Annotated in this window: 439 protein-coding genes, 13 tRNA genes and 1 pseudogene (2 of these 453 running past the window's edge); 188 read left to right on the top strand and 265 right to left on the bottom strand. The window is 69.0% G+C overall.

The window, feature by feature from the left end; genetic code table 11:
* The 7 genes from DMH01_RS20385 to hemL all read right to left on the bottom strand — a co-directional run.
* Window positions 1-570, bottom strand: the 5' portion of a protein-coding gene (locus DMH01_RS20385) for a MinD/ParA family protein (protein WP_125678889.1). It extends 759 nt beyond the left edge of the window; the window shows 570 of its 1,329 coding nt (coding positions 1-570); its start codon is at window positions 568-570; its stop codon lies off the left edge, out of view.
* A 78-nt stretch (window positions 571-648) separates the two neighbouring features.
* Window positions 649-1,617 (bottom strand): c-type cytochrome biogenesis protein CcsB, encoded by a 969-nt coding sequence (ccsB, locus tag DMH01_RS20390; protein ID WP_125678890.1) that lies wholly within the window; start codon window positions 1,615-1,617, stop codon window positions 649-651.
* A 5-nt stretch (window positions 1,618-1,622) separates the two neighbouring features.
* Window positions 1,623-3,122, bottom strand: a complete 1,500-nt coding sequence (locus tag DMH01_RS20395; RefSeq protein WP_233621661.1) for a cytochrome c biogenesis protein ResB — start codon at window positions 3,120-3,122, stop codon at window positions 1,623-1,625.
* Window positions 3,123-3,196: 74 nt separating this feature from the next.
* Window positions 3,197-3,970 (bottom strand): cytochrome c biogenesis CcdA family protein, encoded by a 774-nt coding sequence (locus tag DMH01_RS20400; RefSeq protein WP_125678892.1) that lies wholly within the window; start codon window positions 3,968-3,970, stop codon window positions 3,197-3,199.
* Window positions 3,971-4,105: 135 nt separating this feature from the next.
* Window positions 4,106-4,687 carry a TlpA disulfide reductase family protein gene (locus DMH01_RS20405; protein WP_125678893.1) on the bottom strand — a complete coding sequence of 194 codons (582 nt, stop codon included), beginning with the start codon at window positions 4,685-4,687 and terminating at the stop codon, window positions 4,106-4,108.
* Window positions 4,684-5,316: a histidine phosphatase family protein gene (locus tag DMH01_RS20410; RefSeq protein ID WP_125678894.1), complete on the bottom strand. Its 633-nt coding sequence runs from the start codon at window positions 5,314-5,316 to the stop codon at window positions 4,684-4,686. Before DMH01_RS20410 ends, DMH01_RS20405 begins: the two co-directional genes overlap by 4 nt.
* On the bottom strand, window positions 5,313-6,617 hold the full coding sequence (gene hemL / locus DMH01_RS20415; protein ID WP_125678895.1) for a glutamate-1-semialdehyde 2,1-aminomutase: 1,305 nt from the start codon (window positions 6,615-6,617) through the stop codon (window positions 5,313-5,315). Before hemL ends, DMH01_RS20410 begins: the two co-directional genes overlap by 4 nt.
* 121 nt (window positions 6,618-6,738) lie before the next feature.
* Between hemL and DMH01_RS20420 the strand changes: the two genes are divergently transcribed.
* Window positions 6,739-7,230, top strand: a complete 492-nt coding sequence (locus DMH01_RS20420) for a TspO/MBR family protein (protein ID WP_125678896.1) — start codon at window positions 6,739-6,741, stop codon at window positions 7,228-7,230.
* Here the strand turns inward: DMH01_RS20420 and DMH01_RS20425 are convergent.
* From DMH01_RS20425 to hemB, 4 genes are read right to left on the bottom strand one after another with little or no spacing between them, the layout of a single operon-like run.
* Window positions 7,223-7,609: a hypothetical protein gene (locus tag DMH01_RS20425; protein WP_125678897.1), complete on the bottom strand. Its 387-nt coding sequence runs from the start codon at window positions 7,607-7,609 to the stop codon at window positions 7,223-7,225. The genes DMH01_RS20420 and DMH01_RS20425 overlap by 8 nt on opposite strands.
* Complete coding sequence (locus DMH01_RS20430) at window positions 7,587-8,039, bottom strand: hypothetical protein (RefSeq protein ID WP_125678898.1); 453 nt, start codon at window positions 8,037-8,039, stop codon at window positions 7,587-7,589. The genes DMH01_RS20425 and DMH01_RS20430 overlap by 23 nt, the downstream gene beginning before the upstream one ends.
* A complete protein-coding gene (locus DMH01_RS20435; RefSeq protein WP_125678899.1) occupies window positions 8,036-8,587 on the bottom strand; it encodes a hypothetical protein in 552 nt (183 codons plus the stop codon). Before DMH01_RS20435 ends, DMH01_RS20430 begins: the two co-directional genes overlap by 4 nt.
* A gap of 10 nt (window positions 8,588-8,597) precedes the next feature.
* Window positions 8,598-9,569 carry a porphobilinogen synthase gene (gene hemB / locus DMH01_RS20440; RefSeq protein WP_125678900.1) on the bottom strand — a complete coding sequence of 324 codons (972 nt, stop codon included), beginning with the start codon at window positions 9,567-9,569 and terminating at the stop codon, window positions 8,598-8,600.
* A gap of 136 nt (window positions 9,570-9,705) precedes the next feature.
* Between hemB and DMH01_RS20445 the strand changes: the two genes are divergently transcribed.
* Entirely contained in the window at window positions 9,706-10,977 is a 1,272-nt protein-coding gene (locus DMH01_RS20445; RefSeq protein ID WP_370323495.1) for an Nramp family divalent metal transporter, read from the top strand.
* Window positions 10,978-11,141: 164 nt separating this feature from the next.
* Here DMH01_RS20445 and DMH01_RS20450 read toward each other — a convergent pair whose 3' ends face one another.
* The 8 genes from DMH01_RS20450 to DMH01_RS20485 form a co-directional block, all read right to left on the bottom strand.
* Window positions 11,142-11,489 (bottom strand): hypothetical protein, encoded by a 348-nt coding sequence (locus tag DMH01_RS20450; protein WP_233621621.1) that lies wholly within the window; start codon window positions 11,487-11,489, stop codon window positions 11,142-11,144.
* A gap of 128 nt (window positions 11,490-11,617) precedes the next feature.
* Window positions 11,618-13,150 carry a bifunctional uroporphyrinogen-III C-methyltransferase/uroporphyrinogen-III synthase gene (locus tag DMH01_RS20455; protein WP_125678902.1) on the bottom strand — a complete coding sequence of 511 codons (1,533 nt, stop codon included), beginning with the start codon at window positions 13,148-13,150 and terminating at the stop codon, window positions 11,618-11,620.
* A gap of 60 nt (window positions 13,151-13,210) precedes the next feature.
* Window positions 13,211-14,158 (bottom strand): hydroxymethylbilane synthase, encoded by a 948-nt coding sequence (gene hemC / locus DMH01_RS20460; RefSeq protein WP_199745571.1) that lies wholly within the window; start codon window positions 14,156-14,158, stop codon window positions 13,211-13,213.
* Complete coding sequence (locus DMH01_RS20465) at window positions 14,155-15,468, bottom strand: glutamyl-tRNA reductase (protein ID WP_125678903.1); 1,314 nt, start codon at window positions 15,466-15,468, stop codon at window positions 14,155-14,157. The genes hemC and DMH01_RS20465 overlap by 4 nt, the downstream gene beginning before the upstream one ends.
* 1 nt (window position 15,469) lies before the next feature.
* Window positions 15,470-16,297, bottom strand: a complete 828-nt coding sequence (locus tag DMH01_RS20470; RefSeq protein WP_370323496.1) for a redox-sensing transcriptional repressor Rex — start codon at window positions 16,295-16,297, stop codon at window positions 15,470-15,472.
* Window positions 16,298-16,473: 176 nt separating this feature from the next.
* Window positions 16,474-18,006 carry a molybdopterin-dependent oxidoreductase gene (locus DMH01_RS20475; protein ID WP_125678904.1) on the bottom strand — a complete coding sequence of 511 codons (1,533 nt, stop codon included), beginning with the start codon at window positions 18,004-18,006 and terminating at the stop codon, window positions 16,474-16,476.
* 57 nt (window positions 18,007-18,063) lie between these two features.
* A complete protein-coding gene (locus DMH01_RS20480) occupies window positions 18,064-18,300 on the bottom strand; it encodes a glutaredoxin family protein (protein ID WP_125678905.1) in 237 nt (78 codons plus the stop codon).
* Between the two features lie 10 nt (window positions 18,301-18,310).
* Entirely contained in the window at window positions 18,311-19,795 is a 1,485-nt protein-coding gene (locus DMH01_RS20485) for an AMP-binding protein (protein ID WP_125678906.1), read from the bottom strand.
* A 292-nt stretch (window positions 19,796-20,087) separates the two neighbouring features.
* Between DMH01_RS20485 and DMH01_RS20490 the strand changes: the two genes are divergently transcribed.
* From DMH01_RS20490 to DMH01_RS20500, 3 genes are all read left to right on the top strand, one after another.
* Window positions 20,088-20,786, top strand: coding sequence for a sigma-70 family RNA polymerase sigma factor (locus DMH01_RS20490; protein WP_125678907.1), 699 nt, complete (start codon window positions 20,088-20,090; stop codon window positions 20,784-20,786).
* Between the two features lie 109 nt (window positions 20,787-20,895).
* Window positions 20,896-21,981 (top strand): DUF5667 domain-containing protein, encoded by a 1,086-nt coding sequence (locus DMH01_RS20495; RefSeq protein ID WP_125678908.1) that lies wholly within the window; start codon window positions 20,896-20,898, stop codon window positions 21,979-21,981.
* 95 nt (window positions 21,982-22,076) lie between these two features.
* Complete coding sequence (locus DMH01_RS20500) at window positions 22,077-22,979, top strand: HAD family phosphatase (protein ID WP_016330921.1); 903 nt, start codon at window positions 22,077-22,079, stop codon at window positions 22,977-22,979.
* Between the two features lie 276 nt (window positions 22,980-23,255).
* On the opposite strand, the gene DMH01_RS20505 is transcribed toward DMH01_RS20500, so the two are convergent.
* The 11 genes from DMH01_RS20505 to DMH01_RS20555 form a co-directional block, all read right to left on the bottom strand.
* Window positions 23,256-24,359 (bottom strand): lysophospholipid acyltransferase family protein, encoded by a 1,104-nt coding sequence (locus tag DMH01_RS20505; RefSeq protein ID WP_125678909.1) that lies wholly within the window; start codon window positions 24,357-24,359, stop codon window positions 23,256-23,258.
* On the bottom strand, window positions 24,356-25,405 hold the full coding sequence (locus tag DMH01_RS20510) for an NAD-dependent epimerase/dehydratase family protein (RefSeq protein ID WP_125678910.1): 1,050 nt from the start codon (window positions 25,403-25,405) through the stop codon (window positions 24,356-24,358). The genes DMH01_RS20505 and DMH01_RS20510 overlap by 4 nt, the downstream gene beginning before the upstream one ends.
* 285 nt (window positions 25,406-25,690) lie before the next feature.
* Window positions 25,691-25,792 (bottom strand): 30S ribosomal protein bS22, encoded by a 102-nt coding sequence (locus DMH01_RS20515; protein WP_007030867.1) that lies wholly within the window; start codon window positions 25,790-25,792, stop codon window positions 25,691-25,693.
* Between the two features lie 145 nt (window positions 25,793-25,937).
* Window positions 25,938-26,162 (bottom strand): helix-turn-helix domain-containing protein, encoded by a 225-nt coding sequence (locus DMH01_RS20520; protein ID WP_125678911.1) that lies wholly within the window; start codon window positions 26,160-26,162, stop codon window positions 25,938-25,940.
* Between the two features lie 213 nt (window positions 26,163-26,375).
* Window positions 26,376-27,185 (bottom strand): pyrroline-5-carboxylate reductase, encoded by an 810-nt coding sequence (gene proC / locus DMH01_RS20525; protein ID WP_125678912.1) that lies wholly within the window; start codon window positions 27,183-27,185, stop codon window positions 26,376-26,378.
* Between the two features lie 24 nt (window positions 27,186-27,209).
* Window positions 27,210-28,040, bottom strand: coding sequence for a thioesterase family protein (locus DMH01_RS20530; protein WP_125678913.1), 831 nt, complete (start codon window positions 28,038-28,040; stop codon window positions 27,210-27,212).
* 141 nt (window positions 28,041-28,181) lie between these two features.
* Complete coding sequence (locus DMH01_RS20535) at window positions 28,182-28,979, bottom strand: sugar phosphate isomerase/epimerase (RefSeq protein ID WP_125678914.1); 798 nt, start codon at window positions 28,977-28,979, stop codon at window positions 28,182-28,184.
* 22 nt (window positions 28,980-29,001) lie between these two features.
* On the bottom strand, window positions 29,002-30,549 hold the full coding sequence (locus tag DMH01_RS20540; RefSeq protein ID WP_125678915.1) for a hypothetical protein: 1,548 nt from the start codon (window positions 30,547-30,549) through the stop codon (window positions 29,002-29,004).
* A gap of 105 nt (window positions 30,550-30,654) precedes the next feature.
* Window positions 30,655-31,644 carry a Ppx/GppA phosphatase family protein gene (locus tag DMH01_RS20545; protein WP_125678916.1) on the bottom strand — a complete coding sequence of 330 codons (990 nt, stop codon included), beginning with the start codon at window positions 31,642-31,644 and terminating at the stop codon, window positions 30,655-30,657.
* Between the two features lie 127 nt (window positions 31,645-31,771).
* A complete protein-coding gene (locus DMH01_RS20550) occupies window positions 31,772-32,461 on the bottom strand; it encodes a response regulator transcription factor (RefSeq protein ID WP_034310560.1) in 690 nt (229 codons plus the stop codon).
* Window positions 32,458-33,690 (bottom strand): cell wall metabolism sensor histidine kinase WalK, encoded by a 1,233-nt coding sequence (locus tag DMH01_RS20555; protein ID WP_199745572.1) that lies wholly within the window; start codon window positions 33,688-33,690, stop codon window positions 32,458-32,460. Before DMH01_RS20555 ends, DMH01_RS20550 begins: the two co-directional genes overlap by 4 nt.
* Window positions 33,691-33,971: 281 nt before the next feature.
* On the opposite strand from DMH01_RS20555, the gene DMH01_RS20560 reads away from it, so the two are divergent.
* Both DMH01_RS20560 and DMH01_RS20565 read left to right on the top strand, forming a co-directional pair.
* On the top strand, window positions 33,972-34,619 hold the full coding sequence (locus DMH01_RS20560) for a hypothetical protein (RefSeq protein WP_034310555.1): 648 nt from the start codon (window positions 33,972-33,974) through the stop codon (window positions 34,617-34,619).
* Window positions 34,616-35,533, top strand: a complete 918-nt coding sequence (locus DMH01_RS20565) for a hypothetical protein (RefSeq protein WP_125678917.1) — start codon at window positions 34,616-34,618, stop codon at window positions 35,531-35,533. The genes DMH01_RS20560 and DMH01_RS20565 overlap by 4 nt, the downstream gene beginning before the upstream one ends.
* A 74-nt stretch (window positions 35,534-35,607) precedes the next feature.
* Here the strand turns inward: DMH01_RS20565 and DMH01_RS20570 are convergent, their stop codons facing one another.
* The 7 genes from DMH01_RS20570 to DMH01_RS20600 form a co-directional block, all read right to left on the bottom strand.
* On the bottom strand, window positions 35,608-36,357 hold the full coding sequence (locus DMH01_RS20570) for a phosphoglyceromutase (RefSeq protein WP_125678918.1): 750 nt from the start codon (window positions 36,355-36,357) through the stop codon (window positions 35,608-35,610).
* 654 nt (window positions 36,358-37,011) lie between these two features.
* Entirely contained in the window at window positions 37,012-37,932 is a 921-nt protein-coding gene (locus DMH01_RS20575) for a DUF4349 domain-containing protein (RefSeq protein WP_125678919.1), read from the bottom strand.
* Between the two features lie 68 nt (window positions 37,933-38,000).
* The gene (locus DMH01_RS20580) at window positions 38,001-38,516 is read right to left on the bottom strand and encodes a YbjN domain-containing protein (RefSeq protein WP_125678920.1); all 516 of its coding nucleotides are present in this window, start codon (window positions 38,514-38,516) and stop codon (window positions 38,001-38,003) included.
* Window positions 38,513-39,817 carry a D-inositol-3-phosphate glycosyltransferase gene (mshA, locus tag DMH01_RS20585; RefSeq protein WP_125678921.1) on the bottom strand — a complete coding sequence of 435 codons (1,305 nt, stop codon included), beginning with the start codon at window positions 39,815-39,817 and terminating at the stop codon, window positions 38,513-38,515. Before mshA ends, DMH01_RS20580 begins: the two co-directional genes overlap by 4 nt.
* Window positions 39,818-39,838: 21 nt before the next feature.
* Window positions 39,839-40,651, bottom strand: coding sequence for an alpha/beta fold hydrolase (locus tag DMH01_RS20590; RefSeq protein WP_125678922.1), 813 nt, complete (start codon window positions 40,649-40,651; stop codon window positions 39,839-39,841).
* Window positions 40,652-40,913: 262 nt separating this feature from the next.
* Entirely contained in the window at window positions 40,914-42,089 is a 1,176-nt protein-coding gene (locus DMH01_RS20595) for an Ig-like domain-containing protein (protein ID WP_125678923.1), read from the bottom strand.
* A gap of 153 nt (window positions 42,090-42,242) precedes the next feature.
* Entirely contained in the window at window positions 42,243-43,307 is a 1,065-nt protein-coding gene (locus DMH01_RS20600) for a UDP-N-acetylmuramate dehydrogenase (RefSeq protein WP_125678924.1), read from the bottom strand.
* Between the two features lie 26 nt (window positions 43,308-43,333).
* On the opposite strand from DMH01_RS20600, the gene DMH01_RS20605 reads away from it, so the two are divergent.
* The 5 genes from DMH01_RS20605 (at window position 43,334) to DMH01_RS20625 (ending at window position 46,841) form a co-directional block, all read left to right on the top strand.
* Window positions 43,334-43,831: a DUF2505 domain-containing protein gene (locus DMH01_RS20605; RefSeq protein WP_125678925.1), complete on the top strand. Its 498-nt coding sequence runs from the start codon at window positions 43,334-43,336 to the stop codon at window positions 43,829-43,831.
* The gene (locus DMH01_RS20610; RefSeq protein WP_125678926.1) at window positions 43,813-44,610 is read left to right on the top strand and encodes a class I SAM-dependent methyltransferase; all 798 of its coding nucleotides are present in this window, start codon (window positions 43,813-43,815) and stop codon (window positions 44,608-44,610) included. Before DMH01_RS20605 ends, DMH01_RS20610 begins: the two co-directional genes overlap by 19 nt.
* 63 nt (window positions 44,611-44,673) lie before the next feature.
* Complete coding sequence (locus DMH01_RS20615; protein WP_125678927.1) at window positions 44,674-45,333, top strand: DedA family protein; 660 nt, start codon at window positions 44,674-44,676, stop codon at window positions 45,331-45,333.
* A complete protein-coding gene (gene purU, locus DMH01_RS20620; protein ID WP_199745573.1) occupies window positions 45,311-46,195 on the top strand; it encodes a formyltetrahydrofolate deformylase in 885 nt (294 codons plus the stop codon). Before DMH01_RS20615 ends, purU begins: the two co-directional genes overlap by 23 nt.
* Window positions 46,196-46,211: 16 nt before the next feature.
* Window positions 46,212-46,841 carry a pyridoxamine 5'-phosphate oxidase family protein gene (locus tag DMH01_RS20625; protein ID WP_125678929.1) on the top strand — a complete coding sequence of 210 codons (630 nt, stop codon included), beginning with the start codon at window positions 46,212-46,214 and terminating at the stop codon, window positions 46,839-46,841.
* 77 nt (window positions 46,842-46,918) lie between these two features.
* Here the strand turns inward: DMH01_RS20625 and DMH01_RS20630 are convergent, their stop codons facing one another.
* The 3 genes from DMH01_RS20630 to DMH01_RS20640 form a co-directional block, all read right to left on the bottom strand.
* Window positions 46,919-47,917 carry an NADP-dependent oxidoreductase gene (locus DMH01_RS20630; protein ID WP_125678930.1) on the bottom strand — a complete coding sequence of 333 codons (999 nt, stop codon included), beginning with the start codon at window positions 47,915-47,917 and terminating at the stop codon, window positions 46,919-46,921.
* 99 nt (window positions 47,918-48,016) lie between these two features.
* A complete protein-coding gene (locus DMH01_RS20635; RefSeq protein WP_034310528.1) occupies window positions 48,017-48,451 on the bottom strand; it encodes an SRPBCC family protein in 435 nt (144 codons plus the stop codon).
* Between the two features lie 152 nt (window positions 48,452-48,603).
* Window positions 48,604-49,500 carry an ABC transporter substrate-binding protein gene (locus DMH01_RS20640; RefSeq protein ID WP_199745574.1) on the bottom strand — a complete coding sequence of 299 codons (897 nt, stop codon included), beginning with the start codon at window positions 49,498-49,500 and terminating at the stop codon, window positions 48,604-48,606.
* Window positions 49,501-49,726: 226 nt separating this feature from the next.
* Between DMH01_RS20640 and DMH01_RS20645 the strand changes: the two genes are divergently transcribed.
* Together DMH01_RS20645 and DMH01_RS20650 are read left to right on the top strand one after the other, a co-directional pair.
* Window positions 49,727-50,362, top strand: a complete 636-nt coding sequence (locus DMH01_RS20645) for an ABC transporter permease (RefSeq protein ID WP_370323554.1) — start codon at window positions 49,727-49,729, stop codon at window positions 50,360-50,362.
* Window positions 50,359-51,075, top strand: coding sequence for an ABC transporter permease (locus tag DMH01_RS20650; protein ID WP_125678933.1), 717 nt, complete (start codon window positions 50,359-50,361; stop codon window positions 51,073-51,075). Before DMH01_RS20645 ends, DMH01_RS20650 begins: the two co-directional genes overlap by 4 nt.
* Window positions 51,076-51,106: 31 nt before the next feature.
* Here DMH01_RS20650 and DMH01_RS20655 read toward each other — a convergent pair whose 3' ends face one another.
* From DMH01_RS20655 to DMH01_RS20670, 4 genes are all read right to left on the bottom strand, one after another.
* Complete coding sequence (locus tag DMH01_RS20655; protein ID WP_125678934.1) at window positions 51,107-51,661, bottom strand: YbaK/EbsC family protein; 555 nt, start codon at window positions 51,659-51,661, stop codon at window positions 51,107-51,109.
* 13 nt (window positions 51,662-51,674) lie between these two features.
* Complete coding sequence (locus tag DMH01_RS20660; RefSeq protein ID WP_125678935.1) at window positions 51,675-51,968, bottom strand: DUF2516 family protein; 294 nt, start codon at window positions 51,966-51,968, stop codon at window positions 51,675-51,677.
* A gap of 84 nt (window positions 51,969-52,052) precedes the next feature.
* On the bottom strand, window positions 52,053-52,727 hold the full coding sequence (locus DMH01_RS20665; protein WP_125678936.1) for a hypothetical protein: 675 nt from the start codon (window positions 52,725-52,727) through the stop codon (window positions 52,053-52,055).
* Complete coding sequence (locus DMH01_RS20670) at window positions 52,724-53,137, bottom strand: helix-turn-helix domain-containing protein (protein ID WP_125679791.1); 414 nt, start codon at window positions 53,135-53,137, stop codon at window positions 52,724-52,726. The genes DMH01_RS20665 and DMH01_RS20670 overlap by 4 nt, the downstream gene beginning before the upstream one ends.
* Window positions 53,138-53,288: 151 nt before the next feature.
* On the opposite strand from DMH01_RS20670, the gene DMH01_RS20675 reads away from it, so the two are divergent.
* Window positions 53,289-54,419, top strand: a complete 1,131-nt coding sequence (locus DMH01_RS20675; protein ID WP_125678937.1) for a methyltransferase domain-containing protein — start codon at window positions 53,289-53,291, stop codon at window positions 54,417-54,419.
* Here the strand turns inward: DMH01_RS20675 and DMH01_RS20680 are convergent.
* Genes DMH01_RS20680 through DMH01_RS20690 form a run of 3 tightly spaced genes read right to left on the bottom strand, consistent with a single transcriptional unit; the run spans window position 54,384 to window position 55,822 of the window.
* Window positions 54,384-55,040: an AAA family ATPase gene (locus DMH01_RS20680; protein WP_125678938.1), complete on the bottom strand. Its 657-nt coding sequence runs from the start codon at window positions 55,038-55,040 to the stop codon at window positions 54,384-54,386. The two genes, DMH01_RS20675 and DMH01_RS20680, sit on opposite strands and share 36 nt — an antisense overlap.
* Window positions 55,041-55,042: 2 nt before the next feature.
* On the bottom strand, window positions 55,043-55,420 hold the full coding sequence (locus tag DMH01_RS20685; RefSeq protein ID WP_125678939.1) for a zf-TFIIB domain-containing protein: 378 nt from the start codon (window positions 55,418-55,420) through the stop codon (window positions 55,043-55,045).
* Window positions 55,421-55,453: 33 nt separating this feature from the next.
* A complete protein-coding gene (locus tag DMH01_RS20690) occupies window positions 55,454-55,822 on the bottom strand; it encodes a VOC family protein (RefSeq protein ID WP_034310507.1) in 369 nt (122 codons plus the stop codon).
* 60 nt (window positions 55,823-55,882) lie between these two features.
* On the opposite strand from DMH01_RS20690, the gene DMH01_RS20695 reads away from it, so the two are divergent.
* The gene (locus DMH01_RS20695) at window positions 55,883-56,383 is read left to right on the top strand and encodes a CGNR zinc finger domain-containing protein (protein ID WP_125678940.1); all 501 of its coding nucleotides are present in this window, start codon (window positions 55,883-55,885) and stop codon (window positions 56,381-56,383) included.
* Window positions 56,384-56,748: 365 nt separating this feature from the next.
* Here DMH01_RS20695 and DMH01_RS20700 read toward each other — a convergent pair whose 3' ends face one another.
* Entirely contained in the window at window positions 56,749-58,047 is a 1,299-nt protein-coding gene (locus DMH01_RS20700; protein WP_125678941.1) for a DUF445 domain-containing protein, read from the bottom strand.
* A 29-nt stretch (window positions 58,048-58,076) separates the two neighbouring features.
* Between DMH01_RS20700 and DMH01_RS20705 the strand changes: the two genes are divergently transcribed.
* Window positions 58,077-59,240, top strand: coding sequence for a pyridoxal phosphate-dependent aminotransferase (locus tag DMH01_RS20705; protein WP_125678942.1), 1,164 nt, complete (start codon window positions 58,077-58,079; stop codon window positions 59,238-59,240).
* A gap of 24 nt (window positions 59,241-59,264) precedes the next feature.
* Here DMH01_RS20705 and DMH01_RS20710 read toward each other — a convergent pair whose 3' ends face one another.
* Window positions 59,265-59,738, bottom strand: coding sequence for an RNA polymerase sigma factor (locus DMH01_RS20710; RefSeq protein ID WP_125678943.1), 474 nt, complete (start codon window positions 59,736-59,738; stop codon window positions 59,265-59,267).
* Between the two features lie 365 nt (window positions 59,739-60,103).
* On the opposite strand from DMH01_RS20710, the gene DMH01_RS20715 reads away from it, so the two are divergent.
* Window positions 60,104-61,192 (top strand): hypothetical protein, encoded by a 1,089-nt coding sequence (locus DMH01_RS20715; RefSeq protein WP_233621624.1) that lies wholly within the window; start codon window positions 60,104-60,106, stop codon window positions 61,190-61,192.
* A 456-nt stretch (window positions 61,193-61,648) separates the two neighbouring features.
* Here DMH01_RS20715 and DMH01_RS20720 read toward each other — a convergent pair whose 3' ends face one another.
* Window positions 61,649-63,103: a PLP-dependent aminotransferase family protein gene (locus DMH01_RS20720; RefSeq protein ID WP_125678944.1), complete on the bottom strand. Its 1,455-nt coding sequence runs from the start codon at window positions 63,101-63,103 to the stop codon at window positions 61,649-61,651.
* 61 nt (window positions 63,104-63,164) lie between these two features.
* Here DMH01_RS20720 and DMH01_RS20725 point away from each other — a divergent pair, with 61 nt between their 5' ends.
* On the top strand, window positions 63,165-63,803 hold the full coding sequence (locus tag DMH01_RS20725) for a YitT family protein (RefSeq protein ID WP_125678945.1): 639 nt from the start codon (window positions 63,165-63,167) through the stop codon (window positions 63,801-63,803).
* Between the two features lie 55 nt (window positions 63,804-63,858).
* Here the strand turns inward: DMH01_RS20725 and DMH01_RS20730 are convergent, their stop codons facing one another.
* Window positions 63,859-64,383, bottom strand: coding sequence for a Clp protease N-terminal domain-containing protein (locus tag DMH01_RS20730; protein ID WP_125678946.1), 525 nt, complete (start codon window positions 64,381-64,383; stop codon window positions 63,859-63,861).
* Window positions 64,383-64,592, bottom strand: coding sequence for a sigma factor-like helix-turn-helix DNA-binding protein (locus tag DMH01_RS20735; protein WP_004559389.1), 210 nt, complete (start codon window positions 64,590-64,592; stop codon window positions 64,383-64,385). The genes DMH01_RS20730 and DMH01_RS20735 overlap by 1 nt, the downstream gene beginning before the upstream one ends.
* 61 nt (window positions 64,593-64,653) lie before the next feature.
* Between DMH01_RS20735 and DMH01_RS20740 the strand changes: the two genes are divergently transcribed.
* The gene (locus tag DMH01_RS20740) at window positions 64,654-65,427 is read left to right on the top strand and encodes a protein phosphatase 2C domain-containing protein (protein WP_125678947.1); all 774 of its coding nucleotides are present in this window, start codon (window positions 64,654-64,656) and stop codon (window positions 65,425-65,427) included.
* A 134-nt stretch (window positions 65,428-65,561) separates the two neighbouring features.
* Window positions 65,562-66,035 (top strand): annotated as a pseudogene (locus DMH01_RS20745) (DUF998 domain-containing protein); the annotation flags it as partial.
* Window positions 66,036-66,110: 75 nt separating this feature from the next.
* Here the strand turns inward: DMH01_RS20745 and DMH01_RS20750 are convergent.
* Window positions 66,111-67,115: a D-cysteine desulfhydrase family protein gene (locus tag DMH01_RS20750; RefSeq protein WP_125678948.1), complete on the bottom strand. Its 1,005-nt coding sequence runs from the start codon at window positions 67,113-67,115 to the stop codon at window positions 66,111-66,113.
* A 75-nt stretch (window positions 67,116-67,190) separates the two neighbouring features.
* Here DMH01_RS20750 and DMH01_RS20755 point away from each other — a divergent pair, with 75 nt between their 5' ends.
* The 7 genes from DMH01_RS20755 (at window position 67,191) to DMH01_RS20785 (ending at window position 73,700) form a co-directional block, all read left to right on the top strand.
* Window positions 67,191-68,573 (top strand): amidase, encoded by a 1,383-nt coding sequence (locus DMH01_RS20755; RefSeq protein WP_125678949.1) that lies wholly within the window; start codon window positions 67,191-67,193, stop codon window positions 68,571-68,573.
* A complete protein-coding gene (locus tag DMH01_RS20760) occupies window positions 68,570-69,118 on the top strand; it encodes a TetR/AcrR family transcriptional regulator (protein ID WP_199745619.1) in 549 nt (182 codons plus the stop codon). The genes DMH01_RS20755 and DMH01_RS20760 overlap by 4 nt, the downstream gene beginning before the upstream one ends.
* Window positions 69,115-69,972, top strand: coding sequence for an oxygenase MpaB family protein (locus DMH01_RS20765; RefSeq protein ID WP_125678951.1), 858 nt, complete (start codon window positions 69,115-69,117; stop codon window positions 69,970-69,972). The genes DMH01_RS20760 and DMH01_RS20765 overlap by 4 nt, the downstream gene beginning before the upstream one ends.
* Before the next feature lie 172 nt (window positions 69,973-70,144).
* A complete protein-coding gene (locus DMH01_RS20770; protein WP_125678952.1) occupies window positions 70,145-71,593 on the top strand; it encodes a hypothetical protein in 1,449 nt (482 codons plus the stop codon).
* On the top strand, window positions 71,590-72,006 hold the full coding sequence (locus tag DMH01_RS20775; protein ID WP_125678953.1) for a FixH family protein: 417 nt from the start codon (window positions 71,590-71,592) through the stop codon (window positions 72,004-72,006). Before DMH01_RS20770 ends, DMH01_RS20775 begins: the two co-directional genes overlap by 4 nt.
* A gap of 19 nt (window positions 72,007-72,025) precedes the next feature.
* Window positions 72,026-73,159, top strand: a complete 1,134-nt coding sequence (locus DMH01_RS20780) for a hypothetical protein (protein ID WP_125678954.1) — start codon at window positions 72,026-72,028, stop codon at window positions 73,157-73,159.
* Window positions 73,152-73,700 (top strand): hypothetical protein, encoded by a 549-nt coding sequence (locus DMH01_RS20785; protein ID WP_125678955.1) that lies wholly within the window; start codon window positions 73,152-73,154, stop codon window positions 73,698-73,700. Before DMH01_RS20780 ends, DMH01_RS20785 begins: the two co-directional genes overlap by 8 nt.
* A gap of 58 nt (window positions 73,701-73,758) precedes the next feature.
* Here the strand turns inward: DMH01_RS20785 and DMH01_RS20790 are convergent, their stop codons facing one another.
* Window positions 73,759-74,013 carry a DUF397 domain-containing protein gene (locus tag DMH01_RS20790; protein WP_125678956.1) on the bottom strand — a complete coding sequence of 85 codons (255 nt, stop codon included), beginning with the start codon at window positions 74,011-74,013 and terminating at the stop codon, window positions 73,759-73,761.
* 350 nt (window positions 74,014-74,363) lie between these two features.
* Here DMH01_RS20790 and DMH01_RS20795 point away from each other — a divergent pair, with 350 nt between their 5' ends.
* Window positions 74,364-74,636, top strand: coding sequence for a hypothetical protein (locus DMH01_RS20795; RefSeq protein WP_125678957.1), 273 nt, complete (start codon window positions 74,364-74,366; stop codon window positions 74,634-74,636).
* Entirely contained in the window at window positions 74,633-74,905 is a 273-nt protein-coding gene (locus tag DMH01_RS20800) for a hypothetical protein (RefSeq protein WP_125678958.1), read from the top strand. The genes DMH01_RS20795 and DMH01_RS20800 overlap by 4 nt, the downstream gene beginning before the upstream one ends.
* A gap of 168 nt (window positions 74,906-75,073) precedes the next feature.
* Here DMH01_RS20800 and DMH01_RS20805 read toward each other — a convergent pair whose 3' ends face one another.
* Genes DMH01_RS20805 through DMH01_RS20815 form a run of 3 tightly spaced genes read right to left on the bottom strand, consistent with a single transcriptional unit; the run spans window position 75,074 to window position 77,620 of the window.
* Window positions 75,074-75,931 (bottom strand): SAM-dependent methyltransferase, encoded by an 858-nt coding sequence (locus tag DMH01_RS20805; protein ID WP_125678959.1) that lies wholly within the window; start codon window positions 75,929-75,931, stop codon window positions 75,074-75,076.
* A 14-nt stretch (window positions 75,932-75,945) separates the two neighbouring features.
* The gene (locus DMH01_RS20810; protein ID WP_125678960.1) at window positions 75,946-76,761 is read right to left on the bottom strand and encodes an SAM-dependent methyltransferase; all 816 of its coding nucleotides are present in this window, start codon (window positions 76,759-76,761) and stop codon (window positions 75,946-75,948) included.
* A gap of 1 nt (window position 76,762) precedes the next feature.
* Window positions 76,763-77,620: a helix-turn-helix transcriptional regulator gene (locus DMH01_RS20815; RefSeq protein ID WP_034310454.1), complete on the bottom strand. Its 858-nt coding sequence runs from the start codon at window positions 77,618-77,620 to the stop codon at window positions 76,763-76,765.
* A gap of 219 nt (window positions 77,621-77,839) precedes the next feature.
* Here DMH01_RS20815 and DMH01_RS20820 point away from each other — a divergent pair, with 219 nt between their 5' ends.
* Window positions 77,840-78,748, top strand: a complete 909-nt coding sequence (locus DMH01_RS20820) for an MBL fold metallo-hydrolase (protein WP_125678961.1) — start codon at window positions 77,840-77,842, stop codon at window positions 78,746-78,748.
* Between the two features lie 371 nt (window positions 78,749-79,119).
* A complete protein-coding gene (gene gndA / locus DMH01_RS20825; RefSeq protein ID WP_125678962.1) occupies window positions 79,120-80,559 on the top strand; it encodes an NADP-dependent phosphogluconate dehydrogenase in 1,440 nt (479 codons plus the stop codon).
* An 82-nt stretch (window positions 80,560-80,641) separates the two neighbouring features.
* Here gndA and DMH01_RS20830 read toward each other — a convergent pair whose 3' ends face one another.
* From DMH01_RS20830 to DMH01_RS20840, 3 genes are read right to left on the bottom strand one after another with little or no spacing between them, the layout of a single operon-like run.
* On the bottom strand, window positions 80,642-81,730 hold the full coding sequence (locus DMH01_RS20830; protein ID WP_125678963.1) for a hypothetical protein: 1,089 nt from the start codon (window positions 81,728-81,730) through the stop codon (window positions 80,642-80,644).
* Window positions 81,731-81,756: 26 nt separating this feature from the next.
* A complete protein-coding gene (locus DMH01_RS20835; protein ID WP_125678964.1) occupies window positions 81,757-82,476 on the bottom strand; it encodes a Clp protease N-terminal domain-containing protein in 720 nt (239 codons plus the stop codon).
* Window positions 82,477-82,508: 32 nt separating this feature from the next.
* Window positions 82,509-83,723, bottom strand: coding sequence for an NAD(P)/FAD-dependent oxidoreductase (locus DMH01_RS20840; protein WP_125678965.1), 1,215 nt, complete (start codon window positions 83,721-83,723; stop codon window positions 82,509-82,511).
* 131 nt (window positions 83,724-83,854) lie between these two features.
* On the opposite strand from DMH01_RS20840, the gene DMH01_RS20845 reads away from it, so the two are divergent.
* Complete coding sequence (locus tag DMH01_RS20845) at window positions 83,855-85,204, top strand: nucleobase:cation symporter-2 family protein (RefSeq protein ID WP_125678966.1); 1,350 nt, start codon at window positions 83,855-83,857, stop codon at window positions 85,202-85,204.
* Here DMH01_RS20845 and DMH01_RS20850 read toward each other — a convergent pair.
* Complete coding sequence (locus tag DMH01_RS20850; protein WP_125678967.1) at window positions 85,201-85,722, bottom strand: serine/threonine protein kinase; 522 nt, start codon at window positions 85,720-85,722, stop codon at window positions 85,201-85,203. The two genes, DMH01_RS20845 and DMH01_RS20850, sit on opposite strands and share 4 nt — an antisense overlap.
* 246 nt (window positions 85,723-85,968) lie before the next feature.
* On the opposite strand from DMH01_RS20850, the gene DMH01_RS20855 reads away from it, so the two are divergent.
* A complete protein-coding gene (locus DMH01_RS20855; RefSeq protein WP_125678968.1) occupies window positions 85,969-88,746 on the top strand; it encodes an EAL domain-containing protein in 2,778 nt (925 codons plus the stop codon).
* Window positions 88,743-89,042, top strand: coding sequence for a GNAT family N-acetyltransferase (locus DMH01_RS20860; protein ID WP_125678969.1), 300 nt, complete (start codon window positions 88,743-88,745; stop codon window positions 89,040-89,042). Before DMH01_RS20855 ends, DMH01_RS20860 begins: the two co-directional genes overlap by 4 nt.
* A 4-nt stretch (window positions 89,043-89,046) precedes the next feature.
* Here DMH01_RS20860 and DMH01_RS20865 read toward each other — a convergent pair whose 3' ends face one another.
* Window positions 89,047-89,868, bottom strand: coding sequence for an arylamine N-acetyltransferase (locus DMH01_RS20865; protein ID WP_125678970.1), 822 nt, complete (start codon window positions 89,866-89,868; stop codon window positions 89,047-89,049).
* Between the two features lie 180 nt (window positions 89,869-90,048).
* On the opposite strand from DMH01_RS20865, the gene DMH01_RS20870 reads away from it, so the two are divergent.
* Window positions 90,049-90,828 (top strand): trypsin-like serine protease, encoded by a 780-nt coding sequence (locus DMH01_RS20870; protein ID WP_125678971.1) that lies wholly within the window; start codon window positions 90,049-90,051, stop codon window positions 90,826-90,828.
* Between the two features lie 131 nt (window positions 90,829-90,959).
* Here DMH01_RS20870 and DMH01_RS20875 read toward each other — a convergent pair.
* From DMH01_RS20875 to DMH01_RS20890, 4 genes are all read right to left on the bottom strand, one after another.
* Window positions 90,960-91,033: transfer RNA gene (locus DMH01_RS20875), tRNA-Phe, on the bottom strand.
* Between the two features lie 31 nt (window positions 91,034-91,064).
* Window positions 91,065-91,138: transfer RNA gene (locus tag DMH01_RS20880), tRNA-Asp, on the bottom strand.
* 28 nt (window positions 91,139-91,166) lie between these two features.
* A tRNA-Glu gene (locus DMH01_RS20885) sits at window positions 91,167-91,239 on the bottom strand.
* 234 nt (window positions 91,240-91,473) lie between these two features.
* Window positions 91,474-91,731 carry a hypothetical protein gene (locus DMH01_RS20890; RefSeq protein ID WP_020633070.1) on the bottom strand — a complete coding sequence of 86 codons (258 nt, stop codon included), beginning with the start codon at window positions 91,729-91,731 and terminating at the stop codon, window positions 91,474-91,476.
* A gap of 525 nt (window positions 91,732-92,256) precedes the next feature.
* Here DMH01_RS20890 and DMH01_RS20900 point away from each other — a divergent pair.
* Window positions 92,257-92,676, top strand: a complete 420-nt coding sequence (locus DMH01_RS20900; protein ID WP_034310430.1) for a hypothetical protein — start codon at window positions 92,257-92,259, stop codon at window positions 92,674-92,676.
* A 118-nt stretch (window positions 92,677-92,794) separates the two neighbouring features.
* On the opposite strand, the gene DMH01_RS20905 is transcribed toward DMH01_RS20900, so the two are convergent.
* On the bottom strand, window positions 92,795-92,998 hold the full coding sequence (locus DMH01_RS20905) for a cold-shock protein (RefSeq protein ID WP_003097368.1): 204 nt from the start codon (window positions 92,996-92,998) through the stop codon (window positions 92,795-92,797).
* Between the two features lie 421 nt (window positions 92,999-93,419).
* On the opposite strand from DMH01_RS20905, the gene DMH01_RS20910 reads away from it, so the two are divergent.
* The 6 genes from DMH01_RS20910 (at window position 93,420) to DMH01_RS20935 (ending at window position 98,510) form a co-directional block, all read left to right on the top strand.
* Window positions 93,420-94,658 carry an Ig-like domain-containing protein gene (locus DMH01_RS20910; RefSeq protein WP_125678972.1) on the top strand — a complete coding sequence of 413 codons (1,239 nt, stop codon included), beginning with the start codon at window positions 93,420-93,422 and terminating at the stop codon, window positions 94,656-94,658.
* 259 nt (window positions 94,659-94,917) lie between these two features.
* A complete protein-coding gene (locus DMH01_RS20915) occupies window positions 94,918-95,265 on the top strand; it encodes a hypothetical protein (RefSeq protein WP_125678973.1) in 348 nt (115 codons plus the stop codon).
* The gene (locus DMH01_RS20920) at window positions 95,266-95,823 is read left to right on the top strand and encodes a SigE family RNA polymerase sigma factor (RefSeq protein ID WP_125678974.1); all 558 of its coding nucleotides are present in this window, start codon (window positions 95,266-95,268) and stop codon (window positions 95,821-95,823) included. It abuts the gene before it with no gap.
* 4 nt (window positions 95,824-95,827) lie between these two features.
* Window positions 95,828-96,286: a hypothetical protein gene (locus tag DMH01_RS20925; protein WP_233621625.1), complete on the top strand. Its 459-nt coding sequence runs from the start codon at window positions 95,828-95,830 to the stop codon at window positions 96,284-96,286.
* A gap of 214 nt (window positions 96,287-96,500) precedes the next feature.
* A complete protein-coding gene (locus DMH01_RS20930; RefSeq protein ID WP_125678976.1) occupies window positions 96,501-97,916 on the top strand; it encodes an MFS transporter in 1,416 nt (471 codons plus the stop codon).
* A 9-nt stretch (window positions 97,917-97,925) separates the two neighbouring features.
* Window positions 97,926-98,510 carry a PaaI family thioesterase gene (locus DMH01_RS20935; RefSeq protein ID WP_020633063.1) on the top strand — a complete coding sequence of 195 codons (585 nt, stop codon included), beginning with the start codon at window positions 97,926-97,928 and terminating at the stop codon, window positions 98,508-98,510.
* Between the two features lie 10 nt (window positions 98,511-98,520).
* Here DMH01_RS20935 and DMH01_RS20940 read toward each other — a convergent pair whose 3' ends face one another.
* Complete coding sequence (locus tag DMH01_RS20940; RefSeq protein ID WP_125678977.1) at window positions 98,521-101,196, bottom strand: serine/threonine-protein kinase; 2,676 nt, start codon at window positions 101,194-101,196, stop codon at window positions 98,521-98,523.
* Window positions 101,197-101,331: 135 nt separating this feature from the next.
* Between DMH01_RS20940 and DMH01_RS20945 the strand changes: the two genes are divergently transcribed.
* From DMH01_RS20945 to DMH01_RS20970, 6 genes are all read left to right on the top strand, one after another.
* On the top strand, window positions 101,332-102,084 hold the full coding sequence (locus DMH01_RS20945) for an ESX secretion-associated protein EspG (RefSeq protein ID WP_233621626.1): 753 nt from the start codon (window positions 101,332-101,334) through the stop codon (window positions 102,082-102,084).
* 94 nt (window positions 102,085-102,178) lie between these two features.
* The gene (locus tag DMH01_RS20950; protein WP_125678978.1) at window positions 102,179-102,595 is read left to right on the top strand and encodes a hypothetical protein; all 417 of its coding nucleotides are present in this window, start codon (window positions 102,179-102,181) and stop codon (window positions 102,593-102,595) included.
* Between the two features lie 11 nt (window positions 102,596-102,606).
* Complete coding sequence (locus DMH01_RS20955) at window positions 102,607-103,155, top strand: DUF3558 family protein (protein ID WP_125678979.1); 549 nt, start codon at window positions 102,607-102,609, stop codon at window positions 103,153-103,155.
* On the top strand, window positions 103,155-103,691 hold the full coding sequence (locus DMH01_RS20960; protein ID WP_125678980.1) for a hypothetical protein: 537 nt from the start codon (window positions 103,155-103,157) through the stop codon (window positions 103,689-103,691). The genes DMH01_RS20955 and DMH01_RS20960 overlap by 1 nt, the downstream gene beginning before the upstream one ends.
* A complete protein-coding gene (locus DMH01_RS20965; protein ID WP_125678981.1) occupies window positions 103,691-104,230 on the top strand; it encodes a DUF3558 family protein in 540 nt (179 codons plus the stop codon). The genes DMH01_RS20960 and DMH01_RS20965 overlap by 1 nt, the downstream gene beginning before the upstream one ends.
* Window positions 104,231-104,249: 19 nt before the next feature.
* The gene (locus tag DMH01_RS20970) at window positions 104,250-105,731 is read left to right on the top strand and encodes a PPE domain-containing protein (protein WP_125678982.1); all 1,482 of its coding nucleotides are present in this window, start codon (window positions 104,250-104,252) and stop codon (window positions 105,729-105,731) included.
* 43 nt (window positions 105,732-105,774) lie between these two features.
* On the opposite strand, the gene DMH01_RS20975 is transcribed toward DMH01_RS20970, so the two are convergent.
* The 7 genes from DMH01_RS20975 to DMH01_RS21000 form a co-directional block, all read right to left on the bottom strand.
* On the bottom strand, window positions 105,775-106,740 hold the full coding sequence (locus DMH01_RS20975) for a glutamate ABC transporter substrate-binding protein (RefSeq protein ID WP_125678983.1): 966 nt from the start codon (window positions 106,738-106,740) through the stop codon (window positions 105,775-105,777).
* Window positions 106,740-108,134, bottom strand: a complete 1,395-nt coding sequence (locus DMH01_RS20980) for a hypothetical protein (RefSeq protein ID WP_125678984.1) — start codon at window positions 108,132-108,134, stop codon at window positions 106,740-106,742. The genes DMH01_RS20975 and DMH01_RS20980 overlap by 1 nt, the downstream gene beginning before the upstream one ends.
* 106 nt (window positions 108,135-108,240) lie before the next feature.
* The gene (locus tag DMH01_RS20985; protein ID WP_125678985.1) at window positions 108,241-108,879 is read right to left on the bottom strand and encodes a response regulator transcription factor; all 639 of its coding nucleotides are present in this window, start codon (window positions 108,877-108,879) and stop codon (window positions 108,241-108,243) included.
* A complete protein-coding gene (locus tag DMH01_RS20990; RefSeq protein ID WP_125678986.1) occupies window positions 108,876-110,003 on the bottom strand; it encodes a sensor histidine kinase in 1,128 nt (375 codons plus the stop codon). Before DMH01_RS20990 ends, DMH01_RS20985 begins: the two co-directional genes overlap by 4 nt.
* 8 nt (window positions 110,004-110,011) lie before the next feature.
* Window positions 110,012-110,134, bottom strand: coding sequence for a hypothetical protein (locus DMH01_RS43575; protein WP_255432088.1), 123 nt, complete (start codon window positions 110,132-110,134; stop codon window positions 110,012-110,014).
* A gap of 67 nt (window positions 110,135-110,201) precedes the next feature.
* The gene (locus tag DMH01_RS20995; RefSeq protein ID WP_125678987.1) at window positions 110,202-111,452 is read right to left on the bottom strand and encodes a GAF domain-containing protein; all 1,251 of its coding nucleotides are present in this window, start codon (window positions 111,450-111,452) and stop codon (window positions 110,202-110,204) included.
* An 81-nt stretch (window positions 111,453-111,533) separates the two neighbouring features.
* Window positions 111,534-112,406, bottom strand: coding sequence for an ATP-NAD kinase (locus DMH01_RS21000; RefSeq protein ID WP_125678988.1), 873 nt, complete (start codon window positions 112,404-112,406; stop codon window positions 111,534-111,536).
* A 295-nt stretch (window positions 112,407-112,701) separates the two neighbouring features.
* Here DMH01_RS21000 and DMH01_RS21005 point away from each other — a divergent pair, with 295 nt between their 5' ends.
* Together DMH01_RS21005 and DMH01_RS21010 are read left to right on the top strand one after the other, a co-directional pair.
* Window positions 112,702-113,961, top strand: a complete 1,260-nt coding sequence (locus DMH01_RS21005) for a sensor histidine kinase (protein ID WP_125678989.1) — start codon at window positions 112,702-112,704, stop codon at window positions 113,959-113,961.
* Window positions 113,958-114,620 (top strand): response regulator transcription factor, encoded by a 663-nt coding sequence (locus DMH01_RS21010; RefSeq protein ID WP_125678990.1) that lies wholly within the window; start codon window positions 113,958-113,960, stop codon window positions 114,618-114,620. The genes DMH01_RS21005 and DMH01_RS21010 overlap by 4 nt, the downstream gene beginning before the upstream one ends.
* Here DMH01_RS21010 and DMH01_RS21015 read toward each other — a convergent pair.
* From DMH01_RS21015 to DMH01_RS21025, 4 genes are all read right to left on the bottom strand, one after another.
* On the bottom strand, window positions 114,590-115,291 hold the full coding sequence (locus DMH01_RS21015) for a hypothetical protein (protein WP_125678991.1): 702 nt from the start codon (window positions 115,289-115,291) through the stop codon (window positions 114,590-114,592). The two genes, DMH01_RS21010 and DMH01_RS21015, sit on opposite strands and share 31 nt — an antisense overlap.
* A gap of 227 nt (window positions 115,292-115,518) precedes the next feature.
* A complete protein-coding gene (locus tag DMH01_RS21020; protein ID WP_005163378.1) occupies window positions 115,519-115,722 on the bottom strand; it encodes a cold-shock protein in 204 nt (67 codons plus the stop codon).
* Window positions 115,723-115,970: 248 nt separating this feature from the next.
* Window positions 115,971-116,141 carry a hypothetical protein gene (locus DMH01_RS43045; protein WP_167373513.1) on the bottom strand — a complete coding sequence of 57 codons (171 nt, stop codon included), beginning with the start codon at window positions 116,139-116,141 and terminating at the stop codon, window positions 115,971-115,973.
* 256 nt (window positions 116,142-116,397) lie between these two features.
* A complete protein-coding gene (locus tag DMH01_RS21025) occupies window positions 116,398-118,059 on the bottom strand; it encodes a thiamine pyrophosphate-binding protein (protein ID WP_255432108.1) in 1,662 nt (553 codons plus the stop codon).
* Between the two features lie 171 nt (window positions 118,060-118,230).
* Between DMH01_RS21025 and DMH01_RS21030 the strand changes: the two genes are divergently transcribed.
* Both DMH01_RS21030 and DMH01_RS21035 read left to right on the top strand, forming a co-directional pair.
* A complete protein-coding gene (locus DMH01_RS21030; RefSeq protein ID WP_125678993.1) occupies window positions 118,231-119,463 on the top strand; it encodes a hydroxyacid-oxoacid transhydrogenase in 1,233 nt (410 codons plus the stop codon).
* Window positions 119,457-119,876, top strand: a complete 420-nt coding sequence (locus tag DMH01_RS21035; protein WP_199745576.1) for a thioesterase family protein — start codon at window positions 119,457-119,459, stop codon at window positions 119,874-119,876. The genes DMH01_RS21030 and DMH01_RS21035 overlap by 7 nt, the downstream gene beginning before the upstream one ends.
* Here the strand turns inward: DMH01_RS21035 and DMH01_RS21040 are convergent.
* From DMH01_RS21040 to lanKC, 4 genes are all read right to left on the bottom strand, one after another.
* The gene (locus DMH01_RS21040; RefSeq protein WP_125678994.1) at window positions 119,832-121,568 is read right to left on the bottom strand and encodes an ABC transporter ATP-binding protein; all 1,737 of its coding nucleotides are present in this window, start codon (window positions 121,566-121,568) and stop codon (window positions 119,832-119,834) included. The two genes, DMH01_RS21035 and DMH01_RS21040, sit on opposite strands and share 45 nt — an antisense overlap.
* The gene (locus DMH01_RS21045) at window positions 121,565-123,232 is read right to left on the bottom strand and encodes an ABC transporter ATP-binding protein (protein ID WP_125678995.1); all 1,668 of its coding nucleotides are present in this window, start codon (window positions 123,230-123,232) and stop codon (window positions 121,565-121,567) included. The genes DMH01_RS21040 and DMH01_RS21045 overlap by 4 nt, the downstream gene beginning before the upstream one ends.
* Window positions 123,233-123,382: 150 nt before the next feature.
* Window positions 123,383-123,526 carry a SapB/AmfS family lanthipeptide gene (locus DMH01_RS21050; protein ID WP_091598068.1) on the bottom strand — a complete coding sequence of 48 codons (144 nt, stop codon included), beginning with the start codon at window positions 123,524-123,526 and terminating at the stop codon, window positions 123,383-123,385.
* 39 nt (window positions 123,527-123,565) lie between these two features.
* Window positions 123,566-126,118 carry a class III lanthionine synthetase LanKC gene (gene lanKC / locus DMH01_RS21055; RefSeq protein ID WP_125678996.1) on the bottom strand — a complete coding sequence of 851 codons (2,553 nt, stop codon included), beginning with the start codon at window positions 126,116-126,118 and terminating at the stop codon, window positions 123,566-123,568.
* A gap of 426 nt (window positions 126,119-126,544) precedes the next feature.
* Between lanKC and DMH01_RS21060 the strand changes: the two genes are divergently transcribed.
* Window positions 126,545-126,910: a hypothetical protein gene (locus tag DMH01_RS21060; protein WP_125678997.1), complete on the top strand. Its 366-nt coding sequence runs from the start codon at window positions 126,545-126,547 to the stop codon at window positions 126,908-126,910.
* The gene (locus DMH01_RS21065; RefSeq protein WP_199745577.1) at window positions 126,903-127,313 is read left to right on the top strand and encodes a hypothetical protein; all 411 of its coding nucleotides are present in this window, start codon (window positions 126,903-126,905) and stop codon (window positions 127,311-127,313) included. The genes DMH01_RS21060 and DMH01_RS21065 overlap by 8 nt, the downstream gene beginning before the upstream one ends.
* Before the next feature lie 97 nt (window positions 127,314-127,410).
* On the opposite strand, the gene DMH01_RS21070 is transcribed toward DMH01_RS21065, so the two are convergent.
* The gene (locus DMH01_RS21070) at window positions 127,411-128,397 is read right to left on the bottom strand and encodes an MCE family protein (RefSeq protein WP_125678998.1); all 987 of its coding nucleotides are present in this window, start codon (window positions 128,395-128,397) and stop codon (window positions 127,411-127,413) included.
* A gap of 111 nt (window positions 128,398-128,508) precedes the next feature.
* Window positions 128,509-128,901: a MerR family transcriptional regulator gene (locus DMH01_RS21075; protein ID WP_125678999.1), complete on the bottom strand. Its 393-nt coding sequence runs from the start codon at window positions 128,899-128,901 to the stop codon at window positions 128,509-128,511.
* A gap of 55 nt (window positions 128,902-128,956) precedes the next feature.
* On the opposite strand from DMH01_RS21075, the gene DMH01_RS21080 reads away from it, so the two are divergent.
* Window positions 128,957-129,913 carry an SDR family NAD(P)-dependent oxidoreductase gene (locus DMH01_RS21080; protein ID WP_125679000.1) on the top strand — a complete coding sequence of 319 codons (957 nt, stop codon included), beginning with the start codon at window positions 128,957-128,959 and terminating at the stop codon, window positions 129,911-129,913.
* Here the strand turns inward: DMH01_RS21080 and DMH01_RS21085 are convergent.
* Complete coding sequence (locus tag DMH01_RS21085) at window positions 129,910-130,998, bottom strand: alpha/beta hydrolase (protein ID WP_125679001.1); 1,089 nt, start codon at window positions 130,996-130,998, stop codon at window positions 129,910-129,912. The two genes, DMH01_RS21080 and DMH01_RS21085, sit on opposite strands and share 4 nt — an antisense overlap.
* A gap of 139 nt (window positions 130,999-131,137) precedes the next feature.
* On the opposite strand from DMH01_RS21085, the gene DMH01_RS21090 reads away from it, so the two are divergent.
* Window positions 131,138-132,340, top strand: coding sequence for a sensor histidine kinase (locus DMH01_RS21090; protein ID WP_125679002.1), 1,203 nt, complete (start codon window positions 131,138-131,140; stop codon window positions 132,338-132,340).
* Complete coding sequence (locus DMH01_RS21095; RefSeq protein ID WP_125679003.1) at window positions 132,337-132,984, top strand: response regulator transcription factor; 648 nt, start codon at window positions 132,337-132,339, stop codon at window positions 132,982-132,984. The genes DMH01_RS21090 and DMH01_RS21095 overlap by 4 nt, the downstream gene beginning before the upstream one ends.
* Here the strand turns inward: DMH01_RS21095 and DMH01_RS21100 are convergent.
* From DMH01_RS21100 to DMH01_RS21110, 3 genes are all read right to left on the bottom strand, one after another.
* A complete protein-coding gene (locus DMH01_RS21100) occupies window positions 132,974-133,618 on the bottom strand; it encodes a GNAT family N-acetyltransferase (RefSeq protein WP_125679004.1) in 645 nt (214 codons plus the stop codon). The genes DMH01_RS21095 and DMH01_RS21100 overlap by 11 nt on opposite strands.
* A gap of 103 nt (window positions 133,619-133,721) precedes the next feature.
* Window positions 133,722-133,925 carry a cold-shock protein gene (locus DMH01_RS21105; RefSeq protein WP_005149851.1) on the bottom strand — a complete coding sequence of 68 codons (204 nt, stop codon included), beginning with the start codon at window positions 133,923-133,925 and terminating at the stop codon, window positions 133,722-133,724.
* A 159-nt stretch (window positions 133,926-134,084) separates the two neighbouring features.
* Complete coding sequence (locus tag DMH01_RS21110; protein ID WP_125679005.1) at window positions 134,085-135,608, bottom strand: nucleobase:cation symporter-2 family protein; 1,524 nt, start codon at window positions 135,606-135,608, stop codon at window positions 134,085-134,087.
* A gap of 213 nt (window positions 135,609-135,821) precedes the next feature.
* Between DMH01_RS21110 and DMH01_RS21115 the strand changes: the two genes are divergently transcribed.
* The 4 genes from DMH01_RS21115 to DMH01_RS21130 all read left to right on the top strand — a co-directional run bounded on the left by DMH01_RS21115 (window position 135,822) and on the right by DMH01_RS21130 (window position 143,338).
* Window positions 135,822-140,264, top strand: coding sequence for a DUF6531 domain-containing protein (locus DMH01_RS21115; RefSeq protein ID WP_158633245.1), 4,443 nt, complete (start codon window positions 135,822-135,824; stop codon window positions 140,262-140,264).
* 46 nt (window positions 140,265-140,310) lie between these two features.
* Entirely contained in the window at window positions 140,311-141,519 is a 1,209-nt protein-coding gene (locus DMH01_RS21120; protein ID WP_125679007.1) for an amidohydrolase family protein, read from the top strand.
* A gap of 168 nt (window positions 141,520-141,687) precedes the next feature.
* Window positions 141,688-142,413, top strand: coding sequence for an alpha/beta hydrolase (locus DMH01_RS21125; RefSeq protein WP_125679008.1), 726 nt, complete (start codon window positions 141,688-141,690; stop codon window positions 142,411-142,413).
* Between the two features lie 91 nt (window positions 142,414-142,504).
* The gene (locus tag DMH01_RS21130) at window positions 142,505-143,338 is read left to right on the top strand and encodes a MarR family transcriptional regulator (protein WP_125679009.1); all 834 of its coding nucleotides are present in this window, start codon (window positions 142,505-142,507) and stop codon (window positions 143,336-143,338) included.
* Here the strand turns inward: DMH01_RS21130 and DMH01_RS21135 are convergent, their stop codons facing one another.
* Both DMH01_RS21135 and DMH01_RS21140 read right to left on the bottom strand, forming a co-directional pair.
* Window positions 143,339-143,893, bottom strand: a complete 555-nt coding sequence (locus tag DMH01_RS21135) for a dihydrofolate reductase family protein (protein ID WP_125679010.1) — start codon at window positions 143,891-143,893, stop codon at window positions 143,339-143,341.
* Between the two features lie 125 nt (window positions 143,894-144,018).
* Window positions 144,019-144,345, bottom strand: coding sequence for a MerR family transcriptional regulator (locus DMH01_RS21140; RefSeq protein WP_125679011.1), 327 nt, complete (start codon window positions 144,343-144,345; stop codon window positions 144,019-144,021).
* A gap of 746 nt (window positions 144,346-145,091) precedes the next feature.
* Here DMH01_RS21140 and DMH01_RS21145 point away from each other — a divergent pair.
* The 5 genes from DMH01_RS21145 (at window position 145,092) to DMH01_RS21165 (ending at window position 148,266) form a co-directional block, all read left to right on the top strand.
* Entirely contained in the window at window positions 145,092-145,352 is a 261-nt protein-coding gene (locus tag DMH01_RS21145) for a hypothetical protein (RefSeq protein WP_125679012.1), read from the top strand.
* 109 nt (window positions 145,353-145,461) lie between these two features.
* Window positions 145,462-145,953 (top strand): carboxymuconolactone decarboxylase family protein, encoded by a 492-nt coding sequence (locus tag DMH01_RS21150; RefSeq protein ID WP_233621627.1) that lies wholly within the window; start codon window positions 145,462-145,464, stop codon window positions 145,951-145,953.
* Window positions 145,954-145,982: 29 nt separating this feature from the next.
* Window positions 145,983-146,729 (top strand): SDR family oxidoreductase, encoded by a 747-nt coding sequence (locus DMH01_RS21155; RefSeq protein ID WP_125679013.1) that lies wholly within the window; start codon window positions 145,983-145,985, stop codon window positions 146,727-146,729.
* A 26-nt stretch (window positions 146,730-146,755) separates the two neighbouring features.
* Entirely contained in the window at window positions 146,756-147,901 is a 1,146-nt protein-coding gene (locus DMH01_RS21160) for a cytochrome P450 (protein ID WP_370323515.1), read from the top strand.
* A complete protein-coding gene (locus DMH01_RS21165; protein WP_125679015.1) occupies window positions 147,898-148,266 on the top strand; it encodes a hypothetical protein in 369 nt (122 codons plus the stop codon). Before DMH01_RS21160 ends, DMH01_RS21165 begins: the two co-directional genes overlap by 4 nt.
* Window positions 148,267-148,337: 71 nt before the next feature.
* Here DMH01_RS21165 and DMH01_RS42755 read toward each other — a convergent pair whose 3' ends face one another.
* On the bottom strand, window positions 148,338-148,910 hold the full coding sequence (locus DMH01_RS42755; RefSeq protein WP_199745578.1) for a response regulator transcription factor: 573 nt from the start codon (window positions 148,908-148,910) through the stop codon (window positions 148,338-148,340).
* 504 nt (window positions 148,911-149,414) lie between these two features.
* Here DMH01_RS42755 and DMH01_RS21175 point away from each other — a divergent pair.
* Together DMH01_RS21175 and DMH01_RS42760 are read left to right on the top strand one after the other, a co-directional pair.
* Entirely contained in the window at window positions 149,415-150,326 is a 912-nt protein-coding gene (locus tag DMH01_RS21175) for a hypothetical protein (RefSeq protein ID WP_125679016.1), read from the top strand.
* A gap of 273 nt (window positions 150,327-150,599) precedes the next feature.
* On the top strand, window positions 150,600-153,377 hold the full coding sequence (locus DMH01_RS42760) for a hypothetical protein (RefSeq protein WP_158633246.1): 2,778 nt from the start codon (window positions 150,600-150,602) through the stop codon (window positions 153,375-153,377).
* A 57-nt stretch (window positions 153,378-153,434) separates the two neighbouring features.
* Here DMH01_RS42760 and DMH01_RS42765 read toward each other — a convergent pair whose 3' ends face one another.
* The gene (locus DMH01_RS42765) at window positions 153,435-154,181 is read right to left on the bottom strand and encodes a hypothetical protein (protein ID WP_158633247.1); all 747 of its coding nucleotides are present in this window, start codon (window positions 154,179-154,181) and stop codon (window positions 153,435-153,437) included.
* Between DMH01_RS42765 and DMH01_RS21190 the strand changes: the two genes are divergently transcribed.
* On the top strand, window positions 154,144-155,229 hold the full coding sequence (locus DMH01_RS21190; protein WP_125679017.1) for a hypothetical protein: 1,086 nt from the start codon (window positions 154,144-154,146) through the stop codon (window positions 155,227-155,229). The two genes, DMH01_RS42765 and DMH01_RS21190, sit on opposite strands and share 38 nt — an antisense overlap.
* A gap of 69 nt (window positions 155,230-155,298) precedes the next feature.
* Window positions 155,299-156,204: a class F sortase gene (locus DMH01_RS21195; protein WP_233621628.1), complete on the top strand. Its 906-nt coding sequence runs from the start codon at window positions 155,299-155,301 to the stop codon at window positions 156,202-156,204.
* 92 nt (window positions 156,205-156,296) lie between these two features.
* Here DMH01_RS21195 and DMH01_RS21200 read toward each other — a convergent pair.
* Window positions 156,297-156,372, bottom strand: a tRNA-Lys gene (locus DMH01_RS21200).
* Window positions 156,373-156,471: 99 nt separating this feature from the next.
* On the opposite strand from DMH01_RS21200, the gene DMH01_RS21205 reads away from it, so the two are divergent.
* From DMH01_RS21205 to DMH01_RS21215, 3 genes are all read left to right on the top strand, one after another.
* Window positions 156,472-157,011: a DinB family protein gene (locus DMH01_RS21205; RefSeq protein WP_125679018.1), complete on the top strand. Its 540-nt coding sequence runs from the start codon at window positions 156,472-156,474 to the stop codon at window positions 157,009-157,011.
* 25 nt (window positions 157,012-157,036) lie between these two features.
* Entirely contained in the window at window positions 157,037-158,410 is a 1,374-nt protein-coding gene (locus DMH01_RS21210) for an adenylosuccinate lyase family protein (RefSeq protein WP_125679019.1), read from the top strand.
* Window positions 158,411-158,492: 82 nt separating this feature from the next.
* Window positions 158,493-159,482, top strand: coding sequence for an SCO0930 family lipoprotein (locus DMH01_RS21215; RefSeq protein WP_125679020.1), 990 nt, complete (start codon window positions 158,493-158,495; stop codon window positions 159,480-159,482).
* Between the two features lie 70 nt (window positions 159,483-159,552).
* Here DMH01_RS21215 and DMH01_RS21220 read toward each other — a convergent pair whose 3' ends face one another.
* The gene (locus DMH01_RS21220; protein ID WP_125679021.1) at window positions 159,553-160,149 is read right to left on the bottom strand and encodes a DUF4383 domain-containing protein; all 597 of its coding nucleotides are present in this window, start codon (window positions 160,147-160,149) and stop codon (window positions 159,553-159,555) included.
* 132 nt (window positions 160,150-160,281) lie between these two features.
* On the opposite strand from DMH01_RS21220, the gene DMH01_RS21225 reads away from it, so the two are divergent.
* Both DMH01_RS21225 and DMH01_RS21230 read left to right on the top strand, forming a co-directional pair.
* The gene (locus tag DMH01_RS21225; RefSeq protein WP_125679022.1) at window positions 160,282-161,184 is read left to right on the top strand and encodes a hypothetical protein; all 903 of its coding nucleotides are present in this window, start codon (window positions 160,282-160,284) and stop codon (window positions 161,182-161,184) included.
* A gap of 45 nt (window positions 161,185-161,229) precedes the next feature.
* Entirely contained in the window at window positions 161,230-162,060 is an 831-nt protein-coding gene (locus DMH01_RS21230; RefSeq protein ID WP_125679023.1) for an oxygenase MpaB family protein, read from the top strand.
* Here the strand turns inward: DMH01_RS21230 and DMH01_RS21235 are convergent, their stop codons facing one another.
* On the bottom strand, window positions 162,061-163,278 hold the full coding sequence (locus DMH01_RS21235) for an esterase family protein (protein ID WP_125679024.1): 1,218 nt from the start codon (window positions 163,276-163,278) through the stop codon (window positions 162,061-162,063).
* 125 nt (window positions 163,279-163,403) lie between these two features.
* The gene (locus DMH01_RS21240) at window positions 163,404-164,351 is read right to left on the bottom strand and encodes an alpha/beta hydrolase (protein WP_125679025.1); all 948 of its coding nucleotides are present in this window, start codon (window positions 164,349-164,351) and stop codon (window positions 163,404-163,406) included.
* Between the two features lie 144 nt (window positions 164,352-164,495).
* On the opposite strand from DMH01_RS21240, the gene DMH01_RS21245 reads away from it, so the two are divergent.
* The 5 genes from DMH01_RS21245 to DMH01_RS21265 all read left to right on the top strand — a co-directional run bounded on the left by DMH01_RS21245 (window position 164,496) and on the right by DMH01_RS21265 (window position 169,519).
* Window positions 164,496-164,963, top strand: coding sequence for a MarR family winged helix-turn-helix transcriptional regulator (locus DMH01_RS21245; protein ID WP_125679026.1), 468 nt, complete (start codon window positions 164,496-164,498; stop codon window positions 164,961-164,963).
* A gap of 27 nt (window positions 164,964-164,990) precedes the next feature.
* Complete coding sequence (locus DMH01_RS21250; protein ID WP_199745579.1) at window positions 164,991-165,839, top strand: SAM-dependent methyltransferase; 849 nt, start codon at window positions 164,991-164,993, stop codon at window positions 165,837-165,839.
* A 113-nt stretch (window positions 165,840-165,952) separates the two neighbouring features.
* Window positions 165,953-166,489: a PadR family transcriptional regulator gene (locus DMH01_RS21255; RefSeq protein WP_125679028.1), complete on the top strand. Its 537-nt coding sequence runs from the start codon at window positions 165,953-165,955 to the stop codon at window positions 166,487-166,489.
* 9 nt (window positions 166,490-166,498) lie between these two features.
* On the top strand, window positions 166,499-168,517 hold the full coding sequence (locus DMH01_RS21260) for an NADPH-dependent 2,4-dienoyl-CoA reductase (protein ID WP_125679029.1): 2,019 nt from the start codon (window positions 166,499-166,501) through the stop codon (window positions 168,515-168,517).
* 48 nt (window positions 168,518-168,565) lie between these two features.
* Window positions 168,566-169,519 (top strand): prephenate dehydrogenase, encoded by a 954-nt coding sequence (locus DMH01_RS21265; protein WP_125679800.1) that lies wholly within the window; start codon window positions 168,566-168,568, stop codon window positions 169,517-169,519.
* 69 nt (window positions 169,520-169,588) lie between these two features.
* On the opposite strand, the gene DMH01_RS21270 is transcribed toward DMH01_RS21265, so the two are convergent.
* From DMH01_RS21270 to DMH01_RS21285, 4 genes are all read right to left on the bottom strand, one after another.
* Complete coding sequence (locus DMH01_RS21270; RefSeq protein WP_125679030.1) at window positions 169,589-169,813, bottom strand: antitoxin; 225 nt, start codon at window positions 169,811-169,813, stop codon at window positions 169,589-169,591.
* Between the two features lie 61 nt (window positions 169,814-169,874).
* Window positions 169,875-170,807, bottom strand: coding sequence for a TauD/TfdA family dioxygenase (locus DMH01_RS21275; RefSeq protein ID WP_125679031.1), 933 nt, complete (start codon window positions 170,805-170,807; stop codon window positions 169,875-169,877).
* A gap of 202 nt (window positions 170,808-171,009) precedes the next feature.
* Complete coding sequence (locus DMH01_RS21280) at window positions 171,010-171,348, bottom strand: hypothetical protein (protein WP_125679032.1); 339 nt, start codon at window positions 171,346-171,348, stop codon at window positions 171,010-171,012.
* Between the two features lie 74 nt (window positions 171,349-171,422).
* Entirely contained in the window at window positions 171,423-173,387 is a 1,965-nt protein-coding gene (locus DMH01_RS21285; protein WP_125679033.1) for an FUSC family protein, read from the bottom strand.
* A gap of 49 nt (window positions 173,388-173,436) precedes the next feature.
* Between DMH01_RS21285 and DMH01_RS21290 the strand changes: the two genes are divergently transcribed.
* A complete protein-coding gene (locus DMH01_RS21290) occupies window positions 173,437-173,877 on the top strand; it encodes an SRPBCC family protein (RefSeq protein ID WP_125679034.1) in 441 nt (146 codons plus the stop codon).
* A gap of 199 nt (window positions 173,878-174,076) precedes the next feature.
* Here DMH01_RS21290 and DMH01_RS21295 read toward each other — a convergent pair whose 3' ends face one another.
* From DMH01_RS21295 to DMH01_RS21315, 6 genes are all read right to left on the bottom strand, one after another.
* The gene (locus DMH01_RS21295; protein WP_125679035.1) at window positions 174,077-176,677 is read right to left on the bottom strand and encodes a CHAT domain-containing protein; all 2,601 of its coding nucleotides are present in this window, start codon (window positions 176,675-176,677) and stop codon (window positions 174,077-174,079) included.
* 42 nt (window positions 176,678-176,719) lie between these two features.
* Window positions 176,720-177,199: a hypothetical protein gene (locus DMH01_RS21300; protein WP_007030725.1), complete on the bottom strand. Its 480-nt coding sequence runs from the start codon at window positions 177,197-177,199 to the stop codon at window positions 176,720-176,722.
* The gene (locus DMH01_RS21305) at window positions 177,196-177,801 is read right to left on the bottom strand and encodes an RNA polymerase sigma factor (protein ID WP_007030724.1); all 606 of its coding nucleotides are present in this window, start codon (window positions 177,799-177,801) and stop codon (window positions 177,196-177,198) included. The genes DMH01_RS21300 and DMH01_RS21305 overlap by 4 nt, the downstream gene beginning before the upstream one ends.
* Before the next feature lie 331 nt (window positions 177,802-178,132).
* Complete coding sequence (locus tag DMH01_RS43050) at window positions 178,133-178,300, bottom strand: hypothetical protein (RefSeq protein ID WP_167373514.1); 168 nt, start codon at window positions 178,298-178,300, stop codon at window positions 178,133-178,135.
* 125 nt (window positions 178,301-178,425) lie between these two features.
* Window positions 178,426-179,142, bottom strand: coding sequence for an SGNH/GDSL hydrolase family protein (locus DMH01_RS21310; protein WP_125679036.1), 717 nt, complete (start codon window positions 179,140-179,142; stop codon window positions 178,426-178,428).
* An 85-nt stretch (window positions 179,143-179,227) separates the two neighbouring features.
* Entirely contained in the window at window positions 179,228-179,860 is a 633-nt protein-coding gene (locus DMH01_RS21315) for an NAD(P)-dependent oxidoreductase (protein WP_125679037.1), read from the bottom strand.
* A 96-nt stretch (window positions 179,861-179,956) separates the two neighbouring features.
* On the opposite strand from DMH01_RS21315, the gene DMH01_RS21320 reads away from it, so the two are divergent.
* Entirely contained in the window at window positions 179,957-180,547 is a 591-nt protein-coding gene (locus tag DMH01_RS21320) for a TetR/AcrR family transcriptional regulator (RefSeq protein ID WP_125679038.1), read from the top strand.
* Between the two features lie 158 nt (window positions 180,548-180,705).
* On the opposite strand, the gene DMH01_RS21325 is transcribed toward DMH01_RS21320, so the two are convergent.
* Window positions 180,706-181,209: a GbsR/MarR family transcriptional regulator gene (locus tag DMH01_RS21325; protein WP_034319891.1), complete on the bottom strand. Its 504-nt coding sequence runs from the start codon at window positions 181,207-181,209 to the stop codon at window positions 180,706-180,708.
* Window positions 181,210-181,303: 94 nt separating this feature from the next.
* On the opposite strand from DMH01_RS21325, the gene DMH01_RS21330 reads away from it, so the two are divergent.
* Together DMH01_RS21330 and DMH01_RS21335 are read left to right on the top strand one after the other, a co-directional pair.
* Window positions 181,304-182,200, top strand: a complete 897-nt coding sequence (locus tag DMH01_RS21330) for an ABC transporter ATP-binding protein (protein ID WP_125679039.1) — start codon at window positions 181,304-181,306, stop codon at window positions 182,198-182,200.
* On the top strand, window positions 182,197-183,834 hold the full coding sequence (locus DMH01_RS21335; RefSeq protein WP_125679040.1) for an ABC transporter permease: 1,638 nt from the start codon (window positions 182,197-182,199) through the stop codon (window positions 183,832-183,834). Before DMH01_RS21330 ends, DMH01_RS21335 begins: the two co-directional genes overlap by 4 nt.
* Before the next feature lie 42 nt (window positions 183,835-183,876).
* Here the strand turns inward: DMH01_RS21335 and DMH01_RS21340 are convergent, their stop codons facing one another.
* Window positions 183,877-184,269 carry a hypothetical protein gene (locus DMH01_RS21340; RefSeq protein ID WP_125679041.1) on the bottom strand — a complete coding sequence of 131 codons (393 nt, stop codon included), beginning with the start codon at window positions 184,267-184,269 and terminating at the stop codon, window positions 183,877-183,879.
* Between the two features lie 31 nt (window positions 184,270-184,300).
* On the opposite strand from DMH01_RS21340, the gene DMH01_RS42770 reads away from it, so the two are divergent.
* Window positions 184,301-184,621, top strand: coding sequence for a hypothetical protein (locus DMH01_RS42770; RefSeq protein ID WP_158633248.1), 321 nt, complete (start codon window positions 184,301-184,303; stop codon window positions 184,619-184,621).
* A 61-nt stretch (window positions 184,622-184,682) separates the two neighbouring features.
* Here the strand turns inward: DMH01_RS42770 and DMH01_RS21350 are convergent, their stop codons facing one another.
* The 4 genes from DMH01_RS21350 to DMH01_RS21365 all read right to left on the bottom strand — a co-directional run bounded on the left by DMH01_RS21350 (window position 184,683) and on the right by DMH01_RS21365 (window position 187,020).
* On the bottom strand, window positions 184,683-185,240 hold the full coding sequence (locus tag DMH01_RS21350) for a TetR/AcrR family transcriptional regulator (protein WP_125679043.1): 558 nt from the start codon (window positions 185,238-185,240) through the stop codon (window positions 184,683-184,685).
* Window positions 185,241-185,303: 63 nt separating this feature from the next.
* On the bottom strand, window positions 185,304-186,089 hold the full coding sequence (locus DMH01_RS21355; RefSeq protein WP_125679801.1) for a metal-dependent hydrolase: 786 nt from the start codon (window positions 186,087-186,089) through the stop codon (window positions 185,304-185,306).
* 54 nt (window positions 186,090-186,143) lie between these two features.
* On the bottom strand, window positions 186,144-186,497 hold the full coding sequence (locus tag DMH01_RS21360) for an STAS domain-containing protein (RefSeq protein ID WP_125679044.1): 354 nt from the start codon (window positions 186,495-186,497) through the stop codon (window positions 186,144-186,146).
* 214 nt (window positions 186,498-186,711) lie between these two features.
* Window positions 186,712-187,020, bottom strand: a complete 309-nt coding sequence (locus DMH01_RS21365; RefSeq protein ID WP_125679045.1) for a WhiB family transcriptional regulator — start codon at window positions 187,018-187,020, stop codon at window positions 186,712-186,714.
* A 136-nt stretch (window positions 187,021-187,156) separates the two neighbouring features.
* Here DMH01_RS21365 and DMH01_RS21370 point away from each other — a divergent pair, with 136 nt between their 5' ends.
* The 3 genes from DMH01_RS21370 to DMH01_RS21380 all read left to right on the top strand — a co-directional run bounded on the left by DMH01_RS21370 (window position 187,157) and on the right by DMH01_RS21380 (window position 188,846).
* Window positions 187,157-187,573 (top strand): anti-sigma factor, encoded by a 417-nt coding sequence (locus DMH01_RS21370; protein ID WP_125679046.1) that lies wholly within the window; start codon window positions 187,157-187,159, stop codon window positions 187,571-187,573.
* Window positions 187,570-188,343 (top strand): SigB/SigF/SigG family RNA polymerase sigma factor, encoded by a 774-nt coding sequence (locus DMH01_RS21375; protein WP_199745580.1) that lies wholly within the window; start codon window positions 187,570-187,572, stop codon window positions 188,341-188,343. Before DMH01_RS21370 ends, DMH01_RS21375 begins: the two co-directional genes overlap by 4 nt.
* A gap of 77 nt (window positions 188,344-188,420) precedes the next feature.
* A complete protein-coding gene (locus DMH01_RS21380; protein ID WP_125679047.1) occupies window positions 188,421-188,846 on the top strand; it encodes an ATP-binding protein in 426 nt (141 codons plus the stop codon).
* On the opposite strand, the gene DMH01_RS21385 is transcribed toward DMH01_RS21380, so the two are convergent.
* Complete coding sequence (locus tag DMH01_RS21385) at window positions 188,815-189,291, bottom strand: MarR family transcriptional regulator (protein ID WP_125679803.1); 477 nt, start codon at window positions 189,289-189,291, stop codon at window positions 188,815-188,817. The two genes, DMH01_RS21380 and DMH01_RS21385, sit on opposite strands and share 32 nt — an antisense overlap.
* A gap of 55 nt (window positions 189,292-189,346) precedes the next feature.
* On the opposite strand from DMH01_RS21385, the gene DMH01_RS21390 reads away from it, so the two are divergent.
* Window positions 189,347-189,982, top strand: a complete 636-nt coding sequence (locus tag DMH01_RS21390; protein ID WP_125679048.1) for a nitroreductase family protein — start codon at window positions 189,347-189,349, stop codon at window positions 189,980-189,982.
* Here the strand turns inward: DMH01_RS21390 and DMH01_RS21395 are convergent.
* A complete protein-coding gene (locus tag DMH01_RS21395) occupies window positions 189,960-190,616 on the bottom strand; it encodes an alpha/beta fold hydrolase (RefSeq protein ID WP_125679049.1) in 657 nt (218 codons plus the stop codon). The two genes, DMH01_RS21390 and DMH01_RS21395, sit on opposite strands and share 23 nt — an antisense overlap.
* Before the next feature lie 28 nt (window positions 190,617-190,644).
* A complete protein-coding gene (locus DMH01_RS21400; protein WP_125679050.1) occupies window positions 190,645-191,313 on the bottom strand; it encodes an HNH endonuclease family protein in 669 nt (222 codons plus the stop codon).
* Between the two features lie 156 nt (window positions 191,314-191,469).
* Here DMH01_RS21400 and DMH01_RS21405 point away from each other — a divergent pair, with 156 nt between their 5' ends.
* Complete coding sequence (locus DMH01_RS21405; RefSeq protein ID WP_125679051.1) at window positions 191,470-192,462, top strand: tetratricopeptide repeat protein; 993 nt, start codon at window positions 191,470-191,472, stop codon at window positions 192,460-192,462.
* Here DMH01_RS21405 and DMH01_RS21410 read toward each other — a convergent pair.
* Both DMH01_RS21410 and DMH01_RS21415 read right to left on the bottom strand, forming a co-directional pair.
* Window positions 192,459-193,352 (bottom strand): SWIM zinc finger domain-containing protein, encoded by an 894-nt coding sequence (locus DMH01_RS21410; RefSeq protein ID WP_125679052.1) that lies wholly within the window; start codon window positions 193,350-193,352, stop codon window positions 192,459-192,461. The two genes, DMH01_RS21405 and DMH01_RS21410, sit on opposite strands and share 4 nt — an antisense overlap.
* A gap of 4 nt (window positions 193,353-193,356) precedes the next feature.
* A complete protein-coding gene (locus tag DMH01_RS21415) occupies window positions 193,357-194,025 on the bottom strand; it encodes an SDR family oxidoreductase (protein ID WP_125679053.1) in 669 nt (222 codons plus the stop codon).
* 46 nt (window positions 194,026-194,071) lie between these two features.
* Between DMH01_RS21415 and DMH01_RS21420 the strand changes: the two genes are divergently transcribed.
* The gene (locus DMH01_RS21420; protein WP_125679054.1) at window positions 194,072-194,641 is read left to right on the top strand and encodes a TetR/AcrR family transcriptional regulator; all 570 of its coding nucleotides are present in this window, start codon (window positions 194,072-194,074) and stop codon (window positions 194,639-194,641) included.
* Here the strand turns inward: DMH01_RS21420 and DMH01_RS21425 are convergent.
* Window positions 194,638-195,837, bottom strand: a complete 1,200-nt coding sequence (locus tag DMH01_RS21425; protein ID WP_125679055.1) for a hypothetical protein — start codon at window positions 195,835-195,837, stop codon at window positions 194,638-194,640. The two genes, DMH01_RS21420 and DMH01_RS21425, sit on opposite strands and share 4 nt — an antisense overlap.
* The gene (locus DMH01_RS21430) at window positions 195,834-197,297 is read right to left on the bottom strand and encodes an AAA family ATPase (RefSeq protein WP_125679056.1); all 1,464 of its coding nucleotides are present in this window, start codon (window positions 197,295-197,297) and stop codon (window positions 195,834-195,836) included. Before DMH01_RS21430 ends, DMH01_RS21425 begins: the two co-directional genes overlap by 4 nt.
* Before the next feature lie 164 nt (window positions 197,298-197,461).
* Between DMH01_RS21430 and DMH01_RS21435 the strand changes: the two genes are divergently transcribed.
* From DMH01_RS21435 to DMH01_RS21455, 7 genes are all read left to right on the top strand, one after another.
* Window positions 197,462-198,469: a hypothetical protein gene (locus DMH01_RS21435; RefSeq protein ID WP_125679057.1), complete on the top strand. Its 1,008-nt coding sequence runs from the start codon at window positions 197,462-197,464 to the stop codon at window positions 198,467-198,469.
* Between the two features lie 511 nt (window positions 198,470-198,980).
* Window positions 198,981-199,054: transfer RNA gene (locus DMH01_RS21440), tRNA-Arg, on the top strand.
* Window positions 199,055-199,089: 35 nt separating this feature from the next.
* Window positions 199,090-199,166, top strand: a tRNA-Pro gene (locus DMH01_RS42775).
* 13 nt (window positions 199,167-199,179) lie between these two features.
* Window positions 199,180-199,268: transfer RNA gene (locus DMH01_RS21445), tRNA-Ser, on the top strand.
* Between the two features lie 3 nt (window positions 199,269-199,271).
* Window positions 199,272-199,343, top strand: a tRNA-Arg gene (locus DMH01_RS21450).
* Window positions 199,344-199,351: 8 nt separating this feature from the next.
* A tRNA-Cys gene (locus tag DMH01_RS42780) sits at window positions 199,352-199,423 on the top strand.
* 103 nt (window positions 199,424-199,526) lie between these two features.
* On the top strand, window positions 199,527-200,696 hold the full coding sequence (locus tag DMH01_RS21455; RefSeq protein WP_158633249.1) for an HNH endonuclease signature motif containing protein: 1,170 nt from the start codon (window positions 199,527-199,529) through the stop codon (window positions 200,694-200,696).
* 67 nt (window positions 200,697-200,763) lie between these two features.
* Here DMH01_RS21455 and DMH01_RS21460 read toward each other — a convergent pair.
* The 8 genes from DMH01_RS21460 to DMH01_RS21495 form a co-directional block, all read right to left on the bottom strand.
* A tRNA-Arg gene (locus DMH01_RS21460) sits at window positions 200,764-200,837 on the bottom strand.
* 42 nt (window positions 200,838-200,879) lie between these two features.
* Window positions 200,880-200,969 (bottom strand) — tRNA-Ser (locus DMH01_RS21465).
* A gap of 65 nt (window positions 200,970-201,034) precedes the next feature.
* Window positions 201,035-202,684 (bottom strand): phosphatidylglycerol lysyltransferase domain-containing protein, encoded by a 1,650-nt coding sequence (locus tag DMH01_RS21470; protein ID WP_125679804.1) that lies wholly within the window; start codon window positions 202,682-202,684, stop codon window positions 201,035-201,037.
* Window positions 202,685-202,717: 33 nt separating this feature from the next.
* The gene (locus DMH01_RS21475; RefSeq protein ID WP_125679059.1) at window positions 202,718-204,694 is read right to left on the bottom strand and encodes an acetoacetate--CoA ligase; all 1,977 of its coding nucleotides are present in this window, start codon (window positions 204,692-204,694) and stop codon (window positions 202,718-202,720) included.
* Between the two features lie 19 nt (window positions 204,695-204,713).
* Window positions 204,714-205,475: an ESX secretion-associated protein EspG gene (locus DMH01_RS21480; protein WP_125679060.1), complete on the bottom strand. Its 762-nt coding sequence runs from the start codon at window positions 205,473-205,475 to the stop codon at window positions 204,714-204,716.
* Window positions 205,475-206,611, bottom strand: coding sequence for a PPE domain-containing protein (locus tag DMH01_RS21485; protein WP_125679061.1), 1,137 nt, complete (start codon window positions 206,609-206,611; stop codon window positions 205,475-205,477). Before DMH01_RS21485 ends, DMH01_RS21480 begins: the two co-directional genes overlap by 1 nt.
* A complete protein-coding gene (locus tag DMH01_RS21490) occupies window positions 206,611-207,090 on the bottom strand; it encodes a hypothetical protein (protein ID WP_233621629.1) in 480 nt (159 codons plus the stop codon). The genes DMH01_RS21485 and DMH01_RS21490 overlap by 1 nt, the downstream gene beginning before the upstream one ends.
* A gap of 47 nt (window positions 207,091-207,137) precedes the next feature.
* Window positions 207,138-207,770, bottom strand: a complete 633-nt coding sequence (locus DMH01_RS21495) for a dienelactone hydrolase family protein (protein WP_034319814.1) — start codon at window positions 207,768-207,770, stop codon at window positions 207,138-207,140.
* Window positions 207,771-207,867: 97 nt separating this feature from the next.
* Here DMH01_RS21495 and hisC point away from each other — a divergent pair, with 97 nt between their 5' ends.
* Complete coding sequence (gene hisC / locus DMH01_RS21500; RefSeq protein WP_125679062.1) at window positions 207,868-208,923, top strand: histidinol-phosphate transaminase; 1,056 nt, start codon at window positions 207,868-207,870, stop codon at window positions 208,921-208,923.
* 49 nt (window positions 208,924-208,972) lie between these two features.
* Here the strand turns inward: hisC and DMH01_RS21505 are convergent, their stop codons facing one another.
* The 3 genes from DMH01_RS21505 to DMH01_RS21515 form a co-directional block, all read right to left on the bottom strand.
* On the bottom strand, window positions 208,973-209,734 hold the full coding sequence (locus DMH01_RS21505; protein WP_125679063.1) for a sulfite exporter TauE/SafE family protein: 762 nt from the start codon (window positions 209,732-209,734) through the stop codon (window positions 208,973-208,975).
* 81 nt (window positions 209,735-209,815) lie between these two features.
* Window positions 209,816-210,166 carry a VOC family protein gene (locus DMH01_RS21510; RefSeq protein WP_125679064.1) on the bottom strand — a complete coding sequence of 117 codons (351 nt, stop codon included), beginning with the start codon at window positions 210,164-210,166 and terminating at the stop codon, window positions 209,816-209,818.
* Window positions 210,167-210,793 (bottom strand): GNAT family N-acetyltransferase, encoded by a 627-nt coding sequence (locus DMH01_RS21515; RefSeq protein ID WP_125679806.1) that lies wholly within the window; start codon window positions 210,791-210,793, stop codon window positions 210,167-210,169.
* Between the two features lie 74 nt (window positions 210,794-210,867).
* Between DMH01_RS21515 and DMH01_RS21520 the strand changes: the two genes are divergently transcribed.
* The gene (locus tag DMH01_RS21520) at window positions 210,868-211,560 is read left to right on the top strand and encodes a FadR/GntR family transcriptional regulator (RefSeq protein ID WP_125679065.1); all 693 of its coding nucleotides are present in this window, start codon (window positions 210,868-210,870) and stop codon (window positions 211,558-211,560) included.
* 77 nt (window positions 211,561-211,637) lie between these two features.
* Window positions 211,638-212,453, top strand: coding sequence for a class I SAM-dependent methyltransferase (locus tag DMH01_RS21525; RefSeq protein ID WP_125679066.1), 816 nt, complete (start codon window positions 211,638-211,640; stop codon window positions 212,451-212,453).
* Window positions 212,454-212,512: 59 nt separating this feature from the next.
* On the opposite strand, the gene DMH01_RS21530 is transcribed toward DMH01_RS21525, so the two are convergent.
* Window positions 212,513-213,013 (bottom strand): FBP domain-containing protein, encoded by a 501-nt coding sequence (locus DMH01_RS21530; RefSeq protein ID WP_125679067.1) that lies wholly within the window; start codon window positions 213,011-213,013, stop codon window positions 212,513-212,515.
* Between the two features lie 84 nt (window positions 213,014-213,097).
* On the opposite strand from DMH01_RS21530, the gene DMH01_RS21535 reads away from it, so the two are divergent.
* Window positions 213,098-214,582 (top strand): adenylate/guanylate cyclase domain-containing protein, encoded by a 1,485-nt coding sequence (locus DMH01_RS21535; protein ID WP_199745620.1) that lies wholly within the window; start codon window positions 213,098-213,100, stop codon window positions 214,580-214,582.
* Here the strand turns inward: DMH01_RS21535 and DMH01_RS21540 are convergent.
* Entirely contained in the window at window positions 214,569-215,567 is a 999-nt protein-coding gene (locus tag DMH01_RS21540; protein WP_125679069.1) for a beta-ketoacyl-ACP synthase III, read from the bottom strand. The two genes, DMH01_RS21535 and DMH01_RS21540, sit on opposite strands and share 14 nt — an antisense overlap.
* Before the next feature lie 224 nt (window positions 215,568-215,791).
* Between DMH01_RS21540 and DMH01_RS21545 the strand changes: the two genes are divergently transcribed.
* Both DMH01_RS21545 and DMH01_RS21550 read left to right on the top strand, forming a co-directional pair.
* The gene (locus DMH01_RS21545) at window positions 215,792-216,265 is read left to right on the top strand and encodes an Lrp/AsnC family transcriptional regulator (RefSeq protein WP_125679070.1); all 474 of its coding nucleotides are present in this window, start codon (window positions 215,792-215,794) and stop codon (window positions 216,263-216,265) included.
* Between the two features lie 204 nt (window positions 216,266-216,469).
* Window positions 216,470-216,874, top strand: coding sequence for an SsgA family sporulation/cell division regulator (locus DMH01_RS21550; protein ID WP_034319994.1), 405 nt, complete (start codon window positions 216,470-216,472; stop codon window positions 216,872-216,874).
* A gap of 85 nt (window positions 216,875-216,959) precedes the next feature.
* On the opposite strand, the gene DMH01_RS21555 is transcribed toward DMH01_RS21550, so the two are convergent.
* Window positions 216,960-218,054 (bottom strand): S1 family peptidase, encoded by a 1,095-nt coding sequence (locus DMH01_RS21555; protein ID WP_125679071.1) that lies wholly within the window; start codon window positions 218,052-218,054, stop codon window positions 216,960-216,962.
* Between the two features lie 473 nt (window positions 218,055-218,527).
* Between DMH01_RS21555 and DMH01_RS21560 the strand changes: the two genes are divergently transcribed.
* The 7 genes from DMH01_RS21560 (at window position 218,528) to DMH01_RS21590 (ending at window position 231,113) form a co-directional block, all read left to right on the top strand.
* Entirely contained in the window at window positions 218,528-221,455 is a 2,928-nt protein-coding gene (locus DMH01_RS21560) for a LuxR family transcriptional regulator (protein ID WP_125679807.1), read from the top strand.
* Between the two features lie 546 nt (window positions 221,456-222,001).
* A complete protein-coding gene (locus DMH01_RS21565; RefSeq protein WP_125679072.1) occupies window positions 222,002-222,853 on the top strand; it encodes an ESX secretion-associated protein EspG in 852 nt (283 codons plus the stop codon).
* A 30-nt stretch (window positions 222,854-222,883) separates the two neighbouring features.
* Window positions 222,884-223,291: a hypothetical protein gene (locus DMH01_RS21570; RefSeq protein WP_125679073.1), complete on the top strand. Its 408-nt coding sequence runs from the start codon at window positions 222,884-222,886 to the stop codon at window positions 223,289-223,291.
* Window positions 223,292-223,303: 12 nt separating this feature from the next.
* Complete coding sequence (locus DMH01_RS21575; RefSeq protein ID WP_125679074.1) at window positions 223,304-225,280, top strand: hypothetical protein; 1,977 nt, start codon at window positions 223,304-223,306, stop codon at window positions 225,278-225,280.
* Window positions 225,277-225,606, top strand: a complete 330-nt coding sequence (locus DMH01_RS21580; RefSeq protein WP_125679075.1) for a type VII secretion target — start codon at window positions 225,277-225,279, stop codon at window positions 225,604-225,606. The genes DMH01_RS21575 and DMH01_RS21580 overlap by 4 nt, the downstream gene beginning before the upstream one ends.
* Window positions 225,603-226,124, top strand: coding sequence for a YbaB/EbfC family nucleoid-associated protein (locus DMH01_RS21585; protein ID WP_125679076.1), 522 nt, complete (start codon window positions 225,603-225,605; stop codon window positions 226,122-226,124). Before DMH01_RS21580 ends, DMH01_RS21585 begins: the two co-directional genes overlap by 4 nt.
* 33 nt (window positions 226,125-226,157) lie before the next feature.
* Window positions 226,158-231,113, top strand: coding sequence for an RHS repeat-associated core domain-containing protein (locus DMH01_RS21590; protein ID WP_125679077.1), 4,956 nt, complete (start codon window positions 226,158-226,160; stop codon window positions 231,111-231,113).
* 514 nt (window positions 231,114-231,627) lie between these two features.
* Here the strand turns inward: DMH01_RS21590 and DMH01_RS21595 are convergent.
* From DMH01_RS21595 to DMH01_RS21605, 3 genes are all read right to left on the bottom strand, one after another.
* Window positions 231,628-232,803, bottom strand: coding sequence for a diguanylate cyclase (locus DMH01_RS21595; protein ID WP_125679078.1), 1,176 nt, complete (start codon window positions 232,801-232,803; stop codon window positions 231,628-231,630).
* A 254-nt stretch (window positions 232,804-233,057) separates the two neighbouring features.
* Window positions 233,058-234,320 (bottom strand): MFS transporter, encoded by a 1,263-nt coding sequence (locus DMH01_RS21600; RefSeq protein WP_125679079.1) that lies wholly within the window; start codon window positions 234,318-234,320, stop codon window positions 233,058-233,060.
* 72 nt (window positions 234,321-234,392) lie between these two features.
* Window positions 234,393-235,109 carry a hypothetical protein gene (locus DMH01_RS21605; RefSeq protein WP_125679080.1) on the bottom strand — a complete coding sequence of 239 codons (717 nt, stop codon included), beginning with the start codon at window positions 235,107-235,109 and terminating at the stop codon, window positions 234,393-234,395.
* A gap of 76 nt (window positions 235,110-235,185) precedes the next feature.
* Here DMH01_RS21605 and DMH01_RS21610 point away from each other — a divergent pair, with 76 nt between their 5' ends.
* A complete protein-coding gene (locus DMH01_RS21610) occupies window positions 235,186-236,034 on the top strand; it encodes a LysR family transcriptional regulator (protein ID WP_233621630.1) in 849 nt (282 codons plus the stop codon).
* Here DMH01_RS21610 and DMH01_RS21615 read toward each other — a convergent pair.
* The gene (locus DMH01_RS21615) at window positions 236,022-236,690 is read right to left on the bottom strand and encodes a hypothetical protein (RefSeq protein WP_370323528.1); all 669 of its coding nucleotides are present in this window, start codon (window positions 236,688-236,690) and stop codon (window positions 236,022-236,024) included. The two genes, DMH01_RS21610 and DMH01_RS21615, sit on opposite strands and share 13 nt — an antisense overlap.
* A 96-nt stretch (window positions 236,691-236,786) precedes the next feature.
* Window positions 236,787-237,611: an SDR family oxidoreductase gene (locus DMH01_RS21620; protein WP_125679083.1), complete on the bottom strand. Its 825-nt coding sequence runs from the start codon at window positions 237,609-237,611 to the stop codon at window positions 236,787-236,789.
* A gap of 146 nt (window positions 237,612-237,757) precedes the next feature.
* Between DMH01_RS21620 and DMH01_RS21625 the strand changes: the two genes are divergently transcribed.
* Both DMH01_RS21625 and DMH01_RS21630 read left to right on the top strand, forming a co-directional pair.
* Window positions 237,758-238,510 carry a serine protease gene (locus tag DMH01_RS21625; RefSeq protein ID WP_125679084.1) on the top strand — a complete coding sequence of 251 codons (753 nt, stop codon included), beginning with the start codon at window positions 237,758-237,760 and terminating at the stop codon, window positions 238,508-238,510.
* A gap of 7 nt (window positions 238,511-238,517) precedes the next feature.
* The gene (locus DMH01_RS21630; RefSeq protein WP_005149665.1) at window positions 238,518-238,736 is read left to right on the top strand and encodes an RNA-binding S4 domain-containing protein; all 219 of its coding nucleotides are present in this window, start codon (window positions 238,518-238,520) and stop codon (window positions 238,734-238,736) included.
* A 74-nt stretch (window positions 238,737-238,810) separates the two neighbouring features.
* On the opposite strand, the gene DMH01_RS21635 is transcribed toward DMH01_RS21630, so the two are convergent.
* A complete protein-coding gene (locus tag DMH01_RS21635) occupies window positions 238,811-239,755 on the bottom strand; it encodes an Ldh family oxidoreductase (protein WP_233621631.1) in 945 nt (314 codons plus the stop codon).
* A gap of 113 nt (window positions 239,756-239,868) precedes the next feature.
* On the opposite strand from DMH01_RS21635, the gene DMH01_RS21640 reads away from it, so the two are divergent.
* The 3 genes from DMH01_RS21640 (at window position 239,869) to DMH01_RS21650 (ending at window position 240,675) form a co-directional block, all read left to right on the top strand.
* The gene (locus DMH01_RS21640; RefSeq protein WP_007030652.1) at window positions 239,869-240,156 is read left to right on the top strand and encodes a DUF2277 domain-containing protein; all 288 of its coding nucleotides are present in this window, start codon (window positions 239,869-239,871) and stop codon (window positions 240,154-240,156) included.
* 23 nt (window positions 240,157-240,179) lie between these two features.
* Window positions 240,180-240,542, top strand: coding sequence for a DUF4190 domain-containing protein (locus DMH01_RS21645; protein WP_125679086.1), 363 nt, complete (start codon window positions 240,180-240,182; stop codon window positions 240,540-240,542).
* 44 nt (window positions 240,543-240,586) lie between these two features.
* A tRNA-Ser gene (locus tag DMH01_RS21650) sits at window positions 240,587-240,675 on the top strand.
* A gap of 50 nt (window positions 240,676-240,725) precedes the next feature.
* Here the strand turns inward: DMH01_RS21650 and DMH01_RS21655 are convergent.
* On the bottom strand, window positions 240,726-242,492 hold the full coding sequence (locus DMH01_RS21655; RefSeq protein WP_125679087.1) for an RICIN domain-containing protein: 1,767 nt from the start codon (window positions 242,490-242,492) through the stop codon (window positions 240,726-240,728).
* Between the two features lie 102 nt (window positions 242,493-242,594).
* On the opposite strand from DMH01_RS21655, the gene DMH01_RS21660 reads away from it, so the two are divergent.
* A complete protein-coding gene (locus DMH01_RS21660; RefSeq protein WP_125679088.1) occupies window positions 242,595-243,002 on the top strand; it encodes a YciI family protein in 408 nt (135 codons plus the stop codon).
* An 8-nt stretch (window positions 243,003-243,010) separates the two neighbouring features.
* Window positions 243,011-244,153 (top strand): RNA polymerase sigma factor, encoded by a 1,143-nt coding sequence (locus tag DMH01_RS21665; RefSeq protein WP_125679809.1) that lies wholly within the window; start codon window positions 243,011-243,013, stop codon window positions 244,151-244,153.
* Here DMH01_RS21665 and DMH01_RS21670 read toward each other — a convergent pair.
* Window positions 244,143-244,646, bottom strand: a complete 504-nt coding sequence (locus tag DMH01_RS21670; RefSeq protein ID WP_199745581.1) for a MarR family winged helix-turn-helix transcriptional regulator — start codon at window positions 244,644-244,646, stop codon at window positions 244,143-244,145. The two genes, DMH01_RS21665 and DMH01_RS21670, sit on opposite strands and share 11 nt — an antisense overlap.
* Before the next feature lie 539 nt (window positions 244,647-245,185).
* On the opposite strand from DMH01_RS21670, the gene DMH01_RS21675 reads away from it, so the two are divergent.
* On the top strand, window positions 245,186-246,100 hold the full coding sequence (locus DMH01_RS21675) for a neutral zinc metallopeptidase (protein WP_125679089.1): 915 nt from the start codon (window positions 245,186-245,188) through the stop codon (window positions 246,098-246,100).
* Window positions 246,101-246,104: 4 nt separating this feature from the next.
* Here DMH01_RS21675 and DMH01_RS21680 read toward each other — a convergent pair whose 3' ends face one another.
* The 3 genes from DMH01_RS21680 to DMH01_RS21690 all read right to left on the bottom strand — a co-directional run bounded on the left by DMH01_RS21680 (window position 246,105) and on the right by DMH01_RS21690 (window position 249,207).
* On the bottom strand, window positions 246,105-246,686 hold the full coding sequence (locus DMH01_RS21680; RefSeq protein ID WP_125679090.1) for a dihydrofolate reductase family protein: 582 nt from the start codon (window positions 246,684-246,686) through the stop codon (window positions 246,105-246,107).
* A 64-nt stretch (window positions 246,687-246,750) separates the two neighbouring features.
* Entirely contained in the window at window positions 246,751-247,572 is an 822-nt protein-coding gene (locus tag DMH01_RS21685; RefSeq protein ID WP_125679810.1) for a helix-turn-helix domain-containing protein, read from the bottom strand.
* Between the two features lie 93 nt (window positions 247,573-247,665).
* Window positions 247,666-249,207: a M28 family peptidase gene (locus DMH01_RS21690; RefSeq protein ID WP_199745582.1), complete on the bottom strand. Its 1,542-nt coding sequence runs from the start codon at window positions 249,205-249,207 to the stop codon at window positions 247,666-247,668.
* Window positions 249,208-249,287: 80 nt separating this feature from the next.
* On the opposite strand from DMH01_RS21690, the gene DMH01_RS21695 reads away from it, so the two are divergent.
* Window positions 249,288-250,265: an NAD(P)H-quinone oxidoreductase gene (locus DMH01_RS21695; protein ID WP_125679091.1), complete on the top strand. Its 978-nt coding sequence runs from the start codon at window positions 249,288-249,290 to the stop codon at window positions 250,263-250,265.
* Here the strand turns inward: DMH01_RS21695 and DMH01_RS21700 are convergent.
* Window positions 250,262-251,461 (bottom strand): cysteine desulfurase-like protein, encoded by a 1,200-nt coding sequence (locus tag DMH01_RS21700; protein ID WP_125679092.1) that lies wholly within the window; start codon window positions 251,459-251,461, stop codon window positions 250,262-250,264. The genes DMH01_RS21695 and DMH01_RS21700 overlap by 4 nt on opposite strands.
* A 134-nt stretch (window positions 251,462-251,595) precedes the next feature.
* Between DMH01_RS21700 and DMH01_RS21705 the strand changes: the two genes are divergently transcribed.
* Window positions 251,596-252,198: a bacterial proteasome activator family protein gene (locus DMH01_RS21705; protein ID WP_125679093.1), complete on the top strand. Its 603-nt coding sequence runs from the start codon at window positions 251,596-251,598 to the stop codon at window positions 252,196-252,198.
* A 60-nt stretch (window positions 252,199-252,258) separates the two neighbouring features.
* On the opposite strand, the gene DMH01_RS21710 is transcribed toward DMH01_RS21705, so the two are convergent.
* The 5 genes from DMH01_RS21710 to DMH01_RS21730 all read right to left on the bottom strand — a co-directional run bounded on the left by DMH01_RS21710 (window position 252,259) and on the right by DMH01_RS21730 (window position 268,637).
* On the bottom strand, window positions 252,259-253,422 hold the full coding sequence (locus tag DMH01_RS21710; protein WP_125679094.1) for an epoxide hydrolase family protein: 1,164 nt from the start codon (window positions 253,420-253,422) through the stop codon (window positions 252,259-252,261).
* A gap of 61 nt (window positions 253,423-253,483) precedes the next feature.
* Complete coding sequence (locus tag DMH01_RS21715; RefSeq protein WP_125679095.1) at window positions 253,484-257,911, bottom strand: ricin-type beta-trefoil lectin domain protein; 4,428 nt, start codon at window positions 257,909-257,911, stop codon at window positions 253,484-253,486.
* Between the two features lie 17 nt (window positions 257,912-257,928).
* The gene (locus DMH01_RS21720; RefSeq protein WP_125679096.1) at window positions 257,929-258,480 is read right to left on the bottom strand and encodes a hypothetical protein; all 552 of its coding nucleotides are present in this window, start codon (window positions 258,478-258,480) and stop codon (window positions 257,929-257,931) included.
* Window positions 258,452-267,190 carry a LamG-like jellyroll fold domain-containing protein gene (locus DMH01_RS21725; RefSeq protein WP_125679097.1) on the bottom strand — a complete coding sequence of 2,913 codons (8,739 nt, stop codon included), beginning with the start codon at window positions 267,188-267,190 and terminating at the stop codon, window positions 258,452-258,454. The genes DMH01_RS21720 and DMH01_RS21725 overlap by 29 nt, the downstream gene beginning before the upstream one ends.
* A gap of 205 nt (window positions 267,191-267,395) precedes the next feature.
* Entirely contained in the window at window positions 267,396-268,637 is a 1,242-nt protein-coding gene (locus DMH01_RS21730) for a polysaccharide pyruvyl transferase family protein (RefSeq protein ID WP_125679098.1), read from the bottom strand.
* A 105-nt stretch (window positions 268,638-268,742) separates the two neighbouring features.
* On the opposite strand from DMH01_RS21730, the gene DMH01_RS21735 reads away from it, so the two are divergent.
* The 3 genes from DMH01_RS21735 to DMH01_RS21745 are packed head-to-tail and all read left to right on the top strand — an operon-like array spanning window position 268,743 to window position 271,429.
* Entirely contained in the window at window positions 268,743-269,696 is a 954-nt protein-coding gene (locus tag DMH01_RS21735) for an ABC transporter permease (RefSeq protein ID WP_199745583.1), read from the top strand.
* Between the two features lie 3 nt (window positions 269,697-269,699).
* Window positions 269,700-270,524: an ABC transporter ATP-binding protein gene (locus DMH01_RS21740; protein WP_125679099.1), complete on the top strand. Its 825-nt coding sequence runs from the start codon at window positions 269,700-269,702 to the stop codon at window positions 270,522-270,524.
* A complete protein-coding gene (locus tag DMH01_RS21745) occupies window positions 270,521-271,429 on the top strand; it encodes a glycosyltransferase (protein WP_125679100.1) in 909 nt (302 codons plus the stop codon). Before DMH01_RS21740 ends, DMH01_RS21745 begins: the two co-directional genes overlap by 4 nt.
* Window positions 271,430-271,480: 51 nt before the next feature.
* Here the strand turns inward: DMH01_RS21745 and DMH01_RS21750 are convergent, their stop codons facing one another.
* From DMH01_RS21750 to DMH01_RS21765, 4 genes are all read right to left on the bottom strand, one after another.
* A complete protein-coding gene (locus DMH01_RS21750; RefSeq protein WP_125679101.1) occupies window positions 271,481-272,941 on the bottom strand; it encodes a hypothetical protein in 1,461 nt (486 codons plus the stop codon).
* Between the two features lie 12 nt (window positions 272,942-272,953).
* Entirely contained in the window at window positions 272,954-273,502 is a 549-nt protein-coding gene (locus DMH01_RS21755; RefSeq protein WP_125679102.1) for a DUF3558 family protein, read from the bottom strand.
* Between the two features lie 6 nt (window positions 273,503-273,508).
* The gene (locus tag DMH01_RS21760) at window positions 273,509-273,985 is read right to left on the bottom strand and encodes a hypothetical protein (RefSeq protein WP_233621632.1); all 477 of its coding nucleotides are present in this window, start codon (window positions 273,983-273,985) and stop codon (window positions 273,509-273,511) included.
* Between the two features lie 145 nt (window positions 273,986-274,130).
* On the bottom strand, window positions 274,131-274,895 hold the full coding sequence (locus DMH01_RS21765; protein WP_199745584.1) for an ESX secretion-associated protein EspG: 765 nt from the start codon (window positions 274,893-274,895) through the stop codon (window positions 274,131-274,133).
* Window positions 274,896-275,009: 114 nt separating this feature from the next.
* Here DMH01_RS21765 and DMH01_RS21770 point away from each other — a divergent pair, with 114 nt between their 5' ends.
* Window positions 275,010-275,252 (top strand): hypothetical protein, encoded by a 243-nt coding sequence (locus DMH01_RS21770; protein ID WP_125679105.1) that lies wholly within the window; start codon window positions 275,010-275,012, stop codon window positions 275,250-275,252.
* Between the two features lie 276 nt (window positions 275,253-275,528).
* On the opposite strand, the gene DMH01_RS21780 is transcribed toward DMH01_RS21770, so the two are convergent.
* On the bottom strand, window positions 275,529-277,454 hold the full coding sequence (locus DMH01_RS21780; protein ID WP_125679107.1) for a glycosyltransferase: 1,926 nt from the start codon (window positions 277,452-277,454) through the stop codon (window positions 275,529-275,531).
* 6 nt (window positions 277,455-277,460) lie between these two features.
* On the bottom strand, window positions 277,461-277,943 hold the full coding sequence (locus DMH01_RS21785) for a GtrA family protein (protein WP_125679108.1): 483 nt from the start codon (window positions 277,941-277,943) through the stop codon (window positions 277,461-277,463).
* A 101-nt stretch (window positions 277,944-278,044) separates the two neighbouring features.
* Here DMH01_RS21785 and DMH01_RS21790 point away from each other — a divergent pair, with 101 nt between their 5' ends.
* Both DMH01_RS21790 and DMH01_RS21795 read left to right on the top strand, forming a co-directional pair.
* On the top strand, window positions 278,045-279,415 hold the full coding sequence (locus DMH01_RS21790; RefSeq protein WP_125679109.1) for an FAD-binding oxidoreductase: 1,371 nt from the start codon (window positions 278,045-278,047) through the stop codon (window positions 279,413-279,415).
* The gene (locus DMH01_RS21795) at window positions 279,412-280,167 is read left to right on the top strand and encodes a decaprenylphospho-beta-D-erythro-pentofuranosid-2-ulose 2-reductase (RefSeq protein ID WP_125679110.1); all 756 of its coding nucleotides are present in this window, start codon (window positions 279,412-279,414) and stop codon (window positions 280,165-280,167) included. Before DMH01_RS21790 ends, DMH01_RS21795 begins: the two co-directional genes overlap by 4 nt.
* On the opposite strand, the gene DMH01_RS21800 is transcribed toward DMH01_RS21795, so the two are convergent.
* From DMH01_RS21800 to glf, 5 genes are all read right to left on the bottom strand, one after another.
* Window positions 280,164-281,669, bottom strand: coding sequence for a hypothetical protein (locus DMH01_RS21800; RefSeq protein ID WP_199745585.1), 1,506 nt, complete (start codon window positions 281,667-281,669; stop codon window positions 280,164-280,166). The two genes, DMH01_RS21795 and DMH01_RS21800, sit on opposite strands and share 4 nt — an antisense overlap.
* Window positions 281,670-281,707: 38 nt before the next feature.
* Window positions 281,708-282,043 (bottom strand): hypothetical protein, encoded by a 336-nt coding sequence (locus tag DMH01_RS21805; protein WP_125679112.1) that lies wholly within the window; start codon window positions 282,041-282,043, stop codon window positions 281,708-281,710.
* A gap of 97 nt (window positions 282,044-282,140) precedes the next feature.
* Window positions 282,141-283,100: a decaprenyl-phosphate phosphoribosyltransferase gene (locus DMH01_RS21810; RefSeq protein WP_125679113.1), complete on the bottom strand. Its 960-nt coding sequence runs from the start codon at window positions 283,098-283,100 to the stop codon at window positions 282,141-282,143.
* Window positions 283,097-283,612, bottom strand: a complete 516-nt coding sequence (locus tag DMH01_RS21815) for a phosphatase PAP2 family protein (RefSeq protein ID WP_037333445.1) — start codon at window positions 283,610-283,612, stop codon at window positions 283,097-283,099. Before DMH01_RS21815 ends, DMH01_RS21810 begins: the two co-directional genes overlap by 4 nt.
* Window positions 283,605-284,831, bottom strand: coding sequence for a UDP-galactopyranose mutase (glf, locus tag DMH01_RS21820; protein WP_125679114.1), 1,227 nt, complete (start codon window positions 284,829-284,831; stop codon window positions 283,605-283,607). Before glf ends, DMH01_RS21815 begins: the two co-directional genes overlap by 8 nt.
* Before the next feature lie 81 nt (window positions 284,832-284,912).
* Here glf and DMH01_RS21825 point away from each other — a divergent pair, with 81 nt between their 5' ends.
* Window positions 284,913-286,922, top strand: coding sequence for a DUF6541 family protein (locus DMH01_RS21825; protein WP_125679115.1), 2,010 nt, complete (start codon window positions 284,913-284,915; stop codon window positions 286,920-286,922).
* A 265-nt stretch (window positions 286,923-287,187) separates the two neighbouring features.
* Here the strand turns inward: DMH01_RS21825 and DMH01_RS21830 are convergent, their stop codons facing one another.
* Window positions 287,188-288,081, bottom strand: coding sequence for an LLM class flavin-dependent oxidoreductase (locus tag DMH01_RS21830; RefSeq protein ID WP_125679116.1), 894 nt, complete (start codon window positions 288,079-288,081; stop codon window positions 287,188-287,190).
* Between the two features lie 66 nt (window positions 288,082-288,147).
* Here DMH01_RS21830 and DMH01_RS21835 point away from each other — a divergent pair, with 66 nt between their 5' ends.
* On the top strand, window positions 288,148-288,963 hold the full coding sequence (locus tag DMH01_RS21835) for an HAD family hydrolase (protein WP_233621633.1): 816 nt from the start codon (window positions 288,148-288,150) through the stop codon (window positions 288,961-288,963).
* On the opposite strand, the gene DMH01_RS21840 is transcribed toward DMH01_RS21835, so the two are convergent.
* Genes DMH01_RS21840 through DMH01_RS21850 form a run of 3 tightly spaced genes read right to left on the bottom strand, consistent with a single transcriptional unit; the run spans window position 288,960 to window position 292,800 of the window.
* Window positions 288,960-289,694 (bottom strand): 1-acyl-sn-glycerol-3-phosphate acyltransferase, encoded by a 735-nt coding sequence (locus DMH01_RS21840; protein ID WP_125679117.1) that lies wholly within the window; start codon window positions 289,692-289,694, stop codon window positions 288,960-288,962. The genes DMH01_RS21835 and DMH01_RS21840 overlap by 4 nt on opposite strands.
* Before the next feature lie 53 nt (window positions 289,695-289,747).
* On the bottom strand, window positions 289,748-291,193 hold the full coding sequence (locus tag DMH01_RS21845) for a hypothetical protein (protein WP_125679118.1): 1,446 nt from the start codon (window positions 291,191-291,193) through the stop codon (window positions 289,748-289,750).
* Window positions 291,190-292,800, bottom strand: a complete 1,611-nt coding sequence (locus tag DMH01_RS21850; protein ID WP_125679119.1) for a hypothetical protein — start codon at window positions 292,798-292,800, stop codon at window positions 291,190-291,192. Before DMH01_RS21850 ends, DMH01_RS21845 begins: the two co-directional genes overlap by 4 nt.
* Before the next feature lie 260 nt (window positions 292,801-293,060).
* Between DMH01_RS21850 and DMH01_RS21855 the strand changes: the two genes are divergently transcribed.
* On the top strand, window positions 293,061-294,998 hold the full coding sequence (locus DMH01_RS21855; RefSeq protein ID WP_125679120.1) for a DUF6541 family protein: 1,938 nt from the start codon (window positions 293,061-293,063) through the stop codon (window positions 294,996-294,998).
* Between the two features lie 133 nt (window positions 294,999-295,131).
* Here the strand turns inward: DMH01_RS21855 and DMH01_RS21860 are convergent, their stop codons facing one another.
* From DMH01_RS21860 to DMH01_RS21890, 7 genes are read right to left on the bottom strand one after another with little or no spacing between them, the layout of a single operon-like run.
* A complete protein-coding gene (locus tag DMH01_RS21860; protein WP_125679121.1) occupies window positions 295,132-296,103 on the bottom strand; it encodes a lysylphosphatidylglycerol synthase transmembrane domain-containing protein in 972 nt (323 codons plus the stop codon).
* A 34-nt stretch (window positions 296,104-296,137) separates the two neighbouring features.
* Window positions 296,138-297,379 (bottom strand): acyl-CoA reductase, encoded by a 1,242-nt coding sequence (locus DMH01_RS21865; protein WP_125679122.1) that lies wholly within the window; start codon window positions 297,377-297,379, stop codon window positions 296,138-296,140.
* A complete protein-coding gene (locus DMH01_RS21870; RefSeq protein ID WP_125679123.1) occupies window positions 297,376-298,428 on the bottom strand; it encodes an acyl-protein synthetase in 1,053 nt (350 codons plus the stop codon). Before DMH01_RS21870 ends, DMH01_RS21865 begins: the two co-directional genes overlap by 4 nt.
* On the bottom strand, window positions 298,425-299,822 hold the full coding sequence (locus DMH01_RS21875) for an AMP-binding protein (RefSeq protein ID WP_125679124.1): 1,398 nt from the start codon (window positions 299,820-299,822) through the stop codon (window positions 298,425-298,427). Before DMH01_RS21875 ends, DMH01_RS21870 begins: the two co-directional genes overlap by 4 nt.
* The gene (locus DMH01_RS21880; protein ID WP_199745586.1) at window positions 299,822-300,547 is read right to left on the bottom strand and encodes an SDR family NAD(P)-dependent oxidoreductase; all 726 of its coding nucleotides are present in this window, start codon (window positions 300,545-300,547) and stop codon (window positions 299,822-299,824) included. The genes DMH01_RS21875 and DMH01_RS21880 overlap by 1 nt, the downstream gene beginning before the upstream one ends.
* Entirely contained in the window at window positions 300,547-300,786 is a 240-nt protein-coding gene (locus tag DMH01_RS21885) for an acyl carrier protein (RefSeq protein WP_034309750.1), read from the bottom strand. Before DMH01_RS21885 ends, DMH01_RS21880 begins: the two co-directional genes overlap by 1 nt.
* A 10-nt stretch (window positions 300,787-300,796) precedes the next feature.
* Complete coding sequence (locus DMH01_RS21890) at window positions 300,797-301,528, bottom strand: UDP-N-acetylglucosamine acyltransferase (RefSeq protein ID WP_125679126.1); 732 nt, start codon at window positions 301,526-301,528, stop codon at window positions 300,797-300,799.
* Window positions 301,529-301,685: 157 nt separating this feature from the next.
* Here DMH01_RS21890 and DMH01_RS21895 point away from each other — a divergent pair, with 157 nt between their 5' ends.
* A complete protein-coding gene (locus tag DMH01_RS21895) occupies window positions 301,686-302,792 on the top strand; it encodes a DegT/DnrJ/EryC1/StrS aminotransferase family protein (RefSeq protein WP_125679127.1) in 1,107 nt (368 codons plus the stop codon).
* A complete protein-coding gene (locus tag DMH01_RS21900; RefSeq protein ID WP_125679128.1) occupies window positions 302,789-303,748 on the top strand; it encodes a Gfo/Idh/MocA family protein in 960 nt (319 codons plus the stop codon). The genes DMH01_RS21895 and DMH01_RS21900 overlap by 4 nt, the downstream gene beginning before the upstream one ends.
* 1 nt (window position 303,749) lies before the next feature.
* Here the strand turns inward: DMH01_RS21900 and DMH01_RS21905 are convergent, their stop codons facing one another.
* The 8 genes from DMH01_RS21905 to DMH01_RS21940 all read right to left on the bottom strand — a co-directional run bounded on the left by DMH01_RS21905 (window position 303,750) and on the right by DMH01_RS21940 (window position 310,320).
* Window positions 303,750-304,496, bottom strand: a complete 747-nt coding sequence (locus DMH01_RS21905) for a hypothetical protein (protein WP_125679129.1) — start codon at window positions 304,494-304,496, stop codon at window positions 303,750-303,752.
* Window positions 304,493-305,002 (bottom strand): SigE family RNA polymerase sigma factor, encoded by a 510-nt coding sequence (locus DMH01_RS21910; RefSeq protein WP_125679130.1) that lies wholly within the window; start codon window positions 305,000-305,002, stop codon window positions 304,493-304,495. Before DMH01_RS21910 ends, DMH01_RS21905 begins: the two co-directional genes overlap by 4 nt.
* Before the next feature lie 71 nt (window positions 305,003-305,073).
* On the bottom strand, window positions 305,074-305,640 hold the full coding sequence (locus DMH01_RS21915) for a copper resistance CopC family protein (RefSeq protein WP_125679131.1): 567 nt from the start codon (window positions 305,638-305,640) through the stop codon (window positions 305,074-305,076).
* A gap of 76 nt (window positions 305,641-305,716) precedes the next feature.
* Entirely contained in the window at window positions 305,717-306,253 is a 537-nt protein-coding gene (locus DMH01_RS21920) for a Uma2 family endonuclease (protein WP_125679132.1), read from the bottom strand.
* A gap of 163 nt (window positions 306,254-306,416) precedes the next feature.
* On the bottom strand, window positions 306,417-307,043 hold the full coding sequence (locus tag DMH01_RS21925; protein WP_125679133.1) for a DapH/DapD/GlmU-related protein: 627 nt from the start codon (window positions 307,041-307,043) through the stop codon (window positions 306,417-306,419).
* Entirely contained in the window at window positions 307,030-308,226 is a 1,197-nt protein-coding gene (locus tag DMH01_RS21930) for a glycosyltransferase family 4 protein (protein ID WP_125679134.1), read from the bottom strand. Before DMH01_RS21930 ends, DMH01_RS21925 begins: the two co-directional genes overlap by 14 nt.
* 26 nt (window positions 308,227-308,252) lie before the next feature.
* On the bottom strand, window positions 308,253-309,182 hold the full coding sequence (locus DMH01_RS21935; protein WP_125679135.1) for an NAD-dependent epimerase/dehydratase family protein: 930 nt from the start codon (window positions 309,180-309,182) through the stop codon (window positions 308,253-308,255).
* Window positions 309,183-309,189: 7 nt separating this feature from the next.
* Entirely contained in the window at window positions 309,190-310,320 is a 1,131-nt protein-coding gene (locus DMH01_RS21940; protein WP_125679136.1) for a DegT/DnrJ/EryC1/StrS aminotransferase family protein, read from the bottom strand.
* 126 nt (window positions 310,321-310,446) lie between these two features.
* Here DMH01_RS21940 and DMH01_RS21945 point away from each other — a divergent pair, with 126 nt between their 5' ends.
* On the top strand, window positions 310,447-313,560 hold the full coding sequence (locus DMH01_RS21945) for a BTAD domain-containing putative transcriptional regulator (RefSeq protein WP_125679137.1): 3,114 nt from the start codon (window positions 310,447-310,449) through the stop codon (window positions 313,558-313,560).
* Here DMH01_RS21945 and DMH01_RS21950 read toward each other — a convergent pair.
* Both DMH01_RS21950 and DMH01_RS21955 read right to left on the bottom strand, forming a co-directional pair.
* Window positions 313,557-314,225 (bottom strand): hypothetical protein, encoded by a 669-nt coding sequence (locus DMH01_RS21950; RefSeq protein ID WP_125679138.1) that lies wholly within the window; start codon window positions 314,223-314,225, stop codon window positions 313,557-313,559. The two genes, DMH01_RS21945 and DMH01_RS21950, sit on opposite strands and share 4 nt — an antisense overlap.
* A complete protein-coding gene (locus DMH01_RS21955) occupies window positions 314,222-314,440 on the bottom strand; it encodes a hypothetical protein (protein ID WP_125679139.1) in 219 nt (72 codons plus the stop codon). The genes DMH01_RS21950 and DMH01_RS21955 overlap by 4 nt, the downstream gene beginning before the upstream one ends.
* A gap of 144 nt (window positions 314,441-314,584) precedes the next feature.
* On the opposite strand from DMH01_RS21955, the gene DMH01_RS21960 reads away from it, so the two are divergent.
* Complete coding sequence (locus tag DMH01_RS21960) at window positions 314,585-315,676, top strand: C45 family autoproteolytic acyltransferase/hydolase (RefSeq protein WP_125679140.1); 1,092 nt, start codon at window positions 314,585-314,587, stop codon at window positions 315,674-315,676.
* Window positions 315,673-317,217 carry an MFS transporter gene (locus DMH01_RS21965; protein WP_125679141.1) on the top strand — a complete coding sequence of 515 codons (1,545 nt, stop codon included), beginning with the start codon at window positions 315,673-315,675 and terminating at the stop codon, window positions 317,215-317,217. The genes DMH01_RS21960 and DMH01_RS21965 overlap by 4 nt, the downstream gene beginning before the upstream one ends.
* A 69-nt stretch (window positions 317,218-317,286) precedes the next feature.
* Here DMH01_RS21965 and DMH01_RS21970 read toward each other — a convergent pair whose 3' ends face one another.
* Both DMH01_RS21970 and DMH01_RS21975 read right to left on the bottom strand, forming a co-directional pair.
* Window positions 317,287-317,778, bottom strand: coding sequence for a nuclear transport factor 2 family protein (locus DMH01_RS21970; protein ID WP_125679142.1), 492 nt, complete (start codon window positions 317,776-317,778; stop codon window positions 317,287-317,289).
* Window positions 317,775-318,371 (bottom strand): TetR/AcrR family transcriptional regulator, encoded by a 597-nt coding sequence (locus DMH01_RS21975; RefSeq protein WP_125679143.1) that lies wholly within the window; start codon window positions 318,369-318,371, stop codon window positions 317,775-317,777. The genes DMH01_RS21970 and DMH01_RS21975 overlap by 4 nt, the downstream gene beginning before the upstream one ends.
* A 79-nt stretch (window positions 318,372-318,450) precedes the next feature.
* Here DMH01_RS21975 and lhgO point away from each other — a divergent pair, with 79 nt between their 5' ends.
* Window positions 318,451-319,632, top strand: a complete 1,182-nt coding sequence (gene lhgO / locus DMH01_RS21980; protein WP_125679144.1) for an L-2-hydroxyglutarate oxidase — start codon at window positions 318,451-318,453, stop codon at window positions 319,630-319,632.
* Here the strand turns inward: lhgO and DMH01_RS21985 are convergent.
* Both DMH01_RS21985 and serS read right to left on the bottom strand, forming a co-directional pair.
* The gene (locus tag DMH01_RS21985) at window positions 319,629-320,621 is read right to left on the bottom strand and encodes a DUF3558 family protein (protein WP_125679145.1); all 993 of its coding nucleotides are present in this window, start codon (window positions 320,619-320,621) and stop codon (window positions 319,629-319,631) included. The genes lhgO and DMH01_RS21985 overlap by 4 nt on opposite strands.
* 32 nt (window positions 320,622-320,653) lie before the next feature.
* Window positions 320,654-321,922 carry a serine--tRNA ligase gene (serS, locus tag DMH01_RS21990; RefSeq protein WP_125679146.1) on the bottom strand — a complete coding sequence of 423 codons (1,269 nt, stop codon included), beginning with the start codon at window positions 321,920-321,922 and terminating at the stop codon, window positions 320,654-320,656.
* 133 nt (window positions 321,923-322,055) lie between these two features.
* On the opposite strand from serS, the gene DMH01_RS21995 reads away from it, so the two are divergent.
* Entirely contained in the window at window positions 322,056-323,339 is a 1,284-nt protein-coding gene (locus DMH01_RS21995; RefSeq protein ID WP_125679147.1) for an aspartate aminotransferase family protein, read from the top strand.
* A gap of 85 nt (window positions 323,340-323,424) precedes the next feature.
* On the opposite strand, the gene DMH01_RS22000 is transcribed toward DMH01_RS21995, so the two are convergent.
* The 4 genes from DMH01_RS22000 to DMH01_RS22015 are packed head-to-tail and all read right to left on the bottom strand — an operon-like array spanning window position 323,425 to window position 326,669.
* Entirely contained in the window at window positions 323,425-324,330 is a 906-nt protein-coding gene (locus DMH01_RS22000; RefSeq protein ID WP_125679814.1) for a haloalkane dehalogenase, read from the bottom strand.
* A gap of 55 nt (window positions 324,331-324,385) precedes the next feature.
* Window positions 324,386-324,838 (bottom strand): DUF350 domain-containing protein, encoded by a 453-nt coding sequence (locus DMH01_RS22005; RefSeq protein WP_061980368.1) that lies wholly within the window; start codon window positions 324,836-324,838, stop codon window positions 324,386-324,388.
* A 58-nt stretch (window positions 324,839-324,896) separates the two neighbouring features.
* Window positions 324,897-326,063, bottom strand: a complete 1,167-nt coding sequence (locus tag DMH01_RS22010) for a glutathionylspermidine synthase family protein (RefSeq protein WP_125679148.1) — start codon at window positions 326,061-326,063, stop codon at window positions 324,897-324,899.
* Complete coding sequence (locus DMH01_RS22015; protein WP_233621634.1) at window positions 326,064-326,669, bottom strand: hypothetical protein; 606 nt, start codon at window positions 326,667-326,669, stop codon at window positions 326,064-326,066.
* Between the two features lie 95 nt (window positions 326,670-326,764).
* On the opposite strand from DMH01_RS22015, the gene DMH01_RS22020 reads away from it, so the two are divergent.
* The 4 genes from DMH01_RS22020 (at window position 326,765) to DMH01_RS22035 (ending at window position 330,091) form a co-directional block, all read left to right on the top strand.
* Window positions 326,765-327,754: a septum formation family protein gene (locus tag DMH01_RS22020; RefSeq protein ID WP_125679149.1), complete on the top strand. Its 990-nt coding sequence runs from the start codon at window positions 326,765-326,767 to the stop codon at window positions 327,752-327,754.
* A gap of 4 nt (window positions 327,755-327,758) precedes the next feature.
* Window positions 327,759-328,109: a metallopeptidase family protein gene (locus DMH01_RS22025; protein ID WP_034309691.1), complete on the top strand. Its 351-nt coding sequence runs from the start codon at window positions 327,759-327,761 to the stop codon at window positions 328,107-328,109.
* 223 nt (window positions 328,110-328,332) lie between these two features.
* The gene (locus DMH01_RS22030; protein WP_125679150.1) at window positions 328,333-329,592 is read left to right on the top strand and encodes an MFS transporter; all 1,260 of its coding nucleotides are present in this window, start codon (window positions 328,333-328,335) and stop codon (window positions 329,590-329,592) included.
* 61 nt (window positions 329,593-329,653) lie between these two features.
* A complete protein-coding gene (locus DMH01_RS22035; RefSeq protein ID WP_125679151.1) occupies window positions 329,654-330,091 on the top strand; it encodes a hypothetical protein in 438 nt (145 codons plus the stop codon).
* On the opposite strand, the gene DMH01_RS22040 is transcribed toward DMH01_RS22035, so the two are convergent.
* The 3 genes from DMH01_RS22040 to pheA form a co-directional block, all read right to left on the bottom strand.
* Window positions 330,088-330,738, bottom strand: a complete 651-nt coding sequence (locus tag DMH01_RS22040; RefSeq protein WP_125679152.1) for a DUF4232 domain-containing protein — start codon at window positions 330,736-330,738, stop codon at window positions 330,088-330,090. The genes DMH01_RS22035 and DMH01_RS22040 overlap by 4 nt on opposite strands.
* Before the next feature lie 154 nt (window positions 330,739-330,892).
* Complete coding sequence (locus DMH01_RS22045; RefSeq protein WP_125679153.1) at window positions 330,893-331,513, bottom strand: histidine phosphatase family protein; 621 nt, start codon at window positions 331,511-331,513, stop codon at window positions 330,893-330,895.
* Complete coding sequence (pheA, locus tag DMH01_RS22050; protein ID WP_125679154.1) at window positions 331,510-332,418, bottom strand: prephenate dehydratase; 909 nt, start codon at window positions 332,416-332,418, stop codon at window positions 331,510-331,512. The genes DMH01_RS22045 and pheA overlap by 4 nt, the downstream gene beginning before the upstream one ends.
* 97 nt (window positions 332,419-332,515) lie before the next feature.
* Between pheA and DMH01_RS22055 the strand changes: the two genes are divergently transcribed.
* From DMH01_RS22055 to DMH01_RS43055, 3 genes are all read left to right on the top strand, one after another.
* A complete protein-coding gene (locus tag DMH01_RS22055) occupies window positions 332,516-333,157 on the top strand; it encodes a macro domain-containing protein (RefSeq protein WP_125679155.1) in 642 nt (213 codons plus the stop codon).
* A gap of 157 nt (window positions 333,158-333,314) precedes the next feature.
* Complete coding sequence (gene coaA, locus DMH01_RS22060) at window positions 333,315-334,247, top strand: type I pantothenate kinase (protein WP_125679156.1); 933 nt, start codon at window positions 333,315-333,317, stop codon at window positions 334,245-334,247.
* Between the two features lie 462 nt (window positions 334,248-334,709).
* Entirely contained in the window at window positions 334,710-334,880 is a 171-nt protein-coding gene (locus DMH01_RS43055) for a hypothetical protein (protein WP_199745587.1), read from the top strand.
* 47 nt (window positions 334,881-334,927) lie between these two features.
* On the opposite strand, the gene DMH01_RS22065 is transcribed toward DMH01_RS43055, so the two are convergent.
* The 5 genes from DMH01_RS22065 to DMH01_RS22085 all read right to left on the bottom strand — a co-directional run bounded on the left by DMH01_RS22065 (window position 334,928) and on the right by DMH01_RS22085 (window position 339,593).
* On the bottom strand, window positions 334,928-335,344 hold the full coding sequence (locus tag DMH01_RS22065; RefSeq protein WP_125679157.1) for a type II toxin-antitoxin system VapC family toxin: 417 nt from the start codon (window positions 335,342-335,344) through the stop codon (window positions 334,928-334,930).
* Entirely contained in the window at window positions 335,341-335,640 is a 300-nt protein-coding gene (locus DMH01_RS22070; protein ID WP_233621635.1) for a type II toxin-antitoxin system Phd/YefM family antitoxin, read from the bottom strand. The genes DMH01_RS22065 and DMH01_RS22070 overlap by 4 nt, the downstream gene beginning before the upstream one ends.
* Before the next feature lie 68 nt (window positions 335,641-335,708).
* Window positions 335,709-337,265 (bottom strand): DUF1841 family protein, encoded by a 1,557-nt coding sequence (locus tag DMH01_RS22075; protein ID WP_125679158.1) that lies wholly within the window; start codon window positions 337,263-337,265, stop codon window positions 335,709-335,711.
* Window positions 337,266-337,422: 157 nt separating this feature from the next.
* The gene (locus tag DMH01_RS22080) at window positions 337,423-338,736 is read right to left on the bottom strand and encodes a hypothetical protein (RefSeq protein WP_125679159.1); all 1,314 of its coding nucleotides are present in this window, start codon (window positions 338,734-338,736) and stop codon (window positions 337,423-337,425) included.
* On the bottom strand, window positions 338,733-339,593 hold the full coding sequence (locus tag DMH01_RS22085) for a nitrate- and nitrite sensing domain-containing protein (RefSeq protein ID WP_125679817.1): 861 nt from the start codon (window positions 339,591-339,593) through the stop codon (window positions 338,733-338,735). The genes DMH01_RS22080 and DMH01_RS22085 overlap by 4 nt, the downstream gene beginning before the upstream one ends.
* Before the next feature lie 150 nt (window positions 339,594-339,743).
* Between DMH01_RS22085 and DMH01_RS22090 the strand changes: the two genes are divergently transcribed.
* The 8 genes from DMH01_RS22090 to DMH01_RS22125 all read left to right on the top strand — a co-directional run bounded on the left by DMH01_RS22090 (window position 339,744) and on the right by DMH01_RS22125 (window position 349,440).
* A complete protein-coding gene (locus DMH01_RS22090) occupies window positions 339,744-340,103 on the top strand; it encodes a nucleotide pyrophosphohydrolase (RefSeq protein WP_125679160.1) in 360 nt (119 codons plus the stop codon).
* 10 nt (window positions 340,104-340,113) lie between these two features.
* Window positions 340,114-340,794 carry a Crp/Fnr family transcriptional regulator gene (locus tag DMH01_RS22095; RefSeq protein WP_158633250.1) on the top strand — a complete coding sequence of 227 codons (681 nt, stop codon included), beginning with the start codon at window positions 340,114-340,116 and terminating at the stop codon, window positions 340,792-340,794.
* A gap of 94 nt (window positions 340,795-340,888) precedes the next feature.
* Complete coding sequence (locus DMH01_RS22100) at window positions 340,889-341,650, top strand: hypothetical protein (RefSeq protein ID WP_125679162.1); 762 nt, start codon at window positions 340,889-340,891, stop codon at window positions 341,648-341,650.
* Window positions 341,647-343,659, top strand: coding sequence for a hypothetical protein (locus DMH01_RS22105; protein ID WP_125679163.1), 2,013 nt, complete (start codon window positions 341,647-341,649; stop codon window positions 343,657-343,659). Before DMH01_RS22100 ends, DMH01_RS22105 begins: the two co-directional genes overlap by 4 nt.
* Window positions 343,649-344,611 (top strand): hypothetical protein, encoded by a 963-nt coding sequence (locus tag DMH01_RS22110; protein WP_125679164.1) that lies wholly within the window; start codon window positions 343,649-343,651, stop codon window positions 344,609-344,611. The genes DMH01_RS22105 and DMH01_RS22110 overlap by 11 nt, the downstream gene beginning before the upstream one ends.
* A 69-nt stretch (window positions 344,612-344,680) precedes the next feature.
* Entirely contained in the window at window positions 344,681-347,200 is a 2,520-nt protein-coding gene (locus DMH01_RS22115; RefSeq protein ID WP_125679165.1) for a M14 family zinc carboxypeptidase, read from the top strand.
* Window positions 347,201-347,209: 9 nt separating this feature from the next.
* Window positions 347,210-347,836, top strand: a complete 627-nt coding sequence (locus DMH01_RS22120; RefSeq protein WP_016330621.1) for a response regulator transcription factor — start codon at window positions 347,210-347,212, stop codon at window positions 347,834-347,836.
* A gap of 125 nt (window positions 347,837-347,961) precedes the next feature.
* Complete coding sequence (locus DMH01_RS22125) at window positions 347,962-349,440, top strand: hypothetical protein (RefSeq protein WP_233621636.1); 1,479 nt, start codon at window positions 347,962-347,964, stop codon at window positions 349,438-349,440.
* On the opposite strand, the gene DMH01_RS22130 is transcribed toward DMH01_RS22125, so the two are convergent.
* The 9 genes from DMH01_RS22130 to DMH01_RS22170 all read right to left on the bottom strand — a co-directional run bounded on the left by DMH01_RS22130 (window position 349,421) and on the right by DMH01_RS22170 (window position 361,942).
* Window positions 349,421-351,565 carry an ATP-binding protein gene (locus tag DMH01_RS22130; protein ID WP_125679167.1) on the bottom strand — a complete coding sequence of 715 codons (2,145 nt, stop codon included), beginning with the start codon at window positions 351,563-351,565 and terminating at the stop codon, window positions 349,421-349,423. The two genes, DMH01_RS22125 and DMH01_RS22130, sit on opposite strands and share 20 nt — an antisense overlap.
* A gap of 36 nt (window positions 351,566-351,601) precedes the next feature.
* On the bottom strand, window positions 351,602-352,240 hold the full coding sequence (locus DMH01_RS22135; RefSeq protein ID WP_125679168.1) for a histidine phosphatase family protein: 639 nt from the start codon (window positions 352,238-352,240) through the stop codon (window positions 351,602-351,604).
* Between the two features lie 9 nt (window positions 352,241-352,249).
* A complete protein-coding gene (locus DMH01_RS22140) occupies window positions 352,250-352,879 on the bottom strand; it encodes a class F sortase (RefSeq protein ID WP_125679169.1) in 630 nt (209 codons plus the stop codon).
* The gene (locus DMH01_RS22145; RefSeq protein WP_125679170.1) at window positions 352,876-353,475 is read right to left on the bottom strand and encodes an excalibur calcium-binding domain-containing protein; all 600 of its coding nucleotides are present in this window, start codon (window positions 353,473-353,475) and stop codon (window positions 352,876-352,878) included. Before DMH01_RS22145 ends, DMH01_RS22140 begins: the two co-directional genes overlap by 4 nt.
* A gap of 108 nt (window positions 353,476-353,583) precedes the next feature.
* Entirely contained in the window at window positions 353,584-354,729 is a 1,146-nt protein-coding gene (locus DMH01_RS22150; RefSeq protein ID WP_125679171.1) for a GAF domain-containing sensor histidine kinase, read from the bottom strand.
* A 14-nt stretch (window positions 354,730-354,743) separates the two neighbouring features.
* On the bottom strand, window positions 354,744-357,995 hold the full coding sequence (gene cydD / locus DMH01_RS22155; RefSeq protein WP_125679172.1) for a thiol reductant ABC exporter subunit CydD: 3,252 nt from the start codon (window positions 357,993-357,995) through the stop codon (window positions 354,744-354,746).
* Window positions 357,992-358,999, bottom strand: coding sequence for a cytochrome d ubiquinol oxidase subunit II (gene cydB / locus DMH01_RS22160; RefSeq protein WP_125679173.1), 1,008 nt, complete (start codon window positions 358,997-358,999; stop codon window positions 357,992-357,994). The genes cydD and cydB overlap by 4 nt, the downstream gene beginning before the upstream one ends.
* A 393-nt stretch (window positions 359,000-359,392) precedes the next feature.
* Window positions 359,393-360,904, bottom strand: a complete 1,512-nt coding sequence (locus DMH01_RS22165) for a cytochrome ubiquinol oxidase subunit I (protein ID WP_125679174.1) — start codon at window positions 360,902-360,904, stop codon at window positions 359,393-359,395.
* 81 nt (window positions 360,905-360,985) lie between these two features.
* Window positions 360,986-361,942, bottom strand: a complete 957-nt coding sequence (locus DMH01_RS22170; RefSeq protein ID WP_125679175.1) for a S41 family peptidase — start codon at window positions 361,940-361,942, stop codon at window positions 360,986-360,988.
* A 188-nt stretch (window positions 361,943-362,130) separates the two neighbouring features.
* Between DMH01_RS22170 and DMH01_RS22175 the strand changes: the two genes are divergently transcribed.
* Complete coding sequence (locus DMH01_RS22175; protein ID WP_125679818.1) at window positions 362,131-362,718, top strand: TMEM165/GDT1 family protein; 588 nt, start codon at window positions 362,131-362,133, stop codon at window positions 362,716-362,718.
* An 88-nt stretch (window positions 362,719-362,806) separates the two neighbouring features.
* The gene (locus tag DMH01_RS22180; protein WP_125679176.1) at window positions 362,807-363,478 is read left to right on the top strand and encodes a DUF998 domain-containing protein; all 672 of its coding nucleotides are present in this window, start codon (window positions 362,807-362,809) and stop codon (window positions 363,476-363,478) included.
* A 93-nt stretch (window positions 363,479-363,571) separates the two neighbouring features.
* Here DMH01_RS22180 and DMH01_RS22185 read toward each other — a convergent pair whose 3' ends face one another.
* Together DMH01_RS22185 and DMH01_RS22190 are read right to left on the bottom strand one after the other, a co-directional pair.
* Window positions 363,572-364,213, bottom strand: coding sequence for an IclR family transcriptional regulator (locus DMH01_RS22185; RefSeq protein WP_034309631.1), 642 nt, complete (start codon window positions 364,211-364,213; stop codon window positions 363,572-363,574).
* A 177-nt stretch (window positions 364,214-364,390) separates the two neighbouring features.
* Complete coding sequence (locus DMH01_RS22190; protein ID WP_305016648.1) at window positions 364,391-365,245, bottom strand: hypothetical protein; 855 nt, start codon at window positions 365,243-365,245, stop codon at window positions 364,391-364,393.
* Between the two features lie 85 nt (window positions 365,246-365,330).
* Here DMH01_RS22190 and DMH01_RS22195 point away from each other — a divergent pair, with 85 nt between their 5' ends.
* The 3 genes from DMH01_RS22195 to DMH01_RS22205 all read left to right on the top strand — a co-directional run bounded on the left by DMH01_RS22195 (window position 365,331) and on the right by DMH01_RS22205 (window position 369,192).
* The gene (locus DMH01_RS22195; RefSeq protein WP_125679177.1) at window positions 365,331-366,506 is read left to right on the top strand and encodes a homogentisate 1,2-dioxygenase; all 1,176 of its coding nucleotides are present in this window, start codon (window positions 365,331-365,333) and stop codon (window positions 366,504-366,506) included.
* Between the two features lie 116 nt (window positions 366,507-366,622).
* Entirely contained in the window at window positions 366,623-368,440 is a 1,818-nt protein-coding gene (locus DMH01_RS22200) for a substrate-binding and VWA domain-containing protein (protein WP_125679178.1), read from the top strand.
* Window positions 368,441-368,451: 11 nt separating this feature from the next.
* Window positions 368,452-369,192, top strand: a complete 741-nt coding sequence (locus DMH01_RS22205; protein WP_125679179.1) for a hypothetical protein — start codon at window positions 368,452-368,454, stop codon at window positions 369,190-369,192.
* A gap of 3 nt (window positions 369,193-369,195) precedes the next feature.
* Here the strand turns inward: DMH01_RS22205 and DMH01_RS22210 are convergent, their stop codons facing one another.
* Window positions 369,196-370,203: a hypothetical protein gene (locus tag DMH01_RS22210; protein WP_125679180.1), complete on the bottom strand. Its 1,008-nt coding sequence runs from the start codon at window positions 370,201-370,203 to the stop codon at window positions 369,196-369,198.
* Between the two features lie 94 nt (window positions 370,204-370,297).
* Here DMH01_RS22210 and DMH01_RS22215 point away from each other — a divergent pair, with 94 nt between their 5' ends.
* A complete protein-coding gene (locus DMH01_RS22215) occupies window positions 370,298-371,089 on the top strand; it encodes a DUF2470 domain-containing protein (RefSeq protein ID WP_125679181.1) in 792 nt (263 codons plus the stop codon).
* Here the strand turns inward: DMH01_RS22215 and DMH01_RS22220 are convergent.
* Window positions 371,086-371,547 carry a PPOX class F420-dependent oxidoreductase gene (locus DMH01_RS22220; RefSeq protein ID WP_125679182.1) on the bottom strand — a complete coding sequence of 154 codons (462 nt, stop codon included), beginning with the start codon at window positions 371,545-371,547 and terminating at the stop codon, window positions 371,086-371,088. The two genes, DMH01_RS22215 and DMH01_RS22220, sit on opposite strands and share 4 nt — an antisense overlap.
* A 148-nt stretch (window positions 371,548-371,695) precedes the next feature.
* On the opposite strand from DMH01_RS22220, the gene DMH01_RS22225 reads away from it, so the two are divergent.
* The 3 genes from DMH01_RS22225 to DMH01_RS22235 all read left to right on the top strand — a co-directional run bounded on the left by DMH01_RS22225 (window position 371,696) and on the right by DMH01_RS22235 (window position 374,427).
* Window positions 371,696-372,493, top strand: a complete 798-nt coding sequence (locus DMH01_RS22225) for a CPBP family intramembrane glutamic endopeptidase (protein ID WP_125679183.1) — start codon at window positions 371,696-371,698, stop codon at window positions 372,491-372,493.
* Window positions 372,494-372,506: 13 nt separating this feature from the next.
* A complete protein-coding gene (locus DMH01_RS22230; protein WP_125679184.1) occupies window positions 372,507-373,718 on the top strand; it encodes an arginine deiminase in 1,212 nt (403 codons plus the stop codon).
* Between the two features lie 157 nt (window positions 373,719-373,875).
* On the top strand, window positions 373,876-374,427 hold the full coding sequence (locus DMH01_RS22235) for a ferritin (RefSeq protein WP_034309611.1): 552 nt from the start codon (window positions 373,876-373,878) through the stop codon (window positions 374,425-374,427).
* A 75-nt stretch (window positions 374,428-374,502) separates the two neighbouring features.
* On the opposite strand, the gene DMH01_RS22240 is transcribed toward DMH01_RS22235, so the two are convergent.
* The 4 genes from DMH01_RS22240 to DMH01_RS22255 form a co-directional block, all read right to left on the bottom strand.
* The gene (locus DMH01_RS22240; protein ID WP_125679185.1) at window positions 374,503-375,345 is read right to left on the bottom strand and encodes a hypothetical protein; all 843 of its coding nucleotides are present in this window, start codon (window positions 375,343-375,345) and stop codon (window positions 374,503-374,505) included.
* Window positions 375,342-375,854 (bottom strand): SigE family RNA polymerase sigma factor, encoded by a 513-nt coding sequence (locus tag DMH01_RS22245; protein ID WP_125679186.1) that lies wholly within the window; start codon window positions 375,852-375,854, stop codon window positions 375,342-375,344. Before DMH01_RS22245 ends, DMH01_RS22240 begins: the two co-directional genes overlap by 4 nt.
* 184 nt (window positions 375,855-376,038) lie before the next feature.
* Window positions 376,039-376,392 (bottom strand): DUF952 domain-containing protein, encoded by a 354-nt coding sequence (locus DMH01_RS22250; protein ID WP_125679187.1) that lies wholly within the window; start codon window positions 376,390-376,392, stop codon window positions 376,039-376,041.
* Window positions 376,393-376,459: 67 nt separating this feature from the next.
* The gene (locus DMH01_RS22255; RefSeq protein WP_125679188.1) at window positions 376,460-377,341 is read right to left on the bottom strand and encodes a DUF5926 family protein; all 882 of its coding nucleotides are present in this window, start codon (window positions 377,339-377,341) and stop codon (window positions 376,460-376,462) included.
* A gap of 290 nt (window positions 377,342-377,631) precedes the next feature.
* Here DMH01_RS22255 and DMH01_RS22260 point away from each other — a divergent pair, with 290 nt between their 5' ends.
* Entirely contained in the window at window positions 377,632-377,844 is a 213-nt protein-coding gene (locus DMH01_RS22260; protein ID WP_125679189.1) for a hypothetical protein, read from the top strand.
* 48 nt (window positions 377,845-377,892) lie between these two features.
* On the top strand, window positions 377,893-379,062 hold the full coding sequence (locus DMH01_RS22265; protein ID WP_125679190.1) for a cytochrome P450: 1,170 nt from the start codon (window positions 377,893-377,895) through the stop codon (window positions 379,060-379,062).
* Here DMH01_RS22265 and DMH01_RS22270 read toward each other — a convergent pair.
* From DMH01_RS22270 to DMH01_RS22325, 12 genes are all read right to left on the bottom strand, one after another.
* Complete coding sequence (locus tag DMH01_RS22270) at window positions 379,059-379,367, bottom strand: antibiotic biosynthesis monooxygenase (RefSeq protein ID WP_125679191.1); 309 nt, start codon at window positions 379,365-379,367, stop codon at window positions 379,059-379,061. The genes DMH01_RS22265 and DMH01_RS22270 overlap by 4 nt on opposite strands.
* A 50-nt stretch (window positions 379,368-379,417) precedes the next feature.
* The gene (locus DMH01_RS22275) at window positions 379,418-379,729 is read right to left on the bottom strand and encodes a hypothetical protein (RefSeq protein WP_125679192.1); all 312 of its coding nucleotides are present in this window, start codon (window positions 379,727-379,729) and stop codon (window positions 379,418-379,420) included.
* 77 nt (window positions 379,730-379,806) lie between these two features.
* A complete protein-coding gene (locus DMH01_RS22280) occupies window positions 379,807-380,709 on the bottom strand; it encodes a DUF4328 domain-containing protein (protein ID WP_125679820.1) in 903 nt (300 codons plus the stop codon).
* A 59-nt stretch (window positions 380,710-380,768) separates the two neighbouring features.
* Window positions 380,769-381,119, bottom strand: coding sequence for a rhodanese-like domain-containing protein (locus DMH01_RS22285; protein WP_125679193.1), 351 nt, complete (start codon window positions 381,117-381,119; stop codon window positions 380,769-380,771).
* 47 nt (window positions 381,120-381,166) lie between these two features.
* A complete protein-coding gene (locus DMH01_RS22290; protein WP_125679194.1) occupies window positions 381,167-382,798 on the bottom strand; it encodes a cation acetate symporter in 1,632 nt (543 codons plus the stop codon).
* Window positions 382,795-383,166, bottom strand: coding sequence for a DUF485 domain-containing protein (locus DMH01_RS22295; RefSeq protein WP_233621637.1), 372 nt, complete (start codon window positions 383,164-383,166; stop codon window positions 382,795-382,797). The genes DMH01_RS22290 and DMH01_RS22295 overlap by 4 nt, the downstream gene beginning before the upstream one ends.
* Before the next feature lie 111 nt (window positions 383,167-383,277).
* The gene (locus tag DMH01_RS22300) at window positions 383,278-385,056 is read right to left on the bottom strand and encodes a cation acetate symporter (RefSeq protein WP_125679821.1); all 1,779 of its coding nucleotides are present in this window, start codon (window positions 385,054-385,056) and stop codon (window positions 383,278-383,280) included.
* Window positions 385,057-385,111: 55 nt separating this feature from the next.
* On the bottom strand, window positions 385,112-385,630 hold the full coding sequence (locus tag DMH01_RS22305; RefSeq protein ID WP_125679196.1) for a QueT transporter family protein: 519 nt from the start codon (window positions 385,628-385,630) through the stop codon (window positions 385,112-385,114).
* Window positions 385,627-386,463 (bottom strand): LytTR family DNA-binding domain-containing protein, encoded by an 837-nt coding sequence (locus tag DMH01_RS22310; protein ID WP_199745589.1) that lies wholly within the window; start codon window positions 386,461-386,463, stop codon window positions 385,627-385,629. Before DMH01_RS22310 ends, DMH01_RS22305 begins: the two co-directional genes overlap by 4 nt.
* A 144-nt stretch (window positions 386,464-386,607) precedes the next feature.
* Window positions 386,608-388,020, bottom strand: a complete 1,413-nt coding sequence (locus tag DMH01_RS22315; RefSeq protein ID WP_125679197.1) for a carbohydrate-binding protein — start codon at window positions 388,018-388,020, stop codon at window positions 386,608-386,610.
* 185 nt (window positions 388,021-388,205) lie between these two features.
* Window positions 388,206-389,051, bottom strand: coding sequence for a S49 family peptidase (locus tag DMH01_RS22320; protein ID WP_125679198.1), 846 nt, complete (start codon window positions 389,049-389,051; stop codon window positions 388,206-388,208).
* Between the two features lie 194 nt (window positions 389,052-389,245).
* Window positions 389,246-390,541 (bottom strand): histidine kinase, encoded by a 1,296-nt coding sequence (locus tag DMH01_RS22325; RefSeq protein ID WP_125679199.1) that lies wholly within the window; start codon window positions 390,539-390,541, stop codon window positions 389,246-389,248.
* Between the two features lie 169 nt (window positions 390,542-390,710).
* Between DMH01_RS22325 and DMH01_RS22330 the strand changes: the two genes are divergently transcribed.
* On the top strand, window positions 390,711-391,826 hold the full coding sequence (locus tag DMH01_RS22330) for a serine hydrolase (RefSeq protein WP_125679200.1): 1,116 nt from the start codon (window positions 390,711-390,713) through the stop codon (window positions 391,824-391,826).
* 4 nt (window positions 391,827-391,830) lie between these two features.
* On the opposite strand, the gene DMH01_RS22335 is transcribed toward DMH01_RS22330, so the two are convergent.
* The 3 genes from DMH01_RS22335 to DMH01_RS22345 all read right to left on the bottom strand — a co-directional run bounded on the left by DMH01_RS22335 (window position 391,831) and on the right by DMH01_RS22345 (window position 394,844).
* Window positions 391,831-392,694, bottom strand: coding sequence for an Fpg/Nei family DNA glycosylase (locus DMH01_RS22335; protein WP_125679201.1), 864 nt, complete (start codon window positions 392,692-392,694; stop codon window positions 391,831-391,833).
* 32 nt (window positions 392,695-392,726) lie between these two features.
* Window positions 392,727-393,167, bottom strand: coding sequence for a DUF983 domain-containing protein (locus DMH01_RS22340; protein ID WP_125679202.1), 441 nt, complete (start codon window positions 393,165-393,167; stop codon window positions 392,727-392,729).
* A gap of 105 nt (window positions 393,168-393,272) precedes the next feature.
* Window positions 393,273-394,844 (bottom strand): RNA polymerase sigma factor, encoded by a 1,572-nt coding sequence (locus tag DMH01_RS22345; RefSeq protein WP_125679203.1) that lies wholly within the window; start codon window positions 394,842-394,844, stop codon window positions 393,273-393,275.
* A 197-nt stretch (window positions 394,845-395,041) separates the two neighbouring features.
* Between DMH01_RS22345 and DMH01_RS22350 the strand changes: the two genes are divergently transcribed.
* Window positions 395,042-395,114 (top strand) — tRNA-Gly (locus DMH01_RS22350).
* A 247-nt stretch (window positions 395,115-395,361) separates the two neighbouring features.
* On the opposite strand, the gene DMH01_RS22355 is transcribed toward DMH01_RS22350, so the two are convergent.
* The 5 genes from DMH01_RS22355 to DMH01_RS22375 all read right to left on the bottom strand — a co-directional run bounded on the left by DMH01_RS22355 (window position 395,362) and on the right by DMH01_RS22375 (window position 398,060).
* Entirely contained in the window at window positions 395,362-395,655 is a 294-nt protein-coding gene (locus DMH01_RS22355; RefSeq protein ID WP_034309553.1) for a YiaA/YiaB family inner membrane protein, read from the bottom strand.
* Between the two features lie 66 nt (window positions 395,656-395,721).
* Window positions 395,722-396,123 (bottom strand): immunity 7 family protein, encoded by a 402-nt coding sequence (locus tag DMH01_RS22360; RefSeq protein WP_125679204.1) that lies wholly within the window; start codon window positions 396,121-396,123, stop codon window positions 395,722-395,724.
* A 10-nt stretch (window positions 396,124-396,133) separates the two neighbouring features.
* Window positions 396,134-396,682, bottom strand: coding sequence for a DUF2716 domain-containing protein (locus tag DMH01_RS22365; RefSeq protein WP_125679205.1), 549 nt, complete (start codon window positions 396,680-396,682; stop codon window positions 396,134-396,136).
* Window positions 396,683-396,869: 187 nt separating this feature from the next.
* Window positions 396,870-397,478 carry a hypothetical protein gene (locus DMH01_RS22370; protein WP_125679206.1) on the bottom strand — a complete coding sequence of 203 codons (609 nt, stop codon included), beginning with the start codon at window positions 397,476-397,478 and terminating at the stop codon, window positions 396,870-396,872.
* 75 nt (window positions 397,479-397,553) lie between these two features.
* On the bottom strand, window positions 397,554-398,060 hold the full coding sequence (locus tag DMH01_RS22375; protein ID WP_125679207.1) for a hypothetical protein: 507 nt from the start codon (window positions 398,058-398,060) through the stop codon (window positions 397,554-397,556).
* A 210-nt stretch (window positions 398,061-398,270) separates the two neighbouring features.
* Here DMH01_RS22375 and DMH01_RS22380 point away from each other — a divergent pair, with 210 nt between their 5' ends.
* Window positions 398,271-399,386, top strand: a complete 1,116-nt coding sequence (locus tag DMH01_RS22380; RefSeq protein ID WP_125679208.1) for a hypothetical protein — start codon at window positions 398,271-398,273, stop codon at window positions 399,384-399,386.
* Here DMH01_RS22380 and DMH01_RS22385 read toward each other — a convergent pair whose 3' ends face one another.
* Entirely contained in the window at window positions 399,387-402,590 is a 3,204-nt protein-coding gene (locus DMH01_RS22385) for a glycosyltransferase (protein ID WP_125679209.1), read from the bottom strand.
* A 79-nt stretch (window positions 402,591-402,669) separates the two neighbouring features.
* On the opposite strand from DMH01_RS22385, the gene DMH01_RS22390 reads away from it, so the two are divergent.
* Window positions 402,670-403,968, top strand: a complete 1,299-nt coding sequence (locus DMH01_RS22390) for a hypothetical protein (protein ID WP_233621638.1) — start codon at window positions 402,670-402,672, stop codon at window positions 403,966-403,968.
* A gap of 162 nt (window positions 403,969-404,130) precedes the next feature.
* Window positions 404,131-405,357, top strand: coding sequence for a DUF1707 domain-containing protein (locus tag DMH01_RS22395; RefSeq protein WP_125679211.1), 1,227 nt, complete (start codon window positions 404,131-404,133; stop codon window positions 405,355-405,357).
* 311 nt (window positions 405,358-405,668) lie between these two features.
* Here DMH01_RS22395 and DMH01_RS22400 read toward each other — a convergent pair whose 3' ends face one another.
* On the bottom strand, window positions 405,669-406,337 hold the full coding sequence (locus DMH01_RS22400; protein WP_125679212.1) for a response regulator transcription factor: 669 nt from the start codon (window positions 406,335-406,337) through the stop codon (window positions 405,669-405,671).
* On the bottom strand, window positions 406,334-407,458 hold the full coding sequence (locus DMH01_RS22405) for a sensor histidine kinase (RefSeq protein WP_125679213.1): 1,125 nt from the start codon (window positions 407,456-407,458) through the stop codon (window positions 406,334-406,336). Before DMH01_RS22405 ends, DMH01_RS22400 begins: the two co-directional genes overlap by 4 nt.
* Window positions 407,459-407,577: 119 nt before the next feature.
* Between DMH01_RS22405 and DMH01_RS22410 the strand changes: the two genes are divergently transcribed.
* The gene (locus DMH01_RS22410; protein WP_125679214.1) at window positions 407,578-408,036 is read left to right on the top strand and encodes a helix-turn-helix domain-containing protein; all 459 of its coding nucleotides are present in this window, start codon (window positions 407,578-407,580) and stop codon (window positions 408,034-408,036) included.
* A gap of 255 nt (window positions 408,037-408,291) precedes the next feature.
* Here the strand turns inward: DMH01_RS22410 and DMH01_RS22420 are convergent, their stop codons facing one another.
* On the bottom strand, window positions 408,292-409,149 hold the full coding sequence (locus tag DMH01_RS22420; protein WP_233621639.1) for a hypothetical protein: 858 nt from the start codon (window positions 409,147-409,149) through the stop codon (window positions 408,292-408,294).
* A gap of 63 nt (window positions 409,150-409,212) precedes the next feature.
* The gene (locus DMH01_RS22425) at window positions 409,213-410,046 is read right to left on the bottom strand and encodes a helix-turn-helix transcriptional regulator (RefSeq protein WP_125679215.1); all 834 of its coding nucleotides are present in this window, start codon (window positions 410,044-410,046) and stop codon (window positions 409,213-409,215) included.
* 108 nt (window positions 410,047-410,154) lie between these two features.
* Here DMH01_RS22425 and DMH01_RS22430 point away from each other — a divergent pair, with 108 nt between their 5' ends.
* From DMH01_RS22430 to DMH01_RS22440, 3 genes are read left to right on the top strand one after another with little or no spacing between them, the layout of a single operon-like run.
* The gene (locus tag DMH01_RS22430; protein WP_125679216.1) at window positions 410,155-411,585 is read left to right on the top strand and encodes an MFS transporter; all 1,431 of its coding nucleotides are present in this window, start codon (window positions 410,155-410,157) and stop codon (window positions 411,583-411,585) included.
* 53 nt (window positions 411,586-411,638) lie between these two features.
* Window positions 411,639-412,157, top strand: coding sequence for an RNA polymerase sigma factor (locus DMH01_RS22435; RefSeq protein ID WP_125679217.1), 519 nt, complete (start codon window positions 411,639-411,641; stop codon window positions 412,155-412,157).
* Complete coding sequence (locus DMH01_RS22440; protein ID WP_125679218.1) at window positions 412,150-413,037, top strand: VOC family protein; 888 nt, start codon at window positions 412,150-412,152, stop codon at window positions 413,035-413,037. The genes DMH01_RS22435 and DMH01_RS22440 overlap by 8 nt, the downstream gene beginning before the upstream one ends.
* A 201-nt stretch (window positions 413,038-413,238) precedes the next feature.
* On the opposite strand, the gene DMH01_RS22445 is transcribed toward DMH01_RS22440, so the two are convergent.
* The 3 genes from DMH01_RS22445 to DMH01_RS22455 are packed head-to-tail and all read right to left on the bottom strand — an operon-like array spanning window position 413,239 to window position 416,592.
* The gene (locus DMH01_RS22445) at window positions 413,239-415,002 is read right to left on the bottom strand and encodes a gamma-glutamyltransferase family protein (RefSeq protein WP_125679219.1); all 1,764 of its coding nucleotides are present in this window, start codon (window positions 415,000-415,002) and stop codon (window positions 413,239-413,241) included.
* 32 nt (window positions 415,003-415,034) lie between these two features.
* Entirely contained in the window at window positions 415,035-415,355 is a 321-nt protein-coding gene (locus tag DMH01_RS22450; protein ID WP_199745590.1) for a hypothetical protein, read from the bottom strand.
* Between the two features lie 43 nt (window positions 415,356-415,398).
* Window positions 415,399-416,592, bottom strand: coding sequence for an FAD-dependent monooxygenase (locus DMH01_RS22455; protein ID WP_125679220.1), 1,194 nt, complete (start codon window positions 416,590-416,592; stop codon window positions 415,399-415,401).
* 113 nt (window positions 416,593-416,705) lie between these two features.
* Here DMH01_RS22455 and DMH01_RS22460 point away from each other — a divergent pair, with 113 nt between their 5' ends.
* A complete protein-coding gene (locus DMH01_RS22460; RefSeq protein WP_125679221.1) occupies window positions 416,706-417,284 on the top strand; it encodes a TetR/AcrR family transcriptional regulator in 579 nt (192 codons plus the stop codon).
* A 36-nt stretch (window positions 417,285-417,320) separates the two neighbouring features.
* Here DMH01_RS22460 and DMH01_RS22465 read toward each other — a convergent pair whose 3' ends face one another.
* A complete protein-coding gene (locus DMH01_RS22465; protein WP_125679222.1) occupies window positions 417,321-418,631 on the bottom strand; it encodes a UDP-glucose/GDP-mannose dehydrogenase family protein in 1,311 nt (436 codons plus the stop codon).
* A 158-nt stretch (window positions 418,632-418,789) separates the two neighbouring features.
* On the opposite strand from DMH01_RS22465, the gene DMH01_RS22470 reads away from it, so the two are divergent.
* On the top strand, window positions 418,790-419,548 hold the full coding sequence (locus DMH01_RS22470; protein WP_125679223.1) for an SDR family NAD(P)-dependent oxidoreductase: 759 nt from the start codon (window positions 418,790-418,792) through the stop codon (window positions 419,546-419,548).
* Window positions 419,549-419,617: 69 nt separating this feature from the next.
* On the opposite strand, the gene DMH01_RS22475 is transcribed toward DMH01_RS22470, so the two are convergent.
* From DMH01_RS22475 to DMH01_RS22485, 3 genes are all read right to left on the bottom strand, one after another.
* On the bottom strand, window positions 419,618-420,292 hold the full coding sequence (locus tag DMH01_RS22475) for a class I SAM-dependent methyltransferase (RefSeq protein ID WP_125679224.1): 675 nt from the start codon (window positions 420,290-420,292) through the stop codon (window positions 419,618-419,620).
* 122 nt (window positions 420,293-420,414) lie between these two features.
* Window positions 420,415-421,020, bottom strand: a complete 606-nt coding sequence (locus DMH01_RS22480) for a PadR family transcriptional regulator (protein WP_125679225.1) — start codon at window positions 421,018-421,020, stop codon at window positions 420,415-420,417.
* Window positions 421,021-421,101: 81 nt separating this feature from the next.
* The gene (locus DMH01_RS22485) at window positions 421,102-422,748 is read right to left on the bottom strand and encodes a TM0106 family RecB-like putative nuclease (protein WP_199745591.1); all 1,647 of its coding nucleotides are present in this window, start codon (window positions 422,746-422,748) and stop codon (window positions 421,102-421,104) included.
* A gap of 90 nt (window positions 422,749-422,838) precedes the next feature.
* Between DMH01_RS22485 and DMH01_RS22490 the strand changes: the two genes are divergently transcribed.
* Entirely contained in the window at window positions 422,839-423,303 is a 465-nt protein-coding gene (locus tag DMH01_RS22490; protein ID WP_125679227.1) for a DUF6474 family protein, read from the top strand.
* An 88-nt stretch (window positions 423,304-423,391) separates the two neighbouring features.
* Here DMH01_RS22490 and DMH01_RS22495 read toward each other — a convergent pair whose 3' ends face one another.
* Genes DMH01_RS22495 through DMH01_RS22510 form a run of 4 tightly spaced genes read right to left on the bottom strand, consistent with a single transcriptional unit; the run spans window position 423,392 to window position 426,950 of the window.
* Complete coding sequence (locus tag DMH01_RS22495) at window positions 423,392-424,354, bottom strand: glycine betaine ABC transporter substrate-binding protein (protein WP_125679228.1); 963 nt, start codon at window positions 424,352-424,354, stop codon at window positions 423,392-423,394.
* A gap of 1 nt (window position 424,355) precedes the next feature.
* Window positions 424,356-425,135 (bottom strand): ABC transporter permease, encoded by a 780-nt coding sequence (locus tag DMH01_RS22500; RefSeq protein WP_125679229.1) that lies wholly within the window; start codon window positions 425,133-425,135, stop codon window positions 424,356-424,358.
* Window positions 425,132-426,316 (bottom strand): ABC transporter ATP-binding protein, encoded by a 1,185-nt coding sequence (locus tag DMH01_RS22505; RefSeq protein WP_370323548.1) that lies wholly within the window; start codon window positions 426,314-426,316, stop codon window positions 425,132-425,134. Before DMH01_RS22505 ends, DMH01_RS22500 begins: the two co-directional genes overlap by 4 nt.
* Entirely contained in the window at window positions 426,303-426,950 is a 648-nt protein-coding gene (locus DMH01_RS22510) for an ABC transporter permease (RefSeq protein ID WP_007030477.1), read from the bottom strand. The genes DMH01_RS22505 and DMH01_RS22510 overlap by 14 nt, the downstream gene beginning before the upstream one ends.
* Before the next feature lie 290 nt (window positions 426,951-427,240).
* On the opposite strand from DMH01_RS22510, the gene DMH01_RS22515 reads away from it, so the two are divergent.
* From DMH01_RS22515 to DMH01_RS22530, 4 genes are all read left to right on the top strand, one after another.
* Window positions 427,241-427,732 (top strand): hypothetical protein, encoded by a 492-nt coding sequence (locus tag DMH01_RS22515; RefSeq protein ID WP_125679824.1) that lies wholly within the window; start codon window positions 427,241-427,243, stop codon window positions 427,730-427,732.
* A 71-nt stretch (window positions 427,733-427,803) separates the two neighbouring features.
* Window positions 427,804-428,574: a YcnI family protein gene (locus tag DMH01_RS22520; RefSeq protein ID WP_125679231.1), complete on the top strand. Its 771-nt coding sequence runs from the start codon at window positions 427,804-427,806 to the stop codon at window positions 428,572-428,574.
* On the top strand, window positions 428,575-429,138 hold the full coding sequence (locus tag DMH01_RS22525; protein ID WP_063276757.1) for a copper resistance CopC family protein: 564 nt from the start codon (window positions 428,575-428,577) through the stop codon (window positions 429,136-429,138).
* Complete coding sequence (locus tag DMH01_RS22530) at window positions 429,135-430,166, top strand: copper resistance D family protein (RefSeq protein WP_125679232.1); 1,032 nt, start codon at window positions 429,135-429,137, stop codon at window positions 430,164-430,166. The genes DMH01_RS22525 and DMH01_RS22530 overlap by 4 nt, the downstream gene beginning before the upstream one ends.
* Window positions 430,167-430,269: 103 nt before the next feature.
* Here the strand turns inward: DMH01_RS22530 and DMH01_RS22535 are convergent, their stop codons facing one another.
* Window positions 430,270-430,836 carry a dihydrofolate reductase family protein gene (locus DMH01_RS22535; protein ID WP_125679233.1) on the bottom strand — a complete coding sequence of 189 codons (567 nt, stop codon included), beginning with the start codon at window positions 430,834-430,836 and terminating at the stop codon, window positions 430,270-430,272.
* Between the two features lie 296 nt (window positions 430,837-431,132).
* Here DMH01_RS22535 and DMH01_RS22540 point away from each other — a divergent pair, with 296 nt between their 5' ends.
* A complete protein-coding gene (locus tag DMH01_RS22540) occupies window positions 431,133-433,124 on the top strand; it encodes a tetratricopeptide repeat protein (RefSeq protein ID WP_233621640.1) in 1,992 nt (663 codons plus the stop codon).
* Between the two features lie 211 nt (window positions 433,125-433,335).
* Here the strand turns inward: DMH01_RS22540 and DMH01_RS22545 are convergent, their stop codons facing one another.
* Together DMH01_RS22545 and DMH01_RS22550 are read right to left on the bottom strand one after the other, a co-directional pair.
* Window positions 433,336-434,274 (bottom strand): phosphotransferase family protein, encoded by a 939-nt coding sequence (locus DMH01_RS22545; protein WP_370323549.1) that lies wholly within the window; start codon window positions 434,272-434,274, stop codon window positions 433,336-433,338.
* A complete protein-coding gene (locus tag DMH01_RS22550) occupies window positions 434,234-435,640 on the bottom strand; it encodes a helix-turn-helix transcriptional regulator (protein ID WP_125679235.1) in 1,407 nt (468 codons plus the stop codon). Before DMH01_RS22550 ends, DMH01_RS22545 begins: the two co-directional genes overlap by 41 nt.
* Before the next feature lie 318 nt (window positions 435,641-435,958).
* On the opposite strand from DMH01_RS22550, the gene DMH01_RS22555 reads away from it, so the two are divergent.
* Entirely contained in the window at window positions 435,959-436,333 is a 375-nt protein-coding gene (locus DMH01_RS22555) for a hypothetical protein (RefSeq protein WP_034309365.1), read from the top strand.
* A gap of 13 nt (window positions 436,334-436,346) precedes the next feature.
* The gene (locus DMH01_RS22560) at window positions 436,347-436,769 is read left to right on the top strand and encodes a hypothetical protein (RefSeq protein WP_125679236.1); all 423 of its coding nucleotides are present in this window, start codon (window positions 436,347-436,349) and stop codon (window positions 436,767-436,769) included.
* Window positions 436,770-437,083: 314 nt separating this feature from the next.
* Here DMH01_RS22560 and DMH01_RS22565 read toward each other — a convergent pair whose 3' ends face one another.
* Complete coding sequence (locus DMH01_RS22565; RefSeq protein ID WP_125679237.1) at window positions 437,084-438,340, bottom strand: MFS transporter; 1,257 nt, start codon at window positions 438,338-438,340, stop codon at window positions 437,084-437,086.
* Window positions 438,333-439,655: a GH1 family beta-glucosidase gene (locus DMH01_RS22570; RefSeq protein ID WP_125679238.1), complete on the bottom strand. Its 1,323-nt coding sequence runs from the start codon at window positions 439,653-439,655 to the stop codon at window positions 438,333-438,335. Before DMH01_RS22570 ends, DMH01_RS22565 begins: the two co-directional genes overlap by 8 nt.
* A gap of 126 nt (window positions 439,656-439,781) precedes the next feature.
* Between DMH01_RS22570 and DMH01_RS22575 the strand changes: the two genes are divergently transcribed.
* The gene (locus tag DMH01_RS22575; protein WP_016330531.1) at window positions 439,782-440,426 is read left to right on the top strand and encodes a TetR/AcrR family transcriptional regulator; all 645 of its coding nucleotides are present in this window, start codon (window positions 439,782-439,784) and stop codon (window positions 440,424-440,426) included.
* Between the two features lie 437 nt (window positions 440,427-440,863).
* Here the strand turns inward: DMH01_RS22575 and DMH01_RS22580 are convergent, their stop codons facing one another.
* Window positions 440,864-442,048: an amino acid deaminase/aldolase gene (locus DMH01_RS22580; RefSeq protein ID WP_125679239.1), complete on the bottom strand. Its 1,185-nt coding sequence runs from the start codon at window positions 442,046-442,048 to the stop codon at window positions 440,864-440,866.
* Between the two features lie 104 nt (window positions 442,049-442,152).
* On the opposite strand from DMH01_RS22580, the gene DMH01_RS22585 reads away from it, so the two are divergent.
* Complete coding sequence (locus DMH01_RS22585; RefSeq protein ID WP_125679240.1) at window positions 442,153-443,457, top strand: D-arabinono-1,4-lactone oxidase; 1,305 nt, start codon at window positions 442,153-442,155, stop codon at window positions 443,455-443,457.
* Here DMH01_RS22585 and DMH01_RS22590 read toward each other — a convergent pair.
* The 5 genes from DMH01_RS22590 to DMH01_RS22610 form a co-directional block, all read right to left on the bottom strand.
* Window positions 443,454-444,401 (bottom strand): ribose-phosphate pyrophosphokinase, encoded by a 948-nt coding sequence (locus DMH01_RS22590; protein WP_125679241.1) that lies wholly within the window; start codon window positions 444,399-444,401, stop codon window positions 443,454-443,456. The genes DMH01_RS22585 and DMH01_RS22590 overlap by 4 nt on opposite strands.
* A gap of 50 nt (window positions 444,402-444,451) precedes the next feature.
* Window positions 444,452-445,102: an NAD(P)H-binding protein gene (locus DMH01_RS22595; protein WP_125679242.1), complete on the bottom strand. Its 651-nt coding sequence runs from the start codon at window positions 445,100-445,102 to the stop codon at window positions 444,452-444,454.
* Between the two features lie 19 nt (window positions 445,103-445,121).
* On the bottom strand, window positions 445,122-445,772 hold the full coding sequence (locus DMH01_RS22600) for a hypothetical protein (protein WP_125679243.1): 651 nt from the start codon (window positions 445,770-445,772) through the stop codon (window positions 445,122-445,124).
* 350 nt (window positions 445,773-446,122) lie between these two features.
* On the bottom strand, window positions 446,123-448,390 hold the full coding sequence (locus DMH01_RS22605; RefSeq protein WP_125679244.1) for a serine/threonine-protein kinase: 2,268 nt from the start codon (window positions 448,388-448,390) through the stop codon (window positions 446,123-446,125).
* Window positions 448,381-450,609: a protein kinase gene (locus DMH01_RS22610; protein WP_125679245.1), complete on the bottom strand. Its 2,229-nt coding sequence runs from the start codon at window positions 450,607-450,609 to the stop codon at window positions 448,381-448,383. Before DMH01_RS22610 ends, DMH01_RS22605 begins: the two co-directional genes overlap by 10 nt.
* A 118-nt stretch (window positions 450,610-450,727) precedes the next feature.
* On the opposite strand from DMH01_RS22610, the gene DMH01_RS22615 reads away from it, so the two are divergent.
* Together DMH01_RS22615 and DMH01_RS22620 are read left to right on the top strand one after the other, a co-directional pair.
* Window positions 450,728-451,798 carry a CoA ester lyase gene (locus tag DMH01_RS22615; protein ID WP_125679246.1) on the top strand — a complete coding sequence of 357 codons (1,071 nt, stop codon included), beginning with the start codon at window positions 450,728-450,730 and terminating at the stop codon, window positions 451,796-451,798.
* On the top strand, window positions 451,795-452,655 hold the full coding sequence (locus DMH01_RS22620) for a CoA ester lyase (RefSeq protein ID WP_125679247.1): 861 nt from the start codon (window positions 451,795-451,797) through the stop codon (window positions 452,653-452,655). Before DMH01_RS22615 ends, DMH01_RS22620 begins: the two co-directional genes overlap by 4 nt.
* Before the next feature lie 240 nt (window positions 452,656-452,895).
* Here the strand turns inward: DMH01_RS22620 and DMH01_RS22625 are convergent, their stop codons facing one another.
* Window positions 452,896-454,275 (bottom strand): amidase, encoded by a 1,380-nt coding sequence (locus tag DMH01_RS22625; protein WP_125679248.1) that lies wholly within the window; start codon window positions 454,273-454,275, stop codon window positions 452,896-452,898.
* A 12-nt stretch (window positions 454,276-454,287) separates the two neighbouring features.
* A protein-coding gene (locus tag DMH01_RS22630; RefSeq protein ID WP_125679249.1) for an SDR family NAD(P)-dependent oxidoreductase crosses the window boundary here: on the bottom strand, window positions 454,288-454,388 show its end. 658 nt of this gene lie beyond the right edge of the window; only the last 101 of its 759 coding nucleotides appear in the window; its start codon lies off the right edge, out of view — the gene reads right to left on this strand; the stop codon is at window positions 454,288-454,290.

Consider the following 454,388-nt stretch of genomic DNA (forward strand, 5'->3'; position numbering starts at 1 on the left):
GTAGCACCCGCGCAGCGGCTGGTTGATCTGCGCGATCAGTTCGCGTTTGCGCGTGTCCTTGGGGCTCTCGCCAGGGTTGACGAGCTTGCCGGTGCCCACGTAAAGGGCCTTGCGCCAGCCCGACTGCGGCTTGCGCTTCTGCGGCTTCACCAGGCTCGCGGTGGCGAGTTCGTCCGGGAGCGCGTGCCTGCCCTGCGGCTGCGGCAACCCCGGCACCGCCTGCTGCGGCTGCGCGTACGGCTGCTGAGGCGGGTACTGGGCGGCCTGCTGCGGCGGCGCCTGCTGCGGCTGTTGGGGCTGCAGCGGGGGCAGGTTCTGGTCGTAGGGCTGCTGGTACTGCCCTTGCGACGGCTGCGGCAACGGCGGCTGCTGCTGTTGCTGCGGGTATTGAGCCTGAGCCTGCTGCGGCGGGTACTGCGGCTGAACGACCTGGGTCGGCTCGGCCTCGAAACCCCCCGCGTTCGGATGCGGCGCCGAGTCCGTCCGGTCCTCGGAGAACAACTCCGAGGGCTGGCCGCTCTCGGTGGGTTCGGGGTGGCCAGGAGCCGATTCTTCGCTGGGTCCGGTCACCGCTGAATTCCTCCTCCGCGCACGTCTTCCCCCATACCTCAGTATTGACGGTAGTCGGCGCGCGCGCAGAGGCGGCGGTCAGCCCCCGGCGTAGGAGTGCAGGCCCGACGTCACCAGGTTCACGAAGAACATGTTGAAGATCGTCGCGGAGAATCCGACGATGTTGATGATCGCGGCCCGCTTCCCGCGCCAGCCCGCGGTGGCCCGGGAGTGGAGGTACGCCGCGTAGACGACCCACGCCACGAAGGCGACGGTCTCCTTGGGGTCCCAGCCCCAGAACCGGCCCCACGCCGCCTCGGCCCACACCGCACCGCAGAGCACGCCGAAGGTGAAGATCGGGAAGGCGAAGATGGTGGTGCGGTAGGCGATGCGGTCGAGCACGTCCGCTGCGGGCAGCTTCGGACCGAACTTGGCGAACTTCGCCGGGTTGTCGTCGTGGGCGGCGCGGAAAAGGTAAAGGACGCTCGCGACACCCGGCACCAGGAAGACACCCGAGCCGATGATCGCCGCGGAAACGTGGATGATCAGCCAGTACGACTGGAGCGCGGGCTGCACCGGCGCGGCCGTCGTGTACAGCATGGTGCCGTTGACGAACATCAGGATCACGACCGGCAGCAGCAGGAAACCGGTGAGGTGGCGGACCGGGAACTTCCGCATGATGACGATCCAGGTCACGACGGCGATGAAGGTCGTGGCCATGCCGTATTCGTAGAGATTGCCCCACGGCGCGCGGTGCACGGCGAGCCCGCGCAGCACGATCGCGGCCAGGTGGAGCAGCGCGGCCAGCACCAGCAGCGCGGCGCCCATGCGGCCGATGCGCTCGGGGCGGCCGACCTCGCGCGGAGGCTCGACGGGCGTCCCGTAAGCGGGCGGGCCGCCCGCGCCGACCAGTTCGCGGGCCTTCTGCTTGCTACGTTCCGCCGCGAGCCTGCCCTTCGCGCCGAAACCCTGCTCGACGAGGGCGAACATCAGCGCGAGGACGTAGATCGCCGCCGCGGTGGTGTAGGAGTAGTCGCTGTACTGGGACAGCGTCTCGTTGATCGGCATGACCTCTAGTTGCCTCTCTGCCCCTGGACCAGCTTGTCGCTGATCCGCTGGAACTCTTCGCCGTAGCCCGCCTGATCGGTGCGCGCCAGCCCGGCGACCTCGATCACGGTACCCGTCTCACCTTCGCGCGCCGGGGTCACCCGGACCCACACCCGGCGCCGTTTGACCAGCAGCGATCCCGCCAGCCCGATCAACATCGCGACCGCGCAGACCAGCACCCAGCCCTGCACCGGATCGTGCGAGACCTGGATGGCGACCCATTCCTGGACGCCATCGAAACGGACCTTCGTGCCGTCGTCCAGCACGGTCTCCTGGCCCTGGTCCAGGTTCTGCCGCGTGAGCTTCTTGAGCCTGCCGTCCGCGACGAGCGACTGGTCGATCTGGAAGATCGACTGCCCGCGACCCGCGTCGAGGCCGAGGTCGCCGCGGTAGATGTCGACGGCCACGGCGGGCTTTTTCGCCTCGGGCCGCGAAGACGTGAGCACGTTGCCGTGCATGAACGCGGTCGGCGCGAGCAGGCCGGTGATTGCGAGCTGGCGGGTGCGGCGTTCGATCGGGTCGGTGATCCCCGGCTGGTCGATCTTCGTCGCGCCTTCGGAGAGCTTCGTCGGCTCGTCGGCGGGACGCCACGGAGTGATGTTGGTGCGCACGGTGCCGTCGGGGAAGGTCACGGTGAACTTCGGGGAGTAGCCGAAGTTCAGCAGGTAGACGCGGTCTCCGGCGGTGCGCAGCGGCGAGTTGACCTCGAGCCCGTACGGCTTCCACGCGCCGGTCTTCAGGTCTTCGCCGGACTGGTACTCCATGTTGGAGTGGTAGTAGTTCGCCTGCCCGTTCTCGGTGTAGCGCGCCTCGAAGTCCTTGAGACGGATGCAGAACGCGTTGAGGTCGGTGCCGTCGACGCGCAGCCCGGCGTTGAAGGTGTCGTAGCCGAGGATCCCGGAGTTGCACCACGGGCTGCTGTCGGCCTGGACGATGACCTGGCCTTCGTAGCCGAACATCTTGCCCAGCGCGAAGAAGATGATCAGGCCGAGCATGCCGAAGTGGAAGACGAGGTTGCCGGTCTCACGGAGGTACCCGCGTTCGGCGGAGATGCTCCGGCTTCCGTCGGCCTCTTCGCGCTCGGCACGGCGCCAGCCCTTGAGCAGCGTGTGCGTGTCCTTCATGACCGTCTCGGGGGTCCGGTCGGTCGTGGTGGACACGTGATGCGGCATCCGCGAGAGCTTGCGCGGCGTGAGCACCGGCTTCGCGCGCATCGCCTTCGCGTACTCGAAGCTGCGCGGCGCGAGACAGCCGATGAGCGAGACCATCAGCAGGATGTAGATCGCCGAGAACCAGACGCTGCCGTAGACCTCGAAGAACTGCAGGCGGTCGAGCAGTTCGCCCCACCAGCCGTGCGCGGCGATGTACTCGTCGGTCTTGGCGACGTTGAGATTCCGCTGCGGCAGCAGCGCGCCGGGCATCGCGGCGAGCGCGAGCAGGAACAGCAGCACCAGCGCGGTGCGCATCGACGTCAGTCCGCGCCAGGTGTTGCGCAGGAAGGCGGCGACGCGCTTGAGCGGCGTCTGGCGGTATCGAGTGGTCACAAGGGCAGCCTGAGGTCGTTCACGAGGGTGTTCCGGATCCAGCCGATCATGTCGCCCCACAGCCCGGTCACCAGCAGGATGCCGACGATCATCAGCAGGACACCGCCGAAGACCTGCACCTGACGGCCGTGGCGGCGCAGCCAGTCGGTGGCGCGGACGGCCCAGCGGGCGCCGACCGCGATGAGGAGGAACGGGACGCCGAGACCGAGGCAGTACACCAGGATCAGCGCGTAACCGCGGACGGCGGCGCCGCCGGTGGCGCTGGCCAGGGTGGTGACCGCGGACAGCGTCGGCCCGATGCACGGCGTCCAGCCGAGCCCGAACACCGCGCCGAGCACCGGCGCGCCCCACAGCCCGCCGCGCGGCACGTGGTGCGACCGGAACTCGCGCTGCAGCCCCGGGATCCAGCCGAGGAAGACCAGCGCCATCGCGATCGTCAGCACACCGCCGAGGCGCTGGAGGAGATCCATGTTGAGCTGCACGACGTCGGCGATCCACACCAGCGTCCCCAGCGTCACCACGAAGACGACGGTGAACCCGAGCACGAACAGCGCCGCCGCGCCGACGACGGCGTAGCGGCCCTTCTTGCGCCCCTCGTCGGGGCTGACCGCGGGGGCGTCCGCGCCGACCAGCGCCGCCAGGTACGCGAGGTACCCGGGCACCAGCGGCACGACGCACGGCGACGCGAAGGAGATCGTCCCGGCCAGCAGCGCCACACCCGCTGCGAGCAGCAGCGGCCCTGAGAGCGCCAGCTCGGTAACACCGTTCACGCAAAGGAGCGTAGGCAGTGTGGTCGAGGTGAAAGCGCCGGGGCTGGCCCAACGGGACCTACGTCGCACCCGGTCAGGACCTTGGTCCCGGTGGGCGGATCGCGTTTAGCGGGCTAAACGCGATCCGGGCGTGGGTCAGGCGGGTTCGGCGGCCAGGCGTTCGACGACGGGCAGCAGGTCCGACGCCAGCAGGTCCCGCAGGAACACCGCGGCGACGCGGTGCTGTTTGTCCAGCACGATCGTCGACGGGATGATGTTGCGCGGGTAGCCCGAGAGCTGCAGCAGCGTCCGCCCCGACGGGTCGTAGATCGACGGGTACGTCAGCTTCCGGTCCCGCATGAAGTCCTGCGCCGGCGCCCGGTCGTTGTCCCGCAGGTCGATGCCGACCACCTGGACACCGGACGCCTTGGTCTGGTCGTAGACCTTCTGCATCTCCGGCGCCTCGACGCGGCACGGCCCGCACCACTGGCCCCACAGGTTCAGCACGATGACCTTGCCGGGGAAGTCCGCGATCGAGAGCTGCTTGCCCTCGTTCATCAGGTCGTCGCCGGAGAGCGTCGGCGACGGCTGGCGGTCCGCGACGTCGTAGGTGATGTCGACCTTCCCGCCCGGCGACACGAAGTTGAACGAACCGCCGGTGACGACGGCGTCCTTGCCGGTGGTGCAGCCGGTGACGACGAGCGCCAGCCCGACGACGGCCGCCACGAGTCGCTTCATGCGCCGGTCACCTTCGGGTCGGTCGTGCCGGCGGGCTCGCTGTAGACGATCCGCACGAGTTCTTCGCCCTCGAAGATCAGGCTGGTCAGCGACGCGAGCGAGCACTGCCGGTTGCGCGGGTCGTGCCAGAGCCGCTTCGCCTCCAGGAAGCGCCGCACGGTCCAGATCGGCAACTGGTGCGAGACGCACAGCGCCTCGTGCCCCTCGGCCGCCCGCCGCGCGCGGTGGATCGCGCCGAGCATGCGGTGTGCGATCTCGACGTACGGCTCGCCCCAGGACGGCCGGAACGGGTTGACCAGCTTCGGCCAGTGCTTCGGCTGGCGAAGGGCGCCATCGCCGACGGCGACCCGCTCGCCCTCGAACTGGTTGTCCGCCTCGATCAGCCGATCGTCGGTGTCGACGTCGAGCCGGTGCGCGGCGGCGATCGGCGCCGCGGTCTCCTGCGCGCGCTGAAGCGGCGAAGCGACGACGTAGGTGATGTCGTGCGTCGCGACGGCTTCGGCGACCGTCAGCGCCTGGCGCTGTCCGCGGTCGGAGAGCTTGAAGCCGGGCAGGCGGCCGTACAGGATCTTGTCCGGGTTGTGCACCTCGCCGTGGCGGAGCAGGTGCACGATCGTCGTCTCGCTCACGCCTGGACCGCCTCGGCGGCGGCGCGGGCGGCGACGCGCAACGCGGACTCGATGATCTCGAACTCCGCGTCGCCCATGGCCGCGTTGACGAACCAGGCCTCGTACGCGCTCGGCGGCGCGTACACGCCGTTGTCCAGCAGCGCGTGGAAGAACGCCGGGAACCGCCAGGTCTCCGCGGCCTGCGCGCCCGGGTAGTTCGTCACCGGGTTCTCGCTGAAGAACACGCTGACCAGGTTGCCCGCGTACTGCACGGTGTGCGTGACACCCGCCTCGGTGAGCGACCGGCCGAACAGGTCGCCGAGCCGCTTCGCGTTGGCGTCGAGGGCCGCGTACACGGCGTCGTCGGCCGCGCGCAGCGTCGCGAGCCCGGCGGCGACGGCGACGGGGTTCCCCGACAGCGTCCCCGCCTGGTACACCGGCCCGCCCGGGGCCAGCTTCGCCATCACGTCGGCGCGGCCGCCGAAGGCCGCGGCGGGCAGCCCGCCCGACATCACCTTGCCGAAGGTGTACAGGTCACCGGCGACGCCTTCGAGGCCGAACCAGCCCGCCTTCGAGACGCGGAACCCGGTCATCACCTCGTCCATGATCAGCAGCGCGCCGTGCTCGCGCGCGATCTCCTTGAGACCGGCGTTGAAGCCCTCGACCGGGGCGACGGCGCCCATGTTGCCGGCGGCGGCTTCGGTGATGATCGCGGCGATCGAGTCCGGATTGTCCACAAAGGACTTCCGAACGGCCTCGAGGTCGTTGTAGGGCAAGACGATCGTGTCGGCCGCCTGCGCGCCGGTGACACCGGGCGACGTCGGGAGACCGAGGGTCGCGACGCCGGAGCCCGCTTCGGCGAGCAACGCGTCGACGTGACCGTGGTAGCAGCCCGCGAACTTGATGATCTTCGCCCGGCCGGTGAATCCCCTGGCCAGCCGGATCGCGCTCATCGTCGCCTCGGTGCCGGAGTTGACCAGGCGCACCTGCTCCACCGGCTCGACGCGGCGGATGATCTCTTCCGCGAGTTCGACCTCACCGCGCGTCGGGGTGCCGAACGACAGGCCGTCGACAGCGGCTTCGCGCGCGGCCGCGACGACGTCCGGATGCGCGTGCCCGAGGATCATCGGGCCCCACGAGGAGACCAGATCGACGTAGCGGTTGCCGTCGGCGTCCCAGAGGTACGGACCCTCGCCGCGGACCATGAACCGCGGGGTGCCGCCGACGGAGTTGAAGGCCCGCACCGGGGAGTTCACCCCGCCCGGGACCACGGCCTTCGCTCGTTCGAACCATGCCTTGGACTGATCGACTCCGGTAGTCACGTCCCCAGTCTCGCAAATCACGGATGACACCCGCCGCTAGGTCGTGTCTGGTCCGGGCAGGGCGTGACCAGGCCCACTAGGGTGGGAGCACTCCCGTCGAAACCCTCGCGGAGGAATCCACGTGTCCACGGTGCCGTCACCACCGACCCACCACCGTCGTCTGCGCTGGCAGGCCTTGGCCGGGTTCGTCGCCATGTCGGCGATCGTGGGGATCGTGGCCGGGCTGGCGGTCGCCACCCGCTCCGAAACGCACAACGCGCTGGCCCGCCCGTCGTGGGCGCCGCCGGGCTGGCTCTACGGCCCGATGTGGTCGGTCCTGCTGCTCCTGGTCGCCTTCGCGGGCTGGTGCTACTGGCGCACCGACGGCGAAACGCGCGGCTTCGCCCTCTACGGCGTCTGCCTGCTGCTGACCCTGCTGTGGACGCCGTTGTTCTTCGCCGGCGGCGCGCACGCCCTCGCGCTGGCCGACGTCATCGTGCTGGACTTCGTCGTGCCCATCACGATGGCGGAGTTCGGCCGCCGGTCGAAACTCGCGGCCTGGCTGCTCGTGCCGTATCTGCTGTGGCTGCTGTTCTCGACCGCGGTCAACGCCGCGGTCGTGTGGCTCAACTGACTTTCGGTTCCTTGGGTTTGCGGCCCTTGGCCCGCACAGCGAGCAGGAACTGGCGGATCGCGTCCACCACCAGGATCGCGGCCAGCACGCCCAGCCCGATGGCGCCGGCGAGCGGGCCACCGAAGTAACGCTGCGATTCGAGCGTCGTCGTTTCGCCGTAGGTGATCACGACCGGGACGACACCGGCCTTCCAGCACGCGAAGGAACCCCACACCGCGAGCGCGGCGAGGATCAGTTCGACCGCCCCCACCACGGCGCGCAGGGGTTTGTGCAGCCGGGCGTCACGCCGGGAGTCCTCCGGTGGCCAGAGATCGGCGCCGGTCGGCTGGGGAAGGTCGATCACGGTGAGCAGTTTCTCATGACTCTGTGGTGCGAGCACGCACCAAATCCCCGAGAGCCTCGCGGAGGGCGTCCGGATCCTTGGCCCAGGCGCGCACGAAAACGCCGTCTTCGAGTTTCAACCCGACTTCGCCGTGCTTCTTGGGGATCGTCCAGCCTCCGCCGAGGACCCGCGAACCGACCGGGGCCTCGTCTTCGAGTACCTCGGCGATCCGGTCCGCCTCCAGCGTTTCCCGGCCCTGCCGGTAGCCGTCCGCGGAGACTTCGAGCGAGAGGTACCGGCGACGCGCGTACACCCAGGGCACGGTGATCGCCACCAGCCCGACCGCGACCAGGATCCAGGCGAGCCAGTGGACCGGACCGCCCGTCGCCAGTTCCGCGAGCAGCCCGGCGAGGGCGAACAGCGGCGCCCACAGCAAAGCCGTCCAGCCGACGCCGGGTTCGTCGTAGAGGGACGGCTCTGCGGTCATGGCAGCGTGCGCCCGACCTTCGGGAAATGGTCGGAGACGCTGGGCAGGTACATGAGCACCAGCGCGATCGCCACCAGCAGGGTGGACACCAGCAGGAACACGTTGAGCGAGCCGCGCAGGATCAGCAGTTCCACCAGGACCAGGAAGACCGCGCCTACGGTGAGGACCGTCCTGGCCGACCGCGTTCCCTCACGGGCCTTGTACGCGAACAGCGCGAACAGGACCGCGAAGGTGAGCGCGCCGCCGAACAGCATCCACAGCAGGGTGTTCACGCCGGAAGCGACCTGCGCCGGATCGGCGGGCTGGCCGGGGACCGGGTTCTCCCTGATCTGTTTGAGGATGCCTTCGGTCAGTTCGTCCTTCAGCACCAGCAGGGCGATCTGCCCGGCCACCAGGACGACACCGGCGAGGATCCACAGCCAGAACGAGATGGCGACGGGTTTCGGCACCGTGATCTTCGGCGGCTTCTGGCCGGGGAGGATCGGATCCGGTGACATCCCCCGCTTGCGGCGCTCGTCGTCCGTTTCGTCGGTTCTGCTGTCGCTCACGCTGGGCAGCTTAATCCAGCCAAGCAGCGGCTTCGGCGGCCCAGTAGGTCAGGATCATGTCCGCGCCCGCGCGGCGGACCGAGGTCAGCACCTCGAGGATCGTGCGTTCGCGGTCGAGCCAGCCGTTCGCCGCGGCGGCCTCGACCATCGCGTACTCCCCCGAGATGTTGTACGCCGCGACCGGAACCGTCGACGTCTCGGCGGCGGCCCGGATGACGTCCAGATAGGACAGCGCGGGCTTGACCATGATCATGTCGGCGCCCTCGGCGATGTCCAGCTCGATCTCGCGCAGCGCCTCACGCACGTTGCCCGGATCCTGCTGGTACGTCTTCCGGTCGCCCTTCAGCTGCGAATCGACGGCCTCGCGGAAGGGGCCGTAGAACGCGCTGGCGAACTTCGCCGAGTACGCGAGGATGCCGGTGTCCGTGCGCCCGGCGCGGTCGAGCGCGGCGCGGATGACGCCGACCTGGCCGTCCATCATGCCGCTGGGGCCGAGCAGATGCGCGCCCGCTTCCGCCTGCGCCAGACCCATTTCCGCGTACACACGCAGGGTCGCGTCGTTGTCGACACCGCCGTCGGCGTCGAGGACGCCGCAGTGACCGTGGTCGGTGAACTCGTCGAGACACGTGTCCGCCATCAGGACCGTCGCGTCGCCGAGCTCGGACTTGAGGTCGCGCAGGGCGACGTTGAGGATTCCGTCCGGGTCGACCGCGCCGGAGCCCTCGGCGTCCCGCGTCTTCGGGATGCCGAACAGCATGAGGCCGCCGACACCGGCGTTGACCGCGTCGACGGCGGCTTTGCGCAGCGTGTCGCGGGTGTGCTGGACAACACCGGGCATGCTGGAGATCGGGCGGGGCGCGTCGGCGCCCTCGGCCACGAACATCGGGAGGATCAGCTGGCGCGGGCGCAGCGTCGTCTCACCGACCAGCCTGCGCATCGCCGGAGTGGTACGGAGCCTGCGGGGACGATGTTCGGGGAACACCCCTACGACGGTACTCCCGCTCGCTTGAGGGGCGGTGAACGGCCGAACCTTTCCTAAGGAACGGTAAAGAGTCACCTTTGTCCGATTCCTCCGCGGTGTGACGTGGGTTACCTTCCCCTGCATGTCGAGTTCAACGGTGACCGACCAACTGGAAGAACCGCCCGTCGGCTGGCGCGCACGGCTGCGCCAGGTCGGGCCAGGGATCATGGCCGCGGCGACCGGGGTCGGCGCGGGCGACCTCGTCGCGACGATGGTGGCCGGATCGCGCTTCGGGTACACGCTGCTGTGGGCGGTGCTCGTCGGCACGATCTTCAAACTCGCGCTGGCCGAAGCCGTCGGCCGCTGGCATCTGACCTCGGGCCGGACGATCCTGTCCGGCTGGCGGACGCTCGGGATCTGGGCGCTGATCTACTTCGGGATCTACGCGGTGATCTGGGGCTTCGTCTACGGCGCGACCGCGATGTCCGCGTCGGGCCTGCCGCTGAACGCGCTCTTCCCCGCGCTGTCGGTGCGGTACTGGGCGATGATCTGCGGCCTGCTCGGCTTCGCGCTGGTGTGGTTCGGGCGCTACGCGATCATCGAGAAGCTGATGACGGTGCTCACCGGCGTCATGTTCGTGACCGTGGTCGGGACCGCGATCCTCGTCGTGCCGAACTTCGCCGCACTGTTCAAGGGCGCCGTCCCGACCCTGCCCGACGGCTCGCTCGTCTACGTCCTCGGCCTGGTCGGCGGCGTCGGCGGCACGATCACCATGGCGGCGTACGGCTACTGGACGCTCGCGAAGGGCTGGCGTTCGTCGAAGTGGCTCCCGATGATGCGCACCGACAACGCCGTCGGCTACATCATGACCGGCATCTTCGTGATCGCCATGCTGATCGTCGGCGCGGAACTGCTGATGGGCCAGAAGGTCATCTCGGGCGACAAGGGCCTGCTGTTCCTCGGCGACACCCTCGCCGCGGATTACGGTCACTGGGCGCGGATCCCGTTCCTCATCGGCTTCTTCGCCGTTTCGTTCACGTCGGTGATCGGCGTCTGGCACGGCGTGAGCCTGCTCTTCGCGGACTGGTGGCGCATTCTGCGGCTGCCCGCGGACGCCACGGAAAGCGTTGAGACGTATGAAAAGAAGGCCGGTGAGCGCAGTGTCGCGTACCGGGGATACGTGCTGTGGCTGACCTTCCCGCCGATGGCGTTGCTGTTCCTGGACCAGCCCTTCCAGCTCACCGTGATCTACGGCGTGCTGGGCGCGTTGTTCATGCCGTTCCTGGCGGCGACCTTGCTGGTGCTGCTGAACACCTCGCGGGTGCCGCGGGAAGGGCGTTCGCGGTGGCTGTCGAACGGGCTGCTGGGCGTCTGCCTGGCGATGTTCGCGTACCTGGCGTACACGGAGGTCGTGAAGTTCTTCAGCTGAGCGGGCCCGGAGCATGTCGCGAAAGGACGGTTAGAGCCAAGGGGGTCCCCAGCGCCTCCTGAATGCGGTGGCCTTGGCCGCAGGTCCGTGCCTTGCCGAGTACATGAAGGCCCCCTTCCTTGCGCCTAGCGCAAGGAAGGGGGCCTTCATGTACTCACGACCACCTACAGCGGAATGGTCTTGCTGGTGCAGCCCCCGCCCCCGCAGGCCGCCACGGTCAGTTGAGTCGCGCCCGACGGCAACCTGAACAGGGCACGCTTCACCCCGTCGTCGACGACGATCTGGGTCACCACCCCCTGCGGCGACACGGCGAACCGGGCGGTGAGCGCCGAGACCGGAGAACGATCGGTCACCGTGACCACCACCTCTCCCCGATCGACGGTGCCCCGGACGCTCTGCGCCGCACACCCGAGCGGACTGCACACTTCGAAGGAGGTGGCGGCGGCCGCCGTACCCGGAAAACCGAGGGCCACCGCACCCATGGCGGCGACGGCGAGAACGAGAGATTTCATGAGCACTCCCCAGTGACTGTCGGAATCACCGAGGCTACGACCGGCCGCTACGCATACGGCGAAGTTTCACTGAGGAACGAAAAAGCCCCCTTCCCGCGCGAACCGTGGGAAGGGGGCTTTTCAGCGGATCAGGAGCGGCGGGCCCGCTTCGCCTTGCGAGGCGGCGGGAGCGCGCCTTCGGCACGGAGCCGGGCGGCGTGCTCGGCGAGCGCGTCGACCAGGTGCGGGACGTCGGCCTTCTCGGGCTGGACGTCGACCCGCAGCCCGAACTCCACGGCAGTCTCCGCGGTCTTCGGGCCGATGCACGCGACCAGCGTGCGGGTGTGCGGCTTGCCGGCGATGCCGACGAGGTTCCGCACGGTCGAGGACGAGGTGAAGCAGACCGCGTCGAAACCGCCGGTCTTGATCATCTCGCGGGTCTCGGCGGGCGGCGGCGCGGCCCGGACGGTGCGGTACGCGGTCACGTCGTCGATCTCCCAGCCGCGTTCGCGCAGGCCTGCCGAAAGGGTCTCGGTGGCGATGTCCGCCCGCGGCAGCAGCACGCGGTCGACCGGGTCGAGGACGTCGTCGTACGGCGGGAACTCGGCGAGGAGGCCCTCCGAGGACTGCTCGCCCTCCGGGATCAGCTCGGGGATGATGCCGAAGGAGCGGACCTTCGCGGCGGTCGATTCGCCGACGCAGGCGATCTTCACGCCGGAGAAGGCGCGGGCGTCGAGCCCGAACTCCTCGAACTTCTCCCACACCGCGCGGACGGCGTTGGTCGAGGTGAAGACGATCCACTGGTAGCGGCCGTCGACGAGCCCCTTGACCGAACGCTCCATCTGGGCGGGGCTGCGCGGCGGCTCGACCGAGATGGTCGGGACCTCGTGCGAGGTGGCGCCGTGGCCGCGAAGCCGCTCCGCCATCTCACCGGCCTGCTCCTTGGTGCGCGGCACCAGGACCTTCCAGCCGTACAGCGCGCGCGACTCCCACCACGACAGCTTCGAGCGCTGGCCGACGGCCTGGCCGATGGTCACGATGAGCGGGCCGACGAGCTCGCCGGCCTCGTTCGCGACGGTGGCCAGCGTGGTGTCCAGGGTGCGCTGGGTGTTGATGGTGCCGTTGGACGTCACCGCGACCGGGGTGGTCGGGGCCAGCCCGTGCTCGGTCAGCGCGGACGCGGCCTCGGCCAGGTGCGCCGACGTCGCGTGCAGCACGATCGGGCCGGGGGTCGCGGCCAGCGCGGCCCAATCGACGTCGCCGCGGACGTCGACCTCGGTGTGCGTGCCACCGAGCGCGACACCGGCGTACGCCGGGACGGCCGCGCCGGGCGAAACACCCGGGATGATGTCGAACACGGCGCTGGTCCGGGAAACGGCCTGCACCTCGGCGACGACGGCGGGCTGGGTCAGCGGGTCACCGGCGATCAGCCGGAGCACCAGCCGTCCGGCCTTGGCCTCGTTCACCAGGTCCTTGGCGACCTCGGTGGCCTCGCCGACGGCGGGGCGCACTTCGGCACCTTCGGCGGCGAGGGCCAGGACGCCTGCCGGGACGTCCGGGTCGGTCACCACGACCTCGGCCTTGGCGAGCAGCTCCTGAGCGCGGACGGTCAGCAGACCGGCGTCACCGGGGCCCGAGCCCACGAAGGCGACACGCCCGGTGGTCTTACGCGCGGGGGTCATCTGTGCGTTCTCCTCTTGAGCGGCCGCAGTCGAGCGCGGCCCTACCTTCAACGTTCTGACTCACTGGGCGGGGCCGGACAGCGCGCCGGCCCCCAGGTCGAGCAGCTCGGCGGCCAGTGTCCGGCCGAGTTGTTCGGCTTCATGCTTGTCGGCGAGCGCGGAAGCGCGCACCATGTCGACCGCGTCCCCGTCCTCTTCGACGGCGGCGGTGCCCCTCAGCGAGATCCGCTCGACGACCCGCCCTTCGGCGTCCAGGTCTTCGACGATCTCCGCCAGCGCTCCGACCGGTGCGCTGCACCCGGCTTCCAGCGCCGCGAGCAACGCCCGTTCGGCGGTCGCCACGGCACGGGTGCCTTCATCGTCCACTGTGGACCCGAGCAGGTGCTCGATGTCCACGTCACCGGTCCGGCACTCCACCGCCAGCGCACCCTGTGCGGGCGCGGGCAGCATCTGGATCGGGTCGAGGGTCTCGGTGATCTCCTCCGCCCGGCCGATCCTGGCCAGTCCGGCACGCGCCAGGATGACGGCGTCCAGCTCTCCGTCGGTCACCTTGCGCATGCGGGTGTCGATATTGCCTCGGATCGGCACGATTTCCAAACCGAGACCGAGCGCGCGCAGCTGCGCGGTCCGCCGCGGGGAGCCGGTGCCGACGGTCGAGCCGGGCGGAAGCTCGCCCAGCGTCAACCCGTCACGGGCGATCAGCGCGTCGCGCGGGTCCTCGCGGCGCGGCACGGCGGCGAGCGTGATGCCCGGCTCCGGCTTCGTCGGCAGGTCCTTGTACGAGTGCACGATGACGTCGACTTCCTCGCGCAGCAAGGCTTCGCGCAGCGCGGAAGTGAAGACGCCGACCCCGATCGTCGGGATCGGCGCGGACGATTTGTCGCCCGGGGTCGTCACGGTGACGAGCTCGACCTCGGCCCCGGTGGCGCGCAGGGCGTCGGCGATGGTGCCGGTCTGCGCGAGGGCGAGTTTGCTGCCGCGTGTCCCGATGCGGATGACTCTGCTCACTGATGATCACTGTCTTTCGTAGCGGTGGGACTCGCCACCGCGGCGGGCGCCTGCGGGTCGAGGCAGAACAGCTCGCGCAGCGCGTTGGCGTAATCGGTGTCGGCCGTCTCGGCGGCCAGCTGCTTGACGCGCACCGTCGGCGCGTGGAGCAGCTTGTCGACCACGCGGCGGACCGTGCGGCCGACCTCCTCGCGGACCCCGGGTTCGAGGTCCGGCAGGCGGTTGTCCAGCCGCAGCAGTTCGGCGTCGACCACCTCGGCCGCGCGGCGCCGCAGCGCCGTCACCGTCGGGGTGACCTCGGCGCTGCGCTGGCCGGCGAGGTACTCGCGCACCTCGTCGAGCACGATGCCGGTGGCCTTCGCGGTCTGCCGTTCGGTGGTCGGGGTGCCCGCTTCCCGCATGCGGCGCTGGATGGTCTCGAGATCGACCACGGTGACGTCGGCCAGCTCGGCGACGTCGTGGTCGACGTCACGCGGGAGGCCGAGGTCGCAGACGACGAGCGGGCGTCCGACGCGGGCCGGGACGTGCGCGGCGGTGAAGACGGCGGCCTGCGCCCCGGTGCAGCAGACGACGACGTCCGCTTCGGCGACCGCGTCCGCGATGCCGCTCATCTGGACGGCCTTGGCCGGCACTCCCTGCTCGACGCTCGCGGCGGCGAGGCGGGCGGCCCTGGCCTCGGTGCGGTTGGCGATGGTGATCTCGCCGATCCCGGATTTGCGCAGCTGGGACGCGGTCAGCGCGCCCATCGAACCGGCGCCGACGATCAGCGCGTGCTTGCCCGCGATGTCGCCCGCGGCGGCGAGCGCCTCGGACACCACCGACGCGCCCAGCTGGTCCAGGCCGGTCTCGGTGTGGACGCGCTTGCCGACGCGCAGCGTGGTCTGGATCAGCTCGTGCAGCGTGCGGCCGACGGTGCCCGCCTCACGCGCGGTGGCGTACGAGGACCGGATCTGGCCGAGGATCTGCGTCTCGCCGACGACCATCGAGTCCAGCCCGGAGGTGACCGAGAACAGGTGCTCGATCGCGGCGCCCGCGTAGTGCACGTACAGCGAGTCGTACAGGTCCGCGGGCTGCATCCCGGCCTGGCGGGCGAGCACGTCGGAGACATCGTTCAGGCCGCCGTGGAAGGTCTCGACGACGGCGTAGACCTCGATGCGGTTGCAGGTCGAGACGAGGATCGCCTCGCTGACGTGCTCGGCCTGCTGCAGTTCGTGGAGCACCTTGGTCACGTCGGTCGCGGGGACCGCGACGCGCTCCAGGGTGCTCAGCTCGGCACTGCGGTGCGAGAGCCCGACCGCCAACACGCTCATTTCAGCGCACCACCATTCCGTTGCCGTGGCCGTTCACGCTGCCATTGTCGGCGCCCCCGGGGCCACCGTCTGCTCCGCCGTTGCCGTTAGCGGCCAGATCGGCGCGGCGAGCGACGTGGAACGACAGGATCTGCAGCTCGACCGCGAGATCGACCTTGCGCACCTCGATATGTGCCGGCACCTGCAGCACCACCGGGGCGAAATTCAGGATGCACTGCACGCCACCTGCGACGAGACGGTCGCAGACCGACTGCGCGGCGGTGGGCGGAGTGGCGATGACGCCGATGGAGATCTGCCGTTCGGCGCAGACTTTGGGGATCTCGTCGAGATGCGAGACCGGGAGGCCGCCGACCGGGACGCCGACCAGGTCGGGGTCGAGATCGAACAGCGCCTCGACCGGGAACCCGCGTCCCGGGAAGCCGCCGTAGTTGGCCAGCGCGTGCCCGAGATTACCGATGCCGACCACGGCGACCTTGTGCTTGCGGGTCAGGCCGAGGATCCGCTCGATCTGGCTGACCAGGACCTGGACGTCGTAGCCGACGCCGCGGGTGCCGTAGGAGCCGAGGTAGGACAGGTCCTTGCGCAGTTTCGCGGAGTTGACGCCCGCGGCCTGCGAAAGCTCCTCGCTGGAGATCGTCGTCGCGCCCTGCTCGGCCAGCCCGGAGAGGACACGGAGGTAGACGGCGAGGCGGGCGACGGCGGCTTCGGGGATCGACTTCGCGCGGACCGCTTCCGGTTCGGCGGCGGCCTCGACGGCGGGCATCTCCGCGGTGGGCGCGTTGTCGGCGTCCGGTGTCACCCGGGTGCGCCGGCCTCGTTGCGACACCACGCTTGTCCGCTCCTCTGGTCCTGCTGACGACATGAGTCGCCCGAACCTGGAAATCGGCTCTTGACCCGCGGCGCTGAGTCCGGTTCGATGCCGGGCGCTTTCGGAGGCGACGTATCTACGGTAGCCACTTGTGAACGCAGGCACAAAGTCACTGGTAGGTGCTGTGGTCAGTCTCTCTAGCGCGCGTTGACCGACACCGTGTGCCAGCCGGTGGCGCCGTCGGGCACGGTTCCGGCGCGCTCCGGCGTCTGCGTGTAGCCCGACTGGTCGGTCGCCCGGACGGCGATCTCGTGCTGACCAGTGCCGACCCGCACCTCGGTCCACCACATCCGCCAGGTGTCCTTCGACGTCTCGGCGGACAGGACGGCTTCCTGCCACGGCCCCTGATCGACCCGGACCTCCACCTTCGCGACGCCGGTGTGCTGCGCCCACGCGGTGCCGGACACCACGATCTTGCCCGCGTTCACCGCCGAGCCGGGCGCGTCGATCCGCGACTGCGTCTTCACCGGCGCTTCCCTGGCCCAACCGCGGCCGAGCCAGTACGCCTGGCGCTCCGCCCACGTGGTGATCTCCAGCTCGGTCACCCATTTCGTGGCGGACACGTAACCGTAGAGCCCGGGGATCACGATCCGCGCGGGGAAGCCGTGCTCGATCGGGAGCGGTTCGCCGTCCATGCCGAGGGCGAGCATCGCACCGCGCCGCGGGTCCAGGGCGGCTTCGACCGGGGTGCCGCAGGTCCAGCCGTCGACACTGGTCGCGAACATCTGCTCGGCGCCGGGTTTCACGCCCGCTTCGATCAGCAGGTCGCGCAGGTCGATGCCGATCCAGCGGGCGTTGGAGATGTACGGGCCGCCGACCTCGTTGGAGACGCAGCACAGGGTGACGTCGCGTTCGATCAACGGCCGCGAGCGCAGATCTTCATACCTATAGGTGACTTCGCGGTCGACCATCCCGCGGATCTGCAGGCTCCAGTCCTCGGTGCGGACCTGCGGGACCACCAGCGCCGTGTCGATCCGATAGAAATCCTTCGAAGGAGTGATGTAAGGCGGGGTGCCGAGCTTCGCGAAGTCCGCGTCCGGCGGGATCGGCGGCGCGGTCTTCGCCGCGACGAGCCTGCCGACGGCGGCACGCGACTCTTCGGCGTTCTTCCTGGTCCCGACGATCTGGCCGGTCAGCGCGGCGACCCCGGCCCCGGCCGCGACGGAGGCCCCGGTGATCAGCACCTTCCGCCGGTCCGGGCCCTCGCCTTCACGGTCGTCGAAGAACACCTTCGGGCGGAAGAACGAGTGCAGCCGCGTGAACACGACGAGCGCGACGACGGTGGCGATCACCGGCGCCAGCAGCGCGATCTGCCCGAGGTCGGTGCGCACGAAGACGGCCGCGACACCCGCCGCGCCAAGGACGCCGACGATCACCTGGCCAGGCAGCGGGGTACGGCGCGAGAGCTGCCCGGCCAGCAACGCGAACAGCACCAGCACCACGGCGAGACCGATTTTGAGGACGAACTTGTCCCAGGTCTCCAGCGTCTGCTCGGCCCAGGCGACCACCGCGTGCGGACTGTGGTCGATGACGAAGTTCGCGACGGCGACGAACGGCGAGGCCGTGTACCCGACGAAGCCCGCGACGAGGTGCCCCACGCCGAGCGCGGCCACCAGTGACAGGAGCCCGGTCAGTGCGGCTTGTGAAGAGGTGAGCCTGCGTTCGTCCACGACTCCATCTTCGCCACGGAAACGCCCGGAGGTCGGCCGATCGCCCTTACGAGACTGTTACGCCAGGGCCTTCCGGAGCCGGTCCTCTTCGACGCGCCAGTAACCGTGCTCGGCGTCGTCGACGAGGATCACCGGCACGCGGTCGCCGTATTCGGCCCGCCATTCGGGGTCGCTGTCGACGTCCTGCGCCGACCAGGCGACGCCCAGTTCGCCGCAGATCCGCTTGATGTCCTGTTCCGCGACCTCGCACAGGTGGCAACCCGTGCGGGTCATGACGGTCACGTGGTGGGCCATGGCTCCATCTTCACCTGAGGCGCATCCTGCGCAGTTTCCCGGTGGCCGAATGCGGCAACGATTCGGCGAACTCGACGGTGTGCGGCACCTTGTACCCGGCCAGGTGCTCCGCGCAGTGCTCGACGACCTGCTGCTCCGAAAGCGAAGCGCCGGGCGCGGGAACGACGACGGCCTTCACCGCTTCGCCGGTCCGCTCGTCGACGACGCCGACAACGCCCGCCTCGACGACCTCGTCCAGCATCGAGATCACGTTCTCGACCTCGTGCGGGAAGACGTTGAAACCGTTGACGATGATCAGGTCGTTGGCGCGGTCCACCAGGTGCAGGTCGCCGTCGGTGTCGAGGTAGCCGACGTCGCCGGTGCGGAACCAGCCGTCCTCGTCGGGACCGTGCGAGCCGTCAGGCCAGTACCCGGAGAACAGGTTCGCGCCGCGGATCGACACCAGGCCGGTGCCGCCGTCCTCGTCGAAGGCGTCGCCGAGGTCGTCCGGGTCCAGCGGGACGGGCTCCGCGTCGCCGTCGCTGTCGACCAGCCGGAGCTCGACGCCGGGCAGCGGCCGCCCGACGGAACCCGGCTTCGGGTAGCCGGTGACCAGCGTCGTGGTGACCACGGGCGCGCATTCGGTGAGGCCGTAGCCCTCGTAGACGTCGAGCCCGGTCGCGCCGCGGAGCGCGGTGAGGATCTTGGGGTGCAGCGGCGCCGCGCCCGAGGTCATCCGCCGGACGGTGGACAGGCCCCGCCCGAGTTCCTCGGGGTCCATCGCGGCGAATTCGGCGTACATCGCGGGCACGCCGGCGATCGACGTCACCCGGTATTCGGCGCAGTCGGCCAGCGTGCGCTCGGCGAGGAACCGTTCGGACAGGATCGCCGTCGCGCCGACCGCCGTGGTCTGCAGCAGGCCGGGGCCGAGACCGTAGACGTGGAACAACGGGATGGTGATGAGCACGCGGTCGCCGTGCACGAGCGGCGTGGGCACGATCCGGCTCAGCTGGTCGAGGTTCGCCAGCAGCGCCCGGTGCGACAGCATCACGCCGCGCGGCGGACCGGTCGTGCCGGAGGTGTACGAGATGACCGCTATGTCCTCACCGGCGCCGGACGCGTCGACCGGTTCGGCTGCTCCATCCGAGGTAACAGGCGGTGAGAGGCTTGTCACTCCATCGGGGAGCTCCTCGGTGACTTCACGTTCGAGGACGAGCCGTGCGCCGCTGTGCTCCAGCAACCCGTTCAGCTCCGCCACCAGCCCCTGCGGCGAGATCGGGACGACCACCGCGCCCGCACGGAGCGCCCCGAACAGCGAGACGGCGAACGCGGCCGACGTCGGCAGCCGCAGCGCCACCCGGTCGCCGCGCTCGATTCCCGCGTCGAGCAGGGCGCGGGCCAGCGCGTTGGCCGCGTTGTCGAGCTCCGCCCAGGTCAGCGCGACTCCGCCGCCGGTCTCCTGGACAGCCGCTTTGCCGGGCCACTGACGGGCGGCCTCGGCGAGCAAAGTGGGCACGCTTCCTTCGGCAACCTGCTCCGCGCTCAACTGCGAACCTCTTCCCTCGGTGAACGGCGTTGCCAGTTTGTCATCTCGGCCACCGTCATGGGTGTCACTCGCTTTCGTCGCAGTTCCGTAACCCCGGCACCGCTACCTACTTCGCGGTAACTACACGTATGCTGCTGGGCGTCGTCGAGTGGTGTTGATCACTCGATGGTGAGAAAGGGAGTCCGGACGTGCAGATCTTGCAGGCCCACGCGGCGGTGGGACATGCGGGCCGGTACTCCCTGTCCGGAACGGGAGGTGGACCGTGACTCTTCCCGCGACGAACCCCGTCTCCATGGTGGCGGGCCATATCCTCCGCCGGAGTGGTTTCCCCGCGGCGGCGCCGGCCCGGCCGAAGGTCGAAGAGAGTGACGCCGCGGCCGAAGCCGCCAAGGCCGAGGCCTGGGATCTGGTCAGCGCCGCGCAGGGCGGAGACACCTCCGCGTTCGGGCGGCTCTACGACCGCTACGTCGACGTCGTCTACCGCTACGTCCTGTTCCGCCTCGGCGACCGGGACCTCGCCGAGGACGTCACCAGCGAGACGTTCCTCCGCGCGCTGCGCCGCATCACGTCGGTGAGCTACCAGGGGCGTGACGTCGGCGCCTGGTTCGTCACCATCGCGCGCAACATCATCCTCGACCACGTGAAGTCGAGCCGGTTCCGCCTCGAGGTGGTCACCGACGAGGTGGCCGAGCCCAACGGGGCGCCGATCGGGAACGTCGGCGTGCAGGCGGTCGCGGGGCCCGAACAACAGGCCATCAGCCGCGCCACCCGAGCCGAACTGCTGCGCTGCGTCGCCGAACTCGGCGAGGATCAGCGCGAGTGCATCGTGCTGCGGTTCATGCAGGGGCTCTCGGTCGCCGAGACCGCGGCGATCATGAAGCGCAACGAGGGCGCCATCAAGGCCCTTCAGCACCGCGCGGTACGCCGTTTGGCACAACTTCTGCCCACAGGACTGCGTTAAGGTTCCATATTTGTCCCTCACCGGGCCTTGCCGTAACCCTTGGGCGTCCCCGCTCGTTTTCTCAGCCAGACCGGTGTCAGGACCGGGCTGAGCAGATGGAGACTTCGCCGTGGGCGTGCCGGGATGGTTCGCGCGGGAGCGGGCGGACGGTGACCGCTTCGCCGACCTTGTCGACGGCACCGCGTCCCCGGAGGACGACGGGTTCGCCCACGAGCTCGCCCTGGTCGGCGGTTTGCGCGAGCTGGGCGCCGGCGGCGCTCCCGACGCGGAGACACGGCAGCGGATCCGTGACGAGATCGCCGGGCGGCTCGCCGAGGCCGAAGCCACGCCCAAGCGTCGCGGTCACGTCGTCGCCAACCTCGCCGCGGCCGGCGTCGCGCTCGTGCTGGCGCTGGGCGGCTTCACCCTGCTGCTGTCCAAGGACGCGTTGCCGGGCGATCCGCTGTACGGCATCAAACGAGCGGGTGAATCGACCGCGCTCGGGCTCACCTTCGACGAGCAGGACAAGGCGAAGAAGCATCTGGAGTTCGCCGCGAACCGCGTCGGCGAACTCGACGAACTGACGCGGCAGGGCGCGGCCACCGACGCCTACTTCACCGGCCTCACCGATTTCGAGACGGATCTGCGCGCCGGTGTGTCGCGGCTGACCGCGCTCGTCACCGATCAGGGTGGCCAGACCCGGCTCGCCGACCTCCGCACCTGGGCGCGGCAGCAGTCCGACCGGCTCGGTCTCCAGGTCGGCCACGCCCCCGTCGAAGCCCGCGACAAATTCGCCGCGGCCCGGGTCCTGCTCGACAAGGTCCAGGAGCGCACGACGGATCTCGGCTCGCGCCTGGTCTGCTACACGATCACCACGGGCTCTTCCGACGAACTCGGCGCGGTCCCGGCCGACGGCGACTGCGTCCGCGACCCCGGTTCCCCCCACGCGGTCCTGCCGCCGGTGACGACTCCCCCGCCGTCGTCGGCGCCGACCGGGTCACCGGCGCCGACCTCGGCGCCGCCGTCGTCCGCCGTGGACACCGCGGCCCCGACCGGGCCGATCGCGCCGCCGACCGGAGGAACGCCGCCGCCCGTGGTGCCCGTCCCCGGCCCCACGAACCTGCCCCCGCTGCCGACGCCCACCACCACGCCGAAGCCGCCGCTGATTTCGATTCCGCCGCTCATCCCGGGGTTACCGCCGATAACCATCGGCTGACTCACCGTAGATGAGGGAGGCACCACACCCGGGACAGCGTGGTCGGCCGCTCGCTACGCTGTGCACAGGCACCTGGGATTCCGGAGGCGGTGTGCGTGTCAGTTTGGCGGGGCAGGGACAAGAGTCAAGAGCTCGAACGGCTGGCTGAGCTCGCGGGCGAGGCGTCGGCCGAGGCCGCCATGGCGACCGCGTCCGCCGAAGCACTCGAACCGCCCGCACCGCCCGCACCGCCGGACCTGACGGCGGCCGCGTTCTTCGACGTCGACAACACCATGATGATGGGCGCGTCGATCTTCTACTTCGCCCGCGGCCTGGCCGCGCGCAAGTTCTTCACCTCCGCCGATCTCGCCGGATTCGTCTGGCAGCAGGTGAAATTCCGGCTCGGCGGCCGGGAGAACAAAGAGGACATCAAGACCCACCGCGAGCGCGCACTGTCCTTTGTGGCCGGCCGCACCGTGCAGGAACTGACCGACATCAGCGAAGAGATCTACGACGAGCTGATGGCGGACAAGATCTGGTCCGGTACCCGGGCGCTCGCGCAGATGCACCTCGACGCGGGCCAGCGCGTCTGGCTCGTCACCGCGACCCCGATCGAGCTCGCGGCCATCATCTCGCGGCGTCTCGGCCTCACCGGCGCGCTGGGCACCGTCGCGGAGACCAAGGACGGCGTCTACACCGGCCGTCTCGTCGGCGACCTGCTGCACGGCCGCGCGAAAGCCCACGCCGTCCGGGCGCTCGCGTCACGCGAAGGGCTGAACCTCAAGCGCTGCACGGCGTATTCGGACTCGCAGAACGACGTCCCGATGCTGTCCGTCGTCGGGACCGCGGTCGCGGTGAACCCGGACGGCGGCCTTCGCGACGTCGCGCGGGCACGCGGTTGGGAGATCCGCGACTTCCGCACCGGGCGCAAGGCCGCGAAGATCGGCGTGCCTTCGGTGCTCGGCGTCGGTGCCGTGGCCGGTGCCGTCGCGGCGGGCATGGCCTACCGGAAGCGCTGACCCAAGCACGCGAGTTACGTTTTCCAGCCTGATGCAGGGAGCGCTCCCCACGAGCGACCGGCCCCTTGACTGTCCATAAAGGACACCAGCTCAGCCCAAGGTGCCCGAATTGGGGGGTTCGCGCAGTTTTCCGGCGGGGTCATGAGTGGCAAGGACGGTTCTAACCGCCTTTGCCGCTCACGACCTCGCCGGAAGCCGTGCATATGGGCATCAATCGGGCATTCAGGGCGCAGTAGCGATGGCGTACCGGCGCGCTGATCACGCGAGTGACGTGTTCTAGCCCTTGAAGACGCTCTTCCGCTGCGAAAGGCGTTTGTACAGCGACTGCTGGATCGACTCCCGCACCTGGTCGGTCAGCGTGAAGACCAGCATCGGGTCGTCGACGGCGTCCGCGTCGTAGGTGTCCGTGCGGATGGGCTCGCCGAACTCGATGCTCCACTTCGTCGGCAGCGGGAGCGCGCCGAGCGGGCCGAGCAGCGGGAAGAACGGCGTCACCGGGAAGTACGGCAGGCCGAGCACACGCGCGAGAAGCTTGATGTCGCCGATCTTCGGGTAGATCTCCTCCGCGCCGATGACCGACACGGGGATGATCGGCACGCCGGTCCGCAGCGCGGCCGAGACGAAACCACCGCGGCCGAACCGCTGCAGTTTGTACCGCGACGAGAACGGTTTCCCGATCCCCTTGAACCCCTCCGGCCAGACGCCGACGAGTTCTCCCTTGCGCAGCAAGCGTTCCGCGTCGGCGCTGCAGGCGAGTGTCTGCCCGGACTTGCGGGCGAAGGAGCCGACCAGCGGCACCTGGAACACCAGATCCGCGCCGAGGCCGCGCAGATGCCTGCCGCCGGGGACGTGGTCGTGCACGGCGACGGCGGTCATCAGCGCGTCGAGCGGCAACGTGCCGGAGTGGTTCGACACCAGCAGCGCGCCGCCGTCGGCGGGCAGGTTCTCGACGCCGAAGGTGTCGACGCGGAACCACTTCTCGTACAGCGCGCGCAGCGGCGGCAACAGCAGGGTCTCGGTGAGCTCGGCGTCGAAGCCGAACTCGTCGACGGTGTAGTCACCGGTCAACCGGTCACGCAGGAACCCCAGCGCCGTCCTGAGTGAGGCCGGGAGGAGATCCGCGTCGGCCGGACGGGTCCTGGCGGGCGCGACGCGCGCCGCCCCGGGGAATTCGACGACGGGCGCGTCCGCCCGGCGCTCCTGCTCCAGATGTTCTTGCGCCTCTTCCGACTCGCGAAGATCCCGATCCGCTTGGACGGCCGGGTCCGGCTTCTCTCTGCCGGGGCCGTGCAACGGGATGACCTGCGCTTCAGCGCCGCTCACGTTTTCCGCCTCGCCTTCGTGAGAGTTTTCGGAGTTGTCCTCGTGCGGCCTGCTCACCGGTGTGCCGCCTGTCCGGTCGCCGCGGCCACCAGCACCTTGCTCGCGAACCCGGCCAGCTTGCCGCCGTCCACCACGGGCCGGAGCCCGCGGCCGGAGATGTAGTCGTCGAACGCTTCCCGCGTCGTCCAGCGCGGGGTGTAGCCGAAGTCCTTTTTGAGCTTCGTGATGTCCACGACGCGGCCGAAGTTCAGCAGCCGCACCTGGTCGGCGGAGAAGTCGACCACGCGGGCTCCGCGCAGCACCTTGCCCACCGACGGCACGACGCCGCTGGGCATCGGCAGCTCGACCCGGCCGGCTCGCCGGATCGCCTGAGAAAGCGTGAGTACCCCTTCCGAGCCGACGTTGAACACGCCCGGCTTGTCGTTCAGGGTCGCCTGCTCGAACACCGAAAGCGCGTCCGAGGCGTGCAGCAGCTGGATCCGCGCGTCATAGCCGAAAACGGTCGGGACGAACGGCAGCGCGAAGTAGCGCGAGAGCACGGTGTCGATCTCGGGGCTGATGATGTTGGCGAACCGGAACAGCGTCGTCGTGATGTCGGGACGGCGGCGCATGAGGCCGCGGACGTAGCCCTCCATCTCGACGGCGTCCTTCGCGTAACCGCTGGTCGAGGTGGGGATGAGTTCGGAATCCTCGGTGAAGACGGCCTGCGAGCGGGCGCCGGCGCCGTAGACGGCGGCCGTCGACTTCACCACGAGCTTGCGCACGAGCGGCGAGCGCTGGCAGGCCGCCAGGAGCCGCATCGTGCCGATGACGTTGACCTCTTTGATCGCCGTCCGGCGAGCGGGGCCCGCCGGATGCGCGGTGCACGACGCGTGCACCACGGTGTCGACCTTGGCCGTGCTGATCACCTTGGCGATCAGCGGGTTCCGGATGTCGGCGCGGACGTATTCGGCGTGCCCCATGCGTTGCAGGACCGACTTCCGCGGAGGCGTGGTGTCGACGCCGATCACCCGCTCGAACTCCGGATTGTTGCCGAGTCTGGCGAGCAGCTTCCCGCCAAGGTCTCCCCCGACCCCGGTCACGAGCACGATGTTCGACGGCATAGGACTCCCTGCGGACTTGGGCGGTTCTCGGACTTCGATCACGGGGTCCTGATGACCTTGAGCGCTGGTCCGTCGACCGTGTGTGCGCGTACCTGCACTCATGGGAAGCATCGCGCGGCTGCCCTTGAGATGTTACCGCTCATTAGGGGTAGTCGAGTCAGCGCTTACATGCTATTAACCAGCCGCTCGCAGAGGGGATGCACGTCTCACTCGAATGGGCGGAAACGGCCCACCAAATGGGAATGGCCCGTCCAGAAACTGGACGGGCCACTCACCGGCTGTGTCTTACTTGCCGGCCTTCCTACGCTGAACGCGCGTCCGGCGCAGCAACTTGCGGTGCTTCTTCTTCGACATGCGCTTACGGCGCTTCTTGATCACAGAGCCCATCGTGAGCGCTCCTTCCTTCGTCGTCGGTCACGCTGCCCGGCGCAGCGTCCAACGGGTGGAGCGCACAGGCACGAGCGGTCTTCCAGGGTACTCGCGCCCCGGAAGACGCCCTCGGGCGGGCAGGTTCTGTCCCGCGAAACGGGCCTCAGCCCACGTCGAAGTACGCGCCCTGCAGATATTCGTGAACGGCCTTTTCGGGCACTCTGAACGACTTCCCGACGCGCACCGCGGGCAACTCGCCCGAGTGAACCAGTCGGTAGACGGTCATCTTGGAGACCCGCATCAGCGTGGCCACCTCGGCGACCGTCAGGAACTGGACCTGGCCCACTGTGTTCAGCTTGGCCAGATCATCCTTCTTGTTCGGCGGCATGATTCACCGTGTCCTTCGACACGTGTCGCGCCACGAGGCTTCCCCACCTGTGGTATCGACACGCACGTGCTCTCCTGAGAGTAGCGGGACACGTGTGGCTAAAGCGACGCGAGTCACCGAGATGGGCCCGTATCCGGGGGCTGAAGGACGCTTTCACCGCGTCTTATGCACCGAAAGCGTCCTTCACCGCGTGCTATGCGGGGAAAGTCCCCTTCAGCCTTCGTGGGCGGCGCCCAGCTCGGTCGAGCGGTCCTTCGCGGCCTCGATGGCGGCCAGCAGCGCCGCGCGGACGCCGTGCTTCTCCAGCTCGCGGATGGCGTTGATGGTCGTCCCGGCGGGCGAGGTGACGGCTTCGCGCAGCAGCACCGGGTGTTCGTCGGACTCGGCGAGCATCTTCGCCGCGCCCACCGCCGACTGGATGATCAGCTGCCCGGCGAGCGCGCGGGGCAGGCCGAGCAGGATGCCGGCGTCGATCATGGCCTCGACCAGGTAGAAGAAGTACGCGGGCCCGGAGCCGGACAGCGCCGTGACGGCGTCCTGCTGCGACTCGGGCACCTCGACGACCTGCCCGACGTGCGACAGCAGTTCCTTCACCACCGCGATGTGCTCGGCGGTCGCGTGCGCCCCCGCGGAGACGGCGCTCATCGCCTCTCCGACGAGCATCGGGGTGTTCGGCATGACCCGCACCACCGGGACGCCCTCGGCCAGCCTGCGCTCGTACAGGGCGGTCGGCAGGCCCGCGCACAGCGAGACGACCAGCGACTCGGCGCCGAGCAGCGGCGCGAGCTCGTCCAGCACCGGTTCGATGTCCTGCGGTTTGACCGCGACGACCAGCACGTCGGCCCGGCGGGCGGCGTCGGCGACGGTGACCCCATGCACGCCGTAGCGCTCGGTCAGCTCCGCCGCGCGCGCCGGGTACCGCTCGGTGAACAGCAGGTCGCCGGGGCTGTGCCCGCCGTGCAGCAGGCCCGAGAGCAGGGCCTCCCCGATCTTCCCGGCACCCAGAACCGCGATCACACTCATGTCATTCAGCGTGCCAAACGACCGTCAGCCACCAGGCGCCGGGGCGAGCGCCAGCTGCCGCGCCTGGCAGACGAGCCTGCCCTGCGAGTCGACCACGAGCGCGTCCGAGTCGAACCAGGCCTCGTGCACCGACTGGCTCTGGACGAGCACCCGCAGCCAGCCCGGCGCCGGCCGCGTGCGCAGCAACGCGGTCAGCTGCACGGTCGGCGCCCAGCCGACCCGGCCCAGGTTGTAGACCACCGGCGGGTTCACGTCGCTCGCGAGCAGGGCGAAGAACGAATCCGCGAGCCCGTGCCTCGGCCGGACCCACAGCCGGATCCGCGGCGGGTCGCCGATCCGGCCGTGCAGGTAGCCGACGCTCGCGGGATCGAGCCGGACCTCGCAGCCCTTCGCGAGGTTGAACAGGCCTTCGGAGGTCTCGCCGGTCACGGGTACCGCGCCGGGCGGCGGCTCCGCGGGCATGGCGGGGACGTCGGTCCACTCCGGGCGCCGCATCGGCAGCCGTCCGGTGGTCACCCTGGCCTCGACGCAACTGCGGCCCCGCTGCTCCAGCGTGACCGCGACGACCGAGGCGCGCCTTCCGACCTTCCGGACGTCCATGCGCAGCAACACCGGCCCCACCGCCGGCGGATGCAGGAACTCCGCGCTGATGGCCAGCGGCTCGGACGGCGGCTCGCCGCGCTCGTGGAGGAAGGCGAGGGCGGCCCTTGCCATGAGGGCCATCAGGAAGCCGCCGTGGGGGTGCCCACCGATCGACCATTCGGTCCGGAGGACCGCCGTGAAAGTGCCGTCACCCAGTGATCTCGTCGCGCACGCCGCGTCGAAGGAGGTGCTCGTTTCGTCGGCCGCGCTCACCGAGCACTGACCCAGGCCACGAGCCGATCCATCGGGGTGCGGGAGATCAACAAGCGCAGCTGGTTCACGGTCGGAACTTTACGTGTACCAGCGCCTCGAGCGCAGTGAGGAATGAATCTCCGCACCCGGAGACGATCTTTGTCACTGACCGAGGTGAAGCCTCGCGAACAGGAGTGACTCCGCGAGGTCCCGTGATCGCCGCGCCGCGCTCGGCGACCGCCGGGTGTTGATCTCCAGCACGATCTGTCCGGAGAAATCGCTGTTCACGAGCTTTTCGAGTAGTTCGGCGCAGGGTTCGATCCCGCGTCCGGGCACCAGGTGCTCGTCCTTCGGCAGGCCCGTGCCGTCGGCCAGATGGACGTGCGCGAGCCCGGAACCCATCCGTTCGGCGAGCGCGAGGGCGTCCATCCCGGCTGCCGCTGTATGGGACAGGTCGAGCGTGTAGTGGCGAAACCCTACGTCCGTAGGGTCGATCGACGGCCGGAACGCCGACACGCGGGACGTCCGCGAGCCGCCGGGCGGGCGGACCTTGAACATGTTCTCGACCGCGATCTCGATCCCGCTGGCTTCTTCGAGCTCGTCGACGAGGTCGCCGAACGCGTCGCCGTAGCGGCGCTGCCACCGGAACGGCGGATGCACCACGACCGTGCGCGCGCCGAGCTCCTGCGCCGCGTCCACGGACATCCGCAGGCGCACCTCGGGGTCCGGCGACCACACGCGCTGGGTGATCAGCAGCGAGGGCGAGTGGATCGACAGCACCGGAACGCCGGTGCGACGGGACCACCGGCGCAGCGCGGAGACGTCCTGGCTGACCGGGTCCGCCCAGACCATCACCTCGACACCGTCGTAGCCGAGGTCGGCGGCCAGCTCGAACGCCGCGCCCGCCCGCAACGGCCAGACGGACGCCGTCGAGAGGCCTACCGGAATCTGCTGAACCATTCCGGCATCCTTCCCGAGGCCCCTAACGCGCCACCAGCAGGAGTGCGGCCGGTGAGACCGTCACCACCAGTCCGACCAGTACCGCGAGCACCAGGGTCTGGAGATCCTCCGCCTTGCGGATCTTCCGGACGATCCACACCAGCGCGACGATCACCAGGAGCGCGGCGACGAGCGCGGCGGCGGGGATGTTCACCCACAGCCAGTTGAAGCCCAGCCAGACACCGGCGCCGCCGACGACGCCGAGGGCGAGCTGACCGGCCAGCGCCAGCCACTGCTTCCCCGGCGAGGCCTTCTCGGCGGGCGCCGCGGGCTCGTCCTCGACGACGTCCTCGGCGTTGTCGTCGTAGTCGTCCTCGTACTCGTCGGCCCGGTAGCCGTAGTCGTCGCGGCCGAAGTCCGGGCCGCCGTCCGGGTACGCCGGGTCGGCGAACTCGCGCTCGTACTCGTCGAGGTTGTCCTGGCGGTCGCGGTCGTCGAGCGAATGCGGTGGCACGAACGGCATCGGTGCCGGGTGCCCCATGGTCGGAGGGCCCGCGTCGAACGGGTCCGGTTCGGGGTCGGCGTCCGGTTCGACGGGCGCGACCGGAGGCGGCACCGGCGGGATCCCGCCGATCTCGGTGTCCTCGGACTGCACCTTCTGCCTGCGCTTGCGCCATCCGGCGAGGCCGGCGGGCGGGGCAGGCGGCGGCTCGGCGGGCGTCTCGGGCGCGGCCGGCGCTTCGTCGCCGACGGCGGCGAACTGTTCGGTGCTCGGCTCGGCCTTCGGCTGGGGCGGGCGCGCCCCGGGACGGCGGCGTCGCGCCGGCTGGGCGGGCGGCGTCGCGAACCCGCCGCTGGCCATCGGACCCGGCTGGTCCTGTACGTCTTCGGCCGGGGCATCAGGACCACTGAGGCCGCCGTCGAGTCTCGCCGACAGCCCCGAGGACGGGGGTCCGGCGGGGGGCTCGGGGCGACGGCGGACCGGCGGCACCGCGCCGCGGGTCTCCTCCGGGCGGGGACGGCCACGCGGGGGCAGGCCCTCGGAGTCCGGCGGGCGCTGCTGATAACCGGACTGTTCCTGCGGCGGAGTCGGCCGGACGAACTGACCCGACTGCTGCGGCGGACGCTGCTGGTAACCGCTCTGCTCCTGCGGCGGGGTCGGCCGCACGAATTGACCGGATTGCTGGGGCGGCTGCGGCGGACGCTGCTGATAGCCGCTCTGCTCCTGCGGCGGGCGCACCGGCGGCGTCTGCCGGGTCGGGGTGGACGCGACGTCCGGCGGCACCGGCAGCGGCGCGGAGTCCTGCTGCGGCTGCGGAAGCGGGCGCGCTCCAGAGTCCTGCGGGCGCGAGCGGCGCGGCGGGCGGTTGGGCGGCGGCGGGGTGTCGCCGGACACCCTGTCGATGATCGCCTGGGGCGCGGTGTCGCTCACCGACGGCGCGCGCCTTCCGCGAGTGGGCTCGGGAGCCTCGTCGTCGTCGTCGGCCGCGCGGCGTCGCCTGCGGCGCCCGCCCTCGGGCTGGGCTCCGTGCTGCGCGAGCAGCTCCGCCACGGTCTTCTGTGGCTGGCCGCTCTCTGTCTCGTCCGTCATACCGTGCAGTCCAATGCGCGCTCAAGCCGTTGCGAACCGGCACGCGACGGGGCATCGGCGGCGTCGCGCGCGCTGTCCACCGTCATCCGCATTTCCGTCACCTCTTCACCGTGCCCGTTCTCCGTCGACTAAGTCCAGTCGGGCGCTGCCGCCCACAGTGTCGTCCGCACCGTTCGAATGGTCCAGCCGTCGAAGGATGACACCTTCTCGCAGCGCCCACGGACAGATCTCCAGTTCTTCCAGGGAAAGCGCCCGCATGGTGGCTTGTGCGACGAGCGCGCCGGCCACCAGCTGATGCGACCTGCTCGCGCTGACCCCCTCGAGTTGTGCCAGGTCATGGGCGGTCATCCGGGAGATGAACGCGATGAGCTGGCGCAACGCGGTGTCGGTCAGGGTACGGCGCACATGCGGCCCACTGGCCGACGGCGCCGCTCCGGTCAGCCGGGCGAGCGACCGGAACGTCTTCGACGTCGCCACGACACGATCGGGTTCACCCAATTTGGCGACCTTCTTCGCGAGCGGGGCGAGTTGTTCTTCGAGCCACGCCGAAGTCGCGATGAGCTCCGACCTGGTGGGCGGGTCGTGCTGGAACCGCGTCCGGGTGGTCCGGCCCGCACCCAACGGCAGCGATTCGGCCAGATCCGGCTCCTCGTCGCGGCCCATCGCGACTTCCAGCGAGCCGCCGCCGATGTCGAGCACCAGCAGCTTCCCCGCCGACCAGCCGAACCAACGGCGGACGGCGAGAAAGGTGAGCCGGGATTCGTCGATGCCGGAAAGCACCTGCAGTTCGACGCCGGTCTGTTCCTGGACCTTCGCCAGCACCTTCGGGGCGTTCTTGGCTTCGCGGACCGCGGAGGTGGCGAACGCCATGACCTCTTCGCAGCCGAGCCGCGCCGCGGCCGCCTTCGCCGATTCGACCGCTCGCACGAGGCTGTCCGCGCCCGCGCGGCTCAGGTCGCCGTTGCGGGTGATCTGCTCGGCGAGCCGGAGGACGGCCTTTTCGGAATGCATCGGGGTCGGGTGGGCGCCACGGTGGGCGTCGACCACGAGCAGGTGGACGGTGTTGGAACCGACGTCGAGTACCCCTAGGCGCACGAGCGTCTACGGTACCCGCCCCCACGTCAGGTCACGAAACCGTAACCGTGATCTGTATCGCAGGGGCGCCGCGTGAAGGCCCCCTTCCCTCGGCTCAGCCGAGGGAAGGGGGCCTTCACGCACTAGCTCACGTCTCGAACTTGTAGCCCAGGCCACGCACCGTGACCAGGTGCCGGGGCGAGCCCGGGTCCGGCTCGATCTTCGACCGCAGCCGCTTCACGTGGACGTCGAGCGTCTTGGTGTCGCCGACGTAGTCCGCGCCCCACACCCGGTCGATCAGCTGCCCGCGGGTGAGCACGCGGCCCACGTTGCGCAGCAGGTACTCGAGCAGGTCGAACTCCTTCAGCGGCAAGGAGACCTCCTGCCCGTCGACGGTCACCACGTGCCGCTCGACGTCCATCCGCACCGGCCCGGCGGCCAGCACCAGCGGCGCCAGATCGCCTTCGGAGCCCGGCTCGCCACCGCGGCGCAGCACCGCCCGCACCCGCGCGATGAGCTCACGGGCCGAGTACGGCTTGGTGACGTAGTCGTCGGCGCCGAGTTCCAGGCCGACGACCTTGTCGATCTCGCTGTCGCGCGCGGTCACCATGATCACCGGTACCGCGGAACGCTGCCTGAGCTGCTTGCAGACGTCCGTTCCGCTCATCCCGGGGAGCATGAGATCGAGCAGGACGATGTCGGCGCCGTTGCGGTCGAACTCCTCGAGCGCCTGCTGCCCCGTCACGGCGACGGCGGCGGTGAAGCCCTCTTTGCGGAGCAAGAACGCGAGCGGGTCGGCGAACGACTCTTCGTCCTCGACGATGAGAACCCTCGTCACAGGTTTCCTCCATGGTCGGGGCTTTCTTGCCCTGTTGCCACGAGACGGGGTGTCCGCTCGGGGGTCTTCTCCGGCCGGGACGCCGGCGGAGCCTGTTTCGCGGCCGCGGCCGGTTCGGCGGGGATGTGCGCGGGGATCCGCAGCGTGAAGGTCGACCCGGTGCCGGGACGGCTCCACAGGCCGACCGAACCGCCGTGGTTGGCGGCCACGTGCTTGACGATCGCCAGCCCCAGCCCGGTGCCGCCGGTCGCCCGCGATCGTGCCTTGTCCGCGCGGTAGAACCGCTCGAAGACGCGCTGCTGCTCGTCCTCGGCGATGCCGATGCCGCGGTCGGTCACCGCGATCTCGACCTTCCCGTCGACCAGTCGCCTGCTGATCGACACCGGGCTGCCCGGCTGCGAGTACGCGACGGCGTTCTCCAGCAGATTCGACAGCGCGGTGACCATCAGCGTCCGGTCGCCCTCGATGAGGAGCCCGCTGGCCGCGTCCGTGGTGATGGTGATCTCCGCGGATTCCGCCGAAAGCGTCGTCCTGCCGAGCGCCTCGCGGACGACGGCGTCGACCTCGACGACGTTCAGGTCGGGCAGCCGCTCGGCGCCCTGGAGCCGCGACAGCGCGATCAGTTCGGTGACGAGCTGGCCGAGCCGCGTCGATTCGCGGAGGATCTTGCCGCCGAAGCGGCGGACCTCCTCGGTGTCCTCCGCGGCGTCGAGGACAGCCTCGGTGAGCAGCGCGATCGCGCCCACCGGCGTCTTGAGTTCGTGGCTGACGTTCGCGACGAAGTCCCGCCGGACGGCTTCGAGACGGATCGCCTCGGAGTGGTCGACGGCCTCGACCACGGTGAACCCGTCGCCGAGCGGGCGGACCTCGCCGTGGACGGCCTCGGGCTGGCGCCCCCTCGCCTCCAGCGGGGAGAGGTCGATCTCCATCGGTTCGTCGGTCTCGACCACCTGCTCGGCGGCCTTGCGGGCCCGCGGATCGGCCTGGTTGACCTTCACCAGGCCGAGCTCGTAGGCACGCGGGTTGTGCAGGACCATGTCGCCGAACTTGTTGAGCACGACGACGCCGTTGTTGCTCGACCGCACGAGGCGTTCGAGCAGTTCGGCCACGGTGGGCCCGGTCGGTCGCCGCTCTTCGCGGCGGGCGCGGCCCTTCGCGATCAGGAAGCCGAAAACCACACCGACGATCAGTCCGCCGAGGGCCATGGCGAGTGCAACAGGCGTGGTCACAGGGGAATCGTAAGCGCGTGGGTAGTCTTTTGGCCTAGTCCCGGCCGCGTACTCGTGATGCCTATGACACCTGGGGACACCCTGTTCGCCTGCAGGTCAGACCTCGTTCACGCGACCGAGACCTCCCGGGTGAGACGGGTCACCCGAAACGGGGACATCGGTGACCACTCGTGCCCGGATTCCGACTTTCGTCGTGACTCTCCGGACCGTGATCTGCCCACTCACCGGCGAATAGCGACGTTCCCGTCACGGCCGCCGGGGAATGTTGGAAGACTGTCGCCGTGGAACTCGTCAGTGACATCTCCCTGATTCGCGGAGAAGAAGAGCTGTTCGACCGGACGGCTCATCTGTTCGTCGCGGCGACCGACATCGCGTGCGCGGCCGACGACCTCTACACCTGGGCGCTTTCCCGGCCGTCGCTCACGCGGCAGGGTGAACGGCTGGTGCGCGACAAGCGGATCCGCAAGCTGTACCGCCCCGGCGTCCTGCTGAACGAGCAGACCGCGGAGCACCTGCATCACCTGTCCGGCCTCGGCGCGCAGATCCGGATCGGCACCGAGGAGATCAACGAGACGATCCTGCTCGACGAGCGGGTCGCGATCATGGCCGGCGACGAGGGCAAGGCGGTGCGCTCCTACAGCGTCATCTCGCGCCCCGAGCTGGTGCAGGGCATCCTGTCGCTGTTCGAGACCGCCTGGCTGGCGTCCACCACCCTGGAGACGTTCGACGCGCGGTTCGCCGACATCCGGATGGAGGCACCGCAGATCCTCGAGTTCCTGACCACCGGCTGCAAGGACGAGAAGGCCGCGAAGAGCCTCGGTATGGGCGTGCGCACCTATCAGCGTCGCGTCTCGGAATTGCTGGTCGCGCTCGGCGTGACGTCGCGGCTCCAGGTCGACGCGCGGGCGCGGGAACTCGGCCTCTTGTGAGGCGCTGGGCGGGGCTCGCGGTACTGCTCGCGCTCGCGGGCTGCACCACCGCGGTCTCCGGCACCGCCCGGCCCGAACCGGAAACCCCGCCCTCGAACCTCGCGCTCGTCGACCCGGCGCGGACGGCCTCCGTGCTCACGGCGGTGAAGACGGCCACCGAAGCGGTGTTCTCCTACGACAGCACGGCCGTGCCCGCCTACGAGAAGGCGCTCGCCGACAACCTGACGCCGGGCGCGCGCGACGAGCTGGCGAAACTGTTCGCCGAGGTCCGGAAATCGGCGGAACCGATCAAACTCGTGACGAGGGTGATCATCTCGGCCGCGGTCGACGAGACGCCGGACAAGGCGCGGGTGCTGACGGTGCTCGACCAGAGCAGTACCAGGGCGGGCGCCACCAGCAAGGGCATCGCGTCGGTGCTGCTCGCGACCGTGCGTGAAGGCGACCGCTGGCGGATCGGGAAGGTCGAGGTGAACCCGGCCGTGCCCTCGCCCGCGGCGGAGAAACCGGGCGCGGGCGACCGGGTGTTCGCGAGGGTGCGGGATTCCGCCCGCGACGGCGCTCTCCGCGCGGCGGAGGCGCTGCTGAACGTGGATCCGGCCGACCCCGAAGGTACCTACGCCCGCTACGAGTCCGTGTCGACCGGGCCGTTGCTGGCGCAGTTCCGGCAGGACAAGGCGGCGCGGCTGAACCAGATCCGGTCCGCGGGCACGAAGGCGTCGCCGTCGCCGAACCCGGCCGCCGCGGTCATGGAGGTCGTGGACGACAAGGCGAGCGTGCTGCTCTTCGCGACGACGGACGTCAAGGACGCGGCTGGGCAGGCGACGAAGCGATACCTGCCGATCGTCCTGCGCCTCCAGCGGCTGCCCGAGGGCTGGAAGGCCGCGGGGGTCGAATCGGTCCAACCCCTCCCCTGAACGCAATTCGTCCTCTGAATGCGATGGTCCGAGAGCGAACTACCGCGTTCAGAGGACGAAATGCGTGGGGTGGTCTAGCGGCCCTGGTTCGCCACGGCGGCCGCGGCCTCCTTGGCGGCCTCCGGGTCCAGGTAGGTCCCGCCGGCGGTGACCGGCTTGAGGTCTTCGGTGAGGTCGTAACGCAGCGGGATGCCGGTCGGGATGTTGAGCCCGGCGATCGCGTCGTCGGAGATGCCGTCGAGGTGCTTCACCAGTGCCCGCAGCGAGTTGCCGTGCGCGGCGACCAGCACGGTCTTGCCCGCGCGCAGATCCGGCACGATCTCGGACTCCCAGTACGGCAGCAGCCGCGCGACGACGTCCTTGAGGCATTCGGTCAGCGGGGCGGCGTCACCGAGGTCGGCGTAGCGCGCGTCGCCGACCTGGCTGAACTCGTCGGCCGGGTCGATCGGGGGCGGCGGGGTGTCGTACGAGCGGCGCCAGAGCATGAACTGCTCCTCGCCGAATTCGTCCAGAGTCTGCTTCTTGTTCTTGCCCTGCAGCGCGCCGTAGTGCCGCTCGTTGAGGCGCCAGTCGCGCTTCACCGGGATCCAGTGCCGGTCGGCGGCGTCGAGCGCCAGGTTCGCGGTCGAGATCGCCCGGCGCATCAGCGACGTGTGGACGACGTCCGGCAGCAGACCGGACTCCGCGAGGAGCTGCCCGCCCTTGCGCGCCTCCTGCTCGCCCTGCTCGGACAGCGGCACGTCCACCCAGCCGGTGAACAGATTTTCGGCGTTCCACGTGCTCTGCCCGTGACGCAGCAGCACCAGAGTCCCAAGCTCAGCCATGGGGTTCAGCCTGCCAGAGCGAGCGGAAGCGCCGGTCAGAGGGCCGCGCTTCGCTTTGTTTCTACAGAGAGTGCGTTACCCGCGAGTAACACCTTCACCCGTCCAGAAGACGGGTTGCCAACAAGTCCCGATCCCGGGAAATCAGGCTGCACTCCGTTATCCCCATTTTCCAAGTTCACTCGAACGGAGTAACCGGTAGTCTTGTGATTACAGGTGGAGATCTGACAGGTTGACTACGTCCCGCGCGGCCGGATTCCACGCACTCCCCGGTTCGACGCGGGTGACGACCGCGACTCGTCTCCCCCCTGCCGAGTCGCGGCGCCCGCCGGCCCCGTTGGCATCCCCCTCGTCACCGGGTCCACCTTGGCGGGAACTTCAGCGGGGCGGCTCGAGATCGCGACTCCCCCCTCCCTCGAGCCGTCCCGCCTGTTCATCTTCCGGGGCCCTCGTGAGTGGCAAGGGTGCCTCAGGTATCCACAGCCGGTGCGCCGGTGGCGGTTTCGTGTGACTGAACGGACGACACACGTGATTGAGCGGACGACTCGTGGCGGGCACCCCGCCGCGGTCGTGTCGTCCATCCAGTCACGTGTGTCGTCCGCCGGATCACGCGTGTCGTCCGTTCAATCACTTGACGGCATCAAGGGCCCTGGCCGTTCAGTCCAGCGGGGGCGCGGACGGCAGGTCCGAAGCGGTCGCCATCGCGGGCTCCGCCGGACGGCGCCGCTTGCGCAGCCACCACACCAGCGCGGCCGCGGGGACGCCGAAGACCAGCAGGAACGGCGCCATCGCGCCGAGCACGGTCAGCAGGCCACCGCCGAAGGTCAGGAACGCGTCCCAGCCGTCGGCCAGCCCGCCGAGGAAGCCGCTGCGGGACTGCTCCGCCGCCGCGACGGTCTCCGCTTTTACCTGCAGGGAAATAGTCGACATGGCGACACTTCCGGCCAGGCTTTCGCGCCGCTTCTGAAGCGACTCGAGCTCGGCCTCCCGGCTCGTCAGCTCACTCTCGACCGAGGCGATCTCCGAGACCGACGTCGCCCTCGCGAGCAGCGCGCGGATGCGCTCGACGCTCGCCCGTTGGGTGGCCAGCCGCGAATCGACGTCGACCATCTGCTCGGTCACGTCCGTCGCGGTGACCTCGCGTCTGACCTGCTTCCCGAGCTTCCCCAGCTGGTCCAGCACGCCGTCGAGACGCTCGGCGGGCACGATGACGTTGACCGACGCCCGCTTCTCCTGGGTGCTTTCCTGCCCCGTGTAGCCGGCGGCGCCCTGGGTGATGACGCGCACCTGCGAGATCACGTCGGCGACGTTCGGCGCGGTGAGCTCCAGGCTCGCCGTGCGCACCAGCTTGCGGTCGGTGATGCCCGGCTGCCCCGCCGGCGCCGGGGCCTTCCCCGAACCCGCCTTGCTGTCGGGTGCCTCCTTGTTCGCCGGCCCTTGGTTCGGCACGGCCTGCTTGGTGTCGGCGGACATCGGCGTCCCGGCGGATTCGCTGCTGCCGCCGGAATCGTTCGCCGAACAGCCCGCCAGTGCCAGCACGATGCCGGCGGCGGCGACCCATCTCATTCGCTTGCGCATCAAGACCGTCTCCCTCCAGTGTCGCGGAAAGAGACGGAGCCGGGCTCAGGCCCGTTGCACCATTCGGGTCACGAGTCGGTCAAGGCTCCGGGTTCGTGTCCGTTCGCGGGCTCGACGAGATGTTTGAACGCCTGCAGGTTCGCCAGCGACTCGCCGCGGGAAACGCGCCAATCCCACTCGCGTTTGATCGATTCCGCGAAGCCGAGTTCCAGCAACGTGTTGAAATCGCCGTCCGCGGCTTCGAGCACCTGCCCGAGGATCTTGTCCAACTCGGACTCGGTGACGGTGTCCAGGCCGAACCGGCCGACCAGGTAGATGTCGCCCATCGCGTCCACCGTGTAGTGCACGCCGTACAGCTTCGCGTTGCGGCGCAACAGAAACCGGTAAACGTCCTCATGGGACTCGTCGGGACGGCGGCAGACGAAGGCTTCGACGGCGAAAGCGTGGTCCCCGGCGACCAGCCAGCAGTTGGTCTGCAACTTCTTGGTACCGGGCAAGGTGACGAAGTACTTTCCCTCGCCACGCCTTTCGTATTCCAGGCCCGCATTGTCCAAAGAGGACCGCAAGGTCTCGTCGAGCGTCAAACCGCCACCTCCGCGCGCTGTTCGAGGGCACGCCGGAACGCGCCGGTCGCCTGAGCGTACGTGTCCAGCAGCCGGTCCGTCGTACGGCGCCAGGAGAAACGCCGCGCGTGGACGACGGCGTTGGCCGAAAGTTCGGCACGCCAGCCGGGCCGCAGCGCGACGTTCGCGAGCGCGCCGGCCCAGTCCTTCGGGTCGTGCGAAGGCACGAGCAGCCCGGAAACCCCGTGCGGGACCGCGACCGGCAGCCCGCCGACCTCGGCCGCGATCACCGGCGTCCCGCAGGCCTGCGCTTCGAGCGCGACCAGCCCGAACGACTCGTTGTAGCTCGGCACGGCGACGATGTCGGCCGCGCGGTAGACGTCGACCAGCGACTGGCCGGGCTGCGGCGGCATGAACCGGGTCTGTTCCTCGATCCCGAGGGAGACGGCCAGTTCACGCAGGGCCTGCGGCTGCTCCAGCCCGGTCCCGGACGGGCCGCCGACGATCAGCACCACCAGCCGCGACGCCAGCTCCGGCCGCTCGCGCAGCATTTCGGCCGCGGCCAGCAGGAGGACGTCCGGCGCCTTCAACGGCTGGATGCGGCCCGCGAAGGCCAGCACGATCGCGTCCTGCGGCAGGCCCAGCGCCCGGCGCGCGGCGGGCCGGGAACCGGGGGTGAACCGGTCGAGATCGACGCCCGGCGGGATGGCGTGCACGGCGTGCGGGTCGGCGTCGTACAGCTCGATCAGCTCGCGGGCCTCGACGCGGGTGTTCGCGACCAGGCAGTCCGCCTCCTCGACGACCTGTTCCTCGCCGATCACGCGGGTGCGCGGCTCCGGGGTGTCGCCCTCGGCGAGCGCGGCGTTCTTGACCTTGGCCAGGGTGTGCGCGGTGTGCACCAGCGGCACGCCCCAGCGGTCGCGGGCGAGCCAGCCCGCCTGGCCCGAAAGCCAATAGTGCGAATGGATGAGGTCGTAGTAACCCGGTTCGTGGAACGCCTCGGCCCGCAGCACCCCGGCGGTGAACGCGCACAGCTGCGCGGGCAGCTCGTCGCGTCCCAGCGGCTCGAACGGCCCGGCCGGGATGTGCCGGACCAGCACGCCCGGTGCCAGCTCGGCGACCGGAGGCTGATCCGAGGACGTCGCCCGAGTGAACACCTCGACCTCGACGCCGCGGCGCGCCATCTCGGTGGCCGTCTGGCTCACGTAGACGTTCATGCCGCCGGCGTCGCCGGTACCCGGCTGCTCCAGCGGAGAGGTGTGCAACGACAGGACCGCGACGCGCCTGGGCGCGGCGTCGAACCCGTGCAGGGGGATCGTCACCTGGTCAACACTCCCGAAGTCCTACTGATCGGCGAACCGGCGCAGTAGATCACCGAACTCGTCCGCCGCTTCGGCGAACGGCAGATGCCCCACCTCAGGTAGCCAACGCACGACAGCCCCCGGAATCTTCCCCGCCGCGTATTCCGCCGACGTCGGATCGATCACAGCATCCGCGAGACCATGGACGATAAGTGCCGGTTTGTCCAGATCACGAAGTACGTCCTCGCTCCCGAGGTCGCGCCGGAACAACGCGGAGCGCACCGCGGGCGGGGTGGAAAGGCACGCGCCGAGCAAGGACTGGGCGAGCGTGCCGGACACCGGGGCGGCGGTCATCCGCTCGCTGAACTGCACCAACGCGGGAATCGCGACCGACGGATCGTCCGCCAGCACCCCCGGGATGGCGTCGCGCATGGCGGGCCCGAGCTTGCCGCCGGGCCGGTTCTTGCCGATTTCTGTGATGGCGCCCACAAAAACGACGCCGCCGAGCCTCGACGAGCCGTGCACGCGGAGGTAGTCCGTGATCACCAGCCCGCCGTAGGACCAGCCGACGACGATCGCGTCGTCACCGGCGAAGTCGAGGACCGAGGCGAGGTCTTCGGCCCAGACCCGCGGATCGTCGTAGCCGGCGGAGGGCACCTCGGAATCGCCGTGACCGCGCAGATCCATCGCGACCAGGCGGAACCGCTCACTGAGCGCGGGATCCGCCAGCTGCGGCGCCCAGGCCTTGGCGGACTGGGCCCAGCCGTGCACGAACACGATCGGACGGGTGTTCTCGGCGCCCTCGACCCACAAGCCGATGCGGGTCCCGCCGTAGCCGACTACCTCGGTCTTCATGCCCGCACTTTAGGAGGTCGGCCGGGGTGGTCGTGAGCGCGATTCGGGTTCGCTCGGCCGGCCGGTGTCGCGAAAGCCACTTTCAGGACGTCTGGTGTCCCGAAAGTGGCTTTCGCGACATGGCGCCGGGCGGTCTCAGTAGCACCACAGCGGCAACGACTGCTCGTGAACGACCTTCGCACCCTTGGCAAGTACATGAAGGCCCCCTTCCTTGCGCCTGGCGCAAGGAAGGGGGCCTTCATGTACTTCACGCGAGCAAGGGCTACTTGATCGCCGAGAGGGCCTTCCAGGACTTCCAGTCGTAGAACCAGTCCTTGACGTCCGATTTGGTCGGGCTGCCCAGTTTCGAGCCGGTGATCTCGACCGGGTCGCCGATCATCGCCGTGTCGAAGTACTTCTTGGCGTCCGCGTCGAGCAGGTTCACGCAGCCGTGCGAGGTGTTGGCCTTGCCGATGTTCGCCGCGTTGTCCTGGTTCTCGTGGATGTACTCGCCGTTGTTCGAGATCCGGCAGGCCCACTTCTTGTTGACGTTGGTGTAGCCGTAGCGCGCGTTGTCGAACCGCGCCGTCGGCTCCTTCGTCATCACGATGAAGGTGCCGTTCGGGGTGTTGCGCTGGACGTCGGAGTCGAGGCCGTTCGAGCACGGGTAGCTCGCCGATTCCGACCCGCCCCGGTAGACCTTCATCACATGGTCCGGGGTGTTGATCTTGACCACCTGGTTGCGGCCGATCTTGAAGTCGGTGGTCACGTCGGCCTTGCCGTACGCGCCGCCGCCGAGCGCGACGCCGTAGAGCTTCGCCTCGACGCTGACCTTGATGTTCGCGGGCCAGTACTCCTTGGGCCGCCAGTCGACCTGCGTGTCCGACAGCCAGCCCCAGGAGCCTTCGACGTCCTTGTCGGTCTTCACCTTGAGCGCCTTTTCGGCGGCCGCCTTGTCCTTGACCGGGGACGCGAACTTCACGCTGATCGGCATCGCGACGCCGACCTCGGCGTCGTCGGTCGGGTTCAGCGTGGCGCGAACCTCCTTGGCGGGCTTGACCGTGCTGAACGAGCCCTTGAACTCGGCGGGCTTGTTGTCGCTGCCGGTGGCCTTCGCGGCGTAGGTGTACGTCTTGCCGTAGCCGAGGACCTCGGTGCTGGTCCAGGTGAGCCCGTCGGGCGAAAGCTCGCCCTTGACGTCCTTGCCGCCGTCCCCGGTGACCTTGACCTCGGTGAGCTTGCCGTCGGCGACCTTCACCACGACCGGTGTCACCACGGAGGCGTCCTTGGCGTCGGCGGCGGGTTCGGCGGTGATCTTCGCGATCGGGGCGGCGTTCTGCTCTCCACCGCCACTGCCTTCCGGCTGGGCGTTGCCGCCTTCACCACTGGAGCAGGCAGCGGCCAGCATGGCCGCCCCCGCGGCGAGCGCGGCCTTGAACACCGTGCGCCGTTCGATCACGTGAACCTCCCGTTAGCTCCCCGCGAGCCCCTACCCGCTCAGCGCTGGGAACCTCTCCGACGTTACCCGCGGCGACGGAACTCACCCGCCCCCCTCACGGAGATAGACGCACGGGGACGGCGTGGGGTTGTTCACCCTCGCGCAATTCGTGATTCAGAGCGAGCAGTTGATCAACAGAGGTTCCGGGTGCAGCGAAACACCGAAGCGAGCCTCGACGCCGTCGCGCACTTCGCGCGCCAAGGCGAGAAGGTCCTCCGTAGAGGCCTTGCCGCGGTTCGTGAGCGCGAGCGTGTGCTTCGTCGACAGCGAGACCCTGCCGCCGGGCCCTTCGTGGCCCTTCGCGAACCCGGCCCGCTCGATCAGCCACGCGGCGGACAGCTTCGTGCCGCCGGGCGCCGGGTACTGCGGCACCCGGACGTCCTCGCCGACCACGTCCACGATCCCCGCCAGCACCTTCGCCAGCCGCGCCTCTCCGATGATCGGGTTGGTGAAGAACGAGCCCGCGCTCCACGTGTCGTGGTCGTCGGCGTCCAGGACCATGCCCTTGCCGCGACGCAGGCCGAGGACGGCTTCGCGCGCTTCGGCCGCCGGGACCCGGTCACCGATCTCGACACCGAGCGTGCGGGCGAGTTCGGCGTAGCGGATCGGGGCGGAGAGGCCATCGTCGGTGACCTTGAAGCGCACGGTGAGCACGACGCCCGCGTCGGTCCCCTTCAGGATCGACGTGCGATAGCCGAAGCCGAGCTCTTCGGCGGTCAGCGTGCGGATCTCGCGGCCGGCACGGTCGTAGAGGTCCACTGAGACCAGGGACTCGGCGACCTCGCAGCCGTACGCGCCGACGTTCTGGATCGGTGTCGCGCCGACCGAACCGGGGATCCCGGACAGGCATTCGAGCCCGCCGGCGCCGTCGGCGACCAGGCCCTCGACGAAACCGTCCCAGTTCTCCCCCGCCGCGACCTCGACGAGATCCCCGTCACGTGTCCATCCGGTGGTGCCGACCTTCAGCACCGCGCCGTCGAAGCCGTCGTCGGCGACGACGAGGTTCGAACCGCCGCCGAGCAGCAAGACCGGCTCGCCCGCTTCGTCGGCCTCGCGGACCGCGTCGACCAGGGCCTGCACGGTCTTCGCCTCGGCATAACGCCGTGCCGGACCGCCGAGCCGCAACGTGGTGTGGTCGGCGAGGGCGGCGTGCTGAGTGGGAGTTTCGGCAGTGCTCACGCCCGTGAACGGTACTGTCTGGCGCCATGGCCTCCCGTATCGAGCACCGATCGACGTTCTCCGCAGACCTCGCGACCACGTTCGACGCGGTCGCCGGCGAGGCGGCGCTGCGGGCGAGGCTGGAGCAGATCGGCGGCGACGACGCGGAGCTGCTGGAGTACGCGACGGCCGGGGACGGCGTGCGCTACAAGCTGCGCCAGGGCATCAGCTCCGACAAGCTCCCGTCGGCCGTGCGGACGCTGCACCGGGGCGATCTGATCGTCGAGCGTGAGCAGACCTGGAAGACCGCCGGATCCGGCTACACCGGCACCGCGACGGCGTCGGTCTCGGGCGTGCCGGGCGAGATCACCGCGAAGACGTCGCTGACCGGCGAAGGCGAGCAGGCGACGCTGGTCAACAGCGGCGAGGTCAAGGTGCGGATCCCGTTCGTCGGCGGGAAGCTGGAAGGCGTGATCGCCGAACAGGTCACCAAGCTGCTGGAACGCGAGGCCGAATTCGTCGCGAAGTGGCTGGCCGAGCGCTGAAACCGGTCGGGGCACCGACACGGGGCACGACCAACCCCAACCGGCTCCGCCGCGTCGACCGCTGGCTCGCGAGCGACCCTGACGTGACCCGGCTGCTGCACCGCGCGGACGAACCGCTCGTGGTGGACCTCGGCTACGGCGCCTCACCGGTGACCACGGTCGAGATGGCACGACGGTTGCGCACGGTCCGGCGCGACGTCCGGGTGCTGGGCCTGGAGCTGGACGCCGAACGGGTCGCCGTCGCGCAAGCCGCCGCCGACCGGCCGTGGCTGGACTTCCGGCGCGGCGGTTTCGAACTCGCCGGGACGCGGCCGATGCTGGTGCGCGCGTTCAACGTGCTGCGCCAGTACGACGAAGCCGAGGTCCCGGGTGCCTGGTCGCTCATGCTGGACGCGATGACGCCGGGCGGGCTGCTCGTCGAAGGCACCTGCGACGAGATCGGGCGGCTCAGCACGTGGGTCGCGGTCGGCTCCGGCGGGCCACGCAGCCTGACCCTTTCGGTCCATCTCGCCAGCCTGGAACGTCCGTCCACAGTGGCCGAACGACTGCCCAAGATCCTCATTCACCGCAACGTTCCCGGCGAACGCGTCCACGAACTACTGTCCCTTTTGGACATCTGCTGGGCGACGGCGGCGCCGCACCAGAACTTCGGCGTCCGCGCCCGCTGGGCGCATACCGTCCACCTGCTCACCGCCCGCGGCTGGCCGGTGCTGAACCGGCCGTCGCGGTGGCGGCTGGGTGAGCTGACGGTGCCGTGGTCTTCGGTGGCCCCGGACTAGGAATTCACCGGTCGAACCCCGCTCCGTCACCCCAAAGCGACCTGCGGTGATCACCATGGAACCGTGGAACTGCTGGAGTACGTCACCGGGCTGCTCGAGGGCACGCTCGGATCGCCCTGGCTGTGGGTGATCGTGTTCCTCGTGTCCGGGTTGGACGCGCTCCTGCCGTTCATGCCGAGCGAGACCACCGTCATCACCGTCGCCGTCCTGATCGGCACGGACTTCTCCCAGCTGGCGCTGCTCGCGCTGATCGCCGCGCTCGGGGCCTGGCTGGGCGACTGTCTCGGCTACACCGTCGGCGCGGCCGCGGGTCCGCGAGCGCTCGCCCGCCTGCAGCGCGGCCCGGACGGGATCCGGCGCTACGAATGGGCGAAGATCCAGGTGCGGCGCAACGCCGTCCTGCTCATCCTCGCCGCCCGCTATCTGCCCGGAGGCCGGGTCGCGAGCGGGCTCGCCAACGGCAGCCTCGGCTACCCGCCGCGCAAGTTCGTCCCGCTGGACGCCCTCGGCGCGGGCATTTGGGCGGTGTACAGCGTCCTCATCGGTCTCGTCGGCGGAGCGGCCTTCGCGGACGAACCGGAGAAGGGCCTGCTGCTGTCCTTCGCGCTCGGCCTGCTGCTCGTCGCGGCGATCGAGGTCGGGCGGCGGGTGCGCGTCCGGATTCTGACCCGGCGCCGCGCGGCGGCCGGGACCAGCGACAATGGAGTCCGTGTCGAACCCTGAACGTCGCTATGTGATCTCCTTCGGCTGCCCCGACCGCACGGGCATCATCGCCCGTATCTCGGGTTTCCTCGCCGAACACGGCGGTTGGATCGTCGAAGCGGCGTACCACACGGATCCCGACACCGGCTGGTTCTTCACGCGCCAGGTCGTGCGCGCCGACTCGCTCCCGTTCGACGCCGCCGAACTGCGCACCCGCTTCGCCGACGTCGCGAAGTCGCTTTCGGCCGAGTCGAGCTGGCAGGTCACCGACACCGGTGAGCGTCGTCGCGCCGTGATCCTCGTCTCCAAGGCCGGGCACTGCCTCTACGACCTCCTCGGCCGGGTCGCTTCCGGTGAACTGGACGTCGACGTCGCCGCCGTCATCGGCAACCACGCTTCACTGGGCGACATCACCCGCGCGCACGGCATCCCGTTCCACCACGTGCCGTTCCCCGCCGGCGACGCCACCGCCAAGGCGTCCGCCTTCGCCGAAGTGCGGAAACTCGTCGACGAGCACGACCCGCACGCCGTCGTCCTCGCCCGGTTCATGCAGGTCCTGCCGCCGGAACTGTGCGAGGCGTGGGCCGGTCGGGCGCTCAACATCCACCACAGCTTCCTGCCGTCGTTCGTCGGCGCGCGGCCGTATCACCAGGCCCACGCGCGCGGGGTGAAGCTCATCGGCGCGACCTGCCACTACGTCACCGCGGACCTCGACGCGGGCCCGATCGTCGACCAGGACGTCATCCGCGTCGACCACGGCGACTCCGTCGAAGACATGGTCCGCAAGGGCCGCGACATCGAAAAAGTGACGCTGGCGCGCGGGCTGCGGTGGCACCTCGAAGGCCGCGTGCTGGTGCACGGGAACCGAACTGTCGTCTTCTGATGGTTGACTGGGGTCCATGGGGACTTCAGAGATCAAAGTGATCGAGACGCGCGAAGCGCTGCGTGAGCACCTCGGCCACCCGGCCGAGCGCACCAAGGGGAAGATCATCCCCTTCCTCGACCAGCACGCGCGCACGCTGATCGAGCACTCGCCGTTCTACCTGCTGGCGACGGCGTCGTCCGACGGGACCTGTGACGTCTCCCCGCGCGGCGACCCGGCCGGTTCGGTGAAGGTGCTCGACGACAAGACGCTGGTGCTGGCGGACCGGCCGGGCAACAAGCTGCTCGACAGCCAGACCAACATCCTCGAGAACCCGCACGCCGGGCTGCTGTTCCTGATCCCGGGGATGAACGAGACGCTGCGGATCAACGGCCGCGCGAAACTCGTCGCGGACGCGCCGTTCTTCGACGACCTCGTGGTCAAGGGGAAGCGGCCCGCGCTGGCGATCATGGTCGAGGTCGAAGAGCTGTACATGCACTGCGCCAAGGCTTTCCTGCGGTCCTCGCTGTGGAAGCCGGAAACCTGGCCGGAGCGGGCCGGCCTGCCGACCGCCGGTCAGATCTTCCGCGACCAGATGAAGCTGGACATGTCGGCGGAAGCGCTGGACGCCGCGCTGACCGAAGGCGCGCTCACCACCCAGTACTGAGCCTCACGCGTGCTAGGAAAGGACCGTTCCTTGCAAAATTTGCAAGGAACGGTCCTTTCATTGCACGCGAGGCAGGGTCAGACGCGGACCAGCATCTTGCCGGTGTTCGCCCCGCCCAGCAGGTCGAGGAAGGCCTGCGGTGCGTTGCGGATACCGTCCACAATGGTCTCCGAGTACTTGAGCTCACCGGAGGCGACCAGCGGCGCGACCTCCTTCACGAACTGCGGCTGCAGCGCGAAGTGGTCGCCGACCAGCATGCCGCGCATGGTGAACCGCTTCGCGATGATCGACGCGAGATTCCGCGGCGCCGCGGCCGGTTCGGTGTTGTTGTAGACCGAGATCATCCCGCAGATCGCCATCCGGCCGTGCAGGTTGATCGAGTCGATGGCCGCTTCGAGGTGCTCGCCGCCGACGTTGTCGAAGTACACGTCGATGCCCTCGGGCGCGGCCGCGCGCAGCTGCTCGGCGACCGGGGCGTCCTTGTAGTTGAACGCCGCGTCGAAGCCCAGTTCGTCGGTCAGCCACTTGACCTTTTCGTCGGTGCCCGCGCTGCCGATGACGCGCTTCGCGCCCTTCAGCTTCGCCAGCTGACCGACGACGGAACCGACCGCGCCCGCCGCGCCGGACACGAAGACGGTGTCGCCCTCCTTGAACTCCGCGACGTCGAGCAGGCCGGCGTACGCGGTGAGCCCGGTCATGCCGAGGACGCCGAGGTACGCGGTGATCGGCGCGGCCTCGGGGTCGACCTTCACCGCGTGCTTCGCGTCGACGACGGCGTGGGAGCGCCAGCCGAGGCCGTGCAGCACGATGTCACCCGGCCGGAAACCGTCCACGGTGGACTCGACCACTTCACCGACGGCGCCGCCGTGCATGACCTTGCCGACCTCGTACGGTTCGGCGTAGGACTTCGCGCTGCTCATCCGGCCGCGCATGTACGGGTCCACGCTCAGCACCTGGTTGCGGACCAGGATCTGTCCCTCGCCGGGCACCGGGATCTCGACGTCGGCGATTTCGAAGTTCTCGAGCGTGGGGACGCCGTGCGGACGGGAGGCGAGCCGGATCTCGGTTGCGTTCACGAGGTAACTCCAAGTCTGTTGCCCAAGCGGGGCGATCGCCCCGTATTCACGACCGGTACAACGAGGGAACCGGGGCGACCATTCCGGTTGTGGCGAGTACTACACGACCTCGGCGAGTTTGCCGAGCACGCCCTCGTAGATCCGCTTGAGCCCACCGGGCGCGAAGGTCTTCTCGAAGAAGCCGCCGATGCCGCCGGCGCCGTCCCAGGTCGTCTCGATGCGGACGACGCTGCCGTCCGGCACCTCGCGGACGGTCCAGGTGGTGACCATGCTGGAGTTCGCGTCGGTTTCGACGAGGGTGCCTTCGGACGGCTCGGTCACCGTCGCGGCGACGTCACGTACACGCTTCGAGGTGGCCTGCAGCTTCCAGCGCGCCTTCGTGCCCGCGCCGACACCGCCTTCGGTGACCTCGTAGTCGCGGTAGTGCTCGGTCAGCAGCTTCGGCCGGGTTTCGGCGTAGTCCGCGACGAGCGCCCTGACCTTGTCCGCCGGCGCCTCGATGGTGCGCTCCGCGATGGCCGTGACCTTTCCCATCCCACTCCCTTTCACCCGTGGTGCAACGACAGCGTCCACGATTCCACCGGCGCTCGCAGCGGGAGCGAGCGCCCCTCCCCCAACTGCGATGAAGGGGCCTTTCATAGCAAAATTTGCTATGAAAGGCCCCTTCATCTCACGTGTGAAGAGCCTCAGATGAGGGACTTCTCCTTCAGCCAGTCCTTCGCGACGTCCGCCGGCTTCTCGCCGTCCGAGTCGACGCGCTTGTTCAGCTCACGCAGCTGCACGGTGTCGAGGGCCTTGCTCACGGCGTTGACCGTGGCCACGAAGTCGGCGCCGCGCTCGTCGAGGACCTTCTTGCTCACCGCGGGCACGACGTTCTCGGTCGGCACGATGGCGAGGTCGTCCTCCAGCGCGACGAACTGCGGGTCGCCGACGAGCGGGCTCACCGAGTCGATCGGGATGACGGTGACCTTGCCGGACCGCAGTTGCTCGACGCGCGGGCCCGCTTCCTGCACGGTCTGGAACGTGGCCTTCAGTTTGTAGACGTCCGTGAAGCCCTTGAAGCAGGGAAGCCGCTTCTCGCACTCCGGGCCACCCGCGACGATGACGTTGTCGACCTTGGACAGGTCGCTGATCTTCGCGAGACCCTTCTCCTTGGCGAGGTCGGCCTTCACGATGTAGGTGTTCTTGTCCTCGGCGGGCGAGTAGTCCAGCAGGCCGATGCCCTCGGGCTCGAACAGCTTCTTGAGTTGTTCGTGCTCGCCCGCCGCGTCCTTCGCGGCCTCCTTGCCGAAGCCGGTGGTGATGGCGGCGCCCTGGTATTCCGGGATGAACTGGAGTTCGCCGGATTTCAGTGCCGGGTAGATCAGTTCGCGCGAACCGAGGTTCAGCTTGCGGGTGATCGGGAAACCCTCGGCCTCCAACGCGTTCGCGTACAGCTCGGCGAGGATCACGCTGTCGGTGAAGTTGAAGGACGCCACCACGATCGGCGCCCCGCCCTTGCTCGGTGCGGCCGGGGCCGCCGCGTCGTCTCCGCCCCCACAGGCGGTCATACCGAGGATCGCGGCGGCGAGCACCGCGCCCACTCGAACATTCCGTGTCCAGCGCACGTGCACACACTCCTATGACTTGTCAGAGGAAAGAACCGTATCCCCGGCCCCCGACAAGAATCCACATTTTGAGAGTTGCACCCCGTCCGCTCCCAGAGAACGGAATCCGGCCGCCCGAACGGGGTAAGGTCGGCCGGTGCGAGCATCCTCCGCTTTCCCCGTTCCCGCCCAGGGCGGACGGCCGCTCTTCGAGTGGCGGTGGGTGGACCGCAACCTCGACGAGATCTTCGAGCGGCTGGGCGAGCACATCACGCTGACCGCGGCCGCACTCGCCATCGGACTGGTGGTGTCGATCGGTGTTTCCGTGGTTTCGCTGCGTCGCAGGTGGTTCTTCGTCCTCGCGCTGAGCACGGCGGGTTCGTTGTACGTCATCCCGAGTCTCGGCGCCTTCGCCGTGCTGGTGCCCTTCACCGGTCTCACGTCCTTCACCACCGCGGTGATTCCCTTGGCCACGTACACGTTGCTGATCCTCATCCGCAACATCGTCACCGGTGTCGAACAAGTGCCCAAGGAAGTCCGCGAAGCCGCGATAGGCATGGGTTTCACGCGTTCGCGGTTGCTGTGGCAGGTCGAACTCCCGCTCGCGCTGCCGGTGGTGATCGCGGGCCTGCGGGTCGCGGCGGTGACCACGATCGGGCTCGTGACGGTGACTTCCATGCTCGGCAAGGGCGGTCTCGGGTACTTCATCCGCAACGGGATCCAGACCGCGACACCGAACCCGACGTCGATCATCGTCGGCGTCGTGCTTTCCGTGGTGCTGGCCGTGGTGGTGGATCTGTTGCTGTGGCTCGGTGGGCGCGCGCTCGCGCCGTGGTCGCGGAAGGCGGCGTCGCGATGAGCATCATCGACCAGACCATCGAGTGGTTCGGTGAACCGAACCGCTGGAGCTGGACGGATCCGGCGGGCGTGCCGTACCGGACCGTCGAGCATCTCCAGTTCTCCTTGCTGGCGCTGGCGATCTCGGCCGTGCTGACGATCCCGCCCGCGTTGTGGCTGGCGCACTACCGTCGCGCGCAGTTCCTCGCCACGAGCGCGGTGAACATCGGCCGCGCGATCCCCAGCTTCGGGCTCGTGATCCTGTTCTGGTTCCTGGCTTCCCGGCTCGAAGTGGACACGACGTTCTGGCCGTTGATGCTCGCGCTGGTGGCCTTGGCGCTGCCGCCGTTGTTCACGAACACCTACGCGGGCGTCATCCAGCTGGAGCAGGAAACCGTCGACGCCGCGCGAGGAACCGGCTACCGCGAGTGGCAGATCATGCTGCGCCTGGAGTTGCCGCTCGCTTCTCCGGTCATCCTGGCGGGTGCCCGCGTCGCGTTCCTGCAACTGGTGGCGACGGTCGCGATCGGCGCGATCGTCAACGACGGCGGCGGGCTCGGCCGGTACATTGTGGACGGTTTCGCCCTCGGCGAACCCGGGCACGGCGAGATCCTGGCGGGTGGCATCGCGGTCGTCGTACTGGCGTTGGTATGCGAAGGCGTTTTCGCGCTCATCACGCGGTGGGTGACCCCGCGCGGGCTGGCGACCCAGTCCCGCGCGGATGCCCGCACCTGAGAGTCAACCGGTAAGTCCTTTGTGGACAGCCTCACTCGACGGGGCGCGCGAGCCCGTCGATCACCTCGGCGCCGGGCAGCGACGCGAGGGTCGAGCCCGAGATCAGCAGCTTGCCGCCGCGGACACCGCTGCCGATGACCAGTTCGGGCTCGTCGGCGACGCGCTGGTCGATCAGGATCGGCCACTGGCCGGGCAGGCCAACCGGCGTGATGCCGCCGTACTCCATTCCGGTGAGCGAGACGGCCTCGTCCATCGGGGCGAAGGAGGCCTTGCGGACGTCGAGACGGCGCTTGATCACGCCGTTCACGTCGGCGCGGGTGGTGGCGAGGATCATCGCGGCGGCGAAGCGGACCTCGCCGGCGCGTTTGCCGGCGACGACGACGCAGTTCGCGGACGCGGAGAGCGGTGAGCCGTAGGCCTCGCAGAAGGCGGCGGTGTCGGCCAGCTCGGCGTCGATCTCGACGACGCCGACGGCGTCCGGATCGGGCAGGGCGGCGAGCGCCTTGGCGACGGGCTCGGCGAGCAGGTCCGTGCGAGTGAGGGCGGGGACGACGGTGAGGCTTCCGGCGATGGTCCAGTTGGTCACAGCGCCACGATAGTCACCAGTTGCGGCCGCCGCGTTGCACCTCGATGAGCTTGGGGCGGACGTCCACGAGGTAGACCAGGACCGCGACCAGTGCGGGCAGCCACAGGATCATGCCGCCGCCGTAGAACTGGAAGACGGTCAGCACCACGGTGGATCCGCCGGTGATGAGCATCCAGATGGGCTTGGTCTTCCGATCGGCGGCCGAGTACGCGTCCGCGCGCTGCAACAGCGCATGCACGAAAGCGAACAGCCCCGTCAGCGCGCCGCCCCAATGGATGGCGATGAGGATCCAGGTGGCAACGAACACGGACTCAGCTTACGTCAAACCGGGCGAATGACCCGGGCCCCCGGCACCGAAGCGGCGCCAGGGGCCCTGGAGTTCACGCGGACCTTACTTCTCGGTGGTCTTCGGCGCGGTGGCCGGCTTCTTGGCGGCCGGGCTGGTGGTGGTGCGGCGCGCGGTGGTCGTGGTCTTCGGCGCGGTCTTGTTGGCGACCTTGCGCGAAGCCGAGCGGGTCTCGTGCGCGAGGTCGTCGCCGATCTCCTCGACCTCGTCGGCGATCTCGCCGGCGACCTCGGTCACCTTGCGGGCGGTCTTCTCGCCGACGGAACGGGTGCCCTTGGTGACCTTGCCGAGCACGGTGTCGATGCGCTCACGGGCGTCGGTGGTCGCGCCCTCGACCCGGTCCTGCGCGGTGCTGATCGCGTCCTCGAGCTGCTCGATGGCCTTCTTGACCTGCGGCTGCGCGGCGATCTTGTCCCACGCCTGCTCGCCGGACTCGGCCAGCTTGTTGTACAGCTTCAGCGCGGCTTCGGTGTACTCGTCGATGACCTTGCGCAGCTCGGCCGGGTCCAGCTTCTCGCGGAGGCCCTCGACGTCGTGCGGGAGCTCCTCGATGTTCTTGCGGGCGGTCTCGCTGCCCTCGACGACCTTCTCCTTGGCCTTCGACACGGCGTCGACGACGGCCTGGCCAGCCAGGTTGCCGGCACCCAGTGCGGCCAGCAGCGGCGTGCGGACCTGGTCGAGGGCGGTGTGCTTGCGGTCGTTCTTGGTGGCCGTGGTCATGCTGACTCCTTGGTTTCTGTGACCTGGTCTTCGGTTTTCGCCTTGGCCGCCTGCTCGGGTTTCGCGGCGGCGTTCTCGCGGCGGAACGATTCGTAGACGTCGAGCAGGACCTGCTTCTGCCGTTCGGTCAGCTCGGTGTCGGCGCGGATCGCGTCGCCGACCGGGCCGCCCGTGGGCAGATCGAGGATTCCCGCTTGCACGTAGAGCGCCTCGGCCGAGATGCGCAGGCCCTTGGCGATCTGCTGGAGGATCTCCGCGCTGGGCTTGCGGACCCCGCGCTCGATCTGGCTCAGGTACGGATTGGACACGCCGGCGAGTTTCGACAGCTGCCGCAAGGAGATCTTCGCGTTGCTGCGCTGCTGGCGGATGTACTCGCCGATGTCGGAAGCGATGTCCGCGACCTTCTCCATCGGTCCACCCGATGCGGGCTGATCACGGTCGATGTCTGACATCGGTCACCTCCTCGCGACGTCTTCAACGCTACGCTCGGGTGCTAGCAATTGCAAGCACTCTGCTTGCAACCATCGGGTGTGGTGGTGCTCACCCCGCTACCGTGGGGGGATGTCGAACGCGACGCGGCTACGGCGGCGCCTCGTCGAGCATCTGCTCGCCGAGGGCGTGCTGCACGACGCGCGCTGGATGACCGCGTTCCGCTCTGTGCCGAGACACGTCTTCCTGCCGCGGTTCTTCGTCCCGGCGGCGAACGGCTGGGCCGCGGTCGAAAGCGGCGACGACGAGTGGCTCCGGCGCGTGTACTCCCCCGACGTGCTGGTCGTCCAGCTCGACGACGACTCCGGGCTCTGGGAACGGGCGCGCTATCTCGGTGCCCAGCCCGGAACGCCGACGAGTTCGTCCAGCCAGCCGTCGATCATGGCGATCATGCTCGAAGAGCTCCGGGTCGCCGACGGGCATCGCGTACTGGAGATCGGCACGGGCACCGGTTACAACACCGCCCTGCTGTGCCATCGGCTCGGCTCCGGGCTCGTGTACACAGTGGACATCGACCCGGACCTGGTCGACGCCGCGCGCAAACGTTTGGCGGAGATCGGGTACGCGCCCTCGTGCGCGGCGGCCGACGGCGCCGAGGGTTTCCCGGCGGGCGTGCTCTACGACCGGGTGCTGTGCACCTGTTCGGTGTCGTCGATCCCGCCCGCGTGGCTGGCGCAGACGATGCCGGGCGGGCTGATCGTCACCACGCTGAACCGGCCGATCGGCGGCGGGCTGGTCCGGATCGTCGCGGGCGAAGGCGCGACGGGACACGGGCGGGTGCTCGCCCGCGACGGTCGTTTCATGCCGCTGCGCGCGCACCGCTTCAAGCCGTCGAAGGCGCTCGAAGGCGATGTCTCGTGGCGGCCGACCCGGCTGCCGATGGGCGTGCTCACCGAAGTCCGCAGCCGCTTCGAGTTCTTCGCCGGGCTCCACCTGCCGGGCGTGACGGCCGCGCGGACGGGGCAGAGCACCACACTGGTCCATCCGGACGGCTCATGGATGCGGCATCGGCAGCGCGGCAGCGAGTTCGAAGTGGCCGAAGGAGGCCCGCGGCGGCTGTGGGAGATCGTCGAAGCGGCGCACGAAGACTGGCTCGGCCTCGGCGAGCCGGGGCGGGACCGGTTCGGGCTCAGCCTCGACGGCGAAGACCAGGTGATCTGGCTGGATTCACCCGACGGCCGCACTTGGCCGTTGCGTCCCTGAAAGCAGGCCTCGCACCCACTTCTCGACGTGGTCGACGGCGTCGTCCACCGGGATGTGGGTGGTGTCGAACAACTCGACCGGCGGATCCATCGAGGGCGCTTCCGCTTGCAGCCACTCGTTGAACTCCAGCATCTCCTCGACCCGCTCCTCGTCCCACTCGCGCCAGGCGGGCCGCGCCAGCAAACGCTTGCGCAGGGCCTCGGGCTCGCTGACGAGGGCCAGGTAGTGGATGTCGGAGAAGAAGACGCGCTCGGGCAGCCGCTCGAACTCGGGCGGCGCGACGGTGCCGCACAGGACGACCGGCCGCCCGTTCTGGTGCAGCATCGCCGCCATCCGCAGCCAGGTCGAGCGGAACGCGGGATGGCCGGGAACGTCGTCACGCAACGCCCCGGTCCACAACACGTCCTGCTCGACCACGAGCGCGAGATCGCCGAGGCGGTCCGCCAGCCGCGGCCCGACCGTCGACTTACCGGCGCCGCTCGGCCCGGTCAGCGCGAACAGCGGAAGCCGCCGGAACGGCCACCGGTGCGCGCATACCGCGCACACCAGCAGCCCGTTCTCGACTCGTGGCCGTTCGGCGCGATCACCGCAGGCCGGGCAGATCTTGAGATCGAGGACCACGGTCAGTCGAAGAGGCCCTCGAGGAAGCCGCCCTTACGACGCTTGTGGCCGTAGCCGTGCGGCGAGTCCGCGTAGCCGCCGCGGTGCCCCCGGGGCGAGTCCGCGTAACCGCCGCGGTACCCCTTCGGCGAGTCGGCGTACCCACCGCGGTGCGGACGCGGGGAGTCCGGCCGTCCGTAGTGCGGGGCCGGCGCGTGTCCACCTCCCTGGTACGGCGGGGGCGGCTGATGCCCGCCGCCGTAGTACGAGTTCTCGGCACCGGCGATGGCTTCCAGCTCGCCCCTGTCCAGGAAGATGCCGCGGCATCCCTGACACTGGTCGATGTGGACACCGTTCTTGTCGACGGTCTTCATGGCGTTCTGGCACTTCGGACAAATCACGTATCAGAGATTACGCATTTTTCTCGTCCGAGGTCAGCAGGCGCACAGACAAAACGGGTGCCCGGCCGGATCCGCGTACACCCGGAAGGTCTCCGGCGAGTCGTCGAGCAGCTTCGCGCCGATCTTCAGCGCGCGCTCGTGAGCGGCCTCCATGTCGGTGACGTCGAGGTCGACGTGGGCCTGCTGCGGGTTCTCGGCGGACGGCCACGCGGGCGGCCGGTGGTCGGGCACGCGCTGGAACGAGAACCGCGCCCCGCCCTCCGGGTTCCGCAGAGTCACCCAATGGCCGTCTTCGGCGACTTCGGCCGCCTCCCAGTCGAGCAGCTCGCGGTAGAACTCCGCGAGCGCGACCGGGTCCGGGCAGTCGAGGGCCACCGCGCCGAAGGTCGGTACCGCACCCATGGTTCAGCCTCCAGAAGGATCGAGTAACCAGTGAAATGAGTATGCGGGTTATCGGAGCCGATGACAACCGGTCTCGCCCGTACACTGGGCGAGGTGAACACCGACGCGTCCCTGGTGGTCGAGTTTCTGAACACGGTGAACGTCGAACGCGGCACCGACCTCCTGGACGATCTGGAGTCCTGGCAGCACTGGGCCCGGGATCACCGGCTTCGCGCGGATACCCCCGCGGCCGCACGCGAAACCCGGGACGCGCTGCGCGCCGCGATCGGCGACCCGCGGCTCCCGCGGCCCGGCCTGCGCGCGCCGGCGGAGATCGTCCTCGGCCCGGAAGGCCCGCTTCTCGTCTCGGAAACGGTCTGCGAGGCGGTGATGGCGGCGTCGACGCGGCTGACCGTGCTCGGCGAATGGATCCGGCTCAAGATCTGCCCCGCGGACGACTGCCTGTGGGCGTTCTACGACGAATCACGGAACCGGTCGAGGACGTGGTGCTCGATGCGGGCCTGCGGGAACCGGGAGAAGGCGCGGGCTTGGCGGGCCCGGACGGCGGACATCTCGACCTGAGCCGGCGGTGTGGGCTACCTACTTGCGGGAGCGAGACGCGCGTAACTCGCGTGCGTGAGGGCGCAACTCGCGTGATCAGAGGCGCAACTCGCGTGATTGGGCGAGTTACGCCTCGCCCGGACTGCCGCTTTGCGCGTGCCGGCTCCTCACGTGGCGCCCGCGCCGCCCCGGATCCGCCTCACCCCGGAACCCGAGGCACCCGAACGACCACAACTTCTGGTGTCACCCACCCCCGAGTTACCCCCAGGGGTTGTGCACACCGTTAGGCCAAAAACGTGAAAAGCTGTGGATAACCCTGGGGATGACTCCACTTCCTGTGGACAACTCCCGGTGAGGCCTCCGGAGTGTGGTATACGCGCGGCCGCTCAGAAGAGCAGCTGCGCGACCGCGTAGATGACCAACCCGGCGAGCGCGCCGACCACCGTGCCGTTGATCCGGATGAACTGCAGGTCCCGGCCGACCTGGAGCTCGATCTTGCGCGAGGTCTCCTCGGCGTCCCAGCGCTCCACGGTGTCGGTGATGATCGTGGTGATCTCCTGGGAGTAGTGCGTGACCACGTAGGCCGCCGCGCCCTCCACCCAGGTGTCCACTTTGGACCGGATGTGGTCGTCGGAGACGAGCCGCCCGCCGAGGGTCTCCAGCCCGGTGCGCACGCGGCGCCGCAACTCGCTCGACGGGTCCTCGGCGGCGTTGAGCAGCATCTCCTTCGCCGTCGCCCACGCCGAGCCGATCAGCTTCTGCACCTCGTCGTGCCCCAGCATCTGGGATTTGACCTGCTCGGCGCGCGCCATCACCTCGGGGTCGGTCTGCAGGTCCTGGGCGAACTCGCCGAGGAACTTGTCCAGCGCCAGCCGCATGGGGTGGTTGACGTCGGTCTTCACCGCCCAGACGAACGACAGCACCTCGCCGTAGACCTTGTCCGCGAGCATCTCGTCGACGAATTTCGGCGACCAGCTCGGCGCCCGGTCCGAGACCACGCGCAGCATCGTCGTGTGGTTGTCCCGCACCCATTCGTAGGCGCGGTCGCACATCAGGTCGACCAGCTTGTGGTGCGCCCCGTCGGCGAACACCCCGGCCAGGATCTTGCCGAGCGGCGGGCCCCACGGCTTGTCCACGATCCGCTTGACCACGGCCTGTTCCATGATCGCCTGGACGTCTTCGTCGCGGAGCACCTTGACCGCCGCCCGGACGACGGTCGCCAGTTCCGACGTCACCCGCTCCGCGTTGGCGGGCTGCGAGAGCCAGCCGCCGAGCCGCTTCGAGACCTCGACCCGGCTCAGCTTCTCGCGGATCACGGTCTCGGACAGGAAGTTCGAGCCGACGAAGTCACCGAGGCTGCTGCCCAGCGCGTCCTTCTTGTTCGGGATGATCGCGGTGTGCGGGATCTTGATCCGCAGCGGATGCCGGAACAGCGCCGTCACCGCGAACCAGTCGGCGAGCGCGCCGACCATCCCGGCTTCGGCGGCGGCGCGGACGTAGCCCACCCAGGCGGGCCAGCCTGCGGCTTCGGCCCAGCTGGTCAGCAGGAAGATCACCGTCGCGCCGAGCAGGAACGACAGCGCGACCATCTTCATCTTGCGCAGGCCGCGGCGCTTCTCCTCCTCGGCGGCGCTTCCACCGGGCGGATCGGCTGGGGTCACCTTGGCGGGCGTCAGTTGCTCCACACGGCCATTGTCCGTGAGGATGGCTGATCGTGCGCGAACCTGTCCTCGTACCCCGCCTCCAGCCCTTCACGTCGACCATCTTCGCGGAGATGACGGCGCTGGCCGTCCGCCACGAAGCCGTCAACCTCGGCCAGGGTTTCCCCGACACCGACGGGCCCGCCGGAATGCTCGACGCCGCCAAGAACGCGCTGTTCGGGGGTGCGAACCAGTACCCGCCGGGTCCCGGACGGCCGGAGCTGCGCGCGGCGATCGCGCGTCACCGGCTCCGCTACGGCATCGAGTACGACCGCGACACGGAGATCCTGGTCACCGCCGGTGCCACCGAGGCCATCGCGGCGTCGCTGATCGCGCTGACACAGGCGGGCGACGAGGTCATCGTCATCGAGCCGTACTACGACTCGTACGCGGCCGCGGTCGCCATGGCGGGCGCCGAACGGCGTGTCGTCGGCCTGGTGGAACGCGACGGCCGGTTCGCGCTGGACATCGAGGGCCTGCGCGCCGCGGTGACCGGCCGGACCAGGGCGATCCTGATCAACTCGCCGCACAACCCGACCGGCACGGTGTTCACCCGCGCCGAACTGGAAGCCGTCGCCGCGCTCTGCGTGGAACACGATCTGATCGCGATCACCGACGAGGTGTACGAACACCTGGTCTTCGACGACGCCGAGCACCTGCCGCTGGCGACCTTCCCCGGCATGCGCGACCGGACCGTCTCGATCTCCAGCGCGGGCAAGACGTTCAACTGCACCGGCTGGAAGATCGGCTGGGTCTGCGCGAGCCCCGAACTGGTCGCGGCGGTGAAAGCGGCGAAGCAGTTCATCACCTTCGTCTCGGGCGGGCCGTTCCAGCCCGCCGTCGCCCACGCGCTGGACCACGAGCTGCCGTGGGCCGAAGACCTGCGCACGAGCCTCCAGGGCAAACGGGACCGGCTCGCGGCGGGCCTCGCGGAGGCCGGGTTCGCGGTCCGGCCGACCGCCGGGACCTACTTCGTCTGCGTCGACGTCCGGCCGCTCGGCTTCGACGACGCCGCGGAACTGGCCTGGGAGCTCCCCGAACGGGTGGGCGTGGCGGCCGTGCCCGTAAAGGTGTTCACCGATCACCCAGACGAGTGGAAACACCTCCTGCGTTTCGCGTTCTGCAAACGCAACGAGGTCATCGACGAAGCGGTCACCCGATTGCGCAAACTTCGGTGACTCGTCCGATGTTCACGGCACTGTTCACGCCCAGCCGCTCTTTTCGAGTGTCCGCCTGAGCCGGTCCAGACACCGTCTTCGCAGCCGGCCCACACTGGCCGGGCTGATGCCCAGTTCCCCCGCGAGCTGGGCGTAGGAGAGCTCCGGCCGGTACGCGAGGAGCCGCATCATCCGCCGATGCGACTCCGGCAGGCGATCGACCGCCGCCCAGAGCGCGCAGTCACGTTCGGCGCGGACGACCTCGGCCTCCGGCGTCGTCTCGGACTCGGGGAGCGGACGCGGTGTTTCGCGCCTGTTCCTGGTGATCATCCGGAGCGCGCGGCGCCGCGCGGTGGTCGTCAGCCAAGCACCGAGCTTCGCTTCGTCGCGTAGTGCGCCGGGCGCGCGAAGCAGTTCCAGCCACGCGTCCTGGCAGACGTCCCTGGCGTCGGCTTCGCTCAGCCGATACGCCTTCAGCGTCCTGAGCACCGCCGCCGACAGCGCGTTCACGTCCCACATCCCGGACCCTTCCTTCCCGGCGGCTCGCGTTCGCCGCGCCGATCACCGAACGCGACTTCGACGGCACGCACCGCAGCAGGGATCCCGAAAAGGTCAGGTCACCGAGGATTTGAGTAGTTCCACCCCTCCCCGGATGGCCGCTCGGCACATACCGAGAGTGATCAACACCGGTACTCCAGGCACCGGAGCCGGTTGCGTCGTTCCGCCTAACGGGCTGGATCGGCGGCGGCTGAAGTGAAACACTCCCCTCCGGTGCTAAAACTGGTGCAGCCCCGGGGGAACTGCGACCTGGCCGGAAGAGACCCCAAGAAAGATCGAACTCACGCGGGAAACGTGGGTTTCAGGCGCGGACGGTGGTGATTGCTGTGAGTGGTACGGCAGTCGTGCGCCGTGGCGGCCTCACCACCCCGAAGCGAATCCTTTTCGCGGGCGGGCTCGTGCTCACCGGCTGGATCCTCGGCGCCGTGCTGAGCACCCCGGCTTCGGCCGGCGAACAGCCGTCCGTGCCGCCGGAGACCTCCGTGGTGCAGCCCGCGGACGAAACCGGATCCGGGAAAACGACTGCCCCCGAGAAGTCCACTGAGTCCACTGAGTCCACTTCGGACTCCACCGCGACCGAAACCGCGAAACCCGCTGAGACCACCGAATCCTCTGCAGAAGAGCCCGCTCCCGTCGTGAACGAGGAGCCTGAGGCCACTGTGGAGGAAGAGGCGGTTTCGAGCGCGAGTTCCGTCGAGAAGACTTCTTCTCCGGAACCGGCGACGAAGACCGCGAAGACCTCGACGTCCACTGGCTTGCTGGGCGGCCTCATCGGCGGCGTGCTGAATGTCGTCACGAACACGGTCGGCGGCGTCGTCAATACCGTCGGCGGTGTCGTAGACGGAATCGGCGACCAGGTCGTCACGCCGATCATCACGCCGAATCCGTGCTGCGGCTCGGGTGGCCCGGTGATCCTGCCGGGCACCGGCGACATGCTCGACCCCGTCTTCGGCGGCGGCTCCGGCGAATCGGCGGGCGGCTCGGTCACCATCGCCGTCCCGGCCAAGGCCGTCACGCAGAACGCGCCCGCCGCTCCGGCCCCGCGCCGGGTCGTGCCCGCCGAGAGCCCCGCTCCGGCGACGGTGAGCCAGAACCACCGCGTCACCTTGCCCGTCCGGGTCAAGACCGACACTCAGCCCGCTCCGCCCGCGCCCGCCGACTCCGACACGCACGCGTCCCCGGACGGCGGCGGCTCGGGCGGCGGCGGTGGCCTGCCGAACACCCCGGTGGCCCCGATCGCGCCCACGACGACCGCCCAGCCGGGGCACGACAACACCGGTGGCGGCCGCGGGCCGCTCGCCGTGCTCGACTCCGGCGTGCCCGCCACGCAGCTGAAGCTCCTCGGAACCGGCTGCGACCACGAAGGCGAGCGCACCGGCAGGGAAGCCGCGCTTCCCGCCACCTCCCCCGACTGACCTGACCGGGTCGCCGGGGAGAACCACGTCCAAACCAAGATCAACTTCGGGTTTCGACGTCTGCTGATCCCTCTGGCACAAGCCGCTTTTCCGCCTGCCCTCATTCAGGCATCCCTTTGTCTTCCCGAACGGCCGACCGCGCCCGGCCGGTTCGGATCCCGGCCCCGGCGCCGCGCTGCCTCGGCGGCGCCGGGACCAGCACCGGGTGGACTTCGGGGGTTTCTGCTCACCGCGCCGAGCAGGAGCCGGCCAAGCTCGAAGCCCGCCTGAACCGCGGGCGGTTCCCGGCACGTCGAGGGGCTGTGCCGGGTAACCGCCGCGGTGCCCGTCCCGAGGTTTCGGCCTCGGGGCGGGCCGGATAGCCGGTGCGCTGGTCGTGCGGCGCCGATGCCCTCCCTGGAGCATCGGCCGCCCCGCCGGCGCACCGGCTATTTCCGTTTCCAGCCCTGCGGGGAATCAGGTGACCTGGACGGCGACCGGGGCGGCCGTGCCGGGGGTCGCGGTCACCGAAGCGGCGGCGGCACCCAACCGCCGCACGGCCTCGAAAAGCCGTTCGGCCGGCAGCGCGTACGGCAGCCGCAGCCAGCGCTCCAGTCCCCCGTGGACACCGAAGCGCGAACCCGGCGCCACCTGCACTCCGTGCCCGGCCGCAGCGACGGCCAGCCGCGTGCTCATCGGTTCCGGCAGACGGCACCACAGCGAAAGCCCGCCGCGCGGCACGGTGAACGTCCACTCCGGGCAGTACCAGTTCAGCGCCCCGGTCAGCGCGTCCCGCAGCGCCAGCGTCTCCTGACGGCGGTGCGCCAGCGCGGCCCCGCCGTCGTCGAGCAGTTCGGCCAGGACGAGTTGCTCGAAGACCGGCGACCCCAGGTCGACGGCGAACCGGGCCGCGATCAGCCTCCCGATGACGTCCTCGGAAGCGCGGATCCAGCCGAGCCGCAGGCCGGCCCAATGCGATTTGGACGCCGAGCCGATCGTGATGCCGAGGTCACCCAGGTACGCGCCCATCGGCGGCGGCCCGTCGGCCGGGTCGCCTTCGAGGTCCAGCTCGACCAGCGTCTCGTCGACGATCGCCGGAGTCCGGGCGCGGTTCAGCGCGGCCGCGAGGCGCTGACGGCTGTCGGCGTCCATGCGCAGGCCGGTCGGGTTCTGGAAGTCCGCGACGAAATACGCGAGCCTCGGCGCGGACTGCCGCAGCGCGGCCTCGATCCCGACGACGTCCCAGCCGGTGGCCGGATCCAGCGGCACCGGAACCGGGATGGCGTGCGCGGCGCCGATGGCCTCCAGCGAGTTCGGATACGTCGGCTGTTCGACCAGCACCCGGTCGCCCGGACCGGCCAGCATCCGCAGGACCTGCACGAACGCGTGATGCGCGCCGTTGGTGATCATCACCTGATCGGCGTTGGTCGGCAGCCCGCGTTCGGTGTAGCGGCGGGCGATCCGCTCGCGCAGGATCCGCAGGCCGCGCACCTGGTAGCCGTTCTCGCCGAGGTGGTCCACCAGGGCCTTCCGCGCCGCGTCCACGGCCGGGACCAGGCCGGCGACGGCGGGAGGACAGGCCTGGGCGAGGTCGATGAGGTCTTCGCCGGTAGGCAGGATCGCGTCCCGCCCCCGGCCGCCGGGTGACGCGATCCACGAGCCCGCCCCGCGACGGCTGGCGACCAGACCGTCGGCCCGCAGCTTGTCCAGCGCGGCGCCGATCAGCGTGCGGCTGACCTCCAGCGCGTCGGCGAGCTCGCGTTCGGCCGGGAGTTTCGTGCCGAGCGGCAGCCTGCCGTCGAGGACCAGCAGCTCGACGGCCGCCGCGAGATCCGCGGCACCGTGTCGAGAACCACTCTGGCGCCAGTTCCCCAGCAAAATGGCCAATTTCGCACCTGAAACGCGTCCAGTCAGCGGGATCAGCGGTTCCATAAGGCCAATTGTTCCAGATTGGCCATGGTCAAGGTAGCCACTTACCCCTGATGGTGGACCCGTGGCACTCAAACTCGATCTCAGACCCGTCGGCATCTCCCAGGACACCACCCGCCGCTCGGTCCAGCTCGTCGCCGGGCTCGTCCTCTACGGCGGCAGCATGGCCATGCTGACCAGGTCCGGGCTCGGCCTCGACCCGTGGGACGTGCTCCACGAAGGGCTGATGAAGATCACCGGCCTCTCGTTCGGCACGGTCACCGCCATCGCGTCGGTGCTGGTGCTTTTGCTGTGGATCCCGCTGCGGCAGCGGCCGGGGATCGGCACGGTCGCCAACATCGTGGTCATCTCGCTCACCGTCGACTTCGTGCGGCTCTTCCTGCCCGACCAGGACATGCTCGGCTGGCAGATCGTCAACCTGGTCGCCGGCGTGGTGCTCAACGGCCTCGGCGCCGCGATCTACGTCGGCGCGCGGCTGGGTCCCGGCCCGCGCGACGGACTGATGACCGGGCTCTCGGCCCGGACGGGCAAGTCGATCCGGCTCGTCCGGACGCTCATCGAGATCACCGTCCTGGCCGCCGGCTGGCTGCTCGGCGGCACCGTGGGTGTCGGCACGGTCCTCTACGCCCTCGCGATCGGACCGCTGACGCAGGCGTTCCTGCCGTACGTCATCTGGCGGGAGCGCACCGCCGAACTCGCGTGATCAGGGGCGCGACTCACGTGATTGAAGGCGTAACTCGCGTGATCAGGGGCGTAACTCAGCTGGCCTCCCGTTGTTCCAGCAGGCGGCGGACGGCGAGGTAGTCGATGCCCCGCTGCGCGAGCACGTCGGCCGCGACACCGGGGACGGCGGTCATCGCGAGCAGCAGGTGCTCGCCTTCGATGCGCTTGCTGCCGACATCGATGGCTTCGCGAAGGCTCTTCTCCAGCACCTTCTTCGCCTCCGGCGTGAACGGCCGATGGCCGCGGCCGGCGCGCCGCCCCCCGGTCAGCGCGCCGGGGCCGTGGGTCTGCTCGACCCTCTCGACGATGTGCTCGACGTCGATGCCGAACCCGCTCAGGGCTTCGACGTCGGCGTCGCTCATCCCGCCCCTCCGCCGGACGCGGCGGAGGTCGTCGGCCAGTTCGTCCGCCGGGCAGCCCAGCGCGGCGAGCACGCCGGTGTGCCGGGCGAGGGACGTCAGCAGGTGCAGCGGGTCGACGTTCCCGGACACCTCGTCCGCCGCGACGCGCTGGGCCCCGACGACGACGTCGCGGGCTTCGGTGGTGAAGCGTTCGAACATCAATGCCTCCCGTACTTCTTGTGCACCGCTTGCCTGCTGACCCCGAGCTCGGCCGCGATCTCCTGCCAGGACCAGCCGTGCACCCGCGCGCTGCGGACCTGCACGGCTTCGAGTTGTTCCAACAGCCGGCGCAAGGCGGCGACGGCGCGCAATCCCACCCGGGGATCGCGGTCGCCGGCTCGCGCGGCCAGATCTGTCGCTTCGGTCATGACGTCAACCTACGTTGACATCGCGCTCACGTCAACCTCGGTTGACAGTTAGGGTCGGGTCATGGTCGAAATCGCAGTGGCGGAAAGGGACGGAGTGGGCGCGGACGGAGCGACGCGCCCGACCGAAGACCACGTCGCGGTACTCGGCAACGCCGTGGTGGTGCTCGACGGGGCGACCGCGCCGCGCCCGGATCTGCCGTCCGGCGGCTGGTACGCGAGCCTGCTCGTGCACAGCCTGTCCCGGGCCTTGAGCGCGGAACCCCAGGCCGATCTCTCGGTGCTGCTGGCCGAGTCGATCGCCGACGTCGCCCGCCGCGAGGGCCTCGAACCGGGACGATCGCCGTCGAGCACGGTCGCGATCGCGCGCTGGACGGACGACACCGTCGACGGACTGGTGCTCGCCGACAGCCCGATCGTCGCCTTCGGTCCTTCCGGCGCCGATCCGCTCACCGACGACAGGCTCGTTTCGCTGCGGGAAAGCGGGCAGCTCCGCACCGGCGCCGACGTCCGCGCGAAACGCAACGCGCCGGACGGCTTCTGGGTCGCCGAGGCGGAACCGACGGCGGCCGCCGAAGCCGTCCGCCGCAGCTGGCCGCGCTCGGAGGTCGACGCCCTGCTGCTGGCGACGGACGGCGTCGCGATCGGTGTCGACGAGTACGACCTGTTCGACTGGCCGGAGGTGCTCGCCATCAGCCGGGAGCGGGGGCCGGACGCCGTCCTCGACGCGGTGCGCACGGCGGAGAAACAGGACCCGGACGGCGAGCGCTGGCCCCGCGCGAAAAGGCACGATGACCAGCTACTGGTACTGGTCGACTTCGGGGTAGCCCCAGGGTAAAACCGGGGGCTTCCCGGATCGGAAATCCGCGCCCGCGCGAGCACGCTGGACGCATGACGTTCCCTGGGGAGAGATCGCGGACCAAGCCCTGGCTGATCGCGTCGGGCGCGGCCATCGGCTGGGCACTGTTCACCATGGTCGTGCTCCACCTGATCAGCTCACGCGATCCGGTGTTCGACACGCTGTCCAGTTACGCCTACGTCGATCGCGGCACCGGCATGCTCGGCGCCAGCGTGCTCTCCCTGTCCATCGGCTCGCTCACCGCGCTCGGCGCACTGGCCGCGGCCGGGATCCCGCTCAGCCGCACCACGAAACTGCTGTTCGTGCTGTGGTCGCTCGGGCTGGCGGCGGCCGCGATCTTCCCCGCGAGCTACCCCGAATTCCCGGATCCGGTCAGCGGCGAGATCCACCTGTACGCCTGCCTCATCGCGTTCCTCAGCCTGCCCGCCGCCGGGTTCACCCTGCGCGACAACCTGCGCGGCACTCCCGCGGCCAAACTGGTCGGCCGCCTGGCGTGGGGCAGCGCGGCCGGGTTGATCGTCTTCGGGCTCAGCTTCATCTTCGTGCGGCTGTCCGACATCCCGTTCTTCATGACGCTGACCGACATCGCGCCGGTCGGCGTCATGCAGCGGGTTTCACTGGTGGCGCACGTGATCTTGATCGCCGGGTTGCTGAAGGTCGCGTCAGCCGCGCACCGCGTCGGCGAATTCGGGGGCGTACCCGTAAAGGCCGGGCAGACCGCCCGTGTGCAGGAAGACAACGTGCTCGTCGGACGCGAAATGGCCTTCGGCGGCCCACTCGATCAGCGCGGCGCCCACTTTGCCGGTGTACACGGGATCGAGCGCGATCCCTTCCGTGCGGCCGAAAAGCCGCACCGCGTCCCACGTTCCGGCGGTCGGGATCCCGTACCCGGGGCCGATCGTGCGGTCGTCGATGCGCAGGCCGTCGAGTGACGGCGGCTCGCTCCCGAGCAGTACGGAGGCCGCGATGGTGAGGTCGGCCAGGTTGTCGAGGGCCTCGTCGACCGGATGGCTGACGCAGGCGATGTCCAGCGTCAGCCAGTCGAGGTCCGCCGTTCCGACGATGAGCCCGGCGGAGGTCCCGCCGCTGGCGTGCGGGGCGACCAGCCGCGCCTGGGTGATGCCCAGCTCGCCGAGCTGCCCGGCGATCTCCCGCGCGGCCGCCACGTAACCGAGCGCCCCGACTCCGTCCGAGCCACCGACCGGGAACGTGGCCACCTCGCGGCCCTCGGCCGCGGCCTCGGTGATCAGCCGCTCGTACGTCCTGCCCATCTCCTCGCCGTCACGGCAGATGTGGACGTTCGCGCCGAAGAGATGATCGAGGGAGACGTTGCCGGATCGTTCGTACGCGTCACCTTCTCGGGGAACCTTCGCCGTCAGCACGAGTTCGCAGCGCAACCCGAGCTTCGCGCAGGCCGCGGCGGTCTGACGGCCGTGGTTGGTCTGCAGGGCGCCGAACGTGATCACCGTGTCGGCTCCGTTTTCGATCGCCGCGCCGAGCAGGAACTCGAGTTTGCGCAGTTTGTTCCCGCCCACGCCGAGCGGATGCACGTCGTCCCGTTTGAGCAGCAGATTCGGCAGGCCGAGGGCCTCGCCCAGCCGCGGTGCCGGATGCAGCGGCGTCGGATAGCCGCCGAGGTCGACGCGGGGGAAGCGATCGAGGTTCATGAAAGTCACGTAACCACACCGAGGCTACCGGGTGGTATCGTTCGTTTGAACGAACGAGACGTGCAGGGGGACCTCATGACCACCTCGAAACCGGACCTCGCGTTCACCGGCCTGACCGAACAGGCCTCGATGCTCGCCACCGGAGCCACGACATCGGTCGAGCTCACGCGCTTGGCGCTCGAAAAGGCCGAGGCCAGCCAGCCCGTTCTCAACGCCTTCAAATGCCTTCGCGCCGAAGAGGCCCTTCGCGAGGCGGAAGAAGCCGACCGAAGGCTCGCCACCGGGGAGACCGCTCCCCTGCTCGGCGTCCCCACCGCCATCAAGGACGACCTCGACGTCACCGGCCTGCCGACGGCGTTCGGCTGCGAGGGCGACTTCGCCGTCGCGACTGCGGACTCCCCGCCTGTCGTCGCGCTTCGCCGGGCGGGCGCGGTGCTCATCGGCAAGACCAACACCCCCGAACTCGGCCAGTGGCCGTTCACCGAAGGCCCGGCGTTCGGCGCGACCCGCAATCCGTGGGACACCGAGCGCACGCCGGGCGGTTCCTCCGGCGGCGCGGCGGCGGCCATCGCGTCGGGGGTGATCGCCGCCGCGCTGGGTTCCGACGGGGCCGGGTCGATCCGGATCCCGGCCGCGTGGACCGATCTGGTCGGGATCAAACCGCAGCGCGGCCGCGTCCCGACCGAACGCGAACTCTTCCACGGCCTGACCGTGGTCGGCCCGCTCGCGCGCACCGTCGCCGACGCGGCCCTGCTGCTCGACGTCGCCGCCGGCACCGGCACCGCGTTCCAGGCCGCCGCCCGCCGCGAGCCGGGCCGCCTGCGGATCGGGCTCTCCACCAGGATCCCTTTCACCGCAACGAAAACCCGGCTCGACCAGCAAGCACACGCGGCCGTCGTCCGGCTGGCGGAGCGGTTCGCCGAACTCGGCCACGAGATCGTCGAGGTCGAACCCGACTACCGGCTGATCGGCCTCACCTTCCTGCCGCGTTCGCTCGTCGGCGTGCGTGACTGGTCCCGTCGCGTCCCGGACCAGGCGCGGCTCGACCCGCGCACCCGCGCCAACGCCCGGCAGGGCTCGGCGCTGGCCGGGCCGGCGCTGCGGCTCGCCCGCGCCACGGAACCGTTGCTGCAACGGCAGATCGGCTCGGTGTTCGGCCGGGTGGACGTCGTCCTCACGCCGACCACGGCCACGCCGCCACCGCGGATCGGCAGCTTCGACGCGCTCTCCGGCTGGCAGACCGATCAGGCCATGATCGCCGCGTGCCCCTACGCTTGGCCGTGGAACGTGCTGGGCTGGCCGGGCGTCAACGTCCCCGCCGGGCTGAGCCCCGAAGGCCTGCCGCTCGGCGGGCAGCTGCTCGGCCCCTCGCACGCCGAGGAACGGCTGATCTCGCTGGCCGCGCAACTGGAAGAGGTCGAACGGTGGCAGGACCGCAAACCCGAGACCGCTTGGTGAACACCCGCGAAGCCATTCTCCACGCCGCGCTCAAGGTGGTCGGGGAGCAGGGCGTCGGCGGGCTGACCAACCGCCGGATCGCGACCGCGGCCGGTGTCTCGCTCGGCACGCTGACCTACCACTTCCCCAGCCAGACCGCGTTGCTGCGCGAGGCGATGCTGCTGTTCGTCGAAGAAGAGACCACGAAGCTGACCGGGTTCGTCGACGCGTACCGCGAGCAGGGTTTGAGCGTCGAGCAGGCCGCGTCGGTGGTCGAGCAGGTCATCGCGCAGCTGCCCTTCGGTACCGACGAACTCGGCGCGCACGAGCTGTACCTGCAGGCCGCGCGCGACCCCGGGCTCCAGGACGCGGCCGCCCGGTGCTTCGCCGCTTACGACGAGTTGGCGCTGGTGATCCTGAAAACGCTCGGCGTGCCTTCCCCTGAGCGGCTGACCGGCCCGGTCGTCGCGCTGATCGCCGGCCTCCAGTTGCGCAGGCTGGCCACGGGCGACGACGGTGTCGAGGTGGCGCAGTCGTTGATGATGCTCGTCCGCGGCGCGTCATGAGCGGTCCGCCGATCGTCAAGGGGACGGCGGCGTGGAGGTACTTTGGCGACTTCCGGGCCGGGCTGCTGGCCGGCCAGGTGCTGGTGCTGCAGGTCGCGCATCCGGTCGTCGCGGCCGGGGTCCGGGATCATTCCGACTATGTCGAGGATCCGTGGACGCGGCTGATGCGCACGGCCGCTTCGCTGTCCATCTACATCTACGGCGGCCCCGAGGGCGCGCGCTACGAGGCGAACCGGCTGCGCGAGCTGCACCGGACGTTCACCGGCGTCGACGACGAAGGCCGCCGCTACAGCGCGCTGAACCCGCGCGCGTACGCGTGGGTTCACGCCACGCTCGTCATGGTTCCCGTTGACACACAACGGTTCTACGGCACGCCGATGACTCCGTCCGAACTGGACGAGTACTACGCGCAGATGTGCGACGTCGGACGGCTCCTCGGTCTGCGCGAGCAGGAATTGCCGCCGACGTGGCCGGAATTCGCGCGGTACTACGAAGAAATGATCGACGGCTTCGGCCCGAACGACACGATCACGACCTTGTTCGAGACGATCCGCACGGTGAAGAAGCCGTGGCGATGGCTGCCCGACAAACGCTGGGCGCGGTTGCGGCGGTGGCAGCATCGAGGGCAGATGTTCGTCATCCGCGCCACGCTGCCGCCCGCGCTACGGGACCGCCTCAGTCTACAGTGGACGGATCGGGACCAGCGCCGGTTCGACCGGTTCCGCGCGGTGGTGCGGCTGGCCGGCGGGCTGGTGCCGGTGCCGTTGCGGTCTTCGCTCGTGCGCCGGATCGGCAGGCTCAACGTCTGGTTCCGGGCGCATCCGCGTGCCTATCGCTTCCTCGGCGGGGGCTGAAGGACGCTTTCGTCGCATAAGACGAGACGAAGGGCGCTTTCGTCGCATCACATGCGGGGAAAGTCCCCTTCAGCCCCCACCGGAGTAAGGGTCCTCGTCCCCTTTACGGGGGACCCCGGTTCACCCCGCGCCGTGACGCTTTCGGCGACCATCGTCGTTAACTTCGGCCAGGATGGGGAATTCACCGAGGGGGCGGCGCACGACGCCGTTGGTCATCGCCCGCGTACTCGTGCTCTGCGCGCTGGCGTCCTTGCTGCTGGGCGGCACCGCGCAGGCGGACGGCGTGTCGAGCGGCGCGGACGTCCAAGTCGCGCAGACGCTCGGCACCCGCGATCTCACGGTCATCCTGCGGCGGATGGACATCGCGCCCGGGCCGCTGCACGTCGACGTCGTCACGCACACCGGAAGCGCGCCGGGAACGCTGAAACTGCGCGCGTCGGCCGCCGGGACGACGTTTTCCGAAACCACGATCCAGCTGGACGGGAAACCCGGCGCCCACGCGGCACAGCTGCGGGTCGACCAGCCGGGGCCGTGGGAACTCGGCCTCGACGACGGGACGGACACCGCGTCGATCCCGTTCATCGTCCCGGCCAGGGTCATCCCGCCGTGGGAAAAGGCCACCTTCGGCGGTTTCGTCGCCGCGGGCGTGTTCCTGGTGCTCGGTCTCGTCGTCGCGCTGCGCGTCAAGCGGCCGCAGCTCGCGCTGATCCCCGCCGGCGGGATGGTCGCCGCGCTCGCGGTCGCGATCACCGGCGCGATGCTCTCCGCGTCCACCCCGCCGCCGCCCGCGCCCGGTACCGCGCTGGACCCGACGATCGACAACATCCAGGACCCGTACGCGAACGCGCAGATGTCCACTGTGGACTTCTCACGGCCGCCGGTGAATCTGGCCGTGCGCTCGCCGAACGCGCGATCGGGCGCGCTCGCCGAGGTCCGGATCGCCATCGCCGACGGCGCGACCGGCCGCCCCGTCGACGACCTTTTGGTACACGACAACGCTTTGATCCACCTCGTCGTCATCTCGCCGACGGGCAGGCTGTGGCATCTGCATCCGGTGCGGGTCGGCCCCGGTGACTACCGGGTGAAGTTCACCCCGTCCGAGGCCGGGACCTACGCCGTCGCCGCGGAACTCGCCCGTCGAGGCGGCGGCGTGCAACTGGCCCGCACCACACTGGGTGTCGCGGCCGGCACGGACTCCCCCGCCGAACCCGTGCCCGCCGGCGCCGGGAAGCGGATCGTGCACGGGAACCCGGTCGACGTCGAGGTCGAGCCGGGGACGCCGACCACGATCACCGCGCGGTTCGGCAAAGCGGATCTCCAACCCTGGCTGGGCATGCTCGGCCACCTGATCGTCGTCGGCCCGATCACCGACGACAGCCGGGTCGGCGCGGATGCCGCTGCCGCGCCGACCTGGGCCCATGTGCACTCGATGATCCCGCAATCCCCTGGGATGCCGGGGAAACCGGATGAGACCGTCGCCGCGTACGGCCCCGACGTCCCGTTCACCTACACCTTCTCCGCGCCCGGCAAGTACCGGATCTGGTTGCAGGCCGAACGCGACTACACGGTGCTGACCGTGCCCCTGCAGATCGAGGTCCCGGCGGAAGGGGCGCCGCGATGACCACCGACCGTTCCACAGTGGACGGACGCAAGCCCGTCCTGCTGATCTCCGTGGTCGTGGTGCTCGCGGTGGCGATCGTGGCCTGGCTGGTGTGGCCGAGCGGCGGCGGGGCGCAGGTCCAGCGCTCGACGCAGGGCCCGTACACGGTGCAACTGTCGGTCGAAGATCCGCATCAGGGCGGCAACGTCTTCGCACTGACCGTCACCGGTGCCACGCCGGACGTCGTCACCCTCGAACCGGTGATGCCGCAGATGGGGCACGCGCTCGCCCCGTCGCCCGCGATCGCGGAGGCACCGGGGAAGTTCCGCACCGGCGACGTCCTGCTGCCGATGTCGGGGCAATGGGAGATCACCGTTTCACTGCGCGGGCCGTCCGGTGCCACGCAGCACGTTTTTCCTTTGCTGGTCAAGTAAAGAGAGGGAGGTCGGGGGTATGGATCTCACCGCGGGAGGGGCGAGGACCGTCTCGGTGGCACGAAGTGAACGCACCGGTCTCGTGCCGGCGGGCACGGTGCTGGCCGGATCGGTGATCTCGCTGGTCGGGCTGACCTGGGACATCCAATGGCACGGCGACGTCGGCCCGGACACGTTCTTCACGATGCCGCATCTGTTCCTGTATTCGGGCAGCGCGATCTCCGGGCTCGCGAGCCTCGTGGTCGTGCTGATGACCACGGCCGCGCGCCGGGCGGGACGGCCGGTCGACGCGCGGGTCGGCGGCCGCGCGATCAACGTCTTCGGCAAGGTCTTCGCCGCACCGGCCGGCTACCTGGTGACCGGCACCGGCGCGGCGATGTTCCTGCTGTACGGCCTGTGGGACCAGTGGTGGCACGGTCTCTACGGCTTCGACGCGGTGATCGACTCGCCGCCGCACATCGGGCTGCTGTTGTCGATCACGCTGAGCATCATCGGCACGGTCATGGTGTTCGCGGCCGCGCGGGAACACCGCTGGGGCACCGTCGGCGTTGTCGGCAGCCTCGGTGTGCTGATCGCATTCAGCACGGTGACCGTGCTGGGGTTGCAGCAGATCGACGTCGACGGGCTCGACGTCGTCTCCGTCGGCATCGCGCTGCTCTCGGTGCTGCTGGTCTCGGCGGGCGCCGGCTTCTGGGGCAGGCCGGGCGGAGCGGTCCGGGTCGCCGCGGCACTGGCGGTCATCCAGGCGATCACCTGGTGGTTCTCGCCGTGGGCCGCGGAGGCGTACGCGGGCGCCGTCGGCCTGCCGATGCGCGACTACATCGACGGCGTGCCCGCGATGCCTTCGATGATGCCGATGGCGCTGCTGCCGATCGCGGCCGTGCTCGAAGCGGTGTATCTGCTTTCGCGGCGCGGCTGGTCCCCGGGCCGGGTTTCGGTGCTGGCAGGCGGAATAGGCGGACTTCTGGTCGGCGCGAGCATGCCGATCCAGAACGCGATCGTCTACGGGGCCGACTCGGTCAGGTGGCCGATCGTGTTCGCGACGGCCGCCGCGGGCGCGGTGGTCGGGCTGCTCGGTGGGTTCGCCGGGTGGCGTTTCGGCGGGATGCTGGGGCTGCTGGCCCCGGCGAAGGGGGACAACACGCATGCGTAAGGCACTGCTGGCCCTGGCGGCCGCGATCGGCTTGCTGTTCGCGACCACGCCGGCGGCGAACGCCTACGAACCGGTGAACATCGTCCACACCGAACGGGTCCAGGTCGGGCCGTACGGGATGACGGTCGGCTTCAGCACGTGGCCGTTGCGCGCCATGCAATCGCTGGACTTCACGTTCATCCCGGACGACGGGATCGCCGGGAAGTCGGGGACGCTCGCGTTCCTCGATCCGGAGACCGGGCGGCTGGGCCGTCCTCAGCCGCTCGCGAAGCATCCGCGGAAACTGGAGGTGTGGGGACTGGACATCCGCGCCCTGCAGACGCAGGGCTCGTGGACGTTCCGGTTCGAGATCGAGGGCCCCGCGGGCAAGGGCACGGGAGAACTGCGGGAGCTGGCGGTGCTCGAACAGCCGGGACCGCCGATGGCGGTGAGCTGGTCGATCAGCCTGATCCCGCTGATCGTCCTCGCCGTCCTGATCGCCGTCGCCTGGCGCCGAACGAAATCCAGGCTGCGGGGGAACGGGCTCCCCGCCACGGGGTGACTCGAAGTGACCGAAGATCGGATGGCTCGCGTGTCCCGATGGGCACGCGAGCCCATCGTCATGGGCTCAAATCGAACTGTCCGGCCTTGACCGCCTTGAGGAAGGCGTTCCACTCACCGGCATCGAAGACGAAGACGGGACTTTGGGCCAGCTTGGTGTCACGGACCCCCACCAGGCCTTCCTTGCCGAGGTTGACCTCGACGCAGTTCCCCCCGTTGGGCTCACTCGCGAAGGACTTCTCCCACGCGGAGTCGTCGAACAGCGACACGGCCGTGGTCGGATCGTAATCCGCCGCCGATGGATAATCGGCCATTGGTCGTACCTCCGAACGTCGGTCGGGGGTGCGGGCCGCGACCTGCGCGAACCGTCACCGTCCCGGCTTCTCCCTGCCTCAACGGGACTATCCCGCACGGCCAAGTGGGTGATCAACTCCGCCCACCCTCGACATGAAGATTATTCCAGGAGTAGGATTAATCGCAGCGGCCGGGGCTCGGTTGTTGGTGATTCGCTCGCAGTACGCGGACATCCCGGCGACGGACGTCACCGGGTGCGTCAGCAGGGAGTTTCGCCGTTCCGGCAGGCCACCGACGGCAGGTGACCGGCAGGGACACCCACCCCGCGGCGCATGACCACCCACCGCCGACCTCGTGGGGGAGGATCAGCGTGATCATTCAGGACACCATGCCGACGACGGTACTCGCCGTCGGCAGGCTCATGGCCGGGACGGCGGGCGAAAGCCGCCGCTCCGCGCACCTCTTCGACCTGCACACCGGGGGTTCGCACCCCGAGTTCCTGCACGCCCGCTGCGGCGCGGCGATGCCGTACGACCACCTGGAATGGGTCCCCGTCGGTTCGGGGATGCCCTGTGAGCGTTGCCTCGGCCTCGCCGGTTCGGGCGACCAGGCGCGGTTGCCGCGTCCGAGCCGGGGGGTGTGACCGCCGTGGCCGTCCGTCTCACCACGCTGCTGTTCCGCCGTGAGGACGAACGCCTGGCCTCGGCGAAGCACCACCACCGCACCATCGGGCTCGAACTGCGTCAGCGGTTCGGGTTCAGCCTCATCCAGGCGCCGCTGCGCAAACAGCCGCCGTGGAACTCCGAAGTCGATGCGCCCGGCGCGCACCGGGACCTGATCAGGTCCGGCCGGCCGCTCGAAGGTCAGTTCGAGCTGACGCCCCTGATCGGGCATCTGACCGGCCGGGCCTAGGCCGTGTCCTGCAAGTCTGTTCGATGGGCTTCGTGATCCAGGTGGTTCCTGGCGGTGCGGGCGGGTCGGCCTCGTACCGGGTCGTACTCGGCCGAGCCCGCCCGTGCCGTCAGGGAGCACCTGGGCGCGAAGACCGCGAACAGACTTGCAGGACACGGCCTGAGACGCTCAGGGCTTGCGGCCCAGTCCGCCGAGCCCCCCGGTGAAGGTCGGGTCGTCCGCGAACCGGTCGCTCGCCCGGGAATCCGCTTCGTCGAGATGCCAGGTGGCCATCCAGTCGATACCGGGCTCCACCAGCTCCAGCCCGTCGAAGAACGCGGCGAACTCCGCGCGGGACCGCAGGTGGAACGGCGCGCTCGTCTTCTTGTACAGCTCCTGGACGTTCTCCCGGTTGTCGCCTTCCTTGCGGGTGACGCCGTCCTCGGTCAGATGCGAGGACAGGAAGTACGAACCCGACGGCAGGAAATCGAGGTACCGCTGGACCATCTCGTGCACGGGCTCCTCCGGGCCGAGGAAGTACAGCAGGCCGACCATGACCAGCCCGATCGGCTGCCGCGGGTCGAGCACCCCGGTCTCGAGGGCGCGTTTCCAGATGTCGGCGGGATCCCGCACGTCGCCCTGCAGGACCGCGTGCCGCCCGAGCAGCCCCTCCCGTTCCAGCAGCAGCTGGGAATGCGCGACGGCGACCGGCTCGATGTCGACGTAGACGACGCGGCTCTCCGGATTGACCGCGCTCGCGATCTGGTGGACGTTGCCGACGGTGGGCACGCCGGAGCCGATGTCGAGGAACTGCGTGATCCCTTGGCGTGCCAGGTACCCCACGCCGCGGCCGAGGAAGTCACGGCCGACCCTCGCGAACGTCTTGACCTCCGGGAACTGCTTCAGCACCTGCGTGCCGAACTCGCGGTCGATGGCCCAGTTGGCCGAACCGCCGAGGAACCAGTCGTACACCCTCGCCACGTTGGGTCGTTCGAGATCGACCCCTTCGGGGGCCGCGGGGTCGCTGGGGTCGTGCTGCGTCGTCATACCGTCACACCTCGTCAGAAACCGGGTTTGCGGGCGACCCCGCCGATGGCGCAGTTAAGCGCAGGCGAGTGGGGGTCGTCCAGCCGCCATGCTCCGACCGGGACCAGACCCGGTGCCACGAGGTCGAAATCGCCGAAGAAACCGAGGATCTCTTCCTTGTCGCGGAAGGACGCGGGCGTGCTCGACTGCTCGTACTGCTTCACGACGCGCTGGACCTGTCCCAGCTCGTCGCCTTCCACGCCGGACATCGTGACGTGGGACAGGACGTAGAAGGAGCCCGCGGGCAGCAGGCGCCGGTAGCGCGCGATGACGTCGGCTAGCCCGGGGCCCGGCACGAAATGCAGGACCGCGACGGTGAGCAGGGCCACCGGTTTCGCCGGATCGAGCACGCCGGTGTCGAGGGCGCGTTCCCAGATGTCGTCCGCGTCGCGCAGGTCTCCGCCGAGCACCGCATGCCTGGCGGGATCCCCGTTCCGCTCCAGCAGGATCCTGGCGTGCGCCACGGCGACCGGTTCGTTGTCGACGTACACGCACCGGCTGTCGCGGTCGGCGTCGTCGGCGATCTCGTGGACGTTGCCGACCGTCGGCACGCCGGACCCGAGGTCGAGGAACTGGTTCACGCCGTGCTCGGCGCAATGCCGCACCGCGCGGCCGAGGAAGGCGCGGTTGGCCCTGGCGAGCGAACGGATCAGCGGGAACGCCTTGACCAGCTGCTCGCCGAATTCCCTGTCCACCGCCCAGTTCGCGGTTCCGCCGAGCGCCCAGTCGTAGATCCGGGCGGCGTTGGGCCGCTCGAGATCCACGCCGTCGGGCAGGAAGCGCGGGTCCATCTCAGGATTGCATCTGGGTTCTGTACAGCTCGGCGAGTTCCTTGAGGAACTGCCGGGTCTCCTGGCGCTCCAGCGCGGCACCGCGCAGCCGGTCCCAAGAGTCGACGAAGATGTTGAAGTCCTTGACGTCGTCGAGGTACAACCCGCCCGCGGAATGTTCGATGTAGACGAAATCCCTGGTGCGATCGGGAAACCGCATGATGGTGAAGTCGTTGGGCACCGCGGCGAGCCGCGCGCCGAACGGCAACACGTGCACATACACGCGCGGATGCTTCTCCAGCGCCAGCAGATGCTCGACCTGGTCCAGCATCACCGCCGGGGCGGAGCCGCCCGGAGCGCGGCGCAAGGCGCCTTCGCTGATGATGAACCGGTAATAGGGCGGCTGCTGCTGTTCGAAGACGGCCTTGCGGTCCAGCCGGTTGCGGACCAGTGAGGTCACGTCGGTGGCGCCCGCTTCGGTGAACTGCTTGAGCATGTAGTGCTCGGACTGCAACGGGCCGGGGATGCGCTCGCCGTGCCAGGTGAGGATCTCCGCGGCCGCGGGTTCGAGGTCGGTGAAGGTGCGGAACCAGTGCGGCACCACGGATCGGTAGCCGGACCAGTGGCCGCGTTGCCCGGCCGCGGCGCGGGCCAGGTTCATCAACGTGTCGGCCTCGTCGCCGTTGATCCCGAACGCGTTCAGCATGGATCGCACATCCCCGAGCTTGACCCCGACGGCACCGGACTCGATCTTGTTGACCTTGCCCTGGGTGCAGCCGAGAACCTCGGCGACCTGCTGCTGTGTCATCCGCGCGGCGTTGCGGGCATGCCGGAGCTCGTTCCCGAGCTGCTTCCGGCGCGAGGTGACGGTGCTGGCCATCGCCTTGCTCTCCCGGACCTCATAACCAGGACCGCGGCTGCCCGCGGTCCTGCGCGCGAATACTCGAACCCACCCAGGGTACTTCACCTTGAGGGGTTCGATGATGACATTCCGCAGCGTTCCAGGAAACGGCCGAAAACACCAGTCACCTGGTACGTCACCCTGGTGGCGGAGCGATCTCGTCACATTTCGGGCACGACGGTCGGGCATAGTGACCGAGTGGACCAATCCCCCTTCGCCAGGCAGGTCTCCGATGGTGTCTTCGGGTACGTCCAGCCGGACGGCTCGTGGTGGATCAACAACTGCGGCTTCGTCGCCGCGGGCGAGCACACCGTGGTGATCGACACTTGTTCCACCGAACGGCGTACCAGGGCGCTGCTGGCGACGGCGGAATCGGCGGGCGGGGCACCGGTGACCACCGTGGTCAACACGCATCACCACGGCGACCACACCAACGGCAACTACTTGGCGACCGGCGCCACGATCGTCGGCCATCGGAAGACGCGCGAGGTGATGGTCGCGACCGGGATCAACACCTACGAGAACTCGTTCACCGGCAACGACTGGGGCCATCTGGAGCTGCGGCCGCCCGAGGTGCTGTTCGACGACCGGCTGACCGTGCACGCCGGCGACGTCCGGCTGGAGCTGATCCACCCCGGGCACGCCGCGCACACCACCAACGACGTACTCGTCTGGCTGCCGGAGCGGCGGGTGCTGTTCGTCGGCGACCTGATCTTCAACGGCGGCAGCCCCTTCGCGTTGATGGGCTCGCCCGCCGGCTGGCGGAAGGCGCTGGACCTGGTCCGCGAGCTGGAGCCGGAGACGATCGTGCCGGGCCACGGCCCGGTGTGCGGCCCCGAAGCGATCGACGTCGTCGACGGATACCTGGGTTTCCTGCAGAAGCTCGCCTCCTACGGGAAGGCCGCCGGGCTGACGCCGCTTCAGGCCGCTCGCGAAGCGGATCTCGGGCCGTACGCGGCACTGTCCGAACAGGAGCGGCTGCCGGCGAACCTGCACCGGGCGTATGCCGAACTGGACGGTCTCGAATGGGGCGGGCCGATCGATCTGGGAGCCGCGCTGGCGGACATGGTCACCTTCAACGGCGCCCCGATCCGGTGCTTCTCCTGACACGCTCCTGCTACCGGTGTTGCGAAAGCCACTTTCGCAACGTTGAAGGTTGCGAAAGTGGCTTTCGCAACCCTGCCCAGCCCCCGTGCCCTGCCCCGCACCCGAACGTCATGAAAGGGTCGTTCAAGGCACTTTTCGTCCTGAAAGACCCTTTCAAGACACCCCAAAGCTCCACACGCAGCCCCCACCCGTCCCTGGGGGGCGACCCCGAACCCAGCGTACCGGCGCGAGGGGCCGACCGGGGCGCGTGAGCCGAGTTGTCCACAGACGGGCCAGGTTGTGGACAACTCCCGGTTGATCCCTTCTCGCCCCGGCGCCGTATCCCACAACGGGGATAGGCTCGGCACGGGAATCGAAGCGGAAGGGTGCGGATGAGCAAGAAGGCGAGCATCGGGGTCACGGGCCTGGCGGTCATGGGCCGCAACCTGGCCAGGAACCTGGCGAGGCACGGGCACACGGTGGCCCTGCACAACCGTTCCGAGCAGCGGACGAAGGAACTGGTCGAGCAGTTCGGCGACGAAGGCAACTTCATCCCGGCGTATTCGGCGCAGGCGTTCGTCGACGCGCTGGAGCGGCCGCGCCAGGTCGTGATCATGGTCAAGGCCGGTGCGCCGACGGACGCCGTGATCGACGAGTTCGCCCCGCTTCTCGAGAAGGGCGACGTGATCGTCGACGCGGGCAACGCGCACTTCGCGGACACCCGCCGCCGCGAGGCCGCGCTGCGTGAGAAGGGCATCCACTTCGTCGGCACCGGGGTGTCCGGCGGCGAGGAGGGCGCGCTGCACGGGCCGAGCATCATGCCGGGCGGGTCCAAGGAGTCATACCAGTCGCTCGGGCCGCTGTTCGAGGATATCTCGGCGAAGGTCGACGGCGAACCGTGCTGCACGCACGTGGGCGCGGACGGCGCCGGGCATTTCGTGAAGATGGTGCACAACGGCATCGAGTACGCCGACATGCAGCTGATCGCCGAGTCGTTCGATCTCCTGCGCGGCGCGGGCGGCTACTCCCCCGCGGAGATCGCCGACGTGTTCCGCACCTGGAACTCGGGACGGCTCGACTCGTACCTGATCGAGATCACCTCGCAGGTGCTCGCCCACACCGACGCCACCTCCGGCAAGCCGTTCGTCGACATCGTGGCGGACCAGGCCGAGCAGAAGGGCACCGGCCGCTGGACCGTCCAAATCGGACTGGACCTGGGCGTGCCGATCAGCGGCATCGCCGAAGCCGTCTTCGCACGTTCGCTGTCCGGCTCGTCGAACCTGCGTGAGGCCTCCCGCGGACTCGGCGGTCCCTCGCGCGCTCCGCTGACAGGGTCCGCTTTGGACACCTTCGCGGACGACGTCGAGCAGGCGCTGTACGCGTCGAAGGTGGTGGCGTACGCCCAGGGCTTCAACCAGATCCAGGCCGGCGGCGCCGAATACGGCTGGGACATCGACCTCGGCAAGGTCGCGTCCATCTGGCGCGGCGGCTGCATCATCCGCGCGAAGTTCCTGAACGACATCACGGCCGCGTACGCCGAAGAGCCCGCGCTGCCGACGCTTCTGACTTCAGGTGGCTTCCGCAAGGCCGTCGAGGACGCCCAGGACTCTTGGCGTTCGGTGATCTCCACGGCGGTGCGGCTCGGCATCCCGACCCCGGGCTTCTCGACCGCGCTCGCCTACTACGACGGTCTGCGCGCGGAGCGGCTTCCCGCCGCGCTGGTGCAGGGGCAACGGGACTACTTCGGTGCCCACACGTACCGCCGCGTCGACCGCGAAGGTTCGTTCCACACCGCCTGGGCAGCCGACGGCCGCCCCGAGTCCTCCGCCTGACAGAGCTGAAGGGGACTTTCCCCGCATAAGACGCCACGAAGGGGCCCTTCACCGCATGGCATGCGGTGAAGGGCCCCTTTCGTCAACTAGCGATCCGCACATTCGGTCGAGCCCGAGCCGCGGCCGCGGCATGGGCGGCCCGCAGCTCGGCGGCCACCTTGTCCGGCTCGGTCCGCAGACGCGACGGCAAGGTCTGGAGAACCAGCACGCCCGCCGCCGCATACCGCCCGTTCCTCGCCAAGGTCCGGTCGAACCCGTCCACGACCTGGAGGTGGAATGACAGTGAGTCGATCTCCCACGCCAGCCCGACTTCGTCGAACCAGGCGTCCGGTTTCGCGACGAGCCTGCCCGCCTCGTCGTACAACTTCTTGTTCCACATCGGTTCCGGCAGGCCGGACCGTTCCCAGACTCGCCGGGCATCGATCTCGGCTATCGACTCCTGTCCGGAAGCCAGTTCCGTGAGCACAAGCCGAGGCACCGCGCTGCCCCGCTGGCTGCCGTGTGCCAGTTCGTGGGACAACCGCTCGAAAGAGCTATATCTGCGCTGAACCACCTCGCTCATCAGGGCCCGGACAGGCCTGACTTCCGTCTGCCTGCGAGAGACGTCGAGAGTCGCGCGGGTGATTTCTGCCAGCGGACGCCCATCCCGGGTGACCGTGCGAGGCATCCGCTGGGTCCGCTCGACGACCACGAAGCCGTAGTTGTGCAGCTTCCGTTCGTGCGGAACGAGAAGGTGGACCTCATCGCCGGTTCCGGGCACATTACGCAGGCCATGGATCCGGCAAGCCTCACCACCGGTGATCAGAGCGGACTCGCCGCCGTACAGCATCGCCGCGGCGATCTGCTGTTCTCGAGAGGGTGGCGCGTTGAAGAGAAGGACAATGCCCGGCAGGAGTCTTGTCCAAGGGCCGCTCGGCCCGCATCTTCGATACGTCGTGGTCGAGGAGACGCCCATTTCTTGAAGGCGCATCACGCGGATGACGCCGTGGTCGCTGTTCTCCATCAGGAGTGCGGGGTCGTCGCCCCATGATCCTTTTTTCATACTTCGATCGTGGGGCCGGCCACGACGCCTGCCCAGACCCGATTCCCGCGCCTGTGGATAACCGGGGTGTTGTGGATAGGCGCTGAAGGGGACTTTCCCCGCATCGCATGAGACGAAAGCGTCCTTCACCGCGCGACATGCGGTGAAGGACGCTTTCAGCCCTCTCTGGACGCGACGATCTCCTCCAGCGCCCCCAAGATCGTCGCTTCGGCCTTCTCTTTCGTAAGGCCAAGTTCAGTCAGCAAGTCGTCGCCGAGTTCGAACAGGGCCAGCAGGATGTGCTCGGTGCCGATGTAGTTGTGCCCGAGCCGCAGCGACTCCCGCATGGTCAGTTCCAGCGCCTTCTTCGCCTGCGCGCCGAACGCCATCTTCGCCGCCTCCACCGGTTCGTCGGCGGGCTCCGGAAGCCGCGACTCCGCGGCCTCACGGACGGCATCGAGAGTCACCTTCTGCGCCACGATCGCCCCCGCGGCGAGCGCGGCCGGTTCCGAGAGCAGGCCGAGAACCAGATGTACGGGCTCGATCTGTGGGCTCTTCGCCGAGACCGCCGCGTCCCGTGACGCGACGACGACGTGCCGCGCGCGATCGGTGTAGCGGCTGAACACCTTCACCAGGTCTTCGAGCGAAGAGCCACTGGAGTCGACGAAGCGCTTCTGGGCGGCCTGTTTGGACACCCCCATGTTCTTGCCGATTTCGGTCCAGGACGCACCAGAACGTCGCGCCTGGTCGACGAAATGACCGATCAGGTGGTCGGCCACTTCGCCGAGGTGCTCGCCGAGGAAGACCGCGTCGGACAGCTGGCCGAGCACGTCGCCGTCGGGATGCTGCTGCTTGATGTGGGAGATGAGGTCGTCGAGCCGGACTGGGTTCGTCATGCCGTCAACTTTAGGTTGACGATAGCCGATCGTCAACCACGGGTTGACGCAAAGGTGGCCTTGAGGTCGAAGCCGTTGGCCTCCAGCGTTTCGAACCTCGGCTCCGGATCCGCGGCGAACAGGCGGCGCGCGGCGATATGGTCCGGCGGCCGGTTCACCGACTCCACCCCGACGAGCACGCCGTCGCGGAACGACAGCACCGAGAACTTCCCGCCGTCCCGATCCCCGGTCACGACGGTCTTGTCCGCCCCGGTCAGCAGCCCGGCGATCTGCAGTTTCGCGCCGAGCTGGTCGGTCCAGAACCACGGCAGGCTCTCGTAGGGCGCGGGTTCACCGACGATGACCGCCGCGACGGCCCGCGCCTGGTCGACGGCGTTCTGCACCGACTCCAGCCGGGTCGCCGTCCCCGCTTGGACACACGGGAAGTTCGCGCAGTCCCCCACCGCCGAGATCTTCGGGTCGCTGGTGCGCAGGTGTTCGTCGACGACGACGCCGTTCGCCACGGCGAGCCCCGCCTCTTCGGCGAGCCGTGTCCGCGGCACCACCCCGACCCCGACCAGCACCAGGTCGGCGAGCAGGCGGCTGCCGTCGCTCAGTTCCACCTCGGCCACCCGTCCGTCACCGTGCAACGCGGCGACCCCCGTGCCGAGCAGGACCGTGTGCCCCGCCCCCTCGTGCAGGGCCGCGAAGTACGCCGAGACCTCGGGGGTCGCGACACGGGCCAGCAACCTGTCCTGCGCCTCCACGATCGTCACGGGCCGTCCGGCGTGCGCGGCGAATTCGAGCCCGATGAAGCCGCCCCCGACCACCACCACGTTCTCCGCGTTTTCCAGCGCGGCACGCAGCACGTCGGCGTCGTCCTTGGTGCGCAGGGTGAATACACCGTCCAAAGTGGATCCCGGGACCGGCAGGACACGGTTGTCCGCGCCCGTCGCGAGGACGAGATGGTCGTACTCGTGGGCACTCCCGTCCTCGAGTACCACCTTCGTGTCATCGCGATCCACCGATGCGACACGGCCGGGGATCAGCTCGATGTCCTTCTCCCCGAAGAAGTCCTCGGGCCGCAAACGCAACTGGGCGTCGCCCGCGGTGCCGGCGAGGTAGCCCTTCGAAAGCGGAGGCCGCTGATACGGCAGGCCGGGTTCGTCGCCGATCAGCACCACCCGGCCGTCGAACCCCTTGTCCCGCAGCGAGGTCGCCACTCCGAACCCGCTCTGCCCGGCCCCTACGACGAGGACGGTCTCCATCGGCGCTCCTTCCGTTGTGCCCGCTGTCCATTCAACACCGCTTCTTCGCAACGTGATCCTCACGCGGTGGACGCGCTACGGTCATGCCCGGCGAGTCCACTGCTTGTTCCCGCACGTGAGAAGGGGGCTTCATGAGCAGGCCCGAGGTCCACCCGGTCGACGCCCGCCCGCCGCTGCCGAAGCTGACCCTGCTCGGCCTGCAGCACATGACGATCATGTACGCGGGCTCGGTGGCCGTCCCGCTCGTCGTGGGCAGCGCGCTGAACCTGGACGCGGCGACGATCGCGTTGCTGGTCAACGCGGATCTGCTGGTCGCGGGCATCGCGACGCTGATTCAGGCGGTCGGGATCGGGAAGATCTTCGGCATCCGGCTGCCGGTGGTGGCGGGCGCGACGTTCACCGTGGTCAACCCGATGATCATGATCGCCTCCCAGTACGGCATGCAAGCCGTCTACGGCGCGATGATCGCGTCGGGTGTCTTCGGCCTGCTCATCGCGAAACCGTTCGCGAAGATGATCCGCTTCTTCCCGCCGCTGGTTTCGGGCACGCTGCTCATGGTCATCGGCATTTCGCTCATCGGCCCGGGCGTCGGCCTGATCGCCGGCCACGACACCGGATCGCCGGACTACGCGAAGCCCGCCAACATCGCGCTCGCGTTCGGCGTGATCGCGGTGATCGTCCTGTTCACCCGGGTCCTGCGGGGGTTCGCGAGCCAGATCGGCCCGCTGCTGGCGCTGCTGATCGGCCTGGTCGCGGCCGTCCCGATGGGTCTGGTGAGCTTCAAGGGGATCGCCGACGCCGGTTGGTTCGGCCTCGCGTCGCCGTTCCACTTCGGACCGCCCACCTTCCCGATCGCGGCCGTGCTCTCGATGTGCGTCGTGATGCTGGTGACCTACACCGAATCCACCGCGGACCTGGTCGCCGTCGGCGAGATCACCGGACGGCCTGCGACGGACTCCGACCTCGCGCGCGGCCTCGCCACCGACGGCCTTTCGGCCATCCTCGGCGGCGCGATGAACTCGTTCCCGGACACCGCTTTCGCGCAGAACGTCGGCCTCGTGCAGATGACCGGGGTGCGCAGCCGATGGGTGGTCGCGATGGCGGGCGGCCTGCTCGTGCTGATGGGCCTGGTGCCGAAGGTCGGCGCCTTCGTCGCGGCCGTACCGGAGCCGGTGATCGGGGCGGTCGCGGTGGTCATGTTCGCGATGGTCGCCGCGGTCGGCGTGCAGAACCTGAAGAAGGTGGAGTTCTCCGGCAACCACAACACTTTCATCGTCGCGGTGTCGGTCGGGGTCGGGCTGCTGCCCGCGTTCGCCACGAACCGGTTCGGGAACTCGATCTTCTTCCAGCATTTCCCGGCGTGGCTTCAGACCATCTGCGGCAGCCCGATCACGGTCGCCGCGATCGTCGCCTTCACCCTCAACCTGCTGTTCAACCACCTCGGCAAACGCCGGGACCCGGACCTACTGCAAGCGCCCTAGCAGAACAGCCACTTCGGCCACAGATTGCACTCTTCAGTCGGCGTCGTCGAAGGCGGCGGCGGAGTCTGGTTGGGCGGCTGCGGCACGACGGTGGACCCGGTCGTCCTCGGCGGATCGGCGGGGTCGTTCGACGACGTCGGCGTGGTGGGATCCGGGGAGTCGGACGTCGACGCGGCCGAACTCGACGTGCGGCGGCTGGACGACGTCCGGCTGGGCCGCGAGGAGGGCTCCCCCTCACCGGTCACGACCGTCTCGGTGGACGGGACCGCCGACGTCGCACCGGCTCCACCATTGTCCGAGGGGCGCTTCGGCATCTCGATGACGCTCATCTGGTGCGGCGCCGCATTCGGTTCGGGGTCCGAATCGAACCCGACGAGAACAGCGGCCGCGCCACAGGCGACCACCACGGCGATCACCACCGAGATAACTCTCCAGCGTGACTTTGCCCGTGACTCCTCGTGGTCGTCCCAGCCCTCGCGAATAAGCAGGTCGGCGACCGAAACATCGTCGTCATCCACCAGCTGAAACCTTTCGCACCGGTAACGAGCGAGGAGTAGTTTTACCGCAACTCACCGCCGAATGGGTGAAGTTAACCAAAAATTATTCACCCGATGGAAGACGTCAGCGTAGGCCAGTCACACAGCGTGTATTCAACCGCTTCCGCTCATATCGGCGGTGACCGACCTTCGGTTCGCGTATACAGCGCCCCCCGCGGGTGGTGTAATCGACGGTGCCAGCACCGGAAGAGGGGGTTCGGACGGATCATGGAGGCTGACGCCCTCGCCGTGCCCGGAGCCGGGAATTCCGGTCGCCCGGCAGGCGCCCCGCTCGGAAACGGGCCGGTCGGCGATCTCGGCCTCGCGGGCGACCACGCCGCCATCTGGTCGTACGACTTCGAGCACGAGACCCTGTCCTGGCTGCCCGGACTGGAGAACCTGCTGGGTGGAGGAGTCCTCACCGAAGCCGAGATCGAGTCCAGGCTCGCCGATCTGGTGGCCCCGTTGACCTCCGGCACCCGCACTTCCCCGCCGTGGCGCGAATTCGAACTCGAGCAGTCGTTCCGGAACCCGGCGGGCGAGGTCCGCTGGGTGCGGTTGCGTGCGCGCACCATCGGTGACGACACCGGCTCGACGGGTCTGCTCGGCATCGCCACCGACGTGACCGACATCCGCGAGAACCGGCAAGCCCTCGAAGATCTCACTGACCGTTACCGGCTTCTGGTGGAACTCAGCCCCGACGCGGTCTGTGTCCACGAAGCCGGCGTTGTCACCTACGTCAACCGAGCGGCCGTCACCGCGCTCGGAGCGTCTTCGACCGCCGAGCTGATCGGGCGGCCGATCATGGACTTCGTCGCCGACGAGTCGCTCCCGGCCCTGCTGGACAGGATCGCGTCGCTCCACCGCCAAGGCGCGTCGACCGACCCCGCCGACACCGTCATGCTCCGCCTCGACGGCACGAAGTACCTGGTCCAGAGCATTTCCGTGCGCACGACCTGGGAAGGCAGGCCCGCGTTCCAGGTCATCATGCGCGACATCAGCGCGCAGAAGGCCGCCGAAGCGACCCTGCGCTACCAGGCCGCGCTGATCAGCCACGTCAGCGACGCGATCATCGCGACCAGCGGCACCGGGGTGGTGACCAGCTGGAACCCCGCCGCCGAGAACGTCTACGGCTGGACGGCCGGCGAGGCGATCGGCGGCACGGTCAGCGAACTCGTCGGCGCCGAACTCGACCCGGAAACGGTGCTGCGCAGGGGCGGCGTCATGCGGACGACCCACCGCCATCGCAACGGGTCGACCTTGGCCATCCGCATCTCGGCCGCGGAGATGAACGACGGGTTCGTCCTCGTCTGCGCCGACGAAACCGCGCGGCGGCGCGCCGAACAGCACTACAGCACCGTGGTCGCGTCGCTCGACGAAGGCGTGGTCGTGATCGGCCCCGGCGGCCTCATCGAATCGGCCAACCCGGCGGCGTGCCGGATCATCGGCGTCGGCCACGACGACCTCATCGGCGTCCCGTGCGTGACACTGGAGCTGTACGACGAACAGGGCCGGATCCCGCCCGGCCGGATGCCGTCGGTGATCACCCGGCGCACCGGGGCCACGCTGACCGGTCTCGTGCTGCGGCTGCGGAGGCCCGCCGGCGACGACGTCTGGATCTCGCTGACCTCACGGCTGCTGACCCCGGAAGACCCGTCGGCCCAGGCGGTGGTCGCCTCGTTCACCGACATCACCGAACGCCGCGCCATCGGGGAACGGCTCGCCCACGAGGCGACGCACGACCCGCTCACCGAACTCGCGAACCGGACGCTGGTGCTGGACAGCCTCGCCGAGGCGCTGTCCGGCGCGGGCCGCGCCGAGCTGACCACGCTGCTGTTCATCGATCTCGACAAGTTCAAGGTGATCAACGATTCCCTCGGGCATTCGGTCGGGGACAAGGTGCTCCGCATCGCGGGCGAACGGCTGCGCCGGGGAATCGGCGAGAACGATCTCGTCGGCAGGCTCGGCGGCGACGAGTTCGTCGTCGTGACCGCGGAAATCACCGAGCCGCACGAGATCAAGGCGCTGGCGGAGCATCTGCGCGAAGCGCTGACCGAACCGATCACCGTCAACGGCAGACAGTTGCACATCGACGCCAGCATCGGCATCGTCACCGCGGCCAACGACGACACCCGGACCGCCGAAGACCTCCTGCGTGACGCGGATGTCGCGATGTACCAAGCGAAAACGCTCGGCCGGGCGCGCTACGAGTTCTTCGACGTCGAGCTGCGCGAGCGGATGCAGCGGCGGCTCCGCATGGAACAGGACCTGCGCGACGCGCTGCAGAACGAGGAACTCTGGACGGCGTACCAGCCGGTCGTGGACATCGAATCCGGTGAGATGGTCGCCGTGGAAGCGTTGCTGCGCTGGAAACATCCGGCGCACGGCACGATCTCGCCCGCCGAGTTCATCCCGCTCGCCGAGGAAAGCGACCTGATCAACCTGATCGGCAAGTACGTCCTGCGCACCACCACCCGCGAGATCGCCAGACGGCGCGAGCAACTCGGCATCGACCTCAACCTCAAGGTCAACCTCTCGGCCCGGCAGCTGGACGACCCGCATCTGGTCGCCGGGGTGCAGGACGCGCTGAAGACCACCGGGCTCCCGCCGCACGCGCTGACCCTGGAGGTCACCGAGAGCGCGCTGATGCGGGACCAGGCCGCGGCCGCCGAAGTCCTGACGTCGTTGCGCGATCTCGGTGTCTCACTGGCGATCGACGACTTCGGCACCGGCTACTCGTCGCTCGCCCAGCTGCAACGGCTCCCCTTGGATACGCTCAAGATCGACCGCACCTTCGTCACCGGCATCGCGGAATCGCGCGACGCGGCGGCGATCGTCAAGAGCATCATCGCGATGGCGCACGCCGTCGACCTGATCGTCGTCGCCGAAGGCGTCGAAGACGAAGAGCAGCTCGCGATCCTGCGCGAGCTGCGCTGTGACCAGGCGCAGGGCTTCCATCTCGGTCGCCCCGCGCCACCGGACGAACTTTTCGGAGCCGTGGGATGAGTGTCGAGATCAAAGCCGGAGAAGACCGCTACGACATCGTCGTGGACGGGAAGTCCGCCGGGTTCCTGGAAACCCGCACTCGCCCGGACGCGATCCTCTTCCTGCACACCGAGATCTCGGACGACTTCGCGGGACAGGGCCTGGCGGGCAAGCTCGTGACCGCGGCGCTCGACGACGTCCGGTCGCAGGGCAGGTCCGTCCTGCCCTACTGCCCGTACGTGCGCTCGTTCATCGCGAAGCACCGTGAATACGAGGACCTCGTCCCCGAGGACAAGCGCGCCGAATTCGAACTCTGAGCTTTCAACCCGGATAGATAGTCAGCAGCTTCGCGAGCTCGTCCTCGGTGAGGACGACGTCCAGCTCGCGCAGTGTCGCGTCGAGCCGCTCGGGCGGGATCGTGGTGGTTTCCTTGGTCCCGTCCGGGCGTTCGACGATGAACTCCTCGCCGACCAGTTTGCGGCTCAGTCCTTCCTCCAGCCGCATGACCACCAGCTGCCCGGTGAACGGCGACCGCGGATGCGTCGACGTGTAGTGGTGGTAGACCTCGTAGTCGATCCGGTGCATCGGCGTGAGCGTGAAGGCGTGCAGGTCGGTCCAGTCGTCGCCCTCCTGCTTCTGCAGGCGCCACCAGTCGCCGTCGGCGACGAGCCGGTGCGGCCAGCCCGCCTGATCCACCACCGCGCCGTCGACCAGCGGCATCGGCACCAGCATCCCGGCGCCGAATCCGACGTCGACCAGATGCGGCACGCCGTCCGCCTCGACCATGAGCGTCATATGCGTGTACGGCCCGTTCTTCTGCGGCTGCACCCGCGCGACCAGGCGGCGTACGGGGTAGCCGAGCCGCTCCGCGGCCGCCGCGAAAAGGCTTCCGTGCTCGTAACAGTAGCCGCCACGATGACGGCGGACGAGTTTGCCGATCACGTCTTCGAGCGCGATTCCCTTGTGCTGCCCCAAAACGACGTCGACGTTCTCGAACGGGACGGCCAGGACGTGTGCCTTCGCCAGCTCACGCAGCGCGGCGGCGGAGGGCTTCACGCGTTCCTGACCGATCCGGCCGAGGTACGCGTCGAGGTCGAGGGTGTCGACGGTCCATTCGTCGACCTGCTCGGATGTGATTGTCATGCCCCGATCCTGATACCTCTACCTTACTCGAAGTCAAGGTCGATCTTGGCCCGGGAAAACCGTTACCCCAACTGGTAACTGGCAACGGCCACCGACTTTCGTCAGTTCACGGACGAGTGACGATTGGCCACCCTTCCGGAGTGAGCCGGTGAAACACACCGGTGTGGAAGGAGAAAGCAGATGAGGACTCGTACCCTCGTCGCCGGTCTGCTGACCGGAGCGGCCGCCGTGCTCGGACTGGCGATGCCGGCTTCCGCCGCCGAACCGCCCTCGGGCGTTCAGCCGCTGATCGTGGGCGGTGTGGACGCGACCGAGACCTACAGCTTCATGGCGTCCATGCAGACCAAGAGCGGTGACCACAACTGCGGTGCGTCCCTGATCTCACCGGAGTGGCTGGTGACCGCCGCGCACTGCGTCGAGGGTGAGCAGCCGTCGAACTGGCAGTACCGCCTCAACACCACCGACCACACCAAGGGCGGCGAGGTCGCCGAGGTGGACAAGTTCGTGGTCCACGAGAAGTACGACGGCTCGGGCCCGTACGACATCGCCCTCGTGCACCTGACCAAGCCGGCGGAGGCGGCGCCGATCGAGATCGGCCAGTCCCCGGCGGCGGGTACCGACGTGCGGGAGATCGGCTGGGGGCTGACCTGTCCCACGCGCGGCTGTGGTTCCGCCCCGGTGGTGCTCCAGCAGCTCGACACCAAGATCGCCGAGGACAGCGGGTGCTCCGGCTCCGGCGCCTACGACGCGCAGACCGAGCTGTGCATGGACAACCAGGGCGGCAAGGCGAGCGCCTGCTACGGCGACTCGGGCGGCCCCGCCGTCGTGAAGGCGGGCGACAAGTGGACGCTGGTCGGCGCCACCAGCCGCGGCCAGACCGCGAGCTGCCCGGAGATGCCGGGTATCTACACCGACGTGACCGCTTTCGGCGACTGGGTCAAGCAGCAGACCGGTAAGTAGACACCGAGTCCCGCGACGCGCGGTGGCGCCCGATGCTCCTGCGACATCGGCCGCCACCGCGCGTTGCCGTGAACCCGGCCCCAGGCATGAAAAAACCGCCTTGATCTGGATCAAGGCGGTTCGTCGAGCGGTGGCCAGGGCCGGGGTCGAACCGGCGACCTTCCGCTTTTCAGGCGGACGCTCGTACCAACTGAGCTACCTGGCCGGGAACGCCGGCAAGGAGCCGAACGATCTTGCGACCCTGACGGGACTCGAACCCGCGACCTTCGCCGTGACAGGGCGACGCGCTAACCAACTGCGCCACAGGGCCTTGCATACTGCTTTGTAACTGTACTGCGTACTCCCAACGGGATTCGAACCCGCGTTGCCGCCTTGAAAGGGCGGAGTCCTAGGCCGCTGGACGATGGGAGCCCGGTTCGGTTTCGGCGAACCGACCGACCCGCGCTCTCCGGTGTCCCCGGGAGCGAACATAACTATAGGACACCCCCATTTCCGCTTCCGCACAGGGGGTCCCTTAGTTGTTCACAGGGCTGGGACCTGCGAGAACGCGGTGAGTTCAGGATATCAGGGCCGGGACGCCCTCCGAGCCTGAAACGAAGCCCGGCCGCGCGGCACACCCCGCGCGACCGGGCCCCGTGAACGAACTCAGCGCTGAACGGGCGCCTGCCCGTCCTCGTCCAGCGTCAACCCCAGCATGTCCAGCAACTGGACACAGTCATCGACGCCCAACGCCCCGTTGGCCACCGCCAGCCGGGCACGGCGCACCTGGTCGTCGGACACGCGCTGCGCGTCCCCCTGACCCGTGCGCTGCGCCGGCAGACCACCGGCCAACGTCGTCGAGCTTCCCCCATCGGCACCTTCGTACCGAAGGAGGAACTGTCGAACTTCCACAGACCCACCCATGGTTCCTCCAGACGGCCAACGAACAGCTTGGCCGCGAGGCTAGCCAGAGCCGGCCGCGACACACAGCCCCCCGGAGAGTGAACCTGTCGCCACGCTCCGCACAACGCAGAGCGATCACACGTACGGTCCACGCCACATGAACCCCAGGCGAACCACAGGTGGCGCCCTGCCCGGAATTCTGCCCGCGCCCACTCGCCCTTCTCAGCAAACCGTGCAACAATCGATTTGCTGACACACCCCCGGTCAGCGCCTGTGGAGATCCCCTCCGACCCCCGCGTTCCTCCCCCTGGCGCGGGGGTCGCTCCGTTTTCTGGGGGCCACCCCCAGACCCCAGGTTCCTTGCGGCGGCGGTTGGCAGCCCAGGGTCGGGAACCTTGATCGAATTTGTTCCGGGTGCTTTCGGTTGCGGGTTGTGATCATGGGAAAAGGTTTTCCTGTCGGGGTTGGGCCATTCGAGACAAAGAATTCGGTGTGTCGTGGCTCACTGTGGTTGGTTTGCCGAGACCGAACCGTTATCGTGGCCCGGTGCCCCTTCCTTCCTTGAGCCGTCGTAGCGGCAGCCGCACGAACCTGAAGCCGGTCAACCCGGGTCGTCACCGCAACTCCGCCTCCAAGGAGGCCGAAGCGGTCGTCGAAGACACGGAGCTCACCAGCTACCTTCGTGCCCTCGCCCCTGAGAACGACCCGGAAAGCACCGGCACCGGCAAGCGCTTCGGCGAAGCGCAGGTGTTCCAGCTGCGCATGAACCTCATCGCCTGCGAACAGCTCAAGGACGCCGCCGCCGAGCGCAACCTGTCGCCGCAGGCGCTCGCGCAGGAATGGATCCTCGAGCGCCTCTCGTGGGAATCGCAGGCCAACTCGGCCCAGCAGCGCCGCCACGAGGAAGCCCACACCGACGAATTCCGCTTCGACGCCAACGCTTGGGAACAGCCCGTCCCCCGCTGATCTCCGTCACCCGGAACGGAACAGCACAACAGAAGAAGCTTTTACAGCAAGAGAAGAGCCCCCGGCGAGATCGCCGGGGGCTCTTCTGATCAGTCTGAGCAACGCCTGAAGGGCGGACTCAGATCGCGCGGACCTTCTGGGCCTGCGGGCCCTTCTGGCCCTGACCGACCTCGAACTCCACTCGCTGGTTCTCCTCGAGCGTGCGGAAACCGCGACCCTCGATCTCCGAGTAGTGAACGAAGACGTCGCCCTCGCCGCCATCCTGCGCGATGAAGCCGAAGCCCTTCTCCGCGTTGAACCACTTCACAGTGCCTTGCGCCACCGCTTTACTCCTCGTTGCACATCCGCTTCGAGTGCCTCCGAAGCGACACCCAGACCGTCCCGGGCGGTTCCAACGAGTCGAGCGAAGAGCGCGTCACCGGCTCATGGCTCGCGTCAGAAGTTCCGCGAGTGTGAAGCCACGAACACGCAAAACGACGGCCTGATGGCAGCGTACCGGGATCTGGCCATATTTGAAGCCCGTGATCGGACTCTGGGCACCCCCAAGTACCAAGGTCACCGGAACGTCGTACGCCGATCCGACTTCTGTCGGACCCCCTCGCTACCCTTTCGCCGCACGCCGACCTCAGGTCATCGCCGGACACGGACCGAAGTCGGTCATGCCCCGATCGTGAACCACGATCCACCCGATTGTGACTCGCATCACTCTCAGTGGGATCAACTTAAGGGGCGGTCCGGACGTCATGGTCGGTGTACAGGGGAGCAAAGGGGAAGCTTTGAGGTTCACGGAAACCGCGCGCCGCCGGGCGGCGTTCGCGGCACTGGGGTTGGTGGCCGTTCTGACGCTGGGGGCGTGCAGTAGCGAGCCGACCGTCTCGGCCAGCGGGCCGGACGGCGGCGGGCCGGTCAGCAGCGACACCGGCGGGAAGGCGCCCGCGCCCGCCAAACTGACGTACGAACCCGCGGCGGGCGCGCAGGACGTCGCGCCGGGGCAGCCCATCAAGGTCACCGTCGCCGACGGCACGCTCGATCAGGTCGTGCTGACCAATCCGGACGGCAAGCAGGTCGCCGGCCAGCCGTCCGAGGACAAGAAGAGCTGGTCCACCACCGAACAACTCGGCTACGGCAAGGCGTACACGTGGTCCGGCAAGGCCACCGGCACCGACGGCAAACCCGTCGAGATCGGCGGGAACTTCACCACCGTCAAACCGCGCAAGCAGGTGGGCGCGAACATCAACGTCTTCGACGGGCAGACGTACGGCGTCGCCATGCCGATCACGCTGACGTTCCCGAGCAAGGTCACCGACAAGGCGTCGGTCGAGAAGGCGCTGTCGGTCGAGACCACGCCGAAGACCGAGGGGTCCTGGGCCTGGGTCCACGACGACACCTCGGTGCACTGGCGGCCGAAGGCCTACTGGCAGCCTGGCACGACGGTGAAGTTCAACGCCAAGATCTACGGCGTCAAGATCGGCGAGGGCGTGTACGGCAAGGAAGACCGCTCGGCGAGCTTCACGATCGGCCGCTCGCAGATCGTCAAGGGCAACACCCAGACCCACCGGCTCGTGGTGATCCGTGAAGGGCAGCAGATCGCGGACTACCCGGCCAGCTACGGCCTCGACGCCGACCCGGGCCGCGTCACGCCGAGCGGCACGCACGTGGTGATGTCCAAGCACGACACGTACTCGATGACCAACGAGCGCTACGACTACGAGAACATCGTCGTCCCGTCCGCGGTGCGGTTCTCGACCAACGGCGAGTTCATCCACGGCTATGCGCCCTCGATCTGGGCGCAGGGCAAGAAGAACATCTCGCACGGCTGCGTGAACCTGGCGCCGGCGAACGCCAAGGCGTACATGGACGGCGCCCTGGTGGGCGACCCCGTCGAGATCGAGGGCAGCACGGTGAAGATCAACCGGGCGCGCGACTACAGCGACTGGACCTACTCCTGGGACGAGTGGCAGCGTTTATCTGCCCTGCGCTGACGGAAACATTTCCGCGGGGAGCCCGGTCACAGGAAGCTCACGTTTCCTGTGCGGGGCGCCCCGCAAAAATGTTTCCGGGGGCCTTCGGCCCAAAGAGGGCGCAGGGCGGGTGAAGTCTCCCGTCGCGCTGACGCGCTCTCGGGAGACAGTCTGCCGGTCACCTTGCCGGTCCAGTCGGCGATGTGGTCAACCGCGAAAGATTCGATGCAACCTGCGGTCGGTCGGGACGCATGTCTAACGACGTAAGGCGCCGCGGCCAATGAGCGGCGCCCGGATCGAGGAGACACTCTTGCGTACTCGTATCGCTCTTTCCCTCGGCGCGCTGCTGCTGGCGGGCGGCGCCGCCTTCGCGACCACGTCGCTGGCGTCGGCCGATCAGAGCGCCCCGTCACCGACGACCACTCAGGCGCCCCAGCCGCCGACCCAGGCCCCCACCGCGGTTCCTGGCGAACCGACCCGCGCCACCACCGCCCCTCCGGCGCCGGCCCCGCCGAAGACCAGCGCCGCGGTCGTGAAGCCGGGTGAGCACCGCGTGCCCAAGGCCGTCCCCGCCGGGCCGACCGGGGATCTGCACCTCCCCGCCATCGTCGAAGGAGCCGGTAGCTAGGTGTCGCCGAGCCGCTCGTCGAAGACCGGGACGGGCTCGCCGTGGGACGGCGAGTTCGCCCGGTACTTCGACGAGCGCGCGCACAACCTGCGTGCCACCGCGTACCTCCTGTGCGGCGACTGGCACCAGGCCGAGGACATCACCCAGGCCGCGCTGCTGAAGCTGTACCTGGCTTGGCCGAGGCTCTCCCGGCACGACGCGCTCGACGGCTACGCGCGCAAGATCGTGCTGCGCACCTTCCTCTCCGAGCATCGGCGCGTGTGGCGCAAACGGGAGAAGCTCACCGACACCCTTCCCGACGTCCCGGGCGAGGCGGGTGGCACGGAACAGGAGATGCTGGTCAGGCACGCCCTGTCCGGCATCGCCCCGAAGCAGCGGGCCGTACTGGTGCTGCGCTACTTCGAAGATCTCGGCGTCGAAGAGACGGCCGCGGCGCTGGGTTGCAGCACCGGGAACGTGAAGAGCCAGGCCGCGCGGGGGCTGGCGACCCTGCGTAAGCGGCTTGGACCGCATTTCAGTGAACTGGCCTTGAGCGGAGCGCACGACGATGGGAGGTGAGGAGATGGACGAGGACATCAAAGGCGTGCTTTCGCACGGGGTGAGCGGTCCCCCGCTGGGTATCCGGGCGGCGGACATCATCGAGCGGGGTGGCCGGATCCGGCGACGACGCAAACGCCTGGCGGTGGCGGGGAGTTCGCTGGCGACGGTCGCGGTGATCGTGTTCGGCGCGATCGCCGTCGGCGGTCGTGGCGGCGAGGGTTCCGCGCCGGTGCAACCCGCTGGGCCAGGCCTGTCGACCATCGCCCCGGCACCGGTTTCGCCGTCGCCTTCCGAAACGACTCCTCGCCCGGAAGTCTCTCCCGAGAGGCCGCCGCCGTCGTCGGCTCCGAAGACCGATCCGACACGCTCGACACCGAGGACCGTCCAGCCAGGCCGTACGACGACGGCCGGTCCACCTCCTCAAGCTCCTTCGCCGACGAAGCAGCCGAGCGAGCCCCCGACAGCGATCACGACCAGCTGATCCGCCGCCCGGAACGTCCGATTCCCGAAGTGTGACCCAAAGTAATCGGAAATTCTCCGACAACGGCTTCACCTGGTGCTTCGTCACCGATTCGGGGGAACGGCGTCGGCGCGACCGATCCAATGCGCTGAATCAGGACGTTTGAACGCCTACGGTCGAGGGAACAAACCCTCGACGATGGGTAAGTAAACGGGTGGGTCGGGAGGTCAAACCCATGGCCGAAGAGGCGCTGAGCGCGTCACATCAGGAAAAAGGGGAACCGGCGGAGGCCCCACCTGAGCAGATCAGAAAGGCCGTCGCCGGAGCGGCGATGGGTAACTGCATCGAGTGGTACGACTTCGGTGTTTTCGGCTTCATGCCCGCCATCCTGGGGCAGGTCTTCTTCAACGCTTCGAGCACTTCCGAAGGTGCGCTGGCGACCTTCGCGGTCTTGGCGATCACCTTCATCGTGCGGCCGTTCGGCAGCTTCGTCTTCGGCCCGCTGGGGGACAAGATCGGGCGCCAGAAGGTGCTCGCGCTGACGATCATCCTGATGTCCGGGTCGACGTTCATCATCGGCCTGTTGCCGTCCTACGCGACGATCGGCCCGGCCGCGGCGGTCCTGCTGATCCTGTTGCGCACCATCCAAGGCTTCTCGGCGGGCGGTGAGTACGGCGGCGCGGCGACGTTCATCGCGGAGTACGCGCCCGCCCGGCGCCGGGGTTTCTGGGGCAGCTGGCTGGAGTTCGGCACGCTCGTCGGGTTCGCGATGGGCGCCGGCTTCGTCACGATCTTCACCGTCGTCCTCGGCGACGAGGCCATGCGCGAATGGGGCTGGCGCCTGCCGTTCCTGATCGCGGGCCCGCTCGGCATCGTCGGTCTCTACCTGCGGAACAAGCTGGAGGACACTCCGCTGTTCCAGGAGATCGAGAAGAAGGACCAGGTCGAGAAGTCGCCGCTGAAGGCGCTGCTCAAGAAGCACTGGACGTCGATCCTGCACCTGATCGGCATCGTGGTGATGCTGAACGTCGCCGACTACATCGTGATCACCTACCTGGAGACCTATCTCAAGGACGTGGTCGGGTTCAGCGGGCACGCGCCGTTGCTGATCATCCTGGCGACCATCGGGCTGATGCTGATCTTGATCGTGCCGATCGGCATGCTGTCCGACCGCATCGGGCGAAAACCCATCCTGATCGCGAGCTGTGCGAGCTTCCTGGTGCTCCCGATCCCGGCGTTCTCCCTGATGGGCGCGGCCGCGGACGACCAGAACGGGTGGCAGCTCGCCCTCGGCGTGCTGATGATCGCGGTGCCCTTGGTGCTGATCCTGGCCGTGCTGGCGGCGACGCTGCCGGCGATGTTCCCGACGCAGGAGCGCTACGGCGGTTTCTCCATCGGGTACAGCGTTTCGACCGCGGCGTTCGGCGGCACGGCGTCGTACATCATCGGCAGCCTGGTGACCTCGACCGGCGACAACCTGTGGCCCGCGTACTACCTGATGGGCTCGGCGGCGATCGCGGCCATCCCGATCCTGCTGCTGCCGGAAACCGCCGGGGTGTCGCTGCGCGGCATCGTGAACTCGCGGATCGCGCGGCGCCGGAAGCCGGAAACGGCCACTCCCGGCGGCGCCTCGGAGCTACCGGCGAGTTAACGTCTTTCCATGAGCCGTATCTCGCAGCCGTGGCCGCCGGTCGAAGTCGAACCGGCGACCGTTCACCCGAAAGCCCCGCAGCCGGGCAGTCACCTCGGCATCCACTTCGGTGAGTGTTTCGGGTGTGGCGACGAGATCGAGGCCGGGCTCCACCTGCATTCGACGGTGGGCGAAGGGACGACGGTGTACTCCAAGTTCACCGTCACCTCCGCCCACCAGGGTGCGCCCGGCCTCGCCCACGGCGGCCTTCTCGCCTGCGCCTTCGACGAGGCGCTCGGCGCGACCGTCGGCAACCTGCTGCGCCGCCCGGCGGTCACCGGGAAGCTGGAGACGGACTTCCTCCGGCCGGTCCCGGTCGGCTCGACCCTGTACATCGCCACGAAACTGGACGGCGTCGCCGGCCGGAAGATCTACGTGAGCGCCGACGGACGGCTCGACGCCGAAGACGGACCTGTCGCGGTGCGCGCGAGGGCGCTGTTCGTGCGGGTCGAGTTCGAGCACTTCAGCACCCACGGGGATCCCGAGGCGCTGCAGAAGCTCGCCGCCGCGCACGAGAAGGCCAAGCGCGAACGCGAGTGGGACATCAACCCCTGAGCATTTCGCCCTAGGTCAGGGTCCTGGGCCGGATCGCGTTCGCCTTGTCGACGAGTTCGACACGCTGGTCGACCGAGCCGGCCAACCGGGCCAGCGTCCGGTAGCAGCGCTCGAGCCCGAACCGCAGATCTCGTTCGTCCAGCTCGCAGCCCAGCACCTTCGCCCCCGGCGTCGGCCGGTTCTGCGCGTTGAGCCAGCCGTACGCCGCTTCGAGGACCTCCGCCGACAAACGCGTGCGGCGTTCGGCGTCGAGCTGCAGACGCTCCAGCCTGGTCGAGGCGTCGACGAGATCGCGCTCGGACACCATCACCGGGTCCTTGCCGCCGCCGTTGATCCTGGTCTTGATCTTGATCGCGGCCACCTGCGCGGCGACGTGGTGCGACGACGACGCGGGAACGGCTTCGAGCACCTCGATCGCACTCGCCCTGGCGCCCTGCGCGAGGTACACACGAGCTAGGCCGAAGGCGGCGCTGACGTACGACCGGTCCGTTCGCCACACCAGCTCGTAGTAGCGCGCGGCGCCGAAGTAGTCCCCGACGCCCTCCGCGCTGACGGCCAACGCCAGCTTCGGCGCGATCTCGCCCGGCAGGTCGTCGTACACCGCTTCGAACGCGACGTGCGCGACGCGGGACCGCCCGCCCGCGAGCTCGATCAGCCCGCGGTACCAGTCGATCCGCCAGTCGTGCGGGAAACCCGCCTTGATCGCGAGGTACTGCGCGGCCTGCAGCTGCCGCTGTGCCTCGACGAGCTCACCCAGCTCGATCCGGGCGCGGACGATGCGCAGCCGAACCTCGATCGACTCGCGCGGCGCTCCGGCCAGCGACTCGATCGCGCCCTTGGGATCGAGCGCGACCGTCGACGCGAGCACGCCCGCCGCCGGGTCGTCCGTGTCGACCTGCGGGATCGGCAGCCCCGCGACCACCTCGCCGGGATCCGGCAGCGGCACACTCCCGCCGTGCTCCGGGACGACCATGTCGACGCCGAACGTGCGCGTCTCCGGGCCGAACACGGTCGAAGCGCCGGGGCGCGGCTTCCCGGTACCCAGCGCCATGATCTCGCGGAGCACACCGGTCAGCTGGTCGGCCATCTCCTCGGCCGCGATGAACCGGCGATCCGGGTCCGTATGCGTGGCGCGCTTCAGGAACCGGTAGTACGAACCGAAGAGCGCGAACAACGGGACGACGTCCGGGCCGGGCAGGGTCGTCTTGTACTTGGTGGTGTAGCCGGAGAATTCGAAGCTGAGGACGGCGAGCGTGCGGCCGACCGTGTACAGGTCCGAGGCCACCGAAGCACCGTGCGTCGCCAGCTCGGGCGCGCTGTAGCCGGTGGTGAAGAACAGCGGGCTCTCGTAGTCGTCGATGCGGCGGACCGCGCCGAGGTCGATCAGCTTGAGCTGTTCGTGCGTCTGGATGACGTTGTCGGGCTTGAGGTCGCAGTACAGCAGGTTCTGGCCGTGGAGGTAGCCCATGGCGGGCAGGATTTCGAGCCCGTAGGCGATCACCTGGCCGATCGGCAGCGGCTCCGGGCGCTTCGTCTCGCGGTGGTGCGCGAGCGCGAGCTGCCGCAGCGACTGGCCGCCGACGTACTCCATGACGATGTAGCCGACCGAGTTGCCGGTGTCGCCGTCCGGGTGCTGCACGAAGTTGTGGATCTTGACGATGTTGGGGTGTTCGACCTCGGCGAGGAACCGCTGCTCGTTGGCGGCGGCCGCCATCGCGGTGGCGTCGCCGGTGTCGATCAGGCCCTTGAGCACCACCCAGCGGTCGCTGACGTTGTGGTCCTGCGCGAGATAGATCCAGCCGAGCCCGCCGTACGCGAGCGCGCCGAGCACCTCGTACTGGCCGCCGACGATCTCGTTCGGCCGCAGCTTCGGGACGAAGGAGAACGGGTTCCCGCACTTCTCGCAGTTGCCCTCGGGCGAACCGGGTTCGCCGTCCTTGCCGCGGCCGACCTTGGCGCCGCAACTACCGCAGAAACGCTTCTCCTCCGACACCATCGGGTTCTCGAGGACCGCGGACGCCGGGTCGCGGTACGGCACCTGCGGGACGTCGACGAGCCCCGCGCCGAGACGGCCACGACGCGAGGTGCGGGACGACGTCCGGCGCGCGGTGCCGGGGAACGAACCGGTGCCGGTGCCGGTGCCCGTGCCCCGGCTGCCCGATCCGGTCCCGGTGCCGGTTCCGCGGCTTTCGCTGGAGCGTTCGGGGAGGACGCTTTCCGTGCCGGGATCCGGCAGCGGCCCGGGTCCGTTGTCGACGCGCGGCGTCGGCGGCATGATGCTCTGCGTCTCCGGTGCCGGCGAGGCGAGCACGCTGGTCGGCTGCGGCGCGTCGGCGGGCGCCTGCCAGTCAGGACGGACGACCTGGGTCCTGGGGCTCACCGGGGCCATGTCGCCCGGCGGACGAGTCGGATCCTCGGCGCCGGGGATCGGCCGCTGCTGACCGCGCGGCGGAGTCTGCGGACGCTGGACGGGCGCGTGGATGGCCGTGCGTTCGGCGTCCCCCTCCGGCCTGGGCCCCTGCTTGGGCCGCGATGGCTCGGAGAGATCGAGCCTGCCGGAAATGGACGGTTCGGGCGTTTCCCAGCGGACCGGCGCCGGCGGCGTCCAGGAGGCGGACTCCGCCTCACGGTCCGGCGTGGCGTCGTCCGGCGCTGCGTGCCGAGGACGGCGCGGCTCTTCCGACACTGGTACCTCCCGAAATCCCCGCGACAGCGTCGCCTCCGATCCTAGTGGTGCGCAGGCAGGTCGTGCCCGCGCCGGGTCGAACCCGCTACGGTGCGATGGAGAACCGATTCAGCAGGTGATGAGGGGGAGGGACCGGTGCCTGCGTCATTTTCGATGTCGATGGCCCAGCTCGACGTCGTACTCGAAGATCTCGGACTCGGCAGATTCGTGCTGCCCTTCGAGATCCCGACCGTCGGGACCACCATCTCCGAACGCGAACGGCACTGCGAAGAGATCTGGGCCGAGCTGGCCGACCGGGGTTTCGCCCGCGGCGGTGAACTCCTGCGCGACTACGACCAGGCCCTCCGGCTCTGGGCCACCGGCGATTTCGTCCTCACCATGGAGGCGCACGAGGTCGAGCAGGACGCCGAATACCTCTACCGAGGTGCGTGGAACAGCCGACTGGGTGTCGTGAGCCAGCAGCGCGGGTTCGACATCCTCTTCGAGCCCGTCTACCCCGAACAGGTCGTCGCGACCCTCCTCGGCTATCTGCCGTCACTGCAGCCGTTCCCCGGACGGGTGACGACGTCCAACACACTCCCCCCGTCCAAGCGACCGGACGACCCGTTCGACGAAGACCCGGACAACCTCCGCCTGGGTGCCGCCGCTCGCTTCTTCGAGCACCCCCTCGCGCGACTGGGCACGGTCAGCGTCACCCTGCGCGACGACCGGGGCAAACCGCAGCAGAAAAGCGTCCAATGGTTCGACAGCGTCCAGGGCCGCTTCATGCTCGCCACCGACCGCTTCCCCGACGGCGAAGTCCGCCGCACTTTCACCCCGACGAGTGGCTCTCACCTGGCACGATGGGTCCACGACCTGGTCGAAGCCGCCCGCGTCGGCAGCGCGTGATCCTCGCCGGAAGGCGGCCTTCGGGGCCGTTTCCGCTGATATCGTGATCTGACGAGCGCTATGAGTAACCGGGACTTGGTACAGGGGAGAGACCATGACTGAAGGTGGCGGCGGACCGCCGGGCAACTTCTCGGACATTCTGGGCGACTTCTCGGCGCAGGCCGATCGGATGGTGACGGCGGCGAAGGAGGGTCGGTTCAAGGTCAGCGAGGAGGCCGGGGAGGCCCTGAAGACCGCCATCGATGACTACATCTCGGATTGGGTTAAGAACCAGCGGTCCTTTCAACGACTCGCCGAGCACCCGAAACTAGGCACAGGCCCCTTCGCTCAACAAGTCGGGCAACACGCCTCCCGGGTGGCCGACGGCGACGAACTGTCGGCCAAGACCCAACTGGACGCGCTCCAGAGCGTGCTCGGCCGAGCCAAGGCGGCGATAGAGCTGGCCAAATCGAAGTACCGAGAACAAGACGCAGGCAGCGCTGACCGTTTGAAATCTCTGCAAAAGGACTGACTCGAACCGACATGGACACCAATCCACGATCTTTGAAGCTTGCCAGCCTGCCGATCGCGATCTCCCTCCTCCTTGCCGGTTGCTCGCATGAGAAACCGGGAAATGCGGTTCCGGGGCCCTCGTCTACGTCGCCATCGAGTTCGCAAAGTGTGAGCCCGGCTAACGTCTTCGGCGATCTCAAAGCCTGCGAACTCCTCGAACCCACCACGACGCCCAAGGGCTTCGCTGCCCCAGAAATCGAACGATACGAAAGTGATAACGGTTGCGCAGCCCAAAAGCGCGGCTACGCATCCGTGAGCATCTATCTCGTTCCCGAGGCGGGCATCGACCAGCTGTCCCCTGGCCAAGGAACCAAGATCCCGACCAAGGTCGGTGGCCGTGAGGCCGTCGAAATTCCAGGTGACTCTGGCACCGAAGCTTGCACCGTCGCGATCGCTGTCACACCCACTGCCCGGATGACGGCATCGACGTCCCTCAACGAGGGCACGAATGAAGAAGCGTGTGCCCTCGCCAGGGAACTTGCCATCGCCGCTGAGCCCAAACTTCCCAGGGTGGGCTGATGCCCCTTCGTTCGCGCTCTGGTTCTCTGATCGCTCCGATCGCGGCACTCGCGGTTGTGACCAGTGCTTGTTCGTCGGAGCTTCCGGGTAGTCCCGTGCCTCGGGCTGCGGCAGTCAAGTCCAGCACTCAACCGGCCGATGTGTTCAGGAACCTCAAGGCCTGCGACTTGCTCGAGCCGACGACTACGACCAAAGACTTCGACCCTCCTGCCGAGGAGACCTACGAGAGCGACAACGGGTGCGGCACGCGGAAGTATGGATTCGGTTCTGTGACCCTCTATCTTGTCCCCGAGGCAGGAATCGATCAGCTGTCCCCCGGGCAGGGAACCAAGATTCCGACGAAGGTCGGCGAACGTGAAGCCGTGGAGATTCCTGGGGATGCGGGTAAACAAGCCTGCACAGTGGCGATCGCCGTCACCCCGAATGCCCGGATGACGGCATCGACCGGCCTGAACAAGGGAACCAACGAGGAGGCCTGCGCGCTGTCCAGGGAAATCGCCACGGCTGCTGAACCGAAACTGCCCAGGGGAAGCTGATGGCCTCTCGTCTGTGCCTTGGTTCGCTGCTCGCGGTACTCGCGGTGGCGGCGAGCGGTTGCTCGTCCGACCTTCCAGGCAGTGCCGTCGCGTCGGGACCAAACGCGACACCGGTGCAATCGGCCAACCGGTCAGGCGATGTGTTCGGGAGTCTGAAGGCCTGCGATCTGCTGGAGCCGACGACCACGGCCAAGGGGTTCGAGCCCCCAAAGGTGGAAACTTATGAGAGCGACAACGGATGCGGGACCGCGAAACGTGGCTATGCCTCCGTCAGCATCTATCTCGTCCCCGAGGCCGGGATCGACAAGCTGTCGCCTGGTCAGGGAACCAAAGTCCCCGCGAAGGTGAACGGTCGCGATGCGGTCGAAATCCCGGGTGACGCAGGAACCGATGCCTGCACGGTCGCAATCGCCGTCGGCCCTGACGCGCGCATGACCGCGTCCACCACCCTGGAACAGACGGGAACCAACGAGGAAGCCTGCGCACTCTCCCGCGAGATCGCAGAAGCCGCTGAACCGAAACTGCCCAGAGGCAACTGACTACGGAACGGGAGGGACCATGGTCAACGTCGGCCAAGACGACTTCGACAGCAAGTTCTCGGCGATGGGCAACACCGGCCGGACGTACGAGGCCAAGCGGTACTCCGAAACGTACGAGGAGGTCAACGCGGGTCCGGGCGGCAACTCCGTGACGGCGAGGCTGACGGCTGAAGCGAAGGCGGGGCAGTATTCGGCCGACCAGGCTGCGGCGCTGGCGCAAGGCCAGGAGTTCCGCGCCGGCCTCAATCCGTCGGACCAGCGCTATGAAGCGGTCCCGCACGGCGAACTGAAGAACATGGTCACGCAGGATCTCGACCCGAACGACATCGACGAAAAGGGCCAGCTCTGGAACAACCAGGGCAACTCCCTGAACACCTTCAGCAACGCCGTCCGTGACGCGATCGGCAAAGAGGGTGAACACTGGCAGGGCGATGGCGCCAAGTCGGTCACCGATTTCTTCTCCAACATCAGCAAGTGGGCCGACACCGCGGGCGACGGCGCGTATCTCGCGTCCAACCGGTTCTCCCAATCCGCCGCCGCGGCCACCACCGCGAAGAACTCCATGCCCGAAGAGGTCCCGTTCGACCGCAACGCCGAGTACAAGAACGCCCTCAACCAGCTCGCGACGGGGAACCTCGCGGGCGCGGTGGACACGGTCGGCAACATTTCGGCCAAGCAGGAGCAGTCGTTTCAGGCGCATCAGCAGGCCGCGCAGGTGATGCACACCTACGACCAGTCGCTTTTCGACGTCAACTCCAAACAGCCCACGTTCGCGCCGCCGCCGGAGATGGGTGATTCGACGTCGGCGTCCGGGTTCTCCGGGGGGACCGAGGTCAACGGCTTCAGCGGTGGGCCGGGGCCCAACAGCGGGCCTGGGCCGGGGACGCCCGGGCCGGGTGGTCCGAGCGCGCCGGCGCCGGGGCCCGGGATTACCACGGGTGGCGGGCACACCGGGGTGCCGTCGCCGGGTCAGCCGGGCGGCGGGCCGCCGGGGACGTTCCGGCCTGGGCCGACGCCGGGGTTGGCGGCGCTGAACACGCCCGGTCCCAGCGGGCTCGGCCGGTTGGGCAGCGAGCAGTACCGCGGCAAGCCCGGCCGGACGACGAGCGGGCCGGGTGGCAGTGCGGCGAACCGGTTGACCAGTGGCGGAGGCGGCGGGTTCGGGCGCAACGGCGGGTCTGGCAACGTCGCCGAGCGGCTCGCGGGCGGCAAGGTTTCGGCCGGTGAGGCCGAGAAGCTCGCGGGCAAGGGTGGCGGCTCCGGGGCCGGCAAGCTGCCGGAGGAGCGGATCACGCGGGGTGGCGCGGCCGCCGCGGGCAAGAGCGGCGGTCCGGGCGCGATGGGTGCCGGTGGCGCTCCGGGCGGCAGGGGGCAGAAGGAAGAGGACAAGGAAAAGAAGGCCCCGAACTACCTGCAGGAGGAAGACGCCGACGTCTTGTTCGGCGGCTACGAAGGCGAAACGAAGCCGGTGCCGCCGGTGATCGGCGAGAAGTCCCCCTGAGCCGAAGCGGGCCGTTCGGGAGCGAATCCCGAACGGCCCGTTCTCACTTGTACTGGGCTGGAGGCGGCGTCCCGCCCTCGAGTTTGTTCCCGATCCATTTCGCGTAGCTCGTCTGCCACGCGCCGCCGCGCACGTTCTCCAGCACGGCGTTCACGAACCGCACCATGTCCTCGTTCTCCTTCGGGACACCGATGCCGTAGTTCTCCTCGGTGAACCGGCTCCCCACGATCTTCAGCGTCGGGTCCTGCGCGAGCATCCCGGCGAGGATGACGTCGTCCGTCGACACGGCCTCGACCTGCTTCTGCTGCAGCATCACCAGGCAGTCCGACCAGTTGTCCACCGAGACCGGCACCGGCTTCGACGGATCCGCCGCGATCTTCGTCAGCGAGGTCGACGTCTTGGTCGCGCACACCCGCCGCCCGCCGAGGTCCGACAGATTCCCGATCTTCGAACCGGATTCGACCAGGATCCGTTGCCCCGCCTGGTAATACGCGGTCGAGAAGTTGACCTTCTTCAGCCGGCTGCAGGTGATGCTGTAGGTCCGCACCACGATGTCGACCTGCTTCTTCTCGAGCACTTCTTCCCGCAGTTTCGACGGGATCGCGCGGAACTGCACACGGCCTTCCGCGCTGCCGAAGATCGCCTTCGCGATCTCGTTGACCATGTCGATGTCGAAGCCTTCGAGCTGGCCAGACGTCGGGTTCCGGAAACCGAACAGGAACGTCGTCTGATCGACCCCCGCGACGAGTTTGCCGTTCTCCTTGATCTTCGCCATCGTCGAACCGCTGGTGATCGACGTGCCGCTGGTCGGCCGCAGGCTGGCCAGCGGGTTGCAGCTCGTGTCGGTCGTTCCGCCACCGCCGGCGTTGTCGGCGCCGCCGACGTTCGCGGGCTGCGGCGGCGCGACCTCGCCGACGGGGGCCGGGTCGACCGGCGCCCCCGCGCTGCCACAAGCCGTCGCCAGCACCAAGACCGCGCCGAGCACGGCCGTTCGCAGACCGTTCCGCATCACCGGTACTCCCTCAGCCGTTCACGGATTCCCAACGCGGACCCCGCCGCCGCGATCAGTGCCAGTACCGCGATCCCCGGCGCGAGCAGGGTCAGCGCGCGTTCGGCGCCGCGGGTGTCGTCGAGGAATTCCTGCCGTCCCACGTTGATCGCGGCCACCAGGTTCTCGTCGAGCCGCAGGAACGCCTTGGCGGCGCCGTCCGGCTTGTCGTCACGGATGGCGGTGTCGACGGCGTCCTGGTAGGAGCCGTCGTCGTCCTGCCGCCGCACTTGACCGTGCGCCTTGAACCAGGCCGACGCCGCTTGGATGGCCGCGTCCACCTTGTCCGCGGCCGCGCCGCCCGCGGCGAGACCGCGGGCCTCGCCCAGCAGGCCGCCCTGGCCGTCCGTCCCGCCGAGTTGCCCGGCGAGATCGATGAAGTCCTTTTCGTACGCCGCGCCGTCGCCCCGGGCGACGAGGGTCAGCGTTTCGTCGGCTCGTGCCTGCAGCGCCGCGATCCGGGCGCGGACGAGGACGTCCACCTGGTGCGAGCCGTCTTCTTCACCGCTGCCGACGAGGGAGCTCTGCACGATCAGCGCGACCGCGCCCCACAGCAGGGCCACCACCACCGACACCGTCGCGACGACCAGCCCGACGTTCAGCAGCCGGTTGGTCTTCCGCGTCAGATGCACCTGCGTGACGATCAGCGCGGCGAGCAGGGCGAGCACCAAAGCCGTTGCCAGCCAAGGGAATCCGGTCGCGTCGTCCTGTTCGGCGGCGAGCCGGTCGGTGTCGATGCGGTACAGGTCCTGTGCGGCGGGAAGGATTTTCGCCCGCATCAGCTCGGACGCTTCCCGCAGATACGAGGCACCGACGGGGAAACCCTGCCGGTTGTAGGTGCGCGCGGTCTCGATCAGTCCTGTGTAGACGGGGATTTCGCGGCCGAGGGTGTTGATCCGCTCCGCCGCTTCGTCGACGCCGGAGGAGTCCGATGCCGCCTTCGCCAGCGCCGCACCGGCCTCCGCGATGTCGCGTTCGTACCGCTGGCGCATCGGGAGCGGCTCGGTGCCGATGGAAAGGAACGAACTGGCCGCGGTCGCGTCGGCGTCCGAAAGCGCGCGGTAGACCTGTTGCGCGGCGGCGGCGAGCGGTTCGCGGTGGTCGATCAGTCCGTTGATCGTGTCCTTCTTGTCCTGCGCGGCCAGCGTGCCGAACAGGCCCGCGACCAGCGACAGCAGGACGAGCCCGATCGCGATCACCGACAGCCTGCCCGGCGTGGTCGCCGCAGACCGGACGATCGCGCGGATCCCGTTGCCCGGCAGTTCGAGCAGCCCGGCAATCCCTCCGCGACCTCCCGGCGCAGGGGGCGGCTCGGGGCTCCCCGGCGGCCCCGGCCGGGTCACTGTGCTCGTCATCGCCGATCCTCCCCATTGGCTCTACCCGCAAAGAAGGTATCCGAGTCGGGATCGGCGCAGCCAGTGACACCTGCGTGTGTCATCGGCACGTGATCTCCCGAGGGCGTCAGAGGCCTTTTTCCAGGCCGTACCGCACGGCTTCCGCACGATTGCGCACACCGATCTTGGCGAAGGCGTGGTTGATGTGGCTTTTCACGGTGGCTTCGCCGATGAACAGTTCGGCGGCGATCTCCGGATTGGACAGCCCTCGCGCGATGAGGCCGAGCACTTCGGCTTCGCGCGCGGTGAGCCCGTCCGGGAGCTCGGCCTTGACCCTGGTGGCCGTTCTCGATTCGAGCGCGGCGACGAGCCTGTCGGAGACTTCGGCGGCGAAGATCGCCTGCCCGTTCGCGGCGGAGCGGACGGCCGCCCCGATCTCGGCGCGTCCGGCGTCCTTCGTCAGGTAGCCGCGGGCTCCCGCGCGCACCGCGTCGGCGATCGAAGTGTCGTCCGCGTACGTCGTGAGGACGACGACCGCGACCTCCGGGTGATCGCGTTTGAGCAATCTGGTCGCGGCCACCCCGTCCAGGACGGGCATGCGCAGGTCCATCAGCACGACGTCGGCCGCGGTGTGGCGGAGCAGGTCGAGCGCCTGCCGCCCGTCGCCCGCGGAGCCGGCGACCTCGACCCCGTCGATCAGCCCGAGCAACGCGACGAGCCCTTCGCGCATGACCTGCTGGTCATCGACCACGACCACCCGGATCACGCCCGCACCACCGCCTCCACCGTCCAGCGCCCGTCGTCCGGACCCGCGGTCAGCGTGCCACCGGCGAGTGCGAGCCGCTCCCTCATCCCGGTGAGACCGAATCCGCCGACGTCCTCCGATCGGGCGGTCTCGCCGAGTTCGTTCCACACCCGCAAGCGAACCTCCGTCCGGGTGAAGAGGAGGCGGAGCGACACCGGCCGCCCGGCGGCGTGCTTGGCCGCGTTGGTCAACGCCTCCCGCGCGACACCCACCAGCGAGACCACCTCGGCGGACGGCAGCGGACGCTGCTCCCCCTCGACTTCGAAAGACGCTCCGCCGTGGTGCGCGTTCGCCAGCTGCCGCAAGGCTTCGGGCAGCGACGGGACATCGCTGCGCAGGGCGGCGACCGCGTCGCGGGCCTCGGCGAGCCCGTCCGCGGCCAGCCGCCGCGACAACCGGACCCTGCCGAGCGCACCGTCCACATCGGACTTCTGGGCCAGCAGGGCCTCGGCGACCTCCAGGTGGATTCCCAGTGCCCCCAGCGAATGCGCGAGGACGTCGTGGATCTCCCTGGCGATCCGTGTGCGCTCGTCGAGCGCGGCCGCCCGCGCGTGTTCCTTCTGTGCCAGCTTGGTCTGCTCCAGCAGCGCGGCCGCCTGCGCCGCCTGCACCTCGTACTGCCGCCGGTTCAGGCCCAGCAGCATCAGCACGAGCAGCACGCCGACGTTGCCGAACACCAGCGGTCCGGACGCGCCCGCGACCAGGCCGGTGACCGCCGCGAGGCTCGCGTCGAGCCCCACCACCCCCATGATGGCGGCCACCGACGGCTCGGTCAGGGTGGCGAACCGGCTGACCGTGACCACCGCCAGCACGATGGCGGAGGAGTCCTCCGCCCAGCCGAGCGCGATCGACGGCGCGACACTCGCCACCGCGAGCAGGACGGTCGCCACCCGGGGAAAACGCGGGGACGCCGCCACGAAACCCAGCCAGCAGGCCGCGCAGACGCCGTACGCAGTCCAGATCCACGCACTCGACTCGCTCGCGGTCAGCAGCACCACCACGACCGCGGCCGTGCCGAGCAGCTGGACGACCAGCCAGCTGGGCGCGATCGTGTCCGGCAACAGCGGCTTGTCCCGCTTCCCCATGGGCCCCCTCAGTGCTCGCTCAACCGCGTGATCATCTCCACCAGGATCAGCCGGTAGGCCAGGAATCCGAGCAGGACGACGACACCCACCACGACCAGCGCCACCAGGCCTTTCACGTTCATCTTTCCCATGCCACGGACGTTAGGCGCGCGGCGGGGTGGGCCGGGACCGTCGCCGGGTGGAGGCCGGGGTGGATATTCAGGCGCGGACGGCGGGCGCGACCGAATGCGGCAGGACCTCGCCCTCGGACGGCCGTTCGACGACCACCTCGACGTCGTCGTCGAACCGGTACGGCCTGGCCAGCAGGAACCCGCCGAAATGCCGTCGCATCCTGGACATCTCCGCGCGGACGGTGACGGTGCGGCCGGCGTCGCCGAAGAGGTCGCGCGACAGTTCCGACGCCGACCTGCCTTCGCGATGCCGCGCGAGGACGTACAGCATCTCCGCGTGCCGCGGGCTCAGCCGATGCGACCAGGTTCCCGCGGCGCCCGAGACACGCAGCGTGCTTTCCCGCGATGACCTCAGATCGAGTACGACCCGCGTCGGCGGCGCGTCCTCCTCCTCGGTGAGCCGGACGAGCCACCCGCCGGGCAGCGGCTCCAGCAGGCATTCACCGTAGGCGGGCAACCAGGTGCGGCCGGGGGCGGCGTCGTTCGGCAACGCGATCCGGCCGACCGGGACAAGCCCGGCCGAGGCCGCGATCCAGCCGTGCGGGTCGGCGATGACCGCCCGGCCCTTCACCTTGGCGAGCAGCGGCGTGGCCAGGCCGCGCAGCCGTTCGAGATCCGAGAGGTGGGTGGTGCGCAGATGTGCTTCGGCGAGCTTCGCGACCGTGTCGACCAGGGCGAGGGTCGTCGGGTGCACGGTGGAGGCCGGTCCGGAGAGATCGACGGCGCCGAGCAGCCTGCCGTCCCTCGGATCGTGCAGCGGCGCCGCGGCGCAGGTCCAGTCGTGCTGGTTGCTGACGTAGTGCTCGGCCGAGTAGACCTGGACCGGATGCCTGGCGACCAGCGCCGTCCCGATGGCGTTGGTGCCCGCGGCGCGCTCGTGCCAGTCGACCCCCTCGACGAAGCCGAGCCCGTCGGCGCGGCGGCGGACCGCGGTGCTGCCGTCACGCCAGAGGACACGGCCGTCGGCGTCGACGACGGCCATGATGTGCGCGGCCTGCTCGGCGAGACTGATCAGGCCGCCGCGCAGGACGGGGAGGACGGCCGCGAGGCCGCTCTGGCGGCGGCGGGCTTCCAGCCGGTCCGGGGTGAGCGCGGACGACGGCGAGCCACGATCCGGGTCCAGGCCGAGACGCCGCATACGCTGCCAGGACGCGCCGATGACCGCTCGCGGAGCACTCGGGAGCGTGGTCCCGGCGAGCGCGGCCTCGCGTACCTCGGCGAGGGCACGCGCATGCCGCCGCGGGTCCGCACCGACCGGCAGCGCCGCCTCCAGCTGCACCTGGCCTACTCCTTTGCTCTGTTCAGGCCAGTGTGCCCGGACGTCCCGGGGAGCGGAAGGTCTCTGTGACCTGGGCGCGGTCTACCCGGGGAAGGGCGCGTCCGCGAGGCGGGGCGTCGGGACGGCCTCCGCCGGCTTCCGGCCCAGCAGCAGACCGGTCCTGGTGGCCTCGGCCATCACGGCGCGGACGTCGACGCACCACGGGCCGTCGGGCTTCAGCTCCACGAAAGCGCTCTCTCCCGGCTTGAGCACGAAATGCGGTTGGCCGTCGAGCGCGATGGAGCCGCCGGCCGCGTTGAGATCGACGCGGACCCCCGCGTACAGCACGCTCCAGCCGCGGACACCCACCGCCCGGACCTCGCCGGGCGCGATCGGCGCCTGCACGACGTACGGCGTCTCGTCGACCGGCCCGAGCGAGACCGCGACACCGTCCACAGTGGACTTCGGGCTGGGGCACAGCCGGCCGGGGATACTCGACAGCCCGACCCCGTCCGGGACGGCGAACGTGCAGTACAGCTCGGTCAGCGACGCGGGGTCCCACCGGCTCTCCGAACACACGCTGACGTCGGTCAGCGCGATCTCGCGCCGGGCCTTCGTGACGACCTCGAGCACGGTCGCGCGGTTCGTGACCAGGTCCGTGTCCACCTGATGGGTGGCCACCAGCCCGGCGGCGAGCCCGGCGACGGTGGACTGGTCGACGCCTCCGGCGGGCAGCATCAGCAGCGGCACGTCACCGCAGGCGGCCGCCGCCGCCCGCATCATGGTCTCGTTGCCGAGGCAGATGACCACGCTGGCACCCGCGTCCACCATCCGGCGGACGGTGCCGATGATCTTCCCCGCGTCGGTCCACACCATCACGCGGCCGACGCCGGCCACTCTCAGTGCCGAACGCAGGCTCTGGATGTCACGCTCCGAAGCGGGGTTCGCCACGATCCCCGCAACCGCTTCGCCCACATGTCCTCCGCTGCCGCGCCAAGTCCCTACAAGGAAACGACGTCCGGGCCACGAAAGAAAGAGTTGCACGAGGTTGCATCACAAAGCCACCACGGCGGACGAAGGCAGCGCGGGTTCGAGGATCGGCAGGATCCGCTCGGCCGGCATGGCGACCCCGACGAGCCGCGCGCCCTGGCCGAGGTGGACGTACTCGCTGAATCCCGCCCGGGCGAGCCGTCCGGGTCACCTCGTGGCGGACTCCCGGTGTCCCCCACGAGGGGATGTGCCCGGTCCGCGGCGTCGTTAGCGTCGAGCCATGGATTCGTACGGCGGCTCCCTGGGGTGGGCGCTCCTCACCGGACGCGACGCCGATCTGGAACCGCCTTCGGCCTGGTGGCGCGGCCCGGTCTGGGTCAAGACACTCCTCGCCGGATCCGCGCTCACGGTGCTGGTGGGCCTGACCTACGGCACGTGGGCGCGGTACCTCGGCGGCAGCAGTGCGCCGCTGGTCTTCTTCCTGCTGCTCCTGCAGATCGTGCCGCCGTTGCTGGTCGTCAAGCGCCCGCTGACCGCCGTCCGAGTGGCGGCGGCGGGGATGGTCGGCGCGATCATCGCGGTCCTCTTCCCCGCCGACCACGCGCTGTTCGGCCGGACGGTGCCGGACTGGCCGTTGCAGGTCCACGTCCTGCCGTATCTCCCGGTGCTCGCGATGACGCTCGCCCGCACGAAACCCGGGCAGGGCAAGGGGATCTCGATCATCGCGGTGACGCTGGCCGTCGGGGTCGGCGTCGCGCAGCTACCGCGCACGGGTTCGAAGACCCTGGTGTGGTCGTTGATCGTGGTGGCCGCGACCATCGTGGCGGGTTACGGGATGCAGCAACGCCGCCGGGCGCTGGAGCAGGCCGACGCGGCCGAGCGCACGACGGTCGAAGAACGGGCGAAACGGGCTTCGTTGCAGGAACGCGCGTTGATCGCCAGGGAACTGCACGACATCATCGGCCATCACCTTTCCCTGATCGCGTTGCGGACGGACAGCGCGCGTTACCGCGTCCCGGATGTGTCCGAGGCCGCGGAGGAGGAGTTCCGCGCCATCGGGGTCGCGGCGAGGGAAGCGCTCGACGAGGCCCGGCGGCTGGTGGGCGTGCTGCGGGACACGGAGGCCGAGCCGGAGCACGAGCCGCAGCCGGGGCTCGCGGAGGTGCCGTCGCTGATCGACGGCTGCCGGGCCTCCGGGATCGGGATCCGCGCGGAGATCTCCGGCGGGGACGACGTTCCCGCCCTGATCGAACTGGCCGCGTACCGGATCCTCCAGGAGGCGCTGAGCAACGCGGCACGGCACAGCCCGGGTGCGGAAGTGGACGTCGAGGTGCGGCGAGCACCCGACGGGCTCGCGATCCTCGTCGAGAACGGGCCGCCCACACGGCCTGCCGTACCTTCGGCAGGCGACGGCACCGGCCTCGCCGGGATCGCCGAACGCGTTACGCTGATCGGCGGTTCCTACGAGGCAGGACCGCGCGCCGACGGCGGTTTCCGCGTGGCCGTCAAGCTGGCTCTCCCGGGGGTGGACGACGCGTGACGACCGTTTTCATCGTCGACGACCAGGCCTTGGTGCGGGAAAGCTTCGCCGGCCTGCTGAACGCGCAACCCGGTCTGGACGTGGTGGGCCAAGCGGGCGACGGGGTCGCGGCGCTCGCGGGCCTCTCCGCGCTGGTCACGCCACCGGACGTCGTCCTGATGGACATCCGGATGCCGGTGATGGACGGTCTCGAAGCGACCAGGCGGCTGCTCGAAGGCGACGGCGAGAAGCCGAAAGTGCTCGTCCTGACGACGTTCCACCTGGACGACTACGTCTACGAGGCGCTGCGGGCGGGCGCGAGCGGGTTCCTGTTGAAGGACGCGCCGTCGGCCGAACTGCTCAACGCCATCGAAGTGGTCGCCGCCGGTGACGCGCTGCTCTCCCCCGCGGTCACGAAGCGGCTCATCGCGAACTTCGTGGCGAGCGCACCGGTTCCGCAGCCGTCCCCGGCGAGGTTCGACGTGCTCACCGAACGCGAGCGGGAAGTGCTGCGGTTGATCGCGAAAGGACGGTCCAATCCGGAGATCGCCGCGGATCTGGTGCTTTCGGCACAGACCATCAAGACGTATGTCGGCCGGATACTGGCGAAACTCGGGTTACGGGACCGGGCGCAGGCGATCGTGCTCGCCTACGAGGCGGGACTCGTCTCCCCCACCTGACGGTCGACCAGCACGCGGACGCCGAGCGGGACCAGCGCCAGGGCGAGGGCCACCGCGGTGACGACGCTCAGGAACTCGCTTTCCTTCAGCACTCCCATCCAGAGCGTGCACGGCCAGAGGAACAGCAGCGCCCGCACGATGCCGAAAGTGCCCGCCCGGAACGCGCCGATGGCCAGCAGCAGCCCGCCGGCGTATTGGCCGACCGACGCGGTGACCGGGATCCGCCACAACCCGTAGGACAGGTCGACGTAGTCGTCCATCACCAGCTTCGTCGCCTGGTCCAGACCGAGCTTGTCGACGAGCTCGAAGGCCGTCAGCTCCACACCGGCGAAGTAGACCCGCGCGAACAAACCCAACGCGAGCAGCAGGAATCCCCAGGCGGCCAGCGCGGGCGCCTTCGCCGCGACGATCTTCGCCAGCATGAGAAAAGCCGGCAACAGGAGGACCGCTCCGAGCAGGAAGAGCGAGTAGGCGGCCGTCACGAAGCCCGGGTTCGCGGCGTACGCGGCGAGCTGTCCAGGCGCGGCGAAGGGCTGCTGGTCGAACCAAGCGACTTGCTCCGGTGTGAAGTCCTTGAGCACCAGGTGCCGCAGCACCAGGCCCGCGAACCACACGAGCGGGGCGAGAATCAGTGCCACTCCGCCGATCCATCGGCCGGTTTTCCCGTTCATGGCGGAATCGTCGCCGGTGAGGGCGGCGCGAGGCAGCGCACGAAGGTCAGGCGGATGCCTCGACTTTCGTCAGGTTCGAGGGGCGGCGGCCGATGGGCGCGGGCTCCGTGAGGGACCTAGGGTCCCTCGAAGTTCCCCTCGCTCGCCGGGCAGGTGGCGTGAGGACGCCGGAAAGCAGCAGGGCCGCCCTCCCCGAGGGGAAGACGGCCCTGCTTGGAAAACCTGGATCAGATCACGGTGACCGAGGTGGCCTGCGGACCCTTCGCGCCCTGCCCGATCTCGAACTCCACGCGGGCGTTCTCCTCGAGGGTACGGAAGCCGTTGCCCTTGATCTCGCTGTAGTGCACGAAGACGTCGCCGCCGCCGTTGTCGGGAGTGATGAAGCCGAACCCCTTCTCGGAGTTGAACCACTTCACAGTGCCCTGAGTCATAAAATCTCCATATGCAACACAAACAAACAGGAAGCCACGTCGGCAGCCCGGGTCATGACCAGACGGTTTGCTTCCCCGGAAACACGAGGAGACACTACGCCCGCTGAGTTCTGCGAGCGTGAACCAACACGAACACAAAAAACGAGACCTGAATCAGTAAAGCACACCTCACGCAGGCCGACAAGCGTCGTCACCCGGGTGTGCCCGGTCGCACTGTACCTCTCCCGCCGAAGGCTCCGCCGTCCGGGTTATTCGCCGCTGGCGGCGCGCAGGGGTACCTCGGCGCCGAACGGCGAACGGCGCAACGCCTCCCGGTTCGTGGCCACGACGGCGATGTCGTGGGTCTCGGCGTCCGCGCTGAACTGCACCGGCACCACGCCGGAAACGGACTTGTCCTGTGGCTTCGTTTCGTCAGCCATGTTTTCTCCCAGTGTCAACACAAGGCTCTAAGTACTGCGTGCCAACAACTTCACCGGTGATCGTCCCGGTCCATATGGGACCCTCGGTGTTGCGGCGATTGTGCCACGGACGACCGACAAAATCCGGTCTCCGCGACCGAAAGTCGGCCGAGTCGTCACCGGTTTCCCACCCTTTGGGGCAGGTGAAGGCGGCACTACAAGGGTTTCTGTGTATCCCCTGAGAAAAAGTACCGTCCGGTAATCGGCGCGGCGGCCGCTACTGGCCTCCTTGCTGCGGCCTCGCGGCGCCCAGCAGGCTCGTCAGCCGGATGTCCGGGGTCACCACGTCCGGGTCCGTCCTGATGTCGATGACGCACGGCCGTTGGCGCACCAGCGCGCTCGCGATGATCGGCTCCAGCTCTTCACGGTCGTCCACCGTGTACCCGGCGGCGCCGAGCCCGCGTGCCCACGACGCGAAGTCCGTGACGGGCACGGTGACGCCCGAAAGCCGTCCGTGCTTGCGCGCCTGGTGCACGGCGAGCGGGCCGTGCACTCCGTTCTGGAACACCAGGACGGTCACCGGCACGCGGTAGCGGACGGCGGTCTCGATCTCCTGCCCGGTCATGAGCGCGCCACCGTCGCCCGCCATCGCGATCACCGTCCGGCGTGGTTCGGCGAGTTTCGCCGCGACCGCCGCGGGGACCGCGTAGCCCATGGCCGCGTTGCTCGGCCCGAGCTGGCTGCGCGGCGCGGTGAAACACCAGTAGCGGTGCATGAACTGGGCGAAGTTGCCCGCGTCGCTGGTCACGATCGCGTCCTCGGGCGCGAGTTTGCGCACCGCCCGGATGACGTCGGCGGGATGGACGCGGGTGGCGCCGCTGGTGTCGGGCGGCGTCATGAAGGTGTGCACGGCGGCGTTCGCGGCCGACGCGCGCCGCTGCCGCGGTGAGGCGACGTTGCGCAGTTCGCGCAGGAAGGGCTCGACCTCGGAGTCGACCCGGAAGGTCAGCCCGCCGCGGCGGGCGGGCTCGATCCCCGTGCCGACCAGCACCAGCGTCTGCGACGGCGTCGGGTAGCGGAAGGACTGCGTGGTGACCTCGTCGAGCTGCGTGCCCAGCGCGAGCACGAGGTCCGCGCGCTCCAGCGCGTCGAGCTGCCGCGCGGGGATGCCGATGCCGAGGTGGCCGGCGTAGCGCGCGTGGTTCTCGGGGAAGGCGTCCTGACGGCGGAACGCGTTGTACACCGGCAGTGCGAGCTCGTCGGCGACGGCGATCAGCTCGTCGCGCGCGGCGCGAGCCCGGCCGCCGACGATCACCACCGGGTAGCGGGCCTCGTCGACCAGCTGCGCGACCGCCTCGGCGGTCCGGCCGAGGGCGCCGGTGGCGGGCGGGCGCACGGCGGCGACCGGTTTGGCCGAATCGAACGGGACGCCCCAGAAATCGGCGGGGACGGCGACGACGGTGGGCCCCGGCCGTCCTTCCCGGCAGCGGGTCAGCGCCTCGACCAGCAGGCCGGGGACCTCGTCCGGCGATTCCGCGCGGCCGGTCCACTTGGAGATCGGCTCGAACATCGCGGTCAGGTCGGCGGTGGGCAGCTCGCTCGTCGGGCCGGGATCCTGCGGCGGGTTCTCCAGGAGGACGACCATCGGGCTCTCGTCCTGGTACGCCGTGGAGACGCCGATCGCGAGGTTCGCCGCGCTCGGGCCGCGGCCCGCCAGCAGTACCGCGGGGTGCTCGGTCAGCTTGCCTTCGGCCTCGGCCATGAAGGCCGCGCCGGAGTCGTGCCTCGCCGAGACGAAGGTGATCGAGCGTTCGCGTTGCAGCGCGTCGAGCAGATCCAGGAAGGACTCACCCACCACCGCGTACACACGGTGGATCCGCGCCTCGGTCAGGATCCTCACGGCCGTCTGGGCGACGGACGCTCCCGGTTGGTATCTAATGAGAAGAGCTTAGGCGGGCGGTGATCGGTGCCGTCAAGCGATCTTCCGATTCCGGCGACCCCGGAGCGGCGGAATGTCCGAAATTCGGAACGTGTTCGAGCAAGGGAGCACGAAAACGTGACCTCAGCCACCGCCGGACGTGAAACTGTTTTCACTTACGGGGCGCCTGCCTTGAAATACGGCACCGGGTCGAGCGACGAGATCGGCTACGACCTCACCCAGTACGGCGCACGCCGGGTGCTCGTCCTGACCGACGCGGGTGTCGCCGCGACGGGCTGGCCACAACGGATCGCCGAAGGCATCGAAACCTATGGCATCGAAGCGGTCGTCTTCGACGGAGTGCACGTCGAGCCGACCGACGTCAGCATGCGGAAGGCCGTCGACTTCGCCCGCGGGCAGGGCGAGTGGGACGCCTTCGTCGCCGTGGGTGGCGGGTCGGCCATCGACACCGCCAAGGCGGTGAACCTGTTGACCAGCAACGACGGCGACCTCATGGACTACGTCAACGCGCCGGTCGGTGGCGGCCGCGCGCCGAGCGCGCCGCTGAAACCGCTGGTCGCGGTGCCGACCACCACCGGGACAGGCTCGGAGAGCACCACCGTCTGCGTGCTGGACGTGTTGTCACTGCGCGTGAAGAGCGGCATCAGCCACCTCCGGATGCGGCCGAGCCTCGCCGTGGTCGACCCGCGGCTGACGGTCTCGCAGCCACCGGAGGTCACCGCCGCGAGCGGGATGGACATCCTCTGCCACGCCGCGGAGAGCTACACGGCCAAGCCGTACACCGAGTTCGACCGGAAGCGGCCGGAGGACCGGGTCCCTTACTGTGGCTCGAATCCGCTGGCCGACATGTTCGCCGAGCAGTCGCTGCGGCTGCTGTCGTGGGCGCTGCCCGCGGCCGTGCGGGACGGCTCCGACCTGAAGGCGCGCGAGGCGATGGCGCTCGCGGCGACGTTCGCCGGGCTCGGGTTCGGCAACGCCGGCGTGCACATCCCGCACGCCAACGCGTATCCGATCGCCGGGCAGGTCCGGGACTTCCATCCGTCCGGGTATCCGGGCGACGAAGCCATGGTGCCGCACGGGATGGCGGTCTCGCTGACCGCGCCGGCGGCGTTCCGGTTCACCTTCGACGCCGCGCCGGACCGCCACATCCGGGTGGCCAGGCTGCTCGCGCCGGACTACGAATGGCCGGGCGATCTGCGCGATCATCTGCCCGCGGTGCTGGGGCAGATCATGCGGGAGATCGGGATCCCCAACGGGATCGGCGCGGTCGGCTACACCGAGTCCGATGTGGACTCACTGGTTTCCGGCACGGTGAAACAACAACGGCTGCTGGCGACGGCGCCGCGCGAGGCGTCCGAAGCCGATCTCGCCGTCATCCTGCGGGAGTCGGTGACGCTGTGGTGAACGCCGAGTACCCGCACTGGCAGACGGTTCCGTTGCGGTGGAAGGACAACGACGTCTACGGGCACGTCAACAACGTCGTCCACTACTCGGTGATGGACACCGTGATCAACACGTGGCTGATCGAACGCGGCGGACTCGACATCGAAACCGGCGAGGTCATCGGGCTGTGCGTGGAATCGCAGTGCAAGTACCACGCTTCGGTGTCGTTCCCGGGCGAACTCGAGGTCGGCCTGCGGGTGGGCCATCTCGGCCGGTCCAGCGTCCGCTACGAGGTCGGGATGTACTCGAAGGACACGGTCATCGCGGAAGGGCGTTTCGTGCACGTCTTCGTGGATCGCGAATCCCGGCGGCCGGTCCCCGTCGAAGGTCTACTCAGGAGCGCGCTCGAAGAACTGCGCACTGGGCTGGGGTAGCCGCGGCGACCACGCGTGCATGAGCTGGGCGTAGCGCGTGGATCGGTCCATGAGTTCGAGGTGGGTGCCCAACGCGGTCTCCTTGCCGTCCATCACCAGGACCCGGTCCGCGCGCAACGCCGACGACAGCCGGTGCGCGATCACCACCAGCACCCCGCCCCGCTCGGCGAACGCCCGTTCCGCGCGGGCTTCGGCGGGCGGGTCGAGGTGCGACGTCGCCTCGTCGAGGATGACGACGCCCGCGTCGCTCGCGTAGACGCGGGCGAGCGCGATCAGCTGCGCCTCACCGGCGGACAGCGTGCCGTGCCCGATCTCGCCGTCGAGCCCGCCCAGCCGCGTGACCAGCGGTTCCGCGCCGACGGCCGCCACCGCGGCCAGGAGTTCGCCGTCCATCGCGGTCTGCGCGAACAGGCCGACGTTGTCCCGCACGGATCCGGCGAAGACGTAGGCCTCCTGCGGGATCAGCGCGACCATCCGGTGCCGCAGCGCCGCCGGGACCTCCCGGACCGGCGCCCCGCCGAGCAGCACCCGGCCCCCTTGCGGTTCGAGCATGCCGGTCAGGAGCCCGGCCAGGGTCGACTTGCCGATCCCGCTCGGCCCCACGACCGCGAGCCGCTCGCCGGGCCGCAGGTGGAGATCGAGTCCTCGCACCACCGGTTGCGCGGCCGCGCCCCAGCTGAAGGTCAGGTCGCGCACGTAGATCGCGGTCCCGTCGGGTTCGGCCGTACCGTCGGGTTCCGGTTCGGCCTGCGCGGTCTCCGCCAGCCGCCGCAGCGCGACGATCAGCCGCAGCACCACGGTGCTCGCGGTCGCGGCCAGCCCCCGCAACGCCGGTTGCATCGTCGTCGCGAGGTAGACGAGCGCGCCCAGCGCGGCCCCGGCCGTGAGCACCCCGTCCCTGACCATGCCCGGCGCCACCAGCAACGCCAGGAGCAGCGGCACGAACCCGCCGGTCGCGATCACCACCGTCCTGGCCGCCCCGGACCTCGCCACCCGCACGGCCGCCGCGGCCTGCGTGTCGATGGCGTCGTAAAGCTCCAGCGCGGCCAGCGGTTCGGCGCCGCAGGCGACGACGTCGCGCATACCTGACAGCGACGCGCCCGCGACCTCGGCGGTCCGCTCGTCGGCCAGTGCCAGCGCGCGCTGACGGCGGGCCAGCGACGGGAGCAGGCAGGCGAAGACCGCGACCGCGACCACCACCGGGATCGCGACGATCAGCGCGAGCGAACCGGCGACGGTGAACAGCCCGGCCAGCGCCGCCACCGTGGTCACGATCATCCCGCGCGCCTGCACCAGAAGCCCGGCCGTGGCGTCGCGGACCACTTCGACGTGCTGGGTGATACGGGCGACGCCACTGGCGTCCGGCTGGTTGCGCGGCGGCGCCGGATCGTGCAGGACCCCGCGCACGACGGCCGTCACCAGCGCGTCGCGCAACGGCTCGACGACCTTGCCGAGCTGATGCCACACCAGCCGTGAACCGAACGCGCCGATCACGGCGACCAGCCCGAAGACCGCGAGCCAACGCAGTCCGGTGCCTGGCCGACCCGCGGCAAACCCCTCGTCAACCGCGAGTTCGACCAGGCGACCGGACAAGAACGCGGGCGCGCTTTCCAGGACGGAGCAGGCCAGCAGGACCAGCCCGCCGCGCCACTGCCCGGCCAGCGCCGAGCGATAGAGCCCCCAGACGCTCATTGCGCGCCCTCGGTGAAAACAGCCCGATAAGCCGGATCCCGCCACAGCCCGTCGTGCGTGCCGACCGCGCGGACGCGTCCTTCTTCCAGCCACACCACCGTGTCCGCCCGCGACGCGGTGGCCGCACGATGGGTCACCACCACCCGGGTCCGGCCGGGGAGCGTGCGTTCGATCGCCTCTTCGACGGCGGCTTCGGTGACCGTGTCGAGGCTGGCGGTGGCGTCGTCGAGGATGAGCACCCGCGGCGCGTGCGCGATCGCGCGCGCCAGCCCGATCCGCTGTGCCTCCCCGCCGGAAAGCGGCGTCTCCGAAAGCGGCGTCCGGTAGCCGTCCGGCAGCCGGACGATCAGGTCGTCGACCTGCGCGGATCGGCACGCGGCGCGCACGGCGGCCTCGCCCGCCCACGAGCCGTAGCCGACGGCGTCACCGATGGTCGCGCCGAGCAGCGCGGGCCGCTCGAACGCGAACCCGACGACCGCGCGGAGCTCGTTCGGCCGCAGCCGCTCCAGCGGACGGCCGTCGAGCAGCGCAGTTCCCTGGCCCGGGGTCAGCAGGCCGCCGAGGACGTTGACCAGCGCGGACTTCCCCGCACCGGATCGCCCGACGACCGCGGTGAACCGGCCGCCCGGCACGAGCAGGTCGACGTCGCGCAACGCGCCTTCGACGGTGACACCGCGCAGTTCGAGCGTGCCCCGCCCGGGGACGACGCCGAGGTCGCCCGGTTCCGGGACCGGCGAGTCCAGCACCTCGTTGATCCGCCGCGCGCACGACCGCGCGCGGGAAAGTGTGGTGAGCAAAGGAATCTGGGTGATCAGGCCCATGCCGAGCGCGACGTAGCCGAGCGCCGCGAGGACCTGGCCGACGGTCAGCCTGCCTTCCAGCACACCGAAACCGGCGGCGGCGAGCACCGCGATTTCCACCGCGGGCAGCAGCAACCCGGAGCGCCACACCATCCTGGCCTGCGTCCGCCACATCCCGCGGCCGGCGAGGCTCATTTTCGGCAGCGGCCGCAGGACCCGTTCGGCCTCGCGGTCGGCGGTGCCCGACGCGGCGATCGTGCGGAGCCCGGCGACCGCGTCGACCATCCTCGCGGCGAGTTCGCCGGACACCTCTTGGTAGGTCAGGACGTCGTCCGCGGTGTTCTTCAGATGCGTGCGCGCGAGCATCAGGCCGAACGGGATGCTGCCGAGGAAGACGAGCGCGAGCCGCCAGTCCATCAGGGCGAGCAGGACGACGGCACCGCCGGAGATCAGGGTGGTCGACCCGAGCTGGACGACGACCGAGGCGACCATGCCCGCCCCGGTGCAGTCACCGGTGAGCCTGCTGATCGCGTCGCCGTCGGCGAAGGTCGATCTGGTGCCGAGCGCGAGATAACGGTCGGCGAGTTTCCGGCGCAGCCAACCGGTCGCGGCCGCGGTCATCCGCGCGGTGAGGATGCCGCCGATCAGGCCGACGGCGATTTCGGTGACACCGAGGACGATCAGCCAGGAGACCTCGGGAAGGCTGGGCCGCCCGGCGACCACGGCGTCCACCGCGGCGGCGAGCGCACCGGGCAGCAGCAGCCCCGCCGCCGTCCCGGCGAGCGCGCTGAGGATCAGCCCGATCAGGCGGGGGCGATCGAGCAGGGTCACGGTGACCAGCAGGCGATCGGCTGAACCCGCCATCCCGCTCCTTTCGTCGAGCCGGAGTTGAGGGGCTCACGTCCCACTTCGTGATCCGTGATCCCAACGAGACGAACCAGACGGCAAAATAAAGGCGCGGGAGCGGCGCACTTGGCCTGTGCCGCTCCCGCGCCCTCAGTGATCAGCCGTGACTCAGTGGCAGGTCAGCAGGCTGACGGTGCTGTTGGCGCAGGAGGCCAGCAGGCTGAGGTTGCTCGCGCCGCCGTGGCTGCCACCGCCGCCGCCTTCGAGGACCTCGGGGGTTTCCAGAGCCTGCAGGTCGAGAACCAGTTCCATGGTGTTCCCTTTCACTAGTTATCTCTTGGTCCGCTGTCCTCACTGGACAGCAGTTCGGGAGGACAGGAAAGGCAGCGCGGCCTTCCCGTCCAGGGTGGCGGCCAGTGCGAGCAGGACGCCCGCGCCGCCGGTGACGACGTCCATCGACAGCCGCAGCAGCTGGTTGCCGGGGAACGCCAGGCCGCCCTTGTACGGCACCGCGTACCAGGCCAGCCGGGAAAGATGCAGGTCGATGGCGTCGCGGACCCGCTGGTCCGGTTCGGCGCCCATGGCCAGCGCGGTCATCAGGCCGCCCCGGCCGAACAGCAGTCCGGGATGGATGACGAACTCGCCGCGGCACGCCTCACGCAGGCCGGGAAGGCTCTTCAACGCGTTCGCGCCGGGGCGGTACTTCGCCAGCTCCTCGGCGACCATGAGGATCCCGGCGCTGCCGACACCCGCGTAGGGCAATGTCCGGGTCTCGCCGTCGCGGACCTGCAGCGAGCCGTCGTCGGACTCGACGCACTCCTCGATGTCCCGCTCCAGCGCCTGGTCGGCGAAGGACAGCCAGCCCTCTTCGCGGGTGCGCTCGAACAGCCGCACGAACAGCAGCGCCGGACCGGACCAGCCGTTGAGCAGCCCGGCCCGGCCGAAGTCGCCGGGCGGGTCGGCGGTTTCGAGCGCTTCGGCGAGCCGGACGGCGGTGGCGAGTGCCTGCCTGCCGAACTCGTTGTCCTTGCGGGACACCGCGAAGTGCAGCTGGGTGAGCCCGATACCGGACAGGCCGCCTTCCAGACCGTGGTCGGTGGTCTGCTCGACCAGCGTCGCCGACGCCGACAGCAGTTTGGTGGCCTCGTCCCGGTAGCCGAGTTCTTCGAGGACGTACGCGATCCCGTACGAACCGTCGTAGAACCCCGGACGTCCCGGCGGTTCGCGGCGGATCGAGTCCAGCAGCCAGCGCTCGTGATCCCGGTGGCGCTCGCCGCAGACCGTTTTCAACGCGTAGAGGACGCCGGCCGCGCCGTAGCCGAAGCACGCTCCGCCGACGCGGAACTGTTCGATGTCGCCGGGGAAGAGCCGGTCGGTGCGCTCGGGGGTCGCGCTGGCGAGGATCGCCTCGGTGATCTGCTTGCGCACCAGCGCCCAGTCCGGCTTGTCCTGGTCCAGCTCGGTCACACTCGTCAGCGGCGGGGTGTTCCGGGGTGCGAGCTCGGCCACGATCGAGTCGGCGTAGCCCTCCGGGACGTCGAAGCGCTGCTGGACGAAGTCCGCAAGCCCGCGCAGCTTCGCCGGGGCGAGCTCGAGAAGCGTGGTGAGCGGCAGGAAGATCCACAGCTTCAGGACGGCGAGCGCGTACTCGTCGACCTCGAAGCCGTTCCGGTCCCGCGGGGCGCGGAAGCCGGGCGCGCCGAGGGCGGGTCGCGTGCCGCTTTCGATGTCGGACGCCATCTCGAAGTCGATCAGCGAGACGGCCTTGTCCTCCCCGTCCTCCACGTCGACCAGGATGTTCAGCGAGTGCAGGTCGCCGAAGACGATCCCGCGGCCGTGCACCTCACCGACCATCGCCTCCACCCGTCGGACCAGCGCCAGCGCGCGTTCGGTGTACGCGGCGATGTCGGCCTCGGTGGTGTCGCGCCTGGTGAGCGGGTAGTTGCGGGCGAGCCAGTTGCCCAGCGAGACACCGGGCATGTACTCCATCGCCAGGAAATGGTGCTCCCAGACGGTGAAGCGGTCGTAGGTGGCGGGGATGCCGTCGATGCCCTTCAACCGCTCCAGCACCTCGTGCTCGCGGCGGAGACGTTCGACGGCGTCGACCTCGTCGCGGTCCAGGCCGGCGAACGGCCGCGCCTCCTTGAGGACCACCCCTTCGCCGTCGGACTTCCGGTCGGCGAGGTACACGCCGCCGCCGTTGGAGAAGTGCAGCGAGCTTTTCACCTGATAGGGGAACTGATCCGCGCCGCCGCTCTTGCGAGCCGCGAGATGAGGCGCGAGGAACTCCGGAATCGTCACCCAGTCGGGGACGGAGAAGGTCGGCTCGCGTTTGTCCGGGACCAGGGTCCCGTCCGGTTTGCGCACCGCGAGGACCCGCTTGCCGTCGAGTTCGACCCATTGCTCGGCGAATCCGCCGTAGCGGACGTAGAGCGGACCGGCACCGTACCGGAGATCACTGAGAATGTATGCCCCTGGTTCGCCGTCGAGTTTCGCCGACAACTCGGCGAGAACGCGCTCGAGCTCGTTGTTGTCAGCTGGATAAAGAGTCAGTAACTTACCGCTTCCGTCACGCGGAGCGTATTTCGAATTTCTCGCGAGCAGGGTGCCCCGTGAGCGCAGATGCTTGTAGGACACCTCGTGCTCGACACAATGCTCGTGCACCTTCACGAGCACTCGCTCGGCGTTGCCCAAACCTGCGGAGACGTGGATTTTCCAGCCTTGCAAGGGAAGGTTTCGAGCAACAGGGTGCAACAGCCGCCACACTCCACGCACTCCCGTGCGCCAGCCGGCCTCGGGAGCGGGCAGCAGGGAGGCGAAATCGTCGGCGGCGTCCCCGTTTTCCCTCTGCTCATCGAAGAACAGTGGATCGGCGAAGCAATACGCTTCGTACCGGACGTCCATCGAGCGCCCCCTCCTTGGCACCAATCGGATGGGCCATGTGCACCATCGCGATGGAGAATATTCCACCCGCCGGACACCCAACGGCCAATCCGCCATACCGGGGGTTCGGATGGGCTGTTCAGGGTCGTGAATTCGAAATCTACCGAATGGTAGGGGTACCCAGCGTGAGATCAACTCATATTTCAACCACCCGGTCGGTGTGTAACAGGAACGAACCGGCGAGGTAATCCCTGGTCCAGGTAGCCGGCGCAATAACGCGCGACCGAATTGGCCGAGCGCCAACCGAGCGCGCTTCGTGATCTATTCACCCGAGGTCTGGACCACTGCGCCCCGCCGTGGCGCCCGCCACGCGCCCCACCGGTCGCCCGTCGGCGATGATCGGCCCGGAGGTACGTTGTCGCCGGTGGAGCAGGTAAGGAGGCCGACGTGATCACAGGCTTCGCGGTGACCGTCGCGATCTGCGCGACGCTGGTCGCGGCGTGGAGTTTCGTCCAGGCCGCACGCAGGAAACTGCCCGACAACGCGCTGCTCGCCGGCCTCGCCGTGGTCGAAGCCCTGCTGGTGGCCCAGCTCGTGATCGGTGTCGTGCTGCTGATCGGCGGCGGCAGCCCCGGCAGCATGGCCACCTATCTCGCCTACCTGATCGGCTGCCTGGTCGTGCTCCCGCTCGGGACGGTCTGGGCCCTGGCCGAGCGCACCCGGTCGAGCACCGTGATCCTCGGCATCGCCTGCCTCGCGATCCCGGTGATGGTGCTCCGGCTGCACGAGGTGTGGGCGGGCGCCAGTGCGTGAGGAAACCGAGGAGAAGACGGTGGACAAGGCCTCCGGCCCGGGACGCATCCTGGTCGCCGTGTACGCGATCTTCGCGCTGGCGGCGACCTCACGCGCCGCGGTGCAGATCAGCACCAAGTTCCACGAAGCCCCGCTGGCCTACGCCCTCTCCGCGTTCGCGGCCGTCGTGTATCTCCTGGCCACCGTCGCGCTGGCCCGCCGCGGCGCGGGCTGGTGGCGGATCGCGCTGGTCGCCTGCGCCGTCGAGTTGCTCGGCGTGCTGACCATCGGCACGTTCAGCCTCTTCGACCGCGAGGCCTTCCCGCACGCCACCGTGTGGTCGGTTTACGGCCAGGGTTACCTCTTCATTCCGCTGGTGCTGCCCGTGATCGGGCTGTACTGGTTGCGGCGGACGAAGCCCTGACAGCGAACTCGCGTGATTGAAGGCGTAACTCGCGTGATTGAAGGCGTAACTCGCGTGATTGAACGCGTAACTCGCGTGATCAGGGGCCGAACACCACTCACGAGTCGAAGCAGCCCTTTTCGTTGAGCGGCCCGAAGGTGGGCAGCACCAGCCCGCACAGGTAGCCGTCGATCCAGCGCCCGTTGCCCGCGACGTTGGTGAGCACCCGGATCGCCGGCGCGAACGCGGCGATCCCCTTGGCCAGCGAATCCTGGTTGCGCTGGAGCATCGACGTCAGCCGGTCGAGTTGTTCGAGCACCGGCCCGAGTTGCCCGTCGTTGTCGGCGATGATGCCGTCGAGTGCGGTCGCGAGCCGTTTCGAGCCGTCGAGCAGATCTTTGATCGCCTGCTGCCGGGTGGAGATCGCGCGCAGCAGCGCGTTGCCGTCCTGGATCAGCCGCTGGACCTCGGTGTCGCGGTCGACGAGGGTCTGCGACACCTGCCGGGTGTTCGCGAGCAGTGTCCGGAGTTGCCGGTCGCGGGAGGCGATGGTGCCGGAGAGCTTCGAAATCCCGTCCAGCGCGGAGCGGACGTCGGCAGGCGTATCGGCGAAGGTCGCCGAAATCGTGTCGAAGCTTTTCGCGAGCTGGCCGACATCGATGGCGTCGACGGTTTTCGACAAATCCCGAAACGCTTCAAGAACGTCATACGGCGCGGTGGTCCGCCGCAGCGGAATGGGGTCGCCCGGATCGAGGATCGCTTCGCCGCGCGGGTCGAGCGCCAAGTACTTCTGCCCCAGGACGTTCTTGATCTGAATGGACGCGCTCGTGGCGTCGCCGACCCAGGCGTCCTTCACCCGGAAGGAGACGAGCACGCGATCGCCTTCGAGGTCGATCTCGGAGACCTTGCCGACCTTGACCCCGGCGATCCGGACGTCGTTGTCCGCGCGCAGTCCGCCCGCGTCGGAGAATTCGGCGGAATAGGTGGTGCCGCCGCCGATCACCGGCAGCGCGTCGGCGTTGAGCGCCGCCGCCATCCCGAGGGCCATCGTGGTGAGCCCGGCGAGCGCGAGCTTGATCGGATCCACCGCACCGAAGGACCTCATCGTCTCACCTCGCAGGTCACAAGCGGCAAAGCTTAGGGGCCGCTCCTGCCCATCGCCAGGCGAAACGTTGCACCGATCGGGTGGCAACGTCTGTCTATTGTGGACATACAGCTAGCGCCAGAGCCCGTCCGCCGTTCCCCGCGCGACATGCTCCTCGTAGATCTCGACCTTCCGGCTGATCAGCTCCAGGCAGTCGGCCAGTTCGGCGATCCGCTCCCGGACGGTGTTCTGATGTTCGCGCAGCAGCTCCAGCCGCTTTTCCTCGTTTCCCGGCCCTTGCCGGACGAGTCCGGCGAATTCGCGGATGGTGGCGAGCGGCATCCCGGACGCCCGGAACTTCGTGCAGTTCACCAGCCAGTCGACGTCCTGTTCGGTGTACACGCGGCGGCCGTTCGCGTCCCGTTTCACCGGTGCCGTGAGCAGTCCTTCCTTCTCGTAGAAGCGAAGCGCGTGCACGCTGAGGCCCGTCCGGGCGGTGACCTGGCCGATCGCGAGTTCCGTCACCCGGACGACGATAGCGTTTGACCTAGAGAGCCCTCTAGGTCCTAGCGTCCGCCGCATGACCACTGCACAGCACAAGATCGGCTCCGGCTTCGGCGCGCGCAGCACCGCCGGAGAAGTACTGGACGGCATCGACCTTTCGGGCAAGCTCGCCGTCGTCACCGGCGGTTATTCGGGGCTGGGCCTGGAAACCACGCGCGCGCTGGCGAACGCGGGCGCGCACGTGGTCGTCCCCGCGCGCCGTCCGGCCGACGCCGAGGCCGCGCTCGCCGGGATCTCCGGTACCGAGGTCGGCGAGCTCGACCTCGCCGACCTGGCGAGCGTCGAGGCCTTCGCCCGGCGGTTCCTCGGCACCGGGCGCCCGGTCGACCTGCTGATCGCGAACGCCGGGATCATGGCCGCGCCCGAACGACGGGTGGGCGCCGGCTGGGAGTCCCATTTCGCGATCTGTCACCTCGGCCACCACGCCCTGGTGAGCCGTCTCTGGCCCGCGCTGGAGGCGGCCGGCGGCGCCCGCGTCGTCACGGTGTCCTCGGCCGGTCACCATTCCTCGCCGATGCGCTGGGACGACGTCCAGTTCGAGCGCGGCTACGACCGCTGGCTCGCCTACGGCCAGGCCAAGACGGCGAACGTGCTGTTCGCGGTGCGGCTGGACACGCTCGGCGCCGACCACGGGATCCGCGCGTTCAGCCTCCATCCGGGCGCGATCCTCACTCCCCTGCAGCGGCATCTGCGGCAGGAGGAGATGGTCGAGCGCGGCTGGATCGACGAGCACGGCAACCAGGCCGACCCGGATTTCAAAACGCCGGAGCAGGGTGCGGCGACCCAGGTCTGGGCGGCGACGTCACCGCTGCTCGACGGGCTGGGCGGGCTCTACTGCGAGGACTGCGACATCGCCGAAGTCGTCGTCGACGAGGGCGAATGGGTCGGCGTGCGCCCGTACGCGATCGATCCCGGTGAGGCCGCGCGGCTCTGGGAGCTCTCCGAGAACCTCACCGGGACCTCGCTGGGCTAGTTCCAGAACTTGATCTCGGGATCGCCCGGCACCGGCCCGTCCAGCAGCGGCTGATGCCCGCCGCGCAGGTTCTTGTCGAAGAACGCGGAGACGTACGCCCTGGTCAGCGCCATGCCACGCGCGCCGTCGAGCAGACCGGGCTGACCGAGGCCGAGCTGTTCGCCGAGTACGCCGACGTCGGTGAAGGACGCGTGCCCGGCCGCCGCGACACTGATCCAGCGCTTCCAGCCGATGAGGTTCGGCCAGCTGCCCGCCCACGTGGTGTCCGGACCGGCCGGGGTGTACTCGCTTTCGCGGCCGAGCAGCAGGAACGGCCGGGCGATCCCGGACGCGGGGATCGGCGACCACAGCCTGCCGTCCAGGTCGGCGCCCGCGCGGATCCGCCGGTCGTCGACCATCGCGGTCGGCGTGCTGTACCCGCCGATCGAATGGCCCGCCATGCCGATGCGCGTCGGGTCGATCAGCCGGGCCCAGCGCGACGAAGGCCTGGTCAGCGTGTCGAGGACGAACGAGGCGTCCGCGGAACGGATCGGCGGGAGCAGCGTCGACTCGGACCCGCACGCGGCACATTCGGTGACGCGCCCGTCCGGGAACGCGGTGCCGTGGGACTCGTAGTTGTGGCCGATCAGCGCGACGACGAACCCCTTGCTCGCCAGCTCCTCCGCCAGTCCGGTGAGCGTCGTACGCGGTTTGCCGAATCCCGGCGACAGGACGACGAGCGCGTGCTTTCCCGGCAACGGGGGCGCGTCGACCCTGGCGCTGGCCCGGGTCCCGGCGACCAGTGCGGGGTCGATGTCGGGCAGGCCCGATTCGGTCAGGAACGCCTTGGCCTCGGCCAAGGTGAGGTAGGGCCGTTTCGGGCCGATCGGCACCAGCGCGGGGTAGAACATCGACACCATCAGCTCGCGCGGCCCGGACGGCACCCAGGGGTCCTGGCGCGAGCGGTCGACGAGATGCAGGTCGGTGGAGCCGACGGGATGCGAGCCGGTCGGCGGCGGCAGCGTCAGGCGTGGGGCCGCCGCGGCCGGGCTCGCCAAGGACACCATGCCGGCGAGGGCGGTCAGCGCGACGAGAAGCCGTCTCATGAGGTTTCCGTTTCTGTCGAGGATCTTCCTGCGTCCAGGCTGGAGCCCGGCGCCGTATCCGCGCGTCTGCCGCAGGTCGTATCCCGAGGTCTGCCGCGAGAGGGATCCGCGGCGCCCGATCCGGGATTACGCTCGGCTGGTGCCGGCCTTCCTCCAAAATCACCCGAGAGCCGTCGACCGCGGCCTGACCATCCTCATCGGACTGTCCACAGTGGTCACGGCAGACGATCCGGAAGGCTTCGAGTGGTGGCTGGTGTCCTTGGTGGCCTTGGCTTCTTTGCTCGTCCGGCACCGGAATCCCACGATCACCTTCGCGGCCGGGGGCACGGCCTCGCTCCTGCATCTGGCGATGGGCAACGACCTCAAACCCGTCGACGTCGTGGCGCTGATCGGCCTCTTCTCCGTCGCGGCCTGGGGGTCGCGACGGAGTTCCGTCGCCCTGCTGGCGGTGGGACTGCTCGTCGCCGGGGCGTGGTCTTTCTATGCCTCGGAAGCGAACGCGCGGACCCCGGGCCCGACGCCACCACGCCTCATCATCATCGATCGGCTGGCACCGGCCGACCCCGAAGCCGACGACCACCAAGTGCAGGACTGGGGTGGTTTCCCGGCCATCGGCCTGTCGCTCGGCGTGGCGTGGCTCGCCGGGCTGAACACGCGGCAGCGCCGGATCCGGCTGTCGGTGCTGGAACAGCGGGCCGCCGATCTCGAACGCGAGCGCGACACCCAGGCCGCGCTGGCCGTGGCGGCCGAACGCGGCCGGATCAGCCGCGAACTGCACGACGTCGTCGCCCACGCGCTTTCGGTGGTGGTCCTCCAGGCGCAGGGCGCCCAGGCGGAACTGGACCGGCGGCCCGAGCGATCGCGGGAGGCGCTGGACGCCATCGTCGACACCGGGCGGACCGCGTTGAGCGAGATCCGGCGGCTGCTCGGCGCGCTCGGCCAGGACGAGCCGGACTGGGAGCCCCGGCCCGGCGCGGAGCGACTGCCGCGGCTGGTCGCCGACATCCGGGCGGCGGGCACGCCGGTCGAGTTCCGCGTCGAAGGGGAACCCCGGCCACTTCCGTCCACAGTGGACTTGGCGGCCTACCGGATCGTGCAGGAGTCGCTGACGAACGTGCTGAAACACGCCGGTCCGGACGCGTCGGTGACTATCGTGATGCGGTACGGGCCGGGGGCGCTGGAGATCGAGGTGACCGACGACGGCGTCGCGGCGGAAGCGCCGTCCGGCACCGGGCACGGCCTCGAAGGGATGCGGGAGCGAGTGAACGTACTGGGCGGCACCTTCGACGCGGGACCACGGCCGGAACGCGGCTTCGCCGTCCGCGCGTCCCTGCCGTCATGACGATCCGGGTGGTCATCGCCGACGACCAGACGCTCGTGCGCACCGGCCTGCGGATGATCCTGGACAACGCCGACGACATCGACGTCGTCGGCGAGGCGGGCGACGGCGCGGAGGCCGTCGCGCTCGTGGCGGAGCTCGATCCCGACGTCGTGCTCATGGACATCCGGATGCCCGAGATGGATGGCGTCGAGGCCACCGCCGCGATCGCCGCGGCGCAGCGAGCCCGCGTCCTGGTGCTGACCACGTTCGACCTGGACGAATACGTCTACGCCGCGCTCCAGGCGGGGGCCAGCGGCTTCCTGCTCAAGGACGCGCTGGCGCCGGATCTGCTCGCCGGGGTCCGGGTGGTCGCCGCGGGCGAGGCGACCCTCGCCCCCACCGTCACCCGGCGGCTGCTCGACCGGGTCGTCACCGGCCTGCCCGCGTCGCCGCCGGACGACCGGCTCGCCCTGCTCACGAGCCGCGAGAACGAAGTGCTCCAGCAGCTGGCTCGTGGCCTGTCCAACGCCGAGATCGCCGAGCTGCTGTTCCTCTCGCCGGGCACGGTGAAGACCCACGTCGGCCGCATCCTCACGAAACTCGGCCTCCGCGACCGCGTCCAGGCCGTCGTCTTCGCCTACGAATCCGGGATGATCAGCCGCTGATCGCGGCGGGCGTGCGCCAGTGCTTGCCGCGCCGGGGCCGCCGGTGCTGTCCACGCCTGCCGAGGTCGGCGAGGCTGTCCAGGGGACGCGCGGCGAATTCTTCGGCGGTGATGCCCATCCGCACGAGGTACTTGATCTCGCCACGCACCACCTCGGTGTCGCGCAGCCTGCCTTCCTCGCGGAAGCCGAGACCGCCGTGCAGCGACAGCGACGCCAGGTTGCCGCCGTACACGCTGACCTCGCATTTGCGGAAGCCGCGCTGCCCGAACATATGCGCCAGGAGGACGGTGATGGCGTCCGTGGCGTAGCCGCAGCGCTGGTGGCGCGGGGCGATCCCGATGCCGTACCCGAACCGGCCGGTCACCGGGTCGGCGCCGATGGTGCAGACCGAACCGACCAGCATCCGGCCGCGCACGGTCTCGATGCCGAAGTGGATGTCGTCGCCCGAGGATCCCGAGCGGTGTGAGGCCCAGTGGCGGTGCCCGCCGCCGATCAGCGGCGTCGCCTCGCGGGCCATGTCACGGTCGAAACCCATCAGGACCCGGCGATCCCCCAGCCCGACCTCGCGCAACCGCACCTTCCGCCCGACCTGCTCGGGCTCCAGGGCGGAGCGGCTCACCGCGTCCGGCCGCACGGGTGCTCACGAACGATCACAAGCATGCATCGACGATATCGGGTCCCGAAACGCCCGAAGGCCCCCACCCGGTTACGGATGGAGGCCTTCGGCGTGAAGAAAGTCAGATGGCGACGACGCGCTGGGCCTGCGGGCCCTTCTGACCTTGGCCGATCTCGAACTCGACGCGCTGCCCTTCGTCCAGGGACTTGAAACCGCTGCCCTGGATCTCCGAGTAGTGCACGAAAACGTCCGGTCCGCCGTCGTCCTGAGCGATGAAGCCGAAGCCCTTTTCGCCGTTGAACCACTTAACGCTGCCCTGAGCCATACTTTTTTACCTGCTCTTCATAGCGAGTCTGAGCCCATTCGATGCCCCGATCTCGCCGTCCATTGTCGCAGGTCTTGCCGCGTCGCACACGTCGCCGTCCCAAATTTTTGTAGATCCCCAGGTCAGGATCACCTTCGGCGAGTCATCCGGCGGCCGGACTCAGTGCTCTTCCGGCTCGGAACCGATCCGGTAGGGCACCGGCTTGCCGTCCTCGTCGCGCACCTGGACCGGCTTGCCCTCGGCGTCCACGATCTTGCCGTCGACGATCCGGTCGCCGTCCTTGAGCCGGGAGAGGGCCTTGAGGTCGGAGTAGTCGATCACCCGGGTCGCGGTCGCGAACACCGACGGATCGGTGCCCGCTTTGGCCGGTTTCAGGTGGTTGAACAGCAGGTTCAGCACGACGGCCATGAGCGCGGCGGAGCTGATCCCCGAGTGGAAGATCGTGCCGACCCACGCCGGGAAGTGATGGTAGAACTCCGGCGCCGCGATCGGGACCATGCCCAGCCCGACGGAGGCCGCGACGATCACCAGGTTCATGTTCCCGTTGTAGTCCACTTTGGACAGGGTCTTGATACCGGACGCCGCGACCGTGCCGAACAGCACGAGACCGGCGCCGCCCAGCACCGGGTACGGGATCGCGGCGACGACCCGGCCGAGTACCGGGAGCATGCCCAGGACCAGCAGGATCACGCCGCCGGCGGTCACCACGAACCGGCTCCGGACCCCGGTGATCGCGACGAGACCGACGTTCTGGGCGAACGCGCTCTGCATGAACCCGTTGAAGACCGGCGCGACCGCCGAGGACGCCATGTCGGCGCGCAGCCCGTCGCCGATCCGGCGTTTGCCGACCCGCGTGCCGACGATCTCCCCCACCGCGAGCATGTCGGCCGTGGTCTCGGTGAGGGTCACCAGCACGACGATGAACATCGACACGATCGCGGCGACGTCGAAGGTCGGCGCGCCGAAGCCGAACGGGGTCGGCACGGCGAAGATCGGGCCGTCCCAGACCTGCGAGAAGTCGGCCTTGCCCAGCACGGCGGCCAGCACGGTGCCGACCACGATCGACAGGAGGATCGAGAGCCGGGAGATGGCCGGGACGGCGACCTTGCTGAGCAGCAGCACGATCGCCAGCGTCATCGCGGCCAGCCCGATGTTGGAGACCGAGCCGAACTCCGGCGCCTTGGTGTTGTTGCCCATCGCCCACTGGGCCGCGACCGGCATCAGGCTGAGCCCGATCACGGTGATCACCGTCCCGGTGACGACCGGCGGGAAGTACTTCACCAGCCGGGAGAACACCGGCGTGATGAGCAGGCCGAGCAGCGCGGACGCGATCACCGAGCCGAACACGGCGGGCAGCCCGCCGTCGGCCACGATCGCGGTCATCGTCGCGACGCCCGCGAAGGAGGTGCCCTGGACCAGCGGCAGCCGGGAGCCGAAGAAGGGGATGCCGAACGACTGCAGGATCGTCGCCAGGCCGCCGATGAACAGGCACGACGCGACGAGCAGCCCGATCTCGGCGGTCGAGACGCCCGCGGCGCCGCCGATGATCAGGGGCGGCGCGATGATCCCGCCGTACATCGTCAGGACGTGCTGGATGCCGTAAGTGAAACTCTTGCCGATCCCGAGCCGTTCGTCCTCGGGCCTGCCGCTCGCGGCCGCTTCGGCCCGCGTCCTCTTCACCATGGATCCGCCTCTCGATAGAAGCGAGCGTCGCCGGGCAATTTCAATCTGCGGAGGTTAACTTCCGCATGGCAGAACTCGCAAGACCCTGCCCGTACGGGTCGTCCTCCCGGCGGGCGGGCAAAGATCCTTTCCTCACAGCGGGACCGCGGCGCGGCGATGGTAGAAATCGTCTGCCCAGTCGGTGCGGTTCCCGAGGCAGGAAAGACGGCATACATGGCGAATCCGCTGGTCGCTGAGCGCCAGGACTCCACCAAGGCGCACTCCGGTGTCCCGCTGCTGGAATCGGCGATCGACCTCAAGGAAGGCATCGAGAAGGGCGACTGGGCCGCGGTCGCGATGGGCGCCGTCGGGACGGCTCTCGACGCGTTGTCGATGGCCATGGACCCGTTCGGTTCGATCCTCGCCGCGGGCGTCGGCTGGTTGCTCGAACACGTCGGCCCGCTCTCCGACGCGCTCGACGCCCTGACCGGCGACGCCGATCAGATCAAGGCACAGGCCGAGACCTGGTCCAACATCGCCAAGGAACTCGGCGCGATCGGCACGGATCTGACCGATCTGGTCAAGGCCGACCTGCAAACGTGGGCCGGCGACGCCGCGGACCGCTACCGCGAACGGTCCCAGGACACGGTCACCGTGCTCACCGCCGCGCAGAAGGGGTGCGAGGGCGCGTCCAGCGGGGTCAAGACCGCGGGCGAGGTCGTCGCCGCCGTCCGCACCCTGGTCCGCGACATCATCGCCGAACTCGTCGGCCACCTCATCAGCTGGGCGCTGCAGGTGCTGTTCACCCTCGGCATCGGCCTGACCTGGGTGGTGCCGCAGGTGGTGACCGCGGTCGCCAAGACCGCTTCGAAGATCGCCGACCTCACCACCAAGCTCGTCAAGGCGCTCAAGGGCCTGATGCCGCTGCTCAAGAAGGCCGACACGCTCTTCGACGACGCGGCCAAGGCCCTGCGCAAGCTGCAGGGCGGCAAGGTGGACGCCCCGCCGCCGCCCAAGACCAAGGGGGGCAACGACCGCGGGATCGACGAGGGCACCAGTAGTTCCAGCGCCGACGGGAGCGGTAGGCCCGGCGGCAACGACGGCAACACCAACGACAAGAGCACGAACACCAAGAGCGACAACGACCAGACGAACACCAGCGGCACCGGTGGCGGTGGCGGCACCCGCGACCGGGGCGGCGTCAACGACACCACCAAGAAGGACGGCAACGGCGACCGCTCGACGTCGTCGGATTCCAAGAACTACTGCGGTGACCCCGTCGACGTCGCGACCGGCGAAGTCGTCATGAAGCAGATCGACGTGACCCTGCCCGGCGACGCGGGCGATCTCGAACTCTCCCGCACCCATCTGTCGTCCTACACCGCGGGCCGCTGGTTCGGTCCCTCTTGGACGTCCACAATGGACCAACGGCTGGCGGTCCAGTCCGACCGTGTCCTGTTCTATGCCGAAGACGGCATGGTGCTCACCTATCCCGTCCCGGCGGGTGTCCCCGTCCTTCCGGCGCAGGGCCCACGGCACCGGCTACGCCGTGCGGCGGACGGCTATCGGTTGTCGATGGGCGAGCGCGAGCTGCACTTCGCCGGCGCGGGCCGGATCCTGCCGCTCACGGCCATCGAACAGAACGGCGTCCGCACCGAGTTCGCCTACGCGGCCGACGGCACGCCCGCGCGACTCCGCCGTGCCGACGGCGTCGAACTCGCGATCGGCACCGCGAACGGGCGGATCGTCGCGCTCGGGGCCCCGGGACAGCCACCGCTGGTGCGCTTCTCGTACAACAGGCTCGGCCAGCTGAGCACCGTCATGGACTACGCCGGCCGCCCCATGACCCTCGACTACGACTTCGGGCACCGGCTCGTCGGCTGGAAGGACCGCACGGGCACCTGGTACCGCTACGTCTACGACGACGCCGGGCGCTGCGTCCGCGCCGTCGGGGCGAGCGGTTACTACAACGCGACGTTCGCCTACGAACCCGGCACGACCCGGCACACCGACGCCGACGGCCACACGTGGACGTACCGCCTCAACGACGCCCGGCAACTGATCGAACGCGTCGATCCGCTGGGCAACTCCCAGCGCTACTCCTGGAACCGGCGCGACGAACTGCTGTCCCAAGTGGACGGACTCGGCCGGGAGACCGGCTACGAGTACGACGAAGACGGCGAACTGGTGGCCGTCCACCGTCCCGGCGGCACCACGGTCCGGCTGGCGCGCGGCACCGGCGGCGAGGTGCGGCTGTCGGCGGGCGGCGTCGAGCGCGTGGTCCCCGCGTTCGACCCGGCCACCACCCTGGTCGGCACCGGGATGCCGGTGGAGATCCCGGACGCGCCCGACCCGCTCACCGACGCGCCGGTGACGGACCGCCCCGGCGACCGCGACCTTTTCGGCCGTCCCCGCCTCGCGTACACGGCCTCCGGCGGCGCGGCGAGGCTCGGCTGGACGGCCGACGGACGTCGTGCCTGGCGGCTCGGCCCAGACGGGGGCCGCGAAACGTGGGTGCACGACGCCGAAGGTCACGTCGTCGAGCACCGCGACGCAGCGGGTGCCGCGCGGCGCCGCAAGTACGGCCCGTTCGGCCTCGTCCTGGAAGAGACCGACGCCGCGGGCGCGCGGACGCTGTTCACCTACGACGGCGAACTGCGGCTCACCTCGGTGACCAACCCGAACGGCCGCACCTGGCGCTATGTCCGCGACGCCGCGGGCAGGCTCGTCGAGGAGGTCGACTACGACGGCCGCCGGATCGGCTACGCCTACGACGCGGCGGGGCAACTGCTGCGTATGACCAGCAGTACGGGTGACGCGACCGAGTACGACTACGACCTCCAGGGCAACGTCGTGGCGAGGCGTACCCCGGACGACGTCACGCTGTACGAATACGACGCGCTCGGCAGGATGACCGTCGCCGAGAACACCGAGTCGCGGGTCGAGATGGTCCATGACGACGGGGACCGGGTCGTCGTCGACACGATCAACGGGCTCGGGGTGTGCTGGCGCCACGACGGCGACGTACTCGTCCGCCGGACATCGTCCGGTGTGGACAGTGAGTGGCGGTTCACCGGGTCAGGACTGCCGCGGTCGCTGCGGATCGCCGGTCACGACGTCGAATTCGGTTACGACGACGCCGGACGGGAGGTCACGCGCAGCATCGACGGCACCGTGGTGCTCCGGCGCCGCTTCGACGCGGAAGACCGGCTCGCCGAAGAGCACATCGCGGGCGTCGGGCCGCGCGTCTACGGCTACCGGCCGGACGGCAGGCTCGCCGCCGTCGACGACGCGATCCGGCCATGGCAGCTCACCTACGACACCGCAGGCCGGGTCAGCGAGGCACGCGGGCCCGCCGGGGCCGAACGGTTCACCCACGACGCCACGGGCGCCATCGCCCTCGCCGAAGGCGTCTACAGCGACGACGAGCGGGGCCGGGTCACCGCCGACCGGTCCTGCGCCTACGAGTGGGACCACCTCGACCGGCTGCGCTCCGTGCGTACCCCCGACGGCGCGTTCTGGACCTACCACTACGACGCGCTCGGACGGCGGTTCGCCAAACGCCGCTGGCGGATCGATCCGGAAGGGGAAGCCGAGCTCACGCACGACGTCCGGTTCCTGTGGAGCGGGATGAACGTGGTCGAGCGGATGGACTACGACCCCGCCGACGAGTCCTACCGGCTCCTGACCTGGGAACGCTACGACGACGACCGCCCCGTCGTGCAGATCGAGCGCACGGGCGCGCTCGAAGACGCCGTCTTCCGTGCCGTGATCACGTCACCCGCGGGGACGCCGACCGAACTGCTCGACGAACACGGCACGCTGGTCTGGCAGGACCGCAGCAGTTTCTGGGGTGTGCCGCTGCCCGGCGCCGACACCGCGTCGATGCCGCTGGCGTTCCCCGGCCAGCACCGCGACGAGGAAACCGGGCTGCACTACAACGTCTTCCGGTACTACGACCCCCGGACCTCGCGCTATCTCAGCCAGGACCCGCTCGGCCTCGCCGCCGCGCCGAATCCCGTCGGCTACGTCGACCAGCCGCTGCTCATCGGCGACCCGCTCGGCCTCGTCCCGCCCTGCGGCAAGTCCGGGCCGGGCAGCCAGCAGCGGCCCCAACCGGCCGGCCCCAGCGGGCAACCCCAGCCGCCGCGAAGGAGCCCGCGGAAGCCTCCCATCGACGTCGACAAGATGTCGAAGGAGGAGTTCGAGAAGTTCAAGCCGAAGCTCGACCAGATCCTGAAGGCGGACAAGCACTTCTTCTGGTCCGGCGGCACCAAGAAACGCAAACGCGGCGAAGAGGACGAGTACCTCGGCTCGGTCGAGGAGAAGGCCACCAAGATCGCGAAGCAGAACGGCGGCAACACCCTCGAAGGAACCCTCAAGGACAACAACATCAAGATGCCCGGGTGGATCAACGATCCCAAGGACCCGAGGAAGCCGCTCGTCCAGGAGAAGTGGGACTACGTCTCCGAAACCTTCGCCAAGAACTCCAACAAGGACACGCACGTGGTCTTCCCCTACTGGCCGGGCAAGGGCCACGACGTCTACCCGCATCGCCGCGAGGACAACGTGTTCGACGTGACCGAGTACCCGAGGCTCGAGAAGATGGGGATCGACGACATCACCAAGCACAACGCGGAGACCGGGCACACCCGCCCGTACCGGCACACCAAGTGACGTTGCTCCAGCCGGGCCGCTTTGGTATACCAAAGAGGTGTCTTCCGTGATGATCCGTGACGTCCGCCCCTGGGGTGGACCGCGCAGCGACGTCGAAGTGGCCGACGGCCGGATCGCCGCGGTACGGCCGCACGATCCCGGCGCCGCCCCGGCACCGGACACGGTCGACGGGCGCGGACGGCTGCTGTTCCCGTCGTTCAGCGACGTGCACGTCCACCTGGATTCGACGCGGATCGGCCTGCCGTTCCGGCCGCACACCGGCGCGCCGGGTGTCTGGGCGATGATGCTGAACGACCGCGAGAACTGGCGCGACGCCGAGGTCCCGCTGCCCGAACGCGTCATCGGGACGCTGGAGCGCATGATCGCCAACGGCACCACCCGCGTGCGCACATACGCGCAGGTGGACGTCGACTGCCGGCTCGAGAAACTCGACGCCGTCCTCGCCGCGAAGGAGCGCTTCGCCCAGCACGCGGACGTCGAGATCATGGCGTTCCCGCAGGCCGGGATCCTGCGCGAACCCGGCACCGTGGACGTGCTGGAGGCCTCGCTGCGCTCGGGCGCCACGGTCGTCGGCGGGATCGACCCGTGCTCGCTGGACAAGGACCCCAAGGGGCATCTCGACGTCGTGTTCGGGCTCGCCGAGAAGTACGGCGTCGAGGTGGACATCCACCTGCACGAACCCGGCCACCTCGGCGTGTTCTCGACCGACCTGGTGATCGAACGGGTCCGCGCGCTGGACATGCGCGGCAAGGTCACCCTGTCGCACGCGTACGACCTGGGGTCGATCTCGGAATCGGTGAGCCGTCGCCTGATCGACACGTTCGCGGAACTGGACATCGCGATGGCGACCGTCGCGCCGTCCACCGACGGTCAGCTGTCGCTCGCGGACCTCACGACCGCGGGTGTGCGCGTCGGCCTCGGCGAGGACGGCCAGCGGGACTACTGGAGCCCGTACGGCAACTGCGATCTGCTCGACCGCACCTGGCAACTGGCCTTCACCCACGGCTTCCGCCGCGACGACCTGATCGAGATGGCGCTGGCCGTCGCGACGATGGGCGGCGCGTCGATCATGAGCCACGACGTCCCGCGGCTGGCCGGTATCGCCGACCGTCCGGGTGTGGCCGTCGGCGACCGCGCCGACCTGGTGCTGGTGGACGGTGAGACCCCGACGAGCGCGGTGATGGACCGCGGCAAGGACCGCACGGTGCTGCACGACGGCGTCGTCGTGGCGGACGGGCTTTCGGTGCTCGGGTAAAGCGCTCGCGCGCGACGGCGGGCGCTGCTACCTTGCCGGAGGCCGTGCGAACGAACGAGGAGGTGGTACCCGTGGACATTTCGACCAGGGTGCTCCCCTCAGGGGTCACGGTCGGGCGATAGGTCGTCCGGGAGCGCCGTTTCACGCGCACTCCCGAAAGGCACGACCATGCACTTCACTTCCGAACGACGCCTCGAAGACGCCCTCGAGCGCGAATTCACCCTCGGCGACATCCCCGGAATCCTGTGGACGCCCGAATCGGCGGCACCGGCCCCGCTGATCCTGATGGGGCACCCCGGCGGACTCGGCAGGATGTATCCCCGGCTCGCGGCCAGGGCTCTGGCCTGCACGGCGGCGGGCTACGCCGCGGCCACCATCGAACTCCCCGGAGCCGGTGACCGGCCCCGCTTCCCCGCTGTCGACGAAGCCCGCGCGGACCTGCAGCGCGCGTTGAAGGCCGGCGAGCCGGTCAGCGACGACATCGTCGACCGGCTCGTCCTCCCCCTGGTCGAAACGGCGGTCCCGGAATGGCGGGCCACCTTGGACGCCCTCCTCGCACTACCCGGGATCGGCGGCCCGGTCGGGTTCTCGGGCGGGGTGATCGCCATCGCCACGCGGCTCGCGGTGGTCGAACCCCGGATCGCGGCCGCCGTCCTGTTCGCCGGAAGCTACGTGCCCCGCCGCATCCTCGAAGAGGCCCGGAAGGTCACCATTCCGCTGCTGGTCCTGCTGCAGTGGGATGACGAGGGGAACGACCGGCAGCACGCCCTCGACCTGTTCGACGCCTTCGGGTCGCAGGAGAAGACGTTGCACGCCAACATGGGCGGGCACACCGGCGTCCCGCACTTCGAGGGAGACTCGGCGGGCCGGTTCATCGCCCGGCACCTGAAGTAGGCCGCGGCGCCGATGTCGATTTCCGGGTGCGGCGTTCGTGGGGTAGTCGAGCGGTCGCCATGAGGGCGCCGCCACGACCACTGGAGACACGATGTCGCACCCGGAACCCGTCGCCCGCCGCATGTTCGACCTGGTCGAGCCCATCGGCCTGATCCCCTTCTTCGCCGACGAGCCCGACGAGGCGCTGATGGCGCTCGGCCTGCGCAACCAGTGGGACGCCTACTTCGCCGGGCGGGCCGCGCCGTTCGGCCGGTCGGTGCCCGCCGAGGTGATCCACGCGATCTTCTACAACTTCGCGCCGGGTGAGGTGGCACGTCATCTCCCGAAGGTCTGGGAGCTGACCACGCCCGAGGCGGCGCTGGCCGCCCGCGAGCGGGGCTGCGTCGCGGGGATGCGGCGGATCCTCGGTGACCTCGCCGACGCCCCCGGCGTCACGCGCGCCGGCGACCTCCTGCTGAAGGCGGCGACCAGCGCACCCGTGGAGGGGCGCGCCCTCTTCGCCGCCGTCCGAACGCTGCCGGTCCCGGTGGAGCCCGTGGCGCGGCTGTGGCACGCGGCCACCCTGGTGCGTGAGCACCGCGGCGACGGCCACACCGTCGCCTTGGTGGCCGAAGGCATCGGCGGGACCGAGTGCCACGTGCTCCACGCGCTGTCCGCCGGCATCCCCGCGCACGAGTTCGGCCGGGTCGGCCATCTCCCCGCCGCGCAGCTGGCCGGTGTCGTGGACGGGATGCGCGGCCGCGGCCTGATCGGATCCGACGGCCGGCTCACCGACTCCGGCCGGGCCGCGAAAGAGCGCGTCGAGGCGACGACCGACCGGCTCGCGGAGGCGCCTTACCACGCCCTGAGCCCGAGCGAACTCGAGAACCTCGTCACCGACCTCGAACCGATCTCGGCCGCCATCCGAGCCACCATCCCGTGGTAGTCACCGGACGCGATAACGCAGGTGGGTGGCGGCACCCGCGACGGGTTCACCCAGGGGGACGAGCTCGCCAAGGTGCCCGCCGAACACGGAGGTCCCCTGCCCCAGCACCACGGGGGCGAGGTGCAGGTAGACCTCGTCGAGCAGGCCGGCCGCCAGCAGCTGCCCCGCGACGTCGGCGCCCATCACGAGCACGTCCTTGTCCCCCGCGGCGTCCTTGGCACGGCGGACCGCGGCCTCCAGCCCGTCGAAGGCGAACGTGCCGCCGTTGTCACCGAGGAGGTCTTCCCTGGTCCGGTGGGTGACCACGAAACTGGGGACACCGGGCCACGGCGTCCCGCCCCACGGCCGCAACCCGAGGTCGAAGGTGCGCCTGCCGATGACGGTCGCCCCGGCCATCGCGTTCACCTCCTCGAAAACGCGGGCGTCGGGCCCCTCCCCGGCCATCCAGTCGTGCAGGCGTTCCCCGCCGTCGCCCATGGGCTCTTCGGCCCGGACGTTCGGCCCGGCGGTGAAGCCGTCCAGCGAAATCGACACATCCAGCACCACCTTGCTCATCGCAAGGCCTCCTTCGCTCCCGTGCGGCACATTCAGGAGGGAGTCGGAGCGGGCTCGGCCGTCTCGACATCCACGCACGAACGCCCTTGTCCGGTCCGGACAAGGGCGTTCACAGGCAGGGGTTTTCAGTCGTCGGTGCGAAGTTCGGCGTTGAGGCGCTGCGCTTCGTGGAGCTGGTCTTCGAGGGTGACGATGCGGCAGGCGGCCTCGACGGCGGTGCCCTGATCGACCAGTTCCCGCACCCGGGCGGCCAGGCGAAGCTGGTGCCGGGAGTAGCGGCGGTGGCCGCCGGCGGAACGCTGCGGGGAGATCAGACCGGCCTCGTCGAGGCTGCGAAGGAAGCCTTGGGTGGCGCCGAGCATGTCGGCTGCCCGGCCCATCGTGTAGGCGGGGTAGTGCTCGTCATCGAATTTGTCGGCCCCGTCGGCCGATCCGTTCTGGTCAGGGATCATTCCACCTCCACATCACAAAGGACCCCGGGTGCCAGAACGGCACCCGGGGTCCTCAGGGTTGGGTTTCACCATTGTCAACCGACGTGACCGCCGGCCTCTTGCACCCGCGTCCGGGGAACAACCGGATTCCGCGGGGATCGCTGATTCGTGACCGCGAACCACCTCCGTACTCGATGGAACTACGGCACCCGCGCGGCGCTACCCTGCCGCTGCGGGCGATCCAATGATGTCGCCGTTCCCTTCTTTCCTGTGTTTTCACCTTGCTGGGTACTGCTACTTCACCTGCCGCGAGCGACACCGCCGGAACCCTTTCACTGATCGGTCCCAGCACGCTGACGCCGCTGGTCACTGCCCGGAGCCCCGTTCACTGATCGGCTCCGGCCACCTGACCGGTCCTGCAACTGCACTTACCGACTACAACTGCGTTTTCTTCACGGACGCACCTGCTCCGCCCGTGTCCTGCACTTTCCTTCCAGGGCCGGCACTACCTGGTCGAACCTTCTTCACAACCCGGCCCTGGGGTCCTGCTCCCGATCACCGTGCGGGACCTGTTCCTTGATCGGCCCCGCGCCGCCTGACCGGCTTGTCTCACCTCGCGGGTAGTTACGTCATCTCCCGCGCCTGCTTGACGTTGTCTTTCTCGGTACGAGGAGAACACTACACACACCCGCCGTTGAATGTCTACCCCGGCCACCATAGATTTTCTGAGGCGCGTCGGACGGGTGAAGGCAGAAGGAGAGACGACCATGAGTGACGACCTCGCCGGGGATTCGCTCGACGAGCGGTACGGCCTGGCGGAGGTGCGTGACCTGGAGGAGTACGCCGAAGCCCTGTCCCGGCTGGTCGAGCAGGGGCTGCGAGACCAGCGCGCGACCTTGCTCTCGGAAGCCGAGGCCTACGCGGTGGCGGAACTGCTCGGCCGGTTCGCGCTCGTCGAACCTTGGAACGCCTTGAACCAGCTGGCCGCCACTCTGGCCAGCCGGATCTACAACCGCCTCGGCGCCTGAACACGGCGGAGCTCTCTCCTGGTGGCCTGAGTCACAAGGCCGATCTGTCACGGGATCGACGTCGCCGGGATCTCTTGGTCACAACGCCGAGAGAAAAGGAAATCCGCTCATGTCCACGACGACGGGCCCGCGGTCACGCATGCCCAATCCGATCCCTTTCGTCCCCGAGATGGCCGAAGTCGCCGGTGGCCTGCACAAGGTCCTCAAGAACGGCGCGATCCCCTCGACGACCATCGCCCTGCTGCAACTGCGCGCCGGGCAACTGCTCGGCAGCACGTACTTCACCCTTCGCGAGACCACGAATCTCCGGCAGGCCGGGGAGCCCGAGGAACGCATCACCGCGGTGGCGACCTGGCACGACGCCACCTGCTTCACGGATCCCGAACGCATCGCGCTGGAGCTCGTGGAGGCCGTCCTCACCCCGAATCCGTCCGGCGAGCGAGTCCCCGATTCGTTGTACGCCAAGGCATCCGAATGCTACGACGCCAAGGAGCTCTGGACGCTCGTCATGGCGATCGCGCATATCGGCTTCTTCGCCCCCGCCGCGCTCATCGCCAAGCCGATCCCCGGCATGCCGCCCGGCCGCAACTACACCGACTGACTTTCCGCGCTCGAGAAAGGTTTCCCATCATGAGCAAGTTCGCAGTGGCCGGGGCGACCGGACGGCTGGGACGACACGTCGTCGACGTCCTCACCGAACGAGGACACCAGGTCGTGCCGATGTCCCGGGCCACCGGCGTGGACATCATCACCGGCGAGGGACTCGCCGAAGCGCTCGCCGGCGCCGAGGTGATCATCGACGTCGCCTCATGGCACGGCTCCGAGCAGGAGGCGGCGACGGAGTTCTTCCGCACCTCGGCCCGCAACCTGCACGAGGCAGGCCGTCAGGCCGGGGTCGCCCGGATCACCGCGGCGTCCATCATCGGCGCCGACAAGGCCACCGCCGGTTTCCTCGCCGCCAAGAAGGTGCACGAGGAACTCCTCCTGGCCGGGCCTCTTCCCGTTCGTCTCCTGCGGGCCGCGCAGTTCCACGAGTTCGTCGGCCAGCTCCTGGAGTGGCAGCAAAGCGACGTCGTACATCTGCCCGCTTTGCCCACCCAGCTCGTGGCCTGCCGCACCGTCGCGGAAGAGCTGGTCGACCTCGCCGTCGACACGAGCGACCCGGGAACGCCGATCCCCGAAATCGCGGGGCCCCGCAAGGAAATCATGGCGGACGCGGCCCGGCTCCTCGGCGCCCGCCGGGGTATCGAGGTCATCGGCGTCGACGGCGCCGGCATGCCCGACGCCGACATCGCCGCCGCCGGCGGCTTCCTGCCCAGCCCGCACGCCAAGCTCGCGGGCCCCACGTTCTCCGACTGGCTCGACGCCCAATCCTGAACGGAAGGCAGAAAATGACCCGAACCATGCCGATTCACATGCGCCGGGACGGTCTCAATCCCGTCCGGGAACTGGCGCGGGTTCGCGACGGCGAAGGTGTCGTGCGAGTCGAGACACCGTTCGGCGTACCCGCGTATCTGGTCTGCCGCAAGGAAGACGTCCGCCAGGTGCTGGCGGATCCGGCCCGGTTCAGCAGCGCCACGTCGCTGACGGGAGCCGGGCAAGAGGACGTCACGGCGGGACAGCTGATCAGACTCGACCCACCAGAGCACACGCGCTTGCGACGGCTGCTCACCCCGGAGTTCACCGTACGGCGGATGAGCAGGCTCGAACCGCGGATCACCGAGATCGTCGAAGCGGCCCTGGACAACCTGGAGGGAGCCGGCAAACCCGCCGATCTGGTGGCGCACTTCGCGTTGCCGGTGCCGTCGCTGGTGATCTGCGAACTGCTGGGTGTCCCCTATGCCGACCGCGGCGAGTTCCACGAGCGTGCCGCGCGGATTCTGGACACCTCGTTGCCGGTGGACCAGCGGATCGCCGCGCACCAGGAGGACCACGCCTACATGGCCGGTCTCGTGGCCCGCGCCCTGGCGGATCCGGGCGAGGACATGCTGGGCATGCTCGTGCGCGAACACGGCGACGATCTCACTTCCGCTGAGCTGACCGGCGTCGCGAGCCTTCTGCTGATCGCCGGACACGAGACCACCGCGAACATGCTCGGCCTCGGCACCCTGGCCCTGCTGTGGCACCCGGACCAGCTGGCAGCGCTCCGCGAAGATCCCGGCCTGATCGAACCCGCCGTCGAAGAGCTGTTGCGCTGGCTGTCCATCGTCCAGTCGCTGCCGCCGCGGACGACCACGACGGACGTGGAAGTGGGCGGGCACCACATCCCCGCCGGATCGCTCGTGATCTGCTCGATCCCGGCCGCCAATCGCGATCCCGCCCTGATCGACGATCCCGAAACCTTCGACATCACCCGGGGAACGGCCGGCCACATCGCCTTCGGGCATGGCGCACACCATTGCCTCGGGGCGCCGCTCGCGCGGATGGAGCTGCGCATCGCCCTCCCGGCGCTGCTGCGGCGCTTCCCCCGTCTCGCCTTGGCCGATCAAGTGGAATTCCGCGAGTTCAGCCTCGTCTACGGCGTGCGCAAGTTGCGGGTGACGTGGTGAACGGGCGATTCTTCGGCCTGCTGAAGGCGAGCACGCTGTTCCTGGCGGCCACGCTGCTGGTGCAGGGGATCACCGCCGGGCAGCTCCTTTCCGGCGCGGGCGGCGGCGGGCTGCACCACGCCACCGGACCGTTCGTCACCGTCGCGATGGTCCTGCAGATCGTCGCCGCGGCCCTGGTGTGGCGGCCAGGCCGCGGATCGGCGCGGTACCTGGTCGTCAGCGCGATTCTCTTGGTGCTGGTGAGCGTCCAATTCGTGGTCGGTGGCAGCGGTGATCTCGCCGTCCATGTGCCGCTGGGAGTGGCGTTGTTCGGGGCGAGCGCAGTGCTGGTGGCGCAGGTTTGGACACCTCGCGCCAGCGGGTGACCACGTCGCTCGTGTCCTCCGGGTGGTCCACTGAGCGTGAGCAAAGCGAACAGTGGGCCGCCTCCCCGGCGTCAGGAGAGGAAACCGGCACGAAAGCCGGCAGCGACCGCTTCGGCGCGGTCGTGGACGCTCATCTTGCGGAAGATCCGCTTGCAATGGGTTTTGACGCTGTCCTCGGAGAGGGCGAGATCGGCGCCGATCTGCACGTTCCGCTTGCCGTGGGCCATGCCCCAGAGGATCTGGAGCTCGCGTTCGGACAGGTGAGGACGTTCGACGGCGGGCGGTGCGGCAGCGATGGCCGGCTCGGGGTACAGACCGTCGTAGTTCTGGAGGAATCCGCCGACACCGGGCACCAGTGCGCTGGTCGCCGCGGCGACCGTGCCGGACGATCCGAACATGATCACCGAGGCGTCGGGAGCGACCGACAGCAAGGTCGCCGCGGCCGCGGGACCGGACGGCTCGCCCGGCCGGACGGCGACGAACACCACGTCGGCAGGCGACCGGACGTACCTGCTGACGAGTTCGTCGCCGGTCGCGGCGCATTCGACGCGCCCGATTCCCGGCGCGCCCTGCAGCAATCGCGCGACCCCATGACGCGTATTCAGCCGGTCGGCGTAGACCAGAATCTCCACCGCGGCGGCCATTTCCGAAGGTTCTTCGCGATCGCGCTCGTTTCGGGGATTGAACACGGCCTCCATGTCCCGGAAACGCGGGTCCACCCATTTCCTTACGCGGGATGGGCAAAACGTTATGCAGTCGATCACGGCGACGGTTTCGCCGCGCCACTACCAGCGACAACGACGCGCCGTTATCGAATCGTGACTCTTGTTCCCCGGTGCTGCCAGGTCCGAACCGCGACGAGCAGTCGAGCACCGGTTTTCCGATTCACCCGATCGTGCACTTTGGGTCGGGCGCCCTCATTTCGGCACCGACGGAGAGTGGTTCATTCGGGAGCAGGTGACTGTATGGAGTGGCGACGGCGGGTCCCGTAAGTGGCAGTTCCCTATCACCTGCCGGGTCCTTACTGTCGTCTGTTGGGGCAACCCCTTCGAGCAAGCCGGAAATGGTGGAGTGCGATGGTGTGGCTGCGAACGACTCGGGGTGAAACGGGCACGTCGCCCGTTTCACGCGGTCGTCGCGGGCGCGCCTTGCTCCGTTTCGGCACGCTGGGCGGACTGGCGATCGCCGGATTCGCCGGCGCCGCCGTCCTGGCGGGTTCGGCCACCGCGGAGGAGGTTTCCCCTCTCCCGGTCGCCGCTGATGCACCGGCCGAAGACTCTCCGGAAAACCCGCCGCGATCCGTCCCTGTTCCACCGACGACGAACGTGGGAGATCTGGTGCGGACAACGGTCCGCGAGGTCACCTCGGACGCCGTCGCGGCGACACACCAGGTGCTCAGCACGGCGAACACCGCGGCCGCTGTCGTCGGCACCGCCGGCGAGGCGGTCACCGCCTTGACGGAGCCGGTGCTGGAGACGACGACGCGGACCGTCCGTTCGGTGACCGACACGGGTTCGGCGCTGGTCGCGCCCGCGGTCCAGACGGTTTCCGAAGTGGCCGCACCGTTGACCGTGACAGAGTCGGCGACGCAACGGACGGTCGGCTGGGTCTCGGTGACGGTCACCTCGGTGATCTCACCGAAGACACCCGCACCGGAGGCCACGTCGTTCGTCCCGGCGATACCGGACATCGCGCCGGTCGCGGCGCCGGAACCGGCCGCTGACGCGCCGGTGCCCACGGCCGACTTCGCGGCCGCGGCCGTCGGCGTGACCGACGCGGCGCCGCTGTCGCCGGCTCCGGCGGCCGATCACGCACTGCCTCGCCTGACCGACCCCGCCACCCCATCGCCGCTATCGCCGATCGTCCCGGTCGCGCCGGCGGTGTTGCCCGGTAGCGCCCCCTCGTCGGGCACGTCGGCCGCGCAGGGTGGTTCATCGACTTCCGCCGCGATCTTCGACGGCGGACCGATCGGCTCGCGGTTCACGATCGGCGAGCCGGTCTCGGATCACCATCTCCCGCTCCGTATGCGTGCGGATGATCCTTCGGTGTCGCCGGACTGACGTGTCGGCTGCCAACGCGATTCACGCGTAAGCGATCGCGAAGCAAATCCTTTGATCGGTAGCGACAGCAGGACCGTCGAGGTGCAACTCGACGGCTGGCTCGCGAACTCAGGGCTGAAATCGCAAGTCAGTGGTTCCCGCTGCCACTACCTCCATCAACGGCTGGTGTCCAAGGGCTGTCGGCGAAAACAAGACCCGTTTCACAGCAGACACGTCAACCGCCGTGCCGATTTTATCCGTTATCGGCAGGCGCTCATGAACTGGAGCGTTGAAATGAAATTCACCCGTCGGGCTCGGCGCCATCGCGCTGATGTCCCCAGCGGAAGGGCCCCCGTCGGCCTTTCCCTCGCGAATCCCTGTTCCCGCCGGTCGAGTCGCAAGCTGCGCAACGCGGCCGCGATGTCGGTCACCGCGACCTTCGCGCTGATCGGCTTGACCGCCAACGCCGCTGCCGCCTCCTTGCCGGGCCTGGATGGCCTTGGCCTTTCCGGAACGGACACCACCTCACTGTTCGCGAGCTCTCAGCCCAGCTCGCCGGTGAGTGCTTCCGGAACGAGCGGCACCCACAGCCGGCCCTCGACCAGCCTGTTCCCCTCGTCGGCCTCGTCCGGTGGGGACCTCCCGACCGCGCAGATCCCGACCGTGGGCAAGTTCCTCAGCGGCGATGTGCTCAGCGGTGGCATCTTCACCGGTGGCCTGTTCGGCGGCGAGACGAAGCAGACGTCCGTCGACCCGAACCAGTCCGGCGGTGGCCACTCGACCGGGGACACCTCCCATGAGGGCGGCGGCGACGCGTGCGACTTCTTCCTGCAGCACATGTGGAAGAACGAGGACGGGATCCCGCTGCTGGGCAGCAACTCGCACGCCCTGACCTACCACACGGACCCGGCGTACAAGAACCTGATCCTGTCGATGGCCAGTGGTGCGATCGGGAACTCGCATATGCCGGTCGTCGACGCCTACGGCGGACCGCTGGGCTGGATCCCGATCTTCAACCCCTCGCACGTGCGGGGCCACGGCACCGACTACCTCACGATGGCGACCGGGTGCGGCGGCATGGGCCTGCCCATCGACACCAAGACCATGGCCATCGACATGTCCCGGCTGCCGACGCCGGACAAGGTGGCCAACTTCGTCCAGAAGGGGATGCCGAGCATTCCCGACCCGGCGAAGGTCCTGGCACCGGACTACCTCTACAACACCCTCCAGATCGCCGAGATCATGAACCGGCTCGGCCCGAACACGGTGTTCACCCCGGACGAGTACTTGTCCTTCGCGGGCAACAACTTCGACGCGATGCGCCTGCTGTGGCAGACCGCGTTCGAGAAGATGAGCAGCGGCGACCCGGCCGCGATGCTGGACGTCCTGAAGATCACCGACAACATCAAGACGCTCCAGTCGCTCGGCCTTCCGGGCCTGCCCGGCTCGAGCGGAGACACCCTCACCGGCGGCCTCCCGACCGGCGGCCTGCCGATCATCGGAGGTGCTCTCGGCGGTTCGCCTGCCGGCTCGACGCCGATGCGACCGGGCGTCCCGGCCGTCGGCGGCAAGCCGATCTCCGGCGAGGGTCCGACCATCCCGGCCGGCTCGCCGGTCTCGGGTTCGGTCACCTTCACCAACAACGGCACCGAGCCGCTCACCAACCTGAGCGGCTCGTTCCCCGGCGGCACCGTCACCCCGTCCGCGGCCTCGGTCGCGCCGGGCGGCACCGTCACCTACACGTTCACGGCCCCGGCGAAGCCGGGTTCACAGAGCGCGAAGCTGACGATCACCGGTACCAAGCCGAACGGCTCGACCGTCAGCTCGGAGACGACGATCCGCTACGTCGGCACGCCTGCTCCCGGCACGCCCGGTACCCCGGGACAGCCCGGCGCACCCCTTCCGGGTCTGCCGAGCCTTCCGGGTCTGCCCGGCCTTCCGGGTCTCCCCGGCGCCGGCCAGCCGGGTGAGTCCCCGCTTCCGGGTCTGCCGGGTATCGGCGGGATCCTCTCGCCGGTGACCGGTCTGCTCGGCACCGTGGTGCCGGGCACGACCCCGCAACCGCAGCCGACCCCGGTTCCCGTCCCGCAGCCGCAGCCGGCTCCGCAGCCGACCCCGGTTCCGGTCCCGGCCCCGCAGCCGGCTCCGCACCCGGTTCCGGTTCCGCACCCGACGCCGCAACCGACTCCGGTTCCGGTCCCGCAGCCGCAGCCGCAGCCGCAGCCGTCGGCGAGCATCTCCGTCGGCACTCCGTTGGTGAACGGGAAGGCCGCGGGTACCGCTCCCGGCCCGAACGTTCCGTCGGGTAGCCCGGTCACCATCACCGTCCCGGTGACCAACAACGGCACCGTCCCGGTGTCCGGGCTGGGTGGCAACACCTCGCTCGGCACGCTGAACTGCGGCTCGGGCCAGCTGGCGCCGGGCAGCACCACCCGCTGCACGGTCACCACGACCGCGCGGCCGGGCTCGAACTCCGCGCAGTTCAACTTCACCGTGTCGGGTCCGAACGGCACCCAGCAGAGCAAGGCCTGCCGGGTCTTCTACACCGGTACGCCCGCGGGCACCGGCAAGCTGACCATCTCCGGCAACCCCACGGTCAACGGCGCCGTGGTCGGACCGAACTCGACCGCGACCGTCCAGGCCGGCAGCAAGTCCACCATCAAGGTGCAGATGACCAACACCGGCACCGCGCCGATCACCAACCTGCGGGGCACCTCGCAGAACGGCCAGGTCAGCTGCACCGCCACGACGCTTGCCCCGGGTGCCGGCACCCAGTGCACGATCGCGTTCACCGCGAGTCCTGGCGCCAAGACGGTGAAGGCCACCTTCACCGGTAAGGACGCCGCCGGCAACACCTCGACCGTCGGCTTCTCGCAGCGCTACACCACCACCGGTGTGTGCACGTGCGACCCGGCCAACTCGACCGCCACGGCCACCTCGACCGGGTCGACCACGTCCACCAAGTCGGCTGCTTCGACCAAGGCGAGCGGATCGACCACGTCGACCACGTCGACCGGATCGGCGGCAGCCACCTCGCCGCTGTCCGCGCTCACCGGCGCGAGCACCCACTGACAGGCATTCGCTGACGACAGCTGGACACCCCAGAGATCACTGATGACAGATCACTGATCAGCCCCAGCAGAGCTTGGAAAGGTTTCTCATGCGTACCTGGGTAAAACGGTCCATCCAGGCCGGGTTACTCGCAGGTGGCTTGATGCTCCTCGGCGTGGGTGTGGCCCACGCCGAGGAGACCACCGGACCTCCTGAACCCAGTAACCAGGCGACCGACACGACCGCGGGCACCAGCCCGCTGACCACCGTGACGTCGCTGGTGTCGGGACTCGTGCAGCCGCGGCAGGCGGCGTCGACCAGCACGACCTCGGCATCCGCGTCGACACCCACCACATCGGCGACCACGACCGGCACCGGTTCGACCAGCTCGGCCACCTCGGCGGGCAGCGGATCGGCGACCCGATCGGACTCGCCCGTGACACGAGTCCTCGCGCCGGTCAGCTCCGCGCTGACCGCACGATCCGGCTCGTCCAGCCCGGTGACCGCCGCTACCTCGGCGATCACCGGGGGAACCGCGCGACACGAAGCCAGCGTCGCCAACACAATGCCGGCGGCCGAGCCAACGGTGGCGCCGACAGCGGCGACCTCCGCCGGCGGTACCGGCACAGGTGACAGCACGGTCAGTGCGACCACCACCAGCCCGGCCGACACCGGGTGTTCGTGCCACCTGACCATGGGCACGCCCACGGTCAACGGCACCAACGCCGGATCACCGGACAACGCCGTACCGGTCACCGCCGACCAGCCGTCGACGGTGACCATGCCGGTGACCAACACCGGCAACGAAACCATCAGCAACGTCACCAGCGCTACCTCCAATGGCGCCTTGACCTGCTACGACAACACGCTGACCGCCAGTGAAAGCACCCTGTGCACCGGGCCGTTCACACCGGCCGCGGACACCACCACGGCCCCCGTCACGGTCACCGGCACCACGGCGAACGGCGAACAGGCCAGCACCACTGGCACCGCCTACCTCGCCCCCGCCGGCCCGGCACCCGTTCCGCCGGGCTCCGGCAGCGACAGCGGGTGTTCGTGCCACCTGACCATGGGCACGCCCACGGTCAACGGCACCAACGCCGGATCACCGCACGACGCCGTACCGGTCACCGCCGACCAACCGGCGACGATGACCGTCCCGGTGACCAACACCGGCACCAGCACCGTCAGCAACGTCTCCAGCACCACCCCCAATGGTGCCTTGACCTGCGATGACAGCACGCTGGCCGCCAAGGAAAGCACTAAGTGCACCGGAACGATCACACCAGCCGCGAACACCACCGCGGCTCCGGTCACGATCACCGGCACCACGGCGAACGGAGAGCAGGCCAGCACCACTGGCACCGCCTACCTCGCCCCCGCCGGCCCGGCACCCGTTCCGGCACCGGCACCCGTTCCGGCTCCGGTGCCGGCACCTGGCACCGGTGACCCGCACGGTGGCTCCGGGAACCCACCTGGAACCCACCCGGGTTCGCCGTCCGGTGGCAGCACCGGCGGAACCGGTGGCACCGCCGGTCACCAGACCGGTGGCTCCGTGCACGGCACCACCGGTACCGCGGCCGGCTACCCGGTGGGTAGCGATCACGGTGGTCTCACTTCGTCGGCGGTCGGCAGCGCCCACGAAGCCGGGGCGCACAGCGGTTCGGTGGAAGCGGCCACCCACGGGTCCACGGGCGAGCATGTCGACGCCGGGTACCCGGTGCCGGCAGGCGCGGTCGAGGCCGGCGGTGGCGGCACCGCCGATGATCACCAGGGCATCGACGGCGGAATCGTCGGTGGCGGACTGGCAGTTCTGGTGATCGCCCTTCTCCTGGTGACGGCGGTATCCGCGCGCCGTCGTCACCTCCGCTAGGGGGAACGGTGTGGTGTGGCCGTGCCCCGGCCACACCACACCGTCCCGCCTGTTCGACTGGAGTGGGTCATGACCGAGGGTGTCGAAACCATCCGGACCCGGCTCGTCCTGCTCGCGCTGGTCGGCCTGTCGTGGATGCTGGCGGCCGTCACGTTCCTGCCGGCCGACACCCGCTTCGCCGTCGTGAGCGCGACCCTCCTGATCATCGCCGCGGTCGGCTGGGAAACGCTCCACCAGGCCGGTCGGGAGTTGCGCCGGGACAAGGACTCGCCACGCCTCACACCGCGTCCCTCCTTCGGCGCGATCACCTCCGCCTTGGCCGCCGCGGCGGCGTTGGGGCTGGTGATCAGCCTGACCGCGGACACGACGTCACCGGCCGCGATAGCCGCCGCGCCCGCCGCTCCGGCCTCACCGTCGGCCTCCCAGCCGTCGCCGCCGGCCGTCGACCCCGCGATCCGGGTGGCCCCGATCGCGGTGCACATCCCCAAAATCGACGCCGACTCGTCGCTGATCAAGCTCGGCCTCGACGCGAACCGGCGGATGCAAACCCCGCCGGTGGCCACCCCGATGCAGGCCGGTTGGTACGAGCCGGGACCGGCGCCCGGGCAGACCGGGCCCGCGGTGATCGTCGGTCACGTCGACGGCGCGACCCAGCCCGGCATCTTCTTCCGTCTGCACGAACTCGCGGCGGGTGACCGCGTCACCGTCGAACGCGCGGACGGCTCCGTCGTCGCCTTCGTGGTGCACCGAACCATCCACGCCCCCAAAGATCGCTTCCCCACCAAGGAGGTCTACGGCCGCACCGGCGGCCCGGAACTGCGGCTGATCACCTGCGGCGGCTCCTTCGACCGGACCGCGCGCTCCTACCGCGACAACGTGATCGTTTTCGCCCAGCTGGAAGGAGGCAGCAGCCGCGTCGCCGGCGATGGACACGACACGCACGGTCCGCTCAGGGCTTCAGGACCGTCGAGTTAGCCGATGAGGCCGCAAGACGGCACCAATCGGAGCCACCGGAAAGGCGAACTGGCCGTCGAATCGGCGATTTCCGCTGGTCAGCGGAGCACTGATGGTGGGCCGCCTGGGGCTCGAACCCAGAACCTACGGATTAAAAGTCCGCAGCTCTACCAATTGAGCTAACGGCCCGTGCGGGCGAGTCTAGTAGACCGCCGTCGGCCACCAGGATGCCGGGGCGGCCGCCGGAGCGCCACGGAATTGTCGGGGGTCTCTGCCATGGTCGTGGGCATGGACACGATCCCCGACGAGAACTACGCGGCCGGCTGGGAGGGCGACCGTCCGGAGCCTCCGCGTGTGGCGAGCGAGCGCGAGATCCTGACGTCCACCCTCGACTGGCATCGCCGCACCTTCGAGCTGAAGTGCCAGGGGCTGACGCGGGAGCAGATGGCCCAGCGGCCGATCGAGCCGTCGGGCTTGTCGCTGCACGGGCTGCTCAGGCACCTCACCGGCGTCGAGCGCTGGTGGTTCCGCCTGCAGTTCGCGGGCGAGGACGTCCCGCTGCTCTATTACTCCGACGAGTGGCCTGAGCAGGACTTCGAGGACATCGGCGGTGACGTCGAGGCCGCATGGGCGGCTTGGCATGAGGAGTGTGCGCGGTCGCGGGAGATCGTGGCGGCCGCCTCGCTCGACGACACGGGCAGGAGCCGCCGGGAGGGGGAGCCGTTCTCGCTGCGGTGGCTGCTGACGCGTCACATCGCCGAGTACGCGCGTCACGCCGGCCACGCCGATCTGCTGCGCGAGCGCATCGACGGGAGGACAGGCCACTGAAACCTTGAAATGCGATGCTGGGCCGATGAACGCCGATCCCGATTCCGGCCTCCTGTCCCCGGTCCGCGCCGGCACGCCCGCCGAGGCGGCGACGGGTGATCTCGCCTGGGTGCGGGCGCTGTTGGACACGGAGGCGGCGCTCGCCAGGGCGCAGGCCAGTACCGGGCTGATCCCGCGGGCCGCCGCGGAGGCGATCACCGAGGCCGCCGCGGCGGTCGAGATCGACGTGGTCGCGTTGGCGCGGGCGGCTCGTGAGACGGCGAACCCGGTCGTAGGGCTGATCAAGGAGCTGACCGAGGCCGCCGGCACGGAGTACGTCCATCGCGGCTCCACCAGCCAGGACATCTTCGACACCGCGATGATGCTGGTCGCCGCCCGGACACGGGCGATCCTCGTCGCCGACCTCGAGGCGACGGCGGACGCGCTGCGGGACCTCGCTCGCGCGCATCGCGACACGATCATCGCCGGGCGCACCCTCACCGCCCACGCCGTCCCGACCACGTTCGGGCTCAAGGCGGCGGGCTGGCGTCAGTTGACGCTCGACGCGCTCGACAGGCTGAACCGGGTCGTCCTGCCGGTCTCGCTCGGTGGCGCGGCGGGCACGAGGGCCGCGTACGCCGAGTACGCGCGCCTCGCCGACCTGCCCGACGGCTATCCGCAGCGGCTCCAGACGGCCTTCGCCGAGGAGACCGGTCTCGCCGAGACCACGCTCCCCTGGCACACCCTCCGCACCCCGACGGCGGACCTCGCGGCCGCTCTCGCGTTCACGGCCGCCGCGCTGGGGAAGATCGCGGTCGACGTCCAGTTCCTGACGCGCACCGAGGTCGGTGAGGTCACCGAACCGGCGGGTGAGGGCCGTGGCGGTTCCTCGGCGATGCCGCACAAGCGCAACCCGGTGCTCGCGACGCTGATCCGGTCAGCGGCGCTCCAGGTCCCGGTGCTGGCCACCGGCGTCACCCAGGCCCTGGTCTCCGAGGACGAACGGTCCGCGGGCGCGTGGCACGCCGAGTGGCAGCTGCTGCGCGAATGCCTGCGCCTGACCGGCGGCGCCGCGCACACGGCGGCCGAACTCGCCCGCGGTCTGGTGGTCGGCGACGAGCGCATGCGCGAGAACCTCGGCCTCACGCACGGCCAGATCGTCTCCGAGCGCCTGTCGACCGTGCTCGCCCCGCTGCTCGGCAAGGCGCGGGCCAAGGACGTCCTGGGACGCGCGTCCAAGCTCGCGCTGGAGCAGGACAAGCCACTCGGCGAGGTTCTTTCCGGCCTGCCGGAGATAACCGGAGTCCTCCCCGCGGATTCCCTCGCCGAGCTGCTGGATCCGGCGAACTACACCGGGTCGGCCGGAGTGCTGACCGACGCCGCGCTGGAGGCCCGCGAAGAAAATCCGAAAACTCCTTGAACCGGTCCCGCACGGGCTCCGTGTAGGGGGTACAAGCTCACCGCGCCAAGCCGCGGAACCCCTACGAACAAGGAGAAATCCCATGCTTCGCAAGCGTTTCGTCGTCGCAGCGGCGTCCGCGGCCGTGGGCCTGGTCGCGCTGTCGGCCTGCTCCGGTGGCACCGAGACGGCGGCGCCGGCCGTCGCTCCCGCCGCCGCGGTGGCCGGCGCGGGAGGGAACGCCCCCGCGGCCAAGGGTGAGACCAAGGTGGCCGTGGCCGAAGCCGGTGATCTCGGCCAGGTGCTCGTCGACAAGGACGGGTTCACCTTGTACCGCTTCGACAAGGACAGTGCGAAGCCGCCGAAGTCCAATTGCGACGGTGACTGCGCGAAGACCTGGCCGCCGATGCTGGCCGAGGGCGACGTCCAGATCGAGGGCGTGGACCAGGCGTTGGTCGGCGAAGTGACCCGCGCCGACGGACGCAAGCAGGTCACTGTGGGCGGCTGGGCGCTTTACCGCTACGCCAAGGACGCCAAGGCGGGCGAGGCGAAGGGACAGGGCGTCGGCAGCACCTGGTACGCCGCGAACGCCAAGGGCGGCAAGGCGGGCCAGGCGGCCAAGGAAGCCAAAGAGGCTCCTGCCGAACAAAAAGACGGCGACACGAAGCTGGTCGCGAGCAACGTCGACGGTATCGGACCGGCCATTGTGGACAAGGAGGGCTTCACCCTCTACATGTTCACCAAGGACAAGAAGAACAAGCAGCCGACCTGCAACGGTGACTGCGCGAAGGCCTGGCCGCCGGTGCTCGCCGAGGGCGAGGTCCAGCTCGAAGGCATCGACCAGAAGCTGCTCGGCACGGTGAAGCGCGCGGACGGCACCACGCAGGTCACCGTCGGCGGATGGGCCGTCTACCGCTACGCCAAGGACGCGAACGCCGGCGAGGCGAACGGGCACGGCGTCGGCGGCACCTGGTTCGTCATCGAGCCCGCCGGCTGCAAGAGCACCGCGCCGGTGAAGAACAAGGCCGCCCAGAGCGGGAACGCCGCCCCCAAGAAGGACGAAGGCGCTCCCGTCCCGGACTACGGCTACTGAGACCTAGGCGCTGTCCTGCAAGTCATGTTCGCGGTCTCCGCGCCCATCGAACAGACCCACAGGACACCGCCTAGTGGGCGAGGCCCGGCGGTCGCTCTTCCCGAGCGACGGTCGGGCCTTTTTCATGCTTCGGCCGTCGCGAGCCGTCGGGAAGGGGCTCGACGACCGTGGCGCTGTCGGCCCGGTCCGCCACCACGTTCTCCTCTTCGTCCTCCGGCAGCAGCACCTTGTGCCGCGCGGGCAGGAACGCGATCAGCAGCCCGAGGGCGGCGAGGCCGAGGTGCAGCCAGTTGTCCGTCGCGTTGAGGTTGAACGGGTTCCCCGCCTCTGAAACCGGATTCGTCGAAACGGTCCCGGTGATCATCAGACCCCAGACGAACAGCGCCCCGAAGGCGGCGAACGTCAGGAGACCGAAGACCCTGGACCGGCCCGAGCCGAAGGTCAGCAGCAGACCGATCGCGCCCAGCAGGACGAACCCGAGGTTGTAGAGGGGATTCACCGAGAACCCGAGCACCGTCGCGTCGCTGCGGCCGGCGAAATCGGCGAACCCGGTCCTGGTGAAGCCCACGATCCCGAACACCAGGAAGGCCAGGCTCGACAGCCCGGCGAGAACCTGCGCGGGCTGGAGACCCGCCGTCCGGATACGAGCGCGTTGTGCACGTGCCATTGCTCCGCCTCCCAGAGTTGGCGACCTGAATTCAGGCTTGGACGCCGGATACCCCGGGGTCCTCCCGGGCAAACCGAGGCGGCCGAACGGCCTAGCCGTGAACACGATCGGGTGATCCGGGCAAGAAGTCGTGTGGGCAAGGTGAGCGGAGTAGTCCTCCTGGTGGGGTTGTGCCTGGGAGCCATTCTCGCGATGGTGCTGATTCCGCCGCCACGCCCCGGCCCGGCGGTGGTCGCGGCCGCGGCGTCGGGGGACACGGTGATGACCGTCGAACCGGAACCCGAAGCGGAACCGGTCGAATCCCCGCCCCCGTCCTCCTCGGCGGCGCCGGGACCGCCGCCGAAGTCCGTCGACACCGACGCACTCCCAGGCCTCGTCCCAGGCGGGCAGGTGAGCGTGGTCGTCTACGACCGCACCGCCAAGAAGACCACGGTCTCCGTCAAAGCGGACCGGCCGTACACCTCGGCTTCGCTGGTGAAACTCCTCATCGCGCTGGAAGCGCTACAAGCCGGCACACCGGCGAGCACCGTGCAGCGGATGCTTTCGGCCAGCGACGACGACATCGCCAGCAGGCTGTGGACGGCCCACGGCGGCCCCGCCATCGTCACCCGGTGGGCGACCAAGATCGGCCTGGCCGGCACGCGTCCGCCCGAGGATCCCGGCCGCTGGGGCGACACCCGGATCACCGCCGCGGACGTCGCGAAGATCTACCGCTACCTGCTGGACCAGGCGGGCGCGGGAACGCGGACGACGATCATGCGGGCGTTGAGCGGCGCGACGGAGAGCGGATCCGACGGCGTCCGGCAGTACTTCGGCATCCCGGACGCCGTCGGTTCCCTTCGCTGGTCGGTCAAACAGGGTTGGGCGTGCTGCCGCGGCTCGCGGATCCTGCACAGCTCCGGCACCGTCGGCGAAGACGATCGCCACATCGTCGTCGTCCTGACGTCCCAACCGGTGTCGACCACCTACCCCGGCGCCGGCAGGCGGGTGACCGAGGTGGTGAAGGCGCTTCGACCGGCTATTGACGACCTGTAAACAAGGTGGGACAGTGGCCGCACGCCACTCTTCCGGGAGGTCGTCATGAGCACCGAAGCCCGTCTGCCCGCCGTGGCCCCGCTCGGACCGGATTCCGTCGCCTGGCGAGTGGTCGGCGACCGGAGACTGCTGCTCGGCGCGGGGACGGCGTTGCTGCTGCAGGTCGCTCATCCGGTGGTCGGCGCCGGCGTCCACGACCATTCGAACTACACCGAAGACCCGTGGGGCCGCCTCGACCGGACCATCGATTCCTTGCTGTGCCAGGTTTTCGGCGGCCGGGAGGCGATCGCGGAGGCCGAGCGGCTCCGCGAGCTGCACAAGGCGATCAAGGGCGTCGACCACCACGGCGAGCGCTACCACGCGCCGAACCCCGAGGCCTACTGGTGGGTGCACGGATCGACGTTCTGGACGACGGTCCGCATGCAGGAAGTGTTCATACATCCCTTGTCCCACGCCGAAAAGCGCCGCTTCTACACGGAATGGCGACGCCTCGGCCTGCTGCTCGGCCTTCGCGAGCACCACATGCCCGAGGACATCGAAGGATTCGACGCCTACTTCGACGACGTCGTCGCGAATCGGCTCGAGGACAACCACACGGTCCGGGAACTGCTCCACTCGATCACCATGCGGGACACGCCGCCTCCGCCGTGGTGGTTCCTGCCGGAGTCCTTGTGGCGTCCCGTCCGGCCGGCGGGCGGGAACGTGCTGACCCTGTGCGCGATCGGCTTGCTGCCCCAGGCGCTTCGCGACCGCTTGAGTCTCAAGTGGACGGACGCGGACGAGCGCCGCCTCCGGCGCCTCGGCGGGGTCACGAGGGCGGTCGGTAACCGCGTTCCCGACCGGCTTCGGTTGTACCCCAAGGCATACCGCGCCTAGCTACTCGACGACGTCGACCAGCGCGCCCTTGGCACCGGTGTTCGGCAGCGGCCACGGCTTGACCCCGCCGCTGCCGATGATCTTCTTGTCCTGCGGCGCGCTCGGCGGCGCGGTGCGCGCGCCGATCCACGCCAGCACGTCCGGGATCTGCGCCTTGAAGGTGTTCATGTTGTGCCCGGCGTCCGGGATCCGCCAAAGGGACAGCGTCGCGGGCGCGCGGACCGCGGACTGGAGCTGGTCGAGCGAGAAGCTCTCGAAACTTTCCTTGTCGCCCGCGATCGCGAGGATGTCGACCGGCGACGGGTGTTTCTGCAGGTTCAAGGTGATCGTGTTCGCGTCGACGATGTCCTGCCTGCCCTTGAAAAGGTTCTCCGTCTCGGCGTCCACCGCGGCCTTGTAATAGCCGCTGACGCTCGCCGCCTGGCCGTACCACTGCGGGTGCCGGGTCACCAGGTTCATCGCGCAGTAGCCGCCCGAGGACCAGCCCGCCATCGTCCACGCCTTCCGCTGCGTGCTCGCGCCGAGCTTCTCGATCGCCCAGTCGCGGATGTCGGCGGTCAGGTAAGTGTCGTTGGCGGCGCCGTTGACCTCGTCGATGCATTCGGTGTCGTGGCCGACCTTCGGTTTCCCGGTCGGGTCCGGGATGATCACCAGGGTCGGCGGGAGCACGTGCTTCGCGATGGCTTCGTCGAGCCTGGCGGGCATCCCGTACGGGCCGGTGACCACTTCCGGGCCGGAGGGGTAGTTCGGGATCCATTCGATGACCGGGAATTTGAGCGACCGGTACGCGGGATCGTAGTACTGGGGCGGGAAGTACACCGAGACGTCGCGGGTGAGGCCGGTGCGTTTGCCGGTCACCGTCATGTGCACGACGGAACCCTTGCCCTCCTTGGCCCGCATCGCCCCGGCGTCACGCAGTTTGTCGAGGTCCGAGCCGTTCTCGCCGGCGACGGCGTCGACGTTTTCCGCCGAGTACACGCCGGTGCCGAACAGGGCACCGACCGTCGGGAAGAACCCGCCGATCATGTTCCCGCCCATCGCGGTGCTGACCACGATCAGCACCACCGCGACGAGGATCGTGCCGCTGCGGCCGAGAAGCTTGCGGCGCCAGCGTTCCCAGAAGAACGGCACGGCGACGATCGCGAGCAGGGCCAGCACCACGACGATGACGAGGTTCAGTGTGGAATCGAGCCGGATGGCACTCAGTCCCAGTCCCATGGCGATCGTGTCCCTCTCCGGCGGCGGCACGCCCCCTGCACCGCACTTCCCACATCTGGATCAAGAGACGTGCGACCACCGGAAAGTGTTGTCCAGGGTGACGCGTGTCACCCTGGACAAGGCGCTCAGCCTTCGAGTGCGGTGCGCAGCACCCCGATCGCCTGCGCGATCGCGGCTTCCGCGGCGTGCGTTCCGCGCAGCGTGTTGAGCATGACGAAGTCGTGCACGATGCCCTGGTACCGCACGGCGGTCACCGGGACTCCGGCCTGACGCAGCTTGGCGGCGTACGCCTCGCCTTCGTCGCGCAGGACGTCGGCCTCGGCGGTGATCACCAGCGCGGGCGGCAGACCCGCCAGGTCGTCGAGGCTCGCCCGCAGCGGCGAAGCGGTGATTTCCGCGCGCTGTGCCGGATCGGTCGTGTACTGGTCCCAGAACCACTTCATGCCGTCGAGGGCGAGGAAGTAGCCCTCGGCGAACAGCCGGTAGGACTCGGTGCCGAAGTTCGCGTCGGTGACCGGGTAGAAGAGCACCTGCTGCCGGAAGGTGACATCGCCGCGCTGCTTCGCGAGGAGGGTGAGCGCGGCGGTCATGTTGCCGCCGACGGAGTCCCCGGCGATCGCGATCTTCGTGCCGTCGAGCCCGTTTTCGGCGCCGTGCTCGGCGACCCACTTCGCCACGGCGTAGCTCTGCTCGATGGCGACCGGGTAGCGCGCCTCCGGCGAGCGGTCGTATTCGGGGAAGACGACGGCCGCGCCCGCGCCGACGGCGAGCTCGCGGACCAGGCGCTCGTGGGTGTGGAAGTTGCCGAAGACCCAGCCGGCACCGTGGATGTAGACGATCACGGGCAGCGGGCCGGTCACGCCCTGGGGCCGGACGATGCGGACCTCGACGCCGTCCACGTGCGTGGTCTCGACGTCCGCGGCGGGCAGTTCGACGTCGCCGCCCTGGACCTCGTCGACGGCCTTGCGTCCTTCCTCCGGCGGCAGCTGGAAGAGGAACGGCGGGGTGGCGGTGGCCTCCACGAAAGCCTGCGCGGCCGGTTCGAGGGCCAGGTTGTGCGGGTTGGCGGTCATTTCTGCCTCCTGGGAGCCGAAGTCGATGTGACCGAAGATAGCCCGCAACTCAGTTGTGCACAACTAAAATGTACTCAAGGAGATTTGGCTCACTCGAGTGGCGGTCTGCGGCATGATCGACGCACCATGGGACGAGGAGGACCGATGCCGACGGACAACACCGGATCGCTGTGCCTGGACGATCAGCTGTGCTTCGGGCTCTACGCGGCATCGCGGGCCGTGACCGCGCTCTATCGCGTGGTGCTCGACGATCTGGGCCTGACCTATCCGCAGTACCTGGTGATGCTCGCGCTCTGGGAGGAGGACGAGCGGCTGGTCAAGGAACTCGGCACCGTGCTGAACCTCGACTCCGGCACGCTGTCGCCGCTGCTCAAACGGCTGGAGAAGTCCGGGCTGGTCGAGCGCGTCCGGCAAGCCGACGACGAACGGTCCGTGCGCATCAGCCTGACCGGGGACGGCGCCCGGCTCCGGGAACGCGCGAGCGGGATCCCGAAGATCATCGGCGACGCCATGGGGCTCGACGCGGCCGGTCTCGCCCGCACCCGCGCGGAACTCGATCGCCTGACCGAATCCGTGAACGCCTACCGCGAGGCCTACGTCCCGGCCGGTTAGCATGGGATTTCCGGCGCGGACAAAGGGATGACGATGATCGATCACGACGCGGCGCTCAAGGCCGTCGAGAACAGCTTGGACCGGCCGTCCGCGGCCCGCGTCTACGACTACTTCATCGGCGGCGACACGCACTACGCCATCGACCGCAACTTCGCCGAAAAGGTGCGCGAGCGCCTGCCGCTCATGGGCGACTACTGCAAGACCAGCAGGCAGTTCCTCGGCCGGGCCGTGCGGCGCTGCGCCGAACTGGGCATCCGCCAGTTCGTCGACATCGGTTCCGGCCTGCCGACGGCGGGCAACGTGCACGAGGTCGCCGACGAAGCGCGGCCACAGGAGGACACGCACGTCCTCTACATCGACAACGAGCCGATCGCGCTCGCGCATTCGACGCTGCTGCTCGCCGACACCGCGGACCCGGACCGTCACCACGCGATCGCCGCCGACCTGTTCGACCCCGGTGACCTCTGGGACCGGGTGATGGACTCCGGCATCATCGACGTCCGGGAGCCGATCGCGCTGGTGGTCAACGCGGTCATGCACTTCATCAAGGACGAGCAGGACCCCGACGCGCTGCTGGACTTCTACCGCGACCGGCTCGCGCCGGGCTCACTGCTGGTGCTTTCGCAGATGACCAACGAGAACCCGGCCAACGACGAGGAGCGACAGGCGCTGCTCGACATCCTCGAGTACTACGAGACCACGACAAACCCCGGTTTCCTGCGCACCATGGACGAGTTCCGGCGGTTCTTCGGCGGCTGGCCGCTGCTGGAGCCGGGTCTGGTCTACGCGCCGGCGTGGCATCCGGACGAGAAGACGATCTTCGCCGCTTCGCCTTCGGAGTCCCGCGTCATCGGGGGAATCGCCCGCAAGCCGTAGTTTTTTCCCGTGAAGGCCCCCTTCCCTCGGCTCAGCCGAGGGAAGGGGGCCTTCACGCGCTTTGTGACCCACGTCGCCTTGCAGTGCAACTAGGTGCATATGAAACTAGGTGCATGGCGCTGGAGCACGCGATCCTGGTTTCCCTGTCCGAGCGGTCCGGCTCGGGCTACGAGCTGACGCGCCGCTTCGAGAAGTCCATCGGACTGTGGTGGAGCGCCACCCACCAGCAGATCTACCGCGTCCTCAAGCGGATGGAGGACGCCGGCTGGGTCGCGGTCGCGCCGGTCGCGCAGTCCGGGAAACCCGACAAGAAGGTCTACACCGTCGGCGACGCGGGACGGGCCGAACTGGCCCGCTGGCTCGCCGAACCCGATCCGTCGGCCACCGCCAGGGAACTCGCCGTGAAGATCCGCGGCGCCACCCTCGGCGATCCGGCCGCCGTCGCCGCCGAGGTCGCCCGGCATCGCGACGCGCACGCGGCACGACTCGACGCCTACCTGCTGATCGAGAAGCACGACTTCCCCGACCCGAGCGTCCTCAGTGGACAGTCGTTGCATCAGTTCCTCGTGCTGCGCGGAGGAATCCGAACCGAACAGGGCCACGTCGAGTGGCTCGAGGAAGTCCTCCGGGCATTCCACCACGATGCGTAAGGACCAGCGATGAGCCAGTACCCGAACCTGCTGTCCCCCCTCGATCTCGGTTTCACCACCCTGCGCAACAGGGTGATCATGGGTTCGATGCACACCGGCCTCGAGGACAAGGAAGCGCATTTCCCGCAACTGGCCGAGTACTACGCCGAACGCGCCCGCGGTGGGGTCGGGCTGATCGTCACCGGCGGCTTCGCCCCGAACCGGACCGGCTGGCTCCTGCCGCTGGCGTCCAAGCTGTCGACGCGCGCGGAAGCCAAGGCGCACAAGCGACTCACCGACCCGGTGCACGATGCGGGCGGCAAGATCGCGCTGCAGATCCTGCACGCGGGCCGATATTCCTACCATCCGCTGAGCGTTTCCGCGTCGGGTATCAAGGCTCCGATCAACCCCTTCAAACCGCGGGCTCTTTCCGGATACGGCGTGCTGCGCCAGATCCGCGCGTTCGCCGATTGCGCCTTCCTGGCCAAGGAAGCGGGCTACGACGGCGTCGAGATCATGGGTTCCGAGGGCTACTTCATCAACCAGTTCCTCGCCGAGCGGACCAACAAGCGCACCGACAAATGGGGCGGCAGCGCGGAAAACCGCCGACGGATCGCCGTCGAGATCGTGCGCCGCACACGCGAAGCGGTCGGCGAGGACTTCATCATCATTTATCGGCTGTCCATGTTGGATCTCGTCGAAGGCGGACAGCGCTGGGAAGACGTCGTCGCGCTGGCCAAGGAGGTCGAAGAGGCGGGCGCCACGATCATCAACACCGGCATCGGCTGGCACGAGGCGAGGGTGCCGACGATCGTCACGTCCGTGCCGCGTGCGGCGTTCACGTGGGTGACCGGCAAGCTCAAACCGCACGTCGGGATCCCGGTGGTCACGTCGAACCGGATCAACATGCCCGAGGTCGCCGAGGAGGCGCTGTCGAGCGGTGACGCGGACCTGGTGTCGATGGCGCGGCCGTTCCTCGCCGACCCGGAATGGATCCGCAAGGCCGAGAGCGGGCGCGAGGACGAGATCAACACCTGCATCGCCTGCAACCAGGCCTGTCTCGACCACGCGTTCAAGCGGAAACTGGTGTCCTGCATGGTGAATCCGCGTGCGGGCCACGAGACCACGCTGACGCTTTCGCCCACCCGCAAGACCAAACGCGTCGCCGTCGTCGGCGCGGGTCCCGCCGGGCTCGCGGCCGCGACCGGCCTCGCCGAACGCGGGCACACGGTCGAACTGTTCGAGGCGGACGACGAGATCGGCGGCCAGTTCGGGATCGCGCGGAAGATCCCCGGCAAGGAAGAGTTCGCGGAGACCATCCGGTACTACACGCGACGGCTGGAGGTCACCGGCGTCAAGGTGCGCCTCGGCACGCGCGTGGCCGCCGCCGACCTGGTCGACGCCGGATTCGACGAGGTCGTCCTGGCCACCGGCGTCACGCCGCGGGTGCCGTCGCTCCCCGGTATCGACCACCCCAAGGTTCTGTCCTATGTGGACGTCGTCCGGCACGGGAAACCGGTGGGCGGCAAGGTCGCCGTGATCGGTGCGGGCGGAATCGGCGTGGACGTCAGCGAGTTCCTGACACACACCACCTCCCCCGCGCTCGATCTGGACGCGTGGATGGCCGAATGGGGCGTCACCGATCCCGAGCGGGCGGCGGGCGGGCTGACCGAGCGGAAGGTCGAGCCGTCACCGCGGCAGGTGTTCCTCCTGCAGCGCAAGAAGTCCGGCATCGGGGCGGGGCTGGGCAAGACCAGCGGCTGGGTGCACCGGGCCGCGCTGAAGGCCAAACGCGTCGAGCAGCTCACCGGGGTCACCTACGACCGGATCGACGACGACGGCCTGCACATCACCGTCGGTGACCGGCCGCGCGTGCTCGCTGTGGACAACGTCGTCGTCTGCGCGGGACAGGAGCCGGTGCGCGACCTCGTGGACGACCTGCGCGCGGCCGGACTGCCGGTGCATCTGATCGGCGGCGCCGACGTCGCGGCCGAACTGGACGCCAAACGGGCCATCGATCAGGGAACCCGCCTCGCCGCCGTTCTCTGACGAGTGGGCTTGTAGATGGCAGGATGAACCCTTGTGCGGGACGTATGCGTGATCGGGCTCGGGTTGATCGGTGGTTCGCTGCTGCGCGCGGCGCATTCGATCGGCCGCACCACGTTCGGGGCGACGACCTCCGAAGCTGACGCGGACGCCGCCAGCAGAGCGGGTTTCGACGTGACGACGCAGGTCGAAGCCGCGCTGGGCAAGGCGGCGGAGCGGGACGCGATGATCGTGCTCGCGGTGCCGCTGCCCGCGGTCGAGGAGGTGCTCCGGACCGTTTCGCGGGTCGCCGGGCACTGCGTGCTCACCGACGTGACCAGCGTGAAGGCCCCGGTGCTCGACTCGGTCCGCCGTCGCGCGCCGTACGCGAAGTTCGTCGGCGGGCACCCGATGGCCGGGACGGCGAACTCCGGCTGGAAGGCGAGCGATCCGGCACTGTTCGGCGGCGCGGCGTGGGTGCTGGGCGTCGAACACGACACCGATCTGACCGCTTGGGCGGAGGTCGCCCAGCTGGTGCTGGACGTCGGCGCGCGTGTCGTGCCGCTGCCGGCGGACTCGCACGACGAGACGGTCGCGCGGATCTCGCATCTGCCGCATATCTTCGCGGCCATCCTGGCCACGATCGGCGCGCAGGGCGGGCCGCTGGCGATGTCGCTGGCCGCCGGGTCCTACACGGACGGCACGCGGGTGGCCGGGTCGAGCCCGGCGCTGGTGCGGGCGATGACCGAGGGCAACCGGGACGCGCTGCTGCCGATCGTCGACGAAGCGCTCGGGCGGCTGGGCGCCGCACGGGGCTCGCTGGCGTCGACGGGTGGCCTCGCGGTGACGGTCAACGCGGGTCACGAAGGGGCGCAAGCGTTCGCGGCCGCGAAGGACGCGGAACGCGCCGGGGTGCGGGTCAGTCTGAGCGCGCCGGACGCGCGGGACGGCCTGATCGCGCTCGGCGAGCGCGGCGGCTGGATCACGGCCATCGACGGCGACACCGCGATCGGCGAGGTCTCCTGACGCGTTTCGTCCTCTGAATGCGGTAGTCGCGCGTGCAAGGACCGCATTCAGAGGACGAAACGCCGAGGGTTACCGGCCCGGCGGCGGGTTCTGGGACGGGGTGTCCGGGGTGTCGTCGAACTTGTTGATGAAGCCCTTCGCCTTCTCGACCCCGGAGTCGATCTGCGAGTCGTGACCGGAGAACTTCGACTTCGCGAAGTCCGCCGCCTTGTCCAGGCCGCCCTCGATCTTGTCGTTGTGCTCGCGGAGAGCGTCGGTGGCCTTGTTCTTCAATTCGTCGAAGTTGATGCCCATGGCCACATCGTCACACAGGTACCGGCGAAGACGCCCCGGCGATCACCCGTCGTGGGGACGCTCAGAACGGCCGGTCGCCCACGATGGCGACGCGCTCGGCCACGCGCGCGTACGGGTGGTAGTCGTTGACGGCGTAGTGCTGGGTGGCGCGGTTGTCCCAGAAGGCCACCGAACCCGGCCGCCAGCCGAAGCGCACCTGGAACTCCGGGATGTGCGCCCGGCTGAACAGGTACCGCAGGAGCCGGTCGCTCTCGTCGCGGTCCATGCCGACGATGTGCGTCGTGAACGCCTGGTTCACGAAGAGGGTGCGCCGCCCGGTTTCCGGATGCGTGCGGACGACCGGATGCTCGACCGGCGGGAACGCGTCCTGGTGGCGCAGCAGCAGTTCCGGATCGGAGAAGCGGTCGAATCCGGGGATGAAGTCGTGCACCGCGGTCGACCCGTCGATCCGCTCGCGGACGTCTTCCGGCAGGTTGTCGTAGGCGGCGGCCATGTCGGCCCACATCGTGTCGCCGCCGACCGGCGGGACCTCGATCAGCCGCAGGACCGAACCGAGCGCGGGCTCGGGCCGGAAGGTGACGTCCACGTGCCAGATGTTCTCGAACGCGGGCATGCTCGCCGAGCGGGTGAACCGGGTGGTGTCCTCGGTCTCCCCCTTCGGGATGAACGGGTTCGTCTCCAGCTCACCCCAGTTGGCGGCGAAGGCGCGCTGGTGTTCCGAAGTGATGTCCTGGTCGCGAAAGAACAGCACCTTCCACTCCAGCAGCGCGCGATTCAGCTCTGCGTGGAGAGCGGGCGTCAGCGGCCGGGCGAGGTCGACGCCGCCGATTTCGGCACCGATCACCCGTCCCAGCGGACGCAGCGCGAAAAGTTCGTACGGGCGTTCTTCGACGCCTTCCGGCAGGCGCCGCAGCAGCCGCGGCCCTTCGAGGATCCCGCCATCGGGGACGGTCGCGGGGCGGAGGTGGACACGGTCGGGCAGGGCGATGGACATACGTGCTCCCAGGATTCACCGTCGGATGACTTGGCGAGATGAGGAGCTACGCGGGCGGGGAGCCCAACCGTCCACGGCGCAGGAGCAAAGCGGCGACGCCTTCGCCGGCCGAACGCGTCGGCGCGGACTCCCAGTGGACGGACACGGGGCCATCGTGGGCGTGATTTGGCGTGCGGTCAATAGCGTCCACCGAGCGGGACGATCATCGCCTCCGCTCGGAGGGGAAACTGCCCGACCACGTGTTCCGCTCCTCGCGCGGGCGCAGCGCCTCGGCCAGCACCCACTGCGAATGCGTCGTGCCGCCCCGGCCGACCGGGCCGAGCTGGAAGGTGACCCAGCCGACCCAGTGCCCCGTCGTCGTCGCCCGCCACATCCCCAGCAGCCCGGGGACGGTGCCGGTCAGATCCAGGCCGTCGGGCAGGCGGGTCTTCACCGCGCCGACGGGGTAGACCAGCGTGAGATCGACCCAAACGGGCTGGTTGGGCCGGACCATGCGCAGGTGACGCGGCCCCGGCGGCAGCGTGTCACCAGTGTCGAGCATGCGTCGATTATGCGTGAAAACTCGAACATTAGTTCGAGATGATGCTCACCCTCCCCCGTCCGGGTGGTCGGCCCTCAGGCTCGGCGGTGGTACGGCAGGAACCGCCGGACCAGCCGCAACGGCGCACGTTCGACGAGGTCGGGGCCGCGCACGGCGTCGAAGGCGGCACCGATCTGGTCGACGACGCCGGACAGCTGCTCGTTGTCGGGCATCGGCATCTCCGCCGGTTCCCGTTCTTCGCGGACGGCGGCCGCGAGTTCGGTGAGGGCGGCCGTCAGGAGGGCGATGTCGGCGTCGGCCGGGGCGGGGGCGCCGCGGCCGAGGGTGACACCGACCTCGGTGACGGCGTCGGCGACGCGTTCGAGCCCGGCGATCACCGGCCACCAGGCGACGGCCTGCCGTCCGGCGGCGGAGGGTTCGACGACGACCTGCTGGAACGCGGTCCGCAGATCGGCCAGCGCGCGGTAGGCGCGGCGACGGGCACGCGAACGTTCCAAGCGCGCTTCACCCGACGGGGCGAGCACGAGCCCCTTGTCGACGTATTTCACCAGGCTGTCGAGGCTGTCGGCGAGCCGTCCGCCGACCTGCGGCCGCCGGCTGCCCGGCCAGAGCAGGTAGCCGAAGAGCAGGACGATCGCGCAACCGAGCACGGTGTCGACGAGCCGCGCGAGCACGACGTCCCAGCTTCCGGTGCTGGCGAGATCCATCTGCAGGATGATCAGCGGTGTCACGAAGGCGCTGAGGATGCCGTAGTTGCGGACCTTGCCGACCGCGACGCCGCCCGCGAACACGGCGATCAGCAGGACCAGCAGCCAGCCTTCGCCGCCCGCGGCGAGTACGGCCGCGCCGATGCCCACCCCGATCACCGTGCCGATGCCGCGCAGCACGGCGCGGCCGAAGACCGAGCCGAAGTCGGGTTTGAGGACGATGCCGACGGTGAGCGTGATCCAGTAGGACCGTTCGAACGGGACGAGCAGCGCGACGACTTCGGCGATCGCGACGCACAACGTGAGGCGGAGCGCGGCGAACCAGGTGAGCGGGCCGGAGATGAGCGACCCCGCCCAGCCGCGAAGGCGTTTGTGCCATGGCTGGACCTCGCGCCGTTTCCGGTTGTCGCCCTTGCCTATTCGGCCGAGCCCGGCGTAGAGCGCGGCGAGGACCGGGTCGGCGTCTTCGGGCGCTTCGGGCGGCTCCGGTAGCTCCTGGTTCGCGAGTACGGCGGCCGAGGTCGCGATGAAGTGATCGATCACGTCGTCCGGGGCGTGACGGCCGGCGTTGACCATCGCGACCGACGCCTCGACGGCGGGAGTGCTGGCCGAAAGCAGGTTGAGCAGCTGGCGGTAGGTGGCGTCGCGGCCCGACAGCCAGGATCGCGCGGTGAGCAGCCGGTCGTACGCGGTGTTCATCGCGGTCGTCAGCTGGTGGCGGGCGACGCGGGAGGTGGCTTCGTCGGTCGCGGACAACATCGCGGCGAGTTCGACGTAGACGTGCGCGACGGCGCCGCGTTCGGGGCTGGTGGCGCGGAAGGTCCAGGTGGCGAGCGCGACGAGCAGGCTCCAGGCGGCGCCGACGCAGAAGTAGCCGAGGAGGACTTCGACGCGCAGGCCGGTGACGTGCTGGCCGGTGCCGAGGACGCAGAAGACGAACATCTGGAGCCCGGCGACCGACGCGTTGCTGCCCGCCGCGCTGATCAGCGCGGACACCGCCGCCACACCGACGACGACCGGGATGGACGCGGCCGGGATACCGCCGGTGATCAGCCCGGCGAAGTAGCCGAGGGCGGCGGCCGCGGTGGCGCCGCCGAGCCGCCGGGCGCGGTAGCGGTACGGGCCGGCGGATTCGGAGAGGACGGTGGGCAGGGCGCCGGTGGAGATGAGCGCGCCGACCCCGATGTCGCCGAGCGCGTAGCCGACGGCCAGCGGGACGGCGAGGGCGAGGACGGCGCGGGCGACCATGTTCCACGGGATGGGAACCGGTGTGCTGCGGAGCAGCTGCACCAGCCAATGTGGTGCGGCGATCTCGCGGCGCGTCGTGCTCACGCCCCTATCTTGACTTATCCGTGCCGGCCGGAGCGGTTATCGTCGCCACATGGGCAAGACGTACTCCTTCGAGGTCAACCGGACGAGCAGCGCCTCGCCCGCTTCTCTGTTCGCGCTGGAGGCCGATGGGTCCCGGTGGTCGGAATGGGCGAAGCCGGTGGTGTTCCACTCGCGCTGGGCGCGGAAACCGGACGCGGACGGGGTGGGCGCCGTCCGGGCCGTCGGGCTGTGGCCGGTGTACCTCCACGAAGAGACGCTGGAGTACGAACAGGACCGAAAGCACGTCTACGGCTTCGCGGGTCTCGCGCCGCTCAAGGACTATCGCGCCGAAGTCTCGTTCACGCCGAACGCTTCCGGCGGCACGGATCTGCGCTGGACCGGCCGGTTCACCGAACCGCTGCCCGGCACCGGCGCCGCCGTCCGCACGGCCCTGCGCACCGTGATCTCGATCCTGGCCACGCGCCTGGTGAAACACGCGGAACGCACCTGACCCCACCCCCCGCCCTTCCCAAGGGGGGCGACCCCGAGTCCAGTCTACCGGCGATGGGCGCGGGAAAGGGCCGCTCGGCGGAGTTGTCCACAGGTGGCGATGGTTGTGGACAACTCCTGTGGGGAAGTGAAGGACGCCATAGCCGCATAGGACGCGGCCAAGGGCGCTTTCGTCGCATAAGACGCGGCGAAAGTCCCCTTCAGCCCGCGCCCAGGCACAGGAAGGGACGCCGCAGCGGATCGGCGGCGGTCGCTTCCGCGAGCGCCAAAGCGGGCGCCGTCCCCGAAGCCAGCCGCCGGTGCAGGTCGGACATCGCCGCGGCGGCGGCCTTGTCGCCGACCCGCGCGATCGCGCCGATGACCGTCCGCGAACCACTCGCGAGCAACGTCCCGGCGAAACCGAGTGCTTCCTCGCCGGGCCGGATATGACTCATCGCGAGCTCGCACGCGGCCAGCACCACCCGTTCCGGCGGCTTCGCGAGCCGGGCGGTTTCGTGCGCGTACAACGGGCCGTCGACGAGTTCCAGCCGCGAGAACAACGCGTTCGCCGGTTCGTGCGCGCCGTGCGCGACGAGATGCGCCATCCCGGCACCGTCCAAAGCGGACAGTACGGCGTCGCTGGTCGCGTCCTTCCCGTCGACGAGGCGGGCCTGCGGGTACACGGTCCGCAGGTTCCGCACCTCACCGACCGAACCCGGCACACCGGGCCCGCCGGCGAGCAGGACCGGGCCGGAACTCCGCCGCCCGGTCGCGGTCACCCAGGCGGTCGCCGACGGCGCGATCGACACCGGATGTCCGTGCAGCGACGGCAAAGCACCCCACGGCAACGCGTACAGCGAGCCGATCGGCACGATGATCAGCTCGCGGTTTTCCAGGGTCTTCGCCAGCGACGCCGAGATCAGCTTGTCCAGTTTGTCCGCCCGGCGCCGCGCGGAACCGGTGACGACCTCGACCAGCGGCGCGGGCAGGTTGTCCGGGGCCAGCGCGTCGAGGTCCGCGTGCAACTGCCGCGCGGTCTCGACGATCTCCGCGAGCGGACCCAGCTTCAGCAGCCGGAACCGGCCGCGGTCGACGACCACCGCGTACAAGGTGTCGCGATACCCCATCAGGCTGACCAACACGCGATCGCCGAGCCGCTCCACCACCTCTTCGGGTGCCGAGACCGGACGCGGACGACCCCATTGGCTGGTGTACCACCCGAGCCGCGTCGCCTCCCGCTGCAGACGGTCGTAGCGCTCCTCGAGCTCCCCGACCGGTTCACCGGACAGCCGCCGCGCCTGGATCGTCCCCTGCACGTGCCGCATTTCGTTGATGTGCCGGGCGAGCGCGGGGTCCTCGATGACCGGCAGCGGTTCGTAGCGGTACACCTGCGCGCGCGTGCGTTCCAGCCACGCGAACAGGCTCTTCGCCCCGGCGCCGCTGCGCCTCGCCTTCTTGAGCACCAGCGTGAGCGCGAGTTTGCCCAGCTCTTCGCCGTGCGCCGCGGTCCCGCAGACGAGGTCGAGCCCGCCCATGCGGTCGCGGATCTGCCCGAGTTCCGCCAGCCCGGCCCGCGCCTGCGCGAGCGCCGAACGCGGCCGATGCGACGCCACCGCGAGTTCGGCCCGGCACAACCGGAGCTGCATCCGGTGGTCGATCGGCGTGGTCTGCCGCGGTTTCGGTACCTGCGCGAGGAGTTCCTGCGCGGCGACCGTCTCTTCGCGACGGATCAGCAGCCGCACCGCGAACATCCGGGCCGCGCCCGCTTCGTCGCGCAGACCGAGCCCGGCGAGCCGGATGGCGAGATCGGCCAGCCGCTCCGGAAGTTTCGCGGACGGCTTCTTCTCCCGGTCCGCCAGCACCTTCACCGCGTCCGCGCGAAGCCGGGTCAACTCGGCGATCTCCGCCCACCGGCCGTTGCCACGCCGCAGGAAGCTCCGCCGTGCGGACGTCGCGAGCTTCTTCGCGAGGACGTGGTCACCCTCCAGGATGGCCGCGCCCGCCCGCGCGACCTCCGCTTCCGCGACGAGATGGTGCGCGCCGTTGTCCCGGAGTTCGGGGATCGCCTCGTCGAGGTGTCGCGCCGCCTCCTCGGCGAGCCCGGCGGTGAGCAGGGCCTTCGCCTGGTCGAGCCGAACGAGCGGCAGCGAGCCTGGCCCGTCGGTGACGAAGATCGAGGCCGCCTGTTCGTAGTGCCGGAGCGCTTCGGGGATGTCGCCGAGCAACTGGGCGTGATCACCCAGGTTGTGCCGGATCTTCCCTTCGAGCATCCGGTGCCCGTGTTCGACGGCGATGTCGAGCGCGGCGACGAGATCGGCGTGCGCCGCCTCCGGATTGCTCATCTGGAGATGCAGCCAAGCCCGGTTCACCAGGTTCCGGGTGAGCAGAAGGCTGTGCTTCGCCGCTTCCGCGACGAGGTTCGGCATCGCGGCGTTGTACAGCGCGAGCGATTCGTCCAGGTGCCCGGACCTCATCAGCACCACGGCTCGCTGGAGCACGACGGTGAAGCTCAGCTCGCGTCGGATGTCGCCTTCCGGCAACTGGAGCCGGACCTGTTCCGCCTCGGAGAGCCGGGCGAATCCGTCCTGCTGGGACGCGACCTCCGCCTCCGCGGCCGCCAGGCTGATGAGGATCCGGACGCGGATCGCCAGCCGTTCGACACTGCCGGATTCGACCGGCCCGAGGCGCGCCAAGCCACGCTGCAGCAACCGGATGGCCGCGCCCGGACCGTGATCGGAGGCCGCGGCCCTCGCCTGACGGTGCAGATCGGCCGCCGCCTCGGCTACGGGATCGACGACAGGAAGCTGCACGGGCACACGCACTATGGGAGCACACCCGCGCCGCATAACGGAACAGCCGTCCGGTTACAGCACCACTGTCGGTGTCACGACGGTCCGGCGACAGGTCACGTCGCCGAGGTGGATCACGATCTGGGTGGTGCCCTGGGGGACGTTGTCCAGCACGAATCGGCCTCCCTCGTCGGCGGTGGTGGAACTCGTGCCGTGCTCGGCGACGCGAACCTCCACTCCGTACTCGCCGGCGGGCACGAGCCAGCCGTCGATCCGGTGTTTCTTGCCGATCTTGGTCAGGTTGATCATCACGGTCAGGTCGCTGACGGTGAAGGTGATCGTGCCGGTGTCGCTGCCACGAACGCCCGCGGTGGCGTCCATCCGTTCCCAGCGGGCGACCTCGACGTCGAGGTTTTCGAGCGCGAGCGCGAACTGAACCCGCTGCACCAGGTCTCCCGGTGGCGGGTCCAGTTCGTCCATGAAGCGCCCGATATCGGCGAGCAAGGCCTCATCGCCCGGGGAGGTCATCTCCCCCGGCGTCCCGAGGTCGTTCATCGGCTTCCCCCTTCGTGGGCCAGCAGGTCGCGCATCGATTCGAGGCAACGGCCCCTGGTCGGGCCGACACTTCCGCGCGGCATACGGAGTGCTTCGGCGACCAGTTGGTATTCGGCCCGCCCGGCGAGCACGGTCAGCCGAAGGAGCTGCTGACAGCGGTGCGGCAGGCGGAGGAAGGCGCGCCAGACCCGGCGATCCCGGTCGGCGCGGACGGCTTCCTCTTCGGGGGCCGGGTGGGTGCTCTCCATGCTTTCGGCCAGCTCGTCGGTCAGCGGGACAGGCTGGGCGCGGCGGCCGAAAGGATGCTGAGCTTCGCGTCTGGTGGTGGTGATCAACCAGGCGGCGAGCGCTTTGGGGTCCCGAAGTTTCTCGAGCTGGCTGAAGAGGGCGAGCCACACCGTCTGGACCACGTCCTCGGCGGTCAGGCGGTCGAGCCCGTTCGCGCGCGCGACGTGCCACACGAGCGGGGTCAGCTCGTGCACAAGTCTGTCCATCGCCTGGCGGTCACCGGCCCGCGCCGCGCGCATGCAGGCGGCATGCAGGTCGGCACCGGTCAGTCCTTCCCATGGCGGGTCTACCTCGGTCGTTTGCACGTCGGTCACCGTATCTGCCCCACTTCGGACGTGTCTTCGTGTCGGCGCTGGCAGTATCGCGGGCCCTTCGGGGAGAAGGAGCGTGCAAGAGGCTCTGGGATACATCAAGTCACTAACTTTTTTGTCGAATTTCGGTCGTCCCCCTCGGTCTGGGGTGAAGGACAAAGGCACCGGCCGGCGCGAGTAGGTGTGGACTGCGCACCGGCCGGTCCTTTTTTCCCTCCCCCCGGGCCCGCTCCCCAACGGGCCCGCGTCCGGGCGTCCCCCTCCCCCGAAGGAGCACCCGGAGGCAATGCCCGGAGGCCCCCTCGGCCTCCGGACATCACCTGTCTGTGTTGATTCAGTTCACCGGCGGTTTGGTGCCGTTCGGGTCCCAGTTGCCGTCCGGGCTGGTGCCGGGACGGGGCGGGACCGGCGCCGTGATCGGCTTCGGCTTCGTGGTCTCTTCGAGGTCCTCGGTGGCCGTGGCCTCGTCGTCGACGGGTGCGGTGTTGGTCTCGGTCGTCATCGGGTGTCCCTCATTTCCTCGACTGCTCCATAGGACGCAATGAGGCTGCCACCAGATACACGCAGAGCCAGCTTTTTCGCGGAAATTTCTTAATCTGTGGCAGGCGGGTGACCTGATCAGCGTTTTTACCCGGAAATCGTGTCGCTGAGTAGCCGCCGGCTCACGTCCGCGAGTTGTCCGGCCCAGCGCCGGTAGCCCTCGGGGCCGGGGTGGAAGCGGTCCTCGGCGAAGGTCGCCGGGTCCAGCATCGCGGCGGGCATCGGGACGTGAACGACATCGGGCAGCAGCGCCAGCCGCGCGGCCGCGGCGTCGAGGACGGCCGACCGCGCGCCGAGGACGTCCCGCAGCGGACGCGGCAGCGAGGGGAACCGGCCCATCGGCGGTACGCCCGCGAGCACCACCGGGACCCGGCCCACGCGGCGCCGCACGGCGACGACGAGGTCGAGCAGGTCACGCCGGTAGCGCGTGGCCGAATGCAACTCGATCGTGTCGTTGACGCCCAGCGCGATCACCACGAGGTCGGCGGGTTCGAGCAGTGGCAGCAGTTCCTCGCGTGCCACGCGCGCGTTGGCGCCGGTCTTGCCGATGGCCTGCCAGGCGACCGCGCCGCCGTCCCGCGCGAGTTCCTCCGCGAGCCGTCCGGTCAGCGCCTCGGCGTGGGTGGCCGCGCCGACGCCGTCCACGGTGGACTCGCCGAGCACCGCGAGCCGCAGCGGACGGCCGTCACCCCGCACGAGGCCGGTGACCGGTCCCTCGGCACCGGGCAGCCTTGGCGTCGTGCGGCGCACCCGGACGGCTTGCGCGAGCAGGATCGGGGCGAGCACCACCGCACGGCTGATCACCCCGCGACTCTACTTCCGCGTTTCGTCCTCTGAACGCGATCGTTGCGCACGCAACAACCGCATTCAGAGGACGAAACGCGGGGTGTCAGCCCTGGGCGATCGAGACCGCCTGGCGGACGAGCGAGTCGTCCGCGGCCGCGCGGAGCAGGTAGTCGGCGACGTCGGCGCGGTTGATGCTGTAGCTACCGCGGACGTTGCCGTCGGTGCGGGCGGCGATCGCGCCGGTGTGCGGCCCGTTCAGCAGGCGCGGCGGGCGCACGATCGTCCAGTCGAGGTCGCTCGCGCGCACGATCCGCTCGGCGGCGACCATGTCCGCGAAGGCGTGCCGGAGGACCCTGCCCAGGATCGGCTTGACGATGTTCCGGGTGAAGAAGGCGTCGCCGTCGACGAACGGGCCGCTGGCGCTCACCAGGAGCAGCCTCCTCGTACCCGCCGATCCGAGCGCGGCGACCGCGGCGTTCGCCCCGTCGGTGACGATGGTCGTCGGGGTGCGGTCGCGGGCGCCGAGGGCGGAGATCACCACGTCGCGCCCGGACACGGCCTCGGTCAGCGCGCCGTGCTCGGACAACTGGGCGACGACCACCTCCAGCAGTTCGCCTTCCGCGTTCAGGCGGGACGGGTCGCGGACGACCGCCGTGACGTGGTGCCCCGCGGCCAGCGCCTGCTTGACGACTTCGGAGCCGACCCCGCCCGTGGCACCGAGAACAGTGAGCTTCATGGTCACGCCTTCCTGGGTTAGTGAACACTCACCCACTATGGTGAGTGTTCACTAACCACTTGTCGAGCGAACGCTGAGAAGCCCTCAGGAGCGAATATGGGAAGCCGCGAGGAGATCGTCGCCGCGGCGGCGAAGGTGATGCGCGAGCAGGGCTACGCGCACGCCACGACGAAGGCCATCGCGCGGGCGGCGGGCTACTCCGAGGCGTTGCTGTACAAGCACTTCAAGGACAAGACCGAAATCTTCACGAGCGTGCTCACCGAGCGGCTGCCCGCGCTCGGGACGACCTTGGACGAGCTGATGAGCTCCGCCGCGGACACGCCGCTCGTGGAGAACCTCGCCCGGCTGGCACGGATCACGCTGTCGTTCTACCTGGAGAGCTTCCCGATCGCGGTGTCGCTGTTCTCGTCGCGGGAGCTGCTCGCGACCCATCGGGACCGCGTCATGAGCCGGGCGGGCGGGCCGGACGTCCCGCTGGTGCGCCTCTCCGCGTACTTGGGCGAAGAGGTCCGGCTCGGCAGGGTTCGCGAGGACGCGGATCTGGACGCGGCGGCGTCACTGCTGCTCGGGGCCTGTTTCCAGTACGCGTTCCTGGCGTCCTTCGAGGACCGTGAGCCGTCCGCGGAGGAGCTGGACCAGTGGGCGAAAAGGCTGGCCGGCACGCTGGTGGTCGCGGTGACCCCGTGAGTGGCACCTTCACGCCTACCCCAAGTACATGAAGGCCCCCTTCCTTGCGCCAGGCGCAAGGAAGGGGGCCTTCATGTACTGGCACGCGATCAAAGGCGCCGGAACATCGTGGGTCGCGGTGGTCGTGAGTGGCAAGCGACCATCCGCGCCCGCGCGACCTACTTGCCCTTTTCGGCCCGCATCTCGTGCCACTTCGCGTACATGTCGTTGAGTTCCTTGATCATGAAGCTCAGGAAGTCCCGCATCTCGGCGACCCGCTCGCCCGCCGGCGTGCCTTCGCCCAGCGCCGAAACGCCCTCGTCGGCCGCGTCGCGCCACATGGTGATCATGCGGTCGCGTTTCATGAAGGTGGCGTACCAGAGGTCGTCGAAGAGCCGGTAGTGGTCGCGGCGCGAGCCGGGCTCGCGTTCCTTGGCGACCAGGCCGATCTGTTCCAGGTACCGCACGGCCCCCGAGATCGCGGCGGGGCTCACCGAAAGCTGGTCGGCCAGCTCGGCCGCGGTGAGGCGGCCGGCGTCGGTGGTCATCAGCGCGGCGAACACCCTGGCCGGCATCCGCTGCATCCCGATCTGGGAGAGCGTGAGGCCCAGGTGCTCCACGTAACGGCGGACGGCGTCCTCGTCTCTCTGGGTGCTCGAAGCACTCTCAGGCGTCGTCGTCATGGACACATCCTCTCCTACGTCCCCCAGAGTGATCACGCCATCCATATGTTTTCTTAACTTCACAACTTCGTGAAATCACTGTACCTTCAGAGTCATGGAAAACGCCATCTCCATCTCCGGCCTCCACAAATCCTTCGGCCGGACCAAGGCTTTGGACGGCCTTGACCTGCAGGTACCCGTTGGGGAGGTGCACGGTTTCCTCGGCCCGAACGGCGCGGGGAAGTCGACCACCGTCCGGGTCCTGCTCGGCCTGCTCCACGCGGACTCGGGCGACGTCCGCCTCCTCGGCGGCGACCCCTGGAAGGACGCGGCGAGCCTGCACCGGCGCCTCGCCTACGTCCCCGGCGACGTGAACCTCTGGCCCAACCTGTCCGGCGGCGAGGTGATCGATCTGCTGGGGCGGCTGCGGGGCGGGCTCGATCAGCGCCGCCGCAAGGATCTGATCGAGCGGTTCGACCTCGACCCCAGGAAGAAGGGGCGCACCTACTCCAAGGGCAACCGGCAGAAGGTCGCGATCGTGGCCGCGCTGGCCTCGCACGTGGACCTGCTGATCCTGGACGAGCCCACCTCGGGCCTCGACCCGCTGATGGAGGCCACCTTCCAGTACGCGATCCAGGAGGAACGCGAGCAGGGCCGCACGGTGCTGCTGTCGAGCCACATCCTCGCCGAGGTCGAGGCGCTCTGCGACAAGGTCAGCATCATCCGCAACGGGCACACCGTCGAGACCGGCACGCTGGCCGAGCTCCGGCACCTCACCAGGACGTCGATCACCGCCGAGCTCGCCGGCCCGCCGAACGGGCTGACCAGGCTGGAGAACATCCACGACCTCAAGGTCGAGGGCAACCGGGTCCGCTTCGACGTCGAAACTCGCTCCCTCGACGAAGCGCTGCGCCAGCTCACCCAGGTCGGCGTCCGCAGCCTGACCAGCCAGCCGCCGACGCTCGAAGAGCTCTTCCTCCGTCACTACACCACCGAAGCGAGCGCGAAATGACCGCGACGCTGGACCGCCCGGCGACCGATTCCGGGCCGTCGCACGGACTCGTCGGCACCTGGACGCTGACCAGGCTGGCGCTGCGGCGGGACCGGATCGTCCTGCCGATCTGGATCGTGCTGCTCGGGATCATGCCTTCGACGTCCTCGGGGACGTTCGAAACGCTGTACCCGACGGCCGCCGAACGGGCCGGGCTCACCGCGAGCATGGGCGCGAACCCGTCGCTTTCGCTGATCTACGGCCCGGCCTTCGACCTCTCGACCGCGGGCGGGTTCACCGCGTGGCGGCTCGGCGGGTTCCTCGCCCTGATCGTCGGGCTGATGGCGGTCTTCACCGTCACCCGGCACACCCGCGCCGAGGAGGACTCCGGCCGCGCGGAACTGCTGGCCTCCGCGGTGGTCGGCCGCTACGCCCTGCTGACCGCGGGTGTGCTGGTGTCCGCCGGCGCGAGTGTCCTCATAGGACTCGTCGAGACCGGGCTGATGATCGGCGCGAAGCTGCCCGTCGAGGGCTCGCTCGCGCTCGGCGCCGCCACCACGATGACCGGGCTGGTCTTCACGGCGATCGCGGCCGTGGCCGTCCAGGTCGCCGAGTATTCGAGGACGGCCAACGGGATCGGCGCCACCGCCGTCGGGGTCGCGTTCCTGCTGCGCGCCGTCGGCGACTCGACCTCGGACGCGACCTGGGTCTCCTGGCTTTCCCCGATCGGGTGGGCGCAGCAGATCCGGCCGTTCGCCGACGAGCGCTGGTGGGTGTTCCTGCTGCCGCTGGCCGCGACCGTGGTCGTCGGCGCCGCCGGGTACGCGCTGCTTCCGCGGCGTGACGTCGGCACCGGCATCATCCCGCCGCGTCCCGGGCCCGCCGAGGCCGCGGCGTCGCTGCGCAGCCCGTTCGCGCTGGCGTGGCGGCTGCACCGGGGCCCGTTGATCGGCTGGCTGATCGGCACGGCGGTCTGCGCCGCGGTGTTCGGCTCGGTGGCGAGCGGTATCGGGGACGTCGTCGGGGAAAGCCAGCAGGCGAAGGAGATCTTCCAGCGCCTCGGCGGCACGGACGGGCTCATCGACGCCTTCATGGCCGCGATGGCCGGCCTGTTCGCCATGGTCATCGCGCTTTACGGCGTGCAGTCCGCCTTGCGGCTCCGCGCCGAGGAGACCGCGGTGCGGGTGGAGCCGCTGCTCGCGACGAGCGTGGGCAGGATGCGGCTGCTGGGGAGCCATCTCGTGTTCACGTTCGGCGGCACGGCGCTGATGATGGTCGTCAGCGGTGTTCTTTTAGGACTGTCGAACGGGATGCGGGCAGGAAGCGTCTCCGACTCGGTCGGGGACATGGTGCTCGCGTCGCTGGCGCAGCTTCCGGCGGTGTGGGTGATCACCGGCCTCGCCGTGACGCTTTTCGGCTTGGCGCCGAAGCTCTCGACGGCGGCGTGGGCGATCGCCGGGCTGGCGTTGCTGCTCAGCCTGTTCGGCCCGGTGCTGAACCTGCCGCAGGCGGTCGTGGACGCCTCACCGTTCTCGCACGTTCCGAAACTGCCCGCCGCGGAGTTCACCGCGACACCGCTGGTCTGGCTGACCGGGGTGGCCGTGGTCGCGCTCGTGGCCGGGCTCATGGGCTGGCGGCGTCGCGACGTCGGCTAGCCACAGGGGATGACCGTGGAGGCCGTTCATCGGGGGCGGCCTTCACGGTCCTTGCCGTACTTCGCCACCGGGCGTCACGACCAGCTTCGCGACCGGCACGCCACCTCCGCACGCCTTGTTCACCGGATAGGCGATCGCCGGGGTCACGTCGAGGACGTGGGGCTTTCCATCGTCGAAGGTCACCGTGGTCCGGACCGGCGTGGTCGGCAGGCCCCGGGTCGGGATGAAGACGTGCACACCTCCGGGCGCGGACTCGGTCACGCAGGCACCGGCCCAGCACAACTCCAGCGACACCCGGGTGACACCGGCGGCCACTTCCGGCGGGATATCGAGGGATATGCCCTCCGACAGGCCGATGGCCGCACAGGCCGTCTCGCCGGGATGGCACGCGGTCAAGGACGCGAGCAGGAGCACGAAAACGGGGAGCCGCCGCATACCGGACAGACGGCGCGAGGGGCCGCCCAGGTTGCCTCAATCGCTGCGGAACCCCGTGGTCGTCGACGGCGGCAGCGCCGTCGAGGTGGGGGAAGGCGTCACCGTCCGAGTCACCGTGCGCGGTGCCGGCGTGCTGGTGCGGGTGATGACGAGCGGTTCCGGGGAGCTGCCCGGCACGGTCACCGTGACCGGCCCGACCGAACGCGAGGTCGTGGTCGGCGACGGGGTGGTGCCGACTTCGTACACGCGGCGCTCCGGCGCACGGCCCGCTACCAGGAGGGCGGCGACGAGCAGCCCGGTCGCGAGACCCGCGATGGCCGCGACCGTGACGGAACCGGTGGTGGGACCCTGACTCGACATCCGGCACCCCCTCGCCATGCGAAGCGCAGGTACGAGGACTTCTCGCGTTGATCTTACGTTTTGTTACGTAGCGTGCGCAATCCGTCGACAATGATCCGCACGAGATGACGCTCTTCGAGTGAATACCGTTCCGCGGCCAGGCATCCGGCGATCAGGGCGCGCAGATCGTCGCCGTCGATGTCCTCGCGGACCGCGCCCGCGGCCTGTGCCCGGGTCAGCAGTGCCTGCGACGCCGCCCGGAAGTCGTGGCCCGCGCTCGCCTTGAACCCCAGCCCGGTCGTCTCGGCGAGCGCGTCGCAGAGTGCCCGGTTGCGCGACGCCTGCTGGACGACGCGTTTGAAGAAGTCGAAGAACGCTTCGCCGGGGTCTTCGGCGGTCAGGAGTTCGCGTGCTTCCCGCGCGAACTGTTCGAGCCGGTCCACGACGACGGCTTGGAAGAGCGCTTCCTTGCTGGGGAAATGCCGGTAGACGGTGCCCGCGCCGACACCGGCGATGCGGGCGATCTCGTCGAGGGGGACGGCGAGGCCGTCGACGGCGAAGGCCTCTTCGGCGGCCGCGAGCACCTTCGCTCGGTTGCGGCGCGCGTCGGCGCGCAGCACGGGCTTGTCCACTGTTCCCCCTCCTCAACCGGGTCCGGCGTTCCGATTCAACGCCGCCGGTGACGAGGGCATTCCTCAGTGGACCGCGGTCTGCGTCCCATCCGGCGTGAGCAGGCCCTGGACCGTGGTGAACAGGTACTCCCAGACGCCGGGGATCAGCACCACCGCGGCGACCGCGAAGACCGGGAAGATCAGCCGGTTCTCCACGTTCTTGCCGGTGCGGAACCGCAGCGGTTTCGGCGGCCGGATCTCGTACCAGGTCTCGCCCGCGATCGGGATCGGGAACAGGAACGGGCAGCCGGACTCGGTCAGCGCGTCGCCGAGGCAGTGCACGAAACACCCGGCCGCGACGGCGATGCCGAGCCAGCCGGAGATCTCCGCCAGTTGCGCCGCCTTGTCCGGCGGGGCGGTCCACACCCACCAGCCGACCGCGGCGCCGCTGACCGGCAGGAGCCAGTCGCCGAGCGCACCCTCCGCGAGCAGCAGGCCGAGGACGACGACGCCGAACACCGCCCACGGGCCACCTTCGGCGGTGCCCCAGGAGGTCAGGAAGCCGAGACCGACGGCGAACAGCACGGTGTGCGAGAGATGGCGGTGCTTACCGGTGACCTTCTCGTCGCGGGGTCCCTTGGTCAGCGCGTAGAGAGCCGCCGAAACCCGGCGGAGCAGCCAGGAGATCGCGCCGGTGAACCAGCCGAGCAGCTTCGACGCGCGAGCGCCCGGATGGTCGAGGTCGGGCAGGAGGGCGAACCCGGCCGTGGTCGCGGCGAACACGACCGCTTGGTGCACCGTGCCGGCCCCTACGACGGGTGCGAGCGCGAGGCCCGCGCACCAGCCGGTCAGGGCATGCGTCCGCCCCATCATCGTGCTGCCCCCAGGTGTCGCGGATCACGAGCCCACGACCGTAGCGGGGGATCAGGCGGGGGGCTCTTCCGACACGCTGAGGTGCTCGGCGACGCCGGTGAGCTCGATCACTCGGCTCACCTGCGGGCTGGGCACCAGTTCGAGCTCGACCTCCTTCTCGGCGGCCTGACGCTGTGCCTGGAGCACCACGTTCAGCGCGGAGGAGTCGAAGAACGTCACGCCGGTCAGGTCGGCGACCACCCGACCCGACGGTTTGCCGGTGATCAGGGCCCCGAGGGTCTCCTGAAGCTGCGGGCTCGTCAGCAGGTCGAGCTCACCGGTGACCACCACACGCGGTTCAGACGCGTCGGCGTCCAGCGTGATGCTGAAACCGGGCGGCGTGGTGTTCTGGTCCGCTGCGGGCATGCACATTCTCCTCATCAGGTGAGAACCGACGCTCAGCGCCGGAACGCGCCTGTGGTCTCAAGCGACGGCCGCGCCCAGTCCGGACACGGACGCACGCTCTTCTTCGGCGGGTAGGCGTGGCTGTCCCCGCAACGACAGTCCCAACCCTAACCCAGTACGGACGGGGCGCCACGATCGCCGTCGCGCGCGTCGCCGACCGGTGCCCGGGACGCGCTCAATGCGCGGTCAAGGCCTTGCGCCCGGCGCGGCGCTCGCGGAGGAACAACTCGCGGCGCTCGATCTCGCCCAGCCCGCCCCAGATGCCGTAGGGCTCCTGCACCGAAAGCGCGTGCTTGCGGCACTGCGCCAGCACGGGGCAGGTCTGGCAGATGGCCTTGGCCCGCGATTCGCGCCGCTCGCGGGCCGAACCGCGCTCGTTGTCCGTGTGGAAGAACAAGCTGCTGTCGGCGCCTCGGCACGACCCACGGAGCTGCCAGTCCCACTCTTCCGCCACCACGTTCGGCAGCCGGCTCACGTCAGCCATGTCGGTCCCCGCCTTCCCAGGAGATCGTTTGTCGCCGGTTACATGCCCGCCCCCTGCACGGCTCAAACGTGGGTTTGGTTTGCTCACACCCAGGGCATCTGACGGATCGGCAGCGCAGCTCGAGAGAGGAACACACGTGGTGGACAACACCCCGCCCGGCGGGGAGGGCGCTCAACTCATCGAGGTACGCACGGCCGCGGTACCGCACGTGGTACCGACCCTCCGGACGATCGTCGCGGACATCGCGATGCGCCAGGACTTCGACCTGGACGCCGTCGAGGATCTCCGGATGGCGGTGGACGAGGCCTGCTCCATGCTGCTCCCCTCGGCCGCCGACGGGCATCTGAACTGCGTTTTCTCGTGGAAGGACGGGCGGATCGAGGTGACCGTCTCGGTGCTTTCGGACTCTCCGGAACCCGACGACGAGACCGGTCTGTCCTGGCAACTGCTCACCGCGCTGGCGACGTCCGCGCGGCGGAGCGTCACCCCGGCCGACGGCGGCTACCTGTCCAGGGTGGAACTCATCCGGGAGAGCGAGGCGGCCCGGCCGTGACCGAACCCGTCGAGCAAGACGGCGCGGACGTCCCGGCCCTGTTCGAGCGCATGTGCGCGCTGCCCCCAAGCGCTCCCGAACGCGAAGCGCTGCGGGACGAGCTGGTGCGCGCGCATCTCGAACTCGCGCGCAACCTGGCGCGCAAGTTCCGCAACCGGGACGAGTCGATGGAGGACCTGGTCCAGATCGCGACGATCGGGCTGATCCACGCCGTCGACCGGTTCGACCCCGGCCAGGGCAGCGACTTCCTGGCCTTCGCGGTCCCCACCATCTCCGGCGAGCTGCGCCACCACTTCCGCGACAACAGCTGGTCGGTGCGGGTGCCGCGGCGGCTCAAGGAGCTGAACGCGAACATCTCGGCCGTGCGCGAGGAGCTGACGGTCCGGCTCTCCCGCGCGCCGAAGCCCAGCGAGATCGCCGCCCATCTCGGCGTCCCGATCGACGAGGTCTACGAGGGTCTCCGGGCCGGCCAGGGCCGGTACGGCGCCTCGCTGGACAACCTCCTGGAGAACTCGGCGCACACCCGATTCGGAGAGGCCGACGCGAATCTGAGCCAGGCGGAGCTGCGCGAGGCGCTGCGGCCGATGCTGGAACGGCTGCCCGACCGTGAGCGCAAGATCGTCGCGCTGCGGTTCGGGTCCGGGATGAGCCAGTCGGACATCGCGCGCCGTGTCGGCGTTTCCCAGATGCAGGTGTCCAGGCTGCTGGCTTCCACACTCAAGAAACTGCGTGAAGGACTGACCGAGACGGAACTCACGGACGGGACCTGATTCGACCGCGGCCCTTGTGGGTATCAGGGAGGCGAACAGCGGATCTGGGAGTCTCTCGTGAGGGGAGGTGCGGAACCATGACGATGTCCAAGACGCGATCGGAGGGCTCGTTGCCGGTGGTCTCCCTCCCCCTGCCGGTCGCTGTGACGGCACCCGCCGTCGCGCGGCAGGCGGTGCGGGCGACCCTGGCGGGGTTCGGCCTCGACGGCCCGGCGGTCGACGACGTCCTCCTGGCGACCTCCGAGCTGGTCACGAACGCCTTCGAGCACGGCGAGAAGCCGGACAGGCTCGAAGTCGAATACTCCGACGGCCGGCTCACCCTGCGGGTCTTCGATTCCGGAACGGAGCGGCCGAAGCTGAAGGAGCCGTCGCCGATGGCGGCGCGCAGCCGCGGTCTCCAGCTGGTGCACGCGTTGTCCGACGACTGGGGCCACGAGCTCTGCTCCGGCGGCAAGTACGTCTGGGCCGTGTTCAGTCTCGACCGGGCCGACGCTCCAGCTTGAGCGCGGCGTCCGTTTCGGCGATGCGTTCCCGGAGCGATTTCCGCTCCAAGGCTTCGACGGCGGCGACCAGTACCTCCCTGAGCGGGTACGGCAGTTCGGCTTCCAGCTGCGCGGCGGCGGCGCTGGTTGCCGCCCATTCGGCTTCGAGCGTCGGCATCAGGCGCCGCGTCTTCTCGGTCAGCGAAACGATCCGCTGCCGGGCGTCGGCCCCGGGCCGGAGCGAGACGAGGTCCTGACGCGCCATCTGCGCGATCGTCTGGCTGGCCGCGGAATGGGTCACGCCGACTTCGGCGGCCAGGTCGCGGATGGCCAGCGGCCCGTGCGTGACGATCGCGCGGACGAACGGCGTGAACCGCGGGCGGTACTCCCCCAGCCCGATGTCCTCGAAGAACGCGGCGACGTCCGCCTCGGTCACTTCGAGGACGTGCCTGAGCAAAGTGCCCATCCCTCGTTCGCGCGGCGGCCTCCCCACCAGCGGATCATAACGACATAATCGCCGGATGACGCCCGAAGAGCTGCTGACGACCACCCGGACCGTCCGCAAACGACTGGACCTGACCCGGCCGGTACCTCTCGAACTGGTCAAACACGCCCTGCAGGTGGCGTTGCAGGCGCCGAGCGGGTCGAACACGCAGCGCTGGCACTGGCTCGTGATCACCGACCCCGGGCAGCGTGCCGAACTCGGGAAGCTGTACCAGCGGGCGTGCCGCGAGTACCTGGATTCCCCGCACGCGGCCGGGAAACTGTTCGCGGACGACCCCCAGCGGTCGAAGGTGCAGAAGCGCGTCGGCTCCAGTGTCGAGTACCTGGCCGACAAGATGGGCGAGGTGCCCGTGCACGTCATCCCGTGCCTGGAGACGAGCGGCGCCGAACTGCCCGCCGGCAACCAGGCCGGGCTGTGGGGGAACCTGCTGCCCGCGGTGTGGAGCTACATGCTCGCGGCGCGGGCCGTCACGCTCGGCACGGCGTGGACGACGCTGCACCTCGCGTACGAGAAGGAGGCCGCGGAGATCCTCGGCCTGCCGGACAACGTGCACCAGGCCGCGCTCATCCCGACGGCGTTCTACACCGGCGACACCTTCAAGCCCGCCCCGCGTCAGCCGCTCGAAGAGGTCATGCGGCTGGACCGCTGGTGAGATAGGACTCCAGCCGGTCCGCCAGTTCCTTGGGGTGACTCAAGGGCACGGAGTGGGAGCCGTCGATCTCGTCGGGCGCGAAACCGAGCCTGTCCTGGACGACCCTGCGTTGGAACTCGGGCGTGAAGAAGCGATCTTCGCGCCCGATGAGCACCTTCGTCGGGACGTCCGGCCACTCGCCCAGCGGCCACGGCTGTCCCCATTCGGCGCTGACCTGGTTCCGGCCGTGCGAGCCCGCCTCCGCGACGATGCCCGCGGGGACGCCGTTGTAGAACTTCTCTTCGTCGGTGAGGTCCTTCGCGTCCTCGAAACCCGTGTTGCCCCACCAGTCCCCCGGTGTCTCGCCCGGTTTCGGGATCATCGGGGTCAGCAGCACGAGCAGCCGCGCCGGAAGCTTCCCGGCGACGATCGGCGCGGTGAAGCCGCCATAGGAATGGCCGAGTATCACCAGATCCTCGCGGTCGCCGATCGCGTTCACGACGGCGTCGACGTGTTCCGGGAAACCGGCCTTCTCGTCGTCGATCGGCAGGTTCACCGCGACGACGGCGTGCCCACGGCCGGTCAGCTCCGCCTCGAGGAGGTGGAAGTCCCAGGCGCTGCCGCCACCGCCGTGGATCAGTACGAAGGTCGCCATCGCCCCAGCCAACCCGAATCCGGGCGGATCAGCAACGACCGAGCATGTCGCCGAGCGCGCTCTTCTCGGCGGTGGTGATCGTGAGGCCGTAGTAGTGCTTCACGGTGATCCAGTCGGTGGCGTAGGTGCACCAGAACGAGACGAGCGGCGGCTTCCACTGGTCCGGCGCCTTGTCGCTCTTCTCCTGGTTGACGTTGTCGGTGACGGCGAACAGCTGCGGGCGGGTCAGGTCGTTCGCGAACTGGCGCCGCTTCTCGTCGGTCCACGACTTCGCGCCGCTGACCCAGCTCTGCGCGAGCGGGACCATGTGGTCGATGTCGATGTCGGTCGGCTTCGTCCAGGTCTCGCCGTCGTAGATGCTCGTCCAGCTGCCGGAGGTCGGGGCGCAGTCGGAACCGGCCTTCACGTCCTTGCCGTCACGCTTGAGCACGAACTCGCGGGTGTTGCAGTTGTTCCCCTGGTTGTCCCAGTGCGGGTACTTCTTGCGGTCGTAGCCGTCCATCGAACCGCGCGGCGCGACGGTGAGTTCGTCCAGCTGCTTGCGCGCGTCGGCAGCGCTCGCGGGGTTGGCGGGCTTCGGCTGCAACGCGTCGCCCTTGCCGCTCACGAACCAGAAGACCGCGAGCACGACGGCGGCGAGGGTGATCAGCAGGAGCAGCCGCTGGGCCGTGGTCATCTGGCTGGTACGCGTGGCCACCGCGCGGTTCCTCTCGACGGGGATTGGGGAGCGCCAAGTATCGCCGCGGCGGGCGGGGAAACCGGGTGCGACACGGCGATGACACCCGGTAGTTGTTGTCACATCCGGGTCCTGAGCAGCGACTACCCCAGGGACGCTGCCGGAAGGAGCGGGCTTGTGGGCGCCGAAAAACGTAAGTGGAACACCCGGGTCGACGACTATCTGAACCGGAAGGCCGCGGAACGCGGGCACGTGATCGCCATGGCACGGATGGGATCCACCGCGTTGGAGCGCGGCGATCTCGACGAGGCGGAGGCGTGGTTCCGGAAGGCCGCCGAGGGCGGGGACAGGGTCGCGATGGGCAACCTGGCGCACCTCCTGACCGAGCGCGGCGTGCCGGAACAGGCCGAACGCTGGTACCGCGAAGCCGCGACGGCCGGTGATTCGCAGGCCATGTCGCATCTGGGAAATCTCTGCGCGCGACGAGGGGATTCCGACGCCGCCGAGGACTGGTGGCGGCGGGCAGCCGAAGAGGGCCGCGTCGAGGCGATGGCGGAACTGGCGCGGGCGTTGCACCGGCGCGGCGATCTCCAGGAGGCCGAGCACTGGGCGGGCGAGGCCGCGGAGGCGGGCAACGTCGAAGGGATGATCACGCTCGGCGCCGTGCTCTGCGACACCGGCCGGACGGCCGAAGCGGATCCTTGGTGGCGCAAGGCGAGCGAAGAGGCCGACGCGGCGTCGCTGATCAAACTCGGCCGCCAGGCCCAGCAACGCGGCGACCTCACACGCGCCGAAAGCTGCTACCACGCGGCCGCGGCCGCCGGCGCCCCCGACGCGGCCGTCCGTCTCGGCCTGGTGCTGCACCGGCGCGGCGAACTCGACGCCGCCGAACGCTGGTACCTCAAGGCCGCCAAACGGGGCGACGCCGCCGCGATGACGAACCTGGGGGTGCTCGCCAACGACCGGAACGATCCCGGCGAGGCCACCGCCTGGTACCGGAAGGCCGCGGAACTCGGCAGTGTCCCCGCGTACACCAACCTCGGCAGGCTCGCCGCCGACCACGGGAACTTCCAGGAGGCCGAACACTGGTTCCGCGCGGCCGCCGACACCGGCGACCAGGCGGGGCGGCGGGATCTGGAAGAGCTGTACCGCAACCGTCAGCGGTACTAGCTCTGCCAGTTCCGCATCGCCGCGAACCCCTCGCGCAACCGCTGGAGTTTGCGGCTGCGGTACGGGTCCTCGCCGTCGTCGAGCCGCCACCGCTCCTCGACGCCGGCACGGAACACCGCGAGCCCCTCGAAACCGAGGCCCGCGGTGAAGTCCGCGATGTTCACGTCGACGCGGCCGGAGCCGTCGAGGTCCAGCCGCAGCAGCCACTCCGCGAGTTCCTTGGGCTCCGGCGGCGAATCGGCGCAGGCTTCCGCGTACAACGCGAGCGCGCCCGACACCTCGGAGCCGAGCGCGCCGAAGGAGTCCTCGACGAAGTCCAGCGCCTCCACCACCAGCTCGATGACACGGCACAACAACGGCCCGTCCATGAGTTCCCTGGCGGTGGCGAGCACCTCGCGCACCTTCTCGGTGTACGCGACCGTGCCCTGGAAGCCGACGAAACCGCGCAACCGCAACGTTCCCTCGACGTGCCGCCGCAACGCGTCGAGGTCGCCGCGGCCGGCCTTGAGCGAGAGTTTGCGGAACAGGACCGGGTCCTCGTTCGCGTGCCCGACGAGCAGCTCGACCAGCTCGGCGCGGTCCAGGGTCTCGACGTACCCGCGGATGTCGGCCGCGCCGCCGTCCGCCACGCCCTCGAGGACCAGCAGCCCGACGGCCACGCAATGCTTGCAGAAGAAGCCGTCCGCCGCGTGCGGGCAGGAGCACTCGCCGACCAGCTCGCCGTCGACGTTGCGCAACCGGACCGTGTACCGGTCGGTGCCGCTGACCACCGCCGTGACCCCGCCCGCGACGTCGTCCAGCGTCTCGACCGACTCCAGGTACTTGGCTCCGCGCGCGAAGGAGACGTCACCGGCCTGCCTGCGGAGTTCGTCCTCGCTGAACCACGTCACCGGCCTATTCTGCGCCTTGGCCCGGCGGCCCGAGGAACAACCCGCCGCTCGCCTCGATGACCTGCCCGGTCACCCACCGGGCGTCGTCGGAAGCGAGGAAGGCGACGACGTCCGCTATGTCCTCCGCGGTGCCGAGCCTCCGGTGCGCGGTGAGACTTGCTATCGCGGTTGTCAACTCGGGCGTGAAGATCGCCCCGTTGTCCGCGGTCCTGGTGGCGCCCGGCGCGACGACGTTGACCGTGATGCCGCGGGGTCCGAGCTGGTGGGCGAGCGTGCGGCTCATCGTCTCGAGCGCGCCCTTGGTCATCGCGAAGGACGTCTGGGCGGGGTTGGCCATCCTGGTCGCGACCGACGAGACGTTGACGATGCGGCCGCCGTCGTTCAGCGGTGCCCGTTGGATGAGGAAGTACGGCGCTTTCACGTTCACCGCCATCAGGCGATCGAAGCTTTCGGGCGTGTCCGTCTCGATCGGTCCTTGCGGCGCGGCTGCCGCGTTGTTGACCAGGATGTCCAGGCTGTCGATGCCCTCCAGGGCTTTGTCGACTCCCTCCATGGTCGACAAGTCGGCCTGCTCGCTTGAGCGTTTGATCGTTCGTATGCCGTCCTGCTCGAGCCTCCGCGCGATCGCCGCCCCGATCCCCCGCGACGCCCCGGTCACCAATGCCGTCTTCATGCACACCCCAGATGTTAGTGACTAACACTTTGATAGTGTCTACCACGTGAGCCTCCGAGACCGCCAGCGCGCCGAAACCCGGCTTCTTTTGCAGGAGCACGCGATCCGCCTCTTCACCGACGTCGGCTACGACGCGACCACCGTCGCCGACGTCGCCGCGGCCGCCGGCGTCTCGGCGATGACGGTCTACCGGCACTTCCCCACGAAGGAGGACCTGGTCCTCTACGACGAATACGACCCCGTGACGGCTTCTGCCGTGCTTGGGCAGCCAGCTTCTTTGCCTCTGTCCGCGCGGATCGGGCGTGCGCTGGAGTCGACCGCCGCTTTGGGGTCGTCGCAGGAGAAGGCGTTTCTGCTGGCGCGGCTACGGCTGATGATCTCGGTGCCGGCGCTGCGGGCGCGGCATCTGGACAGCCAGTACGCGACGGCCGATGCGATCGTGGCCGCTCTCTGTCGTTCTTCGCCCTCGCCGGACGAGGAGTTTCAGGTGCGGGCTACGGCGATGGCGTGCCTTGGGGCGGCGCATGTGGCGCTGCTTCGGTGGGCGGAGACTGGCGGGGAGGCGGATCTGGCGGGGTTGATCCGACAGGCCCTGACCAGCGTGTTCGGAGACTAACTAGTTAGCCACTTGGTGAAAACCCGCGTCAATTCGGCCTTGAGGTGTTCGGGCGCGCAGTACGTGAGCGGACCTGCCATCGTGTGCCCTACCCCCACCTTCGGGACAGCCTCGATCGGTGCTACGACAAACGCCTCACCCTCGTCTATGAGCGACGTCCTGGCCTCGACCAAGTAGGCGAGAGCCTGGTCGTAGCCGCTCCGCAAGTACACACCTTTGTCGGTGTACTTGCATTCAATGACCACCCCGCGCTTGTTTGCAGGGTCCATCAGGAACAAGTCCGCACCCCGAACATAGCCACGGCGCACCAACCCGCGGGTCGCCTCGACGTAAGGTTCGGTGTTCTTGGTGAAGTCCCAGATTTCCGACGCTTCGAACCACAAATCCCACGGCGCTGCACCAGGAACTTCTACTCGAAACGCGGGACCGCGCGAGCGTCCAGCCAGCGGACGACGGCTAACCGGCCGACATTTCTGTTCTCTCAGTACACCGAGCATCGTTCCTAATACGCAAAGGTGAAAAAGCCGCCACCTGATCTCGTCGTCTGGAGTCAGCAGCTCGACAGCAAGCCGAGCCAGATCACTGGTTTCCTCCTGGCGGAGCAGATCGGACAGATCTCCGACAACCCGCCACAACGGTCCGGCACGCCGGATTCCTTCGACCATCAGCCGATCCGGTGGCTCAGCTTCCACAGCTTGCAGCTCCGACGTCGCCACCAGCTCGTCCAAAGTGGACAGCTGTACCTGAACCTTCTTTCCGATCGTAGGACGCATCTCCTTGGCATGCAGGTGTACTGCAATGAGACGCTCGACCGTCCAGCGCAAGGTGCTCAGTAGTTCGTCGTCCACCCCACGTCGACGGGCGCGCCCGAAAAATTCGGTCGGCGGCCACCCCTGCCGTCGAGTAGCCGGCCAGTCGATAGCTCCCCGCGGAGACCGGCTGCGCACCGTCTCGGCTTGGCTGACAACGGGTAAGACCTTCAACCAGTCCTGGACGTTCGTAGGTAGCTGCTCAATCAGAGGTCGGCATTGTTCGAAGAGGATGAGGTGTGCTCGACGCTCGACATCCTTCTCCGTCCACTCGAATTCGTCCTCGCTGAGGACCGCGGCCAAGCCCGCATACAGCTCACCCTTACCGGACCAGCTACGGAAAAGTTCCACAAGACCGTCCTCAGGAAAGGACAGCTTCTTCGTCATCGAAGAGCCTTCAGATGGTCAAGCAGCCAATCCCACTGATCACCCAGCACCGCAGTTGAGCCCAGCTCAGTTCCTAGCCTGCTCAGCCTGCTTCCGTCGTAGCCGGACAGCCAGGATCCCATGCACGCCAGATAGCCCTCGGCAACCAACTGCGTGAGGCCAGACTCAGCATCTGCCAGCAGCCCCGAAGCCACATAGTCGGAAACATCAAGGAGCGCCGCAGGCCCCATCGGGTCCAGAACGTCGACTTGAGCAGCATAGATACGTTCCAGAATGTCGCGAAGACGCTCTGCTTGCGGCTCTGGCACTTGCGCGTCGGCCCCAGCGATCCTGTTCCTGAGGGCCTCGGAGAACTCATCACCTACCGGGGCTGACACCGGAACATGACTGAAGCGTCGACCGAGTGCCTGACCGAACCGGAACACGCGCTGCGCATCGACAGCGTTGTAGGTACCAATGAGTCGCCAGTCAGTCCCAGCCACGTAGTAGATCGGCTCGTTCGATGAGCCTTCTCCTCGAAGGCGTTCTTCTCCAACAACAACGCTTTCCGGCTTCGTACCCCAGGTAAGGATGATCGGGCTCGACCTCGGATCTGGACTGACTCGACCAACCATGACCTCCTTGCCAGAGAGCCACGTCAACAACCCGCCGAAGATTCGGTCCAGATCAGCACGATTTGCCTCATCGAGGACAAGCCACTGATCTTCTGCAATGGCTTCAAGCACGTGCCCCGGACTGAATCGCAAGTGCCCGTCGTCGTCAACGGTGTCGCCGCCAACCAGATCTCGGGTAGTCCATGACTCATCCGGAGTAACGATGAGTGGGTTGTGTACTAGCCCCATCCCGAAGGACTCTGGGTCCCTACCGATTTCTTCAATGAGCTCGCCAACCAGCTGAGTTTTCCCTGTTCCGGGCGGGCCAACCAACATTACTGACTTACTGGACCGCACCGACAACCGAAGCATGCGTCGGATTCGTTCGTCGATGACCAGCGGATGTGCAGGCGTCCTCACCTTCCGATCCGTGACCACGACACGCTCCAGCAACTTCCCGAAGAACTTGGCTACCTCTTCAGCGGACGTGATCTCGGCGTCGATCTGCATGCCGACCCACTTGACATCCCAGCCAGCCCCATCTTGGCCGAGAAGAAGCGCGGCAGGCGTCTCATTCGAGCGCAGGTATTCGCGCAGCGCGCCTACAGCACGGTCGGTGTCAGTTGAAGGGACGACCACCACCACGAGCTCAGCGTTCTCGACCCGTGTTGAACGGTCCAGCTGACCAGCCAGCTCGGCCGCCCTGCCGATTTGAATTGCAGCAACGCGAGTCGCTCGGATGCCAGCAACGCTTCCTAGGTAGTACTCAAGGCGCGAGAACTTCGTCCCACTGGGTGAGTCCAGATCGACCTCGCCCAGGCCGTCTCGGAGCAACCTCTCGGGCGTCCATTCCTCCGCTTCAGTCATGAACCGAAGGTACCGGCGAGCACGCGACGAGCCGTCACGCCACGCGCGGTAAGCAGCCCCAGGGCATGCCTTCCCGATAGCGGGCACGCTTCGTGCCGGGAGTTGCACGTACGCAACCTTCGCGCCACTACACTCAGTCGTCTGCGTCACACGGAGGGGTGGTTGTGGACGAGAACGGCCTGCACGAGCAGCTTCGTCAGCTTCAGACCAAGAAGGTCGGAGCCCAGCCCGCGCTGCACAAGCCCTTGTTGCTGCTCTGGCTCTTCGGTCGATATCTCGATGAGCGCTCCTCTGTCACGACGTTCGCAGCCGCGGAGGCTCCTCTTGATCACTTGATCGATCGGTTCAGCCTGCGGAAGGTGCCTGCATCACAGCCCTTCTGGGAGCTGGAACGGACGTTATGGACTCCGCTGACAGGAGATGGGTCACCCATCGCCGAAACGCCTCGGTCAGCGAAGTGGCTACGGGACAACGGAGCACGAGGCAGCCTCCGCGATGAAGTAGTGAACGTCCTCGACGAACCTCGTGGCGTCTTCTCAGCGGCCGACGTGCTCTACGAGCACTTCGCTCCTAGCGTCGTTGACGAACTCCGGAGCGCAGTCCGACTCGTCCCGCCAGTCTTCCTCCGTCCCGCCGTACTGAAACGCGAGACACCAACAACGACCTCGAAGCTATCTCCGACCCCGCGGTCAAAAAGCAAGGAAGTTCCCATCGCGTTTGAACGGTCGGTCCGTAAAGCAGTCTTCAAGTGGCTCGAAGACCTGGCAGCGCAGAACGGTGGCCCGATCCCGTTTGCGCAGCTGACCAACTTCACCTTCGAAGACACACGTATCGCGGTCCTCAACCCTCAGTCCGGCATTCACAAGCCAGCGAAACTCGGTAGCGCCTTGTCGATAAAGACGGTGTACAGGCGCCCGACCGAAGAACGCCCGTACGAAGACGAGTTGGACGGAAGTGGCCGAATTCTTCGCTACAAGTATCGAGGTGAAGACCCGCTCCACTCTGACAACGTCGCCCTGCGGAACGCGATGGAGCGCAAGCTTCCGCTGTTCTGGCTCAAGGGGGTCGACCCTAACGCAAACTACGAAGCACACTTCCCTCTGTGGCTGACGGCAGAGCGACCGGAGGAGCACCTCTTCGAAGTGTCGTTCGACGGGCCGCCGCAGGACTAGTCGTCCATACCCTGATCGCTACACCGCAAATGCGTTGCGTTGGAGCAGCTGGTAGGTCATAGTTGACCCACCAGCCAGACACAGGAGCAGCCATGATGAACAGGCACGAGCGAAAGGCGCAGCGCCGGCATTCAGCCGTCGCGCCCATCGCCGTATGTCCGTCGCGCTGCTCCTGGCGACGTTCACACCGGGCTGACCAGCGGGTTCTGGTCGACGAGGGCTCCCCATCATGACGCCATAGCGCACATGATGTTAGGGAGCCGCCCATCAGGAAACTGATCCGGGCGGCTTCTCTTTTGATATGCCAAAAGCAATTATCTATCGGCGAGCTTGGGAAGCGGAACGGCCTCCAAAACCGTATCCAGGGGGTTCGACTCCTCCCGCCGGTGCTCGACGCTGCCCATTTCAGCGCGAACCTTGAGAATTGAATACTTTTCCCAAAGCTCGTCCCCGTCGCCGAAAGAGGCAGCCAGGACGAGCGCCGGTGGAGGCGTGCACTCGTCTCCACCTCACCCCTGTAGCTCAGGTGGACAGAGCGCCGCACTACGAATGCGGAGGTCCCAGGTTCGAGTCCTGGCAGGGGTACTGGTCGGCGTATCGGAGGGGGATACGCCGGTCGACGGATGCGAGGGGCACTGGCCACCCCGCCTGATTTGGGATCAGGAGTCACCGCGTTCGAGTCGCGGGCGTCCGACCAAGCAGCGCAGCACGGAGGATTGGCCGAGCCAGGTAAGGCAACCGTCCCGAAAACGGTGGTCGGCGCGAGAGCGTCGCGCGGGTTCGAATCCTGCATCCTCCGCAAGCCCTCGTGGTCCAACGGATACGACGCCGGCGTCCGAAGCCGGGAACGCAGGTTCGACTCCTGCCGAGGGCACGAACTCCGACCCACTTCACGACGGTCGTGCGGCGGCTTGCAAAGCCGTTGGACTCCGGGTTCGACTCCCGGGTGGGTCTCTTGTTCCCCTACCGAGCGAATCGGATGGCACACGCGGCACCAGAGTTCCACCGCCGCAAGTCCGTGCGCTATCTTCGGACACACGTTCGAACGGGAGGTTCCGTGTCCCTGGATGAGCTTACGAGCAGCGAGGCTGTGGTCGAGGCGTTGCGACAGTGCGACGTAGTCGACCTTGGGGCTTCTGTGCCCGGCTTCGGCCCCACTCGGGACTACGTCCTCGAGTTCGGCGGCAAATACTACCACCCCAAGCAAATCGCCAGCGTTGCCTACGGCGTCCAGCATCCTGACCGCGGCGCACTGCCTGCCACCGAGTTCAACAAGACGGCCGCCGAAGTCGCAGAGCTCTTGGAGCGGCTGGACTTCACGATCACCACGACCGTCGAGTTACGGCCGCCCAAGGTGGGAGACGAGTACCCAGACCGAACCGCCATCTACCATGCCTATGGCGGCATCAAGTATGCGGGGATTATCAAGTTTCCCCGCGAGACTGTCGTCAACGCCTTCTCCGACGAGAAAGGGCCCTACTCAGACGAGCCGCCAAACCTGGTGACGCCGTTCGAGTATCGCGGTGAAGGACAGACTGGCAAGCAACGACTGGACGCACCGGGCAACAAGATGCTCGAGGAAGCCCGCAGGAAGCGTCATGCAGTGCGGTACTGGTATCGCCCGTTGGGTGGTGTCTTCAGGTTCGTCACGTGGGTGGCTGTCCTCAACCGAGCGCAAGTGTGGTCTCCAGACAACAAGAAGGAGTTACGCCTCGAGTACGCGTTTCAGATGATGGCGGTGCCGAGCCCGGATGTGGACACCTGGTCGTCTGACGTGCAGTCACTGATCGATGATCAGGAGATCACAGACACTTCTCCACCCAAGCCGCCTGCGCAGAACGCCAGCAAGCAGGCCCGCCAGAAGACCTATCAACAGTATCTTCAGGACATCGGCGATCCGCAGAATCCCGACGATGAAGAGCCGGGACCAACTAGGCGAGGTCGCAACCACTACCGCCGCAGCGTTAAGTCTCGCCAAGCAGTACGCGTTCGCGCCAACGATGAATGCGAAAACGACCGGTGCACTGGTATGCCAGGAGACACCAAGCCCGACGGCTCTGCGATCCTCGAAGTTGACCACATTGACGATCGGGCGCGCGGTGGCTCCGATCACCCCACAGCCATGATTGCCCTCTGTCCCAACTGTCACGCCGCGAAGACGTACGGGCGCGACCGAGCGGCCTTCAAGAAGCACCTGCGCGCCAGGCTTGCTGCTCTGCACCGCTAGTCCACAACGGACAGACAAAAAGGCCCTCCCGCGAACGGGAGGGCCTTAGTGCTGTCTCAACCAGACGTGCGCCCGAAGGGATTCGAACCCCTGACCTTCTGATCCGTAGTCAGATGCTCTATCCAGCTGAGCTACGGGCGCTTGTTCAGTTATCAATCTAGCACCTGCCGGAACAGGTACCAGCGGAGGCTCCGGGATTTGAACCCGGGAGGGGGGGTTACCCCCAACCGCATTAGCAGTGCGGCGCCATAGACCAGACTAGGCGAAGCCTCCCAGGCCCAACGACCACTGCTCAAATAGGTTACACACCCCGCGGACCCCCTTGGAAGGCACCCCCCTTAGACGCGTTGCAGGGCTCTGAGCAGGCGATATGGGCGCCCGCCGAGTCCTTCGGCTTCGAAGACGGCGACGCCGACTCGGGGGAGGTCGCGGGCCGCGGGGTAGGCGAGGTAGCGCGGGACCCAGCGCGGCTGGAACTTCGCGTTGAAGCGGTAGAGGGTCTCGATCTGGATCCAGCGTGAGAAGAATCGCAATGTCCGGGCGGACAGGCGGGCGACGGGGCCGGCGCCGATGCGTTGGCCTTGCTCCAACACCGCGCGGAAGGCGGCGAAGTTCAGGGAGACGTGCTGGGCGGGGGTCGTCAGGAGGAGTTCGGAGATCATCAGTTCGTTGACGCCGTTGTCGGCGGTCCGGTCGCGGCGCATGACGTCCAGCGAGAGGCCCTTCTCGCCCCACGGGACGAACTGGAGGATTCCGCGCACGCGTCCGTCGTGTTCGGTGGTCACCAGGATCGAGCCGGGGTCGCCCATGCGGCCGAGCGCCATCGAGAAGCCACGTTCCGTGTCGGTGCCGCGCCAGGTGGCGGCGAGGGTGCGAAGTTCGTCCAGCTCGGCGAGAGGCAAGTCTTCGGCTTTTCGGATGCGCGCGGTGTAGCCGGCGCGCTTCGTGCGCGAGACGGCTTGGCGGACTCCGCGCATGACGCGGCCTTCGAGGGTGAAGGTCTCGGTGTCGACGACGGCCTCGTCGCCGATTTCCAGCACCTCGAGTCCGAAGCGGGCCCAGACGGTCGCGCCCAGTTCGGAGCAGCCCATGGCCGCCGGGGTCCAGGCATACCGTCGGCAGACGTCCAGGTACTCCTCGATCGCACCGGGCCACGCTTCCGGGTCACCGAGGGGGTCCGCCGAGCACAGCGCGACCCCGGCGATCACCCGATAGGTCACCGCGGCCTTCCCCGACTTCGAGAACACCACGAACTTGTCCCGGCGCAGGGCGAAGTACCCCAGCGAGTCCCGCTCCTCCAGCAGCCCGCGGAGCCGCTCGACCTCGTCGTCGGTCAGCTCCGGCGCGGGTTCGGCCGAGCGGAGCAGGAAGTAGGCCGCCAGCAGCACGGCGCCGATCCCGAACAGCAGGCCGACGGCGGCCGACAGGTCTTCCAGCCACAGCGCGGGGAACACCACCGGACCGCTCACACCGATCAGGGCCAGCGTCGACTGCGCCAGGCGGTCGCCGACACCCGCGTCGACAGGCGCGACCGACAGCAGCGCGAAGTTGATCGCGACGCCGGCGACCGTCAGTTGCAGGAAGACCCGGACCGCGCGCCACCGGCCGGTGACCGGATCGGGGAGCGCGATGAAGTGGCGCCGCGTCGCGGTCAGGGCGATCAGCAGCGCGAGCGACACGAGACCGGCGCCGAGGGCGTGCCGCAGCCCGAGGTGCGACACGGTCAGCAGCGCGGCGGTGGCGACCGCCAGCTGCCAGGCCCGGCGCTTGCGCCGCTTGAGGCCGGTGGCGAGCAGCATCAGCAGCACACCGGTCACCAGCGCGACCGTCGCCGCGCCGACCGTGGCCTCGTGCGGCAGTTCCAGCCATTCGGCGACGTGTCCGCGCAGGGTGCGCCGCCCGGCCGGGACCAGCACCGAGACCAGGGCCAGCAGTCCGGCCAGCCGTGTCACCCAGGTGATCACCGCCACCGAGGTGGCACCCGCCACCCGCCAAGCGCCCGCCAACTTCCGTCCCTACGTTCAGCTCCTCGCCAGCTCCACGAACGGTACAAGGGCGTCGGGGTTCAGCAGGGCATCCCGGCTGACGGCGCGGTCAGGTGAAACCCCCGAAAGGATCTTCTTGACCGGAACCTCGCATTTCTTGCCGTTGAGCGTCCGGGGCACCTCACTCACCCGGACGAACCGGTCGGGCACATGCCGCGGCGAGAGGGCCCCGCGCAGTTCCTTGCGCAGAGCGGGCTCGACCTCTTCGAGTGACGCGCCCTCGGCCAGCACGAGGAAACACAGCAGCTGCCCGTCCTCGTTCCCCGCCGCCGACGTGTCGATCACCAGCGAGTCCGCGACCTGGTCGAACGACTCCACGACGCGGTAGAACTCGGCCGTTCCCATCCGGACGCCGCCACGGTTGAGCGTCGAGTCGCTGCGCCCGTAGATGACGGCGGAGCCGCGTCCGGTGATCCGGATCCAGTCGCCGTGCCGCCAGATCCCGGGGTACATCTCGAAGTACGCCTCGCGCAGCCGTGAGCCGTCCGGGTCGTTCCAGAAGAACACCGGCATCGACGGCATCGGCTCGGTGATCACCAGTTCGCCGACCGTCTCCACCACGGGCTTCCCGGCCTCGTCGAACGCGGCGACGGCGGCGCCGAGCGCGCGGACCGAGAGCTCGCCCAGCCAGACCGGGACGTCCGGGGCGGACGCGACGAACGCCGCGCAGAGATCCGTGCCGCCGGACACCGAGCAGATCTGGACGCGTTTGCCGACCTCGTCGACGATCCACCGGAAGCCCTCGACGCTCAGCGGCGCGCCGGTGGATCCCAAGGCGCGCAACGCGGTGAGGTCGTACCGTTCGGCCGGTTTGATGCCGGCCTTCAGGCAGCTCTGGATGTACGGCGCCGACGTGCCGAAGTAGGTGACGCGGTGCTGCTCGGCCAAGTGCCACAACACGTTCAGGTCCGGATGCCCCGGGCTGCCGTCGAAGAGCACGATCGTGGTGCCGGTCAGCAGGCCGGAGATGAGGAAGTTCCACATCATCCAGCCGGTGGTGGTGAACCAGAAGAACCGATCGCCGGGACCGAGATCGCTTTGCAGGGCAAGGGCTTTGAGGTGTTCGAGGGTGATGCCGCCGTGTCCGTGGACGATGCCCTTCGGCAGGCCGGTGGTCCCCGAGGAGTACAGGACCCACAGCGGGTGGCCGAATTCGACGGGCTCGAAGGTCAGTTCCGCGCCCGCGTTGTCGGCGAGCAGCGTGTCCCAGTCGAGCGTGCCGTCGAGGCGGCCGCCGGCGTAGTCGACGAGCACGGTCGCTTCGAGCGTGGAGATCTCGTCGCGCAGGGCGTTCACCGTCGACCGGCTGTCGAACCACCGTCCATTGTAGACGTAGCCGTTGACGGCGATCAGGACCTTCGGCTCGATCTGTGCGAAGCGGTCGGTGATCGCGCGGACGCCGAAGTCCGGCGAGCACGACGACCAGATCGCGCCGAGGCTCGCGGTGGCGAGGAAGGCGATCAGCGTCTGCGGGCAGTTCGGCGCCAGCGCGACGACCCTGTCCCCTTTGGACACTCCCAGCTTGCGGAGCCCTTCCCTCGCGGAGGCGACGGCGGACCGCAGAGCGCCGTATGTCAGCTGCGACGAAAGCCCGTCTTCGCGGTGGAAGATCACGGCGACCTCGTCGTCGGCCTTCGCGGCGCTCGCGACACCGGGCATGAGCGAATGCTCGGCGTAGTTGAGCGTGCCGCCTTCGAACCAGCGCGCGTGCGGCATCTCGCCGGTGAGCACCGCACCGGGTTCGTCGTGCCAGCGCACGCCGAGGAAGTCGGCGACGCCGGACCAGAACTCCGGCCCGCGCTGGACGGAGAACTCCCACAACGCGGTGTAGTCGTCGACCTCCACGCCGCGTTCGGTGCGCAGCCACTGGCGGAACGCGTCGATCTTGGTGTCGGGCAGGCGGCTCGGCTCAGGGCGCCAGAGCACTTCTGGGGCGTCGGCGGTGTGCGTCACCCCGCGATGTTAACCCTCGTTAACCGAACTGGCGAGCCCCCGTGAACAGCTCGTACGCCATCGTCTTGAGCCGCGACGCGTCGAGCGGGGTGACGGTCAGCCACCCTCGATCGCGACGAAGCCCGTAGCGCCCGTCGGGGGTGTCCACCCAGGTCAACGTGCCCTCGCCACGCACCCAGCGGCCCTCCCACGACTTCCTGGCCGCACCGAGCCGTCCGCCGCCGATCCGCTGCGTCACGACGCGCACCATCACGATGACCTCGGGTTCCCGCAGCCCGGCGTCGCGCAGGACGTCGGAGAACGCCGGCTGCCCGCCACGCTCCCCCGCCTCGCAAGCGGCCGTGTAGTCGTCGACGCGCAGGTTGACCGAGAGACCCCGTCCCTGCTCGCACGGGGGCAACGCCTGCAGCAGGGTCGCGGCGACGAGCGGCTCCCGCAGGGCCGACAGCTCGACGTCGGTGCCCGAAACGCCGATCGCGACCGCGCCGCGGTCGGACACGCAGCCGACGGCCCGGTACGCCGGGTCGCCGTCGAGCCTCAAGTCCAGCGTGAGCTCGCTGTTCGCGACGGTGTGCAGCAGCCGCACCAGCTCGGGCGCGGGCGCGTCGACCGTGCCGAGGCCGCGTTCGGACAGCGTCGCGCTCGCCGTGGCGACCAGTTCCGCGCGGAACTCCGGTGTCCGCCCGACGTGCGGGATCTCCAGCACCGCGGGCAGTTCGTCGCGTCCGTGCGCCGACCAGAGGAGGAACAGCTCGCCGACGTGCAGCCGGATCCAGTCCATCAGCGGTCGGTCCTCGGGTCTTCGCCGATGACCGGCGGGGTCACCTGCCCGTTGAGACCCCAGACGTCGGAATCCTCGACGAGGTAGTTCGGAGTCTTGCGGTTTTGGCCCTCCTGTTGCCCTTGCGGCGGCATCATGCCCATCGGCATCCCGCCGACGCCGCCCATCCCCGCGGCCGCGGCGCGGGTCCCGGCGACCTGGCCCGGCTGCTGTCCGGACGGCCCGAACCCGCCGGCACCGGAGCGGCCACCCTGCCCGAGCTGCTCCTGGGTCCCACCGGACGTGCCGGGTGGCGGCGGGGAAAAGGCGCCGCTGCTCGCCCCGGGCTGACGCGGCGCCTCGACCGGCTCCCGCACCTGGATCGGGGCGGCGGTGTCGTCGACGCCGCTGCTGCGCGTGGTGTCGTCCGGCGGCGGCACCGGTTCCGGTGTCGGTTCGGGCTTCGGTTCCGGTTCTTCGGGTGTCTCGAGGATCTTCGGCTGCTTGCCGTACGAGGTGAAGGTCGGAACGTTCTCGTAGACCTCGCCCGAGCTGCGCTGCATCCGCGTCATCACGTCGGCCGCCTGCCGGTGCAGATCCTGCGAACTCTCGTCGGTGGGTTCGGCGATGATCCGGCCCGCCTCGGCGAAACCGCCTCCCGACGGCGGCGAGGCCGACATGGCCTGCGTCGAATCCGGATCCGAGACCGGGATCGGGCGGCGTTTCGGCGCCTCCGGCAGCTTGGGCCGCGGCAGGTATCCCGGCGGCTCGGGCATCGTGCGCCGCGCGGTGTCGGCGATGTCCGCCTGGCGGCGCACGCAGTTCGCGACGTTCTCCGCGCGCCAGCCCGTCTCTCCCGCCCAGTCGACGAGCTTGATCGCGGCGTCACGGGCCCGGTCCGCGCCCTCGCCCGTCCAGCCGTCGGCGGTGGCGACGAGCGCCGCCCGGAGTTCGGAACCGACCCGGTCCAGGAACGCGCTGATCTTCGTCCATTGCGCGGCGACGGCTTCCGCGCTCGCGAGGTCCAGCTCGTCGTGGACCATCTGGTAGAGCTCTCGATGCGAGTAGCTCATCCAGTCGATGTCGGCGTTGAGGTGTTCGGGGCCCGGTTGCGGTTCGGGCTCCCGCGGCGGCCACGGCATGGGCAGGATGCGCATCAGTGCTCGTCCTTCCGCTCGTGGTCGACGATGTCCTCCATGTCGAACCGGCGGGCGACCCGTTCGAGCTGCTCCTGGCCTTCCTCGTCCGCGGCGACGTACATCTTCCGCGCCGCCATCACGGTGAGCTGGAAATCCTTGAGCACCACGGCGAAGTCCTTGAGAACGGGCACGGCCGCTTCGGTCCCCTTGTTCGCGGCGCCCTGGAAGCGTTCGCTCATTGTGTGACCGACGAAGTTGGCGCCCAGCTTCAACGGCGCGTTGAACTCCGTCGAGTCCTTGATCAGCGCGTTGAGCTCGTGGCGTGCTTTCAGCAGCGCGTCGACGAGCTTCTTGGCGGCGTCCTCGGAGACCTTGACGGCCCCCTTCTTGGCATCGGTCTTGGAGTCCCTGATCTGACCCGCCACCGGCGCCAAGGCCGGAGCCGAAGCTCCGAACGCCGCCTGTGGCGTCGCGGGTAGCTTGGGTGACTGTGCCATCGGACCCCTCCCCTGTCACATCTCAGGGGAATGCTAGCGCGAACGGGTCAGCGCAGGTGGGCGTCGAACCAATTCAGCGTGCGCTGCCATGCCTCCGCGGCCGCGTCCGGGTCGGCGTCGAAACGGTGGTTGGCGCCCGGGTAGTGGACGACGTTCGTCGCGACGTTCGCCGTCGCCGCCGCGTCACGCAGCTGTTCGACCTCGGCGCCTCCGGCCTCGTCGCCCGCGTCGCCGTACATGCCGAGCCAGGGGCTGGTGAGCCGTCCGGCGATCTCGACCAGGACCGGCAGCCCGGTGACGCCCTGCCCGCCGACGCTGACCGCCGCGCCCAGCCTGCGGTTCGACGCGACGACCAGCGCGGCCGTCCCGCCGAGGTCGAACCCGACGACACCGACGAGATCCGCCTGGATACCGCGCTCGCCGAGCCACGCGAGCGTCGCGTCGGTGGCTTCGAGGAGGTCCTGCTGCGTGAGGTCGTCCCGGTCGAGATGCGGGGTGACGGTGAGCCAGCCTTCGCCGGCGAGACCGGCCAGGAGCAGGCCCAAACCCTCTTCGACCTCTTCGGCCTCCTCGTGCAGCACCACGAGCCCGCCGCGGACGACACCATCCGGTTCGGCGAAGGTCAGGCGCAGCGTGTGGCCGTCGGCGTGCTGGTGTTCCACGGTGGTCGTGAGGGTCATTCCTCCATCAGACCACTCTTAGGTAAATATTCGGAGCTTGCGTTCGCACGGGAGGATACGGTGTCGGAGCCGTCCCCCAGACGTAGGAGCGCCGAAGATGTCACCTGTTTCGCCGCGTGCGGATCTCGAATCGTTGCCGAAGTACGTCCCTGGCCGGACAATCCAGGGCGCGATCAAGCTGGCGAGTAACGAGGTCCCCGGTGGGCCGCTGCCGAGTGTGGCGCAGGCCATAGCCGAGACGGCGCGGGGCATCAACCGGTACCCGGACATCACGGCGTCCGCGCTCGTCGAGCGGCTGGCCCGCGAACTGGACGAGCCGGTCGAGCGGATCGCCGTCGGCTGCGGTTCGGTTTCCCTTTGCCAGCAAATGATCCAGGCCCTGTGCGGCCCGGGCGACGAGGTCGTCTTCCCGTGGCGTTCGTTCGAGGCGTACCCGATCGTCACTCAGGTGGCGAACGCCGTCAGCGTGAAGGTGCCGCTCACCGCCGGGCATGGGCTGGACCTGGACGCCATGCTGGCCGCGATCACGCCCAAGACGCGGCTGGTCTTCGTGTGCAACCCCAACAACCCGACCGGGACGGTCGTGCGGCGGGCGGAACTGGAGCGTTTCCTCGACGCCGTGCCCTCGGGGGTGCTCGTCGTGCTCGACGAGGCGTACAAGGAGTTCGTGACCGACGCCGAGGTCCCGGACGGCGTCGAACTGGCGCGTGGCAGGGACAACGTCGCCGTACTGCGGACTTTCTCGAAGGCGTACGGCCTCGCCGGTCTTCGCGTGGGTTACGCGGTGGCGCCGGAAGCGATCACCGTCGCGCTGAAGCAGGTCTACGTCGCGTTCTCGGTGAACATGATCGCCCAGGCGGCGGCCATCGCCTCGCTCGACGCGGCCGACGAGCTGCTGGAACGCTGCAAGGAGATCGTCTCGGAGCGCACTCGCGTCCGGGACGCCTTGGTGGCCAAGGGTTACGAGGTACCGGAGACGCAGGCGAACTTCGTCTGGCTGCCGCTGGGCGAGCGGACGACCGAGTTCGCGGAGCACGCGCTGGAGCGCAAGCTGATCGTGCGTCCCTTCGCGGGAGAAGGCGCGCGAGTGACCATCGGGACGCCTGAGGAGAACGACCTCTTCCTCGAAGCGGCCGGGGATTTCCCGCGCTGACAAGGCTTCGCGGCGGGCCCGCACTTCGTGGACGGAGTGCGGGCCGTTCCTATTTGAGGAGCAGCTGCACCATCGCGGCGAGGCCGATCACGACGATCACGCCGCGCAGCACCTTCGGCGAGAGCTTGCGGCCGATCTTCGCGCCGATCTGGCCGCCGATCGTCGACCCGACCGCGAGCAGCGCGACCACGGGCCAGCTGACCGGCGCGATGAAGGCGTAGATCGCGCCCGCGACGATGTTCACGACCGCGGACAGGGCGTTCTTGACGCCGTTGAGCCGTTGCAGCGACTCCGACATCAGCATCCCCATCACGGCCATCATCATCACGCCCTGCGCGGCCGTGAAGTATCCGCCGTAGATGCCGATCAGGAAGATCAGGAACAGCAGGAGCGGCCCGATCTTGTGGACCGTCCCGTTCTCCTCGCGGCGCTTCGCGACCCAGGCGGCCACGCGCGGCTGGACGATCACGAGCACCACCGCGAGCCCGACCAGCGCGGGTACGACGGTCTCGAAAGCGTCCTTCGGCAACGAGAGCAGCAGGATCGTCCCGCAGATCGCGCCGAGGAACGACGCCACGGCGAGTTTGGCGACCTGGGGCCAGTAGCCCTTGAGCTCCTCCCGGTAGCCGATCGCCCCGCTGACCGTGCCGGGAGCGAGGCCGATCGCGTTGGACGTCGTCGCCGTCAGCGGCGAGTAGCCGAGGGCGACCAGAACCGGGAAGGTCACCAGCGTGCCCGAGCCGACGACCGTGTTGATGGTGCCCGCCCAGAGCCCCGCGACGAAGATCACTACCGCGTGCCACCACGTCATAAAGCGCTCACGTCCGCACCCTAAGCACCGTTACCTCCTTTCGCGCTCCGGATGTGTCTAGTCGAACATTCAACGAGCCCGTTATGTCTCGTTCGGCGGGAAGACGCAGAACTCGTTGCCTTCCGGGTCCTCGAGAACATCCCACTCGACGTCTCCGCCCTTGGCCCGCACGAGCTTCGCCCCGGCGGCGACCAGCTCGCCCGCGGAGCCGAAGACGTCGATGTGCATCCGGTTCTTCACGGTTTTCGCTTCGGGCACCGGGTTGATCCAGATCAGCGGGCCGCGACCGGCCGGATCCTCGATCGCCACCGGCCACTCCACCGGCCGCTCGTCCCGGTGGCGGCGGACGTACCCCATCGCGGCGCACCACCAGTCGGCGAGGGCCTGGTGGTCGTTCGCGTCGAGACAGATGTCCTTGAACACCGCCGCCATTCAGTTCTCCTCCGGCAGATGAGCCGCGGTGATCTCCGCGGCGACCGTCCAGCCGAGCGCCAGGTACAACGCGCGGCCCTCCTCCGTGGCGACCAGGACCGCTCGCTCCGCCCCGGCGGCGACCGCCACCTCGTCGAGCCTGCGCATGACGAATCTGCCCAGCCCTCGCCGCTGGTGCTCGGGCTCCGTCACGACCTGGTCGATCACCGCCGTGCCGCCGGCTATCGCGACCCGGCCGGTGGCCGCGCGTGAGCCGTCCGGCGCGCGGACCACCACGTCGGTGACCACGCCGTCGCCGACCAGCTCCGCCCGGTACGGCTCGGGCGCGGCCATCACGGGCCGCAGCGCCATCGGGGCGCTCATCAAGTACTCCGGCGGGCCGACCTCCCATTCCGGCGGGACCGTCTTCGCCACTTCGTCCCGCGGGCCGCTCACCTTGAGCCACGTTCCCGGCTCGGTCAGCGAACGGGCCCGGCTGGCCACCGATCCGGCGTCCGCCAGCACATATCTCACGCGATGCCCGGGACGCCCGACGTCGAGCCGGTAGCCGTCCGGTTCGGCCACCGGGACACCGACGCCGCGGGAGAGCGCCCAGCCGTGCACCCATGCCTTGATCAGTCCTGCCACCCCAGTCATCGTTCGATGATGGCATCGGCCACCGACAGTCCCGGACGAGCAGGCGAACCTGCGAGGATGGCGCCGTGGCCGACGACGAGCGCGAACAGGTGTGGAGTGCGACCGTCGATCATCTGCGCACGATGATCGATTCGGGCAGGCTCCCCGCCGGATCGAGGCTGCCCGCCGAACGGGCGCTCTGCGAACAGCTCGGGATCAGCCGCGGTTCGCTGCGGCAGGCGTTGCGGGTGCTGGACTCCATCGGTTACGTGCAGGTGCGGCCGGGCTCGGGCACGTACGTCCGCGAGAAGATCGACGAGCGGCCCCTGCGCGGCTGGTTCTCCGAGCACGAGCAGCTCGTCGAGAAGCTGTTCGACCTGCGGACCACCGTCGAGCCGACACTGGCCGAGCGGCTCGCGCTCGACCACACGCCGCGGGTGCTCGCCCGGCTGGAAGGCACCGTCGAGGAGATGGACCGGGCCGCGGCCGACGGCGACATGCTGCGCGTGATCGCGGCCGACGCCGAATTCCACCGGGTGATCGCGGAGAACGCGGGCAACGACGACGTCACCGATCTGCTGCGTTCGGTGCTGTCCCTGGTCGGCGAGGAACGGCGGGCGGCGCTGCGGCTTCCGGGGCAGATCCGGAAGGCCGTCGACGAGCATCGCTCGATCCTCGAAGCGATCCGCGGTTCGGACGCGGCGGCCGCGCGGGACATCACCCTGCGGCATCTGCTCGACGCCAAGACCTACGTCCACGACTACACGACCCGGGATTGACGCTTCCTTGATGGCGCTCGCGGAGCCGCACGGGTAGAGTTTTCAGAAGGTTGTGAAACTTCTGACGGGGGTGTGCGGTGGAGAAGGTCCGGTTCACCGAAGAGAAGGCGACGATGCTCGCGACGCTGTACGGCCGGGCGCTCGACGCCCGCGGCGACCGGCCGATCCTCGGCGACAAGGCCGCCGACGAGGCCGTCAAGCAGATCGACTACGACTTCGCTTCGCTCGGCGTGAACGCCGACATGGGCCTGACCGTCGCGATGCGGGCCAAGCCGATGGACGACTGGGCTTCGGCGTTCCTGCGGGAACACCCGGACGCGACCGTCGTCCAGCTCGGCTGCGGGATGGACAGCCGCGTGTACCGCGTGGACCCGCCGCCTTCGGTGCGCTGGTTCGACGTCGACTACCCCGAGGTCGTCGACCTGCGCGCCCGGATCTACCCCGCGCGGGACGGCTACCGGACCATCGGCTCGTCCGTGACCGACTTCGGCTGGCTCGACGAGATCCCGTCGGACAAACCCGGTCTGGTGATCGCGGAGGGGCTGACGATGTACCTGCGGCCGTCCGAAGGCGAGGAATTGCTGCGGCGGCTGATCGCGCATTTCCCGCAGGGCGGCGAAATGGTCTTCGACATCTTCAGCAGGCTGGGAATCAAACTGCAGAAGCTGAATCCCGTGGTCCGCAAGGCCAAGGCGACGCTGTACTGGGGCATCGACGAGATCTCCGAACTGGAACGGCTCGGTTTGACGCTGGTGTCGGGACTCGACTCGACGGATTACGCGACGCCCGAGGTGAAGGCGCGGATTTCGGCGTCGATGCGGGCGCAGTTGTGGGTCGCGGGGCTGTTCCCGGCGTTCAAGAAGATGGGGCGGATCCTGCGAATGCGGTTCTGAGGCAACGCGGCTCGTGAGTGGCTAGGACGGTTCTAACCGTCCTAGCCACTCACGAGGCGTCAGCGTGGCTCCAGTACCCGCTCGACGAACCGGTGCAGCTTGTCCTCCAGCCGGAAGACCCGCTCCTCCAGCGTCAGGGACTCGAACGGCTGCGGCACGTCCGAGTGCAACTCGCCGCGGATGTACTGGCTGCACGCGAGGTTCGCGCACGCGTAGATGCCGAGCGTGTTCCCTTCCCGCCCGGCTTTCCCGGCGCGGCGGCCGGAGAACAGCGCGATGTCGGACAGGGGATGTGTCGTCGTGCACAGGCCGCACATGTTGCTCAGCAGGACACGGCCCTTCGGCCGGGGAGCGGCACGGAGGGACAGCCCGACGGTTTCCCCGCGGTACGGCAGCACGAGATACGCCCGGGAGGCGGCCTTCGGATCGCGCCAGCCGAGGAATTCCCTTTTCTCCCAAGGGATCTCTTCGGGCCGGGTGGGGAGCGTGACCCCCTTGGCCTCGCCTCGGGTGCAGTTCACGAAGGACGCTCTGATCTCGTCCTGGCCCAGCGGTTCCATACCCGCACGGTAACCAGCGCACCCGAGAACGGGCGAACCGTTTTTCGCCGGAGGTCATACGATCACCGGGTGCGCGGGATGACGATGTCGAGCCGGTTCCGGCTGGTGCTCAGGACCAGTCTCGGCTTCGCCGCGCTCGGCGTCGGATCCAGTGTGTGCGGTGCCGGCGTGGTCGCGTTGCTCCTGCTCCTGCAGGGCCTGCCGAGCGAGGTCGGCGATCGCGGCTGGATCCTCGGTGTCACCGCGGCCGGCATCGTCGCGCTGTCGCTGATCGTCGGCACCTTGTGGACGGCATGGCTGCAGCGGCGCACGGCGGTCTGGTTCGTGTTCGGCCGCCCGCCGACGAAGGCCGAGGCCGAACTGGCGCTCCGGCTCCCGGTCGACATGGGGATCGTGAGCGGGACCCTGTGGCTGATCGGCACGATCGTGCTCGGCGCGCTCGCGCGGGTGCTCGGGTCCTGGATGGACGCGCTCGGGATGGCGCTGGTGATCGGGCTCGGCGGGCTGACCACGGTCGGCCTCACCTATCTCGCCGCGGAATGGGTCGCGCGGCCGGTGATGACGATCGCGCTCAAGGTGACGCCGCCGAAGGGAACGCTCAGGGTCACCGTGCGGACCAGGGTGGTCGTCACCTGGTCGCTGGCGAGCGGCGTGCCGTTCCTCGGGGTGCTGCTGGTGGCCGCCCCGCCGGACCTCGGCCAAGGCGACCACGTCGCGAGCCTGATCATGCTTTCGGCGATCGGTCTCGGTGTCGGCGCGATCGGGACGGGCCTGCTCGCGAAGGCCGTCGCGACGCCGCTGCACCGGCTGCGGGTCGCGCTCGACGAGATCGCGCGCGGCAACAAGGAGATCGTGGTCGACGTCGACGACTCCAGCGAGATCGGCCTGCTCCAGACCTCGGTCAACGACCTGGCCGCCGGGCTCCGCGAGCAGGAGCGGATGCGGGATCTGTTCGGCAGGCACGTCGGGGACGAGGTCGCGCGGCACGCGCTCGAGTACGGCGCCTCCCTTTCGGGTGACGTGCGCGAGGTGACGGCGCTGTTCGTCGACGTCGTCGATTCGACGGCCCTGGCGAGCCGCACCCCGCCCGAAGATCTCGTGAAGACGCTCAACCGGTTCTTCACCAGCGTGGTGCACGCGGTCGGGGCACGCGGCGGGCTGGTCAACAAGTTCCAGGGTGACGCCGCGCTCTGCGTCTTCGGCGCCCCGACCAGGCTCGCGGACGCGCCGACGGCGGCGCTTTCGGCCGCGCGGGCCATCCGGGACGCCGTTCAGGAGACGGGCGAGCTGGACCTCGGCATCGGCGTCGCGAGCGGGCGGGTCTTCGCCGGTCAGCTGGGGACCAGCAGCCGGTTCGAGTACACCGTCATCGGCGACGCGGTGAACGAGGCCGCGCGCCTGACCGAGCACGCGAAATCCGCCGACGGCCGGATCCTGGCGAGCGAGGCGGTGCTCGAGGCGGCGTTGGAGAGCGAGCGCGCGCACTGGAAGCCGTACGCGGAACTCGAGCTGCGAGGGCGCCAGGAGCCGACGCACGCCTGGGAGGCGAGCGCGCTCAGCCCGGAATGACGTCCGGCCAGCGCAGCAGCGTCGAACCCCAGGTCAGCCCGGCGCCGAAGGCACCCATCACGACACGGTGCCCCGGCTGGAGCGCCCCTTCCTTGGCCGCGTCGGCCAGCGCGATCGGGATCGACGCGGCGCTCGTGTTGCCCACCTTCTCGATGTTCGAGTACATGACGTCCTCCGCGAGACCGAGCTGCTTCGCGCAGGTCTGCAGGATGCGGATGTTCGCCTGGTGCCCGATGAACCGGTCGATGTCGCCGACCACCCAGCCCGCGGAGTCCAGCACCGTGCGCGCCGATTCGGCCATGCGGGCGCAGGCGTGCCGGAAGACGGTCTGGCCCTGCATCACCAGATAGTGGTCGCGCGGGTCGTCCGAGCGGCGGTTCTTCGCGCCGCCGGCCTCGACCCAGAGCAGTTCCGCGAGCGCGCCCTCGCTGTGCAGGTCGAACGGGCCGAGCGCGCCGAGCTCGTCCGGGTCGCCCGCGCGCAGCAGGACTGCACCCGCGCCGTCACCGAAGATCGGCACCGTGCCGCGGTCTTCGGGGTCGACGAGCGAAGTGAAGACGTCGGCGCCGATCACCAACACCCGCCGCGCGATCCCGGCGGCGATCAGCCCGGCGCCGGTGGCGAGCCCGTAGACGAACCCGCTGCACACGGCGTTGACGTCGAACGCGGCGACACCGTTCAGCCCGAGCTCGGTCGCGACCTGCGGCGCGCTGGCCGGGCACAGCTGGTCCGCCGTGGACGTCGCGAGCACGACGGCGTCCGCCGCGGTCTCCCCCGCCGACGCCAGCGCCCGGCGCCCCGCCTCGACCGCGAGGTCCACTGTGGACGTTCCGGGATCGACGACCCGGCGTTCGGCGATGCCGGTCCGCGAGCGGATCCACTCATCGGAGGTGTCCAGCCGCTGGGCGATCTCCTCGTTGCCCACCACGCGCGGAGGCAGCCATGAGCCGAGACCGGCGAGAACGGCGGCCTGAGATGAGGGCACCAAGGAATCCTTTCGCGGGGAAATGAGAGGTCTGCCATTCACTTGTAAGCGCTACCATTCAGTAGACCCGTCAGTTGTGTTCCGGGTCACAATTCAAAGAATTCTCATCTTCTCCCGGGAGTGACCGGGCACACGGGCCGAGCACCCGAACGGGTGACGCACACCGCGTCGAGGCGCGAGCAAAGAACAGGCGCCCGGGAGAGCCGTCCGGCTAGCCTGACCTGGTGCACACACCCGACCTCGACCGCATGGACGTCGCCATCCTCGCCTGTCTCCAGTCCGACGCCCGCACGATCGCCGAGCACATCGGCGCGAAGGTTGGCCTCTCGGCGGCCGCCGTTCAGCGGCGGATCAAACGGCTGCGCGAGACCGGGGTGATCGAACGCGAGGTGGCGGTGCTGTCGCCGCGGGCGCTCGGGCTGTCGATGACGTTCGTGGTGATGGTCGAGATGGAACGCGAGAACCTCGCGGTCCTCGACGGGTTCCGGCGCCAGGTGCTCGCGGACGACAACGTCCAGCAGTGTTACTACGTCACCGGCAACGCGGATTTCGTGCTCGTGGTGACCTGCCGGGACATGGCGGATTTCGAGACGTTCACGCGGCGGATGTTCTTCGACAACCCGAACGTGCGGCACTTCACGACGTCGGTGGCGATGGACCGGGTCAAGACCGGGCTGACGCTGCCGCTGGAGCCCTGAGGGTCCAAAAAGGACAGCGCGACCTCGTCACCACGGGTGTCCGCCCGAACGCAAGGGGTCTGTGCCCGGCGTTACACCACTATGGACATATGCAGCCGATAGCGTGAACGTCGTCGCAGTCGCGTCATCCGGCGTACGTCCGGGCATCTCCTCCCCGAGACGAAAAGTTCGCGCCGCGCGAACCACGAGCACCGAGGAGTGGCCGTGCACACCGACGCAATTCACCAGAGCCAGTTCGTTCTGCTGAACAACAGCAGCACGCCCGTTCTTTCCCGCCTGTCCTTCCACGCCGGCGAACCGTTCGCGGTCACCGTGTCGTTCCGGACTGAGCGCGGCCGGTGGGTCGAGTGGACCTTCGCGCGTGAGCTGCTCGTCACCGGCCTCACCGACCCCGCCGGGCTCGGCGACGTCCGCGTCCGCCCCGACCTCTCGGAGGACGAGGCGTTGCTGACGCTCGAAATCGAGTCACCCGACGGTTACGCGTCGTTCGAGCTGGAACGTGAGGACGTCGAGACGTTCCTCGAGTCCACGTACGAGCTCGTCCCGCTCGGCTCCGAGAGCGAGCACTTCGACGTCGAGGCGCTGATCGAGGAGATCAGCAACGTCTGAGACTTTCCCGCGGCACGAAGACGAAGGGCGGCCCGAGTGCGCTGGAGGCACTCGGTCCGCCTTTCGTCCTGTTCAAGGGCCGAGGTCAGCCGAGGACCAGGGAGGTCCCGGTCGCGGACAACGCCGGCCGCACCGGGAAGAAGTACGTCACCGAGCTGTTGCCGCCGGACAACATGCCCTGGGCCTGGTTGCCCGCGATGAACGAGCCGCCGGAGTCGCCCGCCTGCGAGCGGACGTTGGTGGCGGTCATGCCGTAGACCGTGCCTTCGGCGTAGCGGACGGTCTGGTTCTTGGCGCCGACCGTGCCGCAGGTCCAGCCGGTGGTCGACCCGGACTTGCAGACCGACGCCCCGGTGGCCGCCACGGTCGAACCGCTCACGCGGGTGCCGTTGTTGATGATGCCGCGCGGCACCCAGTTGCTGTTGACCCGGACGTGGCCGTAGTCGTTGGTCGGGAAGCTGACGCGGGCGAACGAGCCCATCGCCACCCGGTTGGAGCCGGTCACCGTGCCCGGGCCGCAGTGCCCGGCGGTGAGGAAGCCGCCGTTGACCGAGAAGCCGATCGAGCAGCGCGAAGAGCTGTTGATGTAGTACGCGTCGCCACCGCGGACGTCGTACTTCAGGGTCGGCACCGAAGTGGTCTCGACCACCGCGACGGCGGCCTTGTCCACTTTGGTCTTCTCCAGATACGAGTCGACGACGCCGCTCTTGCCCGGCAGGACGTTCACCGTCACGCGGTTGGTCTTGGTGTCGACACCCCAGCCGGTGATCGCGCCGTCCGCCGCGCGCTCACCCGCGTTCAGTTTGTCCACAGTGGAATCGAGCTGGGCGGCCGAGAAGCGCACGAGTTCCGCTTCCGCGCCGCTGGCGAGGACCTGCCCCAGCTTCGCCGCGTCCGTGACGCCGACGCGGAGCTTGCCGGTGGCCTCGTTGTAGCTGGCGCCGCCGAAGCTGCCGGCGAGCGCCGAAGCGAGCGACTGTTCGAGCGTGCCGGCGGCGGTCTCGCTCTGGATCCTGGCGAGTGCCTGGCCGGCGGTCAGGCCGAGGTCCCGTTGCAGGGCGGGAACCATTTCTTGATTCAGCAGAGTGTCCGAGGTCGCTGCCGCGGGGGTACCCGTGACGAGCGCGCCGGTGGCCAGTGCTGCCGTGGCGGCCACACCGAGGAGCTTCGTGATCTTCATGCTTCTCCCTCGTCATCACGCACGGCTCCGGTTCGCCATGCGATGTCCCTCCCCTGACGGGTGAGCGTTCTGGACTCGGACGAAGGCCGCAATCCGGGTCGGCGCGGGATAGGTATACCCATTCTTCGGGAGCCGAATCCGCTGCTCCAGGGGCGGCCACCTACAGCAGGCACCCGGACGGACACGTCCGTAAGTAGGGTTTCGAAGCAAATACCTTGCGTAGTCATGGACACCCCCTGAACGTGGGATGAATCGCTGAATCGGGTTTGTCGCCGACGTTTCGGGTGTCCGGTGATTTTCCAACCGACGATCCGTCAGCCAACCGGTCACGCTGCGTCCTCGGACGGCCTCGGGGGGTGCCCGTGGTGTCCGTGTTGGGTGGTTTACGACCAGGTAGGCAGTGCTTAGGCTCCGCAGGTCAACGCACAAGATCGTGTCGGGCTCAGCGGGAACTCCCCACCGAGGAGCGCATGATGTGGCTTGCCACCCCTCGCCCGACCTCGGTTTCGGTCCGCGCCGGATCGACGGCGCTCGTGGGCCGCGACGTCGAGGTCTCGGCGATCGTGAAGATCCTGCTGCGCCGTCCCGCCGCCGTGCTGATCGAAGGCGAACCCGGGATGGGCCGCAGCAGGCTGCTCGACGAGCTGGCCGGACGCCGGGAATTCGCGGCCGCCCGGGTGCTCCGGGGTGCCTGCCAGCCGATGCGCGAGCCGTTCCCGTTCGGACCGGTGCTCGAAGCGCTGCGTTCGGCGGGCGACCGGCCGCTCGGTCCACTCAGCCCGGTCGCCGGGGTGCTGAGACCCTTGCTGCCCGAACTGGCGGAAAGCCTTCCGCCCCAACCGGAACCACTCGCCGACCCGTGCGCCGAACGGCACCGCCAGTTCCGCGCCGTCCGCGAACTCCTGATCGCCTGCGGGCCCGCGCTCGTCCTGATCGACGACCTCCAGTGGGCCGACGAAGGCACCCGTGACCTCATGCGCTTCCTCGCCGCGGCCATGCCCGCCGAACTGGCCGTCGTCGCGGCGTACCGGACCGGCTCGCCGTCGGGACACGGCGGGGCGGGCATCCCCTTCCGCACCCCGCCGAACGTCCAGACCGCCCGCGTGACGCTGGGCCCGCTCGACGTCGAAGCCGTCGGGAAGCTGGCAGAGGAACTGCTGGACCTGCCGCGGGTTTCCGCGCCGTTCATCGCGAAGCTCCACGAAAGCACCGCCGGGATCCCGTTCGTGGTCGAGGAGACCCTGCGGGCGCTGCGGGACGCGGCAGGCCGCCTGCCGATCGGGGAAGTGCTGAGCGACCGGCTGCTGGAAAGCCTCGAGGTCCCGATCTCCCTGCGCGAGGCCATCACCGAACGGCTCGAAGCACTGCCGGAGCCCGCCGTCCGGCTGGCCCGCGCGGCGGCGGTGCTCGCCGTCCCGTCCGAGCCGTCGGTGATCGGCGAACTCGCCTGCCTCGACGGCGACGGGCTCCGCGCGGCCCTTTTGTCCACTTTGGATGGCGGTGTCCTCGGCGAACTCGGCGGCGACCGCTACGGCTTCCGGCATCCGTTGGCCCGCAAGGCCGTCTACGACACGGTGAGCGGCCCGGAGCGCACCCTGCTGCATTCGCGCGCCATCCAGGTGCTCGCCGGGCAGCCGGTCCCGCCGCTCACCCTGCTGGCGAACCACTCGCGCGCGGCGGGGCGGACGGAACAGTGGCGCCACTACGCCGAAGCCGCCGCCGACGAGGCCATCGCCCACGGTGACACGTCACGGGCCATCGACCTGCTCCAGTCCGTCCTCGCCGAGGCGGGGCTGGGCGAGGACGACATCGCCCGGCTGGCCACGAAGCTCAGCCAGGTCGCGCTGCGCGGATTCCGCCCGGACGTCATCGAGACACTGGAGCGGATCCTCGAAGACCTCACCGACCTGCGCCCGAGCGTGCGCGGGACGATCCGGCTCAGCCTCGGGATGCTGCTGGTCCGCACGATCGGGCGCCTCGGCCGCGGCCGGGTCGAGGTGGAGAAGGCGATCACCGAACTGGTCGACGAGCCGGAGCTGGCCGCGCGCGGGATCAACCTGCTCGCCCAGCCGATCGACGGGCTGACCCCGTTGTCCTGGCACGAGGTCTGGATGGAGCGGGCCCGCGAGGTCTTCGGCCGGATCGAAGACCCGGAACTGCGGCTCGCGCTCCTCGGCGACCGGATCTCCACCCAGGCGCATATCGGCGACGGGTCGGCCTGGACCGAGTTCACCGAGCTGCCGGACCAGGGCAGCGGGGTCGCCGAGCGGGTCCAGCTGGCGCGGCTCTGGTGCAACCTCGCCGACGCGCAGTCCTGGGCAGGCCATCTGACCAGGGCGGAAAAGCTGGTCACGGAAGGGATCCGCCGCGCGACCGACGCCGGCGCGCTCTACGCCGCCGGGCTCGCGCAGGGCACCCGCGTCCGGCTCGACTGGGTGCGCGGCGACTGGTCCGGTCTCGCGGAGACCACCGAACAGCTGCGCGACGCCTATCCCGACCTGGGCCCGATCGTCATGGAGTGCTCGCTCGTCCTCGGCGGGTTGTCCGCCGTTCGCGGGGAATTCGCCGCCGCGCAACGACATCTGGCCGCGGCGAGCGTCCACGCCCCGGAACACGGCCCCATCCCCGTCGTCCTCTCGGCCGCCGGGGTCCTGATCAGGGTGCTCCTCGCGACGGACGACGTCGACGGCGCGTGCGCGGCGGCCGACAACGCCGTCGCGGCGGCCCGGCGCAAGGGCGTCTGGGTGTGGGCGGCGGCGCTGGTCCCCGCCGCGGCCGAGGCCTACACGCGGGCGGGACGGTGGTCGGAGGCGGACGCCGTGGTGGAGGAATTCGCCCGCGGGATCGACGGCAAGGACTCGCCGGTCTCCCGGGTCGCGCTGCTCGCCGGCCGGGCGATCCTGCTCGACGCGCGCGGCAAACATCCCGCCGCGGCAACGGTTTTCGACGAGGCCGCGGCGGGCTACGAGGCACTGCCGATGCCGTATCAGGCGATCGGCGCCCGGGAGCGCGCGGCGCTGTCCCGGCTCAACGCGGGCCGCCAGACCCCGGGCGACCGCAAGGCGATCGAGGAGCTCGCGGCGGCCGCGGAGGCCTACGAGCGGCTCGGCGCGACCAGGGACGCCGGCCGCTGCCGCCACCAGCTGCGGGAACACGGCGCGTGGGCCCCCTCACAACGCGGGCGGCGAGGCTACGGCCAGGAGCTTTCGCCCCGGGAACTGGAGGTCGCGCGCATGCTTTCCGACGGACGGACGAACCGGGAGATAGCGGACGGGTTGTTCCTCTCCCCGCGTACGGTCGAGCAGCATGTCGCCAAGGTGCTGCGGAAGCTCGGGGCCCGTTCGCGGACGGACGTGGCCCGCCGGATGACGACCTACGCGCCCGCTTCCGCCGACCGCTGACAGCGGCCCCCGAGGTGTCCTGGCTCCGCGTGAGGTACATGAAGGCCCCCTTCCTTGCGCCTGGCGCAAGGAAGGGGGCCTTCATGTACTGGGCAAGGCGTGAAGGTCGAGTTTCCTCGGCTGAGCCGAGGGGAGGGGGCCTTCACGCGCGGCCATGTGACTGCTAGTGCAGGTGGGGCGCACGTGGCGGTCACCAAGGTGGTGCCGCCACTCCGAAACCGTCTCTTGTGGACAGTCGGCCACTGTGGCGAGCCCGCCCGGTGGATGTCGCGAAAGCCACTTTCGGGACATCAGACGTCGCGAAAGTGGCTTTCGCGACACCCCCGGCCCGGACGAGCCCACACCCCCTGGGAGGCGGGCTGAGCAGGCCCTTCACCGAGCCCGGCATTCCTTTAGGGGCAAGAAAAGTGCCCGATCGGGCATGGTGATCCATTCCATCGGGTCCAGCCGTGTGCGTATGGTTCCGTAGTGTCATGCGCTGTGCTAGTTTGTTTTGGCCATTAACAAAGTCGGGGCCCGGCGCCCTCGAGGGAGTAGCGCAGAAGCATGGCTGAGCGAGCCGATTTCGCGCTGGGGACGGTAGAGGCGACCGTGGTCGGGCAGGCGCTGGGCGTCGACGTCCGGCTGTTTCCCTTGCGCGTCCGCAACACTTCGATCGACCCGGAGCGCTACGCCACGGTCATCCGGAAGGTCTACACCGACCTCGAACAGCGCCGCCTGTCGATCAACGGCGAGCTGAACCAGGCCGTCCGCACCGCGTTCGCGCTGCTGGGGAACCACCGGATCACCGTCTCGATCAACGGTATCGACGGCATCGGCCAGGACATCGCCGTCCTCGCCCTCACCGACGGCAGGCAGGCGCTCGGCATCACGCAGGCCCACGGCGAAGACCTCCTGCAGTTCGCGCTCTTCTCCGACGAAGAGCTGGTCGAGGTCCTTTCCGGCGTGCTGCCGCGGATGCGCCCCGCGTCGACCGGCCGCCGCACGATCGTGCAGAAGGAGGAGCGCGCCGTCTCCGCGATGACCGCGCGCCGCCAGGCCGAGGCCGAGTTCGACGAGGAGGAGACCGACGCGTTCGGCAACCTCCAGTTCACCGGCGTCGTCCGCGCCCGGCCGGAGGCCCCGGCCCGCCGCACCGACGAGAGCGACGTCGAGGTCTTGGAGAGGGTGCTGTCCGGGACCCGTCTCGGCGGCGGATACATCATCGTGAGCGGGATCGGCCGCCGCGGCGAACGGCTCCGGTCGACGCCGCTGAGCTGGCTCGACACCGAAGACGGCCGGTACCTGATCCGGACCGAGACCGACGAAGCCTCCGGTGCCGTGATCGGTCACTACGACCCGGCGAGTCAGTCGGGCGTGGCGAACGCGATCCGGGACGCCATCGCTGACATCTACTGACCCTCCTGAACCGGGCGAGAGGATCCTCCGTTGACCGAGGAAGCACAACAACTGCAGCCGATGATGGCGGTCCGGGGCCGGCTCGCGGGCACGGAGCTGAAGGCCCTGGCGAAGCAGGGCCATTTCGCCGTCGACGAGAGCACCGGTGAAGAGATGATCCGGTCACTCCAGGGAGTGATCGACAGTCTCGAAGAGCGCTGGAGTGCGCTGACCAAGCTGCAGAAGACGCCGCCGATGAGCTCCACCGCGACCGCGCGCTGGGTGTCCGAGCACATGCACGGCACCGCGACGGACGCGCAGGGCCTGCTCACCCAGCTCGAAGCCGCCCGCGCCGAATTCCCGACCTACGTCGAGGCGATCGAACTCGCCAAGCGGAACTACCGGGAACGCGACGACGAGAACCGGCGCACCCTGACGCGGATCGACACCGAGATCTAAGAGGAGAGACCCGTGACGGAATCCGCGGAGAAGACCGCGAAGGTCTCCGATCCCCAGTCCGAGGAGTACAACCCGGACGACCCCTTCTACGACGTCACGGCCGACTCGTCGTCGGCCTATTACGTCGGGCCGCTGGCGGACGAGGCCAAGTCCGGTGACGAGATCCGGGCCGGGGCCTCGGCCGGGACGGACCTACTCTTCACCATCCTCGGCTGGGGCGACACGGCCCTCAACGGCTTCAAGGACATCTTCACGCAGAAGATGTACGAGGCACAGCTGGACAAGGCTCGCGAAGGTCTCGACAAGGATCTGGAGATCCGCAAGCCCGGCGAGCCGCCGTCCACGGTCTGGGCCAACGCCACCCACGAGCAGATGCAGGCCGCGATCGCGGACAACGCGGATCCGGCCGCGGTGGGCGAGACCTCCGAAGAGTGGGTCCGGGCGGGCAACGACCTGGCCACGCACCAGCGCAACCTGGCGAAGGCGATCAACGCGAGCACGGCCAACTGGGAGGGCGAGGGCGGCGACGCGGCGCGCGAACACCTTGCCGGTGTCGGCAAATGGCTCGGCGCGACCGCGAACGGCGCGACGCTGGCCGGACGGCAGCAGCAGATCCACTCGCAGACCCTCAACGAGACGCAGAAGCTGATGGCGGCGAACCCGCCGGTGGCGTTCAGCGTGCAGGAGGCCAACGCCAACCTGCAGAAGATCACCGACCCGCACGTGTACATGGCGCAGCTCGGGAAGGACCTCTCGACCTTCAAGAAGCAGCAGGACGCGCGGGACCAGGCCGCGAAGGTGATGACCGACTTCGACAGCACGGTCGGCTCGGCGATCGCCACCCCGGCGTTCCCCGCCCCGCCGAAGCTGCCGACGATGCAGGCGACCCGGCAGTTGCAGGGCACGCCCATCGGCGGTGGCGCGGGTGCGCCCGCCGGCACGCTTCGCGACCGCATGGCGGCCGAAGGTACCCCCTTCGAAGCCGGCTCGGACCGTACGCGCCCGGACGGCCTCGTCGCATCGATGGACGGGACGCCGCAGGGCGGGGCCGGTGGTCCCGGCGGCGTGTCGCCGTTCAACTCGCCGACCGGCGGACCGGGTGGCGGCCCCGGCGGAGGTCCTGGTGGCTTCCCCGGCGGCGGTGGCCCCGGTGGTGTCGGTGGTCCCGGCTCCAGTCCGGTCATGCCCAACATCGGCGTCCCGAACGGGCCGACCGGCGGCGAGGCCTACAAGCCGGCGGCGTCGACGGGCCCCAACCTCCCGAACATGCCCAAGATCGACGACAGCACGCGGACCACGGGCTACACCCCGCCGTCCGTGACGCCGCCGTCGTTCACCCCGCCGAACATCCCCATCCCGGAGAGCGGCGGCCCGCGGCCCGGTGGCGGTCTTCCGTTCACGCCGCCGAACATCCCCATCCCGAACGGGCCCAACGGCAACGGGCCCACCAGCGGCGGGCCGAGGCCGGTCCTGCCGAACATCCCGCCGATGCCGCGTCCCGGCGGTATCGGCGAGCGGCTCACCGGTCCCTCGTTCCCGGACGGCAACTCCTACAAGGGCACGCCGTACAACGCGCCCAAACTCGGCATGCCGAACATCCCCGGCGGTGGCGGCACCGGCGGTACCAGCGGCTTCGGCGGCGGTAGCGGTGCCGGCACGGGCGGTGCCGGTGGCGCGGGCGGCGGAGGTCTCGGCGGGGCCGGCCGGGCGACGGGTTCGCTCGGCATGGGCGGCGCCGTCGGCGCGGGCGCGATGGACGCCGAAGCGGCCGCGGCTCGTGCGGCAGGCTCCGGTGGCAAGCCGGGTACGCCCGGCGGAATGGCCCCGATGGGCGGCATGGCCCCGGGCGCCGGCAAGGGACAGGGCCAGGAGGACAAGGAGCACAAGGTCGCCGACTACGTCGAGTCCGACGACCCGTCCTTCTTCGCCGCCGACGAGGTCGTGGCGCCGCCGGTGATCGGCGACTGGAAGAACAAGGACTGGAAGTGACGGCTTCGTTCGAGGTCGATCCGGACGACCTGACCGCGCACGCGAGCCATCTCGAAGGGCTCGTCGACCGGCTGAACACCGCGCACGGCGCGACCGGTTCGGCGATGTCTTCGGACGCGTACGGCCTGCTGTGCGCGTTCCTGCCGCCGATCGTCAACCCGGCGGGCGAACGCGCGGCGGAGACGATCAAGGCGGCCGCGGAAGGCATCCAGGCGACGGCGGACAACGTCCGCACCGCGGCCAAGTCCTATGTAGACGGTGACAAGACCAACGCGGAACCGTTCAAGGCGGACTTCAAGGCCTTGGACATCGGAGGAAAGCAGTGACCGGCGGCAACGAGCTCGGCGAGCTCATGCTGGACCCCGACGAGGCCCAGCGCAAAATGGACCGATGGGCCGCGGGGCTGGAAGAGAAGGCCCAGCGTTACGCGGCCGCGCAGGAGCGGACGGAGCAGCTGCGGCTCACCGCGTCCAGCTCCGACGGCGCGGTCAAGATCACCGTCGGCGCGGACGGCGGCGTGACGGACATCGAGTTCGGGAACAAGGCCAGGACGTATCCGCTGGAGGAGCTGTCGCGGCAGATCCTCCAGACCATGCACAAGGCGCAGTCCGGGATCGCGGGCCAGGTCGCCGAGGTCATGCAGGAATCGCTCGGCGACGAGGACCAGGAGACCAGGGCGCTGATGATCGGCACCCTGCGCAGCCGCTTCCCCGAGATGGAAGAGGAAGAGTCTCCGGACACGCCCGCTCCCCCGGCGTCGTCCGCCGACACGCCGCCCCCGCCGCAGGCGCCTCGCGACAAGCGTCACGAAGCGCCGGACGACGAGGAAAATTCGCCCTGGTGAACTCCTCGTCCCTGAATCACGAGGAAGGTCGTCGTGGGTAACCCGCTTGTCGCCGAAGTAAAGGACTCGACGAAGGCGTACACCGGCTCGTCGCTGCTGGAGTCGGCGTTCGAACTGAAGTCGGCCATCGAAAGCGGCGACTGGGCCTCGGTGGCGCTGGGCGCGGTCGGGACCGCGCTCGACGCGCTGTCGATGGCGATGGACCCCTTCGGCGCGATCCTCGCGAACGGCGTCGGCTGGCTGATGGAACACGTCGGCCCGCTCAAGGAGGCGCTCGACGCGCTCACCGGCAACGCCGACGAGATCGCCGCGAACGCCGAGACCTGGAAGAACATCGCGAACGAACTCGGCGAGGTCGGCGCGGATCTGGCCGGGATGGTCTCCGCCGATCTGCAGAGCTGGACCGGCACCTCGGCCGACGCCTACCGTGCCCAGGCCAAGGACACGGTCACGCTGCTGGAGTCGGCGAAGGCGGGTTGCGAAGGCGCCTCCAGCGGGGTGAAGACGGCGGGCGAGGTCGTCGCCGCCATCCGCGCGCTGGTGCGCGACATCATCGCCGAGCTGATCGGACATCTGATCAGCTGGGCGCTGCAGGTGCTGTTCACCCTCGGCATCGGGCTGACCTGGGTGGTCCCGCAGGTGGTCAACGCCGTGGCGAAGACCGCGAGCAAGATCGCGAACCTGACGAAGAAGACCGTCAAGGCGCTGCAGGCGCTGATGCCGCTGCTGAAGCGAGCGGACGACCTGTTCGACAGCGCGGCGAAGGCGCTGAAGAAGCTCCAGCCGGGCAAGGGCGCGCCCGCGCCGAAGCCGAACAAGCTGGACGAGGGCACGACGCCCAAGGGCAGCCCCGACGGTGGTGGCACGACACCGTCCGGCGCGGGACCCGGCAAGAGCGATCCGCCGCCGGTCAAGTCGGATCCGCCGCCTCCGCCGAAGAACGAGACCCCGGACGGATCGACCACGCCGTCCGGCTCGCCGCCACCACCGCCCAGGGACCGCGGCGCCCCGAAACCCGAGACGAACAACCGGATCAAGGACAACGAAACCACCCCGGGGGACCGCGTCCCGCCCAAGGACCGCGGCGGCTGCGGCGACCCGATCGACGTCGCGACCGGCTCGATGATGCTGACGCAGGACGACGTCGTGTTCGCCGGCGTCCTCCCGCTGACCGTGTCGCGGACGCATCTCTCGTCGTACCGCCTCGGCCGGTTCTTCGGCACCTCATGGGCGTCCACTGTGGACCAGCGGATCGAGATCGAGGACGACGGCCTGCATCTCGCGCTCGCCGACGGGACACTGCTTTCTTATCCTGTCCCGCTTTCCGGCCCGGTCCTCCCGGAATTCGGGCAGCGGCTCCCGCTGTCCAAAGTGGACGACGGCTACGGAGTGATCACTCCGGACGGGATGCTGTTCTTCTCCGGGCCCGGGGACACACTTCCCCTGCGCGCGATCGTGGACGGCGACGGTCACCGGATCTCCGTGCACTACGACGACAACGGCGTCCCCCGGGAACTTGAGCACTCCGCGGGTTACCGCCTGCTCGTCGAGTCGAAGGACGGGCTCATCACCGCACTTCGGCTGCCCGGCGCGGAAACCGCGCTGCGGAGCTACCGGTACGACGAGCGGCGCCGCCTGGTCGAGATCGCCGACGTCGCCGGTCAGCCCTTGCGGTTCACCTACGACGCCGAAGGCCGCATCGTGCGCTGGGAAGACGTCAACGGGCGCTGGTACGGATACGGCTTCGACTCCGAAGGCCGCGTCGTGCGGGCGCAGGGCACCGGCGGCTTCCTCGACGTCGACATCGAGTACGACCGGGAGAACCTGGTCACCTCGGTCACGAACTCGCTCGGGCACGTCACCCGGTACCAGCTCGACGAACTGCACCGGATCGTCGCGGAGACCGATCCGCTGGGCAACACCACGCGGTCCGAGATCGACCGCTTCGGCAAGCTGCTCAGCCGCACCGACGCCTTGGGCCGCACCACGCGGTGGGAGATGGACGAGGACGGGAACGTCGTCACCGTGCTGCAGCCCGACGGCGGCCGCGCGCTCGCCGAGTACTCCGCGCCGGGCCGCTGGACCAGCAGGACCGGGCCGGACGGCGCGGTCTGGCGCCGCGAGTACGACGAGCGCGGAAAGCTCGTGCTTGCCACGGATCCGACCGGCGCCGTCACCACCTACGGCTACGACGACGCGGGCAACGTCGCGGTCGTGACCGACGCGCTCGGCGGCGTCACCCTGATCGAGTCGAACACGGCGGGTCTGCCGGTCGCCGTCACCGACCCGCTCGGCGCGGTCACCCGGTACACCTACGACGAGTTCGGGCAGACCACCTCGATCACCGACCCGCTCGGCGGTGTCACCCGGACGAAGTGGGACGGCTTCGGTGAGATCGCCGAGCAGATCGATCCCGACGGCTCCGTGTGGCGCTGGAATCGCACCACGGCGGGTTCGGCCGACGAAGCCGTGGACGCCCGCGGGCTCGCGGTGCGCACCGAATACTCGCAATTCGACCTGCCCACCGCCGAAATCGGCCCGGACGGCGATCGACTGTCCTATGTGTACGACACCGAGCTGCGGCTGGTGTCGGTCACGAACGAACACGGTCTCACCTGGCGCTACGACTACGACCCTGCCGGGAACCTGGTCGGTGAGACCGATTTCAACGGGCGCACCACCCGCTACGGCTACGACGCCGCCGGGCAACTGGTGTCGCGCACCAACGGTCTCGGGCAGACGGTCACCATCGAATACGACGCGCTCGGCAGGGTCGTCGGCCGCCGTGCGGGCGACGACGTCGCCACGTTCACCTACGACGGCGCCGACCGGATGACCTCGGCGCGCAACGCCCATTCCGAAGTCACCATCGCCTACGACGCGCTGGGCCGGATCGTCTCGGAAGCGCTCAACGGCCGGGCCGTCCGCTCGGAATACGACGCCATCGGCCGTCGCGTCGCGCGGCGCACCCCGTCGGGCGCCGAGTCCTTCTTCGCCTACGACGCGGCGAGCCGCCCCGTCGCGCTGCGAACCGCTGGGCGCACCCTGCGGTTCGAGTACGACCCGGCGGGCCGGGAAGTGGCGCGGCGGCTGGACGGCACGCCGGTCGAGCTGCGCCAAGGCTGGGACGCCGCCGACCGGCTGATCTCGCAGACCGTGTCCACCGGCCGGGGTGTCGTCCAGCACCGCGAGTACGGCTACCTGCGGGACGGACTCGTCTCGTCGATCGCGGATTCGCTGTCCGGGCCGCGCTCGCTGCGGGTCGACCGGGCGGGCCGCGTGGTCGACGTCCATGGTCAGGGCTGGCGGGAGAGCTACGGCTACAACCTCGCGGGCGCGATCACGCAGGCCGGCTGGCCTGGCGCGGATCCGGCCGTCGGACCGCGGCGCTACCAGGGCACCCTGATGACCGTCGCCGGGGCGACGTCGTACCTGCACGACGCCGAAGGCCGCACGATCGCGCGCCGCGAACCCGGCCGCGCCTGGACTTATCAGTGGAACTCCGACGACCGGCTGACCGGCGTCGTCACTCCCGACGGTGAGCGCTGGCTCTACCACTACGACGCGCTCGGACGGCGGATCGCCAAGCAGCACCTGGACATCCAGGGCCGGATCCTCGAACAGATCGACTTCACCTGGGACGGCTCGAAGCTCGCCGAAGAGATCCGCGGCGGCACCGCCGTCGTCTGGGACCTGGAGCCGGGCACCGACCGGCCGATCACGCAGATCGAACGGATCCCCGGCCAGGACGCCCGCTTCCACGCCGTCGTCACCGACCTCGTCGGCTCACCGACCGAACTGCTCGACGAATCGGGCGATGTCGCCTGGCATCTGCACACGTCGTTGTGGGGCAAGGTGCTCTCGCCGCCGGGGCGGGCGTACACGCCGTTGCGCTTCCCCGGCCAGTATCACGACCCGGAAACCGGGCTGCACTACAACTTCAAGCGCTACTACGACCCGGCCACCGGGCGGTACCTCTCGCACGACCCGCTCGGCCTCGAACCGGCGTCGGACTCGCTGGCCTACGTCGGCAACCCGACGGACATGATCGACCCGCTCGGCCTGGCACCGACGAAACCGAAGACGGGCACCTGCGGCAAGGGGACCCGCGGGGGCGGCGGCAAGACGAAGTCGCCGGGAAACCGGGTCACCAAGCCGAAGCCGACGCCCGGACCGAAGAAGCCGCGGCGCCCGCCGCAGAGCTACCTCGACGGCACGCACGGCGCGAAGAAGCGTGAACAGAACCGGCTCACGGCGAAGTACGACAACGAACTCAAGGGCGACGGCCGGGAGAAGGTCTCCGGAGATTCCCACGAGTCCGAGCACCCGGTCCCCTACGAGGCGATCGGCCGTGGCAGTGGCGGCGCACGGGGTTCGAGTCACGAGCAAAAGGACCTGGAGAACCACGCTTGGGCGTATCAGGAGGCCAAACCCGCGCACTCGTCGCATATCGGTACCGGTAACAAGGGCGACCAGGACCTGACGGAAGGTTCGGCGAACCCGAGCGGCTTCAAGAACAGCCAGGAGTACCGCGACTCCGAGCGCAACGCGCTGGAAGGCGGCGACCCGAACACCGCGATCCAGCTCAACCAGCTCGACTACGCCTTCCGGGACGGGTTCAAGAACACCGACGGCACCCTCGACGGCAAGATCGCCGACGACTCGTACCACAAGATGATCGACGACGCGCACGCCAGCGGGAAGGGCCTCACCTACTCGACCGGCCCCGGGACGACCGCGACCACGCCGCCGCTGTCCAGCCACGACGTCAAGGAACTGCACATGGCCCGGGACACCATCCGGGACGGGGACTGGCCCGAGGAGATGAAGCGGCAGAACCGCGAGACCTACGAGCAGGAAGTCGATCGGATCCACGACAACTACCCGGAGCCGAGCGCGGCCGACCGGGCGAAGTACCAGACCGGCGAGGGCGGCTGGGGCGACCTGGATTACGGCAAGAAGGACCCGAACGCGATGGACGTCGACTGACGCATTTCGGTTTTCGCGTGACCGAGGATGACTGCCGCATGGCCTTCGTCTTGGGGACTTGTGTCGTGATCACGGTCGCGCAGGGGTCGCGTCAGTTCGGTGGCGAGCCGCCCGCCACGGCTTCTGACTGTCCACAAGGGACTCTCGGCCGGATTGCGGCGCCCGATTTGAGCACTTTGCACAGTATCAAGCGGGGGTCGTGAGTGGCAATGGTCGCTCTAACGCTCTTTTTCACTCACGACCTCCGCGAGAACCGGACATCGTTGCACCAATCGGGCGCGCAATCGGCTAGATGTGTCCTTTGTGGACACTTCGTGACGGGGTCGGGCCGTAGGTCGGTCCGGGACCCTGTCGTCCAGGGTGGCCATCTCATTGCGAAGTCGGCGAAGACGGCCTGCGCGACAGGGGTTCGTCCACGCCACGTTTTGACTTGCGGCTCAATAACCCATACAGGCATCAAGCAGGCGCTCGCCGCCCGGTGAGTGCCCGCATCCAGAGGACTGAATGCGGGTCGTCAGGCGGCGGCGAGGGCCACGACGCGGTTCCGCCCGCTGTTCTTCGCCTGGTAGAGCGCGGAGTCGGCGACGTGCAGCAGCCGTTCCAGCACGGTCCCGCCGGACGGGTAGACCGCGGCGCCGATCGACACCGAAAGTCCCCGCACGACGCGCGGCCCCGTTGCGGTGGCGACCTCGACCTCCAGGGCCATCACCGCCCGCCGCACGCGCTCGGCCACGGGGAGCACGTCGGTCTCCGTCGCGCCGGGAAGCAGCACGACGAACTCCTCGCCACCGAAGCGGCCGACGGAGTCGTAATCGCGGACGTGCTCGGAGATCGTCTCCGCGACGACCTTGAGCACGACGTCTCCGGCGAGATGCCCGTAGACGTCGTTGACCTGCTTGAAATGGTCGAGATCGAGCATCAGCACGCCGAGTTTGCTCTTCGCCCTGGCGGCCGACGTGAGCTCCCGTTCGCTCAGCGCGTGCCACGCGTGCGCGTTCAGGACACCGGTCTTGCCGTCGATGTTCGCCGCGATCTCCAGCTGCCGCACCAGCACACTGCGGTGCAGCACCAGCACCGGCAACAGGACGAATGGGACGAGCGCGGGCGCGTGCACGATGCCGAGCGCGGTCGAGGTCCCGAGCACCAGCGTGGTGATCTCGAGCAGGTTGTCGTCGCCGGTGCCGAACAGCGAACGCGGCGCCCTCGCCCCGGTGTGCAGGTACACCGAGAGCGCCACGATGAACGCGTTGACCACGGTGAACACGGCCGCCGCCTCGACGATCTTCAGCGAGCCGGCGAACCCGACGGGCAGACCGTTCCACCCGGAGACAATGGCCCCCGAGGCCAGGCAGGAGATCACGATGGCCGCCGCGCAGTACACCACGCGATACGCCGGGCGGTGGCTCATCCCCCGCCACACCCGGAGCCAAAGATGCAGGTAGATGAGCAGTCCCAGGGCCAGCGCGAGCCCCTGCGGCAGGACGAGCACCCCCGCGAACGTCCACACCGAAGTCATGTTGATATGCGGCCGGTCACAAAGCGTGCGCCGTAACCGTTCCACCGAACGCGAAAGCTCGGCCTGCAGGACGGCGAGGCCGAGCAGTGATCCAAATCGGACGAATTCCGTAGTCTCGTAGTTCGATCGGAGCAGGGCGATTACGGCGACTGCCGCCGCAAGTCCTTCCACCACAAGAAAAACCGCGGGCACTCCCCGTGGTCCGGACCATAAGTCCCAGTTTCGGACCCAGGCTCTCAGACGTGTAGCGGTCCCTTCTCCGGCGAGTTCCGCATCCCCCATAATCATCGTCACCGGTCCCCCTTCCGTACACAATTCAATGTATCCGAGGTAGTACTGAGGGTGGCTCGAGTCAATTCCGGAACACACAGATGGAGCAGTGGGAGGGAGGACCATCATGAACGGTCGCGAGGACTGATCCCACCAATTCAGCCGGTCCGGCTCCCGGCCGGGAGCCATACATCGGGTCCGGTGGCGATGGCGCGTTTCCAGGCCATCGCCATCGGCCCCGCCGTGGCCACGGCGACCGTCGCGGCCACCCCGACGGCCACGAACGGACCGGTCAGCTGGGCGAGACCGCCCGCGAGCATGATCCCGATTCCTTGCACGGTCACCAAACTCGTCGAGGTCAGGCCCATCACCTGCGCCCGGACGCCGTCGGGCACCGCGCGGGCCATCAACGCGACGGCCTGCAGGTGGTACGGCGCCGCGAAGGCCCCGCTGAGCCCGATCAGCACCAGGCACACCGGCAGTGGCGGGCGAAAGAAGAGAAAGACCAAAGGAACGACGGATGCGATGGCGAGAATGCCGACCATTCGCGTTTTCCGTCGCGCCGGAACCCATTTCGTGAAGATCCACGATCCGATTACCGAACCCACCGGATCCGCCGCGAGAATAAATCCGACCGCGAATGTCCCCGCCCCGAGGCCGACGGCGAGCGGCGCCGCGAGCCCTTCCGGCGCGATGGCGAACCCGGCGAGCATCTTCAGCCCGAAGAGCACTCGGATTCCTTTGCCCTGCCACAGTTCTCTGGCACCTTCACCACTGAAAGCCCGTGCCACCCGGCTTTTCACCGAAGATTCCGTGGCGACGGGCGTCCGGCGACGAACCCCTGTGGACACCAGCAGCGCCGAGACCACAAAGGTCACCGCGTCGATCACCAGCCCCCAGTAGGGCGTCACGAACCCGATGACCAGCCCGCCACCGCCGAATCCGGCGAGCTGTGCCGTTTGGATGGTGATCGTGCGGACGGCGAGCCCGGCGATGTACCGGTCTCCTTCGAGGACGTCCGGGAGCAACGCGAGCTGTGCCGCCCGAAAGGGGCCGCCCGCCATCGTCAGGATCACCAGCAGCCCGGCAAGCACCGAGAGCGGCATCCCCGGCACGGCCATCAGCGCCGCGAGCGCCGCGCGCAGCAGGTCGCAGACGATCATCACCGTTCGCCGCGGATACCGGTCCGCCAAACCGGCGAACAGGGTGCCCCCGATCAGCGTCGGCAGGTACGTCAGGCCGTAGGTGAGCCCGGTCAGCCCCGCCGACGCGGTTCTTTCCCAGACCAGCACCGACAACGCGACCCTGGCCAGCTGGTCACCGGCCTGCGAAAGCGCCTCCGCCGCCCATAAAGCCCGGAACTCCCCGACCGCGAAAGCGGCCTTGAACGTGGTGCTCCGAGCGGAATCCCCCTTCTCCATGAGCCCCTCCCCTTGGCTCACGGTAGTCGATCACTTCCGCAGTGTCAGCGTCCATCCGGCCCACGACATCCGTCAGCGTCCACTGTGGACGGACAGTTTCGCGTGGTCCGCGGCGGCGCGGGCGAAGGCCTGGACGAGCGGATGCGGCCGGGTCCCGTCGCCGGCGAGTTCCGGTTGGAACAGCGTCGCCAGGAAGAACGGGTGCTCCGGCAGTTCCGCGATCCGCGCGTCGCCCTCCCCGTCGAATCCACTGAAGACGACCCCGTTCGCCGCCAAGGTGTCCAGGTGCCGGGCGTCGAGACCGTACGAACAGTGGTACCGCTCAACGGAACGGTCCACCCCGAGGACCCGTGCCGCGAGGGTGCCCGGCGTGACGTGGACGGCGCCCTCGTGCCCGACGAGCGAACAAGCGAGCGGGACGATCAGCCGGTCGGCCGCGTCCGGCGTGTTCTCCCCGTGCCCGATCCCGTCGAGGCCGCAGACGTTCCGCGCGAATTCCAGCAGCGCGTGCTGGAAACCGGCGCAGGTGCCGAGGAACGGGATGCCGTTCTCGCGGGCGGCGCGCACGGTGTCCACCGCGCCGGCTTCGGACCGGTACGGGCTGCCGGGCACCAGCCAGACGCCGTCGAAACCGGTGAGGTCGCCGGCGGCGTCGGTCGGAATCCAGTAGGCGTCGAGTTCGAGGCCGTCACGCTCGGCGAGACGCGCGAAGAGCGTCGGGATCCGGACGTGGGAGCGGACGCCGTCCGAACGGTCGCCGACCAGGGCGACGCGGGCTTTCTGTGTCATGCGGCCATCCTGACCCGCGAACCGAGTTCAGCGCCAACGATGATCCGTGCTGGTTCGATAAGCGATACTGATGACCATGGAGACCCATCTGCTCCGCACCTTCGTGGCCGTGGCGCGCGGCGGCTCGTTCTCGCGGGCCGCCCGCGACCTCGGCTACACGCAGTCCGCGATCTCCCAGCACATCGCCACGCTCGAACAGGATCTCGGCACCACACTGCTGACCCGGCGGCCCGTCGCGCCGACCCGGGCCGGGGAACGTCTCCTCGAACACGCCGGTCCGCTGCTGACCCGGCTCGACGCCGCCCGCGCGGATCTCGCCAGGCTCACCGCGGCGCCCACCGGCCGGGCCGTCCTCGGGCTGACCCCGCTGTCGCTCACCGCCGAAGTCTCCGCCGCCCTGCCGCGCGGCGCCGAATTACGCGTCCTTGGCCGCGAAGCCGTCCTGACGGAGGTCGCGGCGGGCGCGCTGGACCTCGGCCTCGTCGACGGGATGACCGCGCCGAGCGATCCGCTGCCGCTGCCGGACGTCGGCCCGCTCACCACCGCCGTCGTCGGCGAACGCCCGCTCGCGGTCGCGGTCCCCGCGGACCATCCGATGAAGGGACGGGCCGTCCGGCTGGCCGAACTCGCCGACGCGGGGTGGATCGACGCACCGGACACCGCGATTCCCTTGGAACGCTTGAGGAAAATCGCCGCGACCGACGGGTTCCGCGGTCGGCTGCGGTACACCGGGACCGACGTCCGCGGCCTGCTCGGCCTGGTCGCCGCCGGTCAGGGGCTGGCACTGCTCCCGGCGGACGTTCTCACCGGCGTGAGCACGCTTTCCCTGTCCTCGCCGCGTGTGGTGCACCGCACCGAACTCGTGCACGGCGACCCCGGCGAGGGCTCCGCGCTGGCCGCCGCGCTGACCGGTCAGCGGCCGTAAGTCATCATTCCCTGCGCCATCTCCATCGCCAGCGAACTCGCCACGACGGGATCCATCATGCTCCGGAGACCGTCGGCCGCCTTGTCGCGCGTTCCGGTGTCGGAACGCGGCTGCTCCGGCGGTTTGGTCTCGGCGGGCGGCAGGGCGACGACCTGCTCCTTGGCGGCCTTCTTTTTCGTCGCGGGCACCTGCTGTTTCACGGTGACCGGGACGTAGACGGTCACCGGGGCGGCCTGCGGCGCGGGCTGCACGGGCTGCGCGACCGGCGGCGCCTGCTGGGTCGCCACGGCGGGCAGCGGCCGCTCGGGCAGGGCGGTTTCGCCGACCGGCTCGACGGCGAAGGTGCCGGCGAACCAGCCGATCGCGAGCAGCGCCACGCCCGCCCCGCCGACCAGCCAGGACCGGGCGCGACGGTGGATGACGACGGCCTTGGGCCGCAGATCCTTGTCCACGACCGGTTCGCAGACCGGGGGGCGCACCGGCATCGGCTCGGGCTCGGGTTCGTTCTCCGGGCTGCGCCGTCGCTTCGGCAGGCTCGCCGCGATGATCCCCGTCCGGTCGAGGAGTTCGACGGTCTCGACAGGCGCGGAGAACGCGTCGGTCGACGGACGGCGCTGGGCGGCGCGCGGCATGGGGACCTCCGGAAGCGGAATCACGAACTTGAGCATTGTGGTGCATTTCCGACGCCGCCGTAAGTAATGCACCCCGATCGAGTTATCCCGAGCCGTCCGGAGCACGGAGGGTTACTCCGTTCAGAGCCGTTTCATTCCCAGGCGCCCCAGCAGGGCGAGCGGCCGCTGGTAAAAAGAGCCGAGCACGCGAGGAATCGCGTCGATGGCGTACGCGTCCGGGCCGATCAGGATGCGCGCCGTCCCCCGTTCGATACCGCGCACGATGGTCTGCGCGGCCTTCTCCGGCGTCGTCCTCGCGATCTTTTCGAATCCTTCGGCCGCTTTGCCGATGTCCCGCTCGACGCCGCCCCGCGCGTCACGGGCGATATTCGTCTTGATGCCGCCGGGATGCACGCAGCTGACCTTGACCGGATGCCGGGCGATCAGCATTTCCTGCCGCAGCGCCTCGGTGAACCCCCGCACCCCGAATTTCGCCGCGTTGTAAGCGCTCTGCGTGGGCACGCCGATGAAGCCGAACACACTCGAAAGGTTGACGATATGCCCGTCACCCGAAGCGATCACCTGCGGCAGAAAGGCTTTCGTACCGTTGACCACGCCGCCGAGATTGATCCCCATCAACCAGTCGTAGTCGTCCCAGGTCATTTCCTCGACCGTGGCGCCGAGCGCGACCCCGGCGTTGTTCACCACGACGTTGGCGCCGCCGAAATCGACGGCGACCTCCTCCGCGTGCGCGAGGACGGCGTCACGGTCGGCCACGTCGAGCGCGTACGCCTTCGCGGTCGCGCCCGCCTTCTCGCACTCCGCCACGGTGCCCGCCGCACGGACGGCGTCGACATCGGACAACGCCAGCCTGGCGCCCCGCCCGGCCAGTTCGATCGCGAGCGCCTTGCCGATCCCCGAGCCCGCGCCGGTGATCACCACGACCTTGTCCGTGAACGACTTCATACCCGCTCCAACCCGCTCGACTGTTACCGGAGGTAACACATACTACGGCTGTGAGCTTGCTGTGCGTTGATCGATTCGGGCTGTGTTCGCGTCCCACTTATGGTGATCTGGAACCCGGACGGCCGTGGACGAGCGAAAGGAAGGCGATGCGCCGCGCCCTGTTGCTCGTGCTCTGTGTCGTTCTGTCCGGTTGTTCCGCCGCGCCGGATCCTGCCGCGACCGCGGGCGGCGCGACCGTGGCGGCCACCCCCGCCGCGCCGCGGACCACTCCGGCGATCGGCGCGCTCTTCCTCGACGGAACGCATTTCTGCACGGCCAGCGTCGTCCACAGCGCCCCCGGCGACCTCCTGCTCACGGCGGCTCATTGCCTCCACGACGGCGAAGGCGGCGAATACGCCACAGGGATCACGTTCGCGCCCGGCTATCACGACGGTGTCGCGCCCTACGGCTATTGGGACGTCTCGGATCCGCAGGTCCCCGACGGCTGGGCCGAGTCCTCCGATCCGGACCTCGACGTCGGCTTCGCGACCGCCCACCAGGCGGGCACCACGAAGACCCTCGAAAGCGTCACCGGCGCCAACACGCTGCTGACCGGCGGCGGATTCGCCCATGCGATCACCCTGACCGGCTATCCCGACGAACGCGAGGCGCCGGTCGTCTGCCACGGCTCCAGCGCCCAGGCCGACACCTACCAGATGCGCGTCGCGTGCCCCGGCTTCACGACCGGCACCAGCGGCGGCCCGTGGGTGGTCGGCGCCGACCCCCAGACCGAACTCGGCACCGTCGTCGGCGTGATCGGCGGCTACCTCTACGGCGGGGACGATCCGGACACGTCCTACAGCAGCTACTTCGACACCGATGTCGCCACCTTGTACCGCAAGATGGACGCACGGGGATGATCTCTCCATGAGCATCCACGACGTCCCGATCACCGGCGAGCCGATCCGCCTCGGCCAGTTCCTCAAACTGGCCAATCTGGCCGAAGACGGTTCGCACGCCAAAGACCTCCTCGACGCCGAAGAGGTCACGGTCAACGGCGAGGTGGAGGTCCGGCGCGGCCGTCAGCTGACGAACGGCGACGTCGTGGAGGTCGGCGGCGAAGGCGGCCGCGTCGTCCTCGCCTGAGCCGAAGGGGACTTTCCCCGCATGCGATGCGAGGAAAGCGCCCTTCACCGCGTCAGACGAGGGGAAAGTCCCCTTCAGCGGCCCTGCAGCGGCGCCAGGCGCAACGCCCTCGCGAGGTCTTCGAGTTCGCGGTGCACCGGCTCGTTCAGCGGGACACCGAGCGCCTGGCACTGTTCGAGGTACTGCGCCTCACGCCAGCCCGGATAGCGGACCGGGGTCCCGCCCTCCCAGCCGAGCAGGCTGCCGAACAACGCGCTGGCCGCCTTGTAGAACCCGTCGGCGCTGCGCAGCGTCGTCGGCGCGATGGCCATCACCATGAGACCGGTGTCGTGATCGTGGTCGCCGACGCCCGAAAGCACCCCTGCGAAGATCTCCACCAGCAGCGCGAAGCCCGCGACGGCGGCGCTGTCGACGTCCGCCAACGTGTCCAGGTCGAGCACGAACTCCGGGTACGCGCCGGCCGGGGCGGCCATGCCGAGCGGGTTCGCGGCCTTCCCGAGCTCACCGCCCGCCGCCATGACGAGCCCGATCATGGTGTGCGGCAACGCCCTCGCCGCATGGTGCCCGGCACGGCCGAACGGACCGACACCGCGGACCGACATGAGCCCGACGCCGTACCGGCCCGCCCGGGACACCGCCCGGTCCATCGCGTCGCCGACGGCCCACAGCCCGGGCGCGCGGCGGTAGTCGATCAGGGCCGCGGCGCCGCGGTCGGCGATCATCAGCGGTTCGGCCCTCGGCCGCACCGTGCCGTCGACCAGCATCGGCAGATGCAGCCGGGTCAGTTCGGCGACACCGGACTCCGGCGTCCCGGTGAGATCGCCGTGGCACAACGCCTCGGCGGCCATCCTGGCGCGCGACCACGACAGGTCGTGGGCGGTGAAGATCTCGGTGACCAGGTCGATCAGGGCGTCGATCGGGACGCGCTGCCAGACCTGTTCCGGAATCGGGGAGGGTTCGGCCGGTTCGGGGATCGGCTCGACGGGCGCACGGCGGAGAGAACGGGGTCTGAGGGGCACTCCGCCGAGGGTGCCCAACCGCGTTTTTCGGCGTCAACGAACCACGGCAGCTTCTAACCGACTGTGTGATCGAAGCACTCGGAAACGTCGGTGGGCGGACGTACCATCGGGCCATGTGCCGGAACATCACGACGCTTCGAGGGCTTGAGCCGGCGGCGACGCCGGACGAGATCGAGGCCGCCGCCCGCCAGTACGTCCGCAAGGTGTCCGGGGTGCAGAGCCTGTCCGACGCCACCCGCGAGCCCTTCGAGGCCGCCGTCGCCGAGATCACCGAGATCACCCGGCGGCTGCTGACCGAACTGCCCGCCCGCCGTCAGCCGCCGACGACTGTGCCGCCGTTGCGCCGCCCCGAGGTCCAGGCGCGAATCGCGGCAAAGGCCGCGAAGAGCCAAGCTTCCTGAACCCGGGCGGTTACGGTGAGCGGGTGACATACCCGCAAGACCCCTACGGTCACCAGCAGCCCTACGGCCAGCAACCTCCGTACGGGCAGCCGTACCAGCAGCCGGGCTATGGGTACGGCCCGCCGCAGCCGCCGCAGGAACAGGGCCTGGCCATCGCGGCGCTGATCGTGTCGATCACCAGCCTGGTCGCCTGCAGCGGGCTGCCGTCGATCGCGGGCGTCATCATGGGGCATATCGCGCATTCCAAGGCCAAACGCGGGGAAGCCGGCGGTCAGGGGATGGCGCTCGCGGCGATCATCATCGGGTACCTCGGCGTCGCCATCGTGGTCCTGCTCCTGGCGGGCTTCATCTTCGTGGGGATCCTGACCGACTGGGACTTCGACTAGATCCGAAGCATTCCAGCATTAAGCCGTCGGATACCCTCGATAGCGGTAGCGTGTCCGAGCGGCCGAAGGAACATGTCTTGAAAACATGCGAGGGCTCTGTCCTCCGTGGGTTCGAATCCCACCGCTACCGCCAGTCTTGAAAACGAAAGCGCCCCAGGCCCGCAGGCCTGGGGCGCTTCGCGTTTACGCGGGCACGAGAGCCCAGACGGTCTCATCGCTGCGGCCGCCGTGGAAGGGCCGCTGCTCCAGGATCGAAGCCGTGCCGTTGTTGACCTGCCGCACCGCCAGTTGGCTCGCCCGGTTCACCAGCCCGTAGCGCATGTCGGCGCTGCGGAGCAGCTTCCACTGCTGGTTGGTGGCCGAGCCGCAGTGCGTCTGTTCCAGGAGCGCGCCCTCCGCGGTGCTGCCGGAGACCGGCCGCAGGCACTGACCGCTGCGCTCGTTGGAGATCTTCCAGTACCCGCCGCCCGCGTCGGCGAGCCGCCACTTCTGGCCGTTGTCGTTCTGCCGGGCCACGTGGGTGATCTTCGCGCCCGCCGACGACGAACCGTCGACGACCGCCGCACTGTTGCCGTTGGTCGCGACCGTCAGGTAGTACTTCAGGCCCGCCTTCGGGCCGGGGTCGGCGACGGGGTTCAGCGTCCACTGCTGGTTGGCCGCCCCGGTGTAGGGCTGCTGGACCAACGGCGCCGGATACGCGCCGCCGTCGGTGACCGCGTAGCCGGTCAGGTAGTTGAAGATCGCCACCTTGCCGTTGCCGAGCGGCTGGAACGCCCACCGCATGCCGTTCTGGCCGTTGCAGTTGTACTGGAGGATCTGCGTTCCGGGCGCCGTCCCGCTCTGCGCGCTGTCGGCGCACAGCTGGCTGTTGGCGTTGACGAGCTGCAATCCCGTGTTGTACCCGAGGATCCACTTCTGGCTCGTGGCGTCGTTGCGCGGCCGGTGGCTGAGGTTGACGAGGCCGCCGGTCGACGAGCCCACGACGTCGATGGCGTCGCCGTTCGCGCCGGTGATGACGTAGGTCTTGCCGCCTCGCGCGTGGCCGTCGTCGTTGTCGGGGGTGTCCTTCTTGATCAGGAAGGCGCTGTTGGCGACATTCCAATGGGTGGCGAGCCAGCTGCCGGGGGTCGGGTTCGTGCTGAAGTAGTCGTCGTTGCCGCAGTCCAGCAGCCGATCGAAATCGCGTTCCGTGCAGTCGAAGGACTGGGTGTCGCCGTAACACATCAGGTCCCATTCCTGGGAGCAGTGCCCGCCGCCCTGGTAGTGCGGGGCGCCCGGCAGGACGGCGCCGAGCATGTGGCCCAGTTCGTGGGCGGCGGCGTTGACCCCCCAGCAGGGGACGGCGATCTCCGTGTAGTGCCTGCCGTTGTTGAAGGCGTTGGCGGGACCGGGCTGGTCGTCGCTGTCGCCCCAAGTGCCGGCACAGGTGTGCGGGTTGTCGGAGAACAGCATGTAGTCGCGGTCGGCGTGGTGGAAACCGGCCTGGATGGCGCGGTCACGGATCGCGCCCGACTGGTACGTACCGTCGGGCACCACGAGGTTCGCGACGGCGACCTGGCAGCCCGCGCCCGCGGTCGTCACGTACCGGAGGTGCCTGCTGGCGCCTGTCGCCGCGGCGCTGTCGTTGAACGCGTCGTCGATCCCGGACGCGTAGGCGCGCAGAGACGGCACCACGGTCGCGTACCGGTCGGGCTGACCGGCTTCACGGACGTAGACGAGCTCGACGCGTTTGCCGGAAACCCCGTCGCCCTCGCAGACCACCGGATTGGCGGCGACCTGCGCCTGGGCGACGGTGGGAGCGAGCGGTGCCACGGGGGCGGCGCCGGGTGGAAGCGGATGAGTGTGGTCCTTGGCGACAAAGGCCACGGATTCGTCGGAGGCCGCGGCCTCGCCTACGAGCAAACCACCAAGGAGACCGACTATGACGAGCAGCCGTTTCGCCTGGAACAAGGGCTCTTCCTTTCGCGAGGGAGGAACGCGATAAGAACGCTAGAGGTCGGATGTATAGACCACCAGGCAGAAGGACCGGCAGACTGCCATTACCCTTCCGGCATGCCCAAGTACCTGCTGCTCAAGCACTACCGCGGCGCTCCGGCGGCGGTCAACGACGTGCCGATGGACCACTGGGCCCCGGACGAGATCACGGCGCACATGAACTACATGAAGGACTTCGCCGCCCGGCTCGTCGAGACCGGCGAGTTCGTCCTGGAGCAGGCTCTCGCGCCCGAAGGCACCTTCGTCCGGTACGACGGCGAGGGCAAGCCACCGGTCACCGACGGCCCCTTCGCCGAGACCAAGGACCTCATCGCCGGTTTCATGGTGATCGACGTCGACAGCCACGAACGAGCGCTCGAACTGGCGGCCGAGCTGTCGGCCGCACCGGGAGCGGGCGGGAAGCCGATCCACGAGTGGCTCGAACTGCGTCCGGTCCTGAGCGAGCAGCTCGTCATCACGGAGTGAACGCCGAGCTGGACGAGGCCCTGCTCCGGAGCCTCACCCCGAACGTCCTCGGAATCCTCTGCCGCCGCGGCGCCGACTTCGCGGCGGCGGAGGACGCCGTGCAGGAAGCGCTGATCGAAGCCGTCCGCGTCTGGCCCGGCGACCGGCCGAAGGACCCGAAAGGCTGGCTCGTCACCGTCGCGTGGCGCAAGTTCCTCGACCTGGCCCGGTCGGACGCCGCCCGTCGCCGGCGCGAGGACCTCGTCGACGAGGAACCCGCCCCCGGGCCAGTCCCCGAGGCGGACGACACGCTGCAGCTCTACTTCCTGTGCGCCCACCCGTCGCTGACGCCGTCTTCGGCGGTCGCGCTCACCCTGCGCGCCGTCGGCGGGCTGACCACCCGCCAGATCGCCGAGGCGTATCTGGTGCCCGAAGCGACCATGGCGCAACGCATCAGCCGGGCCAAACGCACCGTCTCCGGAGTGCGTTTCGACCAGGCCGGCGACGTCGCCACCGTGCTCCGCGTGCTCTACCTGGTGTTCAACGAGGGCTACTCCGGCGACGTCGACCTCGCCGCCGAAGCCATCCGGCTCACCCGCCGTCTCGCGGCCTCGATCGACCATCCCGAGGTCGCGGGTCTGCTCGCCCTCATGCTGCTCCATCACGCCCGGCGCGCCGCGCGGACGGCTCCCGACGGCGAACTGGTGCCGCTCGCCGACCAGGACCGCGGCGAATGGGACACCCGCCTGATCGCCGAGGGCGTCGAGATCCTGCAGGCGGCGCTGGCCCGCGACCGGCTGGGCGAGTTCCAGGCCCAGGCCGCCATCGCGGCACTCCACGCCGACGCGCCGACCGCCGAGGAGACCGACTGGACGCAGATCGTCGAGTGGTACGACGAACTCGCGCGGCTGACCGGCAGCCCGGTCGTCCGGCTCAACCGCGCGGTGGCCGTCGGCGAGGCGGACGGACCGCGCGCGGGCCTGGCCGCGCTCGCGGAACTGGACGACTCGCTGCCGCGATACGCGGCGGTGGCGGCGTACCTGCACGAGCGGGACGGCGATCTGGCGACGGCGGCGCGGCTGTACGGCGAGGCCGCCGTCAAGGCGGCGAACCTGGCCGAGCGCGCGCACCTGACCCGTCAGGCCGCGCGGCTCAACGCCCTCAAGAAGTGATCGGCGGCAGGCGCGGAAGACCGTCGATCTCCGACAGGTGTTCCAGAACCCGCCCGAAAGCCTTCCCCAGCACGCGCTGCTCCTCAGGGCTCAGCAGGTCGATCAGATGCTCGCGGACACCCTCGACGTGCGTCGGCGCGGCACCCTCCAGCAGTTCCGCGCCGCGTCCGGTCATCTCCGCGACCACACCGCGTTTGTCCGCCGGGTCACGCGTGCGGCGGATGAGCCCGTCGGCCTCCAGCCGCACCATCTGGTGCGAAAGCCTGCTCTTGGTCGAGCCGAGCATGCTCGCCAGCTCCGTCATCCGCATCCGCCGGTCGGGCTGGAGCGAAAGGCAGACCAGGACCTCGTAATCGGCGAGGGTGACATCGTGGCGTTCGGAGAGTTCGCGGTGCAGGCGCTGCCGCAGCCGCATGGTGGCGACGATGTACGAGCGCCAAGCGACCATCTCCGACTCGGACAGCCAGCGCACTTCCTTCTGCTCCACCGCCATCCACGCAGAGTAGAGCGTTGATCGCACAAGGCGCATACCCACCGGTCACTTTTCGGCCCGTGAAAAACCCGGCGGGACATTCGCCCGAAGGAGGGTTACGAAAAGGTTGAGACTCGGCGCGAAAAGGCGCATTCTGCTTGTCAGCGGATGGTCGGGCAAGTAACGGGCGATCTCCTCGAAGGGTCGCCGACCTGCTCCCCAGCCGGGAAGGGTCAGGTGGTGGTATGGCGGGTGATTCTCGCGGTTGACCGCCTGCTGTGTCCCCGCGACCGGAACGGAAAGGACCGGGTCGGTCGCGACTGCGAACAGCGATGAGCGCGGGCATCTCAAGATGCGCTCGACAATTCTCGCGCATTCGGCGTCACTCCGGCCTGTTTCGGGTTCGCGGCCTCTTCGACCGCCTCGGCAGTGCCCGGCGCCGGCCCGGTGATCGCGGCCAACCGGCGATCGGAACAAGACAACCTCGGTAGTTCTGGGTGCGGCCGCTCCGGGTGGCCGCACCCAGGCATATCCGGGGTCTTCCGGCTACGCTTTCCCCCGTGCGATTCGACGAAGGCGCGGGCCTGGACACCTCCGAGGTCGAGGACCTGCGCGGCGGTGGTGGCGGCGGTATCGGCGGCCGGGTGGCACTCGGCGGCGGCGGGCTCGGCGTGGTCGGCCTCGTCATCTACTTCCTGTTCTCCCAGTTCGGCGGCGTGAGCCTGAACCCGTCGTCGAGCGGGCTCGGCGGCGTGGGCACCGGACAGCAGATGGACAACACGTCGCTGTCGCAGGAATGCCGGACCGGCGCGGACGCGAACCGGAACCACGACTGCGCGATCGTCGCCATCATCAACTCGATCCAGGACTACTGGGGGCAGGAGTTCCAGCGGTCCGGGTCGACCTACCGCAAGGCCGTCACCAACTTCTTCAACGGCGGCGTGAACACCGCCTGCGGCAGCGCGACTTCGGACGTCGGGCCGTTCTACTGCCCTGGCGACTCCGAGGTCTACATCGACCTCGGCTTCTTCAACGAACTCCGCACCCGGTTCGGCGCGCAGGGCGGGCCGTTCGCGGAGGCGTACGTGCTGGCCCACGAATACGGGCACCACGTGCAGAACCTCACCGGAGTGTCCAAAAAGGGCACCGGGAGCGGGCCGACGTCCGGTTCGGTGCGGCTCGAACTGCAGGCCGACTGCTACGCCGGTGTCTGGGCGAATCACGCCACGACCACCCCGACCGAATCCGGGCGGCCGCTGATCACCGAGGTCAGCCAGGGAGACATCGACTCCGCGCTGGACACCGCCTCGCGGATCGGTGACGACTACATCCAGTCGAAGCTCGGCGGCGGCCGGGTCGACGAGTCGAAGTTCAGCCACGGCACCTCGGCGCAGCGGAAGAAGTGGTTCACCACCGGCTTCCAGACCGGCGAGCCGGCCCGGTGCGACACCTTCGCGGCCAAAAGCCTGGGCTGAGACCTCAGCGGCGCACCCGATAACGCAGGTGAAGCACCCGCTCGCCCTGGAGCACCACGTCGGGATCCTCCAGCAGGTGCCGCGCCTGGACCGACCCGAAGTAGCGCTTGCCGGACCCGAACACCACGGGTACGACGTCCATGCGCACCTCGTCGACGAGGCCCGCGGCCAGCGCCTGGCCACCGACGTCGCCCGCGGCGACCTCGACCACGCGGTCACCCGCGAGCTCCCGCGCCTTGGCGACGGCCGCCTCGACGCCGTCGACGAAGTGGAACGGCGCTTGGGGATCCCAGCCCTCGGGCGCGGGCCGGTGCGTCACGACGACCACGTGGTCGATCCCGCTCGGCGGCTTCCCGTCCCAGCCGTCGGTCAGGTCGAAGACGTGGCGGCCGGCGATCGTCACCCCGATCTCGTCCCAGTACGGCCGGGTGTAGTCGTAGGACGTCTGCGACACCTTCAGCGCACCGCTGTCGTCCAACGGGACGTCGCCGCCGGTCAACCAGTCGAACAGCGGTCCGGGCTGGTCGCTGTCGTCCGCGATGAAGCCGTCCACCGACACCGAGCCGTACATGACCACCTTGCCCACGGGCTCTCCTCTGCTTGGGGTGCCCCGAAACTAGCCGGTCGCGAGCCGTCTCTCTTGTAAGAAATCACTCGACGGGCAGCGGCCACCCGTCCAGCGCGTGGCCGGGATGTTCGCGCAGGAACCGCCGCCGGACTTCGAGATACCTGGTCGGCGTGAGCCCGGTGAACTCCCGGAACTCGTGGCCGAAGTGGGCCTGGTCGAAGTAACCCGCCCCGCTGGCCAGGTCGCCCCAATCGACCGGCCCGGCGGGGTCGATCGCGAACACGGTGGCGGTGAGGCGGTAGGCGCGGGCCAGCCGTTTCGGCGTGACGCCGACGAGTTCTTTGAACCGCTTCGCCAGGTGAGTGCTGCCGACCCCGGCCGCCACGGTCAGGCCGCCGATCGCCGCCGCCCCGCCGGTCGCCGCGAGAACGGTGCTCGTCTGGCGGACCAGCTCCAGGCCGGCGGTCTCGCGCAGCCGTCGCATCAGCTCCTCCTCGAGGAGCGTCAGCATCTCGGGCGGTCCGTCCGCCGTGGCCAGCCGGTCCCGCAGCTCGGCGACGGCGGGCCTGCCCCAAACCTGTTCCAGGGTCACCGGCCGGTCGCAGAGTTCGGCCGCGGGCATCGGCAGGAACGACGACGGCCCCCACGGCTTGAAATGCACGCCGACGGACCGGGTCCCGGGTGGATAGCCGAAGTCCAGCGCGCGGGTGGGCGTGGTGACCACGCAGCCGTCGGCGTACTCGGCCGTCTCGATGTCGGTGCCGGCGCGGATGCGGAACGGCGCTCCGAGGTTGACGATGAGGAACGCGCCGGGCATCGGCGGCAGCGTCAGCCGGGCGTACGGCGGCGCGCCCGCCAGGTAGTAGAGGTCGTCGATCAGCCCGTCCAGCGGCGGCCGCGGCACTCTGGACACGTAATCCACAGGCACAGCATCGCCGAAGCCCCCTTCCTCGCGCCAGACGCGGGGAAGGGGGCTCCGGGTATTTCGGTATTCGGATCAGGCGGCGACGTGGTGGTCGTCAGCGTGGACCGAAGCCGTCATGCTCCGCTGCTGCGACCGCTCGGCCGCGCGCAGTTCCTGCGCCTTCGCGGCCCTGGCACCCGAGACACCGTTGATGTTCTCGGTGCTGGTCGCGTACACGCCCAGCGCCCAGGCGACGGCGTCGGAGTTGCGGTCGAGCGCGACGCGGTCGACGTTGCCGAGGTTGTCGCAGGCCTGGTGGTAGCACTTGTCGTAAGGAACATTGGCGCTACCGCCCCACTTGGCGGCCTGTGCGGCGGTCTTCACGCCTTCGGCACCGGTGAACAGGCCACCGGCCGGGATACCGGCGCGGATGAAGCCCTGGTAGTCCGAGCGGCCGGTGAAGTCCGTGCCCTCGACCGGAACACCCTTGCCGAGCTGCAGGTAGTCGACCAAGGTCTTTTCGAGCTGACCCGAGCCGTACGGTCCCGCGCCCTCGCCGACACCGTCGGAGTTGTCACCGTCGTAGGCGAAGTACGCCGCGTTCGGCGAACCGATCATGTCGTAGTTGTAGTAGAGCGCGATGTCGAGCTGCTGCTCGAAGGTCAGCGAATTGACGTAGTGCGTCGAGCCGACGAGCCCGAACTCCTCGGCGCTCCACCAGCCGAAGCGGACGGCGTTGTTGGCCTTGGGCTTGCTGCCCAGCTGCAGCGCGGTCTCCAGCAGCGCGGCGGAACCGGTGCCGTTGTCGTTGATGCCGGGGCCCTCGGTGACGCTGTCGAGGTGGGCGCCGAGCATCACGACGTTGTCCTTGCGGCCGGTCTTGGTCTCGGCGAGGACGTTGTAGCTGGTCCGCGCCTCCTGGAAGGCACGCAGGTCGAGGGTGACCGAGGCGCCCGCCTTGGTGGCGAGCGCCTGGCCGTCGGCCTGGGTGATGCCACCGGTCGGGATCTTGCCCGCGGCCGGGTCGCCCAGGGTGCCGTTGACCGGGCCCGGGACGTTGTTGTAGACGATCGCGCCGAGGGCGCCCGCCTCGGCGGCCGTCGCCTGCTTCTGCGCGAAGGAGCAGCCACCGCGCTGGATCAGCGCGATCTTGCCGGCGACCCCGCCGGCGTAGTCGGCCGCTTCGCAGCCGCTGGTGTCGTCGACCGGGACCACCGCGAGCGGCGCGGTGATTCCGCCCGCGGGCGTCGACGGGCTGTAGGACATGATGATCACCGGGACGTCGGTGCCCGCGACGGTCAGGCTCTCCGCGAGGGTTTCCGCGTAGGTGAAGGGGAACTCCTGCCGCGTGACCGCGAAGCCCGCCTGCTCCAGCTTGGTGGCGATGTACTCCGCGGACTTCTTGTGCCCCTCGGTGCTGGCGGCGCGGCGGCCGCCGTTCGCGTCGGAGATCCGCTGCAACGCGATCAAGTGCCGGTTGACGTTGTTCACGTTGACCTTGTTGACGAGCTGCTTCGCCAGCGCGGGACCGTCGATTTCCGTGGTCGCTGTCGCAGCGGGAGCCATCCCGACCGTGAGCGCGGCGGTGGCCGCCACCACGATCGAGGGAACAATGCTTCTTCGCGAATATGACATGGGCGTCACCTTTGTGTGGTTTGCGCCACAGGTCAACCGACGTTCGGCGGACTTTATGACACCGGGATAGGGTCGGTGGTATGTACGCGATCACCATCCGTGAGCCCGGCGAACCCGATGTTCTCGAATGGACAGAGGTCCCCGATCCCGTGGCCGGTGAAGGCGAAGTCGTCCTCGACGTCGCCGCGAGCGCCGTCAACCGCGCTGACCTGCTGCAACGCCAGGGAAACTACCCTCCCCCGCCGGGTGCGAGCGAAATTCTCGGACTCGAATGTTCGGGCACCGTCGCCGAAATCGGCGAAGGCGTCGAAGGATGGCGAATCGGCGATGAAGTTTGTGCTTTGCTCGCCGGTGGCGGCTATGGCGAAAAGGTCGCCGTCCCGGCCGGACAACTGCTTCCGCTTCCCGCCGAAGTCGAATTGCTCGCGGCCGCCGGACTGCCCGAAGTCGCGTGCACGGTTTGGGCGAATGTGGTGATGCACGCCGGCCTGTCCGAGGGTGAGGTCCTGCTCGTCCACGGCGGCGCGGGCGGCATCGGCACGCACGCGATCCAGGTCGCTAAGGCACTCGGCGCGACGGTCGCGGTGACGGCGGGCTCGGAAGACCGGCTGGAGAGCTGCCGTCAGCTCGGCGCCGACATCGCGATCAACTACAAGGAGCAGGACTTCGTCGAGGTCCTGCGCGCCGAGACCGGCGGCGCGAACGTCATCCTCGACAACATGGGCGCCAAGTACCTCGACCGCAACCTCGACGCACTGGCCATGGACGGCAGGCTCGTGATCATCGGGATGCAGGGCGGGGTCAAGGGCGAGCTCAACATCGGCAAGGTGATGGGCAAACGCGCGAGCCTGTTCGGCGCGGGCCTGCGCTCACGGCCGCTGGAACAGAAGGCGGCGATCGTCGCCGACGTCCGCGAGCGGCTGTGGCCGTTGGTGGAGCAGGGTTCGGTGAAACCGATCGTCGGACAGGTCGTCCCGATGGCCGAAGCCGCCGCCGCGCACCGCGCGCTCGAAGACGGCACGGTTTTCGGCAAGGTCTTGCTGGCGGCGAAGTCCTAGCGGATTTCTTCCAGCACCCGGACGAGCTGATTGACCTCGAAGACGTTCGAGTAGTGCGCGAGTCCGATGCGGACGGCGCCGCCGACTTCGGCGGCGCCGAGCGACCCGAAGACACCGCTCGTACCGTCGTCGGCGAAGGCGCAGAGTCCCTGGGACGCCAGGTATTCGGCGACCTCGGGCGCCTTCTTGCCCGCGACGGCGAACGCGAGCGCGGGGATCCTGCGCATGGCGTCACCGATGACCATCACGTGCCGCAGCGACCGCAGTTCCGTGGACAGCTGCGCCAGAAGTCCCGCGTGGTACGACTTCGCCGACCCCAGCGACGTCACGAGCTTCTCGCGCCGCGAGCCCATCGCGGCGTCGTCCAAACCGGCCAGATAGTCGATCGACGCGACCAGACCGGCCAGCAACGGGTACGCGTGCGGCCCCAGCTCCATCCGGGCCGGACCGCGCGCGGCCGGATCGAGCGACACCGACGGCAGGCGTTCGAGCAGCTCGGGATCGCGGAAGACCAGCGCCCCCACCGACGGCCCGCCCCAGGCCTGCGCCGAAACCACCATCACGTCGGCGCCGAGCGCGTTCAAGTCCAGAGGGACGAACGGCGCCGCGTACGTCGCGTCGACGACCACCAGCGCGCCGACCCGTTTGGCGAACTCGATCACCGTCGGGACGTCGGGCCGGGTGCCGACCGAACCGGACGCCAGCGTCACCGCGACGGCCTTGGTGCGCGCGGAAACGAGGTTCTCGTACTGCCAGGCGGGCAGCTCGCAGGTCTCGATGTCGATCTCGCCCCAGCGCACGACCGCGCCGACGCGTTTCGCCGCGCGGCGCCACGGCGCGAGGTTGGCCTCCTCGTCGAGCCGGGAGACGACGACCTCGTCGCCGATCGTCCAGCGGTCGGCCATCGCGTCGACGAGACGACGGATGAGATCGGGCGCGTTGGGCCCGAGCACGACTCCGGCCGGATCGGCGCCGACCAGGTCGGCGACCGCCCGGCGAGCGGCCGTGACAATGCTTTCCGCACGCTGGGAGGCCGGAAACGCTCCACCCGGTCCGGACACCGGAGCGCGCATGGCCGTGGATACGGCCGAAGCGACCTGTTCAGGTACGAGCATTCCGGCGGCGCCGTCGAAGTGAATCCAGCCGTCACCCAGCGCGGGAAACAACCCACGGATACGAGCGACGTCGAACGCCATGGGGACACCGTACGGACGTGCGGTTTGGCGCTTTACCCGGGGTTGGCTGCCCGACCACGGGGTGCGACGATTCCCGCTACGCTCGGAGACGGCGCCGAAAACCACACTGCGCTTCGCGCCCGACGTAGGCCAGGATGGAGCACATGACCGACCCAGTTTCCCGCGAATCGACCACCCCCGGTGACGGCGGCGGAGACTCCCCACACCATGTGGTGGTCGTCGGTCCCGACGGCACCCCGGTCGGCACCGCACGTATCGCCTCCCCCGGCTCCGACGACGAGGCCTCTCAGGAAGAGTCGCTCGGCGACCTCGTCGAGGAACCCGCCAAGGTGATGCGCATCGGCACGATGATCAAACAGCTGCTGGAAGAGGTCCGCGCCGCGCCGCTGGACGACGCCAGCCGCAACCGCGTGCGCGAGATCCACCAGACCTCCATCCGCGAGCTGGAGCAGGCGCTGGCGCCGGAACTGCAGGACGAGCTGGAGCGGCTGGTCCGGCCGTTCACCGAGGACTCGACGCCCTCCGACGCCGAACTGCGGATCGCGCAGGCGCAGCTGGTCGGCTGGCTGGAAGGGCTGTTCAGCGGCATCCAGACCGCGCTGTTCGCGCAGCAGATGGCCGCGCGGGTGCAGCTGGAGCAGATGCGGCGCGGGCTCCCGGCCGGGCCTTCCGCAGGCGGCGCCCTCGGCGGGCACGGGGCGGGCGGCGAGTCGCACGGACCGGGCCAGTACCTCTGACACGCGCCATGAAAGGTCCTTTACTGGCAAATTTCGCCAGTAAAGGACCTTTCATGGCAGTCAGGAGCGCAGCGGCCGGAAGAACGCCCGCAGGTCTCCGATGAGCAGATCCGGCACCTCCAGCCCGGGGAAGTGACCCCCGCGGTCCGGAGTGGACCAGTGCACGATGTTGTCGGTGCGCTCGGCGAGATGCCGGATCGGCAGGCCGGTGTCCTTCGGGAACGCCGCCACCCCGGTGGGCACTGTGGACTTCGCAGGCCCTTCCCCCCAAGCCGGACCCAGCGCGGCGTAAATCCGCGAAGACGAGTTCGCCGTACCGGTGAGCCAGTAGAGCATCACATTGGTGAGCAGATCGTCGCGATCGATCGCGTCCTCCGGCACGTCCCGCGAGTCCGAATAGGACTTGAACTTCTCCACCAGCCAGCCGAGCTGCCCGGCCGGTGAGTCGGTGAGCCCGTAGGCAAGCGTTTGCGGCTTGGTCGCCTGGATCATCGCGTAGCCCAGCTCGCCGGTCTGGAACTCCAGCCCACGCGCCAACGCCGCCTCTCCCCGCGCCAGTTCGTCACCGGTGAGCCCCGCGAGATCGGCCTCGGACTCCGGCACCGCGTGCGGCACCATCGTCAGATGCGCGCCGATCACCCGCTCCGGGCACCGGACGCCCACGTCACGCGACACGATCGCGCCCCAGTCCCCGCCGTGCAGCCCGAACCGCTCGTACCCGAGGCGCGACATCAACACTCCCCAGGCATCCGCGATCCGGCCGGTGCCCCAGTCCGCGTCGGTCGTCGGCCCCGAGAACCCGAACCCCGGCAGCGACGGCACGACGACGTGGAACGCGTCCGCCGGGTCACCGCCGTACGCGCGCGGGTCGGAGAGGGGGCCGACGACGTCGAGGAATTCCGCAATGGACCCCGGCCAGCCGTGCGTGAGCACCAGCGGGATCGCGTCCGGCTCCGGAGACCGCGCGTGCAGGAAGTGGACGTTCGCGCCGTCGATGTTCGTCAAGTAACCCGGGAACCCGTTGAGTCGCTCCTCGTGGGCACGCCAGTCGTAGCGAAGCCGCCAGTACTCGGCCAACTCCTGGAGGTACCCGAGCGGCGTCCCGAGCCTCCAGCCGACGCCGTCGATCTCGTCCGGCCAGCGCGTGTTCGCCAGGCGGGCGGCGAGGTCGTCGAGGTCGCGCTGCGGGACGGCGATCGTGAACGGGGTGATCTCATCGGTCATGGGACCGACGGTAGGGAGGATCGAGGACAGATACGGTCCTCGATCCTCCCTGGTCTAGCGCCTACTCGAAATCGATTCCCCAACGCTGGTTGGCGAACTGCCGGCAGTCGTAGATCGTCAGACGAGTACCGTCCGCGTCCCCGCCGCCCAGCGTGCTGAGGCATCGGCCGGAACCGGTGTTCTCGATCATGCCGTCCGGGCGCTGGAACCAGCGCTGGGCCGTCCCGTAGTTGCAGTCCCAGAGCTGAACCGGCGTGTCGTTCGCGGTGGCACCGTTGGTGACGTCCAGGCAGCGGCTCTTCATCCTGATGGTGCCGTCGTTCTGCACCAGCACCTGCTGCGCGGTGGATCCGCTACAGGTGTACAGGTTGATCGCCGTGCCGTTCGCGTCGTTGTTGTAGTACACGTCCGCGCACTTGCCGGTCACCCCGACGATCCGCCCCTTGTGCGGGAAGGACCGGACGACGCTCCAGGACTGGGGCTGCGAACCCGTGCAGGTCTGGATCGTCACCGTGGTCGGCCCCTGCGTCGAGTCGAGACACTTCCCGGACTTCGGATTGACGAGGGATCCGTCGGGCCGGAGCTGCCAGAACTGAGCGGCGTCACCGGTGCACTGATACGACCAGACAGGGGTCCCGTCCGCGACGGCACCGTTCTTCACATCGAGGCAACGGCCGAGCGCACGGATGCTCCCGTCCTTCGCCAGGGTCCAGGTGTCCGACAGGGACGCGATGCAACCCGTGGTCCCGATGCCCGCTCCGTTGCCCACGGCACGTCCGGTGACATTGAGGCAGGCACCGAACCCGTCGGTCAGCTGACCCGCGGGGGCGGACCGTTCGGAGATCTTCCAGATCTGCTGTGCCTGGCCGTTGCAGTCCTGGATGGTGATGGCCGCGCCGTCCGCCGAACCGGCCGCCGACAGACAGCGTCCGGCCGCGAGGTTGAAGATCCGGCCATCGTCGAAGATCTGCCATTCCTGTGTCGAAGATCCGGCACAGCCCACCGCGACCACGCGAGAACCGGCCGATGTAGCGCCGTTCTGCACGTCGAGGCACTGCCCGACGACGTGGAGCGCGGTGTCCCCGGCCGTCCACTGCTGGGCGACGGAGCCCGAACAAGTCCACATATGGACCGTGGTGTTGGTCGGCACGCCACCGGACAGGTCGAGGCAAGCGCCGCCGACACCGGTCACCAGGCCACTCATCGAGACCCGGTTCGAGCGCGTCCTCAGGTTGCGGAACTTGACCTGGTCACCGGTTCCGTGGCCGGAGAGCTGGACGTAGGAGCGCCGGTTGAACATCGACGGCGCGGTGTACTCGTTCACCTTGGTGCCGTTGAGCAACACCGTCACCTTGGGACCGGCCACGGTGATCTCGAAGGTGTTCCACTCCCCGACCGGTTTCGCCGCCGTCGCGATCGGGGCCTTGATTCCCTTGATCGCCCCGGTCGCGTCCGTGGGTGCCGCCGAGGCTCCGCCGATCGCGATCTGCGCCGCGGCGGGGCCAGGACCACGGGGAAGCCCGACGTGCACGGCCGACTGCGAGTTCGCGCCCGTCGCCTTCCAGTCGACCCTCAGCGTGTAGTCGTTGTCGAACAGGTTGGACGGGTTCCACGGTCCGGCGGTCCCGGCCAGCGTGCCGAATTCACAACCGTCCTGCGCGGCGGAAGTCGTTCCCCAGCGAGCGAGGGAAGACTCGGCCCGGCCGTCCATGAGCGAACTGAAGCCGGGTTCGAGGTTCGCGTTGACACAGTTCCCCGCCGGAGCGGCTGCGGGGCCTCCGACGAAGTAGCCGGTCACGTCGGCAGTGAGCTCGGCCTCCCCTTCGGTGTTCGCCGCACTGAGCTTCCCGCTCGGGCCCAGCGGGACCAGTGCCGTGACCGGAGCCGTCTTTCCCTGGTCGGCCTGCAGAGCAGGCGCGTTGGCGAATCCGGTTTCAGGAGCGAAGAAGGACACGCCTGTGCTGATCACCTTGTCCGCCGCCGATCCGGTGATCACCACGCCGGTCGCGCCGAGCGGGACTCCCGCCGTCCCGGCGACCTGTGCGGTCACGGTGGCGCCGCGCTTCAAGGTCCCCATCGGGACCCCGGTGCCGGTGCCGGTGTCGATCACCCGGCTGGTCCCGAGGGCAGGGACGAACTTCGCCCCCTCGCCGGGGGCGAACCAACCCAGCAGGTCGACCGCGAGATGGGCCAAGCCGGCCGAATTCCGCAGCCGGATCTTCCCGTCGTCACCGATCCGGACGAAGGCGACGTTGGACCGTCGCTGGCCGACGTTCATGAAGACGCTGCTGGTGTCGGGCGTGTAGGTCTGCGGGTACGCCGAGATGAAGGTCCCCGCCGTCGACTGACCGGCCGTCAGGTTCACCACCACCGAGGTCGCGGTGGCCGGAACACCCGACACACCACGGACCTGAACCGCGATCTCCTCACCTCCGCCGAGCGGCGTGTTCTTCACCGATGCGAGGTCCTTCGTGTCGAGAAGCCTGGCCCCTCCCGCCTTGGCCGTGTAGGTGCCCACACCATCAGGACTGAAGTAGCCGGCGAAATCCACCGTCATCCCAGGCGTGCCGACGGTGTTGTGGATCCGGACGGCCCCGTCACCGCCGAGTGGAACGATGACGGTCAGGGTGGTCTGCCTGCTGGTCTGCACCGGGAACCGGATCGGTTGAGCGGCGCCGGGGTTGCCGGCGGTGAACCGCAGTTCCGTGGGCCCGTCGGCGAGGCCGGCGGTCACGGTCAGCACGACCGCCGTCGCATTGGCCGGCGCACCGGGGACGGTCAGCGCGAAGGTCTCACCCGCGGTGAAGCGCCGCTGGTGTCCACCGACCGCGGTGTTGGTGTCCAGAATCCGGGTCGGGTTCGTCATCGCGGTGTAGCCACCCGGCTGCGCCGCGACAGCCGATCCCGGCGAACCGGCCCAGAGCACACCGACGCCCCAGTCGTTGGGCGATCCGCCCGCTACCGCTTTCGCGCGAGACTTGAGCAAGTACTCCAACTGCGTGGCGTCCAGCTGCGCGTTCGCGCCCTTGAACAGGGCTGCCACCCCGGCCACGTGTGCGGCGGCCGCAGAGGTCCCGGTGAAGAGGTTCGGCGCTTTGGTGAACGTCGAAACGCCGGCGAAGCCGGTGATGTCTGGCTTGGTCCGGCCGTCGACCGTCGGGCCATGGCTGCTGTAGGGCTCGAGTTGCCCCGATGCGGGTTTGGTCGCTCCGACGGCGAGCGCGTAGGGAGAACTGGCCGGCTCCGCGATGCTTCCCGCCGGAGTCGACCACTGGAGGCCCCCGGTCTCCCCGAGCTTGGAGAGGTAGAGGTCGAACTTCGTGGTGAAGGGAGCGTTGTTGTTCTTGACCCAGGCGTAATAAGTGCCACCGGAGCCGGAATCGTTGGTGAAGGTCGCTTCTTCGACCGGCGCACCCCCTCCGGCGGTGTCACGCTGAGCGAGCGTCGACCGAGCCACCACATGCGGATCGTTCGGACCGGTCGGAGCGGACGACCAGTCGGTGATGTAGAGGTCGAGGTCCTTCGTCGTGACCGGCCAGGCATCCCAGCGCAGAGTCACCGTCGCAGGCTGTCCCGAACCGACCGAGAAGCTGTTGACCTCCGAAGCACCACTGAACTCGACCCAGGTGGAGGCCCCGGTCCGGTCCGCCGCCTGGCCGGCGAAATGCCGCTCGCCGTAGTTGCCCGCCGCCGTCGACCACAGGATTCCGGCTTGGCGAGACCGCTGGACGACCTGGGCCGGACTGTTGACGTCCGGCCCGGTGCCGTCGCCACGCCCGGCTCCCGGAACCGCGATCGCCGCGCTGATGATCTGCACACCCTGCTGCTGCAGCCAATCCGCGGCAGGCGCGAATCCCATGTCGTCCTCGACGCACGCGAGATAGAGCTGCGCGGCGGGCGCCATGTCGTGGACGATCTCCGCGACGTTCACTCCGTGCGGGTCGTCCATCGTCGCGTCGAGACAGTTCGAACCGTTGGTGACGAGCTGAGTTCCGCTCGGAAGCTCACCGGCTGCCTGAGCGGCGGCAAGGCCCGCGAAACCGACATCGAGGATGCCGATCTTCACCCCGGCGCCCTTGTTGTTCGTGTCGATCCATGCCTGGGCCCCGGAAGGCACGACACCTTCGGAAGTCACGCTCGACGGAAGCACTCTGGTCGGCCGCTTCAATTCGCGAACGCCCGACTGCTTCGCGAGTTGGTCGACCTTGTCCTCTGCCACCGCCGCCCTGATCCGTCCGGGCTGTGCGGCGGAAACCGTACCGCCGACCGCTTTGACCGCGTTTCGGAGGTCGGACTCGTTCTGACCGTGAACGTAGAGGAGCACGTGGCCGTTCTGATCCTTGGCCACTCGCTCCTTGGGTCTCTGCCCGGCCACCGATTCCGCGACCGGCGCGTCGCCCGGTGGCGCCGCGCCGGCAGGCAACGTGAAGCCACTCACCGCCAAGGACATGGTGGCGGCTACCAGGGCCGCACGTCGCAATGTCTTCATTTTTCCTTCCGATTCACTCAATAGTGAAATTCACTCGATGAAAATTCGTCAAAGAAACGTCTGTCATTGAAGTTGTCCAGCAAAACTTCGTGACGGAAGCCGCCATCGAAAAGCTCGACTAAGAATTCTGCAATCGTCCCGTAAAACTCGCCCCACCCGTCTCCATGATTATCAATGAAAACCGTCGTCAAAGCGACCGAGCCGGGGCACCAGAAGTATGTATTCTGATCTCCGTGACCCCACGGAACCATGCCGCCTTCCTCTGGATGATAGAAATGTGGAAATTCCTCCGGTATCTGCTCGCGCGCATACCGAAACGTTTCTCCCTTCGATTCAACCACCCCAAAGAAGGTCTCTCGCCACTCCTTCGATTGGACAGGGTTGTAGAAATTTATAATGCCACCAAATGACCCAGAAGGGAAAATTTCACATATGACCTTGAAGTCTTCATGGACGGGACATCCCAACCTTTCTTGCACACTCTCCCAGGAGAGTCGTCGTTCCACGACCGAAGCATGGCGCCCGAGAATACGCGCCAACCTATGGGCCACATCTTGGTCTTGGGTCATTTCCTTCCTCAATATTGAGAATCAAAACCTCGCAATAGTAGCCTCCACTGCCAATGGCCACGGCTTTAATGCTTCGCGGCACCGGACTGGAGCCAGAATATGAGGCAGTGACTTTGTAGAAAACTTTCTGCGGAGGTTCACTGGGAGTTCCGTTCACCGTCCGCTTGGTCTTCATCTCGATAGAGTGCAGAAAGTCACGAATGTTAACAGTCGGCCACTGAGGGACGATATTCTTTACGTCGTTAGTGCCCCAGAACATCGACGCGATCAGATGGCCACGATGCATTCCTGTTTCGTACCCAAACGGATCATCAGGGCTACCACTGCGCTTCCTGGTAGAAGTCAGACAAACCGAACCGCCAACTGCGCGCATGCCAGTAGTGCCATCACGGGCTACCGCAGGCTGCATATCAGCGTACTTCGGAAGATTCTCCGCCATCCCGAACTGCCCACAGAAATCCGGATAGGAATAGTCTTCCTGGCCGCCGGGGCTTGTCGGCCTGGATTCTGCATCTTGCGTTATCTCATTGGCGTCATCCGAATACCCTTCGTTCGGATCTCGAATAATGGTCCGCTCATTCGTGGCATCCCTGGCGTCAACCAGATCGACAACAGTAGCGCCGGGCGCCAAGCGGTCTGCCGGTCGCAGCGCTTCTTTTATCCAAGGGGGTGGAGGAGGCGGCAAAGGCCGCCGGATTACAACCCGTCGTCCCCCATGCTTACGAACTCCGGGCTCATAACGTCCGGACATCGTCGCTTGCGACGAGGGCCTACTTCTTCGCGAATCGTTGAGACTTCTAATCTCTTGACTATGCCAATCACGATCTGTCCGGTCGTACCGTCCGTAATTCGGCCTTTGCTGCTGACACTGCCTGCATTCGGCGTCGGCCACTGGTTCTGCACAGGCCGCGTCCCCGACAAGCCCACCGATAAGCCCACCGAAGAAGCCCCAATACGATCCAATGACGTGCCCCGCGACGCTGCAAATGACATTGTGTCCGCTGGGATCGGCATTCCCTACGGAGTCCCCATTGCCATAGGTGTAGCGGTTGGTAGCCGTCGAAGGATCGGGAGCGAGTTCCCAGTCGTCCCGCGAAAGGAACCCACCGCGCTCCGGCGAGTACCACCGCGCCGTCATGTTGACGTCGCCGGAATCCGGACTGGTCCAGTCTCCCTGGTACCCCAGGTTCGAGGTGTCGCCCGACGACGTCGTCACGACACCGAACGGATCGAACGTCCGCTGGCCGTCGACCACCGCACCGAGGTAACGCCCGACGACGTCGCCGTGCCTGTCGGCATAGAGCAACTTCCCACCGGCACCGGCCTTGTCGCCCAGCGCGGTTCCATCGGGAAGCCGGGACACGGTGCGCATGCCGTCAGTGACCGACTCGTTCGACAGACCGTCGTAGGTCAGTGTGACGTTGTTGCGGGTGTGGACGCGGTCCTTGCTGTCGTACTGGTAGTTGGTCGCGCCTTGGGTGACCAGACGATCGAAGGCGTCGAACCCGCTCGTCGTCGTGGTGCTCCCACGCGTCACCGCGGAAACGGTGCCGCGCTTCGTGTAGGTGTACGCGGCGCCGCCACCGGACAAGAGCTGGTTTCGCTCGTTGTAGGAGTAAGCCGCGCCGTTGACCGACGATCGGTTACCCGCGTCGTCCCAGCCATAGGTCGTCTGCTGGGTACCAGCCGTCCACGAGGTCAGGCGGCCGACACCGTCGTATCCGTAGGCATTCGCGGCAGGCGCGCCAGGACGTGTCGAGGTCTTCGCGGTGACCTTGTCGTCCTTGTCGTATCCGTAGCTGTCCCCGAACACGACTCGTGCACTGGTGTCGTCGAACTGCGTCAGGTTGTCCGACGCCAGCCTGCCGAGCTTGTCGTAACCGATGTTGCGAGTGACCCGCCCGGACAGAGCTCGGTCTTTGGTCAGCGACAGCCGGCCCGCGTTGTCGTACCGGTAGTCCACCGTCCGGCCGCTGATCGGGTCCGCGGCCGAGTAGAGCCGACCCGCGGCGTCGTAGGTGAACGTCGTGGTTCCGGCCGCGTCCGCGCGCGTCGCGAGAGTCCCGTCGCCGTTGTAGGTGTACACGCTGGAGCCCATGGGACCCTGCGAAGTCCGCAGGTTGCCGCGGTCGTCGTAGCGATAGTGAGTGTCACCACCAGGGCTGCCGACCTTCGTGACGCGACCCGCCAGGTCGTAGCCGAACGTGCGATCCGTGGTCGCCTGTTCCGCCCCGGCGCCGCGTTCGGTGGTCAGCCTGTCCTGGTCGTCGTACTCCCGGGTGCGAGTGACACCTCCTGGAGCGACCAGCTTCGTCGCGCGTCCGACTGCGTCGTAAGAGGTGGTCCAGGAACGATCACCGAGTTGCGTCGCACCGGCGACCGCCGGTTCGATCACCGATTCCGGCAGCCCCCAAGGGGTGTACGTGTACTCCGTCGCATTGCCCTTGCCGTCCACGAAGTGGCTGCGGCTGCCCAGCCGGTCGTAGCCGGTCCACGTCGTGATCGACTTGGTGGCGTCGACCTTCTCGACCTGCTTGACGAGCCGGTTGAGGAAGTCATAGCCGTAGTCGACCGTTCGGCCTTCCGCCGAGACGGACTGCAGCACGTTCCCGTTGCCGTCATAGCTGGAAGACGACGAACGCTGCTGCTGGCCGTCGACGATCTGCGCGATTCCGGTCATCCGGCCCGCCAGGTCATAGGTCCTCTTGCTGACCAAACCGGTCGGGTCGGTGACACTGCTCTGCCGACCCGAGTCGTCATAGCCGTAAGTCACCGTGCGGTTGGTCTCGTCGGTTTCGCTGATCAGCTCGTTCGCACCGTTGTAGGCCTTCGTGCTGACGAAGCCTTGCGGAGTGGTCTGCGAAGTGACGTTCCCGGCGTCGTCATATCCGGTCCGGGTCGTGTAGAAGACGTTTTGGCCGCCATAACGTTCGACCTGCGTGGCGGTGATCCGCCGGCCGAACTCGTCGTAGGTGAACTCCTCGCGTGCACCGGTCGCGTCGGTGCTGCTCAGAAGTTCACCGTTCCCGTTGTAGGAGGACTTCAGAACCGACGGTGTATCGCCGATCTGCGGCAACGTCGAGGTGAGTACGTGGCCATAGGGGTCGTAGGTGTTCGTCGTGGTCCGGTTCAAATGGTCGGTGACCGTGAGTGCGTTACCGCCACGGTCATAGGCCGTCCGCGTCACCGGGGTGATCGGCTGACCGCCTGGCGGCGTGTAGGTGGGGAGAATCCCCGCGGTCGCCCTGCCCATGTTGTCGCGCTCGGTCGTGGTGACGTTCCCGGCGCTGTCCTTGGCTTGGGTGATCTCGCCGAAGGTGTTGCGCCCCAACGACTCGCTCAGTTCCACGTTCGCGGTCTTCTGGCCGTTGACCCACACGTCCACGGCAGGCTTGATCGTCGAGACAGCCTGACCGGTCGCGTCGTAGGTGTAGCGGGTTTCGACCTGTCGCCGATCGGTGCTCGCCACTGCCAGCCCGCGCTCGTCAAAGGTCGTGGTCGACGACAGGACCAGCCCCGTCGACGCGATCGTGTCCTGCCTGCGCACACTGCCGTTGGGCGCGTAAGTGAAGTCGGTCGTCTCGACGCGCGCGGGATCGGCCGCACCGGTCGAGGAGACGCGTGTGGGATTGCCCGCGCCATCTCGAACGAAGGTGGTCTTCCGCTTCACTCCGTCCGGGTCCACTGTGGACTCTGTGGCGTATCCGGCGGGGTCGTACGCCGTCGTCGTCTTGCGGCTTCCCGCGGTGACCTGTTGGGTCAGATTCCCGGCTGGGTCATAGACACGTTGCTCCAGCAGGACGTCCCGGGCAGGCCCGGACGGAGGCTGATACCCCTCCAATGTCGCTGTAGCCAGCAGGCCATCGCCGTAGTAGCCGTACCGGGTGGCCCGGTTCATCGCGTCCTGCACCCGCTCGAGCCGCCCGGCGGGGTCGTAGCTTCGGTTTTCCACCCGCAAGCTGCCCATGCCCGAAGTGGCGGGATCCGCCCCGATACCACTGGCCACTCGTGACAACAGGCGGCGCTCGTCGTCGAACTGATCGGTCCACTTCGTGCCGAGGACATCGGTGGTGACGACCTTCAGCAGATCAGGCGAGCGCTCGTACTGGACCACACCGCCATCCGGGTAGTTGACGCTGACCCGCTGATCGAAGGCGTTGTAGCCGAAAGTGGTCTTGCGAGCGAGGTCTCCGCCCGTCACGTCGGAGACCGTCGTCTCCAGAAGGTTTCCATTGCCGTCGTAGACGTTGCCGGTGACGGGAGTGTGCGTCACGCCGGTGATCGTGTTGGTCACCGCCGGTTCCGTGATCTTCGCGATCTCGGATTTCGGCGTGTACTCGAAGGTCCGGATCCCGAAGACACCGCCGGCGGCGTTGCCCTCCTGCTGCGACAGCCGTCGGCCGATACCGTCATACGTGTAGGACGTGACCAACCCCATCACGTCCTTGGCGAACGCCAGATCCCCGTTCGCCCGGAACGCGTTGCTCGCGGCCTGGTTTCGCCGGTCGGTGGCCTGGATCAGCAGCCCGGCGGGCACCTTGCCGCCGCCCTCGGCGGTTTCGGAACCGTTGGAGTAGGTTCGCACCTCCGTCGGCGCGGCGATCTGCCCTGCCGGGATCGGGAACGTCGTCGTGGTGAGCCTGCCCGCCGTGTCATAGGCGTAGGACGTCCGGTACCGGGTGTCCGTGGCGCTCGACGAGCGGGCATCGGAACTGGTGGCGAGCTTGTCCCGCCTCGGATCGAGAGGATCCGACGAAGTGACGTAGGTGAAGTAGGAAGTGTTGCACGACCCCACGGCCCGGCAGGTCTTGCGGCTCAACACGTTGCCGCGGTCGTCCGTGGTCTGCTCGACCCGGTTGTCGAGTTCGTCGACAGTCGCCTTCAGGAAGCCCTTTTCGTTGTACTCCCAATGCTTGTCGAATCCCTTGTGGATGACCGTCGTGAGGCGGCCACCCTGATCCGCGTCGAACTTGTACGTCCACTCCGGGTAGGGGCCGCGCAGCGTCACCGTGCGCTCCGCGTTGTTCCGTACCGGCGGATCGAGCGTCCACTTGCGACCGTCGTGATCAGTGAGCGCCTTGGCCCGGTCGGCTCGGTCGTCGTAGCCGATCTCGGCGAAGACGCGGCCGTCCTGCGGCAAGGTGATCTTCGTGAGCTGGTCGATCGTCCGCGCGGCGCCGAAGTGCTGGGCGACGGCGAAAGGACTCAAGGTGTGCTGGTAGAGCGCGACCTCGTCGATCGAACCGGAGAAGTAGAAGTCACCGCCGTTGGTCGACGGAAAGTTCTTTCCGACGCCTCCACCGACCACCAGCTTGCCCAGCGTCCCGTGATCGATCAGCCCGGTGATCGTCCCGATCGCCGCGCCATCGAGGTACAGCGTCTGGCGGTCGACCGCGGACGTCAGCACGGCATGGTGCCATCCGTTGTCGTTGACCGGGTTCGTGCTGACCACCTGGCTCGGCCCGGTCACGTTGCGGGCGGACAGCCCACCGTAAAGGTGGCCGTCGATTCCCACGTAGAGCAGCGGCCGCCACTTGGCAGGAGCGGTGGCGGGGAAGGCCTGATCGGCATAGCTGAGCAGAGTTCCGCTCGCTCCGGTCTTGAACCACAGCTCGGCCGAGACCGACATGTTCTCCCTGAGCAGGTCGTCCGGCAGGGTCAGGTGGCTGGCCATGCCGTCGAAGACCGCGGCCGTGTCGGTCGTACCGCCGAGTGCTCCGACAGCCCCGAAGCCGAGGCCGTTCTGCTTGCCCGCGTCCGCACCGGGTGTGCGGGCCGCGGCGCTCGCCGTCGTCGGCCCGCTGTCCTCGTTGAGCCGCCAGTACCCGCGCGGCCCGTCGTCCATGACCGAACTGCGGTAGTGCGAGCCGGCGAGACGCCCGTAGCTCGTGCAGTTCGGCGCCGCGCCAGGCGCGCAGACACCGGTCAACGTGTCGCCGTCGTAGGTGTAGGTCCAGGTCAACGGCTCCTGCCCGGCAGCGGGCGGAGGCGTCTGCACCTTGGTGACGTGCGCTCCCGTCCAGGTGATCCCCAGCGACCGTCCGGAGACGTCGTTCACCACGGCCGTCACGTGTCCGGAGGTGTCGTACTCGAGGTGCTCGGTGAGCCCGGCCGGGTCGGTGATGCGGATCAGCTTGCCCGCGTTGTCGAACAGCCAGCGGCTACCGGTGACGTCTCTGAGGGTGTAGTAGCCGGTGCCACTGTCGTAAACGAGGTCGACGTTCTGCCCCATCGGCGGCGCGAAGGAGCCGTCGGGGTTTCGGCCGAACCGTGCCTGCCTTCCGTTCGGATAGGTCAGCAGGACGTCGACGACGACGTTCTGCGCGGACCGGTTCGGGACGAGCCGGGTGTCCAGGCGGGACGCCCAGCCGACGCCGAAGGCGGTGTCCCGCCGGGGATCCAGGCTGTTGTATGTCCTCGTGATGGTGAGGTCCGGGCCGACGGTGGCGACGCTGGCGTCGGTGACGACGGTCGAGTAGTTCCCGATCTGCGGATCGAGACCGGGACCGTTCACGGTGTCCGGACTGCCTGCGAGGTGCGAGGTGATCTCCGGCTGGGGGACACGCGTGGTCAGCGCCAACGGGCCGACCCAGTTCGGTGACGGACTCACGGTGTCATGGGTCTTGACACCCCAGTAGTAGGTCTTGCTCCATACCAGCTTGCCTGCCGGTGGCACCCAGCTTTCGGGGCCCCACGGGGAATCCGTGCAGTTCTGGGTCAGCGCGACATCGGTGCAGATCCGGAACTGGAACGTGAACCCCTTCTTCGGCCAGTCGTCGTCATCGACGGCCCTGGCGAACAAGGTCGGTGTCAAGGATTCGACCGTCGCGCCGTTTCCGGGTTGCTGGTAGTTGGACCCTGGCGGCGTGTTCTGGACCTTCAGCGGAGCCGAACCATAAGGAACCTCGTAGACGACGTGGAAATCCTCGTTCGCGGGGTTCCACATGGTCAGGAGAAGTTCGTAGTCGCCCGGCGCCAACGCGGTCAGCGGCACCGTGATGGTCGCCTGGCCACCCGGTGGCACGTCCACGCCCGGCGGGACTCCCTGCGAAGTCTTGATCACCGTGCCGTTCTGCTTGACCAGATAGCCCAGCCGATACCCGCCACCGGCCGCCCAAGTGGACGACCCCTGGTTCGTGACCTTCGCGGTGAACGTGCCCTCTCGCGTGTTGGTCGGCAGGAGAACGTCGGTGAGCTCGTATGCGGCGCCCTCCGGCGCGTAGCGAACATCGAGGTACGGCTTGTTAGGAGTATTGGCGGACGCGAAGCGTTTGAAGGCCGCGCTGTCGCCCTCGTTCGCGGCACGGATGGTGAAACCGTTGCCCAGGGCCGTTCCGTGCGACCACTGGATGGCGATGTCCTGCGGCAGGACGAACTTGGTCAGGTGCTGGCCGGCGCATCCGGCACCCAGGGCCGGGACGTCCACGGTGGCGAGCGCCCGGCCCGCCGCCGCCCCCGGCCATACGGCGTTGTTGCCCCAGCCCTGGGTGACCTCGAAAAGAGTGACCGGGCGTGTCTGGCACGAATGAACGGCCAGCACGTCGAGGGTCGCCCCGATGATGTACTGGTTCCGAAGGGCGGCGGAGACCGACTCGAGCTTCAGGTACGACCGAGAGATCGTCCTCCCGCCGTTCGGCGAACCGACCTCGAGTTCGATGTTCCCCGAGTGGTTCTGGGTCGTACCGGACTTGACGTAGGTGTCGTCGTTGACCCAGACCTTCCCGACACTAGGGTCCACAACGACGGGGAAGACGCGGCTCGGATCCTTCAGCCAGGCAGAATCCAGGTCGACGCGCAGGGTCCAGGACTGGGCACCGGCCTGCGCGAGCGAGTACCGGACGCCCTCGCTTCGGACGCCGGTCCCGGTCACCGGATCGACCTTTCCGTCGATCATGAAGCCGGCCGGAATGACCCCTCGCGTCACACCCGCCTGGTCGACCAGCTTGATGTCGCCATCGACGATCTGCGGGCGAAGTGCGCCCGTGCGCAAGGTGAACTCGTAGCTCGACCGCGCCTTCGAGGAGTGCAGTACGAGCTCCTCTTTGAGCCCGCCGTTGGTGGCCGACAACCGGAGATCCACATCCGGCAGAGCACCGGGGTAGGTCACCGTGTCATCGGTCGGCCGAGCCGGCACGGAGACGGCTCCCTGGAGCCCGTAGGCCAGCGTGTGCCCGCCGTCCAACCCGACGGTCGCTACCTCCCTGGCGTCCGCGAGCGGCGCGAAGCTGACCGCCGTGGGAGCCTTTCGCGGGGACCACCGGCCGTCCGGGCCCGCTTGCAGGGTCAGATCGATCGGAGTCCAGCCACCGTCGGCCTCTCGAACGTTCGCCTGCCCGGTGTGCACCCGAAGAGTGCGGCTGCCATCCGGGTTCTCGAACGTCTGGGTGTCGGCGGTGCGGTCCTGCGGCCGTTCGACGGCCTCGGGGTCGATCGCGGGCAGCCCGCTTCGCTGTTCGAGCGCCGGCTTGACGTGTTGCCCACCGTTGACCACGCCGTTGACCTGAGGCGGCGCGGCGGCCGAATCGGCCACCGCGCCGGCGGGGCGAGGCGTGTCCCGGGGCTCGAGCCCGGGTCTCTCGTCTCTCCCTGAGCCTGGCCCGGTACCGAGCCGCTGCTCGGGCGAATCAAGTGAGGCCCCCAGTGGCAACGGCTCGGCCGGTTTGGCGTACTCGACGGCCGAACCTGCGACCGGAAGCAGAACGGCCAGCACGAGGCCGAGAATCAACCAGTTCCGCGCAGCATTGACTACACGTGCACGCGCCACAGTGACGTACCCCCACGGACCGAACGGTCGTCCCCCGACGCCGAGCGGAACGTTAAGTGCGCGTAAAACGATCAGTCAATGGAGCAGGCCACGAAGTACTCGAATGCCGTAACAGAACGGAACATCCTATGTACTCCAAGTGGCCGAGTCGTCAACTACGGATGAGTCGGGCCCACCGCCGCCGCAGCGGAGTCACTTGAGCTTCCGCGGGGCCGTCCGGCTCCGGTTCGGGACGAACCACGGGCGAGTAGATGGTCTTCGCCAGGTCGCGTTTCGCCTTCTTGAAACCGGCCAGGGCGTCGGGTGCGTATCCACCCGCCTTCGGCCGATCCGGAACCTCGCTCAAGTCCTCCAGCAAGGTCCAGTTCGACCCGAGCGCCGCCAGGGAGCGATGCTTGGTCGCGTAATAGTCGGGGTGGATCGAGACCGCGACCCCCGAAGCGCCTCCCGCCGCCGCCAGCATGTGCAAGTGGAACCTGGTGGAGATCCAGGTCTGCCGGGGCGAAACCGGGAGTCCGTGCGTCCAGATGTGCGAAAACGGGTAGAACCGGGCGCCGGGCAGTTCCCGCTCGAGGAGCGCGAACACCTCCCTGTCGACGCGTGGAACCCCTTCGACCACGCCGATCTTTTCCGGCGGGATCTTCCAGGCCCGCAGCATCGACAGCACCGCGCCCGCCAGCTTGCCGACCCCCACCTCCACCAGGTCGGACTGAAGGCAGAGCATGACCTCGGGAAGGTCCTCGGTCTCCTCGTAGAGGTGCCGATCGATCCCGATGAACGCGTCGTCGAGCCCCACCGGCACGTCCAGCAACTCGGCCGAAGCGTCGTCGCGGACTTCCACGATCTCGAACCTGTCGGCCAACGCCCGCAACAAGGGTGCGACGTCGTCACAAGCGGGCAACAGCCCCTGCCCCGTCATGGCCGCGCGGCCACCCGAGCGCTCGGCGGCGGCCGCCGCTCCGGCAAGGAGACCGATCTGTTTGGGCCAGAGCTTGTTGATGTAGCCGCCCCCGACGACGTGGATCACGTCGACCGTCGCGAGCAGTTCGATCCCGTGATGCAGCCTGGGCATCATCCCGGGGTTGTGGATGGCTTCCCGGACCCATGCCGCGGCCTGCCACGGGTCATCGGAGGAGGCCTCCCAGCACAGACGCCACAAAGTGTCCGTGAACTTCGCTCGGGGATGCAGACCGTCGAGGAGGACGGCGGCGGGGCCGGGTGAATGGGTGTCCACCCACACATCCGCGTCTGGGGCCACTTCGGCCAGGTGCCGGAGCCAACTCGCGGCAATGAGTTCGTCACCATAATTGGGGTGACCGACCGGCGCGACCAGGTAATACAGTGCGCGCCGGGCAGGCTTCGAAACCGAAGCCGTTCTGTCGGGGACCGGCATTCGTGCATCGTAACGCCGCACACACCGTTACCGGAGCGGGAGCGCGAAACCTGCTCGGGGCGGGGCGGCCCAGGCATCATCGGCCCCATCGGTACCCTCGTTCCCGTGCATGCCACCAGCACGGTTCACGCCGCCGACGGTGCTGCGCCGACCTCGGTTCCGCCGATTTCGGACAGCAAGACCTTTTCGCGCGCGTTCGCCGACATCAAGACCGGTTTCGCCGCCAAAGAGCTCTGGGGACACCTCGGCTGGCAGGACATCAAGCAGCGCTATCGCCGCTCGGTGATCGGCCCGTTCTGGATCACGATCAGCCAGGGTGTCATCGCGCTGGGCCTCGGGCTCCTGTACTCGCAGCTGTTCGGCATGCCGATTTCCACGTTCCTGCCCTACCTCAGCACGGGCTTCATCATCTGGGGCTTCATCAGCGGCTGCCTGTCCGAGGGCATGGAGACCTTCATCTCCAACGAGGGGTTGATCAAACAGCTCCCGGCACCGCTTTCGGTCTACGTGCTGCGCACGGTCTGGCGCCAGACCCTGATGCTGGTGCACAACCTGATCGTCTACGTGATCGTCATCGCGATCTTCTTCACCTCGCTCAACCACCAGTATTCGTTGAACTCCGGCAACTGCAACGAGGGCTTCTCCGGCATCTGCCACCCGGGCCTCGGCTGGTACTCGCTCACCGCGATCCCCGGCTTCTTCATGCTCGCCTTGAACGCCGGCTGGGTCACCCTGCTACTGGGCATCATCTCGACCCGTTACCGCGACATCCCGCAGGTGATCAACTCGCTGATCCAGCTGCTCTTCTACATGACGCCGATCGTGTGGCCGATCGACCAGCTGCTGGCGGGCGGCGCGCGGGCCGCCACCTCGTGGGCCCTGCCGTTCGTCCACGGCAACCCGTTGTTCCACTTCATCCAGATCGTGCGCGCACCACTGATCGGGCAGGAAGTCAGCATCAACAGCTGGTACGTGGTGCTCGGCATCACCGTCGTCGGCTGGGTCCTCGCGCTGGTCGCGATGCGCAATTACCGTTCCCGCGTCTCTTATTGGGTGTGACAGATGGTCAGCATTGATGTGCACAACGCCTACGTCGACTTCCCCATTTTCGACGCGAAGACCCGCTCCATGAAGAAGAAGGTGCTGGGCAAGGTCGGCGGCAAGATCGGCACCGAAACCAAGGTGCCGATCATCGAAGCCCTGCACGACGTGACGCTTCAGCTGCGGGAAGGCGACCGGGTCGGCCTCGTCGGCCACAACGGCGCCGGGAAGTCGACGCTGCTGCGGCTGCTGTCCGGCATCTACGAGCCCACCCGCGGTTCGGCGAAGATCACCGGCAAGATCGCGCCGGTCTTCGACCTCGGCATCGGCATGGATCCGGAGATCTCCGGGCTGGAGAACATCCTCATCCGCGGCCTGTTCCTCGGGATGACCGCGAAGCAGATGGAAGCCCGCGTCGACGACATCGCGGAGTTCACCGAACTCGGCGACTACCTGCAGATGCCGCTGCGGACGTATTCGACCGGTATGCGGGTGCGCCTGGCGCTGGGCGTGGTCACCTCGATCGACCCGGAGATCCTGATCCTCGACGAGGGTATCGGCGCGGTCGACGCGGCGTTCCTCAACAAGGCGAAGGACCGGCTCAAGGACCTCGTGAAGCGGTCGGGCATCCTGGTGTTCGCCAGCCACTCGGACGAGTTCCTCTTCGAGCTCTGCGACTCCGCCATCTGGATGGACGAGGGACACGTCAAGCAGCGCGGTTCGCTGCGCGACGTGCTCACCGGCTACAAGGGGCGCGACCCGTTCGAGAACATGAGCAAGGAAACGCTGGAGCGGTTCGGCCTCGAGCCCGACCCGGTGGCGACGACGAACGGTGGCCAAGGATGACCAGCGAGACCCGGCAGTTGCCCGAAGGCGCCGTCGTCGGCGTCGTCGTCACTCGCCATCGGCGGGAACTGCTCGCGGACTCGCTCAAGGTGATCGCCGCGCAGACGCGCCCGGTCGAACACCTCGTCGTGGTCGACAACGGGCCGGACAAGTCGGCACGGGACATCGTCGAGAACTACCCGCTGCCGGTCACGTACCTGCCCTCGCACCGCAACCTCGGCGGCGCGGGCGGGTTCGCGCTCGGCATGCTGCACGCGCTCTCGCTGGGCGCGGACTGGGTCTGGCTGGCCGACGACGACGGTCGCCCCGCCGACGAGAATGTCCTCGCGATCCTCCTGGAGGAGGCCGAGAAGCGGGGTCTTGCCGAGATCTCCCCGGTGGTCACCAACATCGACGCGCCGGACAAGCTCGCGTTCCCGTTGCGGCGCGGGCTGACCTGGAAGCGTTCGTCGTCGGAGCTGGGCACCGACTTCCTGCCGGGCATCGCCTCGCTGATGAACGGCGCGTTGTTCCGCGCGTCCACTTTGGACGTCGTCGGCGTGCCGGATCTGCGGCTGTTCTTCCGCGGCGACGAGGTCGAACTGCACCGGCGCCTGGTGCGTTCCGGGCTGCCGTTCGGCACCTCGCTCAAGACCGCGTACCTGCACCCGGACGGCTCGGACGAGTTCAAGCCGATGCTGGGCGGCCGGTTCCACGCGCAGGACCCGGAGAACGAGGTCAAGCGCTACTACACCTACCGCAACCGCGGGTACCTGCTGTCCCAGCCGGGCATGCGCAAGATCGGCGCGCTCGAAGTGGTGCGCTTCGGCCTGTACTTCGTCGGCGTGAAGCGGGACCCGAAGGCTTTCCTGCAGTGGCTCAAGCTCGTGCGGCAGGGCCGTAAAGAGAAGTTCTACCGCTACTGAGAAACACGAAAAGGGGCCCCTCGCTCGCGCGAGGGGCCCCTTTTCGTTCGTCTACTCCCCGATGACCGGCGGAGCGGTGCGCATGTCGGTCCCGAAGACCTCGTCCGGGTCGCCCTCGACGAGGTACGTCGGACGCTGGTGCTCGGTGTCCTCGTCCCCGTCCGCCTGCTGACCGCGGCCGCCCATGCCGCCGCCCATACCCGGCCCGCCGCGACCGCCGGCGCCACCGCCGAGACCGCCCATACCGCGGCCTGCTGCCGCTTCGGCGGCGCCGATACCGCCGGGGCGCGCCGCGCCGGAAGCGGAGCCCGAACCGGGCGTGGAGCCACCGGCGCCGCTGCCGGGACCGAACCCGCTTCCGCCGCCACCACGGCCGGTGCGGCTGTTGTAGTCCGAGTCGCCCATGCCGCCGCCCATCATGGGTGCCATCGGCATGGGGCTCATCGGCATCGCGGTGTTGTTGTTGGGGCCGGGGGTGCTGATCGGCGCCGGCGTGTTCTGGAAGCCGGACGGCGTCGTCCCCGACGGGATGCTGCCGGAACCCGTGCTGCTGCCGGGGCCGGGGAGGTTGGGCGTGCCGTAGCCGCCGCCACCGCCTCCACCGCCGCCGTTACCCCCGCCGCCACTGCCGGGCGGGATGTAGGTGTTGCCGGGGTTGTTGGAGCCAGGTGTGTTCGAGCCCGGCGGAACCTGGTAGATGTCGCTCCGGTCGCCGGTCCCGCCGCCACCGCCGACACCGAACTTCGGCGGCTCCGCGAACGCCGGCTGCTTCGACGCGGCGTCGTACAGCGCCTTGTCGTAGCTGTGCATGGCGGAGGCCGCTTGGGTGTGCGCTTCCTGGCTGTCCTGCTGCTTCTGGATGGACTTGTCGATGTTCTCGCCGAGGTTGAACGGGTTCGACGTCATCCACCCCCCGACCTCTTCCTTCCAGTTGAAGGGGATCGGTTTGGGCATCGTGTTCTTCACGGTGGAAGCCGCGGTGCCCTGGTCGTAGATCGTCTCGGACGCGAGCTTGGCGTTCTGGGAGTTCGTCTCGGACCATTTGCTGAGGCTCTTGAAGTAGCCCTGCGCGTTGCCCGCCGCGTCGCCTTCCCAGGTGCCCTGCGACGAGGTGACCGCCTTGTCCATGGTCTTCGAGAAGGTGTCGAAGGCCTTGGACAGGTCGTGGTACGCCGTGGAGACCTGGGTGACCTGCTCGACGTTCAGATCCGTGTTGACGAACTGTTCGAGCTTCTCGTGGTCGTAGCCCTGGTAGTCCGCGTTCGACGGCTCCAAGCCTTCGACGTACTGGACGTCGCCGTTCTTGGTCAGCTGGTCGACGTTCTTGTCGCCGACCTCCTGCGACTGCTGATTGGCCTTCCCGGAGGCGATGAACCGGTTGACCGCGCCGAACAGCCAGCCGTCACTGGGGTCGACGCCCTCCTGTGCCTTCTGCTGGTAGTACGCGTCGCGAGCCGCCGGCGAAAGGTCGGAGACCTGCTGCTCGGTCAGGTTCGGTGTCTTGGTGGTCATCCTGGTTCCCCCTTAGCCCTTCGGAAGCTTCGGTTCGACGATGTCGGCGACCTTCTCGGCGATCCCGCAGGCCTTTTCGGCGTCGTCGGCCGCGACCAGGAGATCGACCCGTGCGGCCGGGCCGAGTTCGAGCGCCATCAGGCACCCTCCCGGGGGCCTGGGCGCGAGGACCGCCTTGCGTCCGTTGACGTTGCCGGTGGTCTTGCCGTTGCCGGAGTCGCTCACCGTGTCGAGACCCTGGGTGTCGCGGACACCGACACCGATCGAGAGGGTCTCCGAGGCTGTCGCCGCCTCTTTGTTCAGCGTGCAGAGCCGGGCTCCGCCCGCGTTTTCGTTCGTCGGCGGCTTGAAGGTCCCGTAGGACGCCAGGTCCGCCGCGCTGACGAGCGAACACGGGTCGATCGACGCGGTGTCCCCGCCGGAGGTGGGCGCGGCGCTCGAAGCGCTCGACTGCGCCGGAGGAGCCGACGGCGCGGGACTGGCGCTGCCCGGCTTCTCGCTGGAGCACGCGGCCAGTACCAGGGCGGCCGCGGCGAGCGGCAGCACGCAGAGTTTCTTCATCGTCCCTCAGGCCTGAATCTTCTTGGTGGCGTCGATCGCGCGGTCTTCGACGTCCTTGTACAGTCCGGCGGCCCTGGCCAGCGCCTCGTCGGCGTCCTTGACCACCTGCTCGAACTGCCCGATGATCGCGCTCGCGGAGTTGGCGGACTGGGCGGCGCCCTTGTGGTCGTGGGCGGCGACGGCCTTGCCGTACGGGTGCCCGCCCAGCTGCGGGGCCTCGTTCAGCGCCATGGTCTTGATCTTCAGCGCGCCGAGCTCTTCCGACATGTTCGCGAGCGCCTCACGGAGGGGCTTGACGCCTTCCTCGGTGATCTTGAAGCCGCCGCTCTTCGCGGCCGCCACCAGCTTCTGGGTTTCGGCGCTGACCTTGGCGATCGCGGCCTGGTTCAGGCCACCCGCCTCCACGTACTTGGCCGCCGCCCCCATGGCGGAGCCGATCGAGAAGTCCGGTGCCGCCTGTCCGCCGTCCGCTTCGAAAGCCATCGCCCGCCCCACTGCATCGTCTGCTCGCCCGTGCGTTCCGCCCGGAAGTCTACTAGCCGGGCACTCAGCGCAACGGTGATTCCCCGATCACCGGAGATCCCACCGGAACTGTGACGAAACGGGCGTCACGCCGGTTCCCGACGGTTCAGAACTGGCCTTCGAGCTGGGCGTACAGCTGCTGCGCGATCCTCGCGTTGTCGGCGGGAGCGTAGGTCAGCCAGCTTTGCCCGTCGGTCGCCTGGCGCGAAGTCATCATGAACCGGCCCGCTTCGGTGTCGAACCACGCCAGCGGCGGGAAGGCCTGGCCGCCGCGGATGAACACGCTGAACTGGCCCACTCGCTTCATCGGCTTCTCGAAGATCCGCTCCACGTGCCGCTGCTGGGGATTCGACCCGTGGGAACGGGGCCCGCTGACCTGGGCGAAGGGGTCGTACGTGTCGTCGTTCCGAGGGCGCTTCGGCGCGCTCACCGGCTTCGCGATGGTGACCGACTGGCCGGGGCCCGCCGGGGTGAGCGGCAGGAGGTCGACGATCGACGCGACGATCGCGGTCGGCCTGGTCTCCTCGAACACGAGCAGGTTCTCGTCCTGGCGCACGAGGACCGCGAACTGCCCGTTCGTCGCCGCCCGCGCGAACAGCTGCTTGTCGTCGTCCATCTGCGCGACCGTCCAGACCGCGAGCTGCGGGGTGACGAACGTGGCGAGCGCGAGTTCGACGTCGGCGTCGAGCCTGCCGCCGCGCATCATGCCGCGGCCTTCGAGGTCGCGGAAGACGGCCTCGCGCACCATCGCGCGCTGATCGGTCGTCGTGCCGATGTGCGGGACCTCGAACGGGACCGGCGCCGGACCGAACCGGCCGTGTTCGAGCAGGATGTCCACCGCCGCCAGCGACAACGAGAACGAATGCGGCATCGCCATTTCCCCCCGCGGGTGTCTTGTTCGTCGGGATGAACGTAGTCCACCCGCCCGATACGCCCGCAGCGAACCCGCTTGCCCGGCCGTGATCAAGGCTGGTGCCATGGATTCATGGCAGACCAGAAACCCGCGCTCGTCCTTCATCTCGTCGCCGGCGGCGAGCCGCTGCTCTTCGCGCTCACGGCGGAGGAAACCGAACGGCTGACCAAGGATCTCTCGCATTTCGTCCGCACCGGCGCGGTACAGACGATCCAGACGAGGGACGGCTCCGAGGTGGCGATCAACTTCTCCCACGTCGCCGCCGCCTACATCGACGACCTCAACCGCAAGACGCGGGTGTTCGGCCTCCACTAGGCCGCGTCCTGCGGGAAGTGGCTTTCCGGACGAGCCACTGGGGGTGTCGTCCGACGAGTACCGACGTGCTGCCGGTGGCCACGACCAGCGCGCCCGCGGCCCGGAATTGCGCATCCTCGCGCGGGTCGTGAGTGATAAAGAGCGTTCTAACCCTCCTTACCACTCACGACCCCTTGGCGAAACCGTCCCGAAGAGCCGAGCCAAACGTCAGGAAAGGGTCGTTCAGGACGAAAAACGTCCTGAACGACCCTTTCCTGACACTTTGAGCGAAGCAGACTACAGCTTGTAGAGGCGCTTCCAGTTGTCCCGCGAGGTCAGCTCGGGCATGGCGCGCTTGTACTGCTCCTGCACCGCCGCGCCTTCCTTGCGGAGCCGCTGGATCACCTTCGCGCCGCGGCGCGCCAGGTCGAACATCTTCGCGCGGTCGTACGAGCGGACCCGCACGCCTTCCTGCGAAGCGTCGGTGACGACGGCGGTGTCGAAGGTCGCGACGTGCCACCAGTGGGCCTCGTCGATCGGGATCGCGCCGAGCGAGTGACGGCTGCGGCCGAGCACCCGGTCGAGGATCCGCTTGATCAGCACCAGGCGCTGCATGCTGGGCCGCGGCGCGCTGTTGATGATGCCGATGTCGTTCGACGCGATACCCGGGACGTCGGTGGCCTTGTGCCGTTTGGTCTCGGGGTACTCGTCGCGGATCCGGCGGATCTCCTTCATCGCGGCGACGCCGCCGTCACGCAGGACCTCCGGCCCCTCGAGGAAGTCCTCGACGGCCTTGATCAGCGTGGCGGACAGGCCGTACTGCATGCCGAGCAGATACCGGACCAGCTGCGCGATGAGCACGCGCGAGAGCAGGTTCAGGTTGAACGGCGAGTGCAGCGCGGCGGTGATGATCGAGTTCCGCAGGTTGAAGTAGCGGTGCCACTCGTCCCAGTCCTTCCAGTGGAAGTCGGCGTGCCAGACGCCGGCGCCCGGAAGGGTGACCGTCGGGAAGCCGGCTCCCCGCGCGCGGTAGCTGTACTCCGCGTCGTCCCACTGGAAGAAGAACGGCAGCGGGTAGCCCGTGGCCTTGACGACCTCGTACGGGATCAGGCACGACCACCAGCCGTTGTACCCGGCGTCGAGGCGGCGTTCCTGGCGGTTCGGCTTGAGGGTCTCCTCGTCGACGCCGAGCAGGTCGGCGGTCGAGAGGGAGTGCTGCACCGGCTGACCGGGCTCCAGCGTGTTCAACCGGGCGTATTCGGCGCCGACGTGCAGCTGGTTCGGGTGCAGCAGGTTCAGCATCTGCCCGCCGACGATGACCGGGTTGACCGTGCGGTTGGAGAACGCGGTCATCCGGATCACCAGATCCGGCTCCAGCAGCACGTCGTCGTCCATGAACAGGACGTTCGCGTGCTCGGTCTCGGTGTGCCCGGCGACCTCGTAGAGGCCGCGGGTGAAGCCGCCGGCGCCGCCGAGGTTCGGCTGCTTGATGTAGTGCAGCTTGTCGCCGAGGTCCTTGGAGACCTGCTCGAAGCCGTCCCGCGACTCGACGAGGTCGGTGCCCTGGTCGGCGACGTAGATCGCGTCGAGCGTCTCCAGCGAGGAGACGTCGGCGGCGAGCGCCTGGAGGTTCGACAGGCAGTCGTCGGCGCGGTTCATCGTGCAGATGGTCACCGCGGTCGGGCGGATCTTCTCCGGCGCTTCGACCGTCCAGCGGACGTTCTCGACCCGCAGCGACTGGCCGCCTTCGGTCTCGAGGTCGAGCCAGAGCGCGCCGCCGTCGTAGAACTTGTCGAGCTTCGCGGTGAGCGTCACCTTCTGCTGCTTCGCGCCCTTGACGATCTCGGCGGCGACCACGCGGGCGTCGCCCTCGATGTCGGAGGCGCCGACGGACAGCTGGCCGTCACCGGTGACGACGGCCTCGACCTGGACCTCGGTCACATCGGTCCAGCGCTGCCAGTAGCTCGCGGGGAAGCGGCCGAAATAGGTGTTGCCGGACACCTTCGACGCCGGCTCGATGGCGATGGCCGCACGCTCGCGCACGGCGGTGCCCCATTCGAGCTCGGCGTAGAGGTCTTTGCTGACGATGGGGGCCGGGCCGGCATAGAGCCCGCGCTGCGCGGTGAGACGGCCCTGCGGGGTGCGTTCCGCGAAGCGGGTGTCGTCGACAGTGCTCACCATGGCGCTCGGGGCCTCTCCGGTGACGGCGGCTTTACCGGGCATGAATCCTCAGTTCTCCTCTTTGCTGGTGGCGGTGGCGCGGGGCTCACGGAAGACGACCCACTTGAGCATGACGAAATTGATCATGGTCGCGGTTGCCTGCGAAACGACCCAACCGAAGGTGGCCTTCCAGGCCGACTCCGGCAGGACGTGCAGCATCGTGCGGTTGACGCCGACGGCGACGAGGAACGTCACGGCGTACAGGGCCACGAAGCTACCGATCTGACGCGCACCCTCCTGGCGTCCACCGGCGAAGGTGAACTTGCGGTTCAGGAAGAAGGCGGTCGTGGTGCCCACGATGAAGCTGAGCGCGCGAGCGACGTCCACCCACGGCGTCGTGTCCATTCCGAGGGCGCGAAGCCCCTGGTAGACACCGAAATCGACCAGGGCGCAGAAGCCGCCGATGAGGCCGAAGCGGATGAGCTGCCCGAGCAGCCCAGGAGAGGACGGCGCTGCTGCCGTCACGCCGGCTTTCGGGTCGGTCGCCACCACTGCTCTACCTCATAAACTGCTGGGGCTGGTGCGCAAAGTGTAGAAGCGAGCACTTCAGGGTCACGTTCCGGGCATTGTTCGGCGTGGTTACCCTGGTCGGCGTGACCCAAGCACCCAAGACACAGCGGCAGTCGCTCATGGGCTGGGCAAGGACGTCGCCGACCATCGCGGACGTCCTGAGCACCCCCGACGTGGAGGCCATCGCCCGCGCGGTGACACAGGCCGGGGAACGCGGGGTCATCGCGCGTGGTCTCGGCCGCTCCTACGGCGACCCGGCGCAGAACGCGGGCGGCCTGGTCGTCGACATGACCGCGCTGGACCGCATCCACTCGATCGACCCGGATTCCGGCATCGTCGACCTCGACGCGGGCGTCAGCCTCGACAAGCTGATGCGCGAGGGCCTGCCGTACGGCCTGTGGGTGCCGGTGCTGCCGGGGACGCGCCAGGTCACCATCGGCGGCGCGATCGCCAACGACATCCACGGCAAGAACCACCACTCGGCGGGCAGCTTCGGCAACCACGTGGTGTCGATGGACCTGATCACCGCCGACGGGCAGGTGCGCACGCTCACGCCGGACGGCCCCGACGCGGAGCTGTTCTGGGCGACCGTGGCCGGTATCGGCCTGACGGGCATCATCGTCCGCGCCAAGATCCGGATGACGAAGACCGAGACGGCCTACTTCAAGGCCGACATCCAGCGCACGGCGAACCTCGACGAGACCCTCGCGCTGGTCACCGACGGTTCCGAGGCCAACTACACGTACTCGTCCGGCTGGTTCGACTCGATCTCCAGGGGCTCGAAGCTCGGCCGCGCGGCCTTCCAACGCGGCTCGCTCGCCAAACTGGACGAACTGCCGCCCAAGCTGCGGACCGATCCGCTCAAGTTCAACCCGGGCACGCTGGCCACCCTGCCGGACGTGTTCCCGAACGGGCTGGCGAACAAGCTGTCGTTCTCGGCGATCGGTGAGCTGTACTACCGCAAGACCGCGAAGAACGCGCGCGACCAGATCCAGAGTCTGACCGCGTTCTATCACCCGCTCGACCTGTTCGGCGAGTGGAACCGCGCGTACGGCTCCAAGGGTTTCCTGCAGTACCAGTTCAGCACGCCGCTGAACGCGCACGAGCCGCTGCGCCGGATCATCCAGAAGGTCGCGGACTCCGGGCACGTGTCGTTCCTCAACGTGTTCAAGCAGATGGGCGAGGGCAACGCGGCGCCGCTGTCGTTCCCGCACCCCGGCTGGATGGTCTGCCTCGACTTCCCGATCAAGGACGGGCTGAGCCGGTTCTGCCAGGAGCTCGACGAGGACGTCCTCGCGATCGGCGGCCGTCTGTACACGGCGAAGGACTCGCGCACCTCCGCGGAGAACTTCGCGAGGATGTACCCGCGGCTCGAGGAATGGCGCAAGGTCCGCGCTTCCGTTGACCCCGAAGGCGTTTTCGCCTCTGACATGTCCCGAAGGTTGGAACTGTGATCGACGCTGTGGGCAACCCCCAGTCCCTGCTGCTGCTCGGCGGCACCTCCGACATCGCGCTCGCGATCGCGGAGAAGTACCTGGCCGAGAAGCCCCTCCGGGTCGTGCTGGCCGGACGCCGATCCCCGCGGCTCGACGCGGCCGCTCAGCGGCTGAAGGACAAGGGCGCCGAAGTCTCCACTGTGGACTTCGACGCGAAGGACATGGAATCGCACCCGGCCGTGCTGGACAAGGCGTTCGAGGGTGGCGACATCGACGTCACCGTCGTGGCGTTCGGCCTGCTCGGCGACCAGGAAGAGCTGTGGCAGGACCACGCGAAGGCCGTCGAGGCGGCGACCGTGAACTACACGGCCGCGGTTTCGGTGGGGGTCGCGCTGTCGAACAAGCTCAAGAAGCAGGGACACGGCAAGGTCATCGCGCTGTCGTCGGTCGCCGGTGAGCGGGTCCGCCGGTCGAACTTCGTCTACGGCTCCACGAAGGCCGGTTTCGACGGCTTCTACCTGGGCCTCGGCGAGGCCCTGTCCGAGTTCGGCGTACAGATCACCGTCGTCCGCCCCGGGCACGTGAAGACCAAGATGACCGAAGGGCTCAAGGACGCCCCGCTGGCGCAGACCGCCGAGCAGGTCGCCGAGATCGCCGTGAGCGCCTCGCGCGCGGGCAAGGAACTGGTGTGGGCGCCCGCGCCGTTCCGCCTGGTCATGTCGGCCCTGCGGCACGTGCCCCGGCCGATCTTCCGGAAACTGCCGATCTAGCGGGCGGGCAGCAGGTACAGCTTCTGCGTGCCCATCCAGGGCGAGCTGATCGTCCAGGTCGCCAGCGCGTTCGGCGGTGGCGACTTCCGGGTCGTGACCAGCACGAGATCCGGTGTCGCGGGCGGGACGCTGTGGTCGAAGAACCGGAAGTTCGCCTCCAGCAACGCCTTGCCGAGATCGCTGCTGCGGTTCTTCGTCTCGACGATCGCCGGGTCGACGGAGCCGCGGTCGGAGAACTGGTCGACGATGTCGCAATCGCAGGAGTACGCGAGCGCGCCGACCTCGCCGGCGCTCTCCACCTTGCGTCCCTTGGTCAGTTCGCCCAGTTGCGCGCCGATCGCGCGGTACTCGTCGGACGCGGCGTGGTTGCTGGTGATGGGCGCGAACCGGCGCGGCAGTTCGGGAGCCGCGTAGGCGACGGCGCTCACGAGGAGGAACGCGCCCGCGAGGATCCCCGCGCCGAGCCGCGCACGGCCGGGCACAGCGGAGGCCCCGGCGGCGAGGAAGACCGTCGCGCCGATGATGCTGGGCGCGTAGTACCAGTGGTACGGCGGGACGTTCAGCCAGCAATAGGCCAGGTAGTGCGCCGCGCCGGCGATGGCGAGGGTGGCGAACGGCAGCAGCCGCTTCGCCCGCTCCGAACCGCGCCGGAAGTGGAGTGTCCACAGTAGACCGGCGAGCGCGCCGATCACGAGCGGCAGGAAGGAAAGAGTCGCCGCCACCGGGAAGTTGCGCAGGTACAGCAGCGGGCCGTTGGTGAAACTGAACGGCCCCCACGAGCGCTGCATGATCTTGATGACCAGCGTGTCCGGCACCGCCGAACCCAGCACCAGCCAGCTGAACAGGAACCACGGCAGCATCACCCCGAGCGCGGCGAACGTCATTCGCCAGATGCCCACCCAGAATTCGCGGCGTCCGAGGAACAGGACGAACGCGATCAGCAACAGGTCGATCCGGATCAGCGCGATCAGGCCGATCACCGCGCCCGCGGCGGCGGGACGGCGTTCGTGCAGGAAGACCATCGACCAGACGACGGCGGTCGCGCCGAGGGCGACTTCGAGCCCGACCGACGACAGCAGCAGCGGATTCACCAGCAGCATGCCCAGCGCCAGCGGGGCGAACCAGCCGGGGAGACCGGACGCGGCGCCGATCCGGCGCAGGCCGAGGACGAGCGCCACCTGGCTCGCGACGAAGACGATCCCCGCGGCGAAGACGGCGTCCCGCACGATGAAGGTGACGAGCGCCAGCACGAGGACGTTCAGCGGCGAGGTCGCGGTGTTGGCGGTGCCTTCTTCGATCAGGCCCCAGTGGCCGTGGAAGGCGAGGTTCTTCGCGTACGAGAGCGTGATGTACGTGTCGTCGATCAAATGCCCGCTGACCAGCACGAACACCAGTGCCGAAGCGACCGCCGCCCCGGCCGGGAGCACCCAGGGGCGGGTAAGGACGGCGGCTCCCGGCAGCGCACCGGGAGCCTGGGGCAGATCAGCGGAGGCGCTTCGCATCACGAACACCGTACACGGCGGCGTGATGATTCCGTTATCTACCCGCCGTGGGACTCGTCACGCCACCCGCGGTCGCCATGGCCGTCACGGAAGTCCCGGTGCATGCCGGGACCGCCCGGACCACGGTGTTCGCGGGAGATACCGGGCCGCCGATCACCGTCGCGGGAGGCCAGTCCGACGGCGGTGCCGATGATCCCGCCGCCGAGGATGAAGCCCAGGGCGCCGACCGCGACCAGCTGCGTCGCGCGGTGCCCGGCGAACCGGCGGAATCCGCCCTTCTTCGGCGGAGCCTGCGTCTTCGGGGTCTCGTCCGCCACCAAGGGCTGCTCGACCGTCTTGTCCTCGTCTTCGGACGGCCGCTGCGGGTCAGTCATCTTTCGCTCCTCAAGGTGATGGGGGCGGGCGCAGTGCCCGCCCCCATCACCGAGGATGCGTGCGCATCCTGTGGATGCGCTGTGTCCGAGCTGTCGATCAGAGATAGAACGACAGGAACAGCGTGACGACCCAGCTCGCGCCGAGCACCTGGAGCACGCGGTCCTTGAGCGCGATCTCCTCCGGCTCGCCCGCGTTGCCGCCGTCGACGTCGACGGCGTACCGCAGGACGGCCACCACGAACGGGACCATCGAGACCACGGCCCAGACCGAGTCGTGCTCGACCTGGCGGATCTCGAACGCCCACAGGCAGTACGACATGATCAGGATCGCCGCGGACGTCGCCCAGACGAACCGCAGGTAGCTCGCCGAGTACTTCTTGAGCGAAGACCGGATCTTCGCGCCCGTGCGCTCGAAGAGCATGATCTCGGCGTAGCGCTTGCCCGCCACCATGAACAGCGAGCCGAACGCGGTGACCAGCAGGAACCACTGCGAAAGCGCGATACCGGCGGCGACACCACCGGCGATCGACCGCATCAGGAAGCCCGAGCCGACGATGGCCAGATCGACCACCGGCTGGTGCTTGAGCCCGAAGCAGTAGCCGAGCTGGACGGCCTCGTAGACCGCGAGCACGACCGCGAGCTGCCAGCTGGCGAGGAACGAGATGCCGAGGCCCGCCGCGAAGAACACGGCCGCCGCGACGAACGCCACCGGCACCGGCACGATCCCGGCCGCGATGGGCCGGTTCCGCTTGGTCGGATGGGCCCGGTCGGCCTCGACGTCGATCGCGTCGTTGATGAGATAGACCGAGGAGGCCACCAGCGAGAACGCCGCGAAGGCGATCAGCGCGGCGATCAGCAGGCCGGTCCGGTCCGTCGACTTCGAAAAGGCGAAGAACGGAGCGGCGAACACCAGCACGTTCTTCACCCACTGGCGCGGGCGTGCCGTCTTGATGATGCCGCCGACGAGACCGCCGGCGACCTTCTTCGGTTCGGCGGCCTCGGCCACGGGTTCTACGTCGTCGGGCTTGGAATCGGCCTTCTCGGTCGTCTCACTCATCGTCGCTTCAGCTTCCTACGTATCAGGCCGCCGACTACGCCCCCTAGGGCCGCTCCGGCCAGAACGTCGGTTGGGTAGTGAACGCCGAGCACCAGCCTGGAGGCCAGCATCGGCGGTACCAGGGCCGGGACCAGGTTACGCCCGGTCAATCCGGAGTAGAGCACCGCCGCCGCCGTAGTCGAGGTCGCGTGCGAGGACGGGAAGCTCAGTTTGCTCGGCGTGGAGACCAGGACCTCGACGCTCGGGTGGTCCGGGCGGGGCCGCCTGACCACGCGTTTCACCGCGATGGAGGCGGCGTGGGCGCCGACGACGCCGGCCGCCGCGACCAGCCAGTCCTTGCGGCGCTTCTTGTCGACCGCCGCCCCGACGAGCCCCAGCGCGAACCATCCCGCGCTGTGCTCGCCGAAGTGCGAAAGACCCCGAGCCGCCTTGACCGTCACGTCACTCTTCAGGACGCCCTGTGCCTTCGCGAGAACCGCCACCTCGCCGGTGGGCGCGCCCTTCTCAAGCATCGAGGGACCCGTCGATAGGCGCGCCATCGGTCAGGTGCGGCGCGATCTTGTTCTCGAACGCGGTCAGCGCCGAGCCGATGGCCATGTGCATGTCGAGGTACTTGTAGGTGCCCAGCCGCCCGCCGAACAGGACGTTGCGCTCCTTGGCCTCGTTCTTCGCCAGCTCGCGGTAGGCCTCGAGCTTCTCGCGGTTGTCCGGGGTGTTGATCGGGTAGTACGGCTCGTCGGCCTCGCCGGCGAACCGGGAGTACTCGCGGAACACGACCGTCTTGTCGTTCGGGTAGTGCTTGCGCTCCGGGTGGAAGTGCCGGAACTCGATGATCCGGGTGTAGGGCACTTCTTCGTCGTTGTAGTTGACCACCGAGGTGCCCTGGAAGTCTCCCGTCTCGACGACCTCGGACTCGAAGTCCACGGTGCGCCAGGTGAACCGGCCCGCGGAGTAGTCGAAGTAGCGGTCGAGCGGACCCGTGTAGACGGTCGGGGTGCCGGCCGGGATGTGCTCGCGGACGTCGAAGTAGTCGACGTTCAGCCGGACCTCGATGTTCTCGTGCTCGGCCATCTTCTCGAGCCACGCGGTGTAGCCGTCGACCGGCAGGCCCTCGTAGGTGTCGTTGAAGTACCGGTTGTCGAAGGTGTAGCGGACCGGGAGCCGGGTGATGATGTCGGCGCCGAGGTTCTTCGGGTCGTTCTCCCACTGCTTGGCCGTGTAACCACGGATGAACGCCTCGTACAACGGGCGGCCGACCAGCGAGATCGCCTTCTCTTCGAGGTTCTGCGCGTCCGCGGTGTCGAACTCCGAAGCCTGCTTCGCGATCAGCTCACGGGCCTCGTCCGGCGTGTGCGACTTGCCGAAGAACTGGTTGATGAGCGCCAGGTTCATCGGGAACGAGTAGACCTGGTCCTTGACCCGCGCGAACACGCGGTGCTGGTAGTTCGTGAACTCGGTGAAGCGGTTGACGTACTCCCACACCCGCTTGTTCGACGTGTGGAACAGGTGCGCACCGTAGCGGTGCACCTCGATTCCGGTCTCCGGCTCGGCCTCGGAGTAGGCGTTGCCACCGATGTGGTGACGCCGTTCCAGCACGAGGACCTTCTTGCCGAGCTCGGCCGCGGCCCGTTCGGCGACGGTCAGCCCGAAGAATCCGGACCCGACCACGATGAGGTCGTAGCCGGTGAAATCGGCTTCAGTAATCTTGTCGGGGTTCGTGTGCGCGCTCACGGGCGTCGAGGGTACGCACGTCGACTCCGTGCCCTGCAGCGAGCACCGGTTTTCACCTTCGACAGACACATTTAGGAAGCAGTGCCTACTCCGGACACCTTCTGGTCGTACTTCGGTGCGACCCTCACCTACCTGGCCGTCCTGGCGGTCCCTGGCGGGCTCGTCGGCCGGGCCGCGGGCCTGCGTGGCTGGGCCCTGGCGGGCCTGGCCCCGCTGCTGTCCTACACGGTAACCGGACTGGCCGGTCCGTGGCTGGCACTCGCCGGTGTGTCGTACAACCCGCTGACCGTGGCGGGCGTCACGGCCGTGCTCGCCGGGATCGGCTTCGGCCTGCGGAAGCTGGGGCAGGCGCGCGGCTGGATCAAGCCGGGCGCCGAGGAACCTCCGACGAAGTGGCACCCGCGCGCGCATTACGCCGTCGCGGCCTGCGTCGCGCTGGCCGTGGGGATCTCGATCCTCGTGGTGCTCTCGGCCCGAGGCGGGACGACGGCGGTGTTCCAGCGCTGGGACACCGTGTTCCACGCGAACGGCATCCGCTACATCGCCGAGACCGGCGACGGCTCGCTGACCGGGATGGGCACCGTCAACTGGTACCCGGACGGCTCGTTCTACCCGAACGCGTATCACCTGGTTGGCTCGCTCGTGTACTCGATTTCGGGCACGACGATCCCGGTCACGCTCAACGCCATCACCATGCCGGTCGCCGGCGTCTTCGCGCTGTCCATGGTCGCGCTGATCCGCCAGCTCGGCGGGCGGGCGGTGTTCGCGGGCTGCACGGCCCTGGTGGCCGCGGCGGCCACCACCGGCGCGTACGAGTCGGTGTCCAGCGGGCTGCTGCCGTTCGCGCTCGGGATCGTGCTGACGCCGCTGGCCGTGGTCGCGCTGGCCCGCTTCCTCGCGCGGCCCGGCTTCGACACCGGCTACGTGCTCGCGCTGACCGCGGTCGGCCTGCTGGCCGCGCACTCGTCGGCGCTGTTCGGCGCGCTGCTGTTCGCCTTCCCGCTGGTGGTGCAGCGCTGGTACCGCGCGCTGCGGCACAAACCGCTCGACGGGGTGCCGGAAGGCCGTGGCGGCTGGCGGGTGATCGGCGGCGACGTCGTCAAGATGGTGCCGGTGATGGTGGGCAGCGGCCTGCTCGCGGCGCCGCACATCCTCGGCGCCCTGAAATTCACTTCGGGTTCATACCCTTATTACGCGTGGGGCTCCGACCTGCCGGTCGTGAAGTCGCTCGGGCTGCTGGTGACGTTCCGGCAGGTGCTGAGCGCCCCGCAGGTGTGGCTGACGGTGCTGCTGGTGATCGGCGTGCTCAGCCTGTTCCGGCTCGGCCGGATGCGCTGGGTCGGTCTCTCGGCGATCGGCTTCTCGGCGCTGTTCGTGCTGGTCGCGTCGTTCGGCGCCGAGCCGTGGGTGATCTCGCTGTCGCGGCCGTGGTGGAACGATCGGTACCGCCTGATGGCGCTCGCCGCGATCCCGCTGTGCCTGCTGGCCGGGCACGGCATGGCGGAGCTGCAGCGCTGGTTCGCGAAGTGGGCGAGCGGGCGCTCCTGGGTGAAGAGCCGTCCCGCGCTGCCCGCCCGGCTGGGGCTGGCGACCGCCGTGTTCATCGTGGCCGCGTCGGCCGTGCTGACCAAGGGCTTCTACACCGAGTCGAACGCGCACGCGGTGTCGTTCCTGTACTACAACGGGCCCGAGGGCGAGGTCACGCCGCCGGTCAGCGCCGACGAGCTCGCCGCGATGAACGAGCTGACCAAGATGAACATCGGACCGGACGAGAAGGTGCTCAACGAGCGCTTCGACGGGACGGCCTGGCTGTACGCGATCACCGGTATCCATCCGGTCGCCGGGCACTACGACCCGGGCGTGCCACCGCCGGACGCGAAGTACCTGGCGCTGCACTTCCGCGACTACGACACCGACCCCGAGGTGCGGGCCGCGGTGCGGCGGCTGAACATCAAGCACGTGCTGATCGGGAGCACCCCGATCAAGATCGGTGAGCCGCCGGCACCGGGGCTGCGGGATCTGGACGGTCTGGGCTTCCTGCGGAAGGACTTCTCCAACGCGGGCGCTTCGATCTACACCCTGACGCGCTGAAGGACGCTTTCACCGCATGTGACGTGGTGAAAGCGCCCTTCGCCGCGTCGCATGCGGTGAAGGACGCTTTCGGCCCCCTACGGAAAAGGCTCGCGTGGTCGCGGACTGCCCCTGCCGCGACCACGCGAGCCTCAGTCCCCCATTCACCCCCGGGGTGACCCATGAGGGGCAGCCGTCACCGGCCGCGCCCACTCGCTGTACTTGTCTGTCAGACGACCAGGGGGCGGAACCGGTTTACCGGCCCCGCCAACGTCACCCGATCGGCCTAAGAACTTCTTCCCTGGAGTACCGGGAGTACGTCGCCGGCGACCTCTTCGAGGGTCGACTCACGGCCGACGTAGTAGTCCCCGGACCGCGGCCAGTGAGTGACGATGTCGGTGAAGCCGAGTTCCCCGGCCCGCCCGGCGGCGTCGGTGAACGCGCTCACGCTGGAGAGCGAGAAGACCGGCGCCGCGTCGAGGCTGAGGAACCGCTGCACGCTCGCCTTGTCCCTGCCCACGACGTCGAGCCGCTCGTCGAAGGTCTTCACGAGTTCCGCGACGCCCTTCCACCACTCGTCCTGGGTGTCCGCCTTGACGCCGGTGGTGGCCCAGCCCGCGCCGAAGCGCGCGGCGAGCGTCATCGTGCGCGGGCCGTTCGCGGCCACCAGGAACGGCAAGCGCGGCCGCTGCACGCAGCCAGGCTGGTTCCGCGCGCCCTTGGCCCGGTAGTACTCGCCCTCGAAGTCGAAGCCGTCGGTCATCAGCAGCCCGTCGAGCGCTTCGACGAACTCGGCGAAGCGGTCGGTGCGCTGTTTGACCGACAGTTCGGGGCCGTCGAGGACGGTCGCGTCGTAGTTGGTGTTCGGGACTCCGGCGCCCACGCCGAGGATGAAGCGGCCGTCGGAGATGTCGTCGAGGGTGGTCAACTCGCGGGTGAACGGCACTGGGTGCCGCGCGACCGGTGAGGCGACGAAGGTGCCCAGTCTGATCCGTGACGTGACCATGGCGGCCGCCGTCAACGTTGGCATCGCACTGAACCACGGGCCGTCGACGAGGTTCCGCCAGCCGAGGTGGTCGTACGTCCAAGCGTGGTCGAAGCCGTATTCCTCGGCGGCCCGCCATTTCGGCTCGGCCGCCCACCAACGATCTTCCGGAAGGATCACGATGCCTACGCGCACACCGGGAAGGTACTGGTCCAGACCGACACTTCGCCCGATGGGCGGATCTTCGGGGATGATGTGCCGGTGGAAAAGCCTCTCTTGATCGCCTCCGATGTCGACGGCACCCTGCTCGGCCCGCTGGAGGTCCTGTCCGAACGCACGATTGACGTCGTCCGCCGCGTCGCCGAGGCCGGAGTGCCGTTCGTGCTGGCCAGCGGCCGCCCGCCGCGCTGGATCGCGCCGATCGCGACCCCGCTCGGCCTGACCGGGTACGCGGTCTGCGCGAACGGCGCGGTGCTGTACGAGATCGGGACGGACCGGATCGTGGCGGTCCACGGCCTGCTGGAACCCCAGGTTCTGCACGACACGGTGAGTGCTCTTGATCACGCTCTCCCCGGCTGCCGGTTCGCCGCGGAGCGGGTCGGCGAGTCCGCGCTCGACCCGGAGATGCGCAACTTCGTGATCGAGCCGGACTACCACAATCCGTGGGGCAACCACGAGGGCACCGAGGCGCCGCGGGCCGAGGTGCTCGGGCATCCGGCGATCAAACTGCTGATCAGCAGGCGCGGGATGAGCTCCGACGAGATGGCGCGGGCGGCACGCGAGGTGCTCGACGGCTCGGTCGACATCACCTACTCGACCAACACCGGCCTGATCGAGATCGCCGCGCACGGCATCACGAAGGCGACCGGGCTGGCCGAGGTCGCCGAGCGGCTCGGAGTCCCGGCCGAGCGCGTGATCGCGTTCGGGGACATGCCGAACGACGTCGAGATGCTCGGCTGGGCCGGGCACGGCGTCGCGATGGCCAACGGGCACCGTTCCGTGCTGGACGTCGCGGACGAAGTGACCGCGCCGAACTCCGAGGACGGCGTCGCGCAGGTGCTCGAACGCTGGTTCTAGCGGCCTTCGCGGTCGAGCTTCGCGGCTTCTTCCGGTGTCGGCGCGGTGCCGCCGAGGTGCGCGGGCAGCCACCAGCGCTCGTCGTCGGACGACGGCTTCTCCGGGTAGCCGGCTTGGACGCGGTCCACGAGCGCGGACATCCGCACGCGAAGGTCCTTCGAGAGGATTTCGGCGTCCTCGTCGGCCTTCGGGTGCATCGGCTCGCCGACGAGGATCGAGATCGGGACGTGGCGCTTCGTGAGATCCTTCGGACGGCCCTTGGTCCACAGCCGCTGCGTGCCCCACAGCGCCATCGGCACGACCGGGACACCCGCTTCGGCGGCCATCCGGACAGCGCCGGACTTGATGTCCTTCACGGTGAAGGACCGGCTGATCGTGGCCTCGGGGAACACGCCGACGACCTCTCCGGCCTTCAGGCGATCGACGGCTTCGCGGTACGACGCGAGACCCGCGCCGCGATCGACGGAGATGTGGTGCATGCCGCGCATGAGCGGTCCGGCGATGCGGTTGCTGAAGATCTCCTTCTTCGCCATGAACCTGACCAGGCGTTTCGCGGGCTGCGCGCCGAGCCCGCAGAAGATGAAGTCGAGATAGCTCACGTGGTTGCAGGCGATGACCGCCCCGCCCGTCGACGGGATGTGCTCGGTCCCCTCCACCCGGATGCGGTTGTCCAGCACCCGGAACATCAACTTCGCCGCCATGATGACGGGCGGGTAAACGAGCTCAGCCATTCGTTCAGGTTACGCTACCGTAGGGTAACCAACCTACGGTCGCGTAGGTCACATCACTCCGAGCGTTCCTGACGCGCGAAGGTCACCAGCGCCAGTGCGACGCCGAGCACCGTGCAGTACAGCGCGATCACCTGGTGCTTCACGTTCTCCAGGCCGTCGCCCAGCGCGGCCAGGACGAACTGCCCGGCGGCGACGGCGAGCAGGAAGCCCAGCACGACCCCCAGCGCGGCGCGCCGGGTCTTCCAGCCACGCCAGGCGATCAGGGCCCATATCGGCAGCAAGGCGAAGAAACCCAGTGGCGCCAACAGTTTCGTCACGGTCGAAACGATCGGGACGCGGTATTCCTGTGTCTCCGGGGCGAAGCCGGCCGACCGGTCGAAGCTGCCGAGGTAGGGCGGCCGCGCGGTGAGCAGATCACCCGCCGCACGGTCCAGGATCTCGACGGTGCGCCAGGGGTGCGTCGCGAAGTACTCGACGACGTTGCGCCTGCTGATCTGTTCGCGGTACTTCGGGTACTCGGGGTCCTGCGTCGCGGGCTTCGGATGCCACCAGCCGTTGCCCGCGTACTGGCCGAACGAGGCGGGCAGCCCCAGCGCGGCGAGGTCGGCCCCGGTGTCGTGCCGACCGTCCACAATGGTCAGGAAGATCGTGTTGAACATGTTGATCTCCCGCGAATCGTCGCCCGGCCGCGCGGCGAGCGAGCCGTCGGGCAGCTTCGCCGGTTCGACGGTCTGCTGCGCGTAGGCCGTGCCGCCGGCGAGCGCGCCGATGACGAAGACCACGGGGAGCCAGCGCTTCAAGCCGCGGACGCCCGCCGGACGGACGAGCAGCGCGGCGAGCGCGAGCAGCGGCAGGATCATCAGCGTCTGGACCTTGGCGTTCACCGCGATCAGGCCGCCGAAGAGCAGCACGGCGAGTCCCGCGTAGCGCCACCAGCCGGGCCGCGCGGCGACCAGCAAGCCGCCGACGGCGAGCAGGAGACCGAGGAAGGCGGCACCCTCGCCGAGCACCGAAGCGAAGTAGCCGAAGAACGCGGAGTCGGCGACGACCAGCAGCAGCCCCACGGCCGCGAAGCCACGGACGCGGCGTGAGTACGGCAAGCCGACGACGATCAGCGCGACCGCCGCGGCGGCGAGGACGCTGGTGAGCACGCCGAGGACGACCAGGCTGAGCGTCGATTCGAGGCCCAGCAGCCCGCCGATCGACCGCGCGATCCGCGCGAACCAGCTCTGGGTCAGGAGATAGGTGGCGTCGCATTCGCCCGCCGGGACGGTGTAGGCGAGGTGGACGAACCCCTCCGGCTTGCCCTTCCACGGGATGCCCGCGCCGCACAGCACGCGGAAACCGTCGCCGTTGTCGGATATCGCGATCGGCCGCGGCACGAGGAAACGGATCAGGAGCACGGCGAGCGAGGCGGCGAACACACCGAGGCCGAACAGGCGGGAACGAGCCTCGAGCGCTGCCGGCCGGCTCAGGGAAACGCGTTCGTCGACACTCACGAAGGGCACGGTACGTGGCGGAAATCGCGCGAGCGGTCGAGGGCCGCCGTGACCGATCGCTCGACGTCCGCCCGTAGGAACACCGTGATCCACGACGAGGTTCCTTCGCGCGCGAAGGTCGCGACGCGATACCTGGCCGCGTACGCCGGGTCGATCACGCAAGTCTGCTTCGCCGAGTAACCGCTGTCGGTGATGACGGCGATCGTCGGATGCCGCCGGGAGACGACGACCTCGCCCGCTTCCTCGGTCTGGCCCCGGACACCGACGATCTGCAGTTGCGTCCCGGCGTGGTACGACAGCACGCCGGGCGCGGAGGTGCTCACGACCGAACCGGGTGGCAGATAGGCGTCGAGCCAGCGGCCGATCTCCTCCATCTGCGCGCCGTGGTCGTGCCAGGCGCGCACTCGGGCGAGCATCTCCGGGCTGAACACCGACACCAGCACCGCGAGCCCGGACAACGCCACCGCGGCGGCGGGCATCAGCCGCTGGACCGGCGGACGCGGCCGCGGGCTCGGCTTCGCGGGGGAAACGAGCACGCCGTAGACGGACACCGCCGCCACCGACAGCAGCGGCGGGATCGGCGCCAGCAGCCGCCAGGCGGGCCCCGCGTCGCCGCCGAAGAAGACCACGAAACCGGTGAGCGCGACGGCGGTGGCCAGCATCAGCCAGATCAGCGACCTGGCCTCGGCCTCGTGCGGCGTCCGGCCGGTGCGGCGCAGCAGCAGGGCCACCACCGAGATCAGGCCGAGCAGCAGGAATCCCTGGTGGACCAGGGAGAACCCCGAGAGATACCGCCACCCGCCGTCGATCCGGGCGGGGAGGCCGAGATCGAAGGGGATGATGGCCGACGTCGGCAGGACATGGTCGTAGTAGGTCACCCGCCAGGCGATCCACGGCGCCGCGAAGACGAGCCCGCCGAGCAGCCAGCCCACCGGCGACCACCAGGTGTAGCGGCCGCGCGCGGCGGCGGCGACCAGCCAGATCCCGACCAGGACCGCGAACAGGAGCCCCGCCGGGCGCGTCATCATCGCGAAGGCGACGAGCACCCCGGCGACCACCGGCCGCCGGGCCGCGAGCGAGGCGAAGACACCGAGCACGAGCAGCACGAACAACGGCGTCTCGGTGCCCGATCCGCCGTACGCGGCGAGGCCCCCGGCGCCCGCGACCAGCACCGCGGCGGCCACGCCATAGGCCGGGCGCGCCTCACCGGCCGCCCGCGCGACCACGCGGTTCACCGTCACATGGGCGAGCAGGACGGCGCCGAGCGTGGCGAGAACGCCGAGCACGATCGCGGAAGTCTCGATGTCGGCCCCGAATGCGGCCTTCGGCAACGCGACCACGATCATCCAGAGGAAATTCGCGTAACCCTCGATCCGCTCGCCGGGGTTGAACACCGGCCCATTGCCGTCGGCGATGTTCTGGACGTAACGGAAGGTGATGTACGCGTCCTCCGCGATGGTCGAAAACATCAGCTGGTGCACCAGCGAGAAACCGAGGGTCAGCATCAGCGCGAAGGCGCGCCAGGTCTTGTCCGCGCTGATCTTGGGCCAGGCCACCAGGACGAAGACCGCGACCAGGATCCAGGCGACGACGAGCGCGATCACCACCTGATCCCCACCCTCCCGGGCCGAGCCACTCCCCTGCCGAAAGACTACGGTCAAGTATCGATCACCGCGCCGGTCTGTTTCTTTCGGCGCAGTCAATTGACACGAATGGGCCAGCAAGTGTGCACAAAGTAGGCAACGGGTCGCCGTTTTGCCCGTGCGGATGTGACTCCTTCGGGTAACGGTCCCCGGCGGTTAATCTGGCTTCCCATTCCGTTCCGCACCTCGGGGGTTCTGTGCGGATTCCCCACCCGAGGTAGCCCGTGCCCACCCAAACCTCCCTGGCGGCCGACGTCATCACGCTGTGCGTCGCGCTGCTCGTCCTCGGCCTTCCCGGTCTGCTCACCGGACTCGCCGCCGGCCTGCGTGGCTGGGTGCTGGCGGGGATGACGCCGCTGCTGAGTTACGCCATCGGCGGCCTCGCCGGGCCGTGGGCGGCCGCGCTCGGGCTCCCGTTCAACCCGGTCACGTATGCGGTGGCGACGGCCTTGTTCGCCGGAGTCGCGTACGGCCTGCGGCGGCTCACCCTGCGCCGATGGCCGCCCGCGCCCGAGGAACCGCTGTGGGGACGGTCCGGCCATCTCGCGGTCGGGGCGTGCCTGCTGCTCGCGGCCGCCGTCGGGATGTACGCGGTGGTGCGCGGGATGGGCAGGCTGGACGCCATCCCGCAGGGCTTCGACGCCGTCTATCACGCCAACGGGGTCCGGCAGATCGCCGAAACCGGGGACGGCGGCCTGTTCGGCACCGGCGAGGTCAACTGGTACGGCGACGCGGCGCCGGTGTTCTACCCCAACGCGTACCACCTGCTCGCGTCCGTGATGTACCTGCTCGGCCCGGCGACCATCCCGCTGACGCTGGACGTGAACACCGCGCTGCTGCCCGCGCTGCTGGCGTTGTCGCTGGTCACGATGGTGCGCGTGTTCCGGGGGCGCGCGGTGTTCGCGGGCGCGGCCGCGCTCGTCTCCATCGCGCCGGTGATGGGCCTGTACGAATCGATGAGCAGGGGACCTTTGCTCCCGTTCCTGCTCGGCCTCGCGCTGACCCCGCTGGCCGCCGTCGCGGTGAAGCGCTACCTCGACCGGCCCGCGCCCGACACCGGTTTCGTGCTGCTGGCGAGCACCGTCGGACTGCTGTGCGTGCACTCGTCCGCGTTGTTCGGCTCGATCCTGTTCGCCGGCCCGCTCCTGCTGCAACGCTGGATCGCGCCCGGTGAACGGTGGCGGCGGATCGGCCGGGACCTGCGCGCGCTGGCGATCGTCGGTGTCCTCGCGATCCTCGTGGCGTGGCTCCAGCTGTTCGGCGCGATCGGGCTCGCGAACGGCGAGGTGCCCTACCGCAGCTGGCCGGTCGAATGGCGGGCGACGACGGCGCTCGGCGCGCTGCTGGGCTTCCAGCACCACGAGCCGTATCCGCAGGTCTGGCTTTCGGCCGCGTTGCTGCTGGGCTTCATCTTCTTCTCGCGGCTGGGCGGGCTGCGCTGGATCGGCGTCACGGCGTTGATCACCGGGTTCGCCTACATCGCGGTCACGTCGTCCGAGCAGCCGCTCGTGCTGGCGCTGTCACGGCCGTGGTGGAACGACCCGTACCGGTTCATGTCGATGGCGGCGATCCCGCTGGCGATCATCGCGGCGCACGGCCTCGCCGAAACGCAGGCGTGGCTCCGGGACAACGTGGCGCACCGGAAGGTGCCCGCGTTCGCCGTCGCGCTGGTGGTGTTCGGCACGTTCGCCTTCCTGAGCAACGGTTTCTACGCGCCGTCCAACGCGGACAAGGTCGCGCCCGGCTACGCGAACACTCCCGATGTCGATCCGCACAAGCTGCCGGTGAGCCCGGACGAGGTCGTCGCGATGGAGAAGCTCGCCGAGTTCGCGAAACCCGGCGAGCGCGCGCTGAACGACCGGCTGGACGGGACGGTGTGGACCTACGCGCTCTCCGGCGTCCGCACGACTTCCGGGCATTTCGACGAGACGCTGTCGCCGTCGGACGCGCGGCTGCTGGAGTGGCATTTCCGCGAGTACCCGTTGAACGCCCAGGTGCGGGCGGCGGTAGCGCGGCTGAACGTGCGGTGGGTGATCCTCGGGCAGTACGGCTACCCGACGGGCGCCCCGCGCCAGGCCGGGCTGCGCGACCTGGACGGGCTGGACTTCGTGACCGAGGTGTACCGCAACGCCGACGCTGTCATCTACCGGCTCAACCCCTGAGGCGGGAGGTGGCGTGATGCCGGAGCCGTGTCGCGAAAGCCATCCACGAGGAGCGCACGATCTGTGCTGAAGGGGACTTTCCCCACATGCAGTGAAGGCCCCCTTGAGGGCGCCAGGCTCCCTCAAGAGAGGACTAACCGCGGGAGGTGACGAGGCGGGCCGAGAGGGCGGCGCCGCCGGCGGTGATCAGGTCCGCGACGGTGAACATGACCCGGGAGGCGATCGCGAACGCCGTCGCCTGGACGACGGTGAGGCCCGACGCGGTCAGCACGGCGACCTGCGCGACCTCGCGGACGCCGACCCCGCTGGGCAGGATGAACGCGAACGTCCCGACGGTCATCGCGACGGCCATCGCGCCGACGCACAGCACGAACCCGCTGAACCCGGGCGTGCCGACGGAGTTCGCCAGCAGCCACAGGTGCACACCCTGGAGCGCCCAGGCGGCGGTCGACGAACCGAAGACCTTCCCGACGACCGACCAGCTCAGCCGGTGGTCCAGCGGCGGACGGCGCAGGATCCGCAGCACCAGCGACGTGCCCCAGGTGAGGACCCGCGGGTGCAGCATCGCCAGGCCGACCGGGATCAGCACGAACAGCCACAGCGCCCGCGGGCTGTTGCTGAACACCGCGGGTGCCGCGAGCAGCGAGACGACCAGCGCGGACACCACACCGACGCCGAGCTGGATCAGCGAGCCGGTGAAGATCCGCGCCCTGGCGAGCCCGGCCTTGCGGCCCAGCTCCATCTGCAGCAGGTACGCCCACACCGAACCCGGCACGTACTTGCCGAGCGAGCCGACGAGGCAGATCTGCGCGCCGCGGGCGTAGCCGATCGGCTTGCCGAGGTCGTCGACCATGACCTGCCAGCCGTAGGTCGACACCATGATCGCGGCGATGAGCGCGAGCAGGCTCAAGGTGGAGGATTCCCACGCGACCTCGGACAAGGTCCGCCAGAATTCACCCCAATTGGTGACCAGGGTCTTCGCCGCGAAACCGACGACCAGCAGGATGGCGACCCAGCGGACGACGTCGAGGATCTTCGCCTTGGTGGATTTCGGTTGTTTTACCGCAACCGAAGACTCCTCCTCGGGCGTTTCGACGGTCGTCACTGAACCTCCTCTGCTGCTACCTCGTAACCGCAGGTCAGGCCTGCACGGTCACCAAGCGGCTGAACTCCGTCAGCAGATCGTAGCCGTCCCAAATCGCGGAGAACGTCAGGGCCGAGCCGAAAGGAACGACACGGTCGACGCCGCGGCCCGCCAATTCCGTCACGAATTCGGTCAATTCTTCTTTGATGAAGCCGAATTGACCGACGGTTTGATCTTTGCGGAGCACGATCGGGACGAGGTCGGAAAGCGTGTCGACCCGCGCGTTGGCGAAAGTGCCCGCGCCGAGCCATTCGCGCGGCAGGATCGCGGGGTCGGCCAGCTCCAGCGTCGCGATGCCGTTGCCCTGGAACTCGATGCCGTTGACGAGCCCGTCGACGGCCGCGCCGTACGCGGAAACCCGCTTCTGCACGGCCATGGCAGGCTCGGTGACGTGCTGTTTCGTCGCCAGCACCTCGGCGAGCAGCTTCCGGAACTCCTGCCCGGCTTCCCGGGCGCCGTCCTCGTCGCCGACCCAGAACACCGCGCGCGGCGACGAGCAGGCGGCCTGGTCGAACCAGTACGAGTCGTTGTAGAAGCCCTCGGCCGCGCCGCGGCGTTCGGCCTCGGAGGCCTTCTGCCAGCCGCGCACCGACGCGACCGCGAACGACGACCGGTCCGGGAAGGTCAGGTCACGCGCGTGCGGCGCCAGCGGGTACTTGCGCAACGCGGCGACCGAGGCGTCGCCGCCCCAGATGACCCGCAGATCCGCGGCGACCGAGAGCGCACCGCTGATCGCGTCGCTGCGGTCGTAGGTGACCATGCGCTGCGTCGCGGTGATCGCGGCGGCCGTGTCGGCGTCCACTTCGGACAGTGCGGCGTTCAGTGCCTCCAGCACCATTTCCGCCGCACCGGCCGAACGCGACGACACCCGGACGACGTTGTGGTTACCCGCGAGCGCGGAAAGCGCCCACGAGTACACGAAGATCGTGTCGACGTTGGCGGGCGGCACGTGGAAGACGAGCCCGCGCGGGAAGCGCAGCGCGTCACCGGAAGTCTCCAAAGTGGACAGCGCCTTGGCGATTTCTCCCTTGCGCAGGAAGAAACCGAGCGACGCCAGCTCCGGGAAGCGGCGTGCCGTCGCGGGGGCGAGCAGCTTGCGCGCGAACTTCGTCAGGAACTCGACGACACGCGGGTCGCCCACCCGCAGCCGACCGCCGGCAGGCTCGGCACGCAGCTCTTCGACGAGCTTGTCGACCTCGATCGTGTCCGCGAGCGGAAAACGCTGGTTCAGGCTCATGCCGCCGCTCCCTGGAAGGTGTCCGAGCAGCCGCGGGCCTCGGCCTTGGGCAGCCTGCCCATGACCGAGAAATGCTTGCCCGGCCAGTCGCCGTCGTCGATTCCGTTGTAGACACCGAGGTCCTCGGTGAGCAGGACGTGCCCCGGGTACGAACGTGGCAGTGTGCTGACGACCTCGATCACGCCGGGCTCGCCGACGGGCTGCTCTTCCCAGGTCTCCGGGTTCCGGATCACCACGTCGGCGAAATCGGGGCAGTACAACGAGTTCCCGGACGGGCCTTCGAGGAACACGGTGCCGATCTGCTCGATCATCCCGTAGTAGTTGTGGATCCGGGTGAGCCCGGTGTCCTCTTTGAACCGGCGGCGGAACTCGGTGTTGTCCACCGCGCGGTCGATCAGCTTCTTCCAGCCGCCGGAGTGGATCAGGATCCCGTTGGACAGGTCCAGCTCGTGCTCACGCGCGACTTCGTACAGGTACTGCCACACCATGAAGGTGAAGCCGAAGATCAGGAAGGGCTTGTCGCCGTACGTCGCCAGGAACGTCTTGACCGCCTCGACGTCCGGCTGGTCGTTCTCGTCGAGCACGTAGGTGTGCTTGCGGCCGAAGTTGGCCATGCCCAGCACGCCCGCGCCGCGCGCGGAGAACGAACGGCGGTTCTTGATGATGCCGATGGTGTCGACCATCAGCATCGGCAGCCGCTCGCCGCCGAGGACCTCCTGCAGCGTGGCGCCGAGCTGTTTGGTCTGCGCGCCGGCCGCGGCCTTGTCCAGGTAGATCCGCGACGCGCCCGCGCCGGTGGTGCCCGACGAGGTCAGGGTCTTGAAGATCTCGGACTCGGGGATGCTGCGCAGGTCGTGCGTCTTGAACATCCGCACCGGCAGCCACGGCAGGTCCGCGATCGAGGCGAACTCCGCGTCCCGCGCGATGCCGAGCGACGACAGGATGCGCTCGTACCCCTCGGAGTTCTCGCGGTGGTGCGCGGTGAGTTCGGCGAGCTGTGGAAGCAGGTGCTTCTCGCGCTCAGCCTGCGAAAGCGTGAACACACTCATACCTGGGCCTCCAGCGACCGGTAGTCGATCTTACCGCTGGCCAGCAGCGGCACGGTGTCGATCGGGCGGACGTCGAACCCGCTGGTGTGCAGGTGGAGCCGCTCGGACAGCGCCTTCGCGGCGTCCTTGCAGATGTCCTTGTCGGCCGCCTCGGCGAACAGGACGACCTTGTCCCCGGCCGGGACGGCGGCCACGACGTCGATCCCCACCGAAGCGGAACGCACGGCGTGCTCGAGATCGTCCAGGCTGACCCGGTTGCCGAAGACCTTGCCGATCCGCTTGAGGCGTCCGGTGATGTAGAGGAACCCGTCCTCGTCGAGGTACCCGAGGTCGCCGGTGGCCAGCACGCCGCCGTATTCGTCGCCCGCGGCCAGCCCCGCCTCGTCCTCGGCATATCCCATCATCACGTTGGGCCCGCGGTAGACGACCTCGCCGACGATCTTCGGATGCGTGGTCTCGGAACCGTCCTCGCGCCGGATGGCGAAGGAGCCGCCTGGCAGCGCGGGCCCGGCCGAACCGAGCTTCTCCGCGAGCCGTTCCGCCGGGACAGTGGTCATCCGCGGCGCGGCCTCGGTCTGTCCGTACATGACGAACATCCGGCCGCCGACCTCGCGGATCTTGTCGTTGAACTGGGCGACGAGGTCGTCGCGGAGCTTGCCGCCCGCCTGGGTCAGCGTGCGCAGCGTCGGGTACTTCGCCGGGTCGAACTTGAGACGGCGCAGCATCTCGTAGTGGTACGGCACGCCGGCGAGCGAGGTGACCTTGTGCTCGTTGACCGCGTCCCAGAACCCGCGTCCGAGCACGCCCGACGGCTCGATGACCACGGTCGCGCCGCGGACGAGATGCGAGTTCAGCACGGACAGGCCGTAGCTGTAGTGCAGCGGGAGGCTGGTCGGCGCGATCTCGTGACGGTCGATGCCGAGCACCTCGGCGATCGCGTCGGCGTTCGCCAACATCGCGCCGCGCGCGAGCCGGACCAGCTTCGGGTTGCCGGTGGAACCGCTGGTCGGCAGCAGGACCGCGAGATGCGGATGCGGCTCGACCCCTTCGGCGGACTTCCGGACCCAGTGCCCGTCGGAAACGCCGTAACCCTCGGGGGCGGGCGCGTCCGGCGCGGACAGCACCGCGGCCGGGCGGAACCGCTCGATGAGCCCCGCCAGGACGTCGGCGTCCAGCGCCGGGTCGATCAACGCGATCGCACGGCCTGCCTCGAACGCGCCGAGGTAGTTCAGGACGCTGGGGAGGTCCACCGACATCCGCGCGAACAGCGCGCCCGGCGGCAGCAGCGACAACGCGGCACCCACGCGGGTGACCTCGGTGTCGAGTTCCTCGCCCTCGAGCGTCCTGCCGCTCGTGACGTCGATCAGTCGCGCACCCACACCCAGAAGGGTCATTAGAGAACCAAGCCTCCGTCGATGCCCAGCACCTGCCCGGTGATGAACGAAGCGTCATCACTGACGAGGAACCGGATCGCGTTCGCCACGTCTTCGGGCGTGCCGAGCCGCCCGAGCGGGGTCTTGCCGATGTTCTCGGCCTTGGCGTCCTCGGTCAGGCCCGAGGTCAGGTCGGTGTCGATGACGCCGGGCGCCACCGCGTTGACCCGGATCCCGGACCGGCCGAGCTCCTTCGCGGCCGAACGCGCGATGTTCGCCACCGCCGCCTTCGAGGCCGCGTACACCGTCTGACCGGCGCTTCCGTGCTCGCCGACGATCGAGGCCAGCACCACGATCGATCCGGTCTTCTTGCGCATCATCGCCCTGGCCGCGGCCTGGACGGTGTGCAGCGTGCCGGCGACGTTGGTGCTCAGCGTGGTGTCGACCAGTTCCTCGCGGATCATGCCGAGGAGCGCGTCCTCCATGATCCCGGCGTTGGCGACCACGATGTCGAGCTTGCCGTGCTCCTTGGCCACGCCGCGGACCAGCGTCGACACGGCCTTGGCGTCCGTGACGTCCAGGGCGAGCCCGCTCGCGGCCCCCGCCGCTGCCGCCGCTTCCTTGGCCTTCGCCTCGTCACGGCCGGTCAGGACGACGGTGGCGCCCGCCTCGGCGAGCGCCCGCGCGGTGGCCAGCCCGATGCCCCGGGTACCGCCGGTGACCAGGGCGATCCTGCCTTCGAGCATCACTTGGACTGGAGGTCGGTCACCATGTCGACGGCGACCTTGAAGCTGGACATGTCGATCACCTGGTCGGTGTCGAACTCCACATCGAACTCGTCCTCGATGGCCGCGACGAGCGCCATGTGACCGACCGAGTCCCAGGCCTCGATGTCGCGGTACTTCAGGTTTTCGACGTCGACGTCGCCATCGAGGTCCAGCGCCTCGACGAAGACCTCACGCAGCTTGCCGGCGACTTCCGCCATGTCCGTACTCCTAGTGCTCGTCGCGTGGACGGGCGTCCCACGCCTTCACCAAGGTAGAGAGGTCGCCGGGCAGCCGGTCGGCCAGCCCGTCCTCAGGGAGACCGGCCTTACCCTTCAGCCACGGCCCCAGCGCCTCGATGGCGGCCTCGTCCAGGCCTCGGCGGGACAGGCCCACGGTGTTGACGCCGGTCACCCGCGCGGGGTTGCCGACGGCGATGGTGAACGCGCCCACTTCCTTGCGGACCGCGGAGCTCATCCCGACCATCGCGCCGGGGCCGATGACGACCCGCTGGTGCAGGATCGCGCCCATGCCCAGGTTCGCGCCGGACCAGATATGGCAGTGGCCGCCGGTGATGACGTTCGAAGCGACCGTGACGGCGTCCTCGACAATGCAGTCGTGGGCGATGTGGCTCCCGCGGAGGAAGTAGCCGCCGTCGCCGATGGAGGTGGTGCGCCAGGTGCCCTGGTGGACGCTGACGTACTCGCGGATCCGGTTCCGGCTGCCGATGACGACGCCGTGGCCGTCGTGATCGGGATCACCGTCCGGCGCGGACTCCCAGGCGACGGGGTGCTCGCGGCCGCGATCCTCACCCGGGGTCCCGATGGTCACGTGCGGGCCGATCCAGTTGCCGTCGCCGATCCGCGTGGGGCCCACGATGACCGTGAACGGTCCGATGACGTTGTCCTCGCCGAGCTCGACACCCTCGCCGATGACTGCTGCCGGGTGGATGCGGTTCACCACGTGAGTTCCGTTCGTCGTGGCTGGAGGCAGCCTGGGGTCTTGGGCGCTTCGGCGGTCCCGGTAACGTGTGGCGCGCGCCAGCGCGGGCAGCCGGGCGCAGAAACGGCAGCTCACCGTACCGGACGCACCTGAACGCCCCGTCGAGAGAGACTTGCAGATGATCCCCATTACCGTGGTCGACGTCCGTGACGCGGAGGACCTCGTCGTCGAGGTGCTCCGATCCGGGGTCATCGCACAGGGACCGATGGTGAAGCGCTTCGAGGACGCGTTCGCGAACGTTTCCGGCACGAAACACGCGATCGCCGTCAACAACGGCACCACCGCGCTGGTCGCCGCCATCCAGGCGCTCGGTCTTCAGCCGGGTGACGAGGTCATCACCTCTCCGTTCACCTTCGTGGCGACGCTGAACGCCATCCTGGAAGCCGGCGCGACCGTCCGCTTCGCCGACATCCGGCGCGACGACTTCGCGATCGACCCGGACGCCGTGGCCGCCGCGATCACCGACCGCACCAAGGTCCTCATGCCCGTGCACCTCTACGGGCAGACCGCGGACATGGGCAAGCTCGCGCCACTGGCGGCCGAGCACGGCCTCCAGGTCATCGAGGACTCGGCGCAAGCCGTCGGCGCGTCGTTCCAGGGCAAACAGGCCGGCTCCTTCGGGATCGGCTGCTTCTCCTTGTACGCCACCAAGAATGTGACCACCGCCGAGGGCGGCATGATCACCACGGACGACGACAAGCTGGCCGACAGCCTGCGTGTGCTGCGTAACCAGGGCATGCGTGCCCGGTACCAGTACGAGGTCGCCGGGCACAACTACCGGATGACCGACCTGCACGCCGCCGTGGGCATCCCGCAACTGGAGAAGCTGGACCAGCTCACCGCAGCACGCCAGGCCAACGCGAAGCGCCTCTCCGAGGGGCTCGCCGGCACCCCGGGCCTCGACGTACCGCGGGTCCTGCCGGGCCGTGAACACGTATGGCACCAGTACACCGTGCTGGTCGGCCCGCATGCCTTCCTCTCGCGTGACGAACTCGCCGCCGCCCTCACCGAAAAGGGCATCGGTAACGGGATCTACTACCCGAAGATCGTCTTCGACTACGAGTGCTACCGAAACCATCCACTGATCCCCGACGCGCGTGTCGAGGACTTCCCGGTGGCCTCGACCGTCATCACGCAGGCGCTTTCACTACCGGTGCACCCGTACCTTTCCGAGTCCGATCTGGACACCATCATCGAAACCGTCCGTGAGGCACTCGGCGCATGACCGCCCACAAGATCGCCCTCATCGGCACGGGGAACATGGGTTCGCTGCACGCCCGTGTCCTCGCCGCGAACGAACGCGTGGACCTCGTCCGCGTGATCGACCCGCGCGAAGAGGCAGGCCGCGAGGTCGCCGACCGCTACGAAACCCGGTGGGCGCCCGAAATCGGCTCACTGTCCGATGTGGACGCCGTCGTGCTCGCTTCGGCCACCGAGGTGCATTACGAGCTGGCGCAGGAGATCCTGGGCCAGGGCAAGCCGATGCTGGTCGAGAAGCCGGTGTGCAACAGCTTCGAATTCTCCCAGGAGATCGTGGGGCTGTCGGCGAAGAAGGACGTCCCGCTGATGTGCGGGCTTCTGGAGCGGTACAACCCGGCCGTGATGACCGCGCGGGCGCTGGTCAACGAGCCGATCCACCTGATGGCCCGCCGCCACGGCCCGTACGCGCCGCGGATCAAGACCGGTGTCGCGTGGGACCTGCTGGTCCACGACGTCGACCTGGCGATCCAGTTCTTCGGCGGCGCGACCCCGCAGCGGGTCGCCTCCGGCGCGGGCTACTTCCACCCGAACTCGGTCGAAGGCGCCGAAGACACCATCGAGACGGTGCTGTCGTTCGAGTCCGGGCTGGCCACGGTTTCCGCGTCCCGCCTCGGCCAGCGCAAGGTCCGCTCGCTCTGGGTGTCCGAACTGGACCGCATGATCGAGATCGACCTGCTCCGCCGCGACGTCACCATCTACCGGCACGTCTCGCACGACTCGGTCACCCCGGACGGGCTCGGTTACCGGCAGCAGACCGTCATCGAGATCCCGGAACTGGTCACCGCTCGCGAGCCGCTCGCGACGCAGCTGGACCGGTTCGTCGACCTGCTCGAAGGCAAGGTCGACGCCGACACCGAGCGGGACCTGATCCTGCCGTCGCACGCCGTCGTCGATCAGGTGCTGACGCAGGCCGCGGCCTGATTCATTTGGTGAGGCGCTGGCCCCTCGCGTCGTACGCGATGAGGGGGGTCAGCACGTACGGCGACTCCACCTGGCCCGGGTCGAACCAGAAGATGACGACCGACGGGTCCTCGCTCCACGGGACGGCCTTGGCCTCGACCGGTTTCCCGCGGACGGTGCTGGTGACCCGCGCCGCCGGACCGGCGAAGTAGCCGAACACGGGCACGAACGTGCCCCGGATCAGGTCACCGCCGTCCACGGCGTGGAAGCCGAACGACCGGTCGGACCCCTTGAACTCGTTGGCGGCCAGGAGCGCGTCGTAGTCACCGTCCCCGTTCCGGTACGCGACCTGCAGGCCGAACTTGACGTCCGGCATCTGCGGCTCGTCGATCGCGAAGGCGTGGATCACCAGCTCACGGCCACCTTCACCCTTGATCCCGAGCGGGATCGCCTTGCCGAAGGGCGCCTCCGCCGGAGCCGCGGTGATCGTCGGCGCCGGGACCGGTGGCGGCATCGGCACGGACGCGGGCGCGCTCGCGGCGGGCGGAAGCGGCTGCTGTTCGGAGGAGGACGAGCCCCTGAGCGCGACCGCGCCGACGATGACCAGCACCGTCACCAGCGTGGCGGCGACCCCGCCCGCGCCGGTCGCGAGGCGACGGCGACGGCGGATCCGCCTGCCCTTGGTCATGATCGCGCCGAGGTCGGGCTCGGCGAAGTCCTCGGCGGGCGGTTCCCGCAATGCCGAACGCAGCGTCTCGAGGTCGGTCATCGTCCCAGCCCCCCGATCAGTTCCGTTCCGTCCTCCGCGGTGATCCGCAGCTTGGTCAGGGCGCGGGAATTGGTGCTCTTCACGGTGCCGATCGAGACACCCAGTTCGCCGGCCACGTCGGATTCCTTCAAGTCGAAGAAGTGCCTGAGCACCACGACGGCTCTCTCCCGGTCTGTGAGCGTACGCAAGGCGTCAAGGAGCCATTTCCGCTGGACAACGGCGCCGGCGACGTCCAAGCCGCTCGGCTGCTCGGGGATGTCCTCCGTCGCGTTCTCGCGGATCGGGCGCCGCCAGCCGTCGATGACATGGTTGACGAGGACCTGCCGCGCGTACGCGTAGGCGTCCTTGCGGCGTACCCGCGACCAGGCCGCATACGTTTTCGCGAGCGCCGTCTGGGTGGCGTCCTCGGCCTGATGACGGTCGCTGGTGAGCAGGTAGGCGGCATGCTGAAGACGCGTCGCGGAGTTCCGCACGAACTCGACGAACTCGTCATCGCCGCGAGCCACCCTGGTCCTCATCTCCGTTCGACGGTTGACCACCTGAAAGGTTGCCTCGGCCGCTGGCGTTCCGTGAAGCCTCAGTCCTTCCGACGAGTGAACCGGAGCGCGACGACCACACCGGCCGCGACCACGGCGACCGCGAGGACGATCCACACCCAGGACGGCACCAGGTCCTCGGGAGTGGTCTCGCCTGCCTGCGGCGCCGGGCTGGCGCTGCTCGCCGGGGCGGGAGCCTGGCTGCTCGGCTGACTCTGGCTGCTCGGGGCGGCCGCCGGGGCGCTGAGGTTGAACTTCACCGAGCCGCTCGAAGCGTGCGAGTCGTCGAAGGTCACCTTGTAGCGGAGGGTGTACTCGCCCGCGGGCCCGACGGCCTTGACCGGCGCCGTGACGACCGTTCCGGCGACCTCCGCCCGGCCGACCGTCCACGACGCGTTCTCGGGGCCGGTGATCTGGATCGGGTTGTCGTCGGCGAGGGTGACCGGCCCCGAGAAGGTCAGCTTGATCTGCGTCGGCGGCGTCGCCAGCGAAGCGCCCCTCGCCGGGTCACTGCTCTTCAGCTCCGAGTGGGCCAGTGCCGGGGACGCGGCGCCCAGCAGGGCCAACCCGGTGACCAGCAACGACGCGCCGAACCGCTTGAACCTCATCTGACACCCTTCTCACCCGGGGAACTCCCCGTCGAGCCTAGTAGTCGGGCTCGGCGGTGCGGTGGTTCCCGGTCGTTCAGGGGCGCTGCGCGTGGCGAGTGGTCAGCGCGTCGAGGTCGAGGGTGAGCGGGGTGCCGTCGAAGTCGAGGCTCACCTTGCCGGTGTGCTCGCCGAAGTTCTCGTACTCGCCATCAATCAGACGGTAGGTGGTCATGCTCGCCGGGTCTTCGAGGTCGACGATCCAGTAGTGCTCGATGCCGACTTCGGCGTATTCGGAGAACTTGGTGACCCGGTCGGTACGGACGGTGCCCTCGGACAGCACCTCGATGACCAACCGCACGTCCGTCGGCGACGCCCTGCGGACATTCAGCTCGGTCAAGCTCGTGACGAGGACGTCCGGTACGCGAATGGTCAACGGCTCTTCAGCGAGCAGCAGTTCGACTCTGGCGAGGGCGACCAGATCCGGAAGGCACTCGTCCAGCCGGTATGCGAGCCGCGTGACCGCCAGTTGGTGCCAGGTGTCCAGCAAGGGTGCCGCGACCAGGACACCACCGGCCACTTCGGCCCGATTCCGGGGCATGGCCGCCCACTTGTCGAGGGTCACCTGAGTCATCGGCACCGAGCGTACTGCGGACTCGAGTGAGAATTCACCACTCGTCACAGTGATCGACGACCGTGCGCTTGCGGACGCGCGGAGCCGTGTCGCGAAAGCCACTTTCGGGACGTCAGACGTCGCGAAAGTGGCTTTCGCGACACCCTCGCCGAACGCCTCCGAGTTACTCCGTGAAGTCGCCTGCCGGGGCGCCCCAAGACCCCGTCGCGTCCCCACGTTCCTCCGCCAGCGCCCGCCGCCGCGCGTTTTCGGCGCGGACACGCTCCACTTCGGACTGGATGTACTCGTCGTCGTACTTCTGGAACACGCGCGCGGGGTTGCCCGCGACCAGGGTGCGCGGCGGGACGTCCTTGGCGACCACGGAATTCGGCTGCACGGTGGCGAAATCGCCGATCGTGACGCCCGCCATGATCACGACGAGGCCGCCGATGAAGCAGCCTTTGCCGATCTTCACGGGTTTGCGTTCGATGAGGTCGCTGCCGGAGTGGTTCTGCAGCGTCATGTTCGCGAGCCAGCTGGAATGCGTGAAGATCAGCGTGTTGAGCCCGATGCTGGTGTGCTCGCCGATCTCCAGCCCGCCGCTCGCGTCGAGCGCCGCGCCTTCGCCGATCCAGCAGTGTTCGCCGATCTTCAGGTTCTCCGGGCTGATGATCTTGACCCGTTCGCGGACCCTCGTCGACTCCGGCAGTCCGTAGAACTTCGCGCGCTCGGCGTCGTTCATGTACTGCGAGACGAGTTCGGTCAGGATCTGCGGGCGCAGGCGGTTGCTGCGCTCGTCATCGAAGAACATCGGCCTCGGTCACCAGTTTCTCGAAGGTACGCAGGTGTTCTTCGGCGACGACGTCGAGGCCGAAGTTGGCCCGCACCATCGCGCTTTCCCGCTGTGCCACCAAAGCCCGCTTCTCCGGGTCGTCGAGCAGGTCGATGACGGTGTTCGCCACCGCCTCGCTGTCGTCCGGCCGCACCAGCAGGATGTTCTCGCCGTTGCGCAGTTCGATGCCCGGGTAGTTGTCCTCGGTGACCGACGCGATGGTCGCGGTGCCCGAAAGCATCGCCTCCAGCGACGCGGTGCCGCAGCCGCCATTGAGGTCGTGCGTGACGATGTCGGCGGCGGCGAAGTACGCGGGGACGTCGGCCTTCGGTACGGCGCCGGTGACGATGATGGCGTCCGCGACGCCGAGTTCTTCCGCCCGCTTCAGGAAGACGTCGTGGTAGACGCGGCCGACGACGACCACCTTCACGCCGGGGTGCTTGTCCAAAATGGACGGCAGCGCCTCGACGAGCGGGAGCCGGTTGCGCAGCGGGATCACGTGCCCGAGCGAGACGATCACCGGGCCGTCGCCGAGATCGTGTTCCTCCCGGACGTCCTTCGTCAGCGGCTTCTCGAAGTTCCCGGTGTCGACGGCGATCGGGAAGTAGTCCGAGTTCGCGTCACTGGTGCCGTAGCGCTCGACGCAGTAGTCGACCCCGAGCTTGTCGAGGATGACGTAGCGCGGCTTGAGGTAGCGCAGGATCGGGTTCACCAGGACCTTGTCCAGGAACCGGAACACGCCGCCGTACAGCTTGTTGTCGCTGATCAGCAGCGTGTGGATGGTCAGCAGCATCGGCAGCTTGTGCCGCCGCGCGTACAGCCCGGCCAGCCACGACAGGTCGAAGAACTGCCCGTGCAGGTGGACGGCGTCCGGTTTGAACTCGTCCAGCAGCTTCCACAGCCGCCGCCAGTTCCCCGGCCGCAGCGAGGCGAAGCTCATGTCGAAGTCGATCGACAGGCCCAGCTGCGGCATCTTCACCGCGGGCAGGCGGACGACGCGGTAGCCGTCCTTCGTCTCGTCGGCCGGGGCGTCGGCGTAGGCGGCGGTGATCGCGAGCACCTCGTGCCCGCGCGACGCGTACTGCTCGGCCAGGGACGCCGCCATGTGCGCGCTTCCCCCCACCCTCGGCGGGAAGAAGTTGTTGACGACAGCTATGCGCATGGGGCGGCTCTCCCCTGGCCCGGCACTCACTCCGAAGCCTTCACCAGTTCGCGCATGCCCTCTTCCACGGTGATCTTCGGCTCCCAGCCGAGGATCTCGCGGGCACGGGTGATGTCCGCGGCGCGGCGCGAGACCAGCACGTCACGCTCGTTGAACTGCGGCTCGACATCGACGCCGACGGCGTCGATGAGGATCCGCGCCAGCGTCGCGATGGAGGTGTCGATCCCGGTGCCGATGTTGATCGGCAGGTTCGCCTGCTCCGACTCGAGCGCCGCGACGACGGCGCGAGCCAGGTCCGTGACGTGCACGAAGTCCATCGACTGGTCGCCGCGGCCGTCGATGACCGGCGGCTGGCCGGCGCGCAGGCGCTGGATGAAGTGGTTGATCACGGACGTGTAGTAGGCCTCGATCTTCTGGCCGGGGCCGTACACGTTGAAGAACCGCAGCGCGTTCCAGGACAGGCCCTTGGTGCGCTCGTAGAAGCCGAGCATGTCCTCGCCCGCGCGCTTCGAGATGCAGTACGGCGTGAGCGGCTTGAGCTCGTCGTCCTCGTGCATCGGCAGCCGCTTCGGGTCGCCGTAGACGGACGCGGTCGAGGCGAACACCACCCGTTCGACACCCTCGTCCGCCGCGGCGGCGAAGACGTTGTGGTTGCCGACCATGTTGATGTCGATGGACTCGTGCGGGTCCGCGACCGACTTGTTGATCGACACGGTGGCGAAGTGGATGACGTGCGTGCAGCCGCGCATGGCCTCGCGCACGGCGCCGCCGTAGCGGACGTCCTTCTCGACCAGTTCGACCTTGCCGGTGGCGACGAACTCGTTGATCCGGGCGCGGTCGCCGCGGGTCATGTTGTCGAAGACGCGGACGGTGTAGCCGCCCTCGATCAGCATCGGGATGACGTGCGCGGCGATGAAACCGCCGCCCCCGGTGAAGAAGACCTTCTTGTCGGGCATTTCTCTCCTAGCTCGGCAGTGCGGCGCTGACGGTCCCGATGACCCGGTCGACCTGGGCATCGGTGAGGTTGGCGTGCATCGGGATGGCGAGATGACGGGCGAAGAGGTCCGCCGATACCGGCAAGGTCTGCTTCTTGCCGTAGATGGGCTGGAGGTGCGAGGCGTAGGTGCCGAAGTTGCACTGCACGCCCTGTTCGCGGATCCGCAGCGCGAGTGCGTCGCGGTCGATCTCCGGGGCCACGGTGAGGATGTAGGCCTGCCACGGGTGCTCGCGGTCCGGCAGTTCGACCGGGACATCGAGACCGGGCAGGTTCTCGAACGCCTCGTGGTAGCGCTTGGCCACCGAACGGCGGGCCGAAAGCAGGTCCGGGAGGCGGTCGAGCTGGACGTTCATGATCGCGGCCTGCACGTCCGAGAGCCGGAAGTTGTAGCCGAGCTCGTGGAACTCCGGGATCGGCAGCGCGCCGGAACCCTCACGGGTGATGGCGGGCTCGATGCCGTACGTGTGCAGCTTGCGCGCGTGCGCGATGAGGTCTTCGCGGTCCGAGACCAGCGCGCCGCCTTCGCCCGCGGTGATGCCCTTGCGGCCGTGGAAGGAGAACGCGGCCAGGTCGGCGAGGCTGCCCGCCGGGCGGGACTTGTACGTCGCACCCGCGGCGCAGGCGGCGTCCTCGAACAACCACAGGCCGTGCTTGTCGGCGATGGCGCGGTACTCGTCGAAATCCCCGGGCTGCCCGGCGACGTCGACGGCGAGGATGCCGACCGTGCGCGGGGTGATCAGGGCTTCGATCGACGCCGGGTCGGCGCTCCAGACGTCCGGGCGGATGTCGGCGAACACCGGCGTCGCGCCGGCCTGAAGCACGGCGTGGCCGGTGGCGGGGAACGTGTAGTCGCCGACGATGACCTCGTCGCCCGGCTTCACGCCGAGCACACGCAGCCCGAGGAAGAGTGCCGAGCCACAGTTGCTGGTGGTCAGGGCGTGCGCGGTGCCGACGGTCTTCGCGAAGCGTTCCTCGAAACGACGGCACGCGGGGCCGGCTCCGGCCAGCCAGCCGGACCGGAAGACCTCCGCCACGGCGGCGAGTTCTTCGTCGCCGACGGTCGGCTGACCCAGAACGACGGGTTCCTGCTCAGACATTTTCCTCTACCCTCTCCCGCCGCCCTCTCCCATTGCGTGGGGACCCGGCGAAGTGTATAGACGCCGATCGGCGTAGTTCGGGCGGGCTGGATCCGCCCAGGTCAACGACGCCCTACTCTTCAAGCCATGCGATTCGGCGTTCTGGGGGCGACGGAGGTGCGCCGCGACGACGGCACCACCGTTCCGATCGGCGGGCCAAGGGTCCGGACGCTGTTCGCGTTGCTCGCGCTGGAGGCGGGCCGGATCGTCCCGGCGGAGCGCCTCATCGACGGTCTCTACGGCGAACAACCACCCGAAGGTGTGGCGAATGCGCTGCAATCGCAGGTCTCGCGGCTCCGGGGTGCGCTGAAGGAGCTCGCGCCCGTCGAGTTCAGCCCGGCGGGTTACCGGCTCGCCGTGGACCCCGACGACGTCGACGTGCACCGGTTCGAGCGGCTCGCCGCCGAGGGACGGCGCACTCTCGCGGCGGGAGATGCCGCGAAGGCGGCGGAACTGCTTCGCGACGCGCTCGGGCTCTGGCGTGGCCCGGCCTTCGCGGACATCACCGACGCGCCGTTCCGGGATCCGCAGGTCACCAGGCTGAACGAGCTGAAGACGTCGGCGATCGAGGACCGCGTCGAGGCCGAACTCAAGTTGGGAAGGCACGAAGACGTCCTCGCGGAGCTTCGCGAGGTCGTCGAAGAGCAGCCGCTGCGGGAACGGCCCCGCGCGCTGCTGATCCGCGCGTTGCACGCCGTTGGACGTCAGGCCGACGCGCTCACCTCGTTCGAGGACGCCCGCCGCGTCCTCGCCGACGAACTCGGCACCGACCCCGGGCCGGATCTCGCCGCCGCACATCTCGCCGTGCTTCGCGGTGAGACGCCGCCCGTCAAGGGCACGACCGCGGCGCTCCCTGCGCAGCTCACCACCTTCATCGGCCGCGAGGGCGACCTCCGGCACGTGCTCGGCAGGCTGGACAGCTCGCGGCTGGTGACGCTGACCGGCCCGGGCGGGGCGGGCAAGACGCGGCTGGCCATCGAGACCGCGGCCGCGATGGACCTCCCCACGGTCTTCGTCGAACTCGCGCCCTACACCGAAGAGGCCGACGTCGCGCACGCCGTGCTGACCGCGCTCGGCCTGCGAACCGTCCCGCTCGGAACGGTCACCGCCCCGGTGGAGAACGCGCCGGTGGAGCGGCTGATCGACGCGCTGGCCGACCGGGCGGTCCTGCTGGTGCTCGACAACTGCGAGCATCTGATCGAGGCCGCCGCGAAGCTGGCCGCCCGGCTGCTCGGCGCGGCCCCCGCGCTGCGCGTGCTCGCCACCAGCCGCGAACCGCTGGGCATCACCGGCGAAGTCGTCTCCCCCGTGCCGCGGCTCGCCGTGCCGCCGCCGGGCACGCCGCCCGCCCGGTCGCTGGAGTTCGCCGCGGTCCGCCTGTTCGCCGACCGCGCGCGGGCGGGCGATCCGGATTTCGTGGTCGACGACGGGACCGCGGGCGACGTCCAGCGGATCTGCGCCGCGCTCGACGGGCTGCCGCTGGCCATCGAGCTCGCCGCCGCGCGGGTGCGGACGCTGCCGGTCGGCGAGATCGCCGCCCGGCTGGATGACCGGTTCGGGCTGCTTTCGCGGGGCAGCCGGGTCGCCGAGAGCCGTCATCGCACCCTGCGCGCCGTCGTCGAGTGGAGCTGGGATCTGCTCGACGAGGACGAACGCCTGCTCGCCAGGCGGCTGACCGTCTTCGCTGGCGGCACGACCCTGGCCGACGCCGAAGCGGTCTGTGCCGTGCAGGACGTCGCGGAGCTTCTTCCGTCCCTTGTGGACAGATCGCTGGTCGAGCGCACCGGGGACCGGTATCGGATGCTCGAAACCATCCGGGCCTTCTTCGCCGGAAAACTCGCCGAAGCGGGCGAAACCGAGCGGTTGAGGCGCGCGCACGCCGAGTATTTCCTCGCCCTCGCCGAGGAAGCGGATCCGTTGCTGCGCACCGGCGACCAACTGGTCTGGCTCGATCGGCTCGACGCCGCCTACGACGATCTCCTCGCCGCGTTGCGCTGGGCCGCCGAGTCCGACGTGCGGATCGCGCTGAAGCTTTCGGCTTCGCTGGTGACGTACTGGTGGATGCGCGGTCGCCGGTTCGAGGGCTCGACGCTGTGCTTGGAAGTGGTCAAACGGCTCGGAGAACGGGCGCCGGACGGTCTCGAAGAGGAGTACCAGCTCTGCGTGCTCACCGCCGCCGCGGGACTGCGGGGCCATGAGGCGCTCGACCGGCATCTGCCGTTGGTGGACGACCTCATGCTGAGCCTCGCCAAGGCGCCGAGGAACCCCGCGCTGCTGCTGTTGATGGGCGTCGTGTCCGGCCCGCCCGGTGACGACGACGCGCTGATCAAACGCAGCCGGGCGCTGCTGGCGAACAGCGATACCTGGAGTCTCGCCCTCGCGCCGACCGGTTACGGTCTCCGCGCGCTGATGCAGGGCGACCTCGAAACGGCGGAAGAATTCCTGCTCGAAGGGGCGCAGGCGTTCCGCTCGATCGGGGAACGCTGGGGCCTTTCGATGGCCCTCGATCATCTGTCGCAGATCCTGATCTGGACGAACCGGCAGGCCGAAGCCCTCGAAACGATGAACGAGGCCCTGCGGCTGATGCGGGAACTCGGCGCGTCGGACGACAACGCGGACCTGCTGTGCCGTCGCGGCGGCAGCAAGCTGCTCCACGGCGACGCGGCGGGGGCGCGGGCGGATTTCGAACTCGCCATCGAGATCGCGCGCCGCGCCGGGATGCCCGAAAGCCGGGCGGCCGGGTACATCGGGCTGTCGTTCCTCGCCCGGCACGAGGGCGATCTGGCGGCGGCCCGCGCGCTGAGCGAACGCGCGCTCGCGGAGTGTTCCGGTGGTTCGTTCGCGGCCGAAGGGGTGCGGGCCGGCGCGAAGATCTCCCTCGGCTGGGTCCTGGCCGCCGAGGGTGACCTCGACGGGGCCGAGGAACTGCACCGGCTGGCGCTGGTGTCGGCGGACCGCTGGCACGACAGCACCACCATGGCCTGCGCCGTCGAGGGGCTCGCCGGGGTCGCGCTGGTGCGGGGCGACGCCGAGCGGGCGGCGGTCCTGATCGGCGCGGCGGTGACCATCCGGGGCACCCCGTTCGCCGTCGATCTGGACGCCGCCCTGCTCAGGACGACCGTGCGGGAGCGGCTCGGCGACGACTTCGACCGGGCCTACCGCCGAGGGCTCGGCCTGCGGGGTGCCGCTCAGCTGGCTTAGGCGCGGGTCAGCTGCGTGCCCTGCGGTGCGAAGCGGCCGACGGCCTCGGCGAGGAGCCGCTGGTCGAGTTCGGTGTCCTGGACCGCGACGTACAGCGGTGCGGCGTTGATCGGGACCGCGCCCAGGCGCGTCATCCCCGGGCCGACCGGGTCGATGGTGAGCCGGGTGACGTCACGCCACGGCACGACCGTCCGCTCGATCCGGACGCCCACCGCGTCCAGTTCGAAGAGCACCCATTGCTGGTCGTGCAGGGTCTTCACGTAGCCGATGGCGGCGCAGCCGACGGCGATCGCGATGATCCGCAGCACGCCGGGCCCGTCCAGCGAGCCGACCAGGGCGATGAAGCCGAGGACGGCCACGACCATCCCGCTCAGTTTCGCGGCGCCCACCAGTCCCGCGTTCGGTTTGTGCACCCGGAACCGCACGGCGCGCATCAGCTGTTTGGTGAGCAGCCCGCCGCCGATCGCGGCGGCCAGCGCGAGCATCGTCACCACCAGCGAAACCGGCGAGAAGTCGACGAGGACGTTGTAGCCGGCGACCAGCGCGACGAACCCGCCCACGACGGCCAGCATCAGCGCGAGCTTTCCCTTGCGGACGTCCCGTTCGCGGCGTTCGAGGGAAGCCTGGTCGGGTGCGGCGAGGAAACCGCCGTCGATGTTCCTCATCGGGCGTCACGCTGCGCTTCGGCAGCCGCCCGGCGCTCACGCTGGCGGCGGTCGAGGACGTACAGCAGCGCGCCGGCGCCGGCGCTCACGGCGGCGTAGAGCAGGTCCTGCAGGCCGTCGTCCGGGTAGCCGGTGGAGAACTCGACCATCGCGAGCGCGAGGAAGAGGACGCTGATGACCGCCCCGCCGATGATGTACACCTTGTTGCTGAGCATGGTTTCCCTCGTTCGTCGTTGCCTGGTGAAACCACTTTCGCGCGGGTGACATGACATTCCGATGACAGACACCGCCAAGCACTGCCAAGGCGCTGACAGCGTTCGGTGCGTGGACGGTCAGCGGCGGCCGACACGCTCCGGGGCATGACCTACGTAGCCGGATCTCCCGAAGACTTCCTCGCCGTGCGGCATCTGACGCTGCGCGGCTCCCAGGCCGAAATCGGCCGGGCTCTCGGCGCCGACGTGAAGGCGCGCTCGGACTGGTCGCCGCCGCCGCTCGACCCGGTCGTGGCCAGGGCGCGGCGTACCTGGTTCGCGCGGAACTGGCCGCAGTACGCGGAGCGCACGGCCGGATTCGCCGAGGCTCACGGGCTGCCCGCCGACGCGGCGGTCTCGTTCGACAACGCGAGCGCCCTGCCCGCCGGCTCGGGCTGCTCGGCACTGTGGACGGGGACCGAACTCGGCCGCAACTACGACTTCTTCACCATGAGCTGGACTCAGCTGGGCGCGGTGCTGGCCGGCGAGGAACCCGTCGACGACGGGACCGTGCCGATGGCGTCACGGCCCTACGTCCTGACGACGATCCCCGACGACGGCATCGCCTCGACGTCCCTCACGATGTCCACAATGGACGGTGGAACGGAGGGCGTCAACGAAGCGGGACTCGTCGTCGCGTTGCTGATGGCCGAGGTCGAGACCGCCATGCCGCTGGAGCACGGTCCGCAGGCGGGCCTGTCGGTGCTGCAGGTGTGCCGGTATCTGCTGGACACCTGCGAAACCGTCGACGAGGCCAAGGAAGCGCTGATGCTCGCCAAGCAGTACGCGCACGGCGCGCCCTGCCACTACATCGTCGCCGACGCGTCCGGCCGCGGCTTCGTGTACGAACGCGGAGCGCACGACGTCGAGTACTTCGTCGAGGTGGCCGACGGGCCGCTGTGCGTCACGAACCACCTGCTGCACCGTCATCCGGATCTCGACGCGCTGCCCGAGGACACCCCGGAGACCATGCGCACCTACGAGCGGCTTCGCACCGTCACCAAGAATGCGGACGCCGGGCCGCGCGACGCGCTCGACGCGGTGTCCTTCGCGGTCGAGCCCGGCGCGCCGTGGCGGACGTTGTGGCGCAGCGTGCTCGACCCCTCGGCCCGCACCCTGAGCACCCGGTTCTACCTGGGTGACGGCGAGAGCGGCGCCGCGCGGCACACGCCGGAACTCACGTTCGGGGTCTCTCGGTGACCATCGGCAAGGGCCGCAAGATCGGCACCGTCGCGGTCTGCGTGCTGGCGCAGCTGCTGATCGCGATCGACCTCACCGTGCTGCACCTGGTGCTGCCGTCGCTTTCGGAACAGATGCACCCGTCGACGACGGAACTGCTGTGGATCGCCGACGCGTACGGTTTCGCGCTCGCCGGGCTGCTGATCACGATGGGGAACATCGGCGACCGGGTCGGGCGGAAGAAGCTGCTGCTGATCGGGGCGTCGCTGTTCGGTGTCGCCTCGGTGATCACGGCGTACGCGCCGACGGCGGAACTGCTGATCGCCGCCCGCGCGCTGCTCGGGATCGCCGCCGCGACGCTGATGCCGTCGACGCTGTCGATCGTGCGGAACGTGTTCACCGGCAAGGAACGCGCGGCCGTGATCGGGATTTCGAGCGGGCTGACGATCCTCGGTTTCGGGATGGGGCCGCTCGTCGGCGGGTTCCTGCTCGACCATTTCTGGTGGGGTTCGGTGTTCCTGGTCAACGTGCCGGTGGTGGTGGTCATGGTGATCGCGGGCGCGCTGATCCTGCCCGAATCGAAGAACCCGGTGTCCCATCGCATCGACGTGCCGAGCGTGCTGCTTTCGCTCGTCGGCATGGTCGGGATCGTCTACACGATCAAGGAAGTCGCCTACAAGGGCTGGGGACACTGGGACGTCGCGGTCGCCGCCGTGCTCGGGCTCGGCTGTCTGCTGGCGTTCGTCCTGCGGCAGCCGCGGCTGGCCGAACCGCTGATGGACCTGAAACTGTTCGCCCAGCGGGCGTTCTCGGCGACCGTCGGCACCACGATCCTGGCGATGTTCGCGCAGCTCGCGGTATCCCTGATGTTCGCGCAGTACCTGCAGCTGGTGGCGGGCTGGTCGCCGCTGAAGGCCGGGCTCGCCGGGCTGCCCGGGATGGGCGGCGCGATCCTCGGCGGCGTGCTCGCGCCACTGGGGATCAAGGCCTTCGGCCGCGCCGCCACGATCGCGCTCGGCTGTGCCCTGTCAGCGGTCGGCTTCGCGTTGTACGCGAGCGTCGGCGTGACGATCGTCTACACGGACCTGCTCGCCGCGATGATCGTCTTCGGGGTCGGCCTGGCGCTGATCCTCACCGTCGCGACGGACACGGTGCTCGGCGTCGTGCCGAAGGCCAGGGCGGGCGCGGCGTCGGCGATCTCCGAGACGGCGACCGAACTCGGTGGGGCGCTGGGGATCGCCGTCCTCGGCAGTGTGCTCGGCGCGCTGTACCGGAGCGAACTCGTCGTCCCGGCGGGCATACCGCCGGAGACTTCGGCGGCGATTTCGGACACCCTGGGCGGTGCGGTGCAGGTCGCGGCGCAGTTGCCGCCGGAGCAAGGCGCAGCGGTTCTGGCCAGTGCGAAGTCGGCGTTCGTCGACGGGTTGCAGGTGACGATGGTGTGCTCGGCGGGGCTGATGGCGTTGCTGGCGGTGAGCGCGTTGTTCAGCCTGCGTGGGGTGCCAAAGGTACTCGAGGACCCCGACGCGGAGCCTGCTCCGGTTCCGGCCGCGGTGGGCTGAAGGGGCCCTTCACCGCATAAGACGCGGTGAAGGGCGCTTTCCTCGCATGAGATGCGGGGAAAGCGTCCTTCAGCCCCTCGGCCCGGCGAGCGGAACGGCGCGTTTGTCGCCGGACCGGACCATGGCCAGCAAGGGTTTCGCGGCCACCGCCAGTAGCCGGGCCGCGAACGTGCGGCCGTTGCGGCGCGCGATGTCCGGACCGAAGGCGTCCATCAGCGCGACGAGCCCCGGCAGCGGCCGCACGAACAGCGTCACTTCGGCGATGAGCCCGTCTTCGCCGAACTTGAGCACCGCCGCCTCTTCGATCTCCTCGCCGCCGATGCGCGCGGTGTAAACGACGACCCGCGTCGCCTCGTCGCCGGTGTCGGTGTGGAACCGGACGTCGCGTAGATGCGAGTACGCGACCTCCAGCAACGGCCTGAGTTCCGCGTGCCCGGTGAACCGGACGCGGCTCGTCAACGGTGAACGCACGACGGCGTCCGGCGCGAAGGCGCTCAGCGCGAGTTCGACGTCCCGGGTCTCGAGGGCGCGGCGGTACCGCTCGGCGGTTTCGATGCTCATGTGTCCTCCTGGATCAGGTTCCCCAGCCCGCGCCACAGCAGATCCGCCGTGAGCGCGACGACCTGCTCACGCGGGATGTCGCGGTTGCTCCACCACCAGGTGGCGATGGCGTTCAGTGCGCTCTTCGCCGCTTCGGCGAGCGCTTCGTTCGCGCGGTCGCGCGGCAGGTCCGCGGTCAGCGCCAGGCCGGGGACGCGGGCGAACACCTCGGTCAGCTGCCCCGTGGCCCTGGCCTGCCCGCGCCGGTGCACCTCGGCGACCGCCTCGTCGGACGGTGTCTCGGCGAAGATCATCCGCCAGCCGCGTTCGTTCGTCTCCATCCAGGCGAAGATCGCCGCCACCCGGCCGCGCAGCAGCTCCTCGGCGGTGCCCGACACGGGCAGGTCCGCCCAGCCTTCCAGCAGACTGTCCACTTCGGACTCCAGGAGCCCGGCGTAGAGCGCGGCCTTGGCCGGGAAGTGGTCGTAGAGCACGGGCGTGCTGATCCCCGCGGCCGTCGCGACCTCGCGCATCCCGGCCGCGTCGTAGCCGGACGCGGCGAACACCCGTGCCGCCGCGGCGAGGATCCGCTCCCGGCGTTCTTCCCTGCTCAACCGTTTACCTGACATCGGTTAGGTACACTACCACCAACCTGACGATTGTCAGGTTGCGCTCCGGGTAACCTGGTCGATCGTGCGTACTGTCGTGGTGATCGGGGGCGGGATCGTCGGTCTCGCCACCGCCTGGGAGCTGACCAAACGAGGTCTGGACGTCACGGTGCTCGAGAAGGAGGATCACTGGGCGGCCCACCAGACCGGGCACAACTCGAACGTCGTGCACGCGGGGCTCTACTACAAGCCCGGGTCGTTCAAGGCGAAGATGGCGAGCGCGGGCAACCGGTCCATTGTGGACTTCGCGCGGCAGTACGGGGTGCCGGTGGAGGTCTGCGGCAAACTCGTCGTCGCCACCTCCGAAGCGGAGCTTCCGGCACTGAAGGTGCTCGCCGAACGCGCCGAGGCGAACGGCGTCCCGGCCAAGCTGATCCCCCCGAGCGAGGCCCGCGAGTACGAGCCCGAGGTCTCGTGCGTCGCCGCGTTGCGTGTGGAGTCCACCGGCATCATCGACTTCCCCGCCGTCTGCACCGCCCTGGTGCGCCTGCTCGACGAATCCGACGCCGACCTGCGCCTCGGCACGCCCGCGCTGGGGATCCGCCCCGGCCGCACCGGCGGCGTCGAGGTGGCCACCGGCGACGACGTGATCCACGCGGACGGCCTCGTCAACTGCGCTGGCCTGCACGCCGACCGCGTCGCGCGGCTCGCCGGGCTGACCCCGAGCGCGCGGATCGTGCCGTTCCGCGGCGAGTACTACGAGCTGAAGCCGGAACGCCGTCATCTGGTGCGCGGCCTCATATACCCGGTTCCCGACGCGTCGCTGCCGTTCCTCGGCGTGCACCTGACCCGCATGCTCGACGGCAGCGTGCACGCCGGCCCCAACGCCGTGCTCGCGCTTCGCCGCGAGGGCTACACCTGGCGCGACATCTCGGCCAAGGACCTCGCCGAGGTCGCCCGCTTCCCCGGCGTCTGGCGGCTCGCGCGCAAGTACGCGTACCCGACCGGGCTCGACGAGGTCCGCCGGTCGTTCTCTCGCCGACGCTTCGCCGAAAGCCTCGCGCGGCTCGTCCCCGCCGTCACCGAGGCCGACATCGTGCGGCACGGCTCCGGGGTCCGCGCGCAGGCGCTGCGCCCGGACGGCGCGCTCGTCGACGACTTCCTGATCGAGACCGCGCGGAACCAGGTGCACGTCCTCAACGCGCCCTCACCGGCGGCGACCAGCGCGCTGGAGATCGCGAAGCACATCGCCGACGAACTGGTCTAGAAGGCGGGCAGGTTCCCGGTCACCAGCGGCATCACGGCCTGCGGGATCTCGCAGGCCTTGGCGTTGTCGGTGAGGTCACCGGTGTCGACCTTGACCGAGGAGGTCTCCGTGACCGGCAGCATCGCGACGCAGATCGGGCTGTCCGGGCTCGAGTAGACGAACCACTTCTTGCCGGCCACCATCTGCTCGACCGGGGTGCCTTCGAGACCGGGGACGTCCTCGAGTTTCGTCGCCGTGTAAAGCCACAGGTCGAGGGCCTTCTTGCCCTTGTCTCCGTCGTTGTCGTCCCACTGGCAGCCGTTCTTCGGATCCCTCGACGAACCGTTCATCGGCCGCGCGGCCTGAAGGTTGAGCGGCGTCACCTGCTCCGGTTTGAGCAGCGAGCACGGATCGACGGTCACGAGCGGCCCGGAGGCCTCGATCGGCTTCTGGCCGGGAGGCGCGGTGAGCGGCGGGCTCGGCTGACCGCCGGGCAGGTGGGACGCGACCGCGGGAGCCGCGGCCTTCGCCAGGTCGCAGGCCTTGGTGACGTCTTCGCCGGGGGCCTCGCTGGTGATCTCGACGAAGGTCTTCGGGTCGAGTTCGGCCATCAGCGAGCAGTGGCTCGGGCCGAAGATGGACGCGTACCGGGTCCAGGTGAACCCGCCGATGCCGAACTTCTCGCCGGGCAGGGCACCGCTGACGTAGTCGACCAGCGAGAGGTTGTAGCTCTGCGAGACCTCCAGCGCGACCCCGTCGGGCGCGTCTTCCAGCTCGGGATACCGGCAGGTGCCGGGGATCTTCCGCGCCTTGTCCGCCGGACGTTCCTTGCCGGGAAAGGTGACCCCGATGGCCTCCGCCTGCTCCTGCGTGAGCAGTTTGCACGGCTCGGCCTTCGTGACGACCGGCCCCTGCCCGGGCACCGGCGAGGCCGTGCCGCCGACGACCGACGTACAGCCGCCGAGCGTCAGCACCGTCAGCCCGATCGCGAGCGAATTCCGAAACCGCATGCGTCCTCTTCCCCTCACCGCCGGCACGTCGGCTACTTCGATGTCGGCGTGAGTACCTCGGTTCCGCCGAGGAAGGGGCGAAGCGCCTCCGGAACCCGGACCGAACCGTCTTCGAGCTGGTGGTTCTCCAGGATCGCGACGATCCACCTGGTGGTGGCGAGCGTGCCGTTCAGCGTGGCGACGGTCTGCGGGCGGCCGTCGGCGTCGCGGTAGCGGATGCCGAGACGGCGGGCCTGGAAGGTCGTGCAGTTCGACGTCGAGGTCAGCTCGCGGTAGGTCTCCTGCGACGGCACCCACGCCTCGCAGTCGAACTTCCGGTACGCGGAGGTGCCGAGATCGCCGGTGGCGGTGTCGATCACCCGGTACGGGACCTCGATCTTGGCGAGCATCTGCTCTTCCCAGTCCAGCAGGCGCGCGTGCTCGGCCTCGGCGTCCTCGGGACGCGTGTAGACGAACATCTCGACCTTGTCGAACTGGTGGACGCGGATGATGCCGCGGGTGTCCTTGCCGTACGAACCGGCCTCGCGGCGGTAGCAGGACGACCAGCCCGCGTACCGCTTCGGGCCGTCGTTCAGGTCGAGGATCTCGTCGGCGTGGTAGCCGGCGAGCGGGACCTCGGAGGTGCCGACGAGGTACAGGTCGTCGTCGCGCAGCCGGTAGACCTCCGACGAGTGCGCGCCGAGGAAGCCGGTGCCCGCCATGATCTCCGGCCGCACCAGGGTCGGGGTGATCATCGGGGTGAACCCGTTCGCGGTCGCCTGCGCGACCGCCATGTTCAGCAGGCCGAGCTGCAGCTGGGCGCCGATGCCGGTGAGGAAGTAGAACCGCGAACCCGAGACCTTCGCGCCGCGCTCCATGTCGAGCGCGCCGAGGCCCTCACAGAGTTCGAGGTGGTCCTTCGGCTTGAAGTCGAACTTCTTCGGCTCGCCGACGTGCTTGAGCACGACGTAGTCGTCCTCGCCGCCTTCGGGCGCCTCGGGGTGGACGAGGTTCGGCACCAGGCGGTGCAGCTGCTCGAACTCCTCCGAGGCCTCGGTCTGCTCGACCTCGGCCGTCTTGACCTGGGCGGCGAGGTCCTTGGCCCTGGCGAGCAGCTCGGCCCGCTCGTCACCCTGTGCCTTGGGGATGAGCTTGCCCAGCGACTTCTGCTCGGCGCGCAGCTTGTCGGCGGCGGCGATGGACGACCGGCGACGGGAGTCGAGGGAGAGCAGCTTGTCGACCACTCCTTCGTCCTCGCCACGGGCGCGCTGCGAAGCGCGCACGACGTCCGGGTCATCGCGCAGAGTCCTGGGGTCAATCACGAGTGCTGAGAGTAGTCCGTGCGAGCCGCACAAAATGTGCGGGTCCACGCGGATAACCCGACAGTCTGATCGTTGCCGCCCGTTTCGGGCCGTCCCCATACTGAGATCTCCCTGCTGCGGACGGAGAAACCCGATGACCGATGCGGACCTGCTGGCGCGGCACAAGGCGGTACTGCCGTCGTGGCTGGCGCTCTACTACGACGAGCCGATCGAGATCGTGCACGCGCAGGACCGCCGGGTCATCGACTCGACCGGGCGCACCTACCTCGACTTCTTCGCGGGCATCCTGACGAACTCGATGGGTTACGACGTCTCGGCGATCAGCGACGCCGTGCGCAAGCAGCTCGACACCGGCATCCTGCACACGTCGACGCTGTACCTGATCCGGTCGCAGGTCGAACTGGCCGAACGCATCGCGAAGCTCTCCGGCATCCCCGACGCGAAGGTGTTCTTCACCAACTCCGGAACCGAGGCCAACGACACCGCGCTCATGCTCGCCACCCAGTACCGGCGCAGCAACCAGGTGCTGGCGATGCGGAACTCGTACCACGGGCGGTCGTTCGCGACGGTCGGCATCACCGGCAACCGAGGCTGGTCGGCGTCGTCGCTCAGCCCGGTGAAGGTGAGCTACGTGCACGGTGGCTACCGGTACCGCAGCCCGTTCCGGGCGCTTTCGGACACGGAGTACATCGACGCGTGCGTCGCGGACCTGGTCGACGTCCTGGAGACGGGCACGTCCGGCGACGTCGCGTGCATGATCGCCGAGCCGATCCAGGGCGTCGGCGGCTTCAGCTCACCGCCGGACGGCCTGTTCAAGGCGATGAAGGAGGTCCTCGACCAGTACGGGATCCTGTTCATCTCCGACGAGGTCCAGACCGGCTGGGGACGGACCGGGGAACACTACTGGGGGATCCAGGCGCACGACGTCGTCCCCGACGCGATGACCTTCGCGAAGGGCCTCGGCAACGGGCTCGCGATCGGCGGTCTCGTGGCGCGCGGCGACCTCGTCGACTGCCTCACCGCGAACTCGATCTCGACCTTCGGCGGCAACCCGGTCGCGATGGCGGGCGCGGCGGCGGTACTCGACCACATCGCCGACCACGACCTCCAGGCCAACGCGCTCGCCCGCGGCAACGAACTGCTCGACGGCCTGCGCGCGGCGGGGAACCCGCTGATCGGGGACGTGCGCGGCAAGGGCCTGATGATCGGCGTCGAACTGGTCGAGCCCGGCGGTATGAAGCCGAACCCGGGGGCCGCGGCGCGGATGATGGAGGAGACCAAGGCGCGCGGGCTGCTGATCGGCAAGGGCGGGCTGCACGGCAACGTGCTGCGGATCGCGCCGCCGATGACGCTCACCGCCGAAGAGGCCGCCGAAGGCCTGGGGATCATCGCGGACGCGCTGGCCGCCGTCTCCTGAGCCGAAGGGGGCTTTCCCCACATCTCACGCGGCGAAGGGAGCTTTCCCCACATCTGATGCGGGGAAAGCTCCCTTCAGCCACATGTCACGAACGCACGAAGCGCGCGATGACCTCGCCCAGCCGTCCGCCCGCGTCCTCCTGGAGGAAGTGGCCCGCCCCGGTGATCGTCGGATGCTCGAGTTCGCGGGCGCCGCGCATCGAGCCCCGCAGTTCGAGGCCCCACGGCGCGGTGATCGGGTCGCCGTCGGAGAACGAGACCAGGAACGGCTTGTTCAGTTCCGACAGCACCTTCAACGCGGCCCGGTTGGCGGCCGCGGCCGGATCTTCCGGGGTGATCGGCACCAGCGACGGCATCGCGCGCGGCGCGGCCTTGTACATCTCGTTCGGGAAGGGCGCGTCGTAGGCGGCGCGGACCTCTTCGGGCAGCTTGGTCTGACAGCCCGACTGCACGAAGCGCCCGACGTCGAGCACCTGGGCGTTCTCGACGGTGTCGCGGAACCTGTGCCAGAGCTCGGGCATGTCGGTGTCGCCGGTGGGCAGGCCGGTGTTGGCCGCGACGACCCTGGCGAAGCGATCGGGGTTTTCGGCGACCAGCCGCAGGCCGATGAGGCCGCCCCAATCCTGGCCGACCAGGGTGACGTCGGTGAGGTCGAGGACGTCGAAGGCGAACGCGCGCATCCACTCGACGTGCCGCTGGTAGGTGTGGTCGACCATGTCGCCGGGTTTGTCGGATCGGCCGAAGCCGACCAGGTCGGGCGCGATGGCGCGCAGCCCGGCGTCGGCGAGCACCGGGATGACCTTGCGGTAGAGGTAAGACCACGTGGGCTCGCCGTGCAGCAGGAGGACGGGCGGCCCGTCTTCGGGTCCGGCCTCCACGTATCCCACTCTGATCACGCCGCCGTGAAGGTCGACGAGTTCCGCGTAACGCGGTTCGAAGTCGAAATCGGGCAGGTCCGAGAACCGGTCGTCCGGTGTCCTTAAAAGGCGCACGACTCCCACGTTAGTGGGAATCGTGCGCCGATGCCGGTTTCAGCAGGTCAAAAAGTCACGAGATGCCGACGGCCACGACCAGGCCGAGGGCCAGGTGCGCGGCCGCGACCACGACGCTGACCGGAGCGAACTTCTCGCTCTCGATCGTCGAACGGACGTCGATGCGGGTCGCCCACTCCAGCAGCCGGACGGCCAGCACCTGGACGACGATGCCGAGCAGGCCGTAGACCAGCGAGGTGATGAGGCCCTCGGTCAGGTCGCTGGCGGAGTTCGCGATCGCCACGACGACGATGAACGCCATCGACAGCAGGCCCGACGCGGTGACGATGACCGCGTTCGGCAGGCCGCGGCTGACCAGCTGGGACAGCTTGCCGGGCGTGGTCCAGTCGATCGCCCAGAACCCGGCGAACATCAGCAGCAGGCCGACGACGCCGTACAACAGGATCGCGCCGATCCCTCGCACGAGGTCGGAGCCGAACGTGTCGGACAGCGCAAGGGTGGTGGTCACAGGGTGCTCCCAGAGGTACGTGCTGGTCAGAAATGTCAGGTTTGTGCGGTTGCTTCTATCACGACTCGACGATGACGTGCGGGACGAACGCCGCACCATCGTCGGTGACGAGGCCCGCGGTCTCGCGGATCCCGAGGCCGGCGGCCTGGTCCCCGACGATCCACGCGCCGAGCGCGGGCCGGTAGCCCTGGAACTCCGGGAGCGGGTCGAACGCCTGGTAGACGAACCCTTCCGCACCGTAGACGCCGTCGGTCTGCGTCTCGTACCCGGTCGCGACGATCTGCACGTTCGCGCCCTCGCGGCCCAGTTTCGGCTTGCGGACGTACTCGGTCAGCAGACCGGGGTCGTCGGCGAAGGCGGGAAGCAGGTTCGGATGCCCCGGGTAGTTCTCCCACAGGATCGCCAGCAGCGTCTTGTTGGAGAGGATCATCTTCCACAGCGGCTCGACCCACAGCGTGCGCGGCATGGTCTCGACGGCGAAGCGGCCGAACTCCTCGTCGACCACCCATTCCCACGGGTAGAGCTTCACCACGGTCGCCATCTGCGCCTCTTCGAGGTCGACGAACCGTTTGAGCACCGGGTCCCAGCCGATCTCCTCGATCGACAGGCCGACGGTGTCGAGCCCGGCCTCGGCCGCGGTCTCCTGCAGGTACGCCGTCGTCACGTGGTCCTCACCGGACGGATCGGCCGACGACCAGGTGAAGTGCAGTTCGTTGGACGGCAGCTTGTCGGCGAGTTCGCCCCAGCGCTCGACCAGCTTTTCGTGGATCGAGTTCCACTGGTCGTTCTCGGGGAAGACCGCGGTCTTCCAGTGCCACTGCAGCACCGCGGCCTCGAGCAGCGAGGTCGGGGTGTCGGCGTTGTACTCGAGCAGCTTCGCCGGGCTCTTGCCGTCATAGCGCAGGTCGAACCGGCCGTAGACGTGCGGATCCTGCCGCTTCCACGACTCGGCGATATGCGGCCAGACCCACTCGGGGATGCCGAAGCGGTGGTACTGCTCGGTGGTGATCACGTTGTCGACGGCTTCGAGGCACATCGAGTGCAGCAGTTCCACGTCCGCCTCGACGGACAGGATCTCGTCCATGTCGAAGACGTAGTGGACCGACTCGTCCCAGTACGGCCGGGACTTGCCGGAGCCGTCGCGGGCGGGCGTGCCGAAGACCAGCCCCTGCTCTTCGACGATGTTCTGCCAGTCCCGCCGGGGCGGCTTGGAATCCCGGTACACCTACGAGCCCCCGCTCTTGCCGCTGCCGCCGGAGCCGCTCTTGCCGCTGATGCCGAACCCGCCGCGCTGGACGGACTTGCCCGACTTCGTGCTGACGTTCGCGTTCGAGGGCGCGGTGTACGAGCCACCCGACACGCGCTGCCCGATGGTCCCGGTGCCGCCGTAGTTGTAGCGGTAGCTGTTGTACCCGCCGCCGCCGATCGGGATGAAGAAGAAGCCACCGGAGTGGTAGCCGCCGTGGGACGTCACATACCGCTCGTCGCAGTTGTCGTCCTGGTCGACGATCCCGTCCTTGGTGGTGCAGACGGCCGTGACGTTCTCCGGCTTCGCGACCGTGTAGAACGTCGCGACCAAGCCGACCAGGCCGACGGTCACGCCGGTGCCGATCAGGATCTTCTTCTTGGTCGAAGACTTCTTCTCGGCGGCGCGGGCGGCTTCGGCCGCGAGCGCCTCCTGGCGCTGCTGCTCGGCCAGCGCCTGCTGCCGTGCCCGCTGCTCGGCCAGCGACGGCTGCCGTGCCTGCGTGTTGCTGTCCTGGAAGCGCATCGAGCCGCGCCTTGGCGGCTCCTGAGGCGCCTGTGCCCCCTGGTTGTCATCCTGCGTCATCGAAGCTCCGTAATCGCCCGCCGGCCCGAACCCGTGTCTCAACACTAACCACCCGGTACGCGCACCTTACGTGCGGCGCGGGCATCATGGAGTGGATGTCTCAACAGGCCGAGCGGTTCCGTGATCCGCGAAACGCGCTGAGCACCCTGCGCACCCGGCTCGTCATGGCCGGTGTGTTCGCGGGCGCGATCATCGCGCTTTCGCTGAGTGTGGCGTTTTCGTGGAACGTGGGCCCGGAGGGCGGTGCGGGCGGCGGCGCCCCCAAACTGTCGCCCGCCGCGGCCGAGGCGTTCCAATCTCCTCCTGGCACCTGTCTGACCTGGAACAATCCGGATGCCACCGACGCGCGGCGCGTGCCGTGCGCCGAGGCCCACCTGTTCGAGGTCACCAGCATCGTCGACATCGGCGCGCAGTACCCGCCGGGGGCGCCGAGCCCGAACCTGGAGCAGTGGCAGGAGATCTCCAGGTCACAGTGCACGATCGACGTCAAGCCGTACCTCGGCCGCGCGCTGGATCCGTACGGCAAGCTGAGCATGAACCTGCTCCGGCCGACGCCCGCCCAGTGGGCGGACGGCGACCGGCAGCTGCGGTGCGGTCTGCAGTGGGCGGGCCAGGGCGGCAAGCTCCAGGCGACCAAGGGGCCGGCGAAGGAGCAGGACCAGTCGGCCGTCTGGGAGCCGGGCACCTGCCTCGCGCTGCTCAACAACAGCTTCGGCGACCCCATCGACTGCGCGCAGGCGCATTCGTACGAGATCATCGCGACGCTCGACCTCAAGACGAAATTCAAGGACGGCTACCCGTCGCAGGAGCAGCAGAACACCTGGCTGGACACCGCCTGCTCGACGGCCGCGCAGGAGTACACGGGCAACGCGGACCTGGCGGAGAAGAAGCTCATCCTCAGCTGGGACGTCCGCGAGCAGGAGAGCTGGGACGCCGGGTCGACGCTGGTGAACTGCAAGGTGGCGGCGGTCCTGCCGGACAACAAGGGGCTGGCCCCGGTCACCGGGAGCGTCAAGGTCGGCACCGGCGAGGCCCCGCCGGCAGCGTCGTCCACGTCGTCCTCGCCCCCGAAGACCGGAGGGTGATCGCGTGCCCGTCGAGATGACCCAGCAGCGGTTCGAGGAGCTGGTTTCGGAGGCGCTGGACGAGCTCCCGCCCGAATTCGCGGACGCCATGGACAACGTCGTGGTACTCGTGGAGGAGTTCAACGAGGAGTCGCCCACGATCCTCGGCCTGTACCACGGGGTCGCGCTGACCGAGCGGACCCACGAGTACGGCGGGGTCCTGCCGGACCGGATCTCGATCTACCGGCGCCCGCTGCTGGAGATGTGCGACACCGAGGAGGACGTCGTCGAGGAGGTGCTGATCACGGTCATCCACGAGGTGGGCCACCATTTCGGCATCGACGACGCGCGCCTGCACGAACTCGGGTGGGGCTGAGCCGCCGGAGAGGCGGTAGCAAAGGTCCCTTGCTCCCCCGCCAGAGACACGGCGGATTCCGCGCCGAAGGCGGCATGGTCGGTGATTTTTGTGCGTGGAGCACCACAGGTTCTCCGATTTCTTAACTGGGCGTAACAACCCAGCCACTTTGGGCGACAGCCCCCGCTAAACTTTTCGACACGTTGTCGTCGGCCGGCGCCGGCGAATGCCTGGGGAGGCGTCCATGGCCGAGTCGACGGCACGAGGGAGGAGTGACCGGCGGTTGCGCTGGTTGCTCGCGTCCAGCGCGGCGTCGAACCTCGGCGACGGGATCGGCAAGGTCGCGTTCCCGCTGCTCGCGGTCACCCTGACGCGGGATCCGCTGCTCATCGCCGGCCTCTCGGCGACCCAGTTCCTGCCATGGCTGCTGTTCGCGCTCCCCGCCGGCGCGCTGCTGGACCGCGTCGACCGGCGGCGGGCGATGATCCTCGCGAACAGCGTCCGCGCGGTCGTCGTCGGCGGGACGGCCGCCCTGGTCGCGTCGGGCGGGGTGACGATCTGGCTGGTCTACGCCGCCGCCCTGCTCATCGGCTTCGCGGAGGTGGTCGCGGACAGCGCCGCGAACGTGCTCATTCCGGCGGTCGTCGGCAAGGGTTCGCTCGACAGCGCGAACAGCAAGCTCCAGGCGTGCGAGATCGTGGGGCAGACCTTCCTGGGCGGGCCAGTCGGCAGCGCCACCTTCGCTCTCTTCGCGACGTTCCCGTTCCTGCTCAACTCGGTGGGCTTCGCGATCGCGGCCGCCGTGTTGCTCGGCCTCGCCGGGAGCTACCGGCCGAGAGCCGCCGACCACGCGCCCGCCGATCTCCGCACCGAGCTGGCGGAGGGTTTCCGCTGGTTGAAGCACAACAAGCTGATGCTGCGGCTGGTCGTGATCGCCGGGCTGATCAGCCTGGTCAGCGAGCTCGCGCAGGCGCAGCTGGTGCTGTACGCGATCGAGTACCTGCGTCTCAGCGAAGCGGCCTTCGGGCTCTTCGCGTTCGTCGGCGGCATCGGCGGCCTGCTCGGCGCGGCCGTCGCCCCGCGGCTGGTGAAGGCGACCAGCCGTCGCGCGGTGCTCCTCGGGGGCACGGCCGGCTGCGGCGCGGCGTTCACCGGCATGGGCCTGACGAGCTCGCCGGTGGTGGGAGCGGCGCTGTTCGGCCTGTTCGCGGCCGCCGTGGTCGCGGTGAACATCGTGCTCGGGACGGCGCGGCACACCCTCGTCCCCGGCGATCTGCTCGGCCGGGTCCTCGGCGTGTGGCGCACCGTCGTCTGGGGCGCGATCCCGGTCGGCGCCCTCCTCGGCGGCGTCCTCACCCACGCCCTCGGTTCCCCGGCCCGGACCTTCCTCACGTCCGGGCTGCTGCTGTTCGGAGTAGCCGGTTTCGCGTTCGTCTCGTTACGGCAAGGAGCCTTCGATGACGAATCGGCCACGGAGGAGCGGGTTCTCCACCGAGACCGGTGAAAACAAAGGACTTTGGTGCTGAAATAGCCCATCACCGCCACGGGTGACGGGGAGGTCCGCGATGCAGCAGACACTGGTGCCGGAGGCCGGCGTGGGGACGACAGAACCTTCGAGACGCCCGCAAGTACTCACCGCCGTCGCCGGTTTCGTGATCGGCGGCGGCGTGATCGGCATGCTGTGGGCGCTCTCGGGCGTCAACGCGGGGGCGCTCGAAGACGCGCAAGACGCCTGTTCGGCGCTGGCCAGGGTCGGCACGATCCCGGACACCACCGACTCGGCACCCGGCGAACGGACCGTGGCCGTCCTGGCCCCCGAGGTCCTGCACCGGATGACGGCCGCACGCGAACTCTCCGCCGCGGCGGCCGCCGCCAACGACACCTACCGGCCGCTGGCCGAACACATCGACGGGGTCAGCCGGATGGTGTTCAGCCTGCACTTCAACCAGATCTCGGGGCAGCGGCACCTGGCGCGGGCCGAACAGCTCTGCACCCAGCTCTAGCCCTTGTGGACGGTCCTGACGGTCAGCTGGTTGCCGGGGATCTTCCCCGCGCAGCCGAGACCCTGCACCGGCACGAAGTTCGAGGCCGTCTCCTGCGGCAGGTATACCCGCAGCCCTCGGGTCTCGGTGGGCTTGCAGACCGCCTCGTCGTAGTTGCGAACGTTCACGAAACCGACGTCGGCGATCGCGTTCTCCCCGTTGGCGAGCTGGACGGGGCCGCCCTTGGCGCCGTCGCGGAACGCGGCCTCACCGACCTGGTGGCCGTCGGATCCGGTCACGTAGGAGATGCCGGGGAAGCCCTGGACGGTGCACGGATGCCCGCTCGCGTTGGTGATGACGAGCTTGCGGTACACCGTGCCCGCGGCGGCGTCACTGTCCTGGATGGACAGTTTGACGTCGCCCGCCTTGCACAGCCCGTCGTTCTTCGATGCCTGCGCGGGCGGCTGTGCGGGCTGCGGAGCGGGCGCCGGGCTCGAAGAGCTCGCGCTGGGCGCGGCGGAGGTGTCCGGCGCCGAACTGGACGGCGACGCGGACGTGTTCTGCGCGACGGGCGCGGTCTCCGAACCGCAGGCGCTGAGCAGCAGAAGCCCGGCGGTACCCGCGACGAGACCGCCGATGGAGATCAGTTTCGAACGAACCATGGTCATTCGCCTCCCTGAGTCGGACGCTGCCGGGTGACCCACCGTCCAGTAGACGTGTTGTCCGCCGTGGGGGTTGCGCTCCACCGGTTAATTCCCCACAAGGTGTTAATCGATCTTGTGGGGTGTATTCCCCGGTGGATGCGGAGGCAAACGTCCCTGGTCAGGGTTCGACGGGGGCTTCCGCCCAGGTGAGACAGGTCCAGCCGGCCGGGGTCGCGACGAGCTCGACGACACCGGTGTTCGGGATGAGCCCCTGGTTGGCGACCTCGGCGGTCACGTTGCCGGCGAGCCATTCGCCGCCCAGCCGGATCGCGCCGCCGTGGCTCACCAGCACCACCGTGCCGTCGGGGTCGGCTTGCTCGTGCTTGGCGCGCAGCCGGGCGACCGCGTCGAGCATGCGGGCGCGGACCTGCGCACCGGTCTCGCCGCCGGGGATGGGCGGGTCGAGTTCGCCGAGCGTCCACCGGCGCACGACGCTCATGTAGGTCGTGATCGAGTCCTTGTCCGTCTTGCCTTCGAGGTCGCCCGCCGCGACCTCGTGCACGCCGTCGACGACCTGGACGTCCAGACCGAGTTTCGCCGCCAGCGGCGCGGCGGTCTGCTGGGCGCGGACCGCCTGCGAGGCGTAGACCGCGACGATCGGCTCGCCGTCCAGTCGCGTCACGAGGTCCCGGGCCTGCTCGCGACCCAGCTCGGTGAGCGGCGGCCCCGGCAACGCGGTGTCGAGCGCGCCTCGCACGTTGCCCTCGGTCTGGCCGTGGCGGACGAGGAGAAGTTTCACGCCTGTGCTCCCTTCCGGACCGACTCGACCCAGCCGATCGCGTCGGTGAAATCGTCGTTGGCGGCACCCGGCTCGATCTCGGTCGTGCCGTTGTCAGCGCGCGGGTGGGAGCCGAGGAACCGCACGTTCCGGCACCGGCGGCGCAACGCCGCCAGCGCGTCGCCGATCCTGGGCTCGGCCACATGCCCCTCGAAGTCGATGAAGAAGCGGTACTCGCCGAAGTTGTTCCTGGTCGGGCGGGCGTCCAGCTTGGTCAGGTTGATCCCGCGGACCGCCAGCTCGGTGAGCAGCTCAGCCAGGGCACCGGTGCGGTTCGTCGCGGCGGCGACGATCGACGTGCGGTCCGCCCCGGTCGGTTCCGGCAGCTCGCCGGGCGCGCGGACGAGGATGAACCGGGTCTTGGCATCGCGGACGTCGGCGACCTCGGTGGCCCGCACCTCCAGCGGATAGTGCTCGACGGCGACCGGCGCGGTGACGGCGGCGTCGAACTCGCCCGCGTCCACCGCGACCGCGGCCGCCGCCGTGGACGACGTCGCGACCGGACGCGCTCCCGGCAGATTCGCCTCGACCCAGTGGCGGACCTGGGCGAGCGCGTGCGGATGGCTGGCCACGGTGCGGATCTCGGTGGTGCCCGGCCGGGTCAGCACGCTGAAATGGACCGGCAGCAGCACCTCCGCCACCGCGACGAGCGGCTCGGCCTCGCTCAGGCTGTCGAGGGTGGCGGTGACCGCGCCCTCGACGGAGTTCTCGATCGGGACACACGCGGCGTCGGCCGCGCCCGAGCGCACCGCGGCCAGCGCCGCGGGGATGGTCTCCGCCGGGATCAGCTCCTCACCGGGGGCGAGCCGGCGCGCGGCCTGTTCGGTGAAGGTTCCCTGGGGGCCGAAGTAAGCGATCCGTGACACCCCGCCAGATTACGCACGGCGCGGGTGGCGACTTTCACTCGGACAGCCGGTACGCGCACCGGTTACGCCGGGTGGCTTTTTTTGCCATGCTTAGGGCGTGACCGCCGAACCGGGCACACGCACCGGCCACGAGGACGCCGGCTCCTCCTTCGCTCCCCTGCCGGACAGCCCCAGTCCGGAGCTGGTGTTGTGCGCCGTCGATGACCTGCTCGCACAAGCCTGGACGACCGTCGCGGACACTGTGGACGGCCGGGTCTTCGTGCACCGCGGGTCCGTGCTCGACGTCGTCGCGCAGGCCGTCGTCAGCCCCGCGAACTCCTACGGCTGGATGCGCGGCGGCATCGACGCCGTCTACGCCCGCGCCTATCCCGAGGTCGAGCAGAACGTGCGCAGCGCCATCCTCGCCTACCACGGCGGGGAGCTCCCGATCGGCGAAGCGGTGATAGTGCCGACCGGCGAGGCCGAGCCCGCCTGGCTGATCAGCGCGCCGACGATGCGGGAACCCGGCGAACAGCTCCCGCGGGACACCGTGCACCCGTACCTGGCCGCCCGGGCGGTGTTCCGGCACTGGCGTGACGGCAGCCTCGACCAGGGCCGCGTCCGTGATCTCGTGCACACGATCGCGATGCCCGGACTCGGCACCGGCTTCGGCGGGATCGCACCCGCGGCCTGCGCGCGGCAGGTCGCCGCGGCGTGGACCGAGGTCTTCACCCCCGGCCGTCCCCGTAACGGACGGTAACGCCCCGAAGCGGGGTACATCACATCGCAGCGCGTTCACGAGCCGTAAGCCCTACCGTTAAAGCGGCTTCATCCGGTTCGAGGCACGTTCACCCGCCGAGAACTCGTCAACACGGTTTTGTACGGCGCCAGCGCAGGCGACGGGCGAGGAGTGTGCGATGCCGCGGGTCCGTGAGCTCAGTCCCTACGTCGAGCTGCACCGTGAGCAGTGGCGCGAGTTGCGCAGGTCGACTCCTCTGCCGCTGACCGCCGCGGAACTGCTGCGGCTGCGCGGTCTCGGCGAACAGGTCGACCTGGCCGAAGTCGCCGAGGTCTACCTGCCGCTCTCCCGGCTGATCAATCTCCAGGTCGCCGCCCGGCAACGGCTGTACGAAGCGACCACCACCTTCCTCGGTGAAGACAGCCGGGGCACCAAGGTGCCGTACATCATCGGGATCGCGGGCAGCGTCGCCGTCGGCAAGTCGACCACCGCGCGCATCCTGCGCACCCTGCTCGCCCGCTGGCCGGATCACCCCAGGGTCGACCTGGTCACCACCGACGGGTTCCTCTATCCGCGCGCGGAACTGGTGCGGCGCGGGATCATGCACCGCAAGGGTTTCCCGGAAAGCTACGACCGGCGGGCGCTGCTGCGGTTCGTCACCGAGGTGAAGTCCGGGGCGGAACGGGTCAGCGCTCCGGTGTACTCGCACCTCGCCTACGACATCCTTCCCGACGAGGAACAGGTCGTTCAGCGGCCCGACATCCTCATCCTCGAAGGGCTGAACGTCCTGCAGCCCGGCCCTCGGCTCACCGTCTCCGATCTGTTCGACTTCTCGATCTACGTGGACGCGCCGACGACCGACATCGAACGCTGGTACGTCGAGCGCTTCCTCAAGCTGCGGCACACCGCTTTCGCCGACCCCGCGTCGCACTTCCACCACTTCGCCGGCCTCCCGGACGACGAGGCCCGCGCCGAGGCACGCCACCTGTGGCGCACGATCAACGAGCCGAACCTGATGGAGAACATCAAGCCGACCCGGCCCCGGGCGACCCTCGTGCTCCGCAAGGACGCCGATCACGCGATCAACCGGGTCCGGCTGCGCAAGCTCTGAGGCCGGAACTCGCGTGGCCGGAGCCGCACCACGCGTGATCAGAGGCAGAACTCGCGTGATCGGGGGCGTAACTCGCGTGCTTGAAGGCGGAACTCGCGTGATCGGCCTCCGCACACCGGAGTCACGTCTTCGAGACCACGACACTGCGTGACCGGGCACCCCGGATTCTCTACTCACGGCGAGCGTTCACGACGGGTTCCAAGATCACTTCGCCGGAAGCCGATCACGCGAGTGGTTTCCGGCCGTTCCCTCACAAGGACCAGCCTTCGCACCACCGGAGAGCCGGTGGTGTGCGCCGGTCGCGCACCGCTGTCGGCCGGCGGGTTTCCTCGGCCGATCGGCCGATCCACGCTCAGTACGTGTAACCGGTTGGCCGATACCGGCTACAGCCCCCCGAGGCGACCCTTGTCTCAGGGGTTCACGAGGTCTCGAAAAGGACCTTGAGCAGGGAGGAGGCTCACGATGTTCTCGATCATCCTGACCTGGGTCGGCTCGATTCTCGGACTCGCACTCCTGGTGGCCATGGCCGCCGGCGCCTTCGTCGTCGACTTCGACGACGCCCGCGGGGACCGTCGCCGGAAGAAGCAGCGAGTCACGGAGAGCAAGGGCACCCCCGCCGCACCTCTGGGCTGAACCGCGGCACGCTGAACCGCGGCGGAGGTCCGCCCAGTCGAACGGGCTCAGTCGAACGGATTGTGCAGCTGCGCACCGAGCCCGGCCATGTCGGCGAGGTTCCTGGTGACCAGGGTCAGCTCGTGGACCCGGGCGGTCGCGGCGATCAGCCCGTCGATGGACGGCACTTTCCGCGGCGCGTACTGCCTGCCCCATTCGGCCGCGATTTCGGCGGTCACCGGAAGGATCCGTTCCGAGAACTGCGTGGTGAGCCCGGCCAGCCAGTCGGCCAGCGCATCCGCGCGCTCCCTGTCCCGCTCCCCTCGATGCCTGAGTTTCGTGATCCCCCGCTCGATCTCCCCCACCGTCAGCGCGCTCAGATAGAGCCTGCTCGACGACACTCCACCCCACCACCGGGCGAAACCCGGGTTCTGCGTGCGGCGCCGAGCCTCGGACACGATGTTCGTGTCCAGCAGAAAGCTCACCCGCTCACCTCCACGACGTCCCTCGGCAGGTCTTCGGCGCGTTCGGCGGCGATCTCCTCCAGCACGTCGGCCAGCGCCTCCCCGTACTCGGGGTGGTGCTGTTCCCCGGAAAGCACGAGCTTGAAATCGACGGCTTCGCCGCTTCCGGTCAATCTGCGGTAATCCACGATGTCCAGCACCACGGCCACCTCTTCCCCATGTTTCGTCACGAACTGCGGCCCATCGGACGCGGCTCGGCGCAGCAGCTCGCTCAGCCGCTGCTTGGCGTCCTGCACTTGCCAGGTTGCTGCCTCCATCTAGACAGACTAGACAGAAGGAGGTGGGTTGGCAAGGGCCGGCGGGGGGTGACCGGGGAATCCGGTGATCAGGCGAGCTCGCCGAGCGCCTTCCGGTAGTCGTCGATGTCGTAGTCCATCTCGTGCTCGCCCGCTTCGGTGAGCTGGGCGGACAGCGCGTCGATGAGGCGGTCGAAGATCTCGTCGCGCTCCTGCCCGGTCTCGCTCAGCCGGCGCACGGCCTGCCAGACCTCGGCGGGCTCGTCGGCCCAGAGCTGGTCGACGATCGTGGTCTTCAGCGCGAGCCGCATCCGCGGTTCGCCGTCGAAGGTCTCCTCGGCCAGCGCCTCGTGGTACTCGGGGTGCTCGCCGATCACCAGCAGGCGGCGCTGCTCGGGGTCGGCGGGTTCGAGTTCCAGCTCCTCGTCCCCGATCTCCGCGTAGACCGTCGGGACGGCGAACATCCGGCGTGCCAGGGCTTCCGCGAGTTCCGCCGGGTCTTCGATGCCTTCGGAGCCGTCGAAGTAGACGTCGAGCGTCGAGTCCTCGTCCTGCGCGAATTCCTCCAGGAACTCGGTCGCGCTCTCCAGCAGCGCGACGCGCGCGGCCTCGGGGAGCCCGGCGCGGTCGGCGGCCCAGGTGACCCAGCCGAGCAGAGCGGGCTCCAGCGCGTCTTCGTAGGCCTCGTCGATCTCGAACTCGCCGTCCAGCAGCGACTCGAGGAACCGGGCAAGCTTCTCGGGGCCGACCCGCAGCGGGCTGCCCGGCTCGGTTTCGCAGCCGTGATCCACGAGCAGGCGCGCGTAGAACCGCGTCGCCTCCGTGTCCTCCACGAGCCCGGACCCGACGAAGTCGGCGACGACCTCTTCGCGGACCTGCTCGGGCCATTCGGCGATCTCGGGCGACGGCTCGGGAGCGGGAAGCGCCCGGATCCAGGCCAGCGCGAGCGCGTGGAACCGCGCGTAGTCCTCGCTGACGTCGGGCTCCTCGACGACGTCCGTCGCGGCCAGCCCGTCCGCGAGCAGCTGATGGGCACGCTCGGGCAGCACCCGCTCCAGCGTGACGAGTTCCGGGTCGTCGGCGGCCTGCTGCCGCATCTCGGCCAGCACGTCCTGCGGCTTGTCGACCACGACGACGTCGCGGATCCGGCCGCCCTCGGTGAAGTCGACCAGCGCGAGCAAACCGTGCTCGGCGCCGCCGCGGGAGAAAACGCACAGGAGGGAGGACTCGTCGCCGAAGACGTCGCCGGTCCGCCAGCATTCCCCGACGGTCACCGCGGCCAGGTCCGCCACCCATTCCGGTTCCGGGATCCCGCGGCCCAGCACGGTGTTCAGCGCCGAAGCGGCAGCCTCGCGCTCCTCCTCGGTCTCGGCGAAGACCTTCAGCCCGGCCAGCAGTGCGGCCGCGGCGGGGGTGATCTTCCGCTCGGCGAACGCGATGAGCTCCAGGCCCAGCGGCGTTTCGTCCTCTTCGAGCTCGATCTCCCACCACTGGCCGAGCACCTCGGAGGTCAGCAGCTCGACGTCGAGCACCTCGGGTTCGGCACCCAGGGTCGAGAAGTCCCGGAGGACGTCCTTGAAGAGGCCCGTCACACTCGGGGTGGAGGGCTGGGCTGCCTTCTTGCGGGCACGGCTCACCGGACTCATGGCGACATGTTTTCACGCGGACCCGGCCGGGCTCGTCGCGGTGGTCCTGGGCGCGGAACACGGGGTCCAGGACGCGGGCGGACACCGGTTCACCGACCACCGCGACTTCGCCGGGTTTCCTCGGTGCACTGCGAATAACGACAGTCGGCGGGCGCGGTTACGCCCTGACCGGTTTGGGAATCGCGATTCTCGCCGCTTTCACCTCGGCGATCAGCCGCGTCTTGCGTTTGTGTATTTCCACCAATGTGCCGAGGTACGAGCTGAATTCTTCAGCCGTACCGGCCTTTTTGTGCGCCGTGCGCAGTTTGCGCAGATGCCGGGCCGCCTCGCGGTAGGCGTTCGGATCCTTGCGCGTGATCAATTCTTCGACATGGTCCCGGTACACGGGAATGGTTTCGGCGGGATGGGCGACGGAACGGGAATCCGCGAGTTCGACCCGCACCGGCAAAGACGCCTCGAAGCGCACCGCCGCCCGCCATGCCTCGTCCGCGCGGTCTTCGCCGAGCAACGCGCGGACGAGTTCGTCGGCGGCCTCCGTGCCACCGGCGGCGAGTTCACGCAACCGGGCCAGCGCGGTCTTCCGCTGCGCGACCCAGCGGCCCGTTTCCAGCGACTCCTCGCGCAGCGCGAGGTACGTCGCGGCCGTGGGATTCTCGTCGAAGTCCTTGCGCGACAAGGGAACCGGTTCTTCCTCCGGCGGAGGAGCCTCCTCCTTCTTGTCGTGCGTGAGCGCCCGCGCCGCATGCGCGATGGCCTCGCTGTGCCGTCCCGCCGCGCGCAGCACGCGCACGATCTTGAGACTGACGTCCACCCGCGGCGGTTTGGCGGCGAGGATCGCGACGAGCGCGTCGACGTCGCCGGTCACCTCCGCCAGTTCCTCGCGCAGCCGCTCGGCGGTCTCGCGTTTCACACCGGAAGGATGCTCCGCCAGCACGCTGTCCACAGTGGACTTTATCCGCGCGATTCCCTTGTCCCCCAGCGCGGAGGCGAAGTCGGCCAGCTCGATGACCGGCCAGCCGGGGCCGTCGAACTCCACTTCGAGGATCCACGCGGCCAGGCTCTCCGGGTCCGGCGGATGCGCCACGCAGGCCCGAGCGTACAGCTCGACGGCCCGGTCCAGCCGGTCCGCGACCTCGCCCGAGGCGTCGTCGATCTGCTCCAGCATCTCGCTGATGTCGTCCACGGTCCGACGGGCGAGCGGGGCGAGATCGGCCCGGCTGCCGGCGTCGAGAAGCCGCTGAAGCGTGTCGAGGACGGACCCGACCTTCGCGGCGTACTCGACGTTGCCCGCCAGCACGGCGGTGTCGAGGAGGCGATGCGCCTCGGCGACGTCACTCCCCTGGGTGGCGAAACGGTTCTCCAGTGCCTGCCGTAACGCAGGGTCACGTTCGGCTTGGGCGTGCAGCAGGTCCGCCAGCGTTTCCGCGTCCAAGGTACGCAGGTAGGGGCGCAGATCCGTCGGGGAACTCACCCGGACAAGTCTGCCCGACCGCTTCGCCGACTCGTGTGGGCCAACAGCGTGCTCTTTTCGGCGTAATCGCTCACCAGGTGTGACCAGGTCAGCGTCGTCATCGGCAGCCGACGGGCGAGCTGCATGACGATCGCCATCACCACCCCCGCGAGCAGCGAAATCGCCCCGGCGGCGGCGAGCGCGCCGCTCAGCACCCGGCGCCCGCCGTCTATCGCGAGCTGTGCCGAGTACTCGATCTGGCGCGCGGTGAGATCGCCGAGGGTCCGGCCGACGACGCCGGCCGCGACCCGCCAGGCGGCCTGGCCGACGGGCGGCGGCGTGGCCGCGCTCAACGCGGTTTCGACCGCGCCGAACCGGCCCCAGTCCTCGCTCCCGACGAGCTCGCGGTAGGTCTGGCGACTACTGTCCGTCAGCTTTCCGGCGATCGCGTCGAGCCTGGACCGGTAGGCGCCCACGGCGGCGGCGTAGTCGCGGCGCCCCGCGTCGTCGATCCCGGCGACCGCGAGGGAATCACTGCGGTCCATGCCTTCGACCGCGGTGAGCAGCTCGACGGCGATCGTCTGCTGGTAGCCGACCTCGGCGTCGGGGGCCGCCCGCGCGATCTCGCGCACGGAGGAAAGCGAGGTATCGATGCGGTCGGCGTACGCGGTGTAGGTGGCGGAGCGGCTGCCGGGCGCCTTCAACGCGACCGCCCGCTCCCGCTGCAGCGACGCGATCCGCCGGCTCGCCTCGGCGAGGGTGACCGCTCCGTTCTCGGCGTCGTCGCGGTCCTCGATGGCCTGCTGGACGAGGAATCCGCCGATGAACAACGCGACGAGCACCAAGGCCGCGCTCGGCACGAACGCGATGGAGAGCACGCGAGACCGAAGGCTTCGCTGATACGTCAAGACTTTCCTTCCGGATGGTCTCCCGACGCCGAGCGACGTTATGCAAGTTGCACTTTGCACGTCAACGCTCGTCCGCCATACGGCCGTTAGCGCACCGTGACGATCTGGTAGGCACGGCACGTGACACTCGACGATCTCAACCAGCGCCTCCGCGACTTCGCCGCGGCACGGGACTGGGAACCGTTCCACACACCGAAGAACCTGGTCATGGCGCTGTCCGGCGAAGTCGGCGAGCTGACTTCGCTGTTCCAGTGGCTCACCCCGGAGGAGTCCGCGGAGTGGCGCTCCGACCCTGAACTGGCGCACAACGTCGTCGACGAGATCGCCGACGTCACGCTGTACCTGCTCCAGCTCGCGAACAGCCTCGGGGTGGACCTGATCGAGGCGGCGAACGCCAAGATCGACCGGAACGAAATCCGCTTCCCGGCGCCCGATCAATCAGCCCGTTCGGGCGGTACCAGCAGGTCGGATGATCAGTGAGACTGGATGCGTGGATGGTGCGCCCAGGTCGACCTTCGCCTCCCGGCTAGGGCGAATCACGCTCTCCGACTTCCGGAAGCTGGGAACGACCAGGAAGTTCACCGCAGGTGATCAGCTCTTCATGGAAGGCGACGCGCCAGGGAATGTGTTCCTGGTCGAGTCAGGCTCGATCAAGGTCTACATGATCTCCCCAGCGGGAACCGAGCTCATTCTCGGCTTCCGAGGTGCCGGCGACCTGCTGTGCGAAACGAGCGCGCTGGAAGGAATCCCGCGTTCGACCTGCGGTACCGGACGCGTGGACGGGGAGGTGACCGAGGTTTCCAGGTCGGCTTTCCGTTCCTTCATCCGCAGACACCCTGAAGCGATGGCCCATGTGTTCAGCGTCATACGCGACCGCCTGCGTGATTCTGATCAGGAGCGACTCTCCTACGCGTCCGAGAGTGTGGCCGCTCGAGTCAGCCGAAAACTGGCCTCATGGGCCGCTATGTACGGAAGCCCGGAGCCCGGCGGAAAAGTGGTCATCCGCGGATTCAGCCGTAGAGAACTCGCCCAAAGCGTCGCGGCGGCAGAAAAATCGGTGGATGAGGTCCTGGTCGCGCTGCGTGCCGCAGGCCTGATCTCGACAGGGCGGCTGCAGATCGTCATGAACGATCCGCACCGGCTCCTCAGCTGGCCTCTAGCACAGCCCTGATCTCCCGTCCCCCGGTTTTCCGGGAGAACGGATTGCCTTCGCACCTAAAACTCTTCGTGCATACCGCCACAGAGAGGTGCGAACCATGCGACAGATGCCCAAGACCGGCGCCCTGTTCGGCTACGACGTGATCGGATCGTCGAGTGTGGACGACGACCTGCTGGAGGAGGTCAGGGGGAATGCCACGGATTTCGTCCTTGAAGCGTTGGAACATGTCGGAGTCGAGGAGCGGAGCCGGGCGAACTACTCGTCGACCGGCGACGGGGCTTTGGCCGTCTATCCCGAATCCGAGCTGCCTGCTTTGATCGATGCCGCCTACTTCCTGCAGGGCAAGCTCTATCTACACAACAGGGCTCATCGTCCGGCGATCAGGCTCCGGCTAGCAGTACACACGGCGCCGGTACGCATCACCGAAGAAGACAATTTTCAACGACCCACGATCGAGCTCGCCCGGCTGCTGGACGCGGCCGAGTTCAAACGGGTCGTTCGACGTATGCCGGATCAGAACCCTGTGACGGTCGCGCTCGTCGTGTCCGACCAGGCCTACCGAGTCGCGGTGCGTAGCCGGCACACCCAGCGCCTGCTGCCGCATGACTTCGGCAAAGTGGAGGTGATCAACAAGGAATTCACCGAGGACTGTTGGATCTGGATTCCTGGTCTCGATGCCGAGCGGGTCCGCGAGCTGTCCCTGCCCGAACCGTCAGCGCAGCCCCTCGAACAGCCGGCTTCTGCACCGCACGGGCAGCCCGCGCCTGGCGGAATAGTCATCCAGGGAGGGCTGGAGGGCAACAACTTCCTCGGCGCGAACCATGGCAAGATCACCGCGACCTACCAGCAGCCCGGCGGAAACCCGTGACCGAAACGCTGGAGAATGGCGAGATCCCAGTCCCCGCCCCGGAACCCGACTCCCAGGCCGCTGTCACCGGCAACACGGTGATGGAGAACTCGGGCACCGTGAACAACACGTTCAACAACTTCGGCCCGCAGCCACAAGAAGCAGACCGCACCGACGCACCGGAAGTCACGACCAGCCTGGTCGACGGACCGGTACCGGACGCCATGGTCAAGGAGGCGATCAAGGCGTTCTGCCATCCGGGCGGATATCAGAACGCGCTTCGCGTCCTGCGCGATCGCAGGGTGCTCGTCCTCTGTGGGCGGTCGACCGGACGGACCCTCGCCGGCGTACGGATGCTCATCGATCTCAACCTCGATGCCTTACAGCAGCTCGACCCGCTTCGGCCGCTCAACGACCTCGCCACACTGAGAAAGCCCACCGTCCCGACCGGCTATTTGTGGGACGACATAACCACCAAAGACTGGGCCGACGGACTCACCTGGCGGACGCTCTTCAGCCTTGAACGGTTCCTCCGGGAAAGTGGCTCGTTCCTGGTCATCGCCTTCGGTGCCGAGGATGTGCGTGACCCGAACGTAAAGGCCTATCTCGCCGAGATCGTCGCGCCGGACACCGCGGACGTGGCGAAGGCCCATCTCAAAGCCAGAGGTATACCGGAAATCCAGCACGCGGGCCTTCTCGGCCAAGTCGAGCTGGACAGGGCACTTCCTGACTACAGCAGGCCGAGCCGGGGAGCCGAGGTCGCACGCCAGCTGCACGAAGCCGCTCAAGGGCACTACGACATCGAAGAGGTCAAGGAGAACCTCTACCGACGGCAGGACGAGGATGTCAAATCCTGGTTCGAGAAGAACAAGGATCTGCAGATAAGAGCTTTGGCCATTTCTATCGCCTTTTTCGAAGACTGCCCCTACAACACTATCGCGGCGGCCTCGAAAGAACTGGAAGAGGTTCTCAAGAACCCGGAGAACAGGGAAATTTGGCCTTACCGGCCGCCGAACCTGTTCTGGGAAAGCAGAGGCGACCGGCTCCGGCGGGCCCAGGCGAAGCCGCGCCCCGCTGACGAGCTCATGCCTGTCGACCCGGAACCGATCATCTTCTCCAGGCCGGATTGGGGTGAGCGACTGCTCTTGTACGTCTGGAAGGAGCATGAGCGGATTCGCCCGATCATCCAAGACTGGCTGGCCGGCGTGAGTCGTTCCATCCTGATTCCGGGCGCAACAGGCCACGACCAGTCAATGACCCGGTTCGGCACCCTGCTGGCGAAGGCTGCGGAACGCCAGGTGATGGACTGGGTCATCAACTGGGCATACGATGGCTCGGAGAGTCTTCAGTCGCTGGCAGCGATGACATTACGAGGGATGTCTGCGAACAGTTCCTACGTTCGGGTCATCAAGAACTTCCTCCACGCGTGGTGCAATCCCCGAACCCAACTGAGCTGCCGGATGACTGCAGCCATCGCCCTTGGTGGCGAGTTCGGCCGCAGTCAACCCGAGTTTGCCCTACTCCGTCTTCGCCGGCTGACCAAGAACGCCACGCCGGAATTAGGGATCGAAATAGGAAAGACGATAAGTTCATTACTCGCCGAGCCCAATAATCGAAGTCTTGTCTTGAGCACACTGCCGGTCTGGATACTTGAAGGCGGTGCGACTTCCCGGCAGATCGCCCTGCGCTGCGCACTGACCGCGCTGTCCCTCAACGGGCGGACGATCTCGTTCGCCGAAGGGGACACGGCCGCGGTCAGAATCCTGATCACGGCCTTACTGGAGGACGGCAAGCTTCGGCGGAAGGCGCTCTCCGGATTGACCCTGTGGGCGGTGGAGGCCGAATGGAAAGCCGAGTCGAACAGTCACATCGCCGGCTTGCTGCGTCTGCTCTTCACAAGCCCTGACGACATCCTGATCCGTCGGCTCAGCTTCTACCTGCGCAAGGCCTTCGCCGAAGACCCCCGTCAAACCGCACCGCTGAGAAACGCGCTTGCCCGATCACTCAAGGAGATCTCCGATGCCCGCTGACTCCGCCTACGAATCCTGGAGTTCGGTGCGCCGTCACACCCGGCTGTTCCGTACCGTTTTCCGCCATCAACTGAAGAGAAGGCCTACAACGGTCCTTGTGGCCGAGTGCGACGACGGCATGTGGGCCTGCTCGAACCTTCACGTCGGCTCGACCACCGGGGTCATCAAGCTTACGCTCGGGATGGCTCGGGCGAAGACGATCAAACGCCTCTATGAAGTGGATATCTCTCGTACCACCATGCGGTTCACCAGTGTCTTCGAAACGGAGAAAGAAGGCGCCATCGTCGATGGCGACATCACCGTGGCCTGGCACGTGAGCGACCCGGTGGGGCTCATCAAGCAACCGAAGTTCGATCATCTCGACGCGATCCGCAACGCGGCCGAAGACCGCCTACGGCCGATGGTCCGCAAGGCTGGACTCGACGAGATCGAGGGCATCGCTGACAAGGCCGACACCGCACTCGCCCACATGATTCCACTTCGCGAAGGGCCAATTTCCTGGGGAGATGCCAGCACGCTGTTCCGGCTCACCGGAGAAGGCGCTTTGCATCGGCACTCGCTCGAGGAAATCCGGCGGGCACGGATCGTCGACCGCGAACAGCGGGCGATGGACCGGGAACGGATCAACTTCTACACGGAGGTCATCGACTCGGGCCAGGTCAGCCTGCTCGCCATGCTCTTGAGCAACGACAAGGAAAAGGTTCAGGAGGTATTGAACTACATCCATCGTCACGACATCCCCATCGGCCGCATCCTGGTCGACCCCAAGGATCCATTCCGCAACGCGGTCGGACGGCTGATGAGCGAAGCCGACGACTTCGACCTGCACGAGATGCGGGTCGCGTGGCTGAACAGCATCACGTCGCCCGACAGAGGAAGCTCGCTGAACCTACTGCGGGAGTCTCTCGAGGAGACCTTGGCCGAAAGCCCGAACGGCTCCAAATCGACATAGCCGCCTTTCGGGTCTTGTGGGGCGTTCGTTCGGCGGAAACACTGTGCCGACGTTCCCTGGAGGTGGCCCTTGTCGCGTTCGGCTCGCACCGTGTTCCTGGCCCTCGTGCTGTCCCTGAGCGCGGTCGCCGCGCCGGCCTACGCGGCGCCGCCGCCGACGACGCACCGGGACCCCGGCAACGGGCCGGAACGCAATGAGATCGCCGCGACCGATCAGCCGATGAGCGTCGCGCGGGCCGCGGCGGGCGAGAATCTCGCGGGCGACCGTTCCGGCTATCCGCGCAAGACCAAGCTGCGCGTGTACCCGGAGAACACGGCCGACAAGTCGATCAAGCTCGGCCTCGCGCCGTATCACGCGATCGCGCCGAAGCTGAACGCGTTGCAGGCGCGCAGTGATCGGATCTCGGTCGAGATCGCCGGGCAGTCGGGCCTCGGTCGCGACCTCTATCTGGTGACGCTCACCGCGCCCGAGAGCCCGTCCGAGACGCGGCGGCAGGACGCTTGGCGCTCGCTGATCGAGAACGATCCGGCCCGCGCCGCGCGCGACCCGTTCCTGCGCCACGGCTACAAGGCGCCGGTGTGGATCAACAACAACATCCACGGCAACGAATGGGAAGGCACCGACGGCGCGCTCCGCGTCATCGAGAAGCTGGCGACGTCGAACGACCACCAGACCGCCGAACTGCTGAAACGGAACCGCTTCTACTTCAACGTCACGGCCAACCCGGACGGCCGGGTCGCCGGCACGCGGCAGACGTCGCAGGGTTTCGACCCCAACCGCGACTTCGTCACCGCGTCGCAGCCGGAGGTGCGGGCCATGCGCGGGATCGCCATCGGCAAGCAGCCGCTGATGATGCTGGACGAACACGGCTACGTCGCGAACACGCTCATCGAGCCGACCACCCCGCCGCACGGCCAGAACTACGACTTCGACCTCTACCTCAAGCACGGGTACGCCAACGGGCTCGGCATGGAGAAGGCGGTCCAGGCGCTCGGACGGCCGGAGACGGCGAAGCCCGAAATCCCGTTCCGCGACTACGAACCCGGCAGCTGGGACGGCTGGGCGCCGATCTACACCGCCCAGTACGCGATGTACCACGGCGCGGTGTCGTTCACGATCGAGATCCCGATGCGGGTCAACAACGCGGACTACGAGACGCAGCCGGTGCCGGAGCTCCAGCGGCGCGCGGTGATCAACACCGAGGTCGTCGAGGCCACCATCGGCAGCACGCTGACCTACGTCGACCGCAACCGCGGCGAGCTGATCGCGAACCAGATCGAGATGTTCCGCCGGGGCACGGCGGGCGAGGCACAGCGTGAGATCCCCGATGGGTTCGTGCCCGGTTTCGGACCGGAAGACCGCTACCGCACGGAGTTCCCGCGCGCGTACGTCATCCCCTCCGGCGCGGACCAGCGTTCGGCCGTCGCCGCTTCGCGTCTCGTCGACCACCTGGTGGCCAACGACGTCCGCGTGCGGCAGGCGGACCGCCCGTTCTCGCTGGCCGGGCACCGGTATCCGGCCGGTTCGTACGTGGTCGACATGCACCAGCCGAAACGCGGCCTGGCGAACGTGATGCTGGAGCAGGGCAGCGACATCTCGGCGAAGGTGCCGGTCATGTACGACATCTCCGGCTGGAGTCACCGCCTGCTGTGGGGCGCGTCGGTCGACATCGTCAAGCAGGGCAGGCTCGACGTCCGTGCGCACGACGTCGTCGCCGCGTCGCCCACCGGTGGCATCGACGCCGCGCCCGGCCGTGACCTCGCGCTGAAGCTCGTCGACGGCAAGGACGTCAGCGCCGTCAACGACCTGCTGAACCGGGGTCTCGCGCTGGGACGGACGGACGACGGCACGATCGTCGTCCCCGCGTCGGCGCGCCCGGCGGCCGCCGAGGTGGCGGACCGCTACGGCGTCCGGTTCACCGAAGCACGCGGGACGGCGACGCCGTTGACCCGCAAGACCGTCGCGGCCGCCGTCGGACCCGACGAGCTGAAAGCGCTGCGGGACATGGGCTTCGACGTGCGCCCGGTGTCGGCGGCGGTGCTCAACGCCGGCTTCGACTGGTCCAGGGTGGACCTGCTGTTCGTCTCTTCAGGACTGCGCTACACCGATCTGAATCCGGCCGCGAAGGACGCTTTGCGCGCCTTCCTCGCTCGCGGCGGCGTGGTCACGCGTGGTGCCACGGGCGCGCGGTTCAACACCGACGTGGGACTTCTCGAAGCACGTCCGGTGGCGGGCTGGGAAGACGGGAACGGCGTGGTCTCCGTGGTCAACGGGACCGGCCCGGTGGGAAGCGGGGCGCTGCCGGACTCGTTCGTCTACGGGCCGTTCTGGTTCACCGATCTCGGCTCCTCGGTCAGTGTCGAGCAGCGCTACGCCAGCGGGAACCCGCTGGTCGCGGGGCATTGGCGGACCCAGGACGACGGGACGGGCGGGCCGCTGCAGGCGGCGGGACAGGCCGCGGTCGTGTCCGGGACCTCGGGGCTCGGCGGGCGGGCGGTGCTGTTCGGCACCGAACCGCTCTTCCGCGATCACCCGAAGGGCTTGTACTCGCAGGTGGCCAAGGCGATTTACTGGGCCGCCGCGAAGTAACGTGGGGGTATGCCGATCCAGGTGCTGCTCATCGACGACCACGAGGTGGTGAGGCGCGGTCTGCGTGACCTCCTCACCGACGAGCCCGACATCGAGGTCGTCGCCGAAGCGAGCGGGGTCGACGAGGCCTTGGCCGTGGCGATGCACGTCGAGCCGGACGTCGCGGTGGTCGACGTGCGGCTCGGCGACGGCGACGGCATCGCGCTCTGCCGCGAGCTGCGGTCGAAGCCGAACCCGCCGCAGTGCCTGATGCTGACCGCGTTCGACGACGAGGAGGCCATGGTCGGCGCGATCATGGCGGGCGCGGCCGGGTACCTGCTGAAACAGGTCCGCGGTCAGGACGTCGTCAACGCGGTCCGCGAGGTCGCGGCGGGCCGGTCGCTGCTCGACCCGCTGTCGACGGCGCGGGTGCTCGACAAGCTGCGGCATCCGCCCGAGGACGAGCTCGGTTCCCTCACCGAACGCGAGCGCGAGGTGCTGGACCTGATCGGGCAGGGCATGTCCAACCGCGAGATCGCGGAACGCCTGTTCCTCGCCGAGAAGACGGTGAAGAACTACGTGACCTCGGTCCTCGCGAAGCTGGGCATGCAGCGCCGCACGCAGGCGGCGGCGTGGATCGCGCGCCGGGACAGGTAGTGCGCGAAAAAGGTACCCCCCCCCCGTCGTTTTGGCCGAAGGTCCCGGTTGAACCGGGTTTCCGCTCCTGGCTGACCAACGCTCCCGAACGACAGCTCCTCGTGGTCGTCCGGACGTTGACGACGTTGAACCGGCTTCAGGACATCCTCACCCTGACGAGTGCCGATCTCCGGATCCAGACGACCTTCACCTTCGACGAGGCGCGGCCGGGGATCCTTTCGGCCGGGGTGAGTGACGCGTTGCGTGCCCTGCGCGTCGCCGTCACCCCGTGGGAACAGGCCGCGAAGAACACCTTCGACCTCATCCTCGCGGCGAGCGAGAACGACGCCCTTCACGAGCTGAACGGGCCGATTCTGCTGGTGCCGCACGGGATCGGCTACCAGAAGTACTATCCGGGCGGCCGGGTCACGTCGGGGATGGACCCGGATCGGCTCCTGCACCATGACCGTGTGATCCCGGCGGCGATCGCGCTTTCGCATTCCGTGCAACGGGAACAGCTGAAGGCGGCTTGCCCGGAAGCGCTGGACCGGGCGGTCGTCGTCGGCGATCCCTGCCACGACCGGATGATGGCGAGCAGGCACCGGGTGTCGGCCTACCGCGCGGCGCTCGGCTCCGGGAACCGGAAGGTCGTCGCGATCGCGTCGACCTGGGGCAGGCATTCGCTCTACGCCAGGCATCCGCACCTGCCCCACCGGCTGCTGACCGAACTGCCGCTCGACGAGTACCAGATCGTTCTCACCCTGCATCCCGGGGTGTGGGCGGCGCACAGCCCGTGGCAGCTGGAGTCGTGGCTTCGCCCGGAACTCGCCGCGGGGCTCACGCTCGTTCCCCCGGACCACGGCTGGCAGGCCGCGCTGCTGGCGGCGGATTGTGTGCTCTCCGATCAGGGCTCCGCCGCGCTGTACGCCGCCGCGGCGGGCAAACCCGTCCTCCTCGCCCCGTCCGCCGCGACCACGACGGTGGACGACTCGCCCCTCGCGATGTTGACGCGGGCCACGGCCGAAGTGGCGGACACGGGGTTGCGCGAGCAGATCGACACGACCATCGCGAACCCTGTGCCGGATCGCTACCGGCCGGTCATCGACCAGGCCGTCGAGGACGCCGCGAGCGGTCCGCGGCTGGGCGACGTGCTCTACGACCTCCTCGACCTGAAGCGGCCGGATCCCCGTCCCGGTTTCCCGCCCGTGCCCGCTCCGGCACCGGTGACCCATCCGGTGGCCGCGCTCGCCGCCGGCTGGGACGAAACCGGGAAGGTGGTGCGGTTTCCCGCGTCCACCCGGCCGGAAGGCCTGCGCCACCGGCATGTTCTCGCCCACGCGGATCAAGCGACCCTGCGGGAACTGGACGGTGCGGCCATCGTGTTCACCGAGGACCCCGGCCGGTTCGACGAGCTGCTCGCCCACTGGCCGCTCGCCCGGCTCGTCGCCGCTCCCGCCCCCGGCGGTTGTCTCGCGCGGGCCCGGGACCGCGGCGATTTCCTGCTGTCAGCGGAAACGGACCCGACACTGCTGGCGAGTCATCTCCACCTTCTGCTCGTCTCGCACGCGGACGTCGAAGGGACGCACGCGGTCAACGGGCAGCCGGTCACCGTCTCCCGCTGTTAGCCAGGACCGAACGGAATTCCGCCTCCCGCGGATGCCCCGCGTCGAAGTACGTCTGCCAGGCACGCTGGAAGTGCGTGTGCGCCCGGCCGTGGTCCCCGCGAGCCGCGAAAAGCCTGCCGAACTCCTCCTCGAACTCGGCCGTGTACTGCGTCGCACCGGACACCAGCCGCCACGCCTCGAGCAATTCGCGTTCGGCGTCGTCGTAGTGGCCGATCGTCCGGAGGTACTTGGCCCGGACCATCGACACCCGGCCGAGGTTCCGGCTGTCGGACGCGGGGAACTGCTGCGCGGATTCGGCGAGCAACGCCCAGATCTGTTCGTACGCACCGCCTTTCAGCAGCACGTTCGCCAGCATGCGGCTGTGGATGCCGAGTGACCGGCGGCCCGCTTCGGCCATCGCGCGGTCCAGTGTCACGGCTCGCCAAAGGAAGTCCGCGGCGGCCGGGAGGAGCCCCTTCTCTTCGTGGAACCGGCCGCAGAACTCCTGCACGGAGGACTCCAGCGCCGGGTCGTCCAGGGTCCGGACCGTTTCGAGCGCCTCCTCCAGCAGCGGCTGGGCGCGGTCGAAGTCGTGCAGCAGGAAGAAAGTACGGCCCTGCTGGCTGAGGATCCTCGTGGTCAGGGCCGGATCGCCGTGCCGTCTCGCCGCGAGCAGTCCCCAGTGGTTGATGTGGGCGAAGAGCCGGTGGTGCCCACGGTTGAGCATGAGCACTTCCAGCGCGCCGCAGATCTGCCCGAGTTCGACGTCCCGTTTCCGCTCGAAGGCCTGATACGCCAGCGCGCCATAGGTTTCCCGGGCGTCCTCGACCCAGTCGAGCGGCGCCTTCCGCTCGAAATCCGGGGTGGGCACGGAAATCGGCGCGTAGCGGCGCAGACGGTCCGGACTGGTGAGGTGGTCCGCGGCGACGGCCTGGTCGCGGAAGAAGAGCAACGCCCGATCGGTCGCGACGTCCCGGGTCCCGCGCCGGCGCGCCCCTTCGCGGATCAGGTTGAACAGCCGCTGCCGGGGAGTGCCGGTCGGCGCCAGGAACCCCGCGTCCGTGAGTTCGTCGAGCGCGTCTCCGGCGGGCTTGCCGAAGACCGCCGTCGCCGACGCCGTCGTGAAATCGGGCCCGGGATGGGCAGCCAAGAGTTCGCAGAGTTCCGCGGCGTCGGCGGACAACTCGGCGAACGACTGCTCGAACGCCATCGCGATGACGTCGACTCCGCCGAGCACCCCGGTCCGCCGGAAATCGGCCAGTACCGAGGCGACCGCGCCGGGGCCGCGCCGCAGGCGTTTGCGGATCCGGACGCCGGCCTGCACCAAGGCGAACGGCATGTGGTCGCACAGCGCGGCGAGTTCGGCGGCGGAGTCGCGTTCCGCCTCGACGGCCGCCGGATCCGACGCCTTGCCGAGGAGTTCGAGCGCGAAGTCCCGTTCGAGGGATTCCAGCTCGATCGGCGGAGCGACGTTGCCGGTCAGCAAGTCGTCGTCCTGGCGGATGGCGGTCACCAGCACCAGGCTCGACGGCGACGAGGGGATCAGTTCGCGGATGTCCGCGGCCACTTCGGCGTTGTCCAGTGCCAGGAGGAACCGGCGCCGGGCGGTGACCGACCGGTACTGGGCCCACAGCTCGGCGGTGTCCGTGGTCATCAGATTCGTCTCGACCCCGAGCGCGCGCAGGACCCGGGTCGCCACCTCCGAGTGACGCAGGACGGTGCCGTCGCGATAGTCCGCGAGGTCGACATAGACCTGATCCGGGTAGCGGTCGCGGAGGTCGTCCGCGAGCCGGTACACGAGCGCGCTCTTCCCGGCCCCGCGCGGCCCGGTGATGACGTGGACGCCCGGCCCCGAAGCGCTTCGCCTTTCCCTGTCCCGGTCGACGAAATGCGCGGGCGCGCCCGGCACATCGCGAACGCCGGTACCGTCTCCCGCGAGGATCTCCTGCAACCGCTCGGCGAAGCCGGGATCGGTTTCGACCAGTTCCCGGACCGCCCGCTCGGCGCTGGCGGGATCCGCGAGCAGCGCCTCGACGTCCTGTGCGGTGCGGCGACGGGCGAGCCGCTTGGCCACCAGGTCCTTCACCCCGCCGGCGGCGCCGACCGCCAGCGCTTTCACGGCCTCACCCAGAACGGCTTCCCACACGGCGTGTTCCCCTCGTCACGGCTGGTACCGAGGCTATCAACGATCGGTCTCCCCGGTCGGGAGATGGCCGATCCCGGCGAGCGTCACGACCTGCCGGTTGTGGAAGTAGTCGTCCTCACGCAGCACCGTGACGCTCCCGGGTGAACCGCGGAAGTCGACGTACCCGGCCGATTCGAGCGGCATCCGGATCCACGCGGCGATCACGAACGTGAGCGCGCCACCGTGCGTGACGACGACTTGGTGCTCGCAGCGGCTTTCCAGGATCGACTCCATCGCCGCGTACACCCTCGCGGCCATCGCCCCTTTGGTTTCGGCGCCGGGGATTCCTTCGTCGTGGCCCAGCCGGTCGCCGACGGCGGGAGGCGGGACGAACCGGCCGTCCAGCCATGCCTGCGGACGGCCACCGGCTTCCCCGTACGACTTCTCGCGCAGCCGCGGGTCCAGGATCGGGGTGACACCGAGCCGTTCACCGATCAACTCGGCCGTCCGCGCGGTGCGGCGCAGATCCGAGGAGTAGAGCTCCACCTCGCCCGGCACCTTCGCCCGCAGCGACTCGGCGACGGCGGCGGCCGCGCGTTCTCCGTCGGCCGTGAGTTCGGAGTCGAACCACCCGCCCACCAGACGATCGACGTGATGGGTGGCCTCAGGATGCGTGACGACGTAGACGGTGCGCATCCCCCGAATCTAAACGCGGGTCAGTTTCGCGAAGGCGACGACGTTGTCGAGGTAGTTGCCGGTGGAGGAGTCGAAATCCCCGCCGCAGGTGATCAGGCGCAGTTCCGGCCCGGTCGTGTCGCCGTAGACCTTCTCCGTGGGGAAGGACGCCTTCGAGTGCCGCTCGACGGCGTACACGGTGAACACCGCGGTGATCCCGTCTTCACGATGGACGAGGGCTTCGTCGCCGACCTTGAGTTCCTTGAGCCGGACGAAGACGCCGGGGACCTTCTTGTAGTCGACGTGCCCGGCGAGGACGGCGGGCCCGATCTCGCCGGGTGCCGGTCCCCCGGTGAACCAGCCGGTGGTGATCGCGTCGTGCGGCACCTCCAGGGTGCCGTCGCCTGCCAGGCCGAGGTCGACGATCTCGCCGGTGCGGACCCCGATCGCCGGGATCTCGAGCCTCGCTGGTCGCGCGGGCGCGAGCGGCGGGGCTGTGCTGGGTGAAAGCGCCGTGGACACCGTGGTGGGTGGCGCCGGCGACGCGACCTTGCCCGGCGGAGGGACGGCGCACGCGGTCAGCAGGGCCGCGCACACCACCCCGACGAGGGCGCCGATGACCAGCGGAAACGGCCATCGACGCCAGGAAGATCCGGTCATCGCTCGGCACGCCGCCGGAGCACCAGGGACGCGCCGGCGGCCGTCGCGGCCAGCAGTGCCGCGCCGGTCAGCGCGACCGCGGCGACCTCCAGGGGACCGCCGTTGGCTTCGCCGCCGCCGGTCGCGACGCCGCCGACGGGTTTGACCTTGACCTGTCCCGATTTCGCGGGTTCGCCGAACCGGGATTCGCAGGCGTACCCGTCGTGGTCACCGTCGAGCTTGTGCGGGTCCCGCGGGTTCTTCTTGAGCTCGGCCTGCGCGGCGGCCTGCGAGGGGAAATCGGCGCAATCCTTGTCGGTGGGTCGCGTTTTCGTGGTGCTCGGAGGTGCGGTGGGCGTGGTCGTCTCGATCGGCGCCGTTCCGCGTTTGGGCCGCGTTTCGCAGGCGATTCCGTCGTTGTCGTCGTCCAGATTGTGCGGATCGGACCGATCTTTCTCGAGTTCGGCCTGAGCGTCTTCCTGATACTTGAAGTCACCACAGTTCAGATCGGCGATCGCGGGCGCTTCCGCCAGCGCGAACGCCACGGAAGCGGGGCCGAACAAGGAGAATCCGGCAAGGATGACGGCCGTGCCGAGGGCGCGACGAACCGAGGACATGAGGAGTCCTTTCACTGGAAATTCGCGCTCCGAGCGCGTTCGATGCACTTACAGTCGCGCACCGGCCCCAGCTGTTACGGATTAATCGGAATTCTCGACCCGTTATTTTCACACGGTCTGATCGAGTGGCACGTCGAAAGCGACCAAGGTCCCGAGGCTCGGGGAAGAATTGATCGAAAAGCGTCCGCCGGACGTCGTCGCGCGTTCGGCGAGATGACGGAGGCCGCGTTTGGCCACGCCCTGCGGGACGCCGGATCCGTTGTCCCGCACGCGGAGTTTGACGCCTTCCGCGTCGCGGCTGAGCGTCACGCGGGTCTCGCTCGCTCCGGAGTGCCTGACCACATTGGACAGTGCTTCGCGCAGGGCGGCGCGGATGTGGTCCGCCTGTTCGGCGGGGATGTCGGCCAGTTCCCCCGAAAGTTCGAGGGTCGGCGGGTAGCCGAGCAGCTCGCCCGCGATGCGCACCTCGCCCCGCGCGGATTCGGCGAGGTCGGTGGCCGTGACCGTCTGGTTCGCGGGTTCCGGGCTGCGCAGCGCGCGCACGGTGCCGCGGATCTCTTCGATGGTCTGGTCGAGCTGGTCGATCGCCTCGGACAGCCGCGCGCCGTCGGCCTGCGCGAAGCGTTTCCGCATGTTCTTGCGGACGCGGTCGAGTTGCATCCCGGCGCCGTAGAGCCGCTGCACGATGACGTCGTGCAGTTCGCGCGCGATGCGTTCGCGCTCTTGGTAGAGGGTCACGCGGTGCCGGGCGTTGGCGCCTTCCGCCAGCGCCAGCACCACGCCCGCCTGCGCGGCGAACGCGGTGAGCACCTCGACCGTGCTGGCGGAGAACGGTTCCCCGCCGTGGCGGCGGTACACGGTGAGCGCGCCGAGGACGCGTCCGCCCGCGCCGAACGCCGACGCGGCGAAAGGCCCGAAGCCTTGGAGCTCCGGCGGTACGAACGGCGCCGTGCGGGGATCGACGGTGAAGTCCTCGCTGACCACCGGTTTCCCGCCCCGGGCGACCTGGCCCGCGGCCGAATCGGCGGAAAAGGCCAGCCCGCGGAGGCCTTGGGTGGTGTCCCCGTGCGCGGCCTCGGCGACCACCTGGCCGTCGTCCGCGCGCACCATGACGAGACCGAGGTCGGCCTCGGCCAGTTCGACGGCGCGGGCGACCACGGTCTCCAGCACGTCGCCCGGGTCTTCGCCGGACAGGGCGGTGCCGGTGATCTCGGTGGCGGCGGACAGTGCGCGCGCGGCAAGCGTGGGATCCATGAGCGCTATCGACATTAGACCGCTCCGGCCCTTGTTCGCGCTGTGACCCGGCCCTCCCGCACCTCCAGGATCACGTCCGCGTCGTCGGCTTCGGCGGCGTTGTGCGTGACGTGGACGACGGTCTTCCCGGCGAGCGCCTCGCCGAGCCGCTCGCGGAGGGTGCGCGCGGTCGGTTCGTCGAGGTGGGCGGTGGGCTCGTCGAGCAGCACGAGATCGGCCCGCGCGGCGCCGAGGACGGCACGCGCCAGCGCGACCCGCTGCGCCTGCCCGCCCGAGAGCCCGGCGCCCGCGCTGTCGAGCATCGTCGTGAGCTCGACGTCCTCGAGAACGGCTTGGTACAAGGCTTTTCGCAGGTCTGCTTCGGACGCCGTCGGCTGAGCGAGCCGCAGGTTCTCGGCGACCGTGGTCGAGACGAGCATCGGTTCCTGCGGTGCCCAAGCGACATTTTCGGGGGCGGCGACGTCGCCCTTGCTCGGCTTGAGGAAGCCGAGCAGGGCCGCGACGAGCGTCGACTTCCCGGCGCCGCTCGGGCCGACGACGGCGACGTGCGTCCCGGGCGCGATGTCGAGGTCGACCCCGGTGAGGACCGGGCGCTCGGAGCCGGGCCAGCCGAGGTCGGCGTTCCGGATCCGCACCCCGCCGGTGCTATGAAAGGCCCCTTCATTGCAAATTTTGCTATGAAGGACTCCTTCATTGCACGCGGCGAGGCGCAGACGGGCCTGGCGAAGGGTGTCCCAGTGCTGCGCGGCGGGCGGAAGAAGGGAGAGGACCTCCGCCAGCGCGAGCGGCACCAGGGCGACCACGGGCGCGAGTACCGGGTTCAGCGCGCCGGCGGCGACGGCGCTCACGGCGAACCCGGTGCTCACGACGGTGGCGGCCCCTGTCGCCAGGATGATCAGGGCTTCGGCCGCTCCGGCGCCGAAGGCCTGTCGCCGGGCTTCGGCGGTCAGCGCGGCGTCGGTGGTGGCGATTCGACGACGTCGCTCTTTGTCGACCCCGTACGCGATCAGCTCGGCGGCGGCTTCGAACAGGCTCAGCACCTGCGCCGACACCGAACGCCGTCCGGCGGCCAGCGCACTGGTCGCGCGGCGTTCCGCCCGGAGCGCGAGCAGCGGCGCGAACGCGCTGACCAGCACGGCCACGGTCAGCGCGAGTCCGGCTTCGGGCAGTACGACCGCCTGGACCGCGACGGCGCCGACGGCCACCAGCGCGACCACGACCAGCGGCGTGATCACGCGCGGGAGCAGGTCGCGCACGGTGTCGGTGTCGCCGACCAGCCGCCGCTGTTCCTCACCTGCCCGAAGCGCGCGTGCCGGTCCGAGGCGCACCAACGACTCCCACAGCCGGACGCGCAGGCTCCCGGCGATCCGGAACGCGGCGTCGTGCGTGACCAGCCGTTCGAGGTAGCGCAGCCCCGCACGGCCGAGGCCGAACGTCCGCACGCCGACGATCAGCACCGTCAGGGTCAGGATCGGCGGCTGGTGCGACGCCTTGGCGATCAGCCAGCCCGAAAGCGCGGTCAGCGCGACGCCTGCGAGCAAGGCGGCGGCACCGAGCAGCGCGCCACCGAAGAACCTGGGGTGCAGCAGGTGGCGCCAGGGCAGCGGCTTGGTCGTCCGTGGTTCTTCCGTGACTCCGGCTTCGAGCGTCGAGCTGGTCGACATGTCGACACCAGACGTGCGCTCGTGGGCGGCGATGATCGCGGCGGCCCCCTGGTCGACGGCCTTGTGCACCGCGGTCATGACGAGCGCGGCGTTGACTTCGTCGAGGTGGGCGGCGGGTTCGTCGAGCAGGAGCAGCCACGCGCCCGACCGGACGCGCATCAGCGCCCGCGCCACCGCGACACGCTGCCGCTGTCCCTGGGAAAGCTTCGAAACCGGCCGCTCGGCGAGTCCGGTGAGCCCGAGTTCGCCGAGGACCTCATCGCCGCCGACCTCCTCGCGGACGGTGCCACCGCCGAACACCGGCGACTGCGGCACCCAGGCGACGTTCTCGCGCCACCGCTCCAGGTCGGCGTCGGCGAGTCCGGTACCGCCGATGGTGATCGTCCCGTCGTGGGCCTGCACGAAGCCGAGCAGTGCGGCGAGCGTCGTCGATTTGCCGCCGCCGCTCGGCGCGCGCAACCAGGTGATCTCCCCGGGCCGGACGCTGAACGTCTCCCCGTCGGGCGCGAATCCTCCCCGCCTGGCGACGCGCAATTCGCGGACGTCGATCTCGCCCTGCGCAGGGTTCTGGGAACCGTTGGGCGGCAAGGGTTCCGCGAGTACGTCCGCGACGCGGCGCACTGCCTCGACGCCGTCCTCGCTGGCGTGGAACGCGGCACCGACCGCGCGCAGCGGCTGGTAGCACTCCGGCACGAGGATCAGGACGCCGAGCCCGATGGCCAGCGACAGTTCGCCGGAGACCAGCCGGACACCGATGACGACCGCGACCAGCGCGACCGAAAGCGTCGCGATCAGTTCCAGCGCGAACGCCGACGCGAACGCGACCTTCAACGTCTTGAGCGTCGTGCGGCGATGACGTTCGGAGATCTTCCGCACCGTCTCGGCCTGCGCTTCGGCGCGGCGGAACGCGCTGAGGATCGGCAGCGCTCGGACGAGTTCCAGCAGGTGACCCGACAGTCGTTGTTCGGCGTCGGCGGCCTCGGCGACCCGCTCGGCGGTGTGCTTGCCGATCAGGATCGCGAACAACGGGACCAGCGGCACCGTGATCACGACGAGCAAGGCCGACGGCCAGTCGGCGAACAGGATCGCGGCACCGGCGGCGAGCGGCACGATCGCGGCGGTCACCAGCGCCGGGAGGTACTGGGTGAAGTAGGCGTCGAGCGCGTCGAGTCCCTTGGTGGTCAACGACGTCAGCTCACCGTGGCCGCGGCACGCGATCCACTCCGGGCCGAGTTTCAAGGCGTGGTCGAGAGCTTTGGCGCGCAGTTCCTCCTTCGCGCGGGCGGCGGCGCGAACGGAGACGATCCGCACCGCCCAGCCGGTCAACGCGCGCCCTGCGACGAGCGCGAGCAGCACGGCCAGCTGGGCGGTGCGGTCCCCCGGTGTTCCGCGGACGACCGCGGAGAGGACGTCGGCCAGCAGGAACGCCTGTCCCACCAGCAAGACCGCGTTGACGAAGGACAGGATTCCGCTGAGGATCAACGCCCGGCGCGCCGCACTCGAAAGTGGAGCCAGCGCGCCGAGCGGACCCTTCCCCGGTCGCGCTGGGTCCATTGTGGACTCCGTGGCGGAAAGGGTGTCGCGGCCGGGAAGTTCGGTCATGGTGCGTGCACCGGTGGGATGTGCCGGGTGCCGATGCGCTTGCGGAACACCCAGTACGTCCATCCCTGGTAGATCAGGACGGCGGGCGCGCCGAACAGCGCGACCCAGGTCATCACGGTCAAGGTGTACGGGCTCGACGCCTCGCCCGCGATCGTCAACGTGTTCGCCGGGTCCACAGTGGACGGCAGGACGTTCGGGTACAGGGCGACGAAGATCGCGACGGCGGAAGCCGCGATGACCCCGCCGAGCGCGGCGAACGCCTGCCCTTCGCGGCCCGCGCGGATCCTGAACCACGCGACGACGGCCGCGACGACGGCGACGCCGATGAGGAACAGCGTCCACAGGTCGCCCGAGCGCAACTGCACGAGGACGAGGAACGCGAGCAACGGCAGCAGCGCGACCGGGAGCAGGCGGGTGGCCAGGTTCCGCGCGCGATGGCGGAGGTCGCCTTCGGTCTTGAGCGCGAGGAACGCGGCGCCGTGGACCAGCGAGAACCCGACGACCGCGATCGCACCGAGCAGCGTTTCGACGCTGAGGGCGGCGAACGGGCCGCCGACCCGGTCGCCGTCGGCGTCGAGCGGGAGGCCGAGGACGGTGGTCGCGAGGAGGAGCCCGACGCCGAACGGCGGGACCCACGAGCCGATGCCGATGACCCGGTCCCAGTTGCGGCGCCAGCGGTCGGAGTCGACTTTGCCGCGATATTCGAACGCGACGCCGCGGCCGATGAGGGCGAGCAGGACCACCAGGAGCGGGAGATACGCGGCCGAGAACAGTGACGCGTACCAGCCTGGGAACGCGGCGAACATCGCGCCGCCTGCGACGATCAGCCAGACCTCGTTGCCGTCCCAGACCGGGCCGATCGTGTTGACCATGACGCGGCGCTCGGTGTTGTCCTTCGCGAGGACCGGCATGAGCATGCCGACGCCGAAGTCGAAGCCTTCGAGGAAGAGGTAGCCGAGCCAGAACAGGGCGATGACGCAGAACCAGATCGTTTCGAGGGTCATCGGGTGCTCACTTTCCTGGGCTGAAGGACGCTTTCACCGCATGCGACGCGGTGAAGGGAGCCTTCGGTGCGTGCGATGCGGCGAAGGGCCCCTTCAGCCCACTGCCTGGTCGCTTGCGCGGTCGCTTGCCCGGTCGCGTCCCCGGCCGACGTCGAGCGGCATGTCGCGAAAGCCACTTTCGGGACATCAGACGTCGCGAAAGTGGCTTTCGCGACGCTTCCCGACCCGTCGAGGCCACCCCGTCGGCCCCGGTCGCCCTGAGTTATCCACAACCGCTCAAGTTGTCCACAGATCGGCTGTGGGTAACCCGCCTGAGCGATACCCCCGATACGCTGGGTGCGGGGCCGTCCCCCGGGAAGGGCGGGGGGCTGGGTAGGTGACGTCAAGAGGCGATCAGTAGGCGAAGGCCAGCGCGTCGTCATCGCCGTCACCGCCTTTCGAATCGCTGTTCTCGCTGGTCGAGGCCGGTTTCTTGGGTGGCATGACGGCGTCGACGCCGCCGCGGACGTACTTCCGCATCAGGAAGACTTCGACCACGCCGAGCACCGCGTAGACGGTCGTCAGGGCGATCAGCGACGTCCAGACCTCGCCTGTGGACAACTTCGAGACCGCCTGCGCGGTGAACATCCACACCCCGTCGACACCGGTCGGGTTCGGCACCACCACGAACGGCTGACGGCCCATCTCGGTGAAGATCCAGCCGGCGCTGTTGCCGATGAACGGCGTCGCGATCCCACCGAGCACGAGCCACGGGAACCACCGCTGCCCGGGGATCCGCCCACGCCGGGTCAGCCACAGCGCGAGGAGCCCGATCCCGGCCGAGATCGCGCCGAAGCCGATCATCGCGCGGAAGCCCCAGTAGGTCACCGGCAGGTTGGGCACGTAGTCGATCGGCTTGCCCGCGAGCGAACCGAGCTGCGGGTCGTCCGGGTAGTTCGTGCCGTACTTCGCCTGGTATTCGGTGACCAGGTTCTCCACGCCCTTGACCTCGGTCGAGAAGTCGTTGTGCGCCAAGAACGAGAGCAGGGCGGGCACGTTGAACGTCTTGACGTCCTCGCAGTTCGCGTTGCGGACGTCGCCGATCGCGATGATCGAGAAGCTCGCCGGTTTCTCCGTGTGGCACAACGCTTCCGCCGACGCCATCTTCATCGGCTGCTGCTCGAACATCAGCTTGCCTTGGAAGTCGCCGGTGATCGCCAGCACCGCGAACGCCACCACGCCGGTCCAGCCGCCGAGACGCAACGACGAACGCCACACCGCGCGGTGCTCGTCGTCCTCCGAACGCTTGCGCCACAGCTGCCAGCCGGCGACACCGACCAGGAACGCCGCCGCCACCGAGAAGGCGCCCGCGAGCGTGTGCGGGATCGCGGCCAACGCGGTGTTGTTCGTCAGCACCGCCCAGATCGAGTTCATCGTCGGCTTCCCGTCGACGAACTCGACCCCGACCGGATGCTGCATCCACGAGTTCGCCGCGAGGATGAAGTACGCGGACGCCACCGTCGCCAGCGAGTACGCCCACGCACACGCCAGGTGGACCTTCTTCGGCAGTTTGTCCCAGCCGAAGATCCACAGCCCCAGGAAGGTCGACTCGACGAAGAACGCGACGAGCCCCTCCATCGCCAGCGGCGCGCCGAACACGTCCCCGACGAACCGCGAGTACGCGCTCCAGTTCATCCCGAACTGGAACTCCTGCACGATGCCGGTGACCACGCCCATCGCGAAGTTGACCAGCAGGAGTTTCCCCCAGAACTTGGTCATCTTCAGATACCGCTGGTCGCCCGTGCGGACCCAGGCCGTCTGCATCCCGGCGACCAGGACGGAAAGCCCGATGGTCAGCGGGACCATCAGGAAGTGATAGACGGTGGTGATGCCGAACTGCCATCGAGCGAGATCGAGAACTTCCACGCCTCAAGCCTGCTCAACGCCCGTTGAGCCCGCCAGTTCAAGTGGTCCCGATCTCGCCGGGACGTAGGTCCCGCGCCCAGGTCAGCCGAGGGCGGCGAGTGTGAGTCGCGCCTCGTCGGCGACCTGCCGCCGCACGCCCGTGTCCCCCAGCGTCAGCACGTGGGCCAGCGCCAACGCGTACGCCGTGTCGAAAGCGGCCTCGACGTCGACGGCGATGTCGGGCTGGACGCCGATGCCTTCCCAGTTGGTCCCCGTGACCGGGTTCACGGCCCGCCCACCCGGGACGGTGACATCCAAATGGGTGTCCACTTTGTACTGTCGGCGTGGGTTCGCCCCGCCGCCGGTGACCGCGCCGACCGTCTTCGCCCGCCCCAGTTGCTGCAGCGAGTAGCTCAGGTCCTCGGCGCCGGAGAACGTCGTCGGCCCGGTCAGCACCCACACCGGCTTGTCCGCGCCGAACTTGCGGCCCGGTACGTACGGCAACGTCCAGAACTGGTTGGTCACGTCGCCGTCGCGCAGATAGATGCTGTTGAAGTGGACGGGCTCGTCGCCGACCAGGTAGCTGATCAGCAGCGCGACCGTGGACGGGTCGCCGCCCCGGTTCTCCCGGACGTCGATGAGCAGCGCGTCGGTGGTCGCGAGCAGCGTCATCGCCGCGGACAGCGCCTCGCCGGCGATGTCCGGCCCGTAGAAGAGCTTCGTCTCCAGGTAGCCGACGTTCCCGGCCAGCCGCCGCGCCGACGCGATGCCGTGGCAGTTCAGTTCCGCCTCGCGCCGGAACTGCTCGGGATCGAACGACTCCCCGTCCACGTCGGGCAGCGGGTCGACGTGATGCCGTAGCCGCAGGTGCTTGTCCCCGTTGACCGACTGCAGGTCCTGGGTGACCGCGACGGCGAACGCCTGATCGTCGAGCCCCGCGTACGCGCCGTCACTCAGCCTCGCCCGCAGGAACACCGTCAGCTTCTCGGCGACGTCGGGGAACACATAGTGCTCCTTCAACCGCGTGCACACCTCTTCGATCCGCGCTCTCTCGTCCATGCTCCGGGACGCTACCAGCGGAGCCGGAAAAAAGAATTCGGTTTACCGAAAACTCAATTCCGCCCCGGCGCGAATCACAATTCGCCCGCACATGCCGTCCGATTCGGAAAAGCCATCAGCTTGCCTTTCTCTGAATCACCCCTTTATCGTTGCAGTGAAAGGGGTGAAGAACCATCATGTCGAGCTCGATGCTGGCGCTGATCAGCGCATTCGGCCTGGTACTGGCCGTGGAGCTACCGGACAAGACCCTGGTCGCCACCCTGGTTCTCACCACCCGTTTCCGCGCGTGGCCGGTATTCGCCGGAGTCACCGCCGCATTCGCCGTGCAATCCGCGATCGCCGCCACCTTCGGCAGTGTGCTCACTTTGCTGCCGGAGACACTGGTGGCCGTGATCGTCGCCGCGATGTTCGGAATCGGCGCGTTCATGCTCCTTCGTGAAGGGTTCAGTCCCGGCAAGGACGGTGGCGAGGACGCGTCGCGTTCCGGGCCGAGCCCCGCGACCTTCTTCCGCTCCGCGCTGACCTCGTTCGGTGTGCTGTTCGCCGCCGAATGGGGCGACGCCTCCCAGCTCGCGACGGCCAGTCTCACGGCCCGTTTCGGCAACCCGTTCGCGGTCGCGCTCGGCTCCTTCGTCGCACTTGTCGCCGTCGCCGGGCTCGCCGTCTTCATCGGCGCGAAGGTCCGCAGCCGGATTCGGCCCAAGCTCATCCAGCGCGTGGCCGGCTTCGTCTTCGCCGGGTTCTCGCTGTTCGCGCTGGCCCAGCTGGCGTTCTGAGGCGCACGGGGTTTTCACAGGTTCGCCGGGTAACCTTTCGGGAACGAAAAGGTGAACACCCGCCCCGACGTGCCTGGAGAAACCGTTCGTGACCTCGCCCAAGATCCTCGCGGCCCGTGCCGTCTCCCCCGTGCACGGCAGGCTCGCGGTCTTCGGCATGGCCGTCGCGGTCGCTATCTCGATCGACCTGCACCTGCGGCTGTCCAGCCAGGTCAGCCCGATCTGGCAGACGCTGTCCGAGTACGTCTACGGCTACCTCTCGCCCGGTTCGACGGCGGCCCCGCTGTTCGGCGCGATGTGCCTGGCGCTGGGGTTCGGCTCGCTCGCGCTGCTGGGCGGGATCGCGAAAGCGCACCGCCGCGGCTATGAGTCCGTCCTCGTCCTCCTCGGCGTGTGGTGTGCCGGGCTGTTCGTCCTCGCGCTCGTCCCCGTCGACCCCGAGGGCCAGGCGCGCTCACTGGCCGGGCAGATCCACAACTACGCGGCGCTGGCGGCGTTCCTCGCGCTTCCCGGCGCCGCCTGGGTGCTGACCCGCCCCGGCCGGGCGCGCTGCCCGTGGGAGCCGCGCCGCACGACGATCCGGCGGCTGTCGGTGGCCAGCTTCGCCGCGGTGGTGATCGTGCTCGGCGGCTTCGTCTGGACGATGCTGACCGGCCCGTCGCATCAGGAGGTCACGCTCGGCCTGTTCGAGCGGCTGCTGTTCGCGGTCGACCTCACGCTGCTGGCGACCATGGTCCGCCCGCTGCTCAGCCACCGCTGAGAGCCTGTTGGCGGAGCTGAGATGTATCGCCAAAAGCAGCGAACGAGTGAACCCGCTGCCGACTCGATCGCGGGTTCACCAACAGACGGAGCGCTACTCGGGCTGCTTCAGCACCTCGGCCAGCCGGACGGCGGCCGCCACGACCGCCGGGCCCACCACGGACGCGTCCAGCGGCTCGAGGGACACGACACCCACGCTGGCCTTCAAGCCCGGCACCCCGCGCACGGGCGCGGCGACGCCCGACGCGCCGGCCTCCAGTTCACCGGACGAGGTGACCCAGCCCTCGCCGCCGCCGGGACGCAGCGTGATCGCCTTGCCCGCGGCGCCGGCGGACAGCGGATGCCGGGTACCGACGCGGTAGGCGACGTGGAAGCTCGTCCAGGACGGTTCGACGACCGCGACGGCCTGCGCCTGGTCCCCCTGCGCGACCGACAGGTGCGCCGTCGCGCCGACCTTCTCCGCCAGCTCACGCAGGACCGGCCGCGCGGCCTCGCGCAGCTGCGGGAGGACCTGCCCGGCGAGCCGGAGCAGGCCGACACCCAGCCGCACCTTGTTGCCGTCGCGCCACACCAGGCCGCGTTCGGACAGCGGGACGAGCAGCCGGTAGACGGCGGCCCGGCTCGCGCCGATGGCGACGGCGAGCTCGGAGATCGTCGCCGCCTCGCCACCCGCGTCCGCGACCGCTTGGAGCAGCGCGAGCCCGCGGTCGAGAGTCAGCGACCCTTCACGAGTCAAGACCAACCCCGCCAACCCCACGCGACCGATCCCCACGCGACCAAAGGTCCCTTGATCCCTTGAAGTCGCGCCTTTCGGCCGAAGGCCCCGCTATCGCGATGACAGGGCGCCCTCCAAGAACACGCGACCTTCCATGGTCACGAGCGCCCTGGCAGCGCGATAGCGGCAGCGCGATATTCACAGCAGCCCGAGTTCCCCGAGGTCGGCGACCGGCTCGTCGAACGAGGCCGCCGCGTACGAGGCGAACAGCCCGCGAACGGCCTTCGCCGCCTCGTCCGACATCCCCTTGGCCTCGGCGGCCAGCGCGGCGCCGTCGGTCGTTTCGAGGGCGGCACGCACGTCGCCACCCGAAAGGCAGCGCGCGGACGCCACGATCAGGTTCAGGAACCCGTGGTGGGTGAAACCGCTCGACTCCTCGGTGTGCCGGACGGCGCGGTGCAGGCTGTTCGTCGCCTTGAACGACGCCCCGGTCGAGCCGCTGACCACCGCGAGGAAGTCGGCGACCTCGTCGACGCTGGGGAAGTTCTCGCCCGCTTTGCCGCCGCAGCGGATCTTCGGCCAGCTGCCGTGCTCGATCACCTTCCGCACGCCGTCCAGCCAGCCGACGCCGCGCCGCGGCTCGACCACGCGGATGACGTCCTCGGGCACGAACTCGGAGACCCGCTCCAGCCAGACCTCGTCGACGTCCGACGGCGCCGGCATCTCCACCATGCGCAGGCTGAGGATCTCGCTGCGCGATTCGACGATCGAGATCGCCTTCGGGACGCCGCCGAGGCCGGTGTCGATGATGAGCGACAGCGGCAGCGGTTCCTTGGGTTTGATCTTGATGAGTTCCGTGATGAGCTCGGGCAGCCGCGACGCCTGGCACAGGAACACACCGAGGACGCCGGAGTGCTCACCGGCCCTCGACGCGAAGTGCGCTCGCAGCGCTTCGGGCATGGACGCCTCGCCGGGCGGGAACAACGCCGAGTCGTCGACGAGCCGCGCGAACAGGGGAGGGATTCCTCGGGGGCCGGGTGGCGTGAGTTCCACAGCGCTTGACACGACTGACACGCTAGTAGCGTACGACATCAGGACAAAATCGTTCGCACAACGGACACGTTCCGGGGAGATTCCGATGCCTTACTACCGGCAGGTAGGCGAGATCCCGCACAAGCGCCACACGGCGTTCCGCAAGCCCGACGGGGGCCTGTACGCCGAGGAACTGATGGGTGTCGAGGGCTTCTCGGCGGACTCGGCGCTGCTGTATCACCGCGGGCTGCCCACCGCGATCGTCGACGCCGTCGCGATCGAGGACGAGCGTGGCCCCATCACCCCGAACCATCCGCTCAAGCCCCGCGCCTTCAAGACCCAGGACCTCAAGTTCGGCGACGCCGACGCGGTCACCGACCGGCGGCGGCTGTTCGGCAACGCCGACGTCACCATCGGCTTCGTCCACGCGACCAAGCCGTCGCCGCTGTACCGCAACGCCGCGGGCGACGAGTTGTTCTACGTCCAGGGCGGCGGCGCGACCGTCGAGACGATCTACGGCTCGCTGGAGGTCGGCGACGGCGACTACCTCGTCATCCCGACGTCGTGCACCTACCGGGTGCTCCCGCACGACGAAGACGGGGTCAAGCTGCTGACCATCGAGGCGCGCGGCCACATCGGCCCGCCGAAGCGGTACCTGTCGGCGAAGGGCCAGTTCCTGGAGCACTCGCCGTACTGCGAACGCGACATCCGTGGCCCGTCCGAGCCGCTGGTCGTCGACGGCACCGACGTCGAGGTCCTCGTGCGGCACCGCGCCGGGCTGACGCGCTACACCTACGCGACCCACCCGTTCGACGTCGTCGGCTGGGACGGCTGCCTGTACCCGTGGGCGTTCAACATCGACGACTTCGAGCCGATCACCGGCCGCGTGCACCAGCCGCCGCCCGTGCACCAGACGTTCGAGGGCCCGAACTTCGTGGTCTGCTCGTTCTGCCCGCGCAAGGTCGACTACCACCCCGAGTCGATCCCGGTGCCGTACAACCACGCGAACGTCGACTCGGACGAGCTCATGTTCTACGTCCGCGGGAACTACGAGGCGCGCAAGGGCTCCGGCATCGAGGTCGGCTCGCTTTCGCTGCACCCGTCCGGCTTCACGCACGGGCCGCAGCCCGGGGCGGCGGAGGCGTCGATCGGGGCGCAGTTCTTCGACGAGACCGCGGTCATGGTGGACACCTTCGCGCCGCTGGACCTCGGCGAGGCGGCCGACGCGTCGGAGGACCCCGGCTACGCGTGGACCTGGTCCGGGCGCGGCCCCGGCGCGTAACGACCCCTCGCGGCCGTGGCGGGATAAGTACCGCCACGGCCGCAACGGTTCGGCAACGCCAAGCCTGGCAAGGCGAAACCTCCGGATAATCGGTGTTTCTCACCGGGAGGTTCTCCATGGTCGTGAATCCAGGGCAGTCCCGCGGCGGCCGCAAGGTCCTGGCATTCGCGGCCGCGGCGGTGGTCGCGATCGGGTTGATCATCGGTTTGCGCGCGATCACGAGCGACTCCGGCGAAGAGGCCGTGGAGGCGAAGTGCACCACCGGTGACGCCGTCAAGCTTCAGGTGTCGTCGTCGCCGGAGAAGGCCGGCGTGGTCGCGGAGATCGCCAAGGGCTACAGCGGCCGCACGGTGGCCGGACGTTGCGTCGACGTGCTCGTGCAGTCGAAGTCGTCCGGTACCGCGATGCAGGCGCTGGCCCGCGGCTGGAACGAGGCGGTGGACGGCCCGCGCCCGGACGTCTGGACGCCCGCCGCGTCCGGCTGGGTGAACCTGTTGCGCCAGAACCTCACCGGCTCCGACCACCCCGCGCTGGTGCCCGAGGGCGGCCCGGAATCGGTCGCGAACGCGCCGCTGGTCGTCGCGATGCCGAAACCGATGGCCGAGGCGCTCGGCTGGCCCGGCAAGGGCATCGGCTGGAAGGATCTCGCCGCGTTGGCCACGGATCCGCAGGGCTGGGCGAAGTACGGCCACCCGGAGTGGGGGAAGTTCCGGCTGGGCAAGACGAATCCGAACATCTCGACCTCCGGCCTCAACGCCACCATCGGCGCCTACTACGCGGCGACGGGCACGTCTTCGGATCTCACCGCGAACGCGCTCGCGAAGCCGGAGGCGCGGACGTTCGTGCAGAACGTCGAGCAGGCCATCGTCCACTACGGCGACAACACGCTGACGTTCCTGACGAACTTGCAGAAGGCCGACGACCGCGGCGCCGCGATGTCGTATATCTCGGCGGTCACGGTCGAGGAGAACTCGCTCGTCGGCTACAACCAGGGCAATCCCACCAACGATCCGGCGAAACGCGGGCAGCACGCGCCGCCGAAGGTGCCGCTCGTGGGGATCTACCCGAGCGACGGCACGCTCAATTCCGATCACCCGTTCACCGTGCTGAACTGGGCCGACGACCTCCACAAGCAGGTCGCCGCGGACTTCCTCGCGCATCTGCGCGGCGCCGAGGCGCAGCAGAAGTTCAGCGACATCGGCTTCCGCACGTTCGACGGCAAACCCGGCTCGCAGACCACGAAGGAGAACGGCGCCGAGCCGGATTCGAAGCTCAACCTCATCCGCCCGCCGAGCCCGCCGGTGCTGACCGAGGTGCTGAAGTCGTGGAAGGACCTGCGGAAGAAGGCGAACGTGCTGCTGGTCGTCGACGTCTCCGGGTCGATGGGCGACGGCGTCGACGGCACCGGGAAGAACAAGATGGATCTCGCGAAACAGGCGGCCGTGGCGTCGTTGCCGCAGTTCAGCGACGCGGACAAGGTCGGGCTGTGGATGTTCTCGACGAAACTGGACGGCGACAAGGACTTCGTGGAGCTGCGGCCGGTGTCGCCGATCGGCGGTGAACCGGGCAGGCGGGAGCTGGCGTCGCGGCTGAACGGGCTGACCCCGCAGAACGGGACGGGGCTCTACGACTCGTCGCTCGCCGCGTACGAGTTCATGAAGCAGCGGCTGGATCCGGACGCGATCAACGCGGTCGTCGTGCTCACCGACGGCCGGAACGAGGATCCCGGCGGCATCGATCTGCCGAACCTCGTCGGACGGCTGCGGGCCGAGGGCGGCGGCGAAGCGGTGCGGCTGTTCACCATCGCGTACGGCTCCGACGCCGATTTGGACGTGCTCAAGGAGATCGCCGAAACCACCCAGGGGGTCGGATACGACTCGTCCAAACCGGACTCGATCGACCAGGTCTTCACCGCCGTGATCTCGAATTTCTGAGATCCTCGGTCATGCGTTTCGTCCGTGAACTAGCCGAACCGTGGGGACTGCTCCTCGCGGCGACATCGGCGGGTGCGGCCTGGGCCGTGCAACTGCCGGTGCTCGCCGCGCTCGGCGTCGGCGTGACCGTGCTGGCCGCCCGCGCCGGAGTCGCCGCGGCCACGCGGCCGAAACCGTTGCCAGAGCCCGAAGAACGGCCGCTCCCCGGCGTCGAGCCTGGTTCCCCGGAGGCGGATTGGCTGCGGCGCGCGGAAGCCGCGGCCGACGGGTTCGGGTCGATTTCCGCTTCGCTCGACACCGGACCGCTCGCCGACCGGGTGGCCGACATGGAACCGGTGGTGCGGGAAACCGTCGACACCCTGCGGCGTTTGGCGGCCCGCACGTCCGCCACCGGAAAAGCCTTGGCGCGCGTCGATCTCGGCGCGGTGTCGGCTGAAAAAGCCCGGCTGCGGAAGGACTTGAAGACCGCCGACGACGACATCCGCGGCGACCTGACCCAGTCGCTCGAAGCCGTGCAAGCACAGGAGGACGTGCACGCGCGGCTGTCGAGCGCGCAGCGGAAACTGCTGGCACAGCTGCGATCCGGCGCGCTCGGACTCGACGGCCTGGTCGCCAGGGCGGCCGAACTGTCGGCCGCCACCGGGGATTCGCTGCTCGACACGACGACCATCGGCGAGCTGAGCGAGCAACTGGAAGGGATCCGGCGAGGTGTCGTGGAGACCGAGGAGGCGACGCGGCGCTCGCTCGGCTGACCGTCACCGGCCGAATCTGACCGGACCGAAAACCGCGTGGCCGGGCACGCCCGCCTTCGCCGCCTTCCCAGCCGCCGGCACGCCGAGCACCCACAGCCGCCCGGTCGCGGCGATGTTCGCGGCCAGCGACGGATCCGAGCCGCCCGCCTGGACGGTGACCTCGCGGCCGTCGGGCAGGACCGTCCGGCCTTTCACGGTGACCATGCCGAAGAAGTTGACCGACGCCGGGCCGGACACGACGGCGAGTTCGGTCCACCGCGGCTCGGGCAGCTTCCTGAGCAACACCACGGCGGCGATGGCGAGCCCGAGGGCGCCCACCGCACAGCCGTAGCCGAAGAACCAAGCACCCTTCACCACGACGCCGTCCCGTCGCGGATGGTCCGCCGTCGCCCAGAAGCCGAACGCGCTCATGACGAGCAGCATCACGACACTGACGAAGTAGTACGCCGAAAGCAGCCGCCGCTGCGCCGCGAGAATCCGGCCCGGCGACGCCGGCTCCGCGGCGAAAGGAACCGAGCCCTTCACCGGCTTGTCGCGGAACGCGCCACGACGCGGGACGACGACACCGGGCAGCACGACGAACCGCCCGAGCACCCAGAGCCGCCGTTGCGCCGCGAGTTGCGTCCGGAGCGGGACGGGGAACCGCACGACGAGCCACCGCCCGTCCAGGGGAACGCTCACCCGCGAACCGGCGACGAGGGCGCCGTCCAGCCCGCTCACCAGGCGGAACGGCTTGTGGGTGAGTTTGCGCATCGGCGAGGATCCGGCAAGGGCGGAGTAGCCCAAGTAGAGCGAAGACGGTGTCATGAAGACGAGGAGGGCCGTGGGCACGGCGATCCCGTGCCCGCCGGAGATCGCGAGCACGGCGCCCAGCACCACGAGCAGTCCGGTCGCGATGGTCATCGTCCCGGTGGTCGCGGTGTTGCGATCGAGAAGGGGCACCAGGACCGGCATGTTCGTCGCCGGAATCCCTTCGGGTGGTTCGAGCACCCGGATTCTGTGGGCTTCCACCTGGTCAACCTATCGGCAGGTGGTGAGACGTGATCCAGGCTACTTCCCCTCGGTGGCCAGATCAGGTTAGGCTCACCTAACTAGGAGGTGAGCCGTGACCACACCGACGTCCATCCGCCGCCCGCCGGCGCCGAACCCCGCCGAACGCGCGAAGACGATCGCCACCCGCAACGGGCCGGCGACGCTGATGCCGACCGCGGAGCAGCGTGACCAGCCAGGACAGTGCGGCCGTGTCATCCCGGAGCTGCACCACGTGCACACGAGCGGCAGCGTCAGCATCCTGCTGCCGGACGAGCACCACCTGGTGAAACGCGCGCACGAGGCCCAACGCGGCGAGCTCGCGGTGATGGTCGAACTGACCGATCAGGCACCGGTCGACCTGCGGGAACCCATCCGCGGGCTGCTGTGGATCACGGGCTGGCTCCGCCCGCTCTCCGAGGTTTCGGCGCGGGCCCGCGCGGTCTCCATCGCCGAGACCCGGCCGGACGAGCGGCTCCTGGACGTCGGGCACGGCCTGACGCTGCTGCGGCTGACCCCGGCGTCACTGGTCCTCGCCGACGCCGAGGGCACGCATTCGCTCCGGCCGCACATGTTCAGCGCCGCGCCGCCGGATCCGTTCCACGACTACGAGGCCGACTGGCTGCGGCATCTGGAGACCGACCACGCCGACGTCGTCCAGCAGCTCGCCAAACACGTGCCCGCCGAACTGCGCGGCGGGTGGATCCGGCCGCTCGGGCTGGACCGCTACGGGCTGCGGCTGCGGGTCGAGGCCGACTCCGGCGACCACGACGTCCGGCTCGCGTTCTCGCGTCCGGTCGAAGGGCCGCAGCAGCTGAGCGGCGAGATCCGCCGCCTCGTCGGCTGCCCGTACTTTCCGCAGGGTTAGGCGAGTTCCGCCGGGAACCCGCCCTTGGCGATCGGCCCCCACGACTCGATGGTGACGCGGATGATGCTCTTGCCCTGCTTGACCATCGCTTCGCGGTACTCGTCCCAGTCGGGGTGCTCGCCGGAGATCGCGCGGAAGTAGTCGACGAGCGGCTCGACCGAGTCGGGCAGGTCGAGCACCTCGGCGGTGCCGTTCAGCTGGACCCACCGGTCGTTCCACTCGTCGGAGAGGACGCAGGCGGACACCTTCGGCTCGCGCCGGATGTTGACGACCTTCGCGCGCTTCGGATACGTGGAGATGACCAGCCTGCCTTCGGCGTCGACACCGCAGGTCACCGGGGAAAGCTGGGGGCCGCCGTCGGCCTTGGTGGTCATGAGGATGGCGCGGTGACGAGTGGACAGGAAGTCGACGAGCGCGGCACGGTCGACGGATTCGTTGGTCGCGATGCTCCTTGGCATGACTCGACGGTAACCCGCCGACGATCACCCGCGCAGGGCCGAAGGGAACCATGCCCGCATGCGACGTGGGGAAAGCTCCCTTCACCGCGTGACATGAGGTGAAAGCGTCCTTCAGCCACCCGGAAAGCCACAAGGTAACGTGCGGCCGATGAGCTGGCTGCGTCCCGAACGCCCGGCGCTGCCGGAATTCGTGGAAGATCCGGCGCGCCGCCGCGCGATCGTCATCGAACTGGTCGTCGTCTTCGGCATCACCCTCGGCCTGTCCGGGCTGCGCAGTCTGCTGTCCCTTGTGGACTCGCTGCTGCAGCCGGTGCCGCTGGCGCAGCAACAGGCCCAGCTGAACGTTCCCCAGGCGACGCTGAGCCTGGTCGACCTGCTCAAGCAGCTCCTGAGCGCCGGTCAGCTGGTCGGCTGGGGCGCGCTCGGGCTGTACCTGTTGTGGCGCGGCGGGATGAAACTCGCGGAGATCGGCCTCGACAAACAGCGCCCGGGCCGCGACGTCGTCCACGGGCTGCTGCTCGCCGCGGTGATCGGGATTCCAGGGCTGGGCCTGTACTTCCTGTCCTACGGCCTCGGGTTCAGCCTGTCGGTGCAACCGTCCACTTTGGGCGAGACGTGGTGGCGCCCGATCACGCTGACGTTGTCGGCCTTCGGGAACGCGTTCGCCGAAGAAGTGCTCGTCGTCGCGTACCTGCTGACCCGGCTGCGGCAGCTCGGCTGGCGTGAGAACACCTCGCTGGTCGCGTCTTCGGTGCTTCGCGGGTCGTATCACCTGTATCAGGGTTTCGGCGGTTTCGTCGGCAATGTCGTGATGGGCCTGGTGTTCGGCAGGTTGTGGCAGAAGACGAACCGGCTGTGGCCGCTGATCGCCGCGCACACCGCGCTGGATTTCGTTTCCTTCGTCGGATACGCGCTGCTCAAAGGGCGAGTTTCCTGGTTGCCCTAGCTAGGGTGAACCAGTGATTGACGAGACGACTCCACCCCGAGTTGACAGCGAAGTCGGCCCCCTGCGTGCGGTGCTGCTGCACAGGCCCGGCAACGAGCTCAAAAGGCTCACGCCTCGCAACAACGACCAGCTCCTCTTCGATTCCATCCCCTGGGTGGACCGCGCGCAGGAGGAGCACGACGCGTTCGCCGAGGTGCTGCGCGGCCGAGGTGTCGAGGTGCTGCTGCTGGCCGACGCGCTGCGCACGGCGCTCGCCGACACCCGCGCCCACGCGGCCGGGGTGCACGCGGCGGTCGACGAGCGGCGCCTCGGTCCCGACCTTGCCGATTCGCTCCGCTCCCACCTGTCGAGCGTCGCCCCGGCGACGCTGGCCGAGGTCCTGATGGCGGGTATGACCTTCGAGGAACTGCCCGCCGCCGAGGGCGCCTCGCTGGTCCGGCTGATGAACCACCCGAACGACTTCGCCGTCGATCCGCTGCCGAACCTGCTGTTCACCCGTGACTCGTCGGCGTGGATCGGCGACCGGGTCGCGGTCTCCTCGCTGACCATGCCCGCCCGGGTCCGCGAGACCGCGGTGCTGGACCTCATCTACGCCTACCACCCGTGGTTCCGCCACGCGTCCCGCGCGTACGGCGCGCATTCGGCGCCGATCGAGGGCGGCGACGTCATGCTGCTCTCGCCGGGTGTCCTGGCCATCGGCGTCGGCGAGCGGACGACCGCGGCGGGCGCGGAGTCGCTGGCGCGCTCGGTCTTCGCCGACGGGATCGCGCACACCGTGCTCGCCGTCCCCATCGAGCAGACCCGCGCGACCATGCATCTGGACACCGTCTGCACGATGGTCGACGCCGATGCCGTCGTCATGTATCCGCTTTCCCGCGATTCACTGACCGCGTTCACGATGCGGCCGACCGACGACGGTTCCGTGAAGGTGGAAGGCCCGGCCCCATTCCTCGCCGCGGCCGCCGAGGCAATGGGAATCGACCGGCTCCGCGTCATCGACACCGGGCTCGATCCGGTCACCGCGGAACGGGAGCAATGGGACGACGGGAACAACACCCTCGCCCTCGCGCCCGGCGTCGTCGTCGGGTACGAACGAAATGTGGAAACCAACGCGCGCTTGGCCGAAGCCGGTATCGAAGTACTGGCCATCACCGGCTCCGAGCTGGGCTCCGGCCGCGGCGGGCCGCGCTGCATGTCGTGCCCCATCCGGCGCGAAAGCATCTGACCCGGAAATCAAGTAAGCCTTCCCTAATCGATTTCGATTGATTAGGGAAGGCTTACTTAATTGAGGGGAACCTATTATTGGGAATACTAACCTAATAGGGGGTACATCACCAGAGAAAAGTGGAAATCGAATAAGGACATGACGTATCGTCGAACACATGGCCCTCCTCAAGAAGCAACCGCGCTCGAAGTTCTACGAACTGCTGCAGGCGCAGATCCACAACGAGTTCAACGCCTCCCAGCAGTACATCGCGCTGGCGGTCTGGTTCGACGCCGAGGACCTGCCGCAGCTCGCGAAGCATTTCTACAAGCAGTCCGTCGAAGAGCGGAACCACGCGATGGCGCTCGTCCAGTACATGCTGGACACCGACCACCACGTGGAGATCCCCGGCACCGGCGACGTGCGCAACGACTTCTCCGACGTCACCGAGCTGATCGAGCTCGCGCTGCAGCAGGAGAAGGACGTCGCGACCGACATCCAGCAGCTGGCCAAGGCCGCCCGCGCCGAAGAGGACTACATCGGCGAGCAGTTCACGCAGTGGTTCCTCAAGGAGCAGGTCGAGGAGATCTCCCAGATGTCCACGCTGCTCAACATCGTCAAGCGCGCGAACGGCAACCTGTTCGAGGTGGAGAACCACCTGCACCGCGAATCCGTCGGGGACGGCGGCGCCGACTCGGGGATGCCCCCGGTCGCCGGCGGCGCGCTCTGACGCCCTGACCAACGCTCCCACCACGGGAAAACCCGGGCTCTCCCCCTTGGAGAAGCCCGGGTTTTCTTCGTCCCGTCAGCTGAACTGACAGCTCTGCTCGATCCGGGTCAGCAGGATGCCGAGGACCGAACCGTCGTTCGCCAGCGCGATCCGGTACGCGCTCACGTCGTTGACCGGGGCGAAGTAGGCGCTGCCGTCCTTGGTCCCGCCGGGGTACGCGGCGAGAATGTCCGCCTCGGTCGAGCCGACCCCGATTCCCTCCGGGGTGTGCACCGCACCGGAGGGGTTGATGACGGTGATCCCGTCGGCCTCGGTCAGCGACACCGAAGTCGGCCCCGGAACGGCGGCTCCCTCCACGTAGCCGTAGACGCAGGATTGCCGCCAATCCTTCGCGCGCAGCGGACCGGCGGCGGCTTCCGCCTCCTCCTCGCTCATCCCGAGCCGGAGCTTGCCGAAACCGGCCGGGGTCAGCAGCGCGCCGGTGGTCACCTTGCGCGGTGTCGACGAGTTCGCGGCGGCGGTGCTCTTCGGCGGTTCGACCGGCCCGTCGGGGGCCGTCGACGGCGGAGGCGCGGACGTCGGATTCGGCGACGCCACCGGAGCGGAAACCGGCGGAGCGGATGTCCCGGGCCCAGGCTGCGCGAGGCTCGACGAAGCCGCCCCCATGGTGAGCTGGTCGCCTCCGGGAAAGGCCGCGCCGTTGTCCTTGTCGTGGATCGTGAAAATCGTGACGCCACCGGCCAGCAGCACCACCGCGGCGGCCATCCCGCTCGTCGTCTGCATCAGCTGGCGGCGGCGACGGCGACGGCGGGCGCCCGCGACGATCGTCTCGGGATTCAGCGTGGATCCCACGCTCAACCGCTCATCAGAGAACAGGTCACGCAACTTCCGCTGCACGTCCTCGTCGGACATGTTCATCCCGCTTCCCTCCCTTCGTCCTTGGGCTCGATCAGGGCGAGCTTCGTACGCAACGACGCGATCGCCTTGCTCGCCTGGCTTTTGACGGTGCCCTGGCTGATCCCGAGCGAATCCGCGATCTCGGCTTCGGACAGGCCTTCGTAGTAACGCAGGACCATCACCGCGCGTTGCCGCGGCGGCAGCGCTCGTAACGCCTGCCACAGCGGCTCGTGCTCGAACGGGTCGGCCGGACTGTACGGCTGGGCGTCCGGCAGATCGGCGACCAGGCTCTCGCGTTTGGTCCGGCGCCAGCGGCTGATATGCGCGTTGGCCATCGAACGGCGGATGTAGGCCATCGGATCACCGGTCTTGTGCTGGACGTACGACCAGCGGGAACCGATCTTCTCCAGCACGGTCTGGACCAGGTCGGCGGCGTCGTGCGGGTTCCCGGTGAGGGCGTGGCCGTACCTCAGCAGACCCGGGAGGCTGGTCCTCACGAAGTCGCCGAAGTCGATGAGTTCACCCGGCACGTCACTCCTCCGGCTCTCGCCGGCCCCCCAGACGTCCGTCGCCGGTATGACCGTCGCGGCAGCGGTCACCGTATCGCCTCCTTCCGGGGTCACCCGGCCAGGTTCGCCTGGCTCACCTCTCCCGAAACGCATGACGGCCCCCACAGGTTGTCTCTTGCCGCGAACCAGTTCGAGGGGCGCCCGCTCAGCGCCTCGACACGGAGCCGGGAATTCTGAACGTACCGTCCCCCTGAACAGGGAATTCGTGGACGGCCACCACGGCGTTACGCGGTATCGGCCCGTACACGTGGGGGAACTGGATACCGGCCGGATGCGGCGGGTCGCCGTCCTCCCAGACGACGGGCGCGCCGACGAGCGCCGGGTCGATTTCCAGCAGCACGAGATCGGTGCGGCCGGGGAACACGGCGTTGGCCGGGATATGCGCCGTTCCCGGGTCCGAGCAGTGGATGAAGCCGTCGGAGGCGAGCGACTCGGCGGTGTAGACGCCGCCTTCGGGCACGGCGGCCCAGTCGGCCTCGGGGCAGATATGGAGGATCACTCGGCCATTGTCGCGTGAAGGCCCCCTTCCCTGGGCTGAGCCGAGGGAAGGGGGCCTTCACGAGGACTCAGCGGATGGTGAGCTGGCGGCCGATCAGGCCGTCGCGCGAGCGCCGCTCGGCGGCGTTGAGCGGCTCGGTGTCGAGGGACTTCAGCGCGGCTTCGAGCCGGACGCCGAGCTGGTCCTTCGCGTCGGCCCACTCGCGGGCGTGGGCCTCGGGGTCGAGATCCCACACCGGGACGAGCAGCCCGTGCGCGCGGAACGACCCGGCGTAACGGGAGCCCTCGCCGAGGCCGAGCTCACCGGCCGCGGACAGCCGCGCAAGCGCTTGCAGCAGCAGGTTCTCCGGTTCCGGGCGGACCCAGCGCAGGTGCGCCTTCTCGCCGGCGAGCACCCAGTACGCGCCCGCGCCGAGGCGTTCGGTCGGCATGATCGCCGCGTTCGCGCGCTCGAGCGACAGCGCGACGTCTCCGCTCGCGTCGGCGTCTTCGGGGAGCCACCAGGCGAAGTCGTTGTAGAGCGTGACGTCGAGTTCGGCGTTCACGTCGAGCAGGTCCTGGAGACGGGCCTTCTCGTCGGCGGTGGGCGGCGTCGTGGTGTCCGGCACGGACAGCACGTCACCCTCCTTGGCGTCCAGCACCCACTGGAGCGCGCGGCCGAGGTCGCGGCTGATGTCCGAGGAGCGGGTCTGCACCTGCATCCCGACGTAGCGCTCGCCGTCCGACCGGACGAACGCGGCCGCCGCCATCGGCAGCACCGTGCCGAGGGTGACCTTCTCGCCGGAACCCAGCGTGAGCGCCGCCGTCGCCGACGGGACGAACTCGCGCAGCGCGATCAGCTCGGTCTCCGCCGCGAGCCCCTCGAAGGGCTGGCCGACGAAGACGTCGCGCACCTTCGGCTTGCGATCCGAGGTCGTCTTGGGACCCTTCTTGCGCGAACTCTTGCCCACGTCAGCCTCCTCAAAGCTCGGTTCGGAACGCTATCGCGGGATGGCACGCGTCTCGTAAGGCCCCCGGGGTTGGTGACGATGGCAGCGCGGACCGCACCCGGCAGGCCACCGGATCGACCGGATCGGCGGGTTTCAGCGGCCATCCGGGTACCACGGAAACCAGACTGAAAACGGTTGTCATCATCCGGACGATCGAACCGCGGGTGATCAGCCTGCCGTTTCCCCCGTACCGCACCGAATACTCGATCACGGCGCCATCCCGGCGCCGCAGTGCGGAGAAGGGATCACAGATGAGCACCTCGAAGCACCGGGCCGCCTTGGCCGCGGTTCCCGTGGCACTCGGACTGCTGCTGGCCGGGCCCGCGGCAGGCACGGCTTCGGCCGCGCCGGAACCCGGCAGAACGGACCAGGCCCGGCATTGCCTGCTGCTGTGCGGCGGCCATCACCACGGGCATCACCACCACGGCCTGCACCTGCACCTGGGGCTTTGGCTGCATCTGTAGCTCCCGCCGCGCCGGGGCGGCCACCCCGGCGCGGGTTACAGTCGGCACGTGTTCGACCTCGCCGACCCGGCCTTCCTCGCGAATCCGTACCCGTATTTCGCCGACCTCCGTGAGCGCGGCGAAGTCCACCGGCACGACGGCCTCGGCATCGCCGTGGCGGTGTCGCACGCGGCGTCGGCCGCCGTCCTGCGGCATCGCGGGCTCGGCCGGATCTGGCAGGACGCGCTGCCGGTGGAGCGGTTCGCGTCGTTCAACCTGCTGCACCGCAACTCGCTGCTGGAGAACGAGCCGCCGGCCCACACGCGGCTGCGGCGGGTGATCGCGGGCGCGTTCGGGCGCGGGCACGTCCAGCGGCTGCGGCCGATGGTCGCCGAACTCGCCGACGGCATGGTCGACGCGCTCGCCGCCGAGATCGCCGAAACCGGCTCGGCCGACCTGCTGACGCATCTCGCGCAGCCGCTGCCGGTCGCGGTCATCGCCGAACTCCTGGGCGTCCCGGTCGAGGACGGCCCGCGCATGGTCACCCTTTCGAACCACATCGTGAAGATGTACGAATACGGGCTCGCCGAGGAGAAGCGCGACGCCGCCGAAGCCGCGGCCGCGGAGTTCGTCGAGTACCTGCGTGACGTCGCGAAGCAGCGCGCGGACTCCCCCGGCGACGACATCGTCAGCGATCTCCTACGCAGTGAGCTCACCGAGGACGAACTGGTCGCGACCGCCGTCCTGCTCCTGATGGCCGGGCACGAGGCGACGGTGAACGTCATCGGGAACGGCGTCAACGCGCTGCTGACCCACCACGACCAGTGGGAGCGGCTGGTGGCCTCCCCGGACCTGCTGGATCCGTGCGTCGAGGAGCTGATCCGCTTCGACGCGCCGCTCCAGCTCTTCGAGCGGACGGCGACCGCGGACGTCGAGATCGCCGGGTTCCAGGTGGCGGAGGGGGAGAAGATCGGCGCGCTCCTCGGCGCCGCCGCGCGGGACCCGAAGGTCTTCGACCGGCCCGACACCCTCGACATCGGCCGCACCCCGAACGCGCACCTCGGCTTCGGCATGGGCATCCACTACTGCGTCGGCGCCCCGCTCGCGCGCGTGGAGATCGCGGCCGCGCTGAGCTCCCTCGCCTCGAAGCTGCCGGGACTGCAACTCGCCGAGACCCCGGAGCGGCGGCCCGAATTCGTGATCCGGGGGCTGCGCTCGCTCCGGGTCACCACGGCTTAGGGGTACTCGACGACCACTTCGTAGAGCGCGGCGTTGGGCGTCGCGACCTCCGCGGCGCGTTCGGTCGACGCCTGGAACACCTGGTTCTTCCCGGCCGCCTCCCAGGCTTCCTTGCTGTCGTAGTGCGTGACGTTGACGAGCTGGAAGCGCGAATCCGGCAGCAGCGCCCGATGAAGCTTGGCGTCACGGAAACCGGGTGCGTCCCGCATCAGCTTCGCGCGCTCTCGCCACGTCTCGACGAACTCGTCCACGTGGTCCGCGGGGATCTCGAAGACATTGATGAAGGTGACGCCGTCGTCGCTCATGATCACCAGTCTGGAACCTCCAGTGAACTGGAGGTCAACGGTGACCTGGCTCACCCCGGCGGCCCGGGCGGCAGCAAAGGTCCCTTGCTCTCTTTCCGCAGGTCCGTGAAGGCCTCCTTGAGGGACTCTGGGTCCCTCAAGGAGGCCTTCACGGACCTGGACGCGTCAGCGGGAAGATCGAACATTCCCAAGAAAGGCGGCAGCGAAAACGGCTTCGGCATCTCGTCCGCCACCGGCTCAGGCCTGCGGATTCCCTGCCCCGTGATCCCTGTTTTCACTTCGGATGAAGAGCGCCGTGCAGCAGACGTCGCCCGGCCGGTCTCGCTGGCGGGCAGGTCACACCCTTGCTGCTCGCTGATCATGACTTTATGTTCACAGACCGATCCGCTCCCAGCGGAGTGCGGAGATCCGCATTCAAACGTTCAGTGGGAAAGTTGCGTCAGCGCACTGAGGAGGCCGGGCGCTCCCGCCGGTCCGGATCCGGCGCCCCGTCCACCTTCAGCACGCGAAGCAGCCGAAGGCGCTTCTCCGCCACAGGCGCGAGCAGGCCGGACATGCGCTTCACGAGCAGCGCCGTCACCACCGCGAGCCCGGCCGCGGCCAGATCGGTCAGCGCGACCAGGACGACCCCGTCGGCCAGCGCCTGGACTCCGTCACGGAACCGCCAGACGATGACGAGCCCGAGCAGCACCCAGTTGAGCGCCCAGACGCCCCACCAGATCAGCACGAGCCGCGACGGCTTCGGCCGGGTGTCCGGTGTCCGGCGCAGGACGGCGTGTTCGAGTTCGGCGACGATCGGCAGCACCATGATCAGGTTCACCACGGGCACCAGCACGAACGCCAGCACGTGCCACTGCCGCCTCGGCGGCACCTCGCCGCACGCGTCCGCGGCGGCGTGCCTGGCCACGAGCAGCCACCACACGGTGAGCCCCGACGGCAGCAGCGAAAGGATCGTCGTGAGCAGGCCCGCGGTGATCACGAAGCTGTCGGACACCGAGACGACGGACGTCGACAGCGCGGAGTTGCGGCTCTGAACGAGCAGGACGTAGCGCCAGATTTCGGCGGCCGCGGCGACGACGGCGAGGGCGGCGAAGGTCCACAGCACCGGCAGGAGGCTGCGCGTGATCACCCGCAGCCGTTCCCCCGCGGTGACCTCGCCGGAGGCCGTCCCGGGGACCGCGGTCGGTCGTCGCCAGACCAGGTTCGGGAAGCCCCATCGCGGCGGAACCGGATAGGACGGCGGACCGGAGTAGCGCTCGGCCACGGGTTTGCGACGCTGCGGCAACGCGCCGGGCGGCGGCGAAGCGACCCAGCGGACGCGATGACGCACCGGCTGCCGCATCGGCGCGGGACGCACCGGCGGGAGTGGCGCTCTCGGCGGGTAGTGGCCTGGCTGCACGGTTACAGCACTTCGGGTTCGACGCCGGGATGATCGCCGACCATCGGGCGTCCCTCCTGCTTCCAGGAACCCATCCCGCCGGCGACGTTCACCGCGTCCCAGCCGCTCGCGTTGAGCCACGCGGCGGCGCGCGCGGACCGGCCGCCGCTGCGGCAGATCACGTAGACCGGCTGGTCGTCGGGCAGGTCGTCGAGTTCGGCGACGCGCGCGGGCAGCTCACCCATCGGGATGTGCTTGGCACCCGGGGCGTGCCCGGCGGCCCACTCGTCGTCCTCGCGGACGTCGAGCAGCGCGACACCGTCCTTCGGCAGGTCACGGACGGCGACGGTCGGGATGTCAGCAGGGCTCACCACCCTCCCATCCTCGCATCCCGTCCCGTTGCGCGCGCGTGAAGAGGCACTCAGTGCCGGACGGCCTTTTCGGCACCCGCCCCGGTGAGCGAGCGGACCTCCATCTCGGCGTACTTCTTCTGGTTGTGCTCCTTGGACAGCACGGTGCCGAGCCAGCCGAGGAAGAAGGCGACCGGGATCGAGACGATGCCCGGGTTGTCCAGCGGGAACCAGTGGAAGTCGACGCCCTGGATCATCGAGGCGCTCTTCCCGGTCTTCGGATCGACGGGCTTACCCGAGACGGCCGGCGAGAAGACGATCAGGACAACGCACACGCTCAGCCCGCCATAGATGCTCCACAGCGCGCCCTGGGTGTTGAACCGCTTCCAGAACAGCGAGTACAGGATGGTCGGCAGGTTCGCCGACGCCGCCACCGCGAACGCGAGCGCCACGAGGAACGCCACGTTCTGGTTCTTCGCGAGGATCCCGCCGACGATCGCGACCGCCCCGATCACCAGCGCGGTGATACGCGCGACGCGGACCTCGCTGTCCGGAGCGGTCTTGCCCTTCTTGATCACGTTGGCGTAGACGTCGTGCGCGAACGACGCCGACGCGGTGATCGTCAGGCCCGCGACCACCGCGAGGATCGTCGCGAACGCCACCGCCGCGATGAACCCGAGCAGGATCGGGCCGCCCAGTTCGAGCGCCAGCAGCGGGGCCGCCGAGTTGGTCGTCCCCGGCGCCTTCGCGATCACGTCCGGGCCGACGAGCGCGCCCGCGCCGTAGCCGAGCACCAGCGTGAACAGGTAGAAGATGCCGATCAGCGCGATCGCCCAGACCACCGAACGGCGCGCGTCCTTCGCGGTCGGCACCGTGTAGAAGCGCATCAGGACGTGCGGCAGGCCCGCGGTACCGAGGACGAGCGCGATGCCCAGCGACAGGAAATCGAGCTTCGTCGTACCGGTCTTGCCGTACTGCTTGCCCGGCCCGAGCAACGCTTCCCCGGTCTGCCCGCCCTTGTCGACGGCGGCCTGGAACAGGCTGGACAGGTTGAAGCCGTACTTCCCGAGCACCCACAGCGTCATGGCGAACGTGCCCGCGATGAGCAGGACGGCCTTGATGATCTGGACCCAGGTGGTGCCCTTCATCCCGCCGATCAGCACGTACAGGATCATGATCACGCCGACGACGGCGATCACCAGGTCCTGGCCGAGATTCCCTTCGATGCCGAGCAGCAGGTTCACCAGGCCGCCCGCCCCCGCCATCTGCGCGAGCAGGTAGAAGAACGACACGGCGAGCGTGGAGATCGCGGCCGCCGCGCGGACCGGGCGCTGCTTCATCCGGAACGCCAGCACGTCGCCCATGGTGAACTTGCCGGTGTTGCGCAGCAGTTCCGCGACCAGCAGCAACGCCACCAGCCACGCGACGAGGAACCCGATCGAGTAGAGGAAACCGTCGTAACCGTTGATCGCGATCGCTCCGGCGATACCCAGGAACGACGCCGCGGACAGGTAATCGCCCGAGATCGCGATGCCGTTCTGCGGACCGGTGAACGCGCGCCCCGCGGCGTAGTAGTCGGACGCAGTCTTCGTATTCCGGCTCGCCCGGAAAACGATCACGAGCGTGATCGCGACGAAGATCGCGAAAATGGTGATGTTGAGCGCCGGATTGCTCCCCTGTACGCCCGCTGCCAGCGTATTCACCGTTCGGCCCCTTCGACCTCGTGCCGGATCTTGTCGGCGAGCGGATCGAGCTTCCGGTTGGCGTACCGGACGTAGAGGCCGGTGATCACGAAGGTGGACACGAACTGCAGCAGGCCGAAGACCAGGCCGACGGTGATGTTGCCGAAGAGTTTGGTGCTCATGAACTCGGTCGCGTAGTCGGCGAGGAGCACGTAGAGCAGATACCAGAGGAGGAACAGGGCCGAGACCGGGAAAACGAATACCCGGAGCCTTCGTCGCAGCTCGGCGAATTCGGGGCTCGCCTGCACCTTTTCCCAGTCGGATTCCGGATCGGACCCGGGACCTTGATCGGTATCGCTCACGTCGGACCTCCCGTCTGCCGCGACCATTCATGACTTCGTTGTCACGAAAGATCATGCCCCTCTTAGGGCGTGAGAGGAGCAATCCATTTGAGTGAACGGTACGACTCTGTGTAGACGCTCGCGACTCGAAAGGGTGAATTACTTCCGGTGGCGGCCTTTACCGGTGGTCCGTGGCTTCTCGGTCTTTTCTTCGGCCTGCCCGAACCGGGCGACCGCACGATCACGCATGAACCCGAGCGGATCGGGCGCGTGCAGCCGCAGCATCACGCCGTGGACGTCGTCCGGCCGCCCGTATCCGGTCGCGCGGCTCACCACGTAGGTGGTCAGGAACGCCGCCGGCACGGTGATCAGCGCGGGCTGGTTCGAGAACCAGGGCGCCCAGCCGCCGCTGTACTTGCTGACGATGTTGACCACCAGCGCGGTCAGCACCAGCCCGCCACCGACGAGCATCCCCGCCAACGCGCCGGGCCAGCTGAGCTTGCGCCACCAGACGCCGAGCAGCAGCAGCGGGCTGAACGTCGACGCGGCCAGCGCGAACGACATCCCGACCGAAAGCGAGAGGTCCTCCGAAGGCAGCAGGACCGCCAGCGCGAACGGGATGATCGCCACGATCGCCGTCGCCACCCGGAAATCGCGGACGCGACCGGGCAGGACGTCGGTGGACACGACTCCGGCCACACTCACCAGCAGCCCGGACGAGCTCGACAGGAACGCCGCGAAGGCACCGGCCGCCGTCACCGCGCCCAGGATCTGCCCCCCGAGGCCGGGGAGGACGGCGGACGGCAGCAGCAGGACGGCGGCGTCGGTCTTGCCGGTCACCAGCAGTTCCGGGACGTACATCCGCGAGAGCGCGCCCAGCAGCGTCGGGAACAGGTAGAACAACCCGAGCAACAGCAGGACGTGCACCGTCGTGCGGCGCGCGGCCTTCCCGTCGGGGTTGGTGTAGAAGCGGACCAGGACGTGCGGCAGGCCCATGGTGCCGAGGAAGGTCGCGAGGATCAGCGAATAGACCTGCAGCAGGTCGGTGAGGCTGCCCGACCCCGGCCGGAGCCAGTCGCCGTTGGACGCGGGCGCGTCGCTGACCACCGGCACCGGGGTGCCCGCGGTGAACTTCAGCGTCGTGCCCTTCTCGACCTTGTGCCCGGCCTCCGGCGTCCACACCGCGAAACCGTTGGCGCGCGCGCCTTCCACCTGTCCGTAGGCCTCGAGCACGGTCACCGAGGTGACGTTCAGCGTGACGTCGGCCTGCACCGAAACCGTGGTGTTCTCCGGGAACGTCGGCGGGGCGGGCTGCCCCAGCGGACGCCCGCTGCCCGGCCCGCCGGAACCGAGGAACACGATGCACAGGATGAACGTCGGCACCGCGATGGCGAACAGTTTCAGCCAGTACTGGAAGGCCTGGACGACGGTGATGGCGCGCATCCCGCCCGCGATCACGTTGAAGCCGACCACACAGGTCACCAGGATCGCGCCCGCCCACGCGGGCACGGGCAGGATGGTCGCCAGCGTCAGGCCCGCGCCCTGCAGCTGCGGGACCATGTAGAGGATCCCGATGAACACCACGAACGCCGTCGAGACCCGGCGCAGCATCGTCGAACCCAGCCGCATCTCGACGAAGTCCGGCAGCGTGTACGCGCCGGACCGCCGCAGCGGCGCGGCGACGAACAGCATCAGCGCGAGATAACCCGCGGTGAAGCCGATCGGGAACCACAGGGCGTCGGCGCCGTCCTTGAGCACGATGCCGGCGACGCCCATGAACGACGCGGCGGACAGATACTCACCGGAGATCGCGGCCGCGTTGCGCCGGGACCGCACGGTGCGCCGGGCGACGAGGAAATCGTGCGTGCTGACGGCCGACCTCGAGGAGCGGTGCCCCAGATAGAAGGTCAGGACCGCTACCAGCACGATGCCGGCGATGGCCCACGAATTCAGCTGCTGCACAGCAGGGATCCTCGCATGTGCAGCTCCGCAATCAGTTTTCGATCATGTCGACGAAGTCGCGTTCGTGCCGTTCGGCGAGCCGGTTGTACCAGAGACCGATGCCGAACAGGAACGGGAAAGGCGCCACGCCGAGGATCAGCCAGGGCACCGGGATGCCCACGACGGTCACCCGCCCGAACGACGGGATTAGATAGAACAGCACCGGAAGCGAACACAGCGTGACCATCACCAGCAGCGCCAGCAGCGAGGCCGTCCGCAGCTGGATCTTCACCAGATCCCGGACCAGGAGCTTTCCCCAGCTGGTCTGCTCTTCGAGTTCGACCCTGGCCCGCAGGGTGCTGGTGGCCTGCCGCGGATCGGCGAGGATCACCCGCTGCCGCTTGGGTTTCGCGTGATGTTCGGGTTTGGCCTGCTCGTGCTTCGGGCCGGAAGGCGCGCCGGGAACGGGTTCGACGGCGGCGCCCTCGGGCGCCGCCGGTTTCCTGCTCTTGCCGAGCGTCGGGTCCGGTTCGCGGACACCGTTGACGCGGCGGTAGAAGTCGTCGGTCACGTCGACCGGTTGGCGCCGACCAGCCTGTCCTTGAGGGCGCGCGTGTGGCGGCGGCTCACCGGCAGCACCTTCTCCTCGTTACCGATCACGACCTGATAGCCGCCCTGCCCCATGCGCAGTTCGGTGATCAGCGGCAGCGAGACCAGGAACGACCGGTGGATGCGGACGAAACCCGCCTTCTCCCAGCGTTCTTCGAGCTGGGCGAGCGGGATGCGGACCAGGTGGCTGCCGTCGGTGGTGAACAACCGGGCGTAGTCGCCCTGCGCCTCGACCCAGCGGACCGAAGACCGCGGGATGAGTTTCGTGGTGCCCGCGAGTTCGACGGGGATCACCTCGTCGTCGTTCTTGACCTGCCCCAGCCCGCCTTCGGCGCCGAACTTCGGCGCGGCGTTGGCGGCGAGTTTGTCCATCACGCGCGTGATGGCGCGGTCGAGACGATCCTGCTGGTACGGCTTGAGCACGTAGTCGAGCGCGCCGAGGTCGAAGGCGTTGACGGCCTCTTCCGCGTGCCCTGTCACGAACACCAGCGCCGGCGACGGGCGCAGCGCGGCGAACACCCGCGACATCTCCATGCCGGACAGACCGGGCATGTCGATGTCGGCGAACACCGCGTCCACGATCGGCAGGCCGCGGGCCTTGCGGTCGGCCAGCCGCGGGTCGTCCGCGGACAGCAGGCGCAGCGCCTCCGAAGCGTCGATCGCCGGATAGACGAGGGCGACGTGCGGGCTGTTGCGGAGACAGTGGACGAGTTCGTCTAGCCCTTTGGGCTCATCGTCCACCGCCAGGACGATGAGCTTCCGGGTGTCATCGTGAGCACTCACAGTGAGACGCATCCTGCCCATTGCCGCGTGCCTTGTCCAGCCCGCTTCACCAAAGTCGAACGAAAAGGACGGCACCGGCACCCCCGCGCCTGGGGTGACCGGTGCCGTCATCTTTTCCGGTGACACGAACCGCCTCGCCGTGCCACACCTATCCCTTCACGGTGTGAAGGTGAACCAGTTGACGCTCACGAAATCGGCGGGCTGGCCGCTCGTGAAGGTCAGGTAGACGTCGTGTTTCCCGGTGACACCGCTGATATTCGCCGGGATGGTCCGCCAGCTCTGCCAGCCGCCGGTGTTCGCGACGGCGAAGCTGCCGACGGGTGGGTTGGACCGGCTGTCGAGCCGGACTTCGACGAGTCCGCTCACTCCGCCCGCCGCGCCGGACGCGACACGCGCCTGGAACTGCCTGCCCGTTTGCGTCCCGAAGTCGATGCCCGGATACAACGCCCAGTCACCGTTTCCCGCGGGGCCGATGTTCTGGCCACCGCCGGAATCGGACGTGGCCTGTTTGGCGATCCCGGCGGCCTGGCCGTACGACTCCGCCTGGATCGTGCCGTAGGCGCTGCCGCCGCCGGGGCTTCCCGTGGTGGTCGTGGGGGTCGTGGGCGCAGTGGGGGTCGTCCCGCCGCCGCGGGTCAGGACGGTGACGTAGTCGACGAGCATCGGGTGTCCCGGCACGATTCCTGGCCCCGGCGTGGTGGTGCCGGAGTTGTTGTTCGGGAACGCGCCGCCGATGGCGACGTTCAGCAGCACGAAGTAGCCCGCGTGGTTCGTCATGTTGGCCCACGTCGTGGCGTCGACCTGGTTCTGGCTGACGGAATGGAACTGCTGGCCGTCCACCAGCCAGCGGAACACGTGGGGGCTGACGCTCGTGTCCCATTCGAAGGTGTAGGTGTGGAGCGCGCTCTGGCAGCTCGCGCCGGGGCAGGTGCGGCTGCCAACGAGGCCGGTCGTCTCGTTGCACGGGCCGCCGGGGTTGACGCCGCAGTGCAGCACGCCCCAGACCGTGTTGATCCCGTTGACGTTCTCCATGATGTCGAACTCGCCGACGGCGGGCCAGTTCCAGTAGTTGCCGCGATACGGCGAGCCCAGCGCCCAGAACGCGGGCCAGTAGCCGAGGGCCGCGGCGCCGGTGACGTTCGGCATCTGGATGCGGCCTTCGATCCGCAGCGCGCCCCCGGCGGGCGGTTTGAAGTTCGTGCGCTGCGTCTCGATCCGCGCCGAGGTCCAGTTGCCCGCGCCGTCACGCAGCGGCGTGATCCGCAGGTTCCCGGAGCCGTCCTGGGCGAGGTTCGCGGGGTTCGCCGTGTAGTTCTGGATCTCGCCGGTGCCCCAGTTGCCAGGGCCGCCCGGGTAGCCGTGGCCGGTGTCGACGATCCAGTTCGCGCTCGACGGGAGCGAACCCGCGGCGCCGGTGAAGTCGTCGGTGAACACGGTGGTCCAGCCGGACGGCGGGGGCGGGACGGCGGCAGAAGCGGGCAGGGTGAGGGGGACGGTGATCAGAGCCGCGCCGGCGGTAGCGGCGAGCGCGATCTTCCAGCGGCTCGTTCGGGGAGAAGTAACGGACATCGGACCTCCTCGTCAACGCTGTCGAGGTTTGTTGCCGTTCACAACAAAGCGGTATGTCCGATATGAGACCTGGTCTGAACCACTTACGCCTACCACCGTTCGGGTGAATCGCTCCCTACCGCAGACGCAATGAAGGGGCCTTTCATAGCAAAATTTGCGATGAAAGGCCCCTTCATTGCACGGGATCAGAGGCCGAAGCGGCTCCAGGCGGCCTTGGCCTGGACGGCGTCCAGTAGCGCGCTCGCCGCGGCGGGCGCACCGATGCCGAGCCGCGCCAGGAGCGGCTTCTTCGGTTCGGCGATCGCGATCTCGGCATCCGGGTACCGCTCGGTGAGCACCTGGCGGAGGCTGCCGACGCCGTCGATCAGGCCGAGCTCGACCGCGCGGGCACCCAGCCAGACGTCCCCGGTGAACAGGTCTTCGGAGCCGGAAAGCCGGTCGCCCCGGCGTTCGGTGACCCAGTCGACGAACAGTTCGTGGAGCTGGCCGTGCATCTTCTTCAGCCACTCGACGTCTTCCGGCTTCTCCGGGCTGAACGGGTCGAGCCGGGACTTGTTCGCCCCCGCGGTGTGCAGCCGCCGCTCGATGCCGAACCGCTCCAGCAGGCCGGTGAACCCGAACCCGCCGCTGATCACGCCGATGGAACCGACCATCGACGTGCGGTGCGCGTAGATCTCGTCGGCGGCGCAGGCCAGCCAGTACCCGCCGGACGCGGCGACGTCCTCGGCGAAGGCCAGGACCGGCACGTTCTTCTCGTCGGCGAGCTGGCGGATCCGCTCGGCGACCAGGCCCGACTGCGTCGGCGCGCCACCCGGCGAGTTGATCTGCAACGCGACGGCCTTCAGCCGCTCGTGCCCGAACGCGCGCGTCAGCGCCGATTCGACGGCGGCGAGGTTGATCGACCCCCTGGCCAGCGGCGACGGGGTCGGCGTGATCACCCCGTGCAGCTTCACCACGGCGACGACGTCCTTGCGTTCACCCCGATCGCCGATCATCGGGAGACGGGAGGTCAGCTTGTCCGCAACGCTCATACCGCCAGGCTACCGACGTTCAGAGCCGGTTGGCGGAGCTGCGACGGGCCTCGCAAAAGGGACATAACGCGTGAACCCGCCCTGGCCGAAGGCCCCGCTGTCGCGGTGGCAGGGCGCCGTTGCCTCTCAACGTGAGAGGTTCGACCAGGTCGCGCCCTGCCGACGCGATTGCGGACGCGGGTTCACCAACAGACTCACGACGGCAGCACGCCGCTGCGCGAACCGCTCACCCCGCTGGACTCGTTCGGGCCGCCCTGCGGCGGGACGGTCGCGCTGTCGGCGGAGAAGTCCGGCAGATTCGGCCGCACGCCGGGCATGAACTTCGGCACCCGCAGGGTCACCTTCATGCCGGCGCCGGGCGCCGTCTCGACCATGAGCGCGTAGTCGCGGCCGAACACCTGCTGCATCCGCTGGTTGATGTTGCCGAGGCCGACGTGCGCGCCCGTGCGGTGCTGGCTGCGGAGGTCCGCGAGCTTCGCGGGCTCCATGCCGATGCCGTCGTCCTCGACGCTGATCAGCGCTTCGGCGCCGTAATCCTCGGCGATCACCGTGACGCAGCCGCCGGACGGCTTCGACGCGAGACCGTGTTTGACGGCGTTCTCCACCAGCGGCTGGATGATCAGGAACGGCACGACCACCGAAAGGACCTCGGGCGCGATCTTCATCCGCACTTCGAGCCGTCCGCCGAAACGGGCGTTCTCGATGGTCAGGTACCGGTCGATGTTCCGCAGTTCCTCGGCGAGCGAGGTGAACATGCCCGACGTCCGGAACGAGTAGCGCGTGAAGTCCGCGAAGTCCTGAAGCAGCTCTCGCGCCTCCTCCGGATCTGTCCGGATCAGCGACGAGATGGTGTTGAGCGCGTTGTAGACGAAGTGCGGCGAGATCTGCGCGCGCAGTGCCTTGATCTCCGCCTGCTGGAGCTGGTTCTTCGATTCGTCCAGGCGCGCCAGCTCGAACTGGGTGCAGACGAACTGCGCGACCGCGTCGGCCATCTGCACCAGCCGCCCGCGCGTGCGCCCGACGACCAGCAGCGCGGCCTCGGTCTCGCCCTCGACGATCAGCGGCACGATCACCGCGGTCCGCATCCGGCAGGTGCCGCGGTGGTTGCACGGCATCTTGTCGTGCGCGACGACCTCGCGCCGGTGTTTGCGGATCGCGTTGCCGATGGCGTCGACGAGGTCGACGTAGTGGTCGTTGGCCTCGCCGTCCCACGACAGCAGCGTGCCTTCGCTGTCGGTGATGCCGACGGCGACGCAGTCGAGCATCTCCAGCAGCTGGCTGGTGATCTTGTCGGCGACCTGCTCGTCGAGCCCCTCGCGGAGATCCGGTGTCGCCTTCGACATCCGGTGGACGGCCTGCAGCACCGCGTTCTCCACGATGCTCGCGGGACGCCTCAGTTTGATCAGGAGGACGACGACGAGGATCGCGAGCAGCAGCGCCACACCCCAAGGGATGATCTGCGCGATCTCGAGCCCGGACACGGCGTCCATGCTCTGCGCTCGACCAACCGGGTGCAAGGCCTGCTCCCCACTTTCCGTTGAGTTGTGACAACTGAGGGTGGGGCCGACCCTACCCAAGACCCGGGCGTTGGCCCCATGGTCACTCCCCGTCGCGCCGGGAAGACTGTACGCAGGCAATCGCTTCCGGGGGAGGAACACCATGCGCGGATCGGGGAAACTCGCGGCGGGGGTGCTGGCGGGGGTCCTGCTGGCGAGCGGGTCGGCGGCCGCGTCCGGGGACCCGGTGCGCGCGGCCGTCGGCGATCTCGTCGGCGAAGGGGGATTCCCGGGAGCGGTCGTCCAGGTCCGGACCGGTGAGGCGGTCTCGCGCTTCGGCGCCGGATACGCGAACCAGGCCACCCGCGAACCCGCGGGGCCGCAGCACCGGTTCCGGATCGCCAGCAACACCAAGGCGTTCGTCGCCACGGTGGTGCTGCGACTGGCGGGCGAAGGCTCGCTCTCCCTCGACGATCCGGTGGAGCGAAGGCTGCCCGGTGTCGTCCGCGGACCGGGCTACGAGCCGGAGAAGATCACGCTGCGCATGCTGCTGAACCACACCTCCGGCGTGCACGACCCGCTGGATCCGCAGTTCTTCGACCCGTACCTCGTCCACGGGAACCGGGCGCACGTCATCACGCCGTCGGAGGTGATCCGGCGGTCGCTCACCGACCCGCCCTCGTTCGCGCCGGGCACCGGCGTGAAGTACTCGAACACCGGATATCTGGTACTGGGCAAGGTGATCGAGCAGGTCACCGGCAACGACGTCCGCGAGGAGATCCAGCGCCGGATCCTCGGTCCGCTCGGCCTCGGGCGGACGTACTTCCCGCTGTGGTCGCCGTTCCTGCGCGGTCCGCATCTGCATGGGTACGACATGCGCGGTGAAGACATGACGGTGTTCAGCCCGTCGTACGACTGGACCGCGGGCGCGATGGTGTCGACCGTCGACGACGTCGCGGCGTTCCACCGCGCGTTGCTGTCGGGGCGGCTTTTGGCGCCCGCGCAGCAGGCCGAACTGAAACGGCTCGTGCCGTACAGCGACTTGGGCGCGTACGGCGCCGGCGTCGAGACACTCAACCTGCCGTGTGACGGAGGCACGAAGACGGTTTGGGGCAACACCGGTGCCGGGCCGGGGTTCTCCAGCGTTTCGATGAGCACCGCGGACGGCTCGAAGCAGATCGTGCTGGCGCTGAACGTGTACGACCTCGCCGCGGACGTGCACGGCGGGAAGAGGGTGCCGAAGCCGCCGATGCCCGCGGTGATGGCCGCCCTCTGCTGACCGGTCACTTGAGCAGACGCGACATCCGCCGGTCGGCCAAGGGTTTCCCGCCGGTCTGGCAGGTCGGGCAGTACTGGAAGGACTTGTCCGTGAACGAGATCTCGCGGATCGTGTCGCCACAGACCGGGCACGGCAGCCCGGTGCGCGCGTGCACCCGCAACCCGGACCGTTTCTCGCCCTTGAGCCGGGCGGCGGACTGGCCGACCGACCGCGTCACGGCGCTGGTCAGCACTTCGCTGATGGCTTCGTAGAGCCCGTCGAGCGCGCCTTCCGACAGCTTTCCAGTGGTGGCGTACGGAGAAAGCTTCGCCATATGCATGATCTCGTCGGAGTAGGCGTTGCCGATCCCGGCGATCAGCGACTGATCGGTGAGCGCCGTCTTCAACCGTTCGGTGCGTCCGGCGAACAACTTCTCGAGTCCCGTGCGGTCCAGCGACAGCGCGTCCGGCCCGAGGCGCGCGATACTGGCGACCTCCTTCTCCGGATCACGCACGATCCAGACCGCCAGCCCCTTCTTCGTCCCGGCCTCCGTGAGATCGAAGCCCGGACCGGCGGCGGCGTCGAGGTGGACGCGCAGCGAGATCGGCCCCTTGCCCGGTTTGAGCGGGGCCGGCGCCAACGCGTCGGACCAGCGCAGCCAGCCCGCCCGCGCCAGATGGACGACCAGGTGGAGATCACCGGCGACGAGATCGAGGTGCTTGCCGAAGCGGCCGGCACCGGTGACCTCGCGGCCGTGCAGCTCCGTCCACGGCGGGGTCGCCGTCTTCAGCACGCTGAGGGACGCCACGTCGACACGGAAGACCGTCTTGCCCACCGCGTGTTCACGCAGGTGGTGAGCGAGCGCTTCGACCTCGGGTAACTCGGGCATGGCCCCAGTCTCGCGCGTTCAGGCCGCCGCGACTACTCCACCGGGTGCAAGGGGCCGTCGAAATCCGGCAGCGAGTGCTTCTGGATGGTCTTCGTGATCTTCGAGACCTCGCCGCGCACGGTGAACATGCCGCGGATGGTGCCCACCCAGCGCTCCGAAGGCCGGTCGCCCGCCAGATCGCCCTCGGTCTCGGCGACGACGGTCCACGGGCGGCGCAGGATCCACCGCAAGGGGAAGAACAGCGCGACCAGCAGGAGCGCCAGCGGAACCCACGACGGGATTCTCACGTCGGCGGGGGTCCACATGATGAGCACGATCGCGAGCAGCGCCGTCACGGCGATCATCGCGATACCCGGGCCGTAGCTGCCCGCCACATCGTGCTCGAAATCGTCCGCTGTCGCGGGAGCACGCCATTCCATCTGGGCTCGGACCACCCAGTCACGGCCGTCCTCGCCGTGCACCAGCCGGTTCATTCAGTCGCCTCCCGCGCGGCCGCTCGCTCGTCGTGAGCGAGCTCCACCGTACCGTGACGGGAGCCGGATTCGCGAGAGTTCGAGAGCGATATGCCCGCTCGGGCGTTATGGGCACGTCGGGTAGTCGACACCCGGTTCCGGATAGTGGGAAGTCGGCTTGACCGGGCTCGGCTCGTCTTCCGAAGGTTCGCCGGACGGTGTCCCGGTCTCGCTGCCGGGCGTGCTCGTCTCCGGCGAAGTGGACCCTTCCGGGTCAGTCGTCGACTCCGGTGTGTTCGACGGCTCCGTCTCGTCCCGGGAAGTCGTCGTGGACGTCGGGCTCAGCGACTCCCCCGGCGGGATGTCGTCCCGTTTCGTGGTGGTCTGGTTCGTGCCGGTGCCCGGCTCCGGGACCTCGTTCCGCGGCGCGGTCTCCTGCGCCGGGTTCTGCTCGTCCGGGGGCAGCACGCCGTTGTCGGCACCGCCGTCGCCGGCGGCACCGTCAGCACGACCGTCTCCGCCGCCGAGGTCCTTCCCCGACGTGCCCACACCCGGCAGGCTCGGCATGTCGGACGCCCCGAGTTCCGCGCCAGGGCCGCGCCCGGTCACGGCGGGCCGCTCGCCCTTGCCGTGCATCCGGTCCTCGGCGACCCGCTGCGGCGGCAGCTCCACCGGTCCGCCCTGGGCGGGCGGCGCGACCTGCGCCGGCAGCAACGCCAGCTCCGGCTGGCCACCGCCGGACAGACCGACGGTATGCGTCACGTCGGTGCCGAACACGGCCGGACCGGCGACGATCCCGACCGCGCCCGCGGCGGCCGTCGACGCCACCGCCAGGCCGACCTTCACCTTCGACCCGAGCAGAAGCGCCTTGACCGACGCGGCGAGCCCGGAGAGCGCTCCGCTCGCGTGGGCGCCGGCGGCCGCGGGCACCAGCAAGGCGACGACGCCGGCGTGCGCCCGCAGCGAAGAACAGACGTCGCGCAACTCGTCGTGCGTCGCCCGGCAGGACTGGCACCCGATCAGGTGGGTCTTGATCCGGCGGGCCTCGGCCCCGGTGACACTGCCCGCGGTGAATCCGCCCAGCTTCTCCACCACGGCCCGGCACGAATCCGGCCCGCGGTTCACCGACAGATGCGCTTGGAGGTACGCGGCCCGCAGCCCCTGCCGCGCACGCCTGGCCAGCGCCGCCGTCGCGTTCGCGCTCAACCCGAAATGCGGCGCGACCATCGACGGCTGCTCGCCTTCGACCTCCGTCTGCCACAACACCGAACGCCACCGCTCCGGCAAACTCGTGAACGCCGTCGTGATCAGCGAATGTTCGGCCGTACGGGCATGCGTGTCCGCCCCCGCCCCGGCCCGGAAGGTCAGCTCGTCGTCGCTCACCGGCACGTCACGACGCGCGCCGTGCCACTCCCACGAGACCCGGCGGGCCACCGTCAGCAGATACGCCCGGACGTAGTCCCGCGGCCCGGCACCCCGGCGCAACGCCTGAAGCACCCGGAAGAAGGTCTCGGCCGTGATGTCCTCCGCCTCCGACCGGTCGGCGGCCAGACTGCGGGCCAGCCGCCGCACCGCGGCGGCGTGAAGTTCGAAAAGCTCCCCGAAGGCGGCGTCCTCCCCATCACGGAGACGCTGGAGCAATGCCTGCTCGTCGGATTCCGAGGCCGCCTGAAGCGGCACCGTGCCCTGCTCGGTCATCCGGCCAGGCACCTCCTCCCCGAAGGACTCACCATTCGGTCGAATGGGGACACCATACGGAGGTATGCAGCCGTCGTCACCCCTTGTACGCCAGGTGTGACACCGAAGTACCTGTAGGGGTGGGTCGAAACCGCTACAGAGGGTCGGTGTATGGTTGTCCCACTGCTTCAAACGAGTACCGGAGCAGAGCAAGACATGCGGATGTAGCGCAGCTGGTAGCGCATCACCTTGCCAAGGTGAGGGTCGCGGGTTCGAATCCCGTCATCCGCTCGCACGCGGGCACCGCGTGCGCAGGGAAAGCCTGCGCCGCAGCGTGCTCGCCATAATTCCCGGGGGCCCGAGCCCCCGGACCCCCGCGTTCCTTGTCGCTCGCGTTGGCGAGTCGGTTGTCGGGCGCGTTGATCTTCTTTCTTCATGGCCTTCCTGGCGTTGGGCCTTTTTCGGTTACTAAGTGCTACAGGTTCGGTGAGTGGGTTCACACGACCGTAGTAATTCGGATTGTGCATATGTCGGCGGCTCAGAGCGCGGGCGTTTTGAAGGGGTCGTGCTCGGCGAGGAGTTTGTCGACACGGGCCTGGTCGACTCTGCTGACGACGGTGTTCTCGTCCTGCCGGTCACGAATGCATTTGGCGAGGGTGAACGCCGAGGTCGTCAGGAACAGCATGCCGAGGGCGAGGAAGCCGCGGACCCAGCCGTCGACCGGCAGGTACCAGATGCCGATGACGACCGCGATCAGCGCCAGCCCGAACGACAAGGCGGCCTGGACGAAGAACGCGACGGTGGTGGGAGGCGCTGCGGAGGTTTTCGTCATGCGTACCAAGGTCGCGCCGAGGACCCCGCACTGTCTTGAGTACGGCTACTCAAGAAGGGTTGCGATTCAGATCTCGTAGCCGTCCATCACGGTCGGCGCGACCGGCGACAGGTGGTCGTCGCCGCGTTCGGCGACCAGGCCGCGGGCCATCCGGTACACCTTGAACTCGTTGTCGTGGTCGGGATCCTGGTCGTCCCAGACGTGCAGGAGACCGTAGGAACCGGGCGCGAGATCGCCGACACGGGTGAACAGGTCCACCAGCTCGGGCGCGATCGCCGTGCCGTGCTTGTCCATGCCGCCCAGGTGCAGCACCGGCACCCCGGCGGCCCAGCGGAGGTCGAGCAGGTCGGCGTCGCCGAAGTCGCGGACGGCCCGGTGCACCCGCTCGACGATGCGCTCGAGCAATGCGGCGTCGTCGTCACCGGAAGGGCTCGCTTGGATGGTCACCCACCCGTGGTATTCGAACACCCGCCTGAGTTTAGGCAGGTCCGCCCGCCAGCACGGCCGGCGCCCCGTCCCGCCGCAGCACGTTCTTGAAAATCTGTTCGCCGTGCTTCTCGAAGGCGGGCACGAGTTTCTCGCCGTACACGCACAACGTCCGTTCCCACGGGTGCCCGAGCGTGCCGAAGCGGAAGTCGTTCGCCAGGAACATGTGGTAGTCGGTCCGCGGGAACACCGGGACCGGCCACGGGTCGAGCGCGGCGTGCCGATGCGGGTAGAAGCGGTACGACTGGTGCTGCCAGTGCAGGACCCAGACCCACTCGTCCTCGGCGACACAGTCCTTCAACGCCGCGAGCGCGACGCGGGCGACGTCGTTCTGCTCGACGGCGTACGGGCCGAGCCGGAATTCCGGTGACGAGCGGTCGAGACCCCCTGGCGCGAGATCCCACGCGACGGACGGCGCGGGCTCACGGAAACCGGGCCAGGCGTGCGCGTAGGTACTCGGCCAGAACGCGAGCTTGTCGTAGACCCAGTACCAGGCGGGCTCATCCGCGACCCTGGAGATGGCTTCCCAAGCGTTGTTCACGAGCGACCCTCGGTGGTTCGGCCGATTAAGACTGGGAAAGCTTCGTGTTCAGGGCCCAAGTTGTCCAGCTCGTGGGCATTCTCCGCGAAACTGTCACCTGATCAGGTGTCTTGCGCCGTCGCCGGAACCGTGAGAATGACGGTGCGTGAACGGCGAGCCCACCGAACGCGGGCTCGCCGTCGTTCGCTCACGCGGCCGCCTCCCAAAGACTCATGAAGGCCGAGGCCTCACTCCGCACCCAGGGCCGCACCTTGTCGCGATCGCGCGGCGACAACGCGAACTCCTTCGAGCGCCGGACGTCGATCACCAGCGGCCGCCCGCCCGGCCGCAGCTCGTCCATGGTCTGTTCGAGCAGCCACAGCACCATCTGCGCGGCGTCCCGGCTCAACGGCTCCTCCTTGAAGTAGAGCCAGGTCACGTACACCGGGCCGTCGCCCTTGCGCAGGCCGAGATGGGGATTGATGCCCACTTCGAGCGAGCCGAGCCGCCATCGCGACCGGCCGACCTCCGCGAGCCGCAGGTCGCGCCGCCCGACGTAGCGCAGCCAGCCGTTGGCGATCTCGGTGTAGTGCGGCCGAGTGCGCTCGTCCGAGTTCTCGACCAGCGCCCGCAGTACCTCGCGATCCCGTCCGGAGATCCGCCCGGCACGGATCGCGTTCGCGGCGCGGAGGTAGAAGTTGAACCCGCCCCGGGCCGGGTCCTCGTACTGACGGCGCCAGCGCCGGACGAACGAGGAACGCGAGGGACCCGAGCTCGTGCTGTACCCCACGAACGTGGGCAGGGTGATGTAGGCCATCCGTGTCTGCCTTTCGCCGCTGTTCCTGCTGTACAACGCCCATTTTAGAACACATGTACGACAGAAACCGGGGCTTTACGGGTGACGCGGGGAAGGTGGCCAAGGTCCTTCGAGCAGCTCGGCCGATTCCTCGAGGATCGGCACTTCGCAGACGTCCCTCGGGGTGAGGTCGGTCGGGATCCAGCCGTCGAGCATCGCCGACCACCGCGCGATCCCGCGCAACGACGGCGGCGACCCGAGCAGTTCGCCGACCTCACTGACCAGCGCGCCGCCGGCCGCGGGCGAGAGACGGCCTTCGACCATCGCGGTGAGCCAGCCGTGGATCAGCAGCCAGCGGGCCGCTGTCGGATCGGCGGGCAGTTCGAGGCCGAGTTCGTCGACGACCTGGCCGAACGCCTTGTCGACGGCGGCTTCGGCGGAGGATTCGAGCCCGGCGAGCAAGGCGAGGGACGGGGTGTCGAGCCCGGCGACGATCGCGTCCAGTCCGGCCTCGACCAGATGCGAGGTGCGGACGTCACGTCCGGCGAGCCTGCCGATGGCCAGCTCGCGCAGCGCGCCGCGACACTCGTCGATTTCCGTCACCCGGCACTTCCCACGTCCGCCACCGTACCGGCGGGACCGCCCGATCGCCGCTGACCAGCCGAAAGAGCATCACCCCGGTGGGTCCGTCCCGTCGCGTCCGGACAGTGCTGGACCTGCGCCGAAACGGACGCGAGAATGCGAAAGACCAATATCAACCACCCGTCCGGGTCATGCGACACTGGCTGCCCACACCCGGCGGCAGGGGGCTATATGAGCTGGCAGGACGAGCTTCGGCAGCTGGACGTCGAGCTGGCCTCGGGTCGCATCGGGCACGCGGAGCACCGCAAAAGACGGGACGAACTGCTCGCCGAAGCCTCCGGCGGGGCGATGCCGTCGCCGGTCGCGTCGCCCCTGAGCCGTCAAGGCGCGACGTGGCACAGCACCAACCCGGCCATGCGTCAGATCGAGCTTCCCACCGTCACGCTCCCGCCCGTGCCGCCGCCGGCCGCCGAGACCTCGAAGCGTGAGACGCCGAAGGCCAGGCGCTCCGTGCCCCGCCTCCCCGACCACAAGACCACCGCACCGTCGCCCGCCGACATCAACCCGACGGTGTACCTGCGCGCCGAGCCGCCCCAGCCCCGGCGCGATCCGGGTTCCCGGCAGCTGCCCCGCACCCTGCCGTCACTGGTCCCCGACGCCGGTCCGCGGCACAGCGCTCCCGCCCCGGAGGATTACGCCGTCGTCGGCAAGAAGAAACCGACCTGGCTGTTCGTCGCCGCCGCCGTGCTGGTCGTGCTGGGGATGGTCATCGGCGGCACCCTGTGGCTCGGTACGGCGAACGGTCCCGATCAGCAGTCGCCACCCGCCATCGCGCAGGCACCGGACGCCCTCGGCGGGCCGAGCGCCGGCCGGCCCGCTCCGGAGCCCGCGCTCGAGGACCGCGTTCCGGCGTTGCCCGGCTCGGCGCTCCCCGAGAACTCCACGGTCTCGCTCGACAAAGGGGTCGAGCTGAAGCTCTTCCAGAAGGAGTCCGCGCAGATCTTCGCCCAGCACGGTGTCACCAGCGTCGTCTTCCGTGGCTCCAGCGACGGCGACATCGGCTATCTCGCGTACGCCATCCCCACGCGGTCGGACGAAGACGCGAAGGCCGTCGTCGCCTACCTGATGCAGGCTTCCCAGGCGGGCGGATTCGCTCTGCGGGCCGACGACCCCGAGTCCGTCACCGGACGCGATGGGGCACGCCGCATGGACGGCACGTGGTACACCTCAGGCAAGGTCGCCGTCGTGCTGTGGGCGTCGCAGCCGTTCGACCTGGACAAGAACAAGCTCCGCACCAGCCTCGACAAGACGCGCGCCACCTTCAAGGAAGCGCTGCCGCCGAGCTGATCAGGCCTGACCACCCTGTTCAAGGAGGTCGGCGAGGGTCCGCCGGGCCAGTTCCGCGCCGAATCGGTTCTCCACCACGGTCTTGCCCTCCTCGGACAGGCGAGTCCACAGCTTGTCGTCCTCGAGCAGGGTGACGATCCGGTCGGCGAGTTCCTCGGCCGTCTCCCCGAGCAGAACGTCTTGACCGTGCGTGAGGTGCATGCCCTCGGCGGCGAGTGAGGTCGCCACGACGGGAACGCCGTAGCCGAGGCTCTCGCCGAGCTTCCCCTTCACGCCCGCCCCGAACCGCAGCGGCGCGACGACCACCCGCGCGGTCTGGTAGACCTCGTCGAGGTCCGGCACCCAGCCCCGCACGACGACGCCGTCGCGTTCGAGCTCGAGCACCGCGGGTGGCGGGTTGCTGCCGACGATCTGCACGACCGCGTCGGGCCTGCGCTCGCGCACGAGCGGCATGATCTCGGTGGCGAGCCAGTGTGCGGCGTCCCGATTCGGCACGTGATCGAAGCCGCCGACGAAGACGATCCCGTCGCGACCGTCGGGAACCGACGCGGCGCCGTCGGCGTAGTGCACGTTCGACAGCACCTCGACCCTGGCCGACGGGACGAGTTCCCGCAGGAGCTCCCGTTCGACGTCGGACACGACGAAGGTGGCGTCGGCGAGCCTGGTCAGGCCGAGTTCCGACTCGCGCAGCACTTCCGCGCGCCGGCGCAAGGTCACCTCTTCGCTCGTGTCGCCGAGTTGCGCGACCAGATCGGCCTGCCGGGTGAGCCGGACGAAGTGGAGATCGACGGTGTCGTAGGCGATGAGGCAGTTCGGCGCGTGCTGGCGGACCTGCTCGATCCACTGCCAGGCGACATGCGGCCGCGACAGCACGGCCAGCCGCAGGTCGGGACCGGCGTCGCGCAGGAACTCCAGCTGCTCGTCCTGGCCGGTGACCACGGTGACGCCCATGCGGTACAGCCGGCTCGCGTACGGCTCCGGCAGCGCGTTGTTGAACGGCATGAAGACGACGCGATGTCCCAGCCCGACGAACAGCTCGAGGATCCTGGCCATCCGCACCGACCCGGAATCCTTGTCCGGCGTGGGGACCTGGTGGTCGACCACGAGCACGGTGCCACCGCGATGGCCGTCCGCGGTGCGCTGCCGTGCCGACCACAACGCGCGCGCACTGGCCGACGGGAGGTGGTCGCGCAGCTGGACGCTCCACTTGTCCACGAACACGCCGCGATTCAGTTCCTGGTGCCGTTTGACCCCGGCGGCGAGGTCGGTGCCGTTCGAGACGCCCTCGTGGTGGACGACCACGGACGACGGCTGCACCATCGTCCGGAACCCGGCCGCCCGCACGGCGAACGCGAGGTCGGTGTCCTCGTAGTAGGCGGGCGAGTACCGCTTGTCGAACCCGCCGATCCGCTCGAACAGCTGACGACGGACCAGCACCGCGGCCCCGGAGCAGTAGTCGACGTCGCGCAGTGCCTGGAACCAGGGCAGGTCCGGGTTCTGCAGCCTGCCGTAGTTCCAGCCGGATCCGTCGGCCCAGATGATCCCGCCGCATTCCTGCAGCCTGCCGTCCGGGTAGACCAGCTTCGAGCCGACGAGCCCGACGTCCGGCCGGGTCTCGACGACGTCGACCAGTTCGTCCAGCCAGCCGGGCCGGACCTCGGTGTCGTTGTTGAGGAACATGACGAAGTCGCCACGCGCGTGTCCGGCGCCGAGGTTGCACGCGCCGACGAAGCCGAGGTTCCGCGGCGCCCGCACCAGCCGGATCCCGGCGCACTGGGCGACCCGGTCCGCGGAGTCGTCGCGCGACGCGTCGTCGACCACGATGACCTCGAAGGGGGTGGTCGGCAGGTGGCGCTGGATCGAGTCGAGGCAGGCACGCGTGTAGGACCAGTTGCCGTAGACCGGGATGACGACGCTGACGATCGGCTCGTCGCTGGTGGTGACCGCGACCGGGCCGGGTACGGCCGCCCCGGCGGGCTCCGCTCCCGTGGGGCGGCCGAGCGCCGTCTCGTAGAAGTCACGCAGGCGGGTGCCGCGGGGAGCGAACTTCTCGATCGCGCCGCGGTACGTGCCGAGCACGCGCTGGACGAGCGCGGACTGCTCGGCGCGCAGCTGGGAGTTCTCGGCGGCGAGGCGACCGACCGTCTCGCTCAGCTGGACGTTGTTCCGGCCGAGCCACTGCAGCCGGTCGCGGTCGTTGGCCGCCTTCCGCTGCAGCAGGGCGAGTTCGTTCGCGGCCCGGCGGTGTGCGGCGCGAGCGCTCTCGGCACGGGCGGCCGCCTGGTCGCGTTCCTCCACCGCACGCCGTTCGGCGGCGGTGATCTCCGCGATTTCGTCCGCCTGCCGGGCGGCCTGTTCGCCTGCCCGGAGCAGCCCGTCCTCGGCACGGTCCAGTGCGACGCGCGCCCGGTCCGCCTCGGCCGCGTGGGTCTCCGCATCGGCGTTGGCCTTGGCGACCAGCGTCAGATGCGGGTCCACCAGCATGGAAGCGGTCGGCAGGGTGATCGGCGCCGAGGACGCGACCGCGACGAAGTACGTGTGCGGCGCACCGTCGGCGACCCGCCACTCGTCGCCGTCGCCCTGCTCGAGCCGGAACAGCTCGGCCGCCGAGGTTCCGCCGTCGTGGATCAGCGAACCGACCGCGACGTTCTGCCGCAACAGGGTGACGTGCTCGAAGCTCTTCTCCATCAGCGTCCGGAACGCCGACTCGGTCAGCTCGTGGACGTGGAACGGGTTCTGGTTGCCGTGGTCGCCGCTGTACACGGCGATATCCGGGGTGCTGCACAGGAAGATCCCGCCCGGCGCGAGCCGCGCACGGACGAGGGCCATCATCGCGTCCTGCTCCTCGACGTGCTCGATCGCCTCGAAACAGGTGATCAGCTCGAACGGCTCCGTGCCCGCGAGCGCCTCCGGGTCGGTGATCGAACCGACCTCGAAGGTAACCTCCGGATAGCGGGCGCGGGCGTGGTCGACGGTGACCGGGTCGATCTCCAGCCCGACCACCTCGGCCGCGGACCCGGCGAGCAGGGCGCTGCCGTAGCCCTCGCCGCTGGCGAGGTCGAGCACCCGTTTCCCGGCGGCGAACCGGGTGGCGAACGCGTAGCGGTGATAGTGCTCGTAGATCACCTGGACGTCGTCGGCCCACGGCACGCACCGCTCGCCGGTCCACTCGATCAACCGCTCGCCAGGAGTCCCCTTGCCCATGACGAGGAGACTATCCGCCAGTGAGACCGGTCTTCACATTCGCCTCCGGCGGCGAGCATGCCCCGCTACGATCACGGGTGTGTTCGTCAACCCCCCACCGACTTCGTCCGGGCCGGCAGAGCTGCTCCAGACACCGGAATCGTGGTTGCCGAACGAGCACAGCCTTTACCGGCCGCGGCACAGCAGGCGGCAGCGGACGGCGCTGACCTGCGCGCTCGCCTTCTTCTTCGTCCCCGTGCTCCTGCTGGTCGTCGGTGTCCGGACCGAGCCGTTCGAAAACCGCCCGTTGCGTGAATTCCCCGGTTTCGGCGACGGCTGGAGCTTCTTCACCGGGCTGTCCGGCTGGGCGACCGACCACCTCCCGTTGCGCCAGGCCGGGGTGAACGCCGCGGACGGCATCAGTACCGGCGTCTTCGGCGACCCGCCCGGCGCCGCGGCCGGTGCGCAGGACAGCACGGCGGGGACTCCGAGCAAGGGGCGCGTGCCGAAGGGACCGCAGGCCTATCCCCCGGTCGTCGTCGGCAAGGACGGCTGGTTGTACCTCGGGGAGGACATGCACACCCGGTGCGAGCCGGTGATGGACCTCGACCGGGTGATCGCGATGTTGAACCGGTTACGTCAGGCGGTCGAGTCGTCGGGACGCCGGTTCGAGCTCGTCTTCGCGCCCGACAAGTCCACGATGAAGCCGGCGCAGCTGCCGGACCACTACGCCGGTCACGACTGCGCGCCACCGCGGACGGCCGAGTTCTGGGGCAAGGTGCCCGCCGCGACCAGGGCGATCGACCTGCGTGGCTCGCTCGCCGACACCGAGCGGCGCCTCGGCCGGTCGGTGTACGTCCCGAACGACACCCACTGGACGTTCGAAGCCGGGCTCACCATGACTTACGCGCTCGCGCAGGCGATCACGCCCGGGGTCACCGCGACCTGGCAGGCGAAGGAGAGCGGTTCGAGGCCGTGGCCTGCCGACCTCGAGCGGCTGCTGGGGCGGGCGGTGGACCGCACCCTGCGGGCCTACGCGCTGGCCCCGGACGGCGGTGCCGATCGGACGCGGTACCTCGCCAGCGACTTCAAGACCCCGCTGCGGCTGAACCAGCCCGACACCACCCGCGGCACCGTCACGCCCAACATGGCGGTGGTCGCCGACTCGTTCACCCAGTTCGCCAGCCCGTTCCTCGCCGCCACCTGCAGGGATCTGACGATCGTCCACACCGACACGGTGGCCGCGGGAGACGACGGGACGCTCAAGGATCTGTTCGAAGACCGCGACGTCGTCGTGTTCGAGTTCGTGGAGCGCAATGTCGTCGGCGGATCATCGGTGCTCTTCCGCGATGGGGCCATCGACCGGCTCGCCAGGGTCCTCGCGCAAACCCCGAGGTGAGCCGGGCGACGGGCGGGATCGGTCGCCCGAATATTACGACTGGGTGGTAGGCCGCGACGCTCGGCCGCCTCCCGTGCACAATGTGCCCGGAGCGGTCATGGAGGCCGCGACGACAAAGATCCTTCGTCGCTCGGGGACGACTGATCCAAAGGGGGTAACGGGGTGACCTGGCAGGAAGAGCTGCGCAGGCTCGACGAGGAACTCGCGGCCGGGAAGCTCACGGCCGACGATTACCGCACTCGGCGTGACCAGGTGCTCTCGCAGGCCGTGTCCTTTGAGCACCCGCAGGTGCCGGGAGCGAACCCCGCCGAGACGCAGATCATCCAGCCGGTCGCGCCGCCGGGGCAGCCTCCGCGGCCCTCGGCCGACGCGACCCAGGTGGTGTCGCCGGCGGACACCGGCGGTGCCGAACGCACCCAGGTCGTCCCGCCATGGCAGCCCCAGCAGCAACCTCAGCAACAGCCGCCGCAGCAGCACCCCGGCTCGCCCGCGGGCGGGTTCCAGCAGCCGTACCCGCAGCGCACCGGTGAGCACTCGCCGAGCGGCGGGTTCGCCCAGCCCGCGCCGCCGCCACAGCAACAGCAGCAGGGCGGCTGGAACACGCCGGAGGACCAGAGCCCGCCGTGGGGCGGTTCGGAGTTCCCGCCGCTGGCGCCGTCCGGCAACGACACGAGCTGGGTCAGCCAGGGACCGGAGTCGTTCCAGATCAAGCCGTCATCCGGCAGCAAGCGCAAGATCGTCATCGCCGCGATCGCCGTCGTGGTGCTGGCCGGTGTCGGCGTCGGCGCGTGGGCGTTGCTCTCGAGCACCGTCGGTGACAACCCCACCGCGCAGCAGACTTCGAGCCAGCCGCAGCCTCCGCCCGCGCCGACCACGACGCCGCTCCCCGAACCGCCGGCGGCCAAGCCCGAGCCCTCGGCCAACGACGCGGCGCTGGCCAACCTTACCGGCTCGCCGCGCGCCGGTGGCGGCACGTTCGACATCGCGAGGCTGAAGTCGGCCAAGTTCCTGCCGGAGCCGATGATCGCGCAGATCGAGCGCGCCAACATGACCGAATGTCTGCTCAAGACCAACACCGACGGCGAGGTCACGCTCAGCCTGATCGCCCTCGACTTCCCAGACGCGCAGGGCACCTCGAAGGTCGCCCAGGAGTACGGGAACGCGCAGCTGGAGGGCGGTCTCACCGCCGACCGCGACCTCGCGATGCGCGGGGTACCGGTCTTCGTCGGTAAGTCATCCGACTCGACCGTCTATCGCGCCGTGTACATCCTTTACACCCGGGTGATCGTCGTCGAGGCCTTCGGACCCGAGGCACAGGCCGAGCAGGCGTTCCGGTCGCTGCTCAGCTCGCAGGTCCAGAAGGCACCGCCGACCGAACGCAACAACTGATCGAGACGTCCGACCAAGAACCCGGTGCGCGCCTTCGTCAAGCGCTACGACCAGCTGGAGGTGGCGCACCGGGACCTGCCCGTTCACCGCGCGGAGGAACGATCGGCACGCAACGACCGGTTAATCCATCCGGGTGAGCCAGGCCGTGTCGGTGAACGTCCTCCCCCTCTGACGCGCCTTAAGGGCAGAGCATCGGAGCGTTCGGATGCCGGACGAGGAGGAGCCGTCATGGCCTGGGAAATAGCCCTGGTCGCCGTGTTGGCCGTCGTGTTCGCCGTGCGGCTGGCGCTACAGTTGAAGCGCGGCTGAGTTCACGAGCGGCGAGGGCTGACCAGGCCGGACTCGTACGCCAGCACCACCAGTTGCGCCCGGTCCCGCGCCCCGATCTTGGTCATGATGCGGCTGACGTGCGTGCGCGCGGTCGCCGTCGAGATCACCAGATGCGCGGCGATCTCGTCGTTCGACATCCCGCCGGCGACCAGGCCGAGGACCTCGCGTTCGCGGTCGGTGATCTCGCGGACGGCGCTCACGTCGATCCGGCGGTTCTCCGGCCGGTCGACGAACTCCGCGATCAGCCGCCTGGTCACGGTCGGCGCCAGCAGGGCCTCGCCCGCGGCGACCACCTTCAGCGCCCGCAGCAGTTCCACCGGATCGGTGTCCTTCAGCAGGAACCCGCTCGCGCCGGCGCGCAACGCCTCGTAGACGTACTCGTCGACGTCGAACGTGGTCAGAACCAGGACCTTCACCCCGGCCAGCTCGGGATTCGCGGTGATCCGCCGCGTCGCTTCGAGCCCGTCGACGCCGGGCATCCGGACGTCCATCACGACGATGTCCGGCTGGTGTGCGACGGCGGCCGCGACGGCCTGCTCCCCGTCACCCGCCTCGGCCAAGACCTCGAACCCGTCCTCGGTCTCCAGCAGTACCCGGAAACCTGCGCGGACCAGCACCTGGTCGTCGGCGAGAACCACCCGGATCGTCATCGTTCCCCCTCGATGGGCAGGTCCACCCGGACCTGGAAGCCGCCGTCCACCACGGACGTCGTGAGCGCGCCGCCCAGCGCGGCCGCCCGTTCGGACATCCCGCGCAGGCCGTGACCGGGCGCGGGATCGACGGCGCCACGGCCATCGTCGCGGACGAGCAGCGTCAGCGCACCGGTTTTCCGCTCGAAGCTGACGTCGACACCGCGCGCCTGATGCGCGTGGCGGACGACGTTCGTCAGCGATTCCTGCAGGATCCGGTACGCGGCGCCGTCGACGGGCGCGGGCAACTCCCCCGGCTCACCGTCGACGCGGACCTCCAACCCGGCGGCGCGGGCGTGCTCGAACAGCTCGTCGGCCTGGGCGAGGCTCGGCGCGGGCGCCTTGTCCTCACCGGAACGCAGCACGGCCAACGTGGCGCGAAGGTCCTTCAGCGCCGAAGCGCTCGCCTCCTTGATGTTCAGCAGCGCCTCTTTCGCCTGTTCAGGACGCCGGTCGGCGACGTGCGCGGCGACCCCCGCCTGGACGTTGATCATCGCGAGGCTGTGCGCGACGACGTCGTGCACCTCGCGGGCGATGGTGAGCCGCTCCTGCTCGGCCATCCGGTGCCGGTGCTCGTCGGCCTGCTCGCGGCGGGCCCGCGCGGCCGCCATCCCGTTGCGCACCGCCGTCCCGATCCCGACGACGGCGATCACCCAGACCAGCCCCAGCCCGGCCCGCAGATCGAAGCCCGGCAGCCCGTGCCGGGCGAACAACGCGATCCCCGCCGCCGTCAGGAGCGCTCCGCCGGCGCTCCCGGCGACGATCGGCCCGCGGATCCTGGTGAGCAGGAACAGCGCGATGGTCGGCAACACGATCGCCGGACCGCCCGGATTGCCGGACGTGTAGTAGCCGAGCGTCAACGCGGAGGTGAGCAGGAAGATCGTCAACGGGAAGCGGTGGACGATCAGCAGCGGCACCGCGATGGCGACCAGCCACAACACCGCGGACGTGGTCAGCTGCGGCGCGTCCGGCTGCCAGCGCGAGGCACCGCTCGTGGCACCGAGGACGAACCCCAGCGGCAGCACCACGCGCAGCACGCGGCCCACCCAGAGGGTCCACGGAAACCGTTCTTTCAGCAGCACAGGACGAAAGCTACCCGTGGCGGGGGTGGATCGCGTCCGTTGAAAAGCGGCTTTACGGCTACGCCGCCTGCGGTAGCCGCCACCCGGGATGCGTATTTCGTTTTTTTCGATTAACCACCGTGCTGCCGCCTTCCGCCACCGAGCCGGACGCCCGTCGGGAACTCCGGCGGCTCGACGAGTTCATGGTCGCGGCATCCCGCGCCCGGCAGGCGAAACTGGTGGGCCCGGACGGTAGCGAAGTGACCCTTCCCGAGCAGGTCTACGACGTTCTCCGGGACGTCGTCAAAGCCATGTCCCAGGGCTTCGCCATCAACATCGCGCCACTGAACGCCGTCCTGACCACCCAGCAGGCGGCCGACATGCTCAACGTCTCCCGGCCGACGCTGGTCAAGCTGCTGGAATCCGGCGAGATCCCGTTCGAGAAACCGGGACGGCACCGGCGGGTTCTCCTCAGTGACCTGCTCGAATACCGGGCGCGCTCTCGTGCGGAACGGCAAGGATTACTCGATGAGCTGACAGCTTCGGCGAGCCGGGATGGCAGCGATGACATCGTCGACGGGTTCATCCAGACTCGCTAGCCGTGCCCTTTCCCGCCTTCCTCGATGCCTGCGTGCTCATTCCCATCCGGTTGACGGATCTCTTGCTGCGTCTGGCCGAGGCCGGCGCGAGTGAAGCGACGATTGACCGGCATGCGCTCGGCCTTCCCGGACTCCGAAGTCACCGGCTACAGGCCACTGATTCCTGCCATGACCAATCATCCGAAACGACCACCGGAAACGTTGAGCGAATTCCTCGAAAGATTCGAGAAGACGGTTCCCGGCTTCAACAAGGAATCACGTCGCCTGCTCGACCACCGGTAGCCGCCGCAGGACCGAGATCATCATCAGCACCCCGCCGACCACCTGGACGGCCAGCACCGCCGCGTGATCGGTTGATCCCATGGTGAGCGCGGCGAACAGGCCCCACATCCCGGTGCCCGCCATCGCCCCGGCGCCGGTCCACACCAGCACCAGCCGCGGCCAGAACCGTCCGCGTGACACGTTCGCCAGCGCGATCGCGGCGAGGACACCGAGCACCGCGATCACGACGTCCTGGCCGCGGGCCGCGATCCCGCCGGTCCCGAACGCCCAGATCGAGTGGCCGACCGCCATGACGAGCGCGGCGGCGATGCCGAGCAGGCCCGCCACACCGATCGTGCCCGGCTTCACGGTGCCGGTGACGACGAACCACCAGCGATCGCGGGCGTAGAGCACGAACGCGGTCAGCAGCAGGATGCCCTGCCAGGCGAAGCCGCCGTAGACGACGGCCCAGACCCAGTTCTCCAGCGGCATTTCGGTCAGTTGCGCGGTGGACAGGTCGGCGATGATCACCGGGATGTCCAGCACGATCGGCGCGAGCAGCCCGGTGCCGATCCAGATCGGGAACAGGACCAGCGGCGCGGGGATCCGGCGGCCCCAGGAGTAGGTGAACGCGAGCGCGAGGACCACCGCGACGACGTCCATCCCGCCGGTGACCAGGTTCGCGAACATCATCAGCTCGGAGTCCACAAAGGACGGATCACGCAGGCCGAGGGAGCCGCCGGTGACCCAGGACGCCTTGAGGGCCAGGTACGGGAGCGTGCCCAGGATCGCGGCGTAGCAGACGATCAGGCGGACGCTGGAGATCTTGGGTGGAGCCATCACTGCGGTCATGCACCCAGCGTCGGCGTTCACGTCGCGGAAAGGCTCCCTCGCGAGCCTGGTCCGCCTCCCCCTTCAGAAGGAGCTGGGCAGTTTCGCCGCGGTCTCGTCGTCCGCCGGGGTCAGCGTCGCCAGGGAGATCTCGGAACGCCGACCGAGGTACAGGTACGAGAACTCGAACCGCAACAGGCCGACGTCCGGGTGCAGGTAGCGCTTGAGGACGATCCGCTCGCTGGAGACGTCGTGTTCCTTCCACATCCGCTCGAAGAGGTTGGACTCCTGCCGCAGCCGTTTGACCAGGTTCTTCCACGCAGGTTCGGCGATGTGCTCGGCCATCGCCGCGCGGAATCCGGCGACCACGCGGGGCAGGTTGACCTCCCAGTCCGGGAGCCTGCGGCGCCACTCGGGATTGGTCAGGCACTGGATGAGGGTGTTGCGGTCCTCGAACGGGATCGCGTCGAGGCCGCCCATCAGCCAGTCGTAGGCCCGGTTGTAGGCGAGGATGTCGCATCGCGCGTTGCGCACGCAGACCGGGAACGGCTCCAGTTTGTTCATCATCCGGTAGACGTTCTGGCTGAGGAGCTTGCAGTCCTTCTCCAGCGGCGGCTCGGGCGCGCCGGCGAGGGTGAACAGGTGCGTGTGCTCGTGCGGGTCGAGCCGCAGGGTGCGCGAGATCGCGTCCAGCACCTGCTCGGACGCGTTGATGTCGCGGCCCTGTTCGAGCCACGTGTACCAGGTGACCCCGACCCCGGCCAGCTGCGCGACCTCCTCGCGGCGCAGTCCCGGCGTGCGGCGCCTGCCGCTGATCGGCAGGCCGACCTGGTCCGGGGTGATGCGCTCGCGGCGGCTCCGCAGGAAGGCGGCCAGTTCGTGCCGTCGCACCTCGGCCACTCGCGAATCGACGGTCATGGTCACCTCATCAGGTTCGCAAAGCTCGAAGCCTGTTACCAGGTAGTGGCGGTACCAGGATAAACACACTCCTGGTACCAGGGTCGAGATCGGCTGATCGTGGTACTCATGACTTCCACGCAAGTTCCGGCGACGCCCGCCCGCGTCGCCGCCGGACCGGCCCTGACCTCGGCGGGCCTGGTCACCGTGCTGCTGGGGGCGGCACTTCCGCTCGTCGATTTCTTCATCGTCAACATCGCCCTGCCCGCGATCGGGTCGGATCTCCGCACCTCGTCCGCGACCTTGGAGCTGGTGGTCGCGGCCTACGGGATCGCCTACGCCGTTCTGCTCGTCGTCGGCGGACGGCTCGGTGACGCCTTCGGCCGACGCAAGCTGTTCCTGATCGGGCTCGCCTCGTTCACCTTCACCTCCCTGCTCTGCGGGATCGCGCCGACGGCGTTGACGCTGGTGCCGGCACGGGCCGCGCAGGGGGCGGCGGCCGCGCTGATGCTGCCGCAGGTGCTGTCGATCATCCAGGCGACCACGACCGGTGAGCGCCGGTCCAAGGCGCTGGGTCTCTACGGCGCGACCGCGGGACTTTCGATGGTGCTCGGCCAGTTCCTCGGCGGGGCACTGGTGGCCGCCGATCTCTGGGGTACCGGCTGGCGGCCGATCTTCCTGGTCAACGTGCCCGTCGGGATCGCCGGTCTGCTGGTCGCGCGGCGGCTGATCCCGGAGAGCCGCTCGCGGAACCCGCTCGGCGTCGACCGTCCCGGCACGGTCCTCCTGGCGATCGCGTTGGTGTCGCTGCTGCTTCCGCTGGCGGAAGGGCCGGTGCTCGGCTGGCCATTGTGGACGATCGCGCTGCTCGTCGTCTTCCCGTTCGCCGCGGCCGGATTCGTCCACGTCGAACGCCGGATGGAGCGCCGAGGCGATGTCCCGCTGCTCCCGCCTTCGGTGATGCGGCTGCCGAGCGTGCGGCAAGGGCTGCTGGTCGGGGTGCCGTTCTTCGTCGGGTTCAGCGCGTTCATGTTCGTGTTCGCGGTGACGCTGCAGGACGGCCTGCACCTCGGCCCGCTGGGATCCGGTCTGGTGACCGCGCCGCTTTCGCTCGCGTTCTTCGCTATGTGCCTGGTCAGCAGCCGTCTGGTGACGCGGTTCGGGCAGCGGGTGGTGGCCGCCGGTCTCTCGGTGCAACTGCTCGGGCTGCTGACGCTGATCGGCACCGTGCTGCTGGAATGGCCGGAGCTGGGGGTGCTCGATTTCGTGCCGGGGATGCTGCTGTGCGGTCTCGGTCAGGGGCTGGCGATGACGACCGTGTTCCGGATCGTCCTGTCGAAGGTGCCGCCGGAGATCGCCGGGGTCGGCAGCGGGATGCTGACGACTTCGCAGCAGGCCGCGATGGCGTTGGGTGTGGCGACACTGGGGACTTTGTTCGCCTCCGCCGGCACCGGGCCGCTCGGCATGAAGGGCGCGTTCGTGCTGGTCATCGGGATCCAGGCGGTGCTGACGGCCGGGGTGATCACGGTGGCTCGGCGGCTGCCGGATCCGCGAAACTGAGAAAGTTCGGTTTCACCCGTCGGAGTCGTGGCTCCCCGAGCGACGATGGGGATGTGACGGAACCACGGGTGCATCGGGACCCGGCCTTCGCGCTGCTTTCGCTCTACGAGACGGCGTTGCCGGAGGTCTACGGGTACCTGCTGTCCCGGTGCGGTGATCGCACCCTCGCCGAGGAGCTGACGTCCGAGACGTTCCTCGGCGCGGTGAGGGCCTGTCGCAAGGAGTTCGCACCTCCAGTGAGCACCGGGTGGCTGATCGGCGTCGCCCGGCACAAGCTCGCCGATCACTGGCGGCGCAAAGCACGTGAGGAACGCGGGCTGCGGCTCGTCCACGAAGAGGACTACACCGATCCGTGGGACGAACAGCTGGACGCGCTCCTGGCACGCGAGGTGCTCGCGTCGCTCGGAGCGCATCACCAGGCCGCGTTGACGCTTCGCTACGTCGACGGCCTCCCGGTACCGGAGGTCGCCGGCCATCTCGAGCGCACGGTGCACGCCACGGAGGCGTTGCTCGTGCGGGCCCGTGCCGCGTTCCGGCGTGCTTACCAGGAGAAGGAGGGTCGCGATGCCTGATCCGTTCGACGCGCTTCGCGCGCCCTCGCAGCCTGTCGAGCCTGACCCGCTCTTCGCCGCCGAACTGCGCGACAACCTTCGTCGCGCCGTCCTGAACGGAGCCGATATGACGGAAACACTCACTACCGAAGCCGAAGTCCGCTCTTTGACGCCGTACCTCGTGGTGACGGATGCCCGTGCCGCGCTCGATTTCTATGTCGAGGTGTTCGGGGCGCGGCGGCGGTCCGAGCCGATCGTGATGGAGGACGGCCGGGTCGGGCACGCGGAACTGGCCATCGGGGACAGCGTGCTGATGTTCGCGGAGGAATTCCCCGAACTGGGCATCGTCGTGGCGCCCGCCGGTGGCCCGCTGATCCGGGTCGAGGTCGCGGACGTGCACGCGGCGGCCGCGCGTGCCGTGGAGCTGGGCGGGGAACTGCGTCGTCCCGTGGCGGACGAAGGCCACGGGCTGAGCGGGGAGATCAAGGACCCGTACGGTCAGCGGTGGCTCGTCGCGCAGGCCGCGTCTCGGCCCGCTTCGGCGGGTGCCACGCCGATCCGGCACGGCGAAGCGGGCTACTTCACCTTCCAGGTGCCCGACGACGAACGCGCGAAGGCGTTCTACGGCGCCGTTCTGGGCTGGCAGTTCTCGCCCGGACGCGTCGAAGGCGGCTGGGGTGTCGAAGGTTCCGGCCTGCAGGGCGGACTCTGGGGCGGCCCGGGACGGCAGGTGGGCTGGAAACTCATGTACGCCGTCGACGATCTCGCCGCCGCCCTCGACCGTGTCCGCGCCCAAGGCGGCCAGGTCGGCGAAACCGAGCAGCAGCCCTACGGCCTGAGCGCCGACTGCGTGGACAACCAGGGCATCGAATTCTGGCTCTGGGAACAGCCACGCTCTTGACTCACTACCCAAACCCCCCACCCGTCCCAGGGGGGCGACCCCGAAGCCAGTCTATCGCCGATGGGGGCGGGGAGGCGGGCGTGAGCCGAGTTGTCCACAGGTGGGAGGCATTGTGGACAACCTAGGCTGGCGGGGCGATGCCGTGAAGGCCTCCTTCCCTACTTTGAGGGTAGGGAAGGAGGCCTTCACGGCATGAGAGCGTCAACGGCCGGCGGCGTAGCCCTGCATTCCGCGCGCGTTCGCGGCGGCGCGCAAGACACCGCCGGAACGTGACACGGCCGAAAGTCGTCCGAGCGCCCAAGGACCGGCGTCGACGACGGCGTGCCCGCGCGCGGCGAGAGCGTCCATTGTGGACTGATCGAGCCGCGACTCGACCACGAGTTCCCGCGGCGTCCACGAGCGCGGATAGAACGAACTCGGGAACGCGGTCGTATGCCACGCGGGCGAGTCGATCGACTCCTGCAGGTTCAGCCCACCGAGCGTGTGCGCCAGCCAGAAACACAGCTGCCACTGGTCCTGCTGGTCGCCGCCAGGAGTCCCGAACGCGAGCACCGGCTCACCGTCGCGCAGGCCCATCGACGGCGAAAGCGTGATCCGCGGCCGCTTCCGAGGCGCCAGCGAGTTCGGCAAACCCTGTTCCAGCCAGAACATCTGCCCGCGAGAGTCGAGGCAGAAACCGAGTTCCGGGATCGTCGGGCTCGATTGCAGCCAGCCACCCGACGGCGTCACCGAGATCATGTTCCCGGCCGCGTCGACGACGTCGATGTGCACGGTGTCGCCGCGAGTCTCGCCCAGCGGCCCGACCGTCGGCTCCCCCGTCGCACCGGAACCGGATTCCAGTCCGCGCAGCTTTTCGAGAATCGCGGGCAGCCTCGGCGAAGGGCCTCCCGGCCGGAGTTCCGCGGACGCCTCTTCGGTGATCAACGCGCGGCGGGCGTCCGCGTACTCGCGGGAGATCAGCAACTCGATCGGCACGTCGGGCGAATCCCCGTACCAAGCCTCACGATCCGCGAACGCCAGCTTCGTCGCCTCGACGGCCAGGTGCACCGTGCATTCCGTCGGAATACCGTCCACATAGGACAACTCGTCGCGCAGCCCGTCCAGCAACCGCGCCTGCTGCAGCAACGCCGGGCCCTGCGTCCAAGCACCCATCTTCACCAGGCCCCAGTCGCCGAAGTCGACCTGCAGCGCGTCCTCGTACGTCGCTTCCCAGCCCGCGATGTCCTCGCCGGTGAGGAGACCGGCGTGATCGCGCCCGGAATCGTCACGGAAAGCCTTGCGACTGAACGCCTCGATCGCCTCGGCGACGAAACCTTGCGACCACGCGCGGCGTCCGGCGTCGATCTGCGCCTCCCGGCCGCTGACGGACTCGGCCTCGGCGACCAGCCGCTCCCACGTGTCCGCGAGGGCCGGGTTGCGGTGCAGACCTTCGGCGGGCTTGCCGTCCGGCAGCCAGAGCGCGGCCGACGTCGGCCAATGCTCGGTGAAGAGGTCCTGCACCGCGCGGATCGTGTCACCGACCCGGCTGACCAGCGGAATCCCGTTGCGCGCGTACGAGATCGCGTAGCCGAGCACGTCGCGCAACGACTTCGTGCCGTGATCCCGCAAGAGCAGCAGCCAGCCGTCCCAGGCGCCAGGGACGGTCGCGGGGAGCAAACCGCTGCCGGGGATCAGGTCGAGACCGAGATCGGCGAAGTACTCCGGTGTCGCGGCCGCGGGCGAGACGCCCTGACCTGCGAGAGCCCGCGGAGTCCGCTCCTCGGCGGTGACGAAGATGCCGGGGACCTGCCCCGCCGGGCCGCACAGATGCGGCTCGGCGACCTGCAGGACGAACCCGGCCGCCACCGCCGCGTCGAAGGCGTTGCCGCCGTTTTCGAGCACCGCCATACCGGTGGCCGAAGCCAGCCAGTGCGTCGATGCCACCATGCCGTGGGTGCCGGCCAGTTCCGGCCTGGTCGTGAACACGAGGCCGATACTACGCTTTGCTAACTACTTTTTCAGTCCCAGTGGTTGAAGAGGACCTCGCCGAGGTTGTCAGGCCGCCAGTACTTGACTTCGCGATCGTTCACCCATGGCGGCGCCGTGAGGTCGATCGGCGCTTCAAGCTCTGCCCGCGTGTACAACCGGTACTCGGGAAGCAGTTCTCTCAGAACGGCCAGCAGTCCTGGCTCGTCGACGAAGGTGATCGATCCGTAGCCGACGGGCGCCTCGGCGATTCCGAAGATCTCGCACCTTCGGCCATCCCACTCTTGCGCCCACAACACCGCGACGGTTCGATGGTCATAAGCGATCTCGCCGGTTTCGAAGTTCCGTGCCACGTCGGACCTTCCGGAACTCCTTCTCCTCCATCACCCACTGAAACTATCCCCGCGCGGCCACCGGAGCGTCATAGTTTTCGAGCGTCGCCGCGTTCGCCGCGCGCGAGGTGATCCACGTGAACACCTTGGTCATCGGCTTCGAACCCAGGATCCGGTACAGGAAGTTCCGGTAGCCGACCATGAACCGGGTCTTCGGCGCGAGGAACGTGCCGATCCCGGCGGCCTGCTTCTGCGAGACCTTCACCGGCCCGCGCAATTTCTCTTCGTAGCGCGCGAAGGCGACTTCGTGGTCGCCCTGCGCGGCGGCGAGTTCCCCCGCCAGGATGTACGCGCCCATCATCGCGAGCCCGGTGCCCGAACCACCTGGACCCGCGCACCAGGCCGCGTCGCCGAGCAGCACGACCCGGCCCTGCGACCACTTGTCGAGATGGATCTGGCTGAGCGAATCGAAGTACAGCGCGTCGGCGTTGTCGAGGCCTTTCAGCAGCGTCGGGGCTTCCCAGCCGAAGTCGGCGTAGCGCTCGACAAGGGCTTTCTTCTGCGCTTCGACGTCGCGGCGACGCACCTCCAGCGACTCCGACGCGAAGACAAGACCGACATTGAGCGCCCCACGGTCACGACCGCTGGCGACCATGATCGTGCGGCCGGGGACGCTGCAGATCTGGCCGAGATGGTCGAGCCCGAGGTGGTTCGGCACGGTGAAGCCCGCGGTGTGGAAGCCGAGGTCGGTGCGGAATCGCTCTTCTTCGCCGAACGCCAGCCGCCGCACGCCCGAGTGCAGCCCGTCGGCGCCGACGACCAGGTCGAATCTGCGTGACTCGCCATGGGCGAAACCGACATCGACGCCGTCCGCGACCTCGTCCAGCCCGGTGATCCAGTCGCCGAAGACGTACTCGACGTCGTCTTTCGTGTGGTCGTAAAGGATCCGAGTCAGGTCTCCGCGCTCGATCTCGACCTCGCCGCTGAAGAAGGCCGACGGCATCTGCGCGACCTTCTTGCCTCGCACGTCGATGATGACCTGCGCGCCCATCGCGGTCTCCTTGGCGCGGATGTCCTCGAGAATTCCCATGCGCTCCAGCAGGGCCATCTGCTCGCCGCGGAAGTCGACCGCGCTGCCGCCTTCACGCAGGGCCGGGGCGCGTTCGACGACGGTCGGCGCGAATCCGCGCTTCCGCAGCCAGAAGGCGAGCGCCGGGCCCGCGATGCCGGCGCCGGAGATCAGAACGGTGGTCGTCATGGCTGCTCCCTGGGGTTCGTGGTGATGGGAACGACCGTACGGTAGATTTGCACGCTTGGTCAAGCCGCTTGGTTAAACCAGTTGGATAAACCGCGTGGTCTAGGATCTCGGGCATGGGTAATCGCGAGGACCTGATGGCGGGCGCCATCCAGTGCTTGAAGGAAAAAGGCTGGTCACGCACGACGGTGCGGGATATCGCGACGGCCGCCGGGGTCAGCCACGCGGCGATCGGCTACCACTTCGGATCGCGCGAAGCCCTCCTGCTGACGGCGTTCTCCCAGGCGATGGACGACTGGGGCAAGGAGATCCAGGTCGAGATGCGGGGCGCCGTCGACCCCGATGCCTCACCCTCGGAGCAGTACGCGGCGTCCTGGCGCGCGATGATCGACTCCTACGGGCGCAACCGGCAGCTGTGGATCGCCTCGATCGAGGCGTTCGTGCAGTCCGAGCATCACCCTGAGCTGCGGAAGCAGCTCGCCGCCGCGCAACGCGAGGGCCGCCGGGGGATGGCGGCGGGCATCCTCGGGATCGACGAGGACACCCTCACCGAGGCGGACGAGCGGCGGGTCGGCGCGGTGGCCACGGCCCTGAACTCGGGCGTGATGCTGCAGCACATGCTCGACCCGGAGAACGGCCCGACGGCCGAAGAGGTCGTGGAAGGGCTGATGAAGCTCGTCTCCCTGGTGCAATGAAAGGTCCTTTCATTGCACCCACGGGAGGCAGGTGAGTCAGGAGACGGCGACCTTCCGCCGCAGCGCCGCCCGCGGCCGCCCGACGCCCTGCCACGACAGGCCGGCGTCCAGGATCCGTTGCGGGTCGAGGAGATTGCGCGTGTCGACGACCGCGTCGCCGTCCATCTGCTCGGCCATGTAGGTCCAGTCGAGCCGTTTGAACTCGTCCCATTCCGTCAGGACGACGACGGCGTCGGCCGCCTTCGCGACCTGATACGGGTCGTCGACCACGGTCATGCCGTCGATGTGGCCGCCGACGGCGGGGTCGTAGGCGGTCAGTTCCGCGCCGAGCGCGCCCAGCACGGAAGCGACCGCGAGGGCGGGCGAGTCACGCAGGTCGTTCGTCCCGGCCTTGAACGCCAGCCCGAGGACACCGATCCGCGAACCGGCCAGTGTGCCGCCGACGGCGCCGGCGATCTTCGCGACGATCCGGTCCCGCTGCGCGATGTTCTCCTCGATCGCCGAGGTGAGCAGCGTGAAGTCGTACTGCACCGACTCGGCGACCCGGACCAGCGCGCTGGTGTCCTTCGGCAGGCACGAGCCGCCCCAGCCGGGGCCGGGTTTGAGGAACGAGCGGCCGATGCGCCGGTCGTAGCCCATGCCTTCGGTGACCAGGTCGATGTCCGCGCCGAGACGTTCGCACAGTTCGGCGATCGAGTTCACATAGGACAGTTTCATCGCGAGGAAGCAGTTCGCCGCGTACTTCACCAGTTCCGCGCTGGCCGCGTCGGCGACGACGACGGGGGCGGCGAGGTCGGCGTAGAGCTCGCCGACCCAGCGGGCGGCCGCGACGTCGTCCGAACCGACGACGATCCGGTCGGGGCCGAGGAAATCCTCCACCGCGGTGCCCTCACGCAGGAACTCGGGGTTCGACACGACCGGCACGTCCGTGCGGCCGAGCATCGCCTGGATGCGCTTCGACGTCCCCACCGGAACGGTCGATTTGGTGATCAGCGCGCACCCCGGCGGGATGACGTCGCCGATCTCGTTGGTGACGGCCTCGACGGCCCGCAGGTCCGCCGAACCGCCCGCGCCCATCGGCGTCGGTACACAAAGGAAAACGGCCTCCGCGTCGCGAACGGCGTCGCGCGCGCCGACCACGAACTCGAGTCTTCCGCTGGTCAGTCCCCTCGACACCAGCTCGGACAATCCCGGCTCCAGGATGTCCACCCGTCCGGCGGAGAGCCTTGCGACCTTGGCCCGGTCGACATCGACGCAAGTGACTCGATGCCCCAGGCCGGCCAAGCAGGCTCCCGTGGTCAATCCGACGTAACCGGTCCCCACCACCACGATCCGAGCAGCGCTCATGCTGCTGAAGGTGACAGCCGGAGTTGACCTCCGAGCGAACGGAATGCTTCAGGTCCGAATACTCCTCACGACATGCTTCGCACCGGAGTGAGCCATCCCACCTGGGCCCGATGCGAACGAGCGTTAACCTATGAACGGTTGCCGACGAAAGGGAGAACATGCAGATCACCGACACCGCGGCGCTGGTCACGGGTGGCGCGTCCGGGCTCGGCGGTGCGACCGCGAAGGCGCTCGCCGCGAAGGGCGCGCGGGTCTTCGCGCTGGACCTCGCCGGTGCCATCGAGAACGCCGAGCAGGTCGAGAACGTCACCTACGTCGAGGCCGATGTCACCGACCCGGAGCAGGTGCGTGCCGCCGTCGCGACCGCCGCCGAGTCCGGGGTGCCGCTGCGGACCGTGGTGAACTGCGCCGGGATCGGGCCGTCCGCGCGGATCCTTTCGAAGAAGGGCCCGCACGACCTCGCCCTGTACGCGAAGGTCGTCCAGATCAACCTGATCGGCTCCTTCAACGTGCTGACGCTGGCCGCCGAGGCCATCGCCAAGACCGAGCCCCTGGCCGACAACGCGCGCGGTGTCATCATCAACACCGCGTCGGTCGCCGCCTTCGACGGGCAGATCGGGCAGGTCGCGTACTCGTCGTCCAAGGGCGGCATCGTCGGGATGACCCTGCCCGCCGCGCGCGACCTCGCGTCGCACGGCATCCGCGTGCTGACGATCGCGCCGGGCATCGTCGACACCCCGATGCTGGCGACGGTGAGCGAGGAGTTCCGCGCTTCGCTGGCCGAGGGCGTGCCGTTCCCGAAGCGGCTCGCGCGGCCGGACGAGTACGCGCAGCTCGCGCTGTCGCTGATCGATCACGACTACCTGAACGGCGAGGTCATCCGGATGGACGGCTCGCTGCGCATGGCCCCTCGCTGAGCCTCCCCCGCGTGCAATGAAGGACTCCTTCATCGCGAATTTTGCGATGAAGGAGTCCTTCATTGCAGATCAGGGACGGGTGAGGCGGACGTCCAGGCCGATCCCGGCGGTGGTGACCTCGCACGTCCGGAACGCCGTTTCGGCGACCAGCCCGCTGAAGTCGACAGGCGTGTAAGCGCGCCGCCGCAGTTGGCCGAGTGTCTGCCTGGTCGCCAGAGCGGCCAGCTTGCCGAGTTTCATACCCTCGACCTCGCGCACGATGTCGCCGTCGGTCGCGTCCCGGTTCATGTCCTGCACCACGGCCGTACCGCCGGGGCGCAGCACGCGGTACATCTCGTCGAGCGACTTCACCGGCCACACGAAGTTCTTGAACGCGGCCTGGCAGACGACGAAATCAAACGTCTCGTCGTCGAAGGGCATCGCCGCGACGTCGCCCTCGCGGAACGAAACCTCGACGCCTTCGGCTCGGGCGTACTCGCTCGCGATCTCGACGAACGTCGGCGCGACGTCCAGTCCGATGACGGAAAACCCGAGCCGCGCCAGCTCGACGGCGAAGTAGCCGGGGCCGAAGGCGACCTCGAGGATCTTCGCGCCTTCCGGCAGGTCCGCCGTGAGTTCACGGGCCTGCGTCCGCCAGAGTTCGATCTGCGGTTCGGTGCCGCGCTGCCGGGCGTAGTTCCGCGCCAGCGCGCCGCCCATCTCCGGGATGAGCTTGAACCGCTTCCTGTCCTTGATGTTCGTCATGGTCACTCCAGGGTGGTTTCCCGGAGCCCGGTTATCCTCGAAGTGCCGTCTCGTGGCCGGGTTCCGGTTGCGGGATCGTCGCCCCGGCGGGGTGCTGCAACACCTCGCCGGGGCTCTTTCGGCTAGCCGGTGTTCCCCCTTTCGGCCACCAGGGCCCGCCATTCGGCGAGGCCGGGCATCGAGCCGGAAGTCAGTTCCCCGAGGATCGAGCGGACCCATTCGGCCTCCGCCGCTCGGATCGCCAGGTGGTATTCGAGTTCGAGCAGCACCAGCCGCGGGATCTCCTCGAGGAGCCGCGCCAGTTCGGCCCGCGTCGAGGCGATGTCTTCGTCGAGTGCGGCCAGCCGGGTGCGGAACAGGGCGATCACCTCGTCCGGCCCGAGCCAGCCCAGTACCGACAGCCCGGCGACGAACTTCGGCTCCTCGGGTGCGAGTCCGGCCAGCAGTTCGCGCAGCCAGTCGAGCATTTCGTCACGGCCGGCGTCGGTGATCCGGTACACCGTGCGCTCGGGGCGGGCGCCGTCGCGACCGCTCTCGGCGGCCTCGATGAAACCGTGTTTCCGCAGGTTGCCGACGACCGTGTAGAACGAGCCCCATTTGATCCCCATGTCGCGGTCCTTGCCGCGACTCTTCAGGATCGAGGCCATTTCGTACGGATGCATCGGCCGCTCGTTCAGCGTGGACAGGATCGCCAGCGCGAGCAGATTCCCGACCTTCCGCCGTTTCACCACGCCTCCTCGTTGACGAGTACTCGTCTACGAGTATCCGCGGAGAGGCGGGTGATCGCAAGGTTTCCGGCGAGCGGGTGCTCAGAGGTCGTTCATGTACGGCACGGACGTCTGCGCGTGGTCGGTCATCCAGTTCCGCAGCGCGTGCGTCGCCAGGACGTCGTCCTCGTTGTAGCGCAGCAGGCGCTCCCGCTGGGCGGCGTCCGGGATTCCACCGTCCATGCCGACGGCGTCGCGGTACCACCGCATCGACGCCTCGCCGCCCGCTTCCGGGTCGCGCCAGGCGAATCCGGCGACCGGCGCGATCACCTTGAGCCCCTTGCCCTGCGAGCAGAGGAACTGGTCGGTGACGCTGCGGAAGAGGTCGATCCACTCCTCGGAGTCCACAAAGGACGCGATCTCGGCCTTCTTCGGCACGCCGGGGTATTCGCCGAACCGGTCGGCCGATCCGAAGAGCCAGCGGTTCTCGGCGAGCGCGTTGTAGCAGTAGGCGCGGAAGGTCAGGCCCGCGGCGAGCGTGCGCTCGCGGACTTCGGTGAACCAGGCCCAGAACTCGGCGAACGACCGGGCCTCGTCCGCGGTCGGCAGCGGCTCCCACGTCGCGAACGCGCGATAGCCCTGCTCCATCCCGATGTCGGCGCCGGTCAGCAGCGAACCCCACAGGTACGCGCCGGAATCACCGAAGCTCTCCATGTCGACGTCGACCTCGACGTCACCGCGCGAGACCTCGACGCGGTCGACCTTGCGCACCATCGTGAGATCGGCGAGCCAGGCACGCGCGAGGATGATCGCGTCGGCGAACGTGCCGCCGGTCCAGTTCATCGGCGGCGGCTCGTCGGCCGGATCGAGCGCGGCGAGCTTGTCCACTGTGGACACCCCGGCGCGGCGCAGTTCCATCGCGTCCTCGCCGCGTACGACCAGGCTGACGTCGCGGGTCTCGGTGAGCACGACCTCGCACGTCGGCCACCACGGGCAGCGACGGCATTCGAGGACGCGGGACGGCTCGGCGAGCGGCTCCTCGCCTTCGGCGGCGGCGCTCGCGATGGCGAGCCTGTCGGCGAAGCGGCTCTGGTACTCCGTCAGCGCGCTTCGGCCGCCCGGCCAGGTGGCCGCGGACAGGTCATGCCAGACGACGACGTCCGCGTCGAGCCCGATGACGCCTCCGACGGCGCGGTGTCCTTCGTGCTTCCCGAGCGCTTCGAGCATCCGGTAGAGGTGCGCGAGCCGCATCTGGTCCCGCGGCTGCGAGCGGACCTTCCGCGCCGGATCGGGGAGCCGGTTCGCCGGGTCGAGGTCGGTCATCACCGTGGTCGGCGCGCCCGCGCCGCGATCGGTGATGCGGTGCCGCACGACCAGCACCGGCACGTATCCGTCGCCGGTGTGGACCAGGAGTTCGGAGCCGCCACGCCGGTGACCGGCGCGATCCACCGGGAGCAACGCGCCCCAGATGTAGCGCGCTTCGGCAGCGAAGGCCTCTTCGGTGAGCTGCACGCGCTCGGCGGCCGGGAGGTCTCGGGGGATCTTGACCCAGGTCGCGTCGGGTCCCGTCGCGTCCATGAGGCGCTGCACGATGGCCTCGCGATGCGCTGACGCGTCGGCGATCCGCTGCTGCGCGGCGGGGTCGGGCGGGGCGAGCGGGACCTCGCGCATCGCCGGATCGTGTTCCAGGTGCACGCGACGCCGGCAGCGGCTCACCGCTCCCGCGTCCAGTAGCACCTCGTTACTCACAGGCAACACTCTAGAAGGCCTCCGGCAAGCCGACATGCCCGCCACATCGGGGACCAGTAAGTTCGTCTGTGACACAGCGTGGGAGGTGCCATGGCGCGCAAGGCCAAAGCCGTCGAGGGCGAAGGCAGGTTTACCCCGAAGAAGGCGAAGAACGCCGTCGCGGTGGCCAAAGTGCTCGGACCGGCCGTACTGCCGGTGATCGCGCCGTACGCCGTTCGAGCGGCGGGTGCCGCACGAGAGCTATACGACCGTTATCAAGCGAAGAAGCTCGGCGTCGCCGTCGACCAGCTCGGCGAGTACAGCGGACGCGGTGCCGCGCTGCACGCGCGGATCGCCGGGCTGACGCAGGGGCTCGCGGAGCTGAAGAGGTCCGCGAAGGCGACTGACGCCGACGCTGCCTTCGCGAAGGACACCCAGGGGACGCTGGAGCAGCTTTCGGCGACCGTTCGCGCTTCGGAGCGGATGCCGGCCGCGCGGCGGAAGGCGGCGCACCGGGCCGTGGCCGGGGAACTGGACCAGCTGGAGGGCAAGCTCCTCCACCGGCTGGGCATCTGAGCGAGCTGAAGGGAGCTTTCCCCGCATGAGATGCGAGGAAAGCTCCCTTCGCCGCGTGTGATGCGGGGAAAGTCCCCTTCAGCCCCGGCTAAGAAATGAAACCCTTCTTCTTCATCCACTCGTAGGCGACCTCGCCCTGGTCCCGACCGTCGACGTCGACCTGCTTGCACAGCTCGATCATCTGCTCGTTGTCGAGGGCCGCGGCGACGGCTTCGAGCGGTCCGCGGATTTCCGGGTGCTGCTTCAGGAATTCGGTCCGCAGCGTCGGCACGGCGTTGTACTGCGGGAACGCCTTCTTGTCGTCTTCGAGGACGCGCAGGTTGAGCCCGGCGATCCGGCCGTCGGTCGTGAAGATCTCGCCGATCGGGCAGGTCCCGCTCGCCACGGCCGAGTAGATCGTGCCGATGCCGAAGTTCTTGATCACCGGGTTCTGGAACCCGTACGCGCGCACGGCGGCGGGGAAACCGTCCTGGCGACTGGTGAATTCGGTCTCCAGGCAGAACACGTTCTGGTCGGGCTTCCGGTTGAGGAACGCCGCCAGGTCCGACGTCGTCTTCAGGTTGTTCGCCGCGCCGTAGGCCTCGGTGACCGCGAAGGCGTACTGGTCGTTGAGCGGCGAGTAGTTCAGCCAGGTGACGCCGAACTTCGCCTCGTCCGCCGCCTTCGTGGCTTCGTACTGGGCTTGTTCCCCGCCGGGGACGGGGAGTTCGTTGCCCTGGTAGTTGATCCAGCCGGTGCCGGTGTACTCCCAGGTGACGTCGGTCTGGCCGGCGAGCAACGCCTGCCGCGACGAGTTCGAGCCCTTGATGTCGGTCAGGTCGACGACGTCCGCGCCCGCCGCGGAAAGCGCCATCTCGGCCATGTAGCCCAGGATGATGTTCTCGGTGAAGTCCTTCGACCCCACCGTCACCGTGACGCCCTTGAGCGACTCGATGGGCTGGATCGAACCGGGTTCGATCTTGTACGGGAGCGCGGTGTTGACCTCGAGCCCACACGCGGAAAGCGTGCCGCACAACAGGACCGCGCCGAACAGTGCTTTCAGACGTCGCATGTCAGCGCAGTCCCTTCGGTCCGAAGAACTGTTCCGCCACCGCGCCGAGCCAGTCCACCAGCAGCGCCAGCGCGACGGCGAGCACCGAGCCGGTGATCAGCACCTTCGTCAGGTTGAGCTTGTAGCCGGTGTCGATGAGCAGGCCGAAACCGCCGGCGTTCACGAACATGCCGAAGGTCGCCGTGCCGACGGCCAGCACCAGCGAGGTCCGCAGACCGGCCAGGATCAGCGGGATGGCCAGCGGGAACTCCACCCGCCACAGCACGCCCGACGCCGACATGCCGATCCCGCGGCCGGCGTCGATCAGCGCGGGCTCGACCTGCTGCAGGCCGACCATCGTGTTCCGCAGCACCGGAAGCAGCGAGTAGAACGCCAGCGGCAGCGCCGCGACCCACAGCCCGCCGGTGGCGCCGGTGACGATGAACCACAGCACCAGCACACCGAGCGCGGGCGCGGCCTGGCCGATGTTCGCGACGGCCAGGAAGACCGGCGCCGCCCATTTCGCCCACGGCCGCGTGACGAGCACGCCGAGCGGCACCGCCACGGCGACCACGATCGCGGTGACCACGATGGTCATCGCCAGGTGGTCGCGCAGCGCGGCCAGCAGCCCGGCGGCGTTGAGGGTTTCCTTCTCCGTCGCGGTGAGGTCGCTGGCGAAGACCCAGATCAGCACCCCGGCGACGATCAGCAGCACCGCGGCGGGCTGGGCGAACAGCCGGACCCGTTCGGCGCTTCTCGACGAGGACTCGGTGGAGAAGCCGGTATCGACGGCGGCCGTCATGCGGTCACACCTTCCGCCGGGCTGTCGTCGGAGTGCTCCTCGCGCAGCTGCTGGATCGTCGAGATGACGGTGTCGAGCTCGATCGTCCCGGCGTACTCGCCGCGCGCGCCGGTCACCGGGACGCTTCCGCCCTCGGCGAGCATGGCTTCGAGCGCGTCCTGCAGGGTCGACTGGAGACTGACGTAGTCGCGCAGCGGTTTGCCCGCGGTGGACAGCGAAGTCGCCTTGGTCAGCTCGCGGACGTGCACCCACCGCATCGGACGGCGGCGCTGGTCGAGCACCAGCACGAAATGCTTCCGCTGCTGGGTCAGCTTCTCGCGCACCGAGGACGGCGACTCGCTCACCGTCGCCGTCAGCGCGTCCTGCTTCAGCTCGACGTCGCGGACCCGCAGCAGCGTCAGCTGCTTCAGCGAGGCACCGGCGCCGACGAAACCGGCGACGGTGTCGTCGGCCGGGTTCGCGAGGATCGCGTCCGGGGTGTCGTACTGGAGGATCTTCGACTGGTTGCCGAGCACCGCGATCTTGTCGCCGAGCTTCACGGCCTCGTCGAAGTCGTGGGTGACGAAGACGATCGTCTTCTTCAGCTCGGTCTGGAGCCGCAGCAGTTCGTCCTGCAGGTTGCCGCGGGTGATCGGGTCGACCGCGCCGAACGGTTCGTCCATCAGCAGCACCGGCGGATCCGCCGCGAGCGCCCGCGCGACACCGACGCGCTGCTGCTGTCCACCGGACAGCTGACGCGGGTACCGGTCGCGGAAGTCGACCGGGTCCAGCCCGACCAGATCCATCATCTCCTCGACCCGGTCGTTGACCTTCTTCTTGTCCCAGCCGAGCAGCCCCGGCACCACGGCGATGTTCTGCGAGACGGTGAAGTGCGGGAACAGCCCGGCCTGCTGGATCGCGTAACCGATGCGACGGCGCAGGGTGTCGACGTCGAGTTTCAGCGCGTCGTCACCGCCGATGGTGATGCGGCCCGACGTCGGCTCGATCAGCCGGTTGATCATCCGCATGGTCGTGGTCTTGCCGCAGCCGGACGGGCCGACGAAGACCACGATCTTGCCGGCGGGCACCACCATCGAGAAGTCGTCGACCGCGGGCTCGCGGGTGCCGGGGTAGCGCTTCGTGACGTTCTCCAGCTCGATTTCGACGCCGGATACGGTTTCAGGAGACTCAGCCACGGACACCCCTAGAGACGGTCAAACGGTTGATCAGGACGTAAACGGCGTCGAGGACCAGCGCGAGGACGACGACCCCGAGCGTCCCGGTCAGTGCCTGGTTGAGGGAGTTCGTGCTCCCCGCGTTGGTGAGGCCGGAGAAGACCTCCGAGCCGAGGCCCGGGCCCTTCGCGTAGGCCGCGATGACCGCGATGCCCATGAGCATCTGCGTCGCGACCCGCATTCCGGCGAGGATCGCGGGCCAGGCGAGCCGCAGCTCCACCCTGGTCAGCACGCCGAACCGGCTCATGCCGATCCCGCGCGCCGCGTCACTGACCGCCGGATCCACGCCGCTCAGCCCGACGATCGTGTTCCGCACGATCGGCAGCAGCGCGTAGAGCACGAGGGCGATGACCGTGGTGTTCGCGCCGAGGCCGAACACGGGGATGAGGAGCCCCAGGAGGGCGAAGGAGGGGACGGTGAGGATCGTGCTCGCCAGCGCCGTGGCCACGGCCGACCCGATCGGGCTGCGGTAGACGGCGACGCCGATCACCACGCCGAGGACGGCGGCCAGGATCGTGCACTGCACGACCGCGCTGACATGGAGGAGCCCTTGGAGGGCGAGTCTGTCCCACCGATCCGAGATGTACTCGAAGAGATTCATCGCGTGCTGGTTCTCCCGCCGCCTCTGGGTGAGACTCCTCACCCATTCGGAGTAGCTGTATCGGGAGCCTGACTACCCAAAAGCCGCGCGGTCAAACCCCTGTTTACCGCTTCTTTGCAGCAACAGTTCCCCATTCGGCCTAAATGGGCAAACGCACACGCCGTCTTTCCCACTGCTCATCAGCCGGGAGGAGATCGACCACCCGGACGTACGTCGAATACCCTTCACCCGTGAGTAAAGGCAGCCATCACCGAAGCGCGTTACGCGCTGTGCGTGGTGGTTTGCTCGGCGTGAGTTCCGCGGCGCTGGCCGTGACCGCTCACATGATCGGGGACGGCGATCTCCCCGATACGGCGATGACGTTGTTGCTCACCGTGCTGATCGGCTGGAACGCCGCCGCGCTCGCCGCGAAGGCGCGCGGGCCGCTGGCCACCATCGTCGACCTCGGCGCCGGTCAGGTCGTGATGCACCTCGTGCTCAGTTCGCTGAGCACGCACGAGCTCGTGCACGACGTGCCCGCCCCGATCTCGGGCGGGCTCGCGATGACCGTCGCGCACGTCGTCGCCACGCTGATCACCGCGTTGCTGCTGGCCAAGGCCGACGGGCTGCTGCTCGGCGTCCTCGCCTGCCTGCGCGCGCTGGTCCCCTTCATCCTCAACGCGCTCCCGGTGCCCGCCGCGGTCGCGGCCCCGGTGCTCGCCCGTCCGGCCGGGCCCGGCCATCTCGTCGGCGTGGACCTCCGCCGCGTCCACGGCAGGCGCGGCCCGCCACTGTTCTCCTGAACCCCAGCTCACCCCCCGTAATCGGCAAGGTCCCAGAACCCGCCGTCTCAAATCACGTTCAGGAGTTCTTCGTGTCCAAGCACGTCTTCAAGCGCGCCGGTTTCCTGGCGGCCGCCATCGGTGCCGCCGGTCTGCTCTCGGCCGGGATCGCCTCGGCCCACGTCAGCGCCAACGTCTACGGCCCCCAGCCCGAAAAGGGCGGCTACGGGTCGATCTTCTTCCGCGTCCCCAACGAGGAGAAGGGCGCCGGCACGGTCAAGGTCGAGATCACCGTCAAGCCCGAATACGCCCTCGGTTCGGTGCGCACGCGCCCGATGCCCGGCTGGAAGGCCGAGGTCGTCAAGTCCAAGCTGCCCAGCCCGGTGACCACCGCGTCCGGTACGCAGATCACCGAGGCCGTCACCAAGGTCTCCTGGACCGCCGAGCCCGGTACCAAGATCGCCGCCGGTTCGACCGAGTTCCAGGAGTTCCAGATCAGCGCGGGCCAGTTCCCGGCCACCGTCGACAAGCTGGAGTTCCCGGCCACCCAGACGTACGAGAACGGCAAGGTCGTCAACTGGGACCAGCCGACCCCGGACTCCGGCGAGGAGCCGGAGCACCCCGCGCCGGTCGTGAAGCTCGCCGAGAAGAGCGGTGACGGGCACGGTGGCGGCCACGGCACCGACGCGAAGGCCTCCGAGGAATCCCACGCTTCGTCTTCTTCTTCCGACAACACCGCCCGCTGGCTCGGCGGCGCCGGACTGGTCGTCGGCGCGCTCGGCCTCGGCGTCGGCGCCGGTGCCACCCTGCGCGCCCGCCGCGCCACCGCCTCCGCCAAGAGCAACACCGAGGGAACCGAATAAATGCGTAAAGCGATCGTCGCGCTGGCGATCACCGGGGTGGCGTGGCTCGCCACCGCCACCCCGGCCCTGGCGCACAACGTCCTGATCTCCTCGGACCCGGCGAAGGGCGCTTCGATCGCCGCCGGGCCCGCGAAGATCACGCTCACGTTCGACCAGTACGTGCAGAACGCGAACGTCAACCAGATCGCGGTCATCGGACCGGGCGGCGGCCAGTGGGCCGAAGGCCAGGTCGAGGTCCGCGACAGTGTCGTGACCGTGCCGCTACGGCCGCTCGGACCGGCGGGCGAGTACAAGATCGGCTACCGGATCCTGTCCGCGGACGGGCACGCCGTGACCGGTGAGGTGCCGTTCACCCTCACCGCCGCGGGCACCGGGACCCCGGCGAGCGCCGACGCCGCGCGCAGCAACGCGGGCCAGGCCGAAACGACCCCGGCGACCGGCGGCGAAGGCTCGTCCGGCGTGCCGATCTGGGTGTGGATCGCGGGCGCCGTCGTACTGCTGGCCGTCGGACTGACCGTCGCGCTGCGCACCGGCGCGGGTGACAAGGAGAAGAGCGGCTCATGACCCAGGCCGAGACCACCTCGCGAGCCCGCGTCGCCGTCCTGTTCTGCGTGGTGACGGCGGGCATCGTCGGCGCCCTGATCGGTGTCGCGCTGACGGCCACCGCCCCGGTCCCCGGGGTCGCGCAGGTCAGCGAGGTGGTCTCGGTCTCGATCCCGATCGTGCGGGTGCTGCTGGACATCTCGGCGGTCGCCACGATCGGGCTGGCGCTGCTTTCGGTGCTGGTCGGCTACGACCGGCCGAAGCTCTCCGAGCCGATCATGCGGATCGCGCGGCCCGCGAGCGTCGCGGCCGCGCTGGTCTGGGCGACCACCGCGCTCGTCGCGCTGATCCTGCAGACCGCCGAATACCGCCCGGGTTCGAGCACGCTGTCGATGTCGGACGTCGGCAGTTACATCGCCGACGTCGGTGCCGGGAAGGCGCTGCTGATCGTGGCGGTGCTGGCCCTGCTGCACGCGGGACTCGGCGTCCTCACCCTGAAACACGGCGAGAAGGTGCCCGCCGAGGTCCGCGTCGGGCTCGGCCTGTTCGCGCTGCTGCCGCTGCCGGTCACCGGGCACGCGTCGAACTGGAACTACCACGACTACACGATGATCTCGATGGAACTGCACGTGATGAGCGCCGTCGCCTGGACCGGCGGGCTCGGCGCGATGGCGGTGCTGCTCGTCGGGAACCGGACCCTGCTGGCGCACGCCCTGCCGCGGTTCTCCAAACTCGCGACGCTGTGCCTGATCCTCGGCGCGGCGACCGGGCTGTTCAACGGGCTGATCGAGATCTCGCTCAACCCGTCGCTCGGTTTCTGGGAAGGCGTCTTCACCACGCCGTACGGGCAACTGGTGCTGCTGAAGCTGTTGTGCACCGGCGTGATCGCGGGTCTCGGCGCGTACACGCGCTGGAAGCTGATGCCGCAGATCGTCCGGCACAACCGCACGGCGCTGGCCGCGTGGGCGACATTGGAACTGACCGTGATGGGGCTCGCGTTCGGCTTCGCCGTCGTCCTCACGCGAGCCCCGGTCGTGCCGACGTCTTAGGCGTCGTGACCTGAGAGGTGGAAGGTTGCGAAAGCCACTTTCGCAACCTTCAACGTTGCGAAAGTGGCTTTCGCAACGTCGGTGGGGGTGGGTGGCCCGTCCCTTAGTTCTCCACCGCGTACCGCAGGATCACGACGCCGTTCTCGAACGCGGTGGCCTCGATCGGCTTCAGGTTCCGCCGATCCTCGAACACCCGCGTCCCCTTGCCGAGCGACACCGGGCAGACCATCATCCGGACCTCGTCGACGAGGCCGGCGTCCAGCAGCGACCGCATCAGGGTCAGGCTCCCCCACAGCCACAGGTTCTTGCCGTTCTGTTCCTTGAGCTCGCGGACCGTGGCGGCCGGGTCGCGCGTCACGGTCGCGGCGGGGAAGCCGCCCCACGGGGCGTCCTCCAGCTTGGCCGAGGCGACGAACTTGGTGAGGCTGTTGACCTTCTCGCCGTACTCGCCCTGTTCTTCGGCGTGGGGCCAGTAGTCCTTGGCCATGGCGTAGGTGTTCGCGCCGAGGATCATCGTGTCGACCGAATCGATGAGCCCCATCACGCTCGCCTTGAACGCGGGTTCGGTCTTCTCGGAGAAGGGTTCTCCCGACACGAAGCTCAGGCCGCCGTCCTCCTCGGCGGCGAAGTTGTCGACGGTGACCCACTGCTGAACGATGAGCTTGCGCATGTCCGTCCCTCCGGTTCGCGCGGCCACTCCGGCCGCGTCCGCCCCGGGGACGAAGCCGCCGCGCCGGTCTCGACATCACCGGCACGACTTTTCGCGAGCTGTTACACGCCTTGCTCCATCCGGCCGCATTTGACCGATTTCGCTGTCCTCATCGGACCCGCGCCGGGATGCTCTACGCGTTCGCTGGGGTTAACCCGAAGAGGGGATGGTAGATGGGCGGCCCGTTGCCGGGTGAAAGTGAAGTCAGCACGCCACAGGTACCGCGCCAGCGATCGGCGAGGAAACTCACCAGCCAGGTGAGTTCGGGGCCGCGTCAGCTCCCACCCGCGCCCGCGCATTTCACCAATCGCGCCGCCGAGCTCGCGCTGCTCGAAAACCTCCTGGCCCAGGACGACACCGACGGACCGGCGGTGCATCTGATCAGCGGTCAAGGCGGGATCGGGAAGACGGCGCTGGCCACCGCGTGGGCCCGGCACCTCGGCGACCGGTTCCCGGACGGGCACCTCTGGGCGGATCTCGGCGGCTTCAGCGCCAACGGCCCGCTCTCCGCGAGCGAAGCGCTCGGCCGGTTCCTCCGGGCGTTGGGTGTTCCGCCGGAAGGGCTGCCCGCGGACGTCGAAGAGCTCATCGCCCTCTACCGCACGACGACCGCCGAACGACCGTTGCTCGTGCTGCTCGACAACGCGGGATCGACCGAACAGGTGCTGCCTCTGTTGCCCGCCGGCGGCGGAAGCCTCGTGATCGTGACGTCGAGGCGCCGTCTGGGCAGGCTCCAGACCGAACATCGCGCGCGGCTGGTCGAGCTGGCGCCGTTCGGTTCCGCGCACAGCGCCGAACTGCTGGGCCGCGCGATCGGCGCGGAGCGGGTCGGCGCGGAAGCCGCCCAGGCGCGGGACATCGCCGACCTGTGCGGCGGCCTGCCGATCGCCCTCACCACGGTCAGCGCCAAGCTCGCGGGGCGGCCGAAGATGTCGCTGGAGAAGATCGCCACCGAGCTGGGGAAGGAATATCGTCGACTGGCCACGCTCTCGACGAAAGAGGCGCAATCGGTGGAAGCCAGCTTCAACCTCTCCTACGACGAACTCCCCTCGGACGCGGCCGCGCTGTACGCGGCGCTCGGCCTGCATCCAGGGCCCGACTTCGGCGTCGGCGTGGCCGCCGCGTCGATCGCCGTCCGGGAAGAGGTCGCCGACGACCTGCTGGACCAGCTCGTCGACGTCGGCCTGCTGATCGACCGCGGCGACGACCGGTACACCTTCCACGACCTCGCGCGGCTGCACGCCAAGGAGAAGACGGCGGGCAACGAGTACGACCGCGACATCGCGGTGCGCCGCATGCTCGAGTGGTATCTGTTCACTGCCTCCAAGGCCACCGCGATGACGGTCCCCGACCAGGACCCGATCCCGTACCGGTACGAATACCGGCCGCCGACGCCGGTCTCGTTCGACTCCGCGGACGAGGAACTCGCCTGGCTCGAACGGGAACGCGAGAACCTCATCGCCGCCGTCGAGACCGCCGAAACGTGGCAGCTGCCGGAGCTCGGCTGGCAGCTCGCCGCCGCGATGTGGCCGCTCTTCCTGCTGCGCAAGCACTATCCGGACTTCCTGAAGGTGAGCCAGGCCGGCATGCGGTGCGCGCGGGCGTGGGGCAACGCCTCCGCCGAAGCCCTGATGCACAACCGCAGCGGCGCCGCCTGCCGCGGCAGCGGCCGGTACGACGAGGCCGTCGCGCACTACGAGGCGGGCCGCGAAGCCGCGCGGAAGGCCGGGGACGAGGTCGTCGAGATCCGGTCGGTGGAAGGGCTCGGCCTGGTCGCGCTGGCACAGGGCAGGCTCGAAGACGCGGTGCGATGGTTCACCGAAGACCACCGGCTGAGCGAACGCCAGAACCGCGCGCACGACGTCGGGCTCGCGCTGATCAACCTCGGCTCGACCCAGCTCAAGGCCGGGCGGCCGGAGCCCGCGATCGAGCACCTCACCCGTGCTCGCGAGGTACTGGCCGCCGATCCCTACAACGTGGCCCGCGCCCGGACCGACCTCGGCCGTGCCCTCACCGCGGCCGGGGACCTCGCGGCCGCGCGGACCGAACTCGAAGCGTCGCTCGCCACCATGGAGGCCAGCGGGTCGCGGTTCGAGGTCGCCAGGGCGCTGTCCGCCTTCGGTGAGGTCGCCGAGGCGGAAGGGAACCTCGAGGAGGCGAGGCGGTGCTACGACCGGGCGTTGCCCATCCTCGTCGGCCTCGGCCGTCCGGAGGCTGACGCTCTGCGCACGCGGCTGGAGCAACTCTGATCCGATGGCACGATCGGTACCCGGCGACCGGGTGAACTCTCCCTTCCGAATGACTCAGCGTAGTTGCAAGTTGCACATTCGGGGGAGCATTGGGCCAGGAGAAGTGATTAGCCCGGGCGAATTCGTCACCGTTTGATCGGCGAATTCGGACAAGCGACGAACGGTCATTCGCCGTCGGCGAATGCACGTGCAGATGCCTTTCCCGGGTGAGTCACCGATACCGGTTCCAGCGTGCCCCGGTGCGCCCGTTCCGGAGATCGTTCAACCGTTTCCGCAGTTCATCCCGCACGCTGGGATGGCTGCGGAGAATCGGGAGAACACTCGTCGTGAGCTTCAGTTCACGGATGGCGCGCAGTACCGAGAACCCGGACCAAGTGGTCACGTCGAATCCGTACCGCCGCGCGAACACGCGATAGCGGGCGGGTGGATCACCGAACCGTTCACGGCCGACGGCGAGCGGCGTCAGATCCCATTCCGGCGGCCCGACACAGGACGAATCGAAATCGCACAGCACCGGCCCGTCCGGCCCCGGGATCACATTCCCGGTGTGCGCGTCCCCGTGGACGAGGCCACGGGGCAGGGGGAAGTCGAGATTCGCGAGCGCGGCTTCGACCTCGGCGCAGCGTTCCAGCAGGAACCGCCGATCGCCGTCGTCCAGCTCCTCCGCGTCCGAAACCCGGGCGCGGACCGCGGCGAACGGCGCCCATTCGGCGAGCCCTTCGGGCGGTGCCAGCGAGTGGACCTGGCGCAGCAGCGCGGCGAGGTCGGCAGCCTTCGCCTTCCGGCCGGTGCCCGGCACCTTCCACCAGACCGTCACGAGATGTTCGCCGACCGGCAGCGGCTGGTCGAGGCCGGGAACGAGGCGGATGGCGGGCACGTCGTGCCGTTCGAAATGCCGCGCGACCCGCACGACCGTGCCGACGCGATGCCGCAACCGGGTGGAACCGACGATCCGGACGACGAACGGCGCGCTCGCCAGCTCGTAGACGGCGTTGTTGGTGAACCTCAGCAGGCGGGCGCCTTCGGCGTCGACGCCCAGCAGATCGCACGTCCGCCCGAGGGCGTCGCGCAGGATGGCGGGCGTGAACCGGCCGCCCGGACCGATCGGCTCAGGCTGCGTAGAAGGAGTTGAGGCGGTCGGCGAGGTCACGGGCGTCCGCGTTGTTCCGGCGGCGTTCCGCCTCGACCTGCAAGGGCCGCATCCGGTCCTTCACCCGCTCCGACTTGATGCCCTCGGCGCAGTCGACGGCCTTCGAGCCCACCTTGGCGCCATGATCGAGATCGCCTTCGAGCAGGTGATTCGTGGCCAGCGCGCTGAGCATGAAGGTCTTGCTGCGGGCCATGTCGTCGGTGTAGGCCTCGACGGCCTTGGTCAGCGCCGGGATCGCGTACTTGGTGTGCTCGGCGTTCTTCGCGGCGAGCACGGTGTGCACGGTGCCGATCATGGCGTAGACGTCGGTCTCGGTGAAGAACTTGACCCAGGATTCGGCCTCGGCCAGGTCCGCGCGCGCGAACTCGTCCTTGCTCCGGCCGAGCAGCTTCGTCGCCTGCTCCTCGTTGCCCATCATCGCGTAGGCCCAGGCCTCGTTGGCGCAGAGCACGGCGACAGCCAGCTCGGAACCCGATTCCTGGGCGGCGATCTGGCCGAGCTGGAACAGTTTCAGCGCGTCGTTGGGCGCGTCCTGGTGCAGGTAGACGCGGCCCATCCGGTAGAGGACGTTGGCCACCAGCGGGTGGTTGTCGCCCTGTTTGGCCAGGTCCAGCGCGTTCGCGAAATGGCCGCGCGCGGAATCCATGAGGCCGGTGTCGAAGGAGGTCCAGCCTGCCAGGCTGTGCAGGTCGGCGAGGGCGACGTACAGCCGGTTCTTGACCGGCTCGGCGCCGGTGGATTCGAGCATCTGCTGTCCCCAGGACAGCTGGGCGACGACGGCGTCGCGGCAGAAACCGCCGCCGTACTGGTAGTCGAGGGACCGGAGCGCTCTGGTCGCGGCTTCCACCTGGCGGACGTCGGTCATGCCGATCCGCCCGGGGGCGGGCGTCTTCGCGGGCCCCGAGGACCACGTACCCGATTCCGGACCGAACACCGCCGCGCCCATCGTGACCTGGGCGGCGTGCGCGAGGAACCTCCGTCGCTTCACGGACTCGTCCTCCTCCGCCTGCTGGCCGTCGGCAGCGCCGACGACCTTTATCGCTGTCGCCTCGTCATAGGCGAGACCCATGTATCCCCGGGGGACACCAAGGCCGTCAGCGATGCGGGTGAGCACGTCGTACGCCATCACCTGGCGACCCTTGAGGATCTCGGACACCTCGGACTGCGACTGGCCGGTCATCGCGGCGATCTGGCGCTGCGAAACACCGTGCTTGCGCAACAGCCGGTACACGGAGGAGATCTCCCGTGTGGCCAGTGCGGCTCGCATCTCCGGCTGCTCCCAGGCATCCGGCGGCACGGGGTGGCTCTGGCGGTTCGAAGCAGCGTCCGAGCCGGCGACAGCGCCGCCACCGATACTGGCGTCCATTGCGCCCCCTCACAGTTCCGTTGGGGTCGAGAAACAGCGTAGGCACACCTATTCAACCGTGCGAAACACCGGATCGCCCGTCGTGATCGGCCCGGCAGAAGTCGTTTGACCGCTTACCGTGAAACCTCGTCCGGTCACCGCTATGACGGCGGTTCGACCTTCTATCGCACTCGGTTTCACATCACTGTAGTTGTCAGATCTCCGTGACCGACCGGCCACCGGCCGCGATCACGGAGAGCTACCAAGTCTCCGAACCCCCTAAAGGTGCGGACACGCGGAAACGAAGACGACGTGGAACGAGAGAGCGGAGAAGAGCCAGTGGAGTTCGTGGACTCGATCGCAACAGGCTCCATCACCGCGGGACGGCCCGGTATGGCCACGCGCCACCTGCGTGCGGCCGGCCCGGCCGGTCAGCAGGCGGTCGCCGTCGCCCCCGGCGCCAACCGTCCGGTCTCCCCTTCCGCCCCGGTCGACCCTCGTACCGCGAGTGTGCGCCGTTACGAAGGCGGACAGCTGGTCTGGCGGGTGCAGTGCGGCGATCTCATCAGCCGTGAACGCGCCGTCACCGTGTTCGTCGAAGACAACCAGGTGGTTCTCGTCTCGCCGCCGGGAGAGACCGCGCGCCTGACGTCCGGCCAGCTCGGCCAGCTCAGGGCAGCGCTCAACGAAGCCGCCAAGATGGCGGAAAGGTAACGGTGAGTTCTCCGTGGATCAGGTCCTAGGGCAAGTTCTCCGCAACGCGGTTTGGGAACGCCTCGACATGCTCTCCGATCTCGCGACCCGGGCCGACGCGCAGTCGCTCGTCTCGGTCGCCCGCTCGGAGCTCCCCCGCCTGACCGAAGGCTGGCGCGCGATGCTCCAGGCGCACGAGCCCGACGAGCGCGGGGACTGCCCCACGTGCTCGACCCGCTGGCACAAGTGCAAGGCCCCCTGCTCGGTATGGCAGGTCGCGCACGAGCACCTGGTCGCCGGCGGCCTCGCCCCTCAGCAGACCGCGGCCACCCAGGACCACCGGCGCGAAAGCCGCCGCCGCGTCCCGGGGCAGAGCAGGGTGAGCGCGACCGAAACCACCGGCAGGCACGCGCTGGTCAACCCGCGTCGTCCCGCCATCGGCGGCGTGCACGCTTAGGAAGCCGGGCGAGTGAACGGCGGTCCGAGCGCCCCCTCGGCAACCACGCCACGATCTCGCCTCCGCCGGAAGCGGTTCGCGCGTACCCCCGAACGCGACGAGCCGCTCTCGGTGATCACTCCGGTCCCCACCGCGATTAATCGAAAATTCTCGGCAGAACACCTAGCGAAGGCAGTAATCGGTCGCTAGGTTGATGATCACAAACGCAGCGCGATACCTGCCCCGAGGAGCGCGCTGCCATCCCCCGAACCCCGCGGGCCGGTGCCGTTGCACTCCCCTCCCCCGACCGGCACCGGTCCGCGGTCTCCAACGTTCTAGCTGACGCCCTTCACCCGCGTGACCAGTACCGCGGCGATGACAGTGGACAGCGCCGAAGCCGCGAAGAGGCTCGAATATCCGCCCAGGTAGGCCAGGATCGGCGCGGTCAGCATCGGCGCCACCACCTGCGGCAGCGAGTTCGCGATGTTGATGACCCCGAGGTCCTTCGCCCGGTCCTGCGCGGCGGGCAGCACCTGGGTGAGCATCGCCAGCGCGACGGCCATGTACGCGCCGAAACCGACACCCAGCAACGGTGACGCCGCGAGTGCGGCCGTCCAGTTCTGCCAGACGACGAGCAGCGACGCCGCGACGGCCATCACCGCCGACGCCGCGAGGACGTAAGGCTTACGCCGTCCCGATTTGTCGGAGAAATGCCCGGCGACGAGCGCGCCGACGACGAGCGCGGCGCCATAGAGCCCCATCATGATCAACAGACCGGTGTCCGGATCTTCGTAGTGCACCGCGTCCTTGAGGAAGAACAGCAGGTAGAGGGTCCCGAACGCGTTGCCGAGCCCGATCATGAAGTGACAACCCCACGCCCAGGCGAAGTCCGGATGCCTGCGCGGGGAGATCCACAGGTTCGCCGGCACGTCACGGGTCCGCGCCGACGGGCGGAACGCGACCGGCAGCCGCGCGTCCGGCGTGCGCAGGACGAACGCCGCCGCGCCCGCCAGCACGATGGCCGCGCACACCGCGTATCCCAGCGGGAGACCGGCGAGGTCGAGCATCACCACGACCACCACCGCGCCGAGCACGGTCCCGAGCATCTGCGCGATGCCGACGAGCCCGCCGACCTGCGCGCGCTGCGGGACAGGCACCCGGTCCGCGATGGCCGAGACCAGCATCGCGAGCATCCCGTTCAGTCCCGCCTGGACCAGGCACCAGCCGAGCACCATCACCGCGACGTTCGGCGCGAACGCGAGGACGAGCAGCCCGGCCGCGGCGACCGCCGCACCGGCCGCCGTCCACGGATGACGACGGCCGCGGGCGGAACAGGTGCGGTCCGAGAGCAGGCCGACGACCGGGTTGGCGATCAGCGCGACGACCGCGCCGATCCCGGTGACCAGGCTGAACACCGCTTCCTTGTTGGCCGCGTCCAGTATTTCGGCCTGCTTCGGCAGCAGGACCTGGATGGGCGCGTACACCCCGAGCCAGAGCGCGATGTTCGCGAAGAACAGCAGGCTCATCCAGCCCGCACGGACCCTGGCGACCGGTTCCGCGAGCGCCTCGGGCAGCTCCCGGACCTCACTCATGGCGGATCAGGTCCCGGTACCAGCCGAAGGAGTCCTTCGGCGTGCGCTTCTGTGTCTCGTAGTCGATGTGCACCAGGCCGAAGCGCGGCTGGTAGCCCTTCGACCATTCGAAGTTGTCCATCAGCGACCAGACGAAGTACCCGCGGATGTCGACTCCGGCGTCCATCGCCTCGCGCACCGCGACGAGGTGGCTGTCGAGGAAGTCGATGCGCTCCTGGTCGTGGACGTGCCCATCTTCGGCGACGACGTCGTCGAAACTGCACCCGTTTTCGGTGATGTAGACCGGCGGGAGATGCTCTCGGTAACGCTCGTGGAAGCCGACGAGCAGATCGCGCAGCCCGTGCGGGACGATCGGGGAATCGTTGGTGGTCATGGGATATCCCTCGATCGCGCGGAGCTCGAAGGGCAGCGGGTTGCCTTCGCCGGGCGCGGCGACGCCCTGCGGCTCGTAGTAATTCACCCCGTAGAAGTCGAGTGGCTGCGCGATGGTGGGCAGATCGTCGGCGAAGCCCGCCGGGAGATGTTCGACGACTTGTTCGGGATATCGACCGAGTAGCACCGGATCCGCGTAGGTGCGATTGATGAGGGCGTCGATCCATTCGCCCGCGGCCTTGTCTTCCGGCGAATCGGAGGCGGGCCAGATCGGCGAATGGTTGTTGGCCGTGCCGACGCTGCGGGCGCCGGCGGCGCGGAGGGCCTGGACGGCGAGGCCGTGCGCGAGATTCTGGTAGTGCGCGGTGGGCAAGGCGTCGAGCAGGAGTGTCTTGCCGGGCGCGTATTCACCGATCGCATAGCCGAAGATCGACATGACCATGGGCTCGTTGAGCGGGATCCACATTTTCACCCGATCGGAGAACCGTTCGCCCACGATGGCGGCGTACTCCCCGAAGCGTTCGGCGGTATCACGGGAGAGCCAGCCACCCTTGTCTTCGAGCGCCTGCGGGAGGTCCCAGTGGAACAGCGTCCCGGTCGGCGCGATGCCGGCGGCGCAGACTTCGTCGAGCAATTTGTCATAGAAGGCAAGGCCTTCGACGTTGGGCTTGCCGCTGCCGTCGGGTTGGATCCTGGGCCAGGCGAAGGACATCCGGTAGGCGCCGACACCGAGTTGGGCCATCAGCGCGATGTCCTCGGAGTAGCGGTGGAAGTGATCGGCGGCTACTTTGGCGTGCTCAGCCCGCGCGATCTTTCCCTCCGTTTCGGTGAAAGTGTCCCAAATGGACTGTCCTCGGCCGCCTTCCCCGGTCGCCCCCTCGATCTGGAAGGCGGAGGTCGAAACACCCCACAGGAATTCGGACGGGAAGGTCGGATTCTCCACCGGCGGCACACCTTTCCTCTTCAGACACGGCCGAACATGAAAAGTTCTCAGATACTATGCCTTCACTCGACCGGGGGGAACCCTGTCGGCACGATAAAGTCGCAGATCAGCGAAGGAGGAGCCCGAGTGTCCGACATCCAGGCCGCGAAACCGCAAGCGGAGACCACTCCGCTCCGGCGGCAGCCCGTCCAGCAGCGCAGCGCCAAGCGGGTGGAGCAGATGCTCGACGCCAGCGCCCAGCTGATCGACGAACTCGGTTACGACGCGTTGACGACCACGCTGATCGCGAAGCGCGCCGGCGTGGCCGTCGGTTCGCTGTACCAGTTCTTCCCCGACAAGCGGGCCGTGGTGCAGGCGCTGACGCAGCGGAACCTCGAACGGTTCGTCGCCTCGGTGTCGGAAACCTTGAACGAGCTCGCACCCGAACACTGGTGGGACGTCGTGGACTCGATCCTCGACATCTACCTCGCGATGCACCGCGAGGTTCCCGGCTTCTCGAAGGTCCACTTCGGTGACGTCGTGGACCGGCAGCTGCTGGACGAGACCCGCGACAACAACGCCGTCATCGTCGACGCGCTCACCGACGTGCTCTCGGCGCGGATCCAGTCGCCGCCCGACGACATCCGGTTCGCGCTGACGATCGCGAACGAGACGGCGGACGCGCTGCTGAAGCTGGCCTTCCGGCGGGACCCGCGAGGGGACGAGCGGATCGTGGCGGAGGCGAAGTCGGTGGTGAAGGGGTACTTGGCGAGCAAGTTCGGCGAGGCCTGAGGGTTTCGGCGGGGCTGGCGTTCGCCTAAGTGCTGAAGGACGCTTTCCCCGCGTCCGAGGCGGCGAAGGACGCTTTCAGCCCACGTCAGTCCACTGTGGACACCTGACAGCCCTGTCGGGACGTCACGAAGGCCCCCTTTGAGACGCTCAACGTCCTCAAGGGGGCCTTCGCGTCACCGGTGGATCCCCCTTTGCTCCATTCGTGTCCACCGATGCCGGGATCCCCAGTCCCACCAGTCACACAACCCCCAGGAACCCCGCTCACACATGCTCTGACCTGGCCTTATCCAGTTATCCACACAAGCTGTCCACACCCACCCACAGTTGTGGACAACCTCGCCCCTCACCCCTCGGAACCGCCGTCCCCGACACCCCCTCCCGATACGCTGGTGCGGGGCGCGCCCCCCAGGGATGGGTGGGGGGTGGGGTCGCGCGGATCAGCCGAAGTTTTGGGCTTCGCCTCGGTAGGTGGGGACGGTCCGGTCGACGCGGTCGCCGACGACGACGTGGTAGTGCGTGAAGCGTTCGGCGAGTTCGCCCGCCTTCGCGTGGCGCAGCCAGACGCGGTCGCCGAGCCGCAGGTGCCGGGCGGCTTCGCCGGAAACGGGAGTCTGGACTTCGCCGGCACCCTCGAATCCGAGCAGCGAGAGACCTTCGGGCAGGTAAGGCGTCGGGAGTCGCGAAGACTCGGCGGGGCCCGAAGCGATGTAGCCGCCGGAGAACAGTGTCGCGACCTTCGGTGCCGGGCGGCGGACGACGGGCAGAGCGAACATCGCGGCCGGGCGCGGCGAGAAGTGCGCGTAGCCGTCGAAGAGCGTCGGCCCGATCAGGCCAGAGCCCGCGGCGATTTCGGTGACGGCCGCTTCGGCGCCGGTCGATTCGACGCTGCCGCTGCCGCCGCCGTTGACGAACTCCAGGTCGGCCAGGGCCCGCACCGCGCGGACCGCGGCCGCGCGGCGTTTCGCGATTTCCACAATGGACTTCCGCTGCATCCAGCCGATGAGCGAGTTCTTGACGCCGCCGCCCGCCGCGTCGCCGAGCCCGGCGATCTGACCTTCGTACGCCATCATCCCGACGAGCCGGAAACCCTTGCGGGACAAGATGGTCCGCGCCAGATCCGCGGCCTGCCTCGGGCTGAACACCGGCGAGCGCCGGGTGCCGACGTGCACCCCGGGCAGCGGCCGCCACGAAGCGTCGAGCTCCAGGCAGACTCGGATTTCGGGATGACCCTGCCCCAGCGCGGCGTCGACCAGGTCGAGATGTTCGGGCGAGTCGACCATGATCGAGATCGCCGCCCGCGCGCGGTCGTTCGCCGCCAGCCGCCGGAGCGCGCCGTGGTCGGCGGTCGGGTACGCCACCACGATGTCGTCGGACGTTCCCTGCTCGACGTGCCAGACGGCTTCGGCGAGCGAGTAGCACATGAGGCCTTCGAAACCGGGCCGCGCGAGGACCCGTTCGAGCAGATAGCGGCAACGCACGGATTTGCTGACCACGCGGATCGGTTTGCCGTTCGCCCGCCGCAGCAGGTCGGCGCCGTTCGCGTCGAACGCATCCAAGTCGACAACCGCGAACGGAGGATCCAGGTCCTTCGTCGCCAAGTCGTACACCGTCGCACTGGTCACCCGAACTAAGGTACGACAGAAGGGCTTGAAACGCGAATACTATTCACTTACTGTTTCGGCACTCGAACATCTCAAGGGCAGCAGACTCTGGGTTAGGTGTGCGCATGACACGGTGGAGCAACTGGGCCGGCACCGCGACGGCGTCGCCGCTGCGCGTGCATCGGCCGCGGGACACGGCCGCGATCGCCGAGGCGATCGGCCGGTCCGCCGCGGACGGACGGCGCCTGCGCCCGCTGGGCAGCGGCCACTCCTTCACGGCGATCGCCGCGGCGGATTCCGACGCCATGGACCTGACCGGCTGGACGGGGATCGCGTCGGCCGACGTCGCGAAAGGCCTGGTCACGGTCCGATCGGGCACCACGCTCAAGCAGCTCAACGCCGAACTCGACGCGCTGGGCCTGGCGATGACCAACCTCGGCGACATCGACGCGCAGACCGTCGCGGGCGCGATCTCCACCGGCACCCACGGCACCGGCGCCCGGCTCGGCGGCATCGCCACCCAGATCGCCGCGCTCGAACTCGTGCTCGCCGACGGCACCGTGGTCACCTGTTCGGCGGACGAGCGCCCCGATCTCTTCGCCGCTGCGAGGGTCGGTCTCGGCGCGCTCGGCGTCATCAGCACGGTCACCCTGCAGTGTGAACCTTCGTTCCTGCTCTCCGCCCAGGAGCGGCCGGAACCACTCGAACAGGTCCTCGAAGGTTTCGACCGGTTCGCCGAGGAGAACGACCACTTCGAGTTCTACTGGTTCCCCTACGGCAAGAACGCCCTGGTCAAACGCAACAACCGGCTTCCGTTGGACAGCGAACGCCGTCCGCTGACCAGGCTGAAGGAATTCGTCGACTACGAGGTCACGGAGAACATCGCGTTCGGCGGCCTGTGCCGTCTCGGCCGCGCGGTACCGAAACTCGTGCAACCGCTCGGCCGGTTCGCCTCGAACATCCTCTCCGCCCGCGAGTACAGCGACACGTCGCATCGCGTCTTCGTGACCCATCGCGGCGTGCGGTTCGTCGAGTCGGAGTTCGCGATCCCCCGTGAGGCGCTGCACGACGTCTTCTCCGAGCTCCGCGCGTTCGTCCCCAAGCTGGAGAACCCGGTCGCGTTCCCGGTCGAGGTGCGCGTCGCCGCCGCGGACGACATCTGGCTTTCGACCGCGAACGGCCGCGACTCCGCCTACATCGCGATCCACCAGTTCGTCGGCATGCCCTACCGCGAGTACTTCGCCGGATTCGCGGCGATCGCCGGTGAGGTCGGCGGCCGCCCGCACTGGGGCAAGATGCACGACCTCGACGCCGCGACTTTGCGCTCGCGGTACCCGCGCTTCGACGACTTCCTGCGCGTCCGCAAGGAGGTGGACCCGGCCGGGGTCTTCACGAATACCTACCTCGACCGGGTCCTCGGCACTCCCTAGGTCGTTTCGAACAGCGCGCTGACCGACTCGCCGTTGTGGATCCTCCGCATCGCCTCCGCCAGCGCGGGCGCGATCGACAGGACCCGCAGCTTCGGGCTCTGCTCCTCCGGCGGGATCGGCACCGTGTTCGTGCAGACGACCTCCAGCACATCCGGCTGGCCGCCGATCCGCTCGAGCGCGCCGCTGGAGAAGAGTCCGTGCGTGCAGGCGACGCGGATCGAACGCGGTTTCAGCTCGCGCAGCTTGGTGAGCAGCTCGATCACCGTGCTGCCCTTGGCGATCTCGTCGTCGAGGACGATCACGTCGCGGCCGGTGATCTCGCCGATCACCGAGCTGATCTCCACCCTGTCGTCGGCGAAGCGCTGCTTCGCGCCGGCGGCGACCTGAACGCCGAGCAGCCGGGCGAAATGCGCGGCCTCCTTGGCGTTGCCGAGGTCCGGCGAAACGACGGTGGTCGCGGAGAGGTCGTACTGGCGGAAGTGCTTCGCCAGCTCCTGCAACGCGTGCAGGTGATCGACCGGAACGCTGAAGAAGCCGTGCACCTGCGGCGAATGCAACGTCATCGCGAGCACCCGATCGGCGCCCGCGGTCGCCATGAGGTCGGCGACGAGACGGCCGCCGATCGAGATCCGCGGCGCGTCCTTCTTGTCCGAGCGGGCGTACGAGTAGTGCGGCATGACGACGGTGATCCGCTTGGCCGACGCGCCCCGCGCGGCGTCCAGCATCAGCAGCAATTCGACGAGATGTTCCTGCACCGGCCGCACCAGCGGCTGGATCAGGAAGACGTCGCGCTCACGGCAGTTCGCTTCGAGCTGGACTTCGAGACAGTCGTTGGCGAATCGCTGCACCTTCACGGGATGCAGGGGAACGCCGAGATGGGCGCAGATCTCTTCGGCGAGCTCGGGATGTGCGCTGCCGCTGAAGACCGCGATGTCCTCGCGCAAGGACCTACTCCGTTCAGTCAAAAGACGGATTACGTCCACACACTAGAGTTTCACAGAGTGGAAAAGGCCTGAGAGATAGCTGTATCACCCGAGATCGCTTCGAGGACGCGGCCCGCCGTCGACGGGGTGTCGAGCAGCGCGACGAGGATCGCGGCGACGTCCTGGCGGGGAATGGGCCCGCGTCCGGTGGATTCGGCGATCAGGATCTTGCCGGTGCCCTCGTCGTCGGTGAGCTGTCCCGGCCGGAGGATCGTCCAGTCGAGATCGCGGGCGCGCAGATCGTCTTCGGCCGCCTTTTTGGCCTTGAGGTAGATCCGGAAATCGTCCGGGACGTCCGCGGTCTCCCATTTGTCCGCGCCCATGGAGCCGACCTGGATGTGCCGCCGGACGCCCGCCCGCTCGGAGGCGGCCGCGAAGAGTTCCGCGGCCGCTCTGTCCACAGTGTCCTTGCGGGCGGTGCCGCTGCCCGGCCCGGCACCCGCCGCGAAAACGGCGGCGTCGGCACCGTCGAGCACCTTGGCCACGGCGTCCACATCGGACTTTTCCAGATCGAGGACGACCGCTTCGGCACCGGCCGCTTCGAGATCGGCGACATGACCTGGGTTGCGCACGATCCCCACGGGCCGATCACCGCGTGCGGAGAGGAGTTTCTCCAGTTTCAGCGCGATCTGTCCGTGTCCACCCGCAATGACTACTCGCATGGACCCGACCGTAGCGCGTTCAGTCCACTTCGGCAGGGAGCTCGGTTTCGCGCAGCAGCTGGTCGTAGACGATCTCGTTGACCAGGCGCGAGACGGGGTCCTCGTCGAGGATCATGCGATCGCCGTGACCCTCGAGGTCGAGGTCCGCGACCGCGTTGGGGTCGGCGGTGACGATGCCGAGCCCGTAGGCGCGGGCACGCGGCAGGCAGTTGCCGACGTAGTCTTCCGTCAGTACGGCAGGCGATGGGAGAACCATCGCGGCCTCGCCGTAACGTGCGAACGGAACCGCGGAGGCCATCGCGGTGCGCCAGTGCCGGGCGACCGCGAGGACACCGATGATCTCGGCGGCCGGCGCGGGTGCGGTCGCGGCCAGCTCTGGCCATGTCCAGGTGTCGACGGTGGCGCGATCGACGACGGGACCCATGCCCATCGCGATGCGCTCGGCGTGCACGTCGGTACGGAGCCGGGCGACCACGCAGATCTTGCGGCCGAGCACGGTGGTCTCCGGCAACACGATGCCGTTCCAGCCGAGCAGGGCCGCCGCCTTGCGCGAAAGCTCCCCGACGCTCGCGGGCAGTTCGATCGGCGGCACCACCCGGCTCGGCAGTGACCGGCTGCGCTTCGCGCCACCGGCGACCGTCGAGCTCTCCATGTTCGGTGTAGCCGCCACGTTCCGCCTCCTTCGAACCTGGTTTCCCTAGGGCTCTTCATCCCGTGCCACCTCGGTGGAAGCGGCACATGAACTGTCTAACAGGGCGGGGAGGCGACGGCGCCGGACAACGGGAGTGGCTGCGATCGGCGGCACCTTGTCATCGGTGACCGGTCGGTAGGCGGTCATCGGACTTCAGTCCGACGTGCCGCCAACCGAGTGAGGGAGAGGTAAGTGGTGTCACCCGGCGTCTCCGAACGGTCACCGGTACGGACTGATCGGCACCGAACACCGGCGCGGCAAGGGAAGTAAAACGTTAGGCCATTCGGCCCAGTGCATACTCATTCCACTTTGGACCTTCGCAGGTCAGGTCACGAGATCGTCGCGGTGCGGAGGAGTTCTTCGACGCCAGGCGTCCGCCATTCGTCCATCACCACGATTTGCCTGTCCGCAACGAACCAGATCCGCTGGGTCACCTGAGTCTCGCCGCTTCCCCCCGTCTGTCCACGAGGAACACACTGGATCGTCCACTCCTCGTAGGTCGCCGATGTCCCGCCCACCGGTGCGGTGGTGGAAACCGTCCGCACGGCGTCACCCTCTTGGCGGAGGTCCTTCCGACCGGCGGCGTTGCAGGCCCGGCCGCCCGCGCTGCGCCGATAGATCTCACCGGGCCGGTACGGCGGCTGTTCGGCCGACTGCCGAGTGTTGTCCGTGAGCAGGACGTACTTGCAGTTGAAGTACTTCTTGGGGTCCGGGCAGCCCGGATCGACGAGCACCTTCTCCAGTCCCTGCGAAACCACGGACCAGCCCTGCGGCAGATGCAGGGTCAGCGCGCCCGCCGAGACGTCGGTGACTCCCGGCGCGGCCGGGGCGGACGAAGTCCCCTTCAGCGGCTTTCCGCCGGTCACGCCCTCGACGAGCTCCGGGTTCAGGAGACCGCTCAGCTTGTCGTACGGCAGCGTGTAGTCCTGGACTCCGCAGGCGGTGGCGAAGCCGAGAAGGTTGAGGTCGACGGTGACCTCGACGGCCGACGGGGTGAACGCGAGCCACACTTTCGGCTCTTCGGCGAGGTCGGCCGTCTTGAGGGGCTGGTACGGGAAGGTGCTGCTGGGGGCACCGCACTGTTGCTTGTCGGGCCAGAGCACTTCGGCGAGGGCCCGCAGTCCGTCGTCGGTGAACTTTCCGGGGGCGAACAGCTCGGCGGGCGTGAGCGCCTTGCCCTCTTTCAGGTCGATGGTCACCGCGCCACGACCGTTTCCCCAGGTCGAATGCGGTTTGTTCTCGAGATCGTGTGTGTAGCGCACCGAGAGGTACCGCTCGTTCTGCGAGCGCACGTCGGCCTTCGTGAGGAGCTTGTACGGGCCGCGTTCCGGCTCCAGTTTGGCGGCACCCGGGCCGGTCTTGCGGTTCCAGGCGTCGATCGGCGCCGTCAGGGCGTCGTTGACCCGCTTCAGCCAGGCCTGGTCGATGGACCCGGTCACTTCCGGGTAGTCGCCGCTGTAAGGGATGTTCGTCCCGGGCGCGGTCCCGGACCGGGTCTTCATGGCGACCTTGAGCGCGACGGCCTGCTGCGTGGTCGTCGGAGATGGCGGCGGTGTGCTCGCGTCGGAGAAGACGACCACCGAGCCGACCACGGCGGCCGTCGCCGCGACGACGCCGATGGCGATCTTCAGTCCGGCCGCGATCCCGCCGGTCGACGCGGCCGCGGCACCCGTCCCGGCGGCGGCGACCCCGGGCGCGGCCGCCGTACCGGCACTGAGCAGGACCAACGGTGTCGCCGCGGCGAGCACGCCCGCCGCCTTCGCCAGCCGTGACCAGCCCTTGCGCTCCCATTCGTCGCCGTAGCCCGCGCGGGCGACGCGTTCCAGTTCACTGACGAACATGAGCGCGTCGACCGGTCGTTTCGTCGGGTCCTTCGCCATCCCCAGCGCGACGATCTCGTGCACCGGCTGGGGGACTTCGCCGAACGGGATGGGCGCGTGTTCGTGCAGCGTGCGGAGCACTTCGGTGTCGTCGGCCTGATACGGCCGGTGCCCCGCGACGCACTGGAAGAACACGCAGGTCGCGGCGTAGACGTCGGTCGCGGGCGTGGACTGTCCGCCCGACCACTGCTCGGGCGCCATGTACGCGGGCGTGCCGACGGACGGGCCGCGTTCCCCCGCCAGGACGGCCGTGCCGAAGTCGACCAGCTTGCTTTCCCCGGTGTCGGCGACGAGGACGTTGGCCGGTTTGTAGTCCCGGTGGACGACGTGGGCGGAATGCGCCGCGGCCAGCCCGAGCAGCGAACCCTTCAGCACCGCGAGGGCGGCCTCGGGTTCGAGAGCGCCTTCGGCCTGGAGCACCGAACGCAGGGAGACGCCGTTGATCGCCTCCATGACGATCGCCGCGCCCTGCGGCGTCTCGAAGAACTCGTGCAGTTTTACGACGTGTGGGCTCGACACCCGGTGCAGCGCCAGCGCTTCCTGCCGGAACGCGGCCAGATGCACGGGGTCCGCGGCGAAGCGGGAAAAGAGGTACTTGATCGCGACGACGTGGCCGGTGTTGTCCTGGCGGGCGAGCACCACGCGGCCGAAGGTGCCCGTGCCCAGCTGCTCCAGCTCGGTGAAGCCGGGCAGTCTCCACTCGTCGTTCAGTTCCACTGCGCCTCTTCCAGAATCTTGTCGAGGCCTGGAGTGTTCCATTCGTCGACGATCACGAGCTGCGTTTTCGGCAGGAACCAGACCCGCTGGGTGACGCTACCGCCGCCAGAACACGTGAGCCGCCACTCTTCGTAGGCGGCCCGTTTCGTCCCGACCGGGCGAAGTTCCTTCGTCTGGAGGGTAGGCGCCCCTTGGGTCTCACCGGGTGCGCCGAGGGAATGACACGGACGCGGGCCGGTCGAGCGGTTGTAGGGCTTGCCCGGTTCATACGGCGGAGTGGCAGGGTCGGTCCGCGAGTTGTCGCTGAAGATGACGCTCGCGCATTGGGCGGGCTGCGACCCGCTGTCCGGGCACTGGTCGGCGGTCACCAGGTAGCGCTCGATGGGAGCGGTGGAGAGCAGCCGCCAGTTTTCCGGCGTGGTGATGGTGAAGGCGCCGACGTTGTCCACTTTGGTGCGTTTGCCCTGCGTGCCGCCGAGCAGATGTGCGACCTCGGGACTCAGCAGCCCGCGCAGCCGTTCGTAGGGCACGGTGACGGTCGTCGGATTGCAGGCCATCGGGTACCCGAGCACGAAGGCGGCGACGCGGAACTCCATCCCGTTCGCCGCGGGCGCCGCCTGCACGATCGCCCCGTCCTGGGTGTACCGATCCGACATCGCCCGTGCGGGAAGATGCTCGGGTTCCGACGGCGGCGTGGCGAGACAATCGCCCGGTTTGGCCGAGGCGTACATCCGGTCTTCCACCATCCGCATCCGCTCGGCGTCGCCGTCGACGTTGTCGAACAGGCCCGCTGTCGGGATCACGTCGCCGTCGGACAGGTCGATCACGAGGGTCCGGACGGCGTAGGCGCCGTGATTCCCGAGCTGGACCGTTTCGACCGAGCGTTCGTAGACGACCGAGAGCAGCTTGTCGTCCTGGCGCAGGACCTCGGCGGTGGTGGACATATGCGGGATGTCGCCGTCGGGTTCCTTCTCCGGCGGGTTGCCCGGCGACCAGACACTCGTGAGCCAGCCGTCGATCGGCGCCATCAGCGCCTTGTTGACCCGCTCCTCGACCGCCTTGTCCTTCAAACCGCTGATCCGGACGTACTTGCCGTTGAAGTCGAAGCCGTCGAGTTTCTCGGTGCGGGTGAGGAGGTCGACCTTCATCGCGGCGACGGTCGTCGTCTGGGGCGGCGCTTCGTCACCGTCGGCGTTGACCACCACGACCGTGCCGACTGCGGCCGCGGTGACGGCCGCGATCGCGGCGGTCACCTTGAGACCGATCGCGATCCCGCCGCCTGTCGTCGCCGCGACTCCGCCGGCCGCGCCGCCCGCGATGACCGGTGCGGCAGCGGTCCCTGCGCCGAGCAGGGCCAGCGGGGACAGGGCGACCAGGACACCGGCGCCTTTGGCGAGCCGGTGCCAGCCGTTGCGCTCCCAGTCCTCGCCGTACGCCTTCCTGGCGGACGCCTCCAGTTCGGTGACGAACTCGGCCGCGCCCGACGGCCGCTGAGTGGCGTCCTTGGCCATACCGCGAGCGATGAGGTCGCGGACCGGTTCGGGGACCTCGTCGAACGGGATCGGGGCGTATTCGTGCAGCGTGCGGAGTACTTCGGTCTGTTCGGCCTCGTACGGCCGGTGCCCGGCGACGCACTGGAAGAACACGCAGGTCGCGGCGTAGACGTCGGTCGCGGGCGTGGCGATGCCGCCCGCCCACTGCTCGGGCGCCATGTACGCGGGCGTGCCCGCGGCGACCCCGGTCTGCCCGGCGAGCACGGCGATGCCGAAGTCGACGAGCTTGCTCTGCCCCTCCCGGGTGACCAGGACGTTGGCCGGTTTGTAGTCGCGGTGGACGGTGCCGGCGGCGTGCGCGCCGGCGAGACCGAGCAGCGAGCCCTTGAGGATGGCCAGCGCGGCTTCGGGTTCGAGCTTCTCCTGGCGGCCGAGGATCTCTTTCAGGGAAATTCCGTGAACGGCTTCCATGATGATCGCGGCCCCTTGCGGGGTCTCGACGAACTGGTGCAGACGGGCGATGTGGGGCCCCGAAACGCGGCTCAGGATCTGCGCCTCATGGCGGAACTCGGCCAGCCTCCGCGGGTCCGCCGCGAACCGCGCGTACAGGTATTTGATGGCCACGACCTGCGCGGATTCGTCGTGACGAGCCAGCACGACCCGGCCGAATCCCCCTTCGCCCAGCGACCCCATCTCGGTGAAACCCGGCAAGGCCCAGTCGTCCACAGATTCCTCCGCGATTCCCGATCGTGTCCCCTTGGAGGTGAGCTGCGCCGCAGCGGTTCCCCGCCTTCCGGGTTTAGGGTTACTCGTCGGTCACTTAGCCCGTTGCGATGGAGGAACGATGCGTTCGCCGAAGGATTTCTTCGCCCCGCTCGCGGTGGGGGCGCCGGAACCGCTCCGCCAGATCCCCGTACCTCCTTCGCGGATGATCCACTTCTTCGATCCCAGCAACGAGAAGATGGCCGCCAAGGTCCCGGACATCGCCAAGAAGGTCGACGTCCTGCTCGGGAACCTCGAAGACGCCGTGCGCGCCGACCGCAAGGAGGCCGCGCGGAACGGGCTCGTCTCCATCGCGAAGTCGACCGACTTCGGCAAGACGCAGCTGTGGACCCGCGTCAACAGCCTCGACTCGCCGTGGGTGCTCGACGACCTGATCACGCTGGTCACCGAGATCGGCGACAAACTCGACGTGATCATGGTGCCGAAGGTCGAAGGCGCGCAGGACATCCACTACGTCGACAGGCTGCTCGCGCAGCTCGAGGCGCGGGCGGGCCTGACGAAACCGTTGCTGGTGCACGCGATCCTGGAGACCGCCAGCGGCGTCGCGAACGTCGAGGAGATCGCGGGCGCCAGCCCCCGGATGCAGGGCATCTCGCTCGGCCCGGCCGACCTCGCCGCGAGCCGCCGCATGAAGACCACCCGGGTGGGTGGCGGGCACCCCGGTTACCTGGTGCGCACCGACCCGACCGGTGAAGACCTGAACGAGGGACGCACGACGTACCAGCAGGATCTGTGGCACTACACCGTCGCGCGGATGGTCGACGCCTGCGCGGCGAACGGGATCCTGCCGTACTACGGGCCGTTCGGCGACATCCGCGACGTCGTGGCCTGCGAGGACCAGTTCCGCAACGCGTTCCTGCTCGGCTGCGTCGGCGCCTGGAGCCTGCACCCGGTGCAGATCGACATCGCCAAGAAGGTGTTCTCGCCCTCGCCCGAGGACGTCGCCTGGGCGCGGCGCGTGATCGCCGCGATGGGTGACGGCACCGGTGCGGTGATGATCGACGGGAAGATGCAGGACGACGCCTCGGTCAAGCAGTGCCGCGTGGTCGCCGAACTCGCGGACGCCCTCGCCGCCGACGATCCTGAACTCGCCGCCGCGTACGACGCAGCCACGAAGGAGGCTTCCGAATGAACCCTCGACGTTCCGTCCTCTACATGCCCGGCGCGAACGAAAGAGCGCTCGAAAAGGCCAAGACGCTGGACGCAGACGGGCTGATCCTCGACCTCGAAGACGCCGTCGCGCCCGACGCGAAGGAAGCCGCACGTGAACGCGTTTGCGCGGCCGCGTCGTCGAAGGAGTACGGCTCGCGTGAGGTGACCATCCGCGTCAACGGCCTCGACACCGAATGGCACGACGCCGACCTCCGCGCCGCCGCGCAGGCGGGCCCGGCCGCGATCGTGGTGCCGAAGGTGAACTCCGCCGCCGAAGTACACAACATCGAGCGCGCGCTGGAACTCGGCGGCGCGCCGGACCACACGAAGATCTGGGCGATGGTGGAGACGCCGGTCGCGATGCTGCACGCCGAGGAGATCGCCTCGGCGTCCGAACGGCTGACCGTGCTGGTCATGGGCACGAACGACCTGGCGAAGGAACTGCACGCCGAGTTCGTCCCCGGCCGCGCGCCGCTGCTGGGCGGGCTTTCGCTCGCGCTGCTGGCCGCGCGGGCGACCGGCAAGGTGATCCTCGACGGCGTCTACAACGACGTGAAGGACCTCGAAGGCTTCGAGGCGGAATGCGTGCAGGGACGTCAGTTCGGCTTCGACGGCAAGACCCTGATCCACCCGGCGCAGCTGGAGCCGTGCAACCGGATCTTCGCGCCGTCCGAGGAGGAGATCACGCGCTCGCGCAAGATCATCGCGGCGTTCGAGGAGGCGCAGGCGGCCGGGCAGGGCGTCGTGACCGTGGACGGGCGGATGATCGAGAACCTGCACGTGGACAACGCGCGGCGGATCTTGGCGCTGGCCGAGGCGATCGGCGGCGGGAGCTGAAGGACGCCATGCCCGCATAAGACGCGGTGAAGGGCGCTTTACCCGCGTCGCATGCGGGGAAAGCGCCCTTCAGCTCACGCTAAGCTGGTCGACGATAGCCCCGGATGGCCCCTGACCTGCTGGTCATGTCACCGGGGCTTTGATCTTTCTGTTGCCGGTCGGCGAAGCGACTGACGCGTTCAGTCCTCTGAATGCGGTAGTTGCGTGCGCAAGGACCGCATTCAGAGGACTGAACGCGGGTCAGGGCCAGGGGCGCGGAGTGGGCCGAAGGGATTCGTAGGCGGCAGCGGCGCGAAGGACGTCGAGGTCGGCGAAGCGGCGGCCGCTGATCTGGAGGCCGATGGGCTGGTCGTCGCTGGTGTAGCCGCAGTTGATGGAGACCGCGGGCTGGCCGGACATGTTGTACGGCACGGTGAACGCGATGTGCTCGAACGGGCGGCGCGGGTCGTTGGTCGGCGAGGGCCATTCGGCGGGAGGAGCCGAGACCGGGCAGGTCGGTGACAGGACGACGTCGAAGCGTTCGGTCGCGCGCAGGGTCGCGACGGCGATGGCGTCGATCTGCGCGAAGCCGCGGTAGGCGTCGACACCGCTGACGTCGGCGCCGCCGGCGGCCCAGTCGGCGATGTACGGCAGGACTTTCGCGCGGCGGTCTTCGGGTAGCGCGGACATGTCCGACCAGGCGCGGACGCGCCAGAAGGTGTCGAGCCCGTCGAGCATTTCGCGGCGCAGGAACGGCGAAACCGGCTCGAGCACGGCACCCGCGGCCTCGAAGACACGGGCGGCTTCGGTGACGGCGGCGATCGTCTCCGGCAACACCGGAAGCCCGACGCCCGGGTCGAGGTGCAGCCCGATTCGCAGACCCTTGACCTCGCAAGACAGCGACTCCCAGTCCACAGAGGACGCAGGCAGCGAAAGGTGATCGCGACCGTCCACACCGGACAGAACGCTCATCAGCAGCGCGGTGTCGGCCACGGTCCGCGTCATCGGCCCGGCGACGCGGCCGAGGAACGGCGGATCCACCGGCACCCGGCCGAAACTCGGCTTCAGCCCGACCAACCCGCACCAGCCGGCCGGCAGCCGGATCGAGCCGCCGATGTCCGTGCCGACGTGCAGCGGGCCGTACCCGGCGGCGGCCGCCGAACCGGCACCGGCGCTGGAGCCGCCGGGCGTCCGCGTGGTGTCCCACGGATTCCGCGACGCGGTGTGGAAACTCGACAACCCGGACGTCAGCATCCCGTAGTCCGGCATGGTCGTCTTGCCCAGCAGGACCCCGCCGGACTCGCGCACGCGAGCGCCCGCCGGGGCGTCTTCGGGCGCGGGTTCCAGCGACGTGGCTGCCGTGCCGAGCGGGACCGGAGTGCCGCGCGTCGCGATGTTCTCTTTGAGCGTCAACGGAACGCCGTCGATCGGGCCGAGCGGTTCCCCGGCGTGCCAACGGCTTTCGGACGCCTTGGCGTCTTCGCGCGCGCCGCTCGGGTCGTACGCGTAGAGCGCGTGCAGTTCGGGTTCGCGCGCCTCGACGCGGGCGAGGACGGCTTCGGTGACCTCGACCGGCGACAGCGTCCTGGCACGGTACTGCGCGACCAGTTCGACAGCGGTCAGATCAGGCAACTCCGGCACGGCAACACTCCTTCACGACGCGGGTGGTTCGAAGCGGCCGTCGACCGCGGTCCAGCCGCCGTCCACCGCCAGCACGGAGCCGGTGACGAACGACGCCGCGTCCGACGCCAGGT

It is taken from the genome of Amycolatopsis sp. WAC 04182 (assembly GCF_003947465.1).
GTDB lineage: Bacteria > Actinomycetota > Actinomycetes > Mycobacteriales > Pseudonocardiaceae > Amycolatopsis.

Excerpts from the sequence above, each read along its gene's own strand:
- ccsB (WP_125678890.1), bottom strand. The coding sequence starts at position 1,617 with ATGCCGATCAACGAGACGCTGTCCCAGTACAGCGACTACTCCTACACC.
- DMH01_RS20395 (WP_233621661.1), bottom strand. The coding sequence starts at position 3,122 with ATGCGCACCGCGCTGGTGCTGCTGTTCCTGCTCGCGCTCGCCGCGATG.
- DMH01_RS20405 (WP_125678893.1), bottom strand. The coding sequence starts at position 4,687 with ATGAAGCGACTCGTGGCGGCCGTCGTCGGGCTGGCGCTCGTCGTCACC.
- DMH01_RS20430 (WP_125678898.1), bottom strand. The coding sequence starts at position 8,039 with ATGACCGCAGAGCCGTCCCTCTACGACGAACCCGGCGTCGGCTGGACG.
- DMH01_RS20450 (WP_233621621.1), bottom strand. The coding sequence starts at position 11,489 with ATGAAATCTCTCGTTCTCGCCGTCGCCGCCATGGGTGCGGTGGCCCTC.
- DMH01_RS20455 (WP_125678902.1), bottom strand. The coding sequence starts at position 13,150 with ATGACCCCCGCGCGTAAGACCACCGGGCGTGTCGCCTTCGTGGGCTCG.
- DMH01_RS20465 (WP_125678903.1), bottom strand. The coding sequence starts at position 15,468 with ATGAGCGTGTTGGCGGTCGGGCTCTCGCACCGCAGTGCCGAGCTGAGC.
- DMH01_RS20480 (WP_125678905.1), bottom strand. The coding sequence starts at position 18,300 with ATGGCCCACCACGTGACCGTCATGACCCGCACGGGTTGCCACCTGTGC.
- DMH01_RS20510 (WP_125678910.1), bottom strand. The coding sequence starts at position 25,405 with ATGCCGTCGAACATCGTGCTCGTGACCGGGGTCGGGGGAGACCTTGGC.
- DMH01_RS20515 (WP_007030867.1), bottom strand. The coding sequence starts at position 25,792 with ATGGGCTCTGTGATCAAGAAGCGCCGTAAGCGCATGTCGAAGAAGAAG.
- DMH01_RS20520 (WP_125678911.1), bottom strand. The coding sequence starts at position 26,162 with ATGCCGCCGAACAAGAAGGATGATCTGGCCAAGCTGAACACAGTGGGC.
- proC (WP_125678912.1), bottom strand. The coding sequence starts at position 27,185 with ATGAGTGTGATCGCGGTTCTGGGTGCCGGGAAGATCGGGGAGGCCCTG.
- DMH01_RS20535 (WP_125678914.1), bottom strand. The coding sequence starts at position 28,979 with ATGGTTCAGCAGATTCCGGTAGGCCTCTCGACGGCGTCCGTCTGGCCG.
- DMH01_RS20540 (WP_125678915.1), bottom strand. The coding sequence starts at position 30,549 with ATGACGGACGAGACAGAGAGCGGCCAGCCACAGAAGACCGTGGCGGAG.
- DMH01_RS20570 (WP_125678918.1), bottom strand. The coding sequence starts at position 36,357 with ATGGCTGAGCTTGGGACTCTGGTGCTGCTGCGTCACGGGCAGAGCACG.
- DMH01_RS20575 (WP_125678919.1), bottom strand. The coding sequence starts at position 37,932 with ATGCGCAAGCGAATGAGATGGGTCGCCGCCGCCGGCATCGTGCTGGCA.
- DMH01_RS20590 (WP_125678922.1), bottom strand. The coding sequence starts at position 40,651 with ATGAAGACCGAGGTAGTCGGCTACGGCGGGACCCGCATCGGCTTGTGG.
- DMH01_RS20605 (WP_125678925.1), top strand. The coding sequence starts at position 43,334 with ATGGCCTCCCGTATCGAGCACCGATCGACGTTCTCCGCAGACCTCGCG.
- purU (WP_199745573.1), top strand. The coding sequence starts at position 45,311 with ATGGAGTCCGTGTCGAACCCTGAACGTCGCTATGTGATCTCCTTCGGC.
- DMH01_RS20625 (WP_125678929.1), top strand. The coding sequence starts at position 46,212 with ATGGGGACTTCAGAGATCAAAGTGATCGAGACGCGCGAAGCGCTGCGT.
- DMH01_RS20635 (WP_034310528.1), bottom strand. The coding sequence starts at position 48,451 with ATGGGAAAGGTCACGGCCATCGCGGAGCGCACCATCGAGGCGCCGGCG.
- DMH01_RS20650 (WP_125678933.1), top strand. The coding sequence starts at position 50,359 with ATGAGCATCATCGACCAGACCATCGAGTGGTTCGGTGAACCGAACCGC.
- DMH01_RS20665 (WP_125678936.1), bottom strand. The coding sequence starts at position 52,727 with ATGACCACGGCCACCAAGAACGACCGCAAGCACACCGCCCTCGACCAG.
- DMH01_RS20670 (WP_125679791.1), bottom strand. The coding sequence starts at position 53,137 with ATGGAGAAGGTCGCGGACATCGCTTCCGACATCGGCGAGTACATCCGC.
- DMH01_RS20675 (WP_125678937.1), top strand. The coding sequence starts at position 53,289 with ATGTCGAACGCGACGCGGCTACGGCGGCGCCTCGTCGAGCATCTGCTC.
- DMH01_RS20690 (WP_034310507.1), bottom strand. The coding sequence starts at position 55,822 with ATGGGTGCGGTACCGACCTTCGGCGCGGTGGCCCTCGACTGCCCGGAC.
- DMH01_RS20695 (WP_125678940.1), top strand. The coding sequence starts at position 55,883 with ATGACAACCGGTCTCGCCCGTACACTGGGCGAGGTGAACACCGACGCG.
- DMH01_RS20710 (WP_125678943.1), bottom strand. The coding sequence starts at position 59,738 with ATGTGGGACGTGAACGCGCTGTCGGCGGCGGTGCTCAGGACGCTGAAG.
- DMH01_RS20720 (WP_125678944.1), bottom strand. The coding sequence starts at position 63,103 with ATGGAACCGCTGATCCCGCTGACTGGACGCGTTTCAGGTGCGAAATTG.
- DMH01_RS20730 (WP_125678946.1), bottom strand. The coding sequence starts at position 64,383 with ATGTTCGAACGCTTCACCACCGAAGCCCGCGACGTCGTCGTCGGGGCC.
- DMH01_RS20735 (WP_004559389.1), bottom strand. The coding sequence starts at position 64,592 with ATGACCGAAGCGACAGATCTGGCCGCGCGAGCCGGCGACCGCGATCCC.
- DMH01_RS20740 (WP_125678947.1), top strand. The coding sequence starts at position 64,654 with ATGGTCGAAATCGCAGTGGCGGAAAGGGACGGAGTGGGCGCGGACGGA.
- DMH01_RS20750 (WP_125678948.1), bottom strand. The coding sequence starts at position 67,115 with ATGAACCTCGATCGCTTCCCCCGCGTCGACCTCGGCGGCTATCCGACG.
- DMH01_RS20755 (WP_125678949.1), top strand. The coding sequence starts at position 67,191 with ATGACCACCTCGAAACCGGACCTCGCGTTCACCGGCCTGACCGAACAG.
- DMH01_RS20765 (WP_125678951.1), top strand. The coding sequence starts at position 69,115 with ATGAGCGGTCCGCCGATCGTCAAGGGGACGGCGGCGTGGAGGTACTTT.
- DMH01_RS20770 (WP_125678952.1), top strand. The coding sequence starts at position 70,145 with ATGGGGAATTCACCGAGGGGGCGGCGCACGACGCCGTTGGTCATCGCC.
- DMH01_RS20775 (WP_125678953.1), top strand. The coding sequence starts at position 71,590 with ATGACCACCGACCGTTCCACAGTGGACGGACGCAAGCCCGTCCTGCTG.
- DMH01_RS20780 (WP_125678954.1), top strand. The coding sequence starts at position 72,026 with ATGGATCTCACCGCGGGAGGGGCGAGGACCGTCTCGGTGGCACGAAGT.
- DMH01_RS20785 (WP_125678955.1), top strand. The coding sequence starts at position 73,152 with ATGCGTAAGGCACTGCTGGCCCTGGCGGCCGCGATCGGCTTGCTGTTC.
- DMH01_RS20790 (WP_125678956.1), bottom strand. The coding sequence starts at position 74,013 with ATGGCCGATTATCCATCGGCGGCGGATTACGATCCGACCACGGCCGTG.
- DMH01_RS20805 (WP_125678959.1), bottom strand. The coding sequence starts at position 75,931 with ATGACGACGCAGCACGACCCCAGCGACCCCGCGGCCCCCGAAGGGGTC.
- DMH01_RS20810 (WP_125678960.1), bottom strand. The coding sequence starts at position 76,761 with ATGGACCCGCGCTTCCTGCCCGACGGCGTGGATCTCGAGCGGCCCAAC.
- DMH01_RS20815 (WP_034310454.1), bottom strand. The coding sequence starts at position 77,620 with ATGGCCAGCACCGTCACCTCGCGCCGGAAGCAGCTCGGGAACGAGCTC.
- gndA (WP_125678962.1), top strand. The coding sequence starts at position 79,120 with ATGAGCAAGAAGGCGAGCATCGGGGTCACGGGCCTGGCGGTCATGGGC.
- DMH01_RS20835 (WP_125678964.1), bottom strand. The coding sequence starts at position 82,476 with ATGACGAACCCAGTCCGGCTCGACGACCTCATCTCCCACATCAAGCAG.
- DMH01_RS20840 (WP_125678965.1), bottom strand. The coding sequence starts at position 83,723 with ATGGAGACCGTCCTCGTCGTAGGGGCCGGGCAGAGCGGGTTCGGAGTG.
- DMH01_RS20845 (WP_125678966.1), top strand. The coding sequence starts at position 83,855 with ATGAGCAGGCCCGAGGTCCACCCGGTCGACGCCCGCCCGCCGCTGCCG.
- DMH01_RS20855 (WP_125678968.1), top strand. The coding sequence starts at position 85,969 with ATGGAGGCTGACGCCCTCGCCGTGCCCGGAGCCGGGAATTCCGGTCGC.
- DMH01_RS20860 (WP_125678969.1), top strand. The coding sequence starts at position 88,743 with ATGAGTGTCGAGATCAAAGCCGGAGAAGACCGCTACGACATCGTCGTG.
- DMH01_RS20865 (WP_125678970.1), bottom strand. The coding sequence starts at position 89,868 with ATGACAATCACATCCGAGCAGGTCGACGAATGGACCGTCGACACCCTC.
- DMH01_RS20870 (WP_125678971.1), top strand. The coding sequence starts at position 90,049 with ATGAGGACTCGTACCCTCGTCGCCGGTCTGCTGACCGGAGCGGCCGCC.
- DMH01_RS20890 (WP_020633070.1), bottom strand. The coding sequence starts at position 91,731 with ATGGGTGGGTCTGTGGAAGTTCGACAGTTCCTCCTTCGGTACGAAGGT.
- DMH01_RS20910 (WP_125678972.1), top strand. The coding sequence starts at position 93,420 with ATGGTCGGTGTACAGGGGAGCAAAGGGGAAGCTTTGAGGTTCACGGAA.
- DMH01_RS20915 (WP_125678973.1), top strand. The coding sequence starts at position 94,918 with ATGAGCGGCGCCCGGATCGAGGAGACACTCTTGCGTACTCGTATCGCT.
- DMH01_RS20925 (WP_233621625.1), top strand. The coding sequence starts at position 95,828 with ATGGACGAGGACATCAAAGGCGTGCTTTCGCACGGGGTGAGCGGTCCC.
- DMH01_RS20930 (WP_125678976.1), top strand. The coding sequence starts at position 96,501 with ATGGCCGAAGAGGCGCTGAGCGCGTCACATCAGGAAAAAGGGGAACCG.
- DMH01_RS20935 (WP_020633063.1), top strand. The coding sequence starts at position 97,926 with ATGAGCCGTATCTCGCAGCCGTGGCCGCCGGTCGAAGTCGAACCGGCG.
- DMH01_RS20950 (WP_125678978.1), top strand. The coding sequence starts at position 102,179 with ATGACTGAAGGTGGCGGCGGACCGCCGGGCAACTTCTCGGACATTCTG.
- DMH01_RS20955 (WP_125678979.1), top strand. The coding sequence starts at position 102,607 with ATGGACACCAATCCACGATCTTTGAAGCTTGCCAGCCTGCCGATCGCG.
- DMH01_RS20960 (WP_125678980.1), top strand. The coding sequence starts at position 103,155 with ATGCCCCTTCGTTCGCGCTCTGGTTCTCTGATCGCTCCGATCGCGGCA.
- DMH01_RS20965 (WP_125678981.1), top strand. The coding sequence starts at position 103,691 with ATGGCCTCTCGTCTGTGCCTTGGTTCGCTGCTCGCGGTACTCGCGGTG.
- DMH01_RS20970 (WP_125678982.1), top strand. The coding sequence starts at position 104,250 with ATGGTCAACGTCGGCCAAGACGACTTCGACAGCAAGTTCTCGGCGATG.
- DMH01_RS20975 (WP_125678983.1), bottom strand. The coding sequence starts at position 106,740 with ATGCGGAACGGTCTGCGAACGGCCGTGCTCGGCGCGGTCTTGGTGCTG.
- DMH01_RS20980 (WP_125678984.1), bottom strand. The coding sequence starts at position 108,134 with ATGACGAGCACAGTGACCCGGCCGGGGCCGCCGGGGAGCCCCGAGCCG.
- DMH01_RS20990 (WP_125678986.1), bottom strand. The coding sequence starts at position 110,003 with ATGGGGAAGCGGGACAAGCCGCTGTTGCCGGACACGATCGCGCCCAGC.
- DMH01_RS43575 (WP_255432088.1), bottom strand. The coding sequence starts at position 110,134 with ATGGGAAAGATGAACGTGAAAGGCCTGGTGGCGCTGGTCGTGGTGGGT.
- DMH01_RS21005 (WP_125678989.1), top strand. The coding sequence starts at position 112,702 with ATGGATTCGTACGGCGGCTCCCTGGGGTGGGCGCTCCTCACCGGACGC.
- DMH01_RS21015 (WP_125678991.1), bottom strand. The coding sequence starts at position 115,291 with ATGAACGGGAAAACCGGCCGATGGATCGGCGGAGTGGCACTGATTCTC.
- DMH01_RS21020 (WP_005163378.1), bottom strand. The coding sequence starts at position 115,722 with ATGACTCAGGGCACTGTGAAGTGGTTCAACTCCGAGAAGGGGTTCGGC.
- DMH01_RS43045 (WP_167373513.1), bottom strand. The coding sequence starts at position 116,141 with ATGGCTGACGAAACGAAGCCACAGGACAAGTCCGTTTCCGGCGTGGTG.
- DMH01_RS21040 (WP_125678994.1), bottom strand. The coding sequence starts at position 121,568 with ATGAGCGTCTGGGGGCTCTATCGCTCGGCGCTGGCCGGGCAGTGGCGC.
- DMH01_RS21045 (WP_125678995.1), bottom strand. The coding sequence starts at position 123,232 with ATGGCGGGTTCAGCCGATCGCCTGCTGGTCACCGTGACCCTGCTCGAT.
- DMH01_RS21050 (WP_091598068.1), bottom strand. The coding sequence starts at position 123,526 with ATGGAACTGGTTCTCGACCTGCAGGCTCTGGAAACCCCCGAGGTCCTC.
- lanKC (WP_125678996.1), bottom strand. The coding sequence starts at position 126,118 with ATGGACGTCCGGTACGAAGCGTATTGCTTCGCCGATCCACTGTTCTTC.
- DMH01_RS21070 (WP_125678998.1), bottom strand. The coding sequence starts at position 128,397 with ATGAGGTCCTTCGGTGCGGTGGATCCGATCAAGCTCGCGCTCGCCGGG.
- DMH01_RS21080 (WP_125679000.1), top strand. The coding sequence starts at position 128,957 with ATGACCACTGCACAGCACAAGATCGGCTCCGGCTTCGGCGCGCGCAGC.
- DMH01_RS21085 (WP_125679001.1), bottom strand. The coding sequence starts at position 130,998 with ATGAGACGGCTTCTCGTCGCGCTGACCGCCCTCGCCGGCATGGTGTCC.
- DMH01_RS21095 (WP_125679003.1), top strand. The coding sequence starts at position 132,337 with ATGACGATCCGGGTGGTCATCGCCGACGACCAGACGCTCGTGCGCACC.
- DMH01_RS21105 (WP_005149851.1), bottom strand. The coding sequence starts at position 133,925 with ATGGCTCAGGGCAGCGTTAAGTGGTTCAACGGCGAAAAGGGCTTCGGC.
- DMH01_RS21110 (WP_125679005.1), bottom strand. The coding sequence starts at position 135,608 with ATGGTGAAGAGGACGCGGGCCGAAGCGGCCGCGAGCGGCAGGCCCGAG.
- DMH01_RS21115 (WP_158633245.1), top strand. The coding sequence starts at position 135,822 with ATGGCGAATCCGCTGGTCGCTGAGCGCCAGGACTCCACCAAGGCGCAC.
- DMH01_RS21125 (WP_125679008.1), top strand. The coding sequence starts at position 141,688 with ATGCACTTCACTTCCGAACGACGCCTCGAAGACGCCCTCGAGCGCGAA.
- DMH01_RS21130 (WP_125679009.1), top strand. The coding sequence starts at position 142,505 with ATGTCGCACCCGGAACCCGTCGCCCGCCGCATGTTCGACCTGGTCGAG.
- DMH01_RS21135 (WP_125679010.1), bottom strand. The coding sequence starts at position 143,893 with ATGAGCAAGGTGGTGCTGGATGTGTCGATTTCGCTGGACGGCTTCACC.
- DMH01_RS21140 (WP_125679011.1), bottom strand. The coding sequence starts at position 144,345 with ATGATCCCTGACCAGAACGGATCGGCCGACGGGGCCGACAAATTCGAT.
- DMH01_RS21145 (WP_125679012.1), top strand. The coding sequence starts at position 145,092 with ATGAGTGACGACCTCGCCGGGGATTCGCTCGACGAGCGGTACGGCCTG.
- DMH01_RS21150 (WP_233621627.1), top strand. The coding sequence starts at position 145,462 with ATGTCCACGACGACGGGCCCGCGGTCACGCATGCCCAATCCGATCCCT.
- DMH01_RS21155 (WP_125679013.1), top strand. The coding sequence starts at position 145,983 with ATGAGCAAGTTCGCAGTGGCCGGGGCGACCGGACGGCTGGGACGACAC.
- DMH01_RS21160 (WP_370323515.1), top strand. The coding sequence starts at position 146,756 with ATGCCGATTCACATGCGCCGGGACGGTCTCAATCCCGTCCGGGAACTG.
- DMH01_RS42755 (WP_199745578.1), bottom strand. The coding sequence starts at position 148,910 with ATGGCCGCCGCGGTGGAGATTCTGGTCTACGCCGACCGGCTGAATACG.
- DMH01_RS42760 (WP_158633246.1), top strand. The coding sequence starts at position 150,600 with ATGAAATTCACCCGTCGGGCTCGGCGCCATCGCGCTGATGTCCCCAGC.
- DMH01_RS21195 (WP_233621628.1), top strand. The coding sequence starts at position 155,299 with ATGACCGAGGGTGTCGAAACCATCCGGACCCGGCTCGTCCTGCTCGCG.
- DMH01_RS21205 (WP_125679018.1), top strand. The coding sequence starts at position 156,472 with ATGGACACGATCCCCGACGAGAACTACGCGGCCGGCTGGGAGGGCGAC.
- DMH01_RS21210 (WP_125679019.1), top strand. The coding sequence starts at position 157,037 with ATGAACGCCGATCCCGATTCCGGCCTCCTGTCCCCGGTCCGCGCCGGC.
- DMH01_RS21215 (WP_125679020.1), top strand. The coding sequence starts at position 158,493 with ATGCTTCGCAAGCGTTTCGTCGTCGCAGCGGCGTCCGCGGCCGTGGGC.
- DMH01_RS21220 (WP_125679021.1), bottom strand. The coding sequence starts at position 160,149 with ATGGCACGTGCACAACGCGCTCGTATCCGGACGGCGGGTCTCCAGCCC.
- DMH01_RS21230 (WP_125679023.1), top strand. The coding sequence starts at position 161,230 with ATGAGCACCGAAGCCCGTCTGCCCGCCGTGGCCCCGCTCGGACCGGAT.
- DMH01_RS21235 (WP_125679024.1), bottom strand. The coding sequence starts at position 163,278 with ATGGGACTGGGACTGAGTGCCATCCGGCTCGATTCCACACTGAACCTC.
- DMH01_RS21240 (WP_125679025.1), bottom strand. The coding sequence starts at position 164,351 with ATGACCGCCAACCCGCACAACCTGGCCCTCGAACCGGCCGCGCAGGCT.
- DMH01_RS21245 (WP_125679026.1), top strand. The coding sequence starts at position 164,496 with ATGCCGACGGACAACACCGGATCGCTGTGCCTGGACGATCAGCTGTGC.
- DMH01_RS21250 (WP_199745579.1), top strand. The coding sequence starts at position 164,991 with ATGACGATGATCGATCACGACGCGGCGCTCAAGGCCGTCGAGAACAGC.
- DMH01_RS21255 (WP_125679028.1), top strand. The coding sequence starts at position 165,953 with ATGGCGCTGGAGCACGCGATCCTGGTTTCCCTGTCCGAGCGGTCCGGC.
- DMH01_RS21260 (WP_125679029.1), top strand. The coding sequence starts at position 166,499 with ATGAGCCAGTACCCGAACCTGCTGTCCCCCCTCGATCTCGGTTTCACC.
- DMH01_RS21270 (WP_125679030.1), bottom strand. The coding sequence starts at position 169,813 with ATGGGCATCAACTTCGACGAATTGAAGAACAAGGCCACCGACGCTCTC.
- DMH01_RS21275 (WP_125679031.1), bottom strand. The coding sequence starts at position 170,807 with ATGTCCATCGCCCTGCCCGACCGTGTCCACCTCCGCCCCGCGACCGTC.
- DMH01_RS21280 (WP_125679032.1), bottom strand. The coding sequence starts at position 171,348 with ATGCTCGACACTGGTGACACGCTGCCGCCGGGGCCGCGTCACCTGCGC.
- DMH01_RS21290 (WP_125679034.1), top strand. The coding sequence starts at position 173,437 with ATGGGCAAGACGTACTCCTTCGAGGTCAACCGGACGAGCAGCGCCTCG.
- DMH01_RS21300 (WP_007030725.1), bottom strand. The coding sequence starts at position 177,199 with ATGAACGACCTCGGGACGCCGGGGGAGATGACCTCCCCGGGCGATGAG.
- DMH01_RS43050 (WP_167373514.1), bottom strand. The coding sequence starts at position 178,300 with ATGACGACCGAGACCAACACCGCACCCGTCGACGACGAGGCCACGGCC.
- DMH01_RS21315 (WP_125679037.1), bottom strand. The coding sequence starts at position 179,860 with ATGAAGCTCACTGTTCTCGGTGCCACGGGCGGGGTCGGCTCCGAAGTC.
- DMH01_RS21320 (WP_125679038.1), top strand. The coding sequence starts at position 179,957 with ATGGGAAGCCGCGAGGAGATCGTCGCCGCGGCGGCGAAGGTGATGCGC.
- DMH01_RS21325 (WP_034319891.1), bottom strand. The coding sequence starts at position 181,209 with ATGACGACGACGCCTGAGAGTGCTTCGAGCACCCAGAGAGACGAGGAC.
- DMH01_RS21330 (WP_125679039.1), top strand. The coding sequence starts at position 181,304 with ATGGAAAACGCCATCTCCATCTCCGGCCTCCACAAATCCTTCGGCCGG.
- DMH01_RS21335 (WP_125679040.1), top strand. The coding sequence starts at position 182,197 with ATGACCGCGACGCTGGACCGCCCGGCGACCGATTCCGGGCCGTCGCAC.
- DMH01_RS21340 (WP_125679041.1), bottom strand. The coding sequence starts at position 184,269 with ATGCGGCGGCTCCCCGTTTTCGTGCTCCTGCTCGCGTCCTTGACCGCG.
- DMH01_RS21355 (WP_125679801.1), bottom strand. The coding sequence starts at position 186,089 with ATGGGGCGGACGCATGCCCTGACCGGCTGGTGCGCGGGCCTCGCGCTC.
- DMH01_RS21360 (WP_125679044.1), bottom strand. The coding sequence starts at position 186,497 with ATGCCCGCAGCGGACCAGAACACCACGCCGCCCGGTTTCAGCATCACG.
- DMH01_RS21365 (WP_125679045.1), bottom strand. The coding sequence starts at position 187,020 with ATGGCTGACGTGAGCCGGCTGCCGAACGTGGTGGCGGAAGAGTGGGAC.
- DMH01_RS21380 (WP_125679047.1), top strand. The coding sequence starts at position 188,421 with ATGACGATGTCCAAGACGCGATCGGAGGGCTCGTTGCCGGTGGTCTCC.
- DMH01_RS21385 (WP_125679803.1), bottom strand. The coding sequence starts at position 189,291 with ATGGGCACTTTGCTCAGGCACGTCCTCGAAGTGACCGAGGCGGACGTC.
- DMH01_RS21390 (WP_125679048.1), top strand. The coding sequence starts at position 189,347 with ATGACGCCCGAAGAGCTGCTGACGACCACCCGGACCGTCCGCAAACGA.
- DMH01_RS21395 (WP_125679049.1), bottom strand. The coding sequence starts at position 190,616 with ATGGCGACCTTCGTACTGATCCACGGCGGTGGCGGCAGCGCCTGGGAC.
- DMH01_RS21415 (WP_125679053.1), bottom strand. The coding sequence starts at position 194,025 with ATGAAGACGGCATTGGTGACCGGGGCGTCGCGGGGGATCGGGGCGGCG.
- DMH01_RS21425 (WP_125679055.1), bottom strand. The coding sequence starts at position 195,837 with ATGACGAAGAAGCTGTCCTTTCCTGAGGACGGTCTTGTGGAACTTTTC.
- DMH01_RS21430 (WP_125679056.1), bottom strand. The coding sequence starts at position 197,297 with ATGACTGAAGCGGAGGAATGGACGCCCGAGAGGTTGCTCCGAGACGGC.
- DMH01_RS21480 (WP_125679060.1), bottom strand. The coding sequence starts at position 205,475 with ATGGACTGGATCCGGCTGCACGTCGGCGAGCTGTTCCTCCTCTGGTCG.
- DMH01_RS21485 (WP_125679061.1), bottom strand. The coding sequence starts at position 206,611 with ATGCGCATCCTGCCCATGCCGTGGCCGCCGCGGGAGCCCGAACCGCAA.
- DMH01_RS21490 (WP_233621629.1), bottom strand. The coding sequence starts at position 207,090 with ATGGCACAGTCACCCAAGCTACCCGCGACGCCACAGGCGGCGTTCGGA.
- DMH01_RS21495 (WP_034319814.1), bottom strand. The coding sequence starts at position 207,770 with ATGACCCTCACGACCACCGTGGAACACCAGCACGCCGACGGCCACACG.
- hisC (WP_125679062.1), top strand. The coding sequence starts at position 207,868 with ATGTCACCTGTTTCGCCGCGTGCGGATCTCGAATCGTTGCCGAAGTAC.
- DMH01_RS21505 (WP_125679063.1), bottom strand. The coding sequence starts at position 209,734 with ATGACGTGGTGGCACGCGGTAGTGATCTTCGTCGCGGGGCTCTGGGCG.
- DMH01_RS21510 (WP_125679064.1), bottom strand. The coding sequence starts at position 210,166 with ATGGCGGCGGTGTTCAAGGACATCTGTCTCGACGCGAACGACCACCAG.
- DMH01_RS21530 (WP_125679067.1), bottom strand. The coding sequence starts at position 213,013 with ATGGAACCGCTGGGCCAGGACGAGATCAGAGCGTCCTTCGTGAACTGC.
- DMH01_RS21535 (WP_199745620.1), top strand. The coding sequence starts at position 213,098 with ATGTCGAGCCGGTTCCGGCTGGTGCTCAGGACCAGTCTCGGCTTCGCC.
- DMH01_RS21555 (WP_125679071.1), bottom strand. The coding sequence starts at position 218,054 with ATGAAGATCACGAAGCTCCTCGGTGTGGCCGCCACGGCAGCACTGGCC.
- DMH01_RS21560 (WP_125679807.1), top strand. The coding sequence starts at position 218,528 with ATGTGGCTTGCCACCCCTCGCCCGACCTCGGTTTCGGTCCGCGCCGGA.
- DMH01_RS21565 (WP_125679072.1), top strand. The coding sequence starts at position 222,002 with ATGGCTGAGCGAGCCGATTTCGCGCTGGGGACGGTAGAGGCGACCGTG.
- DMH01_RS21600 (WP_125679079.1), bottom strand. The coding sequence starts at position 234,320 with ATGGAGAAGGGGGATTCCGCTCGGAGCACCACGTTCAAGGCCGCTTTC.
- DMH01_RS21605 (WP_125679080.1), bottom strand. The coding sequence starts at position 235,109 with ATGACACAGAAAGCCCGCGTCGCCCTGGTCGGCGACCGTTCGGACGGC.
- DMH01_RS21610 (WP_233621630.1), top strand. The coding sequence starts at position 235,186 with ATGGAGACCCATCTGCTCCGCACCTTCGTGGCCGTGGCGCGCGGCGGC.
- DMH01_RS21620 (WP_125679083.1), bottom strand. The coding sequence starts at position 237,611 with ATGAAGTCGTTCACGGACAAGGTCGTGGTGATCACCGGCGCGGGCTCG.
- DMH01_RS21625 (WP_125679084.1), top strand. The coding sequence starts at position 237,758 with ATGCGCCGCGCCCTGTTGCTCGTGCTCTGTGTCGTTCTGTCCGGTTGT.
- DMH01_RS21630 (WP_005149665.1), top strand. The coding sequence starts at position 238,518 with ATGAGCATCCACGACGTCCCGATCACCGGCGAGCCGATCCGCCTCGGC.
- DMH01_RS21640 (WP_007030652.1), top strand. The coding sequence starts at position 239,869 with ATGTGCCGGAACATCACGACGCTTCGAGGGCTTGAGCCGGCGGCGACG.
- DMH01_RS21660 (WP_125679088.1), top strand. The coding sequence starts at position 242,595 with ATGCCCAAGTACCTGCTGCTCAAGCACTACCGCGGCGCTCCGGCGGCG.
- DMH01_RS21670 (WP_199745581.1), bottom strand. The coding sequence starts at position 244,646 with ATGGCGGTGGAGCAGAAGGAAGTGCGCTGGCTGTCCGAGTCGGAGATG.
- DMH01_RS21690 (WP_199745582.1), bottom strand. The coding sequence starts at position 249,207 with ATGTCATATTCGCGAAGAAGCATTGTTCCCTCGATCGTGGTGGCGGCC.
- DMH01_RS21695 (WP_125679091.1), top strand. The coding sequence starts at position 249,288 with ATGTACGCGATCACCATCCGTGAGCCCGGCGAACCCGATGTTCTCGAA.
- DMH01_RS21700 (WP_125679092.1), bottom strand. The coding sequence starts at position 251,461 with ATGGCGTTCGACGTCGCTCGTATCCGTGGGTTGTTTCCCGCGCTGGGT.
- DMH01_RS21705 (WP_125679093.1), top strand. The coding sequence starts at position 251,596 with ATGGAGCACATGACCGACCCAGTTTCCCGCGAATCGACCACCCCCGGT.
- DMH01_RS21710 (WP_125679094.1), bottom strand. The coding sequence starts at position 253,422 with ATGACCGATGAGATCACCCCGTTCACGATCGCCGTCCCGCAGCGCGAC.
- DMH01_RS21715 (WP_125679095.1), bottom strand. The coding sequence starts at position 257,911 with ATGAAGACATTGCGACGTGCGGCCCTGGTAGCCGCCACCATGTCCTTG.
- DMH01_RS21720 (WP_125679096.1), bottom strand. The coding sequence starts at position 258,480 with ATGACCCAAGACCAAGATGTGGCCCATAGGTTGGCGCGTATTCTCGGG.
- DMH01_RS21730 (WP_125679098.1), bottom strand. The coding sequence starts at position 268,637 with ATGCCGGTCCCCGACAGAACGGCTTCGGTTTCGAAGCCTGCCCGGCGC.
- DMH01_RS21740 (WP_125679099.1), top strand. The coding sequence starts at position 269,700 with ATGGTCAGCATTGATGTGCACAACGCCTACGTCGACTTCCCCATTTTC.
- DMH01_RS21745 (WP_125679100.1), top strand. The coding sequence starts at position 270,521 with ATGACCAGCGAGACCCGGCAGTTGCCCGAAGGCGCCGTCGTCGGCGTC.
- DMH01_RS21750 (WP_125679101.1), bottom strand. The coding sequence starts at position 272,941 with ATGACCACCAAGACACCGAACCTGACCGAGCAGCAGGTCTCCGACCTT.
- DMH01_RS21755 (WP_125679102.1), bottom strand. The coding sequence starts at position 273,502 with ATGAAGAAACTCTGCGTGCTGCCGCTCGCCGCGGCCGCCCTGGTACTG.
- DMH01_RS21760 (WP_233621632.1), bottom strand. The coding sequence starts at position 273,985 with ATGGCTTTCGAAGCGGACGGCGGACAGGCGGCACCGGACTTCTCGATC.
- DMH01_RS21765 (WP_199745584.1), bottom strand. The coding sequence starts at position 274,895 with ATGCCGCATTCGTTCTCGTTGTCGCTGGCGGCGGTGGACATCCTGCTC.
- DMH01_RS21770 (WP_125679105.1), top strand. The coding sequence starts at position 275,010 with ATGGCAGACCAGAAACCCGCGCTCGTCCTTCATCTCGTCGCCGGCGGC.
- DMH01_RS21780 (WP_125679107.1), bottom strand. The coding sequence starts at position 277,454 with ATGCCCGGTAAAGCCGCCGTCACCGGAGAGGCCCCGAGCGCCATGGTG.
- DMH01_RS21800 (WP_199745585.1), bottom strand. The coding sequence starts at position 281,669 with ATGCGAAGCGCCTCCGCTGATCTGCCCCAGGCTCCCGGTGCGCTGCCG.
- DMH01_RS21805 (WP_125679112.1), bottom strand. The coding sequence starts at position 282,043 with ATGACTGACCCGCAGCGGCCGTCCGAAGACGAGGACAAGACGGTCGAG.
- DMH01_RS21810 (WP_125679113.1), bottom strand. The coding sequence starts at position 283,100 with ATGAGTGAGACGACCGAGAAGGCCGATTCCAAGCCCGACGACGTAGAA.
- DMH01_RS21815 (WP_037333445.1), bottom strand. The coding sequence starts at position 283,612 with ATGCTTGAGAAGGGCGCGCCCACCGGCGAGGTGGCGGTTCTCGCGAAG.
- DMH01_RS21840 (WP_125679117.1), bottom strand. The coding sequence starts at position 289,694 with ATGGCTGAGCTCGTTTACCCGCCCGTCATCATGGCGGCGAAGTTGATG.
- DMH01_RS21865 (WP_125679122.1), bottom strand. The coding sequence starts at position 297,379 with ATGAGCCTGAACCAGCGTTTTCCGCTCGCGGACACGATCGAGGTCGAC.
- DMH01_RS21870 (WP_125679123.1), bottom strand. The coding sequence starts at position 298,428 with ATGAGTGTGTTCACGCTTTCGCAGGCTGAGCGCGAGAAGCACCTGCTT.
- DMH01_RS21875 (WP_125679124.1), bottom strand. The coding sequence starts at position 299,822 with ATGACCCTTCTGGGTGTGGGTGCGCGACTGATCGACGTCACGAGCGGC.
- DMH01_RS21880 (WP_199745586.1), bottom strand. The coding sequence starts at position 300,547 with ATGCTCGAAGGCAGGATCGCCCTGGTCACCGGCGGTACCCGGGGCATC.
- DMH01_RS21885 (WP_034309750.1), bottom strand. The coding sequence starts at position 300,786 with ATGGCGGAAGTCGCCGGCAAGCTGCGTGAGGTCTTCGTCGAGGCGCTG.
- DMH01_RS21895 (WP_125679127.1), top strand. The coding sequence starts at position 301,686 with ATGATCCCCATTACCGTGGTCGACGTCCGTGACGCGGAGGACCTCGTC.
- DMH01_RS21900 (WP_125679128.1), top strand. The coding sequence starts at position 302,789 with ATGACCGCCCACAAGATCGCCCTCATCGGCACGGGGAACATGGGTTCG.
- DMH01_RS21905 (WP_125679129.1), bottom strand. The coding sequence starts at position 304,496 with ATGACCGACCTCGAGACGCTGCGTTCGGCATTGCGGGAACCGCCCGCC.
- DMH01_RS21915 (WP_125679131.1), bottom strand. The coding sequence starts at position 305,640 with ATGAGGTTCAAGCGGTTCGGCGCGTCGTTGCTGGTCACCGGGTTGGCC.
- DMH01_RS21920 (WP_125679132.1), bottom strand. The coding sequence starts at position 306,253 with ATGACTCAGGTGACCCTCGACAAGTGGGCGGCCATGCCCCGGAATCGG.
- DMH01_RS21925 (WP_125679133.1), bottom strand. The coding sequence starts at position 307,043 with ATGTTCTTCGATGACGAGCGCAGCAACCGCCTGCGCCCGCAGATCCTG.
- DMH01_RS21930 (WP_125679134.1), bottom strand. The coding sequence starts at position 308,226 with ATGCGCATAGCTGTCGTCAACAACTTCTTCCCGCCGAGGGTGGGGGGA.
- DMH01_RS21935 (WP_125679135.1), bottom strand. The coding sequence starts at position 309,182 with ATGCCCGACAAGAAGGTCTTCTTCACCGGGGGCGGCGGTTTCATCGCC.
- DMH01_RS21940 (WP_125679136.1), bottom strand. The coding sequence starts at position 310,320 with ATGTCTGAGCAGGAACCCGTCGTTCTGGGTCAGCCGACCGTCGGCGAC.
- DMH01_RS21945 (WP_125679137.1), top strand. The coding sequence starts at position 310,447 with ATGCGATTCGGCGTTCTGGGGGCGACGGAGGTGCGCCGCGACGACGGC.
- DMH01_RS21950 (WP_125679138.1), bottom strand. The coding sequence starts at position 314,225 with ATGAGGAACATCGACGGCGGTTTCCTCGCCGCACCCGACCAGGCTTCC.
- DMH01_RS21955 (WP_125679139.1), bottom strand. The coding sequence starts at position 314,440 with ATGCTCAGCAACAAGGTGTACATCATCGGCGGGGCGGTCATCAGCGTC.
- DMH01_RS21960 (WP_125679140.1), top strand. The coding sequence starts at position 314,585 with ATGACCTACGTAGCCGGATCTCCCGAAGACTTCCTCGCCGTGCGGCAT.
- DMH01_RS21970 (WP_125679142.1), bottom strand. The coding sequence starts at position 317,778 with ATGAGCATCGAAACCGCCGAGCGGTACCGCCGCGCCCTCGAGACCCGG.
- DMH01_RS21985 (WP_125679145.1), bottom strand. The coding sequence starts at position 320,621 with ATGCGGTTTCGGAATTCGCTCGCGATCGGGCTGACGGTGCTGACGCTC.
- DMH01_RS21995 (WP_125679147.1), top strand. The coding sequence starts at position 322,056 with ATGACCGATGCGGACCTGCTGGCGCGGCACAAGGCGGTACTGCCGTCG.
- DMH01_RS22015 (WP_233621634.1), bottom strand. The coding sequence starts at position 326,669 with ATGACGCAGGATGACAACCAGGGGGCACAGGCGCCTCAGGAGCCGCCA.
- DMH01_RS22020 (WP_125679149.1), top strand. The coding sequence starts at position 326,765 with ATGTCTCAACAGGCCGAGCGGTTCCGTGATCCGCGAAACGCGCTGAGC.
- DMH01_RS22030 (WP_125679150.1), top strand. The coding sequence starts at position 328,333 with ATGGCCGAGTCGACGGCACGAGGGAGGAGTGACCGGCGGTTGCGCTGG.
- DMH01_RS22035 (WP_125679151.1), top strand. The coding sequence starts at position 329,654 with ATGCAGCAGACACTGGTGCCGGAGGCCGGCGTGGGGACGACAGAACCT.
- DMH01_RS22040 (WP_125679152.1), bottom strand. The coding sequence starts at position 330,738 with ATGACCATGGTTCGTTCGAAACTGATCTCCATCGGCGGTCTCGTCGCG.
- coaA (WP_125679156.1), top strand. The coding sequence starts at position 333,315 with ATGCCGCGGGTCCGTGAGCTCAGTCCCTACGTCGAGCTGCACCGTGAG.
- DMH01_RS43055 (WP_199745587.1), top strand. The coding sequence starts at position 334,710 with ATGTTCTCGATCATCCTGACCTGGGTCGGCTCGATTCTCGGACTCGCA.
- DMH01_RS22070 (WP_233621635.1), bottom strand. The coding sequence starts at position 335,640 with ATGGAGGCAGCAACCTGGCAAGTGCAGGACGCCAAGCAGCGGCTGAGC.
- DMH01_RS22075 (WP_125679158.1), bottom strand. The coding sequence starts at position 337,265 with ATGAGTCCGGTGAGCCGTGCCCGCAAGAAGGCAGCCCAGCCCTCCACC.
- DMH01_RS22100 (WP_125679162.1), top strand. The coding sequence starts at position 340,889 with ATGCCCAAGACCGGCGCCCTGTTCGGCTACGACGTGATCGGATCGTCG.
- DMH01_RS22110 (WP_125679164.1), top strand. The coding sequence starts at position 343,649 with ATGCCCGCTGACTCCGCCTACGAATCCTGGAGTTCGGTGCGCCGTCAC.
- DMH01_RS22120 (WP_016330621.1), top strand. The coding sequence starts at position 347,210 with ATGCCGATCCAGGTGCTGCTCATCGACGACCACGAGGTGGTGAGGCGC.
- DMH01_RS22135 (WP_125679168.1), bottom strand. The coding sequence starts at position 352,240 with ATGCGCACCGTCTACGTCGTCACGCATCCTGAGGCCACCCATCACGTC.
- DMH01_RS22140 (WP_125679169.1), bottom strand. The coding sequence starts at position 352,879 with ATGACCGGATCTTCCTGGCGTCGATGGCCGTTTCCGCTGGTCATCGGC.
- DMH01_RS22145 (WP_125679170.1), bottom strand. The coding sequence starts at position 353,475 with ATGTCCTCGGTTCGTCGCGCCCTCGGCACGGCCGTCATCCTTGCCGGA.
- DMH01_RS22150 (WP_125679171.1), bottom strand. The coding sequence starts at position 354,729 with ATGGATCCCACGCTTGCCGCGCGCGCACTGTCCGCCGCCACCGAGATC.
- cydD (WP_125679172.1), bottom strand. The coding sequence starts at position 357,995 with ATGACCGAACTTCCCGGCCGCGACACCCTTTCCGCCACGGAGTCCACA.
- cydB (WP_125679173.1), bottom strand. The coding sequence starts at position 358,999 with ATGACCCTCGAAACGATCTGGTTCTGCGTCATCGCCCTGTTCTGGCTC.
- DMH01_RS22170 (WP_125679175.1), bottom strand. The coding sequence starts at position 361,942 with ATGGACGAGAGAGCGCGGATCGAAGAGGTGTGCACGCGGTTGAAGGAG.
- DMH01_RS22175 (WP_125679818.1), top strand. The coding sequence starts at position 362,131 with ATGCTGGCGCTGATCAGCGCATTCGGCCTGGTACTGGCCGTGGAGCTA.
- DMH01_RS22195 (WP_125679177.1), top strand. The coding sequence starts at position 365,331 with ATGCCTTACTACCGGCAGGTAGGCGAGATCCCGCACAAGCGCCACACG.
- DMH01_RS22200 (WP_125679178.1), top strand. The coding sequence starts at position 366,623 with ATGGTCGTGAATCCAGGGCAGTCCCGCGGCGGCCGCAAGGTCCTGGCA.
- DMH01_RS22205 (WP_125679179.1), top strand. The coding sequence starts at position 368,452 with ATGCGTTTCGTCCGTGAACTAGCCGAACCGTGGGGACTGCTCCTCGCG.
- DMH01_RS22220 (WP_125679182.1), bottom strand. The coding sequence starts at position 371,547 with ATGCCAAGGAGCATCGCGACCAACGAATCCGTCGACCGTGCCGCGCTC.
- DMH01_RS22225 (WP_125679183.1), top strand. The coding sequence starts at position 371,696 with ATGAGCTGGCTGCGTCCCGAACGCCCGGCGCTGCCGGAATTCGTGGAA.
- DMH01_RS22235 (WP_034309611.1), top strand. The coding sequence starts at position 373,876 with ATGGCCCTCCTCAAGAAGCAACCGCGCTCGAAGTTCTACGAACTGCTG.
- DMH01_RS22240 (WP_125679185.1), bottom strand. The coding sequence starts at position 375,345 with ATGAACATGTCCGACGAGGACGTGCAGCGGAAGTTGCGTGACCTGTTC.
- DMH01_RS22260 (WP_125679189.1), top strand. The coding sequence starts at position 377,632 with ATGAGCACCTCGAAGCACCGGGCCGCCTTGGCCGCGGTTCCCGTGGCA.
- DMH01_RS22270 (WP_125679191.1), bottom strand. The coding sequence starts at position 379,367 with ATGAGCGACGACGGCGTCACCTTCATCAATGTCTTCGAGATCCCCGCG.
- DMH01_RS22275 (WP_125679192.1), bottom strand. The coding sequence starts at position 379,729 with ATGATCAGCGAGCAGCAAGGGTGTGACCTGCCCGCCAGCGAGACCGGC.
- DMH01_RS22280 (WP_125679820.1), bottom strand. The coding sequence starts at position 380,709 with ATGCGGCAGCCGGTGCGTCATCGCGTCCGCTGGGTCGCTTCGCCGCCG.
- DMH01_RS22295 (WP_233621637.1), bottom strand. The coding sequence starts at position 383,166 with ATGGTCGCGGCAGACGGGAGGTCCGACGTGAGCGATACCGATCAAGGT.
- DMH01_RS22310 (WP_199745589.1), bottom strand. The coding sequence starts at position 386,463 with ATGCGTCTCACTGTGAGTGCTCACGATGACACCCGGAAGCTCATCGTC.
- DMH01_RS22315 (WP_125679197.1), bottom strand. The coding sequence starts at position 388,020 with ATGTCCGTTACTTCTCCCCGAACGAGCCGCTGGAAGATCGCGCTCGCC.
- DMH01_RS22320 (WP_125679198.1), bottom strand. The coding sequence starts at position 389,051 with ATGAGCGTTGCGGACAAGCTGACCTCCCGTCTCCCGATGATCGGCGAT.
- DMH01_RS22325 (WP_125679199.1), bottom strand. The coding sequence starts at position 390,541 with ATGGACGCCGTGTCCGGGCTCGAGATCGCGCAGATCATCCCTTGGGGT.
- DMH01_RS22330 (WP_125679200.1), top strand. The coding sequence starts at position 390,711 with ATGCGCGGATCGGGGAAACTCGCGGCGGGGGTGCTGGCGGGGGTCCTG.
- DMH01_RS22335 (WP_125679201.1), bottom strand. The coding sequence starts at position 392,694 with ATGCCCGAGTTACCCGAGGTCGAAGCGCTCGCTCACCACCTGCGTGAA.
- DMH01_RS22340 (WP_125679202.1), bottom strand. The coding sequence starts at position 393,167 with ATGAACCGGCTGGTGCACGGCGAGGACGGCCGTGACTGGGTGGTCCGA.
- DMH01_RS22345 (WP_125679203.1), bottom strand. The coding sequence starts at position 394,844 with ATGACCGAGCAGGGCACGGTGCCGCTTCAGGCGGCCTCGGAATCCGAC.
- DMH01_RS22355 (WP_034309553.1), bottom strand. The coding sequence starts at position 395,655 with ATGACGAAAACCTCCGCAGCGCCTCCCACCACCGTCGCGTTCTTCGTC.
- DMH01_RS22370 (WP_125679206.1), bottom strand. The coding sequence starts at position 397,478 with ATGGCCTACATCACCCTGCCCACGTTCGTGGGGTACAGCACGAGCTCG.
- DMH01_RS22380 (WP_125679208.1), top strand. The coding sequence starts at position 398,271 with ATGAGCTGGCAGGACGAGCTTCGGCAGCTGGACGTCGAGCTGGCCTCG.
- DMH01_RS22385 (WP_125679209.1), bottom strand. The coding sequence starts at position 402,590 with ATGGGCAAGGGGACTCCTGGCGAGCGGTTGATCGAGTGGACCGGCGAG.
- DMH01_RS22400 (WP_125679212.1), bottom strand. The coding sequence starts at position 406,337 with ATGACGATCCGGGTGGTTCTCGCCGACGACCAGGTGCTGGTCCGCGCA.
- DMH01_RS22420 (WP_233621639.1), bottom strand. The coding sequence starts at position 409,149 with ATGACCGCAGTGATGGCTCCACCCAAGATCTCCAGCGTCCGCCTGATC.
- DMH01_RS22425 (WP_125679215.1), bottom strand. The coding sequence starts at position 410,046 with ATGACCGTCGATTCGCGAGTGGCCGAGGTGCGACGGCACGAACTGGCC.
- DMH01_RS22430 (WP_125679216.1), top strand. The coding sequence starts at position 410,155 with ATGACTTCCACGCAAGTTCCGGCGACGCCCGCCCGCGTCGCCGCCGGA.
- DMH01_RS22440 (WP_125679218.1), top strand. The coding sequence starts at position 412,150 with ATGCCTGATCCGTTCGACGCGCTTCGCGCGCCCTCGCAGCCTGTCGAG.
- DMH01_RS22455 (WP_125679220.1), bottom strand. The coding sequence starts at position 416,592 with ATGACGACCACCGTTCTGATCTCCGGCGCCGGCATCGCGGGCCCGGCG.
- DMH01_RS22460 (WP_125679221.1), top strand. The coding sequence starts at position 416,706 with ATGGGTAATCGCGAGGACCTGATGGCGGGCGCCATCCAGTGCTTGAAG.
- DMH01_RS22465 (WP_125679222.1), bottom strand. The coding sequence starts at position 418,631 with ATGAGCGCTGCTCGGATCGTGGTGGTGGGGACCGGTTACGTCGGATTG.
- DMH01_RS22470 (WP_125679223.1), top strand. The coding sequence starts at position 418,790 with ATGCAGATCACCGACACCGCGGCGCTGGTCACGGGTGGCGCGTCCGGG.
- DMH01_RS22475 (WP_125679224.1), bottom strand. The coding sequence starts at position 420,292 with ATGACGAACATCAAGGACAGGAAGCGGTTCAAGCTCATCCCGGAGATG.
- DMH01_RS22490 (WP_125679227.1), top strand. The coding sequence starts at position 422,839 with ATGGCGCGCAAGGCCAAAGCCGTCGAGGGCGAAGGCAGGTTTACCCCG.
- DMH01_RS22495 (WP_125679228.1), bottom strand. The coding sequence starts at position 424,354 with ATGCGACGTCTGAAAGCACTGTTCGGCGCGGTCCTGTTGTGCGGCACG.
- DMH01_RS22500 (WP_125679229.1), bottom strand. The coding sequence starts at position 425,135 with ATGACGGCCGCCGTCGATACCGGCTTCTCCACCGAGTCCTCGTCGAGA.
- DMH01_RS22510 (WP_007030477.1), bottom strand. The coding sequence starts at position 426,950 with ATGAATCTCTTCGAGTACATCTCGGATCGGTGGGACAGACTCGCCCTC.
- DMH01_RS22525 (WP_063276757.1), top strand. The coding sequence starts at position 428,575 with ATGCGTAAAGCGATCGTCGCGCTGGCGATCACCGGGGTGGCGTGGCTC.
- DMH01_RS22530 (WP_125679232.1), top strand. The coding sequence starts at position 429,135 with ATGACCCAGGCCGAGACCACCTCGCGAGCCCGCGTCGCCGTCCTGTTC.
- DMH01_RS22535 (WP_125679233.1), bottom strand. The coding sequence starts at position 430,836 with ATGCGCAAGCTCATCGTTCAGCAGTGGGTCACCGTCGACAACTTCGCC.
- DMH01_RS22550 (WP_125679235.1), bottom strand. The coding sequence starts at position 435,640 with ATGGACGCCAGTATCGGTGGCGGCGCTGTCGCCGGCTCGGACGCTGCT.
- DMH01_RS22565 (WP_125679237.1), bottom strand. The coding sequence starts at position 438,340 with ATGAGTGAGGTCCGGGAGCTGCCCGAGGCGCTCGCGGAACCGGTCGCC.
- DMH01_RS22585 (WP_125679240.1), top strand. The coding sequence starts at position 442,153 with ATGACACGGTGGAGCAACTGGGCCGGCACCGCGACGGCGTCGCCGCTG.
- DMH01_RS22595 (WP_125679242.1), bottom strand. The coding sequence starts at position 445,102 with ATGCGAGTAGTCATTGCGGGTGGACACGGACAGATCGCGCTGAAACTG.
- DMH01_RS22615 (WP_125679246.1), top strand. The coding sequence starts at position 450,728 with ATGCGTTCGCCGAAGGATTTCTTCGCCCCGCTCGCGGTGGGGGCGCCG.
- DMH01_RS22620 (WP_125679247.1), top strand. The coding sequence starts at position 451,795 with ATGAACCCTCGACGTTCCGTCCTCTACATGCCCGGCGCGAACGAAAGA.